This is a genomic window from Sulfurospirillum multivorans DSM 12446 (genome assembly GCF_000568815.1).
Classification (GTDB): Bacteria; Campylobacterota; Campylobacteria; order Campylobacterales; family Sulfurospirillaceae; genus Sulfurospirillum; species Sulfurospirillum multivorans.
In genome coordinates, this window is the sequence record NZ_CP007201.1 from 801,437 (window position 1) to 1,260,782 (window position 459,346).

At 41.2% G+C, this 459,346-nt stretch carries 474 protein-coding genes, 5 tRNA genes and 1 CRISPR repeat array (2 of these 480 cut by a window edge); of the genes, 275 read left to right on the top strand and 204 right to left on the bottom strand.

The features are described 5' to 3' along the window. The 3 genes in view from SMUL_RS17750 to SMUL_RS04120 are tightly spaced (each overlapping or abutting the next) and all read right to left on the bottom strand, a layout consistent with a single transcriptional unit that may run on beyond the window. A protein-coding gene (locus SMUL_RS17750) for an efflux RND transporter permease subunit (protein WP_322785711.1) crosses the window boundary here: on the bottom strand, positions 1-152 show its start. It extends 964 nt beyond the left edge of the window; 152 of the gene's 1,116 nt are visible here — the first part of the coding sequence; its start codon is at positions 150-152; its stop codon lies beyond the left edge, outside the window. Further along, on the bottom strand, positions 149-2,164 hold the full coding sequence (locus SMUL_RS17755) for an efflux RND transporter permease subunit (RefSeq protein WP_322785712.1): 2,016 nt from the start codon (positions 2,162-2,164) through the stop codon (positions 149-151). Before SMUL_RS17755 ends, SMUL_RS17750 begins: the two co-directional genes overlap by 4 nt. After that, the gene (locus SMUL_RS04120; protein WP_025343999.1) at positions 2,164-3,315 is read right to left on the bottom strand and encodes an efflux RND transporter periplasmic adaptor subunit; all 1,152 of its coding nucleotides are present in this window, start codon (positions 3,313-3,315) and stop codon (positions 2,164-2,166) included. Before SMUL_RS04120 ends, SMUL_RS17755 begins: the two co-directional genes overlap by 1 nt. Positions 3,316-3,467: 152 nt before the next feature. Here SMUL_RS04120 and SMUL_RS04125 point away from each other — a divergent pair, with 152 nt between their 5' ends. The 4 genes from SMUL_RS04125 (at position 3,468) to dnaE (ending at position 9,883) form a co-directional block, all read left to right on the top strand. Beyond that, positions 3,468-3,866, top strand: coding sequence for a PAS domain-containing protein (locus SMUL_RS04125; protein ID WP_025344000.1), 399 nt, complete (start codon positions 3,468-3,470; stop codon positions 3,864-3,866). After that, entirely contained in the window at positions 3,863-5,566 is a 1,704-nt protein-coding gene (locus SMUL_RS17360; RefSeq protein ID WP_025344001.1) for a cache domain-containing protein, read from the top strand. Before SMUL_RS04125 ends, SMUL_RS17360 begins: the two co-directional genes overlap by 4 nt. Before the next feature lie 125 nt (positions 5,567-5,691). Continuing rightward, a complete protein-coding gene (locus SMUL_RS04135) occupies positions 5,692-6,195 on the top strand; it encodes a hypothetical protein (protein ID WP_025344002.1) in 504 nt (167 codons plus the stop codon). Between the two features lie 139 nt (positions 6,196-6,334). After that, positions 6,335-9,883, top strand: coding sequence for a DNA polymerase III subunit alpha (dnaE, locus tag SMUL_RS04140; protein WP_025344003.1), 3,549 nt, complete (start codon positions 6,335-6,337; stop codon positions 9,881-9,883). 10 nt (positions 9,884-9,893) lie between these two features. Here dnaE and SMUL_RS04145 read toward each other — a convergent pair whose 3' ends face one another. The 4 genes from SMUL_RS04145 to SMUL_RS04160 are packed head-to-tail and all read right to left on the bottom strand — an operon-like array spanning position 9,894 to position 13,174. Next, positions 9,894-10,292, bottom strand: coding sequence for a CBS domain-containing protein (locus tag SMUL_RS04145; RefSeq protein ID WP_025344004.1), 399 nt, complete (start codon positions 10,290-10,292; stop codon positions 9,894-9,896). 9 nt (positions 10,293-10,301) lie between these two features. Continuing rightward, positions 10,302-10,658 carry a hypothetical protein gene (locus SMUL_RS04150; RefSeq protein ID WP_025344005.1) on the bottom strand — a complete coding sequence of 119 codons (357 nt, stop codon included), beginning with the start codon at positions 10,656-10,658 and terminating at the stop codon, positions 10,302-10,304. Continuing rightward, positions 10,655-12,157, bottom strand: coding sequence for a DUF1538 domain-containing protein (locus tag SMUL_RS04155; protein WP_025344006.1), 1,503 nt, complete (start codon positions 12,155-12,157; stop codon positions 10,655-10,657). The genes SMUL_RS04150 and SMUL_RS04155 overlap by 4 nt, the downstream gene beginning before the upstream one ends. Further along, a complete protein-coding gene (locus SMUL_RS04160; RefSeq protein ID WP_025344007.1) occupies positions 12,158-13,174 on the bottom strand; it encodes a sensor histidine kinase in 1,017 nt (338 codons plus the stop codon). Between the two features lie 68 nt (positions 13,175-13,242). Here SMUL_RS04160 and SMUL_RS04165 point away from each other — a divergent pair, with 68 nt between their 5' ends. Next, positions 13,243-14,502 (top strand): aminotransferase class V-fold PLP-dependent enzyme, encoded by a 1,260-nt coding sequence (locus SMUL_RS04165; protein ID WP_025344008.1) that lies wholly within the window; start codon positions 13,243-13,245, stop codon positions 14,500-14,502. Positions 14,503-14,537: 35 nt separating this feature from the next. Here SMUL_RS04165 and SMUL_RS04170 read toward each other — a convergent pair whose 3' ends face one another. The 5 genes from SMUL_RS04170 to SMUL_RS04190 form a co-directional block, all read right to left on the bottom strand. After that, positions 14,538-15,977, bottom strand: a complete 1,440-nt coding sequence (locus SMUL_RS04170; RefSeq protein WP_025344009.1) for a TrkH family potassium uptake protein — start codon at positions 15,975-15,977, stop codon at positions 14,538-14,540. Positions 15,978-15,991: 14 nt separating this feature from the next. Further along, entirely contained in the window at positions 15,992-17,332 is a 1,341-nt protein-coding gene (locus SMUL_RS04175; protein WP_025344010.1) for an NAD-binding protein, read from the bottom strand. Positions 17,333-17,463: 131 nt separating this feature from the next. Next, positions 17,464-17,943: a hypothetical protein gene (locus SMUL_RS04180; protein ID WP_025344011.1), complete on the bottom strand. Its 480-nt coding sequence runs from the start codon at positions 17,941-17,943 to the stop codon at positions 17,464-17,466. Between the two features lie 51 nt (positions 17,944-17,994). Beyond that, a tRNA-Ile gene (locus tag SMUL_RS04185) sits at positions 17,995-18,071 on the bottom strand. 92 nt (positions 18,072-18,163) lie between these two features. Further along, on the bottom strand, positions 18,164-19,270 hold the full coding sequence (locus SMUL_RS04190; protein ID WP_025344012.1) for an FtsW/RodA/SpoVE family cell cycle protein: 1,107 nt from the start codon (positions 19,268-19,270) through the stop codon (positions 18,164-18,166). A gap of 58 nt (positions 19,271-19,328) precedes the next feature. Here SMUL_RS04190 and SMUL_RS04195 point away from each other — a divergent pair, with 58 nt between their 5' ends. From SMUL_RS04195 to SMUL_RS04250, 12 genes are all read left to right on the top strand, one after another. Next, entirely contained in the window at positions 19,329-20,312 is a 984-nt protein-coding gene (locus SMUL_RS04195; RefSeq protein ID WP_025344013.1) for an RluA family pseudouridine synthase, read from the top strand. Beyond that, positions 20,239-21,495, top strand: a complete 1,257-nt coding sequence (locus SMUL_RS04200; protein ID WP_223809766.1) for a fibronectin type III domain-containing protein — start codon at positions 20,239-20,241, stop codon at positions 21,493-21,495. Before SMUL_RS04195 ends, SMUL_RS04200 begins: the two co-directional genes overlap by 74 nt. 9 nt (positions 21,496-21,504) lie before the next feature. Continuing rightward, positions 21,505-22,683: a tRNA (guanosine(46)-N7)-methyltransferase TrmB gene (trmB, locus tag SMUL_RS04205; RefSeq protein WP_025344015.1), complete on the top strand. Its 1,179-nt coding sequence runs from the start codon at positions 21,505-21,507 to the stop codon at positions 22,681-22,683. Further along, complete coding sequence (locus SMUL_RS04210; protein ID WP_025344016.1) at positions 22,667-23,338, top strand: cell division ATP-binding protein FtsE; 672 nt, start codon at positions 22,667-22,669, stop codon at positions 23,336-23,338. The genes trmB and SMUL_RS04210 overlap by 17 nt, the downstream gene beginning before the upstream one ends. Beyond that, a complete protein-coding gene (locus SMUL_RS04215) occupies positions 23,325-24,134 on the top strand; it encodes a cell division protein FtsX (protein ID WP_025344017.1) in 810 nt (269 codons plus the stop codon). The genes SMUL_RS04210 and SMUL_RS04215 overlap by 14 nt, the downstream gene beginning before the upstream one ends. Further along, positions 24,131-25,357: a murein hydrolase activator EnvC family protein gene (locus SMUL_RS04220; protein ID WP_025344018.1), complete on the top strand. Its 1,227-nt coding sequence runs from the start codon at positions 24,131-24,133 to the stop codon at positions 25,355-25,357. Before SMUL_RS04215 ends, SMUL_RS04220 begins: the two co-directional genes overlap by 4 nt. A 67-nt stretch (positions 25,358-25,424) precedes the next feature. Continuing rightward, the gene (gene pyrH, locus SMUL_RS04225) at positions 25,425-26,144 is read left to right on the top strand and encodes a UMP kinase (protein ID WP_025344019.1); all 720 of its coding nucleotides are present in this window, start codon (positions 25,425-25,427) and stop codon (positions 26,142-26,144) included. Positions 26,145-26,154: 10 nt separating this feature from the next. After that, a complete protein-coding gene (locus SMUL_RS04230; protein WP_025344020.1) occupies positions 26,155-26,370 on the top strand; it encodes a DNA-directed RNA polymerase subunit omega in 216 nt (71 codons plus the stop codon). A 9-nt stretch (positions 26,371-26,379) separates the two neighbouring features. Next, positions 26,380-28,536, top strand: a complete 2,157-nt coding sequence (locus SMUL_RS04235; protein WP_025344021.1) for a RelA/SpoT family protein — start codon at positions 26,380-26,382, stop codon at positions 28,534-28,536. Between the two features lie 27 nt (positions 28,537-28,563). Then, positions 28,564-29,769 (top strand): tyrosine--tRNA ligase, encoded by a 1,206-nt coding sequence (tyrS, locus tag SMUL_RS04240; protein WP_025344022.1) that lies wholly within the window; start codon positions 28,564-28,566, stop codon positions 29,767-29,769. Continuing rightward, the gene (locus tag SMUL_RS04245; protein ID WP_025344023.1) at positions 29,769-30,866 is read left to right on the top strand and encodes a nitronate monooxygenase; all 1,098 of its coding nucleotides are present in this window, start codon (positions 29,769-29,771) and stop codon (positions 30,864-30,866) included. The genes tyrS and SMUL_RS04245 overlap by 1 nt, the downstream gene beginning before the upstream one ends. Further along, the gene (locus SMUL_RS04250) at positions 30,850-32,496 is read left to right on the top strand and encodes an N-acetylmuramoyl-L-alanine amidase (protein WP_025344024.1); all 1,647 of its coding nucleotides are present in this window, start codon (positions 30,850-30,852) and stop codon (positions 32,494-32,496) included. The genes SMUL_RS04245 and SMUL_RS04250 overlap by 17 nt, the downstream gene beginning before the upstream one ends. Here SMUL_RS04250 and SMUL_RS04255 read toward each other — a convergent pair. From SMUL_RS04255 to aspS, 3 genes are read right to left on the bottom strand one after another with little or no spacing between them, the layout of a single operon-like run. Beyond that, on the bottom strand, positions 32,478-33,191 hold the full coding sequence (locus SMUL_RS04255; protein WP_025344025.1) for a competence/damage-inducible protein A: 714 nt from the start codon (positions 33,189-33,191) through the stop codon (positions 32,478-32,480). The genes SMUL_RS04250 and SMUL_RS04255 overlap by 19 nt on opposite strands. Beyond that, positions 33,191-33,763 carry an adenylate kinase gene (locus tag SMUL_RS04260; protein ID WP_025344026.1) on the bottom strand — a complete coding sequence of 191 codons (573 nt, stop codon included), beginning with the start codon at positions 33,761-33,763 and terminating at the stop codon, positions 33,191-33,193. Before SMUL_RS04260 ends, SMUL_RS04255 begins: the two co-directional genes overlap by 1 nt. A gap of 14 nt (positions 33,764-33,777) precedes the next feature. Further along, positions 33,778-35,526, bottom strand: a complete 1,749-nt coding sequence (aspS, locus tag SMUL_RS04265; protein ID WP_025344027.1) for an aspartate--tRNA ligase — start codon at positions 35,524-35,526, stop codon at positions 33,778-33,780. Between the two features lie 143 nt (positions 35,527-35,669). On the opposite strand from aspS, the gene SMUL_RS04270 reads away from it, so the two are divergent. Beyond that, entirely contained in the window at positions 35,670-36,509 is an 840-nt protein-coding gene (locus tag SMUL_RS04270) for a GGDEF domain-containing protein (RefSeq protein ID WP_025344028.1), read from the top strand. A gap of 28 nt (positions 36,510-36,537) precedes the next feature. On the opposite strand, the gene SMUL_RS04275 is transcribed toward SMUL_RS04270, so the two are convergent. Next, positions 36,538-37,104 (bottom strand): YajG family lipoprotein, encoded by a 567-nt coding sequence (locus SMUL_RS04275; protein WP_025344029.1) that lies wholly within the window; start codon positions 37,102-37,104, stop codon positions 36,538-36,540. Positions 37,105-37,202: 98 nt separating this feature from the next. Between SMUL_RS04275 and SMUL_RS04280 the strand changes: the two genes are divergently transcribed. The 15 genes from SMUL_RS04280 (at position 37,203) to mrdA (ending at position 50,946) form a co-directional block, all read left to right on the top strand. After that, positions 37,203-38,081: an NAD(+) kinase gene (locus tag SMUL_RS04280; RefSeq protein ID WP_025344030.1), complete on the top strand. Its 879-nt coding sequence runs from the start codon at positions 37,203-37,205 to the stop codon at positions 38,079-38,081. Continuing rightward, a complete protein-coding gene (locus SMUL_RS04285; protein WP_025344031.1) occupies positions 38,078-39,619 on the top strand; it encodes a DNA repair protein RecN in 1,542 nt (513 codons plus the stop codon). Before SMUL_RS04280 ends, SMUL_RS04285 begins: the two co-directional genes overlap by 4 nt. A 101-nt stretch (positions 39,620-39,720) precedes the next feature. After that, positions 39,721-41,370 carry a lactate permease LctP family transporter gene (locus SMUL_RS04290; RefSeq protein WP_025344032.1) on the top strand — a complete coding sequence of 550 codons (1,650 nt, stop codon included), beginning with the start codon at positions 39,721-39,723 and terminating at the stop codon, positions 41,368-41,370. A gap of 121 nt (positions 41,371-41,491) precedes the next feature. Further along, the gene (locus tag SMUL_RS04295; RefSeq protein WP_025344033.1) at positions 41,492-42,745 is read left to right on the top strand and encodes a response regulator; all 1,254 of its coding nucleotides are present in this window, start codon (positions 41,492-41,494) and stop codon (positions 42,743-42,745) included. Beyond that, a complete protein-coding gene (locus tag SMUL_RS04300) occupies positions 42,746-43,546 on the top strand; it encodes a TatD family hydrolase (protein WP_025344034.1) in 801 nt (266 codons plus the stop codon). 37 nt (positions 43,547-43,583) lie between these two features. Further along, positions 43,584-44,825 carry a lytic transglycosylase domain-containing protein gene (locus SMUL_RS04305; protein ID WP_025344035.1) on the top strand — a complete coding sequence of 414 codons (1,242 nt, stop codon included), beginning with the start codon at positions 43,584-43,586 and terminating at the stop codon, positions 44,823-44,825. After that, the gene (locus SMUL_RS04310; protein WP_025344036.1) at positions 44,806-45,597 is read left to right on the top strand and encodes a septal ring lytic transglycosylase RlpA family protein; all 792 of its coding nucleotides are present in this window, start codon (positions 44,806-44,808) and stop codon (positions 45,595-45,597) included. The genes SMUL_RS04305 and SMUL_RS04310 overlap by 20 nt, the downstream gene beginning before the upstream one ends. A gap of 1 nt (position 45,598) precedes the next feature. Further along, complete coding sequence (gene hisB / locus SMUL_RS04315; protein ID WP_025344037.1) at positions 45,599-46,171, top strand: imidazoleglycerol-phosphate dehydratase HisB; 573 nt, start codon at positions 45,599-45,601, stop codon at positions 46,169-46,171. Further along, a complete protein-coding gene (locus SMUL_RS04320; protein ID WP_025344038.1) occupies positions 46,171-46,668 on the top strand; it encodes a KdsC family phosphatase in 498 nt (165 codons plus the stop codon). The genes hisB and SMUL_RS04320 overlap by 1 nt, the downstream gene beginning before the upstream one ends. Beyond that, positions 46,659-47,195 (top strand): LptA/OstA family protein, encoded by a 537-nt coding sequence (locus tag SMUL_RS04325; protein ID WP_025344039.1) that lies wholly within the window; start codon positions 46,659-46,661, stop codon positions 47,193-47,195. Before SMUL_RS04320 ends, SMUL_RS04325 begins: the two co-directional genes overlap by 10 nt. Then, positions 47,192-47,656, top strand: coding sequence for a lipopolysaccharide transport periplasmic protein LptA (lptA, locus tag SMUL_RS04330; RefSeq protein ID WP_025344040.1), 465 nt, complete (start codon positions 47,192-47,194; stop codon positions 47,654-47,656). The genes SMUL_RS04325 and lptA overlap by 4 nt, the downstream gene beginning before the upstream one ends. Continuing rightward, positions 47,653-48,255 (top strand): ribosome biogenesis GTP-binding protein YihA/YsxC, encoded by a 603-nt coding sequence (gene yihA / locus SMUL_RS04335; RefSeq protein ID WP_025344041.1) that lies wholly within the window; start codon positions 47,653-47,655, stop codon positions 48,253-48,255. The genes lptA and yihA overlap by 4 nt, the downstream gene beginning before the upstream one ends. Continuing rightward, on the top strand, positions 48,252-48,710 hold the full coding sequence (locus tag SMUL_RS04340) for an N-acetyltransferase (protein WP_025344042.1): 459 nt from the start codon (positions 48,252-48,254) through the stop codon (positions 48,708-48,710). The genes yihA and SMUL_RS04340 overlap by 4 nt, the downstream gene beginning before the upstream one ends. Beyond that, the gene (locus SMUL_RS04345; protein WP_025346336.1) at positions 48,677-49,150 is read left to right on the top strand and encodes a hypothetical protein; all 474 of its coding nucleotides are present in this window, start codon (positions 48,677-48,679) and stop codon (positions 49,148-49,150) included. The genes SMUL_RS04340 and SMUL_RS04345 overlap by 34 nt, the downstream gene beginning before the upstream one ends. Further along, positions 49,147-50,946 carry a penicillin-binding protein 2 gene (gene mrdA, locus SMUL_RS04350; RefSeq protein WP_025344043.1) on the top strand — a complete coding sequence of 600 codons (1,800 nt, stop codon included), beginning with the start codon at positions 49,147-49,149 and terminating at the stop codon, positions 50,944-50,946. The genes SMUL_RS04345 and mrdA overlap by 4 nt, the downstream gene beginning before the upstream one ends. 16 nt (positions 50,947-50,962) lie before the next feature. Here mrdA and SMUL_RS04355 read toward each other — a convergent pair whose 3' ends face one another. Genes SMUL_RS04355 through mobB form a run of 7 tightly spaced genes read right to left on the bottom strand, consistent with a single transcriptional unit; the run spans position 50,963 to position 56,473 of the window. Then, positions 50,963-51,541 (bottom strand): DJ-1/PfpI family protein, encoded by a 579-nt coding sequence (locus tag SMUL_RS04355; protein WP_025344044.1) that lies wholly within the window; start codon positions 51,539-51,541, stop codon positions 50,963-50,965. A 3-nt stretch (positions 51,542-51,544) separates the two neighbouring features. Then, the gene (ybeY, locus tag SMUL_RS04360; RefSeq protein ID WP_025344045.1) at positions 51,545-51,964 is read right to left on the bottom strand and encodes an rRNA maturation RNase YbeY; all 420 of its coding nucleotides are present in this window, start codon (positions 51,962-51,964) and stop codon (positions 51,545-51,547) included. A gap of 11 nt (positions 51,965-51,975) precedes the next feature. Beyond that, positions 51,976-52,980: a hypothetical protein gene (locus tag SMUL_RS04365; RefSeq protein ID WP_025344046.1), complete on the bottom strand. Its 1,005-nt coding sequence runs from the start codon at positions 52,978-52,980 to the stop codon at positions 51,976-51,978. Then, positions 52,977-54,914 carry a methionine--tRNA ligase gene (metG, locus tag SMUL_RS04370; protein ID WP_025344047.1) on the bottom strand — a complete coding sequence of 646 codons (1,938 nt, stop codon included), beginning with the start codon at positions 54,912-54,914 and terminating at the stop codon, positions 52,977-52,979. Before metG ends, SMUL_RS04365 begins: the two co-directional genes overlap by 4 nt. Before the next feature lie 33 nt (positions 54,915-54,947). After that, positions 54,948-55,145 (bottom strand): hypothetical protein, encoded by a 198-nt coding sequence (locus SMUL_RS04375; protein ID WP_025344048.1) that lies wholly within the window; start codon positions 55,143-55,145, stop codon positions 54,948-54,950. Beyond that, positions 55,138-55,974: a class 1 fructose-bisphosphatase gene (locus SMUL_RS04380; RefSeq protein WP_025344049.1), complete on the bottom strand. Its 837-nt coding sequence runs from the start codon at positions 55,972-55,974 to the stop codon at positions 55,138-55,140. Before SMUL_RS04380 ends, SMUL_RS04375 begins: the two co-directional genes overlap by 8 nt. A gap of 1 nt (position 55,975) precedes the next feature. Then, positions 55,976-56,473 carry a molybdopterin-guanine dinucleotide biosynthesis protein B gene (mobB, locus tag SMUL_RS04385; RefSeq protein ID WP_025344050.1) on the bottom strand — a complete coding sequence of 166 codons (498 nt, stop codon included), beginning with the start codon at positions 56,471-56,473 and terminating at the stop codon, positions 55,976-55,978. Between the two features lie 109 nt (positions 56,474-56,582). On the opposite strand from mobB, the gene SMUL_RS04390 reads away from it, so the two are divergent. Next, entirely contained in the window at positions 56,583-57,059 is a 477-nt protein-coding gene (locus tag SMUL_RS04390; RefSeq protein ID WP_025344051.1) for a hypothetical protein, read from the top strand. Here the strand turns inward: SMUL_RS04390 and SMUL_RS04395 are convergent. The 4 genes from SMUL_RS04395 to SMUL_RS04410 are packed head-to-tail and all read right to left on the bottom strand — an operon-like array spanning position 57,001 to position 62,341. Next, positions 57,001-58,572: a lytic transglycosylase domain-containing protein gene (locus SMUL_RS04395; protein WP_223809767.1), complete on the bottom strand. Its 1,572-nt coding sequence runs from the start codon at positions 58,570-58,572 to the stop codon at positions 57,001-57,003. The genes SMUL_RS04390 and SMUL_RS04395 overlap by 59 nt on opposite strands. 55 nt (positions 58,573-58,627) lie before the next feature. Continuing rightward, a complete protein-coding gene (locus SMUL_RS04400) occupies positions 58,628-58,924 on the bottom strand; it encodes a YggT family protein (protein WP_084613072.1) in 297 nt (98 codons plus the stop codon). Continuing rightward, positions 58,921-60,096 carry a glutamylglutaminyl-tRNA synthetase gene (locus tag SMUL_RS04405; RefSeq protein ID WP_025344054.1) on the bottom strand — a complete coding sequence of 392 codons (1,176 nt, stop codon included), beginning with the start codon at positions 60,094-60,096 and terminating at the stop codon, positions 58,921-58,923. The genes SMUL_RS04400 and SMUL_RS04405 overlap by 4 nt, the downstream gene beginning before the upstream one ends. Continuing rightward, the gene (locus SMUL_RS04410; RefSeq protein ID WP_025344055.1) at positions 60,089-62,341 is read right to left on the bottom strand and encodes a glutamine--tRNA ligase/YqeY domain fusion protein; all 2,253 of its coding nucleotides are present in this window, start codon (positions 62,339-62,341) and stop codon (positions 60,089-60,091) included. Before SMUL_RS04410 ends, SMUL_RS04405 begins: the two co-directional genes overlap by 8 nt. Before the next feature lie 165 nt (positions 62,342-62,506). Here SMUL_RS04410 and SMUL_RS04415 point away from each other — a divergent pair, with 165 nt between their 5' ends. The 8 genes from SMUL_RS04415 (at position 62,507) to SMUL_RS04450 (ending at position 71,409) form a co-directional block, all read left to right on the top strand. Beyond that, positions 62,507-63,145 (top strand): Crp/Fnr family transcriptional regulator, encoded by a 639-nt coding sequence (locus tag SMUL_RS04415; protein ID WP_025344056.1) that lies wholly within the window; start codon positions 62,507-62,509, stop codon positions 63,143-63,145. Between the two features lie 213 nt (positions 63,146-63,358). Next, positions 63,359-63,892, top strand: coding sequence for a cytochrome c nitrite reductase small subunit (gene nrfH, locus SMUL_RS04420; protein WP_025344057.1), 534 nt, complete (start codon positions 63,359-63,361; stop codon positions 63,890-63,892). A gap of 11 nt (positions 63,893-63,903) precedes the next feature. After that, on the top strand, positions 63,904-65,436 hold the full coding sequence (nrfA, locus tag SMUL_RS04425; RefSeq protein ID WP_025344058.1) for an ammonia-forming cytochrome c nitrite reductase: 1,533 nt from the start codon (positions 63,904-63,906) through the stop codon (positions 65,434-65,436). 262 nt (positions 65,437-65,698) lie between these two features. Next, positions 65,699-68,074, top strand: a complete 2,376-nt coding sequence (gene ccsA, locus SMUL_RS04430; protein ID WP_025344059.1) for a cytochrome c biogenesis protein CcsA — start codon at positions 65,699-65,701, stop codon at positions 68,072-68,074. Beyond that, positions 68,071-68,721 (top strand): hypothetical protein, encoded by a 651-nt coding sequence (locus SMUL_RS04435; RefSeq protein ID WP_025344060.1) that lies wholly within the window; start codon positions 68,071-68,073, stop codon positions 68,719-68,721. The genes ccsA and SMUL_RS04435 overlap by 4 nt, the downstream gene beginning before the upstream one ends. Before the next feature lie 16 nt (positions 68,722-68,737). Further along, a complete protein-coding gene (locus tag SMUL_RS04440) occupies positions 68,738-69,400 on the top strand; it encodes a Crp/Fnr family transcriptional regulator (protein ID WP_025344061.1) in 663 nt (220 codons plus the stop codon). 6 nt (positions 69,401-69,406) lie between these two features. After that, positions 69,407-70,786 carry a type IV pili methyl-accepting chemotaxis transducer N-terminal domain-containing protein gene (locus tag SMUL_RS04445; protein WP_025344062.1) on the top strand — a complete coding sequence of 460 codons (1,380 nt, stop codon included), beginning with the start codon at positions 69,407-69,409 and terminating at the stop codon, positions 70,784-70,786. A gap of 56 nt (positions 70,787-70,842) precedes the next feature. After that, a complete protein-coding gene (locus SMUL_RS04450; RefSeq protein ID WP_025344063.1) occupies positions 70,843-71,409 on the top strand; it encodes an RBBP9/YdeN family alpha/beta hydrolase in 567 nt (188 codons plus the stop codon). Between the two features lie 83 nt (positions 71,410-71,492). Here the strand turns inward: SMUL_RS04450 and SMUL_RS04455 are convergent, their stop codons facing one another. Beyond that, positions 71,493-72,341, bottom strand: a complete 849-nt coding sequence (locus tag SMUL_RS04455) for an IS982 family transposase (RefSeq protein ID WP_025344064.1) — start codon at positions 72,339-72,341, stop codon at positions 71,493-71,495. A 99-nt stretch (positions 72,342-72,440) separates the two neighbouring features. Here SMUL_RS04455 and SMUL_RS04460 point away from each other — a divergent pair, with 99 nt between their 5' ends. After that, positions 72,441-72,896, top strand: coding sequence for a DoxX family protein (locus tag SMUL_RS04460; RefSeq protein WP_025344065.1), 456 nt, complete (start codon positions 72,441-72,443; stop codon positions 72,894-72,896). Positions 72,897-72,954: 58 nt separating this feature from the next. Here the strand turns inward: SMUL_RS04460 and SMUL_RS04465 are convergent, their stop codons facing one another. The 4 genes from SMUL_RS04465 to SMUL_RS04480 are packed head-to-tail and all read right to left on the bottom strand — an operon-like array spanning position 72,955 to position 76,444. Beyond that, entirely contained in the window at positions 72,955-73,665 is a 711-nt protein-coding gene (locus SMUL_RS04465) for an LrgB family protein (protein ID WP_025344066.1), read from the bottom strand. Next, the gene (locus SMUL_RS04470) at positions 73,662-74,009 is read right to left on the bottom strand and encodes a CidA/LrgA family protein (RefSeq protein WP_025344067.1); all 348 of its coding nucleotides are present in this window, start codon (positions 74,007-74,009) and stop codon (positions 73,662-73,664) included. The genes SMUL_RS04465 and SMUL_RS04470 overlap by 4 nt, the downstream gene beginning before the upstream one ends. A 36-nt stretch (positions 74,010-74,045) precedes the next feature. Beyond that, complete coding sequence (locus tag SMUL_RS16490) at positions 74,046-75,371, bottom strand: TIGR04283 family arsenosugar biosynthesis glycosyltransferase (protein WP_025344068.1); 1,326 nt, start codon at positions 75,369-75,371, stop codon at positions 74,046-74,048. After that, positions 75,353-76,444 (bottom strand): phosphotransferase, encoded by a 1,092-nt coding sequence (locus SMUL_RS04480; RefSeq protein WP_025344069.1) that lies wholly within the window; start codon positions 76,442-76,444, stop codon positions 75,353-75,355. The genes SMUL_RS16490 and SMUL_RS04480 overlap by 19 nt, the downstream gene beginning before the upstream one ends. A 212-nt stretch (positions 76,445-76,656) precedes the next feature. Between SMUL_RS04480 and SMUL_RS04485 the strand changes: the two genes are divergently transcribed. The 5 genes from SMUL_RS04485 to SMUL_RS04505 are packed head-to-tail and all read left to right on the top strand — an operon-like array spanning position 76,657 to position 82,485. After that, on the top strand, positions 76,657-77,103 hold the full coding sequence (locus SMUL_RS04485; RefSeq protein WP_025344070.1) for a rhodanese-like domain-containing protein: 447 nt from the start codon (positions 76,657-76,659) through the stop codon (positions 77,101-77,103). Then, complete coding sequence (locus SMUL_RS04490; RefSeq protein WP_038533013.1) at positions 77,103-77,774, top strand: TVP38/TMEM64 family protein; 672 nt, start codon at positions 77,103-77,105, stop codon at positions 77,772-77,774. Before SMUL_RS04485 ends, SMUL_RS04490 begins: the two co-directional genes overlap by 1 nt. Further along, the gene (locus SMUL_RS04495) at positions 77,764-78,876 is read left to right on the top strand and encodes a (Fe-S)-binding protein (RefSeq protein ID WP_148295262.1); all 1,113 of its coding nucleotides are present in this window, start codon (positions 77,764-77,766) and stop codon (positions 78,874-78,876) included. Before SMUL_RS04490 ends, SMUL_RS04495 begins: the two co-directional genes overlap by 11 nt. A gap of 26 nt (positions 78,877-78,902) precedes the next feature. Continuing rightward, a complete protein-coding gene (locus SMUL_RS04500; protein WP_025344072.1) occupies positions 78,903-79,508 on the top strand; it encodes a TVP38/TMEM64 family protein in 606 nt (201 codons plus the stop codon). Then, the gene (locus SMUL_RS04505; protein WP_025344073.1) at positions 79,498-82,485 is read left to right on the top strand and encodes a radical SAM protein; all 2,988 of its coding nucleotides are present in this window, start codon (positions 79,498-79,500) and stop codon (positions 82,483-82,485) included. Before SMUL_RS04500 ends, SMUL_RS04505 begins: the two co-directional genes overlap by 11 nt. Before the next feature lies 1 nt (position 82,486). On the opposite strand, the gene SMUL_RS04510 is transcribed toward SMUL_RS04505, so the two are convergent. Beyond that, on the bottom strand, positions 82,487-83,347 hold the full coding sequence (locus SMUL_RS04510) for a DMT family transporter (protein ID WP_025344074.1): 861 nt from the start codon (positions 83,345-83,347) through the stop codon (positions 82,487-82,489). A 109-nt stretch (positions 83,348-83,456) separates the two neighbouring features. Further along, positions 83,457-83,669 carry a 4Fe-4S dicluster domain-containing protein gene (locus tag SMUL_RS04515; protein ID WP_051492669.1) on the bottom strand — a complete coding sequence of 71 codons (213 nt, stop codon included), beginning with the start codon at positions 83,667-83,669 and terminating at the stop codon, positions 83,457-83,459. A gap of 175 nt (positions 83,670-83,844) precedes the next feature. On the opposite strand from SMUL_RS04515, the gene SMUL_RS04520 reads away from it, so the two are divergent. Beyond that, positions 83,845-84,981 carry a nicotinate phosphoribosyltransferase gene (locus SMUL_RS04520; RefSeq protein ID WP_025344075.1) on the top strand — a complete coding sequence of 379 codons (1,137 nt, stop codon included), beginning with the start codon at positions 83,845-83,847 and terminating at the stop codon, positions 84,979-84,981. Position 84,982: 1 nt separating this feature from the next. Beyond that, positions 84,983-85,147 (top strand): hypothetical protein, encoded by a 165-nt coding sequence (locus SMUL_RS04525; RefSeq protein ID WP_169730519.1) that lies wholly within the window; start codon positions 84,983-84,985, stop codon positions 85,145-85,147. A 101-nt stretch (positions 85,148-85,248) separates the two neighbouring features. Here SMUL_RS04525 and SMUL_RS17785 read toward each other — a convergent pair whose 3' ends face one another. From SMUL_RS17785 to SMUL_RS04540, 4 genes are all read right to left on the bottom strand, one after another. Further along, a complete protein-coding gene (locus SMUL_RS17785; RefSeq protein ID WP_407701811.1) occupies positions 85,249-85,326 on the bottom strand; it encodes a hypothetical protein in 78 nt (25 codons plus the stop codon). Between the two features lie 75 nt (positions 85,327-85,401). Beyond that, positions 85,402-86,343 carry a bifunctional helix-turn-helix transcriptional regulator/GNAT family N-acetyltransferase gene (locus SMUL_RS04530; RefSeq protein WP_025344076.1) on the bottom strand — a complete coding sequence of 314 codons (942 nt, stop codon included), beginning with the start codon at positions 86,341-86,343 and terminating at the stop codon, positions 85,402-85,404. A 96-nt stretch (positions 86,344-86,439) separates the two neighbouring features. After that, positions 86,440-86,922, bottom strand: coding sequence for a GNAT family N-acetyltransferase (locus SMUL_RS04535; RefSeq protein ID WP_223809769.1), 483 nt, complete (start codon positions 86,920-86,922; stop codon positions 86,440-86,442). 46 nt (positions 86,923-86,968) lie between these two features. Further along, positions 86,969-87,610, bottom strand: a complete 642-nt coding sequence (locus tag SMUL_RS04540) for an alanine--tRNA ligase-related protein (protein ID WP_025344078.1) — start codon at positions 87,608-87,610, stop codon at positions 86,969-86,971. A 140-nt stretch (positions 87,611-87,750) separates the two neighbouring features. Between SMUL_RS04540 and SMUL_RS04545 the strand changes: the two genes are divergently transcribed. Next, positions 87,751-89,688, top strand: a complete 1,938-nt coding sequence (locus SMUL_RS04545) for an oleate hydratase (RefSeq protein ID WP_038533020.1) — start codon at positions 87,751-87,753, stop codon at positions 89,686-89,688. Between the two features lie 132 nt (positions 89,689-89,820). Here the strand turns inward: SMUL_RS04545 and SMUL_RS04550 are convergent, their stop codons facing one another. Further along, complete coding sequence (locus tag SMUL_RS04550; protein ID WP_025344080.1) at positions 89,821-90,648, bottom strand: MipA/OmpV family protein; 828 nt, start codon at positions 90,646-90,648, stop codon at positions 89,821-89,823. A 152-nt stretch (positions 90,649-90,800) separates the two neighbouring features. Here SMUL_RS04550 and SMUL_RS04555 point away from each other — a divergent pair, with 152 nt between their 5' ends. The 3 genes from SMUL_RS04555 to SMUL_RS04565 all read left to right on the top strand — a co-directional run bounded on the left by SMUL_RS04555 (position 90,801) and on the right by SMUL_RS04565 (position 94,132). Further along, a complete protein-coding gene (locus tag SMUL_RS04555; RefSeq protein ID WP_084613073.1) occupies positions 90,801-92,252 on the top strand; it encodes a sensor histidine kinase in 1,452 nt (483 codons plus the stop codon). Next, positions 92,249-92,896, top strand: a complete 648-nt coding sequence (locus SMUL_RS17565; protein ID WP_025344082.1) for a response regulator — start codon at positions 92,249-92,251, stop codon at positions 92,894-92,896. The genes SMUL_RS04555 and SMUL_RS17565 overlap by 4 nt, the downstream gene beginning before the upstream one ends. A 141-nt stretch (positions 92,897-93,037) precedes the next feature. After that, positions 93,038-94,132: a methyltransferase gene (locus SMUL_RS04565; protein WP_025344083.1), complete on the top strand. Its 1,095-nt coding sequence runs from the start codon at positions 93,038-93,040 to the stop codon at positions 94,130-94,132. A 76-nt stretch (positions 94,133-94,208) separates the two neighbouring features. On the opposite strand, the gene SMUL_RS16495 is transcribed toward SMUL_RS04565, so the two are convergent. The 7 genes from SMUL_RS16495 to SMUL_RS16505 are packed head-to-tail and all read right to left on the bottom strand — an operon-like array spanning position 94,209 to position 99,780. After that, the gene (locus SMUL_RS16495; RefSeq protein WP_025344084.1) at positions 94,209-95,057 is read right to left on the bottom strand and encodes a protoheme IX farnesyltransferase; all 849 of its coding nucleotides are present in this window, start codon (positions 95,055-95,057) and stop codon (positions 94,209-94,211) included. Continuing rightward, entirely contained in the window at positions 95,054-96,385 is a 1,332-nt protein-coding gene (gene coxB, locus SMUL_RS04575) for a cytochrome c oxidase subunit II (RefSeq protein ID WP_025344085.1), read from the bottom strand. The genes SMUL_RS16495 and coxB overlap by 4 nt, the downstream gene beginning before the upstream one ends. A 10-nt stretch (positions 96,386-96,395) precedes the next feature. Then, positions 96,396-96,668 (bottom strand): cytochrome C oxidase subunit IV family protein, encoded by a 273-nt coding sequence (locus tag SMUL_RS04580; protein WP_025344086.1) that lies wholly within the window; start codon positions 96,666-96,668, stop codon positions 96,396-96,398. 1 nt (position 96,669) lies between these two features. Further along, entirely contained in the window at positions 96,670-97,317 is a 648-nt protein-coding gene (locus SMUL_RS04585) for a cytochrome c oxidase subunit 3 (RefSeq protein WP_025344087.1), read from the bottom strand. After that, positions 97,317-98,963: a cytochrome c oxidase subunit I gene (locus SMUL_RS04590; protein WP_025344088.1), complete on the bottom strand. Its 1,647-nt coding sequence runs from the start codon at positions 98,961-98,963 to the stop codon at positions 97,317-97,319. The genes SMUL_RS04585 and SMUL_RS04590 overlap by 1 nt, the downstream gene beginning before the upstream one ends. Beyond that, positions 98,956-99,324: a hypothetical protein gene (locus tag SMUL_RS16500; RefSeq protein ID WP_148295263.1), complete on the bottom strand. Its 369-nt coding sequence runs from the start codon at positions 99,322-99,324 to the stop codon at positions 98,956-98,958. Before SMUL_RS16500 ends, SMUL_RS04590 begins: the two co-directional genes overlap by 8 nt. Positions 99,325-99,360: 36 nt before the next feature. Continuing rightward, positions 99,361-99,780, bottom strand: coding sequence for an SCO family protein (locus SMUL_RS16505; RefSeq protein WP_025344090.1), 420 nt, complete (start codon positions 99,778-99,780; stop codon positions 99,361-99,363). A gap of 389 nt (positions 99,781-100,169) precedes the next feature. Here SMUL_RS16505 and SMUL_RS04600 point away from each other — a divergent pair, with 389 nt between their 5' ends. Further along, positions 100,170-101,516 (top strand): OprD family outer membrane porin, encoded by a 1,347-nt coding sequence (locus SMUL_RS04600; protein ID WP_025344091.1) that lies wholly within the window; start codon positions 100,170-100,172, stop codon positions 101,514-101,516. Between the two features lie 127 nt (positions 101,517-101,643). Here SMUL_RS04600 and SMUL_RS04605 read toward each other — a convergent pair whose 3' ends face one another. Further along, positions 101,644-102,576, bottom strand: a complete 933-nt coding sequence (locus tag SMUL_RS04605) for a DUF2333 family protein (RefSeq protein ID WP_025344092.1) — start codon at positions 102,574-102,576, stop codon at positions 101,644-101,646. A gap of 300 nt (positions 102,577-102,876) precedes the next feature. On the opposite strand from SMUL_RS04605, the gene SMUL_RS16940 reads away from it, so the two are divergent. Both SMUL_RS16940 and SMUL_RS04610 read left to right on the top strand, forming a co-directional pair. Then, entirely contained in the window at positions 102,877-102,966 is a 90-nt protein-coding gene (locus tag SMUL_RS16940; protein ID WP_235674115.1) for a BrnT family toxin, read from the top strand. Next, complete coding sequence (locus SMUL_RS04610; RefSeq protein ID WP_051492670.1) at positions 102,953-103,168, top strand: BrnA antitoxin family protein; 216 nt, start codon at positions 102,953-102,955, stop codon at positions 103,166-103,168. Before SMUL_RS16940 ends, SMUL_RS04610 begins: the two co-directional genes overlap by 14 nt. Positions 103,169-103,266: 98 nt before the next feature. Here SMUL_RS04610 and SMUL_RS04615 read toward each other — a convergent pair whose 3' ends face one another. The 4 genes from SMUL_RS04615 to SMUL_RS04630 are packed head-to-tail and all read right to left on the bottom strand — an operon-like array spanning position 103,267 to position 111,074. Beyond that, the gene (locus SMUL_RS04615) at positions 103,267-106,236 is read right to left on the bottom strand and encodes a type I restriction endonuclease subunit R (protein ID WP_025344093.1); all 2,970 of its coding nucleotides are present in this window, start codon (positions 106,234-106,236) and stop codon (positions 103,267-103,269) included. A 3-nt stretch (positions 106,237-106,239) separates the two neighbouring features. Continuing rightward, on the bottom strand, positions 106,240-107,265 hold the full coding sequence (locus tag SMUL_RS04620; RefSeq protein ID WP_025344094.1) for a PDDEXK nuclease domain-containing protein: 1,026 nt from the start codon (positions 107,263-107,265) through the stop codon (positions 106,240-106,242). Positions 107,266-107,274: 9 nt separating this feature from the next. Continuing rightward, positions 107,275-109,245 carry a restriction endonuclease subunit S gene (locus tag SMUL_RS16510; protein ID WP_025344095.1) on the bottom strand — a complete coding sequence of 657 codons (1,971 nt, stop codon included), beginning with the start codon at positions 109,243-109,245 and terminating at the stop codon, positions 107,275-107,277. Further along, positions 109,245-111,074, bottom strand: coding sequence for a type I restriction-modification system subunit M (locus SMUL_RS04630; RefSeq protein ID WP_025344096.1), 1,830 nt, complete (start codon positions 111,072-111,074; stop codon positions 109,245-109,247). The genes SMUL_RS16510 and SMUL_RS04630 overlap by 1 nt, the downstream gene beginning before the upstream one ends. Positions 111,075-111,343: 269 nt before the next feature. Between SMUL_RS04630 and napA the strand changes: the two genes are divergently transcribed. From napA to ychF, 8 genes are all read left to right on the top strand, one after another. Next, positions 111,344-114,133: a nitrate reductase catalytic subunit NapA gene (gene napA, locus SMUL_RS04635; protein ID WP_025344097.1), complete on the top strand. Its 2,790-nt coding sequence runs from the start codon at positions 111,344-111,346 to the stop codon at positions 114,131-114,133. Positions 114,134-114,141: 8 nt separating this feature from the next. Continuing rightward, positions 114,142-114,957: a ferredoxin-type protein NapG gene (gene napG, locus SMUL_RS04640; protein WP_025344098.1), complete on the top strand. Its 816-nt coding sequence runs from the start codon at positions 114,142-114,144 to the stop codon at positions 114,955-114,957. Continuing rightward, entirely contained in the window at positions 114,954-115,787 is an 834-nt protein-coding gene (gene napH, locus SMUL_RS04645; RefSeq protein ID WP_025344099.1) for a quinol dehydrogenase ferredoxin subunit NapH, read from the top strand. Before napG ends, napH begins: the two co-directional genes overlap by 4 nt. Next, the gene (locus tag SMUL_RS04650) at positions 115,784-116,308 is read left to right on the top strand and encodes a nitrate reductase cytochrome c-type subunit (RefSeq protein WP_025344100.1); all 525 of its coding nucleotides are present in this window, start codon (positions 115,784-115,786) and stop codon (positions 116,306-116,308) included. Before napH ends, SMUL_RS04650 begins: the two co-directional genes overlap by 4 nt. A 2-nt stretch (positions 116,309-116,310) precedes the next feature. Continuing rightward, entirely contained in the window at positions 116,311-116,823 is a 513-nt protein-coding gene (locus tag SMUL_RS04655) for a ferredoxin-type protein NapF (protein WP_025344101.1), read from the top strand. Further along, positions 116,820-117,767, top strand: coding sequence for a WD40 repeat domain-containing protein (locus SMUL_RS04660; protein ID WP_025344102.1), 948 nt, complete (start codon positions 116,820-116,822; stop codon positions 117,765-117,767). Before SMUL_RS04655 ends, SMUL_RS04660 begins: the two co-directional genes overlap by 4 nt. Further along, positions 117,764-118,117 carry a chaperone NapD gene (locus SMUL_RS04665; RefSeq protein ID WP_025344103.1) on the top strand — a complete coding sequence of 118 codons (354 nt, stop codon included), beginning with the start codon at positions 117,764-117,766 and terminating at the stop codon, positions 118,115-118,117. Before SMUL_RS04660 ends, SMUL_RS04665 begins: the two co-directional genes overlap by 4 nt. A 73-nt stretch (positions 118,118-118,190) precedes the next feature. Further along, positions 118,191-119,291, top strand: a complete 1,101-nt coding sequence (ychF, locus tag SMUL_RS04670) for a redox-regulated ATPase YchF (RefSeq protein ID WP_025344104.1) — start codon at positions 118,191-118,193, stop codon at positions 119,289-119,291. A 58-nt stretch (positions 119,292-119,349) separates the two neighbouring features. On the opposite strand, the gene SMUL_RS04675 is transcribed toward ychF, so the two are convergent. The 7 genes from SMUL_RS04675 to SMUL_RS04705 form a co-directional block, all read right to left on the bottom strand. Next, entirely contained in the window at positions 119,350-119,847 is a 498-nt protein-coding gene (locus tag SMUL_RS04675; protein ID WP_025344105.1) for a hypothetical protein, read from the bottom strand. Between the two features lies 1 nt (position 119,848). Then, entirely contained in the window at positions 119,849-121,423 is a 1,575-nt protein-coding gene (locus tag SMUL_RS04680) for a PepSY-associated TM helix domain-containing protein (RefSeq protein WP_051492727.1), read from the bottom strand. Continuing rightward, positions 121,423-121,752, bottom strand: a complete 330-nt coding sequence (locus SMUL_RS04685) for a hypothetical protein (protein WP_223809770.1) — start codon at positions 121,750-121,752, stop codon at positions 121,423-121,425. The genes SMUL_RS04680 and SMUL_RS04685 overlap by 1 nt, the downstream gene beginning before the upstream one ends. A 55-nt stretch (positions 121,753-121,807) precedes the next feature. After that, positions 121,808-124,144, bottom strand: a complete 2,337-nt coding sequence (locus SMUL_RS04690) for a TonB-dependent siderophore receptor (protein WP_025344108.1) — start codon at positions 124,142-124,144, stop codon at positions 121,808-121,810. Between the two features lie 96 nt (positions 124,145-124,240). Next, positions 124,241-125,200 (bottom strand): FecR family protein, encoded by a 960-nt coding sequence (locus SMUL_RS04695; protein WP_025344109.1) that lies wholly within the window; start codon positions 125,198-125,200, stop codon positions 124,241-124,243. Next, a complete protein-coding gene (locus SMUL_RS04700; protein WP_025344110.1) occupies positions 125,200-125,676 on the bottom strand; it encodes an RNA polymerase sigma factor in 477 nt (158 codons plus the stop codon). The genes SMUL_RS04695 and SMUL_RS04700 overlap by 1 nt, the downstream gene beginning before the upstream one ends. A gap of 203 nt (positions 125,677-125,879) precedes the next feature. Then, positions 125,880-126,623, bottom strand: coding sequence for a ferredoxin-thioredoxin reductase catalytic domain-containing protein (locus tag SMUL_RS04705; RefSeq protein ID WP_025344111.1), 744 nt, complete (start codon positions 126,621-126,623; stop codon positions 125,880-125,882). A gap of 206 nt (positions 126,624-126,829) precedes the next feature. Between SMUL_RS04705 and SMUL_RS16515 the strand changes: the two genes are divergently transcribed. From SMUL_RS16515 to SMUL_RS04770, 13 genes are all read left to right on the top strand, one after another. Then, the gene (locus SMUL_RS16515; protein WP_025344112.1) at positions 126,830-127,387 is read left to right on the top strand and encodes a TorD/DmsD family molecular chaperone; all 558 of its coding nucleotides are present in this window, start codon (positions 126,830-126,832) and stop codon (positions 127,385-127,387) included. Next, positions 127,388-129,664 carry a molybdopterin-dependent oxidoreductase gene (locus tag SMUL_RS04715; RefSeq protein ID WP_025344113.1) on the top strand — a complete coding sequence of 759 codons (2,277 nt, stop codon included), beginning with the start codon at positions 127,388-127,390 and terminating at the stop codon, positions 129,662-129,664. Between the two features lie 12 nt (positions 129,665-129,676). Continuing rightward, positions 129,677-130,315, top strand: a complete 639-nt coding sequence (locus SMUL_RS04720; protein WP_038533026.1) for a 4Fe-4S dicluster domain-containing protein — start codon at positions 129,677-129,679, stop codon at positions 130,313-130,315. A 4-nt stretch (positions 130,316-130,319) separates the two neighbouring features. After that, entirely contained in the window at positions 130,320-130,682 is a 363-nt protein-coding gene (locus tag SMUL_RS04725) for a hypothetical protein (protein ID WP_025344115.1), read from the top strand. Between the two features lie 81 nt (positions 130,683-130,763). Further along, positions 130,764-131,456 (top strand): response regulator transcription factor, encoded by a 693-nt coding sequence (locus SMUL_RS04730; protein WP_025344116.1) that lies wholly within the window; start codon positions 130,764-130,766, stop codon positions 131,454-131,456. After that, entirely contained in the window at positions 131,443-133,113 is a 1,671-nt protein-coding gene (locus SMUL_RS04735) for an ABC transporter substrate-binding protein (protein WP_038533845.1), read from the top strand. The genes SMUL_RS04730 and SMUL_RS04735 overlap by 14 nt, the downstream gene beginning before the upstream one ends. Continuing rightward, positions 133,106-134,770, top strand: a complete 1,665-nt coding sequence (locus SMUL_RS04740) for a sensor histidine kinase (RefSeq protein WP_025344118.1) — start codon at positions 133,106-133,108, stop codon at positions 134,768-134,770. The genes SMUL_RS04735 and SMUL_RS04740 overlap by 8 nt, the downstream gene beginning before the upstream one ends. A gap of 95 nt (positions 134,771-134,865) precedes the next feature. Further along, positions 134,866-135,156 (top strand): c-type cytochrome, encoded by a 291-nt coding sequence (locus SMUL_RS04745; RefSeq protein WP_038533029.1) that lies wholly within the window; start codon positions 134,866-134,868, stop codon positions 135,154-135,156. Positions 135,157-135,167: 11 nt separating this feature from the next. Then, on the top strand, positions 135,168-135,674 hold the full coding sequence (locus tag SMUL_RS04750) for a Rieske 2Fe-2S domain-containing protein (protein WP_025344120.1): 507 nt from the start codon (positions 135,168-135,170) through the stop codon (positions 135,672-135,674). A gap of 9 nt (positions 135,675-135,683) precedes the next feature. Next, the gene (locus SMUL_RS04755; RefSeq protein WP_025344121.1) at positions 135,684-136,934 is read left to right on the top strand and encodes a cytochrome b; all 1,251 of its coding nucleotides are present in this window, start codon (positions 135,684-135,686) and stop codon (positions 136,932-136,934) included. Then, a complete protein-coding gene (locus SMUL_RS04760; protein WP_025344122.1) occupies positions 136,931-137,785 on the top strand; it encodes a c-type cytochrome in 855 nt (284 codons plus the stop codon). Before SMUL_RS04755 ends, SMUL_RS04760 begins: the two co-directional genes overlap by 4 nt. Positions 137,786-137,823: 38 nt before the next feature. Then, positions 137,824-139,419, top strand: a complete 1,596-nt coding sequence (locus SMUL_RS04765) for a methyl-accepting chemotaxis protein (RefSeq protein ID WP_025344123.1) — start codon at positions 137,824-137,826, stop codon at positions 139,417-139,419. A gap of 289 nt (positions 139,420-139,708) precedes the next feature. Beyond that, complete coding sequence (locus SMUL_RS04770) at positions 139,709-140,908, top strand: OprD family outer membrane porin (RefSeq protein ID WP_025344124.1); 1,200 nt, start codon at positions 139,709-139,711, stop codon at positions 140,906-140,908. Positions 140,909-140,954: 46 nt separating this feature from the next. Here SMUL_RS04770 and SMUL_RS04775 read toward each other — a convergent pair whose 3' ends face one another. Both SMUL_RS04775 and SMUL_RS04780 read right to left on the bottom strand, forming a co-directional pair. After that, on the bottom strand, positions 140,955-142,943 hold the full coding sequence (locus tag SMUL_RS04775; protein ID WP_223809771.1) for an EAL domain-containing response regulator: 1,989 nt from the start codon (positions 142,941-142,943) through the stop codon (positions 140,955-140,957). Next, positions 142,879-143,769 carry a phosphatidylserine decarboxylase gene (locus tag SMUL_RS04780; protein ID WP_025344126.1) on the bottom strand — a complete coding sequence of 297 codons (891 nt, stop codon included), beginning with the start codon at positions 143,767-143,769 and terminating at the stop codon, positions 142,879-142,881. Before SMUL_RS04780 ends, SMUL_RS04775 begins: the two co-directional genes overlap by 65 nt. A gap of 92 nt (positions 143,770-143,861) precedes the next feature. Here SMUL_RS04780 and dbpA point away from each other — a divergent pair, with 92 nt between their 5' ends. From dbpA to SMUL_RS16520, 3 genes are all read left to right on the top strand, one after another. Then, positions 143,862-145,253, top strand: a complete 1,392-nt coding sequence (gene dbpA / locus SMUL_RS04785) for an ATP-dependent RNA helicase DbpA (RefSeq protein WP_025344127.1) — start codon at positions 143,862-143,864, stop codon at positions 145,251-145,253. Positions 145,254-145,361: 108 nt separating this feature from the next. Then, the gene (locus tag SMUL_RS04790; RefSeq protein ID WP_038533033.1) at positions 145,362-146,633 is read left to right on the top strand and encodes an AAA family ATPase; all 1,272 of its coding nucleotides are present in this window, start codon (positions 145,362-145,364) and stop codon (positions 146,631-146,633) included. Between the two features lie 2 nt (positions 146,634-146,635). After that, positions 146,636-147,376, top strand: a complete 741-nt coding sequence (locus SMUL_RS16520; protein ID WP_051492672.1) for an RloB family protein — start codon at positions 146,636-146,638, stop codon at positions 147,374-147,376. A gap of 95 nt (positions 147,377-147,471) precedes the next feature. Here SMUL_RS16520 and SMUL_RS04800 read toward each other — a convergent pair whose 3' ends face one another. Continuing rightward, the gene (locus SMUL_RS04800) at positions 147,472-148,083 is read right to left on the bottom strand and encodes a helix-turn-helix transcriptional regulator (RefSeq protein WP_025344129.1); all 612 of its coding nucleotides are present in this window, start codon (positions 148,081-148,083) and stop codon (positions 147,472-147,474) included. Positions 148,084-148,172: 89 nt separating this feature from the next. On the opposite strand from SMUL_RS04800, the gene SMUL_RS04805 reads away from it, so the two are divergent. From SMUL_RS04805 to SMUL_RS04845, 8 genes are all read left to right on the top strand, one after another. Next, a complete protein-coding gene (locus SMUL_RS04805) occupies positions 148,173-149,024 on the top strand; it encodes an NAD(P)-dependent oxidoreductase (RefSeq protein WP_025344130.1) in 852 nt (283 codons plus the stop codon). A gap of 249 nt (positions 149,025-149,273) precedes the next feature. Further along, the gene (locus tag SMUL_RS04810; RefSeq protein WP_025344131.1) at positions 149,274-149,471 is read left to right on the top strand and encodes a twin-arginine translocation signal domain-containing protein; all 198 of its coding nucleotides are present in this window, start codon (positions 149,274-149,276) and stop codon (positions 149,469-149,471) included. 20 nt (positions 149,472-149,491) lie between these two features. Beyond that, the gene (locus tag SMUL_RS04820; RefSeq protein ID WP_223809772.1) at positions 149,492-152,353 is read left to right on the top strand and encodes a molybdopterin-dependent oxidoreductase; all 2,862 of its coding nucleotides are present in this window, start codon (positions 149,492-149,494) and stop codon (positions 152,351-152,353) included. 7 nt (positions 152,354-152,360) lie between these two features. Beyond that, on the top strand, positions 152,361-152,966 hold the full coding sequence (gene fdh3B, locus SMUL_RS04825) for a formate dehydrogenase FDH3 subunit beta (RefSeq protein WP_025344134.1): 606 nt from the start codon (positions 152,361-152,363) through the stop codon (positions 152,964-152,966). 11 nt (positions 152,967-152,977) lie between these two features. Continuing rightward, the gene (locus SMUL_RS04830) at positions 152,978-153,877 is read left to right on the top strand and encodes a formate dehydrogenase subunit gamma (protein ID WP_025344135.1); all 900 of its coding nucleotides are present in this window, start codon (positions 152,978-152,980) and stop codon (positions 153,875-153,877) included. Positions 153,878-154,279: 402 nt separating this feature from the next. Next, complete coding sequence (locus SMUL_RS04835) at positions 154,280-155,605, top strand: 2-isopropylmalate synthase (protein ID WP_051492673.1); 1,326 nt, start codon at positions 154,280-154,282, stop codon at positions 155,603-155,605. 86 nt (positions 155,606-155,691) lie between these two features. Beyond that, on the top strand, positions 155,692-156,387 hold the full coding sequence (locus SMUL_RS04840; RefSeq protein ID WP_025344136.1) for an MOSC domain-containing protein: 696 nt from the start codon (positions 155,692-155,694) through the stop codon (positions 156,385-156,387). A 58-nt stretch (positions 156,388-156,445) separates the two neighbouring features. Next, positions 156,446-157,063 (top strand): LysE family translocator, encoded by a 618-nt coding sequence (locus tag SMUL_RS04845; protein WP_025344137.1) that lies wholly within the window; start codon positions 156,446-156,448, stop codon positions 157,061-157,063. Between the two features lie 15 nt (positions 157,064-157,078). Here the strand turns inward: SMUL_RS04845 and SMUL_RS04850 are convergent, their stop codons facing one another. Both SMUL_RS04850 and SMUL_RS04855 read right to left on the bottom strand, forming a co-directional pair. Further along, positions 157,079-159,283: a PAS domain S-box protein gene (locus SMUL_RS04850; protein WP_025344138.1), complete on the bottom strand. Its 2,205-nt coding sequence runs from the start codon at positions 159,281-159,283 to the stop codon at positions 157,079-157,081. A gap of 125 nt (positions 159,284-159,408) precedes the next feature. Beyond that, complete coding sequence (locus tag SMUL_RS04855) at positions 159,409-161,016, bottom strand: methyl-accepting chemotaxis protein (protein ID WP_025344139.1); 1,608 nt, start codon at positions 161,014-161,016, stop codon at positions 159,409-159,411. A 344-nt stretch (positions 161,017-161,360) separates the two neighbouring features. Here SMUL_RS04855 and SMUL_RS04860 point away from each other — a divergent pair, with 344 nt between their 5' ends. Continuing rightward, positions 161,361-161,579 carry an XRE family transcriptional regulator gene (locus tag SMUL_RS04860; RefSeq protein WP_223809773.1) on the top strand — a complete coding sequence of 73 codons (219 nt, stop codon included), beginning with the start codon at positions 161,361-161,363 and terminating at the stop codon, positions 161,577-161,579. A gap of 67 nt (positions 161,580-161,646) precedes the next feature. Here SMUL_RS04860 and SMUL_RS04865 read toward each other — a convergent pair whose 3' ends face one another. Then, positions 161,647-162,357 (bottom strand): YebC/PmpR family DNA-binding transcriptional regulator, encoded by a 711-nt coding sequence (locus SMUL_RS04865; RefSeq protein WP_025344140.1) that lies wholly within the window; start codon positions 162,355-162,357, stop codon positions 161,647-161,649. A gap of 121 nt (positions 162,358-162,478) precedes the next feature. On the opposite strand from SMUL_RS04865, the gene SMUL_RS04870 reads away from it, so the two are divergent. The 5 genes from SMUL_RS04870 (at position 162,479) to SMUL_RS04890 (ending at position 167,733) form a co-directional block, all read left to right on the top strand. Further along, positions 162,479-163,075, top strand: coding sequence for a lactate utilization protein (locus tag SMUL_RS04870; protein WP_025344141.1), 597 nt, complete (start codon positions 162,479-162,481; stop codon positions 163,073-163,075). 181 nt (positions 163,076-163,256) lie between these two features. Continuing rightward, entirely contained in the window at positions 163,257-164,198 is a 942-nt protein-coding gene (locus SMUL_RS04875) for a TAXI family TRAP transporter solute-binding subunit (protein WP_025344142.1), read from the top strand. A gap of 218 nt (positions 164,199-164,416) precedes the next feature. Then, on the top strand, positions 164,417-166,486 hold the full coding sequence (locus SMUL_RS04880; protein ID WP_084613076.1) for a TRAP transporter permease: 2,070 nt from the start codon (positions 164,417-164,419) through the stop codon (positions 166,484-166,486). A gap of 32 nt (positions 166,487-166,518) precedes the next feature. Then, a complete protein-coding gene (locus SMUL_RS04885; protein ID WP_223809774.1) occupies positions 166,519-166,860 on the top strand; it encodes a DUF1850 domain-containing protein in 342 nt (113 codons plus the stop codon). A 39-nt stretch (positions 166,861-166,899) separates the two neighbouring features. Next, entirely contained in the window at positions 166,900-167,733 is an 834-nt protein-coding gene (locus SMUL_RS04890) for a YitT family protein (RefSeq protein WP_025344144.1), read from the top strand. On the opposite strand, the gene SMUL_RS04895 is transcribed toward SMUL_RS04890, so the two are convergent. The 3 genes from SMUL_RS04895 to groES are packed head-to-tail and all read right to left on the bottom strand — an operon-like array spanning position 167,730 to position 170,504. Then, entirely contained in the window at positions 167,730-168,512 is a 783-nt protein-coding gene (locus SMUL_RS04895) for a hypothetical protein (protein WP_025344145.1), read from the bottom strand. The genes SMUL_RS04890 and SMUL_RS04895 overlap by 4 nt on opposite strands. Before the next feature lie 58 nt (positions 168,513-168,570). Beyond that, complete coding sequence (gene groL / locus SMUL_RS04900) at positions 168,571-170,211, bottom strand: chaperonin GroEL (RefSeq protein ID WP_025344146.1); 1,641 nt, start codon at positions 170,209-170,211, stop codon at positions 168,571-168,573. Between the two features lie 26 nt (positions 170,212-170,237). Next, on the bottom strand, positions 170,238-170,504 hold the full coding sequence (gene groES / locus SMUL_RS04905) for a co-chaperone GroES (RefSeq protein WP_025344147.1): 267 nt from the start codon (positions 170,502-170,504) through the stop codon (positions 170,238-170,240). Positions 170,505-170,714: 210 nt separating this feature from the next. Here groES and SMUL_RS04910 point away from each other — a divergent pair. The 5 genes from SMUL_RS04910 to SMUL_RS04930 all read left to right on the top strand — a co-directional run bounded on the left by SMUL_RS04910 (position 170,715) and on the right by SMUL_RS04930 (position 173,331). Next, positions 170,715-170,791 (top strand) — tRNA-Met (locus tag SMUL_RS04910). A gap of 121 nt (positions 170,792-170,912) precedes the next feature. Next, positions 170,913-171,515, top strand: coding sequence for a DUF6538 domain-containing protein (locus SMUL_RS16945; protein WP_025344148.1), 603 nt, complete (start codon positions 170,913-170,915; stop codon positions 171,513-171,515). A gap of 50 nt (positions 171,516-171,565) precedes the next feature. Continuing rightward, positions 171,566-172,027, top strand: a complete 462-nt coding sequence (locus tag SMUL_RS04920) for a transposase family protein (RefSeq protein WP_025344149.1) — start codon at positions 171,566-171,568, stop codon at positions 172,025-172,027. Then, a complete protein-coding gene (locus SMUL_RS04925) occupies positions 171,949-172,413 on the top strand; it encodes a transposase family protein (protein WP_084613060.1) in 465 nt (154 codons plus the stop codon). Before SMUL_RS04920 ends, SMUL_RS04925 begins: the two co-directional genes overlap by 79 nt. 45 nt (positions 172,414-172,458) lie before the next feature. Continuing rightward, positions 172,459-173,331: a tyrosine-type recombinase/integrase gene (locus tag SMUL_RS04930; protein WP_038533049.1), complete on the top strand. Its 873-nt coding sequence runs from the start codon at positions 172,459-172,461 to the stop codon at positions 173,329-173,331. Here SMUL_RS04930 and SMUL_RS04935 read toward each other — a convergent pair. From SMUL_RS04935 to SMUL_RS04945, 3 genes are all read right to left on the bottom strand, one after another. After that, positions 173,318-173,644, bottom strand: coding sequence for a hypothetical protein (locus SMUL_RS04935; RefSeq protein ID WP_025344151.1), 327 nt, complete (start codon positions 173,642-173,644; stop codon positions 173,318-173,320). The two genes, SMUL_RS04930 and SMUL_RS04935, sit on opposite strands and share 14 nt — an antisense overlap. Continuing rightward, on the bottom strand, positions 173,634-173,852 hold the full coding sequence (locus SMUL_RS04940; protein WP_025344152.1) for a hypothetical protein: 219 nt from the start codon (positions 173,850-173,852) through the stop codon (positions 173,634-173,636). The genes SMUL_RS04935 and SMUL_RS04940 overlap by 11 nt, the downstream gene beginning before the upstream one ends. A 34-nt stretch (positions 173,853-173,886) precedes the next feature. Next, positions 173,887-175,052 (bottom strand): IS3 family transposase gene (locus tag SMUL_RS04945; protein WP_148295253.1). Its coding sequence is split into 2 segments (ribosomal slippage): positions 173,887-174,800 and positions 174,800-175,052, totalling 1,167 coding nucleotides; the frame shifts between segments, so codons are not numbered across the junction. A 104-nt stretch (positions 175,053-175,156) separates the two neighbouring features. Here SMUL_RS04945 and SMUL_RS04955 point away from each other — a divergent pair. Next, positions 175,157-175,720, top strand: a complete 564-nt coding sequence (locus SMUL_RS04955; RefSeq protein WP_235674110.1) for an MBOAT family O-acyltransferase — start codon at positions 175,157-175,159, stop codon at positions 175,718-175,720. Positions 175,721-175,729: 9 nt separating this feature from the next. Then, a complete protein-coding gene (locus tag SMUL_RS16525) occupies positions 175,730-177,238 on the top strand; it encodes an alginate O-acetyltransferase AlgX-related protein (protein WP_025344154.1) in 1,509 nt (502 codons plus the stop codon). 293 nt (positions 177,239-177,531) lie between these two features. Here the strand turns inward: SMUL_RS16525 and SMUL_RS04965 are convergent, their stop codons facing one another. Both SMUL_RS04965 and SMUL_RS04970 read right to left on the bottom strand, forming a co-directional pair. Beyond that, a complete protein-coding gene (locus SMUL_RS04965) occupies positions 177,532-178,944 on the bottom strand; it encodes a transcriptional regulator (RefSeq protein ID WP_025344155.1) in 1,413 nt (470 codons plus the stop codon). Beyond that, positions 178,937-179,665: a hypothetical protein gene (locus tag SMUL_RS04970; RefSeq protein WP_025344156.1), complete on the bottom strand. Its 729-nt coding sequence runs from the start codon at positions 179,663-179,665 to the stop codon at positions 178,937-178,939. The genes SMUL_RS04965 and SMUL_RS04970 overlap by 8 nt, the downstream gene beginning before the upstream one ends. Before the next feature lie 701 nt (positions 179,666-180,366). Here SMUL_RS04970 and SMUL_RS17790 point away from each other — a divergent pair. From SMUL_RS17790 to SMUL_RS05005, 8 genes are all read left to right on the top strand, one after another. Further along, positions 180,367-180,528 (top strand): DUF6538 domain-containing protein, encoded by a 162-nt coding sequence (locus tag SMUL_RS17790; RefSeq protein WP_407701807.1) that lies wholly within the window; start codon positions 180,367-180,369, stop codon positions 180,526-180,528. A 131-nt stretch (positions 180,529-180,659) separates the two neighbouring features. Beyond that, positions 180,660-181,748 (top strand): IS21 family transposase, encoded by a 1,089-nt coding sequence (gene istA / locus SMUL_RS04975; RefSeq protein ID WP_168156756.1) that lies wholly within the window; start codon positions 180,660-180,662, stop codon positions 181,746-181,748. Next, positions 181,739-182,557 carry an IS21-like element helper ATPase IstB gene (gene istB / locus SMUL_RS04980; RefSeq protein WP_025343253.1) on the top strand — a complete coding sequence of 273 codons (819 nt, stop codon included), beginning with the start codon at positions 181,739-181,741 and terminating at the stop codon, positions 182,555-182,557. Before istA ends, istB begins: the two co-directional genes overlap by 10 nt. 52 nt (positions 182,558-182,609) lie before the next feature. After that, positions 182,610-184,469: a calcium-binding protein gene (locus SMUL_RS04985; RefSeq protein ID WP_025344157.1), complete on the top strand. Its 1,860-nt coding sequence runs from the start codon at positions 182,610-182,612 to the stop codon at positions 184,467-184,469. Next, positions 184,469-185,104: a transglutaminase-like cysteine peptidase gene (locus tag SMUL_RS16530; protein ID WP_084613078.1), complete on the top strand. Its 636-nt coding sequence runs from the start codon at positions 184,469-184,471 to the stop codon at positions 185,102-185,104. Before SMUL_RS04985 ends, SMUL_RS16530 begins: the two co-directional genes overlap by 1 nt. A 145-nt stretch (positions 185,105-185,249) precedes the next feature. Beyond that, complete coding sequence (locus tag SMUL_RS04995) at positions 185,250-188,621, top strand: transglutaminase family protein (protein WP_025344159.1); 3,372 nt, start codon at positions 185,250-185,252, stop codon at positions 188,619-188,621. Beyond that, entirely contained in the window at positions 188,622-191,102 is a 2,481-nt protein-coding gene (locus SMUL_RS05000) for a circularly permuted type 2 ATP-grasp protein (RefSeq protein ID WP_025344160.1), read from the top strand. Positions 191,103-191,105: 3 nt separating this feature from the next. Then, positions 191,106-191,996: a transglutaminase family protein gene (locus tag SMUL_RS05005; protein WP_025344161.1), complete on the top strand. Its 891-nt coding sequence runs from the start codon at positions 191,106-191,108 to the stop codon at positions 191,994-191,996. Positions 191,997-192,063: 67 nt separating this feature from the next. On the opposite strand, the gene SMUL_RS05010 is transcribed toward SMUL_RS05005, so the two are convergent. The 7 genes from SMUL_RS05010 to SMUL_RS05040 all read right to left on the bottom strand — a co-directional run bounded on the left by SMUL_RS05010 (position 192,064) and on the right by SMUL_RS05040 (position 198,719). Further along, entirely contained in the window at positions 192,064-192,492 is a 429-nt protein-coding gene (locus tag SMUL_RS05010; RefSeq protein WP_025344162.1) for a hypothetical protein, read from the bottom strand. Between the two features lie 40 nt (positions 192,493-192,532). Beyond that, the gene (locus SMUL_RS05015; RefSeq protein ID WP_025344163.1) at positions 192,533-193,486 is read right to left on the bottom strand and encodes a M14 family metallopeptidase; all 954 of its coding nucleotides are present in this window, start codon (positions 193,484-193,486) and stop codon (positions 192,533-192,535) included. Then, positions 193,483-194,436, bottom strand: a complete 954-nt coding sequence (locus SMUL_RS05020; RefSeq protein ID WP_025344164.1) for a M14 family metallopeptidase — start codon at positions 194,434-194,436, stop codon at positions 193,483-193,485. Before SMUL_RS05020 ends, SMUL_RS05015 begins: the two co-directional genes overlap by 4 nt. Further along, complete coding sequence (locus SMUL_RS05025; RefSeq protein ID WP_025344165.1) at positions 194,433-195,203, bottom strand: transglutaminase family protein; 771 nt, start codon at positions 195,201-195,203, stop codon at positions 194,433-194,435. The genes SMUL_RS05020 and SMUL_RS05025 overlap by 4 nt, the downstream gene beginning before the upstream one ends. Beyond that, complete coding sequence (locus SMUL_RS05030) at positions 195,193-195,855, bottom strand: alpha-E domain-containing protein (RefSeq protein WP_025344166.1); 663 nt, start codon at positions 195,853-195,855, stop codon at positions 195,193-195,195. Before SMUL_RS05030 ends, SMUL_RS05025 begins: the two co-directional genes overlap by 11 nt. Continuing rightward, positions 195,852-197,225, bottom strand: coding sequence for a circularly permuted type 2 ATP-grasp protein (locus SMUL_RS05035; RefSeq protein ID WP_025344167.1), 1,374 nt, complete (start codon positions 197,223-197,225; stop codon positions 195,852-195,854). The genes SMUL_RS05030 and SMUL_RS05035 overlap by 4 nt, the downstream gene beginning before the upstream one ends. A gap of 132 nt (positions 197,226-197,357) precedes the next feature. Further along, positions 197,358-198,719, bottom strand: coding sequence for a hypothetical protein (locus SMUL_RS05040; protein WP_025344168.1), 1,362 nt, complete (start codon positions 198,717-198,719; stop codon positions 197,358-197,360). A gap of 95 nt (positions 198,720-198,814) precedes the next feature. On the opposite strand from SMUL_RS05040, the gene SMUL_RS05045 reads away from it, so the two are divergent. From SMUL_RS05045 to SMUL_RS05055, 3 genes are all read left to right on the top strand, one after another. Then, positions 198,815-199,624 (top strand): threonine/serine exporter family protein, encoded by an 810-nt coding sequence (locus SMUL_RS05045; RefSeq protein ID WP_051492675.1) that lies wholly within the window; start codon positions 198,815-198,817, stop codon positions 199,622-199,624. After that, entirely contained in the window at positions 199,624-200,091 is a 468-nt protein-coding gene (locus SMUL_RS05050) for a threonine/serine exporter family protein (RefSeq protein WP_025344170.1), read from the top strand. The genes SMUL_RS05045 and SMUL_RS05050 overlap by 1 nt, the downstream gene beginning before the upstream one ends. 139 nt (positions 200,092-200,230) lie before the next feature. Beyond that, positions 200,231-200,689 carry a bacteriohemerythrin gene (locus tag SMUL_RS05055; RefSeq protein ID WP_025344171.1) on the top strand — a complete coding sequence of 153 codons (459 nt, stop codon included), beginning with the start codon at positions 200,231-200,233 and terminating at the stop codon, positions 200,687-200,689. A gap of 63 nt (positions 200,690-200,752) precedes the next feature. Here SMUL_RS05055 and SMUL_RS05060 read toward each other — a convergent pair whose 3' ends face one another. The 3 genes from SMUL_RS05060 to SMUL_RS05070 form a co-directional block, all read right to left on the bottom strand. Next, positions 200,753-202,744, bottom strand: coding sequence for a heavy metal translocating P-type ATPase (locus SMUL_RS05060; protein WP_025344172.1), 1,992 nt, complete (start codon positions 202,742-202,744; stop codon positions 200,753-200,755). Next, entirely contained in the window at positions 202,731-203,108 is a 378-nt protein-coding gene (locus SMUL_RS05065) for an ArsR/SmtB family transcription factor (protein ID WP_025344173.1), read from the bottom strand. The genes SMUL_RS05060 and SMUL_RS05065 overlap by 14 nt, the downstream gene beginning before the upstream one ends. A 180-nt stretch (positions 203,109-203,288) precedes the next feature. Continuing rightward, positions 203,289-203,927 carry a LysE family translocator gene (locus SMUL_RS05070; protein ID WP_025344174.1) on the bottom strand — a complete coding sequence of 213 codons (639 nt, stop codon included), beginning with the start codon at positions 203,925-203,927 and terminating at the stop codon, positions 203,289-203,291. A gap of 435 nt (positions 203,928-204,362) precedes the next feature. Here SMUL_RS05070 and SMUL_RS05075 point away from each other — a divergent pair, with 435 nt between their 5' ends. From SMUL_RS05075 to SMUL_RS05100, 6 genes are all read left to right on the top strand, one after another. Beyond that, the gene (locus tag SMUL_RS05075) at positions 204,363-204,857 is read left to right on the top strand and encodes a DUF2062 domain-containing protein (protein WP_190278602.1); all 495 of its coding nucleotides are present in this window, start codon (positions 204,363-204,365) and stop codon (positions 204,855-204,857) included. A 126-nt stretch (positions 204,858-204,983) separates the two neighbouring features. Beyond that, positions 204,984-206,246 carry a serine hydroxymethyltransferase gene (locus tag SMUL_RS05080; protein ID WP_025344176.1) on the top strand — a complete coding sequence of 421 codons (1,263 nt, stop codon included), beginning with the start codon at positions 204,984-204,986 and terminating at the stop codon, positions 206,244-206,246. A gap of 26 nt (positions 206,247-206,272) precedes the next feature. Next, positions 206,273-207,553 carry a GNAT family N-acetyltransferase gene (locus tag SMUL_RS16950; RefSeq protein ID WP_084613082.1) on the top strand — a complete coding sequence of 427 codons (1,281 nt, stop codon included), beginning with the start codon at positions 206,273-206,275 and terminating at the stop codon, positions 207,551-207,553. 92 nt (positions 207,554-207,645) lie between these two features. Then, positions 207,646-208,515, top strand: a complete 870-nt coding sequence (locus SMUL_RS05090; RefSeq protein ID WP_025344178.1) for a helix-turn-helix domain-containing protein — start codon at positions 207,646-207,648, stop codon at positions 208,513-208,515. Between the two features lie 68 nt (positions 208,516-208,583). After that, on the top strand, positions 208,584-208,970 hold the full coding sequence (locus SMUL_RS05095) for a carboxymuconolactone decarboxylase family protein (RefSeq protein ID WP_025344179.1): 387 nt from the start codon (positions 208,584-208,586) through the stop codon (positions 208,968-208,970). Then, entirely contained in the window at positions 208,960-209,739 is a 780-nt protein-coding gene (locus SMUL_RS05100; protein WP_025344180.1) for an SBBP repeat-containing protein, read from the top strand. The genes SMUL_RS05095 and SMUL_RS05100 overlap by 11 nt, the downstream gene beginning before the upstream one ends. An 18-nt stretch (positions 209,740-209,757) precedes the next feature. Here the strand turns inward: SMUL_RS05100 and SMUL_RS17650 are convergent, their stop codons facing one another. After that, positions 209,758-211,572, bottom strand: a complete 1,815-nt coding sequence (locus SMUL_RS17650) for a methyl-accepting chemotaxis protein (RefSeq protein ID WP_025344181.1) — start codon at positions 211,570-211,572, stop codon at positions 209,758-209,760. Between the two features lie 152 nt (positions 211,573-211,724). Between SMUL_RS17650 and SMUL_RS05110 the strand changes: the two genes are divergently transcribed. The 3 genes from SMUL_RS05110 to SMUL_RS05120 all read left to right on the top strand — a co-directional run bounded on the left by SMUL_RS05110 (position 211,725) and on the right by SMUL_RS05120 (position 215,454). Further along, a complete protein-coding gene (locus tag SMUL_RS05110; protein ID WP_025344182.1) occupies positions 211,725-213,605 on the top strand; it encodes a methyl-accepting chemotaxis protein in 1,881 nt (626 codons plus the stop codon). A 101-nt stretch (positions 213,606-213,706) separates the two neighbouring features. Further along, positions 213,707-214,351, top strand: coding sequence for a thiamine phosphate synthase (gene thiE, locus SMUL_RS05115; RefSeq protein WP_025344183.1), 645 nt, complete (start codon positions 213,707-213,709; stop codon positions 214,349-214,351). A gap of 116 nt (positions 214,352-214,467) precedes the next feature. Continuing rightward, on the top strand, positions 214,468-215,454 hold the full coding sequence (locus SMUL_RS05120) for an acyltransferase family protein (RefSeq protein ID WP_025344184.1): 987 nt from the start codon (positions 214,468-214,470) through the stop codon (positions 215,452-215,454). Between the two features lie 165 nt (positions 215,455-215,619). On the opposite strand, the gene SMUL_RS05125 is transcribed toward SMUL_RS05120, so the two are convergent. Beyond that, a complete protein-coding gene (locus SMUL_RS05125) occupies positions 215,620-216,132 on the bottom strand; it encodes a ferritin-like domain-containing protein (protein WP_025344185.1) in 513 nt (170 codons plus the stop codon). Positions 216,133-216,219: 87 nt separating this feature from the next. Next, a complete protein-coding gene (gene trhA / locus SMUL_RS05130) occupies positions 216,220-216,876 on the bottom strand; it encodes a PAQR family membrane homeostasis protein TrhA (RefSeq protein WP_223809775.1) in 657 nt (218 codons plus the stop codon). Positions 216,877-216,956: 80 nt separating this feature from the next. On the opposite strand from trhA, the gene SMUL_RS05135 reads away from it, so the two are divergent. The 5 genes from SMUL_RS05135 (at position 216,957) to SMUL_RS05155 (ending at position 221,502) form a co-directional block, all read left to right on the top strand. Next, positions 216,957-217,949: a hypothetical protein gene (locus tag SMUL_RS05135; protein ID WP_038533060.1), complete on the top strand. Its 993-nt coding sequence runs from the start codon at positions 216,957-216,959 to the stop codon at positions 217,947-217,949. 54 nt (positions 217,950-218,003) lie between these two features. Beyond that, positions 218,004-218,630: a LysE family translocator gene (locus SMUL_RS05140; protein WP_025344188.1), complete on the top strand. Its 627-nt coding sequence runs from the start codon at positions 218,004-218,006 to the stop codon at positions 218,628-218,630. Positions 218,631-218,801: 171 nt separating this feature from the next. Then, on the top strand, positions 218,802-219,545 hold the full coding sequence (locus SMUL_RS05145) for a (Fe-S)-binding protein (RefSeq protein WP_025344189.1): 744 nt from the start codon (positions 218,802-218,804) through the stop codon (positions 219,543-219,545). Then, positions 219,542-220,915 carry a lactate utilization protein B gene (locus tag SMUL_RS05150; protein WP_025344190.1) on the top strand — a complete coding sequence of 458 codons (1,374 nt, stop codon included), beginning with the start codon at positions 219,542-219,544 and terminating at the stop codon, positions 220,913-220,915. The genes SMUL_RS05145 and SMUL_RS05150 overlap by 4 nt, the downstream gene beginning before the upstream one ends. Then, complete coding sequence (locus SMUL_RS05155; protein WP_025344191.1) at positions 220,912-221,502, top strand: LutC/YkgG family protein; 591 nt, start codon at positions 220,912-220,914, stop codon at positions 221,500-221,502. The genes SMUL_RS05150 and SMUL_RS05155 overlap by 4 nt, the downstream gene beginning before the upstream one ends. A gap of 87 nt (positions 221,503-221,589) precedes the next feature. On the opposite strand, the gene SMUL_RS05160 is transcribed toward SMUL_RS05155, so the two are convergent. Further along, the gene (locus SMUL_RS05160) at positions 221,590-222,495 is read right to left on the bottom strand and encodes a DMT family transporter (protein WP_025344192.1); all 906 of its coding nucleotides are present in this window, start codon (positions 222,493-222,495) and stop codon (positions 221,590-221,592) included. Between the two features lie 80 nt (positions 222,496-222,575). On the opposite strand from SMUL_RS05160, the gene SMUL_RS05165 reads away from it, so the two are divergent. Further along, positions 222,576-223,223 carry an arylesterase gene (locus tag SMUL_RS05165; RefSeq protein WP_038533064.1) on the top strand — a complete coding sequence of 216 codons (648 nt, stop codon included), beginning with the start codon at positions 222,576-222,578 and terminating at the stop codon, positions 223,221-223,223. Here SMUL_RS05165 and SMUL_RS05170 read toward each other — a convergent pair. Continuing rightward, on the bottom strand, positions 223,206-223,571 hold the full coding sequence (locus tag SMUL_RS05170) for a hypothetical protein (protein ID WP_223809776.1): 366 nt from the start codon (positions 223,569-223,571) through the stop codon (positions 223,206-223,208). The genes SMUL_RS05165 and SMUL_RS05170 overlap by 18 nt on opposite strands. Before the next feature lie 15 nt (positions 223,572-223,586). Here SMUL_RS05170 and SMUL_RS05175 point away from each other — a divergent pair, with 15 nt between their 5' ends. Beyond that, positions 223,587-225,404 (top strand): putative nucleotidyltransferase substrate binding domain-containing protein, encoded by a 1,818-nt coding sequence (locus SMUL_RS05175; protein ID WP_025344195.1) that lies wholly within the window; start codon positions 223,587-223,589, stop codon positions 225,402-225,404. A gap of 1 nt (position 225,405) precedes the next feature. After that, positions 225,406-226,017 carry a 3'-5' exonuclease gene (locus SMUL_RS05180; RefSeq protein WP_025344196.1) on the top strand — a complete coding sequence of 204 codons (612 nt, stop codon included), beginning with the start codon at positions 225,406-225,408 and terminating at the stop codon, positions 226,015-226,017. 15 nt (positions 226,018-226,032) lie between these two features. Here the strand turns inward: SMUL_RS05180 and SMUL_RS05185 are convergent, their stop codons facing one another. Beyond that, positions 226,033-227,154: a hypothetical protein gene (locus tag SMUL_RS05185; RefSeq protein ID WP_025344197.1), complete on the bottom strand. Its 1,122-nt coding sequence runs from the start codon at positions 227,152-227,154 to the stop codon at positions 226,033-226,035. 146 nt (positions 227,155-227,300) lie between these two features. Here SMUL_RS05185 and SMUL_RS05190 point away from each other — a divergent pair, with 146 nt between their 5' ends. After that, positions 227,301-227,528, top strand: a complete 228-nt coding sequence (locus SMUL_RS05190) for a ribbon-helix-helix protein, CopG family (RefSeq protein WP_025344198.1) — start codon at positions 227,301-227,303, stop codon at positions 227,526-227,528. After that, positions 227,515-227,856, top strand: a complete 342-nt coding sequence (locus SMUL_RS05195; RefSeq protein WP_025344199.1) for a type II toxin-antitoxin system PemK/MazF family toxin — start codon at positions 227,515-227,517, stop codon at positions 227,854-227,856. Before SMUL_RS05190 ends, SMUL_RS05195 begins: the two co-directional genes overlap by 14 nt. 34 nt (positions 227,857-227,890) lie before the next feature. Here SMUL_RS05195 and SMUL_RS05200 read toward each other — a convergent pair whose 3' ends face one another. From SMUL_RS05200 to SMUL_RS17385, 3 genes are all read right to left on the bottom strand, one after another. Continuing rightward, a complete protein-coding gene (locus SMUL_RS05200) occupies positions 227,891-229,093 on the bottom strand; it encodes an ATP-binding protein (RefSeq protein ID WP_025344200.1) in 1,203 nt (400 codons plus the stop codon). A gap of 107 nt (positions 229,094-229,200) precedes the next feature. Beyond that, on the bottom strand, positions 229,201-231,396 hold the full coding sequence (gene metE, locus SMUL_RS05205) for a 5-methyltetrahydropteroyltriglutamate--homocysteine S-methyltransferase (RefSeq protein WP_025344201.1): 2,196 nt from the start codon (positions 231,394-231,396) through the stop codon (positions 229,201-229,203). Then, positions 231,330-231,866, bottom strand: coding sequence for a hypothetical protein (locus SMUL_RS17385; RefSeq protein ID WP_223809777.1), 537 nt, complete (start codon positions 231,864-231,866; stop codon positions 231,330-231,332). Before SMUL_RS17385 ends, metE begins: the two co-directional genes overlap by 67 nt. 112 nt (positions 231,867-231,978) lie before the next feature. On the opposite strand from SMUL_RS17385, the gene htpX reads away from it, so the two are divergent. Continuing rightward, entirely contained in the window at positions 231,979-232,830 is an 852-nt protein-coding gene (htpX, locus tag SMUL_RS05215; RefSeq protein WP_025344203.1) for a zinc metalloprotease HtpX, read from the top strand. Between the two features lie 20 nt (positions 232,831-232,850). Further along, entirely contained in the window at positions 232,851-233,228 is a 378-nt protein-coding gene (locus SMUL_RS05220; protein ID WP_148295266.1) for a cupin domain-containing protein, read from the top strand. Positions 233,229-233,253: 25 nt separating this feature from the next. Here SMUL_RS05220 and SMUL_RS05225 read toward each other — a convergent pair whose 3' ends face one another. Further along, positions 233,254-233,790, bottom strand: a complete 537-nt coding sequence (locus SMUL_RS05225; RefSeq protein WP_025344205.1) for an RBBP9/YdeN family alpha/beta hydrolase — start codon at positions 233,788-233,790, stop codon at positions 233,254-233,256. A 98-nt stretch (positions 233,791-233,888) separates the two neighbouring features. Between SMUL_RS05225 and SMUL_RS05230 the strand changes: the two genes are divergently transcribed. Continuing rightward, positions 233,889-234,437, top strand: a complete 549-nt coding sequence (locus SMUL_RS05230) for an isochorismatase family protein (protein WP_025344206.1) — start codon at positions 233,889-233,891, stop codon at positions 234,435-234,437. Positions 234,438-234,458: 21 nt separating this feature from the next. Here SMUL_RS05230 and SMUL_RS05235 read toward each other — a convergent pair whose 3' ends face one another. The 11 genes from SMUL_RS05235 to folD form a co-directional block, all read right to left on the bottom strand. Beyond that, a complete protein-coding gene (locus tag SMUL_RS05235; protein WP_025344207.1) occupies positions 234,459-235,301 on the bottom strand; it encodes a CheR family methyltransferase in 843 nt (280 codons plus the stop codon). Next, entirely contained in the window at positions 235,301-235,867 is a 567-nt protein-coding gene (locus SMUL_RS05240; protein ID WP_025344208.1) for a CheB methylesterase domain-containing protein, read from the bottom strand. The genes SMUL_RS05235 and SMUL_RS05240 overlap by 1 nt, the downstream gene beginning before the upstream one ends. Next, on the bottom strand, positions 235,864-237,324 hold the full coding sequence (locus SMUL_RS05245) for a leucyl aminopeptidase (RefSeq protein WP_025344209.1): 1,461 nt from the start codon (positions 237,322-237,324) through the stop codon (positions 235,864-235,866). The genes SMUL_RS05240 and SMUL_RS05245 overlap by 4 nt, the downstream gene beginning before the upstream one ends. Next, on the bottom strand, positions 237,290-238,003 hold the full coding sequence (locus SMUL_RS05250) for a DedA family protein (protein ID WP_025344210.1): 714 nt from the start codon (positions 238,001-238,003) through the stop codon (positions 237,290-237,292). Before SMUL_RS05250 ends, SMUL_RS05245 begins: the two co-directional genes overlap by 35 nt. Positions 238,004-238,007: 4 nt before the next feature. After that, entirely contained in the window at positions 238,008-239,213 is a 1,206-nt protein-coding gene (gene trpB / locus SMUL_RS05255) for a tryptophan synthase subunit beta (protein ID WP_025344211.1), read from the bottom strand. Then, positions 239,213-239,770 carry an adenine phosphoribosyltransferase gene (locus SMUL_RS05260; protein WP_025344212.1) on the bottom strand — a complete coding sequence of 186 codons (558 nt, stop codon included), beginning with the start codon at positions 239,768-239,770 and terminating at the stop codon, positions 239,213-239,215. The genes trpB and SMUL_RS05260 overlap by 1 nt, the downstream gene beginning before the upstream one ends. Before the next feature lie 195 nt (positions 239,771-239,965). Further along, positions 239,966-240,298 carry a membrane protein gene (locus tag SMUL_RS05265; RefSeq protein ID WP_025344213.1) on the bottom strand — a complete coding sequence of 111 codons (333 nt, stop codon included), beginning with the start codon at positions 240,296-240,298 and terminating at the stop codon, positions 239,966-239,968. A 2-nt stretch (positions 240,299-240,300) separates the two neighbouring features. Beyond that, entirely contained in the window at positions 240,301-240,729 is a 429-nt protein-coding gene (rpiB, locus tag SMUL_RS05270) for a ribose 5-phosphate isomerase B (protein ID WP_025344214.1), read from the bottom strand. A gap of 87 nt (positions 240,730-240,816) precedes the next feature. Further along, positions 240,817-241,470 (bottom strand): site-2 protease family protein, encoded by a 654-nt coding sequence (locus tag SMUL_RS05275; RefSeq protein WP_025344215.1) that lies wholly within the window; start codon positions 241,468-241,470, stop codon positions 240,817-240,819. Further along, positions 241,470-242,297 (bottom strand): signal peptidase I, encoded by an 828-nt coding sequence (lepB, locus tag SMUL_RS05280; protein ID WP_025344216.1) that lies wholly within the window; start codon positions 242,295-242,297, stop codon positions 241,470-241,472. The genes SMUL_RS05275 and lepB overlap by 1 nt, the downstream gene beginning before the upstream one ends. Positions 242,298-242,310: 13 nt before the next feature. Next, positions 242,311-243,153, bottom strand: a complete 843-nt coding sequence (gene folD, locus SMUL_RS05285) for a bifunctional methylenetetrahydrofolate dehydrogenase/methenyltetrahydrofolate cyclohydrolase FolD (RefSeq protein WP_025344217.1) — start codon at positions 243,151-243,153, stop codon at positions 242,311-242,313. Between the two features lie 234 nt (positions 243,154-243,387). Here folD and SMUL_RS05290 point away from each other — a divergent pair, with 234 nt between their 5' ends. The 20 genes from SMUL_RS05290 (at position 243,388) to SMUL_RS05360 (ending at position 253,604) form a co-directional block, all read left to right on the top strand. Further along, positions 243,388-244,344, top strand: a complete 957-nt coding sequence (locus SMUL_RS05290) for an IS110 family transposase (protein WP_025344218.1) — start codon at positions 243,388-243,390, stop codon at positions 244,342-244,344. Next, on the top strand, positions 244,337-244,510 hold the full coding sequence (locus tag SMUL_RS17155) for a hypothetical protein (RefSeq protein WP_158506018.1): 174 nt from the start codon (positions 244,337-244,339) through the stop codon (positions 244,508-244,510). The genes SMUL_RS05290 and SMUL_RS17155 overlap by 8 nt, the downstream gene beginning before the upstream one ends. Continuing rightward, entirely contained in the window at positions 244,511-244,828 is a 318-nt protein-coding gene (locus tag SMUL_RS05295; protein WP_025344219.1) for a hypothetical protein, read from the top strand. A gap of 175 nt (positions 244,829-245,003) precedes the next feature. Beyond that, positions 245,004-245,198, top strand: a complete 195-nt coding sequence (locus tag SMUL_RS05300; RefSeq protein WP_025344220.1) for a hypothetical protein — start codon at positions 245,004-245,006, stop codon at positions 245,196-245,198. Beyond that, positions 245,195-245,734, top strand: a complete 540-nt coding sequence (locus SMUL_RS05305) for a hypothetical protein (protein ID WP_025344221.1) — start codon at positions 245,195-245,197, stop codon at positions 245,732-245,734. The genes SMUL_RS05300 and SMUL_RS05305 overlap by 4 nt, the downstream gene beginning before the upstream one ends. 131 nt (positions 245,735-245,865) lie before the next feature. After that, entirely contained in the window at positions 245,866-247,257 is a 1,392-nt protein-coding gene (locus SMUL_RS05310) for a hypothetical protein (RefSeq protein WP_148295267.1), read from the top strand. A gap of 1 nt (position 247,258) precedes the next feature. After that, positions 247,259-247,453: a hypothetical protein gene (locus SMUL_RS05315; protein WP_025344223.1), complete on the top strand. Its 195-nt coding sequence runs from the start codon at positions 247,259-247,261 to the stop codon at positions 247,451-247,453. Between the two features lie 9 nt (positions 247,454-247,462). Continuing rightward, positions 247,463-247,714 (top strand): hypothetical protein, encoded by a 252-nt coding sequence (locus SMUL_RS17040; protein WP_148295268.1) that lies wholly within the window; start codon positions 247,463-247,465, stop codon positions 247,712-247,714. A 17-nt stretch (positions 247,715-247,731) separates the two neighbouring features. Further along, positions 247,732-247,899, top strand: coding sequence for a hypothetical protein (locus SMUL_RS17160; RefSeq protein ID WP_158506019.1), 168 nt, complete (start codon positions 247,732-247,734; stop codon positions 247,897-247,899). A gap of 29 nt (positions 247,900-247,928) precedes the next feature. Further along, the gene (locus tag SMUL_RS05320) at positions 247,929-248,732 is read left to right on the top strand and encodes a DNA cytosine methyltransferase (protein ID WP_025344224.1); all 804 of its coding nucleotides are present in this window, start codon (positions 247,929-247,931) and stop codon (positions 248,730-248,732) included. After that, on the top strand, positions 248,733-248,900 hold the full coding sequence (locus SMUL_RS17165; protein WP_158506020.1) for a hypothetical protein: 168 nt from the start codon (positions 248,733-248,735) through the stop codon (positions 248,898-248,900). 3 nt (positions 248,901-248,903) lie between these two features. Beyond that, positions 248,904-249,281, top strand: coding sequence for a D-Ala-D-Ala carboxypeptidase family metallohydrolase (locus tag SMUL_RS05325; protein WP_025344225.1), 378 nt, complete (start codon positions 248,904-248,906; stop codon positions 249,279-249,281). Between the two features lie 10 nt (positions 249,282-249,291). Next, positions 249,292-249,612 (top strand): hypothetical protein, encoded by a 321-nt coding sequence (locus SMUL_RS05330; RefSeq protein ID WP_025344226.1) that lies wholly within the window; start codon positions 249,292-249,294, stop codon positions 249,610-249,612. 10 nt (positions 249,613-249,622) lie between these two features. Then, a complete protein-coding gene (locus SMUL_RS05335) occupies positions 249,623-250,186 on the top strand; it encodes a hypothetical protein (RefSeq protein ID WP_025344227.1) in 564 nt (187 codons plus the stop codon). Between the two features lie 2 nt (positions 250,187-250,188). After that, positions 250,189-251,100, top strand: coding sequence for a hypothetical protein (locus SMUL_RS05340; RefSeq protein WP_025344228.1), 912 nt, complete (start codon positions 250,189-250,191; stop codon positions 251,098-251,100). Next, positions 251,097-251,219: a hypothetical protein gene (locus SMUL_RS17655; protein WP_280938036.1), complete on the top strand. Its 123-nt coding sequence runs from the start codon at positions 251,097-251,099 to the stop codon at positions 251,217-251,219. Before SMUL_RS05340 ends, SMUL_RS17655 begins: the two co-directional genes overlap by 4 nt. Positions 251,220-251,265: 46 nt before the next feature. Further along, positions 251,266-251,478: a hypothetical protein gene (locus tag SMUL_RS05345; protein WP_025344229.1), complete on the top strand. Its 213-nt coding sequence runs from the start codon at positions 251,266-251,268 to the stop codon at positions 251,476-251,478. A 138-nt stretch (positions 251,479-251,616) separates the two neighbouring features. Continuing rightward, entirely contained in the window at positions 251,617-252,369 is a 753-nt protein-coding gene (locus SMUL_RS05350) for a hypothetical protein (RefSeq protein ID WP_025344230.1), read from the top strand. 10 nt (positions 252,370-252,379) lie between these two features. Further along, on the top strand, positions 252,380-253,249 hold the full coding sequence (locus SMUL_RS05355) for a hypothetical protein (protein WP_025344231.1): 870 nt from the start codon (positions 252,380-252,382) through the stop codon (positions 253,247-253,249). Next, positions 253,242-253,604: a hypothetical protein gene (locus SMUL_RS05360; RefSeq protein ID WP_025344232.1), complete on the top strand. Its 363-nt coding sequence runs from the start codon at positions 253,242-253,244 to the stop codon at positions 253,602-253,604. Before SMUL_RS05355 ends, SMUL_RS05360 begins: the two co-directional genes overlap by 8 nt. A gap of 474 nt (positions 253,605-254,078) precedes the next feature. Here SMUL_RS05360 and SMUL_RS05365 read toward each other — a convergent pair whose 3' ends face one another. Genes SMUL_RS05365 through SMUL_RS05375 form a run of 3 tightly spaced genes read right to left on the bottom strand, consistent with a single transcriptional unit; the run spans position 254,079 to position 255,197 of the window. Further along, positions 254,079-254,276, bottom strand: coding sequence for a hypothetical protein (locus SMUL_RS05365; protein WP_025344233.1), 198 nt, complete (start codon positions 254,274-254,276; stop codon positions 254,079-254,081). Between the two features lie 4 nt (positions 254,277-254,280). Beyond that, on the bottom strand, positions 254,281-254,880 hold the full coding sequence (locus tag SMUL_RS05370; RefSeq protein WP_025344234.1) for a hypothetical protein: 600 nt from the start codon (positions 254,878-254,880) through the stop codon (positions 254,281-254,283). Next, complete coding sequence (locus SMUL_RS05375; protein WP_025344235.1) at positions 254,880-255,197, bottom strand: hypothetical protein; 318 nt, start codon at positions 255,195-255,197, stop codon at positions 254,880-254,882. The genes SMUL_RS05370 and SMUL_RS05375 overlap by 1 nt, the downstream gene beginning before the upstream one ends. A gap of 182 nt (positions 255,198-255,379) precedes the next feature. On the opposite strand from SMUL_RS05375, the gene SMUL_RS05380 reads away from it, so the two are divergent. The 10 genes from SMUL_RS05380 (at position 255,380) to recG (ending at position 263,065) form a co-directional block, all read left to right on the top strand. Continuing rightward, a complete protein-coding gene (locus SMUL_RS05380; RefSeq protein WP_025344236.1) occupies positions 255,380-255,739 on the top strand; it encodes a hypothetical protein in 360 nt (119 codons plus the stop codon). Beyond that, positions 255,739-256,083 carry a hypothetical protein gene (locus tag SMUL_RS05385; protein WP_025344237.1) on the top strand — a complete coding sequence of 115 codons (345 nt, stop codon included), beginning with the start codon at positions 255,739-255,741 and terminating at the stop codon, positions 256,081-256,083. The genes SMUL_RS05380 and SMUL_RS05385 overlap by 1 nt, the downstream gene beginning before the upstream one ends. Beyond that, entirely contained in the window at positions 256,083-256,316 is a 234-nt protein-coding gene (locus SMUL_RS05390) for a hypothetical protein (protein WP_025343461.1), read from the top strand. The genes SMUL_RS05385 and SMUL_RS05390 overlap by 1 nt, the downstream gene beginning before the upstream one ends. 140 nt (positions 256,317-256,456) lie before the next feature. Continuing rightward, complete coding sequence (locus SMUL_RS05395) at positions 256,457-256,804, top strand: c-type cytochrome (RefSeq protein WP_025344238.1); 348 nt, start codon at positions 256,457-256,459, stop codon at positions 256,802-256,804. A gap of 52 nt (positions 256,805-256,856) precedes the next feature. After that, positions 256,857-258,143: a glutamate-1-semialdehyde 2,1-aminomutase gene (gene hemL, locus SMUL_RS05400; protein WP_025344239.1), complete on the top strand. Its 1,287-nt coding sequence runs from the start codon at positions 256,857-256,859 to the stop codon at positions 258,141-258,143. After that, positions 258,140-258,442 carry an AtpZ/AtpI family protein gene (locus tag SMUL_RS05405; protein ID WP_025344240.1) on the top strand — a complete coding sequence of 101 codons (303 nt, stop codon included), beginning with the start codon at positions 258,140-258,142 and terminating at the stop codon, positions 258,440-258,442. The genes hemL and SMUL_RS05405 overlap by 4 nt, the downstream gene beginning before the upstream one ends. Then, complete coding sequence (locus SMUL_RS05410) at positions 258,426-258,917, top strand: hypothetical protein (RefSeq protein WP_223809778.1); 492 nt, start codon at positions 258,426-258,428, stop codon at positions 258,915-258,917. The genes SMUL_RS05405 and SMUL_RS05410 overlap by 17 nt, the downstream gene beginning before the upstream one ends. Then, a complete protein-coding gene (locus SMUL_RS05415; protein ID WP_025344242.1) occupies positions 258,914-259,963 on the top strand; it encodes a dehypoxanthine futalosine cyclase in 1,050 nt (349 codons plus the stop codon). The genes SMUL_RS05410 and SMUL_RS05415 overlap by 4 nt, the downstream gene beginning before the upstream one ends. Positions 259,964-260,010: 47 nt before the next feature. Next, complete coding sequence (locus tag SMUL_RS05420; RefSeq protein ID WP_223809779.1) at positions 260,011-261,261, top strand: M16 family metallopeptidase; 1,251 nt, start codon at positions 260,011-260,013, stop codon at positions 261,259-261,261. Further along, positions 261,248-263,065 (top strand): ATP-dependent DNA helicase RecG, encoded by a 1,818-nt coding sequence (recG, locus tag SMUL_RS05425; RefSeq protein ID WP_025344244.1) that lies wholly within the window; start codon positions 261,248-261,250, stop codon positions 263,063-263,065. The genes SMUL_RS05420 and recG overlap by 14 nt, the downstream gene beginning before the upstream one ends. 37 nt (positions 263,066-263,102) lie before the next feature. Here the strand turns inward: recG and hpf are convergent, their stop codons facing one another. The 6 genes from hpf to fliW all read right to left on the bottom strand — a co-directional run bounded on the left by hpf (position 263,103) and on the right by fliW (position 270,407). Further along, the gene (gene hpf / locus SMUL_RS05430) at positions 263,103-263,615 is read right to left on the bottom strand and encodes a ribosome hibernation-promoting factor, HPF/YfiA family (RefSeq protein WP_025344245.1); all 513 of its coding nucleotides are present in this window, start codon (positions 263,613-263,615) and stop codon (positions 263,103-263,105) included. 90 nt (positions 263,616-263,705) lie between these two features. After that, positions 263,706-264,152, bottom strand: a complete 447-nt coding sequence (locus SMUL_RS05435; RefSeq protein ID WP_025344246.1) for a hypothetical protein — start codon at positions 264,150-264,152, stop codon at positions 263,706-263,708. Continuing rightward, positions 264,152-265,096, bottom strand: a complete 945-nt coding sequence (locus SMUL_RS05440; protein WP_025344247.1) for a type II secretion system protein — start codon at positions 265,094-265,096, stop codon at positions 264,152-264,154. The genes SMUL_RS05435 and SMUL_RS05440 overlap by 1 nt, the downstream gene beginning before the upstream one ends. Beyond that, complete coding sequence (locus SMUL_RS05445) at positions 265,093-265,731, bottom strand: type IV pilus modification PilV family protein (protein WP_025344248.1); 639 nt, start codon at positions 265,729-265,731, stop codon at positions 265,093-265,095. Before SMUL_RS05445 ends, SMUL_RS05440 begins: the two co-directional genes overlap by 4 nt. Further along, positions 265,731-269,951, bottom strand: a complete 4,221-nt coding sequence (locus SMUL_RS05450) for a Calx-beta domain-containing protein (RefSeq protein ID WP_025344249.1) — start codon at positions 269,949-269,951, stop codon at positions 265,731-265,733. The genes SMUL_RS05445 and SMUL_RS05450 overlap by 1 nt, the downstream gene beginning before the upstream one ends. Positions 269,952-270,011: 60 nt before the next feature. Continuing rightward, the gene (gene fliW / locus SMUL_RS05455; protein ID WP_025344250.1) at positions 270,012-270,407 is read right to left on the bottom strand and encodes a flagellar assembly protein FliW; all 396 of its coding nucleotides are present in this window, start codon (positions 270,405-270,407) and stop codon (positions 270,012-270,014) included. Positions 270,408-270,574: 167 nt separating this feature from the next. Between fliW and SMUL_RS05460 the strand changes: the two genes are divergently transcribed. Together SMUL_RS05460 and lon are read left to right on the top strand one after the other, a co-directional pair. Next, entirely contained in the window at positions 270,575-271,222 is a 648-nt protein-coding gene (locus tag SMUL_RS05460) for an outer membrane protein assembly factor BamD (protein ID WP_025344251.1), read from the top strand. 115 nt (positions 271,223-271,337) lie between these two features. Next, positions 271,338-273,761, top strand: coding sequence for an endopeptidase La (gene lon, locus SMUL_RS05465; protein ID WP_025344252.1), 2,424 nt, complete (start codon positions 271,338-271,340; stop codon positions 273,759-273,761). Positions 273,762-273,807: 46 nt separating this feature from the next. On the opposite strand, the gene rpsR is transcribed toward lon, so the two are convergent. From rpsR to SMUL_RS05495, 6 genes are all read right to left on the bottom strand, one after another. Continuing rightward, entirely contained in the window at positions 273,808-274,074 is a 267-nt protein-coding gene (rpsR, locus tag SMUL_RS05470; protein WP_012856656.1) for a 30S ribosomal protein S18, read from the bottom strand. 18 nt (positions 274,075-274,092) lie between these two features. Beyond that, on the bottom strand, positions 274,093-274,599 hold the full coding sequence (locus SMUL_RS05475) for a single-stranded DNA-binding protein (protein WP_025344253.1): 507 nt from the start codon (positions 274,597-274,599) through the stop codon (positions 274,093-274,095). Positions 274,600-274,612: 13 nt separating this feature from the next. Further along, positions 274,613-275,020, bottom strand: a complete 408-nt coding sequence (gene rpsF / locus SMUL_RS05480; RefSeq protein WP_025344254.1) for a 30S ribosomal protein S6 — start codon at positions 275,018-275,020, stop codon at positions 274,613-274,615. A gap of 72 nt (positions 275,021-275,092) precedes the next feature. Beyond that, positions 275,093-276,079, bottom strand: a complete 987-nt coding sequence (gene holA, locus SMUL_RS05485; RefSeq protein WP_025344255.1) for a DNA polymerase III subunit delta — start codon at positions 276,077-276,079, stop codon at positions 275,093-275,095. Beyond that, positions 276,072-278,018 carry an RNB domain-containing ribonuclease gene (locus SMUL_RS05490; protein WP_025344256.1) on the bottom strand — a complete coding sequence of 649 codons (1,947 nt, stop codon included), beginning with the start codon at positions 278,016-278,018 and terminating at the stop codon, positions 276,072-276,074. The genes holA and SMUL_RS05490 overlap by 8 nt, the downstream gene beginning before the upstream one ends. Then, on the bottom strand, positions 278,015-278,827 hold the full coding sequence (locus tag SMUL_RS05495) for an HDOD domain-containing protein (protein ID WP_025344257.1): 813 nt from the start codon (positions 278,825-278,827) through the stop codon (positions 278,015-278,017). Before SMUL_RS05495 ends, SMUL_RS05490 begins: the two co-directional genes overlap by 4 nt. 146 nt (positions 278,828-278,973) lie before the next feature. On the opposite strand from SMUL_RS05495, the gene ilvC reads away from it, so the two are divergent. From ilvC to SMUL_RS05540, 9 genes are read left to right on the top strand one after another with little or no spacing between them, the layout of a single operon-like run. Beyond that, positions 278,974-279,996, top strand: a complete 1,023-nt coding sequence (ilvC, locus tag SMUL_RS05500) for a ketol-acid reductoisomerase (RefSeq protein WP_025344258.1) — start codon at positions 278,974-278,976, stop codon at positions 279,994-279,996. Further along, positions 279,996-280,805: a septum site-determining protein MinD gene (gene minD / locus SMUL_RS05505; RefSeq protein ID WP_025344259.1), complete on the top strand. Its 810-nt coding sequence runs from the start codon at positions 279,996-279,998 to the stop codon at positions 280,803-280,805. The genes ilvC and minD overlap by 1 nt, the downstream gene beginning before the upstream one ends. Then, entirely contained in the window at positions 280,802-281,041 is a 240-nt protein-coding gene (gene minE / locus SMUL_RS05510) for a cell division topological specificity factor MinE (RefSeq protein WP_025344260.1), read from the top strand. The genes minD and minE overlap by 4 nt, the downstream gene beginning before the upstream one ends. Positions 281,042-281,049: 8 nt before the next feature. Continuing rightward, positions 281,050-282,186, top strand: coding sequence for a divergent polysaccharide deacetylase family protein (locus SMUL_RS05515; RefSeq protein WP_025344261.1), 1,137 nt, complete (start codon positions 281,050-281,052; stop codon positions 282,184-282,186). Continuing rightward, the gene (locus SMUL_RS05520; RefSeq protein WP_025344262.1) at positions 282,186-282,956 is read left to right on the top strand and encodes a DNA-processing protein DprA; all 771 of its coding nucleotides are present in this window, start codon (positions 282,186-282,188) and stop codon (positions 282,954-282,956) included. The genes SMUL_RS05515 and SMUL_RS05520 overlap by 1 nt, the downstream gene beginning before the upstream one ends. A 9-nt stretch (positions 282,957-282,965) precedes the next feature. Next, the gene (locus tag SMUL_RS05525) at positions 282,966-283,769 is read left to right on the top strand and encodes a sulfite exporter TauE/SafE family protein (protein WP_025344263.1); all 804 of its coding nucleotides are present in this window, start codon (positions 282,966-282,968) and stop codon (positions 283,767-283,769) included. Positions 283,770-283,791: 22 nt separating this feature from the next. Then, positions 283,792-284,265 (top strand): YbaK/EbsC family protein, encoded by a 474-nt coding sequence (locus SMUL_RS05530; RefSeq protein ID WP_025344264.1) that lies wholly within the window; start codon positions 283,792-283,794, stop codon positions 284,263-284,265. A 25-nt stretch (positions 284,266-284,290) separates the two neighbouring features. After that, positions 284,291-284,821: a hypothetical protein gene (locus SMUL_RS05535; RefSeq protein ID WP_025344265.1), complete on the top strand. Its 531-nt coding sequence runs from the start codon at positions 284,291-284,293 to the stop codon at positions 284,819-284,821. A gap of 22 nt (positions 284,822-284,843) precedes the next feature. Then, positions 284,844-286,061, top strand: coding sequence for a hypothetical protein (locus SMUL_RS05540; protein WP_025344266.1), 1,218 nt, complete (start codon positions 284,844-284,846; stop codon positions 286,059-286,061). A 40-nt stretch (positions 286,062-286,101) separates the two neighbouring features. Here SMUL_RS05540 and SMUL_RS05545 read toward each other — a convergent pair whose 3' ends face one another. After that, on the bottom strand, positions 286,102-287,292 hold the full coding sequence (locus tag SMUL_RS05545; protein ID WP_025344267.1) for an L-serine ammonia-lyase: 1,191 nt from the start codon (positions 287,290-287,292) through the stop codon (positions 286,102-286,104). A gap of 139 nt (positions 287,293-287,431) precedes the next feature. Here SMUL_RS05545 and ruvX point away from each other — a divergent pair, with 139 nt between their 5' ends. From ruvX to thiS, 5 genes are read left to right on the top strand one after another with little or no spacing between them, the layout of a single operon-like run. Next, on the top strand, positions 287,432-287,839 hold the full coding sequence (ruvX, locus tag SMUL_RS05550) for a Holliday junction resolvase RuvX (RefSeq protein ID WP_025344268.1): 408 nt from the start codon (positions 287,432-287,434) through the stop codon (positions 287,837-287,839). Further along, entirely contained in the window at positions 287,832-288,440 is a 609-nt protein-coding gene (locus tag SMUL_RS05555) for a trimeric intracellular cation channel family protein (RefSeq protein WP_025344269.1), read from the top strand. Before ruvX ends, SMUL_RS05555 begins: the two co-directional genes overlap by 8 nt. Positions 288,441-288,482: 42 nt before the next feature. Further along, entirely contained in the window at positions 288,483-289,670 is a 1,188-nt protein-coding gene (locus SMUL_RS05560) for an aspartate aminotransferase family protein (protein ID WP_190278604.1), read from the top strand. A 9-nt stretch (positions 289,671-289,679) separates the two neighbouring features. Beyond that, on the top strand, positions 289,680-290,714 hold the full coding sequence (locus tag SMUL_RS05565) for an SAM-dependent methyltransferase (protein ID WP_025344271.1): 1,035 nt from the start codon (positions 289,680-289,682) through the stop codon (positions 290,712-290,714). Then, positions 290,705-290,905, top strand: coding sequence for a sulfur carrier protein ThiS (gene thiS, locus SMUL_RS05570; RefSeq protein WP_025344272.1), 201 nt, complete (start codon positions 290,705-290,707; stop codon positions 290,903-290,905). The genes SMUL_RS05565 and thiS overlap by 10 nt, the downstream gene beginning before the upstream one ends. Here the strand turns inward: thiS and acpS are convergent. The 5 genes from acpS to SMUL_RS05595 are packed head-to-tail and all read right to left on the bottom strand — an operon-like array spanning position 290,902 to position 294,650. Continuing rightward, positions 290,902-291,276, bottom strand: coding sequence for a holo-ACP synthase (gene acpS, locus SMUL_RS05575; RefSeq protein ID WP_025344273.1), 375 nt, complete (start codon positions 291,274-291,276; stop codon positions 290,902-290,904). The genes thiS and acpS overlap by 4 nt on opposite strands. Next, the gene (gene fliL, locus SMUL_RS05580) at positions 291,273-291,809 is read right to left on the bottom strand and encodes a flagellar basal body-associated protein FliL (RefSeq protein WP_025344274.1); all 537 of its coding nucleotides are present in this window, start codon (positions 291,807-291,809) and stop codon (positions 291,273-291,275) included. Before fliL ends, acpS begins: the two co-directional genes overlap by 4 nt. 60 nt (positions 291,810-291,869) lie before the next feature. Next, on the bottom strand, positions 291,870-293,225 hold the full coding sequence (gene radA / locus SMUL_RS05585; RefSeq protein WP_025344275.1) for a DNA repair protein RadA: 1,356 nt from the start codon (positions 293,223-293,225) through the stop codon (positions 291,870-291,872). Then, positions 293,218-294,102 carry a signal recognition particle-docking protein FtsY gene (gene ftsY / locus SMUL_RS05590; RefSeq protein WP_025344276.1) on the bottom strand — a complete coding sequence of 295 codons (885 nt, stop codon included), beginning with the start codon at positions 294,100-294,102 and terminating at the stop codon, positions 293,218-293,220. Before ftsY ends, radA begins: the two co-directional genes overlap by 8 nt. Further along, positions 294,102-294,650 carry a TlpA family protein disulfide reductase gene (locus SMUL_RS05595; protein WP_025344277.1) on the bottom strand — a complete coding sequence of 183 codons (549 nt, stop codon included), beginning with the start codon at positions 294,648-294,650 and terminating at the stop codon, positions 294,102-294,104. Before SMUL_RS05595 ends, ftsY begins: the two co-directional genes overlap by 1 nt. Positions 294,651-294,838: 188 nt before the next feature. Here SMUL_RS05595 and SMUL_RS05600 point away from each other — a divergent pair, with 188 nt between their 5' ends. From SMUL_RS05600 to SMUL_RS05625, 6 genes are all read left to right on the top strand, one after another. After that, positions 294,839-295,498 (top strand): 5-formyltetrahydrofolate cyclo-ligase, encoded by a 660-nt coding sequence (locus SMUL_RS05600; RefSeq protein ID WP_223809780.1) that lies wholly within the window; start codon positions 294,839-294,841, stop codon positions 295,496-295,498. Further along, the gene (gene rny / locus SMUL_RS05605; RefSeq protein ID WP_025344279.1) at positions 295,404-296,960 is read left to right on the top strand and encodes a ribonuclease Y; all 1,557 of its coding nucleotides are present in this window, start codon (positions 295,404-295,406) and stop codon (positions 296,958-296,960) included. Before SMUL_RS05600 ends, rny begins: the two co-directional genes overlap by 95 nt. A 55-nt stretch (positions 296,961-297,015) precedes the next feature. Next, a complete protein-coding gene (locus tag SMUL_RS05610; RefSeq protein ID WP_025344280.1) occupies positions 297,016-298,821 on the top strand; it encodes an ABC transporter ATP-binding protein in 1,806 nt (601 codons plus the stop codon). Next, positions 298,802-299,467, top strand: coding sequence for a lipid-binding SYLF domain-containing protein (locus SMUL_RS05615; RefSeq protein ID WP_025344281.1), 666 nt, complete (start codon positions 298,802-298,804; stop codon positions 299,465-299,467). The genes SMUL_RS05610 and SMUL_RS05615 overlap by 20 nt, the downstream gene beginning before the upstream one ends. Before the next feature lie 8 nt (positions 299,468-299,475). Beyond that, on the top strand, positions 299,476-300,039 hold the full coding sequence (locus SMUL_RS05620) for a DedA family protein (protein WP_025344282.1): 564 nt from the start codon (positions 299,476-299,478) through the stop codon (positions 300,037-300,039). A gap of 252 nt (positions 300,040-300,291) precedes the next feature. Further along, positions 300,292-300,951: a LexA family transcriptional regulator gene (locus SMUL_RS05625; protein ID WP_025344283.1), complete on the top strand. Its 660-nt coding sequence runs from the start codon at positions 300,292-300,294 to the stop codon at positions 300,949-300,951. A gap of 37 nt (positions 300,952-300,988) precedes the next feature. Here SMUL_RS05625 and SMUL_RS05630 read toward each other — a convergent pair whose 3' ends face one another. From SMUL_RS05630 to SMUL_RS05650, 5 genes are all read right to left on the bottom strand, one after another. After that, positions 300,989-301,894: a bile acid:sodium symporter family protein gene (locus SMUL_RS05630; protein ID WP_025344284.1), complete on the bottom strand. Its 906-nt coding sequence runs from the start codon at positions 301,892-301,894 to the stop codon at positions 300,989-300,991. A 121-nt stretch (positions 301,895-302,015) separates the two neighbouring features. Continuing rightward, positions 302,016-302,510 carry a peptidylprolyl isomerase gene (locus tag SMUL_RS05635; protein WP_025344285.1) on the bottom strand — a complete coding sequence of 165 codons (495 nt, stop codon included), beginning with the start codon at positions 302,508-302,510 and terminating at the stop codon, positions 302,016-302,018. 62 nt (positions 302,511-302,572) lie between these two features. Further along, entirely contained in the window at positions 302,573-303,304 is a 732-nt protein-coding gene (locus tag SMUL_RS05640; RefSeq protein WP_148295269.1) for a hypothetical protein, read from the bottom strand. Continuing rightward, complete coding sequence (locus SMUL_RS05645; protein ID WP_025344287.1) at positions 303,232-304,722, bottom strand: PQQ-binding-like beta-propeller repeat protein; 1,491 nt, start codon at positions 304,720-304,722, stop codon at positions 303,232-303,234. Before SMUL_RS05645 ends, SMUL_RS05640 begins: the two co-directional genes overlap by 73 nt. Then, positions 304,698-305,987 carry a response regulator gene (locus tag SMUL_RS05650; protein ID WP_025344288.1) on the bottom strand — a complete coding sequence of 430 codons (1,290 nt, stop codon included), beginning with the start codon at positions 305,985-305,987 and terminating at the stop codon, positions 304,698-304,700. Before SMUL_RS05650 ends, SMUL_RS05645 begins: the two co-directional genes overlap by 25 nt. Positions 305,988-306,114: 127 nt before the next feature. Between SMUL_RS05650 and SMUL_RS05655 the strand changes: the two genes are divergently transcribed. Beyond that, on the top strand, positions 306,115-306,807 hold the full coding sequence (locus tag SMUL_RS05655; RefSeq protein ID WP_025344289.1) for a response regulator transcription factor: 693 nt from the start codon (positions 306,115-306,117) through the stop codon (positions 306,805-306,807). On the opposite strand, the gene SMUL_RS05660 is transcribed toward SMUL_RS05655, so the two are convergent. The 5 genes from SMUL_RS05660 to ybaK form a co-directional block, all read right to left on the bottom strand. Further along, positions 306,791-308,527, bottom strand: coding sequence for an EAL domain-containing protein (locus SMUL_RS05660; RefSeq protein ID WP_223809781.1), 1,737 nt, complete (start codon positions 308,525-308,527; stop codon positions 306,791-306,793). The genes SMUL_RS05655 and SMUL_RS05660 overlap by 17 nt on opposite strands. Then, on the bottom strand, positions 308,517-310,691 hold the full coding sequence (locus SMUL_RS16535; RefSeq protein WP_025344291.1) for a sensor histidine kinase: 2,175 nt from the start codon (positions 310,689-310,691) through the stop codon (positions 308,517-308,519). Before SMUL_RS16535 ends, SMUL_RS05660 begins: the two co-directional genes overlap by 11 nt. Positions 310,692-310,694: 3 nt before the next feature. Beyond that, the gene (locus SMUL_RS05670) at positions 310,695-311,912 is read right to left on the bottom strand and encodes a sensor histidine kinase (RefSeq protein WP_025344292.1); all 1,218 of its coding nucleotides are present in this window, start codon (positions 311,910-311,912) and stop codon (positions 310,695-310,697) included. Between the two features lie 87 nt (positions 311,913-311,999). Next, entirely contained in the window at positions 312,000-313,082 is a 1,083-nt protein-coding gene (locus tag SMUL_RS05675; RefSeq protein WP_025344293.1) for an FIST signal transduction protein, read from the bottom strand. A gap of 51 nt (positions 313,083-313,133) precedes the next feature. Next, a complete protein-coding gene (gene ybaK, locus SMUL_RS05680) occupies positions 313,134-313,613 on the bottom strand; it encodes a Cys-tRNA(Pro) deacylase (protein WP_025344294.1) in 480 nt (159 codons plus the stop codon). A 123-nt stretch (positions 313,614-313,736) separates the two neighbouring features. Between ybaK and cas6 the strand changes: the two genes are divergently transcribed. The 10 genes from cas6 (at position 313,737) to SMUL_RS05730 (ending at position 333,171) form a co-directional block, all read left to right on the top strand. Next, complete coding sequence (cas6, locus tag SMUL_RS05685) at positions 313,737-314,453, top strand: CRISPR-associated endoribonuclease Cas6 (RefSeq protein ID WP_025344295.1); 717 nt, start codon at positions 313,737-313,739, stop codon at positions 314,451-314,453. Continuing rightward, positions 314,450-316,276 (top strand): hypothetical protein, encoded by a 1,827-nt coding sequence (locus tag SMUL_RS05690; RefSeq protein WP_025344296.1) that lies wholly within the window; start codon positions 314,450-314,452, stop codon positions 316,274-316,276. Before cas6 ends, SMUL_RS05690 begins: the two co-directional genes overlap by 4 nt. Before the next feature lie 14 nt (positions 316,277-316,290). Then, the gene (locus SMUL_RS05695; RefSeq protein WP_038533088.1) at positions 316,291-317,196 is read left to right on the top strand and encodes a type I CRISPR-associated protein Cas7; all 906 of its coding nucleotides are present in this window, start codon (positions 316,291-316,293) and stop codon (positions 317,194-317,196) included. A 3-nt stretch (positions 317,197-317,199) separates the two neighbouring features. Then, complete coding sequence (gene cas5b, locus SMUL_RS05700; protein WP_025344298.1) at positions 317,200-317,961, top strand: type I-B CRISPR-associated protein Cas5b; 762 nt, start codon at positions 317,200-317,202, stop codon at positions 317,959-317,961. 52 nt (positions 317,962-318,013) lie between these two features. Beyond that, on the top strand, positions 318,014-320,353 hold the full coding sequence (cas3, locus tag SMUL_RS05705) for a CRISPR-associated helicase Cas3' (RefSeq protein WP_223809805.1): 2,340 nt from the start codon (positions 318,014-318,016) through the stop codon (positions 320,351-320,353). Between the two features lie 14 nt (positions 320,354-320,367). After that, a complete protein-coding gene (locus SMUL_RS05710) occupies positions 320,368-321,180 on the top strand; it encodes a BRO family protein (protein ID WP_025344300.1) in 813 nt (270 codons plus the stop codon). Further along, the gene (locus SMUL_RS05715) at positions 321,177-321,665 is read left to right on the top strand and encodes a CRISPR-associated protein Cas4 (RefSeq protein WP_025344301.1); all 489 of its coding nucleotides are present in this window, start codon (positions 321,177-321,179) and stop codon (positions 321,663-321,665) included. Before SMUL_RS05710 ends, SMUL_RS05715 begins: the two co-directional genes overlap by 4 nt. Positions 321,666-321,671: 6 nt before the next feature. Further along, positions 321,672-322,676 (top strand): type I-B CRISPR-associated endonuclease Cas1b, encoded by a 1,005-nt coding sequence (gene cas1b / locus SMUL_RS05720; RefSeq protein WP_025344302.1) that lies wholly within the window; start codon positions 321,672-321,674, stop codon positions 322,674-322,676. Further along, positions 322,673-322,984 (top strand): CRISPR-associated endonuclease Cas2, encoded by a 312-nt coding sequence (gene cas2, locus SMUL_RS05725; RefSeq protein ID WP_025344303.1) that lies wholly within the window; start codon positions 322,673-322,675, stop codon positions 322,982-322,984. Before cas1b ends, cas2 begins: the two co-directional genes overlap by 4 nt. A gap of 165 nt (positions 322,985-323,149) precedes the next feature. Beyond that, a CRISPR array of direct repeats spans positions 323,150-332,668; the repeat unit is 30 nt; unit sequence CTCGAACCGACACAAAGGTTGTATTGAAAC. A gap of 146 nt (positions 332,669-332,814) precedes the next feature. Then, a complete protein-coding gene (locus SMUL_RS05730; RefSeq protein WP_025344304.1) occupies positions 332,815-333,171 on the top strand; it encodes a hypothetical protein in 357 nt (118 codons plus the stop codon). 12 nt (positions 333,172-333,183) lie between these two features. Here the strand turns inward: SMUL_RS05730 and SMUL_RS05735 are convergent, their stop codons facing one another. Beyond that, positions 333,184-333,798, bottom strand: coding sequence for a hypothetical protein (locus tag SMUL_RS05735; RefSeq protein ID WP_025344305.1), 615 nt, complete (start codon positions 333,796-333,798; stop codon positions 333,184-333,186). Between the two features lie 159 nt (positions 333,799-333,957). Here SMUL_RS05735 and SMUL_RS05740 point away from each other — a divergent pair, with 159 nt between their 5' ends. The 4 genes from SMUL_RS05740 (at position 333,958) to brnA (ending at position 335,481) form a co-directional block, all read left to right on the top strand. Continuing rightward, a complete protein-coding gene (locus SMUL_RS05740) occupies positions 333,958-334,407 on the top strand; it encodes a hypothetical protein (RefSeq protein ID WP_025344306.1) in 450 nt (149 codons plus the stop codon). 35 nt (positions 334,408-334,442) lie between these two features. Further along, the gene (locus SMUL_RS05745; protein WP_025344307.1) at positions 334,443-334,805 is read left to right on the top strand and encodes a hypothetical protein; all 363 of its coding nucleotides are present in this window, start codon (positions 334,443-334,445) and stop codon (positions 334,803-334,805) included. Positions 334,806-334,948: 143 nt separating this feature from the next. Beyond that, positions 334,949-335,203 (top strand): BrnT family toxin, encoded by a 255-nt coding sequence (locus SMUL_RS05750; protein ID WP_190278605.1) that lies wholly within the window; start codon positions 334,949-334,951, stop codon positions 335,201-335,203. Beyond that, the gene (gene brnA, locus SMUL_RS05755) at positions 335,200-335,481 is read left to right on the top strand and encodes a type II toxin-antitoxin system BrnA family antitoxin (RefSeq protein ID WP_190278606.1); all 282 of its coding nucleotides are present in this window, start codon (positions 335,200-335,202) and stop codon (positions 335,479-335,481) included. Before SMUL_RS05750 ends, brnA begins: the two co-directional genes overlap by 4 nt. Positions 335,482-335,490: 9 nt before the next feature. Here the strand turns inward: brnA and SMUL_RS05760 are convergent, their stop codons facing one another. From SMUL_RS05760 to SMUL_RS05775, 4 genes are all read right to left on the bottom strand, one after another. Beyond that, positions 335,491-335,997 carry a hypothetical protein gene (locus SMUL_RS05760; protein WP_025344310.1) on the bottom strand — a complete coding sequence of 169 codons (507 nt, stop codon included), beginning with the start codon at positions 335,995-335,997 and terminating at the stop codon, positions 335,491-335,493. 16 nt (positions 335,998-336,013) lie between these two features. Next, the gene (locus tag SMUL_RS05765; RefSeq protein ID WP_025344311.1) at positions 336,014-336,328 is read right to left on the bottom strand and encodes a hydroxymethylglutaryl-CoA synthase family protein; all 315 of its coding nucleotides are present in this window, start codon (positions 336,326-336,328) and stop codon (positions 336,014-336,016) included. Between the two features lie 9 nt (positions 336,329-336,337). Continuing rightward, complete coding sequence (locus tag SMUL_RS05770; RefSeq protein WP_148295270.1) at positions 336,338-336,520, bottom strand: hypothetical protein; 183 nt, start codon at positions 336,518-336,520, stop codon at positions 336,338-336,340. Between the two features lie 329 nt (positions 336,521-336,849). Next, a tRNA-Gln gene (locus tag SMUL_RS05775) sits at positions 336,850-336,924 on the bottom strand. Between the two features lie 204 nt (positions 336,925-337,128). Between SMUL_RS05775 and SMUL_RS16960 the strand changes: the two genes are divergently transcribed. The 3 genes from SMUL_RS16960 (at position 337,129) to SMUL_RS05785 (ending at position 338,177) form a co-directional block, all read left to right on the top strand. Then, positions 337,129-337,380 carry a hypothetical protein gene (locus SMUL_RS16960; protein ID WP_084613085.1) on the top strand — a complete coding sequence of 84 codons (252 nt, stop codon included), beginning with the start codon at positions 337,129-337,131 and terminating at the stop codon, positions 337,378-337,380. Between the two features lie 157 nt (positions 337,381-337,537). Then, the gene (locus SMUL_RS05780; protein ID WP_025344313.1) at positions 337,538-337,732 is read left to right on the top strand and encodes a hypothetical protein; all 195 of its coding nucleotides are present in this window, start codon (positions 337,538-337,540) and stop codon (positions 337,730-337,732) included. Beyond that, entirely contained in the window at positions 337,698-338,177 is a 480-nt protein-coding gene (locus SMUL_RS05785; RefSeq protein WP_025344314.1) for a hypothetical protein, read from the top strand. The genes SMUL_RS05780 and SMUL_RS05785 overlap by 35 nt, the downstream gene beginning before the upstream one ends. A gap of 43 nt (positions 338,178-338,220) precedes the next feature. Here the strand turns inward: SMUL_RS05785 and SMUL_RS05790 are convergent, their stop codons facing one another. From SMUL_RS05790 to SMUL_RS05805, 4 genes are all read right to left on the bottom strand, one after another. Further along, entirely contained in the window at positions 338,221-338,838 is a 618-nt protein-coding gene (locus SMUL_RS05790) for a hypothetical protein (protein WP_025344315.1), read from the bottom strand. Between the two features lie 136 nt (positions 338,839-338,974). Then, positions 338,975-339,658, bottom strand: a complete 684-nt coding sequence (locus SMUL_RS05795) for a phospholipase D family protein (protein ID WP_025344316.1) — start codon at positions 339,656-339,658, stop codon at positions 338,975-338,977. Positions 339,659-339,685: 27 nt separating this feature from the next. Then, on the bottom strand, positions 339,686-340,450 hold the full coding sequence (locus SMUL_RS16540) for a restriction endonuclease (protein ID WP_025344317.1): 765 nt from the start codon (positions 340,448-340,450) through the stop codon (positions 339,686-339,688). Between the two features lie 21 nt (positions 340,451-340,471). Beyond that, a complete protein-coding gene (locus tag SMUL_RS05805) occupies positions 340,472-340,669 on the bottom strand; it encodes a helix-turn-helix domain-containing protein (RefSeq protein ID WP_025344318.1) in 198 nt (65 codons plus the stop codon). A 350-nt stretch (positions 340,670-341,019) separates the two neighbouring features. On the opposite strand from SMUL_RS05805, the gene SMUL_RS05810 reads away from it, so the two are divergent. The 4 genes from SMUL_RS05810 (at position 341,020) to SMUL_RS05825 (ending at position 343,503) form a co-directional block, all read left to right on the top strand. Continuing rightward, positions 341,020-341,865 carry a hypothetical protein gene (locus SMUL_RS05810; RefSeq protein ID WP_025344319.1) on the top strand — a complete coding sequence of 282 codons (846 nt, stop codon included), beginning with the start codon at positions 341,020-341,022 and terminating at the stop codon, positions 341,863-341,865. 80 nt (positions 341,866-341,945) lie between these two features. After that, the gene (locus tag SMUL_RS05815; protein WP_025344320.1) at positions 341,946-342,236 is read left to right on the top strand and encodes a hypothetical protein; all 291 of its coding nucleotides are present in this window, start codon (positions 341,946-341,948) and stop codon (positions 342,234-342,236) included. Positions 342,237-342,691: 455 nt separating this feature from the next. Next, a complete protein-coding gene (locus SMUL_RS05820; protein WP_025344321.1) occupies positions 342,692-342,931 on the top strand; it encodes a hypothetical protein in 240 nt (79 codons plus the stop codon). Then, the gene (locus tag SMUL_RS05825; RefSeq protein ID WP_025344322.1) at positions 342,928-343,503 is read left to right on the top strand and encodes a hypothetical protein; all 576 of its coding nucleotides are present in this window, start codon (positions 342,928-342,930) and stop codon (positions 343,501-343,503) included. Before SMUL_RS05820 ends, SMUL_RS05825 begins: the two co-directional genes overlap by 4 nt. Positions 343,504-343,510: 7 nt before the next feature. Here the strand turns inward: SMUL_RS05825 and SMUL_RS05830 are convergent, their stop codons facing one another. After that, a complete protein-coding gene (locus SMUL_RS05830) occupies positions 343,511-344,713 on the bottom strand; it encodes an IS256 family transposase (RefSeq protein ID WP_025343245.1) in 1,203 nt (400 codons plus the stop codon). 10 nt (positions 344,714-344,723) lie between these two features. Between SMUL_RS05830 and SMUL_RS05835 the strand changes: the two genes are divergently transcribed. From SMUL_RS05835 to SMUL_RS05860, 6 genes are all read left to right on the top strand, one after another. After that, positions 344,724-346,157 carry a hypothetical protein gene (locus SMUL_RS05835; protein WP_148295271.1) on the top strand — a complete coding sequence of 478 codons (1,434 nt, stop codon included), beginning with the start codon at positions 344,724-344,726 and terminating at the stop codon, positions 346,155-346,157. Between the two features lies 1 nt (position 346,158). Further along, positions 346,159-346,611 (top strand): hypothetical protein, encoded by a 453-nt coding sequence (locus SMUL_RS05840; RefSeq protein ID WP_025344324.1) that lies wholly within the window; start codon positions 346,159-346,161, stop codon positions 346,609-346,611. Between the two features lies 1 nt (position 346,612). Continuing rightward, a complete protein-coding gene (locus tag SMUL_RS05845) occupies positions 346,613-347,851 on the top strand; it encodes a zonular occludens toxin domain-containing protein (protein WP_025344325.1) in 1,239 nt (412 codons plus the stop codon). After that, positions 347,781-349,019, top strand: coding sequence for a type II secretion system protein GspD (locus SMUL_RS05850; protein WP_025344326.1), 1,239 nt, complete (start codon positions 347,781-347,783; stop codon positions 349,017-349,019). The genes SMUL_RS05845 and SMUL_RS05850 overlap by 71 nt, the downstream gene beginning before the upstream one ends. A gap of 279 nt (positions 349,020-349,298) precedes the next feature. Continuing rightward, positions 349,299-350,609 (top strand): replication endonuclease, encoded by a 1,311-nt coding sequence (locus tag SMUL_RS05855; protein ID WP_025344327.1) that lies wholly within the window; start codon positions 349,299-349,301, stop codon positions 350,607-350,609. Then, positions 350,610-351,494, top strand: coding sequence for a tyrosine-type recombinase/integrase (locus SMUL_RS05860; RefSeq protein WP_025344328.1), 885 nt, complete (start codon positions 350,610-350,612; stop codon positions 351,492-351,494). Positions 351,495-351,519: 25 nt separating this feature from the next. Here SMUL_RS05860 and SMUL_RS05865 read toward each other — a convergent pair. Next, positions 351,520-351,594, bottom strand: a tRNA-Gln gene (locus tag SMUL_RS05865). Between the two features lie 21 nt (positions 351,595-351,615). Further along, positions 351,616-351,691, bottom strand: a tRNA-Met gene (locus tag SMUL_RS05870). Positions 351,692-351,861: 170 nt separating this feature from the next. On the opposite strand from SMUL_RS05870, the gene SMUL_RS05875 reads away from it, so the two are divergent. After that, positions 351,862-352,884 carry a bifunctional 3,4-dihydroxy-2-butanone 4-phosphate synthase/GTP cyclohydrolase II gene (locus tag SMUL_RS05875; protein ID WP_025344329.1) on the top strand — a complete coding sequence of 341 codons (1,023 nt, stop codon included), beginning with the start codon at positions 351,862-351,864 and terminating at the stop codon, positions 352,882-352,884. Between the two features lie 24 nt (positions 352,885-352,908). Then, positions 352,909-354,603 (top strand): monovalent cation:proton antiporter-2 (CPA2) family protein, encoded by a 1,695-nt coding sequence (locus tag SMUL_RS05880; RefSeq protein WP_025344330.1) that lies wholly within the window; start codon positions 352,909-352,911, stop codon positions 354,601-354,603. Positions 354,604-354,607: 4 nt separating this feature from the next. Here SMUL_RS05880 and SMUL_RS05885 read toward each other — a convergent pair whose 3' ends face one another. From SMUL_RS05885 to SMUL_RS05915, 7 genes are read right to left on the bottom strand one after another with little or no spacing between them, the layout of a single operon-like run. After that, positions 354,608-355,213, bottom strand: coding sequence for a histidine kinase dimerization/phospho-acceptor domain-containing protein (locus SMUL_RS05885; protein ID WP_025344331.1), 606 nt, complete (start codon positions 355,211-355,213; stop codon positions 354,608-354,610). After that, positions 355,200-356,018, bottom strand: a complete 819-nt coding sequence (locus tag SMUL_RS05890; protein WP_084613087.1) for a metallophosphoesterase — start codon at positions 356,016-356,018, stop codon at positions 355,200-355,202. Before SMUL_RS05890 ends, SMUL_RS05885 begins: the two co-directional genes overlap by 14 nt. Then, positions 355,975-356,514 carry a YceI family protein gene (locus tag SMUL_RS05895; RefSeq protein ID WP_025344333.1) on the bottom strand — a complete coding sequence of 180 codons (540 nt, stop codon included), beginning with the start codon at positions 356,512-356,514 and terminating at the stop codon, positions 355,975-355,977. The genes SMUL_RS05890 and SMUL_RS05895 overlap by 44 nt, the downstream gene beginning before the upstream one ends. After that, positions 356,507-357,505: a hypothetical protein gene (locus tag SMUL_RS05900; protein WP_025344334.1), complete on the bottom strand. Its 999-nt coding sequence runs from the start codon at positions 357,503-357,505 to the stop codon at positions 356,507-356,509. Before SMUL_RS05900 ends, SMUL_RS05895 begins: the two co-directional genes overlap by 8 nt. Further along, positions 357,498-359,075: a cbb3-type cytochrome c oxidase subunit I gene (locus SMUL_RS05905; RefSeq protein WP_025344335.1), complete on the bottom strand. Its 1,578-nt coding sequence runs from the start codon at positions 359,073-359,075 to the stop codon at positions 357,498-357,500. The genes SMUL_RS05900 and SMUL_RS05905 overlap by 8 nt, the downstream gene beginning before the upstream one ends. Then, complete coding sequence (locus SMUL_RS05910; RefSeq protein ID WP_223809782.1) at positions 359,059-359,685, bottom strand: ABC transporter ATP-binding protein; 627 nt, start codon at positions 359,683-359,685, stop codon at positions 359,059-359,061. The genes SMUL_RS05905 and SMUL_RS05910 overlap by 17 nt, the downstream gene beginning before the upstream one ends. Then, positions 359,682-360,764 (bottom strand): ABC transporter permease, encoded by a 1,083-nt coding sequence (locus SMUL_RS05915; protein ID WP_025344337.1) that lies wholly within the window; start codon positions 360,762-360,764, stop codon positions 359,682-359,684. Before SMUL_RS05915 ends, SMUL_RS05910 begins: the two co-directional genes overlap by 4 nt. A 137-nt stretch (positions 360,765-360,901) precedes the next feature. Here SMUL_RS05915 and SMUL_RS05920 point away from each other — a divergent pair, with 137 nt between their 5' ends. From SMUL_RS05920 to SMUL_RS05945, 6 genes are all read left to right on the top strand, one after another. Next, on the top strand, positions 360,902-361,786 hold the full coding sequence (locus SMUL_RS05920; RefSeq protein WP_025344338.1) for a 3'-5' exonuclease: 885 nt from the start codon (positions 360,902-360,904) through the stop codon (positions 361,784-361,786). A 78-nt stretch (positions 361,787-361,864) separates the two neighbouring features. Further along, positions 361,865-362,104 (top strand): antitoxin, encoded by a 240-nt coding sequence (locus SMUL_RS05925; RefSeq protein ID WP_025344339.1) that lies wholly within the window; start codon positions 361,865-361,867, stop codon positions 362,102-362,104. Between the two features lie 5 nt (positions 362,105-362,109). Further along, positions 362,110-362,502 (top strand): type II toxin-antitoxin system tRNA(fMet)-specific endonuclease VapC, encoded by a 393-nt coding sequence (gene vapC, locus SMUL_RS05930; protein WP_038533888.1) that lies wholly within the window; start codon positions 362,110-362,112, stop codon positions 362,500-362,502. 92 nt (positions 362,503-362,594) lie between these two features. Further along, a complete protein-coding gene (locus tag SMUL_RS05935; RefSeq protein ID WP_025344341.1) occupies positions 362,595-362,957 on the top strand; it encodes a hypothetical protein in 363 nt (120 codons plus the stop codon). 72 nt (positions 362,958-363,029) lie between these two features. Further along, the gene (locus SMUL_RS05940) at positions 363,030-364,376 is read left to right on the top strand and encodes an AAA family ATPase (RefSeq protein WP_084613089.1); all 1,347 of its coding nucleotides are present in this window, start codon (positions 363,030-363,032) and stop codon (positions 364,374-364,376) included. Then, entirely contained in the window at positions 364,373-365,143 is a 771-nt protein-coding gene (locus SMUL_RS05945; RefSeq protein WP_025344343.1) for a retron system putative HNH endonuclease, read from the top strand. Before SMUL_RS05940 ends, SMUL_RS05945 begins: the two co-directional genes overlap by 4 nt. A gap of 44 nt (positions 365,144-365,187) precedes the next feature. Here the strand turns inward: SMUL_RS05945 and SMUL_RS05950 are convergent, their stop codons facing one another. The 6 genes from SMUL_RS05950 to SMUL_RS05975 all read right to left on the bottom strand — a co-directional run bounded on the left by SMUL_RS05950 (position 365,188) and on the right by SMUL_RS05975 (position 369,344). Beyond that, a complete protein-coding gene (locus tag SMUL_RS05950) occupies positions 365,188-366,390 on the bottom strand; it encodes an IS256 family transposase (protein ID WP_025344344.1) in 1,203 nt (400 codons plus the stop codon). 200 nt (positions 366,391-366,590) lie between these two features. Beyond that, positions 366,591-367,031: a methyltransferase family protein gene (locus tag SMUL_RS05955; RefSeq protein ID WP_025344345.1), complete on the bottom strand. Its 441-nt coding sequence runs from the start codon at positions 367,029-367,031 to the stop codon at positions 366,591-366,593. Next, complete coding sequence (locus tag SMUL_RS05960) at positions 367,028-368,191, bottom strand: type II toxin-antitoxin system HipA family toxin (RefSeq protein ID WP_025344346.1); 1,164 nt, start codon at positions 368,189-368,191, stop codon at positions 367,028-367,030. Before SMUL_RS05960 ends, SMUL_RS05955 begins: the two co-directional genes overlap by 4 nt. Further along, entirely contained in the window at positions 368,181-368,423 is a 243-nt protein-coding gene (locus SMUL_RS05965) for a helix-turn-helix domain-containing protein (RefSeq protein ID WP_025344347.1), read from the bottom strand. The genes SMUL_RS05960 and SMUL_RS05965 overlap by 11 nt, the downstream gene beginning before the upstream one ends. 155 nt (positions 368,424-368,578) lie before the next feature. Next, positions 368,579-368,887 carry a DUF6172 family protein gene (locus SMUL_RS05970; protein WP_025344348.1) on the bottom strand — a complete coding sequence of 103 codons (309 nt, stop codon included), beginning with the start codon at positions 368,885-368,887 and terminating at the stop codon, positions 368,579-368,581. Between the two features lie 64 nt (positions 368,888-368,951). After that, positions 368,952-369,344: a thioredoxin family protein gene (locus SMUL_RS05975; RefSeq protein WP_025344349.1), complete on the bottom strand. Its 393-nt coding sequence runs from the start codon at positions 369,342-369,344 to the stop codon at positions 368,952-368,954. 131 nt (positions 369,345-369,475) lie between these two features. On the opposite strand from SMUL_RS05975, the gene def reads away from it, so the two are divergent. Continuing rightward, on the top strand, positions 369,476-370,021 hold the full coding sequence (def, locus tag SMUL_RS05980) for a peptide deformylase (protein WP_025344350.1): 546 nt from the start codon (positions 369,476-369,478) through the stop codon (positions 370,019-370,021). Continuing rightward, positions 370,018-370,392, top strand: coding sequence for a YbgC/FadM family acyl-CoA thioesterase (locus SMUL_RS05985; protein WP_025344351.1), 375 nt, complete (start codon positions 370,018-370,020; stop codon positions 370,390-370,392). The genes def and SMUL_RS05985 overlap by 4 nt, the downstream gene beginning before the upstream one ends. An 8-nt stretch (positions 370,393-370,400) precedes the next feature. On the opposite strand, the gene SMUL_RS05990 is transcribed toward SMUL_RS05985, so the two are convergent. The 7 genes from SMUL_RS05990 to SMUL_RS06020 all read right to left on the bottom strand — a co-directional run bounded on the left by SMUL_RS05990 (position 370,401) and on the right by SMUL_RS06020 (position 377,330). After that, a complete protein-coding gene (locus SMUL_RS05990) occupies positions 370,401-371,669 on the bottom strand; it encodes a hypothetical protein (protein WP_025344352.1) in 1,269 nt (422 codons plus the stop codon). Then, a complete protein-coding gene (locus SMUL_RS05995; protein ID WP_025344353.1) occupies positions 371,666-372,328 on the bottom strand; it encodes a uracil-DNA glycosylase in 663 nt (220 codons plus the stop codon). The genes SMUL_RS05990 and SMUL_RS05995 overlap by 4 nt, the downstream gene beginning before the upstream one ends. A 35-nt stretch (positions 372,329-372,363) precedes the next feature. Then, positions 372,364-373,359, bottom strand: coding sequence for a leucine-rich repeat domain-containing protein (locus SMUL_RS06000; protein WP_025344354.1), 996 nt, complete (start codon positions 373,357-373,359; stop codon positions 372,364-372,366). Continuing rightward, on the bottom strand, positions 373,352-373,609 hold the full coding sequence (locus SMUL_RS06005) for a hypothetical protein (RefSeq protein ID WP_025344355.1): 258 nt from the start codon (positions 373,607-373,609) through the stop codon (positions 373,352-373,354). Before SMUL_RS06005 ends, SMUL_RS06000 begins: the two co-directional genes overlap by 8 nt. A 4-nt stretch (positions 373,610-373,613) precedes the next feature. Continuing rightward, the gene (nifV, locus tag SMUL_RS06010; protein WP_025344356.1) at positions 373,614-374,726 is read right to left on the bottom strand and encodes a homocitrate synthase; all 1,113 of its coding nucleotides are present in this window, start codon (positions 374,724-374,726) and stop codon (positions 373,614-373,616) included. A gap of 18 nt (positions 374,727-374,744) precedes the next feature. Further along, positions 374,745-376,175, bottom strand: coding sequence for a nitrogenase cofactor biosynthesis protein NifB (gene nifB / locus SMUL_RS06015; RefSeq protein WP_025344357.1), 1,431 nt, complete (start codon positions 376,173-376,175; stop codon positions 374,745-374,747). A gap of 63 nt (positions 376,176-376,238) precedes the next feature. After that, positions 376,239-377,330, bottom strand: a complete 1,092-nt coding sequence (locus tag SMUL_RS06020) for an HD-GYP domain-containing protein (protein WP_025344358.1) — start codon at positions 377,328-377,330, stop codon at positions 376,239-376,241. Positions 377,331-377,451: 121 nt separating this feature from the next. Between SMUL_RS06020 and SMUL_RS06025 the strand changes: the two genes are divergently transcribed. The 4 genes from SMUL_RS06025 to SMUL_RS06040 all read left to right on the top strand — a co-directional run bounded on the left by SMUL_RS06025 (position 377,452) and on the right by SMUL_RS06040 (position 381,621). Further along, complete coding sequence (locus tag SMUL_RS06025; RefSeq protein WP_025344359.1) at positions 377,452-378,120, top strand: response regulator transcription factor; 669 nt, start codon at positions 377,452-377,454, stop codon at positions 378,118-378,120. A gap of 95 nt (positions 378,121-378,215) precedes the next feature. After that, entirely contained in the window at positions 378,216-379,997 is a 1,782-nt protein-coding gene (locus SMUL_RS06030) for an EAL domain-containing response regulator (RefSeq protein ID WP_025344360.1), read from the top strand. After that, positions 379,985-381,199, top strand: coding sequence for a sensor histidine kinase (locus SMUL_RS06035; RefSeq protein ID WP_025344361.1), 1,215 nt, complete (start codon positions 379,985-379,987; stop codon positions 381,197-381,199). The genes SMUL_RS06030 and SMUL_RS06035 overlap by 13 nt, the downstream gene beginning before the upstream one ends. Further along, positions 381,199-381,621 carry a response regulator gene (locus tag SMUL_RS06040; RefSeq protein ID WP_025344362.1) on the top strand — a complete coding sequence of 141 codons (423 nt, stop codon included), beginning with the start codon at positions 381,199-381,201 and terminating at the stop codon, positions 381,619-381,621. Before SMUL_RS06035 ends, SMUL_RS06040 begins: the two co-directional genes overlap by 1 nt. Here SMUL_RS06040 and SMUL_RS06045 read toward each other — a convergent pair. The 3 genes from SMUL_RS06045 to SMUL_RS06055 are packed head-to-tail and all read right to left on the bottom strand — an operon-like array spanning position 381,586 to position 383,555. Then, complete coding sequence (locus tag SMUL_RS06045; protein ID WP_025344363.1) at positions 381,586-382,818, bottom strand: FprA family A-type flavoprotein; 1,233 nt, start codon at positions 382,816-382,818, stop codon at positions 381,586-381,588. The genes SMUL_RS06040 and SMUL_RS06045 overlap by 36 nt on opposite strands. Then, positions 382,790-383,173: a NifB/NifX family molybdenum-iron cluster-binding protein gene (locus SMUL_RS06050; RefSeq protein ID WP_025344364.1), complete on the bottom strand. Its 384-nt coding sequence runs from the start codon at positions 383,171-383,173 to the stop codon at positions 382,790-382,792. Before SMUL_RS06050 ends, SMUL_RS06045 begins: the two co-directional genes overlap by 29 nt. Before the next feature lie 4 nt (positions 383,174-383,177). After that, positions 383,178-383,555, bottom strand: a complete 378-nt coding sequence (locus SMUL_RS06055) for a DUF362 domain-containing protein (protein ID WP_025344365.1) — start codon at positions 383,553-383,555, stop codon at positions 383,178-383,180. A 252-nt stretch (positions 383,556-383,807) separates the two neighbouring features. Here SMUL_RS06055 and SMUL_RS06060 point away from each other — a divergent pair, with 252 nt between their 5' ends. The 4 genes from SMUL_RS06060 to aldA all read left to right on the top strand — a co-directional run bounded on the left by SMUL_RS06060 (position 383,808) and on the right by aldA (position 388,957). Further along, complete coding sequence (locus tag SMUL_RS06060) at positions 383,808-385,127, top strand: nitrogenase component 1 (protein ID WP_223809783.1); 1,320 nt, start codon at positions 383,808-383,810, stop codon at positions 385,125-385,127. Beyond that, a complete protein-coding gene (nifN, locus tag SMUL_RS06065; RefSeq protein WP_226980673.1) occupies positions 385,112-386,404 on the top strand; it encodes a nitrogenase iron-molybdenum cofactor biosynthesis protein NifN in 1,293 nt (430 codons plus the stop codon). Before SMUL_RS06060 ends, nifN begins: the two co-directional genes overlap by 16 nt. Positions 386,405-386,447: 43 nt before the next feature. After that, on the top strand, positions 386,448-387,386 hold the full coding sequence (mmuM, locus tag SMUL_RS06070; protein ID WP_223809784.1) for a homocysteine S-methyltransferase: 939 nt from the start codon (positions 386,448-386,450) through the stop codon (positions 387,384-387,386). A 122-nt stretch (positions 387,387-387,508) separates the two neighbouring features. Continuing rightward, positions 387,509-388,957, top strand: coding sequence for an aldehyde dehydrogenase (gene aldA / locus SMUL_RS06075; RefSeq protein ID WP_025344369.1), 1,449 nt, complete (start codon positions 387,509-387,511; stop codon positions 388,955-388,957). Between the two features lie 51 nt (positions 388,958-389,008). Here the strand turns inward: aldA and SMUL_RS16545 are convergent, their stop codons facing one another. From SMUL_RS16545 to SMUL_RS06090, 4 genes are all read right to left on the bottom strand, one after another. After that, positions 389,009-390,877, bottom strand: coding sequence for a mechanosensitive ion channel family protein (locus SMUL_RS16545; protein ID WP_025344370.1), 1,869 nt, complete (start codon positions 390,875-390,877; stop codon positions 389,009-389,011). 131 nt (positions 390,878-391,008) lie between these two features. After that, positions 391,009-392,085, bottom strand: coding sequence for an ATP-binding protein (locus SMUL_RS16550; RefSeq protein WP_025344371.1), 1,077 nt, complete (start codon positions 392,083-392,085; stop codon positions 391,009-391,011). A gap of 37 nt (positions 392,086-392,122) precedes the next feature. Then, entirely contained in the window at positions 392,123-394,120 is a 1,998-nt protein-coding gene (locus SMUL_RS16555; protein ID WP_084613091.1) for a transporter substrate-binding domain-containing protein, read from the bottom strand. A 4-nt stretch (positions 394,121-394,124) separates the two neighbouring features. After that, entirely contained in the window at positions 394,125-394,826 is a 702-nt protein-coding gene (locus SMUL_RS06090; protein WP_226980674.1) for an HD-GYP domain-containing protein, read from the bottom strand. 23 nt (positions 394,827-394,849) lie between these two features. On the opposite strand from SMUL_RS06090, the gene SMUL_RS06095 reads away from it, so the two are divergent. Beyond that, positions 394,850-395,698, top strand: coding sequence for an IS982 family transposase (locus tag SMUL_RS06095; protein ID WP_025344064.1), 849 nt, complete (start codon positions 394,850-394,852; stop codon positions 395,696-395,698). Here the strand turns inward: SMUL_RS06095 and SMUL_RS06100 are convergent. Further along, positions 395,691-396,116, bottom strand: coding sequence for a response regulator (locus tag SMUL_RS06100; protein WP_084613092.1), 426 nt, complete (start codon positions 396,114-396,116; stop codon positions 395,691-395,693). The two genes, SMUL_RS06095 and SMUL_RS06100, sit on opposite strands and share 8 nt — an antisense overlap. 372 nt (positions 396,117-396,488) lie before the next feature. On the opposite strand from SMUL_RS06100, the gene SMUL_RS06105 reads away from it, so the two are divergent. The 17 genes from SMUL_RS06105 (at position 396,489) to dinD (ending at position 407,768) form a co-directional block, all read left to right on the top strand. Beyond that, positions 396,489-398,993 carry a chemotaxis protein CheW gene (locus SMUL_RS06105; protein ID WP_025344373.1) on the top strand — a complete coding sequence of 835 codons (2,505 nt, stop codon included), beginning with the start codon at positions 396,489-396,491 and terminating at the stop codon, positions 398,991-398,993. A 70-nt stretch (positions 398,994-399,063) separates the two neighbouring features. Further along, positions 399,064-399,420 carry a NifB/NifX family molybdenum-iron cluster-binding protein gene (locus tag SMUL_RS06110; RefSeq protein ID WP_025344374.1) on the top strand — a complete coding sequence of 119 codons (357 nt, stop codon included), beginning with the start codon at positions 399,064-399,066 and terminating at the stop codon, positions 399,418-399,420. Between the two features lie 4 nt (positions 399,421-399,424). Next, positions 399,425-399,856, top strand: coding sequence for a NifX-associated nitrogen fixation protein (locus SMUL_RS06115; protein WP_025344375.1), 432 nt, complete (start codon positions 399,425-399,427; stop codon positions 399,854-399,856). Between the two features lie 12 nt (positions 399,857-399,868). After that, complete coding sequence (locus tag SMUL_RS06120) at positions 399,869-400,384, top strand: flavodoxin (RefSeq protein ID WP_038533103.1); 516 nt, start codon at positions 399,869-399,871, stop codon at positions 400,382-400,384. A 55-nt stretch (positions 400,385-400,439) separates the two neighbouring features. After that, positions 400,440-400,772 (top strand): nitrogenase-stabilizing/protective protein NifW, encoded by a 333-nt coding sequence (locus tag SMUL_RS06125; protein WP_025344376.1) that lies wholly within the window; start codon positions 400,440-400,442, stop codon positions 400,770-400,772. Beyond that, a complete protein-coding gene (locus tag SMUL_RS06130) occupies positions 400,762-401,124 on the top strand; it encodes a nitrogen fixation protein NifZ (RefSeq protein WP_223809785.1) in 363 nt (120 codons plus the stop codon). Before SMUL_RS06125 ends, SMUL_RS06130 begins: the two co-directional genes overlap by 11 nt. 37 nt (positions 401,125-401,161) lie before the next feature. Beyond that, entirely contained in the window at positions 401,162-401,500 is a 339-nt protein-coding gene (locus SMUL_RS06135; RefSeq protein ID WP_025344378.1) for a hypothetical protein, read from the top strand. A 10-nt stretch (positions 401,501-401,510) separates the two neighbouring features. Continuing rightward, entirely contained in the window at positions 401,511-401,807 is a 297-nt protein-coding gene (locus tag SMUL_RS06140) for a 2Fe-2S iron-sulfur cluster-binding protein (RefSeq protein ID WP_025344379.1), read from the top strand. A 133-nt stretch (positions 401,808-401,940) separates the two neighbouring features. Further along, complete coding sequence (rpoN, locus tag SMUL_RS06145; protein ID WP_025344380.1) at positions 401,941-403,167, top strand: RNA polymerase factor sigma-54; 1,227 nt, start codon at positions 401,941-401,943, stop codon at positions 403,165-403,167. Continuing rightward, the gene (locus SMUL_RS06150) at positions 403,164-403,526 is read left to right on the top strand and encodes a nitrogen fixation protein NifQ (RefSeq protein ID WP_025344381.1); all 363 of its coding nucleotides are present in this window, start codon (positions 403,164-403,166) and stop codon (positions 403,524-403,526) included. Before rpoN ends, SMUL_RS06150 begins: the two co-directional genes overlap by 4 nt. 26 nt (positions 403,527-403,552) lie before the next feature. After that, on the top strand, positions 403,553-404,065 hold the full coding sequence (locus SMUL_RS06155; protein WP_025344382.1) for a GNAT family N-acetyltransferase: 513 nt from the start codon (positions 403,553-403,555) through the stop codon (positions 404,063-404,065). Between the two features lie 104 nt (positions 404,066-404,169). Continuing rightward, positions 404,170-404,397, top strand: a complete 228-nt coding sequence (locus tag SMUL_RS06160; RefSeq protein ID WP_025344383.1) for a hypothetical protein — start codon at positions 404,170-404,172, stop codon at positions 404,395-404,397. Continuing rightward, the gene (locus SMUL_RS06165) at positions 404,379-404,762 is read left to right on the top strand and encodes a type II toxin-antitoxin system VapC family toxin (RefSeq protein WP_025344384.1); all 384 of its coding nucleotides are present in this window, start codon (positions 404,379-404,381) and stop codon (positions 404,760-404,762) included. Before SMUL_RS06160 ends, SMUL_RS06165 begins: the two co-directional genes overlap by 19 nt. 99 nt (positions 404,763-404,861) lie before the next feature. Next, positions 404,862-406,058 (top strand): HEPN domain-containing protein, encoded by a 1,197-nt coding sequence (locus tag SMUL_RS06170; protein ID WP_025344385.1) that lies wholly within the window; start codon positions 404,862-404,864, stop codon positions 406,056-406,058. 127 nt (positions 406,059-406,185) lie between these two features. Continuing rightward, positions 406,186-406,497, top strand: coding sequence for a type II toxin-antitoxin system Phd/YefM family antitoxin (locus tag SMUL_RS16560; protein WP_025344386.1), 312 nt, complete (start codon positions 406,186-406,188; stop codon positions 406,495-406,497). A gap of 27 nt (positions 406,498-406,524) precedes the next feature. After that, positions 406,525-406,800, top strand: a complete 276-nt coding sequence (locus SMUL_RS06180) for a type II toxin-antitoxin system RelE family toxin (protein WP_158506021.1) — start codon at positions 406,525-406,527, stop codon at positions 406,798-406,800. Positions 406,801-406,916: 116 nt separating this feature from the next. After that, positions 406,917-407,768: a DNA damage-inducible protein D gene (dinD, locus tag SMUL_RS06185; RefSeq protein WP_025344388.1), complete on the top strand. Its 852-nt coding sequence runs from the start codon at positions 406,917-406,919 to the stop codon at positions 407,766-407,768. 15 nt (positions 407,769-407,783) lie between these two features. On the opposite strand, the gene SMUL_RS06190 is transcribed toward dinD, so the two are convergent. The 4 genes from SMUL_RS06190 to SMUL_RS06205 all read right to left on the bottom strand — a co-directional run bounded on the left by SMUL_RS06190 (position 407,784) and on the right by SMUL_RS06205 (position 412,616). Continuing rightward, a complete protein-coding gene (locus SMUL_RS06190) occupies positions 407,784-408,194 on the bottom strand; it encodes a VOC family protein (RefSeq protein ID WP_025344389.1) in 411 nt (136 codons plus the stop codon). Positions 408,195-408,299: 105 nt separating this feature from the next. After that, positions 408,300-409,295, bottom strand: coding sequence for a hypothetical protein (locus tag SMUL_RS06195; protein WP_025344390.1), 996 nt, complete (start codon positions 409,293-409,295; stop codon positions 408,300-408,302). A gap of 31 nt (positions 409,296-409,326) precedes the next feature. Beyond that, positions 409,327-410,559: a DUF711 family protein gene (locus SMUL_RS06200; protein WP_025344391.1), complete on the bottom strand. Its 1,233-nt coding sequence runs from the start codon at positions 410,557-410,559 to the stop codon at positions 409,327-409,329. A gap of 77 nt (positions 410,560-410,636) precedes the next feature. Further along, positions 410,637-412,616, bottom strand: coding sequence for a site-specific recombinase (locus SMUL_RS06205; RefSeq protein ID WP_025344392.1), 1,980 nt, complete (start codon positions 412,614-412,616; stop codon positions 410,637-410,639). A 144-nt stretch (positions 412,617-412,760) separates the two neighbouring features. On the opposite strand from SMUL_RS06205, the gene blaOXA reads away from it, so the two are divergent. Then, entirely contained in the window at positions 412,761-413,534 is a 774-nt protein-coding gene (blaOXA, locus tag SMUL_RS06210; RefSeq protein ID WP_025344393.1) for a class D beta-lactamase, read from the top strand. A 40-nt stretch (positions 413,535-413,574) separates the two neighbouring features. Here the strand turns inward: blaOXA and SMUL_RS06215 are convergent, their stop codons facing one another. Further along, complete coding sequence (locus SMUL_RS06215) at positions 413,575-415,839, bottom strand: bifunctional diguanylate cyclase/phosphodiesterase (protein WP_025344394.1); 2,265 nt, start codon at positions 415,837-415,839, stop codon at positions 413,575-413,577. Between the two features lie 145 nt (positions 415,840-415,984). On the opposite strand from SMUL_RS06215, the gene SMUL_RS06220 reads away from it, so the two are divergent. Next, positions 415,985-416,656 carry a hypothetical protein gene (locus tag SMUL_RS06220; protein WP_025344395.1) on the top strand — a complete coding sequence of 224 codons (672 nt, stop codon included), beginning with the start codon at positions 415,985-415,987 and terminating at the stop codon, positions 416,654-416,656. Between the two features lie 145 nt (positions 416,657-416,801). Here the strand turns inward: SMUL_RS06220 and SMUL_RS06225 are convergent, their stop codons facing one another. Further along, positions 416,802-417,875, bottom strand: a complete 1,074-nt coding sequence (locus SMUL_RS06225) for an OmpA family protein (protein ID WP_025344396.1) — start codon at positions 417,873-417,875, stop codon at positions 416,802-416,804. Continuing rightward, on the bottom strand, positions 417,875-419,029 hold the full coding sequence (locus tag SMUL_RS06230; RefSeq protein ID WP_025344397.1) for a MotA/TolQ/ExbB proton channel family protein: 1,155 nt from the start codon (positions 419,027-419,029) through the stop codon (positions 417,875-417,877). The genes SMUL_RS06225 and SMUL_RS06230 overlap by 1 nt, the downstream gene beginning before the upstream one ends. A 209-nt stretch (positions 419,030-419,238) precedes the next feature. Between SMUL_RS06230 and SMUL_RS06235 the strand changes: the two genes are divergently transcribed. From SMUL_RS06235 to SMUL_RS16565, 7 genes are all read left to right on the top strand, one after another. Next, positions 419,239-420,126 (top strand): CHAD domain-containing protein, encoded by an 888-nt coding sequence (locus SMUL_RS06235; RefSeq protein WP_025344398.1) that lies wholly within the window; start codon positions 419,239-419,241, stop codon positions 420,124-420,126. Between the two features lie 2 nt (positions 420,127-420,128). Beyond that, on the top strand, positions 420,129-420,632 hold the full coding sequence (locus tag SMUL_RS06240) for a M48 metallopeptidase family protein (protein ID WP_025344399.1): 504 nt from the start codon (positions 420,129-420,131) through the stop codon (positions 420,630-420,632). Positions 420,633-420,700: 68 nt separating this feature from the next. Continuing rightward, positions 420,701-421,330, top strand: a complete 630-nt coding sequence (locus SMUL_RS06245; protein ID WP_025344400.1) for a GNAT family N-acetyltransferase — start codon at positions 420,701-420,703, stop codon at positions 421,328-421,330. A gap of 31 nt (positions 421,331-421,361) precedes the next feature. Continuing rightward, positions 421,362-422,021 (top strand): hypothetical protein, encoded by a 660-nt coding sequence (locus SMUL_RS06250; RefSeq protein WP_025344401.1) that lies wholly within the window; start codon positions 421,362-421,364, stop codon positions 422,019-422,021. Between the two features lie 26 nt (positions 422,022-422,047). Next, a complete protein-coding gene (locus tag SMUL_RS06255) occupies positions 422,048-422,854 on the top strand; it encodes a PhzF family phenazine biosynthesis protein (RefSeq protein WP_190278607.1) in 807 nt (268 codons plus the stop codon). Between the two features lie 130 nt (positions 422,855-422,984). Continuing rightward, positions 422,985-423,425 carry a FecR family protein gene (locus tag SMUL_RS06260; RefSeq protein WP_025344403.1) on the top strand — a complete coding sequence of 147 codons (441 nt, stop codon included), beginning with the start codon at positions 422,985-422,987 and terminating at the stop codon, positions 423,423-423,425. Then, positions 423,422-424,021, top strand: a complete 600-nt coding sequence (locus SMUL_RS16565; protein WP_025344404.1) for an OmpA family protein — start codon at positions 423,422-423,424, stop codon at positions 424,019-424,021. Before SMUL_RS06260 ends, SMUL_RS16565 begins: the two co-directional genes overlap by 4 nt. 46 nt (positions 424,022-424,067) lie before the next feature. On the opposite strand, the gene SMUL_RS06270 is transcribed toward SMUL_RS16565, so the two are convergent. From SMUL_RS06270 to SMUL_RS06285, 4 genes are all read right to left on the bottom strand, one after another. Beyond that, a complete protein-coding gene (locus SMUL_RS06270) occupies positions 424,068-424,541 on the bottom strand; it encodes a hypothetical protein (protein ID WP_025344405.1) in 474 nt (157 codons plus the stop codon). Positions 424,542-424,663: 122 nt separating this feature from the next. After that, positions 424,664-425,581: an alpha/beta fold hydrolase gene (locus SMUL_RS06275; RefSeq protein ID WP_025344406.1), complete on the bottom strand. Its 918-nt coding sequence runs from the start codon at positions 425,579-425,581 to the stop codon at positions 424,664-424,666. 98 nt (positions 425,582-425,679) lie between these two features. Further along, positions 425,680-426,555, bottom strand: a complete 876-nt coding sequence (locus SMUL_RS06280) for a DMT family transporter (RefSeq protein WP_025344407.1) — start codon at positions 426,553-426,555, stop codon at positions 425,680-425,682. 52 nt (positions 426,556-426,607) lie between these two features. After that, complete coding sequence (locus SMUL_RS06285) at positions 426,608-427,210, bottom strand: Crp/Fnr family transcriptional regulator (protein WP_025344408.1); 603 nt, start codon at positions 427,208-427,210, stop codon at positions 426,608-426,610. 138 nt (positions 427,211-427,348) lie between these two features. On the opposite strand from SMUL_RS06285, the gene SMUL_RS06290 reads away from it, so the two are divergent. Continuing rightward, positions 427,349-428,299 (top strand): DMT family transporter, encoded by a 951-nt coding sequence (locus SMUL_RS06290; protein ID WP_025344409.1) that lies wholly within the window; start codon positions 427,349-427,351, stop codon positions 428,297-428,299. A gap of 51 nt (positions 428,300-428,350) precedes the next feature. Then, positions 428,351-428,875: a hypothetical protein gene (locus SMUL_RS06295; protein ID WP_025344410.1), complete on the top strand. Its 525-nt coding sequence runs from the start codon at positions 428,351-428,353 to the stop codon at positions 428,873-428,875. Here the strand turns inward: SMUL_RS06295 and SMUL_RS06300 are convergent, their stop codons facing one another. Next, positions 428,876-430,021, bottom strand: coding sequence for a GGDEF domain-containing protein (locus tag SMUL_RS06300; protein WP_025344411.1), 1,146 nt, complete (start codon positions 430,019-430,021; stop codon positions 428,876-428,878). A gap of 94 nt (positions 430,022-430,115) precedes the next feature. Continuing rightward, positions 430,116-431,501, bottom strand: coding sequence for a MocR-like pyridoxine biosynthesis transcription factor PdxR (pdxR, locus tag SMUL_RS06305; protein WP_025344412.1), 1,386 nt, complete (start codon positions 431,499-431,501; stop codon positions 430,116-430,118). Positions 431,502-431,604: 103 nt separating this feature from the next. Between pdxR and SMUL_RS06310 the strand changes: the two genes are divergently transcribed. The 3 genes from SMUL_RS06310 (at position 431,605) to SMUL_RS06320 (ending at position 433,591) form a co-directional block, all read left to right on the top strand. Then, positions 431,605-431,973: a pyridoxamine 5'-phosphate oxidase family protein gene (locus tag SMUL_RS06310; protein ID WP_025344413.1), complete on the top strand. Its 369-nt coding sequence runs from the start codon at positions 431,605-431,607 to the stop codon at positions 431,971-431,973. Positions 431,974-431,978: 5 nt separating this feature from the next. Next, the gene (locus tag SMUL_RS06315) at positions 431,979-432,581 is read left to right on the top strand and encodes a pyridoxamine 5'-phosphate oxidase family protein (RefSeq protein WP_084613095.1); all 603 of its coding nucleotides are present in this window, start codon (positions 431,979-431,981) and stop codon (positions 432,579-432,581) included. A 125-nt stretch (positions 432,582-432,706) separates the two neighbouring features. After that, the gene (locus tag SMUL_RS06320) at positions 432,707-433,591 is read left to right on the top strand and encodes a DUF2860 family protein (protein ID WP_025344415.1); all 885 of its coding nucleotides are present in this window, start codon (positions 432,707-432,709) and stop codon (positions 433,589-433,591) included. Positions 433,592-433,633: 42 nt separating this feature from the next. On the opposite strand, the gene SMUL_RS06325 is transcribed toward SMUL_RS06320, so the two are convergent. Further along, positions 433,634-434,488, bottom strand: a complete 855-nt coding sequence (locus SMUL_RS06325) for a D-amino-acid transaminase (RefSeq protein ID WP_038533113.1) — start codon at positions 434,486-434,488, stop codon at positions 433,634-433,636. 237 nt (positions 434,489-434,725) lie between these two features. On the opposite strand from SMUL_RS06325, the gene SMUL_RS06330 reads away from it, so the two are divergent. Further along, positions 434,726-435,556, top strand: coding sequence for a macro domain-containing protein (locus SMUL_RS06330; protein ID WP_025344417.1), 831 nt, complete (start codon positions 434,726-434,728; stop codon positions 435,554-435,556). A 67-nt stretch (positions 435,557-435,623) separates the two neighbouring features. After that, a complete protein-coding gene (locus tag SMUL_RS06335) occupies positions 435,624-436,175 on the top strand; it encodes a TIR domain-containing protein (RefSeq protein WP_025344418.1) in 552 nt (183 codons plus the stop codon). A 312-nt stretch (positions 436,176-436,487) separates the two neighbouring features. Here SMUL_RS06335 and SMUL_RS16570 read toward each other — a convergent pair whose 3' ends face one another. The 7 genes from SMUL_RS16570 to SMUL_RS06370 form a co-directional block, all read right to left on the bottom strand. Next, positions 436,488-438,122 (bottom strand): methyl-accepting chemotaxis protein, encoded by a 1,635-nt coding sequence (locus SMUL_RS16570; RefSeq protein WP_223809786.1) that lies wholly within the window; start codon positions 438,120-438,122, stop codon positions 436,488-436,490. Positions 438,123-438,150: 28 nt separating this feature from the next. Continuing rightward, entirely contained in the window at positions 438,151-438,630 is a 480-nt protein-coding gene (locus tag SMUL_RS17390) for a PDC sensor domain-containing protein (RefSeq protein WP_038533116.1), read from the bottom strand. 253 nt (positions 438,631-438,883) lie between these two features. Continuing rightward, the gene (locus SMUL_RS06350; RefSeq protein ID WP_038533119.1) at positions 438,884-441,427 is read right to left on the bottom strand and encodes a molybdopterin guanine dinucleotide-containing S/N-oxide reductase; all 2,544 of its coding nucleotides are present in this window, start codon (positions 441,425-441,427) and stop codon (positions 438,884-438,886) included. 12 nt (positions 441,428-441,439) lie between these two features. Next, on the bottom strand, positions 441,440-442,006 hold the full coding sequence (locus tag SMUL_RS06355; protein ID WP_025344420.1) for a hypothetical protein: 567 nt from the start codon (positions 442,004-442,006) through the stop codon (positions 441,440-441,442). 99 nt (positions 442,007-442,105) lie between these two features. Continuing rightward, entirely contained in the window at positions 442,106-443,770 is a 1,665-nt protein-coding gene (locus tag SMUL_RS06360) for a sensor histidine kinase (protein ID WP_025344421.1), read from the bottom strand. After that, entirely contained in the window at positions 443,763-445,403 is a 1,641-nt protein-coding gene (locus SMUL_RS06365; protein WP_038533904.1) for an ABC transporter substrate-binding protein, read from the bottom strand. The genes SMUL_RS06360 and SMUL_RS06365 overlap by 8 nt, the downstream gene beginning before the upstream one ends. 1 nt (position 445,404) lies before the next feature. Continuing rightward, the gene (locus SMUL_RS06370; protein ID WP_025344423.1) at positions 445,405-446,079 is read right to left on the bottom strand and encodes a response regulator transcription factor; all 675 of its coding nucleotides are present in this window, start codon (positions 446,077-446,079) and stop codon (positions 445,405-445,407) included. Positions 446,080-446,436: 357 nt separating this feature from the next. Between SMUL_RS06370 and SMUL_RS06375 the strand changes: the two genes are divergently transcribed. Further along, entirely contained in the window at positions 446,437-446,844 is a 408-nt protein-coding gene (locus tag SMUL_RS06375) for a RidA family protein (protein ID WP_025344424.1), read from the top strand. A 156-nt stretch (positions 446,845-447,000) separates the two neighbouring features. Here the strand turns inward: SMUL_RS06375 and SMUL_RS16575 are convergent, their stop codons facing one another. Together SMUL_RS16575 and SMUL_RS06385 are read right to left on the bottom strand one after the other, a co-directional pair. Further along, positions 447,001-447,477, bottom strand: a complete 477-nt coding sequence (locus tag SMUL_RS16575) for a GNAT family N-acetyltransferase (RefSeq protein WP_025344425.1) — start codon at positions 447,475-447,477, stop codon at positions 447,001-447,003. A gap of 48 nt (positions 447,478-447,525) precedes the next feature. Further along, positions 447,526-447,990, bottom strand: coding sequence for a hypothetical protein (locus tag SMUL_RS06385; RefSeq protein WP_025344426.1), 465 nt, complete (start codon positions 447,988-447,990; stop codon positions 447,526-447,528). Between the two features lie 177 nt (positions 447,991-448,167). Here SMUL_RS06385 and nifH point away from each other — a divergent pair, with 177 nt between their 5' ends. From nifH to nifK, 4 genes are read left to right on the top strand one after another with little or no spacing between them, the layout of a single operon-like run. After that, positions 448,168-449,079 (top strand): nitrogenase iron protein, encoded by a 912-nt coding sequence (nifH, locus tag SMUL_RS06390; protein ID WP_025344427.1) that lies wholly within the window; start codon positions 448,168-448,170, stop codon positions 449,077-449,079. Between the two features lie 25 nt (positions 449,080-449,104). Beyond that, positions 449,105-449,464 carry a hypothetical protein gene (locus tag SMUL_RS06395; RefSeq protein WP_025344428.1) on the top strand — a complete coding sequence of 120 codons (360 nt, stop codon included), beginning with the start codon at positions 449,105-449,107 and terminating at the stop codon, positions 449,462-449,464. A 30-nt stretch (positions 449,465-449,494) separates the two neighbouring features. Beyond that, positions 449,495-450,949: a nitrogenase molybdenum-iron protein alpha chain gene (nifD, locus tag SMUL_RS06400; protein WP_025344429.1), complete on the top strand. Its 1,455-nt coding sequence runs from the start codon at positions 449,495-449,497 to the stop codon at positions 450,947-450,949. Positions 450,950-450,959: 10 nt separating this feature from the next. Then, positions 450,960-452,513 carry a nitrogenase molybdenum-iron protein subunit beta gene (nifK, locus tag SMUL_RS06405; protein WP_025344430.1) on the top strand — a complete coding sequence of 518 codons (1,554 nt, stop codon included), beginning with the start codon at positions 450,960-450,962 and terminating at the stop codon, positions 452,511-452,513. 38 nt (positions 452,514-452,551) lie between these two features. Here the strand turns inward: nifK and SMUL_RS06410 are convergent, their stop codons facing one another. The 3 genes from SMUL_RS06410 to SMUL_RS06420 are packed head-to-tail and all read right to left on the bottom strand — an operon-like array spanning position 452,552 to position 454,588. Next, positions 452,552-452,920 (bottom strand): hypothetical protein, encoded by a 369-nt coding sequence (locus SMUL_RS06410; RefSeq protein ID WP_025344431.1) that lies wholly within the window; start codon positions 452,918-452,920, stop codon positions 452,552-452,554. Continuing rightward, on the bottom strand, positions 452,917-453,966 hold the full coding sequence (locus tag SMUL_RS06415; protein ID WP_025344432.1) for a sensor histidine kinase: 1,050 nt from the start codon (positions 453,964-453,966) through the stop codon (positions 452,917-452,919). Before SMUL_RS06415 ends, SMUL_RS06410 begins: the two co-directional genes overlap by 4 nt. Further along, positions 453,953-454,588, bottom strand: a complete 636-nt coding sequence (locus tag SMUL_RS06420; RefSeq protein WP_025344433.1) for a response regulator transcription factor — start codon at positions 454,586-454,588, stop codon at positions 453,953-453,955. Before SMUL_RS06420 ends, SMUL_RS06415 begins: the two co-directional genes overlap by 14 nt. Before the next feature lie 130 nt (positions 454,589-454,718). Here SMUL_RS06420 and SMUL_RS17050 point away from each other — a divergent pair, with 130 nt between their 5' ends. The 3 genes from SMUL_RS17050 (at position 454,719) to SMUL_RS06435 (ending at position 457,293) form a co-directional block, all read left to right on the top strand. Further along, positions 454,719-455,045 (top strand): hypothetical protein, encoded by a 327-nt coding sequence (locus tag SMUL_RS17050; RefSeq protein ID WP_025344434.1) that lies wholly within the window; start codon positions 454,719-454,721, stop codon positions 455,043-455,045. A 148-nt stretch (positions 455,046-455,193) separates the two neighbouring features. Next, complete coding sequence (locus SMUL_RS06430; RefSeq protein WP_038533124.1) at positions 455,194-456,759, top strand: bifunctional GNAT family N-acetyltransferase/carbon-nitrogen hydrolase family protein; 1,566 nt, start codon at positions 455,194-455,196, stop codon at positions 456,757-456,759. Beyond that, positions 456,760-457,293, top strand: coding sequence for a ribonuclease HI (locus SMUL_RS06435; RefSeq protein WP_084613096.1), 534 nt, complete (start codon positions 456,760-456,762; stop codon positions 457,291-457,293). A gap of 62 nt (positions 457,294-457,355) precedes the next feature. On the opposite strand, the gene SMUL_RS06440 is transcribed toward SMUL_RS06435, so the two are convergent. The 4 genes from SMUL_RS06440 to SMUL_RS16580 all read right to left on the bottom strand — a co-directional run. Next, positions 457,356-457,646, bottom strand: coding sequence for a sll1863 family stress response protein (locus tag SMUL_RS06440; RefSeq protein WP_025344435.1), 291 nt, complete (start codon positions 457,644-457,646; stop codon positions 457,356-457,358). Between the two features lie 21 nt (positions 457,647-457,667). Continuing rightward, complete coding sequence (locus SMUL_RS17055) at positions 457,668-457,817, bottom strand: lmo0937 family membrane protein (protein ID WP_148295272.1); 150 nt, start codon at positions 457,815-457,817, stop codon at positions 457,668-457,670. A gap of 14 nt (positions 457,818-457,831) precedes the next feature. Then, positions 457,832-458,617, bottom strand: a complete 786-nt coding sequence (locus tag SMUL_RS06445) for a BON domain-containing protein (protein WP_223809787.1) — start codon at positions 458,615-458,617, stop codon at positions 457,832-457,834. Positions 458,618-458,913: 296 nt separating this feature from the next. Next, on the bottom strand, positions 458,914-459,346 hold the 3' end of the coding sequence (locus SMUL_RS16580; RefSeq protein ID WP_025344437.1) for a PA2778 family cysteine peptidase. The gene runs 491 nt beyond the window's last position; the window shows 433 of its 924 coding nt (coding positions 492-924); its start codon lies beyond the right edge, outside the window; its stop codon occupies positions 458,914-458,916.

The following is a 459,346-nucleotide window of genomic DNA, read 5'->3' on the forward strand; positions in this document are numbered from 1 at the left end:
GGCACATTGGTGTTGATGGTCGAACGCATCGCAGAGAGCTCTTTTCGTTCCGCCGCTTTAGCGAGGATCTCTTTTACATAACCATCAAGCACTTGAATGTTCCCGCCCGTTCGATCTTGCACAAACATCTCAAAGCCACCTGTGGTACTCATACCATAATCGGTGGTGGTGTTACGGCGATCAAAAATGCCTCTTTATTTTGAGACAGACCACCCATCATTTTACCCGCAATCGCTTGCGAAGTTTGATCTGCGTTGGGTCTTTCATCCCAAGGACGAAGACGAATAAAGCTAATACCCGAATCGGTTTTATACGCATTGATAATAAAATCAAGCCCCGACATCGCTCCCACACGAATGACATCTGGGTTGGTAAAGGCAAAGTCACTGACTTGTTGGCTGACCTTTTGCGTTCGATCCAGTGAAGCACCTGGCATAAGGTTGTTGATGATAAGGATCATACCTTTGTCTTCGTTCGGAACCAAACCTGTAGGAATACGTGCGGTGATAAGGAAAATCGCAGCAATGAGGATACCAAAAATCGCAATGTTCATGACACCAAAGCGAATCGTTTTGCGCACTCCGGTTGAGAAAAGTTGCGTTCCCACTTCAAAAAAGTCGTTAAATTTTTGAATAAGCCAAAACGGTGCACTCTCATGTTTACGCAAAAGCAGGGCACAAAGCGCTGGCGTTAAGGTCAATGCCACGATACCTGAGATGGTAACGGAGATGATGACGGTCATCGCAAATTGCTTGTACATCGTACCGCTAAAACCACCCATAAACGCAGCGGGAACGAAGACCGCACATAAAACCATCACGATGGCGATAACAGGACTGGTGATCTCTTTCATCGCCTTAATCGTCGCATCTTTGACACTGAGCTCTTCTTCTTCCCGCAAAATACGCTCAACGTTCTCAATGACGACAATCGCATCATCAACGACCAGACCAATGGCTAGGGTCAAACCAAAGAGGGTTAGCAGGTTGATCGAAAAACCCGCAATATAAAAGCCTGCAAAGGTTCCAATGATGGAGACAGGAATGGCAAGAACGGGAATAAACGTCGCGCGCAAATTGCCCAAAAAGAGGTAGATAATACCCACAACAAGCGCAATAGAGAGGATCAACGTAAAGATCACTTCGTGGATCGATTCGCGTACGAAAATGGTCGGATCATACGCCGTGTCAATTTCAAGATCGCTCGGGAAGTTGGGTGAAATCTCCGCCAATTTTTGCTCTAAAAGATCAGAAACTTCCAGTGCATTGGCGCCTGAGGCTAAGAAAATACCAATAGGGATCATCGGTTTGTTGTTAAAAATACCGCTAAAATAGTACGACTCAACGCCCAGTTCGACGTTGGCAACATCTCCTAGTTTTAAAGAGGAGCCATCGCTGTTGGATTTGATGATGATTTTCTCAAATTCGCTGGCATTTTTAAGTCTGCCATCGGTTTTCACCGTGTAGGTATAGGTGGGTTGTTTTGCCATCGGCTCTTGTCCGATTTGACCTGCGGCGTACTGCTCATTTTGGCTTTTGATCGCATTGATCACTTCCGCGGTGGTTAGATCGTAGGTTGATAATTTATCAGGCTTGATCCAGACGCGAATTGCGTAGTTTTTATTTCCAAAAATGGTCACATCACCGATGCCGGGGATGCGCTTAAGATCATCCACGATGTTGACAAGCGCGTAATTGGAGATAAACGTTGTATCGTGCGAATTGTCTTTGGAGGTAAGTGTTAAAACTTTGAGGATGTCAGGAGAGCGCTCTCTGGTGGAAACACCTTGCTTGCGCACTGCTTCGGGGAGTTTGTTGGTGGCGATTTGCACACGGTTATTCACATCGACTTTGGCTTGTGCGACATCCGATCCAATTTGAAAATAGACGTTGATGCTTACATTACCACTGGGAGAGGCGGTGGTGGTCATGTAGAGCATATTGGGCACACCATTGATCTCCTCTTCCAAAGGTGCGGCCACCGTCGTTGCAATGGTTTGCGCATCCGCACCTGGATAGGTTGCAGAGACGATGATCTGCGGAGGTGCGATGCTAGGATACTCTTGAATAGGCAGCGATTTGATCGCAATGACACCCGCCAAAATAATCACAATCGACACAACGGTTGCAAAAATAGGGCGGTTGATAAAAAACTTCGAAAACATTATTTTGCCTCTTCGTTGATCACTTTATCCACCTTCACAGGTGCTCCCGCTTTGATTCTAAAGAAGTTATTGACGATGACCACATCGCCCTCTTTAAGACCGCTTTCTATCACGTAGTCATTCTCACTTGCTTCGCCCATTTTTACAGGTTTAACCACTGCTTTGCCCTCTTCAACAACAAAGACAACGGTGCCAAGTGGGTTTTGAAGCACCGCTTTTTGTGGCACTTTGATGACGTTGTTGCGGGTTAAGCCCACAAGATTGACCTTGACAAATTGGTTTGGAAGCAGCTCTTTGCCTTCGTTTTTAAACGTCGCTCGCGCTTTGAGTGAGCCAGTTTTGGCATTGAGTGAGCTGTCTAAAAAGTCTATGACACCCATCTCTTTAAATTTTGCATCGCCAATCTGTAAAGAGGCTTTGAGTTTACCCTCTGCGGGGTTGGACCATTTGCCATTTTTGATGTTGTATTTTTGCTTCATCACATCAATGTCGGGGATGGAAAACTCTACATGTAAAGGGGTGATTTGCGTGATGTCAACTAACGCCGTGCCATCGGTGACAAGGGCTCCTACATCGACTTGCTTCAGTCCTGTCATACCGCTCATTGTGGCTTTAATGGTGGTACGATCTAAATTAATGCTCGCCGTTTGCAAGGATGCTTTAGCACTCGCAAGACTCGCTTTGGCCCCTTCATAGGTCCAATACGCACTGTCTTTTTCTTGCTCACTCGAAGCACCTGATTCATAAAGGGCTTTGATTCGATCCCAATCTTTAGACGCTTTTTGCAGTTGAACATCCAGAGAATTCACGTTGGCTTTGGCAAGATTGAGCGCTGCTTCATAGCTATCTGGCTCGATTTTATAGAGTACATCGCCCTCTTTGACAAAATCACCTTCGTTGAAGAATTTCTTCATCAAAATACCATTGGTACGTGCTTTGATCGTCACACTTTGCGAACTGATGGTTTTACCAGGGTATTGCAAGCTCAGTGCCTCTTCTTTTGCCGCAGTGATTTTGTAGACATCCACAGCAGGAGCAGGCGCATTTGTAGTGGCAGGGGAAGGCTGTTTTTTTGCCTCTTCCGCATAACTTTGAGTGCCAAGAGCAAGGCACGTGACCAAAAGAAAGATCTTCTTATTGAGTAAAAACATCAGCATTCCTTAGAGGTGATTATAATATGAATAAATTGTAACATATTGGGATTAATAGTAGGTAAATAACGATGGGTGGAGTAGAGGTTTAATCATCTTTAAACCAAACACACCTTATACTCAAATCAAAGAAGCGTTTAAGGAATAGACAGATGCAAACCGTAGGTGATGAGATTTTGCTGGATGAAACCTCTTTGTTGGTCTCCGAAACAGATGCGAAGGGAAATATTGTGTATGCGGATGAAACCTTTGTCAAATTTTCTGAGTATAGCTTGGAAGAGCTCATTGGAAAACCCCACAATATGATTCGCCATCCCGATATGCCCAAAGCGACCTTTAAAGAGCTTTGGGAGAGTCTGAAACAAGGCAATGTTTGGCAAGGATTTGTCAAAAACCGTACAAAAAGCGGTAAATTTTACTGGGTTTACGCCACCATCTTTCCTTTTGGTAAAGAGCATTACCTCTCTGTACGAAAAATGGCAAGCAAAGATGAGGTCGAAAAATACACCCAACTTTACGCCATCATGCGCGCAAGTGAGAGGCAAAAATGAGACAGTTAAGCATTCAATTTAAAGTAACCTTGTTGCTGGTGATCTCGTTGGTGCTCACAGCGGTGATCTCGACCGTGGTTGTGGTCGTTTTGATGCAAAAAGAGGCCGATGAACGCTTGGAGGGGATTCGCGCGATCATGGCACGTGAAAAAGTAGAAGCGCTCTCCGACAAGGTCAAAATTGCGCATCATGTGGTCAATTCATTTTACGAGGCACTGCAAAAAGAGCCTGAAAAAGAGGCACCAGAGGTTCTTAAAGCGTATCAAGAAAAAGCCAAAATGGCCGTTAAACAGCTTCGTTTTGGCGAAGATGGCTACTTTTGGATTAACGATTTTGCTCCTAAGATGGTCATGCACCCGATTAAACCAGCCTTAGATGGTTCTGACTTGAGCCGATCAAAAGATCCTGCGGGTAAGTTTTTATTTAACGAGATGGTGGATGTGGCTTCCAAAAAGGGAAAAGGCGTGGTGAATTATCAGTGGGAAAAACCAGGCTTTAACACGCCTCAAGCAAAAATCTCTTTTGTCGAAGCCTTTAAGCCATGGGGTTGGATCATTGGAACGGGTGTGTATGCCGATGATATTGATGCTTTAGTTGAAAAAGAGAAGCAAAAACTGGATGAGGCACTTTTGGAGATGGTGGTGCGCAACAGCCTGATTCTTTTGGCGGTCGTCATTGTCTTTTCTCTCTTTTCACGCTATTTGAGTCAAAAACTCATTGGTCGTCGTATGGCGGATTTGAAGCGTTATGTGGAGGATTTTGGGCTTTATGTGACCAATAAAAAGAATGTGATCGATTTCCAGTTGGAAGATGCGTCGACGGATGAGATAGGTTCAACCATTCGCGTGATCGATAAGACGTTTAAAGATTTTGAAAAGCTTCGTTTGGATGATGTGCGTGTCGTGGGCGAAGTGCTCATCATCTGCTCTAAAATGTCCAAAGGCTACATGGAGAACAAAACTTCGTATGTCTCATCAAACTTTTTGACCAATCGCCTCTCGTACGAGATCGATGGGATGATCGCCAAAGTCAATGAAGTGATGGATGCAACACTGGTCTCTTTGAAAAATTTCCAAAACGGGGATTTTAGCCAGCCGATTTCCATTCAAACCCATGGTGAGCTTCAAGAGTTGGTCGAAGGGGTGAATGCGCTAGGAAGTGCGCTCTCTTCAATGATCAGTGAAAATGCTGAACAGAGTGCAAAGCTGCATGAAAATGCTAAGCACCTCGCCGATTCGGTTGCGACCATCAAAAATGAACCTTTGAGTGATCTCAATCGTATTGTGAAAAAAACGACCATGTCGATGCAAGAGATGGGCTCGATTCAGCAACATCTTGCCGATACATTAAGCACGCTAACTCACAACGCGAAAGAGGCGAATGATATTTTAAATATGATTGGCGATATTGCCGATCAGACCAATTTGCTGGCACTCAATGCTGCCATCGAAGCGGCGCGTGCAGGCGATCACGGGCGTGGATTTGCCGTTGTTGCCGATAATATTCGCGAACTTGCCGATAAAACCAGCCACTCTCTGACGCAAATCCAAGCAACCATTGGGGTTATCGTGGGCGGCATCGTCGATAGCTCGGCTAAAATGAGTCACAACGCCAAAGAGATGAACAGTCTCACCAAAGATGTTGAAGAGATCGAAGAAAAGACCGGCGACATCTTAAACATCATGAGTAAATTGGGTTAAAAATCCTTACATGTAACGTGAAATTTCTTTACATGTAAGGTCTCTTTTGAACTGTTTTTCCTTCATTTTTTTGAAGAATACCCGATATGGTTAACGGGGGCAAATGAAAACTAAAGGAGATGGTCATGAGCACCATTAACACATCGTATTCATCCCAAGTTCTGGTCGATCAAAATACCGCCAGTAGTAGTTCAGCACTCTTAACTTCAACGAATGAAGAAGAAGACGAGAGTACAACCAGTTCGAGCAGTCTACCTGTAGACACCGTTGAAATTTCCGATGAAGCAAAAGCGTTAGCCGCATCCAGCAGTAACAGCTCAACGAGCACCAGCGAAGAGAGTTCAACTGAAAGTTCGACAACAAGTGAAAGTAGTAGCCAAAGCGGGGGCGCAAGTGCCACTTCTGGAACCAGTAGTGCATCAACAAGTAGCAGTGACAGCATTGATGCACAAATCGAAGCGTTAGAGAAAAAAATTGCTGCACTCGAAAAAGAGATCGCAGCGGCACAACAAAAATCAAGTGGTGATGAAAAGAGTGCTCAAGATGTTCAGGCGAAACAAGCCATGGTCGCATCGTATCAAGCGCAAATTTCTACCCTTGAAACGCAGGCTGCTGAAACATCTGCCTAAAATCTCCCTGTTTGGCTTGGGCAAAAGCTTTACATGTAAGCTTACATGTAAAGCTTTTAAGGCAACTCTTACACCCTCTTAAGTCCTCATTCGCTACAATAATCTCTTAATGAAAAAACTAAATTATTGATGAGAAACGATGAGCGACACACCTTACACCCATTTACATTTACACACCGAATACTCCCTTTTGGATGGCGCCAATAAAATAGGCAAGCTAGCCAAAAAACTCAAATCCCAAGGCGTCACTTCGGTTGCGATTACAGATCATGGAAACATGTTTGGCGCGATTGATTTTTACAAAACGATGCGCAAAGAGGGCATTAAGCCTATCATTGGCATGGAAGCGTACATTCACAACCAAGATGACATCGGTGATAAAACCACCAAGCAGCGTTTTCACCTCTGCTTGTATGCTAAAAATGAGGTCGGCTATAAAAATTTAATGTACCTCTCTTCGATGAGTTATATCAAAGGCTTTTACTACTATCCGCGCATTAACAAACAGATTTTAAAAGAGCATTCGGAGGGGTTGGTCTGTTCAGGTGCGTGTCTGCAAGGCGAAGTCAACTGGCATCTGAATCTCAACAACAAACGCAACGTCCAATTTGGCGCGAAAGGGTATGAACGCGCTAAAGAAATAGCCCTTGAGTACAAAGCAATTTTTGGCGAGGACTTTTACTTAGAAGTGATGCGTCATGGCATTCCTGATCAGCACTTCATCGATGATGATATTTTGCGTATCTCTCAAGAGACGGGCATCAAACTTATCGCCACCAACGACACCCACTACCTAGAGCAAGATAATGCCGAAGCGCACGAGGCGTTTATGTGCATCGCGATGAACAAAGAGTTTGATGATCCTAACCGTCTGCGCCACTCCGTACATGAGTTTTACGTCAAATCACCCGCACAAATGAGCGACTTGTTTGCCGACATTCCTGAAGCGATCTCCAACACGCAAGAGATTGTTGATAAGTGCAATTTAGAGATTAAACTGGGCGATCCAACCCCTCCAAAATTTAAATTTACCAAAGAGTATGCCGCTAGAGAAGGGCTTAATTTTGAAAGCGATGATGAATTTTTTGCCTATAAAAGTCGCGAGGGACTCGAAAAACGTCTTTTACATGTAGACCAGAGCAAACACGAAGAGTACAAAGCCAGACTTGAGCGCGAGATCAAAATCATCTGCGATATGAAGTTCCCGGGTTATATGCTCATCGTTTGGGATTTTATCCGTGAAGCCAAAGAGCGTGGCGTGCCAGTAGGCCCTGGACGAGGTTCAGCCGCGGGAAGCTTGGTTGCCTTTTCGCTTTTTATCACCGACATTGACCCGATGCCCTATAACCTGCTCTTCGAGCGATTTTTGAATCCTGAACGTATTAGTATGCCCGATATCGATATTGACTTTTGCCAAAGTCGCCGTGGCGAAATTATCGACTATGTCGTCGAAAAATACGGTCGTTTCAACGTGGCGCAAGTCATCACCTTTGGTAAACTCTTAGCCAAGGGAGTCATTCGTGACGTGGCGCGAGTTCTTGCCATTCCTTACGCAGAAGCCGATGCGATGGCAAAACTGATCCCTGATGAACTGGGCATTACACTTAACGGCATTGGCGTGGAGGGTGAAGAGGGCTACAAAGGTGGCGCGTACCAAAAAGAGCCGAAGCTTCGTGAACTCATCGAGAGTAGCCCTAAAATGCAACGTGTGTGGAAATTCGCACTTGCCCTTGAAGGATTGAATCGAAACTCTGGTATGCACGCCGCGGGTGTCGTTATCAGCGATGAAGAGTTGTGGCATAAAACACCGCTTTACCAGCCCTCTGGTGAAGATCATCTCGTCACACAGTATTCACTCAATTACCTTGAAGATGTCGACTTAATCAAGTTCGACTTCTTGGGTCTGAAGACCCTGACTGTCATTGATAATGCGCTGAAACTCATTAAACTTCGCTACCAAAAAGAGATTGATTTTACGACGATTGATATGAACGATCCGAAAGTGTATGAACTGATTCAAAGCGGCGATACGGTCGGATTGTTTCAGATCGAATCGAGCGGTATGCAGTCACTCAATGAACGCCTTAAACCGACCAACTTTGAAGACCTCATTGCGGTATTGGCGCTTTACCGTCCAGGTCCGATGGAATCAGGAATGTTGGATGACTTTATCGACCGTAAAAATGGCAGAAAAGAGATCAGTTACTTTTTTGATGAATTTACAGAGCCCCTTCGACCGATTTTGGAGCCTACTTACGGCGTTATCGTTTACCAAGAACAGGTTATGCAGATCGTTCAGTCCATTGGCGGTTTTAGCCTTGGCGAAGCGGACTTGATCCGTCGTGCGATGGGTAAGAAAAAGATCGACTATATGAAACAAAAAGCCGAAGAGTTCGCGCAAGGTGCCGTCGATCAAGGCTTAGATCGCGCCCATGCGATTGAGCTTTTTGGATTGATCGAGAAGTTTGCGGGATACGGTTTTAACAAATCACACTCCGCGGCGTACGCGATGGTTACGTTTGAAACGGCGTATCTGAAATGCTACTATCCGCAAGAGTTTATGGCAGCACTTCTTACATCAGAGCAAGACAACACCGATAAAATCGTTAAGTACATTGATGAGGTCAAGCGTCTTGGACTCAAACTTTTACCTCCATCGATTCAGCACAGTTTGATTGAATTTAGCGCCATTACCGATGCGGATGGGCAAGAGGCGATTCTCTTTGGTATGGGCGCGATCAAAGGGGTTGGTAATGCGGCGATCAGTAAGATTTTAGAAGCGAGAGCTGACGCTCCGTTTGCCGATATGAGCGATTTTATCTCCCGAATTGACAGCTCCAAGGTCAATAAAAAAGTGTTAGAATCCTTCATCAAATCGGGCAGTTTTGATGACTTTGGTTACTCCAGACGCGCTCTTTTAGAGGGGATTGATAGCATCATTGAAGCGAGTGCCGAGTGCAGTCGCGCGAAAAAGATGGCAGAATACTCCTTATTTGGCGACGCCGAAGAGATGACAACCGTACATGTAAGCATCGAAAACATCCCTGAATTTGATAACAAACGCATGCTAGAATTGGAAAAAGAGACCATTGGTTTTTACATTTCAGGACATCCACTTGATGCGTTTAGAGCCGAAATCGATGAGATGAGTTATACGCTTTCCAGTGAAAAAGATCAGATCGAAGATGGCAGTAAAGCGCTGTTTATCGGCAAAGTGGAAGGTATTACGGAGAAAATCAGCAAAAAAGGGAATAAATTTGGCATTATCTCGCTGATGGATTTTCACGGCTCGATGGAGCTCACGGTGTTTGAAAAACAACTCGAAGCACTCTCCCGAATGGACATTGAAAAACCGCTCTGCTTTAAAGTCGATGTGAGTAACGATGGGCAAAATACCAAAATGCGCGTCATGAAAATCATGGAACTCAGTGATGCTAAAAAAGAGAAAATCGAGACCAAAGTCATTGAAGTACCGCTTGATCCTAAGGTGCTTTTGATTGATCTGAGCGATGATACCAGCAAGCTGGAATTTTTATACCAAATCGTACGCGAGAGTGTAGGGCGCAGGCCTTTGCATCTGGTCATTACCTCCAAACTGCAAGATGTGCTCATCGAAACAGGTTTTGGTGTGGATGACAGCATCGATGAGAAACTAGCAGGAATGGAGTTTGTGAAGGTGGTTGCTTAAACCACCACCTCTACGCCTCTTCTTCGATCGTTCCCAAAAAGAGAGTTAAGATGTCAGTCATCGTCAAGATCCCCTCTAATTCGTTGTTATCCACGACTAAAAGCCGTTTAACATTGTTTTTGACCATCAACTGCGATGCGTACTTTAAATCAAGCTGTTTGGAGACCTGAATCGCAGGCTTGGAGCAGATGTCATAAACCCTTAAAAGATCAATATCCCCATCACTTGAGACAATCGAGTACAAAATATTTTTATAGGTGAGCAACCCATACGCATCGCTTGGACGAATTTTATCGACGATAAGCGATTTGACTTTGGTGTTGCGCATCATCATAAGGGCATCGCGCACAGGTGCCATGGGTGAGACAATCACCAGATTATCTTTGATCATTACTTCTGAAACTAACATATTTTCTCCTTAGAGTGCATCTAATATCTCTTTTTCAAAAAGCTCCACCTCTTCTGCTTCCATTCCCGAGATATGGGTGAGGGGAAAGGTAAAGATGAGCCCTTTGGACGCTTCGTTTTGATTGAGCAGATTTAAAGCTTTGCGCAGTGCCTTAAAGACGTTCATGGAGAGACGTTGTGGAAGGATGAAGAGCAACACAGAGACATTCTCTTCCAAAGTGAGTCCAAAAAAGATCTTTTTCTCTTTCAATCCTATGGTTTTGCCATTTAAAATGGTCACACCTCCTGCACCTGCCTTCTTGGCAGTCTCTATCGCCATCTCCTCTTCGGCATTTGGCACAATAACGGTTAATACGGTAAAGTTCATTTTTCTCTCCTTTGAATCATACGCTGTGTGATGATCCCGTATCCCATAACGGTGATCATCGGAAAAAGTGAGGCAAAGGCAATCAGCCCAAAGCCATCAATGAGTGGGTCTCTTCCTTCGATATTTTGTGCCAAGCCTAAGCCTAATGCCGCCACGAGTGGAACCGTCACGGTGGATGTGGTCACACCTCCGCTATCGTAAGCAATGGGGACAATGTATTTGGGGGCAAAATAGGTCATAACGATGACAATACTATAGCCTATAATAATAAAATAGTGCAAGGAGGCACCATTGACAAGGCGAAAACAGCCAAGCGCAATTCCAATCGCAACGCCAATGGCTACAAAGATGCGAAGCATCGTTTGGTTGATATTGCCATTGCTCACCTCCGAGGCTTTCATAGCAATGGCGATGAGTGCAGGTTCTTCCATCGTCGTTGCAAAGCCGATCATAAAACCAAAAAGATAAATGACCCACGTACTTTTCATGGTCGTCAGTTGATACGCAATCGTCTCACCAATCGGAAACAGCCCGATCTCAAGCCCCACAATAAATGCATCTAATCCCAAGATAACCAACACTATGCCCGTAAGAATCTTTGGAAGATGGGCAATGGGTTTTTTAATGATGACGTATTGAAAAAAAGCAATGACTAGAATAATGGGTAGAACATCTTGCATGACCCCTAAGAGATCGAGCAGGATTTGGGAGAAAGAGAGTGTATGTTCTGGAAGTGCGAGTGCCTCTTTGCTTGCCGTTGCAATGGCAGTGACCACGTGGGTATCGGTAAAATTATAGACCACCAGACCAAAAACTTGCACGAAAATCATCGGCGTTAACGAGGCAAAGGCAATCAAACCAAAGCCATCGATAAGTGGATTGCGTCCTTTGATACACGAAGAGAGCCCAATGCCCAGCGCGGCTACGAGCGGAACCGTCACCGTAGAGGTTGTAACGCCACCGCTATCATACGCTAAGCCGATGATCTCTTTGGGGGCAAAGAAGGTGACACCAACCACCAAAATGTAGCCACCGATAATATAATAATGAATCGGATGACCCCACAAAATGCGAAGGGCTCCTAACGCGATTGCGCAACCAACGGAGAGGGCTACAGTGATGCGCAGGTAAAAAGCGTCAATTTTGCCTTCGCTGATCAGTGCTGCTTTAGTGGCAATGGCAATGAGGGCGGGTTCGGCAATCGTTGTTGAAAAACCTATCAAAAAGGAGAAGCATAATAGCCAAAAAAGAGAGTCTTTGTGCGCAAAATCGTGCGCTAACGCTTCACCGATGGGGAAGATGCCAATTTCAAGCCCGCGAATAAACAGCGCCAATCCCAATGCAACGATGAGAAGTCCAAGCGAAGTAGGCACCAAATTCTCAGGCACGGTTTTAATAAATGCGATCTGAAAAAAGATCACCACGGCAATAATGGGCATTAAATCTTTGGAAGAGTTTTTAAAATCCGTTGCAAAAAGGAGCAAACTCTCTTTAAACATTTAGCGTCCTATTTTAATTTCAAAACCTTTAGGATCTTCAAGTAAATTGATTTTACCACCATGCGCTTGAATAATCTGCAAAGAAAGAGCCAGTCCAAGCCCATTTCCCTTCGTTTTGGTCGTTTTGAAGGGTTCGAAAAGAATGTTTTTATTTTCAATAGGCTTGCCATCATCCTTTACATGTAAAAGAATAAACGCCTCATCTTCCACATACGCGATGCTGACTAAGCCACTCTCTTTTTCACACTCTTCAATCGCATCGATGGCATTAAAAATGAAGTTTTGAATGACCAAATTGAGAAGCTCAAAATCGGCTTTGATCTCGACGTGGGGTAGGTCAAACTGAAAGGTAACTTCTTTGGTGTACGAGTAGTGCGAGATGGCTTGTTCACACTCTTTAATCAAGCGATCCAGGTAAAAATAGCTGGGGTTGATCTGAACATTTTTAGTAAAAAGTAGGGTCGCTTTGATAATGCGCTCCACCCGCCAAATCGCTTTTTTGATCTCGGTCACAAGGGGCTTTACACTCGGATCGACTTTTTTAAGCAGCGTGGAAGCGAGCAGTGAAACCGAACCTATGGGGTTGCGGATTTCATGAGAGAGGTGTGCGGCGACTTGTCCCATGGAAACCAAGCGCTCTTGGCGTTTTCCCTCGGTGATGTCTGTGGCGGTAATGATCTTTTTATCGCTTTTGGTGACACCTTTAATGAGGTAAGAGCGCCCTTCAAAATCGATCTCACTCTCCTCTTCAAGCACCAACCCTTCTAAGATCGCGCCCATTTTTTTCGCTTCGCTGTTTTGCAAAAAGATAGCACCATCACTGTCAAAAACCCAAAGCGCATTGGGCTGTACTTCGATGATCTGGCGAATAAAATCTTGCAAGGTGGTGTAGGATTCATTAAGCTTTTTGTACTCATCTTCAATGACATACGTTTGGTTGATCAGATCTTCAAGCCCTTGTTTAAAGAGCTCTTTTTCTTTAGCGCTGAGGCTGTTGAGCAAATTTTCATCAATCATTTTTGATTCCCCTCATCGCATAAGCTGTTTATAAAGGGTATAATACCCAAAAAGTTTTGGATAAAGTAGTGCAAGCCATACGCAAAAACATCATTAAAGATAAAAATCTTCTCTATTTCGACTACACGGCGTCCGGTCAGGGCTATAAGCCGATTGAAAAACAGATGCAAATCCTTCTTAAAACCTATGCTAATACCCACTCTGAAGTGGCGTCAAGTGCGATTCAAACGAGTGCGTATTACGCTAAAGCACGTTGTGATTTGAAACATGCTTTAGCGGTGGATGAGCGTTTTTATCTTTTTCCGTGTGGCTCAGGTGCCACAGGGGCGATTAAAAAATTTCAAGAACTGATGGGGATTTACATTCCGCCTCGCACCTTAAAACGCTTTACATGTAAACCCCAAACGCTTCCCGTTGTTTTTGTAGGCCCTTACGAGCACCACTCCAATGAGCTCAGTTTTCGAGAAGGGTTGTGTGAAGTGATTCGTGTGCCTTTGGATGAAGAGGAAAAGATCGATATGGCGTTTTTACAGACCCAGCTTGAGCTTCATAAAGAGCGTGAGATCATCGCTTCGTTTTCCGTTGCCTCCAATGTTACAGGCATCGTGAGCGATTACAAAAATATTTATACTCTCATCAAGCGCTACAACGGCATCTTGTGCCTTGACGCGGCGGCGGCTTCACCTTACATTAACATTGATTGTAACTACTACGACGCACTTTTTCTCTCACCGCATAAGCTCTTGGGCGGGGTGGGATCGTGCGGGCTTTTAGTGATGAAAAAAGCGTTATGCACCGAAGCCACACCCACCTTTGCAGGGGGTGGAACCGTTGGGTATGTGTCACGGGTTTCGCACACGTTTTTAAGTGACATGGAACTGATTGAAGATGCTGGAACGCCTGCTATTTTGCAGTTTATCAAAGCCTCATTGGCGTACAACCTTCGCAACGAAATTGGTTTGGAGAAGATCCAAGCTGTGGAAGATGAGTTGAAATTTTATTTTGGTTCACGTGTTCGTTGTATCGAAGGGGTCAAGCTTTACTGCAAATATTCGCAAGAAAAGCTTCCCATTTTCTCTCTTAATTTTGAGGGGATCAATCCGTATGATATTTCGCAATACCTTTCGGATCATTTTGGAATTCAAACCAGAGCGGGATGCAGTTGCGCAGGGCCTTACGGACACGATCTTTTAAAACTAGCCGATGGTCAAGATTTTGATGAAAAGCCAGGTTGGCTGCGTATTTCTATCCATTACACGCATACGAGAAAAGAGATCGACACGCTTTTAAAAGCGATCAAACACGCCGTAGGTGCACTCAAAAAATAGCGTAAATCCTTTTACATGTAAAGCGAAGGAAGAGGTTAAAACTTCTTCCAAAAATTACGACCGAGCATCATAAAAACGGTATAACACTCTAATCTTCCGATAATCATCGCCGCAGAAAGTACAAGTTTATCGTACCATGTAAAGAAGGCGTAGTTTTGCGAAGGCCCCGTAAGATTCAGCCCAGGACCGATATTGCCGATCATGGCGATGGACGTACTAAAGGCGGTTAAAAAGTCAAACCCTCTGGCAAAGAGGTACATCGTTACCATAAAAGCGGTGAGGATGAAGAGTGCAAAAAAGCCAAAAACCGAGTTGATGATGGAGCTTTTAATCTGCTTTCCATCGACAAAAATCGAGGTGATGACATCGGGCTGAATGGTTCGTTTGATCTCGAGCGCGATATTTTTAAAAAAGAGCACGTAGCGAATCATTTTAATACCACCTGCCGTTGAGCCCGCATTCGCACTCATAATCATGGCGATGATGGCGATCATCATCGTACATTGACCCCATTTTTCATAATCCAGCGAAGCAAAACCCGTGGTCGAAGCCAGTGACGTGACGGTAAAAAAGGAGTGTATCAATGAGTTATAAAAAGAGTTTTGCGATGTTAGCGTGTGTTCAAGCGCCATCATAAACGATAAAAAGAAAATAAGTCCAATATACCACTGGTTCTCTTCGGTATTAAATGCCCATTTATCGCCATTAAAGAAGCGAATATGGGCTAAAAAGTTGATGCCTGAGACAAGCATGAAAAAAATCGTTGTCCAGATAACGCCATCGCTAAAACCAGATAATGAGCTGTTTTTGGTGGAAAAACCACCCGTAGAGATCGTTGAGAAAGCGTGGTTAATGGCATCAAACCAGTTCATACCAAAGAGCATCAAAAGCGCAAAATCTGCCAGTGTAAAGAGGATATACACCGCCCAAATACGGTTAGCAGTATCTTTGATCTTAGGTGTGATTTTATCCATCGAAATGCCCGTCGATTCGGCTTTAAAAAGGCTCAGTGACCCGCTAGGATTGATCAGTGGTAAAAGTCCAACCCCTAAAACGATGATACCAATACCCCCAATCCAATGCATCAAACTTCGGTGAAATAAAATGGCTTTGGGTAAGATCTCAACATCGGTATAAGCACTTGCCCCTGTTGTTGTAAAACCGCTAATCGCTTCAAAAAAAGCACCTGCAGGATCGATATTGGTGTAAAGTACCATAGGGATGGCACCACCAATTCCTAGAAGAATCCAAATGAAATTAACTGAGACAATGCTCTCTTTAATGCCAAGCGTCATCTCATCATTTTTAAGAATCAAAAAAGTGGAAAGGTTAATGATAAACAGAGCAAACATCGCTACAGCGTAGATAAAAACATCTTCGTTGTAAAAAAAACCTACAATGGGGGGAATGAGGAAAAGAAAAAAGACAACCAGTCCAACAGCAGAGACAAATTTTAAAATGCTTTTAATACTCATGGCGCTCTTTTACATTAGACATTTTGCTGAAGCCATTTGGCGACAACTTCAAAATCGGACTCTTTGGTAAACGCGACAATGACATCATCGCATTCAAAGGTTGGGATAAGGCGATATTCGTAAATATCATTACCACGCAAAATAATAAAATGCCCTTTGTCATCCACTTTATCAGGCAGGTGCAGCTTCTCGCCAATCAACGAGGACGTGGCATCAATTTTGCGCATAATCACGGAGCCTTCGCCACCACAAAATTTCTTTTGGGTTAAAATGTTGTTGGAGTGAATGCGCTCTAAAATGGAGTAGTAGGCGTTAATCTTCTCACCTCTCACCACTTCGATATTAAGGTTACGCATCAAAGAGGAGTAAGCGATGTCATTATTGATACCAATGATCTTTTTGATCCCTTTTTGCTTGGCTTCAATACACTTGGTGATGTTATACTCATCATTTTTTGTTGCGGCAATAAACATGTCGGTATCAAAACGGGTTTTATTGACAATGTGATCGGCATCATAGGTTGTTTTAAGCACGGTCGCTTTGTTTTTAAGTTCAATATTGGCTTTACGACACAGCTCAATGTTTTTATCCATAATCTGAACATCAATCCCTTTTTTAAGCAGTACCTTGGCAATCTCAATACCGAGCGAATCTGCTCCAAAAATAACACAATTTTTAATGGGAGTGGAAAGCTCGTTGTTCTCGCACGCGAGTGAACGAAGGGAGAGAATGGCACTGGGGAAGGCAAAGAGATAAACCAGATCATTCGGAAGCATTGTCTCCACAGGCTTAGGAACAAAAAACTGCTTATGGCGCTCCATACCAGCAACGGCAAGTTCACCATTGAGCTCACCAATAAAGGTCGAGATCATACGCGGCGTAAAGTCATCTTTAAGGCGAATGGAAACGAGAAGTGCTTTGGTGAACGCAAGCGCTTTGGCATTGTGCGCATGTGAAAAATCAACAAGGTATTTAAAGGGTTGCGCTGCTTCAAAGGAGGGAACAATGGTATCGTTAATGTTGAGCTTTGTTTTGACTTGGTCGCTGGCGAAGAAATTGTTTTTAAGACGAATAATCTTGCGTTTCACCGTTGCGATGTTATCGATAATTAAAGAGGAGAGAAGATTCACTTCATCCGAATCGGTTACCGCGATAAAAAGATCGATGTGTGGGTTAATACCAAGGTAGGTATGAGGGTTTTCAATATTGCCGCAAATTCCTAAAACGTCGAGGTTTTCGTGAATGTTTTGGATGGCATATTCATTTTGATCGATGATCGTCACGCTATTGTTGTGCATCAGGTGTTTGGCAATATTGTAGCCAACTTTCCCGGCGCCTGCTATAATCACTTGCATAGGGTTTTATCTCTCATAAAGTATTTTCAATGAACGTATAAAGAGGTATTGTATCACATTCTTGTAAAAAACAAGAGGGAGCTAAAAGAGGTAATTTAAGCGTCAAACAAGTCCCAGCAAAGTAGCCAAAATTACTTTCGGCTATCTGATTCGTTGTATTGTTTCATACTTTCAATGTAGGTATCGCGAAGCGTATTGACATAAGCGTTCGCTTTTTTAGTGTCGGTGATGGTGATGAGGGCTTCATTGCCAAATTTATCACTGGTCTTGGAAAGATCATACGCAAGTTTTGATTTTTCATTGACTTTTTGAAGGGCTTTAAAAAAAGCTTCATCCATCTCTTTGTTTTTGAGTTTATCATTTTGGTAGAGGTAGAATGCAACGCGGTACACTTCATCTTTATCGGTGCTATAGACTTCGACGTATTCAATGGCATTATCAAGAAGTTTAATATTGAAATAATTCTGATCCTTGGTCACACAGGAGAATTCTGTGCATTTAAAACCATTGGCTTCTAAAAAAGCTCTGTCTTTACCAATAAGATCATCTAAAAACCCAGCATTAAGCGTGAGATGGGAAACGAGTGCTAGAAAAAGAAGCGCTTTTTTCATAACATTTACCTTTGTGTATCAAATTAAACAAATTCACACGTAAGAAGCATATGGTGGGTCCTGAGTGGCTCGAACACTCGACCACCCCGTTATGAGCGGGGTGCTCTAACCAACTGAGCTAAGGACCCATTTTAAAGAGTGAAATTGTATCTTTTTAATTGTTAAAAGAATATAAAAAATAGATGAAAAAAGAACGTTAGGTAAGGCGTTAAATAGGGCGTTAGAGCGAATATTTAATGGAACGATAGGTCGGGTCAAATCGGAAGGCTAAAAGGTTTTCCAAAATGCCAAAAAGAGCGAAAAAAGTGATGAAACTACTGCCGCCATAACTGTAAAAAGGAAGGGGAACGCCCACAACGGGAGCAAGCCCTATGGTCATAGCAATGTTGATGCTCATGTAAAAGAAAATGAGCAGAGAGATGCCACTGGTGATAACTCTGGCAAAGTAATCTTCTTTGAGAATAAAATTGAGGCTGAGAAGATGGGTGACTAAAAAGGCATAGCATAAAATCAGCCCAAGGGCGCCCCAAAAACCAAGTCGTTCAACGGTATACGCAAAGATAAAATCGCTGGTGGCAATCGGTAAAAATTTGTAGTGGGTTTGGGTTGCTTCACTGCGCTCTTTTCCTGTCAGTCCGCCAGATCCTATGGCGATGATGGATTGCTTCACGTGGTAACTGGGTTTTTCAGAGACAAAGTCTGCAATACGCTGTTTTTGATAATCGTGCAAACCATTGTAGAGCAGTGGACTGCTGATACCTATGAGAATAGCCAAGGTAATCCAGATCTTTTTATGAACGCCGATGACAAAAAGCGTTCCATACCCCAGAAGCAGTAAAATCATCGCTGTACCCAAATCAGGCTCTTTCGCCACAAGAATAAACGGTAAAACGATGTAAAAGCTGAGTTTAAAAAACGATTTCCAGCCATATCCTTTCGCATCGGGAGGATTGTGTTTAATGAGATAAGCAAGCATAAGAATAAAAGCGGGTTTGAAAATTTCTGAGGGTTGAATGGTGAAATGGACAAAAGGAATCTCAAGCCATCTCCTTGCCCCCAGTTTTGCAATACCAAAAAAATCAACACTGATCAGTAAAAGGATGGTGACCCAGTAAAAAAAAGGGATGACCCATTCGATTTTTTTGATGGGAATAATAAAAAATAGGAAAAATGCAAAACAACCAACCGCGTAATAAACGATCTGTTTATTGGCAAGCATACTACTGGCTTCAGCGATAAGATAATAAGAGAGAATAATGATAGGAAGGACGAGTATAGGAATTAAAAAATCAAAATGTGTTAAGATGCGCCTATCAATTTGAAACACTAGATCCCTTTGGAAAAGTTTTGGAAAGTATATCAAAAAATAGAGGAAAGTAGGCTGGATGGAGTTTACATGTAAAGAGTCAAAAAGGCTCGATGCCGCCATGAGCGAAGCGCTGGAATTACCACGCAATCAGGTCGAAAAACTGATTAAAAACGTCGGTGTCACGGTGGATGGAAAGCTGTGTACAAAGTGCAGTTTGAAGCTGGTAGAAGGCAATGTTGTGCATTACGAATTTGTAGAGGCACCGCAAAGCCCAAGCAGTTATGAGGTTGATTTTGATGTGCCAATCTTGTATGAAGATGACGATCTTTTGGTGGTCAATAAACCGCCTTTTTTAACTGTGCATGGTGCACCCAGCGTCAAAGAGGCGACACTGGTCGATTGGCTCCAATGTAAGGGCATCAATCTCTCAACAATCAGCGGAGAAGAGCGCCATGGCATCGTGCATCGCATCGATAAAGAGACCAGTGGCGCGCTCGTGATTGCAAAAAACAATGAAGCCCATTTAAGCCTTTCGTCTCAGCTGGAAGATAAAAGCATGGGTAGGTACTATCTTGCGATCATTGATCTACCCCTTAAAGATGACATCGTGGTAGAGCTGCCCATTGGACGCAGTGTGAACAATCGTCTTAAAATGGATGTCGCAAAACGGGATGGCCGAATGGCAAAAAGTGCGTTTACAAAACTCTTATTATCGCGTGATAGCAAAAAAGAGCTGATTGCAGCAAAGCTGTTTACGGGGCGAACCCATCAGATCAGAGTGCACCTCCAAGCGCTCTGCCGCCACATCTTGGGCGATAGTTTATACGGCTTTAAGAGCCAAAATGGTACAATACCCAGAGTTATGTTACATGCTTATATTTTGTATCTAAAGCATCCAAAAACAGGGCAATTGTTGCAAATACATGCTCCCTTATGGGATGATTTTGATGCCTATTTAACACATCATTTCAGTAAGGACGAGGTCAATGAAAAAATTACTTTGGATAGCATCGTTAATGGTTTTAAGCTTAATGATCACTGGTTGCGAAAAGACGCTTGAAACACCAAAAGAGCCAATTGTTGACGCTTCTTTACCTCGTGTAGAGAGTATTCGAACCCTTCCAGGTTCCACTGACGTTGGTTTTGAGTGGACACCTATTTACAGTGCACAAATCGAAGGATACTACCTGTACCGCCAAAGTGGCAACAGCATGAAAAAAATTGCCACGATTAAAGACAGGTATATCTCACACTATGTTGACACCGAGTTAAATCCCAATACCAGTTACACTTATCAGATGAGCACGTATTCACCCGATAAACATGAATCAGGTCTTAGTATGATGGCAAATGTGACGACATTGGCGCCTGTTGCAAAAGCTCCAACCCAAGGTTCTGTTGAGCCTGTTTCGTTTATTACCGCGATTTCAGATCTTCCTGCGCGTATCAAAATTATTTGGCGACCGCATGGAATGGAAAATGTAGAGTACTACATTATCGAGCGTAACGAATACAAATCGACATCATGGGATGAAGTGGGTAAAGTCAAAGGCAGGTTAAATGCCGAATACATCGATCAAGACATTAAAGATAACTATGTTTACCGCTATCGTGTTAAAGTCAAAACCAATGATGGCGTTCTCTCCAAGCCAAGCGACACCGTTGAAGCGCATTCAAAAGCACTTCCTAAGGCCATTACAGGGGTTCAAGCAACGTCTAATTTGCCTAAGAAAATTATGTTGACATGGAGTCCATCAACAACGAGTGATTTTGCCTATTATAAAGTCTATCGTTCACCAACATCGAGCTTGTTTTACAGTTTTTATGGCAAAACGGTCAATACCGAGTTTGAAGATTTGATCAGCGAAAATGGCAAGACCTATTATTACCGCGTTGTCGCCGTGGATGTTGATGGGCTTGAATCCAAGCAAGAAGGCACTGTTACGGGTATGACACTCTCCGCACTCAAATCTCCTGTTGTTCGTTCGGTAAAGCATGATAGCGGCTCCATTTACATCACATGGGGTGGGGATGATAATGCGATTAAATACACCATCACCAAAGAGTTTGAACTCTCTGGCAAAACACAAAAACAGAGTTTTACCGGTATTTTTGAAAGCAATTTTATCGACCAAGATACACGACCAGGCGTTGAATACAAATACAAAATTATTGCAATTGATAAATACGGCATCGCTTCGGATCCTTCGGATAGCGTCGTTATCAAGATTCCAAAGGAATAAAAGCTTTTTATGCCAAATTTTCATACCAAGACACTAAAACCTTTACAGTATCCTTGCACCTATAAAGAGACCACATTTACGTATGAAGCCCGCTCAAAAAGGGGCAATACATTGGTGATGGCCTCGACGCAAGGGGAGCAGGTACTCATTCGAATTCAGCAAAAAGAAGATGGAGTTTTGTTGGTCAAGGGCGATAAAGTCACCCGTCCAACTCAAGCCTCTTTTTTACAAAAAGTGTTGATTGATTTTCGTGATGCAAGTGAAGCTGAGGAGATTTTCTCCAACATTGAGCCTAAAAAGTTCTTACATGTAAAGCATTCGCCTTACCTCAAAGAGATTGAATTTTTTGCAAACCACTTTGATGCGAAGCGCGAAATTTGGGTCGAAGTTGGCTTTGGAAGCGGACGCCATCTGTTGCATCAAGCGAAGAAAAACCCTCATATCCAATTTATTGGACTGGAGATTCACAAGCCTTCCATCGAGCAAGTGTTAAAGCAGTGTGAGCTTCAAAATATTGACAATATTCTCGTGATTGATTACGATGCGAGGCTGTTTATGGAGTTTTTACCTTCCAATGTGGTGGGGCGCATTTTTGTGCATTTCCCCGTACCTTGGGATAAAAAACCACACCGTCGTGTCTTCTCGGCCGCGTTTATTGAAGAGGCGCTGCGTGTTTTACATGTAAACGCAACGTTGGAGCTTAGAACCGATAGTCCGCTCTATTTTGAGTTTACCTTTTCGCAGATGATGCAACTGAGCAAAGCGGATGTACATGTAAAGAAAAATGCCGAGTTAGAGATAACCAGTAAGTACGAAGATCGTTGGCGCAAAATGGAAAAAGATATCTACGATGTGATCTTAACCAATGAAATTGAGGCCGCACCGATCCCAAAACTGGGCAGATTGCACTTTGATGATGGGGTTGATTTTGCTAAAATTAGGGATGCTTTTAAAGACGAACTTCTGCGAGGTGAGGGCTTTTTTGTCCACTTTGAAGAGCTGTTTGAAATCGATGAAAAAAGTGGACTCATTCGCCTCTCTTTTGGTGCCAATGAACGTAATGAACGCTGTTTTATACAGATCCAAGAGGGAAAAGTTTCGTATCTTCCTGAGACAATTTTGGCAACGAAAAGTAATTTTTCTGCCCATACCTTAATTAAAGAGTGGTTTCATGGAATATGTGATTAAAGCCAGTGGCTTAAATATTAGCTACGATAGAGATGAACCCATTATTACCGATGCAAGCATGCAGATTAAAGCGCAAGAGTTTGTTTTTATTACGGGTAAAAGTGGCAGTGGTAAATCGACGATTATCAAGTCTTTGTATGGTGAACTTTCCCCCAATCACGGCAATCTGAATGTCTGTGGTATCGATTTTAACAATATTAGCAGTTCCAAACTTAACCTCTTAAGACGCTATTTGGGCGTGGTTTTTCAAGACTATAAACTGATCGATGAGTGGACGGTGGAGCAAAACGTGATGTTGCCTCTCATCATCGGTGGATTTTCAAAAAACGTCTGTAGCAAACAGGCGCATAAGCTTTTAAAACACGTCAAACTGCTGCATAAAATCAATAAATATCCGTATGAACTCAGCGGTGGGGAACAACAACGCGTAGCAATGGCACGCGCACTTGCCCACAATCCAGTGCTGATTTTAGCCGATGAGCCCACAGGCAATCTAGACAGCTATTCCAGCGAAGTGATCTGGAATCTGCTTAAAGGTGCTAAAGAGCATCTGGGCACGACCGTACTGGTGGTAACGCACAATATTCCCTCAACACTTGGCATTGATTACAAACACTATTTCTTAGAAGGTGGCGTATTGCATGAGGTCAGTTAGCAGCCATTTTTCCATTATGATCTCTGTTTTTGTCTTGCTCTTTTCGTTTCAATTTACGAATCTGATTAAGAGCATTGTCAATGACTACGCGACCAAAGTTGTCAATGACTACGCTATTGTCGTTGTCTCCTCAACGGAGCTTAAAGAAGAAGAGCTTAAAAAACAGATTCCTGAGATTGAGAGTTTATCGGAAATCAGCAGTAAGAAGATCTTGGATCGTCTTAAAAATGATATGTCTTCTAAAAATTTGGCCCTTTTGCAAGTGGCATTGCCTAAGTTTTATTCCCTCAAACTTGAATCCATTCCCAATAAAAAAAGAGTCGAAGCCATCAAACAAAAACTCTTGAGCATTACCTCCATTTCGCGCATTGAAACCTTTGCAAAGACGCATGAAAAAATGTTTAAAATGTTACAGCTTTTGCAAACGATGGTCTATATTTTTGCTTTCTTTGTCGCATTTGTGGCGATTTTACTGATTTTTAAACAGATACGAATTTGGACGTATGAGCATCATCGACGTATGTCCATTATGACGCTTTTTGGAGCCTCCTTTTTTATGAAAAGTGCGATGTTGTACCGTATGACACTGGTCGATTCGCTTTTTAGCTCCATTTTGGTATGTGCCCTTTACACCATCGCTCCTAAGATGGGTGTTGTTCAAACGTTTGCCGCTGAGCTTGATATTGTTATTCCTCCTTTTGATCTCTTGGCGGAAGGGGGCACACTGATAGGTGCATCTATTCTCTTTTCACTCTTTGCCGTGACGATTGTGGCACGTAAGATTGGTCGTGTATGAGAGCATGGTGTTTGGGTGTGGCAGTTTTACTGCCGTTAATGGTCATTGCCGCTCCCAATACGGCACAAAAAATTAATGAAAAAGCCAAAACACTCCAAGAAAAACTTCAAGCAGAAAAGCAGATTCATGGAAAACTTCAAGATATAGCAAACGACATTGTTGAGGGTGAAAAAGAGATTGAAAAGATTAAAGACAAAATTGAAACGTTAAGCAACACGATTGATGAATCGCAAGAGACTGTGGCTCGTAAATCAGAATACCTTGAAAAACTCACCAAAGATACCCAACTGCTCTCTTCACAAAAGAAAGATTTAGAGCAGAAAATCATCAAAATTATTGCAGAAGATTTCTCCTTTTATCTGGTTTCCGATAGTGATTATTTGGACAATGAAGATGGTATTTTAGTCGATGAAGTGCTTCAAAAGATGGATACGATTATGCGTAAAGAGTTTGGTAAACTCTCCTCCGATTATAAGCAAATCAACGATCAAATCTCCTCTCAAAGCCATGAAATTAAGACGATTCATACAGAAATTCAAAGTGCTAAAAGTAAAAAAGATGAGTTAGTTGCATTAGAAAAAAAGCGTGAAAGCTCCATCTTGACGCTCAATTCTAAAAAAATGAGTTACAAAAAACAATTGGATGACATTGCCAAAGAGCGCGATGAAATTCGCGCAACGCTGGAGCAACTCAAAATCATTAAAGTGCAAGAAGAGAGCAAACGTTTAGCTGAAAAAAATGCTGCCAAACGAGACAAATCGCCTACAACCGTGGGTGGAAGTGATAACACTATCCGTCAAATTGGCTCTTCATATCAAAATAGCACGGTTAAAAAATATGTGGGAGAGCGTACCATCGCACCGTTGGATAGTTACAGTGTTAAGCGCAAATTTGGCGATTATGTTGATCCTGTTTATAAGATCAAAATTTTCAATGAATCCGTTGTGTTAGCCTCTTCAACACCGGATGCAACCGTCAAAAGTGTCCTCAACGGTAAAGTCATTTATGCTAAAGATACTGCTTCCATGGAAAAAGTGGTTATTATTGAAAATAGCGATGAGATTCATACGATTTATGCCCATCTTTCTAAAATTGCTCCTACGATTCAAGTAGGGCAAAAGATTAAAAAAGGGTATGTGATTGGTCGTGTGGATAACGATCTTACCTTTGAAGTGACGCAGAAGAACTTTCATATTGACCCACTTGAGCTGATTGCAAAGTAACTTTTTAGGTCTTTTAGGATAGAATAAAGAAGTTTTCTATGCCTAGATGCAGAAAGGTTTATACAATATGGAGAAGAGAAAAAGGGTTTTAGTTAAATTCTCTGGTGAAGCACTTGCTGGTGATAATGGGTTTGGTATTGACACTTCTATTTTAAAATTTATCGCCGATGAGATCAAATCATTGGTGATTCATAACATTGAAGTGGGTATCGTCATCGGTGGTGGAAATATCATTCGAGGAGTGAGTGCCGCCAAAGATGGTATTATCAAACGTACCAGCGGAGATTATATGGGAATGCTATCAACCGTGATTAATAGCATTGCAATGCAAGAAGCGCTTGAACACGTTGGAATGGAAGTACGCGTTCAAAGTGCCATCAAAATGGAAGCAATTTGCGAAACGTTTATCGTAAGACGTGCGCAACGTCACTTTGAAAAAGGGCGTATTGTTATTTTTGCCGCAGGTACTGGCAATCCTTTCTTTACAACCGATACGGCTGCAACACTGCGAGCGATTGAAATTGGCGCAGATATGATTATTAAAGCAACCAAGGTTGATGGTGTTTATGACAAAGATCCTAAAAAATTCCCAGATGCCACCAAACTAGCAGAGCTTACGTACGATAGAGCGATGGATGACAATATTAAAGTCATGGACGATACCTCTATTGCGCTTGCAAAAGACAATAATCTTCCTATCGTTATCTGCAATATGTTTGCCAAAGGGAATTTACAGAAAATTATTGAGGGTAACTTAGAGAGTTGCTCAATCGTTAGAATTAAATAAGGAAAATAAAATGGAAAGAACAGAAGAAATTACCGCAAGAGCACTATCTCTTGTAGGACAAGATCGTTATAGATTGGTGATGATGGTTTCTAAAAGAGCTGAGCAGCTTTCAAATGGTGCAGAACCACTCATTAAAGCAGATAAAAACAAACAAAAGTTTACAGACATTGCCCTTCTTGAAATTGCCGAAGGCAAAATTAGATTAGAATCAATTACGGACTTATAGTAGCCTGTTTTGGAAGAGTTAGTCGAAATTGTTAAAGAGTGTAAACGCTCTGATAAAGCGGTTGAACTCTTATACAAATATGTCAAACCAACTGCTAATGTTGAAAAAGCCGTTGCTTTTACGATAGCCAAACATCAAGGGCAGTATCGTAAAAGCGGTGAAGAGTATGTCATTCACCCTATTTTAGTATGCGTTTTTGTTGCCTACTTAGGGGGTGATGAATCGATGATCGTTGCTGGCTTATTGCATGATGTCGTCGAAGATACCTCCTGTTCAACTGAAGATATCAAAGCGATGTTTGGCGAAGAAGTCGGGCATTTGGTGGATGGTTTGACGAAGATTGTTGAGATTCGCGATATTGAACTCATCCCTTCGTCTTCCAACGACAAATTGGTCGCTTCAGCCCTGACGTTTCGCAAGATGCTCATTGCATCCATTCGCGATGTACGCGTTTTGGTTGTCAAATTGTGTGATAGATTGCACAATATGCTGACTCTCTCAGCACTTGATCCTGTCAAACAGCGTCGTATTGCCGAAGAGACTTTGGTGGTTTATGCCCCTATCGCGCACCGCTTGGGTATCTCTTCGATTAAAAATCTTTTGGAAGATTTCAGCTTTTACTATGTCATGCCCAATGAATATAACAAGATCGATGGTTATATCAAAGAGCATGGGCAACAACTTCAACTGCGCCTCAATCATTTTATCTCTAAAATTAAAAACCATATGCTTCAAGAGGGATTTATCGAGAGTGATTTTACGATTCAAAAACGTATTAAGCATTACTACTCCATTTACCTTAAAATGCAACGCAAAGGTGTAACGATTGAAGAGGTTTTGGATCTTTTAGCGATTCGGATTATTGTGCGTACACCGATTGATTGTTACCGTGCACTTGGCATTGTGCATCAGCATTTTAAACCTCTGATTTCTCGCTTTAAAGATTATATTGCGATTCCAAAAGAGAATGGGTATCAGACGATTCATACAACCGTCTTTGATGATAAGTCCATTGTTGAGTCGCAAATAAGAACCTATGATATGAATAAAACGGCAGAGTATGGCGTAGCCGCGCACTGGAAGTACAAATCAGGTGGACTCAATCCAAAACTCGATTGGCTCAATGATCTGAACAACCAAAATGAAGATATTGAAAATATTGAAGATTTTTATGCGATTGCCAAAGACAATCTCTACAGCGAAGATATTGCCGTCTTCTCGCCTAAAGGTGACATTTTTACATTGCCACGAGGTGCCACCGTTTTAGACTTTGCCTATGAAGTGCATACCGAAGTAGGGACATACGCAGATGAAGCCTATGTGAATAAACAAAAAGTACCGCTTTTAAGCGAGCTTAAAAATGGCGACATTGTTCGCATCGTCACCTCCAAAGAGCCCAAATACCGATGCAGTTGGGTCAATAGCGTCAAAACAGGAAAAGCAAAGAGTACGATTCAAGCGAATTGCCGCCAAAAGATTAAAGAGATTAACCATAAAGTGGCGATTAAGATTCTCTCTCACGCATTTGGCGTGGCGGAAAATAAAGTAGAAGCGTGGGTTGAACAAGAACACGCCATGAAAAAGATCTTTAAAATCGCAACAGATTCGATCTATTTACAAGATGTGTCCAACACTCTAAAACTGTATGCCATGCAAGATACCTTACTGTTTCCACTGCTTAAAAAAGATCGTTATCACATTAAAAAGCAGAAGTTTGAAAACATTGTGATTTATTCCAATCATCACATTGCCAATGTCTATTTTGACTACTGTTGTCATCCTAAACGAGGCGATGACATCGTTGGATTTAAAAAAGGCAATGATGTTTTTGTGCATCATAAACTGTGTGAACGTGCTGCGAGCTTGATGGAAGAGAGCGAACCAATGGTCTTTGTAAAATGGACGCGAGAAGCGCCTGAACGTTACAAACTCATTGTAAGTTTAGAGAACAAAAAAGGTTCTTTAGCCTCATTTTTAGCTTATTTGGCTAAAATGCAGATCAATTTGGTGACCATAGAGCTTGGAAAAGCCGAAGATGAGGGACATGCAGACTATTTTGAGATGATTTTAGAACTGCCTGATAAAAATGTCAATGCAGTGCGTGAAAACCTCAAAGGAAAATATCGCGTGATCGAATTTGTTTCGGTCAATGATGCTTATAAATAATCGAAGAAGGAAGTAAGAGATATGGATATGCGGATTCAAAATGCGATTCAAGAGATCAAACGAGGCATTAGTGAGATTATTGATGAAGAGCGTATTGGTACATTACTCAAAAATTATTTTGAAAAAGGGGAGACTTTTTTAGTCAAAGCGGGGTTTGATCCAACCGCACCCGATCTTCACTTAGGCCATACGGTTTTACTTCAAAAAATGGCACTGCTTCAAAAATTTGGCGCAGTCGTGCAGTTCTTAATTGGTGATTTTACCGGTATGATCGGTGATCCGACGGGTAAAAATGAGACACGTAAAAAACTGACACGCGAAGTGGTTTTAGCCAACGCGCAAAGCTATAAAGAACAAGTTTTTAAAATTTTAGATCCTGAAAAAACCGTTGTTATGTTTAACTCAGAATGGTTAAGCTCTCTGGGTGCCAGTGGTTTAATTGAACTGACAACGACCTTTAGTGTCGCGCGAATGCTAGAGCGCGAAGATTTTGAAAAACGCTATAAGTCTCAAATGCCAATTTCCATCAGTGAGTTTTTATACCCACTGCTTCAAGGCTATGACAGTGTTGCGATGAAAAGTGACATTGAAATGGGTGGAACCGATCAGAAGTTTAACCTTTTGATGGGACGTCATATGCAACGCACGTATAACATCGGCAAAGAGCAAGCGGTTATTATGATGCCTTTGCTTGAAGGGCTGGATGGCGTTAATAAAATGAGTAAATCCTTGGGCAATTATATTGGCGTTACCGATCTTCCTTCAGAGATGTTTGGTAAGATGCTGAGCATCAGTGATGAATTGATGTGGCGTTATTATGAACTGTTGAGTACTCAAAGTTTAGAAGAGATTGCAGTCCTTAAAAAAGAGGTAGAATCTGGCAACGTGCATCCAAAACATGCCAAAGAGATGATCGCTTTAGAAATCATTGAGCGTTATCATGGTAAAGCAGAAGCGCTAGAAGCCAAAGCAGAGTTTGACCGTGTGCATTCGCAAAATGAGATTCCAACGGATATTGAAACCTTTACATGTAAAGAATACCCCATCTGGATCGCCAAAGCTTTGGTGGACTGCGGACTTGAAATCTCAACATCCCAAGCCAGACGTGACATCAAGCAAGGTGCCGTCAAACTGGATCAAGAAAAAGTAGACGATGAACAATTACAACTGGAATGCGGAGAGTATATTCTGCAAGTTGGTAAGCGAAAATTTGCTCGATTAAAGGTGCAATAATGGCATTTAACCCTCTCAAAATTGGCAAATACACACTGGACTATCCAATTATCCAAGGTGGTATGGGTTTAGGAATTAGCTGGGATAAGCTTGCTGGAACGGTAAGTTTAGAAGGTTGTTTGGGTGTGATTAGCTCTGTGGGAACAGGCTATTATGAAAACACACACTTTAGTAAGAAAAATATCAATACACGCCCTTTTGATACAGAGAATTTCTACTCAAAAGAGGCTTTAACAGCAATTGTGAACAATGCACGTAAGATTTGTGGATCAAAGCCTTTGGCTATGAATATTCTCTACGCGATTAATGATTATGAACGTGTCATTAAAGACTCGTGCGAAGCCGGTGTTAATATTATTATTACCGGAGCGGGGCTTCCCACCAATATGCCTGAATTTACCGCGGATTATCCTGATGTGGCTTTAGTCCCGATTGTCTCATCGGCTAAAGCGCTTAAAATTATCTGTAAACGCTGGACGCAACGTTATAACCGACTTCCTGATGCTATTGTGGTTGAAGGTCCTTTGAGTGGTGGACACCAAGGATTTACCTATGAACAATGTGCCATGGAAGAGTATCAGCTTGAAAATTTGATTGCTCCTATTAAAGAAGAGATCAAAGCGTGGGGCGATTTTCCACTCATTGCAGCAGGTGGCGTATGGGATCATAACGATATTTTAAAAATGATGGCATTAGGTGCGGACGGTGTTCAAATGGGCACCCGTTTTATTGGAACGCATGAGTGTGATGCTGCTCAAAATTTTAAAGAAGTTTTGCTCAAAGCGCATAAGGAAGATATTCAACTCTTTAAATCACCCGTTGGCTATCCCGCGCGAGGAGTAAGAACCAATCTTATTCAGATGGTTGAGAAAAGAGAAGGCCCTCCTATTCGCTGTATTAGTAACTGCGTCAGCCCTTGTCATAGAGGACAAGAGGCTAAAGCAGTAGGTTACTGTATTGCTGATAGTTTGAGTGACGCTTACATGGGAAAATTAGAGACAGGGCTCTTTTTTACAGGAGCCAATGGCTATAAACTCAATGAAATTATTAGTGTGAAAGAATTGATTGTAAAGCTGGTACATGGGGAAGAGAATTAGAGCATTCTTTGTTTTGGTGTTGATGGGGTGTGCTCTTTTTGGCGCACCCAACTATATGCAACAGTTAGAGCAATACGATGCTCAAATGAAAAGTGCCAATAACGATGAGACGTTGCGTGTTTTTCATGGACTCAAAGCGATCTATATTCAAGCAATTATTGGAAGCGATAATGCGCTTAAAAAAGAGACCTTAGAACGCCTCATTAAAACCGCCAAGCTCCTCAAGCTTGATGCTTCAAAGTATGAGGCTGAACTGGCTACTATGAGTAAAGGGAGTCGAAAAACAGCTCCTTCTAAGCCACTTATTCCTCCACCTGCGGCGGAAGAGAGTTTTGCAGCATCAAACAGTAGCCCTAAAACTACCACTGCTCCTGTATCTTCTGCCTTCCCTGCTGCAAAAGAGAGCCAGGTGGCTGCACTGCCTGCAACAACACAGCTCACTTCAACGCTTCCTAAAAGCTATAAGGGAAAAAATGTATTGCATCGTGTTACCACTAGCGAAGAAGAGATTGTGCTTGATTTTGGCTCTGCGGTTGCTGAAAATAGCGTCAAGGTCTTTGTCTTAAAAAGTGCCAATAGTTATAAAAAAATTATCGATCTTCCTGCCATTATTATGAATGCACCTTTAACCATTACGACCCCTAAAAAATTACAAAATCTACGCATCAGCCAGTACAATACCAATACAATCCGCATTATCTTAGATGCTTCAAGTTCCTTTGAGACGTATGTAAGCGTTTTGGATAATCAAGTGATCTTATCGCTGGACAAAAAGCCAATTTTACGTGAGAAAAGAATCATGGCACCAACGGCTGAAGCACCTCAGAACGCACCCATTGTGGCAACTCTCCCTAAGCCTTCCGCCAAAGCGTCTGTAGCCACAACGTCTGTTATTCCTGTTGAGGCACCTTTTGTACCAAGCAAAGCCTCCAGTAAAACAAGGTTGAAGCGAGATAAAACGATCGTGATTGATGCGGGGCATGGTGGTAAGGATGCGGGTGCCATTGGATATAAGCAGCGTTTAGAAAAACATCTGGTACTTAATGTGGCATTGCAACTGGGGAAAGAGCTCAAATCTCGTGGCTATAAAGTCTATTATACCCGTCAAAAAGATGTTTTTATTAAACTACGAGATCGAACGAAGGTTGCCAATGATAAAAATGCCGATCTATTTGTTTCTCTGCACGCCAATGCAGCACCAACGGAAGCAAAAAAACTCTCTATGAAAGGCTTAGAGACCTTCTTTCTCTCTCCCGATCGCTCAGAGCGTTCTAAAAACGTCGCAGCTTTAGAGAACCAATCGGATATGGAAGAGATGGATTTTTACTCCAAAGAGACCTTTCTCAATGTCTTTAATCGTGAGAAGATTGTACTCTCCAACAAAATCGCGATTGATGTGCAATCGAGTATGCTCAAAAGTGTGCGCAAAAAGTACAGCGTGGAAGATGGTGGTGTCAGAGAAGCGCCATTTTGGGTCTTAGTAGGAGCTACGATGCCTTCTGTTTTGGTGGAATTAGGCTATATCAGCAACCCTGAAGAGTCCGATAATATGTTCAATCCTCAGTACCAAAGGCATTTGGTTGATGGTATTAGCGATGGTATTGATCAGTATTACGCTAACAATCCTTGATCGTTAAAATAGCGTGACCACTGCTCGACTTTCTCTTTATCGGCATGGGCAATGTAAATTTCTGCGATACGTTTATCGCCCACAAAACGAGGCAGAGAAGAGAAACTGAGCTCTTTAGGAAGCGCTTCCATAATCTCGATAAGATCATTTTCGGTTGTTTCCACAATGAAGGACTCACTGTAAAGTTTAGGCTGAATAGGGAAGTATTGATCGAGGGCTTCTTTGACCATCGGCCATGCCATTGAAGGAAAACCGGGTGTAAAAAAGAAGCGTTGAAAGAGGGAAAATCCAGGGACGTGATTGACCACATTGTGTAGAAGTTCGGCCTCTGGAGGAAGCATCGCCATTGTGACACGATGAGGATAGGCCTCTTTGCCATACTGCGCTTCAATGAGCTCTTTTGCTTTTACATGTAAGCGTAGAGGTTGGGCTGTAAACACCTCACTAGCGATAGCACGGGTCAGATCATCGGGTGTGGCACCAATACCACCAAAACAGAACATAACGCTTTGGGGATCATCTAAAATCATCTTAAAACAGTTTTGAATCAAAAGAGGTTTGTCTTCGATCACAAAACTCCCTACATGTAAAAGTCCGCGATCTTGGAGTTCTTGGTTGATAAAGGCAAAGTGTTTGTCTACTCTGCGACCATTGAGCAGCTCAGTGCCGATGATCACAGAGTAGAATTGGTGCATCAGATGTTGCTTTTGACGAAATCTTCCATTTCGTTGACGATTTCTTCAATGCTTCTCTCTCCATTGATTTTATGAAGAAGGCTTTTCGCACCGTAAAATGCTTGGATACCTGCTAAGGGCTCTGTATAAACCTTCATACGGTTTTTGAAGACTTGAACGTTATCATCCGCTCCACGTGCACGTCCTAAAACACGGTCACATGCGACTTGCTCACTGACTTCAACTTCAATAACTGAAACCAGTTTAACGGTTGTCTCTGTATCAAGGATCGCATCGAGCGCTTTCATCTGCTCATCGGAGCGTGGGAAGCCGTCTATGAGGACAACATTTTTAGGGCTATTTTTGATAGCACTGACGATGGTATTGATAACAATGTCAAGAGGGACGAGATTGCCTGCACTGACAAACGAATCAATCGTTTTACCCAGTTCACTACCACTTGCCACTTCATCACGAAGCAATTCGCCGGTTGAATAGTGCGCGATCACATCGCAATTTTTCTCAGCAATTAAACTCGCATCCGTTGTTTTACCACTGCCTGGGGCACCAATAATCAAAAATAGTCTCTTCACTAATAAACTCCTCTTTATTTGGTTTTTTCTCTAAGTCTAATGCCAAGGTCACGCAACTGATCACCCTCAACCGCACTTGGAGCACGTGTTAATAAGCATTGTGCTTTTTGGGTTTTAGGGAAGGCAATCACATCACGAATACTCTCACTTTTGGTAATCAGCATCATCAAACGATCAAGTCCAATAGCTAAACCACCATGTGGAGGTGCACCAAATTTAAGCGCATCGAGTAAGAATTCAAACTTCTCATCTGCCTCTTCATCGCTAATGCCAAGAAGCTTAAAGACTTTTTGTTGAATCTCTTTCTTATGAATTCTGATACTACCGCCACCCAGTTCAACACCGTTGAGAACGACATCGTAGGCGATAGACTCCATCTCATCAATCGGTGTGTTGTCAATGTCTTTTGGCATGGTGAAGGGATGGTGAAGTGCTTTGACTCTACCATTTTCGACTTCAAACATCTCAAAATCCACTACCCACACAAACTCAAATCGATCTTTGGGGATAATGTTCATCGCTTCGGCTAAGAAGATACGAAAACGGCCCATGTAATCCAGAACGAGCTTCTTCTCACCCGCACCAAAGAAGATCGCGTCGCCTACATGTAAATCTGCCGCGTTCACAATGGCTTGCAAATCTTCTTCATCAAAGAATTTTGCCAAAGGACCTTTAAGCCCTTCTTCTTTCATTTGAAAATAGCCGAGTCCCGAGGCGCCAAATTTGCGAACATACTCTTCAAACCCTTGCATTTGACGTTTGGAGAAGATAGTGTCGCCATTGGGTACTTTAAGCGCTTTGATACGATTTTTCTTGGTGTCTTTGGCAATGTTACTAAAAATTTCATTTTTACATTTCGCAAAGATGTCAATTACATCAATCATCGAAAGATCATAACGAAGATCAGGTTTGTCGGAGCCGTATTTTTCCATAGCCTCTTTAAAACGAATACGATTAAACGGAGTGGTGATCTCATGACCGCACGCTTTGAAAACATCTTTTAAAAGATTTTCAGTTACTTTCATCACGTCTTCTTGGTCACAAAAACTCATCTCGATGTCAATTTGGGTAAATTCAGGCTGACGATCCGCGCGTAAATCTTCGTCACGGAAACATTTCGCCACTTGGAAATAACGATCAAATCCTGCACACATTAAAAGTTGTTTGAAAAGTTGAGGCGATTGTGGAAGGGCATAAAATTCACCATTGTGAACACGACTTGGAACGAGATAATCGCGTGCTCCCTCAGGCGTTGATTTGGTTAAAATGGGCGTTTCAACTTCCAAAAAGCCTTGCGCATCGAGTGAATTACGAACGGCAATCGTGGCTTTACTTCTCAGTTTAAAAATTTCGTAGGCTTTGGGATTACGAAGATCAAGGTAACGGTACTTCAGACGGACATCTTCACCCACATTGTTATCGCCGATGACAAACGGAACAGTTTCACTGGCATTTTCAATGATCAATTCATCGACAACAATTTCGATTTTACCTGTTTTAAGACGAGGATTTTCCAATCCTTCCCCTCTGGCTCTTACTTTGCCTTTGGCTTTTAAGACAAATTCATCTCTAACGTGGGCGGCAAGGTCATGCGCGCTGATGCTATCTGCTGGGTCGCACACCAGTTGTACCAACCCCGATTTATCACGAAGGTCAATGAAGATAACCCCACCGTGATCTCTGTTGCTATTTGCCCAGCCACACACTTCTACAATCTCGCCAATGTTAGCGATATCTAAATCTGTACAATAATGACTTCTCAATGGTTCTTCCTAAAACGCTTTTTTAAAGTTAAGAGTATAGCTAAAAGTAGCTTTTCTTTAGTTTATTTTTAGAAGGGATTGTCATCTTTTGTGGTACAATCAACTCAAGGCTGTTATAAAAAATCTCTCAATTTTGGGGTAGCATGCATCTCATGATTATGATCGGTGAATTGGTTTTTTTAATTATCGGGGCTCTTTTCTTAGTGCGCGCACTCTCCCCCATTAAGCGGTTGATTTCTGAGCTGCCTGATGGAACGCTAAAGCGGCGTTGGAGACTCTTAAGCAATCTTACACTCTTTTTTCTCCTCTTTTACTTTGTTTTTGGCTATAACTTATGGTTATTGCGTGAAAGCATCACCGTGCTCTCAATGCTTGGCTCTTTAATGCTCCTTTTAGGCGGTATTGCTTCATATGTGATGGGACAACTTGCACTTCAAACCGCCAATGATGTCAAAGATATGGCAATTTTACAGCATGAAAGCATTACAGACGCGCTTACGGGGCTTAAAAACAGGCGCTATTTTGACCAACGCATGAGTGAAGAGGTTGCTCTCTCCTTGCGCCATAAACTTCCTTTGAGTTTAATGCTTTTAGATGTGGATCATTTCAAAAAAATCAACGATACGTATGGGCACCAAATTGGGGATGAAGTCCTCTCCTCGCTTGCTAAACTCATTTCAGGAATGGTGCGCGATAGCGACATTGTTGCCCGATATGGGGGCGAAGAGATTGCCATTATTACTCCTCGAACCAGCAAAGAAGAGGCGGCACTTTTAGCGGAGCGATTACGCGATTTGATTGAAAAAACGACGGTTGCAATGGTTGGAACCACGCAAGAGGTTGTGCAAGTGACGGTGAGTTTGGGGATTTGCTCACTCAGCCCTGTCATTACGGATAAAGATGCCCTCATAGAAGAGAGTGATCAAGCCCTTTACTTGGCAAAAAAATACGGACGAAACAGGGTTGTGGTGAGTAATTGGTAAGCGGGAAGAGAGCTCTCTTCCCGAGGGGTTACATACGTGTTAAGCGTGTTACGATTTGATCGATACTGTCTGTAAATAACGAGTACAAGAACGGCTCTAAATCTTTTGAGTTATATGAAGGTGCGATCCATTTGCTCCCTTTTTGGCGGAAGTTTTGGGTGATCACATCGTCCCCTTTACGCACAACCACTTCAATTTCGATCTCGCCGTTAAGGTTTGCATCAAAATTTTTGTCATTGTAAATAAGCTCAATATCTTTAATAGAGACTTCGACAATCAGGTTCGCTTCATTGCTTGAAGCGTCGGTGTTAAAGCCTGCAAGATTGAGTGCATATCCCAACCCTTCTGTGTATTTCTCAGCAAAATTTTCGTTACTGTAGAAGTTGATGGTGGTGGAACTTTTTTGATCCACATAACCGATAATATTTTTCTTCGCACGTAGATCTTTTACGGGTTTTAGATAAACGACTTTCTTATCGCGTGTGATGGGGCCTTTGTATTCGGCTTTGTACGATTCTAAACTCAATGCTTCATTTTTGTAGGTACAACCGCTAAAAATAAGCAGTGCAACCGCTGCAAAAAAGAGATGTTTCATGGTAGTGCTCCTCGTGTTTGACCTTCTGTGTGGTCTGTCATATCGGCGAATTATAGCATAATCGCTGATTAATAAAAGAGACGCTAAAATGAGGTATCATGAAAATAACCAATCATACAAAAAAATTAACCACGATTACAACCGTAGGGCTTGTCAGCAAACCCAATGATGGCACGCTATGCGGGTATGTGCATGAGATTGAAACGGCGCTGAATAAACACGGTGTTACCTTGCTCATTGAAAAGAAAAGTGCCCAACTTTTAGGGTGTGGCGAAGGGATAAGTTTTGAGCACATGTGCAAAGCGAGTGATTTTCTGATCTCCCTAGGAGGTGATGGCACACTGATCTCGTTGTGTCGCAAAAGCTTCAAGTATCATAAACCCGTTCTTGGGATTCATGCGGGGCAATTAGGGTTTTTAACCGACATTCAGACCGATGAAATCAGCGATTTTATTGAAGAACTTTTTGTGGGAAATTACCGTATTGACACGCGAATGATGCTGGAAGTCTCTTTACATGTAAACGGTAAAGTGGAAAAAGTGGTCGCGTTTAACGACATTGTGTTATCGCGTTCTAAAATATCGCACATGAGCACCATCAAAGCCTATGTGGATGGGCAACTTTTTAATTCGTATTATGGCGATGGTTTGATCGTCTCAACCCCTACAGGCTCAACCGCCTACAACCTCTCAGCAGGAGGTCCTGTGGTCTATCCACTCACCGAAGCGCTGATTATCACGCCGATTTGCCCGCATTCGCTCTCTCAACGGCCGCTTGTGTTGCCTGTCGATTTTGAGATTGCTTTTGAGAGTGATGGCGATACCGTGATTGTCGTGGATGGGCAAGATACCTATACGATGAATGAGATTGAGCGTGTGAGTGTGCGCATCGCGAAGCAAGGGGCGGAGCTGATTCACAGTTTGGATCGAGACTATTTTGAGATATTGAAAAAGAAACTGCATTGGGGGCATTTGTGATAGAGCGCTTGTTGATTAAAAACCATCTCTCCTTTGCGGAGTGTGATATAGCGTTTGAAAAAGGGTTAGTGGTTTTTAGCGGTCCGAGCGGGGCAGGTAAATCGGTGTTGATGCAAGGACTTCTCTCCTTATTTGGTTATGGTGATGTCCATGCCGATGTGATTGAAGCTGTTGTTGGGGAAAAATTAGGACTCGAAGCCTTTGGTTTTGAAGAGGAAGAGCCGAATATTTTTAAATTTCTTAAAGCCAAAAATGCACGCTATTTTATCAACACCCAAGCGGTCTCTAAAAAAGGGATGGTGGAGCTTTCACGCACCTTCGTAAACTACCTCTCAGTCAAAGATAACAGTGAATTTGAAAATAGCCGTCTTTTGAGTTTGCTAGATGGCGTATGTGCGCGTCAGGAGCCCGATCATTACGAAAGAGTGAGTAAATTTGAAACACTTTTCGACGAATATAAAACCTTCAAAGAAGAGCTCAAACAGATCGAAGCAGAAGAGCAAAAAGTCGAAGATCTCAAAGAGTTTGCACGTTTTGAAATTGCCAAAATCAATGAAGTCTCTCCTAAGATCGGTGAAGATGAAGAGCTGCTCAGTTTTAAAAAATCGCTCTCTAAAAAAGAGAAGATTGAAGCGGCGATGCAAAAAGCAGGCACTATTTTTGACCTTGAAAGCAGTGTGATTGAAGTACTCACTCTTATTGAAACCGATAGCAGCTTTTTTGATGCGTGCATGAATGAACTGCGTTTGGTCTTTGAAAAGCAAAATGAAACCCTTGAAGCCCTTGAAGAGATCGATGTGGAATCGCTTCTAGATCGTATCGAAAAGATTGCACAGCTTAAAAAACGGTATGGTTCGATTGAAGAGGCATTGGTGCATAAACACAAGCGTGAAGAGGAACTTGCACGGTATGAAAACATCGCTTTTGAGAAAAGCCAGTTGGAAAAAACCGTTGCGACCTATGAGCGCGAAGTAACGCAAAAGAGCCTACACATCAGTCAAACGCGTCAAACCTATTTACCGCTGTTAGAAGCGCGCCTTAATGACTACCTTTCACAGCTGTATATGCCTTCATTAAACGTGCGTTTGGAAGAGGGCGTCATGAGTGAACTGGGATGTGATGCTTTACATGTAAACCTTGGCAAAGTCGATCTTAAAAAGATCAGTTCTGGCGAATACAACCGTGTGCGTTTGGCATTTTTAGCCACACAGAATGAATTTTTACTCTCACGTGGTGGTGTGCTCATCCTCGATGAGATCGATGCAAATCTCAGTGGTAAGGAGTCCATGAGTGTCGCAAATGTGCTCAAAACGTTGTCTTCAAAATATCAAATCTTTGCGATTTCGCATCAACCACAGCTCTCGTCCGTTGCCAATCAGCATTTTTTGGTCACCAAAGATGCTTTACATGTAAGCCATGTGGTACCACTTGGAGACGCGGAGCGCATTGTGGAATTGGCGCGCATGGTGAGTGGTGAAAATGTGAGCGATGAAGCGATCGTTTTTGCCAAGTCTCTTTTAGAGAGTGCAAATTTGTAACAGTTTTTTTCCACCTCATTTCTACTCGTTGCAAAAATCATACGAATATCATATCTTTTCTTTACTCTGCGTGTAGAGTTTACATTTAAGAGGAGGTTTGTATGCAAACTTGGCAACAAGTTTATTCCCCCATTGCGGGCAGTTTAGGGCTATCTGCACTCGTGGCGTTAATCCCTATTATCTTTTTCTTTCTAGCACTTGCCGTGTTTAGAATGAAAGGTCATTACGCCGCAACGATTACATTAGCGCTTTCTATGATAGTGGCTGTTGTTGGTTTTAGTATGCCTACGAATATGGCATTTGCTTCAGCAGGGTACGGCTTTTTATACGGCCTTTGGCCTATTGCTTGGATTATCGTCGCGTCGGTTTTCCTTTACAAGCTAACGGTCAAAAGTGGGCAATTTGGAATTATTCGTAACTCCATTCTTACGATTACCGATGATCAACGTATCCAAGTCATTCTCATTGGTTTTGCCTTTGGTGCATTTTTAGAAGGTGCTGCTGGTTTTGGTGCTCCTGTTGCGATTACAGCGGCTATTCTTGTTGGACTTGGTTTTCAACCGATTTATGCGGCTGGACTTTGTTTGATTGCAAATACCGCGCCCGTCGCTTTTGGCGCGTTGGGTATTCCTATCTTGGTCGCAGGTAAAGTCACCGGCATCGATCCATTTTTAGTCGGTGCAATGGCAGGACGCCAGCTTCCATTCCTTTCTATCCTTATTCCTCTTTGGATTGTTGCAATGATGGATGGTTGGAGAGGTGTGAAAGAAGTATGGCCGGCGGCTCTTGTGGCTGGTGGTAGTTTTGCATTGTCTCAATACGCAACATCTAACTTCATCGGACCAGAGTTACCCGACGTAACCTCTGCAATCCTCTCTATCGTCTCTTTAACCATTTTCTTAAAATTCTGGAAACCAAAGAATGTTATGAAAGGTCATGTTTCTGCTGAACTTGAGAAAGAGACCCAAAAAGCGCACACAGGTGGCGAAGTGCTTAAAGCATGGTCACCGTTTATTATTCTTTCCATCATGGTAACCATTTGGACGACCAATGCCTTTAAAGCGTATTTTGCTAAAGGTGCCATTATGGCAGGTACCATATTCAACTTTGAGTTTACAAGTATCAGCAACACCATTTTCAAAATGATGCCAATTGTCGCTAAACCTACTGCATTCTCCGTGGTTTATACTTTCAACCCGATTTCGGCTACAGGAACAGCGATCTTCTTTGCGGCGATTATCTCTATGTTTGTGTTACGCGTCAATGTTTCAACAGCGATTAAAACAATGGGTGAAACACTCTTTGAGCTTAAATGGGCGATTTTATCGATCGGTATGGTTTTGGGCTTTGCCTTTGTGATGAACTATTCAGGCATGTCAACAACGATGGCACTTGTGCTTGCAAACACAGGCTTCTTGTTCCCATTCTTCTCTCCAATCCTTGGTTGGTTAGGCGTATTCTTGACAGGTTCAGATACATCATCCAACGCACTTTTCTGCGGATTGCAACAAAATACAGCGCAACAGCTTGGATTGAATGAGACCTTGATGGTTACAGCCAATACAACCGGTGGTGTTTGTGGTAAGATGATTTCTCCTCAATCTATCTCCATTGCATGTGCATCTGCTGGTATTGTTGGAAAAGAGTCAGACCTCTTTAGATTTACCGTAAAACACAGCTTGATTCTTGTCACCATTATGGGCTTAATGACAATGGCACAAGCGTATATCTTTACGTGGATGATTCCTTAATCTTTCGTAATATTCTCACGTTTTGAGGCGGTGGTTTGATCCTCCACCGCCCTCTTTAGGAAATTTCCAAAATTTTATGTTAGAATTGACTTAATCTTACATGTAATGATTAGGAACATTGATGGCACGCGAAAAGATTTTAATTGTTGAAGATAACAAAGCACTTTCCAAATTGATCGTCAAAAAGATGGAGGCCAGTCTGAATTTTGATGTGGATGCCGCCTACAGTTTTGAAGAGGCTCAAACGATTGTTGAAAAGAACAATGATTATTTTGTCGCACTTCTCGATCTTAACCTTCCCGATGCTCCCGATGGTGAAGTGGTGGATATGATCTTATCCTATAAAATTCCCTCCATAATTCTCACAGGTTCGATGGATCAAGAGATACGTGAAAAGATTTTGAAAAAAGATGTGATTGATTATGTCTATAAAGGTAATATCGATGATGTCAATTATATTTTCACGCTGATTGAGAGATTGCATAAAAACCGTGATATTAAAGTCATGATCGTGGATGATTCTATGGCGACACGTTCCCAAATCAAATCCCTGTTACATCACCAAATGTTTAAAGTATTGGTTGCCGCACACGGTGAAGAGGCATTAGCGTTTTTAAAAGACAACCCTGACATCAAGCTTATCTTAACTGATTATTTAATGCCGGTTATTGATGGTGTGGAGCTGACCAAAGAGGTTCGCAAACTCTACAATAAAAATGAACTCTCCATCATTGCGATGACAGCAAGCAATCAAGAACTGATCTCTGCTAAATTTCTTAAAATCGGTGTAAATGATTTTATCAACAAACCTTTTTTGCGAGAAGAGATAGCATGTCGCATTAACAATTCATTGGATGCTTTAGAGTACATTGCTAAAATCAAAGAGATGGCACAAAATGATTTTTTAAGTGGGCTTTCAAACAGGCGCCATTTCTTTGAAGTGATGCGTGAGTATTTTCACGAGGCGAAAAAGCGCGATGAGTCGTTTGCCATAGCCTTAATTGATGTGGATAATTTTAAACAGATCAATGATACCTTAGGTCACCACGTGGGCGATACGGTCATTGTTGAGCTGGCAAAAGCTTTGAGTAAACACCTCACGCATGATCATTTTATTGCACGTTGGGGTGGTGATGAGTTTTGTGTCGTGCTTAAAAATATTGAGCAAAAAAAGGCATTGGAATTTTTTATAAAACTCAAAAGCGCCATTTCAGGGCTTCACATTAAAACCAAAGAGAAAAAAGAGGTGAGTGTGAATATCTCCATTGGGGTGACGTTTGGTGATTTAGAAAGCGTGGAAGAGATGATCAATCAAGCCGATAAGGCACTGTATATTTCGAAAAAGAACGGACGAAACAGGGTAGAGGTCGCCTAAATGATTATTGATACCCATTGCCATTTAGATGATATTCAGTTTAGAAACGATGTCGATAGTGTGATCCAAAATGCGTATAAGAAAGGGGTGCAGGGGATTATTATTCCAGGTGCTGATCGTGAAGATTTAAGCTTCGCTCAAGAGCTTTCCCATCGCTATGAACATATCTTTTTTGCGGCAGGTATTCATCCGTATCATCATGAGCAGTATGACGAAAAAATACTCCGATCTTTTTTGAAAGATGAAAAGTGTATCGCCGTGGGTGAATGTGGATTAGACTATTTTAGATTGCCTGAAGATGCCCATGAAAAAGAGTTTGAAAAAGAGCAACAGCACCATATTTTTGCAAAACAGATTGCTTTAGCACGGGAGCTTAAGAAGCCATTGATCGTCCATATTCGCGATGCAAATGAAGATAGTAAGCGTCTTTTACAAGAAGGCAATGCAGGCGAAGTTGGAGGTGTCCTACACTGTTATAACGCGTCAAAACATCTTTTAGAGTTAGCACAGCATGGCTTTTATTTTGGTATTGGTGGCGTATTAACGTTTAAAAATGCCAAAAATTTAGTCGAAGTTTTACCACTGATTCCCCGCGAAAAACTCCTTATTGAAACGGACGCTCCCTACCTAACACCGATGCCTCACCGAGGTGAACGCAACGAGCCAGCCTATACACTTTTGGTTGCGCAGAAGATGGCAGAGCTTCTAACTATGAGTGTCACCGAACTTCACAATTTAACCTCAAAAAATGCTTTTACACTCTTTAAAGCTTTGGAAAAGATAAAGTTAGCTACAATCTAATAAATCATAAGCAACATTAACACGATAAAGGAGAGGCATGTATAAGGTTATTTTAACCCTTTTTTTTCTGTTTCAGAGTCTCCATGCTTTTTTAAATACCGATAATAACTACGAAAAACAACTCATCGCCCTCAAAAATTTTGACCTTCCAAATACTTTCTTAAAAGATTCTATTTTTATCTCAATGCATGAAGATGTGGAGATTTATAAGACCAAACACTTTTTACGCACACTTGAGAGTGGCGACCGATTTGTGCCTATTTTGCAAAAAATGATGCAAGAAGCGGGCGTTCCTACCGAGTTCTTATACCTTGCCATGACCGAATCGAGTTTTGATCCTTACTCTTCTTCTCCAGCACGAGCTTCAGGCATTTGGCAATTTATCCCTGCAACGGCACGTCATTACGGATTAGCGAATAATGCCTTTGTGGACGAAAGGCGTGATCCTATCAAATCCACCGAAGCAGCGATTGCCTATCTTAAACGGTTGCACGATATGTTTGGAAAATGGTACTTAGCTGCTCTTGCATATAACTGTGGTGAAGGGTATGTTACCAAAGCGATTGCAAAAGCAGGAAGCGATGACATTAGTGTGTTATTGGATGAAAATAAAAAATATCTCCCCAAAGAGAGCAGACTCTATATTCGTAAAATTCTGATGATGAGTTTTATCTCAGGGAGTACGGATTTTATGCTCGATAATGGCTCTGAGTATCTGCTAAATCGCGCCAATAATGCAACGTTTGTCAAAGTTTCTGTTCAAAGCGGCACATCTTTGAGCGATGTTGCTGAGAGTATCGGTATTTCATCAAAGGAACTTAAGTCGTATAACCCCCATCTGAAGCACGCTTTCGTCTCTCCTCTTGGTGCCAAAGGGTATCTTTACATCCCGCAAGATCGTCAAGTTGCCTTTTCTCAAAATTTTGATCAAACGAAAGAGCCTCAAAAATATGCTGTTTATACCACCAAAAAAGGGGACTCACTGCAAAGTATTGCGAAAAGATACGGCGTGAGTTATCAGTCCTTGATGGAGCTTAATAACCTAAAAACGGCTGCATTAAAAACAAAAACAGAATTGGTGGTACCTTCGGGTGTTCCAATGCCTGTCACAACACCTTCTTCTAATAATGCTGAAAAAATCTACGTGATTAAAGCAGGCGACACCATTGAAACCGTAGCGAAAAAGCATGATATTCCTGTTGCACAATTGATCAAAGCCAATAAGAAAAAAAATGCACTTGTAAAAGTGGGAGAGAGTATTGTCATTCCAAAAAATTAGTGGATTAAGCCTTTGTGTTGTCATGATTTTGACTTTTTACGGATGCTCTTCTAAAAACGATAGTTATGCGTATCGTGGTCCAAAACCTACACCGACAATGGTGCCTAATGGCCCGATCAACGATTCTCCTGCCATGCATCGCGCTACGATGCGTCCTTACAGCATTGATGGAAAGATGTATACGCCCACTATGGTTAGCGTTGGGGATTATTTCAGCGGTGTTTCGAGTTGGTATGGCAAAGATTTTCATGGTAAAAAGACCTCGAATGGTGAAGTCTATAATATGTATGAGATGACAGCAGCCCACAAAACCCTTCCAATGAATACCATGCTTAAAGTCACCAATCTTAAAAACAATAAAAGCATTGTGGTTCGCGTGAACGATCGTGGCCCTTTTGTGGGAACACGGATTATCGATCTCTCCTATACGGCGGCAACGCGGATTGAGCTGGTTGCCAATGGCACAGGTCCTGTGGGTATTGAAGTGATTGGTTTTGCCGGTGTTGTCGCACCTGCTGGTTCACCAAAACAGAGTGTCGTGGAGACCGATTATCTGATCCAAATTGGAGCGTTTAGAAGCAAAGAGGGTGCAACGCGCTTTGCTCAAAGCAATATGAATGTCAATAATCGCTACAATGCGATTATTAAAGAGGGAACCTTTGACAATGAGCCAATATACCGTGTATGGCTCAAAGGGTTTGGCAGCGAAGCTGAAGCCTCTGATTTCATTGCAAAAGGGCCACATAAAGGCTCATTTATCGTAAGGGAATAGTATGCAAACACTCCAACGCATTACCAAAGAGACACAAATCAGTGTTGAATTAGAGATTAATGGTACAGGGAAAGCCGTTATTGAGACAGGGATTGGTTTTTTTGACCATATGCTTGAAGCGTTTACGAAACACTCCTTGATCGATTTGACGCTTACATGTAAAGGCGATACGCACATCGATTTTCACCACAGTGTCGAAGATGTCGGCATTGTTTTAGGGCAAGCCTTGCGTGCTTCGATTTATCCAATTGAGTGTGTTGAGCGTTATGGCAATGCGGTTGTGGTGATGGACGAAGCGGCTGTTGAATGCGCTTTGGATCTGAGCAATCGTGCGTACCTCGTGTATGAAGTTGAGATGGAAGGCAAAGTCGGCGCTTTTGATGTTGAACTCGCTGAAGAGTTTTTCAGAGCCCTCATTGTCAATGCAGGCATCAGTGCGCATATCGTTGCGCGTCGTGGTAAAAACAGACACCACCTTTTAGAAGCGGCATTTAAAGCATTTGCCGTAGCCCTTCGTCGGAGTTTAGTGAAAAATGAGCGTGCGGGAATTCCAAGTACTAAAGGTGTGTTGTAATGATTGAATTATTGGTGTTTGATGTGGATGGCTGTTTGACCGATGGCGGTATAATGTATGGCAATAGTGAAACAGAAGAGTTTAAAACGTTTCATGTTAAAGATGGTTTTGGCATTGTCTCATGGATGAAGCTTGGCCGCAAAAGTGCGATTATTACAGGACGAAGTTCGGATGTCGTAACCAAGAGAGCGAAAGAGTTGGGAATTACCCATTTGTATCAAGATGTTAAAGATAAAAAAGCCGTTTTGCAAGCCATACTGAACAAAGAGGGTCTGGGGTTTGAAAATGTGGCTGCCATTGGGGATGATCTCAATGATCTAAGCCTTTTACGCTCCGTGGGTCTCTCTTTTTGCCCCAAAGATGCTATGCCTTTGATTCAAAAAGAGGTTGATGTGGTCTTGTCCAAAGAGGGTGGACGTGCAGCCGTTCGTGAAATGATCGACATAGTGGTCGAAAAAGAAAACTTAAGTGAGGCATTCGTAAACCTTTGGCTCTAAAAATCCTTTCGTATGCAACCGTGCTCTTTTTTGGCATGATGGTTTTTCTAATGATCAAAGAACCTTACACGATTGATATGCTAGATGCCAATGGAAATCTTGTCCCTGAAGTGGAACTCTTTAATGCCCAAAATTATCAACTGAAAGAAAACAGTATAGAGAGCATTGTCCATTCGGAGTACGTTGCTCGGTACAAAGATTTTGATAAACTCTATGTCATTCATGCTGGGCATAAAACCAAAGAGGGATTGCGTGGCATACTCACCTCTGATGAAGGAACCCTGCAAGATAACGTGATGCATTTTATGACTAATTCGCATTATTATAGAGATGATGGTGTCTCTTTAGAGGGTGAAGATATTTATTATGATCTCAAAAAAGAAATTTTAAGCAGTGAAAAACCCTTTATTTTTACCCAGAAGCAGAGCCGTAGCCATGGGCTTTCATTTGTTTATCAGATGAAAGAGGGCACAATAAGCGCCACGAATATACACTCCTTTATTCAACAACTAGGAAAAACGAAATGAAAAAATTGGGTTTACTCTGCCTTTGCCTTTCACAACTGCTCATCAGCGCAGAAGTGGAAGTGACTGCCGATAAATTTTTTGCCGATGAAAAAAAACAGATCAGTATTTTTGAAGGGCATGTTGTGGTTATCAAAGAGGGCGATAAACTGACTGCTAAGAAAGTTGTGATTGAATTTGATGAGAAAAAACAACCCCTTCGCTATATCGCAACAGGCGATGCAAAAGGGAATTTAACGATGAACCAAAAGAAGTACTATGGCGAAGCGGAAAAGATGACCTATGAGCCAACCAAAAGCCTTTACACCCTTGAAAAGAAAGCTTTTTTGCATGAGATAGAGACCGATAAAAAAGTCTACGGTGATTTTATTCGTGCCAATCAAAACACAGGACAGTACGAAGTCGATGGCAAGGGTGCGGGGCCTGTGAAATTTATCTTCAAAGTTGAGGATAAAAAACAGTGATCAAAGTCAAAGACGCCTTCTTTGTGAAATCTGCTTCTAAAATGGAGGAGACGACACCTGAGGGAATGAGTGAAGTCGCTTTTATTGGTCGCAGTAATGTGGGCAAAAGCTCGATTATCAATGCACTCACGAATAAAAAAGGGCTTGCTAAGAGCTCTTCAACGCCGGGAAAAACACGTCTGATTAACTTTTTTCAGATTGTTTTGGCGAAGGATGAGAAGACTTACCACATGCAACTGGTGGATCTTCCGGGTTTTGGGTATGCTAGAGTATCGCACAGCCTCAAAGAAGAGTGGCAAAAAAATTTAACGACGTACATTCAAAAGCGTGTCTCCATTCGCACCTTCGTGCATCTTATCGACTCACGTCACCCTTTTTTAGAGATTGATCAAGCGGTGCACACCTATCTTCAAGAGATTGTAAGAGCTGATCAGCACATTTTACGTATTTTTACCAAGCTCGATAAATTAAAACAGAGCGAAATCAGCGTGATTAAAAAAAATTATCCAGGCGCTCTTTTGGTCTCAAGCAGCAGTAAAAAAGGGATTGATAAAGCCTTAGAAGCCATTTTTGCAACGCTTTTTGGAGATCAAGAATGATTCATTACACCAAAGCAAAACTCAGCGATATTGTCCTGATGCAAGACGTCGTGCAACCTGAAGTGGAGAAGGGCATCATTTTATTTCGCAGTTCCGATGAGATGGCGACGAACATTCGCTCGTACATTCTTGCCAAAGAGGATGAGCAGATTATTGGCTTTGGAGCGCTTCATTTTCATGCCGATGATCTCGCAGAAATTCGCAGTCTCGTGGTCAAAGATGGTTTTCGTGGGCGTGGTGTTGGCAAAGGTATTGTTCAAACACTTATGGTTGAAGGTGAGGGTTTGGGTGTGAAAAAAGTCTTTACCTTAACCTATCAAAAAGCCTTTTTTGAATCGGTTGGTTTTAGTGAAATCCCCAAAGAAGCACTGCCTACGCATAAAATCTGGGCAGATTGTATCAAATGCAAACATTTTCCAATATGCGACGAAATAGCGCTCATCAAAACTATCTAACCCTCTTTTGGATCAGTGGATGGCTTCTGAGTGGGCTGGTGATGTCCTCGCTCTATCCGCTTATTCCCTCGTTTGTAGGGGTGGTTTTTTGCTATCTTATTTTAAATTTCAACCGTCATGAAGAAAATGCCATGCCTCTGTTTTTAGCGTTTTTCTATCTGTGTTTGTACGACCTTATCAACGGCTTTTACCTCTTTTCGTATGTGATCTTATTTACTATCATTTACAAATTTGCTATTTATAAAATTCAAAATATTATTACATGTAACAACTGCATTTTAGCCGCGTACGTTACGATGGCGTATTTAGGTCATTACTTGCTCAATGCTTTTTTTGCCTATTTGGACAACGAATCTTTTCCCTATTTTTCCAGTGTTTATTTTTACTATATCGCAATTGATTCCATACTCTCCTTTATGCTTTTTAAGGTAACACGGTGAGAATTAAGATCGTTCTTGCCATCTTCATTTCGGTGTGGATCGCCCTTTTGGTGAGGGTTTATTATATCAGCATCAAATCCAATGCCTATTATGAAGAGATTGCCAAGCAAAATGCAGTCAAGGTTGAAGAACTTGCACCCTTACGAGGCGTCATCTTAGATCGAAATTTAAACCCTCTGTCTGTCAATCGTCTGGGGTTTTCCATTGGCATTAAACCAAGGCTCAGCCTGAAAGCCAGCCGTGATATGTTGGATGAAGAGATCGCTTTTTTATCCTCTGTTTTACCCGATTTTAGTGTTAAAGAGCTCAGCAAAGAGTATCTCAAAGCAGACTCGGCGTACAATCATGATTTTGTAGAGGTCATCCCTTTTATCCCTTATGATAAGCTCATTCCCCAATTTGCTAAAATCGCGCAACATGATAATCTAAGAATTAAAATTACCTCTAAACGACACTATCCGTATGGTACGCTCGCATCGCATGTGATTGGTTATGTAGGCAAGTCCAATGCCCAAGATGTCGCCGAAGATGAGACCGCAAAGTTGGTAGGTTTTTCAGGAAAAACGGGCATAGAGAAGTTTTATAACACCGTTTTGCAAGGCGTTAAAGGTGAAAAAAAGACCAAAGTAACGGCCTTTAACCAAGTGATTGAGCAGGTGAGTAAAACACTTCCTCAAAGTAATGACCTTATCTTAAGCCTTGATCTTGACTTGCAACGCTACATTGCAGAGCTTTTTGGTGATGACAGTGGCGCGGTGGTCGTCATGAACGCTAAAAATGGCGAAATATTAGCTGCGGCAAGTTTTCCTGAGTATGATCTGAACAAATTTGTTAATGGTATTTCAAGGGAAGAGTGGGCTGTATTGGTCAATGATTTGAGCCATCCGTTTACCAATAAATTGGTGAATGGACTCTATCCTCCAGGATCGGTTGTAAAGATGGGCGTTGGTATGGCGATGATGAACTCAGGCATCGTCACGCCCACCATGACCTTTGAATCAACAGGAACAATGGAGTTAGGCGGTCGGGTTTTTCGTGACTGGAAAAAAGAGGGGCATGGCATTATCTCGTATGCACGGGCGATTAAAGAGAGTTGCGATGACTACTTTTATAAAGCCAGTTTGAAAACAGGCATTGATAACATTGCACCATTTCTTTCCAAAATTGGTTTTGCCCAAAAAACGGGTATTGATCTGCCACGTGAATTTATTGGAACGGTTCCGAGTCGCGAGTGGAAAAAAGCACGTTTTGGCAGGGGGTGGTCACAAGGTGAGACGCTCATTAGCTCCATCGGGCAAGGTTATTTTCTAGTGACACCTTTACAAGTGGCAAAATACACTGCGTTTCTTGCCACAGGCAATGGCGTAACGCCGCATTTTGTGAGTAAAATTAACGATGAAGCGCTTGATTTCCCCGTAGATCCAAACATTGTCAGTGAAAATGAAAAACGCTATTTGAAGATAACGAGGGATGCAATGTATGAAGTGGCGAATGTCCAAGGGGGTACGGCGCTGCGGCACATCAACCTCACGGCTCCTTTTAAGATCGCTGCAAAGACGGGAACGGCTCAAGTGGTAGGCATTTCGCAAACCGATAAAAAACGTATCCGCGAAGAGGATATGGACTACTATCAGCGTTCTCACGCGTGGCTTACAACGTATGGACCCCACGATAACCCACAATACGTGGTGACAGTTTTGGTCGAACATGGAGGGCATGGTGGAAGTGAAGGCGGTCCTATTGTCTCTAAAATTTACGATAAGCTCTATGAAAAGGGTTATATCACGCTCAAATAATTCTTACATGTAACGTTTAAAGCTTGCTCACATCGATCTCATACTCTATTTTCTCTGCCACTTCTTGCGCGAGCTTCACGCTAAAAAGTTCACGCAAAAGGTAAAATCCAAGCTCTAAGCCTGAACTCACACCTGCTGCTGTAATGATTTTTCCATCGTGAACTACTTTGGAAGAGACGACATTAACGCCATATGCGGCTAATTCATCAAATGCACTGTGATAGGTCGTTGCTTCTTTACCTAAAAGCAGACCCGCTTCCGCCAGAAAAAAAGCGCCTGTACAGACAGAGGTCAGGTAGGTCGCTTCGCTCTGATGCGCTTGTATAAAATCTTTCATGGAAGGCTTTTTCATCCACTCAATGCGACCTTTCCCTCCAGGGAAAAGCAAAATATCTAAAGCAGGCGCACTCTCAAAACTCGCATCGGGCAAGATTTTAAGACCATTAAACGCTTGCACTGGCTCTAAACTGGGGGCGATGAGTATGACTTTCGTGCTGTTAAGTGCTATTTTATTGATGTAGCTGAGCACCTCAAAAGGGGCGACAAAATCAAGCTCTTCGACATTGGGAAAAATAACAATACCAATGGTAACCATGACCTAATCCTCCGTGCGAACAATTAAACTCTTTGGTAAATGATACTGCATTATCCATGATGTTTCCATCTCACGCATCTGCCCGTTGTCCACTTCGTGATCAAAGCCTAAAAGATGCAACATGCCGTGGATGAACAAAAGCGTGATCTCCTCTTCCACGCTGTGTCCCAACTCTTTGGCTTTTTGTGCTGCGAGCTCATGGTTAATAACGATGGAACCAAGAGGGGCGTGGGGAAAATCATCAATGGGGAAGCTTAGCACATCGGTGGTTTTATCCATCCCTCGATGCTCTAAATTGAGCTCTTGCATACTCTTTCCATCAATGATCAAAAGCTCCACCTCTTTGGGCGTATGCTCCGTGCAAATCTGCTCTAAAATCTTTACATGTAAAGGAATGTTGAATTCGTTTTCAATAAGTAGCATACCATCTCCTTTTAAAATAGGCTGGGTTGGGTGGTAAATGTTTTGATAAACAGTGGCTCGAACATCTCTTTATCGCCTAAAATCAGAGCGTATTGAAACGATGTGTCGCCTAAGATGGCAAGCTCTTCGATAGATTCAAATAAGATCGTTCTCCCATTAAAGTCCAACGTTTCGTGAAAGGTTTTTGGCAAGCAGAGGATCAAATGCGCAGAGTCAACTTGGCTTTGCAGATACGCTATCAAAGAGGGAACTAACGAAGGCGAAGGCTCAAAAATCAGCGCTTTATCACTGCTTCCAAACTCTTTTTTGCACAGCGCATGGGTGATAAATTGAGGGTAAAAATGCTCACAAAAGCCAAGATGCTCCAAACTGTAGGTGATCTCATGGGTATCGCAAAAGCCAAGTAAACAGAGCAGCTCTTCGACAAAAAGAGAGGGAATTTTCTGTTCTGTGTAGTAGCGCTCGTTGTGTCCAAAAGAGCTGAGAAACAGCCCTTTTGCCATCACGTTAGGCTTTACATGTAAAGTGGTTTCAACGCTTTTGGAGGCGGGTGCAATGTGGTGTGCAAGGGTGGGATTGCTCAAGCAAAAACGCTCTTCTTCTTTCGCACCCAGAATGGTTTTAACGATGCCAAAAAGATCATTTCGCAGACGTTTGATACTGCGTGGCGTTTGAATCATCTCCAACAGTGATTCTTGCACGGGAGAGAGCAGAAGGATGTCGAGTGATTTTTGGGTGATCGTGTAGCGTAAGAGTTTGATGAGAATCTGCTCAATGGAAGCGACTTCGATCCACGCGCACTCTTCGTCTTCATTGGCAAACGGTAACGTCGTGACGATGGCGTAAGCGCCTTTTTCAAGCGCTTGGTGGATCAATTCACGTGACGCCGTGGTGTCGATGAAAAGATCGCCATGCGAGACGCGTGAAGATTCTAGCGTAATAGAAGCAAACGCATCAATGGGAGGCGTTGTTCGAAGCCTTCCATCAATGATGCGTACAAAGTTCTCTATCTTCATCCAATCGAAGCGCCACTTTGACGAGGACGTTCTGGGCGAACCAAACAGAGTCCCTCTTTGTCTTTTGCCGCAAGCAACATACCTTGGCTGAGCAATCCTTTGATCGTGGCAGGTTTGAGGTTGGCAACGACACACACTTGGGTGTTGATAAGCTCTTCAGGCGTGTAATACTCACGAATCCCTGCGACAATTTGTCGTGGTTCTGCTTCGCCAAGATCGACTTTAAGTTTCAAAAGACGATCACTTCCTTCTAAAATGCTCGCCTCCAAAATCGTTCCCACTTTCAAAGCGGTTTCAAAAAATTGGTCAATCGTAATGATCGACTCTATCTTCGTCTCTTTCTTCTCTTTCTTGGCAGGTTGTGGTGCGACCACGGCTTCAGGAGCCACAGGTTGTGCCATCAACTCCTCTTCAATACGAGGGAAGAGCGGTGGTACTTTTTCAATCGTAAATTCATCTAAAAAGGTTTTACGCACAACGATTGTGTCATAGGTTGCCGTGTTGATCTCAAAGCCCATCGCTTTGGCGATCGTGACAGTCGTTTTGGGCATAACAGGGTGCAAAAGTATGGAAACACGCGCTAAGATGTTGGAAACAAGTGCTACGAGTGCGAGTGCTTGCTCTGTTTTTCCCTCTTTGATTTTCACCCACGGCTCATGCACGGTAATCGCTTGGTTAGCAATACTAAGCACTTTCCAAAGCTCTTCGAGGTAACGGTTCGTTTGAAGCTCTAAGAGGTTGTTTTCGACAGTTTTTAAGATTTCATCTACAGCACTTAGTTCGCTCTCATGAAAGGTCGTGACGTCTTTGGAGTTAATGACGCCATTGCTGTATTTGCCACTCATTCCGATGATGCGGTTGAGTAGGTTTCCAAGCTCATTGCCCAGATCGGAGTTGATGCGATCCATCAAGGCTTTTTGGCTAAAGTCACCGTCTTGACCGAAGGGCACTTCGCGAAGCATAAAGTATCTAAAATTTTCCAACCCATACGCATCGGCAACCTCTTTAGGGTTAACGACATTGCCTTTACTTTTACTCATCTTCTCACCATTTCTCGTCCACCAACCGTGTGCGGCAACGTGTTTTGGAAGAGCCAAACCAAGGCTCATCAAAAATGCTGGCCAGTAGATGGCATGAAAGCGAAGAATGTCTTTGCCTACTAAATGAATCGTTGCTGGCCAAAAGTCCATATTTTTTTCATCGGTGCCATAACCAAGTGCGGTGGTGTAGTTTAAAAGAGCGTCCAACCATACGTACATGACGTGCTTGTCATCGTTCATGGAAGCTGGGAGTTTCACACCCCAATCAAAGCTGGTACGTGTGATGGAGAGATCACGAAGCCCTTGTTTAACAAAGCTAATGACTTCGTTTTTTTTGCCTTTTGGCAGGACACATTTTTCATCGTTGTTGTACCATTTGATGAGGTCTTCTTGGTATTTGGAGAGCTTAAAGAAGTAGCTCTCTTCTTTGACGAGACGTGTTAATTTTCCACAATCAGGGCATTTGTCTTCATCCACCAGTTGGGTGTCGGTAAAGAAAGTCTCACAGCTGACACAGTAGTGTCCTTCGTATTCACCTTTATAGATGTCACCTTTGTCAAACATCACTTGAAACGCTTTTTGAACACCTGTTTTATGTTCCGCGTCCGTTGTTCGGATAAATTTGTCGTAACTGATCTCAAACTCATCCCAAAGAGCACGAAATTTGCCACTGATTTCATCGGCATAGGCTTGCGGTGTTTTGTTGCGCAATTTCGCCGCTTCTTCGATCTTTTGACCGTGTTCATCGGTTCCCGTTAAGAAAAACGTCTCATAGCCTTTTAAGCGGTAGTATCGAGCCATCGTATCGGCGATGATCGTTGTGTAAGCATGTCCGATATGCGGAACATCGTTGACATAGTAAATTGGAGTGGTAATGTAGGCTTTTTGGGACATCGTTTTTCCTAGTTAAATTGATTCATTGTATTGTCAAAACTCAAATCCGCCACCGTGTCCTTTTGCCATACTTTCGTAAACGGCTTTGACATAGGTTTTGCGGGTTTCACACTCAAACATTTTTTCGCAGTCACTGCAGGTCACAAGATTTTTGCTCTGTTGACATGCTTGCAGTACGGCTTTTTTCTCTTGTAACTCTTGCTCGTAAATATCGCTTACTTCACTACTCATAACACTTCCGAACACGTTCTATCTCTGTTGTCGAGCCAAAGAAACACGGTGTCGTGTCGTGTGGATGCGAAGGGGTGAGATCAAGCACTCTTCCTTTGCCATCGATCGCTTCGCCACCTGCTTTTTCGTACACAAACGCAAAAGGGAAGACTTCAAAAATCATGCGGAGTTTGCCTTTGGGCACATCGCTTGTTGCAGGGTAAGAGAAAAGTCCGCCACCTTTGAGAAGAATTTGATGCAAGTCTGGCACCATTCCACCCGAATAGCGTAAACGATACCCATCGGCAAAGATCGCATCAATCAAGGCTTTATGTTTAGGTTCCCAACACATTTGGGTTGAACCTGGCGCATTGAGTTTGCCTTTTTCTTTCAGCTTGATTGTTTGAATGAAGACAAATTCACCGTTTTTATTGAGGCGGTACATCTTAACATCTTCTTCTGCGATCACAAGTTCAACGCGAGGTCCATAGACGACATAGACAGCTGCTTTGAGATTAGCGCCTGCATAGCCACCCTCGTAGATGCCGAAGATAGAACCCACACTCAGATTTACATCGATGAGGCTTGAACCATCCAGCGGATCGTACCCCACACCGTAAATGCCGTTTACATGTAAAGGTGTTTTGTCTGCTTTTTCTTCGCTGACGATCTCTTTGATCGAAGCAACTTTGGCAAACTCCTCTTCGATGATGAGATCACTTTTGATGTCCAGTTTGAGTTGTGTGTCGCCTGTAGAGTTGATGTTTTCAGAATAGCCCGTATCATCAAACTCAATGGCTTCTCGAATGCGTATGGCGGAACGTTTTATAGCTTCGTAAATTTCTTGCATGTTATTTCACTTTCTTAGCATTTTTGAGTATCCAAGCAACAACTTGCTCGGGGTTATTCAGATCTAAAATCGCAATATGGGAAGGGAGGTCATAATCACTTACATTGACACTCTCATCAATCGCAATGGCGTCAGAGCAGTCAAAATAGTCCACATCCAGTTTGTTACGAAAAATCGCAATGCGCGGAAGCGGTAGATTTTTAAGCCCTTCCACCAACAAGAAATCAAACGAACCAACCATATCAATGATCTCATCCAAACTTTTTTGATGTTTTGAAAAAAGTGTCGTGCGCGTTGGAGAGGTTATCACGACTTCAGCGCCCGTTTGCGAAAACTTCCAGCTATCTTTGCCTTCCACATCGAAGATCGCTTTATCACTTGGGTCATTTTTAATGATCGCAAGTGCATGTCCGTTTTTAAGAATGTTTGCCACCTTAAGGATCAGCGTTGTTTTGCCGCTATCCGAAGGTCCCGTAAATGCAACAGCCAAGGATTTCATTTTTTCCTGCTTTTTATGTTATTATCGTGCTAATATAAAAAATTATAGCAAAAAAAGATTTAGCTTTTGATGAGTTGATCTGCGTGTGTGCTAAGTATGAGGAATGATAATGCGATATATTTCAATGGTTTTAGTAGTGTTTTTACTCTCGGGGTGTGCTTCAAAATTGAGCGAAAATGAAAGCGAAAAGACCTTGGATTATGGAATGGCAAACTCGAAAAAGATTGAAATTCAAAACTCTGAAACCTCTAAAACGTTCGTGCTTATCACCTATCTTAACCCCATTCAGCACGAGCTTGTAACGCAAGAGAGCGAAAAATTTGTCGTAGGAACCTACAAAGCTACAGGCGATGGCGCCTTTGATAGAGTCACTCTTTCAAAGTTTAAAGTCAATGGAAGCGATGAAAATCTAAGTATCACACCTCTTTCTCAAGATGCTCCAATCCTCAAACTGATCTCCACGTCAAATGCTTGGACCAACTATGTGTTAATCCAAGCGCCAAAGACAGAGGAGATCAAGATGGAGATTAGTTTCGAAAACGATCAGTCACAGAGGGTATCAACAACATTTCAAAAAGATTTTTAATCGAAACATCTTCGCCTAAAAGATGGCGGTACACGACATAATTTGCCAGTACTTTTTTGCCGTACTCTCGACTCTCTTCGTTGATCATGCTCTCCATACTTAAAAACGGCTCATACTCACCGTGTGAAAATGCCCCTGCTTGTAGATGTTTTTTGGTAAATCCCATACCGCCATTGTAAGCGTAAGCGATAAAAAGCGGGTGCATGAGATTTCTCTCTAGAAAATTGAGATGAAGATTGGCAAAGAGATAGGCAACGCGGTGATCAAACATGGACGAAATATCAAAATCTTCTAGTTTCTCTTTTTTAGCAATGTCACGCGCTACAAAAGGCATAAACTGCATCATTCCAAGCGCATACGACGTCGAGACAACCGAGGGAATAAAACGGCTCTCTTGACGCGCGATGGAGAGCATCAACGCTTGGCGATGGATGGAATAACTTGCAATCTCGTCAGGGTAGGGAATCGGGAAGTAGTTTTTGGTATAACGTGTGGCTCTCTCCATCAAGTAGCTATAATGCGGCAACGTATTGGCGTATTTGAAGCTTTGCGCCAAGGTTTCAACCTCTTGGGAGCTCATAGAATAGACTTTATTCATCACCTTAATCCATGCGAATGGATCGCTGACATTGAACGTGGGATGTGTGCCTTCTAAAACAGGCGAGACGATGTTTTGTAAAGGGCGATCCAGTTGTTCATAGGCATACAGTGAGTAGAGGTTGATGTCGCCATCTTGCACAATGCGCTCTAACAAACGAGCATCTTTGGTGACTAAATATTGCCAAAAGAGAGCTTTGTCTTTCTCTTCACTCCTCGTAGAGCGCTCAGCCGAAAGTTCAAAAAATGCCAGTGCTTGCGCTTTTTCATCGTATTTAAGGGCATTGAGTCCCATATAAAAGAGTGCTTTGGCGTTTACATGTAAAGAAGGGCTTACATGTAAAAGGGATCGTTGCACATTGTCTAGTTTATCGTTTTGCACGACATTGTAAGCAAGATAATTAAACCTTGAAGAGGTTGCGAGCCGATCCATCTGCTCTTTGGGGATGATCTGTTGGTTAAAGATAGCCGCTTTATACGCGGTGATACTACCGTTAAAAAGGGTTAAAAAAGTGTTGATATCGCTGTTGAGGGTGGCTTCATAGACGTTGTCACTCTCCATCAACGTGATAAGATTGACCAGCTCTTTGTTATGGGTAATGCGAGGTTTGATGAACGGGAGTTGCCCTTTTGAAAGCGAGGTCACTTTAGCGATATTGATGCCAATGTTGAGGCATTCATCATCTTCTTTCATCAAAGCAGTGACATCAAGATTAATACACTTAGAAATTTTTTTATACTCAAGATTATCCATTTTTTTAGCAAAAAGGTGAAAAAATCGAATGTTCATCGTATGCACCATCCCAAAGAGCGCTTTGGCTTCTTTGGGAGTGGTCTCATCGCGTTGTAAATATTCGTAGATGTAAAAATCTTTTGCAAGACTTTGTGGTTTGTCTTCAAAAAAGGCAAAATTCACAGGCTCAGTCGCCAACAAATCTATGCAAAGGCAAAAGAAAAGGGCTAAAAAAAGTCTATAAAGCATTGGCAAGGGCAAACAGAAGTTTAACCGCAAAAAGATCGACAAATTGAAGTGTCAAGATCACGATCAATGGTGCAAGGTCGATGCCGCCAATAAGGGTTGGAACGAATTTACGAATAAACGCATAAACAGGGTTGGTAAGCCGAAACAGAATCTGTACAATCGGATTGTACGGATCAGGACGCACAAAGGTAATAAGCGCTGCAATGATAACAACCCAAATATAAATGTTAATGAGGGTGTGTAAAATATTGGCAAATGCTTCAATAAATGTTGATAAAACGATCATCTAACAATCTCCTTAAGGTAGTTTTTAATCAATGGATAGATAAGGGCAAGATCAAGCCCCGTGTCAGCCCCTGTGAGCCAAAAACGAAGGGGTTTCAAAAACGGTTCGTCTTTGAGTCCACTTTTTTCTGCCAGATAGGCTTTAAATGCATCAAACGTCTCACAATAGGGCGCATGTAAAATGAGCTCTTGAAGTAGTTTACTCTCATTTTCAAACGTTGCATCAAACGCTTTTTGGGCAAAAAGGGCGTCTACTTTTTGTTTGATCTCATACGTGGTACTTGCTTCTTTGGTATACAGTTTAGCAAGTTTTCCAATATTTTCACAGGCGTACCCGATGCGTTTTGAAAGCTCCATATCGGGGATGCGTTTGATATGCTCACGATTGATAAAGCGGAGTTTTTCGATCTCAAAAGGCGCAGGTGATTGTGAAATTGTTTTGATGTCAAACCACGTAGTTGCCTCTTTAAGCGTGAAGATTTCCGTTGGTGTAGCGCTGCTTAAAAGGAGAAGATAATTCACAATCGCTTCAGGCATAAACCCTTGGTCTAAAAGTCTCTTAACAGCGCTTTCATCCTCTTTGCATAGAAGGGAAGGCACATGCGTGTAGTGTATCGCTTGGTCATACCCTATCGATTTGCGGATATGTTCCTCTTTAAGCGCATTGTGTTCTTGTTCAACTTCCCGAATGATGGTGGTAACGCCTTGAAGCATATCGTCGCAGGCACAGGCGAACGTATAAGTCGGGTATTTGTCCGTGCGCATAATGACGAAGCTGTCACAGGTTTTCATACGAATAACAAAGGGTTTTGGAGTATTTAAAACCTCTTCAGGACTTAAATGCTCGCAGGTACCATCACAAGGTGACTCCTCATCTTCATGCGGACAAAAGCAGATAAAGGCTTTTTTCGTATCCAAAAGCGTGGAGGCAAATTGGAGATGGTATTTGAAGTTGCTACTTTGATAGTAAAGCTGTGCATATGAAATGCCAAAGAGTTCCAACATCTCTAAAATCTCTTGGTCTTTTCCTTCAATAGTGCGTGCTCTATCGCCATCTTCGATGCGCACAATGAGTGGCTCGCTCGCTTGTTGTGCGCAGATAGAATTCAGCAAGGCAATTCTGAGGTCATTGACGCTCATATCGCCCGTGGGAGAAGGCGCAAATCTATACATGCTTCAACTTCTCGCTCACAAGCTCATTGACCACCGTTGGGTTCGCTTTGCCACCACTGTTTTTAAGTACTTGTCCCACAAAGAAGCCAAACAGATTCGTATTGCCTGCTTTAAACTTCGCCACATTGTCGGGGTTCTTTGCAATCACGTCATCAATAAAAGGCTGTAATTTTTCAGGATCACTGATTTGGGTTAGTCCTTTGGCTTCAACGATTGCCGTTGGATTTTCACCTGTTTTTGCCATCTCTTCAAAGACTTGTTTCGCAATTTTAGTGGAAATTGTTCCTTCATCAACCATCTTAACAAGTTCCGCTATTTGCTTTGCACAAAATTTTAATTCAGGTGTTTGTTTGAGCTCTCGTGCGACTTCGTTGGCGACGATGTTGGCGATGCTTACAGGGCTGTTTACATGTAAAAGTGTTTCCTCGTAAAAATGGGCTAGCCCAGCATCACGCGCCAAAATATTGGCTATTTCATGGTTAAGCCCAAGCTCTTTCGTGTAGGTATCAAAATGTGCCTGCTCCGATTCACTCATAGGGGCGACAACACCCTCAACGATAGAGGGCTTTTTAGCTTCAGGTCTTGGTGTAGATTGCGTTACTTCTGCCTTTTTAGCCCACGAGTCTTTGAGACCTACGATTTTATTAAAGACAGGCAAATCATCGGTGTAGTCAATCGGGTCAGCATAAAAATAGCCTTGTCTCTCAAATTGGAACCGAACATCGGGTTTTTCAGTGATGACAGCAGGTTCAACAAACGCATTTTTGATGACATGTAAAGAATCAGGATTCAAATCTTCTAAGCCATCTGGTGCTTCGTTAGAATACAACCGCTCATACAGTCTGACTTCGACTTTTTTAGCATGTTTTGCACTGACCCAGTGAATGGCGCTTTTCGTTTTAATATTACTCGTGTCTTCGCCACTTTTTGAGTGAGGATGATACTCTGCTTTGAGTTCTATGATGGTACCACTAGCATCTTTCACGACCTCTTTACATGTAAGAATATACGCATGTTTCAGACGCACGGATTGATCGGGTGTCAGACGGTAGTAATCTTGCGGAGGATTTTCACTAAAGTCATCTCTCTCGATGTAAATTTCACGAGAGAAAGGAAGCTTACGTGAGCCCTCTTTGGGCACATCGTGTGGATAGTAAGAAGCGTCTATCTCTTCTTCGCCCTCGTAGTTTTCGATGGTGACTTTAAGAGGGTCTAGGACACACATGACGCGTGGTACTTTGGTATTTAAATCATCTCGGATGCAAAATTCAAGCTGTGCCACATCGACCATCGAGTTTGCTTTGGCGATGCCGATTTGATCGCAGAAGTTCAAGATGGATTCGGCTGTATAGCCTCTTCGTTTGTAGCCTGCGATGGTTGGAAGGCGCGGGTCATCCCAGCCATTGACATAATTGCCATTGACGAGTTCTAACAGTTTTCGTTTGCTCATCACCGTGTAGTTGATGCCCAGACGTGCAAACTCATGTTGGTAAGGACGAGGAGGGGTTAATTCTAGTGCGTCCAATACCCAGTCGTAAATATCACGGTTGTTTTCAAACTCAAGGGTACAGATGGAGTGCGTTACGCCTTCGATGTAGTCGGACAAGCAGTGCGCAAAGTCATACATCGGGTAGATGCACCACTCATCTCCAGATCTGAAGTGATGGGCATGACGGATGCGATACAGTAGCGGATCGCGCATTTTCATATTCGCAGCACTCATATCGATTTTAGCGCGTAAAACGTGTTCACCATCTTTAAACTCACCCTTTTTCATACGCTCTAAAAGGTCTAAATTTTCTTCAATGCTACGTTCTGCAAATTGACTGCGGCGACCTGCTTCTTTGATCGTTCCACGGTATTCACGTATCTCTTCTTCGTTCAAGCTATCCACATAGGCTTTGCCCATTGTGACAAGCGTCACAGCATACTCGTAAATTTTTGGGAAATAATCAGAAGCAAAGCGCACGTGATCTGCCCAGTTAAACCCAAGCCATGTGACAGCATCTTTAAGCGCTTCAACGTATTTCATGTCTTCAGTCGTAGGATTAGTGTCATCCATTCGGAGGTTACAGTGCCCAGCATAATCGCGTGCAATGCCAAAATTGATACAGATAGATTTAGCATGTCCAATGTGCGGAAATCCATTAGGCTCTGGAGGAAATCTCGTAATGACTTCTTTATACTTTCCAGACTTTAAATCCTCTTCCACAATGGTGCGTAAAAAATCTTTGCTCTCACTCATCTTATTCAAACCTTTTTGATGTAAAACTCTTATATGATCTGTATTTTATCATGCTCTGCATTAATTAACCCAAAAGTGCATCCTAAAATGCTTTCTCACGCTCCTAAAGAATCTCTAATTCTTATTTGGTTACGATAGGCTCAACCATAACATAAGGATGAGTCGATGGATCGTATTCGTACTGTTTCTTGTTTTTCAAAACTGAACGATGAGCAAATTGAAAAGCTTAAAAAAATTTCCGTCATTAAAAAGTTTAGCGCCAAAGAGATTTTGTTTTACGAAGGCGATGCGCCCATCTATCTTTATGTTTTGCTTCAAGGAACGCTTAAAGTGTATAAGACCAATCACAAAGGGCAACAGATTTTTTTGCATCAGTTTTATCCCGGTGGTTTGGTGGCGGAGTTGGCGAATTTTGAGAACATTCCTTACCCAGCAACAGCGGAATTTATGAGTGAGAGTGAAGTGCTTCGCATTGACTACAAGGCGTTGGAGCATGATTTTTTCAAGAACCCAGACATCTCGTTTGAGATTATCAAATCCCTCATTGCAAAACATAAAATCCTCATTGATGTCATTCAAAAAGAGGTGATTTTAACCGCTGATGCCAAAGTGGCGAAGTTTATCCTGGAAAATGGCGAACTGTTTAAAACACTCAAAAACACCCAAGTGGCTTCCATTCTCAACCTGACTCCCGAAACACTCTCCCGTACGCTTTCTAAGTTTAAATCCTCAGGATTTATCGAGCTTGATGACAAGCATCATATTCGTGTATTGGACGCTCAAAAATTAGAAGAAGTCCTCTAGCCTTATTTACATTTCATTGACATAGGTCAAGGTTTTTTTCGCCTTTCTTTATACAATACCCTAGAGCTTTCACTAGATTATTACATTCAATTAAAATTAATAATTAGGAGGTTGTGAGTCTTTGGGTACAAGGTGCGGTTTTGCCTTGTATTGGGTCGAATAAGGCGTTGTTGTTTTACATGTAAAGCAACACAGAACATCAAAGGAGGAAATGTGAAAAAGAGTAATTTCCTAAAGTACGCGGCACTCTTTGTTTTTGTCGTAGCCATCGGCTTTTTTGCCTACGTGGTTCACGCATCCAAAGCGCTGTCGTATCTCTCCAGTGATCCAAAAGCCTGTATCAACTGTCACGTCATGAATACGCAATATGCGACATGGCAACACAGTTCACACGCACAGAGGGCTGGGTGTATCGATTGTCACTTACCACGCGATAACATGGTTAACAAATACATTGCCAAAGCGCGCGATGGGTATAACCATAGCGTAGCATTTACGTTCAATACGTACAAAAATGCGATTAAAATTAGTGATGATGGGGCGAAGAGAGTTCAGGAGAATTGTATTGCGTGTCACGCGAGTTTAACCTCTCAAATGGTTAAAAATGCCGATGCAAATCACAATTATGACGACCCAAGCGTCGCTACGGGAAGACGATGTTGGGAGTGTCATAAGGGCGTGCCACACGGCAAAGTAAGAGGTCTTACGACAACACCGAATAATTTGGGTGTTAAAGAAGTACAGTAAAAGGAGAAATGATGAATAAGTTCAAAGTATTACTGGTTGGCTCATTGGTTGCTATCGGCGCAATGGCATTATTGGCTGGCAATATCACCGAAAGAGAAAAACAAAGAGTCGAACTTGCCAAAGCACCAAGCGAGGCAGGCATCGAGGGCAAAGAAAAAAGCGAAGAGTGGGCAAAATACTATCCTCGTCAATTTGATTCTTGGAAAAAAACCAAAGAGAGCGATGATCTAGATGATATGCTGGCGAAAAAACCTTACCTTGCGGTTGCGTGGGCTGGGTATGCTTTTGCAAAAGATTACAATGCGCCACGTGGGCATTACTACGCGGTACAAGATAACATCAATTCGCTTAGAACGGGTGCTCCAACGGACGCTAAAACAGGTCCTCTTCCAACGGCATGTTGGACATGTAAATCACCCGATGTTCCTCGTTTGATCGAAGAAGATGGTGAGTTAGAGTTCTTTACGGGCAAATGGGCAAAATACGGCTCACAAGTCGTTAATTCTATTGGCTGTGCCACGTGTCATGATGACAAAACAGCGCAACTTCAAGTGCGTGTTCCTCACCTCAATCGCGGTCTAGCAGCAGCAGGTCTTAAAAGCTTTGAAGAGTCTACGCACCAAGAGAAACGCTCTTTGGTCTGTGCACAATGTCACGTAGAGTACTACTTTAAAAAGACAGAGTGGAAAGATGCGAAAGATGTGAACAAAACAGCGATGGTTGTTACCCTTCCATGGGCAAAAGGCTTGAGCATTGAAGGTATGGAGAAATATTATGATGAAATTAATTTCTCTGACTGGACACACAGCATCTCTAAAACACCAATGCTTAAAGCACAACATCCTGGTTATGAGCTTTGGACAACAGGTATTCACGGACAAAAAGGTGTTTCATGTGCGGATTGTCACATGCCTTACACCCAAGAGGGTTCTGTGAAGTATTCTGATCACCAAATTGGAAATCCACTTAAAAATATGGATAAAAGTTGTATGAACTGCCACAGAGAGAGCGAAGATAAACTCAGAGGCATCGTTCAACAAAAAGTGGAGCGCAAAGATTTCATGATGGACATCGCGTTTGACAACATCGCCAAAGCACACATTGAGACGGGCAAAGCGATGGAAGTGGGTGCAAGTGATGCTGAGCTTAAAGAGATTCGTACCCTCATCCGTCATGGACAATGGAGAGGCGATATGGCGATTGCAGGTCATGGTGCGTTCTTCCATGCTCCTGAAGAGGTCTTACGCCTTTTAGGATCCGCCAACGAGCAAGCGCAACAAGCACGTCTAAAACTGGTCAGCGTTCTTGCCAAACACGGTGTCATGGACTACGTTGCACCTGATTTTGACACGAAAGACAAAGCGCAGAAAATCGCTAAAGTCGATATGCCAGCCTTGATTGCTGAGAAGTTAAAATTTAAAGAGACACTAGAAAAAGAGTGGAAAAAAGAGGCATCTGCTAAAGGCAGACTCGCTCCAAATTCCGTTGCTCTTGATCCAGCGGTGGACAGCAAATCTTCTTACTTCGATAAAAACAAGAAGTAAAGTTTTAACACCAAGAGAGTTTTCCTCTCTTGGTGTATAATAGACTTTTTGCATAACCCATTGAAAGAAGAGTATCGCTTATAGCACATCACCTTTCAAAACTAAAAACATCGCCATAGCTTTGGCTATGACTCAATTTTAAGTTTCAAAAATTAACGCACTCTAAGCAAACTCTTTATTTTTTCAAGAGTTATGCAAAAAGTCTAATATCCTTAAACTGCCATATTTTGGCATTTTAAGTGTGTTACTACAAAGGACAAACGTGTTGCTCAAAGTTTTTGGCTCCTACAAAACAACGCTGATACTGCTCTTCTTTTTAGCCGTAGGTGCTGCGATTGCAACCTTTGTGGAAAATGACTTTGGCACAGCCGTTGCGCGTTATTATGTCTACAATGCCATCTGGTACGAAGCACTTTTGGTTCTTGCCGCAATTAACCTTGCTATCGCACTTTACCGCTCCAAAATGATTTTACATGTAAGCCGTTTTACTTTCCATGCGGCGTTTATTCTCATTCTTATAGGATCAGGTCTCACACGTTACTTTGGTGTGGATGGTGTGATGAAAATACGTGAAGGCTCAAGCTCCAATGTCATCTTTTCCAGTGAAAAAAACGCAGAGATCACGTTACCGTTTGCGGTGCATCTGAATGACTTTGAATTAGAGCGCTATTACGGCAGTCGTTCACCTTCGGCGTATACCAGCGATGTTGAGGTGCGAGATGGCAACACAACGCTGGGTGCGCAGATCTACATGAATCACACGCTCATCTACAAAGGGTATAAATTTTTTCAAACCTTTTACGACCCCGATGAAAAAGGCACGATTCTCTCCGTCACTAAAGACCCTGGTGTTGAAGTGACCTATGTGGGCTACGCGCTGCTTTTTTTAGGGCTTTTTTTAAATCTGTTTGATCCCAAATCGCGCTTTCGTAAACTCATCTCGGAGGTAAAAAGCAGTTCACTTCTCGTTGTTTTGGTGCTGTTGGTTCAAACGCCGTTATGGTGCGAGAGCGAATATGTGCAAACGTATTTGCAAGAACACCAAAGTAAGAGCAAAGAGGTCAGTGACGCGTTTGGAAAACTGGTCGTGCAGTCGCGCATGGGGCGCATGAAGCCTTTTGATACGTTAAGCCAAGAGGTGCTTTATAAACTGAGCGGTAAAAATAGTCTGTACGAAATGGACGCGATGCAAGTGGCGCTTGGTATGCTCTCGCACCCCAGTGTGTGGAAGAATCTGCCGATGATTCAGACCAAAACGCCTAAGCTTCGAGAGTTCATCGGCATTGCGAAAGATCAAAAATTGGCAAGCTTTGAGGACTTTTTTGACGGGCATCGCTACAAACTAGACGCTGAGCTTCAAAAAGCGCTCGCGATGAAACCAAGTCAGCGCGGTACCTTTGAGAACGATCTGATCAAAGTCGATGAGCGCCTGAGCATCGCGTTTATGCTCTACCAAGGCGTACTCTTTAAAATCTTCCCACTGCCCCATGATGCTAACCACACATGGCTTGCCTTCGAGCAGATGTTTGCGCAATTAGAGGGCGTGGAAGCCGACAAAGTGCAAGAGAGCTCCACCGCATTTATCGAAGCACTGTTTGAGCGAAATTATGCCAAAGCACTTTTACATGTAAAGACCTTTTCGCAGTTTCAAAGCAACTATGGTGCTGAAATTATGCCCTCATCCACGCACATTCAGATCGAAATTCTCTACAACAAACTGATGCTTTTTGAGCGTTTAACGTTGGCGTACATATTTTTAGGTTTGGTACTTTTAGTCGTCGCGTTTGGACGCGTTTTTGCGCCTCAAACCTTTACATGTAAACTCGACCGACCGCTGTTTTTCCTCGTGGCGACATTGTTTGTCGTGCATACCTGTGGACTCGCTTTAAGGTGGTACATCAGCGGACATGCGCCACTCAGCGATACGTACGAATCCATCGTCTACATCGCGTGGTCGTGTCTGCTTTTTTGCATGCTCTTTTTGCGCCGTTCGCTCTTTGCGCTCTCGGGCTCGGTGATGATGGCAGGCATCTTTATGTTTGTCGCACATCTCGGGCACATTGACCCAGAGATCACCAACCTTGTGCCCGTTTTAAAATCCTTTTGGCTTAGTGTTCATGTCTCCATCATCACGGCGAGTTATGGCTTTTTAGCGCTTGGCTGTGCGTTGGGACTGTTCACGCTCATCCTCTTTACATGTAAACGCTCAATCAAGATCGTTGCGACCATCAAACACCTGAGCGCCATCAATGAAATCACCTTGATTTTAGGCTTGAGTCTTTTGGTCATCGGTAACTTTTTAGGCGGTATTTGGGCGAATGAATCGTGGGGGCGTTACTGGGGGTGGGATCCAAAAGAGACGTGGGCGTATATCTCCATTTTGGTCTACGCGATCATTTTACATGTAAGACTGGTGCCACGGTTTTACTCACACTATCTCTTTGCGGTGTTCTCGCTTTTAGGCTTTGCGTCCATCTTGATGACCTACTTTGGTGTGAACTTTTACTTAGCGGGCATGCACTCTTACGCCACGGGCGATCCTGTGCCAATTCCCCTTTGGGTGTATGTGTGCAGTGGTGTGGTCGCATGTTTGATTATAATGTCGTATAAAAATAAAAATCTTAAGGAAGAAAAATGAAAAAATTCTCTATGGCTCTTGTGACGCTCGCCTGTAGTTTAGCCCTTCACGCAGGAGATGTCTTTGAAGGAACGGTGGTCGATACGCTCAATGGTGGCGGTTACACCTATCTGCAGATTGATGATACCAAGAAAAAATACTGGGTTGCGGTTGAGGGAACGAAGGTTGAAAAAGGGACGGAAGTGCGTTTCACTGAAGAGTTACGTGCTAAAAATTTTGAGAGCAAATCGCTTAACCGCACGTTTGACGAGATCGTTTTTGCTTCCAACCTTCAGTACCGCACACAAGTTCCTGAAAAGGGCAATTTAGCGCTTATTAATGAGCAAGTTAAAGAGTCTCCTTACAAACAAAACGGTACCATGAGTGTTAAAGAAGCGTGGGAAAAACGTGCCAGTTTGAAAGACAAAACGATCGCGATTCGAGGCCGTGTTGTGAAAGCATCACCCAATATTATCGGAGTTAACTGGATTCATATTCAAGATGGTACGGGCGAGGGCAGCGACGTGGGACGTGTTGTGTTTACCTCCAAAGAGCTTCCCAAAGTTGGAGATATTGTTACTGCTTCGGGTGTTGTGAGTGTGGATAAAGATTTTGGTTCGGGCTATTTTTACAAGATCATTGTGCAAAATGCTACCTTTAGCAAATAAACCGTAAAGAGTAACGATGACAAACGATCCTTTGGCACTTATTGCTTCCTTGCCACTGTTTGATTCTCTGCAAGGTGACGATATTCAAAAAATCGCCTCCTTTTGCAGTGTGCGTCACCATAAAGCCGGTGACGTGCTCTTTTATGAAAAAGACACCAAAGATGCGATCTATTACATCATCAAAGGCTCGGTCAAATTTTACAAGGTAGACCGTTTTGACAATGAAATCTTTCTCTACAAACTCTACTCCAACTCCCTTATTTTCAATGTTTCCAAGCTCATTGACAGCTTTTTTATCAGCTGTTACGCGAACGCCGAGTTTTTGGAAGACAGCACAGTGCTCTCCATCCAAAGTGAGCCATTTCGTGCGATGATCTATGCGAATCACCGCTTGATGACGAAGATTTTGGAAGAGTCGTTTAAGATGATTCAGCAGATGCAGTGTATTATTAGCCGTGATGTTGTGTTTGATGGAACGGCGAAAGTGGCGCACATGCTTGTCAATGAGCTGGAGACGTTTAACCGCCTTAAAAAACATGAAATTGCCTATATGTTGCACATTCAACCTGAGACACTTTCACGTATTTTAAACAAACTCACCCGTAATGGAACGATTGAGATCGAAAAAAACAGCGTTGTGGTCTTGAATATTCAAGAGCTCAAAGAGATTTATGAGTAGGACATTATGATAAAACCAACCACCATTAGCACCAAAATGAAACTCGCAGGTGGACTGCTTTCGTTTGTGATTATTTTCATCATCTCACTCACGGTCATGATGAATCAGATGAGCAAAAAAGACTCCTACATCATCAACATCGCAGGTAAACAGCGCATGCTCTCCCAAAAGATCAGCAAAGAGACCTTTTTCATCGTGCATCGCCATACCAATGATTTTTGCGAGCTGAACACCGCGGTGGGTCTGTTTGAAAGCAGTCTGAAAGATCTTCTGTATGGCAATGATGCAAAAGGCATTTACGCGCCCCAAAATGAGCGCATCCAAACCAAACTCGAAGAGGTGATGACACTGTGGCTTCCCTTTCGCGTTGAGGTTGAAGCGCTCAAAAGCGGCATCGAAGAGGTGCGCCCCGATATGGAAGTCTTAACGCCTCGCATCGAAAAACTCCTCGTGCTCTCTGACACGGTGGTGCAACGTATGGTGGGTGCGAATCTAAGCAACATTCACATCGATCTCTCGGGTCGCCAACGCATGCTCTCACAGCGCATGGGGCTGTACGTTAACCGTTATTTACGCAGTGCCAATGCCCAAGATCTGCTCGTTTATGCCGATGCCAAAGCGCTTTACAACAAAACAATCAAGAGCTTTTTGGATGATGCTGCGGTGAAAAACGCTCCCGAAGTGTATGCCATCGTCAAAGAGAACAACGCGTACTGGGAAGAGTACATGCTCTACTTAGACCATGTTATCGCACTTGAGAGTGAGATCAACAAGCATCTGGCATTTGTGTATGAAAAAAACGTGCAACTGCTCAATGCGATGGATGAAGCGGTCTGGCTCTACACCGACCACAGCGAAGCCAAAAACGATATGTTCCTCAAATTTCAGTACATCGCGCTGATTATCGGGCTTATCATCATCGTTTATGCGTTTGTGATGACCAAAGAGATTATAGAACATTTAGAAGGGTTTGTGCAAAAAGCCAAAGAGCTTGCACGTGGCGATATCAGTAGTTTTTCGGGGCAAAATGTGACGCTCTCTTCCCACAGCGAAGATGAACTCAAAGAGGCGTCAACGCACATTTCACTTTTTGTGCAAAAAGTCAATCTCGCGATGAAAGACTCTGAAGATGCGCTCAAAAAAGCGGAAAATGCTGTCTCTCAGCTCCAACAACTCGCCGAAGAAGTCGAAGATGTGATCGAAGATATGGGCATTGATGAGAATGCAAAGAAGACGTTTGATAAAAATGTGAATGCGACAGAGGACATTGCCATTCAGTCGGCAGAAAATCTCATCCATGTTAACCGCATGTTGCAAAAACTGAAAAAAAGCCTCAATGCAATGGTCGAGAGTAGCAACCAAACGGACGAAAAAAAAGAGGTGTAACAATTCATTTAAACTCTTGATGTATCATAATTGAAAAGATTGTATAAGAGGCTTGAATGAAAAAAGTTTACATTATTCATGGCTATTCCGCTTCGTCCAATGACCATTGGTTTCCGTGGTTTGTTGAGAAAGTTCATGCCATGTACGGCATCGAGGTTGAGGTGTTACGCATGCCAATACCTGAGACGCCGCAGGTTGAGGCGTGGCTTGAAAAACTTCGCGACAAGATCGGCACGCCGAATAATGAGACGTTTATCATCGCGCACAGTTTAGGCTGTATCACCCTTTTGCACTACCTTGACGCACTTCCTGAGAGTTTTGCTCTTGGCGGTATGATCTTAGTCTCACCCTTTGATAAACCCCTCGAAATTTTCCCCAACCTTGACGCGTTTGTCGACACCAAACTTGACTACGCCAAGCTCTCACGCAACATCCTCCAAAAGCACGTCATCTTCTCCGACAACGACATGTACGTTCCCTCTTACGTGAGTAAAACGTTGGGGGCTAAACTTGACAGTGCGCTTTTAGAAATCCCACGCGGTGGGCATTTTTTAGGCATCGAAGGGTTTGAAATGTTCCCTGAACTGTATGAAGTTTTTAGGCAGATGATCACGAAGTATTAAATATTTTTGATAATATTTACCATAATTAAGAATTTTCATTTACCAAACGTGGTTATACTTTCAACTTGTTTTAACCCAAACTGCTAGTTAAACAGAAGAGCTTTTTTGTCATCACTAAGCTTCAAAAAGCAGTTGATAGCATACGCAGTGATGAAAAGTCTAAGCTTTGTTAAAAAGCCACCAATGGTTGTAGCCTTAATCACTTTACCAAACTTAGCAGTGATCATAGAAAAGGCAGTTTCAACACCTTTTCTAATTCTACGCTTGGTAAAATACTCTTCTTTGTTTTCTTGTTGCATGTTGTTACGCCCAATGGGTGAAAGTACAATCTCAAACTGTTTTAAAAAAGCTTCTAACTTTGATGAAACATACCCTTTATCTCCAATCGTGATTGATTTTTGGGGTAGATAGTGCATAAATTGATACCCCGCCGTAACATCGTGTATGGAGCCTTCTGAGATATGTACCATTACAGGCTCTTTATCGGCTGTGACTACCATATGGACTTTAAGCCCATAAAAGAATCTTCCTTTGGATGCATTATACCCCTTCAAAGATGGATCACTCCACAATCTGACTCTGCTTTGCCTTGTGATTTGGCACAATTCAACAGGAAAAGAATCAACAGAGTAAATCTTTGCACCGTTTAATCGCTGAAACAATGAGCCTAAAAACAAAAAAAGTGTGGACAACACGTCATTTATTTTTACTAAGCGGCGCAAAAATCTCGTGTAGTCAATCTCTTTCACCAAGTGCATCATCTTAACATACTGATGTGCTTTGAAATAGTTGCCATTAAAATCATTCACTGCCATATACCCGATAAGCAGCACTTCTGCATTACTAATCTTAGCTCTAACATCATCTTTTATCCCTGATACCTTCAAATACTCATCAATTAAACAATAAACGGTTATAATATCTCGCTCCATAATCTCGCCTCCCACGGCTTTTTATGGAGTTTAAAGCAACTTTCAAACCATCTTCTCAACTAGCAGTTTGGGTTGTTTTAATACAACAAAAGGAAAAAAATGTTTTTAGAAACACAATTTGCTAAATATGCAAATGAGGATATTGGAAAACTGGTCTTACGTATCTCCATCGCTGGACTTATGCTCTTTCATGGTTTTCAAAAATATACAGGTGGTATTGCTGAAATTAAGGAGCTTGTTGTAAGTTCTGGATTGCCTGAAATTGTCGCCTATGGTTCCTATTTAGGAGAGCTTATTATCCCATTTTTACTTATATTGGGGCTTTTCACGCGTACCAGTGCTTTGATCTTTGGAACAACGATGGTCTTTGCTCTTTTCCTTGTTCATAGTGACATGTTTTTGGCTATCGACCCTGAATCAGGTGGATTGATGACGGAGCTACCCCTTCTTTATCTCTTTTCATCTTTGGCACTTTTCTTTTTAGGCGCTGGAAAGTATAGCCTAGATACCAAAATGTCTCAATGTGGATGCCTTTGTAAAAAAGCATCTAACTAATCGTGGAAAGAAGAATCTTCCATTCAGGGATTCTTCTTTAATTCTTTTACATGTAACATTATAAGAACCCAATCACAATCGGCAATAAAACGGCGATAAACACCCCAATCAACCCCATCGCTAAGGCTGAAAATGCTGCGGCATTTTCGCTGATCTCGAAGGCTCGGGCTGTGCCTACGGCGTGTGAGATGAGTCCGAGGGCGAAGCCTTTGGCGGCGTCATGTTTGATCTTTAAGAGTTTAAAAATAAACGTACCAAAGAGCGCTCCCAAAAGCCCTGTGATGACGACAAATCCCATTGCCAAAGAGGGAATCGCTCCGATGTCCTGCGCGGTGATGAGCGTGATGGGCGCCGTGACCGATTTGGTGGTCATCGAGAGCATCGTGATCTTAGAAGCGCCAAAAAGCCACAAAATACTAATGGCGCTAAGGATGGTAAAGATGCCTCCAGCGACAAGCGTGATGAGAATGGGCAGAAAATAGGACTGAATCAATTTGAGATTTTTATACAACGGAAGTGCTAATGCAACCGTGGCAGGTCCTAGAAAAAAGTGCAAAATGCTGACCGACTCAAAATACTGCTTGTAGGGAATTTGCGCCAAAATAAGAATGGGAAGCATAATGACATACGCGATGACAATGGGTTGCAAAAGCGCGTGTTTGCCTGTTTTTTCGTAAATAATAATCCCGATTTTATAAGCACTCATCGTGATGATAATCCAGCTTAGAGGCGTATTCATCACATAAGCGATCAGTGCGTCAACGTTCATTTTCTCTCCTTACGCGAGATCAAGACATCCATGAGTTTCACACTAAACGCGAGAGCTAAAAAGGTTCCCACGATCAAGGACGCAAGAATGGCAAAAAGCTCGTTTGAGATCGTCTCAAATTGGGTGATGATGCCTGCGGCGGCAGGAATAATAAAAAGGGGCAAATAGCGCAGTAGCCAAAACACCGAGCTATCAAGGGCTGGATAACTCCCTTTTCGGAGCATCAAAAAGAGCAAAAGCAAGACCATACCGATGATGGCTCCTGGGATTTTGAGCATAAACAGTTTACTGATGCACTCTCCGACAAATTGGAAGAGTAAAAGGGTCAAGATACCGTGTAACATGGCTTTCCTAAAGTTTTAAGATGGATTATACAGAATTTAGTTTCGGTGCGCTTTATAGTGTTTAATTAACTGTTGGGGCGAAACACCAAGCCAGTATAAAAAGCTTAACGTGCGGTTGCGAAGTGTGACATACAAAATGCCCTCTTTATGCCATCGGCGCGGTGACGTCAAAACCGTAGACTTTAAAAGCGTGATTTTTTGACCTCGTTTTTTAAGCCGTTTCATGATCTCCACATCTTCCATCAATGCAATCTGCGCATACCCTCCAAGCGCTCTAAAAAAAGAGGTTTGGAAAAAATGAGCTTGATCGCCGTAGGGAATTTTCGTCATTTTGGTGCGAAGATTTGCCATCGTTTCGATGAAAAAAAGCCCCAGATGCGAGTCGTTAATGCCAAGGTTAAAGGCACCCGCTTTGTTTACATGTAAAGCGTTTTCGATCTTTGTATCCCAGTGATAGGGCAAAAGCGTGTCGGCGTGTAAAAAAAGAAGCATTTCCCCTCGTGCCTTTCGCGCCCCCTCATTCATTTGAGTACTTCTGCCTTTAGACGAAAAGGCAACGCGAACAGCGCTTATTCGTAAACGCTCCACGGTGGTTTTTTCATGCGTGTCAACCACGATGATTTCGTAGTTTTGGGCGTGTGCCATCGCTTTGAGATGGGAAAGTGTGTGCAGCAGTGTCTCATCTTCATGATAGGCAGGAATAATGACGCTGATGCGCGGAAGGTCGTTTAAAATGTTCTGCGCGAACGTCCCAAGAGGTGAGAGTTTTTCTTTACATGTAAACGCGCGCAAATCCTCTAACGTGTCGATGTCACGCAGCATTTCCCCTTTGGTGACACGAAGAGGTGAGAGTTTTAAAAGCGTGTTGGCATAGACATCGCTTTGGCTGTAACGGATGCCCTCAAACGCCTCTTTGCAAAAGGTGTGTGCGTGAAAACCGATGAGGTAATAACCGCCATCTTCTGTCGGTGAGAGCATCGCATCGTTGTTGCAAAGGTGGGCAAACGCCTCTTCTAAAATGCGCCCATCCACATTAGGAATGTCCGAACCCACCAAAATCGCACGTTTATAGCCTTTGGCAAACACTGCTTCAAAAGCATTTTGCATACGCTCACCCAAATCGTTTCCACTTTGGTAAAAAAGTGATGTTCCCTCTAAATAATCAGGCAATGACATGCGCTCTTCATCATCGTAGGCTACGATCACATCGGTATTTTGTGGCACTGCGAGGCTCAACAGGTGTGCACACATCAAGCGGTAAAGCGTGGTTGCATTGTCGTTTCCAATTCCCTCTGCCAGACGTGTTTTAACACGCCCAATAACAGGCGCTTTCATAAAAAAGATCAGTGCGTTTTGACGCATAAATGCCGCTCCACAACCTCGATAAACGCTTCAAAACGCTTTACATGTAAAAAGGATTCAACCAATTCAATGCTCAGTTTTTCGCACAGCACATAGGCTTTAGTTTTGTCTTCCAATGGCGCAATCGCTTCCAGCGGTTTGGCTTTGGCAGGTACGACCAAACGGCGTGAGAGTTCGGCGCCACAAAACCCAATGCTCTGTTGCATGATGTGCAAAGGCACGTTGCCAAGGCTCTTTTCAAACGCTTTCCACAGTGCACGAACGATGGGCTGAAACTGAACGGGTTTGGGTATAAAGCAGTTGTAAATCTCACCAAAAATGATGTGCGCCAACAGTGTGCCGATGTCAAAACCAAGCGGTCCCCAAAAGGAGAATTCGGCGTCAATGATGGAAAGGTTTTCATGTTTGATCATGATAGAACCCGTGTGTAGATCGCCGTGAATTAGACACTCTTTTTCGTTTTGAAACAGGTTTAAAAGCATGTCAATATTGTGTAGAAAAGTCACACTTTTGGGCATGGGACTAAAGTAGTCAGGCAGCGTTAATGCAGGGTGATTTTTGATGTATGGAAAAATGAAAATGTACTCTTCGCTTATGCGTTTCAAGGTAGCATTTTCATAGTAATTCGCTTCGTGTTTAGGCGGCGCTTTGGTGTAAAGCGTTGCTAAAAAGGTGCCCAGTTTCGCGTACAACGAGGGGGCAATAAACTGATCGAACTGCGCTGTTTGCAAGAGTCTGTAGCCCACAAGATCTTCCATGACAAAGCAAAAAGAGGCTTCATCGAGGTAGTAAAGCGTTGGAATTAAGGAGGGAGCGATGCTTTTAAAATAGCTCAGCGTGTGCATCTCGACGCAAATACGGTTCTGTGGAAGTGGAAAATCCTTGCCCAAAAGCCGAAGATAGGGCGCGGCGTATTTGAGAATGAGCGAAGTGCCGCTTTGGTCGCTAATGCGAAAGATAAAATTTAAATTACCATCGCCTATCTCTTCCACGCGCAAAGGTGGGTATTGAAAAAAAGTATTTAAAGCCGTTGTCCTGTCAATATACGCTCTTATCTCATTTTCAGTTGTCATCTCTAAGATCCTTACATGTAAAAGCGCTATTGTAGCAAAAACAGTCAACAAACATTGACCGTATTAACCTTTTTCTAAGTCACAAAAGCTTATCATAACACCTAAATCATGTAACGGCTTAAGGTTTAAGCGTACATCAAAAATGACATGACACTGCTCTTTTTGATACATTCCCTACCCCTTACATGTAAACATTTCCCTTAGGAGAATCGATGAAACTCTCTTCATTGTTAGCGTTACCCATTGCGGCATTATTGCTTGTTGGATGTGGTGGAAAAGTCGAAGAAAATGCCAAATACAACTATATTACGGCGGATGAAACGGCAAAGTTGATGCGTGAGGACGCTTCTAAAATCGTCTTGGTAGACATTCAAGAGAAAAAAGATTTTGAGGAAGAGCACTTAAAGGGTGCGCTTGAAACGTATGCGTATCCTGTTAAAACAGAGGATGAAAAAGCGCGACTTGCGGCATTGCTTCCTGACATTAAGCCTGATCAAAAAGTGATTATCGTCTGCCCAAGAGGCGGTGGAGGAGCAGATCGCGCGTATGATTTTTACCTTGAAAAAGGGCTGAAAAAAGAGCAACTTTTAACGCTCAAAGACGGTCAATACGGTTGGCCTCGCGATAAAATCAAAGATGTTTTAGCCGTCAGCAAATAATGCTCAAACCTTCCAAAATCGCGACACTGCTCTTCGTCGGTGTCGTGCTAACGCTTTTTTTCATCTGCCCTCAGACGCGCAATTACTTTTTTGAGGTCATTGCACTGTTCCAAAGTTTAGATATCGAAAGCATCAAAGCGTACATTCTTTCTTTCGGCATGTTAGCACCGCTCATCTCGTTTTTGCTGATGGTGTTTCAAGCCATCCTTGCGCCTTTGCCCGCATTTCTCATCACCTTTGCCAATGCGGCGTTGTTTGGTTGGGTTTGGGGTGCTGCACTTTCATGGTTCAGTGCCATGGTCGGAGCGCTGTTGTGTTTTTACATCGCCAAGTTTTTAGGGCGCGATGTGGTCGAAAAACTGACGAGTAAAATGGCGTTGGAGAGTGTGGATGCTTTTTTTGAGCGGCATGGGGTTTATGCGATTGTGATCGCACGACTGCTTCCGTTTATCTCCTTTGACGTGGTCAGTTACGCCGCAGGGTTGACCTCCATGAGACTGAGCGCCTTTTTGATCGCGACGGGTGTGGGACAACTGCCTGCAACGCTGGTCTACTCCTACGCAGGAGAGATGCTTAGCGGCGGCGCGAAGACGGTTGCTTATGGGCTTTTGATTCTCTTTTCCGTTTCTATTTTGGCCTATCTGATCAAGCGAGTGTATCGTGGAAAGTGAGATCAACGCGTATGAAAAGGCGTGCGTAGATTGCAGGAGCTGTATGAAGGGCTGTCCGATGCTCTACAGCTTCACCATCTCGCCCAAAAAATTGCTCACAAAATTTACCACAGAACTTCCGACAAGCGATATGGCATTTGCCTGTGCCAACTGCGGACTCTGCGCGCACATGTGCCCACAAGACATCGACTTTGGAAAGGTTTTCACCGCTTCTAAAACAACGTTTGCGGATGATAAAAACGTGTTGAAAAAGTACGGCTATGGTGCGGTCATCTTCCACCAAAAAAGTAGTTTTTCAAGACTTTTTTCTACTACAAAAAAGTTTACAACTGGAGAGTACACCCATATGGCATTTATGCCTGGATGTGCGCTTAGCTCGTACTCTCCCAGTCTTGTTCATAGCGTATTTTCGTATTTGCGTTCTAAATGTTCTGGCATTGGCATCATTCAGCAGTGCTGTGGCACGCCCACACGCATGATGGGCGATATGGCGCAGTTTAAAATGTACCATTCACAGCTTGAGCGTGATCTTGAAAAAATGGGCGCCACCACGGTTGTGACCGCCTGTGAGAACTGTTTTATGAGCATCAAAACGTACGCGCCACACATCAAGATCGTCTCACTCTATTCACTGTTAGAGCAGATCGGACTGCCAGAAAGTGCGAAAGAACGCCATAAAAACGCGCCCAAAATGGCACTGCACGATCCCTGTCCGACACGGTATGAAAAAGAAATTCACAAAGATGTGCGCACGCTTTTAGCACAACTGGGTCTGCCTTACGAAGAGTTCAAACAAAACCGTGAAAAAACGCTTTGTTGCGGCAGTGGAGGTATGTTGGAACTCACCCATTCGGGCTTAGCGCATGAGCAGATGCGCTCTCGTGCGAACCAAACGGCATGCGAGAGCATCGTCAGTTACTGCCAAAGTTGCGCGGAGTCGATGAGCAAAGGGGGTAAAAACGGGGTGCATCTGCTCGATCTCATCTTCAATCCTGATTTTGCAATGAAGCAAGAAGCGCAAGGAGTGCTGAAAAAATGGTACAACCGTTTCAGTTCACGCCAGAAAATCCACGCCTTAAAGGATGACGCATCAAAAAGATAGCCCTGTTTTTAGCCTTTGGCGTCTTGATGTTCCTCTTTTATAAAACGGGCGTGCTCTCTTACGCGCAAGTCGAATCGATCAAAACCTTTGTCCTTAGCTTTGGCATTTACGCTCCGATTATATTCATCGTCCTCTTTACACTTGCACCGCTTATCTTCTTTCCTGATGGCATTTTAGCGCTTGCAGGTGGGCTTATCTTTGGGTTTGCGTGGGGAAGTGTTTACATCATCGTGGGTGCGTTATGTGGGGGAACACTCTCTTTTTATCTTGCACGACTGTATGGCAAAAAAATGCACGAAAAATTGGCACATGAAAAACTGATAAACTTTCAAAAAAGCGTTAAAAAGCATGGATTTGTGATGATTTTACTGCTTCGTTTAGTCCCGCTTGTGCCATTTAACATCATCAGTTACAGCGCTGGATTTTCAACGATTCGCTACCGTGATTTTTTCTTCGCAACGTTTTTGGGCATGTTGCCTGGCGTTTTGGTGTACTCCAACATCGGAGCGCAATCGCTGAGTTTTGGAAGCCATGAGTTTTACATCTCCGTTGGCTTATTGGTGGTGCTTGTGGTGGTTTCAATGATTTTAAAACAACGTGTGAAAAAGAGGTTAGAAGCGTATGAAAAGTAGTTGGCAGAGAATTGTTTTTGAAGAGCATCCGATTTACGTACACCGCCACAGTGCGGACTGGTTTGTGCCCAATGCAAGTGCGGATGCGTTATTGCAAAGTGCGGAGAAAAGCCTTGCGTATGAGCAGTTAAAACACCGCATTTCAGAACCAAATCCGCTGCATTACAGACCAAAACCCTCGTCTAAAACAGCCCTTCATGAGTTTTGGATACACCTCACCAACCGTTGCAATCTTAGCTGTACGCACTGCCTTTTTAGCTCTTCGCCCACCGAAAAAGACACGCTAAGTTGCGAGACCATAGCTTTACATGTAAACGAAGCGTACGCCCTTGGCTGTCGGCTTTTTATCATCAGCGGTGGCGAGCCGTTGGTGCATCCTGAACTGTTGGCGTTGGTAGAGTTGATTTTAGCACTCAGCGACACCGAAGTAGTCATCTTGACCAATGGCATGTTGCTTGAAAAAATCTTTACATGTAAAGATTTCCCCACATCACGACTGCACTTTCAAATCAGCCTTGATGGTCTGCCTAAAGAGCATGACGCCATTCGAGGGCATGGGAGTTTTGAGAAGTTGGAGCGAAACATCCTTTGGCTTCAAAAAGCGGGTTACTCGTTCTCTTTATCTGTTTGTTTGCATCCACTGAATATTCAGAGTTTAGAAGCCATTGTGGCGTTGACATGCGAACTCAAAGCAGGGCATCTGCATTTCTTATGGTATTTCTCGCGCGGACGTGGTGAAAATGAGGGATTGATAGCGCATGACACGCTTTTTAATGCACTGATTAATGCCTATCAAAAAGCGCAAAAATTAGGGCTTGTCATCGACAATTTTGAAGCGCTAAAAACGCAAATCTTCGCCCCAAAAGGAACGGTACACGACGGCTCTAGCTCAGGACGTAGTTCCATCGCTTTAGGCTACGATGGGCATTTTTATCCCAGTGCGGCGATGGTTGGAGAGGGTGAACTTTTGATGGAAGGAAAGAGCATCGCTGAAGCGCTTGAAAGTAGGGTGGCTAAGGACATTGCGTCGCAGTCCATCACAGCACTCTCTTCTCCACTTCGTTTTTTACTCGGTGGCGGCGACTTAGACCACAGCTTTTCTCATGCCAAAACGTTTATGGGCGATGACCCGTATGAACCGCTTTTGGAAAAGCTTGCATTGTGGCTGATAACAGAGGAAGCGAAGCGGTTTGAGCCTTTACATGTAAAGCCTGCTTTGTGTTTGGAAATGGGCGACATCTTGCAGAGTTGTGGTGAGAATGAGGGTGTGGCGCATACCCATGCGAATTGTCTGCTTGCCACGGGTGAGAGCGAGTCGTTGCGTTTGGTTAAAGCCTTTTACCATGATGCGGCGTTAGAGGACAAGGAAAGCATACTTAACCCTGCGTGCTATGAAGAGCAGTACCTTTCGCACATTCCTGCACACTTGCGCTTTCGAGGATACGGCTGTGGCAGTCCTATCTTAGATGCGAAACTCAAAATGGGTGAATCAATGCTAGATTTGGGTTCTGGCAGAGGCATTGAGTGTTTTATCGCCTCAAAACTTGTAGGAAAAAGTGGGCGTATTGTCGGGGTCGATATGCTGGATTCCATGCTGAAAATCGCGCGAAGTGGGGCGCAAGAGGTGGCACAAAGTCTGGGCTACAACAACCTCGCCTTTGCCAAAGGCTACCTTGAAGCATTGCCAGAGGAAGAAGGGAGTTTTGATGTCATCACCTCCAACTGTGTGCTCAACCTTTCGAGTCACAAACGCAAACTTTTTGCAGAAATCTTTCGCGTACTTAAAAAGGGTGGAAGGCTCGTGGTCTCCGATGTCATCTGCGATGAAGAGGCAAGTGCGCTCATCCGCAACGACGCGAAACTGAGCGGTGAGTGCATCGGTGGCGCACTGACACAAGCGCATCTTTTAGGACTGCTTCGTGAGAGTGGGTTTGAGAACATTGCGCTTATCAAACGCTTTTTTTACCGTGAAGTACAAGGGCATACCTTTTATTCGCTCACCTTTGAAGCATACAAACCAAGTGAGCAAAAGAGGATCGAAGTCATCTACAAAGGTGTGGGCGAGAGCCTTGCCTTGGAAAATGGTATCACTCTTTTTAAAGGCATCAAAACACGCATTGATGAGGCTTTGGCAAAGCGGTTGGAAAATGAACTATTTTTGCTAGATGAGAAGGGAAATGTTACCAACCAAGAGGGGCAGAGTTGTTGTTGTGCGACACCGCCTGAGGCGAAATCAAGTCTTTTATTGACTCCAAAACCAATGGCAAAAGTTTCGTTTAGCGTAACGCCTAAGCAGAATCATAACTGCATGGTCTGCTCCTCGGAGCTTGTGTATGAGGCGACATTGCAAGAAGCCACGTGCTACTACTGCGGAAGTGTGAGTCATCAAAGCGTTACATGTAAAGAGGGGCATTATGTCTGCGATGCGTGTCATGCGAAAGAGGCGTTGGCGGTCATTGAACACATCTGTGCAACATCCAAAGAGCGCGATATGCTTAAATTATTTCAACAAATCCGAGAGCATCCAAGTATCCCAAAACACGGGCCAGAACATCATGCAATGGTGCCTGCTATCATCGTAACTGCGTATAAAAACAGCGGTGGAAAAGTGAGTGAGAGTGCGCTTAAAACCGCGATTTCAAGAGGTTCTAGCATTATGGGTGGTGCGTGTGGATTTTTGGGTATCTGCGGTGCGGCAAGTGGTGTGGGCATCGGTTTTGCCATTCTTTTAGAGTCTTCACCCGTTGCCAAAAAAGCGCGCTCCTCTGCTCAAAAAGTAACGTACGCCGTGCTAGGTAAAATAGCCGAATACGAAGCGGCGCGCTGTTGCCACAGGGAAGTCTGGACAGCGCTCAACATCGCTTCGTCGCTCTCCGAAACGTTTTTACATGTAAAGCTTTTGGCTGAGATGAAAACGAAATGCGATCAGAAGAAATTTAACCAGTATTGCTACGGAAAAGAGTGTCCGATCTTTTAAATCAATGGGTCTGGTACCGCTTCATAAAAAAATGATGCAACCACAATGAAAAGGCGATGACACCACTTCCCAAAGCAAGCAAGGTGTAATTGGTCGGGGTTCCCCAAATCAGAAGGTTCATCACCAATCCTGCGGGAACTAAAGCGTTGTTCATGATGCCAAGTACGCCTGCATCGACTTCGCACGCACCCTTGTTCCATAGAAAATACCCAAGCCCTGAGGCTATGACGCCCAGCCACAGTAAAACGCCCCATTGTGTGAAGGTTGGGGAGAGTTTTTCTGTGTTGCCAAACCATCCAAACGCAACCAAACTGACGATCAAGGCTCCAAAATGAAAGTACCCAAACACATCGCGTTGGGCGATGTCTTGATGCGACTCCATCACTTTCTTATACGCACTTTGCCCGATGGCAAAACAGATATTTGCCCCTTGTACCATCAAAAAACCGGTGATAAACTGCGATGTCACATCGTGGTAACGGATGATATACGCTCCCAAAACCGCCACGCCCGTGCTCACAAGGTAGAGGGGTTTAAATTGAGCTTTTAACGCGTCATAAACCAAGGTCACATACATGGGGGTAAAAATGGTAAAAAGAATGACTTCAGGCACGGTGAGAAATAAAAAGGATTGGTAGAAAAAGAGGTACATGATGCCTATTTGCACACTGCCGATCAGCATGATTTTAAGCTTTAATTCTGTGGCAACACCTCGAAATTTTGTGAGAGGTAAAAAGATGAGTGAGGCAAGGGAGACACGTACCAAGACAGCAAAATAACTATCGATTTTTCCTGCTAAAACTTCGCCAATAAAACTAAATGAAAACGCCCAAATAAGCGTCACTGTAATCAAATATCGCATGAGTATCCTTCAAAAAATGAAGCCATTACTATACCATGAGGATGATTATGTTTAACGTAAAAAAGTGTGAGAAGAAAAAAGGCAGGGTTAACTGCCTTAAGCGTGTGAATTAAGCACCTAAAACAATACAGCCTTCTGTTGGACAGGCTTCGATACACGCAGGGGATGAATGATGCCCAACACACTCAACACATTTGTCTGCAAAAACATAATAGGTCTCAGCGCCCGTTGGGTTCTCGCTATCATCAACAATAGCCTCCACAGGACACTCATCGATACAGGCTCCACATGCAATACAAATATCCGTAATTTTCGCTGCCATAACTTTTCCTTAATTGAGATTTTTAATCAAAAAATTTTACTATAAGATCGTAGCATGAAAATAGCTTCACATGTAAAACGCGCTAAACGTTAAAAGTTTACGCTACTTCTTTTTTTCTCAGCAATTTTATAGCAAAAGGAGACTATAAAGTGAAAACGAAACGACAAGGATCTGCATGCAAAACAGTCACAAACCTGATGCCATCGATATCCCCTCATGGACCGATAAATATTTTTCCAACACCAAAGCAATCGTCGAGCATTTTGGCGATACGGAAGTCACGTACGCTTTCTTTTTACGCCGTCCCGTTCTTTCAGCGACACGTTTAGCCACGCAGTGGATTCAAGCACAAGCGAAAAAGCAAGGCATGAGCGTTACCATCGAAGTGTTGCACGAAGAGGGCGAATGGGTCGGTGCGGGCGAGCCTCTGTTTTATCTTAGCGGCTCTTTTGCGCTTCTGGTGGAACTCGAAACGCTCATTTTACAAACGTTAGGCTCCGCCTGTGTTGCCGCTTACAACGCCTATGAGATGTGCCAAATACTTCCAAACGTCTCTTTTTTGGCGATGGACGCACGCCACTGCGCAGGAACTGGGATGGCTGAGATGATGGCATATGGCGCATCGGTTGGCTCAAAAGTGGCGCAAAGTAAACTGGGAGCGGTAGGATTTATCGGTAATGCAACCGATGCAACGGCTCATTTTTTCGGACGTGAAAAAGGGCTGGGTACGGTTCCTCACGCCCTCATCGGCTATGCAGGCTCAACGTTAAAAGCTGCTCAAATGTTCCATGAATGCTTCCCTAAAGAGAATATCCCTATCTTGGCGGACTATTTTGGTCGTGAAATCACCGATACCTTGGAAGTTTGCAACGCTTTTTCTGATTTAGCAAATGAGGGAAAAATCGCCGTGCGCCTCGATACTCACGGTGGACGTTTTTTAGAGGGGCTTGATACGCAAAGAAGTTACCACGTCTTAGAACGCCACGCACCTGATGCTGTGCGTGACTACCGTACCGAAGCAGAACTGCACGACCTGATCGGCACAGGCGTTTCAGCCGCGGCGATATGGAGTATGAGGGAATCTCTGGACAACGCAGGATTTTCAAAAGTGCGCATCATCGCCTCTTCAGGCTTCACACCGCAAAAGTGCCGTTCGATGGCATGGGCAAAAGCCCCCATCGACATCATCGGTACAGGCTCATTTCTTCCAGATCGTTGGAGTGAAACCAACGCCACAGCTGACATCATCGCTTATGGTGGCGTGCCAAGGGTTAAAGTGGGGCGGGAGTTTTTGTTGAAAAAGGAGCGTTAGGATGTATATTTTTATAAAAAAAAGTAAAAGTTTAGGGATGAGCCCTAAAAAATATGAGTTAAAAGTACCCACAGCGAGAATGAAGAAAGCATTGAAAGAGCTCGAAAAAAAGAAAGGAAAATCATTTGATTCCATCGAAGCATTAAAAGTTGATCTTGAGTTATGAAATACTCTATTTTTCGTACCTTTTCTTTCAAAAAAAGCTCTCTTTATCTGAGCAAGTAAAAAAAGAGTTAGGGCTAAAACTTTAACTCTCAAAAACCTCTACTAAAACTTTTTATAAACTTGCGTATGTTTCCCAAGCATGACAAGCGTTAAAAATTTTTCATTTAGTGTAAATATCAACAGCCAATCGCCTTTTACATGTAAAGATTTTATTTTCCTAAAACTACTTTTTTAGCGAATGACCTCTTTAAAAAGTTATATAACCCGTCTAAACTGCTGTTCGGTAACCACAGAGCCCCATTGGGTTCCAACTTCTTCTTTTACAAGCTCAAAACCAAAGGACTCATAAAGCTTTCGTGCCGCATGTAAACCTTTAAATGTCCAAAGTTGGATAGCGTTAAACTCTGATTTTTCACAAAATGTGACTGCCTCGTGAAGCAGTTGGCGCCCAATTCCTTGACCTTGACACTTTTCATCCATGATAAACCATCGCAAATGCGCGTTGTTGTCTTCTAAATCTTCGCCATCAATTGCAATTGAACCCACAATGGTGTCATTTTGCAGTGCCATCCAAAGATTATTGCGAGGGTTGTTTAGACGACTGACAAATTCAGCCATTCCCATAGCGACTTTACTTTCAAAAAATTGTCCAAAATGGGAAGCGTTTGCGTAAAAAGTAGCGTGCATTTCAGTGACTCTGCCCACAACACCAGGTCGATACCCTGCGTCTAGTGTGATCGCATTGAGTGGGGCATTTAAACGACATCCTTGCAAAGCCTCTGCGTAGGTGCAAAGCCCTTGTACGACGGCTTGCTGTTGCGAAACATCTAAATGTTCCATGGCAGTTTTAACTTGTCTTTGCCCGTACACATGTATGGCTTCAACCGTTTTTTTACCTTGATTTGTTAACAATAGATTTTTAATACGACCATCTTTGGGATCAGCATTTTCTATCACTTCGCCCGCTTTAATGAGCTTGTTGATCATTCTGCTAACACTTGATTTTTCCAAGCTGAGTGTTTGTACAAGTTGCAACGCTGTCATAGCGCCTTGTTTTTCGATTTCTAACAATGCGTGAACGGCGGATGGGGAGTAGTTGGTTCCAGCCAAAGTTTTTTCCATGAACCCGAGTTCTCTTACCATCTGCCGTGAAGCCGTACGAATCTGGTTTATCGTAGAGGATGGATCTGTATTCATTTAAAAACCTTGTCTATGAAATAATAGTTGTATAGTACAACTATTATAAACAAGAGTCAAATGTGTGAATAAAGGAGGCTATTTTTACATGCCCATTTACAGCACTTTGTGCATCACATACGTATTGACATAACCCAATTTTCCATGCTTATAGGCGTTGGGGATGGTACCGACAATGGCAAAGCCTAGTTTTTGCCATAATGTAACGGCAACGGTGTTGGTCGACACTACTGAATTAAATTGCATGGCGGTGTAGCCAAGGGAACGGCCTATTTCTTGGCTGTGTTCACAAAGAGCGCGCGCTACGCCTTTGCCTCTTGCGTTTAAGGAGACCATATAACCGCAGTTGCAGATGTGTGAACTCGGTCCCATACCGTTTGCTTTGAGGAAGTAACTACCAAGTATCGTTTCACCTTCTTTGGCGACAAAACAGACTTGCGGTGCTTCACACCATAAGGTATAAGCTTCTTGATAGGTCATCGTTGGTTCATACGCATAGGTTTCTTGGGCTTGAATGATCGCCTCAAATTCAGGCCAAAATTGACGAAAATCTTCTTTTGAGATAGGCATAATGTGCATAAAAATCCTTTACATGTAAACAATAATAGGGCTAGTTTTTTGGCGTTTATATGTCCAAATAAATTTCAATTCTCTCTTTGCCTTTGCCAATATTCTTTCGTTTTAAGGAGAGTTGACCCACTTCGCCCGTGCGTTTTAAGTGCGTTCCTCCACAAGGAACCTCTGCAAAACCATCGATTTTCCAGTAGCGTCTTTGATTTTCCATGTCGCTGTAGTCACTTTTGATGGGTAGATTTTTCTCGATTAACTCCGTTGCTTTGAGAAGAAGGAGGGGAAACAAGGTGCTAATGTTTTCATGCCAAAAAAAATCAATTCGAGCTTTATCTTGGGCGATGTGAGCGCCGATTTTTTCCACAGAACCTAGCTCTTGATAGAGGAGTTCAAGGATTAACTCCGCGGCGAAATGGTGTTGCATCAGGCTATAACGCCTTTGCCAGTCGATCTTGACCGTTACTTCTTGACCCACGTGAAGATTATGTCCGCTTGGCATGGTGTAGCGAATGTTAGTGCCTTCTTTCATCGCTTCTAAGACTTCAACGCCACCGATGGTTCCAAAATCGCTCTCTTGTCCTCCTGAAAATGCGTAAAAAATGGTTTGATCTAAGTAAATACAATCACCCTCAACCGATTTAATTTTTGCTTGAATTTCGCTCAAATAGGGGTCATTCCAAAAAAGTTTTTGTAGCATAACATTCTCCATGGTTTAGTGCGTCACTATTATATAGAAAATCGAAGGGAAAAAAGATAAAAGAAAGAGGCAACTTTCACCATCTAGTGACCCATCTAGCGCATAATAAAACCCGTTAATATGATTCCTAGGAGCAAAATATGAACAACCAAAAAAGTACAATCGACACATCAAAATTTGACAACGTGCTTGATAGCTCAAAGACCTTCGTAGACCATGAACCCGACTCTAGCAAAGAGATACAGCGAAACACTCCCCAAAAAACTATGCCTTTTTCGGATCAAATTGGAAATTATCAACGAAACAGAGGCATTCCTGCATACTCTTACGATGAGTCTAAAGTGTATATCGTTGGTAGTGGCATTGCAGGGTTGAGTGCTGCTTTTTATTTGATACGCGATGGGCGAATCCCTGCTCAAAACATTACGTTTTTAGAAAAACTCTCGGTTGAGGGCGGTTCGATGGATGGGGCGGGTGATGCTAGAGAGGGTTATATCATTCGCGGTGGGCGCGAAATGGATATGACGTATGAAAATCTTTGGGATCTGTTTCAAGATGTTCCCGCGGTTGAATTACCAGAGCCTTACAGCGTGCTCGATGAATACAGACTCCTCAACGACAATGACTCGAACTACTCCAAAGCGCGCTTCATCCATAACAAAGGGCACATCACAGATTTTAGTAAATTTGGATTGTCTAAAAAAGATCAATTAGCCATTATTAAACTGTTATTGAAGAAAAAAGAGGACTTGGATGATGTAACGATACAAGATTATTTTTCAGAATCTTTTTTAGCCAGTGATTTTTGGACACTATGGCGCACGATGTTTGCTTTTGAGAATTGGCATAGTGTGCTCGAGTGTAAACTCTACATGCACCGTTTTTTACATGTACTCGATGGTATGAAAGATCTGTCGGCGTTGGTCTTCCCCAAATACAACCAATACGACACTTTTATCGCCCCTTTGCGAAAATTATTACAGGAAAAAGGGGTGCAATTTCAGTTCGATACGTTGGTAGAAGATTTAGAAATTACGATGACACATAATGAAAAAATAGTCGAGAACATCGTGACGATCCACAATGAGACAAGTTCTAAAATCGCCGTTGGCAGGGATGATTATGTCATTGTGACGACGGGTTCTATGACGGAAGATACCTTTTATGGAGATAATCATAACGCTCCCATCATCAGCATCGACAACACAACGAGTGGGCAAAGTTCAGGCTGGAAATTGTGGAAAAATTTAGCGAAAAAATCAGAAGTTTTTGGCAAACCAGAGAAATTTTGCAGTACCATAGAGCACTCCTCTTGGGAGTCAGCGACGCTTACATGTAAACCCTCGGCCTTTGTGGAAAAATTAAAAAAGCTTTCAGTGAATGACCCCTATTCGGGCAAAACAGTGACGGGAGGCATCATCACCATTACTGATTCGAACTGGTTGATGAGCTTCACGTGCAACAGACAACCTCATTTTATAGAACAACCGGATGACATTTTGGTCATTTGGCTTTATGCTTTGTTTATGGATAAAGAGGGAAATTATGTCAAAAAACCGATGCCAGAGTGTAGCGGCGATGAGATACTTACAGAGCTGTGTTATCACTTAGGGATTAAGGATGATTTGGAAAATGTGTTGAAAAACACCATTGTCCGTACCGCGTTTATGCCCTATATTACCTCCATGTTCATGCCAAGAGCCAAAGGTGATCGCCCAAGAATTGTCCCAAAAGGGTGCAAAAATCTAGGATTGATCGGTCAATTTGTCGAGACAAACAATGACATCGTTTTTACGATGGAATCGTCCATACGAACGGCAAGAATTGCGGTTTATACACTTCTGAACCTCAACAAACAAGTCCCCGACATCAATCCACTTCAGTACGACATACGCCAACTGCTCAAAGCCGTCAAATCCCTCAATGACGATCAACCGTTTATAGGAGAAGGTATTTTGCGTAAATTTTTGAAAGACACCTATTATGAGTATATACTTCCACCGATGAGCAAAGAGAGTGAACAGGAGTCCTCTTTTATGGAGCATATCGAGAAGATTAAAGAGTGGATTTTGAGATGAATCTATTTTCATGTCACGTATTAACTTTTTAACCAAAAATTGAAAGGCTTCGCTCTCTTGAATTAAATAATAATAAAAGGGAGCGGAGCTAAACTTTTAGACATATTTTGACAAGAGTACGTTATTCTCAGATTAGAATTTATAACTGAGCGTAGCCATTGTAGCCGTGTTGAAATCTTTTTTTGTTAATGGACTATCCGCGGCATTATCTAACAATTTATCTGCCGTGAGCATAACTTTTGCTTCCCAATTTTTAGTTATCGAATAGAATGTGCCGATTGAAACTCCAGCAGATTTAATTCCTGATTTTGCCTCATATTGGTTATATCCAGAACGCATTGCTTGTGCTGGAGTAATGCCAAAATAACTTTGCATATGCTCTTCATCCGCCCATGTATTACCCGCAGCAACTTTTAACTTCAGCTTTTCTGTCAGTGAGAATGTCTTGCTTACCTCTAGTTTTGCCGTTGTGCCATATTCTTTATCTCCCTTTGAGATTTTGCCTGAAAGTTTCATAAGACCAAAATTATATTCTCCAAGAAGATTGACTATTAATCCCATATCAATATCGCCCATGCCTCGTAGATTTTCTCTATCATCTTTTTCTTCTCTACCAAAAGAGGGGCCTATTGAAGCACCGATTTTATAGTTTTCTCCATAAATGGGATAGCCTCCGATCCCATTCCAATTTGCAAAAATCAAACCTTCTTTATAGCTAGCGGAAATGTCAGGGATGAGTATTGCATGGTAATTGTTAGAACCTTCATATTTTGCTCTATACATCACGCCACCACCAAGTGCAAAAGCCCAGTTTTCCTCTGCAAATAGTGCAGAAGAAAACTGCTTTGTTTGTATGGGTTCAGGGCGACTTGGTATCTCTTTGCCAAAGGCATTGAGCGTAAATATTGCAGTAAGTACAGCGAGACTCATAAATGAAATTGAACGTGAATTGTATGGCATAGTATAGCTCCTTTTAAGTGTGATTTGCTTGTTTGGAAATATAGCTGATTATTATATTTTACACATCGGTCTAAAGTATGAGATAGAACAAATAATGACACATCAGACTTTAGACTGATGTCTTTTTTATAAAATTATTTTATAATGAAGGTATGAAAAATTTATTTAACTATTATCTGACTTTTATGAATCGTTTGTGGTGTCAGCTTGCGATAAGCTACGCGTTGCTTTCTTTTTTTGCCATGATTTTACTTGCTCTAATGCTAAACAGCATAAACAATTACACTAATTTTCATACAGCCATTACGCTTGAAAATGTTGAAAGGATCATAGAGAGTGAAGAGCTTATTGTTACACAAGCCATTCTTGATACGAATAGCGTCGAATGGTTGAACAAAGCTCGCAATAATATCCGTGAAAAATTGATAAACTTGGAGCAGGGTAGTGGTTCTTCGATTTACCGTATTACGAGCTCTAGTTCTCCTGAAGTGTATATTGAGATTACCGATAAAAACGGGTTTCTTTTATTTTCGGATTTTGATAATTTCTCAAATAAAACATCACCCTATCTTAGCAAAATAAAAAGTCAGTCCGAAGTAAAAAACAGTGTTCAATGGCTAGCAAAAAATGGAGCTATCTTAGCGAATAAGGAACTCCTAAAGCATGACAAAGAAGAACGCATCGGACATTTACGCATTGTGTATATCGCGGAGTTTGATCCATGGATACAGTTTAAGAGTCTCATGCTTTTTTTGCTTCACATATGGGATAAGGTTTTATTGCTTTCGGTGCCGATAGGTATTATCTGTGGACTCATTGCATCTCGTTATGTAACGAAGCAATTGCAAAAGATGAATGAGATTACTGAAAGCTGGCGGCAAGGTAACTTTCAAAAGAAGATTTCTCTGCCAAATGATGATGTCCTAATGAGGCATAGTGAACATCTTAATAACATGGCACGGGATTTGGAGATGTATCTGAATTTGAAACAAAATCTTGCCATAAGTGATGAGCGAAACCGTCTGGCGCGTGAACTTCACGATACGGTAAAACAGAAGCTCTTTGCTTTGGGTTTACAGATGGCAACCATCAAGACCAAGTCTGCCGCAATGGAAGTTGCTGGTGAACATATCTTTGAGGCAGAAGCTATCACTCGCGAAGCGCAGCATGATCTCATGGAAATTATCACGCAACTGCACCCCACCGAAGGCAATAATAGTTCATTTTTTGAACGTATTGTTATGATTGCCGAAGATTTCAAGCGCCGTTTTGGCATAAGCATAGAACTAAAGTATTCTGAACTTCTCCAGTGTAATGCGTATACGGAGCATCATATTTTACGCATTGTTCAAGAATCGCTCATCAATGCTGTGCGCCATGGTAAGGCGTCTAAGATCGTGATCGCAAGTGAAAGAAACGACGATACTATTACTCTTACGATCACCGATAACGGAGTAGGTTTTATGACTGCGCAAAAAACAAGAGGATTCGGGCTTGTTTCCATGCACGAACGCGTACAAGAGCTTCCAGATGGAACATTTGACATTCAAAGTACCATAGGTGTGGGAACTCAAATCACCCTTTCATGGAGAAATGAATCATGACTGAAAAAATCACACTTATTCTTGCTGACGACCATGCAATGGTGCGCAAAGGGCTAACGGCCTTTCTTTCCACCGCCGAGGATATTCAAGTGATGGCCGTTGTGGAATCGGGTATGGAAGCGGTGAGTGCTGCGATGCACTATGCTCCTGATGTTGTATTGCTTGACCTATTTATGCCAGATAAACCAGCCGTTGAAACAATACGGCAGATTAAAAAAGTGAGTCCTCGTAGCCAGATTATCATGGTAACTTCACACGAAGGTGATGAATATGTGGTGCCAACAACACAAGCAGGAGCTATTTCATATATACTCAAAGATACAACTCCTGAAGACCTTATTATCGCCGTGCGAAAAACGGCACGAGGAGAAAGTATCATAAGTTCGCGTGTCGCTAAAGCGCTCGAAAAGGTTGTCACACTAAAAATGGAAGATGAACAGTTCCATGAGGATTTAACAAGTCGTGAAATGGAAGTGTTGCATTATATTGCAGAAGGATCGTCAAATATGGATATTGCAACGCATCTAAATATTTCAGAAAAAACTGTAAAATCGCATGTAAGCAATATCCTAAGTAAACTCTATTTAACGGATCGAACCAAAGTTGCGGTATATGCATGGCGTCAGGGGCTTGTAAAGAAATAAGACAGACGTTATCTTACTCCTTTTAAAGTCAAGTTTGTGAGCAAATAAATGAGACACGCTGCTTTTTATCTTTAATCTAAACCCAAACCCATACCAAAGCCTTTATACACTAAACTGTCCCACACTATAAAGGCATCATCCATGAATCACGATTTACTCACGCTCCAACCCGAGCGACCGCCAATTATTACCTCAGAAATTGAACTGATACATTTCTATCATGACACGAATGTGAAGGCTGCTGTCCAGCAGATGATAGCAGGGACGTATGTTTTGGTGGAAGAGTTTTATAGCAATGGTTTAGAAATTTTGGCGGAACTCAAACGAACGCTTTTAGGTTACTACACTGACACAAAGTTTCAAGGGCAGCGCAACTTTCGTAGCGCTTTTAGAAAGGCATCGCATCGTTTGTTAGTGGAAGTTAAAGGTCATAAACTGGTTGTGAAGAAGGCTCCCATGATTGGTTGGTTGGAGGTGTTATACCCCGAAGTTTCTGACTTTTATGTCTCTTTTCCTGAAGTGCAGGGAATGAATAGCGCGTGGCAGTGGTACAAAAAAGGCATTGAAGTGAAAACTTTAGGCATCACGCTTCACCCTTTTTACGGCACGTACTTCCCCACACGATTTGATCATTTAACCCTCTTTGATAAATGGTTGAAAAAATACGTCGGTTCAAAAGAAAAAGCGATAGAGATTGGTGTGGGAAGTGGCATTTTGTCGTTTCAACTCATCCAAAATGGTTTCAAAAACATCTTCGCAACCGATACCAATAAAAATGCGATTATCGGGGTTGCTCAAGAATGCAAACGATTGAGCTATGAAGAGAATATAACCCTGAATCATGGTGATTTATTTGAAAATTGCGATGTGAAAGCGGATGTGATTGTATTTAATCCTCCGTGGCTACTGGCAAAACACACCTTGGAAGAGGGGTTTGATAAAGCAATTTACTATGAAAAAGAGCTCTTTCCACGATTTTTTGAACAAGCACTAAAGCACCTTAACGGTGATGGAAAACTCGTGCTACTTTTCTCAAACCTAGCGCAAGTCATCGATGAAAAAAGCGCTCATCCCATCATCGAAGAGCTACGCAATAACAATCGTTTTAGAAAAGAGTTACATCTCAGACGTGATGTGAGCGCTTCATCGAAAAAAACAAAACGTACAGACTCAAGAGAAAATGAAAAGGTCGAACTGTGGGTTTTAGCGCCAAAAGAGAAGACCGCATTATCGTAAAAGTTTGTGAATAGTTTCGTTTTTGGCTTTACATGTAAACGTAAAGCCCTTTTACGTTTACATGTAAAGAGACTTTTTATACTCCATCAATACTCAGCAGTATAACGGTTGCCAACAAGAAAAAATTGATCTTATGAAAAAGGGCACCTGCTCGGCTTGGCGTGAGTGGTTCAGAGAGGATTTTTGTTCCAAAAAAGACCGCCGTTAGATCCAATCCTATTAACAATGCAATGACCGTTGGATTATGCACACGAAAAATCAGCATAGCAAAAATACCGCAAAGAATCGTAAATGTCCACCAGACAAAAAGCACCCGACGAAATGCTTCATCACCCAATACTTCACTAGCAGTAGGAAATCCTCCTTTTCGGTAGTCTTCATCATGCTTCGCCATCAACAGCCAAAAATGAGGTACCTGCCAGATGAAGAAAAGCAATCCAAGTGCTAGAAATTCTGGTTCTGCCAGACTGCGTCCTGCTGCCAACCAACCGATAGCAGGAGGGATGACGCCTAAAAGTCCTCCTGGAACGACGGTAAACGCTGAATGCGGTTTAAGATAGGTATAAAGACCGTTATACCACAAAGGCACGAAAAGAAAAAGAATCAACCCTAAATTTCCCAGTTCGTTGTGGATTAAAAACATTGCTATGAGTATCAGCGCCATCGAAAGCGCCAAAACCTGCAAAGGCGTGATGCGACCCGAAGGAATAGGGCGTCGTTTGGTGCGTGCCATTTTGGCATCACTATCCCTCTCTTGGTATTGATTGAGTGCAGAGACGCCTAACGCAAGGAGCAAGACCGCAAGGAGAGACCATGCCATCTGCATGACATTTTCGCCTCTCACCAGTATAAACGTAAGGACTGCTGAGAGTGTTACGGCTGCTGAGAGGCGAAATTTGGTGACCTCCAAAAATAGGCGAATCATTGTAGCTCTTTAATATAATTGACAAGCGCATCGATTTCTTCTTGCGTGAGCATCTTCCCAAACGGAGGCATGATGTTGGGAGGAAAGCCTTCCACCACATCGGCATTGGGGTCGTGAATTGATCTGTGCAAATACGCTTCATCCGCCTTCACTTCTCGCTCTTTTCCATCGGTGAGGACTTTTCGGACACTTCCGTAGATACCTTTAAAACTTGGACCTATCTTTTTCGTTCCATCAAGGCTATGGCATGCGACACAGCTTTTGGTTTTAAATAAGGTCGCACCATCTGGCTTACTTGGAGCAACCGCTTGTGGTTCTGTTTTGACAGGCTCCTCGGCGGCAGGCTTGGGCTTTTCATGCGCCGCAGTGGGTGTGGTATCGTTTTGCTGTTTGATAAACTCTATGAGAGATTCCATCTGGTCTTTGTCGATTTGGTCTGAAAGATTTGGCATAATTCCATTTTGAAACCCTTGCACCACATCTTTATCAGGTGTTCGAATGGATGAGCGAATGTAGTCGTCATCCGCAATCACTTCGCGGAGTTTTCCTTCTGTCAGTACTTTGATTTTAGCCCCGTACATGCCTTTAAACGAAGGACCTACACTCTCTGAGCCATCTAAACTATGGCATGAAACACATCCGAGTGTCTTATAGAGTTCCTCGCCTTTTCCTTTGGGCTCTTCTGTGTCGTGAGGACTGAGTTTTCCACTAGAATACCATGCATCAAAAGCTGGTTTGTCCATAACTTCTAATTTTGTCAGCATCATCGAATGTCCGACACCGCAATATTCTGCACATTCGATGTCATAATTCCCTGCTACGGTTGCGTTAAACCATAAATGCGTAACCTTGCCTGGTACGACATCTTCTTTAACACGAAACGCTGGAACGAAAAAACTGTGCAAAACGTCGCCGCTTGGTGCTTCTAAGCGCAGTCGAATGTTTTCGCCTATAGGAACATAAAGTTCTGTCGTTCGCTTGCCATTAGGGTAAGTAAAGGTCCACGACCACCGCTTCCCCAGTACATCGACCGTAAAAGCATTTTCAGGCATCGTTCGTAACTCTCTAAACGAGCTATACCCGTAATAGAAAATGATGAACAGCAAGATTGTAGGAATAACCGTCCATGCGATCTCTAGAGGCAGATAATGGGTGATGTTTTTGATCTCATTTTGCTTAACTTTGCTGTGATGGTAACGGAAAATAAAAAAGACCATAAGTCCCACAACCAGCACGAACATGGCGACTGAAATGCCTGTTGAAATCCAAAACGCCTGATCGACATCATCGGCGAAGGTAGAAGCATGTTTATTAAATCCTTCCAGCATCAGGACTCCTTTACGAATAGGCCACGTCGATACCGACGATCACAAAAAAGATAAGCAGGATGATCAACGCCATCACGATATAGCCTTTTAAATAGGCGTTTTCACTACGCAAATGCATGTAAAATGCACTGACAAGTCCTACCTTTATAGCACTTATTCCTAACTGTACACCTGCTGTATTACCAGGAGTCAGATGATACAACATGGGCTGTACGAACGTGAGCAGTGTCAGTAACAGCAGTCCGACCAATACTTTTGTATAAAGAGATAGAGTGTATGTCATCTTAGGCTCCTATCATGTAAAGTAGCGGAAAAAGAACGATCCAGATCAGATGTACAAAATCCCAGTATAGAGTGGTATTTTTCATAACGATGGTATGTTCAGGACGGATACCACCCGAGCGCATAAGCAGCAACACCCAACTCATAAGTGCTATTCCTATGATTACATGTAAACCGTGAAGTCCTGTCATGACAAAATAAAGACCGAAAAAAAGTATCTCTCCTGTGTCTTTGGCGTCAAGCAGTTTGGAACCAGGATAGATACCATGGCTGATATCTACACCCCACTCCGAAGCTTTTATACCTAAAAATACAATAGCGATGAAAATCGTCAAACCGACTAACGTAGCAGAGAGTTTTACCTTCCCCTGACGCATCATCAGTGTAGCAACCCCCATCGTATAGGTGCTGATTAAGAGTAATACCGTATTGGTTCCGCCCAGCCAGATGTTTAAATCTGCGGAGGAGGAAGCAAACATTGCCGTATGTCGATAGAAGTAGATGCCATACAGTAAAAAAAGTACACCGAACATCATTCCCTCAGTGAGCAAAAAAACCCAAAAGCCAAGTTTATCACCACTGTAATCATCCTTAAAATCAGCTACGGGATAGGACTTGCCCTGCCTATCATAAGCCATCTCCTGTTCCATTAGCGTATCCTTCTAAAATTTTCGTCCAGCTGAACCAACGGTTCGCCGTCCTCATATTCGTAAGGGTCAAAATCCACATAAGGAATCTTAGAAAAGTTCTCTAAAGGTGGCGGAGAAGGGATATGCCACTCCAATGTCGTACCTCTCCAAGGATTTGGACCCGCTTCTTTACCCTCTTTGAGCCCTTTGTAAAACGTATAAAGAACAAGTAAAAGACCCAATGCAACTAAAAGGGCTCCGATACCAGAGAGTTGATGATAGATTGTAAACGTCGGTAGATAGTCAAAATAGCGTCTAGGATTGCCAAGAAAGCCTGCGATAAACATCGGGAACCACAGCATGTTAAAGCCAACGAACACCAAACCAAAAGCGACACGGCCTTTCACTTCATCATACATTGCTCCCGTGATTTTTGGATACCAGTAATGCATTCCACCGATGAACATAAACACCACGCCACCCAAAATGGTATAGTGAAAATGCGCCACAACGAAGTAGGTGTCATGAAGATGGATGTCTGGACCCAAAGCCCCAAGCGTGAGTCCTGTAAGCCCGCCAACGGTAAAGTTTATAATACTTCCAAGAATCCACAGCATGGGTGTTGCTAGAACAATAGAGCCTTTATAAAGCGTGGCTAACCAGTCAAATATTTTCACTCCCGTGGGTATGGCGACAAGAAAAGTCAAAAATGAGAAGATGAGACGTGCTATGTCGCTGATACCTGAGGTAAACATATGGTGTCCCCAAACCAAATAACCAATCCCTGCAATGGAAGCAGAAGAAATGGCAATAGAGCGGTATCCAAAAATGGTACGCCTTGTGAACACGGGCAAAACTTCTGAGATGATGCCAAATCCAGGAAGAATCATAAGATAGACCGCGGGATGAGAATAGATCCAAAAAAGATGTTCAAAGAGGATAGGATCACCACCTTTTGAAGGATCAAAAACGCCAATGCCCAGTGTTCGCTCCAAGATAACCAATATGAGTGTAATGCCTATGACAGGAGTCGCAAGTACTTGTATCCAAGCGGTAGCATACAAACCCCAGACAAAAAGTGGCATCTTAAAAAAATCCATACCGGGTGCTCGTAGACGGTGGATCGTCACGACAAAATTGAGCCCCGTCAAAATGGAAGAAAGACCCAAAATAAATGCTGCAATCAGCGTGGAGAGCACATGAGAATCCGTGCGGATACTATAGGGTGCATAAAACGTCCAACCCGTGTCTGCAAATCCCGCTCCTGTGACCAAAGAGGAGAGGGCTATCACCACTCCTAGGATATACAGCCACCACGACAACAGATTTAAACGAGGGAAGGAAAGATCTCTCGCTCCAAGCATCAATGGCAATATAAAGTTTCCCAGTGCAGCGGCAATTCCTGGGACAATGAACAAAAAGATCATCGTGACTCCGTGGAAGGTAAAAAGCTGATTGTATGTTTGGGCTTGTATCAACTGTTGTCCAGGGAAAAACAGTTCTGCACGCATGGTCAGTGCGGCACCGACCGCACAAAAAAACAGTGTGAACAGCACACCTATATATAAAATAGCTATGCGTTTATGATCTATCGAAAATATCCACTGCAGTATCTTGCTTTTATGCGTCCCAAAGATAGTATGTGTTTCATGATAAAAACTAGGCATCGTTTTCCTCCGATGAGTCTTTTTTTCTTCCTGTTAAAACTAAGTAAAGAAAAAAACCGCCTAATAGAAGCGATAGAACCACAGCGACTATTTTTTCTGTCGCTAAGACATAGGTCTTGGCGACAGAATCGAAAGAAAAGCAAAACAGCAGTGTCTTTGCGATAGTCGGTCTTACCGTTCCCTGCGACGCTTCCATCATTGCCATCTGAATATCAAAAGGAAGTTGTTTTATGCCGTTGAGATAACGAGTGATCTTACCTTCTGGTGAGAGAGCAATCAGTACAGCAGGGTGTATGTACTCCACCATCATCCCATGATGCCCCATCTGTTTTTCATAATGAAATCCTACACTTTGTGTCACCTGCGAAATATCTGCCTCTGTTCCAGTCAGGAATGTCTATGCCTTTGTATCGAAATGTGTCAAGGGCGCCATCAGCTCAGACTTTTTATGCGCTGCATCTTTAGGTGTTTCGACAGGATCAAAACTTAATGTAATGACCTTATAGTCTTTATTTTCTGTCAGTTTGACTTTCTCTAGATTTTTTGCAAGGTCTTGGAGTTGAAGGGTACACAAAGCGGGGCATACGTAGTAGTTCAACGTAAGGATGATCGGCTTACCGTCCATGAGTTGCCTGAACGTCACCTGTTTGCCAGTTTCATCTAAAAACGGGATATCTAAAGGCACATAACTGCCTAGATGTTCTTCTTCCCCAAGTTTTTCATTTGCACATAAAGCAGAACAGAACAGCATGACAGCAAAAAATTGACTTAAAAAAGATGAAAACACACTATTTTTTTTTAATGCATAAGTCGACATATTTAAACTCTCCTCTAGTTAAAAAACATCACATTACATCAATCCCCTATAACTATTATTTATATATTCTAGATTGCATCCTAACCGAACAATTTAAAAATCAATCTTTCATATTTTAGTTACGTCAACTCTATGTGTTTCTTTTAAATTAACGGGGTTCCTGTCTCTTTTCCCTCTGTCACAAACCCACATAATCCCTTTTACATGTAAAGAAGAGCATAAACGTTAAAACTTTAGCTCTCTCCTTTTAATTTTAAAATATTCTTAAAATTTTATGCTATTTTCATGCTACACAGTTAATGTAAGATTTCGACAGACTTCTTACATAACTTAGTTCATTCCATTATGTTAGGTCATGTAAGAAGTCTAATATGTTTTAAGGAGGCAATATGAAATTAGTTAAACTTAGCTTGGTGGCTTTCGTCGTTGCTGGACTTGCGTCTAGCTCTTTTGCTGCGAGTGATACACTTGCAGACGCATTTAAGAATGGTAAAGTAAATGGTGAATTAAGAGCTTGGTATTTTGATAGAGACACGGGTGATCAAAATACGAACACTCTCGCTAAAGGTGACGCAGATATTTTTTCGACAGGTGTTATGCTGAGTTATGTAACGGATTCATTGTATGGATTAAGTCTTGGTACGACATTCCAGTCAAGCTATTCTCCCTTTGCCGACAATGACGCAAAAAATCTTTACGGTACCGATATGTACGGTTCAGGTGCTGTGCTTTCAGAAGCTTATGTAACGTATACGCTTGGTAAAACAACGGCAAAAGTGGGTCGTCAATTTATTGCAAGCCCGCTCGTTAACAGCTCTGGTTCACGCATGATTAAAGAAGCGTTTCAAGCAGCCGTTTTGATCAATACAGACCTTCCAGATACAACCTTGGTTGCAGGGTATTCTGACAGATTTCAAGGCAGAACATCCGATTATGACAGAAGTGTAGATGGTTCTGATTCTGAGATGCCTAGCTTTAAAAAAGAAGCGGTATTTTACGGAACGGGTACGACTGCAGGATCAAACGTGTTTGGATTTGATGGCGCATACACAGCGGCTGCTATCAATAAATCAATCACAAACTTGACATTAACAGGTCAATACCTCTTTGTCAATGATGTTGAATTCACAGAAGGCGGTGATGCCAATGTCTTCTATGCGGAGGGTAACTATGTTGTGCCTTTAAGCACGATGAAACTCCTTTTTGATGTAACGTACCGTGGTTCGAGAACATCCAATGAGACATTTGATAGTTTCCATGTTGAAGGCGATATGTACCAAGGACGTATCGGTTTTAGTGAATTGGCAGGCTTTAAGGCATCTTTTGCGTATAGCACAGTCTCCGATGACCAATCCGTTCTCTTAGGTGCAGGAAATGGACCATCAACCTATACAGCACCACTGATCAAAGGTGCGGAAGTAACGTCTGGTGCTAATACAAATGCCTACAAAGTTGAAGTTGGTTACGATTTTTCAAAAGTCGGTGTTGCAGGTCTTAAAGTCTTAGGTCAGTATGCAAAAATCAATCAAGACGCACACACTGCTGGCGCTTTAGCAACGGTATTGAATGGTGTAGCTGTGGATACAGAATCTACTTACTGGGAAGCACAAATTGCTTACGATCTTCCAACCATCAAAGGTTTGACACTCTCTTTAGAGTATGAAGATGGTCAAAAAGAGACAACCACAACGGTAGACTCAAGCGAGATGCGATTTAGAGCTAATTACAAATTCTAACGTCTACACGCGTTAATCTTTTCTAAACCAGTGGCAGTGATGCCACTGGTTCTTCTTTTAGTTTTTAGCGTTACATGTAAAGAACATTAAACGTTTTGACCCCTATATCTAGGGATATTGTAACACACTAGCCGTTTCTTAGTTTATCTCTGAGTTCAGATAATTTTTGAGCAATGACATTGGCATCTTTCTCAAGTTTGGAAAGATGTCCCATCGTCTCTAAGATAACAAGGTGATTTTGTGCAATCGCCTCTTTTAAAAGCTCCAAGATAGGGACAAAATTTTCATTATAAGAAGTCTTATCCATCATTTTGTCTTTAAAATCATAATCTATCCCTTTGAGGATATAATACATAGCGATAAGATTGCCCTTGATTCTGTAAAATTTATCATCATCTGTCGAAAAGGTCGTTGTGGTCATAAGATTGGTTTGAAGTTGCTGTTTGAGTTGATCTACAGCGGTTGCTAAATTGTCAGAATTGACTATAAAAACAGCTCTTTTATTGATCATCTCTTTCGTTTGGTCTTCTTTTAGTTGTTTTAAGTATAGGTCAATGTTTGAAACGGATTGTTTCACCCGTGTGGTATAGCTTGTAAAGAGAGGAATCCTAAAATCCGAATAAATATCAGAACGTGCTTGAACGAGGTATTTGTTCGCTCCACCCGTTCCTCTGTTGCGTGCAAGATTGTTTTCAAGGATATTGATGCCGATACGAAACATCTCTATCTCACCCACTTGTTGGTAGTATTTATTATCGATCCACGTTCTCACCCCTAGAAAATTAGTCACAAGCCCTTGATCCAGTAGGTTTTGAAGCCCATCTCTAAGAGACATGGTTGTTGACTCCCCTTCTAATGTTTTGAACTCTTTGACTACCGGTACGGTATCTGTTGTAATACTGTAAAACGGTGCTACAAAAAGGCTAATCGGGAAGAACCAAAGGACTAAAGCAACCGCCGCTACGACAAAAAGAGCAAAAAATCTTTTTAAAAAAATGAACCACTCTCTCATATTAAACACATATGAGAAAAATCTACTTTGTAAGCTTTTTGTTTCCATAAATTACTCCATTAAATATCTTTGATATAAACACTATTCTATCAGAAATCTACCCAATAGCACCTACTGAAATATAAACTAAAGGGTGAATGGTAACAGGCTCATTTTTTCTATTTCCACCCACGCAACCCCTTCAAAAACTTCACCCATCCCCTTTACATGTAAACTCAAAAATCCCCCACAAACTTAAATTTAGTGTCTTTCTCATTGACTGGCTTAATGCGAAAAGTATATAATCACAATATACATTAATGCCACTGTTACGCGCTTGGATGTAGCGACAACGGCGAGAATTTGTTTGTGATATTTACGCTGAGAGAGCGAAAAATTAGGGTTATATCGGCACGCTTAATGAATAAAAAAGAGAGGGTCATCTATGAAAACGCTTAAAACCATACCAAACTTTACATCGCAAGAAGAAGAGAACACTTTTTGGGAAACACACGACTCAAGTGAGTTTATGGACTGGAGTGAAGCGAAAAAAGTGCGCTTTCCTAGGCTTCAAAAAAGTGCCAAAACCATCTCTATCCGCATGCCTGTTGATATGATAGAAGAGGTCAAAGTACAAGCCAATAAGCTTGATATTCCGTAGCAGTCGTATATTAAAATGATCATTGCGCAAGGGTTGAAAGGGCGAACGGCTTAGGGTTAGAAAGTTTAAAAGTTTAGCCCTAGATTACGACATATTCTCTATGCATTAAAATGTCTATACAATTCTTTTGACATGTTTTCCATAAGATAAGATTTAAAAGAACTATCGGTAAATATCTTCTGAAATAACACCTCATTGGTACTTTTTTTATCAAGCATCATTTTTAAAAAATACCCTTTTTTGAATTGTTCTTCAAACTCATCGTATGAATTAACTTGTGCAATATCTTTCAAGTCTTCATTTTTCTTATGTGCTTCCAATGGTTGGTCATAAAAAGCAAGTCTATCTTCATCACTCAAATCAAGTCCAAATAGGTCATTTATTCTTTGAATCAAACTGTTTAAGTCCACCTCTTCTTTCTCTTTGCTACGGCTTCCACCTTCGCTAAAACCTTTGAGTTCTTTTTCTTCACCTTTGTGCAAAGAGATGTCTTCGCCATTTATTTCATCGCCATTCATGCGTTTGAGCTTATAAAAATCAAGGCTCAATAACCCCTCAAGCTCAACTTTATTAATGGTATCTTTGGGGAACTTCCTGATAAGTCCGCCAAGATAGATATACATTTCATACAGAGATGTTTTTTTGATAGGATATATTTGAATGAGAAAGTTATAAGCTCTAAAAAACTTAATCACATAGGTTTTAAACTCATCTTTTTTGGTATCGTCATCTAATTTATTAAATCTATCGATGCCAAAATTTATGAAATTATCCATTTTTGCGTTGTCGGTTGGGCTTCTGTCCTCTTTGAGATACAGTTTACAATACCCTTTGACTTCCTCTTCATAACAGATATGAAACTCATCAATTTTATGATAAAACTCAAACACAATGTTTGGGTCGGTCATCTCTTCGATATTTGAAGTCGTGTAGTACCTAGCAAAAGAGTCTTTGATGGTTTCTACACTATTGACAAAGTCAAGGACAAATGTATTGTCTTTCCCCTTGGCGACACGGTTTACTCGTGAGAGTGTTTGTACTGCTGTCACACCGTTGAGCATTTTATCGACATACATCGCACACAGTTTGGGTTGGTCAAAACCTGTTTGATATTTATCGGCTACGATTAAAAATTTGATGTTCTCCATGCTGTCAAATACTTTAACCAGCTCACTCTCTTTGATAGCATTGACACTCTCTTCGGTATATTTTACTTCATCAACTTTCAATTCACCCGAAAAAGCAATAAGCGATTTGACATAAGGATAATGCGTCGCCAAATACGCATCCATTGCCAACTTATACTTCAACGCATGAAGCCTAGAGCTTGTGACGATCATCGCTTTTGCTTGGTTTTTTAACCATAAAGAACGATTAGCCATAAAATCTTCTACGATGACTTCTACTTTTTGTTTGATATTGTATTCATTGAGATTTATAAAAGCTCCTATTGCTTTATTTGCGCCTCTTTTTTCAAAGATAGGATTGTCTTTTATCTTTTTACCGACTTTAAAATAGGTATCGCTTACCATGTAATTTTTAAGTGGGTCAAGGATAAATTTCTCTTCGATAGCTTGTTGCATAGAGTATAAATGAAATTCATGAGGTTTTCCATCCTCTTTAACTCTTCCAAAGATTTGCATTGTTTTATCTTTAGGTGTTGCTGTGAAAGCGAAAAAGCTTAAATGCCTTGTATCGGTGATGGCTTCGAGTATTTTGTTGACATCATCTTCACTGGTGCTTTCAAACTTTGCATCAAATGCTTTGGCTTCATCCAAATTCTTACCACTCAGTGCTAGCTTTAAGTAGTTGATGTTCTCTCCACTGGTACTAGAATGCGCCTCATCAATGATAATGGCATACTTGTTCTTCTCCAAATTCTCTATCTTTTTGTACGCATAAGAAAATTTTTGAATGGTGGTTATGATGATTTTCGATTTATTTTGTAACGCTAACGCTAAGTCATTGGAGTTTTTGTTTTTGTCTATCTTAACAACAAGCCCCTTTGTTTTATCAAGCTGATAAATAGCGTCTTGGAGTTGTTTATCTAACACTTTTCTATCGGTGATGACGATGATACTATCAAAGATAAGGTTGTCTTGCTCGTCATGCAGTTTTGAAAGTCTATGCGCAAGCCACGAGATAGAGTTTGTCTTACCGCTTCCTGCGCTATGTTGTATGAGGTACTTGTGTCCTGCTTTTTCCTCTTTGACTTTGCACTCAACTTTTTTGACAACATCGAGTTGATGATACCTTGGGAAAATGGCTATTTTCTTTTTTGGATCTTTTTCATCCACTTGAATAAAATAAAAATTACGAAAAATATCTAAAAGAGAATCTTGCAAGAGTATCTCTTCCCATAAGTAATGCGTTTTAAATTTATCTTCTATGGTTGGGTTTCCCGCTCCTTGTCCAATACCTTTGTTAAAAGGCAAAAAGTAAGTATCTTTCCCTTTAAGCTCGGTTGTCATGCTCACTTCATCGTTATCCACTGCAAAATAGATGAGCGTTCTCGTGTTAAATTCACTGAGTTTGCTTCGATAGCTTCTATCGAGCCTAAACTGCTTTTTGGCATCTTCGGTATCTTGTCCTGTGTATTTATTTTTGAGTTCTATCACAACGATAGGGAAGCCATTGAGAAACAGTACTAGGTCTATTGAAGTTTTTGCTCCATCTTCAAAATAAAGCTGTCTTGTTATCGAAAAAATGTTGGCATTATAAAGTTTAACAGTCTCGTCGTTTTTAGTGTTATTGGGTTTAAAATAGACAAGTCGCAGGTTTGAAGATAAGCTATAGTCTTCAACACCCTCACGCAAAATAGTGATTAAACCTTTTTGCTTGATGTTGGTGTCTATCATGTCGATGAGCTTTTCTTCCCAATTTGTTGGGCGAAACTTTTTAAACTCTTCTAAAAGCTTTTTTTGGGTTGCTTCTAGGAATTTAAAAAGTTCAACCTTGTTGATGCACGATTTTCTATCAAAGTCACTGCTTGCACTTTGTGTAAATTCACTTTTTATGAGGGAGTTTTGTATCGCTTCTTCAACATCTTTTTCTTTGATATGCGCCATAAATCAACCTTTGATTTGATACTTTTGTTTTGCGTTTTCTATCACTTTATGCAGTCTTTGTTCAAACTCTTCTTTGGGTGGCAGGATGGTTAAATATTTGGCTACATGTATATCGGAGTGTTCTATCTCTAGTAGCTCTATTTGTTCTTCATTTTTATCGGCACAAAGAATGATGCCCAAAGGTAAATTTTCATCCTCTTGTCTTTCGTACTTTTGCAACCATTTGAGATAAAGTTCCATTTGTCCTTTATACTCTGCTTTGAACTTACCAAGTTTCAAGTCTATGGCGATAAGTCTTTTTAATTTACGATTGTAAAAAAGCAGATCTATATAAAAATCATCTTCACCTATTTGGATTCTTTTTTGTCGTGCAATAAAGCTAAAACCGTTTCCAAGTTCTAAGATAAAGTGCTCAATCTCACGCAAAATAGCATCTTCCAAATCTTTTTCCAAGTATCGGTCATTGAGTTCTAAAAAGTCCAAAACATACGGGTCTTTTAAAAGCATAGTAGAGCTTACTGCGCCCTCTTTGAGTTTTTCTATCTCATAAGAGATAAGTTCATCTGGTTTTTTTGAAAGTGCTGTTCGCTCATAAAGCATTGAATCAATTCGATTTCTTAAAGTTCGCACACTCCAGTTATCTAAGCTACTCATTTGAGCGTAAAATTCTATTTGTAGAGCATCTTCCATTGGCAATAATTCTTTAAAATGAGACCAACTTAAATGTTGCGACAGCGTAGCAACATTTTCAAAAGTAAAGCATTGAGCGAACTTCATCATTCGTGTAAGCGATGAATAGCTATAACCTTGCCCAAACTCTTTAATCAATTGTTGCGACACTGTAGCAACAATTTGATTTCCATACTCTGCGCGGTTGTTTTTTACGATATCTTCATTGATTTTAGTGCCTATGTGCCAATACATTAAAGTCAAAGATGAGTTTACGCTAATGGCTATTTGCTCTTTTGTAGATGCTATTAAAGATTTTAATTCATTGACCAAGTTTTTGTTTTCTATTAGTTCACTCATCTTTAACTCCTATACCTTTATGAGTTGTTTTTCACACATCCACTCTATGGCTTTAAGCCAATTTTCTTGTGGAATTTTTTTCTTGTTATCATGCCAATGATTTAGTATCTCATCCAGTAAATTCTCCGTAGAAACTCTATTTTCTTTTGATAAATCAATATAGGCACTATAAACTGTTGCGACTATCTCTGCTTGGAGTGTTCTCATTCCTTTCATGAGGTTGAAAATATACTCAATGTTTTCTTGCTTCCAATACCGTCCATCAAGGTATTTTAGGTATTCTGTATGGTTTTCTAAGGCTATGTATTCTACTTTTTCAAAATTACCATTTTTGATTTTTTGAGCTTCAAACCATTTTGATTTTTGGAGTTGCGACTCAATAGAATGAATCATCTTAGAGTCATGTGGTCCCATAGCGTGACGACGATAGTCACTTCCAAAGTCTAAATTGTTTACAGCTTCAGCCATATAAAGGAGTTTTTGTAATTTGACTCTTCCAAAATAAATATCATTTTTTGAGTTATCGATAAAATAAGCTGCTAAAACCCTTCTTTGAAAGTACTCATTTGCCTTACTCTCTTTTTCAATAACTTCTATTTTCCCCGTAACCGCTTCGCTGATAAGAGCTTCTTTTGCCTCTTTTAGTTTTGTGATACTCTGCTTTGTTTTTGCGATGGTATTGTCAAAATGGATAAGTTTTTCATCGAGGTATTTTGAGATTTGTTTTTGCTCGGTTAGATCAAAATGTGGAACAAAAATATTTTTGAAAGCATCTAAGCTTAAACCATATCTTGTGACACCTTTTGCCATTGTTTCAAAATAATTTCTTACTCCAACCAATTCAAAAAATCTAAATAAATATTTACTATAAACTTCTTTTTTACTATTTCGTAAAATTGCAAGATGATAGCCACACAAAACATTTTCAAAGTTTTCATTTACATAAGCCGGAATTGCAATATCATCAGGAGATTCTGAATCTTTTGTAATTAAAATATCCCCAAATTGTAATGAGAATTTTTTTATTTCAGATTCATTTGCTGTAGCTTCCATGAAATCTATTTTATTTGTTACGAGATCATTTTTATAAACATCAACATAATTACAGAGTAAAACTTTTTCTTGTCCTTCATAACTCTTTTTATCTACATTACTTGAGATTATTTCTGAAATATATTTCAACTTCTTAATTTTCCACTCGTTAGGTATGACGCCTAACCATTCTACACCGCTTGGTTTTAGCTCACTTGGTGCTCTTTTGATGGTATGTCGTTTTGAGTTGTTTTCCACAACTTTGAGTTTTCCTGTGACAACTTCGCTGATTAAAGCCTGTTTTGCTAGTTCTAACTTAGCGATAAGTTGCTCTTTTTTTGAGATAGCATCATCAAAGATTTTACTTTTTTCATCTAAAAAATGTACTATTTTTTGTTGCTCATCAATATTTGGATAGGAGATGTAATTTGAAAGATAATTGTCAGTATCTAAGTTCTGAATTCCTGTAGTTTGTTTAATACTTTCTAAAACTACCCTTTGGCTATATAAAGAATTAAAAATTAAAACTAAAAATTTTGAATTCATTACTTGATTATTTATACTAATTTTATTCATAAAATTTGAACAAACTGCTTTTTGCTCTAAATCATATAACACTACTCTTCCAACAGGAGTTTTCTCTCCTCCTCCAGATTTTTCTATAACTAAATCATTTTTTTTAAGAATTCTACTTTTTAATTCACCATTTGAAATATTTCTTACTGTAAAATTATTTTCATTAAATATTAATTTATCATAATCTATATCTGCTACTCTCAAACATATAACATCATTTTCATTATTTTCTTCGTTATTTCCCCAAACTCCACCAATTAAATTTATTACAAATCTTTTTATTTTAGTTAATCCCCAATCCTTAAGAATATCCCCCACCCACGCAACACCACTTGGTTTTAACTCATTTTGTTCTCGGATTCTGTATTTCATTAGGCTAACAGCTCTTTTAAATCTTCATTGATGGCACTTTCAAGCTCTCGAATGTCAACCATAATGTCCTCGAAACGCTCAAGCGTTTTATACTCATAAAAGTGGCGTGTAAAGGGAAGTTCATAGCCTATGTTTTCAAAGGTGCTCTCATCCATCCACGATGAAACCAAGTGTGGTTTTACCTCTTCAGCAAAATAGTCTAATATATCTTTTTTAAGCGGTATCGACTCGGTGTCCTTGGCTATGAGTAGGTTGAGCTCAGTTGTTTTGAGCTTTACATGTAAGAATTTTACAAATGCAACTTTGGAGGCAAACGCTTTTTTTTCATCTTCGATGAGTTGGAGTTTTTTAAGGATTTCGTCTTTACATGTAAGCTCTTGAAACTTCTCATCGTCTTTGAGTTCTTCGTATGTTTTAGGGCGTTCTATGGTGATTTTGGTGTAGCCAAAGTCGGTGTTGTCGAAGATTTTTGAGTGAGAGGTATTTTTAAAAGCTTGATAAATTGTTGCTATCTCTTCTATCTGTTCTTTGTCTATAAACTTTCGTTTGCTTCCAAGTGATTTTCTCATGGGTTTTGAAAAGTCACTGGCGTTTACAAGTTGGATTTTTCCTTTTCTTTGCTTCACTTTTTTATTGGTCAGTACCCAAATGTAGGTTGAAATGCCTGTATTGTAAAAAAGGTCGGTTGGAAGAGAGATGATACCCTCTAACATATCGGACTCGATGATCCACTTTCGTATGCTACTCTCTCCACCACCTGCATCACCCGTGAAAAGCGGTGACCCGTTGAAGATGATAGCAATGCGACTTCCTTGCGCATCATCAACCATTTTGCTAATCATATTTTGCAAAAAGAGCAATGAACCATCACTCACTCTTGGCACGCCTGCGCCAAATCTTCCATTAAAACCATAGGTTGAGTGTTCTGTTGTTACATAACTTTGCTCTTTTTTCCACTGTACACCAAACGGCGGATTTGAGATGAGGTAACGGTAGTGTTTTCCTTTGTGTCCGTCATCGGTTAAAGTGTTTCCAAAGACGATGTTGTTGGTATCTTGCCCTTTGATGAGCATATCTGCTTTACAAATGGCGTACGATTCATCGTTGATTTCTTGCCCGTAAAGTTCTACTTTGGCATCTTTGTTTTGCTCTAAAATGTACTTATAGCCCACAGAGAGCATACCTCCCGTACCACAGCAAAAATCTGCTATGGAGATGACTTTACCTTTTGTCTTTATCTCTTCAATTTTGCCCATAAAAAGCATTTTCATACAAAGCTCTATGACTTCTCTTGGGGTATAGTGGTCTCCCGCTTCGGCATTTTCTTTGAACTTTCGTATCAACTCTTCAAAAATATAGCCCATCGTTTGGTTATCGACTCTTTTAGGGTGTAAATCTACACTATTAAACTCTTTGATGACATGAAAAAGTTGATTGTTTTTTGCGAGTTTATCGATGTCTTTGTTAAAATCAAAGTGCGCTATGATGTCTTTAATGTTAGAAGAGAAGCCTTGCAAATAGGCTATAAAGTTCTCTTTTAAATGGTCTTGGTCATCGCAAAGATTTTTAAAGCCAAAAGGCGAAATGTTGTAAAAATCAAGACCGTTAAGTGCTGTTTTGATAAGCTCTTCTTGAGACGCTTCGGGAATGTCTTTATAAAGCTGATACGCTTTTAAAATAGCTTCTTTTTTTTCACTGATGATTTCATCAAAGCGTTTGATAACGCACATCGGGAGAATGACATCACCGTATTTTTCAGGTTTGTAAACCCCTCTGAGACTCTCTGCAATTTGCCATATTAAGTTTATCTTGTCATTAAAGTTTATCATCGAACCCATTCTTTTTTATTTGTTGTATTGTACACTTTTAGATTGATAAGCTTATAAAAGCGAACCTAAATATACATAAAATTATCTTTTAATTACTGGTTTTAAATCCACGCAACCCTTCCAAAATTTCCACCAATCCCTTTTACATGTAAACCCCCAAAATCCCTAAAATCTTAAATTTATCACATTAAAGTATTGACTTAAGTCATGGCTTTGTCTTTTTGCTAAGTGATAGAATGACCTCGTAACTCAAATCAGGAGGTTTCAACATGTCGCTTTCAAGAAGAGACTTTTTAAAAACATCTGCCGCTGTGAGCGCTGCTGCTGCGGTGGGCATTAGCGTGCCTTCCGAGCTTAAGGCCGCAGGGGAACACGCCGAAAAAGATTGGCGTTGGGACAAATCCGTTTGCCGTTTCTGTGGTACCGGTTGTGGTATTATGGTTGCGACCAAAGAGGGTAAAATCGTCGCAGTCAAAGGTGATCCAGCAGCTCCCGTCAATCGCGGACTGAACTGCATCAAGGGCTATTTTAATGCCAAAATTATGTATGGCGCGGATCGTCTTAAAGAGCCACTTTTACGCATGAACGACAAAGGTGAATTTGACAAACACGGTCAATTCAAACCTGTTTCATGGAAGAGGGCGTTTGATGAGATGGAAAAACATATCAAAGCTGCTTTTAAAGTCGGAGGACCTGAGGCTATTGGTATTTTTGGTTCAGGTCAGTACACGATTCAAGAAGGTTATGCCGCTGCGAAGCTTATGAAAGCGGGATTTCGTGCCAATGGAATTGATCCTAATGCGCGTCACTGTATGGCGTCTGCGGTTGCGGGTTTTATGCAAACCTTTGGCATCGATGAGCCAGCAGGCTGTTACGATGACATCGAACTCACCGACACCATCATCACATGGGGTGCCAATATGGCAGAGATGCACCCGATTTTGTGGTCACGCGTGAGTGATCGAAAATTAACAGAGCCCGATAAAGTCAAAGTGGTCAATATCTCGACCTATACGCACCGATGTTCTGATCTTGCCGATCTTGAGATTATCTTCTCTCCAAGTACCGACCTTGCAATGTGGAATTATATTGCGCGCGAAATTGTGTACAACCACCCCGAATCTATTGATTGGGATTTTGTTAAAAAACATACTATTTTTGCAACAGGTTTTGCCAATATTGGGTATGGAATGCGCACAGAAGCCGAAGCGAAGAAGCTAGGGTATTCTGCCAAAGAGCTTGAAATCATCAAAAAAGAAGATGCCAAAGTGATTAGTGAAAAAGAGGCTCCCGGTCTTGCTCACTTAGGTGTCAAAGCGGGCGATACCATGAAAATGGATAAAGCAGGCGCTGCTGGTGCACACTGGGAAATAACTTTTGAAGATTTCAAAAAAGCGTTGGAGCCTTACACCTTAGACTACGTTGCGAAAATTTCAAAAGGCAATCCCGATGAGAGCCTTGAGGATTTCAAAGCGAAACTTCAAACACTTGCCAATTTGTATATTGATAAAAATCGTAAAGTGGTGAGCTTCTGGACGATGGGCTTTAACCAACATCAACGAGGAACGTGGGTCAATGAGCAGTCGTATATGGTGCATTTTTTACTGGGTAAACAAGCCAAACCAGGTTCGGGTGCATTTTCATTGACAGGTCAGCCAAGTGCATGTGGAACAGCACGTGAAGTGGGAACATTTACCCATAGATTGCCTGCAGATATGGACGTTTCTATTCCTGCCCACAGAGCCGTGAGCGAAAAAATTTGGAAACTTCCTGCTGGTACACTCAACCCAATGGGCTATCAACATATTATGAACATTCACCGACAAATTGAGAGTGGAAAAATAAAATTTGCATGGGTCAACGTCTGCAATCCTTATCAAGACACTGCCAATGCGGAACACTGGATCAAAGCGGCACGTAACTTGGACAATTTTATCGTCTGTTCCGATGCGTATCCGGGCATTTCGGCTAAAGTGTCTGATCTTATCTTGCCTTCTGCAATGATTTATGAAAAATGGGGCTCATACGGCAATGCCGAGCGTCGTACACAACACTGGAGACAGCAAGTGCTCCCTATCGGTGATGCGATGAGTGACACATGGCAGTGGGTTGAGCTTTCAAAACGCTTTACGATCAAAGATGTTTGGGGCGAGCAACCGATCAAAGATGGCAAGCTTCCAAACGTCATCGAAGCCGCCAAAGCGATGGGTTATAAAGAGACGGACACGCTTTATGACGTACTTTTTGCAAATGAATTTTTTAAATCGTTCAAAGCAAAAGACCCGATTGGCGAAGGGTTTGACAACTCCGAAGTTTTTGGAGATAAGCGTGCGGTTATCGGAAGTGATGGCAAAGAGTGGAAGGGCTATGGCTTCTTCTTGCAAAAAGCAATTTGGGAAGAGTACCGCCAGTTTGGCGCAGGTCATGGGCATGACTTGGCTGATTTTGATACCTACCACAAAGTCAGAGGTCTGAAGTGGCCCGTGGTCGATGGCAAAGAGACGCAATGGCGATTTAATGCCAAATACGACCCGTACGCTGCCAAAGAGAACAATGGTGAGTTTGCGTTTTACGGTAGCGCAGCAAAAGCACTCAAACGTGGCAATCTTGTAAAACCAACGACTGAAGAGACCTTTTCTTTGAAAAATAAAGCAAAAATCTTCTTTAGACCGTATATGGACCCTTGCGAAATGCCAGATACCCAGTACGATACATGGTTATGTACGGGGCGTGTGTTGGAGCATTGGCACAGCGGCACGATGACGATGCGGGTTCCTGAACTCTATCGCGCCGTTCCTGAGGCACTTTGCTATATGCACCCTGAGGATGCAAAAACAAAAGGCTTTAAACAAGGTGAATTGATTTGGATCGAGAGTCGTAGAGGTTCGTGTAAAGCACGTGTCGAAACGCGCGGTCGTAACAGAACCCCACGAGGGCTTGTTTTTGTGCCTTGGTTTGATGAGAAAGTGTTCATCAACAAAGTGTGCCTTGATGCAACATGTCCGATCTCGAAACAGACAGACTATAAAAAATGTGCGGTTAAGCTTTATAAAGCCTAATCCTAAAAATGAAAACAACCGATAAAATCGTAATCACACCGCGTCGTAAGTTCCTTGCCTTGATGGCTCAAGGTGGTGGACTCATGGCCCTGGGTGGCATGGTGTGGACAGGGTATTTGGAAGAGGCGAAGGGCGCTCCTTTGATTTTAAGACCGCCTGGGGCTGTTGCTGAGGCAGACTTTATGCGCTTGTGTATCAAGTGTGGTCAGTGCATTAGTGCGTGTCCGTACGATACGCTCAGCCTTGCCAAACCAGGAGACACAAAACCACTGGGAACACCTTTTTTCATTCCTAGAGAGGTTCCGTGTTACATGTGTACCGACATACCCTGTGTGCCTGTATGCCCAAGCGGAGCGTTGGATGTGAAACGTGTTTCTAAGATCACGGAGGGTGTTCAAGAACTGGACATCACCCAAGCGCGGATGGGACTTGCCGTCGTTGACGTAGAGTCGTGCATTGCGTTTTGGGGTATTCAGTGTGATGCGTGTTACCGAGCCTGTCCGATCATGGATAGTGCGATTAAGTTAGAGTATAAACGCAATGAGCGAACAGGTAAACATGCTTATTTGACACCGATCGTAAACAGCCTTACCTGTACGGGATGTGGTTTGTGTGAGAGGGCATGTGTCACCGAAAAAGCGGCAATTCACGTGTTGCCTTTGGACGTTGCTAAAGGGGCTATTGGTGGACATTACATCAAAGGCTGGGAACAGGGTGATGAGAAGCGCTTAGAAAAAACAAGTAGCGATGTCACAACCCATACCAAACGTAGCCAGATGTCTGCACAGGACTACTTGAATGCGAATGAGGAGATGTTCAAATGAGAGAATGGATACGAAGCCACCGTTTTATGATGGCACGACGTTTGACTCAGCTGTGCATTCTTGGCTTGTTTGTGGCGGCGAATAGCTATGGCTTTATGCTCTTAAGTGGCAATTTAAGTGCCTCTTTAGTGATGCATAAACTTCCCTTAGCCGATCCGTTTGCGCTGTTGCAGATGTTCTCAGCTGGGGCACTGTTAGGGGTTGATGTTCTTCTTGGAGGAGCGTTGATACTGCTTTTTTACATCGTTGTGGGTGGACGTGCGTTTTGTTCATGGGTGTGCCCGATCAATATGGTCACAGACGCTGCAAATTGGACGCGTAGAGTCTTTTTTCTTGAAAAAATGATTGAAAAAAAGCTCTGGATGAGTCGCAATGTTCGGTACTGGGTTTTAGCCCTTACGCTGATACTGTCGTTCATCACAGGCGTTGCGGCGTTTGAGATGGTCAGTCCTATTGGGATTTTAAGTCGAGGTATCATCTTTGGCATGGGGTTCAGCGTTGCTCCCATACTGTGCATTTATCTGTTTGATCTTTTTGCGGTGAAAAATGGCTGGTGTGGACATATCTGTCCTTTGGGTGGTTTTTACTCTCTTGTTGGGAAGCTTAGCTTGATTCGTGTCAAACACGATCACACGAAATGCAGTTTGTGCATGAAGTGTAAAGAGATTTGTCCCGAAAAACAGGTTCTTGGCATTATCTCCAAACAAAGCGGAGCTATTGTTTCGGGGGAGTGTACCAACTGTGGCAGATGCGTTGAGGTGTGTGAGAGTGATGCACTCTCTTTTGGCGTGAGGAATTACATTAACACAAATGTAGGAGAAAAAGAATGATTAGTACAAAAACGTTGATAATAGTTTCTTTGTTGGGTGTCATGATCGCCAGTGGATGCGCGGTATCTGAGGCATACAACGAAGAGGAATTGGGGCTTAGAAAGGCGGATCTCTACAGCGAAAAGAGCGTTGTAGGTGAGCCAACAGCGTACTCAACCGTCGCTGCAGGTGAATCAAAAATGATTCAAAGATCGTTTGAAAATGCGCCTCCGATGATTCCGCATGATGTCGAGGGCATGATGGAGATCACCCAAGAGAGCAATGCATGTACAGGGTGCCACATGCCTGAAGTTGCTGAGGCGATCAAAGCAACACCGATTCCTAAGTCGCATTTCTTTGATATGCGAACGCAAAAAGTGCTCACGGAGATGAGTCAAGCTCGTTACAACTGTTCAGCATGTCATGCGCCACAATCGGCAAACGAGCCTTTGGTTAAAAATGAGTTTAAACCAGACTATCGTAAAGCCAATGGCATGGAGCGTTCTAACCTCATTGATAACCTTAATGAAGGCGTGAGATAACCATGACAAATGGCAGCAGAAGAGGGGTTTTTACCTCTCTTTTTGGTATAAAAAAGGCGCAAAAAACTCAAAATGAGTTCTGTGTGCGCCCGCCGTATCACCAAGAGGGGTATGAATTTTCTGAGATTTGCGTTACATGTAACGATACACCGTGCATGAATGCGTGTGAAGAAAATATCATCTTCCTCGATGCTGCCCATACGCCTTGCTTAGACTTTACCAAACGGGGTTGTACGTTTTGTGAAGCGTGTGCAAGTGCGTGCCCCAGTGGGGTTTTAAGCCTTACATGTAACGATAAAAAAGAGTTACATGTAAAAGCGGAGATTGATATAATGACCTGTATGGCATGGCATCAAAGTTTGTGCAACAGCTGTCTCGATGCGTGTGAAAGTCAAGCCATTTTGTTTTTAGGTCTTTTTCGTCCACACATAGAGATGGATGTGTGCAATGGCTGTGGCATGTGCATTGGCATTTGCCCGAGCAATGCTATTGGTATTAAACAGGAGCGAGCATGAAGTATCTTCTACTCTTAAGTGTTATCTCAAGCGTGCTTTTAAGCGCAGAGCTAAGTCCTCGAAGCATCATTGAAGCTGGTGGAAACGTGCAACAAATCGTGCTTGTGGAGGGTAAAATCATCGCAGGAACGAGTGCAGGAACGCTTGAGATCTTTAAGATGGATGACGCTTCTAAACTTTCTCACACTGTTTTTCCAAAGATCAAAGACTTTACAGGCGATGAGGTCGCGCCCAAAGTCTTCTCCGTTGATATGCTAGACAAAACGCTTTTAGCCGTTGTTCAAGCCAGCAGTGGTTCACGTGAGCTTTACCTTGTTGAAGAGGGCAAGCCAAAAGTGCTCATCGATGCGCACGCCAATCTTTTTATCTCTAAAGCTAAATTTGTCGATAAAAACCGCATCTTAGTTGCACTTCTCAGCAATGAGTTTCTTTTGTGGGATGTTAAAGAGAAAAAAGAGATTTACCGCGTTCAGCCTTCCTCTTCGCACTTTAGTGATTTTGCGTTGAATGAAACAAAAACTATGGTGGCAAGTTCATCTGAGTCGGGCGAAATCACCCTCTTTGATGCGCTCAGTGGCAAAGTCATCAAAGTGCTCAAAGGTGGCAACGTGGACAATGTCTACAAAGTTGACTTTAAAAAAGATGCCATTTTGTGCGCAGGACAAGACAGACGTGGCATTATTTACGATCTTAAAAGTGGTAGCTATGATCGCTTTGATGGCTCTTTTCTTATCTATGCAGGTGCTCTTAGTCCGAGCCTTCATTTAGGTGCCTTTGCCTTTAATGAACAAAATGATATTGTCCTTTTTGATCTTGCAACTAAGAGCAAAATCCACACACTCAAAGGGCAGAAAAGTACGCTTAATACCATCGTTTTTGCCAGCGACAAAGAACTTGTCAGTAGCAGCGACGATCAATTTATTATGATTTGGAGACTCCCATGAATATTTCAAGTATTGTGATACAAACAAAGCCTTTACATGTAAAAGAAATTATCGCCATTTGTGAGGCGAGTGATTTTTGTGACTACCATTTTTCCGATGAGCAAACAGGCAAGATCGTCGTGACGATTGAGGGTGAAAACCTCGATGAAGAGATGTCAAAAATGAAAAAGATCGAGCAGATTCCTCACGTCATCTGTGCCGATATGATGATGGCATACAGTGAGGATGAACTGGACAAAGAGCGCGAAATGTTAGAGCATTCTCCCAGCGTGCCAGACATCCTCAATGATGAAAGTATTGCACTCAAAGACATCGTCTACAAGGGTGATTTGAAGAAGAAGATCAACTAAACATCTCGTGCATTAGAGGAGTCTTAAGCGCATACGCGGTACAATACCTTTAAAAAATATAAAGGCAATATCCATGGGTTTAGGTGTCGGTATCGTAGGACTCCCCAATGTCGGAAAATCAACCACGTTTAACGCGCTTACCAAAGCGCAAAATGCAGAATCTGCAAACTATCCTTTTTGTACAATAGAGCCCAATAAAGCTGTGGTTCCTGTTCCAGATCCAAGACTCGAAGAGCTTGCAAAGATCGTCAATCCTGAGCGCATTCAGCACTCAACGGTCGATTTTGTTGACATCGCTGGTTTGGTTAAGGGTGCTAGTGCAGGCGAAGGTCTTGGCAATCAGTTTTTGTCCAACATTCGTGAAGTCGAAGTCATTTTACATATGGTGCGCTGTTTTGAAGATGAAAACATCACGCATGTTGAAAACAGCATCAATCCGCTTCGTGACATCGAGATCATCGAGAGTGAGCTTATTTTTGCGGACGTTCAACAACTCGACAAAAAATTAGACCGTCTCAAACGTCAAGCCAAACTCGAAAAAGGCGCACAAGCGATGGCAGAAATTGCCACGGAACTTCGCGCCCATCTTGATGACATCAAGCCTGTCAGCACCTTTGCTAGGCGTGATGATGAAAACTTTCAAGCACTCGATAAAGAGCTACGTTTTCTCTCCAACAAAACCATCATCTACGGTGCCAATGTCGATGAAGCAGGACTTTTAGAAGAGAATAGTTTTGTTAAAGCCGTTAAAGAACATGCAAAAGCTGTCGGTGCGGACGTTGTTGTTCTTTGTGCTAAAGTTGAAGAAGAGATGATTGGTCTTGAAGAGGATGAAGCCGAAGAGTTCTTAAAAGAGCTTGGCATCGAAGAATCAGGTCTTAAACAGATCATCCGTCTTGCCTTTGACAAACTTGGCCTTGCGTCATACTTCACAGCAGGTGTCAAAGAAGTTCGCGCGTGGACGATTGAAAAAGGGTGGAAAGCCCCTAAGGCTGCGGCAGTGATTCACAACGATTTTGAAAAAGGATTTATCCGTGCCGAAGTCATTGGCTACAACGATTTTATCGCATTCAAAGGCGAAGCTGGCTCAAAAGAAGCAGGTAAAATGCGCCTAGAAGGCAAAGAGTACATCGTTCAAGATGGCGATGTGATGCACTTTAGATTTAACGTTTAACCTTCAGCCACGTTTACATGTAAGCTTACATGTAAACGTGGTTTACTTCACTACCTTTTCAATTTTTCTTCATTTGCAAAAGAAGCAGCCTTGTGTTTCGTGAGCTAAAATAAAGCGTCAAGGCAAACAAAAGCACAGCGATGGAAAACATAGTAACGGTGGCTAAGTCCCACTCACCATTGCCATTTTGGGCTTGCGACAGCTTCCCACCCGTGGTTGCTTTGGCTTTCACATCCGCAGGAAATCCCTCCAAAGGCGCGATGCCTTCTTTAACTACGCTGTGTCCAGGACCGCCATCGAGTACGACTTGGTACGGCTCTTTGGGAATCGCGATGATCAGCTCACTCGATTCGGGCAAGCGTTGTTGAAACAACACATTCCCACTGAGGAGTGACTCCAACTTAATGAGCGCTCCAGAAGCGAGCTCTCCTGTACTAAACTCGCCACGAACGGTGATAGTGTCATCATCGTTGTTCATAACGTTCATCAAAAGCGTGTGCGCCTCTAAAAACGATGCCACACACAGTGCCATAATGATTATGCCTAATTTTTTCATATCAATCCTTCAGTTGAAATTTTTGTGTCCAAAATGCTTGAATTTTCTCTTGCTCTTGTGGGAGTTTAAAACCGATCCAAAGCAGCAAAGCGCCTACAACAAATAGCCCAATATCCACACTTAAGATGCTCATCATTTCCTCTTGCCACAAGAGAAGTGGTGAAAAACCACTGGTGTAAAAGTGAATGAGGGGGCTAATGAAAAACAAAATACCGCCCAGTTTTAAAAACTCTTTTGCCGTTTGGTAGGAGTTAAGACGGTAAAACGACCACGTCAATGTTGCGATCCAAAAGAGCGCAAAAGCACTTTTGTGCCAGAAAAAGCGTTCAGGTAGATCAAACGGCAAGCTCCATTGCAGTGCAAATAAAAGTCCCGTCGCAGGAATAACCCCGACCATAACGCTTAAGGAGAGTTTGCCCATCCAGTGGTAGATCGGAACGTTAGACGAAAATTGACGCGCCTGTTTTTCCATGTAAAGCAGCACACCAAAGCCTAATGCGAAGGCAGAAACGAGCATGAGTGAGGCGATAAATAGCCTTGTAAACGTGTCAACCCCAAAGAGAAAATGCAAAAAGAAGATCGCATCGTAAAAAAGCCCCGACCAGTGCTTGTCCATCACTTTGTGCTGGGCAATAAGACTGCCATCAACGCCACTCAGCGTTACGCTTGGCTCATTGGAGATACCGTTTAAAAACGGCATATAGGGATTGTATCCTTCGACTTTGGCTTGCGCACTTGAGTCTTTCCAGTTGCTGAGCGTAATTTTATGGATTTGAACCTCAGGCATAATCGCTTTGGCTTTGAGCAAAATCTCATTCATGGAGAGCATAGGAGCTGTGTCATTTTTCTTCTCAATGCGCGCAAGATTGGGGTAGAGCACAGGGCCTACCAGTTTCCACGTCTCGAAGGTTTCGCCTTTGGATGCCAGATATGCCATCGGTCCTGACGCGTTGTATCCGATGTTCATCAGTGCTCCCGTGAGCGTGATGATGATAAACGGTGGAAAAACCCACATGAAAATTTTGCGGTGCCATTTGGCAAACTTGCTTTGGGCATTTTTGCCACTGTTTTTATAGTTGATTTTCCAAATAAGCATCAGTCCACCGATGATAAGAAACATCGCAGCAACGGCGGTAAATCCAAACACAAGGTAGCCAAAGAGTTTAAAGGGTCTGCCATAGTGCATATAGTTTAAAAAGCGTGCGAGTTGAGACTGTTCATCTTCGTTTTCCACCTCTTGTGCGGTGTTAGAATTGAACACTTTTGTTTTCATAAACATCGTTGAAATGCGAAGAGCCGGGTCGTGCATGGCACCGGGTAGGGTGATGGTAATGCCATTAACTTGCGGGTAATCAGGATCAGCAAGCACAGGATCGATCATCGCGGAGTAGTCCACTTTTTCAACATTAGGCATTGCATAATGGCGCGAAGGCTTCTCCCACACCTGAACAAAAGGAAGCAAAATGGCAAAAATACCAAAAAAAACAGCCACATAAAGCAGCAGCGAAATGTTAATGCCCACCGCAACGTGAATGCGTTGGAGACGTTGTTTAAAAATCTTTTTAGCTCCTTCCATCATACACTCCCTTTAAAAAATAGAACAGCGATGATGATGGCAAAGCCAAGGGTGGGCACAGTGCTTCGAAGCAGCACGCTCAGTTTTGTAGGAGCTAGGACGATCCACAGCGCCGCTACTGCCCAGACAAACGTGTTAAACAACAAAGGAATGATGATGGACTCACCTGGCGTTACAGGCAGAAGAAAAATGAGCAAAGTCATACCCAAATACGCAACGCATAAGCCTCCAATGATGGCACAAATGCCTCTGAAAAGTCCGATGGTTTTACCACTCTTTTCAGGTTGTGAGAGCTCTTTAATAAGGCTCATTCCTTTGGTTTTTAGCATTTTCATCCTTTACATGTAAAGATCTTGCGCCACACAGACGCAAGATCTTTGGTTTTTAAAATGTGTATTTAAAGCTAAGCGTGGCATTGCGTGGTGAGCCATACACCATGCCATCCGAGCCGATACCTTCGTAATACTCTTTATCAAAAATATTATTCACATTGAGTTGGAGTTTCATATGTTTATCCACATCGTATGAAACCATCGCGTTGGTTAGAATATATGCATCTTGGGTGATTTCGGTTGCACCACTTCCCGTGTAGATTTTGCTTCGATAGTTCAGTCCCAGACCAAAACCGAATTTTTGAATGGTGTATTTGGTAAAGAGATTTGCCATCGTGCGAGAGGCTTTCGTTGAAATTTTGTTGCCATCCGCATCCTTAGCTTCAAAATTGGCGATTCCAAAGCCCATATTCCAGTTATCGGTTATTTCGCCGTTAATATCGATTTCAAACCCTTTACTCACGACGCCATCAACGGCTTCGTACGCATAGTCCGTCGTACCTGAAACGAACTGGCTGGTCGCTTCACCGACATTGTCTTGTTCAACTCTAAAGACAGACAATGATGCGTTTAAGCGTTTATCGAAGTATTCGCCTTTGATGCCCGTTTCGTAATTTTTTCCAACGATGGGATCAAGATACTCTCCGCTCACATCTTTATGATCTTGTGGTTTAAAAATATCGGTGTAACTGACGTAAACAGAGTGATTTTCGTTGAGATCGTAAATAAGCCCTGCGTACGGCGTCAGTTCGTTGGTAAACTCTTTATTTCCTGTGCCAGTATCGTTTTTATATTTCCAATCCGAAACCCTGAGTCCCGTAATGAGTTTCAAATCATCCGTTAAAGAGAATTTGCCAGCGACATAGGTTCCCATTTGGGTGGTTTTATGGGGAGTCGTCGCATAATCCATTGATAAATTAGGATTGGCTACATTGATAGCATACAAATTCATAACAGGACTCGCAAGAGAGGATACAGGATAATCCATACCCCAGTTATTGTATTTAAGATCGGAAGTGTTACGCATCACGCCAAAGATGATTTCATGATTGAGATTCGCTAATTCAAACGGTGCAGAGATATAAACATCGATATTTTGCTCGTTGTAAAGCGAATCATTGACATAACGGTAAACATAGCCTTCGCCCGTACCGCTAGCTTGATCAACCGTTCCTCCAAAATAGAGCAGTGATGAATCGCCGTAGAGTTTACGGTACGAATAAGCAAGATTGAAAGAGATGTCGTTGTAAAGGTACTGCTTAAAATCAAGATAAAAAGCTTTTGTTTCGCTGTTCCAAGCCGTATAGTCTTCACTGACCGTAGCAGATCTGGAAAAATGGGTTCGCGTACCATCACTGTAAAACGCAGGCAACCCACCCCAACGAATTCCACTACGATCCAGTTTTTGATACTCAGCAGCAATGGAGAGGTACGTGGTCTCCGTTAAGTCCATATCCACAACGCCATAAACAATGTCGTTTGTTTTTTCATAGCCGTTCATAAACGATTTTTTATCTTCGTGTTTCGCGACAAGACGTCCTCTGATATTTCCCTCTTCATTAAGCGGTGATGAAACATCCATGGAAGAACTGTAAGCATCCCATGAACCAGCAGAAACTTCTACTTCGCCTTTGACCTCTTTAGAATTGGCATGTTTGCGAATAAAATTCAATCCCACAGCAGGGTTACCCGCTCCCGTCATTAATCCATTAGCCCCTTTTACGATTTCAACACGATCGTAAATGGATAGGTCAATATCATTGGCACCTGCATCTGAGATAGCGTAAGTCGGCATCCCATCTATCAGATAATAATCGACATCAAAGCCTCGTGCCGTTGGGTATATTCTTTCATCCATACGATTTAAAGAGACGCCTGTAACGTAACTCAGCATCTCTTGATAAGAGGAAAGACCCATATCTTCGAGTTTTTGATCGGTCAGCACGGTCACCGATTGGGGTGTTTCGCGTGTGGATAAGTTGAGCTTGGTTGCCGTACGCATGCTTTTGGTCGTGTAAGAACCCGTTCCTTCGCTAATCGCAGATTCATCTGCTGCATGAATAGTGATGGCATCGAGTGCGACATTGGCATCGTCTTTTTGTTTAACGATGATGGTATTATCTTTAATAACCGCCTCAAGTCCCGTGCCGTCTAAAAGCAGTTTTAAAGCTTTCTCCAATCCCTCGACATTTTTAATCGGAGTCGCTTTTTTGCCCGTAAGGATGTTCGTATCCATGATGTAGGGCAGTTTGGATTGCTCTGAGAGGGTTTCGATCGCCTCTTTGAGCGACGTTGTCGTGATGGTGTACGTGCCATCTCCTGCATACAAGCTTCCCGCCAGAAGCAATGCAACTGAGTGTGCTACCAAAGAGTGTTTGAGTAAGCGCATAGTTTCTTCCTTTTTCTCTTTACATGATTTTGAGAACGAATCTCTAAAAAAGAAGACGCAAAAGGATGAATTCTCTGACATAAAATTTTGACCCATTTATTTGATGACGATTTTAGTGGCGCTTTTTTCGATCATCACAGGATGAATAAGCGGCAATGCGTCTAAAAAAGCGTCGAGTCGGTGCACATCAAAATTCCCACTGATGGGAAGAGCTGCAACGCGTGTATCGAGATAAACCGTGATATCAAGATGCTTGGCAAATTCGTTAAAGACCTCTTTGAGGCTTGCTTGGTAAAAGGTGTATTTTCCCTGTTGCCACTCTCCAACTTTTTGGGCGTTGATTTTTTGAAGGTCAATATGTTGTGTCACTAGATTGAAACTAAGGCTTTCTCCTTTAGTTACTAAAGCAATAGGTTTATCGTTATGATTGAGTGCGGAAACCTCCACTTTTCCCTCTTTGACATTGATTTGAAGAAGGTTTTCAAAGTTTTGAACCTCAAATTTAGTGCCTAGCACTTTGATGTTCACCCTGTCCGTTTGAATGATAAAAGGTGCCGTCTGGTTGGGAAAAACATCGAAAATGGCTTTGCCACGCGACAATTTCACCAAACGTTTGCTTTTAAAGTAGGTCACGTCGATGCTGGTATTGGCATCTAGGGCAATTTTTGATGTGTCAGGCAAGAGAATGTCGTTGTGAACTTTATTTGTGGCAACATACTGCTCTGAAAACGTGATGCGATCGTAAAAGAGGGTAAAATAAACCACGCACAGCGTACAGGCGGCAACGGCAAGCGGTGCTATGTAGCGCAAAAAGAGGGGTTTTGTATTTCGTACTTCGCGTGTGTGCCTCACTTCACGTTTCAGATCATCCAAAAACGCTTGCGGCAGTGCATGAACCTCTTGCAGCAACTTTTTTTCATCCTGAAAAGCTTCATGATGGCGCGCATCACAGGCAATCCATGCGAGAAAGGTTGAGTCAGTTTGAAGGTTTTCGCCTTCGCTCTGCTTGGAGAGCCATAAGCGTGCTTGATGCTGTATATTTTCTTGGATCGACATCAAAAACCACCCTCTTTACGTTTGATCTTCTCTTTGAGCTCTATGCTGGCACGTGAGAGATGCTTTTCAACCGCTTCGATGGAAATGCCCATCATCTGCGAAACTTCATCTCGGCTGTAGCCTTCAAGCACATGCAAAACAAAGGCTTCTTTGCGCTTTTGAGGCAGTGTTTGAAGCGCTCGCATCAGTGTTTTTTGACGATCTTGTTCAAGCAACACCTCTTCAGGCTCAACGGTTTTAGCGATGTATGCGTTCTCTTCATAGAGTACTTCTTGGAGATTAAAGTTTTTACGGGCTTTATCGATCATAAGATTTTTTGCGATTTTATACAGCAGTGCCCGTTTGTTGAGGATCTCTTGGCTATTTTGCAGAGCAATGGCTTTCATATACGATTCTTGAACAATATCTTGTGCATAATCTTTATTGGGGATTCTGCTCTTAATAAAAAACAATAATTCTTTATAATACTGAATCATTACCCTACCATTTTCTCTTTTATAATTTTGATAACTATAGTCAAAAAGTAGTAAAGCGGTGCTTAAAAGGTGAAATTAGGCAGAAAATTGACGAAAAAAGTGAGATGATTTGAAAAAAAAGGAAGGAATATCTTTTTACATGTAAAGATTAAGAAGTGTAACCAAAGAGCATAAACAGACTCTTTGGTTACAGGGGAGTTTTTTTATTCTCCGCTCAGTGTTTCCCCATCGTACGCCATAATCCCATATTCCAGATTGAGGACGGTTTTAAAACCCATGTGTTTTAAAATGCGTTGACAATACGCACTTCTGCTTCCGCTGTAGCAGTATAAAATGACAGGTGTGTTCTCTTTGCCGTTTAACTGCTCCATAGCATTGTGAAAGCTGGTGGTGGGGATCAGGAAGTCAGTGCCTTTGATACGGTTGCCGATCCACTCCATCCATTCGCGTGTGTCGACAAGGTTGAACTTCACACAGCCTTGTTCTCTAGCTTCTAGGAGCGCTTCGAGTTCACTGCCATCGAGTTGTTCTTTTTTCATCAAGACTTCGCACTCTTCTTTGCTGAGACCGCGAGTATGCGTATGTGCTACTTCTTCGGTGTTTTCTTCTTGGGCAAGTTCGCGCGCGTGCTCAGGCGTGCAGAAGATCGTGCAGTGGCATTTGCCTTTTTGGGGAATTTCTACCGTGAGTGCAGGCGTACAGGGGCATAAACGGTTATCGGCTTTGGCTTGCTCTTCGGGTGTGTTTCCGATGACCATAAAACAGGGACAGTAGCGTTTGCCATAAATCAGTTTATTGCGTGTTAAGCCTTGCTGGATGGACTCTTTGACTTCGGTGAGTGGGGTGTAGGCGAATCCAAATTGCTCGCATACCTTGTCGGTAAATACCTCTGTTTTTTCAAATTCTGCTAGAAACTCGGGTGAGTTCATATCTATTTTAGTTATCAAATGTATTTCCTTCATTTATTTTTATATGCACTATTATAGAGAATTTGCATTGGAAGAAAATTAAAAGAACGCTTTACATGTAAAGCATCAAGAAAAGAAGGCGTTTACTCTTTATATGTAAAAGCGTTTTTGCGATTTTTTTGCTCTTTTTTTGCTTTACCATTTCTCTCGTTGGTTAAAAAAATAAATTAAAAAAAGAGTTTAAGATGCAAACGCTTCAACCGCACGATACGTTAAGACTGGACGAGGTCAAACATCTTCGCGATATCTTCAATGCTCAAAATTCCAAAGAGCTTAAAGTTGCGTTTGATGCACTGAATGCTTCCATCGAAATTTCACAAGAGGATTTGGAAATTCAGTTCAATCGCTATTTTGTAGGTCCCATGGAAACCGTTGCCGATCCTTTTGCCTCCGTCTACCTCGATAATCCCGATGTTTTTATGTCCAAAACTACTTTATATGTAAGAGATTTGTACGAAACGATGGGCTTTACCTATTCGCTTAAAAACGTTATTCCTGAAGATCATTTGGGTGTCGAATTAGATGCCTATTACCAACTACTTTTTCTTGAAATTGCTAAAGAGATCACCTATTTAAGTGACCTTCGTCACTATTTTTTACATGAACACTTAGCCCTTTGGATACCGCGTTTTCTTGAACGTGGCTTAGCGCAAAGTGAACGAGACTCTAAAGCGATGACTTTTATTTTACTGCAGCTCAAATCGTTATTGATAAGAGAAACCACGACAACAAGGAGTTCTTGAATGAGTTATTCCAAAGAAAAAGTTGAGAGCATTCTCAACAACGGCATCAGCCGAAGAAGTTTTCTAAAAGGCTTAGCAGCCAGTGGTGTATTGACATCGCTTCCAGGCGGTATTCTTCAAGCCAATGAAGATCTCAATACTAAAATTCCCTATGTAGGGCAAAAAAATTACCAAACGTTTCGCAATGCGTGTCCACGAAACTGTTACGACACCTGTAGTATCAAAACTTACGTCAAAGATGGCGTGATGCAGTTTATCGAAGGCGCAACGGAGTCTACCTATACCAGAGGTGGCTGTTGTGTTAAAGGCAATTCGTACGTCAAGAGAGTTTACTCAGCGCGTCGTCTTAAATTCCCAATGATGCAAGTGGGCGGCAAAGGTTCAGGCAACTGGAAACGCATCTCTTGGGATTATGCGATGGAAACGATTGCTAAAAAACTCTTAGAGATGAAAAAAGAAGATGGAACCTTGCTTGGTGCTGCACTCACCAAATACTCTGGCAACTTTGGCATCACCCATTACGGTGTAGAGGGGATGTTTAGCTCTATTGGCTATACCACCAGACTTGCGGGAACACCATGTTGGCCAGCGGGTATTGACGCGCAAAACCTCGATATGGGCGATATGTGGTGTAACGATCCTGAAGAGATGAAAGACAGTAAATTTATCATTCTTTGGGGTGTGAATCCTGCGAGCAACTCGGTTCACTCGATGAAATACATCTATGAAGCGAAGAAAAAGGGTGCTAAAGTTGTCGTCATCGACCCAATTTTCACCGAAGCCGCTTCCAAAGCGAGTCAATACATTCAGATTAAAACAGGCACCGATGGTCTCTTAGCGCTTGGAATGGCAAAGATTATCATTGAAGCCAATTTACACGATCAAAAATGGCTTGATGCGAACTCAAAAGGGTACAAAGAGTACAAAGCGTATCTTGATAAAGAGATCAAATTAGACAATGTTTCTAAAATTACAGGCATTCCTCTTGCAATGATTAAAGAGTTGGCTTTATCGTTTGCAAAAGCAAAACCTGCAACTGTTTGGATGGGCTATGGTATGCAACGTCACACCAATGGCGGCTCAATGATTCGTGCGATTGACGCATTGGTAGCAGTTTCAGGAAACATTGGCAAATACGCAGGTGGTGCTCGTTATGGTCACCTGAGCACATGGGGCTTTAACTATGCCGCACTTTCTCAAACCAAACCAGAAGGCAGCGTTGGGTACACCGGTGTTAGCGCTATCAAAGGTGAATTTGCGAAAGAGAGTGGTGCAAAAGCGGCGTATACCGATCGTTCTTTAAACATCAACAAAACAGCGCGTGAACTTTTAAATGCAAAAGAGCCCAAAGTAAGATTGCTGTGGGTGGCCTGTAAAAATGTCTTCTCACAAGATTTTGATCGCAATCAACTTATCCGTATGTTTCAACAACTTGACCTTGTGGTCGTTGCCGATCAGTTCTTTAATGAAACCGCAAAATGGGCCGACATCGTCCTTCCTGTTGCCACACAGTTTGAAGAGTACGATGTGAACGTCTCTTACTGGCATTACTGGTTGAGCCTCAATGAGCAAGCAATCAAACCTCTTTTTGAAGTCAAATCCGACGTTGAGATTGCAGCACTGCTTTCTAAACATATGAATAAACTAGAAAAAGGTTCATGTACCTTCCCTCAAAGTGTGGATACCAAAGTGATGACGATCAAAGAGTTTAACCCTGGCATCTACGAGCAATTTGGCATTAAATCATGGGAAGAGCTTAAAAATGGTCCCGTAAAAGCCAAAGCGGTCATTCCGTATGCCGATGGCAAGTTTAAAACTCCAAGTGGTAAGTTTGAGTTTTATTCTGACAAAGCCTTGGAGCTTTTTGGTAATGCTTTACCTTCCTATGTTGAAGTGCGTAAACCGTACGATAAATTCCGCATGACATCACCTCATAGTAGATGGAGCTTGCACTCACAGTTCCAAAACTTAGAGTGGATGGAAGACATGCACCCTGAGCCGTATGTGTACATCAACCCAGATGATGCGGAAGCCAAAATGGTCAAAGAGGGCGACACGGTAGCGGTCTTTAACAAACAAGGACTCTTACGTGTGAAAGCCAAACTCACCGACAACGTTCAAGCCGGAACCGTTTTGATGTACGAGCAGTGGTATAACAACAACATTTACAACGTCAATGAACTTGTCGATGACACCAGTTCAGACATGGGTGCGTTTAAAACGGGAGCTCCTGGAGTTGCCTTGCATGATACCTTTGTCAACTTTAGAAAACTATAACAGGAGATTGTGATGCAAAAAGCTTTTTTAGTCGATGGCAGTATCTGTCTAGGATGTAATACGTGTGCAATGGCCTGTAAAAATCAGTATCATCAAGATGATGGAATTTTATGGCGCAAAGTAAGGGAAATTGGGGCAGAAGATTATTTGATAGACAACAACAATATCTTGCCAGCCTTAACGTCGTATCAAAAAGCACCAAAAGTGCAGATGCCGATGGAGCGTTTCTATTTTTCATTGGCGTGTAACCATTGTGAAAATCCAGCATGCGTGGCGATTTGTCCTGTGGGTGCGCATACGAAAGACCCTGAAACGGGCATTTGTAAACATGACCAAACGATCTGTATTGGCTGTGGAGGATGCGTTAAAGCGTGTCCGTTTGGTGCTTCAAAGTTCAATACCAAAATGGGACAAGCCGAGAAGTGCAGTATGTGTTGGGAAAGGCAAGCCGATGGCAAAACAACGGCGTGTGTTCAGTCCTGTCCTGTAGGCGCGATCGCGATTATCGATCTTCACGATCCAAAATACAAAGAGTATGCGAATGCTGCGCCGATTGGCATTGATTATGCGATTAATGCGGAGACGAAACCGAGCACACGCTTCATTCATCCATCCATGCCCAAAGAGGTTTACAGACTTCCAAAAGGATAATCTTATGAAAACAACACTGCGATTGATTTTGAGTCTTTGTGGTGTTTTTCTTTCACTCGCTTGGGGGCAAATTGCCCCAAGCACTTGTAGTTTTGGCGATCCTCGTTTTGAAGAGCTTTCCCATCAAAACGTTGTGCTCATCGAGCCCAAAAACTACGTGGTGGGCGAAGAAAACTTCGTTATAATACAGCTCGAAAAGCCAGAACTTCCCTCAGGCTACATGGTGAGTGTTTTTGTCGATACGATCACATCACCCAAGAGTGAGCCTGAAGTGCAAGGATGGTACCCAAAAACGAATATAAAGCCTTTAAAAGAGGGATTTTACGAGCTGTCGGTTCGCGTGAACCTGATGTATAAGGGAAGCTGAGGCGGTATTTTGGTTGCAAGTCTTGCAAATACAAAGATTCGTTTTACCGCAAAGAAACCGAAATGATAAGGAGCATCAAACGTGGATAAACTTTTTTTGGAACGATTGAAGACGCTCACTATTCTCTATGCCGAAGATGAAGAGGGCATCCGTAAAAACATTGCCGCATCGCTTCGCTACTATACCAAAGAGGTCATCGAAGCGGAGAATGGCAAAATTGCTTTAGAGCTCTACAGACGTGAAAAACCTGATATTGTACTGACTGATATTTTAATGCCCGTGATGAACGGCGTGGATCTGGTACGAGAGATTCGTAAAACCGATGAAGAGACACCTTTGGTCATTATCTCGGCGCACACCGATAGGGAGTATCTGCTCAAAGTCGTCGATCTGCATTTAGAGCAGTACATCATCAAACCAGTCAATCTTAACGGTCTTTTAGAAGCGCTTGCACGCTGTTTGAAACGCATTTCCCAAACGCATACGATTGTCTATGAACTTCCCTGTGGCTACTCGTACGATGTCGATCATAAATTGCTGAGCTATGAAGGTGAGACCATTCATCTCAATAAAAAAGAGGCGGGATTTTTGGAGTTACTGCTGCATAATAAACAACGCATTGTCACCTACGATGAGTTGCAAGCCCATGTCTGGCAAGATGATGTAATGACCGATAGCGCGCTTCGTTCACTCGTGCGCAATTTACGCAAGAAATTACCGAAAGATTTTATTACCAATTTATCAGGGGTTGGGTACCGATTTGAGATGTGCTAGACTTTTTCTTTTACTGTTTGTGTATGTAACTTTTGGCAATGCACAGGAGTGGAAAAACCCTTTTTACTACCGCAGTGATGATACTGCTTCAGTTCTGATAAATGAGCGCGTCAAGGGCTCGCACATTAAAGTTTTTTTACCCACTATGCCTTATTTGTACGTTTCAAAACTGGTCAATGGTACACTGGTTCGCTCTAGCGGAAATCATGAAGGGTGGGAGTATATGATGGCAACATCGTATACGAAGATAGACGATCTCACCTATGAATTTTCCCTGCGCAAAGGGGTTCTGTTTCAAGATGGAACACCGTTTAATGCAGACTCGGTGGTGGAAAATTTTGCCTATTTTATGCAAGACCCTGTGGTCTATTCGGATATTCATAAACGACTCAAAGGTGTAACCAAAGTCGATGAGCATACCATTCGCATTCATCTGTATAAACCCTATGGACTGCTTTTTAGCGATCTCACTTCCATCAATCTTTACACATCTGCCTATCTCAAACGTTACGGTTGGAGTACCAAAGAGGGCTCTACATGTAACAGCATGCAAGCTCCAGGTCCGTATGGATTAGGGCCTTATATTTTAAAGCAAGGGTACGCAACTGGGCGGTTTCAAACGCCTATTTTAGAGCTTAAAGCCAATCCTAATTATTATGAAATTGGGTTGCCATACATCGAAAATGTGACGATCTATACCGAACTAACCTCCACGCAATCGGTCAGTATGGCGTTGGAAGAAGAGCGATTGGATATTACGCCCATTCCGTTCAATAAAAAAGTAGAAACGGTGCTTTCCAAATACGCAAGGCTCTACACCAAACCCTCAACGCACAGCATCTCGGTCTATTTTAATATGCTCAAACCAAACAGCAAACTCCAAGATCAAAACGTACGCATCGCGCTCAATAAAGCGCTCAATCAAGCCAATCTGCTCAATTTTGTCTATAAAAAAGAGGGCGAGTTAGCCCCCACGGAAGCTTCGGTGAATTATCGCTCCGTAAAACTGGCTACAGAAAACCTGCAAACTTGGGGTGAGCGTGCGCGCCAAAACCCTGAAGAGGAAAAAGAACTCAAGAGAATTTTAAATGGATTGGAACTTGATGTCATCACGATGGATCGCTTTATGTTTTTGTGGCGGGGGATTGAATATCAGCTTAAAAAGTACGGTGTGACACTGCATTACACGACCACGCCGAATGAAAAAGAGATCTACGAGCAACTGCTTACCAATAGGGAATCCCCTAAAAAATGGGATATTTTGACATGGGGCAATGATGACTGGATCAGTCATAACCCGTGGACGGCGTTTTTTGCGTACCGCATCTCCGATAAATGGTCGGCGATCGAGAAAGACGATCTGATGCAAGAGTACATTGAGCACTTCTTCGATGTCGAATTTCAAAGTCCTGCCTTTGATGAGGTCGTTTCTAAAATTGTCAAGCGTGCGTATGAAAAGGCGTATATGCTTTTTGTACCCTCTCCAAACATCGTGTTAGCCGTAAATAAAGAGGTCTCGTATGAGCCTTCATCGGTTTTATTGATGCCTCTGTGGAAGGCAAAATTGACGAAATATCACTGGTCGATCAGGGGCAATGCGGCGTATCCAAAAGAGCGTGAAGCTCCCATGTTACCATTAAGGTTTAATTATGATTAAGTATCTCTCCATGCGCTATAAATTTTTTCTGATGGCATCTTTGGGCATTTGTGCGATTGTCACGCTCTCTTTTTTAGCCTTTGACATTACCAACAAAGGTGTGGTCAATGTCAACAATGTTTTTGAAGGCTCCAAGCGGGTTCAGACGATACAGCAGACCTATATTTTGCCACTGTTTAAGCTTCGCGAACAATCGCTCTCACTGATTATGGCGCCCAATGAAGACCTACGCAAAGATATTCTCACTAAAATCAATGAGATGCACCTTCAAATGGAAACACCCTTTAGCAAACTTCCTGCACAAGTGTATTCTCAATGGAAAAACTACGTCGGATTGATCTTAGCCAATCAAGCCTACCTCAAAGAGGATTTTGAAGAGGGGGCGTTTATTAATGCCAACACAGCGGAGCGCGACCAGTTTTATGCACTTATGGATTCACTCGAAGTGTTGCAACAAAATGAGCTCACCCACTCGTCTGAAACGTACTCAAAAGCCAATCGTGAGGCGATCAATTCGCGCTATTTTATTGCGGTTTGGTTGATTATTATCGTGCTTTTGACCTTTATGTTTGGCTTTTTTATTGCTAAAAATATTGTCGATTCTATTTTACATGTAAGACGTGGACTGAGAGAATTTTTTGACTACTTGAAGTCGCCTTCCACCGAAGAGGCGACGCGCATTCACATTCCGCTGACCAATAAAGATGAGTTGGGCGATATGGCGAGGCAGATCAACCAGAACATCGAGATCATTCAAGCCAATTTAGAGCAAGACAGCAAACTCATCGAAGATGCAACGAATGTCGTGGAAGACCTCAAACTAGGGAATCTAAACCGAAGACTCGTGGCTTCGGGTAACTCCGATCAGCTCAATTTACTCAAAGCTGTGATGAATGAGATGCTGGATAATTTGGAGCTGCGCATTCAACAAGAGATCGATGAGCGCACCCGTCAAGAACAGCTGTTGATTCAGCAAAGCAAACTCGCCGCGATGGGCAATATGATCGGTAATATCGCGCATCAATGGAGACAACCCTTAGGTGAAATCAATGCGCTTTTGATGATCATTCAAGTGAGACAACACTTTGATGACTTTAATGAAGCGTTCTTAACAGAGAAAATTGATGAGTGTAACCGCATCACGGCGTACATGTCCAACACGATCAGCGATTTTCAAAATTTCTTTAAACCCTCCAAAGACAAAGAGATTTTTGAGATCAATGATGCGTGTGAGCGGGCGAGCTCTATCATCCAAGCCTCGCTTCGCTACCACTCGATCGAGTTTTCGTTTGAAGCAAGCGAAACGATTCAGGTGCTTGGCTATCCCAACGAATTTGCCCAAGCACTTTTGAATATTCTCTCCAATGCCAAAGATGTTCTCACGGATAGGCAGATTGAAAATCCGTTCATTCACATGAGCGTAAAAAACGGCGAAAAATACACGCTGATTAAGATCGAAGACAACGGTGGAGGCATTTCAAAAGAGCATTTTGAGCGTATTTTTGAGCCTTACTTTACCACTAAACATGCTAAACAAGGTACGGGAATTGGACTTTATATGACTAAGATGATCATCGAAAACAATATGAATGGCATCGTAACGGTTAAAAATACCGAGCATGGCGCGCTTTTTACGATCAAGATAAAGCATCATTAACTTAAAAAGATGAATTAACTTCTCTTTTTCATCTCAGCCACATTTTTTTGCCACTTTTTTTCACTACTATTCTCGAAACATTCAAGGAGTCGTAGATGAAAATTATCTCAAAATCACTTATTATTGCCACCACGTTGGCGATCAGTGCTCAAGCAAACCCACTGTATACCAAATGTGTTGCCTGTCATGGAGCCGCGGGTGAGAAAGCTGCTTTAAACAAAAGTTTGATTATCAAAGAGATGAGCAAGGCGGATTTCATAAGTGCCATGAAAGGCTATAAAGATGGCAGTTATGGCAAAGATCAAAAAGCGTTGATGAAAGCGCAAGTAGCAGCTCTAAACGATACTCAGATCGAAGAGATTGCCTCTTTTATCACGAAAAAATAGTGGTCTTTACGATGGCAACGTGTCAAAAAAGACGTGATTTTATCGGAATGGCACTCACAGGCGTTACGGCTGTGGGTGGTGTTTGTGCATTGGGTGCTATGAAAAAGAGTTGGGACCCACTCCCAAGTGTCCAATCAGCTGGTTTCGTCACCGTCGATGTTTCTACGATAGAAGAAGGCGAGGCGCGCAGTTTTGCGTGGCGCGGGAAGCCTATCTTTGTGTTACGTAAAAGTGCGGATACGCCAAAAAATGCAAAGCGCGATGTGGTCATTGGTGAAAAAGTCTTTACATTGGTCATTGGCTTGTGTACCCATCTTGGTTGTATCCCTTCGTATGATGCGAAGCAAAAAAGTTTTATTTGCGCCTGTCACGGTGGCGTTTTTGATGCGAGTGGCATCAATACGTTTGGCCCGCCACCTCGTCCTTTGGATATTCCTCCCTTTAAAATTGCAGGTGAAACACTTGTCTTAGGTGAAGAAGGCGAAGAGTACAAAAAATTAACCGCGAAAAAAGCGTAGGAGTAGGGCATGGCAGAAATACGAAAAAGCGAAGGCTTGATAGACTGGCTCGATCAACGTTTAGCAGTTAAAGCCTTTATGCGCGTGATGATGACCGAATACTGGATACCCAAAAATATCAATTTCCTCTGGGCAATGGGTGTGGTTTTGGTGGTTCTTTTTGGCGTGTTATTGGTAACGGGACTACTTTTATTGATGTACTACAAACCTGACATTAATCTCGCGTTTGATAGTGTAAATTACACGATTATGCAAGAGGTCGAGTACGGTTGGTTGTGGCGCCACATGCACGGCGTTGCGGCATCTGCGACATTTCTTATCATCTATATTCACCTTTTTACGGGCATTTATTATGGCTCTTACAAAAAAGGGCGTGAGATGATCTGGCTCACAGGCATGGTGCTGTTTATCGCCTTTTCCGCAGAAGCCTTTAGTGGCTATATGCTTCCTTGGGGGCAGATGAGTTACTGGGCGGCGCAAGTCATTACCAATCTTTTTAGCGGTATTCCTGTTATTGGGGATGATGTGGTCATCTGGATACGCGGTGATTATGTGGTGGCAGATGCGACGTTGACGCGCTTTTTTATGCTGCATGTGGTGTTGCTTCCTTTGGTGATTATCGTCGTGATTGCGGTGCATTTTTACTCACTTCGCTTTCCGCATGTGAATAATCAAGAGTCTGAAGTTTTGAACTTTGAGATTGAGTCCAACAAGTTTTTAGAAGGGCGCAAAAAAGAGTCTAAAGTCGTGCCATTCTGGCCTGTTTTCCTCTCCAAAGATTTCTTTGTCGTCGGCTTTTTTATGACGATTTTCTTTGCATTGGTCTGTTATCAGTTCGATTTTGCGATGGACCCGATCAATTTTGAGCCTGCAAACTCGATGAAAACGCCTGCGCATATCTACCCTGAGTGGTATTTTTTATGGAACTATGAGGTACTTCGAGGCTTTTTCTTTGACATTGGTGGTATGGCGGCGATGGACATTGGGTTGATTGCGTTTGTGATCGCCAACATTGTCTTTATGATCTTGCCATTTTTAGATCGCAATCCGATGAACACTGCCCCTGCGCACAAACGCCCCGTGTTTAAATACTGGTTTTGGCTTTTAGTGATCGATATGATCGTGCTCACGGTCTATGGCAAGCTTCCTCCCACTGGTGTGAATGCGTGGGTGGGTTTTGTGGCTGCGGTTGTTTTCTTAGGGCTGTTTATCGCCCTTCCATTCATTACCAAGCACGAAGCCAAAGGAGATGCACAATGAGAGAGATCAAAATTTTAGCCATTGTGCTTTTCTTTACCGCCGTGACCTATTGGGGTGTGGAGCCGTATGCGCATTCGCAAATGCACCCGCATGTTGCACCTGCTGACTTTAGTTTTAAAGACATAGAGCCTTTACATGTAAACGGAAATATCGAAAACGGTCAAGTGCTGGTCGAAGCCAATTGCATTGCGTGTCATAGCATTAAAACTCTAGGTCTGGAAGCGCCTATGAGCGTTGAAGATGCGGCGAGTGCCTATGGTGTCGTGCCTCCAGATCTCAGTCATGCGGGAGTAATTTACGATAAAAATTACCTCGCAGGCTTTTTAAAAGACCCTGTGGGTGCGACCAAACTTTCGCATAAATTTGGGGATGCAAAACCGTATGCGATGCCTAGTTACAGCTTTTTAAGCGAGCAAGAGATTGCTGATATTGTGGCGTATCTTAAAAATAGTGTCGCTACAAAGGCGTCCGATAAAACGGTCTTTGAAGAGGCGTGTGGCAGATGCCATAGCATGAAGTACGATGGACTTAAAGCCCAAACGCCTGCATCTTCGCTCAAAAGTTATTTAGGTGCGGAAGCTCCTGATGTGTCGATGATGATTCGCTCCAAAAAAGCGGAATATCTGAGCACGTTTATCAACGAACCGCTCAAAATGGTTGAGGGCATTGCCATGCCTCGTGTGGGACTCACCGAAGCGTCTCAAGATCAAGTGATCAACTACATGGAAAGTGTGGGAGACCGCAAAAAAGCGGAGCGTGAAAGCCTTGGCTTGAAGCTCATTGGATTTATGGCTATTTTTACCCTAATAGCGTATCTGTGGAAAGTTCAAATTTGGAAAGAGGTGGAGTAATCCACCCCTTTTTTTCGTGTTAACTTAAAGGTAGAATGATGTTAAAAACAATTAAAGCTAAAACTATTTTTACGCTCTTTGTTGCAACGCTTGGTACGCTTGGTATTTTATTTTTTTTAATATCGTATGACTTTGAAAAATTGGCTAAAAGTCAATTTAAAACCTCTTCAACGATGCTCTCTTCTGCCTTTTTTCAAACCATCAAAGAGAGTATGAACTCCGGCGATCCACAAGTAATCGCAACTACCATTCAAAATGCGGCATCTATTTCGGGTGTAACGCAACTGAAAGTGTATAAAAGTCCATCGGTTAAAGAGCTTTTTGCAAGCCCGAAAGATGAGCCGATTCCTGCAAAATTAGAGCCGCTTTTACACCAACACACAGAGTTTTTTGAAGAGTTTAAAGAAAAAGATCAAGAGTACATACGCATAGCGCTTCCTCTCAAAGCCGAAGTATCGTGTCTTAGCTGCCATGCCAATGCGAAAGAAAATGATGTTTTAGGTGTGAGCGAACTGATTATCTCGACACAAACATCTAAAGAGAGTATTTTTCGTGCCAAACTGCGCATTGTCTTTTTTATGGCATTAGCGGTAGCCCTTATCTTGATAAGTTTTTCGCTCTTTTTTAAAAAAGAGATTTTTGGTGTCATTGAAACGTTACGGTTGATGGTTTATAACGTGGCAAAAGGTGATTGTGATTTAACAAAACGCCTTGAGATTAAGCAGTACGATGAACTAGGGGTTGTTTCATCGCTTATCAATGAGTTCTTATCCAAAATACAAACGACACTTCACGATGTTAAAATAAGCTCCTCCCTCAATCAAGAGTCTGCCCAAGCCTTAAGAACGATTGCATCTTCTGTTGTTGAAAAGATTGCTTCGCAAATTGATGCGATTGCGCAAGTTCACCGTTCCATCATGGCAATACGCAGTGAAACAAATGAGTCGTATTCCCTCTCTCAAATAAGCTCTACGAATCTACAAGAAGCACGAAAATCGCTCGGTCAGCTCTTTTGTGAGCTTGAAGCTTCCGTTGCAGCTATACAGTATGATAGTGAGCACGAAAGTGCATTAGCCGATAAAATGACACAATTAACCACGCATGCCACACAGATCAAAACGGTTTTAGAGACGATTGAAGAGATTGCGTCGCAAACCAATCTGCTCTCTTTAAATGCGGCGATTGAGGCAGCGCGTGCGGGTGAGCATGGAAGAGGATTTGCCGTGGTGGCAGATGAAGTGCGTAAGTTGGCAGAGAAGACTCAAAAAAGCCTCGAAGAGATCAGTCTTGTCGTGCATGCTATTACCACAGGTATTTTGGAAATTAGCGCTGAAATTCAAAAGAGCTCTGAAAATGCCACAGCTATCTCGCTAAACTCTCAAACGTTGATTGATGAGGCAAAGAAGTCTGATGCAAAGCTTTTGTTGGCAACCCATAATGCAGACGAGACCATGCAAAAAAATAGCCAAACACTGCATCATCTTGAAGCCTTGGTTGATGTGGCACACACCATGGTTCACCTCGCAGAGGAGACTCAAGAGACAACGCTCGGTTTACAAACCATTTGCACGGAGCAAGCAAAGAAGAGTGATGATTTAAAAAGCATGCTTCAAGCCTTTCGTACCCAAAAATAATCTCAACTCTCTTCCTTTTTTAGCCGAAGAGAGTTCTCCTTTTCTTTCCTGTTTTTTCGTCAAATTAACGCTGTTTACCTGCGATTATTTTGCTCTTTTTTTTATTTAAAATTTTCCTTGAAGCTTCAAATTAATTCTTAATACAACGGGCAAATTAAAGGTTTAGACAGATGGGTTTATGCGTCTGTCTGGATGCGTTTAAGCGCAGGGCGTAGCGCATCGTTTTTGGCATAAATTAACGTCATAACCATTTTACATGTAAAGTGGTTTTATCTTCAAGGAGAAACATATGAAATTGGCAAATCTTAGTGTGGCAGCGCTGTGTCTTGCAGGACTTAGCACCTGTTCTTTTGGTGCCGATACCTTAGCGGATGCTTTCAAAGAGGGCAAAATCAGTGGTGAACTCAAAGCATTTTACTGGGATCGCGACCGCAATCCTTCTATCAATTCAGCTTCCATCTTCAACACGGGCGTCGTACTTGGTTACACCACATGCTCATACAATGGCTTTAGCCTTGGCTTAACAGGGCAAGCCAACAGTGCGCCATTTGCAAGTGGCACGGCTAAAACGCAGTTTGGTTGGGATGAGTACGGCTCAGGTGCACAACTTTCCGAAGCCTATTTAGCGTACAGTGCGGGCAAAACCACCGTTCAAGTCGGACGCATGTTTTTAAATACACCACTTATCGCTTCTTTGGGCAATCGTATCGTTAAAGAGGCATTTGAAGGTGCAAACATCGTCAATACCGATCTTCCCAACACAACATTAACCGCAGCCTACGTGCAAAAATTCCAAGCGCAAACCGATGGAGCGGGCAACATCGGCAAATTTACCACCTATAATAATCCTTACGGGGTCTCACCACTCTTGGAAGATGGTGCATACACCCTCGTTGCGGTCAATAAAAGCATCACAGGATTAACCTTAACCGCGGCGTATGCGGAAGACTTGGAAACCAACGGAGCGATGGCGTACGCAGAAGCGGCGTACAGTGTTGCCGTGAATGCTTTTATCTACGGCTTGAGCGCACAATACTACTACAGCGACAAAGAGGTCACGGGGAGCAAAGATGCTGATCTTTACGGCTTAAAAGCAAACCTAGGGTATGGCGCACTCAGTGGTTATGTCGCGTACACAACTGTGAGCAAAGATGCTACCGTGACACCGGGCATTGGTTGGGGCGCAGACCTTGCGTATACAGGAACCATCATTCTCTCCAGCAGTTACCCTGCCAATACCGATGCTTATGCCATCGGGCTTGGCTACGCGTTTACGCCTACGACAACGCTTGGGACAAGTTATACGATAACCGATGATGATGACCTCTCGTATGGCAAAGCATCGTATGTTTCACTCACGGGCAATTACGCCTTTGATGGCGCGCTCAAGGGGCTCAGTTTCCTTGTGATGTACGATAAAGAGTACCGTGATTTAGCAGGGGCTCAAGACAAAGATGAGTTTAGATTTAGTGCCAGTTATAAGTTCTAAAACGCCTCAGCGCTTTTACATGTAAGCTTACATGTAAAAGCGTTTTCTAAAACATTTCAGGTCTTCCAAAGTGGTAGCCTTGGGAGAAATCAACGCCTATGTCGCGTACCATCTCGTAAATGGCTTCGCTCTCGACAAACTCTGCGACGGTGGTGAGATTCTGTTTTTTGGCAAACAGCACGATGGTTTCAACGATGTGTTGGCTGGCGGTGTTGTGTTTAATATTTTTAATCAAACTTCCATCGATTTTAAGAATATCAGGCTCGTACGAAAGCAGTCGCTCAAAGTTAGAATACCCCGTTCCAAAGTCATCAATCGCGATCTTAACGCCCCTTGCTTTCACCCTTTGAATAAAATGTTTAATCAGAAAAAAGTCTTTAATATCTTCACTCTCTAAGAGCTCAAAAATGACACGATGCGCCTCGCTCTCATGCTTAATCAAAAGGTGTTCAATATAATCCGTGATTTCATCGCGCTCAATGTCATGCACGGAGAGGTTGATGGAGATCGCAACATCGGGGACTTTCAGTAGTGCTTCAAACGAGTTATCCAAAACGATCTTGGTGATTTTGGAGTAGTAGCGTCCTTTTTTGGCGATTTCTAAAAAATAAAATGGTGTTAAAAGCTGCCCCTCTTCGGTCACAAGGCGTACTAAGGATTCGTATTTTTCAACTTTTTGAGTGGTGTTATTGACGATGGGCTGGAAGTACGAGATGATTTTACGATTGTCAATCGCGGTCTTAATCATATGAATCGTCTCAATATTTTTAAGCGCATTTTCATACTCAATGCCGGAGAGCCCATCGGCGTAGATAATGGATTGTTTGTTTTGGATCGCATTTTCGATGCCAATTTTGGCATCTTCAAAGATTTTGAAAATGCCATACGTAAAGCTACAAATCACAGAGATGTCGTATTCAACGGTATCGACTTTGACGATATATTCTTTGACATTGGCTAAAAATTGCTCTAAAACAGCGTGGATCTCCTCTTTACTTGCCTTGCAGTTACGTCGATTGATCGCAAAGGCGTACAAGCCATTTTCAAGGTGATACACCCTTTGAAATCCCCAACGATTGGGCATAAGATAGAGCATGTTTTTACCAAAAGCCATTTCGATTTTTTCAACGCTGGCTTTGTCATAAAACTTCTCTAAGATGGTGTAGTCTTCGATTTGCACCAAGATCAGCACGGAAAGACGGTTCGCTTCTAAAAAGTCGAAAAGTTGCTTTTTATCGCTCATGATCGCGGTAATGTCATGGCGCAACGAGATGTACTCTTCCACCTCACCATCAGGATTTAATATGGGCTGAATGGTTGTCTTGACATAGTAAGTATCACCGTTTTTAGCGCGGTTTTTCACGATGCCTTGCCATGTTTTTTTCTCATCCTTAATCGTTTTCCAAAGATCCCTAAAAGCCGTTTTGGGCATATCGGGATGACGAATGATATTGTGCGATCTGCCTATCAGCTCCTCTTTGGTGTACCCAGAAATTTGGCAAAATTTATCATTGACAAAGGTGATGACCCCTTTAGGGTCGGATTTAGAGATGATGGAGCTGAGATTGGTGATGTTTTCATACTGTTTGAGCAGAAGAACATTTTTGGCATTTTCATACCGAAGGTGAATTTTTTCGATCACCTTGTGCAACGTTTGGATCAGTTGCGAGATATTTAGAGGCTTGAGCAGGTACCCATCCACGCCCGCTTCAATGGTTTGGGTGAGAAAGTTTGACTCATGGTGAGCAGAGAGAACGATGATCGCCACGTCAGCGCTGATGGTGCGAATGCTCTGTATCAGCTCAATGCCATTCATGCGTGGCATCGTAATGTCTGTGATGACAATGTCGATCTTTGCGTGCGAATCGGCATACAGACGTGCGCCTTCCTCTCCGTCTTCGCCTACAATAACGGTGTCAAAAAATTCTGAAAAAAGACTGGTCGCCGCATTTCTTGCTTGTGGATCATCTTCAATGTAAAGAAGCGTCATCCCCCGACTCATCTGCTTCAACGATGCTATTTGCTTGCGCTCCATAGCGTATTCCCCCTATTGGTTGCCCGAATTTGACAGGACCTGTATTGCCAAGGTCGAGATCGATGGACTCTTTTTCAAAAAGCATAACAATGGTAGACCCCATTTCAAAATGACCAAGTTCATCTCCTTTTGAGAGCGAAAGATCGTCATAACGATAACATTGTTGAAGGCTTGATTTGGCATTTGTCTGAATGTTGGCATCAAATGTAAACGCCATTTTGCCCACATTTAAAGCACCAACGAAGATCATGTAAAAAAGTCTATTCTCTTTGGTGTAACATTCTAGCACAACACGCTCGTTTTCGATGAAAAGTCCATCAATTTTACGAAGCCATGTGAAGTTTACGGGGTAAAGCTTCCCAGGAATGTGCACCGCTTTGGCAATTCGCATATCAATAGGAACGTGGTAACGGTGATAATCACGCGGCGAGAGGTAGAAGTTGACAAACGCTCCTCCATCCAAGCGCGCTTTTTTATCTTTTGCGATGTAATCGCCCAAAAGGCGTCTCACATCGTAGCTAAATCCTTTAATTTGTAACGCAAGATGCTCTTCAATACTTCCAAAAGCGCTCACACAACTATCGCAAGGCGAGATCACTGTTTTTTCACTGATGTTAAAAAGGCGACGCGTTTTAAAACGTCTGGTAAAAAGCGCATTCAAACTCTTGTACGAAGATGCTTCTTCAAATTCCGTCAAATCCACCTTCATCATCGCCGTATACGACTGGTTGATGATGCGTTGCAGTGAGCTTGGAAACTCTTTAGACGCGAAAACGCCAAAAAGACGAGACGCAATAGAACTCTTAAAGTTAGGGTAACGTTGCATGAGACTCTTTCGATTTTTTTCGTAGATTTCTTTAAAGGATTGATTATACCCAATCAATACGTTTCTTGCAAAAAATGTGATATATTTGCGCCATGAAAACAACACAAACCCACTCTTTTGAGCAACTGATCACCAATGCGGACATGTTAGCCAACCTCTCACAGCTTGGCTACACCACCATGACGCCCATCCAAGAGGCATCCTTAGCGCACATCATCGCAGGGCGCGACATCGTCGCCAAAGCCAAAACAGGCAGTGGCAAAACTGCCGCGTTTGGACTGCCACTGCTTTTAGCTTTACATGTAAACTCCATGCACATCCAATCGGTCGTACTTTGCCCCACGCGTGAACTTGCCGAACAAGTCTCTGCGGAGCTCAGACGTTTGGCTCGGTTTGCCCATAACATCAAGATCGTCACGCTGTGTGGTGGTGCTCGTTTTGTACCACAGTGCATCAACCTAGAGCATGGCGCACACATCGTCGTCGGCACACCTGGGCGCATTTTGCAACATTTGCAAGAAAAAACCATCAACTTTGAGCACATCAAAACGCTCGTACTCGATGAAGCCGATCGCATGCTTGACATGGGCTTTTACGAAGACATTGAGAAGATCATCGCCAAGATGCCACAAAAACGTCAAACCTTGCTTTTCTCTGCAACCTTCCCCAAAGAGATCGAGCGCATGTGCAATGAAGTGCAAAATGACGCTTTACATGTAAGCATTGAAGAAGAGGCAACCACGTCTCCGAACATCACACAAATCTGCTACACCGTCGAGCCACGCGAAAAAGAAGCGGCACTCAAAGGCGTTTTACTGGAAAGCGATGCCAAGTCGGTCATCATCTTTTGCAAAACCAAAATAGGCGTCGCAGAGCTTCAAGGTTACCTTTTAGATGAAGGCTTTGATGTGCTTTCTTTACATGGCGACTTAGAGCAGATAGACCGTGATGAGCACCTGCTTCTCTTTGCCAACGGCAGTTCCCAAATCCTCGTAGCGACTGATCTTGCCTCACGTGGACTGGATGTCAAAGATGTCGAGATGGTCATCAACTACGAACTACCTCAAACGATGGAAATCTACACACACAGAATTGGTCGAACAGGACGCATGGAAAAAGAGGGCATGGCCGTGAGTTTTGTCACGCCAAGAGAAGAGGGCTTTTTTGAAGAACTTACCGAGTCCAATTTCGCCTTTACATGTAAAAGCATCAGCGACCTAAATCCAACCCTCTCAAAGCCAAAAAAAGCCCTCTACATCACACTTTGCATCGACGCAGGCAAAAAGCATAAAATGCGCGCAGGCGACATACTAGGAACGCTGACCAAAGACTTAGGACTGGAAGCTGGCGTTATCGGTAAAATCGACATCTTAGAGAAATTTTCCTACGTCGCCATAGCGCGCGAATACGCTGATAAAGCGTTTGATGGGCTTTGTGCTACTACGATTAAAAATAGACGGTTTAAGATTTGGAAGTTGGGATAAAAATAGTATTTTTTAAAATATATATAAAATTTGTTAAAAATTTACAAAAATAAGCTTTATTTTGTTTTTATAGTGATATTATACAAGTAATAAAACGAGGAGTTACTCATGTTAGTACAATTTAGTGTTGATAATTATCGCTCGATTAAAGACAAAGTCACTTTGAGTATGATGACCTCCACTAAAGATAAAGAACGATGCTTTAAAATTCGAAATTATGAGTTACTCAATAGTGCGGTTATTTATGGTGCAAACGCAAGTGGGAAAAGCAATGTTTTGAGTGCTATGTCATTTATGAAAAATGTTGTTCTTAATAAAATGAAAGTCATTCAATCAACAGATACACTTCCGCATGATCCTTTTAAACTGAATACTGCAACACAAGATGCTTCAAGCACCTTTGAGATTATCTTTTTTATTGGCACGGCTAAATACCGTTACGGTTTTGAAATGGATACTACAACGGTTTATGCTGAATGGCTCTATGCCGATGAAAAAGGAAAAGAAGCAAAACTGTTTTACAGAGAAGCCGATGAAGAAGAATATGTCAATCCTTCTTTTAAAGAGGGGTATCAATTTTTTGACAAAAAAAATTTAAAAATTAATATTTCAAAAAATCAACTCTTTCTTTGGAAATGTGACCAAAATGATGGTGAAATTTCTAAAAGTATTTTGAATTGGTTCAAGTATATTAATATCATCAATGGTATTAGTCATGATGGATATATTAATTATACGATGCAACAAATGGAACATGAGGATTTTAGAACTGAAATCATTAAGTTTGTAAAGACGGCAGATATTGGTCTTGAAGATATTCAATTGGAAGAAACGGATATTCCCAAAGATATGTTAGAAAAATTAATGGCATTAGAAAAATTAAAAGAAAACAATATAGAGGTTATTAATTTTAAGCAAGTCGCTATCAATACCTACCATAGAAAATTTGATGAACAAAACAATGCAGTTGGGAGAGAAGTTTTTGAGCTGGATAAAGAAGAGTCTTTAGGTACGCGTAAATTTTTTAAAATGTCAGCACCGATTTTAAATACCTTACAAGAAGGCAAAATTTTAGCGATTGATGAACTTGATGCAAGTTTACATCCAATGCTTACGATGCACCTCATTAAACTTTTTCATGACCCAAAAGTGAACACAAAGAATGCCCAATTGATTTTCACAACGCATGATACCAACCTTTTAAAGCCACATTTGTTTAGACGAGATCAAATTTGGTTTACGGAAAAAGACGTGTATGGTTCTACTCATCTGAATGCGTTAGCAGAGTTTAAAGATGTACGAAAAGACGCAGATTTTGAGAAAGAGTACATTCAAGGAAAATACGGAGCCATCCCGTATCTTGGAAAGTTTGAGTTTTAGCTATGAGAAGAAAAGATAAAGAGGCTGAACAAGCACGAAAAAGAGAGCAAACCAAACAGGAATTAAAACGTACAATTGCAACGAAAGAGCAAATTCCTGACATTATCATAGCTTGTGAAGATGAGGCTTCTGCACCTACTTATTTTAAAGCACTTATTGGACAGTTAAGAGAGTCACGAAAAATTACACCAGACTCTTTTGTCATTGCAAAACATACTAATACCCATCCTACAGGAATTTTGGAAGATTTAAAAAAGCATCGATGTAAATTTAGTGGTAAAAGCTATAAAGATTTTAAACACAAATGGATTGTGATCGATAGAGATAAAGAACACGTGAATGGCGGAGGACATAGTCCCGAAGATTTTAACAGTGCATTAGCCCAAGCTAAAAGTTTAAAAGTTGATGTGGCTTATTCTAACGATGCGTTTGAATTGTGGTATTTACTTCATTTTAACCCTCGTGAAACAGCCATTTTAAGAGATGAGCTTTTAACACAAGTGATAGAAAAATTGCAAGCTCGAAATGAGTCTAAATTTGGACAACTTGATAAAGATACCATTAAACAAGCTGTTTTTACAAAACTTATTTTTGATGAACTTCAGGCTTTGCAAGAAACTGCCATTAAAAATGCAGAAAGATTAATGGCATCTTATGAAGTAGCTCATAATCCAGAAAATGATAATCCCTCAACGACAGTACATGTATTAGTGAAATTGTTAAATAGTTTATGGATAGAATAAATTTGCGGATATATTTAATGCCTAAAAAGGCTATATTTAGGCATTTTTACGCTTTTTATCCTTAATAATTGTGGATATTTTTGCGCTCTTAAATCTTAACTTCTCACCACCTTCAACCAATTATAAATCGTAGCCTTCGAGACATTTAAAACCGAGCAGATATACCCCACGACATTACGAATGGCGAAGATGCCTTCACTCTCTAAGAAAACTACCAACTCTTTTTTATCGTCATTTGAAAGACCTGATAGGGCGATGTTTTTACTGCTTAAGTACTTCTCTATCGTTTCATCCGTATGTTCTCTCCAACTTTGCGAAAAAAGCACGGAAGGTTTGGGTGCGGAGTCGTTTACATGTAAAAAGCCTTTGAGCGACTCGAAGAGCGTTTCGATGGGCTCTGTATTGTAGTTGATGCAGATCATCCCGATGGGTTTTTCGTCCGCGTCTCGCACGATGATGCTGACGGCTTTGAGGCGTTTGCCTTCACTACTGGTTTTATCGTATGGTCCGACCCAGTTTTCTTTAATACTGTTTAGATCTTTAAGCTCACTCAGCATCGCATCGCCGACACGGCGTTTGGAGAAGGCATTGACGATGTGGACGAGTTTTTTGGCTTCCAAGTCGTGCATGACGACTTCAACATTGGGGTAAAACAGTTTTCCGAGGGCGTCGCATAGGGCAACATAAGATTTGAGCTCTTTTTTCATGTCAAAATCATAACACAACTTTTGCAAAATTGTCTTGATAAAGAGTCTAATTTAGACTATAATTCTAAAAACTACCACAAGGAATGAACATGGCAATCGGTTTTATAGGACTTGGAAATTTAGGCTCAGCCATCGCAAAACGCTTAACGAGCATGGGAGAAGAGGTCATCGTTTGGAATCGTACAACGTCCAAAGCAGAGGCCAAAGGGTTTGTGTGTGAAAGCTCACCCAAAGCACTCTTGGAGAAGTGTGACACGGTGCTCATGTGTCTGTTTGACTCAGATGGAGTCCGAAATGTTTTAACGATGGAAAACGGACTTTTAAGCGCAACGCTTAAAGGCAAAACCATCATCGATCTTTCGACCAACCATTTCAACGATGTCATTGAGTTTCATGCCATGGTTGAAAAGCAGGGTGGAAATTACCTCGAATCGCCTGTTTTAGGCAGTGTTGTTCCTGCGAGTAAAGGTGAGTTGACCGCGGTGTGTGCTGGCAAAGAGAGCACCTTTCTTACATGTAAACCACTTCTTGAAAAATTTGCCTCTACGATTTTCCATCTCAAAGAGGTGGGATTTGCGGCGAAGATGAAGCTTATCAACAACCTCTGTCTTGGCTCATTTATGGCGACGATTGCCGAGTGTACGGCGCTTGGAGAAGCGTGTGGCATCGATAAAAAAGAGCTTTTAGAGATTTTGGGCGCAGGGGGCGGAAAGTCACTCGTACTCGCGGCTAAAACACAAAAGCTCATCGATGAGGACTTTAGCCCGCATTTTAGCACCGCGGCGATCACGAAAGATTTACACTGTCTGCAAGACTTGGCGTACAGCTTGAACCGTCCGCTTTACACGGCAAGTGTCACCAAAGAGCTCTTTTCCAAAATGAAAATGATGGGCAAAGGCGACGAGGACTTTAGTTCTATTTACCAACTTTTTAAAGCGTGACAAAAATAGGGCACTTAAAGGTAAAGTGCCCTTTACTTTATCGTTAGACCCATTCTCCCTTTTCTCCCCCTTTTTACTGATAGTATCTCCTCGCCACTAAGTTTAAATAAAATTAATCTTAATTTAATAATTTAACTTGTAATCTTTCGGCTTTCAAAATTTATTGAAGAGCTTACCCGAAAAAACTGTCATTTTTTGGGGTGAACTCTTAAAATAATGCAGAGTTCAAAATACGAAAGGAGATGCTAGATGAACGAAAGCAGACGTGGCTTTGTTAAAAAAGCTGCTCTTGTAAGTGCGGTCGCAACCGTAGGTGTTGTGGGTGTACAGGCAAGTGCTTCTGGGACAAAAGGTACGAATGGCGTGGTAAAGGGAAAATCACCAAAAAAAGAGATTACCTATACCAAAACAGCGAATTGGGACGAGTATTATAAAGCGGCCCTCTAACATCAAGGAGACATAGCGTTATGGAAAACACAACAGCGCGTGCTCTAAACACGACCGTAGGTCGTAGATCATTTTTGAAAATGGCAGCATTGGGAAGCGTCTTTGGCGCAACATCAAGCTTTGCCAGTGAGAAAGTGACAAGAGCCGCAACAGAGGAAGAGGTCAAAGACCCGTTTCCTGGAAGCAAAAAAATTAAGACCATCTGTACATCGTGTTCAGTCGGTTGTGGTGTGATCGCAGAAGTTCACAACGGTGTTTGGGTTCGTCAAGAAGTTGCTCAGGATCACCCAATTAGCCTTGGTGGACACTGTTGTAAGGGTGCTGATATGATCGATATGGTCAGATCAGAAGTGCGCCTCAAGTATCCAATGGAAAAAGTTAATGGTCAGTGGAAACGTCTCTCTTGGGATGAAGCGCTGAATCGCATTGCGAAAAAATTGAGTGAACTTAAGAAAAAAGATGGCGCTGATGCCGTTCAGTTCTTAGGCTCTGCCAAAATGAGCAATGAACAAGCCTACTACTTTAGAAAATTTGCCGCGTTTTTTGGTACAAACAATATAGATCACCAAGCACGAATTTGACACAGCTCCTCAGTCGCCGGTGTGGCGAATACATTAGGATATGGGTCAATGACAAACTCGTTTGGAGACATCCAAAATGCAAAATCTATCTTTATTATTGGTTGTAATCCAGCCGTTAATCACCCTGTAGGTTTTGGTCATATTTTAAAAGCAAAAGAGAGAAATAACGCAAAAATTATCGTTATTGATCCACGCTTCACAAAAAGTGCTGCAAAAGCAGACTATTTTGCACAAATTCGCCCCGGCACAGACATCCCTTTTGTCTATGGTATGCTACATATCATTTTTAAAAATGGTTGGGAAGATAAAAAATACATCGAAGATCGCGTGTATGGTATGGATGAAATCAGAGCAGAAGCTGCCAAATGGACACCTCAAGTTGTTGCGGATGTTACAGGCGTTAGTGCAGAAACTCTCATCGAAATCACAACCGTTTATGCGAAAAACTCTCCTGGTACGCTTCTTTGGGCAATGGGTTTAACCCAACACACCATCGGTACAGGAAACACACGTATTGCTCCTATTCTTCAAATGGCACTGGGCTATATGGGAAAAGCAGGTGGTGGTACGAACATTCTTAGAGGTCACGACAACGTTCAAGGTGCAACCGATATGGGATGTTTATCGGACACACTTCCTGGCTATTACGGTTTGGTGGAAGGCTCATGGAAATACTACGCACGCATGTGGGGTGTGGAGTATGACTACATCAAATCACAGTTTAAAGATGCTTCATGGATGGGAAAACCAGGCTTTACGTTAGCACGTTGGTGGGCAGGCGTTCTCGCTGGAAAACCGGGTGAAGATGCGATTGAAAATGCAGGAACCAATCTTAAAGCGCTTGTCGTTATGGGCTGTGGCATCACGTCAACCTCTCAAAATCTTAAAATCCAACAAGGTCTTGATAACCTAGAACTTTTGGTCATTGCCGATCCGTTTGTGAACGAAGCAGCAATTTTGACCAATCGAAAAGACAATCTTTTCATCTTGCCTTCCGCGACACAGTTTGAAAGCAGTGGTACCGTTTCAGCAACCAACCGAAGTGCGCAGTGGCGTTCTAAAGTGGTGGAGCCTCTTTATGAGAGCAAGCCTGATCAAGAGATTATGTTTGAACTTGCCAAGCGTTTAGGGTTTTATGAAGAGTACACCCGTTCGATGATGATGAACCTCAAAAGCGATGGTTATCTTGAAATGACACTTAATAAAAAAACATTCCAGTGGCCTGAAGATGCGACGATTGAGATTTCGCGAACCCTTAGAACCATTGGTATGATGGGTTGGACACCTGAACGTATTAAAAAACACACCGATAACTGGCATCTGTTTGATGAAATCACGGGTGCAGGAAAAGGCGAGATGAAGGGCGAGTATTACGGTCTTCCATGGCCATGCTGGAGTGTAAAACACGGCGGTACACCAAACCTTTATAACGTCGATGTGCCTGTAAGCGAAGGCGGTATGGGCTTTAGAAATAACTTTGGTTTGGAAAAAGATGGCGTGAGCCTGCTTGCGGGTAATGGTTCAGCGCCACTAGATTCAAAAGTCAATGGCGGATACCCTGAAATTACCAAAGAGAACATCGAAAAACTCATTGGAAGAACGCTTAGTGCCTCTGAAAAAGATCTTTGTGGTGCGAACTGGAAAACATGTACGAGTGGTAAATTGGTTGATTTAGCACTTGAAGCTGGATTGACACCTTATGGAAATGCTAAGGCGCGCGCCGTTGTTTGGACGTTCCCTGATCGCATTCCACTTCACCGTGAGCCACTCTATTCTCCACGTCCTGATTTGGTTGAAAAATACCCAACGTATGCGGACAAGCAGAACCATTTCCGTGTGACCACAAAGTATGCAACGATACAAAAAGAGAAAGACTACACCAAAGAGTTCCCGATCGTCATGACAACCGGTCGTTTGGTTACGATGATGGGTGCTGGTTTGGAAAACAGAGCCTCAAAATACATTTGTGCCTTAACGCCAGAGATGTTCTGCGACATTCATCCTGATTTGGCAGGCAAAAACGGCATCCAAAACGGTCACATGATGTGGGTACACTCTCCAGCAGGTACCAAAATCAAAGTAAAGGCGAAGTATTCGTACACCGTTTTACCGAATATGGTCTTTTTACCGTTCCACTTCGGAGGCTTTATGCAAGGTGTGGACATGACGGGCAATTTCCCAGCAGGAACGAAGCCTTATGCCAGCGGTGAATGTGCCAATACGGTTGTGAGTTATGGGTATGACATCATTACGCAGATTCCTGCATCTAAAGCGGGTTTATGCCGCGTAGAGAAAGCGTAGGGGGCACATGATGGAAAACGCTAGAATGAAATTTTACTGCGATGAGAGCAGATGTATTGAGTGTGATGGATGCAGCATTGCTTGTGCGGAAGCGCATGAGTTGCCTGCTGGAATTGCACGCAGAAAAGTGATTACGATTCATGAGGGAATTCCTGGAAAAGAGGTCTCTACTTCGATTGCATGTATGCACTGTACGGACGCTCCATGTGAGCAGGTTTGCCCCGTAGATTGTTTCTACATTCGCGAAGACGGTGTGGTGCTTCATGATAAAGAGAAGTGTATCGGTTGTGGATACTGCTTATACGCATGCCCATTTGGTGCACCTCAGTTTCCACGAGAGGGTATTTTTGGCTCAAAAGGTGCGATGGATAAATGTACGATGTGTGCAGGAGGTCCACTTGCGACCAATTCACATCATGAATTTGAACTGTATGGTCAAAACCGTATTGCTGAGGGAAAAGTTCCTGTATGTGCAGCGATGTGTTCAACCAAAGCACTTTTAGTCGGTGATGCGCAGTCCGTGTCCAATGTCATCAGAGAGCGTGTTACGGCTCGTGGCGGAAAAGGTATAAACTCATCGTACGGATGGGATAAAGCCTATAAAAACCAATGAAAGGAATAGCAATGAGAAAGTATTTTTACGCACTCATTGCGCTCCTAAGTTTGGCTACGGTGGCATTGGCTACCAATAGTCAAATCTGGGGTGAAATGCGTATACAAAATATTTTAGGGTACGGACAAGAAGAGAGCTTAAAATTAGGCGCTTGGTTTACTTTATTGCAAAGCAAATACTTTGCATGGGTGTTTTTAGGGGTACTGATCGGTGTTCCGACCGTCTTTTTCTTACACTATAAAATTATAGGACAAAAAGTATTTCCACACAGTCATAATAAACATTATGCCTTTAATCTGTTCCATAGAACGGTTCACCAAATCGCGGCAGTTAGCTTTTTGGTGATTATCCCCACAGGATTTATTATCGTGTTTGGTGATTTCTTTGGGGGTGGTACACTTGTGAGAATGGCAAAAAACCTTCATGGAATTTTCACCATTCCGTTTGCCATTGTCATTATTCCCATGGCACTTATGTGGATTAAAGAGGCGATTTTTAATCTGGAAGATATTAAATGGTTCATGATCTTAGGAGGGTATCTCTCTAAAGAAAAACGCATCATCAACGCAACCCAATTTAACGCAGGTCAAAAGATGTGGTATTGGGTCTGTATTTTGGGTGGTTTAGTCATGATTTTAAGTGGTGCGATGATGTTCTTTATGGACTTTAAAATCGAGATGTTGCATAACCTTACGGGTTTGAGCCACATTGATATGTTAAGAGCTTCTGCTATTATCCATAATGTTATGGGCTTTATTTTAGTAGCTGTCTTCTTTACGCATATTTATATGGCAGCGGTTGCGATTAAGGGTGCCATTCACAGCATCATCACGGGTTACGTCGAAGAAGAGGAAGTCAAATTCCTTCACAATGCGTGGTATAAAAAGCTTAAGGAAAAAGGCAAGTTTTAGTCTTTACATGTAAGGAGAAATCTCTCCTTACATGCCTTCAAACGCTTTACATGTAAAACCTCTTTTGCGATTTTCAAACTTCTGTGCTATACTTTTGTCAAATTTTCTTAAAGGAGAACCGATGGCAACTTTTATATCCCATCACACCATACACCAACCTCAGAGCATAGCGCAATTTTCTAACGCATCACTCGTCGTCGTCCTCCTCCTGAAGCTCCGTTAACACTTCACACTCACCCCTTTATTTTCACTGTTGATTTTTAAATTGGCTTTTTAGCCCTGAGGATACCTCTACCTAATTAGCACAATTTTATTCATTTTCATTGCTGTTTTTCTTGCCATGACGCAAGATTTTTCTGCCTATATGAGCTATTGGCTCATTCATAACTTAAGGATATTTCTATGCAAAATACAGACATGACACAAACGTTTAAAAAATACAAACCGTACCCCTTAGTTCCTTTATCTCACAGAGAGTGGGCAAGTAACGTTATTACAGGTGCTCCCATTTGGGTTAGTACCGATCTTCGAGACGGCAATCAAGCCCTTGTAGCGCCGATGAATGCGACCAAAAAATTGGCGTATTTTCAAAAATTGGTTGCGATGGGATTTAAAGAGATCGAGATCGCGTATCCGAGCGCTTCTCAAACGGATTTTGACTTTTGTCGAACGTTGATTGAGCAAAATTTAATCCCTGAGGATGTTAGGGTTGCAGTCTTAATGCCTTCCATCGAAAAACACATTAGAAAAACGTTTGAAGCGTTGAATGGTGCCAAAAAAGTAACGATGCACCTTTACAATCCAACGGCAGACAATCAGCGAAAAATTGTGTTTGACAAAAGCAAAGCGGAGATTATCGCTTTAGCGGTTGAAGGCACACGCATCATCAAAGAAGAGGCGGCAAAATTTAAAGGTGATGTGATGTTTCAGTATTCACCCGAGAGCTTTTCACAAACCGAGTTGGAGTTTGCACGCGATGTGGTCAATGCGGTTATCAGCGAGTGGATGCCAACGAAAAATGCGCCCATGGTTATCAATTTGCCCAACACCTTAGAGGCATGCACACCCAACATCTATGCCGATAGAATCGAGTGGATGAGCAAACAGATGTTAGAACGTGACGCGGTAATATTGAGCGTTCATCCGCACAATGACAGAGGCACGGCGGTTGCGAGCGCGGAAATGGCGATCTTAGCAGGAGCACAAAGGGTTGAGGGCACGCTTTTGGGAAATGGCGAGAGAGCGGGTAATGTTGACTTGGTTACGATGGCGTTCAATCTTTACTCTCAGGGAATCGATCCGATGTTAGATATTTACAATATCGATACGATTTTGCAGGAGATCATCACATTGACACACAGTACCATTCCTCCCCGTCACCCTTATGTAGGTTCTATGATTTACACGGCTTTTTCGGGCACGCATCAGGACGCAATAAAGAAGGGTATGGAGTATCAAAAGGTGGTGTTAGATGGCTATTGGCACGTCCCGTACTTGATCATCGATCCAAAGGATATTAAGCGGGATTACCGTGATGTGGTGCGCATCAATTCGCAATCGGGCAAAAGCGGCGTGGCGTATGTGCTCAAAGAGTTTTACGGCATCGAAACGACGAAAACGATGCAAATTGAAATTGCTTTAGAAGTGCAAAAGTTGTGTGATGAAAAAGGAATCGAGGTGAATGCCGAAGAAATTTTCAAAGTATTTCGCCAAATGTGTAAGCTTTAGAGCTTTACATGTAAAGATTTTGAGGCGCATCAAAGTAAAATTTGACGTGTTGTATTAGAATATACGAAGAAGATCAAGGAGTTAAGATGAAAGCATGTGTACTCTCCGTTCAAGTGGGACGTGCGAAAACTTATGGTGATACACGATCGAAAGATTTTTTGGAAAAAGAGTGGGTTAGTGCCTCGTTTAAAGAAGTCAGCCAAGTCCCTCTTTTTGCAAGTTTTAGTGGGTTAGCTGGCGATGAAGTCGCCGATAAAATGCACCATGGCGGAATCGATAAAGCCATCTTTGCCAACAGCTATGAAAACTATGCGCATTGGGCTTCATTTTTAGAAGTTGAGTCTTTACCTTATGGTGCTTTAGCGGAAAATCTAACGATACAAGGCTTGCACGAAAGCAATGTATCGTTAGGAGATATTCATCAGATAGGTACAGCTATTTTGCAAGTCTCACAGCCGCGAAAACCGTGTTGGAAAATTTCGCGAAGATGGAATCATAAAGCCTTTACCAATGAGATTTTCACCAGTGGATTTACGGGATGGTACTATAAAGTGTTACAAGAAGGCATCATAGGATCTAACAATGACGTGCGGGTGATTCTGCAAAAAAAGACGCCTCAAATTTCTATTTTGGAGGCAAATAACGCTTTTAGAGAGCCTGAAAAATATAGACAAATCCTTGAGACTATTTTAAATATACCTTCTCTTGCGAGTTCTTATCAAGAAAGTGTTGTAAAACGGCTCAATAATGAGAGTAACCTTGGGTATATGAAAACGGAATAAGCCCTAAAAGGCACTCTGTGATAAAATGACTCTATTATTTCACTCTGAAGGCTCTGTTATGATAAGCGTAGAATTTCTGATCACATCATTGATTGTGGTGCTGATTCCTGGTACGGGTGTTTTGTTTACCATTTCAACAGGATTGGCGCAAGGTCGAAAAGCCAGTGTGTATGCTGCCCTTGGGTGCACAGCAGGCATTGTGCCGCATCTTTTAGCAACGATTTTTGGGCTTGCTGCCATTATGCACACGAGTGCTCTGGCGTTTGAAGTCTTGAAAATTGCAGGTGTTATGTATCTGTTTTATCTGGCATACATGACATGGAAGGACAAAAGTGGTTTTGAAGCTCAAGCTATTTCTACGCGTTCTAGTGCGCTCTCTTTGGCGACCAAAGCGTTTTTGCTGAACATTCTCAATCCCAAATTGACCATCTTCTTTTTGGCATTTTTACCACAATTTGTCTCGCCTGAAACGACATCACCACTGGGTGATATGGTAATGTTAAGTGCGGTGTTTATGCTGATGACATTTGTGGTGTTTGTGATCTACGGTCTTTTAGCGCATGGGTTTCGTCAAAGCGTGATGGAATCACACCGTGTTCAAACATGGTTACGCCGTGGTTTTGCACTGACCTTTGCAGGACTTGGTCTACAGTTGGCGTCTTCAACGCAGAAGTAAAACGGTTCGAGGTTTTTAGATCGCGTAGTTGATGGCGTCTTTGAGGCTATCGCGAATGGCTAGAAAGTCCTCTTTGGCGTTGAGGAAAAGATCGACGATTTGCGGGTCAAAATGTTTCCCACGTTCGTGCTCAAAAAATTCAAAAACAGCCGCGTCTTCCCATGCTTTTTTGTAACAGCGATCATGACTCAGGGCATCAAAAACATCGGCAACGGCAACGATGCGAGCGTAGAGATGAATGTCTCTTCCTTTGAGATTGAGCGGGTAGCCCGTTCCATCGTACTTTTCATGATGCTCTTTCGCGATGATGGCTGCTGCTTGAAGCAGTGGGCGTGTGGAGTTTTGCAAAATCGTGAAACCCAACATTGCGTGAGTACGCATAATCTCCCACTCTTCCTCATTTAAAGAACCTGGTTTTTGCAAAATCGAATCAGGAATACCCACTTTGCCGATGTCGTGCATCGGAGAAGCAGAGCCGATGAGGTCGGACTCTTTTTTATCCAGACCGTATTTTAGCGCCAAAAGGCGAGAGTAAGCGGCGACGCGTCTGACGTGATTGCCGGTCTCTTTGCTACGACTCTCCGCGATCTCGCCCATACGGTAAATAACCTCTTGCTGGGTCGCTTCAAGCTCTTCATGTAGGTTGATAATTTCGGTGATGTCGCGTCGAATTGCCATGTATTCAAGTGGAATACGGTACTTGTTGAAAATGGGTAAAATTGTGGAGTAAAACCAAGCGGCATTGCCATCTTTGCGCTGATTTTTAAAGACGCCGCGCCAGACTTTTCCTTTTTTTAGGGTTCTCCACAAATCGGTAAAAACTTCGTTAGGTGTGTCTTTGTGTCGGATAATGTTGTGATTTTTTCCAATAACTTCTTCTTCGCAAAAGCCTGTTGTTTTATAAAAATTTTCATTGGCGAAGGTGATGTTACCTTCCAAATTGGTACGGGTTAGGATGGTACTTTCATTGATGGCATGTTCGTATTGTTTAAACATGTGGTACGCATCTTCAAAGTTTTTTTCCGAAATTTTGAGTTGCGTTTGAAGTGAATCATGAATCTCATGTACGCTACTAATGTCGGTTCGAATGCTGATAAATTCGACAATATTCCCCTTGTGATCGATGATAGGATTGATCACGGCATTGACCCAATAGGCTGAGCCATCTTTGCGCCTATTTTTGACCACGCCTTCCCACTTTTCACCCTTTAAGATCGTCTCCCACATCTGTTTGAAAATTTCTTTAGGCATACTTGGATGACGCACGATGCTATGGGGTTGCCCGATGAGCTCTTCATAACGATAGCCTGAGATGTGACAAAATTTATCATTGACATAGGTGATGATGCCCTCTTTGTTGGTTTTTGAGACAATGGTACTTCGATCAACCGCATTTTTATATTCTTGCAAGAGTATTTTTTGATAGCTATTTTCTTTGGTTTTACGCTCAAATTCGATCCAAAAATCGACTTTTAACAGGAGCTCTTCTTCAATAAATGGCTTATGAAAAAACTCATTCGCCCCTTGTTTGATAAGGTTTCTAATAGTGTTAGCATCGTAATGCTCTGTGAGGATAAAAATGGGAATATGCATGCTTTGTTTCATGTTCCGAAACTGCACCAGCAACGACTCTTTTATAGCGCTTGAAGCCGAAAAATCTAAGATAATCAGATCAAACGCGGTGACATCCAGAAGCTTTTGAGCCTGCGTGCTATCTTGAGCAATCTCAACATCGTAATGATGCGGTCGTAAAATGGTTTGAATGTACTGTGCACTTATGGGTGAGGCATCCACCACCAAAATGGAATAAATGGTGTTGTACAAAAGCGCTTTCATTGTTTTATGAATCTCTTTAATCATAACAGGCAGTGGAGAAGTTTTGCAAAGTGAACCCAAAACACCATACCGTGACCACTCTTCATAGTGGTTTGTTTTGGCGTCAGAAGTGTAAATAAAAATTTTATGGTTTTCAAAAATATGCAGATTTTGCAGAATCATCTCACCTTCACCATCCGGAAGTGTGAGATCTAAAATAATGAGGTCAAACGAGGAAAATGTCAGAAGTTCAATTGCGGCGTGTAGTGTGTCTGCATGGCGCACAGGATACCCCAGCGCTTCGAGTGATCTTTGCAGCATTTTTGAAAACATTTTGGAGGGGTCGATAAGAAGAATTGAGCCGATCTTTGGCTCTCCCAAAGTACTGTTTAGGGCAATGGTCATGCAAATTCCTCATAAAGCGTTAAATGAAGGGTTAATTATACAGAAATGAAAGTTTATTCTGCTGATATTTTACATGTAAAGAGCAATTTTCCCCTCTTTACATGTAAAAAGACGCGAAGGCTTTTTTACTGAAATTGCCCCAGCTTAAGATTGAGGTTTTCCGCCAACTTCGAGAGATGATCCGCCGCACTTGCGATCTCTTCCACACTTCTGGCATTTTCACTCGTAATGGAATTAATGTTAGTCACAAGGTCCACAATCTTATCGGTATCTTGAGCAATCTTATTGGAATTATTGGCACTAATCGTAACCGACTTCACACTCTCATCCATCACCGAAGTGGTGCTGATAATCGTCTCTTCCACATTGGTAGAAACCCCTGCTAATCGTCTTACATTTTGAGCATTCTTGGTCATCTTATCCGAAGAGTTCACAATGGACTGGACAATGATATTAATCGTCGCATTGATCTCTGTCAGTGAGGTTTGGGTTCGCTCTGCTAACTTTCGCACTTCATCGGCAACCACCGCAAAACCACGCCCATGATCTCCTGCACGCGCCGCTTCAATCGCCGCATTAAGAGCCAATAAATTGGTTTGATCCGCAATATCCGAAATCACTGTTAAGATTTGTTTGACTTGTTCGGCATCTCTGCTCATCTGCTCTAATTGTGATGCTAAAGCTGTTTCTGCTTCACTCGCCAGCTCGACTTCATCTTTGAGCATGATGACCTCTTTCTTAGCTGACTCTAGTTTATCGCCTGCTAGAGCAATACTTTTTTTCATCTCTTCCGATAAAATAGCGGTTTCTTGCACAAACTTCTTAATGGTGACAATCTCTTCAATCGTATTGTTAACAATGACCGTACTGTTTTCAGCATTTCTACCTATTTGCATACTGGTGGTACTGAGCTCATGCGAAACCGAAGCATTCTCACTTGAAGAGCGCTTGACATCATCAATGATCGTTTCTAAGGTATCCACCAAACTATTAAAGCTATTGACGATCTCTTGAATCTCATTGTTTTTACCGTATTTGATTCTAAATTTAAGCTCTTTATTTTGTACAAAACCTGAGATGCCATCACGTATCAGTGATACACCGTGCATAATGTTGTTGCGGATGACAATGCCTATGATAACCATAGCAATGGCGATAAGCAAAGAGAGACTTATCATGATGGTACTAGCACTATTTTTCTCGATAACGGCATTTTTAGCATCTTTATCTGCTAAGAGTTGGTTATATTGCATGTGTTCATCAATAGCTTGCATCATATTTTGTGCAATTGTTTGATTTGCTATATTTAATGCTTTTGCTTCAGAGTTTTTATTTGCATTGGAAAGAGCAAAGAATTTTTCTATAAACGTAGAATAGTGTGCAAAATACTCCTTTTCTTTTTCATATAACTCTTTATCTTTATCATCTGAAACAAGTGATTCATAATTTTTGAACTCTTTTTCAAACTCCGCTTTGTATTTTCGGTATTGTTCTTCTAGTTTTTTCATTTCATTCATATCTTCAGTACCAAGATGCTGCCAAATAGTAAGTCGAATGCGATACATGGTTTTTTGTAAATGGCTCATTAAGATAACGCTAGGTAATGAATTCACATTACATGTATTCGTCTCTTCATAAACTTTATCCATTTTATTTAAACCAATACTAAAGACAGCAAAAATTCCTAAAATAGCAATGCTTAGCATTGTTATCAACTGTTTGGATAGACTCATAGTAACTCCTTTGAAATGTTCAATCTATGGTATTAAGGATTTTTAAATAAAATTGATATGAGAAAAGTGTCGTTAAAGCTACAATCTTGCCCCCATTGTATTTAACCTGAAGATATTTCATAAATGCACTAAAATAACAAACCTAACAATTTGGTAAAATGCCATATTGAGATGGATTTGCCCTCTGTTCCTTGGTAATTCTTTTAGGAATAACTAATAATAAAAAATTAATATTCTGAGCATTGTAAGCCAATAAAAGAAATACTGCAAAGTCCTATAGGACATTGAAGCAAACGTGTTATCAAAGTAAACTCACAAAAAAGTCGCCTGTGTTAGGTACTGTTTTGAAAGAGCAGAGAATTATGTGTCACTATGATGTTGAAGAAATACATGCTCAAATACGCCATAATGTAAAGCTATTGAGGGAAATGAAGGGAAAGAGTCAGCTTGAAATGGCGCTTGCTATCGGACACTCATCAGCAGCATTTTATGCCAAGGCAGAACTTGGTATTCAGCGTAAGAAATTCAATGTTGAGCATTTGGTAAAATTGCGAATGTTTTAGAAGTGGATATTCGGGATTTTTTCAATAATTCAAGAGAGTAGGGCTTTACATGTAAAGCCCTACTATGTTAACCAATGTTTGTATAAACAGCCTGTACGTCATCATCATCTTCGATTTTTTCGATGATTTTATCGACATCGACCATCTGCTCTTCGCTGAAGCTCACAGGATTGTTGGCGATGCGTTCCAAGTTGGCTTTGGTAAGGACAATGCCAAGGCGATCAAAGGCGGCATTGAGCGTTCCAAAGTTGGTGTAATCGGCATACACCAACACAACCCCATCTTCTTCCTCGATCTCTTCAAGTCCCGCGTCGATGAGTTCAAGTTCTAGCTCTTCGATGTCCATGTCTGCTGTTTTGGCAAACTCAAAAACCGCTTTGCGAGAGAACATAAATTCGAGTGAGCCATTATTGACCATCTCGCCGCCTGCTTTTTTAAACGCGCTTTTGATGTTCGCAACGCTACGTGTATTGTTGTCCGTTGCACACTCCACAAAAAAGAGTGAACCGTGCGGTCCTTTGCCTTCAAAGGTGACTTCACTCAGGGTTTGTGCATCTTTGCCAAGGGCTCGTTTAATTGCCGCATCGATGTTGTCTTTAGGCATATTTTCCGCTTTGGCGTTGAGGATCGCTGTTCTGAGTTTTGCATTGCTCTCAGGGTCTCCACCGCCTTCTTTTGCCGCCATCATAATGGTTCGGCCAAGTCTTGGAAATACGCGTGACATATTTCCCCATCGTTTCATTTTTGATGCTTTTCGGTATTCAAACGCTCTTCCCATAGGGGTCAATTCCTTGTGTCATGTTCTTAATAGTGCATTATTATAGCTTGTTTAACCCTTGTTTAAAATAAGAGATTTTTCTATAATCTATCAGCAATTCACACATTCAAAGGATGGTACGATGGAAAATCTTAAAAAAATTTATAAAAAACATGGCTTCGAGCTGATTTGTGTTCCCACGCAAGAAGAAGCGCTGAGTGTCGCGATGAGTTTTATTAAGCCGCACATGAGCATCGGATTTGGCGGATCGACGACGGTCAAACAAATTGGGCTGTATGACTATGTTACTTCTCGTAAGGACATTACACTTTTTAATCAGTACGAAGCGGGCATCAGCATGGAAGAAAATAGCGATCGAAGGCATAAAGGTATTCTCGCAGATCTTTACATCACGAGTACCAATGCCCTGACGAAAAATGGGGAGCTTGTCAATGCCGATGGCAGTGGAAACAGGGTTGCAGCGCAGATTTTTGGGCCTAAAAAAGTGCTGATTATCGCAGGCATCAATAAGTTGGTTGCAAACGTGGAAGAGGGCTTTGCGCGCATTCGCGATGTGGCAAGTCCTAAGAACATTGAGCGTATGAATAACCTTGCCATCAGTATGGGAAAAGAGCCACGCCATAACATGAGTAACATCGGTCGAAAATTTGCCTACATCAACGGTGATGACGAAGGGCGAACGACGATTATTTTAGTGGATGAAGCGCTTGGCTATTAAAATGCTTCGCAGGGAAACACTTTACATGTAAAGAGGTAATGGTGTGACTTTTTTAGATTCTCCAAGGAAATTTGCATTAAAGTAAAAGTATAAGAAGTTTATGGAGCCTTGGTCGTTAAAATAAGACTAACGGGGCTTCATAAGCCTTTGGTGTAATATCAAATTTCATAAGGAGCAATGGATGAAGAAATCACTTTTAGTAGGTGCAGTAGCCGTATGTTTGAGCGTTTCCGTGTATGCGGCAGAGTTTATCAACGTTTTGACGGGTGGAACGAGTGGGATTTATTATCCTCTGGGTGTCGCACTTTCGCAGATGTATGCCAAAGCGATTCCCGATTCTAAAACAGCGGTTCAAGCAACCAAGGCGAGTGTCGAAAACCTCAACCTTCTCCAAGCAGGACGCGGTGAAGTAGGCATCTCTTTAGGTGATTCCTTCTCCGATGCGTACAAAGGCGATGCAGATGCCGGCTTTAAAGCGCCACTTAGCAAGCTTCGTACCATTTCAGCCCTTTATCCCAACTACATTCACTTTGTCGCTGCCGCGGATTCTGGCATCAAGTCATTTGCTGACATCAAAGGCAAACGCATCTCTGTCGGTGCTCCAAAATCGGGTACCGCTTTGAATTCTAAAAAGATTTTAGAAGCAGCAGGCATTGACTACAAAGACTTTTCAAGAGTCGAGTACCTCTCGTATGCAGAATCCGTTGAACTCATGAAAAACAGACAACTGGATGTTACACTGCTTTCCTCTGGTGCTGGTGTAGCAGCACTTCGCGATCTTGCGACGTCTCAAAAAGTCGTTTTCTTGACGATTCCTGAGGAAATTGTCACAAAAATTGGTGATCCAGCGTACCAAGTTGGCATCATTCCTGCCAATACGTATGAAGGTCAAACAGAGGATGTTAAAACTGTTTCCGTTCAAAATTTCCTTGTCACACATGCTGGCGTTTCAGAGCAAACAGTTTATACGATGACCAAAACCATGTTTGAAAACCTAGACCAAATGGTCGCAGCGCACGCCGCAGCAAAAGGTATTAAACTCGAAAATGCTGCAAAAAATCCTCCTGCACCCTTGCATCCAGGAGCTGCGCGGTACTACAAAGAAGTGGGTATTTTAAAATAGACTTTTTATAAAACTCATTTTATAAAAAGGTAAAGCACTAAAGGTGCGTGGGCATTTCGTCTTGCAAAACGCAGTGTTAACGTAGTCTTTTCACAGAAACTTCGTTTTGAGCTTTGCTTTAAAGACGTGTAAAGAGTTCTGTAAGAACTCTACAAAAAAAGAGGAAGCTCTGAAGTAATAGAGCTTCCTTTACTTAACACATTGTGAAGGAATTAAGTATGTCAGCCTTAGTAAACGAGGAAGTGCACGAAGAGGCTTCCGATTTTGAAGAGCACGGACACCAGCGTCAGCTGATAGGCTGGGCATCCCGCTTGGTGGTGTTTGGAGCACTCTGCTTTTCTGCGTATCAGATCTCTGTTGCGGCGTTTCACCCGTTTTCCAGTTTGATTATTAGAGCGTTACATGTAAGCTTTTTGATGCTTTTAATTTTTATGCTTTACCCTGCGCGAAAAAAGGGTCGAAAAGAGCAAAGTATCCCGTGGTACGATATTTTGCTCTCTTTACTAGGGTTTTCAGTTGGGTTTTATCATCTTTTCTTTGAAGCCGATTTGATTGAGCGCTCGGGTGATCCAACGACGGCAGATTTGGTGGTAGCCACGCTCGCCTCCGTCCTTATTTTTGAAGCAGCACGTCGTGTGGTAGGCTGGGCATTGCCAATTGTATGTTCGCTTTTTTTAGCCTACGGCTTTTTTGGGCAATATTTACCCCTTTCCATCGCGCATCGAGGATTTGGGTTTGACCAAATCGTAGGGCAACTTTACCTTGGAAGTGATGGTGTTTTAGGGATACCAACGCTTGTCTCTGCTACGTACATCTTTTTGTTCATTCTGTTTGGAACGTTTTTGGAACATGCAGGCATGATTCGCCTCTTTAACGCCCTTGCCCTTGGTCTAGTAGGTCGCGCGCAAGGAGGTCCCGCTAAAGTTGCGGTCATCTCTTCAGGTCTTATGGGAACCATCTCAGGCTCAGGCGTCGCCAATGTTTTAACCGTTGGTCAATTTACGATTCCGTTGATGAAGCGCTTTGGCTATACGCCCGTTTTTGCAGGGGCTGTTGAAGCGACTTCATCGATGGGCGGGCAGATTATGCCCCCTGTTATGGGCGCAGTGGCGTTTATTATGGCGGAGACGCTCAATGTGGCATACTCCGATATTGTTAAAGCGGCGATTATTCCAGCGACGCTTTACTATGCTACGGCTTTTTGGATGGTACATCTTGAAGCAGGGCGCTTAAAGCTTTTAGGTATTCCTGCGGATCAATGTCCTAATGTCTGGAACGAGCTCAAAATGAGTTGGTATCTAGCGCTTCCGTTGGTGGCATTAGTGTACATGCTGTTTCATGGGTTCACCCCAATGTTTGCAGGAATGATGGGCTTAACTTTAACCTCGGTCTTGATTTTAGGAGCCGCGTTGGCGGCACGCATCTCTCATACAGCCGTGCGGTATGTGTTTTGGTTTGCGATAGCCCTCAGCGCTTCCTCCTTTTTAGAGTGGGGCATTGTTCCTGTTTTAGGCGTCATTGTGCTGTTAGTCGCTCTTAATTTTATGGTTCAAGGCGGGCGTGATACGCTAAGAACCATGAAAACAGCACTGGTTGATGGAGCAAAACAAGCACTTGGCGTGGGAATTGCGTGTGCGATCGTAGGTGTCATCATCGGCGTTTTAACGCTCACAGGCGCGGCATCCAATTTTGCAGGGTTTATCCTTGAAGTGGGAGAGACCAGCCTTTTCCTCTCACTGTTTTTAACCATGATTGTGTGTATTATCTTAGGTATGGGAATTCCGACTATTCCTAACTACATCATCACCAGCTCCATTGCTGCCCCTGCACTTTTGAAGCTAGGCGTTCCTCTTATCGTAAGCCATATGTTTGTTTTTTACTTTGGTATTATGGCTGACCTTACACCGCCTGTTGCCCTTGCCGCCTTTGCCGCAGCTTCTATCGCTAAAGCTTCTGCGATGAAGATAGGCTTTAAAGCGACGCAAATCGCTATAGCAGGGTTTGTGGTGCCTTATATGGCGGTGTATGATCCTGCATTAATGCTTCAAGGCGATCCTACATGGACGGCAGTTGTGTACATTGTGTTCAAAGCACTGCTTGCCATTTTCTTATGGGGTTGCTCTGCCATTGGGTATTTGTGGACGCCCCTTCAGATGATTGAACGCATTATTGCCGCGTGTGTGGCAGCTCTTTTAGTCGTTGCTTTACCGATCACCGATGAAATTGGACTGTCCTTAGGCATGCTTTTCATTGCATGGAATGGATGGAAAAGATATAAATCGAAATGATCGCGTTATGTATGAGTTCAGGAGCAATAACCGTGAGCTTGTTCCTAAACTCGTTTACCCTTGCTTGGATGCACTCGGTTGAAAAAATTCGATGGGAAGAGCAGTGGCAAATCGAGGGGAAATCCTTACATGTAATGCGTGCTAGCGTGCGCGGAAGTGGTGCAGGGATGGAACCTCCACCTGATGCCGTGTTTAAAGAAGGTGCTTGGCACTACACGCCTCATGTACCTCCACTTCAAGAGCTTCGTTTGGCGCATTCGCCTTTTACAACGGAGTATGAGCTCTGTTTTGATGGCAGATGCACACCGCTTAATGAGTTCTTTATATCACTTCCCCCAATCGACACTATTGTTCTTGAAGCCTGCGAACGCTAGAATAGCGCCATTATTTTCTTACATGTAAGGTTTTTCCTCTTGAAATCAGAATTCAAAAATTACAGTTATATTTTCTTAGGTTCGCTCTTCTTGAGCTTTGGCGTGGTGGCTCTGTTTATTCCCAATGCGTTGGTAACGGGTGGCACATCGGGTATGGCGCTTTTAGGGCATTACCTTTTTAAACTGCCTGTGGGTGTGCTTATGATCGCGATTAATGTCCCACTGCTTTTCTTGGGCACCAAATACTTTGGCAAGCATTTTACCCTTCGTAGTATCATCGCGATTGGGTTTACCTCTGTGTGTATTGACTTCATGGTTGAATTCTTACATGTAAACGCTCTCAGTCACGATGTGATTTTAGCGTCGATCTTTGGTGGTATTGCGGTTGGTATTGGTTTAGGATTTATTTTAAGTGGTCATGCTTCCGCTGGAGGCTCAACTATCATCGCCAAAATCGTCGCGTCAAAAACGAGCATCAAAGCCTCTTCGGTAATGCTTTTTATCGATATGCTCGTGATCCTTGCGATTGCATTTATTTCTCAAAACATTGACTTAGCGCTTTGGAGTTTGGTGAGCATTTACATTAGTGCTAAAAGTATCGATATGTTTTTAACGCGCGGCCCTTCTAAAAAAGTGGTGCACATCGTCTCTGCAAAAATCGAAGAACTCTGTGCTCAAATCGTGCCACTACTAGGGAAAAACGGAACGATTGTTGAGGGGAACGGCATTTTTGAGCATGAAAACAAACGCATGATCTTTTTGGTGGTCGAAAATCGTAAAATCCCAATGCTTAAAGAGCTAATCCAAACGGTGGATAAAGAGGCGTTTATGGTGGTGATGGAAGCTTCTGAACTCTTAGGTCGTGGGCATTAAAACTTACTTTTGAAGTTGATGATAAACTGATCGTTTTCTTTATCTAGGCCTGTTTTATCATACGAAACGCCTAGATTGAGTCCTTTGGCAATTTCATTGACTTGAAAGTTACTGTAGACTCCCGTGTAAGAGAGATTTGTTTGCGCTTCACTGGCAACAACATAGCGAGAGCCTAGCGTAATGTCTTTGCGCGGCGAGTAGTTTAGATCGACCGCGTAGGCTTCTGTATTGGGTGTGTAGTTGTTGGAACTGAGCACGGAAGAGGTTGGTAAAAGCTGATCTTTTCCATCCAAAGCACCACTGGCACTGTGACTGCCTTCAAGCACCTTTGAATAAGCAATATAACTTCCAAAATTTTCATAATTCACCTGCGCTTTAACCCCAAATGCATTGGTCGTTTCAATACCACTTTGCTCAACACTTTGACGATACGTATCTGCGTAGTAGTTCGCACTGAGTCGATAGCCAAACTCTTCAGCCTTCCCATCGTACAGCGCTTCTGAGTAGTAGATAGTGTTATCGGTACTACTTTGGCGGGTTTCGGTTGCAAACGATTGGGTGGCAACTTCAAGTCGTATGCCTTCAATGGGAGCCGTTTTGTAGTGAAAAAGAATTTTTTGAGTTTTGGTGCTCGAAAAGGGGCTCTCTTCGTCGCTTGCTTCATTGTAATTGGCATTGACTTTGTGCGTTAGATTGCCATCTAGGAGTGCATCCATCAGCGAATCAGCGGCAAAGAGTGTTTGGGATACAAAGATGAGAAGGAGGGTAAGTTTTTTCATGATATTTGAAAGCGTAAAGCCACCGAAATGGCTTTACATGTAAAGCAGGAGGGAATGATTACATCATTCCGCCCATGCCTCCCATTCCGCCCATTCCACTCATATCTGGCATTGAAGGAGCTTTATCCTCTTTTGCATTGGTGATGGTAGCTTCTGTTGTCAAAAGTAGACTTGCAACCGAAACCGCATTTTGAAGTGCAATACGTGAAACTTTAACAGGATCAACGATGCCCGCTTCAAACATATCGACATACTCGCCCGTTGCAGCGTTGAAGCCATAGTTTGGTTTGTTGCTTGTTAGAACATTGTTCGCCACAACGCCTGCATCAAAGCCCGCATTTTCAGCGATTTGTTTCAATGGAGCTTTAAGAGCGCGTGTAACGATCTCAGCGCCAATCGCTTCATCGCCAGTGAGGTTGAGTTTGATTTTTGCGTTTGCAAGCAAGAATGCAGAACCACCACCCACAACGATGCCTTCTTCAACAGCCGCTTTAGTCGCTGAAAGTGCATCATCTACTCTATCTTTTTTCTCTTTCATCTCAGTTTCCGTTGAAGCGCCCACTTTAATGACCGCAACACCACCGCTAAGTTTTGCTAAACGCTCTTGAAGTTTTTCTCTATCGTAGTCACTGCTTGTCTCAGCGATTTGCGCTTTAATCTGACCAACACGAGCGTCAATGCGCGCTTTATCACCATTACCGTTAACGATGGTTGTATTGTCTTTGTCGATCACGATGCGTGCTGCTTGACCAAGATCAGCCAAGGTAGCTGCTTCAAGTGTGCGTCCTAGCTCTTCACTGATCACTTCACCACCACTGATGATCGCGATGTCTTCAAGCATTGCTTTTCTTCTATCACCAAAACCTGGCGCTTTAACCGCAGCGATATTCAAAACACCTCTGAGTTTGTTAACAACTAACGTTGCCAACGCTTCACCGTCAATGTCTTCAGCGATGATAAGAAGAGGTTTACCTGTTTTTTGAACTTGCTCAAGTACAGGGAGAAGATCTTTAAGGTTAGAAACTTTTTTGTCATACAATAAAACATAAGGATGCTCTAAAATCGTCTGCATTTTCTCAGGATTGGTCACAAAGTAAGGAGAGAGGTAACCACGGTCAAACTGCATACCCTCAACAACGTCTAACTCGTCTTGGATGCCTTTTGCTTCTTCAACGGTAATAACACCGTCTTTGCCCACTTTTTCCATCGCTTCAGCGATCAACTCACCGATAACCGTGTCTGAGTTGGCAGAAATCGTTGCAACTTGTGCGATCTCTTTTTTATCTTTAACCGCTTTTGCCATTGTTTTAAGCTCAGCGATGATCGCTTCTGCTGCTTTGTCCATACCACGTTTCACTTCAATAGGGTTTGCACCCGCAGTGATGTTTCTAAGACCCTCTTTGAAAATAGCATGTGCCAAAACCGTTGCAGTGGTGGTACCATCACCCGCTTGATCCGCCGTTTTAGAAGCCACTTCTTTAACGAGTTGAGCGCCCATGTTTTCGATGGTATCTTTAAGTTCGATCTCTTTAGCCACAGAAACACCATCTTTGGTGATGCTAGGAGCGCCAAAGCTTTTTTGGATCAAAACATTACGACCGCGTGGTCCCATTGTAACTTTTACAGCGTCATTGAGTTTTTTAACACCTTCGTAGAGTGCATTGCGAGCATTGTCTGAAAATTGAATCTCTTTTGCCATGTGTATTTCCTTTTTTTATTGATTGATTATAAAACGCCAAGAATGTCGTCGATAGTCATCACCACGTAGGTTTTGCCATCAAGCGTAAGCTCTGTGCCTGCATATTTTGCAAAGACAACCTTGTCACCAACACTTACAAGTCCTTTTTCTTCAACTTTAGGACTGACTGCTCTAACAATACCGCTAAGAGGTTTTTCTTTGGCATTGTCAGGAATGATAATACCTGATGCTGTTTTCGTAGCTTCTTCGACTCTTTCAAGAAGTACACGTTTTCCAAGTGGTTTAAAAGTCATTTGTATGTCCTTTTGACTAAAATTTTAGCACTCGTTTGTTTCGAGTGACAAAATTTTACACAAATACCGCTCAAAAGTCAAGAAAAAAGCGGTAAAAGTTTAGTCTGATATACTCAATGTTTTCAACTTTTTTTCATGTTTCACGAAAGATGCCATAATTAACCAAAGTATAAGTTTTATGACTATATAATGCCAACCTCTTTTAACCATGTCAAGGTAGCTCAGCTGGTTAGAGCGCTGGTCTCATAAGCCGGAGGTCGAGGGTTCGAGTCCCTCTCTTGACACCATTTTAAAGCAAATAAACCTCACAAATTGGGATTTTCCCAAAATACAATCAATATATCTTTTTTAATGTTGTTATATTTTGTTATAGTTTTTAATCATTCAAATTTGAAAAAAAGTTTGAATATGAAAAATATCTATCTTCGTAAAAATATTTTCTATTATCGTAAATCAATCCCAAAAAACTTAAAAAAATTTTTCCAAAATAAAGTTCTTTATATTCGCACACTAAGTACTAAATCTAAGACTTTAGCTCTAAAGTATGCTAAGATATTAAATCAAAAATTTAATGCTATTAAAGAGGTTTATTTTATGTCATTTGATATTAACTTAATTCATCAACTTGTTGAGGAGTTTCATAATACACTTTTAGAAGATACTGAAAAGGATTTATATAGTATTAAAAACCCTGAAGATACTTTATTTGCTTTAGGTTTAGAAGATAATATTAAACAATTACAAAACGAATATGAAGATGGGATTTATGATAAAAACGAAATTCAAACAATATTAAATAAAATAAGTTATAAACCAAATAACGACGAAATAAACGAAATAGGTAAAATTCTATTAAGTAGTAAAATAAACCATTTAAAAACAATTAACAACAAGATAGATAATAGTTATTATAATAAACCAAAACCAATAATAAAAAAAGTTGTTGCTGGAATAGAAACAAATAAACCATATAGAAATGTAAAATCAACTTTTGAACGATTTAAAAAATAGACATCTTGCAAAACTCAAATAAAAGGCACTAAAAATGCTTGGCAAGAGGCATGAAAAAATATGAACAAATGCAAAAGCGTAAACCCAAAGATTTTAAGCGCCATATTGGCGTTAATGAAGAGACATTTAACGCAATGATAGAGGTGTTTAGGCAATACGATGAGAATCGTAAAAAAGGATTAGGTGTAGGAGGGAGGAGATCTCTTTCACCAGAAAATAAAGTACTTTTGATGCTTGGCTATTATCGTGAGTATCGCACCCTTGAACATATTGGATTTGATTATGGTGTGAGTGAATCAACGGCTTCAAGGATTGTATGTGAAGTAGAAGAAGTGTTGATTAAGTCTGGTAGATTTTCATTGCCAAGCAAGAGAGAACTCTATAAAAGTGATGTTGCCCTCTCTTTTGTTGTCATTGATGCGACAGAAACGCCTTGTCAAAGACCCAAAAAAAGCAAAGAGAGTACTACTCAGGTAAGCAAAAGCGTCATACCCTTAAAGGACAGATTGTGATTGATAAAGAGGAGAGGATTATGTGTGTGCATACCGCTAAAGGTACGACACATGATTTTAGACTGTTTCAAGAATCTAATCTCCCCTTGATGCCCAAGACCTGTGTTTATGTTGATTTGGGATATCTGGGTATTGCCAAAGAACATAGCCATTGTCAAATTCCCCATAAAGCCTCCAAACTTCATCCTTTGAGTGAGGAGCAAAAAGAGGAAAACAGACAAAAAGCAAGTGCTAGAATATGTGTTGAACATGTGAATGCTAAAATCAAAACATTTCAGATACTCACCCAAAAATACAGAAACAGAAGAAAACGATTCAATCTACGCTTTAATTTGATATGTGGATTAATCAACTTTGACCGTGGTTTTGCTGTGGAATACAAATGAGTTTTGCAAGATGTCTAATATCATAAAAAAACATATAATTGGAGTTTGGATAATGAACAATTAGGCAATAGAGCTCTAAATCTTTTAGATTTGTATTTTAAAGACAAAAATTTAATGGATATTGAATTCGATGATTTAGAAGATTTTAGAGACATTTTGTTGGAAATACCAAAAAGATTAACAACTTATAATTTTTTTAAAGGTAAAGATTTAGATTTTATTTTGGAAAATAATGATGATTACGATAAGTTAGATAATACAACTATTAACAATTATATAGAAAAAGTTAATCTATATTTTAGTTATATGCACAAATTAAAGTACATAATAGGTGAAGATTTTATTATTCCAACTTATGACGAAAATGGAAAAAATAGAGAACCTTATACCTATGAAGAAGTTTCTAAAATCTTTGATTTAATGAAAAATGACACTTTAGAAAATAGATTTATTACATATATAGCTGCTTACCAGGGAATGCGATTAAAGGAAATAACACAATTACAAAAAGAGGATATTGTTAAGATTGGAGATATTTTTTGTATTAGTATAAATACAAAAGAAGATAAAACAACTAAAACTAAAAAAAGTGTAAGAACAATACCTATCCATAATAAGTTGTTGGAATTTGGATTATTAGAATTTGTAAATTCTAAGGATAAAGAATTATTTACAATATCAAATAAAAATTTTAGTTCCTATTTTAGAAAATATTACAAATCTTTAATAAATGACGAAAAAACCTTTTATTGTTTAAGACATTTGGTTATAGATATTTTTAAACAAAGTGATTGCAAAATAGAACATTACCAAGCTTTTGTTGGACATAGTCAAGGAAAAGACACTATTACTATGGATTATGGAAATCCATTTAATGTTAAACTATTAGCTAAATTATTACAATTTATAGATTATTGATTAAAACTCCAACCCCCAAACTAAAATCCATATTTTCAACAATCATGGATTTTTGATTTTTTAGTAGTTCCAATTTCAAATCGATTTTTTCAATAGGATAAGAAGAAAGAAATTTATCTTTTTTGATAAATCTTTCTCTATCATTTTTAAGTTCACTTTGAACAATAACAAGAGCTTTAAGTTCTTTTGATAATTCACTTATAAGTGCATTATTCTTTTCACATTGAAGTAAATAGCCCTTTTGTAATCTAATAGCACTTAGTTCATTACTAAGAGCTATTAGGCTTTTAAATGGATTGATATTATCTATCACTATTTTTTTCTCTAAGTGAAGTTAAAAAATCTTGTTCCTGTAATCTTTTTTTATCCTCAAAAAATTGTAAAGTTTTTTCTAAATCCTCTAAAAATATTTGGTGTTGATGTTCTTCTAATTTTTGCAAAGCTTTTAAAAATCTCTTGATATTAGTTTCATCAATTCTATAATCAAACTTTTGTAATAAATCTATTATTAGTAAAATCATTTGTATGGAATGACCCCAAATTTGTAGACACAATTTAATTCTGCGAAGCCATATTTAATTTCTCATTATATCTTTTTTCAAATTCATTGGGTGAAATATAACCAAGATAACTATGCCTTCTAGTTGAATTATAAAACATTTCGATGTAGTAAAATATGTCTGATTGTGCTTCTTCTCGTGTAATATAAATCTGCTTTTTGACACATTCACGCTTAAATGTTTTAAAAAAGCTCTCAGCAACTGCATTATCATAACAATTTCCTCGCCTGCTCATACTAGGGATAAGGTTGTATTTTTGGAGAAGTGCTTGCCACTCGTATGAGCTATATTGTGAGCCTTGGTCTGAGTGTACAATCACTTCATGATGTGGTTTTTGTCTAAAGGTTGCCATTTCCAGGGCTTTTAGAGCCAACCCAGTTGTCATGCGATGACTTGTTGCCCATCCTGCTATTTTTCTGCTAAAAAGATCTAATACAACTGCTAAATAAAACCATCCTTCGTATGTTTTGATATAGGTTATATCTGTTACCCATGTGTGATTTGGCTCTTGAACATTGAAGCACTGTCCAAGATGGTTAGGATGCGCCACATGTCTTTTCCCTTTTTTGTAACGAGGTTTTCTCTGCTTTACACCTGCACCAAAGAGTTTGGCTTCACCCATCAATCTTGCAACGCGTTTTTTATTAACACCAATACCTGATGCCACAAGATCTTTTGTAACAGTTCGATATCCATAAATACGCCCACTATGCTCATAAGCCTCTTTAATGTGGTGCAACACAACTTTATTAGCTATGTCACGCTTTGACTCTGGTTGTTTAGCCCATGCGTAATAACCACTAAAATGAACTTGCAAAGTTTTGCACATTCTTCTCACAGGATAGAGTGGCTCATACTCTTTGATAAAGGCGTACTTTACTTTTGGTTTTTGGCAAAGTACGCTGCGGCCTTTTTTAGAATATCGCGCTCCTCTGTGACTCTTTTTAATTCTGCTTTGAGCTTTCTATTTTCCGATGACAAATCTTTGGAAGCTTGGTGTTGTGAGGTACTTTGCGGATTACTGTAGATTTTTATCCATGCTTTGAGCGAATCAGGATGCACTCCCAATCTTTGTGCAGTATCTTTAATGGGATAACCATTTTTGATAATTTGGTTGACAGCCTCTTGTTTGAACTCGTCTGTGTATAGTTTATTTGCCATGGAATGACTTTCTCCTCTTGGTATTTTATTTGGTCATTATCGACCAGATTAACAGTTTCAAGAGTGTCTAGTATTGTGGGGTCATTCCATATATCTATATTCCATTGGGTGGAAATAAGAAATCGTCTTTAAGAACATATACAAATTTAATGGCAACTTTTGTAATAGGTGGATTCTGGCATGGAGCAGGATGGACATTTTTGTTTTGGGGTTTTCTGCATGGAATGGCTTTAGTAATTCATAGACTTTGGTCAAACCTTGGATTTAAGATGTGGACTTGGTTAGCTTGGTTAATTACATTTAACTTTGTAAATGTAGCATGGATATTTTTTAGGGCTCGTGAGTGGGAAGATGCTATTAAGGTTTTGAGTTCTATGTTTAGTTTGAATAATGTTGTGTTGCCAAATTTTTTAGAATCAAAACTTCAATTTTTAAAATCATTTGAAATTATTTTTGGTGGATTTGTAGAAAATATTGGTGGAGATTATTTTACTCCTTTATGGTTTGTTTTGGCATTTGTTTTAGTTTTAGCTTTTAAAAATAGTATGTATTATTTAAATATTAAATTGAATAAAAAATATTTGATATTATCGATTTTCTTATTTTCTTATGCTTTTATAACTTCTTTAGTAAGTTCGTCAAATGTATTTTTATATTTTAATTTTTAGGAATAAACTTTGAGTAATAAAAAATTTATAAAATATTTTATAATAGTCTCTTTTCTAATTATTTCGTTTATTCCTATTTTAAATTTTATTATATTGGGTAAAGAGATAAAAAAAGAAAATATTTACACTCTTGATAATTTTGAAGCATACAGAAATTATATAATTTATAAAAAGTTTAATTATTCTATGAATCAAGCGCAAGTAATAGCAGGTAAAGATGATTTTTTATTTTTAGGTAATAATTATGATAATGTTTTACATAAAACAAATGGAATCTATAAGCCTACAAATGAAGAGATTAATAATTGGACAAATAAATTAAAAGATTTACAAAAATGGTATGAAGAAAGAGGTATTAACTTCGTAATTGTAATTGCTCCTAATAAACACTCTATTTATAAGGAAAAATTGCCAAATTGGATGCAATATGATGGAAAAACGATTACTGATAATATTGTTGAACAATCAAATTTAAAAGATATAAATATTTTAGATTTGAGGAATATAATAAGCAACAATAAAAAAGACAAATTACTATATTTTAAAACAGATACGCATTGGAATAATCTGGGAGCTTCAATAGCTTATTCAGAAACAATAAATTACATTAATAATAAATTTAATTTAAATCTTCAAAAACCTAATTATACTATCAAAGATCAATTTGGACCTTCGGGAGATTTATCTTCTTTTTTGAAAATAAATACAATATTAGATGAAAAATATGAGAATTCATATATTTTAAACTTTGAGAATAATCAAGAAGTATGTCATGGGAATATTATTAAAAATAATGGAATATTAGAAAAATGTAATAATAAGTTAAATCCAATAATGGGAATAAATGCTCAGCCTCAATATATAATAAATAAAAATATAAAAGACAATAAAAAACTTTTATTACTTTGTGATTCTTTTGGAACAGCTACTTCTGAATTATATAATTTGACTTTTAATACTATTTGGAAATGGCATTATGGACAAATTAATGGAGAAAAATTATCAAACTTTGTAGAAGAAAATAAACCAGATCTAGTAATATATCAAATAGTTGAAAGAGCTTTATATAATGATTCAATAGTTACATCTATACCTAATATTTCTCAAATATCTATTGATAACATTAATTTAGAAAACCAAATTTTTGATATTAAGCAAAATAATTATTTTAAAAATGAACAATTAGAGTTGGATTTTAAGAATGAGAATTATAATTTAAATGCAATAAATAGTGACCCCATAATTATTTTAAATGAAACAAAAGCAAATTCTAAAAATGTGATTTTAAGTTATGAAATAAATTCAAATGTTGATACAACTTTTCAATTATTCTATAAAAAAGATAATAATTCAAACTATAATGAAGCAGACTCATATCGAATTCTACTAAAAATAGGAAATAATAAAATAAATTTACTAATACCTTCTGAATATATTAATAATAATTTAAGAGTTGATTTAGTTTCTAATATAGGAAATTATGAGATTAAAAAGTTTAAAATATATAGTAATAAATAGAAATCATTTTATAGTTTGTAGAATTAATATGAATTGATAAACTTTTCGCTTTCTTTCGCTTTCAAAAAAATCAAGTTTTCCCTCTTGATTTGATTAATTTTCAAACAAATTTTCAGATCGTTATTTTTCTTTTTGTAGTGGGTCGTCTTAGGCCCACTTCGCCATAAAATGGCTAATCACTTTCGTGATTGTTGGTTTAGGGTTACACCCTAAAAACCCAAAGTTCGACATACCCACCTTAAAAAAAATAACTTGATTAGGTTTAGTAGTAAAAAATTTACTGATCTTTTTAACTACCTTTCAAACTCAAAATTATGTTCTAATTTTCTTGTAAAATTTTGATAATCTTCCTCAAGATTTTTGTCTTTCAAATAGATTTTCAAATTATAGTTTTCTTCTTCTAATAGGTCTTTTTTATCAATCAAATCTTTGATTTTGATATTCAATAAATCCAACTTCTTTAAATGTTCATTCAAAGATTGGTTATCCAATTTTGATTTTTCCAAATGACTTTTTAAAATAGAGTTTTCATTTTTCAACTTTTCAAGTTTTTCTAATTTCAGATCCAAGTTTGACACATTGTAAAAGTTATCAACTAATGATTTATAAAACTCATTTATGTTATTGATGTAATATTTATTATCTTTAGATTTTGTGGTGTTTTCTTTTAGGTATGTTTTGAAATAAGATTTTATTTCATTGGCATATTCTAAATCCTCTTGAATAATTTGTTCTTCCCTTTGAACTTGATTTTTTAGTTCTTTGATTTTAGTATCAAGTTGTCTAAATTCTTCTCTTTTTGTTTGTTCTTCAAAAGAGAGATTTTTAATATTAAGAGATAACATTTTATAAATATTACTATCCTTTTTAAATTGAAGTCTTAACTCTTTTAGTTGATTTTTTTGACTATTTAGTAAAGTATATAAATCTTTAATTTCTTGATTTTTTTGTAGCAGATCAGTTTGTAAAATCTTCAATTCTTGATTTTGCTTATGTAAAATAAAATCATTTCTTTTTTGATGTTTTAGTTTTGTTTGAAATTTTGATAATCCTCTTTTAAAATCTAATCCAACTTGATTGAAAGATTTTTGAGCTAGAGTTTGTAATTGTCTATAATCTTTTTTTCTAAAATTTGATAGGATTGCTTTCTTTGTTTCAAAATTATAATTATGCACTAAAAAATGCCCATGGAAATTATGATGAAGAACATTATCTTTATCAATATAACCCTCATCTCTATGGATTGACATTTGAAGTGTATTCATTCCAAATTTAGCTTTTAAATCATTTATATATTGTTTAAAACCCTCATTTATATCAATTCCAAGGCTAAGATACTCTTTTGCCTTTTCTTCACTAATACCTACCTCAAATTCAATTAGGTGTTTGGTTTGATAATCTTCTCTATTTTCATTTTTTAATTGTTCAAGTCTTAGATTTTCCAAAGTATCAAAACTATTTTTCAGATCACTATAATTATTTGATTTTGTTTGTTGTGCGTAAAAGTTTCTTAGATTTTCTTCAAAAGTTCCACAAGAAACAACGATGTGAGAAAAGGTAATATTTTCATTTCCAAGACAATTACATTCTTCTAAAAGATGGGGTAAATCTTCCCCATCTTTTAATCTTTCAACATTATGTTCATAACAAGAGCCTAAACTATTTTTTGAATGGCTAATTACATTTACTTGTACAAAATTACTCATCAATTAATCCTTCGTTTTTTAGTTCTCTTAAGTAAATTGAAATTTGTGTATTTCCTAATTTTTCATTATTTTGTTCTAAAATATTTTTTATGGTTTTAATTGTAATTTTTTCACTTTGTGCAACTAAATCTAAAGCATATTTTAGAACTAGAGTTTTTGAATCTTGATGTCTTTTTGCACCATTTATTTTATTTACTTCATCTCTTGTTTTGATGCCTTTTTCAACTTTGTGATCTAAATAGTATTTTTGATTATAAAGTTTTTCAATTTTTTTGATTTGGCTCATTCTATTGTAGTTTTTTTTACACCATTTCAAAATCTTTGAAATGTATTTTTTTAGTAAATCATTACTTATTAGATTTTCACCATATAAAGTAAATTCATAATTACTATGAAACTTTTTTACACTTTGTACATATAGTAAATACATCTCATTATTTAATTGTAATGCCATTTTATTAATTAATGCTAATTCTAAACCTATCCAATCTACTTTTGTGTTTTTATACATATAGGCATAGTTTTTAATAGTTTGCTTATCTTTCAAAGTTGGATTTTCAATCTCAACTAATTCATTGATTTTTACAACAAAGTTATCTTTGATAACTTTGTTTGATTTCACTTTGTTTTTTATACTTATCATTGTGTAGGTTGTAAGTTTTTTATATAAGAGTCTTTTATATTGACTATATTCAATATTTATTTTTTTTAGTAAATCCATTTTTAAATCCTTTTTTTCGTTTAAGATAAAAATGATTTTAGGTTAGAGTTTTTATTCAATTCGCTTTTAAACAAACTTTTTGAAAGAAATTTTTAGATTTATATATTTTCAATATATAAACTTTTCAATAGAAAGAATTTTCGTTTTTAAATCAAGGATATAAGAAGTTTAAGATAACATTTACAATGTTATCGTTCTTAGTTAAATTAAAAAAATTTAATTCAACTAATCACAATTTTTATTCTAAAGTAATTTTATCATTACAATAATATTCATATTTCATAACTATACACATACACCTTTTATTTTAATAAATACAATAATTGATATTAAGATAGATATATAAAAATATAGATACTAATTAAGTAATCAAATATCCTTATTTTAGAAACGAAATAGTAATTTTTAAAGATAAAATAAAAGAATTTATATATTTTTTAATATGTTATAGTTTGTTATAGTTTTTTTTAAGTTTTATTTGCTATAATTCCACACGAATTTTTGAAAATTGTTTCAAAAATCCCTTTTTAAAGGTTTCTTTAAAATGATGTTGTCGCCGGAGTATGTACTCATAAGCCGGAGGTCGAGGGTTCGAGTCCCTCTTTTGACACCATTTTAAAGCAAATAAGCTTAAAAATATGACTCTATGTTATATTTTGTTATAGTTTTCAATTGTTCAAATTTTAATAAAAGTTTGAAGAATGAAAAACATCTACTTAAGAAATAATATTTTTTACTATCGAAAATCAATTCCAATACAATTAAAAATCTTTTTTAAAAACAAATCCTTATATATACGCACATTAAGCACTAAATCAAGAGTTTTAGCATTAAAGTATGCTAAATGTCAGACGAAGTGCTAAACTCGTCAGTTGAAAATGTAATTTGAACGTTGCATTTTGATTTAAAACCTTAAGAAACCAAGTTAAATTGGTTAAACTCCATTTTCAAATTTCTGGAAAGGAGTTGAGTGTTAAAAAAAGGTGAAATTAAAATGATAAAGAAGTTTTTAGCTGAGGGTTTGAGTAAGAGTGCCATTGCACGAAAGTTAGGTATTTCAAGAGATACCGTAAGGCGTTACGCCAATCTTCCTGATGATTATGTTCCTCATATTAATCGACCTCCTGTCATCAATAGTGTTGATCCTTATCTACCGCATATTGCCAAGATGTTAGAGATGGCAGAAGCGACGAAAAGTGAAATCCCTTTAACGGTTATTTATGAAGAGATTAAGAAGCTAGGCTATGAGGGAAGTTTGCGTTGGTTGCAGCAAGTTATCCAAAGATATGAGTTAAGAAGTCGAGCCAAATTGGATGAACCTATCATTCGCTTTGAAACCAAACCTGCCCAACAGATGCAAGTCGATTGGATAGAGTTTCCAAAGGATAATTTATCAGCATTTGTGGCAACGATGGGATATTCTAGGGCTTCGTATGTGGAATATGTCAATAATGAGAAGATAGAGACGCTCATTGGATGCCATATGAATGCCTTTAGCTACTTTGGAGGTGTTCCAACGGAGTGTTTGTATGACAATATGAAAACGGTTATTTTAGGACGGAATAGTTATGGCAGAGGCAAACATAAACTCAATCCACTCTTTGAGGACTTTGCCAAACACTGTGGCTTTAGCATCAAAGTCTGCAAACCCTACCGTGCCAAGACCAAAGGAAAAGTAGAGAGATTTAACCATTATCTACGGTATAACTTTCATAATGGATTGATAGTGAGACTTTCTATGAAGCATTATGCATTAACGCTGGATAATGCGAATGCAGAAGTGCTCAAATGGTTGGATAATACCGCCAATAAACGCATCCACCAAACAACATTACAGATACCATTTGAATTATTAGCACAAGAGCAGCTGCAACTGCGTCCTGTGCCTAAAGCCTATCAAGGAATCCACCCTAAAGCTTTGATTGAAAGTGTAGCTAAAAAATATACGCCAATCAATTCATACCATGACATCGATAAGCTCTACATTCCCCATCGTGACATTCAATGCTACGATGAGTTTATCCCGATCGTTGCCAATATTATTCTTCCAGTTGGATTATACGGTGGTGCATTATGGAATTAATTGTATCCATTGAAGCACTCTGTAAAGAGCTGAATCTCTCCACCATTAGTACACACTATCATGAGATAGCAACAACAGCAGCCAAAGAGAATTGGCAGTATGTTCAGTTCCTTGAGGAACTCTTACGCCAAGAGGTGGATAATCGCTTAGGACGCTCCAAAAACACATTGACAAAGCTTGCAGGCTTCCCCGTTATTAAAACCCTAGAGCAATTTGATTACACTTTCTCAGTAGGCGTAAACAGAAAACAGATTGAAGAGTTATCCAATCTCACCTTTGTAAAGAAGCATGAGAATATCATCCTCTTAGGTGAAAGCGGTGTGGGTAAAACCCATCTGGCTATTGCTCTAGCATTAAGAGCTGTACAACATCGCTACAAAGTGAGATTTACCACCATCAGTGAACTCTTAAGCAGTGCCAATAGAGCTAAAAAAGAGAAAAAATACGATAGCTTTCTCAAATCCATCACAAGCCCATCGGTTCTTGTTATCGATGAGATTGGATACTTTAATATGAGTAAAGAAGAAGCTAATCACTTTTTTCAAATTATCTCTAAACGCTATGAAAAAAGCTCCACCATCTTTACATCAAATTTGGTATTCAGTAAATGGGTTCAAGTATTTGCAGGGGATAAAATCGTTACAACAGCTATTTTAGATAGAGTATTACATCACTCACATATCATCAATATTCAAGGAGACAGTTACCGACTTAAAGAGAAAAAACTAACAGGAGTTTTACACTCAGAAATCTATAAGTTTGAAGCTAAATCTTCAAACCTAGAAGGTCAAAATTCAGAGGTGGTTTAAGTTTCAATTCGCAACTTTCTTACATTAAAAACTGACGACTTCTGCGCTTCGCTTGACAACCGCTGCAGATACTGATCTTAAAACGGTTGCTTATACTCCTGGTGAAGCAGATGAAGTCTATCTTGTCACTAACCTTTCTGATCTTACCGATACTCTGGTTGGAACCGTTGAAGCTCCTATTACTTCTGAAGGAAGTGTTGTAATCCAAACAGGTGTATTGAACTTAGCCGATATCTCAGGTGCCGATGGTTGGGATGATCCTAAATTGGTCTCTGTCACGTATGAGGGTACGACGTATACGTTTGATACAACCCATACTTCCTTTACGATCGTAACGGATGCAGGAACGGTAACGATCGATAATCAAGGCGCATACACCTTTACGTCGTTAACCGATGTTGTAAATGATGTAAGTGATAGCATTACTTACACGGTTAAAGACAGTGATGGCTCAACGGCACAAGCTCAGTTGATACTCACAACACTCGATAGCAGTGAAACGGTTGCGATCAGCGACACAGTAACGATTGTTTCTACAAGTGTAACGACACCTACAACAGGAACAGGGGCATGGAATGACAATGGCAATCGTGTAGATCTTGCAAATGATAGTTTGTCGGTGAGACTCAACACCAATGATAGTGGATCAAATCAAACAGTAACTACAACATCACAATCCTTTACAGTTGCACAAACAGGAACCGTAAGCGTGACAGTTAGTAATATACAATCTGCAAATAATACTGGAGATTCCTTTACTGTAACCCTTGGTGATGGTACAACTGCAACGGTTACTGCCACTGTTTCTGGTTGGTGGAATCCTACAACTTCATGGACAGTGACGGGTAGCTCAAATGCTACATGGAACAGCTCTACAGGTACACTAACGTTTACCAATGTCAGTGCTGGTACTAAAACGATGACCGTTACAGCGTATAGATTGGATGCAACCTTCTCAAGCTTGACCTATCCTTCATCGACAACAATCACAACGACCAATGTTTGGGATAGTGTTGGAACAGAGGCTGCAACGCTTGCGGCAGGTATTATTGCTATTACAGGTAATGTTCTTACTAATGACCTTTTAGGTTCCGAAGGTGCGACGATTACACAAGTTGATGGAGCAACGGTCAGTGGCACGAGTGTAAGTATTACAGGAGACTATGGAACATTAGTGATCAATACTGAAACAGGAGCGTATACTTACACTTTAAATACCACTGCAAGCGCAGATGATGTTGATACCTTTACCTATACCCTTGCGCAAGCTGATGGTGATACGAGTACCGCAAACTTGACCTTTAACTTCGCAAGCAGCGTTGGAACAACAAGTACGGATGGTGCCGACACTTTGGTGGCTTCCAGCGATGCAGGTGTAACGCTTTATGGTGGAGAAGGTGATGACCACTTAATCGGAGGAGCAGGCAATGACACACTTTATGGCGGTGCAGGTTCCGACACCTTAGAGGGTGATGCTGGAGATGACTACCTTGATGGTGGCGCAGGAAGCGATGCCTTGTATGGTGGTGCTGGCAATGACACCTTGGTGTACGATGCGAGCGACAGTATTATCGATGGTGGAGCGGATACCGATACGCTTCTTATCAACACCGATGGCTCTGTAGACTTGAGCAATGTTGCAGCGATCGCAACGAGCATCGAAGTGGTAGACCTTACGCAAGCGAGTGTTGCGCTTACGATCAATCCAGCCGATGTCTTGAGTATCACTGATGATGCAAGCACCGTTCTTAAAGTCTTGGGTGGAAGTGATGATAGCATTTCAGGTACAGGCTGGACAGCTTCTTCAGACGCAACAGCGTTGGATGCAGGCTTTACACGTTACGAGAGTACCGCGGATAGTTCGATTAAAATCGACATCCAAAATACGATTGTTACCACCGACTTTAATTAATGCTTTTTAAAGTCGTCCTAGGCTTCATGCTTTTACATGTAAGCCTTTTAGGAGGGGAGTTTAAACTCTCCTCCTCTTTTTTCTCCTCGCAACCTTCCCCAAAATCCAAAGCCATTTTCAAAGACTATGAGCGTTTTATGAACGAAACCAGCCCCAAATCTTTACATGTAAAGCTTGAAGCGGTGAACTTTTACGTCAATGCCTTTGTGGGTGCGTACGATGAACAGACCTATGGAAGAGACGAATACTGGGCAAGCCGAGGTGAGTTTTTGGCTCACGGCGGTGGGGATTGCGAAGATTATGTGATTACCAAGTTTTACACGCTAAGAGATTTGGGCGTGGATGCGAAAAAGATGGGTTTATGCGTGGTGAAAGATACCGATCGTGGGCTTTGGCACATGATCTTGTTGGTGTTTGCAACGCACAAAGAGGAGCCTTTGGTGCTCGATAACCTGAGCTTTAAAGTCATGCCACTGAGCAAGCGCTATGACATCGCCATCAAAGAGTGCATGAACGAAGAGGGCAGTGTCAAACTGCAAAACAACGCCTTTGTGGAAGATAGCACACACCGACCTTTTAAAAGTTACAAAGCGATGTTGGATCGCACTTCTAAAGAGATTCTCTGGCAACACTAATCTTTACATGTAACGTCCACACGCGTTAAAGCAAGACTAAAGAATACTGCTTAATACATAGCCAAACAGGGCGCACAATCCACTCACTTCATGCTATAATATTTTTACATGTAAAGATTTTTACTTTCTGTTTTAAAGGATTCGTATGTCACTCAAAGTTGTTCTATCGCATAAAACAGAATACCACTATGACCGCTACGTAGCGCTCTCACCGCACATCATCCGTTTGCGCCCAGCACCGCACAGCAGGACGCCCATCGAGGCGTACTCGCTCAAAATAAAACCTGACAACCATTTTATCAACTGGCAGCAAGACCCGTTTGGCAATTACTTAGCACGCATCGTGTTTCCTGAAAAAACGAAGGAGCTGTGCATCGATGTTGAGATCATCGCCGATCTCATTACGATCAATCCGTTTGATTTTTTTGTCGATGACTACGCCAGTGAGTTTCCTTTCTTTTACACCAAAGAGCTTCAAAAAGAGCTGATACCTTACCTCGAAGAGAGCGAAGATGGTGAGTTGTTGCGCTCTTTTGTACGCTCACTTGACTGTCAAAAACGCCCCATCATTGACTTTTTGGTTTATCTCAATTCTGAAATCAATCGCTTCTTAAACTACACCATCAGGCTGGAACCAGGGGTTCAAAGTTGCGAAGTGACCTTAGGCAATAAACTGGGCAGTTGTCGCGATTTCGCGTGGCTGTTCGTACAAGTGCTCCGTCATTTAGGGCTTGCGGCACGTTTTGTCTCTGGCTATTTGGTGCAACTCAAAGCCGATGTCACCTCACTCGATGGACCAAGTGGTCCTGAAGCGGACTTTACCGACCTTCACGCGTGGACAGAGGTGTATATCCCCGGAGCTGGCTGGGTTGGGTTGGATTCGACGAGTGGACTTTTTGCAGGCGAAGGGCACATACCGCTTGCTTGCACGCCTTCCTTTGAGAGTGCCTATGCGATAGAGGGTCTAAGTGATCAGTGCGAAACCGAATTTGTGTATGACAACACCGTCACACGCATTTTTGAGTCACCGCGCGTCACCAAACCGTACCGTGATGACCAATGGAACGCTATTTATAACTTAGGCTTTGAAGTGGACAAAGCCTTAGAAGAGGGCGATGTGAGGCTTTCCATGGGTGGCGAGCCGACCTTTGTCTCCATCGACGACATGGAAGGCGATGAGTGGAACACCACAGCCGATGGTGAGCACAAACGCGCCCTGGCCGACACCCTTTCACGAAAATTACTAAATTCATTTGCTAAAGGTGGCATGCTTCATTACGCCCAAGGTAAATGGTACCCCGGAGAGCCGCTTCCAAGATGGCAAACCTCCATCGTTTGGCGCAAAGATGACAAACCCATCTGGCACAATCCCGAGCTTTTTGCCGATATGAACGAGGCATATACCTACACCAACGAAGATGCCAAACGCTTTTTGTCCAAGCTTTCGCTCACCCTTGGCATCAGCGATCAAAACATCGTCGAAGCTTACGAAGATCCGCTGTATTACATCGTCAAAGAGTCCGAACTGCCCATCGACATCGACCCGATAAAGTCTGATCTCTCTGATTCGTTAGAGCGAAGAACGATCGCTAAAGTACTCTCCCAAGGGCTCAATAAGCCTGTGGGTTACGTGCTTCCGCTCAATTATGGCGAACACGAATGGATGACATCGACGTGGGAATTGCGCAGAGGATACGTCTATCTGAGTGCAGGAAATTCACCGATGGGACTCAGACTTCCTCTGAGTTCTTTGCCTGAAAAACCTAAAGATGCGTTGGCACTTCATCCTGAACCAGACCTTTTTGCCCCTTTTGCAGCGCTAGGCGAGTACTCTGAAGCGGCAAAAAGGCGTTGTGCATCAGCAGGGGAAGCGAGCATTGAAGCGACGCATCACCGTGAGAAGTTTGTACGCACCGCGTTGTGTACGGAAGTGCGCGATGGAAAGCTCTATGTTTTCCTTCCACCGCTCAACCACTCGGAGTCGTTTTTAGAGCTGATTGCAAGCATTGAAGCCGTGGCAGAATCTTTACATGTAAAGGTTGTTTTGGAAGGCTACGAGCCTGCGCATGATCTCAGACTCGATCGCATCAAAGTCACGCCAGACCCGGGCGTCATCGAAGTAAATATCCAACCTGCAACCTCATGGAAAATGCTCAGCGATAATCTTCTGTTACTCTACAAAGACGCACGAGAGTCACGTTTGGGTACGGAAAAATTTATGCTGGACGGCAAACACACAGGCACAGGCGGGGGCAATCACGTCACAATCGGAGCGCTCAAACCTGAGGACAGTCCACTGCTTCGCCGTCCCGATCTGCTTCGCAGTCTCATCACCTTTTGGCAACATCATCCGGGACTTTCGTACCTTTTCTCCGGTGCATTTATAGGCCCAACATCCCAAGCGCCTCGCGTGGATGAGGGCAGGGTGGAAAATCTGTATGAGCTTGAGATCGCTTTTTCGCAAATTGGCGAGGATGAAGAGGTACCGTTTTGGCTGACCGATCGCCTATTCCGTCATATGCTAACCGACATCACGGGCAACACGCACCGAAGCGAATTTTGCATCGACAAGCTTTATTCTCCCGATTCCAGTAGTGGAAGACTTGGCATCTTAGAACTTCGAGCGTTCGATATGCCTCCACACGCCCAAATGGCTCTGTTGCAGATGCTTTTGGTACGTACGTTAGTCGCCGTGTTTTGGAAAAAACCGTACAAACACAAATTGGTTCGTTGGGGCACACAGCTTCACGATAAATTTTTGCTAGAGCATTACGTCAAAGAAGACGTGCGCGACATCGTAGAATTTTTACAAGCGGAAGGCTATGCGTTTGAGTTAAACTGGTTCGATCCTTTCTTTGAGTTTCGTTTTCCGCTCTACGGTATGACGACGATTGAAAATATAAACTTAGAACTTCGCGCCGCCATTGAGCCGTGGAATGTATTGGGCGAAGAGAGCGGTTCGCAAGGCACAGCACGTTATGTGGACTCTTCGTTGGAGCGCGTGCAAGTCAAAGTCCAAAACTTTACACCGGAACGCTACACGCTTACATGTAACGCCGTGGCAATTCCTCTCGCCCCCACTGGCATGGAAGGCGAGTTTGTGGCAGGCGTGAAGTACAAAGCGTGGGAGCCGTACTCTGCTCTTCATCCGACCATCGGTGCGGACACGCCTTTGGTGTTTGATGTGGTCGACACATGGAACAAACGCTCTATCGGCGGTATGTCCTACTTTGTAGCCCATCCGGGTGGGCGTACTTACGACACTTTCCCTGTAAACAGCTACGAAGCAGAATCACGTCGCATCAACCGTTTTTGGGACTTCAACCACACCCAAGGTGAGGCGGAGTACCAAAGCAGTTCCGTGGTCACGCAACATGCAAACTCAGCTGAGGGCAGTGAGCGCACGGTCGTGGTGCATAAACCCAAAGCACTCAAACAGTTTGTGTTTCAAGAACTGCCGATCAGCAGTGAATTTCCACACACCTTAGATCTGAGACGAAAACGGAACACGAAATAGATGAATTTCTTAGATAATTACAGTTCAGCTTCCCAGTTTGATGAGATGCTCGATGATCAGTTTCGTGTCAGAGAGCACTGGCAACCGCTCCTTACGCGCCTTGAATCGATCAGCGCTGAAGAGCTCGCCAATAAACAAGCCGAAATCACATGGCATTTGGAAGATAACGGTGTGACGTACAACGTCTACAACGACCCAGAGGGCAATGGCAATCGTCCGTGGAGTTTAGACCCGATTCCGTTTGTCATCACCAAAACGGAGTGGAAAACGATCAAACAAGGGATCAAACAGCGCGCAAAACTGTTCAACTTGATCTTAAAAGACCTCTACGGCGAGCAGAAACTGCTCAAAGAGAACATCATCCCTGCCGAGGTGATTTACGGGCACAAAGGATTCATTCCTGCCGTTCATTCCTTGGGATTGATGGAGGATTTTCAGCTTCATTTTTACGCGCTTGATATGGCACGAGGGCCTGATGGCAAAATGTGGGTCATCAATGATCGCACCCAAGCGCCCTCAGGGCTTGGCTATGCCGTTGAAAATCGTTTGACGATGAACATCGTCTCCAAAGACCTCTACCCCGAACACGAGATCAAAAAACTGCTTCCCTTCATCGATGAGTTTAAAAAGCTGTTGAAAAAACTCTCTAAAGGTGACATCTCCAAAGCGGCACTGCTGACTCCTGGCCCTTTGAGCGAAACTTACTTTGAACATGCCTATTTGAGCTCTTTTTTGGAGATTAACTTGGTTGAGGGCGATGATTTGCTCTCCAAAAATGGTGCTTTGTGGCTTAAAAGTTTGAGTGGGCTGAAGCCTATCAACACCCTGTTAAGACGTTTGGATGACCGTTTTTGCGATCCGCTTGAACTTCGCAGTGACTCAAAATTGGGCGTTGCAGGCTTAGTCGATAGCTTAAGACAAGGTAATCTTGCGATGATCAACCCCATCGGCAGTGCGATTGTTGAAAACATCGGACTAAACCCTTTTATGGAGCGCATCTGTCACTATTTTTTAAACGAAGAGCTTTTACTGCCCCAAATCGCGACATGGTGGTGTGGGCAGAGCCATGAACTGGAGTATGTGCTAGAGCATTTTGACACGCTCATCATCAAAAAGATTGACCGTACCGAGGCGATTCAGACGCACTTGGTGAAAAAACTCTCTCATGAAATGAAGCAGCAACTTAAAAACAGCATCCTGCAAAACCCTCATCAGTACGTCGCTCAAGAGGAGATCAGCTTTTCAACGACTCCTTTTTACGCCAACGGGAGAATCGAGCCTCGCAACGCCGTTGTGCGCGCGTATGCCCTGAAAAAAAACGAGAACTACACGGTGATGAATGGAGGACTGGTGCGCGTTTCTGCCTCCAAAGATGCGCTTTTGGTCTCCTCACAAAAGGGTGGAACGAGTAAAGATTTGTGGATTTTGGGTGAAGATGACACGATTGATATGAGCTCCATTTTTAACACATTGCCCTATGTTGATGTCTCGATTCACACGATGCCTACACGCAAAGCGGAAAACCTTTTTTGGTTGGGGCGCTACCTTTGTCGTACCATCACAACCATACGACTCATTCGCTATGTGGTGAAAAAAATGACCAACTTTAGTCGCTACGAAGGGGCTTTGTCGCAGGAATCACAACTGATTTTAGAAAAATCATTGACCCATTTAACGATGACCTATCCTGGCTTTTTAGATGAAAAAATTGTGCAAAATCGGATGAGTGAAATTGAGTCGCTTATCAAAGACAAAAGCAAGCAAGGTGGTCTCTCCTTTACGATGGAGATGCTCTTTAGCGCGAATGTTTCCATCAAAAGCCTGCTTGCGATTGAGGCGTGGAAACTTTTTGATAAGATGCAAAAAGAGTGGAAAGTGTTTAATCGTAAAATCAACTCTCCGACACAGACGATTTTAAGCGAGCTCGATAAATTTTTGCTCTACCTCGTTGCGTACAAAGAGTTGGTCGAAGAGAGCATGTACAAAGAGCAGGGGTTGATTTTGTATGACATCGGCTATAAGCTGGAGTCGGCGCTTTTGACGATCTCCAAAGCGCGCTCGATGCTCTGTGTCAAACATGAAAAGTCCGCAAGCTACGACATCTTAGAAGGCATGCTCAATTCTTGTGAGAGCTTTAATGCGTATAGAACGCAGTATAAAAGCTCACTCCAACTGGACAATGTATTGGAGTTTTTGATTCTCAGTCCGCAATTTCCAAAGTCGATTGCCTACATTACCAACGAGCTTTTGGAAGACATGAAAGCACTTCCGAAGAGTAAAAAATACCTGAGCAGCTACGAAGAGCCTGTGTTTCAAGCGTTTTCATCGCTTAAACTGACAACTGTGGCTGGCTTGATGCAGATAGAAGAGGGCGGAACGGTGTATCAAATACTCGATGAATTTTTAGCCAAACTGACAGCGCATTTTTCGCTCTGTTCGATGGAGCTTTCCAAAACCTATTTTTCACACTACGATGAGTAAGCCATGACCTATGAAATCTACCACAAAACCGCCTTCAAATACGAAAGTATCGTCACCTTTAGCCACAACATCGCCCGCCTCAAACCCAAAGACACGCCTTTTCAGCGTGTGATGGATTTTGGCATGGAGATCACGCCCATGCCGTATGAGCAAAGCGAATTTGATGACATGTTTGGCAACCACACGACGCACCTTTTAATACGCGAAGCGCATGAGTCACTCTCCGTCATCGGCAGTTCACGCGTTGATCTGGATGGCGATGCGATGCGTTTACATGTAAACAATCTTCGCGCACAAAGCACCTCGTACGAGGCGTCTTTAGGCTTGTTGCAACAGTTTGATCTGAACGATCTGGTTGCGAAGCCGTTTATGTTTGACTCAGCACTCATTCCTAAAGCCTCGCGTGGCATCGTCGAGTATGCGAAGCGTTCGTTTGCACCACAACGCAACCTTGTGGATGCTGCGCAGGAGTTTATGAACCGCATCTTTCAAGACTTCGCTTTTGTCGCAGGTTTTAGCGATGTGACCACGCCCATCGAGGAGATTTTCGAGGCGAAAAAAGGGGTTTGCCAAGATTTCGCACAGTTCGCCATCGCCGCCCTCCGCTCCATCGGTCTGCCTGCGAAATACATGAGTGGGTACATCGAAACTATCCCAGCAGCGGGCATGCCAAAACTCTTTGGCGCCGACGCATCGCACGCATGGTTTGCGCTCTACATTCCTCGCCTTGGTTGGATGGAGTTTGACCCAACCAATAACATCATCCCTGAAGATCAACATATTTTACTAGGATCTGGTCGAGACTACAACGACGTCGCCCCACTTAAAGGTGTCGTATTAAGTAGCGGACAGAGCGAACTCTCTATCGAAGTGAATGTGCAAAAGATGGTGTAAGAGTTTTACATGTAAAAAAGAATAGACAAGAATTGGAATACTCAATAAAAATTGAGTTCCAATTTTTTTATTCTTCTGTTTTAAGTTTTTGTAAATCTGCAAAATATTTTTTTGTCAGTATAAAAAAGATTATAAATATTACACTATAAAATATAGTATTGTAAACAATCCCAATTAGATTAAATCTTGGTAGTATATTTATAATCCACATTGAAGTAATTAAGATTGCAAATACAATGATTGAATATTTTGAACTTTCTTTAGGATGTTTGACATCAATATTTTTATTGATATAAGAAATTGAATATTTAACACCTATGAAGAAAAAAGCAATGTAAACAATATCCTTCAAAAGTATTAATAAACCTTTATCTAATGATGAACCTAAAAATTTATTGACAAAATATCCAGCCAGTAATCCAAAAAATGGAATGACAATAGAAGTCGTCAATATATGCGTAAAAACAACACTAAAAACAGATTTTTCTTTTTTCATACTAGCTTCTTAACTCAAAACTTTATTTTACATGTAAGCCTTAAAGATTATTCTGTGCGGATTCGACTTTGACGATGCGGTAGGCAATGGCGTTTTGGAAGATGAGCGAATAGTCGTAGCGACAGGAGATGATGCCATCGCAGGGTGAGATGATCGTCTGGATGAGTGTGCCATCGAGTGAGTTGAAAATGCGTGCTAAGGGTTGCCCATGCACGACAGAATCACCAATGTTGGCGAGGGTGTCAAAGAGTCCTGCGGCACTGCTTTTGATCGCTTCAACATCGTTTGGCATGACAAGATTGCCGTGTGAGCCTTCAAAGGTTGAGAAGTCGATGAGCTCTTTTTTGACTAAAAAGCGCACGATTGCATCAAACACTTTGTTGGCTTCATGCTTATGGAGGATGCCTTTTTTGCCTGAAATGAGCGAAAATGCTTTGGCATTCCAAACATTCCAATTGTAGGTTAAAGAGACCGTGTCATTGGGCGTCTCTTCTTTGACGTGAATAAAATCAAGCCCAAACGCTCTTGCATCCTCGATATAGCTCATACCTGATTCGAGCACCTCGACGTAGGGGATGCACTCGACGTGATCTTTTCTCGCTTCAAGTAAAATCGCGTAGTCGTAGTTATTGGTTTTTTCAAACAAGCGTGAAGCGATGCGTTGGGTTGTCTCACCTTTATCGTAGCCTGGAAACATCACATCGATGTCGGTGTTATCGAGTGGCCAGAAGTTTTTTCCCATGTTAAAGGAGTAGGGGTTGACTGTGGGGATGACAAGAATTTCACCCTTGACGAAGGCGGCATTTGCCAGTTCGTGTTGACGTAAAAAGCGCACCAATTGCGACGCGATCCAAAGCTGATCGATGGCCGTGCCCATCATCGGTCCTACGATGACGCAACTAGGCGTCGTGCCCTCTCTTCCAAAACGAAACCCTTTGACTTTGAGAGGATTACGACTGAGCGAGCTGATCTCAAATAAAACTTCTTCTTTCATAGGGCGGTGTCCTCTTTGGGGTCTTCGAGTATGCGTGCAAGAAGGGAGCCTTCGTACACGACTGGGTATTCGCGAATCGTAAATAACAAGCCATTGCATGGGCTAATGAGCGTCTCTTCGATGCGTCCTGAGAGCGGATCGATGATTTCGCCTAGTTTTTCACCTTTGAGTACCGTGACATTGTGCTCTAAAATAGGAATGAAAATTCCTGATTTGGAAGCGTTCACAAAAAAGACTTCCGAATGCAGGTTTGAAACGGTCGTTTTCGTCATTGGAAGAACAGCTCTTTCGATGATTCCCACATGTGCGAGTAGGTTTAAAATACCTCGGGTGAGGCTTTGCCCATACTCTTTGGTAATGCGCATTCCAACACCCATCTCCACAACCAATGTCTTAGTGCCAAGGGAGTTCATCGCATGCGCAAACGTAGACTCCAAAACCGTCACAGCATCGTGTACCCAAATAAATTCAATGTCGAGTTTTTCCGCCAAAGGGATGAGTTCATCGGCGGTTGAACGACTGATACGCACTTGGGGAAGCTCGCGCAAAAAGATGTTGCTCGCGTGAATATCGATGGCAAAGTCACTGCCTCTGACCGTGTCGACGATAGCATTGGCGACTTGTGCAGGCAAAAAATCAGCGGTGTTGCCAGGGAAATTGCGGTTGAGATCGACATCGTAAAAAGGAAAACCTCTCGTGATGCTGTCAATGCCCATTGGATTCATGGAAGGGTAAATATCCACAATGCCTTTAATACAGTGTTGGTTAGCGTTCAGCCATTTGGCAAGCAGATAACAGACGTATTGCCCTTCGATCTCATCGCCGTGAATGCCTGTGACGATGGAGATGCGTTTGGTTGACGTGGAAATATCCTCAGGCGAAAAGCGGTTGCGTCTGAGTGTTAAGGTTTCATTGACAGGTAAGTTGACGTTAAAAACCTCTTCAATCATTGTTCATTCCTCTCAATTCGACCCATGATTTCTAAAATATGCTGACGCTTGCCGATGTAACTGCCTCTGTGAATCTGACACTCTGAAAAATCACGCCCATGAGCGATTTTGATGTAAGGTTCATCATGGATAAAGATGCCACTTTGCGGATCTAACCCTCTCCAATCCCCATCCATAAAGGCTTCCACCCACGTATGTGTTTTATTGACACCATCGATAAACCCGTTGACAAAACGGGCAGGAATGCCGTTACTGCGCAGGAGCGCAATCAGCAAATGGCTAAAATCTTGACTGATGCCCTCTTTGTAGAGCAAAAAGGTTTCAAGCCCTTTGGCTTTGGGCTCTTCAATGGGTCTAAACTGCTCATACAGCAGTTGGGTTAAAAAATGTGCTTTGCGAAAGTCCGTTACAGGAAGCTTAAGTGAACGAGAAAATTCGCGCACATCTTCGCACCAAGGCGTTAACGTGGAGTAGGGAAGATAAAGCTCCACGGGCTCTTTGTCGTGGTAAACATAAGGGGAGAGTTCTATCTCACCTTCGATGGTTGCTTTAAGGGCACGGTGTGGTTTCCCAAGATACCCAAACACCAAATGGTTTTCAAACCCATCACGTGTTTGGTAATAAGGAATGCCATCGTTAAGACTGAGTTTCCAGTCCAGAAGCGTTTGTATGGCATTGGTGTACGGAACCATGCGCAGACAAAAGTGATGGTTGCGTACGGGCTCATCAAACGTGAGCGTAAAATCATAAGAAAAATTAACTTTCATGCTTTATGGTCAATGCCTCGAATACTGAATTTATCGTTTGTAACGTTTTAGGTTTATTGCTGGATGAGAGTGTAACACGTTTATGATTTGGGCGAACTTTTTCAGCAATACTGTTAAGCTTTTCCACATCCATCAAAGCCGCTTCAATGCTGTCGTAAAGGCGAATATTGAGATCCATTCGCTCTACTACTTTGCCCAGCTGAATCAACGGAGACTCTTTAGCTTCAACGAGTGAAAGCTCCAAATTGCCCCAAATCGCATCAAGCTCTTTTAACGTATTTTCTAACCAATAGAGCGAAACAGTGCGCTCCTCTTTAGCTTCTTGGTATGCCAAATAGAGGGCATTGATACGGCTAAACATACGGTTTGAGAGGTGTGAACGTGTCAAAATGGCATTTTCACGCGCCGCATGGATCGTGTTGCATAAGCTTGCATCTTGTAAATTAAAGACACTTTCTCTCAAAAACATTTGCGCCGAGTCATACTCAAGCTCAATGCCAAGTTTGGCATAAAATGCCTTCGCGTCTTCAAAATCTTCATCTAAAATTTTATCGAAAAGGGCGATGACCAGACGTGTCATACTCTCGGAGCGTTGAATGTACCTGCCCATCCAGTAAAGATGTTCTGCCGCTTGTGGGGGTATGAGAATCATCTGTGCTCCTTTAAAACCCATGTATCTTTAAAACCGCCACCTTGGGAAGAGTTGACGATGTAACTGGTCGGATCCATCGCAAAACGGGTCAGTCCTCCTGGCCAGACAAAAATGTCTTCACCGTAAATCGAGAACATCCGAAGGTCGGCTTTGCGAGGTGAAAATGTGCCTGCCTCATCTAAACATTCGATGTCATAAAACTCAATCACCTCTTGCGCGATGAAGCGTCTAGGCTCCGCAATAATAGCATCTTTGAGCTTTTCACGCTCAGGTTTCGTCAGTTGTGAGCCAAACACAACGCCGTATCCTCCTGCTTCAGCAACATCTTTGATGACCAAGGTGCGCATATTTTGTAAAATGTGGTTACGATCTTTCTCAAAAAATGCCAAGAACGTTGGGGCATTTTGCAAGATCGGCTCTTCATTCATATAGTATTTAATCATCGCTGGCACAAAGTAGTAAATGCCCTTATCGTCTGCGATACCGTTTCCTATGCTGTTCATCAGAGCTACATTGCCTGCACGATACGCTTGTGTGATGTTGGAAACTCCGATCAAAGAGTCTGGGTGAAACTCGACAGGATCAAGCGCATCATCATCCAAACGGCGGTAAATGGCGCCCACACGTGCTTTTTTCCCGTTGTACGTTTTAAGATAGACTTTGTCTTTTTCCACCACCAAGTCTTCACCATTGGCAAGTATTGCACCGCTCTCTTTGGCGAGATACGAGTGTTCGTAAAACGCAGAATTATAACGACCCGGTGTTAAGATGACATTGATGCCACCCGTGTTGACGTGGTTCATCGCTGCTTCGAGTTTTTTCGGGTAATCTCTTACGTCTTGAATCGGAAGTTTCTCAAAAAATTCAGGAAACACTTTGCGTGTCAGCATACGAAGCGAGAGCGGATAACTCACGCCACTGGGCACTCGGATGTTGTCTTCAAGCACAACCCAACCGTCTCCAACACTGTTTTTAACAAGATCAATACCACTGATGTGCACGCGAATATTTTTTGCCACAGATGTGTTTGCAAATGCGGGCAGATAAGCTTTGGATGAAAAGACAAATTCACTAGGAATGATGCCATCTTTGAGAATTTTTTGTGCTCCGTAGACATCTTCTAAAAAGAGATTGAGTGCGAAGATGCGCTGTTGTATCCCTTTCTCAAGGTACGCAAATTCTGACGGGGAGACGATTCTTGGAATGATGTCAAAGGGAAATTTGCGCTCTATAAAAGCGTTGTTTTTAAAAAGGTTGAAGTTGATCGCTTCGGTATTCATGTAAGTGAGCAACTCTTGGACGCGGTTCTTGTCGATCGTGTTTAAGATGCCTTTAAACGCATCATAGAATGGACTGTTTGACTCAATCATAGTGTACCTTTTGCCCTTTCACCTAAATGTGATGTAAGCAGTTTAGCACAAAATTAAGCAGAGGAAGAGGATAAAAGCGTAATTTTTTGATTATTTTTTAAACACTAACAAAAGTGTGACAAAAGTTTAATCTTACCCCTGCCAAAGATAGGCAAAAACAAGCCCTTCAACTAAAAACAGACTGCAAAAAAGCAGGTTCCATTTCAAAGAGACTTCGAGTGGTGTTACATGTAAAAATTTGGCGGTCATCAGTGACATGCCCGCAAACGGTGAAATGATAAACGAGACAGCCGCCGATATAAGCAAAATGAGTGCGATGGAAACAGAGGAGAGTGGAAGCGAAACGGAGAGTAAAATTTTGCCAAACATCACCGCAAGCACCAAAGGATGGATGCCGCATAAGGCGATCAAGATAAATAAAAGAGGAATGACAAGGATGGAGAAAATGCCAAGGTGATTGACACTCTCTTGCAAAAGAGGTTGAATGTAACTCAAAATACCACTGTGATCGACCGCACCTGCAAACAGCCCCACCGCAATAAAAAAGACTGAAAAATCGGTCGCTTGCATAATGCCACTCTCCCCGTAGTTCTTCAACACTGTTTTGAGTTCTGGCTGGTTACGGTAATACGTGATCCAAATCGTTGAGACGATGAGTCCTGCGAGTAAAATTCTCCCTGTTCCTGTTGCAATCGAAAACCTTTCCAAGAGTCCTATACCCACAATAAGGCTGATAATCACTAGGATAATATGCGCGGTCTGTTTGGGTGCGTTTTTGGCAATAGAAGAGGTGGCAGGAAGCGTTTCAGACATCGAAATGATGGGCTTATTCAGGCGTGTAAAGTGCTCTAAGGCATACGACGTTAACATCCCTATGAGACTCAAAAGAAGACCCGGCACAAACAGCTGTGACCACGAGACATGGGTCACTTGCATCACCAAAAGAATGATAATCGCCCCCGGCGCCCAAAAGAGGGCAAGGGTGTATCCTCGCATAATGGCGGTGGCAAAAAATCGTTGGTACTGCGAAACACTGTTTTTGAGCGCTTTGTTAAAGAGCGAAACCATCACAGGAACCGTTCCAAAGAGTAAAAAGCTCGCAAAAAGATTGGTTACAAGCATCGCAAAAAGGTAGAGCGAACTCTCTTTTTTAAAGAGTCTTTTGAGCCAATACTCGACGGTGTCACTGTAATGCCCAACTTCGATCGGAATGGAGAAAAGCTGCATCACCACGATGATCGCGATGATGTTCGTCATAGAAGTGAGTGACTGCATCCCAATGGAAAAGGGAAGTTTATAGTAGATCAGTATGAGCGTACCCAACGTAAAAAAGAACAGAGTGATGGTGCGAAAACCACTTTTTTGTATAAAAAGACCCAAGACAAACAAAAGAGCTGTAAAAAACGTTAAAAGCTCCAAACTCACGGGCATAAAAAGTTGTGTTACATGTAAAAGTGTAATGACCAAAAGCGCCATTTTACAGATGGTGTTCATCTAGATTCCAAAATTAAAGTGTGCTATTGTAGCGAAATAGAGGTTAGAGAAATACAAAGAGATTTAAGCTAAAATCTTTACATGTAAAGCCAAAAATGAGATATGATTCTACCCATAGAACGCAAAAAGGATTTCCCACGATCTCGAAGGAAGAACAAACCCGTATCACCACTGTTGTTGTCAGAGTTGCGGCGATGCTTCTTGAGTATGGTGCTGAGAGCCGCTTAATTGAGCAACTCTCCTCTCGTTTGGGCATTGCGCTTGGGTGTACATCTATTGAGATTTCGCTGATTCCTTCCGCGATTGTTTTGACCACGCTGATTGGCGATTCTTCGGTTACGACGACGAGACGCGCGCATGAACAGCCGATTAATATGTCTATTGTGCATCAAATTGTCACGATTTGCATTGAAGCGGAGCAAAATCCTCGTAACATTATGAAGGTTGAGCGCTCCCTTGCCAACATTCACGCCAATCCTTATCCTGCATGGTTGATTGTGCCCATTATCGGGCTTTCATGTGCGGCGTTTAGCCATTTACAAGGGGCGGATTGGCCGGGATTTTGGATCACATTTTTGGCGGCATCGGTGGGTATGATGGTGCGAAGAGAACTCTCCTCTCGCAAGTACTCTTTGCTGATCGTGTTTGCCTTTACCGCATTTGTCTGCACCCTGATCGGCAGTCTTGCTTTTTACCATGATCTTAGCAGCACGGGGCGCATTGTGCTCTCCTCCAGTGTCTTACTCCTCGTTCCAGGATTTCCCTATATCAACTCCATGCTGGACGCATTTAAGGGCTACATCAGTATGGGCTGGGGGCGTTGGACGCAAGCGACGCTTTTGACACTGATGTCTTCCCTTGGCATTATGCTCGCGATGGGGCTTTTGGACATTAAAGGATGGTAATGATGGAATGGGTCACGCTTTTATTAGACGCTTTATGGGCGGCGATTCCTGCTGTGGGATTTGGGATGATTTTCAATGTCCCTCGCTCTGCGCTGCCATTGTGTGCTTTGGGAGGTGCGCTGACGTATGGTCTTCGAGAAGTTTTGTTGCACCACCATTTCTCCATCGAACTTTCAACGTTTATCGCCGCGACAGCCATCGGCATTATCGGTGTTTTCTGGTCACGCCGCTATGTGATGCCCAGACCCGTTTACACGGTTCCCTCCATCATTCCGATGATCCCTGGAACGTACGCGTATGAGATGATGATAAGCCTTGTGAGCATGAACACCGATGGCGTCACCGATGCGCTACTTTCAAGTTTCATCGAAAATGGACTGCACGCGGTGAGCATTTTATTTGCGATTGCCTTTGGTTTGGTGCTGCCTTCGATGTATTATACTAAGCGTAAACAGCCTATTATTTAGGGGTTTTGGTGTTTACATGTAACGCTAAAAAACGAGATAACTGCAGTCTATTCTGTCACGTTAAATCCCCCTTTTTTGCCTCTGTGTTTATGTTATAATTTCCAGAATTTCATCAAAATTCAATTTGCAAGGAATGGCAATGTCGTATTGGAAATGGGAGCCTTCTTTTTCGGTGGGTATCGCTGTGATTGATGATCAGCATAAACGCATCATTGCGTATATTAATGAACTCGGTACGATTTCAATCTATCACGATAAAGAAAAAGTGCGTACAGTGCTTTTCGCGTTGATGGATTACACGGTTTCCCATCTTGCCTTTGAAGAGCGTTTGATGCAAGAAGCTGGGTATCCTAAACTGGAAGCCCATAAGCAGATTCATCTCTCTTTTATTGAGCGCATTCATTTCTTTACAGAACGCTATGAAAACGGTGAAGATATTTCAAAACAGCTGATGACGGAACTTCAAATGTGGCTGATCAATCATATTCAAAACGACGATACAGACTATAAAGAGGTCGTTCAAGCGATGCTTCACAAAAAAGAAGGTCAAATGAACGATGGATGGCTCACAACGTTGATCGATAAATTTTTTAAATAATCACACTTTTAATGGTTACATGTAAGAAAAAACGCTCCTCGTTTGGAAGAGCGTTTTTCGCGTTTATTTATGCGTTAAAACACGCGTCGCGTTGAGTACCGCGATGAGCGCAACGCCCACATCGCCAAAGACGGCTTCCCACATCGTGGCAATTCCCATCGCGCCCATGATCAAGATAATCCCTTTAACCCCCAGTGCAAAGATGATGTTTTGCCAGACGATGACGTGGGTTTTGTGGGCGATTTTAAGCGCGGTAGCGACTTTACTGATCTCGTCGGTCATGATGACAATGTCTGCGGCTTCAATCGCCGCGTCAGAACCAACCCCACCCATCGCAATGCCGATGTCTGCGCGTGCAAGGACTGGCGCATCGTTGATGCCATCTCCCACAAAGACGGTTTTGCCTTTGCCGCTTTTTCGCGCCATAATCTCTTCAAGTTTTTCGACCTTTTGATGCGGTAAAAGCTCTGCTTCAACATGGGTGATGCCAAGCTCTTTGGCGACTTTTTCAGCGGTTGCTTTAGTGTCTCCTGTAAGCATCACGATGTCTTTGATGCCAAGCGCTTTGAGTGCTAAAATGGCCTGTTTACTGTCAACTTTGGGTGTATCGGCGATGATGAGGTAGCCTGCTAAGATGCCCTCAACCACGATATAAACGACGGTGTCGGGCGTATCGAGTTGCTCATGGGTGATGGTATGCTCAAGGAGGAGTTTATCGTTGCCTGCAAGAACGGTTTTGCCCTCTATGGTCGCTTTGATGCCGTACCCTGCAAGCTCTTCGTAGTCGCTCACAACGGCTTCCAAAGGCTCTATGTATGCGCGTTTGATGGAAAGTGCGATGGGATGGCTTGAGTGCATCTCAGCCAGTGCGGCAAGGCGCAAGACATCCACTTCACTGTACCCGTGTAGCGCGGTGATAGAGGTAACGCTGAAAACCCCTTTTGTGAGGGTTCCTGTTTTGTCCAAAACGACGGTATCGACGCCATTGAGTGCTTCAAGGAAGTTGCCACCTTTGACCAAAATGCCGTTTTTAGACGCACCACCGATGCCTCCAAAAAAGCTCAACGGAATGGAAACCACGAGTGCGCACGGGCATGAAACAACAAGGAAAACTAGGGAGCGTCTAAACCAGTCGCTTAAAAGCGCGTCTTGCATCAAAAGCGGTGGCACAAATGCGAGTAGGGCGGCGGAGATGACGACAATGGGCGTATAGTATTTGGCAAACGTGGTGATAAATTGCTCTGTTTTGGCTTTTTTAGCGCCTGCGTTTTGAACAAGGTCTAAGATTTTTGAGACGGTGGATTCTGAGAAAAGTTTGGTCGTTTCGATGACAATTACACCCGTTTTATTGATGGTTCCAGAGAGCACATCGTGTCCTACGGCAACCTCTTTGGGTAACGATTCGCCCGTAAGTGCAGAAGTATCGAGCGTTGAGCGTCCTTCGATGATGATGCCATCGAGTGGAATTTTCTCCCCCGGTCTGACGATAATGCGACTTCCCAGCATGACATCGCTTGGGTTGACTTTTTGCTCGCCAGTTTCACTTTGCAGGTTCGCAAAATCAGGGCGAATGTCCATCAGTTTGGTGATGGATTTGCGAGAGCGATCGACCGCTAAGTCTTGGAAAAATTCACCGATGCGGAAGAAAAGCATTACCGCAACACCCTCAGGGTACTCGCCGATACTAAACGCTCCGACGGTTGCAAGACCCATCAAAAAGTTTTCGTCAAAAACATGCCCTTTAAAAAGGTTGGTGACCGCCATGTAGAGGATTTCGCCACCCACTAAGAAAAAGCTGATAAGATACGTCCAAAACATGAGCGGATTGCTCTCATCCATCACAATAGCAGAGACGAAGAGCACCGCGCCGATGCAAAAGGTGACAAAATGCCACGATTTGAACATCTCCATCACGCTAGAATCGCCTAAACCGTGATGGTGTTCATGTTCATGTTCGTGGTGCGCGTGTGCATCTGGCACAATGGGTTGGCATCTACTGCAACAACTTCCCGTTGTCGCGTCGCATGTTTGGGGTGCGGTCTCATGAAATTGCATACTCAAATCCTCGTGGTTCTAAAATGTGTTCTAATCCTTGGTTAAAAATGGTTTTAATGTGTTCATCATCGAGTGAATAAAAGACGACTTTTCCCTCTTTGCGGTGTTTGACAAGCCGTGCTTGACGAAGGACGCGAAGTTGGTGAGAGATGGCAGACTGTGTCATATGTAACAGTTCTGCGATGTCGCAAACACACATCTCCGCTTCAAAAAGTGCCGAGATGATCTTCACGCGCGTCGTGTCGCCAAAGACTTTAAAGAGTTCAGCAAGGTCGTAAAGCTTCTCTTCTTGAGGCATCTTGGCTCTGACCATTTCGATGACATTTTCATGCACAATGTCGCAACTGCAAAATTCATCGCTCATCGGGTCCTCCTCTAAATTGATGTATAAATGCTCATATGAACAATTGCTCATATATTAAAATAACTCAAATTAGAGAAAGCTTAAAATGATAGACAGACTCAAAAAGTTTTTACATGTAAAGAAAATGCAGAGGGCAAAACGTTAAAAGTTTAGCCCTCATTTCCCTTTTGGTTTAGATGATTATGTATTTCGTCGTTGTTCAAAGGCAAGGCGAGCGGCTAATGTGACTAAAACGAAGCCCATGAAATAGCGTTGAATAGCGAGCCATGTCGGATTTTGAGAAAACCAAGAGGCGATACCAGCCGCTGAGAGTGTGATAAGAAGATTGATTGAAAAGCTTATGGCAATTTGTAGCAACCCAAGCACAATGCTCTGAGAAAAGACGGAGCCGTACTGTGTTGAAATAAATTGTGGGAGAATGGCGAGATAGAACACTGCAATTTTAGGATTAAGCACATTGGTGAGAAATCCCATCAAAAAGAGTTTAGCGGGTGGATCAAATGGAAGATTTCTCGCTTCAAAGGGTGAACGAGCTCCCGGTCGGACAGCTTGCCATGCCAACCAAAGTAAATACAGTGCACCCGCCCATTTAAGGATTTCGTAGGCAAGAGGGATTGCAAGAAACAGCGCCGTTAAACCAACTGCCGCCGCAAACATGTGGATGAGAAAGCCAGCGATCACACCCAATAGTGAGATGATGCCCGCTTTATACCCCTGAGCGATAGATCGCGAGATTAAATAAATCATATTTGGCCCAGGTGTTAAAACCATCAGTAACGCTGCTCCTGCGAATAAAGCCAATTCATTAAGTGGAATCATACATTTCTCCTTAAATGTGTCATTAGTTATTAACACCAAAGTATAGTAAGAATAATTTGAATGTTAATCTAAAATCGTTTGATAATCTTTACATGTAAAGATTACAGCCTACCTATCATCTTCAAAATCTCAACGTGTTGCATCATTGTAATGGAATCGTCACAATAGAACAATCCAAAAATTGCTCTGATGGAAATAAGTTGGCAATTTTTGGATTGAGTGAAAGAACATTTATGGCTAAACTGTCTCTCATCAACCCAAAAGGAGATCAGATGAGTTTTACATGTAAAGAAAAGAGAGAGGGCAAAACGTTAAAAGTTTAGCCCCGAGCCTAATTCTTGCCGATTCTTGTTTCCTTAAAGATGTGTAAAAAGCTTTAGAAGAACTCTCTCAAAAAAGATGCTAAACTTGCTACTAAAAAATAGGTGTCATTTGGTGAAAAAACTATTTAAAAAAAATGCAACTTCAAGTAAATTTGACGCTTTCATTGAAAAATACAACATCCCAAAAGAGTATCTTTTTATCAACAGAAAAATGGTGACACGCGCACTTTTGATTGGGATTTCTATCGGGCTTATTCCGATGCCTTTTCAAATGTTACTGGTCGTTGGCATGATATTTTTCGTCAAATTTAACGTACCCATCGCTCTTCTGATGGTCTGGCTGAGCAATCCTCTGACCATGCCTTTTATGTATTACGCGGAGTACAAGACGGGTGTTTATCTGCTTGGCATGGACCAACTCGTTGTAGAGCTGAGCCTTGAATGGTTCGAAAATCATTTTTCCAGCATTTTTCTTCCTCTGTACACAGGAACACTTTTTTACATCTGCACCCTTGCTCCATTGGTCTATTTTGGCGTGGATTGGCTCTGGATTCGCTCCGTTCGTAAGCAAAGACGCTTAGCCTCAAAAGAGCCTTTTCACAAATAGACTTTTCTTTAACACGAAGGCTTATAATCCAAAAATTGCTCTAATGGAAATAAGTTGGCAATTTTTGGATTGAGTGAAAGCATATTTATGGCTAAACTGTCTCTCATCAACCCCAAAGGAGATCAGATGAGTTATATCAATAATGATCGTTTATCCACAGCCGATGACGCTGTTTTTAGGATTCTTCACAATGAGTTTGAGAGGCAAGCAACGCATCTTGAAATGATCGCGAGTGAGAATTTTACCTCGACTGCAGTTATGGAAGCAACGGGAAGTATTTTTACCAACAAATACGCTGAGGGTTACCCACAAAAGCGGTATTATAACGGCTGTGAATGTGCCGATGAGATTGAGCAACTTGCCATTGACAGGCTGTGTGAGATTTTTGGATGTGCTTATGCCAATGTGCAACCCCATTCGGGTAGCCAAGCCAATGGAGCGGTGTATGCGGCACTTTTAAATGCAAATGATAAATTATTGGGTATGGATTTGCAGCAAGGTGGTCACTTGACGCACGGTGCAAAAGTGAGTTTTTCGGGTAAAAATTATCAATCGTTTAGTTATGGCGTGGATGCGAACGGTTATATTGATTATGACAAGGTTCTGGAGATCGCGAAGATCGTCAAGCCTAAGATGATCGTTTGCGGTGCTTCGGCGTATGCACGTGAGCTTGATTTTGCTAAGTTTCGAGAGATTGCGGACGCAGTTGGTGCGATCTTATTTGCTGACATCGCACACATCGCAGGACTGGTTGCCGCGGGTGAGCATAGGAGCCCTTTTCCTTACGCGCATGTGGTGACGTCTACGACGCACAAAACATTGCGCGGTCCTAGGGGCGGTGTTATTATGACAAACGATGAAGCGCTCGCGAAAAAGATCAACGCAGCCATTTTCCCAGGCATCCAAGGTGGTCCCTTGTTGCATGTTATCGCGGCAAAAGCGGTGGCATTTGGTGAAGTGTTAAAGCCAGAGTGGAAAGAGTATGCCAAGCAGGTTAAAATCAATGCAAGCGTTTTGGGCGAGGTTTTGCTTGAGCGAGGCTTTGATTTGGTTAGTGGTGGAACCGATAACCATCTGATTTTGGTATCATTACTCAATAAGGATTATTCAGGCGAAGAGGCGAGCAGCGCCTTAGAAAACGCAGGTATAACGGTGAATAAAAACAGTGTTCCAGGCGATACGAGAAGTGCTAAATTGACCTCAGGTATTCGCATCGGTTCTGCGGCATTAACGACACTGGGGTTGAGAGAAAAAGAGTTTGAGTTGATCGCGCATCGCATTTGCGATGTGTTGGAAAATAAAGATAATCTAGCGTTACATGTAAAGATTAAAAAAGAGTTGGTTGCTCTTTTGAAGAACTTCCAAGTGTACGAAAGTGCGACGTATTAAATGACAAAATGACGAAGGAGGGTAAGATGAGAGAGATGGAAGTGTTGCATACCAATTATCAGCTGATTGAAAAAGCGATCAAATACATCGATGCGCATTTTAAAGAACAGCCCTCCATCGATGTGATTGCCAGCAGTATCGGCATGAGCAAATACCATTTTATCCGTGTGTTTAAAGAGTATGTGGGCGTGACTCCCAAACAGTTTTTGCACTCGGTAACGCTCAATTACGCCAAAGAGCATATCAAAGAGTCCAAGTCCATTTTAGACAGCACGCTTGACATGGGGCTCTCCAGTGTCAGCAGGTTGCATGAACTCTTTGTCAATTTAATCGGCGTTACACCTAAAGAGTGGCGCGAAAAGGGCAGGGATGTCATCATTACGTATGGTTTTGGCATCACACCTTTTGGTGAAGCGTTGATCGCTTACACCGATAAGGGCATCTGTTATTTAGGGTTTATTGACCAGAACAGAGAGGCTATTTTTACACGATTTAAAGAGCTTTGGGAAAATGCGAATTTGGTGCATGATGATCTCAAAGCGCAGACTTATTTGGAAAATATTTTCATCAAAAATAAAAAATACAATCTTTTGGTTAAAGGCACCAACCTTCAGATCAATGTCTGGAAAGCGCTTCTGAACCTTCCCAATGGTGCAATTACGACCTATCAAGATGTCGCAAATTTCATCGAACAACCCAATGCGGTGCGTGCCGTTGCCAGTGCCATTGGAAAAAATCACATCGGATATCTCATTCCGTGCCACCGTGTCATTGCCAAAAGTGGCGCGATGAGTGGTTACAGTTGGGGGATTGAGCGTAAAAAAATCCTGATCGCATATGAGTCCGCTTACAAAGAAAATGTCACGCAGTTTAGAACAGCCATAGCAGAAGATATACAAGATATATGCGAACTCCGTCACCAGTTTTTTCCCCACGAACAGGAGTCTCTATCAAAGGATCAAACTCAAAAGAATACACTGCTGAAGATCATTCAAGATCCTACTATGGGCGATGTATTTGTTGCATTGCACGACACTAAAATCATAGGAATGGCGCGTGTTTTCTATACACTCTCAATGATGTTTGGCGGAAAAGTAGCGTTCGTGGAAGAGATGATGATGAATGAACAGTACCAAGAGGGCGACATCGAATCCTCTTTCATGAATCATATTCTTTCTTCGTGCAAAGAAAAAGGATGTCAAAACATCACCCTGTTTGCCGATAAAAACAACCTGAACTTGCACACCGTGTACGAAAAAATGGGATTTAAAAAATCCACGATTACGCCGTTTCACATAGAAGGGTAAATCCACAGAGCACAAGGTTGCTTAAACATTTTCATACCTACTAAGCCGTAAAATAAGATAAAATTTTACAAAGCAGGAACAATGAGAATCGCATGATAACGACCATAACCTTACCCAATTATCTTCTTCATAACCCCACATTGTATGAATGTATTTTCGATCACACGTTTATTACCTCCAAATCGGTTCTGTATAAGCAAGGTAAATTATCTGTTCGCATTGGTATGCACATGGTTATTTTACTCTTAGAGGGGCAAAAAACCGTGCATTTACCCAAAGGCGACCTTTTGGTGGATGCCAGCGAAATTATTTATACGGCGCAAGGGAATTATTTTATGACAGAGATTGTGGGTGAGAGCAACCGCTATCAATCTATTTTAATATGTTTTGATGACCAATTTGTTTTGAATTTTATTCAAAAGTACGCTATTACCTTTGATGAAAAAGAGAGTAGTAGTCCCATTGCCATCATGAAAAAAAGTCCTTTTTTACACGCGTGTGTTGAGACCATCAATGCTTTTTATGCGGAGAAACGCGACAACACGCTCTCTCTTTTAAAGCTAAAGACGGAAGAGCTTTTTTTGTATTCGCTTTGGGCGGATCAAAAAGGTTTTTTAGCTTTTTTAAAATGTATCGTTGAGACAGAATCTTCACGCATCAAATACATTCTCGAATCTAACACCGATGTGATTCAGACTCCTAAAGATATGGGGGATCTTACACGTCTTAATGAGCGGTTGCTTCGAAAAGAGATCGCAAGGCTGTATCACATGACGCCAAAAAAATGGTTAGATCATGTTAGGTTACAAAAAGCCCAACTGCTTCTAAAAAATACAGACAATTCCATCTCGCAGATCGCAACAACCTGCGGATACGCAAATGTATCGTGGTTTATTACACAATTTAAAAAACACTATAACGCAACTCCTTTTTTATACCGTCAAGAAAACTTGCATCAATAGCCTTTTTTCTTGTACCTTTCTTTTTTTTCAAGCGTTAAAATGACGTTAATGAATTAAAGGAGATTGTTATGAAATCAGAGCGTTATACCAAAGGTTGGGAAAAACTAAAAGAGGTTGATGGGGAAGCTGGCGAAAAAGTGATAGAGGCACTTAAAGATGTCGCTCCTGATTTGGCGCGTTATACCATAGAGTATCCTTTTGGGGATATTTATTCACGCGAAGGTTTAACTCTTAGAGATAGAGAAATAGCCACTATCGCCGCTTTGATCGCACTTGGCAATGCCAGTTCTCAGTTAAAAGTGCATATTAAAGCAGGACTCAATGTAGGCCTGAGCCAAAAAGAGATTACCGAGATTATTATTCAGATGTCAGTCTATGCGGGTTTTCCTGCGGCGTTGAATGGAGCCTTTGCTGCAAAAGAGGTCTTTGCAGGAGATCAAAAAGATGAAAAATAAAAAAATCATCTTAGCCTCAATGCTCGCTTGCAACGTCTTATGGGCAGAGAGCGATATACTAAAAGTATATGATGGCGTAAGTACTCCTGTGGGTATGGCGTTTAATCACAACAATGAACTGATCGTTGCGGAATGGTCTGCTAGTAGGGTGAGCGTGTTTGGCAAAGACGGTCGTAAAAGAGTGTTGAGTGATCACATCAAGAGCCCATCAGGAATCGCAGTGGACAAGGAGGATAACGTGTATGTTGCGTCGTATTCGACCGATACGCTCTACAAAATAGAACCCAATGGAAACCTATCGATTATTGCGGATGCATTAGCCACGCCAGCAGGGGTCAGTATCGATCAAAACGGCAATATCATGGTTGCGAGCAAGGCGTCAAACGCCATTATCTTCATCGATCAAAAAGGCACTAAAAGCAACCTTTTTAACGATTTGCAGACACCTGTGGGAATCGTAGAATTAGAGCATGGTTATGCCATATCCAATATCAACGGGGATGTCTCACTGTATGACAAAGAAAAACGAAAAACGGGTTCATATAAAGGGTTTAAAAGCCCTGCTGTTGGGATAGTAGGAAGTCAAGAGGGGAACGTCTACGCCGTGGATTACGGTGGAAGTGACGTGGTCGAGATACAAAAAAATGGTAACACTAAGGTGCTCACAAGCTCCCTAAGCTCACCCGTAGGTGTCGCCATCAATCCCCAAGGCGAACTCTTTATCGGTACATGGGGAGATAGCGCGATTTATAAATTAACGATTAAATAGGGCTTTACATGTAAAGCGTTACGCGGCGAGTTTTAACCGCTCTTTTTTCTCTTCTACTGCGATAGTAGCGCTCTCTTGGTGTAAAAACTTGGAGAGGAGTTTGGTGAGGGTGTGGGAAATCCCAAATAGCTCTTCGGCAACACTAGCGACAGCTTGTCCATTGCCTCGGTTGGTGACACTGAGTGCCAAGGTCTCTTGCATTTGCGCTATCAAGGTATTGACATTGTTGGAAACAGTGTGTGAGAGGCTGACGGCTTTATTGGCGACACTGAGCGAATGGGTGATCTCTTTTTGAGTGTCGGTTGCAATTTTCCCGAGTGACGCCATGCGCACACTGGTATCTTCCATTAAACTTGCCACATGGTTGAGCCGTTTGGTGTTGCTTCCTACGCCTCCAATGATCTGCTTGACGATCCCATCGATGCTTCCTAAACTCTCTTGGGTTCTCTCCGCGAGTTTTCGTACTTCATCCGCAACCACAGCAAAACCGAGCCCATGCTCACCCGCACGTGCCGCTTCAATGGCAGCATTGAGGGCTAAAAGGTTGGTTTGGTCTGCGATCTCATCGATGAGGTTAAAGACATTTTTCATCTCATCCACGCGTTTGGTCAGCTCTATCATTTGTTGATTGACCGCATGTTGCTCTTTTTTACTCTCTTGCACATCGTTGTGCAAAGCTTCAAGGTCTTGCATGAAATGGCCCATAACGCCCATATTTTGCTTGAGAACATCTCTGGTTTGCACGCTCATCCCTTCGGATTCACTGAGCGTTTGTTTCAGTGAAGAGATAGGCTTTTGCATCGTTTCGATGTTGCTCTCTTGCGCATGAATCGTTCCTAAAAGGGTTTGAGAGGTTGTTTGCAAGCTTTGCGCGGAGTGGTGCGCATCGTTTGAAATGGTGGCTATGCGTGAAATCGTCTGTGCAACGTTGGTAAAGACGGTGTCAATGGTGCGCGTGATGCCATCGAGCTCATCTTTGGTGTTTTCACCGACTTTTTTGAGTTTATGACGAAAATCGATGTGATGCGGGGCGAAAATGACTTTTTGTAAAAAGGCATAAATCTGTACGGTCTCAAGCACGACCAAGCGAATCATAAGCGATAAAAAGAGCAACGTCGCCATAAAAAGCAGCGAAGCGGCGGAGAGATAAAACGTGTTGGTTTGGTTGGATTGATGTAAAGATTGAAGTAAGAGATGATTGTGCTCTAGTGTGTTTGAATCGCGCGTAAGATTGGCATTGAAATGGGTGAGACTGGTATTGACCTTTGCCATGGTTGTTTCAGTTTTTTGGTTAAATGCTAACGCCTCTTCGATAATTTTTCCTGTAATATCTTCGATCACCAATGCGATATCACGCACGCCATCTTCATTAGGTTCTGTGCGCATTCGCTCCGCCAAAATGACAAATTGCCTCGCATAAGGGGCAATGAAGGGGTGTTTTCCTGCACTGCTGTTTTGCCATGCAATAAGTTCATCCAAAAGTCGTTCAAGTTTACGTTGTTGGGAAGGTTTGAAATTAAGCGTGGTGAGATCATTGCGAATGGTACGTAAATGGGCAAGATCGCTGTACCAAATTCCCACCTCTTTGGCTTGGTGCTCTAAGGCACTAAATTCTGTGATGGTGAGTGAATTGGCATTCGTTGTCTCTTGAAGGTTGCTTTTGAGGCTTTCGCTCTGCTCTATTTGCGCGTGAAAAAAGTCTTGATTTTGAAAATAACCAACACCGTAAAGAATGCCCATAATCACAAAGGCAACAAACAGTGTCAAAAATCCTAAATAAAAACGATGCGCAATGCTCAGTTGTTTGATAAAGGTACTTACAAATTGCGGCATAAAAGGCTCCACTATAAAAAATTTAGTATGAAGTGTATGATAAGTTGATTGCAAAAGGATTACTAAAGTTTTGGATAAAAATTATGCACGATCATAATGTTTTTGGAATATTCTTAAGCGTATAATATCACACAGTTTTTCAAGGGGGAATTATGTCATTTAAAGTGAAGATCATTGGGGCACTCTGTGTTTTGATGTTTTTAAGTCTCAGTATTTTTAGCTTTATCAGCTATTTTGATACGAAACAAAACAGCGTTATTCAAACGGAGAACAGTTTAAAAATGGCATCTCGTGCATTGAGCGATTATATTGATGTGTGGATTGCCGGTAAAAAAAGTGGCATTGAAAGCAGTGCGAGGTATCTTACCAACATTCAGTCTATGGAAAAAGCAGAGATTGTTGCTATTTTGCAAGAGACAACCAAAACACTGGGAGGTTTTGATACCACCGTGGGGCTAGAAGATGGCAGTGCGATCACAGGCACAGGAACGCCGTTATCTGCGGGCTATGATCCTCGTGTAAGAGGTTGGTATAAGAGCATCAAAGCTTCAGGAAAAGTCGGTGTTACCGATGCTTACATCGATGCAACAACCAATAAACTGATCGTTTCGATTATGGCTCCGATTATGAAAGAGGGCAAATTTTTAGGCGGTGTGATTTTAGATATTGCGCTAGATACCCTCACCAAAGCAACCGCCGATGTCAATTTTAATGGCGGTTATGGCATGCTTTTTGATACCGCAGGCATTGTGATCGCCCACCCCAACAAAGAGATGTACGGAAAAGAGCTTTCAAAATTCTTACCAGAACTGACCGATCAAATCAAAGGCAAAAACGATGGTTTAGTCGAGTATCAATTCAACAATGAGACCAAAATTTTTGCGTTTAAAGTCTCCAAAGAGAGCGGATGGACGCCTGGCATCACCTTCGATAAAGAGGTGGCGTATGCTTTTTTAAAGACCCAAATGAGCGAGTTGTTTTTGGCGGGTATCATTATGCTTATTATCTCCATTAGCATCATGATCTTCCTCATCAAAGCCTTGCTAAAACCACTCGATAATCTCAACCGTGTTGTCAAAGAGCTCTCCAGTAATGAAGGCGATCTTAGACACCGTCTTGAAACAATCTCCAACGATGAGTTCGCTCAAGTCTCGGGCAATATCAATAAATTCATTGAAAAACTGCATGAGATTGTCAAAAGTTCCAAAATCATCAGCACTGAAAATGCCTCGATCTCTGAAGAGCTTTCCCGTACTGCTTCCGAGGTCGTACGCAATGTGGACAGCGAATCTCGCATCATGAACACGACTAAAGAAGAGGGAATTGCTCTGGTGAAGAGCCTTGAAACCTCGGTGGTCAAAGCCAAAGGCTCCCAAGAAGCACTGAGTCGTACGCAACATGACATCGTCGAGGTCAAAAGTAAAGTTGAACAACTCGAATCCACGATGCAAGCAACTGCAATTAAAGAGCAAAGTCTAGCCCAAAGACTTGATAATGTCAGCCACAATGCCAATGAAGTCAAAGATGTACTTGGCGTCATTCGTGATATTGCCGATCAAACCAATCTTTTAGCATTGAATGCGGCGATAGAAGCGGCACGCGCGGGAGAGCACGGACGTGGATTTGCTGTCGTTGCAGATGAAGTACGAAAACTTGCCGAACGTACCCAAAAAGGACTGGTTGAAATCGATGCGACGATCAATGTCGTCGTACAATCCATCATGGATGCCAATAATGACATCACGCAAAATGTCCAAGAGGTGCAAGCCTTAGCATCCATCACAGCAGATCTTCAAAAAGGGATGACCAATGTGGCGAACATCATTCACTCCACGATTGATGAAAGTCATTACACCGTAAGTGATTTCATCGATACTTCGACTAAAATCAAAAAAATCGTGGATGCGATTGAGCAAATTCATGGTATTTCCAAAGAGAATGTTGGAAGCATCGACAACGTTTCGCAAGCGAGTGAACATTTACATGTAATGACGGAAAATCTCAACAATGAACTGGGAAAATTTAAGTCTTAACCGCATATTTTACTCGAAATTGCCCATGCTATGTTACATTGCGTGGGCAATTTAAGCTTTGAGTCTGTAGAATCTTTGTTAAAAAAAAACAGAGAGAATCCATGCTAAACAAAGAACTCCTCAAAGGACTCTATGTCCTCACCGATGCAACCCTAACGCCAGATGAAATCATGCTTGAACAAGTAGAACGTGTTTTAAAAAGCGGTGTTCGCGTTATCCAGTACCGCGACAAATATACGAGCAGTGAAGAGGCTGAGAAGCAGTGTATCAGACTTCAAGCCTTGTGCGATGTGTATGAAGCGATTTTTATCATCGATGATCGCTTGGATATTGCGTATCGCATCCATGCCGATGGTTTACATGTAGGCGAAGATGATGTGAGTTACGAAGAGGCTCGCGCCCTGCTTGGGGATGATAAAATCATCGGCGTATCCTGTTATGGCGACATCGAACGCGCGAAAAAATACGCCAATCTAGGAGCCGACTATGTCGCGTTTGGCTCCTTTTTTCCCTCTCCAACCAAACCACACGCCAAAATCGTAGACCCTGAAATTTTGAAACACGCCAAAGCGCAACTGAATGTGCCTATTTGTGCCATCGGGGGCATTACTGAGGACAATATTGAGCTGCTTTCATGCTACGACATTGCGATGTACTCGCTCGTTAGTGCGGTGTATAAAGACGATGCGATTGAGGAAAATTTAGAAAAATTACACACGAAAATAGACTTTTTGCAAAACAAATAAAGCACCAAAGGTGCGTGGGCTTTCTGCCTAAGAAAACCCAGTGTTAACGTAGTTTTTGAAGCTTTGCTTTAAAAACGTGTTGAAAGTTCTGCAAGAACTCTAATAAAGGAGCGGGCATGGTTTTAGAAAAGTTTGATGTCTCCATCACCAATGCAAGTAAAGGAATGGCGCTGATGCTGATTTTGTGGCATCATCTTTTCTATGAAAAGCCTGAAATGGGCTTTGTTGTCTTTCAAACAGCGCTTCTTGCCAAAGTCTGTGTGGGTATTTATGTGGTGCTGAGCGGGTATGGTTTGGCAGAGTCGGTTAAGAAAAAAGGGCTGGAACTTGGCGCTTTTTACAAGCGACGTTTGCTAAAACTATACATGAACTATTGGCTGATCGCGCTTATTTTTGTGCCGATTGGCGTATGGTTTATGGAACGATCGCTTTCAAGCGTTTACGGTGAGCATGTCTTTCAAGGCTTTATGCTTCAGATGCTAGGCATCCACATGTTCACGTGGGTCGGTTATGGTTATAACGCGACATGGTGGTTTATGAGCCTGATCATCGTGCTGTACGCCATTTTTCCCTTGGTGAATTTTTTAACGAAAAAATACCACCTCTGGTTTTTAGCCTTTTGTGCATGGCTTCTCTTTTTCCCTATTCCCTTGGTCAATGACTGGATCTTTCCCTTTGCGGTGGGCGTGTACCTTTCCCAAAAAGATGGGTTTGTCAAACTGCTCATTTGGCTCGATAAGCAAGGCAAAGCACGCTTTATCACCCTTTTAATTTTAACCGTGTTGGTGGCGTGGTATAGGCAAAATGGCTGGCTTTTTGACAGTGTCCGTGCCGATACGTTTTTCGCGATTTTACTGATTCTGTGGACAACAGAACTGGTTGTTTTTTCACCGTGGGCAAAAAAAGCGTTTGAGTTTGTGGGCGTGCATTCGTTTAATATTTTCTTATTTCACACGTTCATTTATTACTACTATTTTCCTGATTTTATCTACAGTTTTCACTATCCTGTGATGATCTTTGCAGTCCTTTTGGGGGTTTGTTTGGTGATCTCCGTAGGAATCGAGAGCTTTAAGAAGAAAATTGGATTTGATAAATTGATCTAACACTTTGTTTCCAAACCCGCCTATTTCTACGGGTTTGGAAGCTTTACATGTAAATAGATTTCTTGCCAAATTGCAAGAAATCTTCTGCCTCGAAGAGGCAAGCTTTAGCGCCACAGCGGTGTAGCGTAGGTTGTTAGGCTTTGCCTAACAACTGTGATAAAATGGTTAAATCAGTGCTGATTTTTGCACAAACTTTTCACTTAAGTGGTTAAACTCAGCGCTCTCCACCCAGGTCTCGGGGGCACTTACATACTCGACGATATTTTCCAAAAGCACATAATGGGCATGCTCTTCTTCGGCAATGCGTAAAAATGCCTTTTTTTGTTCACCATCTTCAATCATCAACGCTTTTTCAGTGTAGAATTTGTAACTGCTCTCTTCAGAGCGCAAAGCATTTTTGTAGAGATTGACATGATCTTCGGTAAAACAGGGTACTTGATTTGATTTTTGCATCTTTTCAAAGATGTTTTTGGTGTGTTTAAACAGATCGACACTGGGCATCGTTGGAATGGCTTTATTTTGGTTCATATGCTCAAAAATATGGTAGTGTTTGACCTCTTCTTCGGCAAGCATCGTCCATATAGACTTTAAGCCTGCATCATCGGTTTGCGTCGCGAGCTCTCGGTAGTAGCGCTCACCATCTTTTTCAGCTTTCATCGCATATTCATAAACGTTCATCGTGCACTCCTTGTGTGATAGTTGGATAGGGTAAATCTCTACCATTCTATACGAAATCTATGATAAAAATCTGATAAAGAATCAAGCTTAATTCATTATCAGTAATAAAACCATAAAAAAGTGAAAACTAGACCCACCCAAGACAAAAAAATGCCAAATTGCGTGGTTGAGATAGAGCTTTCTCCAGACATAAAAAATAATGCCAACAGTATACGTGACGCCTCCGGCTATAAGGAGTGAAAGGGTGAGGGAGTCAAGATTGGTGATGAGTGTTTTAAACACGCCCACAACCATCCATCCCATAATAAGATAGAGGATCAATGAGGGGCGGCGAAAGCGTTTTGCGAACAAAAGATTGAGGCTAACCCCAAGTGCTGCAATCGCCCATGCAATGCCAAAAAGTACCCAACCCGTAACGCCTTGAATGCCTAACAAGCTAATCGGCGTGTAGGTTCCTGCGATAAGAATAAAAATGGCACAGTGGTCAATTTGTTGTAAAATGGATTTAGTCTTAGGCAGATAAATGGCATGATACAGCGTTGAAGCGCCGTACATAAAAATCAAAGAGAGTCCAAAAACGATGGCACTAGCGATCTTCGCACCATCACCACTTTGCCCTGCAAAAACGCATAAAATGCTAAGTGCACTCACACTCAGCAAGAGTCCAATTCCATGAATGCTACTGTGCCAAATCTCTTCACATAAAGAGTAGTCGTGTGATGTTTCGATGATATCTCCTTTCAAAATTTTTTACAAGAGATAGACTTTATTATACTGCGATTTTGCCGATTTAGTTCACATAAGCTATTTGGGGGCAAAAAGCTATGTACATCGAATCATCATCATTAACATTGCAGGGGAATCATGAGGAGCTGGGAAGCAGTGCCGTGTATAGGCGCATAACCGACACAGATGTGCAAACACTCACGCGCATCAATGAAGCAGAAACACTAAAGCTTCAAGCAACAGGAAGTGTCACGACACAACAAGGTGATGTGCTGGATATTACCTTGCAGAGTACTTTGGCGCGTTATGATCGTTATGAGACATTTACATCGCAATCCATTGCTTCTTTGATGGATCCTTTGGTGATCAATCTAAATGGCGGACTCGTCGATGTCGACGCATCAAAAAAATTTCTGTTTGATCTAAACAGCGATGGATCAGCCGATGAAATGTCACTGTTGGGGCAAAATAACGGGTTTTTAGCACTCGATAAAAACGAAAATGGCATCATTGATGATGGCAGTGAACTCTTTGGCACGCAAAGTGGCGATGGGTTTGCGGACTTGGCGCAATACGACGATGATGGCAATGGTTGGATCGATGAGAACGATAGCATCTTTTCCAAGCTGAAAATCTGGCAAAAAAGTGCTTTAGAAGACAACCTGATCTCCCTAAGCCAAGCCCAAGTGGGAGCGCTTTTGCTGGAGAGTGTGGACTCTTCGTTTAGCTACAAAAATGGTGCCGATACCAATGCGCTGCTTCAAGAAAGCAGTGTCGTCCTCTTTGAAAATGGCAGAGCAGGGTGGGTGTCGCATGTGGATTTTGCGATCACTTCGACGCAAAAAGAAAGTACTCAAACAAGCACTCCAAGTCTCACCGCCAGTACGAGTAGCGTTTTAAGTGCATCGCTTGGGAAAATAAAGCAATCTTCCACCACGGAAGATCTTAACGAAAGTCTGCTCTCTTCGCTTAAAAGTAAACTCAAAGCTTTAAACAGTAAGCTTGGGAAGACACATGATGAAAGTGAAAAAAGTGGCATTATTATGCAAATCCTCAAAATCTCCATGCAAATTGCGCAACTGGGTGGCTAACCTAAAGCTTTAGGTGGTACAATTTTACATCTTTACATGTAAAAGGAGATTGCGATGCTTGAGCTTCAAACCATTGTAATGTTTGTAACCGCTTCAACGCTTTTGGCACTTGCCCCAGGCCCTGACATCCTCTTTGTTTTAACCCAATCGATGAGTAAGGGAAGTCGCTCTGGTATTGTTATAGCGCTAGGACTTTGCAGTGGGCTTATTTTTCACACAACCGCCGTTGCGTTGGGTGTTGCAGTGATCTTTCAAACCTCGGCTTTAGCCTTTAGCCTTCTCAAATTCGTGGGAGCTGCGTATCTTTTGTACCTTGCCTTTATGGCATTTAAAGACGCCAGTAAGAGTAAACTGGAATCTTCCAAAAGCCGCCTCAGTCTCATTTCACTTTACAAACGTGGCATTTTGATGAACATCACCAACCCAAAAGTGTCCATCTTTTTTCTAGCGTTTTTACCCCAATTCACCAACCCTGAAGTGGGCAATGTCACAGGACAGATTTTTACATTGGGAGCTTTGTTTATGCTCTGTGCTTTTGTCGTTTTTACGCTGATTTCGCTTCTAGCAGGACGTGTGGGTGCATGGTTTTCAAAAACCAAAAACGGCGAGAAAATCCTTAACCGCGTTTCTGGAACCATCTTTGCAGCGTTGGCTGTTAAATTAGCCTTTACATCCAAATAGGGCTTACACGATGAAAAAAAGTCAACTCTTAGCCGTCATTCTTGCGCTCTTTGCAGGAGTGTTACTTATTGAAATCATTTTACAAAATATGCTAGGCTCGTAAAAAATATCATACGTTTGTGTGACATAGTTGTTACGATATAAATAAAAAATTAGAATAATGGAGCAACGATGAAAATAGGTCTTTTTATCCCCTGTTTTATGAATGAGTTATACCCTGAAGCTTCGATGGCAACGCTGAAGGTGCTAGAGAATTTGGGGTTAGATGTGGAGTATCCTCTGGAGCAAACCTGTTGCGGACAAGCCCAAGCTAACACGGGTTGTGCGAAAGAGACAGCTGTTTTAGCGGAACGCTTCTTAAAAATCTTCAAAGATTATGACTACATCGTAGCGCCTAGCGGAAGCTGTGTCAGTATGGTTCGCCATAACTATGCGCAGTTTTTAGAAGGACGTGAAGGGTTTGAGCGTATGCGTTCACACACCTATGAACTCATCGAGTTTTTGCACGATGTGATCAAACCAACCTCGATGAATGCTACGTTTGCACACAAAGTGGGCATTCACAACAGCTGTCATGCGCACAGAGAACTGGGCTTAGCGAGCATGAGTGAAAAAAATGTACCCGAATTTTCCAAAATCAAAAATTTGCTCGACAAAGTAGGCGGCATCAGTTACTCAGAACTCACCCGCAAAGATGAGTGCTGTGGTTTTGGTGGAACCTTTGCCGTTTCAGAAGAGGCGATGAGCGTAGCGATGGGACGCGCACGACTGCAAGATCATCTCGATGCTGGCAGCGAGTACATCACCGCTGTGGATATGTCCTGTTTGATGCACATGCAAGGCGTGATTGACCGTGAAAAGATGCCCCTTAAAACGATTTATATCGCCCAAATTTTAGCAGGAGATCTCCAATGAGCCACAACCATTCAGAACTTGCCGATAAATTTGCAAGCAACGTAGAGCGTATGAAATGGCACGACAAAGCATTGTGGTTTGTCCGTGTTAAACGCGACACACAAGCCAAAAGTTTAGACGAATGGGAAGAGCTTCGCAACACCGCCGATAAGATCAAATCGCACACGCTCTCTCATTTGGATGAATATCTTGAACAGTTTGAAAAAAATGCTTTGGCACGAGGCATTCGTGTGCATTGGGCGAAAGATGCGAAAGAGCACAATGAGATCGTTTTAGATTTATTGCGTTCTCACAACGCCAAAATGATCGTGAAAAGCAAATCCATGCTCACCGAAGAGTGTCATCTTAACCCTTATTTGGAAGAACACGGCATCGAAGTGGTCGACACCGATTTGGGTGAACGCATTGTTCAGCTTCGCAATGAGCCGCCTTCTCATATCGTACTTCCAGCGATTCACCTCAAAAAAGAGGACGTTGGAACGACCTTTGAGAAGTTTTTAAATACGCAAAAAGGCAATTCCGATCCGACATACCTAACCCGCGCCGCACGGGCGCATTTGCGTGAAAAATTTGTGGGAGCGGACGCTTCTATGACCGGTGTGAACTTTGCCATCGCTGAAACGGGCGGCATCGTGGTCTGTACCAATGAGGGTAATGCCGATTTGGGCGCAAGTTTGCCGAAGCTTCATATCGCGTGTATGGGCATTGAGAAGATCATCCCAAGGTTAAAAGATCTCAGCATCTTCACGCGCCTTTTGGCAAGAAGTGCGACTGGTCAGCCTGTGACAACGTACACATCGCATTACCATGGTGCCGTGGAAGGTGGCGAAATGCACGTGGTCATCGTGGACAATGGGCGATCAAAAATCCTTGCCGATAAACGTTACGTCAAATCCTTGCAGTGCATTCGCTGTGGCGCGTGTTTGAACACCTGCCCGATTTACCGCAGAAGCGGTGGTTACAGTTACGGTTACGTCATTCCTGGACCCATTGGTTCAACGCTGGCACCTAGTCGAGATCTGAAAAAATACTACAGCTTGCCGTTTGCTTGCTCGCTCTGTTTTTCATGCTCAAACATCTGTCCTGTCAAAGTAGACTTGGCAGAACAGCTCTACTTAAAACGCCAAGACGTGGTGGATGCTGGGTATCTAAGCCCCATAAAACTCAATGCACTCAAGATGGCAACATGGTTGATGTGCCGTCCAAAATTGATGGATTTTGCAGGATTGATGGCACGCAAAATGGTTCCAATTTTGCCTCGCGTACTTCTGTATTCAAAATTCAACCTCTGGGGAAAAAATAGAGAGTTACCACCATTCCCAAAAAATAGTTTTAAAGAACTTTACAAAGCAAAAAAGGGTATCAAATGAGTTCACGCGAAGCCATTTTAAAAGCAATCAAAGAGGCAAAACCTCATAACAGCGAAAGTGCATTGCCTGAGGTGAATATTCTTCATACGACCTATGATGACTTGGATGCGAAGTTTGCCACAACGCTCGCAGGAGTGGGTGGAAATGCCGTTCATTTGGACTCTTTGAGTGCGGTTGAGGGCTACATTAAAGAGCACTACAAAGAAGCAAAGGTCATTGTTTCAACCGTAGAAGGTTTACATGTAAACACCAAAGAGCTAGGCGCAACAGACGATCCGCATACGCTTAAAGATGTGGATTTGGCGATCATCAAAGGCGAATTTGCCGTGGCTGAAAATGGCGCCGTGTGGATCAAAGAGGCGGATGCGAGGCACCGCGCTCTTTATTTTATCACCCAAAAATTAATGATTATCGTCCCAAAAGAGCAGATCGTCCACAGTATGCACGAAGCGTATACGAGAATTAGTTTTGGTGATAAAGACATCTTTGGGCTTTTCATCAGTGGCCCATCTAAAACCGCTGATATTGAGCAGTCTTTGGTCATCGGAGCGCATGGTGCGACTGAGGCGTGCGTGGTGTTTATTTAATTAAGGGCACAGCCCCAAGAGCTACCGCTGAAGCTTGCCCCTTTGGGGGCAGAAGGTGTATCGGTATTTGGGCTTTACATGTAAAGACTAAAGCAATCTCTCTTTGGCTCTAAAGCGTGGCAGTTGCGAGACGATGATGCCTCCAAAAATGACGAAGCTTGCCATCATCTCTGTTTGGCTGAGTACTTCGCCTAAGAAAATGTAGGCAAGCAGAACGGTAAAAACGGGAATGAGATTGACAAAGACGGAGGCGCGTGAGGCTTCGATGCGGCTTAACGCTAGGTTGAACATGCCATATCCTCCAAGCGTCACGACGACGCCCAAATAACACAACCATCCAAACGCTTCCCATGAGAGATTGATCGGCACCCCCCATGATTCCCAAACGGCTAATGGAAAGAAGAAGAGCGTTCCGACAAACGCTTGAACAGCGGTCAGGAAGAGGGCGGAGAATCGTTGGCTGAGGTAACGCACGGAGATGGCGTACCATGTACCACAGACCATCGCACAAAATTCTAAGAAGTTTCCTAAAAGCGGGTTACTCGCATTTTCACTGCTTTGCGCGCCAAGGCTGAGCCAAACAGCCCCTGCTACGGCTAAAATGGAGCCTACAACGATGCGTTTGCTCAGATACTCTTTGAGCACAAAACTTGCCGCGATTGCGGTCATGAGTGGCATCATTGAGGTGATCATGCCTGCTTGGGAGGCGGTGGTGAGTTGCAAGGCTTTGGCTTCAAAAATGAAGTAGAGGCAGGGTTCAAAAAATGTCAGTAGCAAGATGTACTTCACATCTTTTCTCGTAAATTCAAGCTTGGAAAACTGCTTGATAAAATAGACAAAACAGAGGCTCGCAATTGCCATACGACCAAACATCGTACTCATAGGTCCAAGGATGCCAAGGACGGCTTTAAGGGCGATAAAGGAGCTTGCCCACGTGAGCATAGCGATAAGTAAAAATACAATGCCTAGTAAATCGATGCGTTCTTGCTTCATTCCGTAATCTCTTTATGAAAAATTGTGTGCCATTCTACCTTTTGTTTGCTAAAACCAGCGGTCATGCTGTACAATGACTTATGGAACTATTTAACGTACGCAATCTCATTCTTATCATTCTGCTGATCGTCGGCATTAATTACTATAAAAGTAGCCAAGAGATCAATGCCCAAAGCCTCTCTTTGCCCCTTGATACCAAGATACTCGCCTTTGGCGATAGTCTCACTTACGGCTATGGCGTCACGCGCGATAAAAATTACCCAACCGTTTTGGGCGATCTTTTACATGTAAACGTTATCAATGAAGGTGTCAATGGAGAACTTAGTGAACAAGGGTTAGCAAGGCTCGCCTCTGTTTTAGCGCGCCACAAACCCGACATCTTGGTGCTGTGTCACGGAGGGAACGATATTTTACGCAAAAAAGATTTGGCACAAACAAAAAACAATCTCGCCGAAATGATCAAGTTGGCAAAAGAGAAGGGCGTTTATGTCCTTTTAGTCGGTGTTCCGACCTTTGACATTTTAACGTTCAACGTGCCTTCGTTTTACTACGAGGTCGCGAAAGAAAACGGCATCGAGATAGAAGATAGCAGTCTTAAAAAGATCATGGACGGTGAAAATCTTAAATCCGACCAAGTCCATCCCAATGCCGAAGGTTACGAGCTGATGGCTAAAAACATCGCTAAAATACTCAGCGAAGAGTACCACCCATCAGCGAAATCGTTTTAAAAGCCCTTTGAGATACTCCTCTGCCAACGTCGCGATCTCCTCATCCGTAAGGGTGATTGGCTCGGTTTGGGTGGGGATATTATTGAGAAGGACAGCGAGTTGCGTGCAGGTTTTAAACAGCTCTTCAGGGCTCATCGAGATCATTACATGTAAAACATCGTTGGGGAGATTTCGGGGTTCAAGTTGGTGTAGCGCCGTTATATTCGCTAAAAAAGTTTCTATGGTAGGATGCAAACGTTTTTCCTTTTTTTGTGTGCAATTATGCCACATTCTTCGTTGATCTTCTTCATAAAACGTTACATGTAAGCATTTTTTGGCTCGCTCCACGTTACAATCAAAGCTACTCACCTTAAGGGGCTTTGCATGAGCATGCACGATTTAGAGGCGTTTTTGCGCTCCATTCATCCGTTTCAACTGCTTTCAAAAGCCGAGATGGCTAAAGCCATTGGTGCGATGAACATTGCCTACTACAAAAAAGAGACTTTGCTTCTTTCTCCTTCAAAACCCGCTGCGTTTTTGTACATCATCATTAAAGGTGAAGTCGGAGAGTTTCATGAAGAGGAGCTCCTTAAAGTCTACAGCAAATCCAACTCGTTTGACGCGGACGCGCTCATCTACGCCAAAAGCGAAAACAGTTTTAAAGTGCTCGAAGAGCTCATCTGTTACGAGCTTAAGAAAGAGGATTTTCTCTCTCTTTTAGACTCCAATAAAACGTTTAAAGCCTACTTCATTCAAGACCTTGCCAATAAAATTCAATCTGCCAAAGCCAAAGAGTACACCACGGAGCTTTCAGGCTTTATGATGGCGCGCGTGCAGGACAGCTATTTGCATGAGCCGACCATCGTTGAGAAGGAGTGTTCCATCATGGAGGCACTGCGCCAAATGGAGGCAAAAAAGAGCAGTTGCATCATCGTCCGAAGTGGCGAAGGGTACGAGTATGGCATCGTCACCGACAGTGTCGTGCGCCGCCACGTGCTCTTTAACGAATACGACAAACACGCCGCCATCGGTCCCATAGCGCTTCATCCCATCATTACCATCGAGGCGGATGACTACCTTTTTAACGCGCTCCTCTCCTTTACAAAGCACTCCATCAAACGCATTGTTGTGACGCGCGATGGCGAGATCATCGGCATTTTAGAGCAACTCGATCTTCTCAGCTACTTTGCCAATCACACCTATCTGGTCGCCGTTCAGATTCGCAAAGCGACCACGATTGACGAGCTCAAACAAGCCAGCAGTGATCTGATTAGCATCGTGCAAAAGTTACATGTAAAAGGGACGAAGGTTGATTATATTGCAAAATTGATCTCGGAAATTAACGAAAAGATTTACGAAAAACTCTACGCGATGATCGTTCCAGAGGAGCTTGCTACCAAAGCGTGTTTGATCGTGATGGGCAGTGAAGGGCGCAAAGAACAGCTGCTCAAAACCGACCAAGACAATGCGCTTATCATCGATGATACCATGGATGAAAGCCTGTACATTCCTTACATGCAGCGCTTCACGGCAACACTCATCGACTTTGGTTTTCCGCGCTGTGAGGGAAACATCATGGTGTCAAATCCTTATTGGTGCAAGCATCAAAGCGCATACCACCAAGAGATCGTGCGGTGGTTTGATACTCCTAGCATGGAAGATGTGATGAACCTTGCGATCTTTTTTGACGCGATTCCTGTGGCGGGAAATGCGTCGATGTTGCGCAGTCTCAAAGCAGAAGTCTTTGAGTACGTTGAAGAGCAGAGTCCTTTTTTAGCCAACTTTGCCAAAGCCGCAACGGCGTTTGAAACGCCCATCGGCATTTTCACCAATTTGATCGCGCAGAACAATAAAATCGATGTCAAAAAAGGGGGTATTTTCCCCATTGTTCAAGGCATTCGCGCTCTCGCGTTAGAGCATAAAATTGAGCCAACCGACACGGTAACGCGCATCAAAAAGCTCGCCAAACTCGACATCATCGACGCCGATTTTGCAGGTGCTCTCATCGAAGCACTCGATACACTGCTGAATTTACGCCTCAAAGAGCGCTTGGCACGTGGCGAAGAAAAAGGACTCGATAACTTCGTGAACATCGAAAACCTGAACCAGTTGGAATTGGAACTGCTCAAAGACAGCTTCAAAATCGTCAATAAATTTAAGAAATTTTTGACGCACCATTTTAAACTCTCGATGGTCATCTAAGATGCTGAGCTCTTTTTTTGCCAAACGAAACGCTAAAAAACTCAAAGATGAGCAGTACCGTTTTTTATTTGAAGAAGCGCCTTTGGATGAGGTCGTGGTGTTCGACACCGAAACGACAGGGCTAAGCCCCAAAAACGACGAGATTCTCTCCATCGGAGCGGTGAAAATCAAAGGCAATAAAATCCTAATGTCCGAAAAATTTGAGCTCTTTATCAAACCCAGTCGCGAGATCACGGAGAAGAGCATCAAAATTCATCAAATTCGCAATGTCGATTTGCAAAATGGCATCGCCCCACACGAAGCGATCGTGCAGTTTTTACACTTCATCGGTTCACGCCCACTGGTCGGCTACTACCTTGAGTTTGACATCAAAATGATGAACACCTACGTCAAGCCGTGGCTGGGCATCAACCTCCCCAATCCCCAAATCGAAGTTTCAGGACTCTACCACGATAAAAAGATCAAATTCATTCCCGAAGGCGTGATAGACCTGCGTTTTGATGTAATGATGAAGGATTTGGGTTTGCCAATCTTCGGGAAGCATGACGCGCTCAATGATGCGGTGATGACGGCAATGATGTATATTAAGCTTCGGAATATTGAGAGGGTGTGAGTTTACATGTAAAGATTAATCTTTAGCCGCAGACCCTAACTCTTTCCCTTTTTTTGTTAGTTCAAGCACTTTTTCAGCAAGTCCAAGTGTGTTTTCATGGGATTCTTGTTTTGAGTAAACTTTTGAAAGAGGGTCTTCTAGCATTTTTTCAATCGTTGGTAAGATAAATGCTGTATCAATTTTATCGCCTATATAAGGTTTTAATACATCATGTCCCGTCAAAAGATTTTTAGCAAGAAGTGATTTTTGTCTGTACTCTTGAGAAAGTCGCTTGTATTGAAAATAGATTTTTAAACAAATGCCTGAAACCGTAGCAAAAAAAGCAATGAGCCCAATTTTAGAGAAAATAGGGCTTAGTGCATAAATAGAATTAACAAAACCGTCATGGAAAATATCTTTCATTTCGTTACTTGGTACTAATGGGCAAAAGTTGTGATAATGTAGAACACAAAAAATACCGATGAATGATGCAATGGCTAAGGCTTGCCAACCAAGTCCCGTTACAAAATACTTAGTTTGTAATTTGCTATATTCTTTAGATAATGTATCTGAAAATTCTATGGTTTTTGTTTTTTGTGCTTTATCTAAAGCTTCTTTCGCAAGGGTTAAAGTTGTTGTTGCTTCCGTAGTAAGTGTTTCAATAGGCGCTAAATCTTCGAATTTTTTTTCTAAATTTTTTAATCCAGTCTGATAATCTTTGAAATTATCGGTTATTGTTTGCGTTTCTTCTTCCATTCTGGCAGATAACGCTATGATGGTTTGTTCTATTTGATTGTAATTGAGCGCTTTTTCTGAAAGAATATTTTTTATACTTAAACGAGCATTTTCTGGCTGACTTTCAAGTTCATTTAAAGCAACCAATAAAGATTCTTTAGATATCTTAAATCGTTCTTGGCGGGATGAAGATGTTGGTAGTTCAATAAATGATTTAATGGCACTATTGAAAGCATTTATTTGGGCTAAAATAATTGATTGTTTTGATTCTTCTAATCCAGAAAAATCCATTTCTTTAATTTTCTCAAAAAGTTTATTTGTTTCTTCTAAAAAACTTGCATCAAAATGAGGTACGATTTCAGCTAAACAAATTTCTTTATAATTTAATGAATTTTGTACACTATCTTGTAATTTTTCATTCATATTTGCCCCTAATCTTCAAGAATTTACATTGAGGCTTATTATACATCATTTGGTGAGGTGGGTAAATAAATGTGTCATTTAACAAATACTGCTTCTTTAAAATAAAGTATGCTATACTACTGTATTACAAACTACAAGGAGACACCATGACAGCAACCGTACGGCTTGATGAAGCACTAGAAATAAAGCTTGAACGTATCGCTAAGACGTTGCACAAGAAAAAAAGTGATGTCATACGCGAAGCGATAGAATTTTATGCAACTAGCGTTGAGTCACATAAAAAATCACGCATACTTTTAGCGGTTGAAAAAACCAAAGAGGCAGACAAAGCCGTCTATGAGAGCGTTAAAGGAACCTTGAATGATGGTTTGTAAGGGCGATATATGGCTTGTGAATCTCAATCCTAGCAAAAAAAATAATGAAATGGGAAAAACGAGACCTGCAGTTGTTTTTCAAAACGATGAACTCAATCACAGCGACTATCCTACCACCATCATTTTTCCGCTGAGTACGTCACTCATTGATGATGCAGAACCCATTCGTATGCGCATTGCTAAAAGAGAACTGTTGGAGCAAGATTCGGATGTGGTTGTTACGCAAATACGAGCCATTGACAATGAGCGTTTTATCCAAAAACTAGCAACATTAACGCCCCAAGAGCTTCAAAAATTAAGAGAACTTTTTGAGGAAGTCACACTTTAAATAGCTTTACATGTAAAGCTAGAGAAGATCAAATCTAATAAAAAAAACTAAACGGCAGTGCGACACATCGTTCATTGATCCATAGTACATTTTCTCCCATATAAAAAACGACACCGAAAACATCTTGGGAAGCACTTTTTTGAAAATCGATGATATGTTTAAAATCACTGGTATCGACTTTGGAGGAGGATTTGACTTCGATGGCGATGATTTGACTGTTTTGTTTGAGGATAAAATCAATCTCTCTTTTATCGTTGGTTCTATAATGAAATAAACTGGTAGGTTGCAAGGCGAAAGCGATATGTTTTAAAAGTTCATTGCACACAAATGTTTCAATCAATGCACCCTTATAATGTGAGGCTTCTAAGGTTTCCAAGGAATTAATGCCCAAAAAGTACGAAGCGATGCCCGTATCATTGAGATAAAGTTTGGGGCTTTTGACAAATTGTTTTCCAATGTTCTCAAAATAGGGACGCACCAGTTTTATTTGAAAGGTTTGTTCTAAAATTGAGAGGTAATTTTCAATCGTCTCAACTCTAACACCGACCTCTTTTGCCAAATCCGATTTGGTAAGCATGGTGGTACTTCGTGGCGCTAATATGTGCAAAAATCTAAAAAAACTATCAATATCTCGAAGTTCTGCCAAATCCCTAGCATCTCTTTCAATATACGTACTGACATACGAGGCAAACCACAGTTTTTTCTCCAAAGGTGTTTCAAGTTTTAAGCTCTCAGGATAGCCTCCTGTAATGATATCAGCTAGCATCTCTTTATGCGTTTTAGGTGTCACATCAAACGCTTGTGCAAAGAGTTTGTCGATGATGTTCTCTTCAGGTTTACCTTCACGCTCTTTCGCACTCAGTGGAAACAGATCGACTTCAATAATACGACCTGCTAATGTGTCTTTCGTTTGCTTCATGTCTAAGATGTTGGCACTACCCGTAATGAGAAAGTCTCCATTATGGCGTGATGTGTCAATGTAGAGTTTGAGAGATTCTAAAAGCTCTGGTGCTTTTTGAATCTCATCAATACAGACAGGTTTTTTAAGATTTTGAATAAAAAGATTGGGGTCAGCTTTGGCACTCACTCTGGTAGAAACATCATCCAAAACGACATAGTTTTCACATAGATTTAAAGCAAGTGTGGATTTACCTACTTGCCTTGCGCCTTTGAGTAAAACAATAGGTGAGATTTTAAGAGCTGTTTTGAGGATAGGTTCTAAACTTCGTTTGAGCATGGCGGTTTCTTTACCTATAAAATTTTGGTTATTATAGCATAAATTATACTATTACAATAGGAATTTATTTTATACACTACGAGAGGAGTTTCCCCTCGTAGTGATTTTTAGCGTGCTAAATACACCGCTTTAATCATGTTGGCAAGTGCCGCTTTGGTTTCACTCCAACCTCTGGTTTTAAGCCCGCAATCAGGGTTGATCCAGAGTTGCTCTTTGGGGAGTACTTGCAAGAATGCTTTGATCTGCTCGCTCATCTCCTCCACACTGGGCACACGAGGGGAATGGATGTCATACACACCTGGTCCAATTTGGGCTTTGTAGTTCGCTTTTTGGAAGACTTTGAGCAGTTTATTGCCACTGCGTGAAGTCTCGATGGTGATGACATCGGCGTCCATACGCTCTATCGTGTCGATAATGTCGTTAAAATTGCTGTAACACATATGGGTGTGAATTTGGGTTTGATCCCACGCTGTGCCCACCGAGGCTTTAAAGCTCTCGACCGCCCATTTTTCATAGGCTTTGATCTTCTCAGCGCGTAAAGGATAGCCCTCTTTAAATGCCGCTTCATCGACTTGGATGATCTTGATGTCGTGACGTTGAAGCTCATCGACCTCTTCAGCGATAGCGGTGGCAACTTCGTAGGCGACTTCACTTTTAGGAATGTCATCGCGCACAAATGACCAGTTCAGAATCGTCACGGGTCCAGTGAGCATGCCTTTCATCGGCTTGTCGGTTAAGCTTTGCGCGTAAACCGTCCAATCAACGCTGAGGGGTTGTTTGCGACTCACGTTTCCGTATAAAAGCGGTGGCTTCACGCAACGGCTTCCGTAACTTTGCACCCAACCGTTTTGACTGAATGCAAAACCCTCCAGCAGTTCGCCAAAGTATTCGACCATATCGTTACGCTCGAATTCGCCATGTACCAAAACATCCAGCCCTAATTCTTCTTGGATAGCAACGCACTCTTTGATCGACTCTTTTAAAGATGCCTCGTACTGTTCGCGTGTAATCTCACCTTTTTTATAGGCATTGCGAACCGCTCGGGTCTCTTTGGTTTGCGGAAATGAGCCGATGGTGGTGGTAGGAAAAAGTGGCAAATTCAGTGCTTTTTGTTGCAAAGCAAAACGGGTGGCATACGCTGATCTGGTATAGAAAATGCCACTGCTTTTAACTGACGGTGCTTTTTGAGTGCATGCGCTTATCTCAGGTTTTTCTCTTTTCTCCCAAAGCGTGTTGATCTGCTCTAACTCTTCGAGTTTTTCAAGTGCAAAACTTAGGCGGCTTTTAACTTCGGGTGCTAGTTTTTCTTCAAAACGGGTTGAAAAAGGGACATGTAACAGTGAGCATGATGTGGAGAGGATGATGTGATCTGCATCGATTGTTTTGCTGATTTTCTCAATCAATACATACGTTTTAGAAGCGTTGTTTTTCCAAACATTTCGTCCATCAATGAGCCCAGCGATAAGCATTTTATCGTTTACATGTAAAAGCGCTTCAAGGTTCTCTTCGCCATAGACAAAATCAAGTCCGATTGCCCAAATAGGGCAATTTCCCAAGATTTCTACCGCTTCATTGGCGCGATCAAAATAGGTAACAACCGCGATTTTAAGATGGCGACTCACCGTTCCTAAACGCTCATACGCGATTTTGAGCAGGCTTAAAAATTTTGCCTCCAACGTTTTGGCAAAGAGTGGTTCATCGAACTGAATGACGATGTTTTCACCCAAACTTGAAATGGCGTGGAGCACCTTAGCGTACGCTTCCACGACATCATCAAAGAAGCCAAACAGATCACTTCCATCGACGGGATTACAAAGCGCTAAAAAAGTCAATGGCCCAATGAGATTGATCTTAGGATCGATCCCAAGTGCTTTGGCTTCGATGTACTCATCAACGATTTTGGAAATGTCGACTTTAAAAGCCATGTGTGCGTGAATCTCGGGAACGATGTAGTGGTAATTGGTGTTAAACCACTTGGTCATCTCCATGGCGGAACGTTGCGCATCGCCCCTTGCCATCGCAAAATAGCGTTCGGTTTTATCTTCGATGCCTTGGAAGCGAGGAGGGATGGCGCCAAGCATGACCGCCGTGTCCAGCATTGTGTCGTACAGACTAAAGTCGTTGCACGAAATAAAATCAATATGACGCTCTTTTTGGTAGTTCCAATGGCGCTCTCTGAGTGTTTTAGCAACGGATTTGACCGTTTCAAAATCAGAATTTCCTGCCCAATACGCCTCTAGCGCAAATTTGAGCTCACGTTTTTCCCCAATGCGAGGAAACCCTGTAACGTAGGTTTGTGACATAGTTTAAAGTCCTTTTTCATCTTTATAATTTTCAAATAAATTCTGCCAACAGCGTTGGCAAGCTTTAGTGCCATAGTGGCTAACGTAGTCGAACGAGCTTTGCTTGTTTGACGTATAGAAGATGAAAAAAGTGGAGGGTGGATGCCTGTTCGGCGGAAGCTAAAGTAGCGGCAATGGCAGTTGCATTTACGTCTTTTTTTGGCACGTTTGATGGCGGAGTGGGCGCGCTTTGCGAACAGTCGACTGCATTTGCAAAGTCTGGGGCGATACGTTGAGACAAATCCGAGAAGGGCAGAGCTAAGCGGTGGCGGATCGTCTTCAACCTCTTCAGGAGCGCAGGTATCGGCAAAGAGTCGAGCGGTGTGCAATAGGCGTGCGTGTTGGCGTTTGGTTTTGTATTCGATGGTCGAAGCTTGAATGGAAGCGAGCCTAAAGTAGCCCTTTTTCCCAAAACCCAGAGGCAATCTCACGTGATCCACGTCCTTATAATTGATGGCGGCATTATAGCACAATGGTTTACATGTAAAAACTATTTACCAAACTTCGGTAAAATGGAGGGATAATTTTTGAAGGAGACTGTGAATGGAAGTGGTAAAAACCGTTGTATTATTGACCTTGATGACACTGTTATTTGTGTGGGTTGGTGGCATGATGGGAGGAACGCAGGGGATGATGATCGCACTTGTGCTGGCGGGTGTGATGAACTTTGTGAGCTATTTTTACTCTGACACATTGGTGCTTCGTCATTACCATGCTGTGCCTGTCACGCGTCAAGAAGCGAATGGACTTTATACGATTGTCGAGAGATTGTGCGCCAAAGCAAATCTTCCTTTGCCTCAGGTGTACATCATCCCCGATTCCACGCCAAACGCGTTTGCAACAGGGCGCAATCCCTCACATGCCGCCGTTGCTGTCACCGAAGGGCTTTTGCAGCTTTTGGACGATGACGAGGTCGAAGCCGTTTTGGCGCATGAGCTGAGTCACGTGAGACACTATGATATTTTGGTGGGAACCATTGCCGCGACGATTGCGGGAGCGATTGGGGTTATTGCCAATATGATGCAATTTGGCGCGATGTTTGGAGGGAGCAGGGAGAACAGACCCAATCCCATCGTGATGATCGTCCTTGCCATCATTTTACCGCTTGCTGCTGCGGTGATTCAAATGGCGATTAGCCGTAACCGTGAATACATGGCAGACGAAGGGGCAGCTCGCTTGACGCGTCATCCTGAGTGGTTGCAAAGCGCACTTGCAAAGCTTTCGAGCTACAACGCGCAAGGCATGGTGCATGAGGCGACGCCTGAGAGTGCGCACATGTTTATCATCAACCCTTTTGCGGGCAAACATATCTCCTTTGCGTCACTTTTTTCGACGCATCCGTCCACGGAAGATCGGATTGCAAGGTTAGAAGAGTTAAAATTTGAGCTAAAATAATTTACATGTAAAGGTTGAAAATGAAAAAATCACTGAGTGAAATTCCAAGTACACCGCTTCAAGCAGGCGAGGGTGCGAGTATGCAGATGCTGATCTCTCCAGAAATTGCACCTCATTTTGCGATGCGCAAATTTGTCATTAAAAAAGAGGGACATATGCCGTTTCACACCAATACGGTTGAGCATGAGCAGTATATTTTAAAAGGCAAAGCGCGCGTTCAATTGGGTGAGGAGAGTTTTATTGCCGTGAAAGATGACATCATCTTTGTTCCAGCAGGAGTGCCTCATTCATACCAAGTGATCGGCGATGAAGATTATGAATTTTTATGTTTGGTTCCCAATAGCGTGGATACAATTGAGATGGTGAAAGCCACACCACGCATAGAGTGTGGTTGTTAAGTAAGAAGCCTTTTCAAGGCTTCTCTTATGCACGACGCAGTTGACCTAAATAAGCATAGCCTTCTTCCCAAGACCCAATGTCACTAAAGCTGTTGATATGCCCTTTATCGCCAACATTGACCAGTGCACTTCCCCACGCTTTGGCTAAACCTTGAGCGTAACTAAGGCTTGCGTACGGATCGTTTGTACTCGCGATGATGATGCTTGGAAAATCAAACAAGCCCATCGGTGTGGTTTCAAACCCTTCGACATTGCTTGGAAAAACGTCTGAGTTTGGATCGGGTGGTGCGACAAGAAGCGCTCCTTTGATGGACGAGTGCATTTTTTGCGCGTCCCAATGGGCGATCACTAAGCATGCAAGGCTGTGCGCGACAAGGACAACCTCTTCGCCTGCTTGGGCGACCTCTTCTTCAAGTTTTTCGATCCACTCTTTACAAATGGGATGATCCCAATCCCGCTGAATCACACGTTTGAAATCAGGATTTTCTCTCTCCCAAAATGTTTGCCAATGCATTTCGCCTGAGCCTTGATACCCTGGTAATATAAGCACAGATGTTGCCATAAATCCCTCATTTGATCAAATTAAAGAACTATTGTAGTCTAGCCTGACTTAATTAAGAGCGAGTAGGCTATGATAATGGCAAAAAATAAGGAGTTTTCATGCGCCTTTTTCTTCCTCAAACGGCGATGCTACTCGTGGATGTTCAAGAGCGTCTTTTTGGATATATTGAGGGGCACGATGACCTTGAGAAGCATCTTTTGGTGCTGCTTCAAGGGCTTCAAAGTTTAAACGTCCCCATCCTGTGCAATCAGCAATACACCAAAGGGTTGGGCGAGACGATAGAGAGTATCCGCTCACTTTTAGGCGACGTTGAGATTTATGAAAAACGTACCTTTAGCTGTTGCCAAAACCCAGACGTGATGGAAGCGCTTAAAGCCTTACATGTAAAGCATGTTATCGTCGCAGGCGTGGAGAGTCATGTGTGCATTTTGCAAAGCGTTTTGGATCTTTTAGAAGCAGGGTTTGAGGTTATCGTCTGTGCCGATGCTATCGGTTCGCGCAAAGCAAAAGACCATGAATTGGCACTTTTACGAATGACTCAAGAAGGAGCGTATGTTGGTTCGGTGGAATCACTGCTGTTTGAGCTTTTACACAGTGCCGATCATGCGCAGTTTAAGACGATCAGCACCTTAGTCAAAGCGCTCTAAACGTTTTACATGTAAAGAAGTTTAGGACTTCTTTACATAGTACGAGAGGCGATGATCGGTGTGTTTGGTAAAATAGTTATTATCAGGAATGATGTCCGCATGCCCTAAAAAGAGCTTGCCTTCAGGTTTGAGAAGTGTGGCAAAACGCTCGATGGTTTTGAGGCGAAAATCGTCGTCAAAGTAGATCAGCATATTGCGCGAGAAGATGATGTCAAATTTCCCTAAAGAGAGAAATTCGTGCTCAAAGATATTGACCTTAGTGAACGAAACAGAGCTGAAATACTCTTTTTTAACACTAAAATAGCGCTCTTCTTGTGTGAAAAATTTTTCTTTCAATCGCGCCTCTAATTTATGCAAAGAGCGCTCGGAGAAGAGCCCTTTTTGCGCTTTTTCGATCGCTTCAGAGTTGATGTCAATGCCCGTGATGCTAAAATCTCTGGGTTCTCGTTTACGCTCTTGCATCATCATGGAAAGAGAATATACCTCTTCCCCCGAAGCGCAAGGAGCGCAGAGAATCTTGACATTGGGAATAGCGAGCGCAAAATTAACCGCCATGTCGAGTTGTGCCTCTTCACGGTAGAAGTAGGTTTCATTGACCGTCACAAGATCAATCAAATCTTGCCTAAGGCCTTTATCGCTTTGCAACGCTTCAAAGAGTTTACGAAAACTGTAAATTTCTTTGCGTTCGCAAAAAAGGCGAAGTTTGGTTTCGATGACGCTGTTTTTCGCAAACAGATCCACACCAATCTCACGTTTGATGTAATGCAGTAGATCGTGGAGTCCAAAGGTATTGAACTCTTTTGGGGCTGAAACTTCGTGTTTCTGTGCAATTTCAGGCTCTTTTTTCTTGTTAAAAAACCACATCAAGACGCTCCAAAGGTTTTAATAATTTGTACAATTTCATCCAAGGCAAACGAAGTGATATTGGGATTGATCTCCATGGCGCGCTTTGGCATGCCATAAACGATAGCACTTTTTTCACTCTCTGCGATACATTGTGCGCCGTGTTTTTGCAATTCACTCAGTCCATTGGCACCATCATGCCCAATTCCCGTTAATAACACCGCCAAAATCTCAGCATGCCCAATGCACTCAACCGCCGAAGAGAAGAGCGAATCAATGCTCGGATTGTACGGGGTCTCACCCTCATCCATGGGCTCAATGCGCGTGCAGTCAGCTTGCTTCAGACGGCAATTTTGAGGACAGATGTAGACATGCGACGCGTGCAAGTTCATCCGTGCATCCACGGCGTGGACGGGCAGGTGTAACTCATTTTGAAATTGACTGATAAAGCTTGGAATAAAGGTCGCATTCATGTGTTGCGCAATAATAATCGCCCCATTGTACGTTGATGGAATCACAGATAAAATCTTTTTTAAATGACCAGGACCTCCGGTGGAGGCTCCGATCAACACAATTTTAGGTTTCATTGATCTCCACGTTTAGTGTCATCAATCATCCAGTAAAGGTTCATACGAACCCCTGCACCACTGGCACCAAACTGGTTGTATCCCCACGCTTTTTCGATGTAAGCAGGGCCTGCGATGTCCAGATGAAGCCATTTGTCTTTATGCGCCTCTTCGATGAAATTGTCTAAAAACAGTCCTGCGGTGATTGCGCCACCGTAGCGACTGGAGCTGATGTTGGACATGTCCGCAACCGAGCTTTTGAGAAGCTTTTTGAGGTATTTGTTAAACGGAAGGGAACCACTCAGTTCACCACTCGCCGTTGAGGCTCTAAGCATCGAGTGTTTCAGCTCACTGCTATGCCCCATAATGCCTGTGGTAAACTCACCCAATGCTACCACGCACGCACCTGTGAGCGTTGCCATATCGACCAAAAGATCGGGGTTGAGCTCTTGGGCATAACATAAACAATCCGCGAGCACCAAACGTCCCTCCGCATCGGTGTTACGCACTTCGATGGTTTTACCATTCTTTGCAACCAAAACATCATCAGGCTTATACGCATTACCTCCGATCATATTTTCCGTTGCACCAATGATCGCATGAATTTCGTAAGGAAGCGCTAGTGTTGCCGCACCTTTTAAGATCGCCATAACCGCAGCTGCGCCACTTTTATCGGCTTTCATCGTGACCATGTGTTCACTCGGTTTTAGGCTCAGTCCACCGCTATCATACGTTAATCCTTTGCCCACATAAACCAGACGTTTTTTCGCCTCTTTGGGCATGTAGGTAAGATGAATTAAGCGAGGAGGGTGCACGCTTGCACGGTTGACGGCAAGGAAAGCATTCATCCCTTGCTCTTTTAAAAAGGTCTCATCCATCACTTTACATGTAACGTTGGGAATCGAAGTTAATGTCTGTGCAACGTCGGCAAGGGCAATCGGTGTCATCTCTTCAGGCGTTGCATTGACGATGGCTTTGGCGAAGTTGGTAGCTTCTGCAATCGCAGTACCGACACGAAGCGCCTCGGTTGCTGTTTGCATGGAAACATCCACGCGACTGTAATCTTCCAAGCAGATCGTAATTTTCTCGATCGAAGAGGGCTCTTTTTTGCTTTTGTAGGTATCAAACGTGTAGCTTCCAAGGATAAATCCTTCCACCAACGCTTTGATATTTAAGCCTGGGCAATCGTTAGAATAAGTTCCAATGCAGAGGCTTCTCAGTTTGGTCTTTTTAAGCGCGTCCAAAGCTTTCGCAGCAGCGAGACGAATCTCATCGGCATCAAGTGAGTCGCATCCAACGTAGAGTGTTTTACTCTCTGCCACAAAAAGGCTCTCTTCACTCTCACCTTTAAATCCTAAAAGTAGGAGGGTCTCTTTATCGCTGATGGACGCGTGGTCTAAATTTTTATCGATAACAAGGACGATTTTGGCGTCTGCTTGTGTTTCATTGATTTTCTGATTGTTGAGGTGTATTTGCATGTTTTTCCTTAAATGTCTTGTCGGTAACTTTGTGAAAATAGTACGAGATTCCTCCACCAATAATACCTGCTAGTGGAAGCGCAAAATACCAATGCTCTTTTGCCCAGTGAATGACGATGAGAATTTCCTGACCAAAATACCATGTCGGTACAATGGTGAGTGCTGCCCAAAACCAAGCAGAAATGAGATTGATAAGAGCGAACATCTTCCCACTGTAGCGTGTGAGTCCTATGGAAATAGGAATAACGGTGCGAAGACCGTAGAGATAGCGTTGGATAAAGATAATCGGCCAGCCGTATCGTTTGAGCAAAAGATGCGCAAGAGCGAGTTTACGGCGTTGTCCGCGAAGTTTTTTATAGACGAATTTTTTATTGAAACGACCGATGTAAAAATAGACTTGATCGCCTGCAAAACCACCCAGCCCCGCGACGAAAATCGCAAGAAAAAGATTCATATCGCCTGTGTGGGTGAGCAGTCCTGCCATCACAAGACCCATCTCACCCTCTAGCATTCCCCAGAAGAAAAGAATGATATAGCCGTACTCTTTCATCAAATAGAGAAATTTATTCTCCAACCCTTCCACAGGTGCCATGTACAAAACGTAGCCAAGAACGGAGAGAATAACGATCATAAAAAGGGCGAAAAGTTTGCCTGAGTGTTTGTTCATAAAGTCACTCATGCCCTTATCCTATGTTCAAAATAGATTTTGCTTGCACCATATCTTTATCCCCACGACCGGAGAGATTGACGATAATAATTTTATTTTTGATCTCATTTTTAGGAATTTTTTTAAGGTACGCGATCGCATGTGCACTCTCGAATGCTGGAATAATTCCCTCTTTACGGCTCAACCAAACAAAGGCATCGAGTGCTTCTTGATCGGTGATGTTATCGTACTTTGCAACACCTTGCTCTTTAAGATACGCGTGTTCTGGTCCAATGCCTGGGTAATCCAGACCTGCTGAGATGGAATGCGCTTCGAGTATTTGCCCATCATCATCTTGAAGGAGGTAACTCATCTGCCCGTGAAGTACACCGGGGCTTCCTTTGGCAAGTGAACAGCCGTGTTTGTCGGTATCGATGCCATGACCTCCTGCTTCGATACCCACGCACTGCACACCCTCATCGCCTAAGAAGTGGCTAAAAATACCTAAAGCATTGCTACCACCTCCAATGCAAGCTATGATTATATCGGGAAGACGTTTCTCTTTGACTAAGATTTGGGCTTTTGCTTCATATCCAATAATTGATTGAAAATCGCGAACCATCAACGGATAGGGGTGAGGGCCTGCAGCGGTACCAATAATGTAAAACGTATCTCTCGCATGAGTGACCCAATAACGAATTGCTTCATTCATAGCATCTTTTAACGTTTTACTGCCACTTTTAACAGAGTGCACTTTAGCCCCTAAAAGTTTCATGCGAAAAACATTAAGCTCTTGTCGCTCGACATCTTTTCCCCCCATAAAAACTTCGCATTCCAGCCCTAACAGTGCAGCCACGGTTGCGGTTGCCACACCATGTTGTCCTGCACCTGTTTCGGCAATAACACGTTTTTTGCCCATTTTTTTAGCAATCAAACCTTGCACAATGGCATTGTTAATTTTATGTGCACCTGTGTGGTTGAGGTCTTCACGTTTGAGATAGACTTTGGCACCTAACTCTTGGGAGATATTTTTAGCATAGTAAAGTGCTGAAGGTCGTCCAACATAATCTTTCATGTAGTACTCGACTTCGCTCCAGAAATTTTCATTGAAGCGAAGGGTTTGATACTCTTTTTCAAGCTCTATGAGAACAGGCATCAAGGTTTCAGGAACATAACGCCCTCCAAAAATGCCAAAGTGTCCGTTGTGATCAGGGTCAAATTTAGAAGCTCTTGGAATGTACATTAGAACACCTCTAAAACAGAGTAAACGGAGGTTGTTTTTTTGATGTCAAGATCGCCTTGTAAAAAGGTAAGGTTGATCACAAAGCACGCTTCGATGCACTCAGCACCTGCTTTGTTGATCAGGTTAACCGCAGCGGTGGCTGTGCCTCCTGTGGCGATAAGATCATCGATTAAAAGAACTTTTGGTTTTGCTTTTCCCGCACCCGTAAACGCATCTATGTGGATGGAGACAGCATCGACGCCGTATTTGAGTGAGTATTTTTCGCTGATGGTCGTGTAGGGAAGTTTACCGGGTTTGCGAATCGGCACAAAACGGGTTCTAAGACGCGCAGCAAGCGCAGAGCCAAAAATAAATCCACGGCTTTCGATGCCTGCAATGTAGTCAATTTCTCTGTTTTCGTAACGCTCAACCAAATGATCCATCAAAAGATGAAATGCTTTTGCATCGCCTAAAAGCGTGGTAATGTCTTTGAACTTAATACCCGGTTTTGGAAAATCTTCGATCTCACGAATCGAATTTGAAAGATACGTTTTATCCGCTTCACTTAAATGACTCATAGAAACCCTTTTTTCATTTTTTCATTTTGATACGCTTTTTAAGCAAAGCTTAGAAAGCTACGTTTGCCTCTCGGCGCAAAACAAGGGCTTTAGCCCGATGTTTCTCTGAAAAGCTTGCCTCATTCGAGGTAGAAAAATTTTCAAATGTAATGTTTACATGTAAAACGAAAGAAAAGCGGCTCAACCCTAAATTCATTACAAGAGTGCCTCGATCTTTCCTTCGAGCTCTTTAATGTGTTGACGGAGTTTATCGCCTTCCATTCGGTATTGACTGTTACGGGTACGAAGGGATTTAAGGTCGTTTTTGACCTTTTTGAGCTCATCGCTTAAAATATCGATATTGCCCAAAGAGCGTTGCAATTGGACTTGATATTTTCGGATGACCACTTCGGCATCGTTGAGGGTTTGTTTGACGACAATATTACTACGCTTCTCTTTGCGAAGCAGCGTTTTGAAGTAAAACACCATAATCAACAAATAGACACACGCGGAAAAAAGTACCGTTGCGATAACCCAATCAAGTGCCATGGCTACAACTCTAACTTTTCAACACGCATTGCATGTCTTCCGCCCTCGAAAGAGGTAGCACACCATGCGTTGAGCATCGACTCAATCACACCAAGTCCCACAACACGTTGTCCAAAGCAGAGTACATTCGCATCGTTGTGCGCGCGTGCCATCTCCGCTGTGTACGCATCATGACACAAGGCGGCTCGAATACCCACATGTTTGTTGGCTGCTAAACTCATGCCAATGCCTGAACCACAGATCAAAATGCCCTGTGTTCCACTGTTTTTGAGCACTTCAAGGCTAAGGGCATGCGCAAAATCGGGGTAATCGACACGTTCTGTATTAAAAGGTCCAAGATCAATGACTTCGTGCCCCATGCCTTGGAGCATCTCAATGACATCTTGTTTGATGGCAATGCCTGCATGATCGGTTGCAATAAAAAACTTCAAGAAAGTGTCCTTCTGTAAGGGAATAAGGACGATTATAGCACAAGCATTATTATAAATTCCAAAAACAGGTCTCTTAAAAAAGACCTGTTAATACAACCATCCAATAACGTAGCGAATAGGCAGAAAAAAGTAGTGTGAAAGCGGTGTGGCAATGAAGAGGATCAAGATAACCATACCATAACGCTCCATTGATTCATACAAGCGAACCAAAGCCGTCCATCCCATAATCAGACCCAAATAAGTAAGGGCGTGAGAACCATCGAGTGGTGGAATGGGGTAGAGGTTGAAAATGCCTAAAACGACATTGTAAATCATGGATTGGATGAGAAAAAAGATGAGAAACACTTCGATGAAACTATTGGCTTCCCTCAGATCTGGTAAAAAGTTTAAAATGCCTGCGCACACAAGGGCGAGGGTAAAGTTGTACGCAATGCCTGCGAGTGAGACGTGAATCGCCGCTTTGTACCCACCATTGCGAACAACCGTAGGAATAAAAATCGGCACCGGTTTTGCCCAGCCAAACATAAACGGAGCGCCGCTGAAAAAAAGCACAGCAGGCACGATGATGGTTCCGACAAGATCGACATGAACGATGGGATTAATACTCAAACGTCCTTGGTTTTTAGCGGTCGTATCGCCATAACGATACGCCACATACCCGTGCATAATCTCATGCCCAATAATCGCGATCATCAGAGCTAGGATCGTTGCCGTGATCTCAATCAGTTTAAGCTCGTCCATTAGAAAAAGCTCTCATCGTACTGCATCGTCTCAATAAAACGACCGATGCGGTTCCATCTGATTTTATACTCATCATCCCATGAAAAATAGATAAACCAAGGCTTCCCAACGATGAGTTTGTACGGCACACTGCCCCAAAAACGGCTGTCATTGGAGTGATCGCGGTTATCACCCATCATAAAATAACTGTCTTTTTCCACTTTGGTATAAAAAGCATTAAAGCCATACCCTGAGATGCTTGGAAGTTCTTGCACCTGGGCAGGTTTCATCGCTAACTGATTGGCGCTTAAATGCAGGGTCATTTGTTGAAAAAGATTGATGGCATCATCGTAGTGAATGCCATGAAATTTTTCAATGTAAGGGTTATTGACCCACAGTTTGCCTGCAATTGTTTTGATCTTTTCAGGAGGGAAGTTCTCTTTAATGTACGCATCACCTTCGCTAAAATGAATGTAGAGATTTTTCTCTTGGAAAAGAATTTCATCATTTTCTGTGGCAACACATCGTTTGACATAATGCACTTTTTCATCTTTGGGGTAGCGAAACACAACGATGTCACCACGCTGTGGTCGATCACCTTCGATGATGTGCCCATTTCCTTTTAGATCAGGAAAAACAGGGATCTCAAGCCATGGAAGATGTGGGGTTGCGACGCCATACGAGAATTTTTTGACAAAGAGATGATCGCCTATGAGCAATGTTTTGATCATCGAACCGCTAGGAATCACAAAGGCTTGTGCGACAAAAAAGATGACAAAAAGGACAATAACAATCGTACCCGTCCAGCTGTTGGAGAAGGTGTAAAAACGGTTGAGAAATTTTTTCATGAGTTTCCTAAAATTATAAACGCTGAGTAGCAGCTTTAATGGTATTTTCGAGTAGCATCGCAATGGTCATGGGGCCTACGCCGCCTGGAACGGGTGTAATGTAAGAGCATTTGGGTGCGACATTTTCATAATCTACATCGCCCACCAATCGTCCCTCTGCGGTTTTATTGATCCCGATGTCAATCACAATCGCACCCTCTTTGACCATGTCGGCCGTAATGAGATTTTGCTTGCCGACACCCACGATCACAAGGTCAGCTTTTTGCGTGTGTGCTTTGAGATCTTTGGTGAAAATATGGCAGATGTCAACGGTAGCACCTGCGTTTAACAGCAGGTTCATCATCGGTTTTCCAACGATGTTACTCGCACCCACGACACAGGCATCTAACCCTTTAGGGTCGATGTTGTAGTGTGCTAAAAGACGCATAACACCCAGCGGTGTGCAGGGAACAAAACTGTCCAGTCCTGCGACCAAACGACCCACATTGAAAGGGTGAAAGCCATCGACATCTTTTTTAGGATCAATCGCCTCGATAATTTTCGTCGTATCCACATGTTTTGGAAGCGGAAGTTGCACCAAAACGCCATCGATGTTTGGGTTATTGTTAATCATCATAATGGTTTCTAAAATCTTCTCTTGCGAAATGGTCGTTGGCATTTTGTGAATGATGGAGTAAACACCCGCAGCATCACACGCTTTTTCTTTCATTTTAACGTACGTTTGACTCGCAGCATCATCACCGACTAAAATCACGGCAAGGCCGGGTGTGATGCCTTTAAGATTGAGTGTATCACTCTTTGTTTTGAGTTCAATTTTGATTTGATCTGACAGTGCTTTTCCATCGAGGATTTGCATCAAAACATCCTTGTAAGATTGCATTCAAGCAACCAGTTTTTGAAATTATACATTTTTAGTATTAATTTCTACTGCTTTGCTTCGATATGCGGACACCCCGAAAAACATCCTAGTCCTTTGAGGCTTTCTAAAAGATAGGGGATTCCGTGTACTAACTTTTAATAATAATCTAGTGGCGTGACCACGTTTACAAGTATAAAGAAGTACACACATTATACAAAAAAAAGGATTTACATGCGTAAAGTTTTTATTGGTGTTGATGTTGGTATGGATAAGCTTGATGTCTCCATTTCTCTTGATGGTCAAAAATATGACACTCTCCAAATCTTTAATAATGAAGGTTCAATATTGGGCTTCTTTGACTATCTCAAAACAACTTATAAAAAAAGTGATTTTTACTTTGGTTATGAGGCTACTTCAAACTATATGCACGTTCTTCAAAGGCTTGTTCATAATAATGATTTTAAACAGATCATGGTTAACCCTTACGTTATGGCTCACTACTTGAAGCACCTAAATTCTCGTACAAAAAATGACAAGATTGATAGTATTGGTATTGCTAAATTTATTCAAACAATAGAGCATGAAGATTTTAAAACAATCTTCAATCAAGATGATAAAACGCTCCGAAAATATACATCATCAATCAATCTTTTAAGAAAACTTGACACGCAATTAAAAAACCTTATTCATTCGCAAAAAGAGAACCCTATTGAGCTTTTAGATTCTCTCCTTAAAACGCTTCTTTTGAAAATCAAAGAGACTAAAAAAGGTTTAGATAAAGAAGCTGAGAAGGTTTTAAAAGAACTTTTCCCTCATGTTATTGAACTTAAAAATCAAATTAAGGGCGTTGGTTATGCTCTCCTTTTAGAACTTATCCCCATTTTCCTTAAATCCCAAAACTACACCTTAAAACAACTCCAAAGTTTTGTAGGTCTTAGCCCTCGAATTTTCCAAAGCGGTTCCTCTGTGCATAAGCGCGAATCAATGTCAAAGCGTGGTAGTTCACTCGTTAGAAAATTGCTTTATCTCTGCACCATGTCAGCTATTCAACACAACCAAATTATCAAAGAAAAATACAATCGCCTAGTTGATGGCGGTAAAAATAAAATGGTCGCTCTCGTCGCATGTATGTCTCACCTCTTTCGTGCTGTCTATGTCAAATTTCATCAAGGATTAGTCAATGTTTGAAAAGGAAAATCAAGTAAAGGTTGGTGACGTTATTGTCACTAAAGAAAAAAGAGTTCCTCAAATGATTGTTACTGATGTTGGTTTTCTTTTTTGTTCTGCTAGGGATTCTGATGGCGTTGATCATCTTATTTCTATTTTTGATCTTATCATTATTGGGAGTATTTGAATGCCTAACATCCTTTTCAACCGAATCCCACGCCAAATGGCACATTTCTCTCTTTGCCCTGAGAGTTACGATTTTTGTATCCCTCTCGACAAATTGAGGCTTAAATTCGTAGCGATCAATGATTTAAAAGTACGTAGAGTTGAACTTTTTCTACGTCACCAAGATAGGGATTTACCAATAGGCAAAATTGAACTTTACCATTCAGGAACGATTCATAACTACGAGCACACCTTTGAAAGTGCCAAATTATTAGCCGAAGAGATTGTCATGCGTTTTAATAGTTTTGAGCCTAACGGTCAACAACAATTTCAATTTTAAAAAGGAGTCAACAATTTTTAAAGTCATTATGAATAATAACATCATGGACACATGCAGAACGTATTCTCAGGCGCTTAGTAAAGCTAAAAAGATCAAAGCTCTTTTTTGTAAAAACCATACTTTTGAGGTTCTCGTTGAGGATTCCAAAGGTTCCATCTTGGATAGGTTTTAGTGTATGAAATTTGAAGTATCAAAAACAGATTATCAAATTTTGGTTTCTGTTTTAAGCTTATTAAATAGAGGAGGTTACGGCACCACAATTACACGTGAAGATATTATTAGGGAAAGTGGCGTTTCACCATCAATGGTGACAAGAAAAATACACAATCTATATTTAAAAGAAAAACAACTAAAGGAAAGAATCGTATGAAAACAACAGAAAAACAAGATAGAGATTTTGACAAAAAATTTGACCTTGAGCATGAGGCTTTTTTGGCTTCAAATGGTAAAACAATCCCAGTAACCATTCACAAACCAGTAAACAATGGAGAAGCAGCCAACAACGTCGGTCTCAAAGACATGTCACCAAAAATCGGTGAAGATGAAATGACGATGGATAAATTTAACGAAATGATGGCTCTTTACAATGCAAGAGTAAACGCAAATCAAGTCACTCTCTCCGCTCAGATTAGCGCACGTGAAGTTCAAAAAGGTAAAGAACGTTCAGATAAAGCAACGGGTGCTCCAATCCTTGACAGTGAAGGCAATCAAACCTTTTATCCTAGCCGTTACAAAATCACACTCATTTTTAAAGGTGGCACTCTCGTTCAAAACGTCTCTGAGGCAATGTATAACGAGCTAGAACTCAATAGCACGTACATGTTTAAAGGCTCACTAGGCTTTGTTAAAGACTTTGGTCAAGATGTTCTCTCACCTATTTGGCAATCATGGGAGAAAGTAGCGTAATTCAGAGGGCTTAGCGCCCTCTTTTCGTTTCTTGAAACTCTAGTGTAGAGCTTCAAAAAGCGAAAACAAACTTCGCCCCCACAATGGTTTATCAAGGGGGGTTAGGTGCGACAAATATCAAAAGGTCTAAAATGCAAAAACTGGTCAAACTTTGGCAAAATATCGACACCCTAAAATATCACCTCTACCCGTCTCTACTCTTGCAAGGTAAAGACGTTACAGCCTATAACGCTCTACTCGATACATTACTCTCCACAAAGCTCCAAGCACAAAGCCAAAAAAACGAGAATAAAAGCTTCTCCCAATACCAACACTCCTTTGGCGGTGACTTTTTTCAAATTATGCCCTCTACGGTGCGTGGATTTAGTGTATCCATTAAAAACCACGACATTACAATCCACTTAAAAAAGATGGTAACCACAATAGACCCTAACCCATTCTGTAAAGTAGAATTTCGTGCCTCATTCCTCCAACGTTACGGTTATATCTCCGCTATTCAAAAAGTCAACAAGTTTTTAAGAGATTTTATAATCTCCCACTACACAATCAAGATCAGCGAAATACATTTGCAGTGTGATATACAAGGTCATAACTTCACCGTCTTAGACTTTCACCGTACCAAATCAAAAACACGCAATAATCGTTACTACGATGATGAAATAGGCTGTGATAGCTTCTATTATTCAGGACGTAACTTCCAAGGCTTTATGAAAGGCGGTGGCGATTATTTAATGCGTGTCTACAATAAAACTAAAGAGATTAAAAAGTTTCCAAACAAAGGCTTTATCGAAGGATTATGGCGCACAAACAAAGATTACGACGAAACAAAAGAAGTCTTTAGAATCGAATTTCAGATCAGAAGAGAAAAGCTTAAAAACATGGTCATTGACGGTCAAATCCTAGACGGCTTTGAAATAATCCTCAATAACCTTAACAATCTTTGGGGTCGTTGTCTAGAAGATTTTAGCCTCCGTGACATTAGCGATCAAGATACAACCGAAATAATGTTAGGTTTTAAAACACTTAAAAATGGCACTCAAAAAATGCTCACCACTGACGCAGTACGTCAACGCTTTACACGTAGTGAAGTGCATCCTCTTTGGGCTGTTATTGGCACGTTTAACGGTCATTATCAAACTGCAAAAATTGACACTTTTGTCAAACCGTTTACAACTGATTTTATTTACGTTCATAACGCATTTAAAGCGTTCCTTTCCACATCACTTTCACACTTTGGCGATCTTCGTCCAGCTACGATTGAAGAGGCATTAACTAAAGTTCAAGAGTACACACAATCTAAGCATGAAAAGACAGTCTTAGAAGACGTTTATAGTAAACGCCTTGATCGTTTCAATAAGCTTGAAATTTACAATCCTGACGATGAGAAACTATACGCAAATAAACACTACTTTGTTAATCGTGTATTTGACACCATAGATCAAACGTATAACGCTCTGCATGATGTTGGTGTAGGGCAAAATGATGAATTTATTGAAAAAATATCCCAATGTTATGGAGCTTAAAATGAGTTTTAAAATTGGTTATAAATTAAGTTTTCGAATAAAAGGTTCTGATGATTTTTCTGTTATATATATGTTTCATTATCCTTCTGACCCATTGCCTGTTTCTAATTTACTTCATTCTGAATTAGATGAATTAAATTTTGTTTCTGACGAACTCAACAATATATTTTTGAGTATGAATAAATTATCAAAGTAGTTTAAATAAATGAAATGTCTAGTTTGCGGTAAACCTATTATCTTTAACGATAAATGCTATCGTTGCTCCTTTGGACGTCCTAAAACTTACTGTTCAGATCATTGCAGAGATTTTACAAAATACTTTAACGCTATGGTCAAACACTTAGATCAAATCGAATTAGACGACGAACATAAACGTAAAATAAGAGGCGATATTTCTAGGGTAGGTAATTCCCTTAAGTTTCCAACGATTGTTGATTTTAGTACCAAAAGACCTTGAGAAGAAATGGAGCATCTATGATTTTTCTAACAAAACAAAAAAATCGGTTAAAACTCTCTTTTTACCGTTGGCTACGTAACTATCTTTTAGTAAGTTACTTTCAAAATGTAGGTGCAAATATCGAACGATTTTGCTTGATCTGTGATCTCTCTGATGAGATCGAATTTTTAGAAGGAAGGATTTAAATAATGATTTTAATTGTAGGGTGTGCACAATGAAACTAGTTTTATCTCTATGCTCAGGTATCGGCTTACTAGATCGTGCATTCAAAGAAGCAGGCTTCTGCGTCGTAAGTTCAGGTGACATTATTCTCGGTAAACATTATGACATCCGTAACTTTACAGGTGTTAAAGGTAAATTTGATGGAGTGATCGGCGGTCCACCATGCCCTGACTTTTCACCCTTAAAACGTGACCGCCCTGTATTGGAAGAGTCTTACGGTTTTGAAATGCTTATGGAATATAAAAGAATCGTTTTAGAGTGTGACCCCTTCTGGTTTCTTTTAGAAAATGTTTCAGGTGTACCTAACGTTAAAATAGATGGATACTCACATCAAAGATTAGACATTAATCAATCTTGGTATGAAAACGTGACTCGGCTGCGCCACATTCAATTCGGTCACAAAGATAATAAATACCTACAAATTGAAAGAAAAATTGTGACTGATCGATCACATAAATTACAATCATGTGCTTTAGCAAATGATAGCCGTTCTTTTAGAGAGCTTTGTAGATTGCAAGGCTTAGAAGATGACTTCGACTTAAAAAGTTTTAATGTGCAAGGTAAAAAACGTGCAGTTGGAAACGGTGTTCCACTTTGTATTGGTCGAGCACTTGCAAAGGCTGTGACTGATCTGGAAGAAATAAGTGTGACGCAACAGGATAATAAAATCTGTGCATGTGGTTGTGGTCGTATTGTGACCCATCGAGGTGGTTATTATGACTATTCATGCCGTAAACGAGCCCAAAGAAATAGAAATAAATTTGCTGTGACTGATCAACAACAAATAGGAGCATAAATGACTTACCTAACAAAACAAAAAAATCGGTTAAAGCTTTCTTTTTACCGTTGGCTACGTAACTACCTCTTAATTAGTTACTTTCAAAATGTAGGTGCAAATATCGAACGATTTTGCTTGATCTGTGATCTCTCTGATGAGATCGAATTTTTAGAAGGAAGGATTTAAATAATGATTTTAATTGATTGGTCAAAATTAAAAAATTTCAAAGAAAGTGAATTTACATGTAATTGCGGTTGTGGTCTAAATAATATCAATGATGATGTTGTTCTAATGTTGGATACTGCTCGTGAGTGGGCACATATTCCTTTTAAAATTAATAGCGCTTGTCGCTGTGAAAAACATAACAAAATGGTGGGAGGTGTAACAGATAGTGCACATTGTAAAGGATTGGCGGTGGATATTTCCGCTCGTGATGATAGGTCTCGATTTATTATCGTTTCGGCTCTTATGAAAGTAGGTTTCACTCGTGTTTTAATTTATGACACGTTTGTTCATGTTGATATGGATTTGTCAAAACCAAATCCTATTTTAAAATTAATGAAATAAAGGAAAAAAAATGAAATTAAGTGATATTCAATGGTCAACGGTTCTTAAAAATGTTGGTGGTATTGTTACCACTTTTAACCCTGCAATCGGTAGTGGTTTGGTGGTAGCTAGTGAGGTCGTAGACAAGCTTAACGGTGATTCTATGCTATCAGATAACGAAGTCTTAAGAAACAACGTTGTTGGGCTTTCAGCATGTGCTGATATTATTGCAGATTACCTACAAAAAAAAGAGTTAAATCAAGAAGTAAATGACGATAACCTTAAACTCGTTATGGTCTCTCTACAATCGCATGACGTTCTCTTTGATAAAATCTATGCGATTATGAAGTAAGGATGGTTTTATGTCATATTTAATTAGGGTGCAATATTTTTCTAAGGATACGGTTTCCCCTATCGATAATCAAACGCATTTTGCTGGTTCTTTAGGTTGTTTTGTTCAAGATGGTTCCAATATGGAAAGTCCAATTTTTGTTTTTAGTGCTGATTTTATGAATGAAGATGGTTCATTGAAATATACTTTTATTAATACTTTCACTATTTCTGATGTAAATTATACTCTTAGTGTTGTATTTGATGATGCTTATGGATTTCAATGTGTTTTTGATTATCCTCATTATTTTCTTGTTGACAACTCAGCTCTTGTTTTTCTTGCTGGTCTGTTAGGTTCTAGTGGTGGCACAACCGATACCTCTCTCTTAACTTCTCTCAACGGAAATTTTGGAAGTTATCCTGATGGCGCTCAGGTTGTTGTGCAAGGTCTTACAACAAGAACCTATACAGTCCAATCAAGCTCTTTAGGTTGGGATTCACCATCAACGGGTAGTTTGATCATTACATACCGTTTAAAGGACGCTGACGATAACTTCCTAGAAGCTCCTCATGTCCTTTTAACTTTAAAGGCTTAGTCATGTCTAATGCTTATGCAAAAGATGTACTTTTTAATGGTAATACTGGCGGTGGCATGGTGGCTGGTGGGGGTTCTTCCTCCTCCGCTAATAATGCTTCTTATCAGGGGCGTTATACTGCCTCTAACAACGTTTCCTATGCTCGTTCGTCTTCTGTTTCGCCTTTGACGTCTTCTGAAACTACTGTTGTTTCTCAATCAGGTACTGGCGTTGGTACTGTGAAACAATATTCCTCTACTAATATTACTAATTTTAATGTTGCTGATTATGTTAAAAATTTAACTAATGCTAGTGGTGGGTCGTCTTACACGTATTACACTGATGAACAAAAAGCACAAATGTCTGCACCTGATCGTTTGCTTATTGAACAATACGAAGCAATGCAAAAAGTTTCAGAAGATCAAAATAAAAATAAACAAGCTGTAAAAGATCAAACTAAAGAAGTGGTTAACGGTATTAATTACCAACAAGGCGATACTCTTCCCTCCGTTCTCTCTCAAAACGCTAAAGCATTAACGCAAGCTATTAACGCTTTAACGACTACGTTTACAGATCAGTTCACTTTGCTAAATAACTACATGATGGGAGGTCTCATTTATCAACAACAATTCTTAGATATTAAAACGGCTGAAAGTGGTCTAAAAATTGAATCTATGGAGTACAACAAAACTCAACAAACGGTGTATGATCTTGATGGTAATGCTCTTGGTCAAGCTACACCTAGAGACCTTGGTGTACAAAAAGATGCTGTTGTCGGTATTGATCACACGGATAAAATCAATTTTGAGATACCTGATGAGCTTGAATCTGATTTGTCTTCTGATGATCTTGATATTTCTACTATTTTGGGTTATGATGATGGTGCTGATATTTTTAAAGAATTTTATACTCGTATGGGAGGTACTGGTCTATGATTAGTAATAAACAAAAAAATAAGTTTTATTCTTTTCTTGATTGGATTGGTGTTATTATTGTTGTTGTTGGCTTGGCTTATATTCTTTTTTCTAAGGGTGGTTTTTTAGGTGGTTTTTAGCCTATAAAATAATTTCACATAAGTTTTATTTGTCAAGGATTGTAAGATGTTGCAAAAGATTAAAGAGCAGTTTTTTGGTTGGTTATATGTTTTTGTCTTTTTTTCTTTGTTGTTTACAGTTTTTTTTGGTCGCGATATTTATGATTATTATTTTGCACCAAACCCAGTTCAGCAATATGTTGATTCTTATGAAAAGGCTTTTGGGAAAAAAATGCAAGTTCCTGAGCTTTTAAAACAATACGTTAAAGATAAGCAATAAGCCATTAATTTGGCTTTTTGTTTTTTCTTAAAATTTACACCCACCCTCTTTAACCTCCCTATTTTTCATACTTCCCAATTTGTGTTAGTCAATTTTCCAACTTAATTCTTAACATTCTCGAAAAAAAGAGGTGTTAAAATGGGTCAAGTTAAAAACATTGGTCAAAATACAGCTGAGGAGTTTTTTGAAACAATTCTTTACATGACTGCGTATCAAGAAACGCGCACGATTATGCAAGAATATACCAAGGATATTGATAGTCCTGTTTTAAAAGAGGCTATCGAATCTGCTATGTCTGTAGCTGTTTTTGGTGCTGTTTTTTTTGCTGTACAAAAACAAGAACAAATGATTGCTTGGATTTTTGATAAAGCTGAAGTTCTTATGCTTGTTCTTATTGGTAAAGCGCGCAATTTATTATCTAAAGTTAAAAAATTTAAAGGTACTAAGCTTTATCGTTTGCTTAATTTTATGCAAGGTAATAATTCTGAAAATTTAATGACTGCTCAAATTGTTGCTACTCATCAGGGGTTTAAGTCTAATGCTCGTGTTCATTCTAAATATGCTACTAATCCTATTGGTGCATATCAAATGCAAACCGATACTAAAAATTCGTTGTATCAACGCGAAAACCTCCATATGAATTTCGGCAATGCTATGGCCTCACGCTACAATCAAACTCTCCTATTCAAACTCTTCACAAAGTCATTCACTGCTCAGGATGAACTATTGATTAAAAAAATCCTAGGCAGAGAAACGGGCGCCGCTGTATCTATCGAAGATTTAAACCAAGTCGGTGATTTCCTTTTTGTCAAAGACACCAACGGCAAAGTAACTGGGCTTTCTGAGGCGTTTTTACAGCTTGTTAATACTCTTGGTTATGTGAATAAGTAAGGATATTTCCATGAATTACGTTGAAACTATTTCACATGAGAGTGAATTTGTTGGTTTTTTTAATGGCATTCCTCTTTATGGTAATGCTAGTCAAGGTTATTATTTTCCTCTTTTTACTATTTATCCTTTTGTAGATTCTGAGCAGGGTTCACAATTTATGGTGTCTGGTATTCGTTCCGACCCTTATGATGTGGTCAAAAATTATCATGTTATTGAATTAAATGGCTACGCATGTATGTATAATTTTCGTGGAGTTCAGAGTGTTACTATTTATTCAAATGATTCAAGGGGTTTTTTTTCAAGTTTTATGAATCTTGAAGATGGTCTTTTTTATGCTGATAGAAATTCTCAAATTTTAGCGGATGATTTTTCATATCCTTTTTTAACTCTTGAAGAGGCTTGTAATTATTTTTATTATAATGCTCCTTTTGTTCAATATAATAGTATTAAACAAAAGGTTTCTCGTTCTGATATTTATTCTGTTAGTGATAGTGTTTCTGCTTACGACATTCATTACAATCATTTTTTATATGTTGGCATTCTTTGTTCGCCAATATGTTGTTACCCTAATTTCATCCCAATCGTCCAATCCCTTGGCGGTATCCCCGTGACAGATCAACTACAAAACCTAAAAATTATTTGCCAGCTTTTAGGAATTGACATAAATACAACTTTGAGTGATTGTGATGCAATGAAAGAATATTTAAAGCGTATCGTAACCGTTCTCGGAGGTACTTCCTCTATTGAACCAAACGAAAACCTAAAATCAATCTGCTATCTTCTTGGCGTTGATACGGCTGAAAATGGCTTAAGTGATTGTGCATTAAGCAAAGATTATGTGAAACGAAATGGAATAATGTTAGGAGCTGAAAATGCCTAAATATAGAGTACAACTTAAACAAGGTTCACGAACTATCGTTAACCACGTTGAGGCTAGCAGTTCATCTGCTGTCTTAGCTTTTTTTGAGTCTGTTTCCACTATGCAAGTAAGCGAAATTTTAAAAGTTGATATGAAAAATGATACCATTCCCCCTGCGGACGATTTTGGCTACTACCCCGTCTTCAAAGGCATTATGAAAACAGATACACGCCGAGCTAAACAGATCATAATTAATAATGTAAAACTCGGAAAAAATGAGCAGGAAATAGCCATAGCATGTAAAACATTTTTAGAAATTGAAGGCACAAAAGTTGACAGTCTTTACTGTGCACTTTTTAAACAAGATCGAAGTTAGCAGTTTTGAATATTCCATTTTTCCTCAAAAACCACTTTCAAAACTCCTCCCTAATCAGCGCGTTTTCGCTCTCCTCTGCGCTCTTTCCTGCACCGCAGGTATAGGCATATATATGGTAACGTGGGACTGTGTCCCATCTTACCCTATACAGAATGCCGTAGATAAAAGTGCGCTTAGCGCCCTCGCTCCCTTGTCAAGCTTCAACACCGATTCGAACGCCAAAAACCCTATAAAAACCTAAAAATTTTCGAAACTCCACCCTAAGCAGGCCGCTCTCTGTTCTTCCACCCCAACAAAGGTTAAGTAACAAAAACAGAGGAGCGTGAGCTCCCTCTCTTTCTGTACCAAATCTCCTTAAGTATAAAATTGATTTTCTGTGACTTTGCAGCAAAGAAAAGTGTGACGCAACAGGATAGAAAAAACGTGACTTATCTGTCACAAAAAAGAAGGTGAGAATGTGCAAAGCACACTCTCTTAAAACGCAGTATTCAAAGAAGTATTAATCTCATTCTCTTCTTGCTCAGAAACCAAAATCATATCATCATCAACACTCTTAAAATAACCAAACGCTGTATCAATATCATTCTCCCGTTTGATTAAAACAACACCATGCCCAACCCCATTAACTGCGATTCGATAATCCTGTTCATCTTTCATTTTGTACATGTACATCTTTTTATCCTTTTGTGTAGTTTAAAACAATTTTTGCGTTATATGTTGAGTAGTTGTAGAAATTTACTATTCTTATTGTTTCATTTACTATTGCAATATTTATGTTCGTAGCTCCGTTTTGATTTATTCCAACATAAGGTAATGGCATTATTGTTTTTTCTTTTAGTGCATAACTTCCCGATGCATTAATCCAATAATTGTAGTTTATTTCATAGTTTGGGATTGTAATGTTTTTTGTCGTCGCATTTGGCAACGCACCACAATCAACTTCAATTCCAAAAACCTCTTTACCCCCTCTTAAATATCCACACTTATATTTACTACTCGTTACGTCATAAATATTTTGTTTAGCGCTCAATAATTCGAGTGTTTCCGCTTGCGAATAAACACTAAAATCCTCCAAATTGATCGTAACGGTGCTTAACGGTTTCCATTCAATCGGTTCAACACTTTTTAACGAATAATACGAAAACGGACCATTGACCAAACAGATCAATTTTAAATCTTCCAAACTTGGAATAAACGCGTCTCTTTCCACGATCGTCTCAAACTCATAATTGTGAATTTGATGTATGTTCCCTAATCCTACGTTTTTATGTTGCATTACTTAATCCTTATCACTTGTTTATTATCAAACAATATTTCATTGCCTACATGTAATATTGTCGATGGTTCAATAACTTTCTTTTGAAAAGTCATACCGCTTATGTCCGCATTGTCAAACACATCTTTAAGCATGTTTGAATAAGTTGTCATATATTCCAAATAACCTATCACATGCTCATTCAAACATGTTAGACCGCTCTGATCTCCTAATTCCTCCATCCTCTTCCCACATTTAAAACATTTCAGTTCACTTACCTCAATAACATCATAAGCAACCTCAAAAAATGTCATAAAGTCCTCACGATCAATAATCACATTTGACCCCTTTCTCTACTTCTTTGATGTTGAAATGATATTTTGTTCATTGCAAAATTTACACCCACCCCTTCCAAATGTCCTGTTTTTGGTATTTCAAAAGTATGTTTAGTCAATTTTCAATTTCTTTTTTAAACTTCTCTTCATGTTTTGCAAAACAAAAAACACAAAAGGATTCGTGAATGATTAAACAGATTATTGGCGGTGTTACTAAAAAGACCGTCTATGCTGAGATGTCCGCAGGTGATCTCACTGCCGTTCAAGCGTTAATGGAAGGTAAGCTAGAGATTTATGATAAAAAGTTTGAGGGCGGTACGGCTTCCGTTATGCCTGCTCAAATGAACTCTATCCGTTGTTCATGCGGTAAAAAAATTAGCAAAGGTGTCTATCAAACTGCTAGTTTTAGTGTTCCTCACATTACTCAGGGTAAATCTTTTGCTGATGCAAAAGCTCTTATCATTGGTGCGTTTGACGCTGGATACGACATTGACACGAAATGTGATTACAGTAACCTTATCGGTTCAAAAAGTGAGGTAGCATAATGGCAAAGACTCTTGTATTGAATACTCTTGGTAGTACAACAAAAGGTTTTTCTCTTCCTGCTTCTGATACTGCGGCAAGTGCATTTTGTGCGGCTATGTTGGATGGTGAATACGTAGGTTATACAAAACAAAGTGAGAGCGGTTCTGATTCAGGAATTACAGCATATCATGATGTAAGTATTCAAATTGCTTCTTCAACGGGTTCAAAAACATACTTTGGCTTTTTAGCTAAAGCAGGTGTCACCGATGTTGAGATTCAAACGGCTCTCGTTGGTAAAACAATCAACGGTGTTAAGGCTGATACGGTTTTCGTTACCATGCGTGAAGTTGCGGTAGGTGTCTAATGTCAGTTTTTGAGTGGATTTCTTTAGCTCTTGCCATTTTTGGCTATGTGATCGCTTTTGGTTCTGTTATTCTCTCTCTTAGAGAACGAGTAAAACGTAATGAGGAAGATATTCGAGAATTAAAAGAAGCACAAAAAGATGCTACAGAAAAACACGAGCTTTTAGCAGTTCTGAACACTAAGCTTGACATGGTTATCAAACAACTTGACTCAAAAACAAGGTTAGAGGCTTAACCGCCTCTTCCCTCTAAAAACTTCAGAAAAATCACAATCTTTCAAAAAAACCGCTTTACCTCTTGACAAATCATCATATAATCTTTTAGTTCATTTTTGGTACTATACCTAATTACGAATAAAGAGAGGATAAAGCAGTTTTGACGCGATTTTGGCTTACATGTAACGTGGTACTACTCCTAGCAATAACACCACTGTTTAGCGAAGATTTTATCACCAAAATGGAGTATGCAAAAATGCTCTATTCCAATCCTAGAGGCATTGGCTGTAACAAGTGCCATGGCGAAAAAGGTGAGGGTTCTGTGATCGCGCAATACCAAAATAGAGGCAAAACCGTTGTCCTCGAAGCTCCCAATCTTACGACTATTTCCAAAGAGCGCTTTTTCCAAGCGCTCACAAGCCAGCACAAAGTGATGCCAACTTACTTTTTAACATGGCAAGAGATCGACAGTTTGTACTACTTCGTCTCAAGCGAAGTGAAAAAGTAGTTTGTTTAAAAACTTTCAGTAAAATTTTAAAAAATGATAAGGATTTGTGACAATGCACTATGATAAAAGCATAAAAGCCTATGAAAAAGCTCAAAATGTGATCCCTGGTGGTGTTGATTCTCCTGTACGAGCGTTTAAAAGTGTGGGTGGAACACCGTTGTTTATCAAAAAAGGTGAGGGCGCGTATCTGATCGATCTGGACAATAATCGCTATGTCGATTACGTTCAAAGCTGGGGACCATTGATTTTTGGACATGCCAATAAAACCATCGAAAAAGCGGTCATCAAAGCGGTGAAAAAAGGGCTGAGCTTTGGCGCTCCAACCAAAGCCGAAACCAAACTTGCAAGCCTGATCTGTTCGCTTTTTCCTGAGATGGACAAAGTGCGTTTTGTGAGCAGTGGAACTGAAGCGGTGATGAGTGCGATTCGTCTTGCACGAGGCTTTACATGTAAAGATGACATTATCAAGTTTGAGGGCTGTTACCACGGACACAGCGACTCACTTTTAGTTCAAGCAGGAAGTGGTGCCGTGACCTTTGGATGTCCTAGTTCTCCAGGTGTGCCTGCGGATCTTACAAAGCATACGTTACTCGCAAAATACAACGACATCAAAAGTGTCAAAGAGTGTTTCAAAAACTCTAAAAATATCGCGTGTATCATCATCGAGCCAATTGCAGGCAATATGGGTTTTGTCCCCTCCGATCCAAAATTTTTGCAAGAACTCAGAACGCTGTGTGACAAACATGGAGCTTTGCTTATTTTTGATGAGGTCATGAGTGGATTTAGAGCGAGCCTCAAAGGGGCGCAAGGCATTTATGAAACCGTGCCAGATCTCGTCACGTTTGGAAAAGTCATCGGTGGCGGTATGCCTGTGGGTGCCTTTGGTGGACGTGCTGAAATCATGGATAAACTCTCCCCTGATGGTCCAGTATACCAAGCAGGAACGCTCAGTGGCAATCCTGTGGCGATGGCGGCGGGGCTTGCTTCTTTGGAGCAAATATTCAAAGATGAAACCTTACATGTAAGATTGGAAAAGAAAGCAAAAAGGCTTGTCGAAGGGCTCAAAGATGCAGCAGAAGTATCTGGGATTACGCTTCAAGTGAATGCCATTGGCTCAATGTTTGGCTTCTTCTTTAACGATAAACCTGTGAAAAATTTTGACGATGCGCTGAAAAGCAATACGCAGTGTTTTGCCGCCTTTCATCAAGGCATGCTGAGAGAGGGTTTTTACTTTGCCTGCTCGCAGTTTGAAACAGGCTTTATTTCCGATGCGATGAGCGATGCGATGATCGAAGAGACCATTGAAGCGGCAATTAAAGTATTTGAAGAGATTGCATGAGCGAAAAAGAAAAACCAAAATACGGAAAACTGATCGAAGGGGCGGAGCAGCTCTCTTTGGGCATTTCCATTGTGGTCGCCGTTCTCATCGGTATAGGCGTGGGAATGCTCATGAGCAATTGGTTCAACACACCGTGGCTTTTATGGGTCGGCGTTTCATGGGGTGTTGGTGGCGCGATCCTCAATGTCTATAAAGCGTATAAAAAAAATGTGGCGTCACTGGATGAACTCAAAGATGATGTGCGCTATAAAAAATACCAACAACCTAAAGACGATGATGAAGATGACGACGACAAGTAGGCTTGTGCGCTTTTACCTTTTCGGCGATGTTTTGGTCGTTCTTCTCTCCTTATTTCAAGGCGGCGATTGGCTTTTAAACACGCAAATGGCGTTTGTATGCTCACTACTGATCACATTGGCATCGTTTCGTTCGTACCATACGTTTGTAGAGCGCCGTGTCGATGCAGGACTGATCCCTGATGATAAATTTGACAGGTACTATGAAGACGATAAAGAAGACGATGATGATGAGCAAGAGAGTGTTGCACCAAGCGTCGCTAAAGTAGGCTTTAAACAGAGTTTTCAAAATCTCGCTTTAAGCTATAAAAGTGCCCTTTCGCTGTATCGTATCCTCTCGTATGGCGTGCTGTTTTTAGCGGTACTTTTTTTAATTCGCCACGATACGTTGGACGCAGTGGCATTTTTTGTGGGCTTAAGTGTGGTTCCACTCTCAAGCTTTTTATCTGTTTTGTTTGTAAAAAAGGGTTTTGAATGAAACGAATGAGTAATGAAGAGGCGTTGCGCCTGATTCGAGAAGTAGATCTTAATACATTGGGGCAAATGGCGTTGAAGCGAAAAATGGAGCTTCATCCTGAAAATCTCACCACTTTTGTGGTCGATCGCAACATCAACTACACCAATGTCTGTTGGGTTGATTGTAAATTTTGCGCGTTTTACCGCCATCATAAAGAAGATGAAGCCTATGTGCTCTCTTATGAGGAGATCGGTCAAAAGATCGAAGAGTTGATAGAGATTGGTGGAACGCAGATTCTTTTCCAAGGAGGCGTTCATCCCAAGCTTAAAATCGAGTGGTATGAAGAGTTGGTTGAGTGGATTAGTACCAATTATCCTAGCATTACGATTCATGGATTTTCGGCTATTGAGATTGATTACATCGCTAAAATCTCGAAAATCAGCTACCAAGAGGTGTTGTTACGCCTTCAGAAAAAAGGACTGTATAGCATTCCTGGCGCTGGGGCTGAGATACTGAGTGACCGCGTTCGTGACATTATCGCTCCTAAAAAATTAGGCAGCGAAGAGTGGCTTGGAGTGCACAGAGCCGCGCATAAAATCGGCATGCGCTCCACTGCTACAATGATGTTTGGAACCTTGGAAAGCGATGAAGAGATCATTGAGCATTGGGAAAAAATCAGAGAGCTTCAAGATGAAACGGGTGGTTTTAGAGCGTTCATCATGTGGAGTTTTCAAAGCGATCATACGAAGCTCAAAGAAGAACATCCTGAGATCAAAAAACAGTCCTCAAACCGTTACCTTAGGCTTCTAGCCGTGAGTCGTTTGTACCTCGATAATTTTAAAAATATCCAAAGTTCGTGGGTCACACAAGGCAGTTACATCGGTCAGCTTGCCCTCATGTTTGGCGCGAACGATCTAGGAAGTACGATGATGGAAGAAAATGTGGTCAAAGCTGCAGGGGCGGCGAACCGTATGAATCAAACGGAGATGATCAAACTCATCAAAGACATCGGCTCCATCCCCGCCAAACGCGATACGTCGTACACGGTTTTGGAGCAGTTCGCATGAAAAAAGTGTTGTTAGTTACGATAATGATTTTGTTACAAGGAGTATTAGTGGCGCAAGAAGTCAGTCAAATCAATGTAAATGGTGTAGAAATTCCTGTGGTCTTTGAAAAAGATGCCTCACTGCCAATCACTTCGGTACAGCTTGTGGTCAAAAATGCAGGTAGCATGGAAGATGGTGCTAATGAGGGCATCGCGAAGTTCTTAGCGGGCATGTTAGGCGAGGGAACCAAAGAGATGGGAGCAACGGTATTTGCAGAAGAGCTTGAATTTCGAGCGATTTCATTGGGCGCTCACACGGGCATTGAAACGCTTGTGTTTGAAGTCTCAGCCCTTAAAGAGCAGTTTCCCTATGCGCTTGGTATGCTTCAAAAACTCCTTAAAAGTCCCAATTTCAGCAAAGGAAGCTTCGATAAAATCAAGCTTTTAACGTTAGGAATGCTCTCCAACAAAGAGAGCGATTTTGATTACATTGCCAACCTTAATCTTCAAAAACTCATTTTTGAAAACACGCCGTTTGCGCATGCGTACAGTGGCGACGTGAAAAGCATCAAAGCGCTTAAACTCAAAGATGTTGAGAATTTTTATAAAGAGCGTATTAATTTAGAGAGCCTCATTATTGTCGCAGGTGGCGACATTGAACTGGATGAACTTAAAAAATTGCTTTTGCCTGTCCTTTCGGAGATTAAGCATGGGAAACATCGTGATATGGCGTACTTTGATGCGAATAAAAACGCGAAAGAGCTTGTCGTTCACAAAGAGAGTGAGCAGGCGTATATCTATTTTGGCGCACCTTTCTACATGAAAAGTGGCGATCCTGAGGCGTACAAAGCGAAAGTGGCGAGCTTCATTTTAGGCGAGAGTGGTTTTGGAAGTCGTTTAATGGAAGAGGTGCGTGTAAAGCGAGGACTGGCGTATTCCAGTTACAGTAGAAGCAGCATCGGCAAATCCAGCAGTAGTTTTACAGGGCATCTTCAAACGAAAAATGAGAACTTGGAAGAGGCTAAAAAAGTGGTCGCCGCTGAGATCAAGCGTTTTGTGGACGAGGGTGTAACTGAGGATGAATTGGCACAAGCCAAACGCTTTTTACTAGGAAGTGAGCCGCTTCGCAATGAAACCCTTTCGCAACGCCTTTCGCGTGCCTTTTTTGAGTACTACAGTGGGTTTGAGTTGGGACACTCTAAAAAACAGTTAGAGAAAATTGAGGCGTTGAGCCTTGAAGATCTCAACAGTTTCATTAAAAAACACGATGAGATCACAGCCCTTAGTTTTTCGGTAGTCACGAAACGTGAAAAACCTTGATCTTGACCCGATCGACAAAGAACGCTTTAAAAAAATAGGGGTAGGAACGCTTTTAGATTTAGCGCTCCTCCTGCCGCATTCGTATGAAAACACCACACTCTCGCCATCACCGCTTTTGGAGCAGATCAACACCTTACATGTAAAGGTTATTTCACTTAAACAAAGCCCCAAAGTCTTTCAGATCGTCTTTGATGTGGAGGCGTGGAATGCGCATCTTGATGGGGTTATTTTTGCCGCAAAACCGTACCATAAAGCACTTTTTAAAGTGGGAAATGAATTTTACATCCACGGAAAAGTCAGTTACAACAATGGGCGTTTACAGATGGTGCAACCCAAAATCGTCACAGCGATCAACACGCTCATTCCCAAATACAAAACACCTCTGCAAAATAAAACTGTCATAGAGTTGATAACACGCTTTCTTACCCTTGAAGCACTCTTAAACGAAGGCTTACATGTAAGCGAAGCTCAGACACTTTTAAGTTTGCATCGACCGAACGCCAAAGAGGCAAGTGCGTTCAGCAGTTTTGGCTACTCGGAATCCATCCTAAATGTGCTTAAATTTGTCGAGATTCATAACTATCTGAAAAAACTCTCGGGCAAAAAAGTGACGTTTCCCTCCTGTGCCAAACTGGATGGTAATGAAGCACCTTTTATCGCTTCGCTTCCCTTTACATTGACCGCCGATCAGCAAAAAGTCATTGGTGAAATCAAGCGTGATTTTTTAAGTGACAATGCCGCAAAGCGCGTCATTATGGGCGATGTAGGCTGTGGAAAAACGATGATCATCTTAGCTTCGGTGATGATGTGTTACCCTAAAAAAGCTATTTTGATGGCGCCCACAACCGTACTTGCCAATCAACTTTTTGAAGAAGCGGTGAAGTTTTTACCGTTACATGTAAAGACGCTTTTGATCACCCAAGAGGCAGATAGCAAAGAGAATTTGGCTGATTTTGACTTCATCATCGGCACGCATGCTTTGCTGTATCGTGAACTTCCAACCTGTGCGCTTGTTATGGTGGATGAACAGCACCGTTTTGGCACGAAACAACGCGCACTGCTCTCAGCTCTGGTGTCAAAACAGGCGTGGCATCCGCACTATTTGCAGTTTTCTGCCACGCCGATTCCAAGAACTTTGAGTATGATTCAGTCTTCGTTGGTTGATTTCTCGTTCATTAAAATGCTCCCTTTTCCCAAAGATATCACCACCAAAGTGATCGCCAAAAAAGATTTTAAAGCGTTGGTGGAGCATTTGCGTTCTGAAATCGCACAGAAGCATCAGTGCATCATCGTTTATCCACTCGTCGAAGAGAGTGAGATGGTCAATTATCAGTCCATCGATGAAGGACGTGGGTTTTGGGAGAAAAATTTTGAGGGTGTTTTTGTCACGTATGGCAAAGATAAAAACAAAGAAGAGATCCTCAAAACCTTCAAAGAAGAGGGAAATCTGCTCATTTCGACCACGGTTGTTGAAGTGGGCATCTCGCTTCCCAATCTCTCGACGATCGTCATCGTAGGCGCAGAACGTCTTGGGCTTGCGAGTTTGCATCAACTTCGTGGACGCGTCAGCCGCAATGGTTTAAAAGGCTACTGTTTCCTCTACACGAATCTTGCTAAAAGTGAAAGGCTGGAGAAGTTTTCTCAAACACTTGATGGCTTTGAGATCGCAGAGTTAGACTTGGCATACCGTCAAGGTGGCGATGTCGTGGAAGGGAGTATTCAAAGTGGCAAGAAACTGATTTGGTTTGATATAGGGAGCGATGAGGAAATTTTAAAAGAAGCAAAAGCTAGAATGGAACTCTAGGCAAGAAGGCTTTGCCCTCTTGCGATTTTAAAAGGTATTAATAAAGACCGAATCTTCCGTCGGTTTTTTTATACATCACGCGGAATTTATCTTCCATATCATGGAAAACGATAAACTGTTTATCAGAAGCTTTAAGCTCATTCATCGCATCTTCGACTTCGACAGGTTTGTAGCTGTCAAGGCGAATTGGCACGATCTCATCGTCGCTTCCTTCACTGTTTTCTTCGGCAACAACGAGTTCTTCAGCTTTGTAATTGGTAATTTTATCATGGTGACGACGTAAGACTTTTTTTGCTCTCTCAACGGCGAGATCAACCGCGGCATAGACATCTTTGTCTTTTTGTTGAATAACAACCGTGTTTTTATGCGCCATGTTAATCGCAAACTCGACATTAAAGCCTTTTTTGCCGTTTTTTTCATCGGCTGAAATCACAGTACGCACAGAGATAATGTCCAAATTGTATTTGCCAAGAGCATCAACAGCTCCATCAACATAAGCCTTAATTGGCTCCGTCAAATCAAATTGTTTACCTACGATACTGGTGTTCATCTTGTCTCCTTTTCCTTCCCTCTTTCAAGGGTTTGTAGAGTCAGTATAACAAATAAAACCTTAAATGAAAAGGAGAATTTTGGGCTGATTTTACGGCTTTTGGATGGTACGGCGATGAAGGCGAATGGGCTCTGTGGAGATGTTATTGCCAGGGGTTGTTTCGACAATCGTGTCGATGATAACGGTGACATTGGAGTCATTGGTATCTACCGTATTGCTGAGTATATTGCACCCTACAGGCAGACCATTTCCCATATAATTGATTGTGATGTTAATATCAAAGATTGCAGCTGCGTTCGTTTGTGGGTATTGTGAATTAATAGCATTAAGACAGCCATTAACCGCAATATTATGCCCACTAATCGCAAGAAGGGCAAACTCCGTGCCACTTTGCAGTAGAAGTTCCGCTTGTTCTCTTAGAAAGAGATCAGTCGTTTGTTTGGTTGAAAACGTTGAAAAAGAGAGTGAAAGTGCCGCTATGGAAGCAACAAGTACCATAAACACAATCGCAGTGATCAGTGAAAATCCTTTACGCATTAGTATATCACCTTCTCTTTGCAAGCACTAAAGTCGAAGTTGCCACTTTGGTTATTGTCATGAATGCAAAGCTTGATACGCACCACATCACCATCTTGACGGATACGAAACGTGCTGACGTGCTCAGCCAAAATGCGTTCTGCCGCGACAACGGCAGCGTCATCATATGCCTCACCTGCCCACGGTTGATAGTTATAACGTAGTGTAAGATTGAAGTCATTTGCTCCTCCTATAGGTACAAGAGCATAGGCAGTATGTACAAGATAATATTGCTCATACAAATCGCCATTTGCATTTCCATTCAAATTAGCCAATCCGCCAGGAAGACTAAACGTTGTAGGATTGGCAGCACAATTATTTGCAATACATGTAACATTATTCTCGTAGGTTGGAGTAGGTGGATAATAATTTGCAAACGTACCCGGCTTTGTACCTTTAAAAATTATGGCAGGACGATTTGTCCCAGCTACATCCATTGTGACAGTATTATTAGTGAGCGCATTGATTGTATTGTTAGCGAAATCAAGTCTGCTACCAGGTGTTTCTAGTGTAAGAGTTGCTAATGCAGTATTTGCATGTTCCATATCAATCAATCCACTCCATCCTGGAACGACTGAAGCACCGTCCCATTCACCCAAAAAACTCTCATTGCTGATACCGATCCATTCGATGATACCAAAACCCACTATAGCACTAGGAAGCGCAGACCATGTAGTGCCATTATCATCGCTTGCTCTAACACTGTCTTTGATGCGAAATTGCAACCGTTTTGCGATTTGCTCTAACGTAATCTCGGTTTGACTTTGAAGTTGGTTGATAGCGCGTGTTCGTAAGTAATTTTCATAAAGCTTCGTAACAATCTCAGCGCCAATACTAGCCACAATACCCAATACCACAATGACCATCACCAACTCTATCATCGTAAAAGCAGTGCGTTTTTTCATCGGTAAGGCCTTGAAGGAAGAAGTGTCGATTCACCGATGTTACATGTAAAGGCACGCAACGTAATGTTTTGCTCTCCTCCTGAAACCGTGACAGAAATAACTTTAATATTGGTTGGCGTTGCAGGTGCATTATCAGGATTAAATGTAAAGTCATTCAGTGGTGTATTGCTGTAGGTTGCGTTATCTTCTGCATAATTAACGCTTGTTGTCAGGTTTAAAGTGAAAACATAATCCAATGCTCCAGCATTTTCTCCTGCATTAACAATCAATGGTACAGTTACGTCTGCGCCGATAGCAGAAGCGAATATAATTGCATCAGGAAATTTGCGTCTACTTTCAGCTTGGACATGTCCAAGTCGCATGTTTGTTGCTCCTACACGTCGAAGCAAAAAATTGCCATTTATGGCATCTAATACATAAGAGCGCTGAGTAGCAGCGTTGAAGCTATTTGCATCCCATTCATACGTAAGCATGTCTCCTATTTTGGCTTTTGCGGCTAAAATGGCTTCTTGTTGCATCGCAAAGGCATTGTTACTTTGTACTTGCGTTAAGATCAATGGTAAACTCATCACGGCAATTCCCATAATAACTATGGCAAAAACAAGCTCTATCATAGACATAGCAGAACGCGTCATTACCATTCCATCCTTCTATTTGTTCGAATGGAAGTATTTACATCAACCGTTCTTCCAAGGTTCCCTTGTCCTGCCCAATTTCCTGCACGTATAAATTCTACAGTAAAGTCATTAGTCGTAGCCCCTGCATTGTACTGATTATAAAGTAGCCATGATGAAGGTGTCATTTGAATACGATCAGTATAGGGTACTACAGCATTTCCAAGAGTATTGTTCTCAATCCCATTGGCGATAAATCCTGATGTTGTTGTATTAAGGTCATTGATCAGTGTTGTGCCTATTGAAGAAAATGTTGTGACATTTCCATCAGTTATTACGTGGAAGGTATTTTGATACCAATTAAGTGATGTTGGGCTTTGCATTCCTGTAATATTCATATCTGTTCGATTACAATCTTTACAATAAACCTCATAACGTATAGTTGTATTAATAGGGCTTGTACCACGATAATCCGTTGAATAGACTCGACCATAGTAAAAAGTAGCATTTTGATCTGTTGTGCGATTGAAATCAGAACCAGTTGTATTTTGATCATCAATAATTGCTGTAATATTAAAATCACTTTTTGCAATTTTAAATGGATCATACGCTTGTGTACTGTTACGATCAAAATTAAACAACATTTTTAAATTTTGTGCAACGCCATTTGTAAAATTACCTTCGGTTGAGCTAAAATTGCCTTCACCTGCTACGAGATTATTTACTAATATGGATGTTGTGTCATTTTCGTCTTTAAAATAATGAATAAGATTTCTGGTCGTATTATTGAATAAATTAAAATTTCTTACACTAATAGTATAATTAACATCTTCTGCATAACATCCTGCTGTATAGAATGTTGCTGTTGCATTATCATCCAAGATAGCTGTGGTAGTCAAGCGAAGTATTGCGCTCATATTCCCATCATTAGAGAGATATGTAAAATTACCATCGTTAAAATTTTGGAGGGCCAATTCATTATTGAACTGTTTTGGTACAAAAGTAAAGGTTTTACTACCAGATATTGTACAACCGATTTGTCCGTTATTGGCGGCACTAGACGAACTGTTCTCAATACAATCACTATATCCTTTGCTATTATAAGCACTTTGATCAATCTTTGTCCATAGTTTATCATCAATGCTAATAAGAACCTTTCCCACATTATTAAATGTATAGCGTGTAGTTTTATTACTGCCTTCTGTAAATGTAACAGCAGGCGTAGCTATAGTTCTATCTGTATTTAATCCAATACATGTTGCAGGGAAAAATAATGGAGCAAGCCCTTCACTGACATTTTGATCAATAGTCTGTGGAATTGTTTGATTGTATCCTGAAATATTGGTATCGTGTTGATAAAGCGTCGCATTCAAATCAAATAGATATTGTTTTCCTCCAATTAATTTAGTTTCATTTAAATCAATACTATATCTTTCCGGTCTAATTGAAAAATTATCGCGTGAGCAGACATAACTTATTGTTCCATTATTGTCATAGGTAATTTTAAAGCTGATATCTTTATATGCTTTAGTGTAATCGTCAAGTGTTACTGTTTTCGAGTTTTCATTCGCAAAAGAGATTGTTTTAGCGTCAGTTAATGATGTTGCCGCATTACACTTAGCTTGTTTTTGATCATCTGTCTCAGATGCTAAATAATTTGGTGTCGTAACTAAACTAAGATTAACATCTCCAGTATAGCTTTTAAGTGTTATATAATCTGAATCGAGTGCTAAAACTTTGACATTAAAAGCTTTGCCTGCAATTTGTGTATACAACGCATTTAGGCTACTAGTAGTATCTTTTGGGTCAGTTGTGCCTGTGAAATTTTGATTAACAACATTAAAAACACCTAATGGGGCACTTACAGCAATTGAAGCATTAAAATCTTTACAAACACCAATATTTACTGGTGATTCATCTCCTATGCGAAGTCCCATACTAGAGTTTTCATAAGAGACTTTATAGATATTCGCGATAGTAATATCGCCTGATGTTTGTATTTTTTCTTTAAATGAAATATAGGCTTTATTTGCAGCATCATTGGTGACATTCGGTGTTAAATCACCACCATTTGTAGCATTTGCGCCTGTTCTAATGTGCCATACTGAGCTATTTGTATCAGAGATAAATGTCGCTATATCACTATCACTTGCATCTGTTTTGCTACTATATGCACTCTCTCCAACATTTTGTATTTTTGTGCTTTCTGATTGGTATGCAAGGTTGGTATCATCATGTTCCATGGTGATTTCAACCTTTTCTGCTGTTTCTAAGTTGCCATCACTGGCATCTTTTTTCATATTAGCGATCCATGTTTTAATGGTAATAATATCACCAACATTTGCGCTTGTTAGGGTTGTATTTCCATCTTCTGTATAATAAGCTTCGACATAGCAAACACGTGGTTCATAAAGCTCTGTTGTAAAAGCAACCATACTTGGGAAATAAGTATCGGAACTATTATCGGTATATCTTTCAGTATGCAATCTTATTGTTGCACTCGTTTCACTGTTACCAATAATTTGGGCATGAGATGTATTACCATCAATACCAACATCATAATTGTGTATGTCAATTCCTTGGAAATTGACAGGATTTGGATTAGGTGTAAAGCCATTTACCGTAGAGTTAAAAGCATTGTCATTATCTACATCTGGAATTTGGATATTGTTAAGGAATATAGAATCTCCAACAATATTCTTATCACCTTCTCCTATAAATACTGAAAGAGCTGAGTTAACATTACCGCTTGTTGGTGTTAAAAACCCATCAACAGTAATATCTACATTTTGGTACCCAGTATCGTTAGAAACACGTTTATATCCATCAAATACTGAAATATTTTTAAGAGACTCTGAGTCATCTTGGTAAATAACAACCAAGGACCAAGCAGCAAAATACCCAAGTGTTCCATCATCATCTCCTTCCCGTGCCTTGATATTAGCACCTGTAAAGTATCCATTTATTTGGCTACCTGTCATACCTTTTAGTGTAGGGACTTCACTAAATGTTGAGTACGTATAATGGTTATCTGTATACTCATAAACATCGATAACATTAGGTGTCGTAGCAATAGAGGTACCGCTTGGTGTTATCAGATAAACAGGCGTTCCCATAAGCGCAGAAGTAGTATCATTATAATTTCTACCCATATATCCTTGGGTGTATAGTCCAGCCCAAAGAACTTTTGCTGTAGATGGAACACTAGATATTTGAGCTTGAGAAGAATTGTTATATGTATGAACTGTACTACTCGTATCAATAAAGCTAAGACTTACTTGGTTATTTGCAGAGTTTGTGTCCACACATTGTCCATTTTGCTTATAGCATAACACAGTATTTCCTATAACTTTGATGTTTCCTTTAATGTTTTGTGTACTAATTGGATTACGAATCAAAAAATCTCGACCACCTGAATGAACAGCCCCTCCATCATCATTGAGTAGAGTAATTGTTGCACGATTATCTTTAATTGTTGCTCCACCTGTAGCATTCGATAGTGTGATATAAAAATATTCATCGTTTTCATTTGTCGTATCACCATTGATTTTCACAGGAATATTTTGTATGGTTGTACTTCCTGAAAATGTTAGTGTTCCTGAAGTTGCATTGTAATCGCTGCCTGTAGTGGCAGTTCCATTGGATGTAGCATAGTTAACAGTAACAGTATTGCCATCAGTATCAGAGAGAGTTACTGGAATGTTTTTGGTATATATGCCAGCATTTCCTTCGTTTAAAGTTGTATCAGCAATCGAAAATGAAGGTGTAATTATATCTGGGGTGAATGTGACGGAAAGAGTATAATCAGGAGAAAAACCCAAATTTGAAAAGACACCAATATTAAAATTAGTAGTTGCACTGTCTAAGTGAATTGTATAGGTTGTTCGTGATGTACTATTTCTCGTTGGGCATGAATTGTTTGCTGTGGTAAAAAAAGCATTTGAACCGCTTATCGTAATGGTCAATGTTCCTGCTTTTGGTGTAGTAAGCAAAAAAAAGTCATTATCTTCCGTATATACCCATTCCCCCCACCATCCCCATCCATTCCAATATCTTGTATACGTAGCATTTCCTAGCTTATTGATAGTAGATGTCGATGTTAAAAATCCAAATGTACTTGCAGTTGTTGGATTACTACAATTACCTGGATAATCAGGTGATTCAGCAAAAAGTAATGTATGTATACAAATAAAAAATAAAAAAGTTTTCATCACATTGAAGATAAGACTGTTTTTTTTCATACATTACCTCTAATATATCTTTACATGTAAAAGCCAAAAACGCATTAAACATTTCACGTTCTACTCAGATTTCTCTTTATTCAAAAACAGTGAAATACTCTCCATCAAACCAAAATCAGGATGTTGATTGGCGTCTAGTACGACTTGTGCTAGGCTTTGGTTGTCGACATTGAAGACGAGTGGGGCGATGAAGTTAATCGTTGAGGTTTCGATTGGTGTGGCGATAATCATGATGTTTAAGATAAGAATGTTCGATTTTTCGTTGATCTCTAGCAGGGTTCTAAAGTATTCAGGGATTTCAAATTCGTAAGGGCGAAGCATAAAAGGGTTAATCAGTGTAAAGGTGGTCGGATCGGATTTCGAGATAAATTTGACGAAAAACTCATCAATTTTTTCCAGTTCTACCTCTTTGATGGTTTCAAATCCAGGGATCGGCGCTTTCACAGAGAAGATCATACTATTCCTTTTTAAAAAACAAATATTTCATCTATTGTATCATTTTGTATGTTAAATAAGGCAAGCGGCACAAAAGAAATCGACTTCAAAGCGAAAAAATCTCGTTTTATTTTAAGATAACAAAAAAGAAGATACAATAGGTTTTTTTAACACAAAGGATAGAGTGAATGAAGATAGCAAATGTTCTTATTGTGGCGTCATTGGTGGCTTTTATGAGCGGTTGTGCCTCTAAAGATAAAGAGGTTTTCAATATGCCAGCAACCTATTGGTATGAAGAGATCGCAAAAGAGATCAAGAACCAAGATTTGGAAAAAGCAGACTCGCTTTACACCTCATTGGCCAGTGAGCATATCGAATCCCCACTTTTACCTGAAGCGATGACGATGCTAGCCAACGCGCACATTCAAGATGAAGAGTATGTTTTGGCAAACTTTTATTTGGATGAGTACCTCAAACGTTATGGTAGCAAAGCCAATGCAGATCATGTTCGTTACATGAAAATCAAAGCAAATTACGAAGCATTCCCAAATCCAAATCGTAATCAACAGTTGCTGATCGACACCATTACGCAAACCAAAGATTTTCTTGCGCGTTATCCAAATTCCAAATTTCGCCCTCTAGCGGAGACGGTTTTGGTACGTTTGGAGTTGGGTGAGTATCTTTTAGATACGAACATCAAAGATCTTTACGAGAGAGTGGACAAGCCAGAAGCTGCAAAATCGTATGAAGAAAAACTGAACAAATCTTCATTGGGTGGCGCTAAAAGTATAGAACCTGCGATACCATGGTACCGTTCTTGGTTTGAAAAACAGTAGTTCTTAAAACTTTTTATTTACTTCTTTACTATACAATCTAATTATCGCATAAGGGCTTAGCTCTTATGCCCTTACATGTAAACTATTATAAAACACACATAACGGAGATTGAGCGATGAAACTCAGCGACTATACCGCATTTCCAGCGGACATACCCATTGTCGTAGAAGACAATCTATTTTTATACCCTTTTATGATTTCCCCTCTTTTTTTAACGGATGAAGAGAACATTCGTGCGGCGAACGATGCTCTGGATCACAACTCTTTAGTCATGGTCTGTACCGCCAAAGTGGGCAGTGAACACGGACGCGATTTTAATGCTATTTACCCAGCAGGCGTTATCGGTTCTATCATGCGTAAGGTTGATCTTCCTGATGGACGCGTTAAGATTCTTTTTCAAGGAATGCAAAAAGGAAGAATTTTAAAAGAGCTCACGAGCACACCCCTTCGCGCAACGATAGAGCTAATTCCAACACATCGCTCAGAAGCAATGAAAGTAGACGCAACCTTGGCTGTTTTACGCGAAAAAGTTTCTCTTCTTGGATCACTCGGCGGTCAATTTCCACCTGATCTTATTAAAACCATTGAAGATAACAGCGATATTCATCGCATTACCGATCTTGTCGCGAGTAGCATGAAACTCAAAAAAGAGCAAGCCTATAAGCTGTTTGTCGAAGAAGATGATGAGACCAGACTTCTCCAACTGATTGATTATGTGATCGAAGAGATTGAGTCAAGTCGTCTTAAAAAAGAGATCAAAACAAAAGTGCATTCACAGATTGAAAAAGTGAATAAAGAGTATTTTTTAAAAGAGCAACTGAAGCAGATTCAAAAAGAGCTAGGAACTGATAACCAACGCGAAGAAGAGATCGAAGAGTACCGTAAAAAGCTTGAAGCTAAAAAAGAGTACATGGAAGAGGATGCGTACAAAGAGATCAAAAAACAGATCGATAAACTCTCCCGCATGCACCCAGATTCTGCGGATGCAAACTTGATTCAAAGCTATCTTGACTGGGTCATTGAGATTCCGTTTGGTAAAGCGGCTAAGAAAAACCTTGACGTCCTAGAGGTCAAATCACAGCTCGATAAAGACCATTATTCGCTTGAAAAACCCAAAGAGCGTATCGAAGAATTTTTTGCCGTGCGTGAATTGCTCGCAAAACGTGGCATTGCTGAAAAAAATGCCAATGGGGCAATCTTATGTTTTGCAGGCCCTCCAGGTGTGGGTAAAACCTCTTTGGCAAACTCGATAGCGAAGGCTTTGAAGCGTAAATTGGTTCGTATCGCTTTGGGAGGACTCGAAGATGTTAATGAACTTCGAGGTCACAGACGCACCTACATTGGCGCGATGCCTGGGCGTATTGTTCAAGGTATCATCGAAGCCGAAGAGATGAATCCGGTGGTGGTTTTAGATGAGATCGACAAGGTCGCACGAAGCTTCAGAGGCGATCCAACGGCGGTGCTTTTAGAAGTGCTTGATCCTGAGCAAAATAACAAGTTTAGAGATTATTATCTGAACTTTAACATTGATCTTAGCAAAGTGATCTTTATCGCGACAGCGAATGAAATAGGCTCGATCCCCGCACCGCTTCGTGATCGTATGGAGTTTATTTTTGTCAATTCCTATACGCCGCAAGAGAAGTACGAGATCGCTAAAAAATATCTCATTCCCCAAGAGCTTAAAAAACATGGTTTGAAAAACAATGAGATTAACATCTCTAAGCCTACGCTACAACTTATCATCTCAAATTACACGCGTGAATCGGGTGTTAGAAATTTGCGTCGTCGCATTGCCGATATTTTGCGAAAAGTAGCCAAACAACTTTTGATTGATCCAGCGATCGACAAAGTGAGCATTACCAACAGCAATTTAAAAGAGTATTTGCCAAAAACGGTCTTTGAAATTGACGAAGTCGATAAAGAGAACAGTGTGGGCATCGTCAATGGGCTGGCATGGACCAGTGTCGGTGGCGATGTGCTCAAAGTAGAAGCGATTCGCATTCAAGGCAAAGGTGGCATTCAGATCACTGGTTCACTCGGCGATGTTATGAAAGAGTCTGCCAAAATTGCTCTGAGTGTGGTCAAAGTCTTGATCGATAATGGCAAGATCGATGTACCGCTTTCCATCATTCCAACCACAGGAATGGATAAAGAAGAGAATGCCAAACAGGTAGAACCTAGCGATGTTTACAGACGTTTTGATCTTCACATTCACGTACCAGAAGGCGCTACTCCCAAAGATGGACCAAGTGCAGGTGTGACGATGGCAACGGCGATTGCTTCGATATTGTGCGATAAAAAAGTGAAAAGTGATCTTGCTATGACAGGTGAATTGACCTTAACGGGAAAAGTATTGCCGATTGGTGGACTGAAAGAAAAACTGATAGCGGCGTATAAAGCGAAAATTAAAACAGCACTCATTCCTAAGAAAAACTATGAGAGAGATCTCGATGAAATTCCTGATGAAGTCAAAGAGAAGATGAAAATCATCCCAGTATCTCGTGTGGAAGAAGTGTTGGAGTATGCGTTAGTGAAGTAGAGAAGAAGAAGCTAGATGGGAGACCATCTAGCTTTACATGTAAGACTTATTGTTGAAGTTGTTCGAAAGGCACAGCAACGACTTTTTGAGTGTCGATGATGTAAGGAATCACTGCTGTAGCACGAGCGCGTTTGATCGCTAGTTCTACCATCTCTTGATGTCTTTTGCAGTTACCTGTCAAACGACGTGGCATAATTTTGTATCTCTCGGAGAGAGAATGTCTCAAAATTTTTGCATCTTTATAGTCAATGTATTCTACTTTTGCTTCACAGTATTTGCAGTATTTGCGTGCAAATTTTCTTTTCTCTGCCATTTTTTATCCTTTTATGTGCTAAAACGGTATTTCGTCATCGTTAATATCGATGTCCGGAATCTCATGACCACTGTATTCAGGAGTCGTCTGTTTTGGATAGGCTGCAGGTTTTTGTGCGTTAGCATTGTTGTAGCCAACATTCGGTGTTCCTGTTGGTTCACCATAACTTCCACCCTCAACGCCACCACTCTCTTGTCCACCGCGTGAGTCAATCATCTGGAGTGTTTCAACGGTAATAGAGTGCTTTGAGCGCTTTACACCTTGTTGGTCGGTCCATTGATCGAGCTTTAAACGACCTTCTACCAATACTTTTTTGCCACGGCTAAGGTATTGGTTAGCGATCTCTGCAGTACGTCCAAAAAAAGTGATGTCGATAAAGCAAACCTCTTCGCCTTGGCTTCCATCTTGCTTTTTGAAGCGACGATTGGTCGCAAGTCCAGTGGTACAAACCGCACCACCACTAGGGAGGTAACGAAGCTCGCAGTCACGTGTGAGGTTTCCAAGCATAACGACTCTATTGAACATCATGGCTCCTTAATTAAGCTTCAGTTGTAACAGTTTCTTCTACGATCTCTTTAGATTCGACAACCGCAGGAGCTGGTGCATCACTTTTTTTAGTGATTTTTTCAACTTGTTTGTTCCAAAATCTAAGCTCTTTTTGATTTTCAAATTTAACAGTCATAAAGCGAATAAACTCTTCAGTAATTCTGATAAGTCTCTCAACTTCAGCAATAGCAGGTGTTGGGGAAGTAAAGTAGAATACTACATACGTTCCACGCTCAAATTTATCGATTTGATACGCAAGTTTACGTGTACCCATCTCAAGTGTTGCAGCGATCACTGCACCGTTTTTCTCTAAAATTTCTTTTAGATAGTTTAGTTTTGCTTGTAGTTCTTCTACGGTTAATGTAGGTTTTACTACAACAAGCAACTCATAATGTCGCATCGTTTCTCCTTCTGGATTTCACCCAAATAGTGTGTATTTGAGTAAGGATTTTTAGAATAGGCGTGGATTATACTACAAATAACTTTGAAGTTTTATTAAGCTTGAAAGCAGGTAACTGCTCTTTTCAATGTTCCCAATTTTTTTCAAACGGTACTCTGCATCGATCAGTTGGGATGAAAGTTTTTGATAGGTTGCGAGATCAATTTTAATCGAGTGCTGCGAGCGTTGCGCCGCAAGCTGTGGGGGAAGAGGGTACCCAAGAATGGCTTTGGCATCGAACGCACCGTGCAGTTTAATATAGGCATGAAATAAAAAGAGCTGAGACACATGCGCTTGAATCGCGTTAATAATGCGAATTTCTTCAACGCCATCGCCTTCAACGAGACGTTCAAACTCCTCTTTAATGTCTTTTTTCTCTAACAGTTTCGTGATGAAATGATCCATAGAAACAGAACCGAGTCCATACACAAGAGTATTAATATCGTTGATGCCAATTTCACGACCGAGCACCAAAAGTTTTTCGCACTCATTGACACATAAGGAGAGATCTTCAGAGTGGATCATGTAGAGATGTTGCAATGCGTAGCGGTCAATGGAGAGCCCAACCGCATTGGCGTGGTTTTGAAGTAACTGCATTGCTTCGTTAAAATCAGCTTTAAAGAGACGGAGAAAGGCACCGTCATGTTGTTTTTCAAAAAATTTTGTCAGAGGCGTTGCTTTTTTATCTTCGCCAAAATACTGATAGATGAAATAGCTTGAATCGTTTTTGGCGCAGAGACTCACAAGGGTTTCAACCTCTTTAGAAGGAATCGTTTTATCGGTTTTAACGATCAAGATATTGCGATCACCAAAGAGCGAAGATTGGGAGAGAAAATTTTTAGCGGATGTGAAGTTGTACTCATCAAAATACATCATCACTTTCTCTTCGCTCGCCGCTTGTAGCAGTGTGAGAAGTTGGTGGGCAAGAGCGTTGTTTTGATAGGCACATGCCCCGTACAAAAGTGTTGATTTTGGGGCTTTGTTGGCTTTTAAAACGCCTTCAAATTCTCTTTTATACATCAAAACTCCTGGTTACTCTGGCATAAATGCGAGCCGTTGCGATATTGCTCTCGACGATTTTAACTTCAATGCGTTGTAACAAATGCACATCATTGTCGAGTAAAAAGATGCGCGCACCTTTGAGTTCATCATCTAGTTTTGCGATAGGATTTTGTTCGGTTTCCACGACAATCGCTTTGAAATTATCGCCTACATGTAACGCCATGTAGCGCGCAAATTTGCGGTCCATATAATCCCATGCTACTTTATCACTCTCTCGCTCTAGTGCGCTTATTTGCTCACACAATGGCGCGATGTCTTTGAGTAAAAAGGTGAGCTTTTTCTCGTCATTTGCCATTTTCGCTTTTAAAAGGCGGTGGAGTGTGAGGTCACTGTAACGACGAATGGGGGAGGTGAAATGGGTGTAGATGTCAAAACCGAGTCCAAAATGCCCCTTGTTTTCAGGCTCATAAATCGCCTTTTTTTGGCTTTTAATGATGAGTTTATCGACCTCTTCACGAAGCCCTAGAACATCGGCTTTGGCTTGAATACCTTGGATCATTTTAGGAATATCGGAGCTGAGTTTGGCATTGATCCCAATAAGTGCAAGGTCGTTTAAAAGCATCTCCATGCGCTCGTATGAAGGGCTTTCGTGCGTTCTAAAGATGCCAAAGCCCAGTTTTTTAGCCGCCGCTTTATTGGCTAAAAGCATACAATCTTCAATCAAACCGTGTGATGGCGTCTCTTCTTCTACGGTGGTGGAAATTAAGTTTTGGTCTGCATCAACTCGCATTCTGACTTCGGAAGAGCGAAAGGAAAAGGCATTTTCAAGCCTCATGTCGCGTAGTTTTTGTGTCAGTAAATGCAGAGGTAAAAGGTAGGCTAAGATCGTTTGATCGGCGGCATCTGCATCATCTGTTTTACCTTGCAAGAAAAGATCGATTTTCTCGTAGGTGTAGCGCTTTGTGGAGTGGATGATGCTCTCAAAAAGCTCCTCTTTGATCGGTTTACATGTAAGCGGATCGAGGGTGATTTTAAAGGTGTAGGCAAGACGGTCGACGTTGGGTTTGAGGGAGCAGATATTTTCACTTAATGAACGGGGCAACATCGGAATGGATTTGTGAGGAAAATAGATCGAAAAACCGCGCTCAATTGCCTCTTTATCAATCGCGCCCATCGCATAAACGTATTCGCTGACATCGGCAATCGCCACGTAGAGAATGTAGTTTGCAACATCAAAATAGATCGCATCATCAAAGTCTTTGGCGTCTACTGGATCAATCGTACAAAAGGGTAAATGGGTAAGGTCAACACGGTGCGGATAGTACGCTTTGTCCACAAAATCGCCATGACTTTTAGCCTCAGTTTCAGCTTCTTTACTGAAAAACTCTTTTTTATCAAACAGCGCCAAAGAGATTTTCTCATCGACTAAGGGATCATCCAGTACTCCTAAAACTTCTTCGATGGCATTGGTGATATTATCGATCTTTAAAACACTTCCCAATGGAAGTTGCTTGAGCGATTTTTGACTTGCGGTGATCTCAAAGATGGATGCGTTTTTGACATTAACGCCAACGACTTTGCCCTTGCTCATTTTGGTGTAGACGATGCTTTTGGCAAAAGCGCGCTGGGCAATGTAGACAACGACGGCTTTGGCGCGTCCGCCTCGTTTGTTGGTGACACGTTTGGCAACCACCAAATCGCCTCGCATCGCACCATGAAGTCCTGAAGCTTCGACAATGAGGTCTTTGGAACGTGTCGCTTCTAAGGCGCTTAAATAGCCTGTTCCGCTAAATGAAACGTCCATTTTGCCCACGACATGGGAAGGCTCAAGCTCAAAAATACCATTGTTTGAGGTAAGTGCTCGAAGTTGGATCAGAGTTTGAAAATGGGGGAGAAAAGGGGCTGGCACCTCAGTTTGTGCTACCCCTTCTTTAAGGCTGAGAAGAAAGTTTTTCACTGTTTAAAGTGCTCTACGGTTTGTAAAAATGGCTCAGCCTCAAGTCCGTATGATTCTAAAAGCGTGAGTGCGTGTTTGATGGAAGGCTCATTGAGTTGTCCGAAGATATTGATGCTGTTTCTGACCACATTCAGTGCTTCTGAGAGCGTACGGATGTGCTCTTGAGCCTCCTGTGGGTCATTGCAAAACTTGATCGATTCGACCAGTTCACTCTCTAAATTCCACTGCTCAAAAATCTTTGCAGTGATCTCTTCGTTGGAAAAACCGACATACTCTTTTTCGAGTACGGAGAGTTCTTGAGGTGTTTTAATCGAATCAAGCGCCGTTTTAAAGGCACTCTCTTTTTGTTGTTCAATGAGCTCGTGCGCGATGATGATTTTGCCGACTTCCATCATAAAAGCAGCAGGTTGAAGCACATCAAGCATTGCTTTGTTGACTTTGGAGTACCATTTGAACATGAAGGTGCTTTGAAGCGTGCTGATCTCTAAAAAAGTTGTGTTGGAGAGATGATATGGGGAGAGATCGATTTTGATATTTTGTTTGATAGCACTTGAAAGCGCAAAACCACGCACGGTTGCCATGCCAAAAAGCGATACCGCATGGGCGATATTTTTAATCTCTCTGCTAAAGCCGTAAAGAGGAGAATTGGAAGATTTTAGGATATTGGCTGTGAGCATTGGATCGCTTTCAACGACTTTGACAAGATCCGCTAAGGAGCTATTTTTATCGACGCAAATACGCTGAATCTTCAAAACCGTATCGTCAAGAGGCGGAAGTGCTTTGATTTTTTTTAAAATATTTTCGTCCATAAAGGGTTCCTATTTCGAGTGATTTGTTTATAGCCAAATTCTATCTCTTGTTGGTTTATAGTTTCCTTTGCCCGTTTACATGTAACGTTTTTAAGTAACGTTGCTGTAAAATACCGACATTTAATATTACATGTAAGGATTGACAAATGGCAATAACCGTCTTTTATGACAAAGATTGTGATTTAAGCATTATTCGCTCAAAAAAAGTAGCGATGATCGGTTTTGGTTCTCAAGGACATGCACACGCAGAAAATCTTCGTGATAGCGGTGTAGAGGTCGTTGTAGGTCTTAGAAAAGATGGTAGTTCATGGGCAAAAGCAGAAGCAAAAGGGTTTAAAGTTTTAAGCGTTGGCGAAGCTACCAAATATGCAGATGTCATTATGATCTTATTGCCAGATGAGATGCAAGGCGATGTCTTTGCTGCTGAAATTAAACCAAACTTAAGTGCGGGTAAAGCGATTGCCTTTGGACATGGTTTTAACATCCATTACGGTCAAATCGTTACACCAAAAGGCATTGACTGCATCATGATCGCTCCAAAAGCGCCAGGTCATACGGTACGAAGTGAGTTTGTAAACGGCGGAGGAATTCCCGATCTTATCGCGGTCGATCAAGATGCGACAGGCAATGCAAAAGCATTAGCACTGAGTTATGCTTCCGCTATTGGTGGTGGACGTACTGGTATTATTGAGACAACCTTCAAAGATGAAACGGAGACCGATCTTTTCGGTGAGCAAGCGGTTCTTTGTGGTGGCGCAACTGCTCTGGTCGAAGCGGGTTTCCAAACATTGGTCGAAGCGGGTTATGAGCCTGAGATGGCATACTTTGAGTGTTTGCATGAGCTTAAACTTATCGTTGATTTGATGTACCAAGGTGGCATCGCTGATATGCGTTACTCTATCTCTAACACTGCTGAGTATGGTGATTATGTCAGTGGAAAACGTGTCATTAACGCTGAGTCAAAAGCGGCGATGAAAGAGATTTTGGCTGAAATCCAAGATGGTCGTTTTGCCAAAGATTTTATCTTAGAGCGCAAAGCGGGCTACACTCGTATGAACGCAGAACGTGCTAAAACTGAGAGAAGCCTTTTGAATCAAACCGGTGAGAAACTTCGCTCCATGATGCCTTGGATCACTTCTAAAAAAATCATCAACAAAGACAAAAACTAATGGGTATAGTTATTACCGTAACGTCCGGTAAAGGTGGGGTGGGTAAATCCACCACCACTGCTAATCTAGCCGTTGGACTTGCAAATTTAGGCAAAAAAGTTGTTGCGATTGACTTTGATATAGGGCTTAGAAATCTTGACATGATTTTAGGACTTGAAAATCGCATCGTTTATGATGTGGTCGATGTGATGGAGGGTCGTTGTAACCTTGCACAAGCGCTGATCAACGATAAAAAATCCAAATCACTTTACTTCTTACCTGCAAGTCAAACCAAAGATAAAGATATTTTGAATAAAGATAAAGTCAAAGCGTTGATCGAAAACCTCAAAGAGAGTTTTGATTTCGTGATGATCGACTCACCTGCGGGTATTGAGAGCGGGTTTGAGCACTCTATTTTCCTAGCCGATCGTGCCCTGATCGTTTCAACGCCTGATGTCAGTTCTGTTCGTGATGCGGATCGTGTAATTGGCATTATCGATGCCAAAAGTGAGCGCGCTAAAAACGGTTTGGAAGTCGAAAAACACATCATCATCAATCGAATCAAACCTGAGATGGTCGATGCGGGCAATATGCTCAGTGTTGACGATGTTTTAAGTATTCTTGCTCTTCCCCTTATTGGTATTGTGCCTGATGATGAAGATATTATTACCTCTACCAACACAGGCTCACCGATTGTCAACAAAGACAAATCACTTTCAGCCGAAGCGTACCGCAATATCGCGCGTCGTATTTTAGGCGAAGAGGTCGAATTTTTAGACATTCGTGCGAAGAAAGGACTGATGGCAACCTTGAAAGGAATGTTCAAATGAGTTTCTTTGACACTCTTTTTGGTCGTTCTAAACCTACCGCAGATGTGGCAAAAAATCGTCTGAAAATCATGCTTGCCCATGAGAGAGCCAGTTGTAAATTGCCTTATATGGATGATTTGCGTAATGATCTCATTGCCGTCATTCGCAAGTATACCAAAGTTGAAGATGTAAAAATTACCTCTCAAACGAATCAAAATATTGAGTTATTAGAAGTCGAAGTCATTCTTGGAAAGTAAGTGTATTGATGGTAAAAAAGATTAAAGAAAAACGCCCAAAAAAAGAGACGCCTTCGTTGAATGAGATCAAATCAGCTAAGCTTAAAAAGTACAGCCTTATCTTAATGCTCATTTTAACCCTCAGCATGATTGCTTTTGGAACCTATTTGTATATGACGACCTCGTATCAGCATTACAAAATAGTGCAAAAAGATCAAAAAGCGTCTAGCGATGTGTTGATGCAGAAGATGAAGCAGATGCTTGATGAGGAAAAAGCGCGTCAAGCGACACTGCCACCTCCTCCTTCTCCTGTGGCTGAAACCAATGTCTCAACCGTTGTTGAAAACAATCAAAGCAGTGAAAAACCTCTTGAAAACAATGAGACGCATGTCGTCCAACAGACTCCTGAAGAGGAGAGCAAAGCGCAGGAACGCTCCGAAGTACATGACTATGAGCGCAGTCTCAAAGAGAGTGGCAAACCTGCTCGTCCTCATGACATTGTGCGTAAAAAATACCCCGAAGGGACAACGCCTAGGCTTGCCATTATCATCGATGATGTCTCATTTCCTTGGCAAACGCGTTCGATAAAAGAGATACCTTACAAAGTCACGCCTTCATTTTTCCCACCGACAAAAGGGCATCCTGAAACGGTACGCATGTCGCATGAGTTCCCTTTTGCGATGATTCATCTTCCGATGGAGTCGAAAAACTACTCGTCACCTGAACCTGAAACGCTCAATATTGTTGATTCGAGCGAGGTGATCGAAAAGCGCATCAAACGCATCAAAGAGTGGTTCCCTCAAATTATCTATTACAATAACCATACGGGTGGATCGTATACAGCGGATTATCATGCGATGGATCGTTTGGTAAAAGTGCTTAAAGAAAATGGGCTCATTTTTGTCGATAGCCGTACCGTTGGCAACTCAAAAGCGCCTGAAATTACGAAAAAATACGGGATGTTTCTCTACTCGCGTGATGTCTTTTTGGACAATTCACTCGATAAAAACTTGATTCGCATTCAGCTCAAAGAGGCTGTTGCGAAGGCTAAAAAATTTGGTTATGCCATTGCCATTGGGCATCCACACAAAAATACCTTAGAGGTTCTTAGGGATTCCAAAGATCTTTTAAACGGTGTGGAAATGGTCTATCTGAAAGATTTGTAATGATTCAAACGATAGACTTTCACGTCCCTGAATTGGAGATGATGAAAGTTTATCCCACGCCTCTTTTTGCTCTGGGCAATTTAGACCTTCTCAAACGCCCTAAAATCTCCATCGTTGGCACACGCCATCCCATTACCTACACAAAAATTTACACCCAAGAACTGGCTCAAAAACTCTCCAATGCAGGAGTTTGCATCGTGAGCGGCGGTGCGCAAGGGGTTGATGGCATCGCGCATCAATCAGCTGGGATTTCCAATACGATTATGGTCGCAGGAACAGGGCTGGATATTCGCTACCCTTCTTTACATGTAAAGCTTATTGAGGGCATTGAAAAAGAGGGGTTGGTGCTCAGTCAATTTGAGGCGGGACAGCCCTCCATGAAATGGAATTTTCCGCTGCGCAATGAATTAGTCGTCGCCCTTGGTGAGGTACTGATTGTCACCCAAGCCGATTTTAAAAGTGGTACGATGCACAGCATCGAATTTGCGCTTAAAATGCAAAAGCCTATTTATGTTCTTCCTCACCGTTTGGGTGAGAGCGAAGGAACGAATTGGCTTTTGAAACAAAACTTAGCGACGCCACTGCATGACGTGGACTCGTTTGTCGCACAGTTTGGGCAGAGTGATCTTACATGTAACGATGAATTTTTAAATTATTGCTCCACGCAACCGCTTTACCATGAAGCTGTGGCAAAATACGCGGATAAAGTATTTGAATATGAATGTTTAGGTAAAATTAGGGTTGAAAATGGGCGCATCAAGCGCGCGTAAAGGAAAAGCATGGGTTTTGAATGGATTGTGGCTTTTTTAGTGCTGGGATTGGTCGTTGGTTTTATGGCGGGGCTTTTAGGAATTGGTGGAGGCGGCATTATGGTGCCTGTGCTGACGTCGATTTTCTTAGCACAAGGCGTTCCTGTGGAGCAGGTGGTGCATATGGCACTTGGAACCTCGATGGCTTCCATCATCTTTACCTCGTTTGCGAGTATGCGCGCACACCATAAAAAAGGTGCGGTCATGTGGAATGTGGTCAAATACATGGCGGGCGGCGTCGTCATCGGAACCTTTGCGGCAACGTTCTTAGCGACCTACATGAAATCCGTGCAATTGGCGATCTTCTTTGCCATTTTTATGGCGTACGTTTCGATTCAAATGGCGATTGATAAAAAACCAAAACCGAGTCGTGAACTCTCCACGCCTCCATCGCTTTTTGGCGCAGGTTCGTTTATCGGCATTATTTCTGCATTGGTCTCCATCGGTGGAGGATCTCTCACCGTGCCCTATCTTGTGTGGCAAAATGTGGATCTTAAACGTGCGATTGCGACCTCTGCGGCGATTGGATTTCCTCTCTCCATCGCAGGAACTGTGGGCTACGTTCTCAATGGCATGCTACACGCCGAAGCGGGCTCTGATATGATGTTAGGGTTTGTCTATCTTCCAGCCGTTGTGCTGATCTCCATCGTCAGTTATTTTACCGCTCCGTTGGGTGCGAAAATGGCGCACACGCTTCCTGTTGGCAAGCTCAAAAAGATTTTTGCGTTGCTTTTAATGCTTCTAAGCATCAAGATGCTCAGCTCCGTCATTTAGCGTTACATGTAAAAGGGTTAAGATGGCATTGGAAAAAGTCAAAGCTTATTTTAGAACGCAGGGGATGGAAGAGCGCGTCATTGAGTTTCAAGCATCCAGTGCAACGGTTGAACTTGCCGCTATGGCATTGTGTTGTGCGCCTGAGCGTATTGCTAAAAGTCTCTCGTTTTATGCAGAAGAAGGTGCTATACTCATCGTGGTTGCAGGCGATGCAAAAGTGGATAATCAAAAATTTAAAGAGCAGTTTAACCTCAAAGCCAAGATGCTTAAAGCAGAAGATGTTGAGCCCCTTATCGGGCATGGCATCGGGGGCGTGTGCCCTTTTGGGGTTAATGAAAAAGTACATGTTTATCTCGATATTTCGCTCAAACGTTTTGATATGGTCTATCCCGCCGCAGGAAGTTCTAACAGTGCAATTGCATTAGATTTAGAGGCTTTAGAAGTGCATTCCAAAGCATTGAGCTGGGTGGATGTCTGTAAAAACTGGCAGAATTAGCCTTATATGTAACAAAGGAAAGATAATGCAAAGAAGAGGTTGTTTATGGGCTCTTCTCGTGCCATCATTGCTCTTATGCGCTACGACACGCGATCTTTTTGAAGAGAGCAAACCTGCGATGGTGAGCACCTGTATGGAGCGCGTTGAGATTAATAATAGTCTCACGCCTGTTGATCTGTTTAAATCCAGTGCGATCTGTGTTGAAGAAAAAAAATACGCTGAGGCGGTTGATCTTTATCTGGTCGCTACGGCGTACGGCTATTTTGACAGTGCCCGTGTGATTGATAAAAGTACAAGAGACACGCTAGAATCGCTCAAAACAGAGAATTTTGGCCCCCTTGATGCGAGTAAACGCAACCAATTTGCCGAAGCCTTGCGCGCTAGATTGGACGATATGAAATCCAGCTGTCGCTTTTTAGAACAACTAGGAAGTCCCTCATACTACCCCAAATACATGGTTCAAAACGGCGTCACTCGCGGTGATGGACTTATCTTAAATTACGACGCCAAAGCATTGTGGCAAGAGACGCGGAGCGATTATTTACGCTGTCCGTAAACTAAAATAGCAAGGCGATTTTATGTATGTAACGTCTTCATATGATATTTTTTTGAGATTTCACCGTAAATTATGGAATATGCTCTTTGTGGGATGTTTTTGCATAACACTTTCCTATGCAGAAGAGCGAAATGATGATTGGGTAAGAGTGTATAACGGTAAAATTGCAGAGATTTATCTTCAAAATGATATGACAGCAAATTCAACTCCTATCCCTTTAGATAAAGTCATTATTGCCATCAGTGCTGACCCTAAAGAGAAAAAAAATGTTACTGATAGCGATCCTTTGATTCTTGTAAATTATATTTCAAAGGAACAAAGTAAACTGGGATGTGTGTATACACCTAATAAAAATGACATATTTAACAATTCTCGTGGCTTGGATTCATCAGAGATATGCAAAAAACTTACAGGGCTGGAACACGTAAAATCAGCATTTCATGAATGCTACGAAAAACATCATAATGTATTTTTTGTTTCATTTGATTTATCCCAAACACAGTGTTTAAATGGGACGGGATATCCAGTTTCAAGTGAACACCTAGAAAACCTTGTTATGCGTCCTTCTGATAAAGAGGGCTATGTAATCGCTTCATGGTCAAACTTTGATAATGGCTATAAAAAGATTACGTATCCTGATGACAAAAATTATTATGGCAGAGAGCGTCAAGGCGTTCGTAATTACTACGACTCTTATCAAAATAGAATCTTTGGATGTCAAGAGTATGGACAGCCGTTTAGTAGACTGACCAAAGAAATGCCACAAGATTATCCTAGCAAAAATGCATCCTTTTATTTCACACTAAGTGACCCTTATGATCACGTGGCGTTATGGCAAAAGCAATATCTCATAAAAACAAAAGGGTTTTATGACCGTGACTTGTGGGGTGCATGGCGCATCATAGATGAACCCATTCACATTGGGTTAAATCTCAATGATGGAACGGTGCTATTAAAAGGCATGAGTAGCATTTTAAGAGTGCGTTATGAAGATGGAGAGACGAAAGCTCCTGAATCTATCGTAAAAGTTAAAGAACCAAGTGTGATACGAGCTTACTTTGATAAGCATGGGGGATTTGTTGAGTGTGATGCAGATCGTATTATGAGGGGAATCTGTGATCTAGATACCGCACCTAATTATCAAGAGGGGCAAAAGATGTCAGAAAAGCAATTTAATAAAGCAGTAATTGAAGGAACTGATAAAATTATCCAAGAATACTTTGAACAAGGAAATAAATAATGGCACTAATTTATCTTCCTAACCCTTTACATGTAAAGCTCTAAAGATAACGTTTTGCCAGACCTCCGAGTGAGGTCTCTTTGTACTTCGTGTTCATATCTTTTCCCGTCTCCACCATCGTTTGAATGATCTCATCAAAACTCACTTTATGGGCGCCATCGGTATAGGAGGTGTATTCTGCCGCATCAATGGCGCGAATTGCCGCTACCGCATTGCGCTCGATGCAGGGTACTTGCACGTAGCCAGCGATGGGATCGCACGTCATGCCAAGGTGATGCTCTAGCCCCATTTCAGCGGCGTAATCAATCTGTTGTAAATTGCCGCCAAAGAGGTACGATGCCATGCCTGCTGCCATCGAACACGCTACGCCTACTTCACCTTGACAACCTACTTCTGCGCCTGAAATGGAGCCATTAAACTTCACGATATTTCCCAAAAGCCCCGCAACGGCAAGGGCGCGTAGACAATCGGTTTGATCTAAATTGTACAGCTCTTTGAGATAACGAAGCACGGCTGGAACGACGCCACAGGCACCGCACGTCGGTGCAGTCACGACGATGTTGCCCGAAGCGTTTTCTTCGCTCGTGGCAAGGGCATAGGCGAAGATGATCCCATGCGCTCTTTTTTCTTCTTTGCGCGCTTTGGCAAAGAACTTGGAGGCTTTCCTTGGGTATTGGAGGATGCCTGGCAGGACGCCTGATTGTTTTAAGCCTCGATCGATCGTGGTTTGCATGCTCGCCCACACTTCGGCAAGATACTCCCAGATCGCTTCTCCTTCGTACGTTTCGACGTATTGCCACAGTTCTTTGTGCTCATCGTGGCACCACTGCATAATGGCATTAAACGATGTCAGCGGATAGATTGAAGGCTCAGAGATAGGATTTTCTCCCGCTTCTTTAAGCGCACTGCCTCCCACGCTGTAAACTTCCCAAGAGCCTAGAAGTTCTTGTTTTTCGTTAAAGGCTTCAAAAAACATGCCATTGGAATGAAACGGTTTGGTGATGTCAGGACGAAAGAGGATTTCAACACCCATTGAGGCCAAGGCTTGATGCAATGCATCGTCGGTTAAGTGACCTTTGCCTGTTGCTGCGAGTGAGCCAAAAAGGGTTACACGGTATAACGAAGCGTTAGGAAAGCGTTTTTTAAAGATCGTACCAGCATTAAAAGGTCCCATCGTATGGCTTGAAGAAGGTCCATGACCTATACAGTAAAATGATCTGAGTGATTGCATAATAACCTCTATGGTTGGCGAAAAATTGTGGTGGATTATAGCACAGAAATAGGTTTACATGTAAAGAGAAAATAAAGAGAAAAGAGCGGTTTAAATCAATCTTCGGTAAAATAAATTAATTCCAACAAATGAGTTTTATGTGAAAAAAACAGCAAGTATTGATATTGGCTTAAAGCGTATTGGCGTAGCGCTTTGTTTGGCAGCAGGTATTGTCTCACCGCAAGAGGCGATATTGCGCAAAAATCGTGACCAAGCCGCACACGATGTCGATGCTTTTTTAAATGAGTGGAACATCGAGCTTTTGGTTGTGGGACTTCCCAAAGGTGGAAGTAGTAGCGAAGAGATGGAGAGGCGCATCAAACATTTTGTGAGTCTGTTAAAATTTAGTGGCGCAGTGGTCTACCAAGATGAGTATGGCTCTAGCAATGAAGCCAAAGAGATGATGCAAGGCGTTGTGCGTCAAAAGCGCGATGGACGCATTGACTCGATGGCAGCCAAAGTGATTTTGGAGCGCTACTTGGATGCGCTAAAGGCGAGTCATGGTTGAGCTTGAAGTCGCCGAAATTATCGGTACGATTGCGTTTGCACTGAGTGGTTTTTATGTGGCAGTCAAGGAAAAACTTGATCTTTTGGGCATTTTTATCGCTTCATTTTTAACCGCTCTGGGTGGTGGATTGGTGCGTGACATGCTGTGTGATCGCGCTCCGTACACTTTTACGCATCTGCTTCCCTCCATTTTGGTGATCGCGGTGATTCTTTTGAGCACACTTCTAAAACTTCACCTCAAAGGTGAAATAGAAAAAAAGTTTTATTTTATCATCAGCGATACATTAGGGTTGGTTTCATTTTCGATTTCAGGGGCGCTCATTGCTCTGCAAGCAGAGTTTAACTTTTTTGGTGTCGTACTGATGGCACTTGTAACGGCGGTGGGTGGTGGTGTGGTAAGAGACATCTTGCTCAACCGCGTACCACTGCTGTTAATCAGTGAATTTTACGGCACAGTCTCACTTTTGGTCGGTGCTATTTTGTTTGGTTTTGCACAGTTTGACATCAGCGGCTATCTGCCTGTGATGGTTGTTTTTGCCTTTGGTGTGGCATTACGGCTGTTGGCGTATTACAAACAGTGGCATTTGCCAAAAATTGGGTAAGGTTTTTTTCGCTATAATGGCGTTTTTTTAGAGGAGTAGATTATGGATTTTGAAACAATGGACAAAGAGTATGTGTTGCAGACCTATGCACGAAACTATGTCAATTTTAAACACGGTATCAACGCAACCCTTTTTGATGAGAAAGGAAGAGATTATATTGATTTCACCAGCGGTATTGGTGTGGTAAGCGTTGGGCATGGCAATCAAAGACTTGCCGATGCGGTCGCTGATCAAGCACGCCATATCATCCATACATCAAATCTTTATATGATCGAGCCACAAGCGAAGTTAGCAAAAAAAATCTGTGAACTCACAGGCTATGATGTGGGCGTTTTCTTTGGGAACTCAGGCGCGGAAGCGAATGAGGGCGCGATTAAGCTTGCACGAAAGTATGGTGAGAAAAAATTTGCCAATAAAAAATACAAAGTCCTAACCCTAGAGCACTCCTTTCACGGACGTACGATTACAACGGTGAAAGCAACAGGTCAAGAGAGCTTTCATAAAACGGCTTTTGCCCCGTACCCTGAGGGATTTTCGTACACAAAAGAGATCGCTGATCTTTACAATGCGATTGATGATGAGACGGTTGCTGTCATGATCGAACTCGTACAAGGCGAGGGTGGCGTTAAAGCGTTTCCTAAAAAAGATATTCAAGATTTAGCGAAGTTTTTAAAAGAGAAAGAGATTTTGCTCATCATCGACGAAGTGCAAAGTGGCGTCTTTAGAAGCGGTGAGTTTTTAGCGACATCCCTGTATGAAATTGAGCCAGACATCATCACGCTTGCCAAAGGGTTAGCGGGTGGTGTGCCTATTGGCGCGGTGATTAGCAAGCACAAAGATATTTTTAAAGCAGGCGATCACGGCAGTACATTTGGGGGTAACTTTCTCTCCACACGCGCAGGACTCGAAGCACTGGCGATTTTAGAAGAGTACAAACAAAGTGGTATGCTTGATGAAGCACTGATCTATTTTGATGCAAAACTCAAAGTTACATGTAAAGCGTTTCCGACACTTTTTGAGAGTGTTGAAGGGCTTGGTTTGATGCGTGGCATTAAGTGCCAAAGTGGCGATATTTTGGCAAGCGTCATCAAAAAAGCGTTTGAACATGGCGTTTTGGTTCTCAAAGCAGGCAAAAATACGCTTCGTTTCCTTCCTCCACTGACTATCTCGAAAGAGGAGATCGATGAGGGCTTTAAACGTTTAGCGAGTGCGTGTAGCACGCTTTTATAAAAGAGAAACGTGAACTTTAGCGCCTACATGCAAGCGTGGCTTTACGGCGAGCAGGGCTACTACAGCAATGTGCGTACCATCGGAAAAGAGGGTGACTTTTACACCGCTGTGAGTACGAGCATGTTCTTTGGTGGAACGATTGCCAAGCGGCTGATTTCAACGATTGAGAGCGGGTTTTTAAGCCCTGCTTGCAGTGTCGTTGAGATCGGCGCGCACAAAGGCTATTTACTTGCCGATATGATCCAATTTATCTACACCCTCAAACCCGAACTGCTTCAAACCCTAACCTTTGTCATTGTCGAGCCTTTTGCTGCGAATCAAGCGATGCAAAAAGCGTACTTTGAAGAGGCGTTTGGCGATGCGATAAAACTTTTACATGTAAACTCTTTGGAAGCGTTTACATGTAAAGAGGCATTCTTTGTGGCGAATGAAATTTTTGATGCGTTTTCGTGTGAGCTGATCAAAGACGATCAGATGCTTTTCGTTGAAAATGGGAAAGCTTTTTTTGAAACGATGGATGCTTTTGCATGTAAAAAAGCCAAAGAGTATGGCATTACCAAAGGGGAACTCTGTTTGGGATATGAACCTTTTGCCAAGGCAATGGCGCACAGTTGCGAGCGTTTTGAGTTTGTGACGTTTGATTATGGCGATAAAGAGGCGAGAGGTGATTTTTCACTGCGTGTGTATGCCTCTCATCAGGTCTATCCTTTTTTCGCACTGAGCGATTTAGTGGAAGAGAAACTGCGTGAAAAAAGCGATTTTAATGCCTTCTTTGCAAAGTCTGACATTACGTATGATGTCAACTTTAGCCATCTTTTTCTTGCGTTTGAAAAAAGTGGCATTCGCGTGCACGACTACGTTACGCAGGTAAAAGCCTTGGTCGATTTTGGCTTAGTGGATCTTTTGGAGTTGTTTGCCAAAAACGTTTCTGAAAAGCAGTACGAGCGTGAGATGAATAAAATTAAAACCTTGATCGATCCTTCGTTTATGGGAGAGCGGTTTAAAATGGCATGTTTTCGCAAAGGAGAAGTGGAATGCAGTTGATTATTAACGGTGAAAAAAAAGAGAGTGGGGCAAAGAGCATTCAAGCGCTTTTGGATGAGCTGGGCATTGAAAGCAAAGTAATGGCGGCGGCGGTGAATATGAACGTCGTCAAAAAAGAGTTGTGGGAAAGTTACGAATTGAGCGAAAATGACAAAGTTGAGTTTTTACAGTTTGTCGGTGGTGGCGCTTAGTGACAGAGTTTTTTGGAAGTTTTTTTGCCTTCAATGACCGCTACAGCAATCGCAAAACCATTGTCATGCGTGATAGAAAGTGAGAGATCGGTGATGGCATACGCTTCGATAAGATGCGCTGAGAGCGTAAAAGAGGGTGCATTTTTAGCATCTTTAGAAAGTTTAATATCCATAAAGCCACACTGCGCGCTAATGCCAATGCCAAGCGCTTTGGAAACCGCCTCTTTTGCCGCGTAAAATCCAGCCGCTGTTGCATCACTTTTTGCTAAGAGTATCTCTTCTGGGGATAAAAATTTAACAAGCGCCTTGTCTCCAAAGCGCTTTTTGAGTTTGGTGATTCGCTCAACACTAACGAGGTCTACGCCGATCATTGAACCACGAAGTCTGTAAAATAGATATTTTTGACTTGTCCATCGGAGAGATTTTCATTGATCTTATCAAGTACTTCTTCTTTGAGCTTATCTTTGCCCTTCAGTGTACTGATCTCTTCAAAAGTTTTAGAAGAGAACGTGCGAATGATGATGTCCCGAATCAACGATTTTTTATGATCCATTTCTGGTTGTAATTTTGGATCACTGAGTTCCAAATCAACAGCAACTTTTAAAAAGCGATTGCCACTTTCGCTGAGTAAGTTTACAACAAACTGCGCCATCGGGTACATTGGACCAATCGCCAAATGATCGGTTGATTTTTTGCTACTGCTTTTTTTCTTCTCAACTTTCGCATCTTGAGAAGATGGTGCCCCTGCTGCTGCTTCCTCATCATGACTTCCTAAGAGGAAAAATGCCGCTGCACCGCCGCCAATGAGAAGAACAACTAAAAGAACAACGACAATGATAAGCACCATATTGCTTTTAGATTTTTTTTCAACTGCTCCATCGCCATCTTCAGGTTTTTTAGCCATTCGTTATCCTTTTACATGTAAATATACTTTGCCTGTATATCGTTTGATTTCGTGAAAAATTTACATCCATTCGATTAATTTTGAAACTTCATCAATATTATAACACTTGAGCCCCTCAATTGTCTCCAATGGAAGGGACGGAACGACCGCTTTTTCAAACTGTTGCGACTTCGCCTCTTTGAGTCTGAGATCGAGGTTGAAGATGTCGCGCACATCCCCAATCAACGAGACTTCGCCGATAAAAACCGTATCTTTGCTAATCGGTCGGTTACGATATGAGCTAATGATGGCCGCGATAATGGCAAGATCTGCCGATGTTTCACTGATTTTGATACCGCCAGCGATGTTAATGTAGACATCGTACTGGTTAAAAGGAAGGTCAAGTTTGCGCTCCAACAGAGCTAAAAGCATCGTAAGGCGGTTGAGCTCATAGCCAGTGGCACTGCGTTTGGGGTTGGGATAGCCACTGTCACTCACAAGTGCTTGCACTTCCAAGACAATCGGGCGGCTACCTTCCATTAAGACTGTAATCGCCGAGCCTGCTTGCGCTTTGCCCCGTGTAAAAAACTTCTTGGAGATGTCTTTGGCACTGACTAAGCCTGCTTTGGTCATCTCAAAAATGCCCACTTCACTGGTCGTACCAAAACGGTTTTTAAAACCACGTAGTAGCCGAAGTTCACGAGAAGAGTCACCTTCAAAATAAAGAACCGTATCGACCATGTGTTCCAGTACGCGAGGCCCTGCAATGGAGCCTTCTTTCGTAATGTGTCCGATGATGAAAATAGCGATATTTTTATCTTTTCCGTAACGCATCAGCTCAAAGGTGATCTCACGCACCTGCGAAACACTTCCCGGAGCCGAAGCCACTTTTTCACTGTAAATCGTTTGAATAGAGTCAATAATGAGCACTTCAAAAGCGTGCGTTTCAAGCTCTTTAAAAATCGTATCAAGTCTGATTTCTGAGAGCAGGTAGAGATTGGGATAATTGCTATCTACGCGATTAGCGCGCAGTTTGATCTGACTTGAAGACTCTTCGCCACTCACGTAGAGAACTTTTTTTCCCTCTTTGGCAAGATTGCCAGCAATCTTTAAAAGCAGGGTCGATTTGCCGACCCCTGGGCTTCCACCAATGAGTGTCAAACTTCCTTGAACGATGCCGCCCCCTAAGACTAAATCAAGCTCGCGGTCACCCGAACTGTAGCGCTCAACCTGCTCAAAACTGACTTCCGTGATGGGAATGGCGTTGCTTTGGGTGTGGGTCGTAGGTTTGGAGTTGATCTCTTTAAGGACTTCTATCTGTTTTTCACTGAGCTCAATGTACTCATCCCATGCACCACAATTGGGGCATTTTCCAAGCCATTTGGCACTTTGGTGACCACAGGCTTGGCACTCGAAAAGGATCTGTTTTTTAGCCATGAGTTTGCGTAAAAATGGAGTCTAAAATGGTGTCGATGTAATCATCTGAATTAAACGGAATCAGATCATCTTTTCCCTCACCCACACCCACATAGATGATAGGAAGCTCTAACGCTTTGGCGATACCAAACAATGAGCCACCTTTTGCCGTACCATCGAGCTTCGTGATGATAATCGCATCGATGCCGATCATCTCATGAAAGGCTTTGGCTTGGTTAATCGCAGAGGTTCCTTGCGTACCATCTAAAATGAGAATTTTACGGTGTGGAGCTCCGCTGAGCGCTTTATCGCAGATGCGCACGATTTTTTTGAGCTCATTAGCAAGGTTGACTTGGTTGTGCAGACGTCCTGCGGTATCGATGATGACATGGTCGATTTTTTTAGCGATAGCGGAGCTAATCGTATCGTATGCCACAGCGGAAGGATCATGCCCTTGTTGGGTGTAGATGATGCCCACATCGATTTTTTCTGCCCAGCTTTTGAGCTGTTCAATCGCTGCGGCTCTAAAGGTATCAGCAGCTCCCAAAAGCACGCTTTGGTTCTCTTTTTTATAGTTGTGCGCAAGTTTTGCAATCGTCGTCGTTTTACCCGCACCATTCACCCCAATAATGAGCTCCACAAAAGGTGTTTGCTCTGTTTGCATAGATGTTGTGTCGTATTTAAAATAAGCTTTTAAAACACGTTTCACGTCTTCGCGTACGACTGTTTGGGAAGGTGGTAGATAGTAGATGATCTCTTCAACGAGTTCATAAGGAATGTCGGATTCGATTAAGATCTCTTCTAAAAGCGTTTTGTCGATTTTTTCGACTTTCTCAGGCAGAATCTCTTTGATCGCACCGAGTGTTTTATCGAGTCCTTTTTTGATAAAGCTAAACATTAGAGCACTTTTTTGATGTCAGCGTCAATCATCTCTTCAGGAATAGCCCCTACGTAATGGGTTGAGTATTTGCCGTTCTTGTCATACAAAAACATAAGGGGGATATTTTTCACGCCACCCGCACTTTGTGCCAATTTAAAGTTTTCAATACTGTTAGTGATAATGTAATTAATATTGTTATATTTTATAAAGTTACTGATCTCTTCATTGGATTTATTCTCTTCTAAAAGAACACTAATGATGACAAAATTATCTTTATATTTTTCTTGAAGGTTGTTCAGATGGGGAATTTCAGCCTTACACGGAGGGCACCATGTAGTAAAAAAGTTAACTAAAACGACTTTATTCTCAAATCCAGCAAAACTAAATCCTTTATCAACTGACGTAACAACAATCTCTTTGCCAGAAACATCTTGCAGTACAATTTTTTCACTTTTAGTCTCTTTATTAGCGTTAGAAGCGTTAGTGTCCGTTTTCTTTTTTTCAGAAGAACACCCATTAAAAAAGAGCATAGAAGATGCGATAAACAAAGCAAACCAAAATTTCATTATGATCCTTTTAATGCAGAGCTGTATGAAACTCTGCTTGATACGCTTTCTAAGCAAAGCTTAAAAAGCTACGTTAGCCACTAGGGCGCTTAAGCTTGCCTCAAATGAGGCAGAGACTTCTTGCAAAACGACACGAAGTCTATTATAATGGCTATGATTGTATTCAAACATGCCTTAAAGTGACAACAATGCAAAAAATTAAGTTCGAGACCAAGTCGGATTTTCGCTCCTTCGCACGGGCAAAACTAAACTTCGTTCACAATGCTTATAAACGTGATAAAATCATTGAAAAACAGATTTTGGAGATGGTATATCGCCTTAAAGCACGTTCCATTTTACTCTATGTCTCATTGCCCATAGAAGCCAGTACGCGGGGCGTTATCGCTACATGTAGACGAAGAAAATGTAACGTTTATGTTCCGTTTATGGAAGGTATTAGTTTCAAGATGGTAAAATGGAGATTGCCTTCAAGTAGAAAGAAATTTAACATCGAAGAGCCCAAAAACTCATTTGCTGTTAAACCAAAAATTGATTTTGCGATAGTGCCTGTCATAGGGGTTGATGGGGCATTCAAACGAATTGGTTTTGGTAAAGGGATGTACGATCGTTTTTTTGCATCGCTTGAGCCGAAACCTCCAATAGCATTTGTTCAAAGGGAGTTTTGTATGACACAAAGCCTAATATGCGAACCACATGATATTGCAGCAGATATTTATTTAACCCTCTATAAAACTATTATCAAAAGAGAGACAAATGGTCTTAGAGTCATTAGCGGTCGGCGGCGCTGCATTAGCAAGCGGCGTTGTAGGATTTTTCATCGCCAAAAAGATGGAAGCTGCCAATTATGAAATACATGTTGCCCAAGCAAGGGCCAAAGCCAAAGCCATTGAACACGAAGCGGAACTGATCCTTAGTAGCAGTAACATTAAGGTTAAAGAGGCTGAACTAGAGGCAAAACGCAAATACGAAGATCGTACGATCACGCTTAAAAAAGAGCACTCTGAAAAAATGTTAGAGCTTGATAAAAAAGAGCGTGGCTACAAAGAAGAGCTTCGAAAAATCACCAAAGATCGTGAAGATCTTCAACTTTTTCAAAACAATGCTAATGCGCTTTTTGATGAGGGAGCGCAGCTTAAAGAAGAGTACACCACAAAAGTGAATGAAGCACTTTTGGTGTTGGAGCGCTCGTCTGGGCTCACTCAAAATGAAGCCAAAGAGATCGTTTTAGCCAAAGTAGAAGAGCAATCTCGCGCTGAGATCGCCCATACGGTTAGACGTCTCGAAGAAGAGGCGAAACAAGATATTAAACGTCGTGTTAACTACATTTTAGCGCAAGCAACGACCCGTTTTGCAGGTGAGTTTGCGGCGGAGCGTCTGATTAACGTTGTCAATATTAAAGATGACGAACTCAAAGGGCGCATTATTGGTAAAGAGGGTCGTAATATCAAAACCCTTGAGATGCTTTTAGGTGTTGACATCATTATCGATGATACGCCAAATGCAATCATCTTAAGTAGCTTTAACCTTTACAGACGCGCGATTGCGACCAAAGTCATTGAGCTGTTGGTTCAAGACGGACGTATTCAGCCTGCGCGTATTGAGGGCATTTATGAGAAAGTCAAAGATGAATTTGACCAAAGCTTGACCGAAGAGGGCGAGAATATCGTCATTGATTTAGGTCTTACGAAAGTGCATCCAGAGCTTGTAAAACTGATCGGTCGCCTTAAATTTAGAGCCAGTTACGGTCAAAATGCACTCGGGCATTCGCTTGAAGTGGCGCATTTGGCAGGTATTATCGCCGCTGAAACGGGTGGCGATGTTCTATTAGCGCGTCGTGCAGGAATTCTTCACGACATTGGTAAAGCTTTGACGCATGAGACAGCAGGTAGCCACGTTGATTTGGGTGCTGAGATTTGCCGTCGTTATAAAGAGCACGATGTGGTCATCAATGCTATCTTTGCGCACCACGGACATGAAGAGCCAACTTCGGTTGAATCCGCAGCCGTATGTGCCGCCGATACGCTCTCCGCTGCGCGTCCGGGTGCTCGAAGAGAAGTGCTTGAGAGCTTCTTGAAGCGTGTTCAAGACATTGAAGAGATTGCGAAAAGCAAACCGGGCATTAAACAAGTGTACGCGATCAATGCGGGTCGTGAAATCCGTGTCATTGCCAATGCAAAACTGATCAATGATGACGAAGCCGTTTTACTTGCCAAAGAGATTGCGCAAGAGATTGAGAGCAAAGTTCAGTATCCTGGTGAGATTAAAGTCAATGTCATCAGGGAAATTCGCGCCATCGACTTCGCACGCTAGAGCTTTTTACATGTAGAGGCAAAAGCCTCTGCATGACTGCTTTTAATGGAAAAATATGCAAAAACACTACACTTTCAAAACCCTTTTTCACGAAGTCAAACAGTATAAAAAAGAGTTGATTTTAGCCAATGTGGTCGCTTTTTTAGCCGTGCTGGTAAGTACACCGGTACCTCTTTTGATGCCTATGTTGGTGGATGAAGTTTTACTTGGTAAAAAAGGATTTGTGACACATGTTGTTGATGGGTTTTTTGGTTCTCCAAATCCTGCTTATGTTTACATCGTTATTGTCTTAGCCGTTGTTGTGACGCTGAGATTTCTTTTTTTTCTTTTGAACTATCTGCAAACAAAACTCTTTACGATTGTCTCCAAGAACATCGCTTTTAAAATTCGCACCCATGTTCTAGGGCATCTCAGCCATGTTGCGATGAACCAATTTGAATTTTTTGGCTCAGGAAAAGCGGCTTCACTGCTTGTGACCGATGTTGAAACGATCGACAATTTCTTGGGTGTTTTTGTCAGCCGTCTCATTATCTCCGTGCTCACCATTTTGGGTGTGGGGGCAGTTTTGCTGATGATTCATTGGCAATTGGGACTTTTTATCTTGGTGTTGAACCCCGTGGTCATCCTTTTTACCACCAAACTTGCCAAAAAAGTGGCAAAGCTCAAAAAAGAGCAAAACAAAGCGTTTGAACTTTTCCAAGATACACTCTCAGAGACGCTTGATATGTTTGTGCAAATTCGTGCAACCAACAAAGAGAGGCTTTTTTTTGATAAAGTCGAAGCGCATGCAGCGTCGATCAAAGAGAGTTCTATTGTTTATGGCTATAAAAGTGATGGGGCGAACCGCCTCTCTTTTCTTATATTTCTCTCAGGTTTTGAGCTTTTTCGAGCGGCAAGCATTTTTGTGGTGGCGTATACGGAGCTAAGCATTGGTTCCATGCTTGCCATTTTTGGGTATTTATGGGTGATGATGGGACCGATTCAAGACATTTTAAACATCCAATACGCGTACCATAATGCAGGCAAATCGCTCACCCGTATCAACGAGATTTTAGAGCTCAAAGCAGAAGAGCGAGGCTTACATGTAAAGAATCCTTTTGTGAAAAATAGCACCAATGCGATTGAACTTAAAGGGGTAAGTTTTAGTTATGATGGTGGCAAGCAAATCCTTGAAAGCATTGATCTTACCATCCCAGAAGGGTCAAAAATCGCTATAATAGGCGCAAGTGGAAGTGGCAAAACCACACTGGCGCATCTGCTGGTTGGGCTGTATCCTCTGGATGAAGGCGATATTTTCTTTGATGGCATTTCGGTTAAAGACATAGGGCTTGATGTGGTGCGAGAACATCTCTTCTTGGTGCTTCAAAACCCACAACTTTTTAATGCAACACTGGCTCAAAACTTAATGATGGATGAAAAAACCGATAGAACCTTAGTGCATCAAGCGCTTCAAATTGCCCAGTTAGAGAGTTTTGTGGATGAGTTGCCTGATGGACTGCAAACCCAAATAGGTAAGCATGGTATTAAGCTCTCAGGTGGGCAACGTCAGCGTCTAAGCATTGCGCGTATGGTGCTTCAAAATCCCAATGTGGTTATTTTAGATGAATCCACGTCGGCACTGGATGTGCACACAGAGATGAAGCTTTTTGACGCGCTTGAAAATTACCTTGTGGGAAAAACGACGATTATCATCGCCCACAGGCTGAGTACGATTAAAAAAGCGGATTTTATCTATGTGATGGACAAAGGACGCATTGTAGAATCAGGTACCCATGAAGCGTTGATGCGTCAAGAGGGCGCATTTTACGAATACGTTATACAAAATAGAAGGAGTAAAGATAATGAAAAAAATATGGTTTAGTCTTATGATAGGTCTTTTAATGACCACAACACTCTTTGCATCAGCAGAAGAAAAATTGCTAGATTCATCCAATGCGCTTAAAAATATGATACGTGATTCTAAAATTAAGATTCCACAAAAGGTGCTTGAGCGTGCCCAGGCCATTGCCATTTTCCCAGGAACGATTGAGATTAGCATGTTTCTAGGCGGTAAAACGGGCAACGGTGTGATGGTTGTGCGCAAAAGTGATGGTTCGTGGAGCTATCCGTTCTTTGTCAAACTTGGGGGTGCAGGGCTTGGTTTTCAGCTAGGTGTTGAGAAGAAAGATATTTTGATGATTTTCCAAAGCAAAGACAGTGTCAAAAAACTGATGAACAACAAAATTACCCTAGGAGCGGATGCTTCCGTTGCGGCAGGTCCTGCGGGAGAGAGTGCGAGTCGAGGAAGTGAAGCTGACTTCAAATCTGAGATCTATACCTATACCAAGACACAAGGGGCATTCGTGGGTGTTTCCATTGATGGTTCTGTAATGAATCATGACTATGATCAAAATATCGAGCTGTATGGCAACAACATCACCCCTGAGCAAATTGTAGAATCAGATGGTTTGGTCTCTTCGTATGCGGTTGAGGATTTCCTCAAAGCAATACAAAAGCTTACAAACTAAGGATTGGTGTGGAAGATATTTTAAGTTCCCTCTCGACGTATGGATACATCATCCTTTTTCTCTACTCTTTTGGTGGCGGCATGGTCGCCATCATTGCCGCAGGTGTGCTCTGCTATGCCGGTAAGATGGATCTGAGTACGTCCATCGCAGTCGCAGCGTTGGCAAATATCATTGGTAGCTCCTTTTTATTTTACATGGGGCGCTACAACAAAAAAGCATTAATGCCGTATTTTAAAGATCATAAACGCAAATTAGCCCTGAGCCATATTTTGATGCGAAAGTATGGCGACAAGATCATTTTTATTCAGAAATTTATTTATGGGCTTAAAACGTTGGTACCGATGACCATTGGTTTGACCAAGTATCCCCAAACAAAATTTCATATCCTCAACACCATTTCAGCGTGTGTTTGGGCGCTGGTTTTAGGGGTAGGTAGTTACATGGCAGGTGAGCTTTTGATGCGCATTGCTGCCTATTTTTCGGACAATGCCTTTTTAGCACCTTTGATTTTACTCTCCATCATTGGGCTTATCTGGTTTTATTTCCAATCCGCCACAAAAAAGAGGCGTTAAATCACCCTACAACTTTTTTAAGCGTTCCTATCAGGCTTTGCGATAGGAACGTTTTTTAAAATATCTTATTGCTTAAAACAAGCATCTTCTGCTCAAAACGGTTCATAAATTCATTGTAGGCTTTACGTGAGTGACTGATCGTACAGATTAAACTTTTCATTGAAGGCTCCTCTGTTATAAAATTTTCACTATTGTATACAAAATGAAAAATATGCTACAATAATATTTCAAAATGAAATATTGGAGGACAAAATGCCAAATATTTTAGCGGTTTTGCATAAAGTGAAGGATATTCTCTCCCAAGAGTTGGGTGAACGTAAAGTATTTGATAAGGATGTGGCGGAAGCTTTAGGGATCAATCAGCTGACCCTTGCGACGATGAAAAATCGTGCCAAAATTCCTTATAAAGAGATTCTTGAATTTTGTGCGAAACGTAAAATCTCTATTAACTGGCTTTTGTTTGACCAAGTCGTCGAGAGTTTGCAAGTAGAGACCGATAAATTTGCGCGGGTGCATTATTTTAGAGATATTTATGCTTCGGCAGGTGGTGGAGCGCTGAATGAAGACGAAGAAGGCGAGATGATGTACCTTGATGAGGAGATCGTTGAAAAGCTCGGTGGACTTGGGATGATTAAGCACATTCAAGCCATCAATGTTTTGGGCGATTCGATGGAGCCAACACTGTTTAGTGGGGATGTAGTGTTCATCAACAAAGAGTACACCAATGCTTTAAAATCAGGTATTTACGTGGTCTCTACGCCTGTAGGATTGTTTATCAAACGCCTTCAACTGCATGCCAATGGCGCCGTAGCCTTGGTGTCAGATAACGAAGCGTATGCCCCTGAACTGATCAATGCAGAAGATGTTCAAGTGCTTGGCAAAGTGGTTGGAAAGCTCTCTTCTAATATTTAACCCTAGAAGCGCGTAAAGATGCTTACGCGCTTAAACTCTATTTTTGCCTTGACCAATACCCTGCAAGTACAGCCCCAGAGATGTTGTGCCAAACACTGAAAATGGCGCCAGGCAGTGCGCTCAGTGGTGTGAAATATTTCATAGCGAGTGCGACTGCTAAACCAGAGTTTTGCATACCGACTTCAATCGCAATTGTTTTACAAATCGCATGACTGTATCCCAACCATTTTGCAGCATAATAACCACTTGCCAGCCCTGTGAGGTTATGAAGCATGATGCCAAGAACCGTTAAAAACGCAATATTTGCAATGCGCCCTTGGTTGAGTGCGACAACAATCGCAATAATAAACACAATCGCAACCATCGAAAACGTTGCCAAGTAAGGCTCATACCGTTTAATTGTTGCCTGTAAAAAATAGTTTACAACCACGCCCAAAACAACAGGTGCAAGGACAATTTGTGCAATGCTTAAAAGCATATCCGTTGCAGGAACAGGAACACTTTGTCCCACGTACAAAAGGGTTAAAAAAGGTGTGACGACCACGGAGAGCAAGGTTGATGTGAGCGTCATGGTAATGGAAAGTGCGACATCGCCTTTGGCAAGATAGGTCATAACATTCGAAGCCGTACCTCCAGAAACAGCACCTACGAGTACCATTCCCACCATGAGTTCGGTTGAAAAATGAAACGCTTTTGAGATCAAGAGTGCAACAAGTGGCATAATGAAAAATTGTAAAACTACGGTTAAAAGAATCGCTTTAGGTGCTTTAAGGACACGTGCAAAATCTTCCAAACGAAGGGTCACACCCATAAAAAACATAATCGCAATCAGCAAAGGTGTAATGGAGCCTTTCAGCGGTACAAAAAGCGTTGGCATATTATACGCTACCAGCGAAAAAAGAATAGCCCAAAGAGGGAAGAGTGCATTGATACGATGAATCATAACAATCCTTTTTAAAAAGATGAAGGATGATTATAACAAAGAAGAGGGGGAATGATGCCAAAAAGGAGCGCAAAAGAGTGTTTACATGTAAAGCGTTACCACTTTACATGTAAGATAAAAATTAAAGTGTTTCTTTGATCTCGATGGTGATCATTGCATCGTTTTGTGCGATGCTATCAAGCACTTTGAAGCTCTCTTTGTCATCTTTTGCAATGGCACCAAAAACGGTGTGAACGCCATCTAAATGAGGACAATCCACAAAGCAGATGAAGAACTGACTTCCGCCAGTGTTAGGACCTGCATGTGCCATAGAAAGAGATCCTCGTTTGTGTTTGCTTTTTTGACCTTTGCATTCGCATGCGATGTTCCAACCCGGCCCTCCGGTTCCGCGACCGCTTGGACAACCGCCTTGTGCCATAAAGTTTTTGATCACACGGTGGAAAATAAGTCCATCGTAGAATTTGTCATTGGCAAGCGTTGCAAAGTTGGCAACTGCTATAGGAGTCTCTTCAGGATTGAGCTTGATGATAATATCGCCTTTTTCCATCTTGATAATAGCGTATTGAAAAGCAGCCAATTGCTCTTTTGTGTAGTCATAGGTTTTGAGCGCGCTCATGGTTTGTAGCCTTTATGATTAAGTTAGATGTGGATTATAACAAGCGATTCCTATAAGCTCTATTAACCCAGTTTTTTAGAAGGAATGGTGCGGTAAACCAGCACGTTTGAAGGATACAGTGGATTTTCCAAGGGAGGCTCCAAGCGGATAATGTGATGCAAGATGTCAAGTTTGTGGCTCTCTTTTGCAAATTCGACTAAGAGTTTATCCCCTTTAAAAAAGTGCAAATAATGGACAAACGATTTTTCCCAATCAATGGCATTATCCATCTCTTGGTGCGCATCTTTAAAGTGAGCAATGTAGATTTTTTTCATGATATTGGCACTGTTTTGTTTACATGTAACAATGCTCACATAAGGCTCAATATGGCTCAAAACGCTCTCATATTCTTTGGCATCAATGAGCGCCATCTGTTCATTGAAAAATCTCTGCTTCATCCCTTCAAGTTCGTTCACAAGCGCGTAGTGACTTTGCAGCTGATACTGATCTTGCAGTTGCACCGCTTCAAAGAGCAGATTTTTCGCTACGTACTCCTCTAAAAGAAGCAGCGCTTTGGAGACCTCTTTGAGTCTATTGGCTTGGTTTTGGTAGGGTCTAAATGGGTGTAAAAGCTCAGCAAGCAAGGACGCTTGATGGTAGTTTTTTGCTTCAAGCAATTTAAGCGTCTCATTTTGGATACGCTCTCCTATTTGAAGCACTTTTTGGTAGAGTGGTGTGGATTCTAAAAAAGTATTTTGTGCCACGAGACGGAAGTAAAAGTGGAAGTTTTTCTCTTTAACCGCTGTTTCTGCCATGGTAAACGTGCCTGAGCGTTTGAGCATGTTTTCAATGAGTTGTTTTTTTCTTCCACCTCTAAAAAAGCACGCAAGCTCTCTTTCGCCGCTTCTTTATTCAGCAATGGTTCTCGTGAGAGCAACATTTGCGCTTGTTGAAGATTTTTATTCCATAAGGCTTCAACATGCGCAAAGAGGGAACTTTTTCGAAGCTCAGGCTTGCGCGCAACCAGATCGTACGCAGGAGCATAGCTCATGCTCCTGAGGTAGCGTTGCAGTGCGATGAGATGGGGCAGAAGTGTTTCAAGTTCGCTAAATTCGAGTTTGCATTTGGGATGAAACATAAAAGGTTCCGCTCTTTTTTGCGCTTGCTCAATGTCGCTTCGTGAGAGCAGGTTCATAATGGTCTCTTTCTCTTCTTGCCAGTATTCGTAAATCTTTTTGGTCTCACGATGCGACATCAAAAAGATATTTTTTTGAAAAATAAGACACGCCTCTTTAATCTGCTTAAGGGTAATGTGCGCGATAAATTGCTCTTCAAGTTCACGGTGGTTGTAAAAAAGAAGCTCACCCGTTTTAAATCCCATAATAAAATACTTTTGCGTTCGGCACAGTGTCGTAACGCCATGGTAGGGGAGTTTGACTTGGTAGAGAATATCAAGCGTTTTGACATACACTGCAAATAGAGTGGATTCACGTGTGCCTATGTAAATAAATTTTTTACTGTGTGAGAGCACCATCGTTGAAGGCCAGATATTTTGATCGAGCTCTCTTTGTTTCGTTACCTCGCCTTTACAAAGATCAATAGCGATAATTTTACCATTGCGAGTGATGGCAATAAGTGTTTGCTCATCCACAAACAGCATCATTTCAACCACCGCATCGATTTTTTGATTAAAAAGCGTGGTAAAACTGTTCATTTTATAAACAACCAAGTCGCGTGAAAACGAGGCATACGCTCCAAGATGGTAGGTATCCGAGACGGCTACTGCGGTGATGGCATCAGAAGATGGTGGCAGTTCTGCTTGGATGGTCCCATCTTCTGCGCTGATGATGTAACTGCGTCCGCGCTCATTTCCTGTGATCAGATAGATGTCATTTTCACTCAAAGCGGCTTTGGTGATACTTTCCGTTTGGTTGTAGTGAAACGTTGTGATGGGCACAATCTTAGCATGTGTGTCGATGACATGCTCAAGTCCTTGGTCTGCAAAGGAGAGGTAGGCTAGATTTTTTCCTACGGCAAAAGGACGCTTGTAATAATCAAAAGGGGTGTTTTCATGACGGGTTAAAAGAGGGGTGCTTTTAATGATTTTAAGTTCATTGAGATCAATTTTGTGCAAATGACACTGATGGTCGATGATTTGGAGTGTGGATTCATCCACCACGCATGCGCTAGAGATCGCGCTATGAAACGTTATCTCTCTTGAACTTGGCAACATAACTCAAACTCCTCTTGTTTGACGATGCAGATGAGATAGCGGGTTGGTTCATATGGGCTGATTTTGACCAAAATTTCAAGCATATGCGTGATGGATTTGAGAACGCCTTTAAAGGTAATATCGCCCTCATAGGACCAATTGCCTTTGATCGCTTCGATCGAGTCAAAATACTCCATCTCTTCAAAATCCACCACCTCTTTGAGTGTGAGGGCTTCCTGTGTGAGTTTGAGTAGTAAATGCTCATCACTGTGGTTATTGACAAGTTTTTCAAAGAGTTTATTGTAGGAATGAAAAATCATATCATTGCTCATTAGTGCGCACGGGAAGGGAATCTGCTTTAAAAAAGACGCTTCATTAAGGCTCAGTGCCAAAGAGAGATTTTCACTGTTTTGCTGTTCCCTTAGCGCGTGCAGTTTCGTCAAATCTTGGCAAATACTGATAAACTCACTGATCTCTCCCTCCGTGTTCACGATAGGCACAACGGTGGTGTAGTGGTAAAGCATTCTAAGGTCTTTGGTTTGGTTGATGATAAGTCCTTGCCATGTCTTTTTAGCTAAAATCGTCTGCCACAGTTCTTCGTACACCGCTTTTGAGGTGGAGGGATGGCTGATAAGATGGTGCGTTTTCCCAATCAGCTCTTCTTTGCTGTACCCCGTTGTTTTACAGAAATTTTCATTGACATCGGTGAAAATGCCGTTTTTATCGGTGAGTGAAACCATGGTTGCTTTATCAAGTGCTTCTTTGTAAGCTTTGAGTGTCGCACTTTGTGCATTTAAAGAAGCGGCTTGTAGGTGTGTAAAGTGTTTCAGTTTTTCATGGGCAATCTCTAAATCCTGCTTGTACTGCACCAGTGCTTTTTCTTGGTAAATGCGCTCAATAATCGTGTATAAAACCTTTAAAATTTGATCACTCTGCAGAGGTTTGGTAATGTAATATTGAATGCCAAGGTTGATCAATTTGATGAGGTATTCGCTCTCATTGTGTGCAGAGGTAACCAAGATGGGCTGTTTAGGATAGCGCTCTTTAATGGCTTCAATCATCTCAATCCCATCCATAACGGGCATACGAATATCGGTAATAACAAGATGATAGTCGTTTTGTGCGAGCATATCGAGTCCCTCTTGACCATTGGGCGCTAGATCGACACGTTTAAAAATATCACTCAGAAAAAGGCTCACCTCTTCACGCAACGCAAGGTCATCTTCGACATACAATACGTTTAACTCTTTACTCCAAGCGATCAGCTGGTCGATCGAATTTTCCATAATCACGCTCCCATGGATTTTATCGTTTCATTATATACTGTAGGCGTTGTATTTGGGTTATATTTTTCGCTATACTTAGTACAATGTGTGGTAACGCGGGCAAATCTACTCATTAAGGAAAGACACAATGCGAGAAACGTTAACGTTACTCCTTGTTGAAGACGACCTCTCTTTAAACGAAGAGTTGGGCATTTTTTTATCAGATTTTTTTGATACGATTGATTCGTGTGGCTCTGCTGAAGAGGCGTATGAAAAATACCTGAAAGCTTCGTATGACCTTGTCATTACAGACATCCAACTTCCCCACCAAAGCGGTCTTGGCTTGGTTGAAAAGATCAAGAAAAAAAATCCTTTGCAAATGGTCATTGTCATCTCGGCGTACAAAGAGGTTGACTATTTTCTCAAAAGCATCAACCTTGGTATCTACAGTTTTCTCACCAAACCATTTGACTCACAACTGCTGATCAACACGATGATCAAAGCAACCACTCAGTTAGAACAGCAAAAGGGTAAAATTGATAGCTCAATCGTTATTTTGCATAAAGGAATCACGTTTGATCTTAAAACCAAAACCTTACATGTAAACCAAATGCCACAAGAATTAACCGCAAAAGAGGAGCTTTTACTGTTTGTTTTGGTGAAAAATGCCAACGCATTTGTTCGTAATGAACAGCTTTCTCAAGAGATATGGCAGAGCGATGAGGTCAATAACTCAACGCTTCGAGCCCTTGTGAAACGCGTGCGAGACAAGCTGGGGTATGATGAGTGCATCATCAACCTCAAACATCGAGGCTATAAACTCTCTACACATCCTTCATAGGAAGTTGTAGTGGAGCGTTGAAAAAGTAGCCTTGTGAGTAGTCAATTCCCAATTTTTTGACCGTCTCAAACTCTGCTTCGTTGGAGACAAATTCTGCAATAACCTGCATTCCGATCTTTTTTGCCATGGATGCGATGGACTCGACAATGTCTTGATTGCGAAGGTTGGTGTCAATGCCTTTGATGAATTGCCCATCGATTTTGAGAAAATCCACCCCTAAACTTTCCAAGCGATTAAAATTAGAGCGATCGCTTCCGAAATCATCAAGGGCAAGCAGATAGCCCATCTTCTTGAGCACATGCAAGTTTTGAAGCGGTCCACGGTTAATATCGCTGATGATGATGTCTTCTAATATCTCAAATGTGACCAAGGCTGGATCGATGCGATAGAGTTTTTGTTTGGTTTCTAAAAAGTCGATAAAGGTTTGATTAAGCAGATCTTCATTGGTAATGTTCAGCGAAAAGGCGACGTTTTGACCTGCAAAAATTTTAAACGATTTGTTGATCATGATGCGTGTGAGATTGCTCATCAGCCCGCTGCGTCTGGCAGCTTCAAGAAAATGTGCAGGTGAGATGATCTCGCCATCGTCTTCAATGCGCGCTAAACATTCGTACTTGACCACGCTCAAGCTTTGGTTATCAACGATGGGTTGGAAGTAGGGCACTACGCGGTCTTCTTCGAGGGCTAGACGAAACTTTTGTATCCATGAGGTTTCGATTTTGGCACGTTTGAGAAAAACATCTTGGGTGTTGTAGATGTTGTACTGGTTCGGCACACCTCGCATACGCGCTTCACGCAGGGCAATACGCGCATTAGGAAGCAGTGAAGAGGGCGCATTTGCCGTTGCAATGCCACACGAAAGTGTGATATAGATAGGTTTTTCTTCGTATTCTCCAATGGGTGTTTCTCTGAAAAAGGCTTGGATTTGGATGGCGACAAATTCGGGATTGATGATTTGTGGATCGAAAATAATGACAAATTCATCGGAATTGTAGCGGTAGAGATGCACCTCTTTGGAGAGGTTGTATTGTAAATATTCGCCGACTTTAAACAGCGCTTCATCGGCAAACTCAGCCCCATAGGTTTGGTTGATAAAGCTAAAATTATCGATGTTGTAGAGCATAATAGTCAGTTGATGATTTTGCGGAAAGTTATCTAAAAAGTTGTAAAGCATGGTGGCATTTTGAAGTTTGGTGACCGTGTCTATGGTCAAAAAGTCATGCACGATTTGAGAATTTTGCGCCAGTTGCTCGCTCTGTTCTTCGAGTTTTTGCTCTAATGTGGCTTGGCGCGAAGCTTTCTCAAGGCGCTCTTTGACAAGCGATGCCACTTTGTAGAGTGTTTCGATGAGCTGGTCAAAGTCGATTGGTTTTAAGATGTAGCCACTCACATTGTTGCGAATGCTCTCTAAAAAATACTCGGTTTCATTGTGCGCCGAGACCACGATAATAGGCTGTTTGGGGTTGATCGCTTGAACGTGTTTAATGAGATCCATGCCATTCATGTGCGGCATATTAAGATCTGTGATGAGAATGTCATACCCATAGGGGTGTTCTTTGTAGATTTTAAGCGCTTCCGCACCATCGCTTGCTTCATCGATTTCACTGAAAAGATCGTGCAACAATGAGACGGTGTTTTCACGCAGTATCAGGTCGTCTTCAGCATATAAAACACGCAATTTTGAGGTGAGATTGACCAGATCGGTCAGACTAATTTGCACGGTGTTCTCCACGAATCTTAATCATAAATTTGGCGCCATGTGCTTTATTTTCTACATGTAAAGAGCCATGGCAATGCTCTTGTACAATGGTTTGAGACATATACAGTCCAAGCCCCGTGCCATTACGCTCTGCTTTGGTCGAAAAATAGGGGTCAAAAATTTTAGGAAGAATGGCATCAGGGATGCCTCCTGCATTATCCTCTATCTCGATGACAAAAAAGGCGTTATCTTCGTACGCATTGATCCATATAGTACCATTTTCTAGCTTTTTTTCAAGGATGGCATCTTGCGCATTTTTCAAAATATTGATGAGCACTTGCATCATTTGCGTCTCATAGGTGATGAGTGAATTGGACGATGTATTGTTTACATGTAACGTAATTTGATGCACCGATAAACTCTTTCCAATCAGCCCAAGTGCCCGATCGATAATCCTCTGGAGTGAGCTTTGTTCTTGCTGTTGTTCGGGTCTGAAAAAGTTTTTAAAATCATCAATGGTCGTTGTTAAAAACTGGATATAGGTCTCAATTTTACCAATGGCACCCAGTAAAAATTCCTCTTGGTCGGCTCTTCCTTGCTCACATTTAAGATCAAACTTTTTAAGGCTTTGTTTGAGCTTGATGCTAGCAGTCACGGCTGAAATGGAGCCAAGTGGCTGACGCCATTGATGTGCGATCATGCTGATCATCTCACCCATTTGTGCCAAACGTGATTGATACAGCATCATTTTTTGCGTCTCCATGTGTTCAACCACGCCCTCTTTGATCTTCTTATCCATCGAGTCGTACAGCTCTTGGAGCTCTTGACTCATCGCGGTGAAATTGTCCAGAAGTGTGTTGATCTCGACAATGTTGGAGCGCTCTATTTGTGTCACTGTGAGTTTGTCTTTGAAGGTTTTGGTCGCTTCGATGAGCTCTTGCAAAGGGTTGAGTATATGGTTTGAAAACGTTTTCGCACGCGCTAAAAGGATGCCAAGAAAAATGAGGTAAAAAAGTCCCATAAAGCCTAGTGCAAGGTAGCCGATAACGTTTGTTTTCGCTTTGAGTTGGGTGCTGTTTTTGAGCAAAGAGTCTTTGTCGAGCAAAAGGACAAATTTCCAGCGTGTCTGCGCAATGGTATTTTGCGTGATAATAAAATCACCCTGAGTGTGTTGCAGCTCTAGTATGGCTCTGTTCTCTTGAATCATACGACTGAGCGCCATTGCAAGAGGGTTTGTGGTGTTGGTGAAAAGATTGAAATCGCGAGGCTTCGTGATGGTCGCTTCAATGGGCGCATCATAGGTGTGTGTTTTGAGCTCTTTAATCCCAAGATGCGCTTCCAAAGCTTCGCTCATCGCAAGAATATTGCCGCGCTCATCAACAAGCATGCTCATGGAGCGATAAGGCAGTTGAAGCGAAAGCATGGTTTTTATGAGATGCTCTATCGTCACATCAATGCCCACAACGCCTTCTAAAAAATCACCTTTATACACAGGCGCAATCGCACTGATCATCCATCCAGCTCCTGCTGGGTCTAAGTAAGCATCGGTCCAGACCACGTTTTTGTCTGGATTGTGTGCCGCGTCAGCAAGGTAGTAAAAATTAAACGTTGGAATGGCGATGTCATGGGCGTATTGACCTAGCGCATTGGGCATAAAAGGGCAGAGCCTGTTCATGGAGTCATAACTGTTAAAATAGACCTGCGCGATATTGGTATTGCTCTGCAGAATGGCTGTGTAAAAGGGGTCGAGTTTCTCCGTGGCGATGGCTTTTTCCAAGCGGTTTGGGCTCTGTTTTTGCGCGTTTGAGAAAAAAAGTGAACAGCTCTCTTCATTTTTTTGCGTGTTAAACAAAACGCCCGAATTGGTTTGCACATAGGTACTATCAGTGGTGTTTACATGTAAAGGGTTAAAGGTGGAAAAAAAGTGCTCATGCTCTTTTTGAAAAAGCCGTGTTAAGCTTGAGAGCGTTTTAAATTCGTTATTGACGATGGTGGCTGAGCGTTTGCTCAGCTCCTTGATATGCACTTTGCTCTCTTCAATCAGCGCCGTTTTCGTGGTTGCATTGACATACGCATTGCTCCAAAAATAAGCCACTAAAAGCATCATTTCTATGAGTAAAAGCGGGAAAATGATAGAGCGTAAGTACTCTTTTTTGACCAAGCGTGCAAGGGTGTTTTGAACCATAGGTTAACCTTCTTGAAGTTTGATGGTAAATTTGGCACCCATTGAAGTATTAAAAGCGAGGATTTCTCCACCACAATGCTCTTCAATAATTGTTTTGGACATGTAAAGCCCAAGCCCTGTGCCATTTTTTTCCGATTTGGTCGAAAAATAGGGCTCAAAAATGTGAGGCAACACCGATTCAGGAATGCCTCCAGCGTTATCTTCGATGCTGATGATTTGCCAACTGCCTTCATTTTCAATCGTAATTAGAATCTGCGCGCGCTTAATTTCACGCTCTTTGATGACATCTTCCGCATTTTTCAAAATGTTCAAAATGACTTGCGTCACTTCGTTGGCATAGGTAAAAAGCTCATGGTTTGAGCGTGTTTCAACGTTGATGGTGATGCCGTTGATCTCCAGCGCTTTGCCGATGATCTCCAGTGTTCGGTTCACCAGTTGCGCAAGGGTCACACTCTCTTTTTGTTTATTGGGTTTGAAGAAGTTTCGAAAATCATCAATGGTATGGGTGAGAAACTGCACATACGATTCGATTTTGCTCATCGCTTCGCCTAAAAAAAGCTTGCTCGTTTCAATGCCCTCAGGCGTGGTGTAGTCAAAACGGTTGAGCGAAGTTTTGAGTTTGATGGACGCCGCAACCGCCGAAATAGAGCCTAGAGGTTGGCGCCATTGATGCGCGATCATGCTGATCATCTCCCCCATTTGTGCCAAGCGAGACTGTTGCAAAATGTGCTGATCTTTTTCTCTGTTTTTAAGCACTTCTTCTTCGACACGACGTTCCAGTGTTTGGTTGATTTCGATGAGTTCAAGATGGTTTTTGCATGCCTGAATGGCATTTTCCAGTTTGGATTCAAACGAAGCGATGATGGCTTTGATGAGTTCGATTTCTGCCTCAGAAGCTTGAAAGATAAACCCAATCCAATCCTCTCCCACCTTTACATGTAAAAGATGTTTGCCACTAGCGTGATTAAAACGAATGGACTCCAGTGGTGTTGAACAAGAAGGAGGTACAAAGAGCGCTTGATACGCCTTTTTGCCGTTGAGACAGAGCTGTTTGTACGTGTGTGCTTTTGGGTCATACGTCCAATAAATAGAGGCAAGGGCGCCCATTTTGCGTGAAAAAACCTTTAAAAAATGATCCATCATCTCTCGAAGTTGCAGTGACGTTCCTATGGCACTGACACATTCAAATGTGATGAGAAGTTGCTCATTGAGTTGTTGCATCAAAGCCCCCTAGAAAAGGATCATGTGGATGATTCACTATACTGTAAGATACCATAAAGAAGCTGATACAGACAATAATGATGACGTTTAGAGGGTACCGACAACGCAGGTTTTATTGTAAAACTCGATGCCTTCTTGGTTGGCATTGGCGATTTCCCCGAGGCTTAGAGCGCCCCAAAGAAGGCTTTTACTAGGGTAAACGCTGGAAATAGCTTCCAACTCTTTGGGAAACAATTCTTCTAAAAACAGATACCGCGCGATACAATCGATCAGCAGTATGGACTGAACCGTATCCTCTTCTTTATTGAAACGTGAAATCTGTGCCGCTTCTTTGGCTGCTTCTAAGAGATCTTCTTTTTCGCCTTTGAGAATTAAGAGGACAGAGTTCTCATCAAGATCACCCACTAAAACGATAGCATTGCCATCGGTGCTGGCAGGCTCTCTAACGATAAAATCTTTGTTGTAGCGTACAATCCCCAGTGGATAACGTTGAGAAAATTGAAAAAAAGGCGTTGTATCAAAGCAAAATCCACTCTCGTTTTCGACCGCTTCTTTATAGATGGTAAAGGCGTCTTGGTAGTTCATCTTTTCCAAAACATTGCCTTTGCACGACGTAGCGATAAAGGGGCCTAAGAGAGGTTTCCACCCATGTTTGACACCCACACCAATGGTATGCGGTGAGGTGATGATAATCGCCGCATTCATGTAAAAACGGTACGTATCAAAAATAACAGGCTCTTGGATGAGATTGGTTTTGCCCGCTCCGCCTCCGATAAGTTTTGTTTTCTCAGGTAAAAGTGAATAAAACTCTTCTAAAAAGTCATCAATTTGCGTTGAAAAACCATCAACAATGGCAAAGATAGCGCTGGTGTTAGGATCGGTGCGAAGTTGCTGAGGCTCGTCCATATCGATGATCTGCATCGAAGACGTTGCGCTAAGTTTAGCGGCAATAATACCTTGCGTATACGTTTTGCCTTTAAAAATAACCCTTGGAAAAATAGCACCACACAGCGTCACGCCCTCTTTTTGCAAGATCTCCAAAAAAGGAGTCTCCTCCGCAATCAGCAGGACATACGTGCCTTTTTTTAGCTTTACATGTAAGTCCTCAATGCGCTCAAAAAAAGAGATACATTCAAACATCGCGTGCTCCAAAAGTTTTCTTAGAGGCATTGTATACTCCAAGTGTGACAAACGCGTTGTAAAATCTTTACATGTAAAGATTTAGTGCTTTGTTAAAGATGCACACATTGCTTTTGAAGCTTCAATAAGAACCAAAGGTGAAAGGCGCAGTTGCACACCCCGAAGCCCCGCACTGACGTACACTTTTTCATGTTGATGTATGCTTTCATCGATAAACGTCGCGTAATGTTTTTTCATAGCAAGCGGTGAACACCCACCACGAATGTAACCCGTAAGCGCTAAAAGCTCTTTTACTGCCACAAGTTCGCACCGCTTAGCCTGCGCCACCTTCGCCAAAGCCTTCAAGTCTATCTCATCAGCCGCTGGAATGCACGCCACCACAATACGCTTAGCATCATCCCTCGCAACGAGTGTTTTAAACACACACGAAGCATCCACCCCAAGCGATGCCGCCGCATGCACCGCACTTAAGTCCTCTTCATCTACTTCATACGAAGTCATTTCATAAGGCAGTTTCAGTGTGTCCAAAAACCGCGCCGCATTGGTTTTTTTTAGGCTCATATTTTTCTTCCTAGAAACATTTTTAAAAAGATGGTAGCACAAAATATATCAAAATGAAATATTTTGAAATCACTTGATAAAAATTGTAGTAAGATTATTTAATCTTAAAAAAAAGGATTTTGTGTGAACTATTTTGAACTGACATGCAAGGTATTTATTAAGAAAAATATAGCGTTTCAAGCAAGCTTTGAGTTGCTCTCCAAATACATCAGTTTTTCGATGTACCAAGAAGGGATAGGCGAAGTCCATCAGAAAGAGGGCTTCAAATACTACGTTTTCGGAGGGCTTCTACCCATCGAAAAAGAGAAAGTCTACAAACAAGGCAATCTCTACAGCTTCACCATTCGCTCCTTAGATGAAACGCTCATCGACACACTCAAAACCACGCTCCGCCAAAACATCAACAACGAAAATCTCCTCGTCGTCGAAGCCCATAAAAAAACTATTTCACAGTTTTTCATCACCGAACTCTACAGCGCCACCCCCGTCATCGTCTCCGTTGGAAACGGCAAATACTGGACAATGCAAGAAAGCGGCGACATCATCCAACTCCAAAAACAACTCCACGAAAACGCCGAAAAAAAATACCAAAGCTTTTTTGGCGAATCTTTACATGTAAAAGAAAACTGCATTCAAATGATTAAAATTCTTAATGAAAAGCCTCAAAATATCGTTATCCATAAAGACGGCAAAGCCATCCGTTTTTTTGGTAATAAAGTTAGTCTAATAATCAACGAAGATGAGGTGAGCCAGAAGCTGGCGTTTGTTGCGCTGGCGTGTGGTTTAAGTGAAAAGAACAGTTATGGAGCTGGTTTCATGCTGGGAAGGGGGATGAAATGATTAATGATGTTTATTTGAGATTTAAAGAATTGTATATCCAAACAGATGGAAAGATTTTATCATCAAAATTTGCATTAGAAAAAGAGCCTGCTATTTGTATTAAAATAGATGAAGATGCCAATATTGTAGAAAAGCTAATTGTTGATAAAAATGTTAAAAGAGATGATTTATACGATTGGTTTAGCATAAGAAGCATTAAAGCGAAATACCTAAATAACAACAAAGCTGTTGGAAGTCAAATGATTTTCAGTAACAGTAATTTGGCTTTATTTGGGAGATTTGATACTTTTCCAATGGTAACATTGGAGAGTTTTAAAAAGCTTTTTGATGTTAAGCCTGATCCTACTAATAAAAAAACGACAGCAAAATCACAATTTTATTCCAAGTATCAAAATAATGTTATAGCAATATTTCAGCCATCTGATACGGTTTATTTTGTAGATGAATTTATTCAAAAATGTGATTTTTTGAATGAATCAGATGTGAAATTTCTTTCAGAAGAGTGCTTTATTACTGAAGTAGCACTTTCGGCTTATTTTAAGAAATTGGTTGAAGATTATACTTGTATAGAGGAACAATTTTTTACTAAAGAGAAGCTTTTATATATTCTCTCCCAACTAAAAAATGAATTTAAAGAATATGCACACAAACAGATTAAAGTAAAAATATTTAGAAATAAGTCTGTTCAAGAGTATCAAGAAAGCGAAATCAAATATTTATCGAATAGTTTATTTACGGTCGAAGATGAAGGCAAAAAAATAGGTGATTTAGGGTTGCCTTTTTTAGATAATACTTTGAATGCAAGTAAACCTTTTATGTTGCATCTTAATACAAAATATAAAATCTCCTTTCCAAAAAGTAAAGACGAAGCTTTATATATTAAATACTTGGATGATTATCTTTCAATTGATAAAGGAATTTTTTATCTTGAAATTGAAAATTTTACGACACAAGAAAAACCTTTTTTAAATGCGGATTTTGGTCAATTTATCATTATGAAAAAGAAAAATTATGAATTATTTGAGTTTTTACCAAGTTTTATCAGTGAATTTAAGAAGAATCCATTTATTCTGAAAAATCATCTTTTATTGCTGAAAGATAAAATTCCTATAGATAATAAGCAACCTTTTTATGAAGAATATTTATTAGAAGATGAAATAAATAAATTATTTTTTAATAAATTGAAAACAAATTATTTATCTGAAAAAATTGATAAAACAGAGGGAAAGCTTGTAAATCTTATTTTTATAGTTAGAGGGATTTGTTTTTCCTATTTTAGGAAAGGACAAATTACAGGAAAAGAATTTTATGCAAAAATTGCAAATTTTATAACAGATATGATTTTATATCATTATGAACATGCCGATGATTCAAAAATTAAATTTTTAGTTTCCGAGTTTTTAAATTTAAAAATATCTCTAAATGAATACTACAAAGGGGAAGTTATGGATATTCGATCTAAGTTGCAGACACTAAAAGAGAAAATTAGTGTTAATGATTATGAGAAGTTATCAAAGGAAGATTTTTTATTGCTCTCAGGGCAGATGGCATATTACTTGGTTTCTCAAAGTGAATCAAGTAATAGAACATTTAGGTTGGTGGAACATTATCTAAAAGCAAAAAATATCAAAATGCTTAAAAATCATCTGCGAAATGATTTGGAAAAATATAAACACAAATTAAATTTAGTCTCCAAAAATTCTAAATTTAAAAATGCTTATTCAATGCTCTTGGCATTTGAAGACAATGAAAAAATTAACCATGATGATATAGATGTGCTTTTAATTGGTTTGATGACAGATAATATATTTTATACAAATTAAAGAGGAGAATTAAGATGACTAGAGTTTATGGCGTAATCGGGATTAAAGCAAAAATGGCAAATTGGAATGCGGATTTTACGGGAAGACCAAAATCAACCAGTAACGGTGATATTTTTGGAAGTGATAAAGCACTTAAATATCCCATGAAAAAAATGTGGGAAAATGAAGGTAAAAAAGTTCTTTTTATTAAAAGTTGGAAAGATGAAAAAGGCTCAATTGTTCCAAATCAATTGGGAGAAAGATACAAGCTACTTTTTAACGATATTGATAAAAAAACTGAGACAAAAGAAGTAATGAATAATCTTTTTAAAGCGATTGATGTTAAAAATTTTGGAGCGACATTTGCAGTGGAAGGACAAAATATTTCGATTACGGGTGCAGTGCAATTTGGTCAAGGGTTTAATAAATATGACGATACCAATATAGAAATTCAAGATATTTTATCTCCATTTACAGATTCTAAAGCAGAAGAAAAAGGCAAAGAAGCAAAGCAATCAACACTAGGTACAAAAATCACCGTCGATGAAGCGCATTACTTTTACGGTTTCAGCATCAACCCCAAAAATTATGATGAATACAAAACCCTTTTAGGCTCAGAGTTTCAAGGCTACACCGAAGCAGACTACGCTGAGTTTAAAAAAGTGGCATTAGTAAGTGCTACGGCATACAGTACCAACTCTAAATTTGGATGCGAAAATGAGTTTGCTCTGTTTCTTACATGTAAAGATGAAGAGTGTTATTTGCCTGATTTGAGTGACTATATCAAATTTGATAGCCAAAAAAGAGAGATTGATCTTAGTGATCTTGAGAAGTTAATTGAGGGAAAATATGCGAGTGTTGAAGTTTATTTCAATCCATTTAAACTTAGTCTAAAAACATCTTTGAGTCGATTTAATATCTTTACCCAAGAGAAACTATAACCCATGAAAGCGCTTAGGTTTATACTCAGCGGCAAAACGGCATGTTTTAGAAAACCTGATGTGAATGTATTTGCCTATTTTACCTACAATAACATTCATAAACCAGCACTTTTGGGAATGCTTGGAGCTATCATCGGACTTGGTGGGCATAATCAACTGTCTAATAAAAATCGAGGTTTGAAAAAAGCTTCTTCAAGTTATGACGATGGCTTTCCTGAGTTTTATGGAAAACTAAAAGAGCTCAAAATTGCCATAACACCGCTTGCACCAAATGGCTATTTTAGCAAGAAAATTCAAACGTTCAATAACAGTGTTGGTTATGCCAGTTTTGAGCAAGGTGGTAATCTCATTGTCCGTGAGCAGTGGCTTGAAAATCCTGTGTGGCAGATTTTGATACTTGATGATGAAAGTGAAGTCTTTCAAAAAATCAGTGAGTACTTTTTGAACGGCAAGTCAGTTTTTATCCCTTATCTTGGGAAAAATGACCATCCTGCAAAGATTGATGATGTGAGAATTATTGAGCTTTTACCGTTTATCAAAGAGCAAAAAGTATCTTCACTTTTTGAAGAAAATAAATTGCAAATAGTCAAATCTCCACCACGTGGTGAGCTATCGTACTATTTTAAAGAAGTTTCACCTATTCGCCTTAACGAACAACATCATTTTTATGAGTATGCCAACTTGATATTTACAAATCATAAAATTGAAAATGAAAATGTCGAAGATGTTTTATCTTGTGAGGGCAACAATTATGCTTTTATCTGATTTTGGCATAGATGAGAGGTTTTTTGCACACACACGAGGAAGCGATAAAGAGATGTTATCGACGCATCTTAATCTTACATGTAACTATTATCAAAAGATCGTTACATGTAAGAATCTTGAACCATTAATTGACTCAATTATTCATACAATCGATAGTGCGAATGCTGTATTGATCAAAGAAATGTTTGAAAATGCGATTTTTTTACATGATTTAGGTAAAAAAAATCCATGTTTTCAGGCAAAAAAGATGTTAAATCCTCTCTTTAAAGAGCATCTAAATTGTGGCGACAGCTCGCATTCACGTACTGGAGCGCTAGAATATATTAGCTATTACAGACCAACCATCAATCAAATAAAAGATGACACTTCATTTTATCGTTTGACGTATATTCTTTATAATTTTGCATATCATATTGACAAGCATCATGGCTATTTAGGCAACATTGAGAGCTACTGTTCTAAAACGACTAAAGAGCAAAATGACCATCCTGATTTTAATAATATTAAAAACAATATTGACGAATACTTAGATAACAAGTTTGAATTTTACATCCTCAATAAACTTCTTTTTTCACTCCTTGTTTCTAGTGATTATTACGCTACAACCGATTATATTGCAGGATTACCAATAGATGATTTTGGAGTGTTCTCAAGCTCTGCTAAACAGAGGCTCAATGAACTTTTTTCTACCTTTACATGTAAACTTGAAAACCCTGTGGGAATCAACAAATTACGAATTGAACTGTTCCAGGAAGCAGAGCAAAATCTGCTTAAAAACCTAGATAAAAATATCTTTTACCTTGAAGCTCCAACAGGTAGCGGCAAGACCATTACTTCTATCAATTTAGCGCTAAAACTTTTAGAGAGCAATGAACATATCAATAAACTTTTTTATATTTTCCCGTTCAATACATTGGTGGAGCAAACTAAAAATGTGTTTGATGAGATATTTAAAAATAAACTTACAATAGAAGTAATTAATTCCATAACACCTATCTCGACAAAAGACCAAGAAGAGGAAGAGACGAAGTACGAAAAGTCTTATATTAACCGCCTTTTCTTTCATGCTCCTGCGATTATTACGACGCATGTGGCACTCTTCAACATTCTTTTTGGAACATCTAAAGAAGATAATTTTCCTCTGTGGCAGTTGGCAAACAGTGTCATTATTTTAGATGAAATACAAAGTTACAATAACCATTTATGGCATTATATGGTGGAGTTTTTCGACCAATACGCTGCATTACTCAATATAAAAATTATCATCATGTCAGCAACTTTGCCTAAACTTGATTACTTCCTAAAAGAGAAAAATAATTTTGTTGATTTGATTTCAAAAGAAAAGAGAGAATATTTTTTTACGCATACTCTTTTCAAGGATAGAGTGCAGGCTGATTTCACATTTTTAAATGAGACGATGACTTTTGAACATTTAGAAGAAATATTAAAGGCTCAGCCAAAAAGCAAAAAGATTCTTTTTGAATTTATCAAAAAAAAGAGCGCACGAGAGTTTTATACACGCATCAAAGCGACATATAAAAATGTTTATGAACTTAGTGGCGATGACAATAAGGCATATCGGCAGTTAATTATTAATAAAAGTAAAGAAGATATGCCTCTTATTATCATTGCAACGCAAGTCATTGAAGCTGGTGTTGACATTGATATGGATATAGGTTTTAAAGACATCTCAACACTCGATAGTGAAGAGCAGTTTATGGGGCGAATCAATCGAAGTTGTAAGCGTGAAGGGAAAGTCTATTTTTTCAATATGGACGAAGCATCAGAAATTTACTGTAACGACCATCGTTTGAACTTTGATCTGACGCATGAAATCTATAGAGATATTTTGGCAAATAAATCGTTTGGAGTTTATTATCAAGAAGTTTTAGCGGAGATTAAAAAAAGTAGTGATAGGTTTGAGAACGGCTTACTGACAAATTATGATAACTTTACAACATTGTTAAAAAAGCTTAATTATAAAGAAATTGCTAAAACGATGACATTAATTAGCTCTAATAATTTTACACTCTATTTTCCTTTTAAAATTGACATTGCTCAATACAAAGGCGTTCAAGAATTTGCCCCGAAGAATTTAGAAGAACGATTTTTAAGTGATGGTTATTTAGATGGTCAAAAAGTATGGGATGCTTTTTTAGCCTTAAATGAAATAGATGGCTTTGCAAAAAAAGAGGTAGCAAAATCTCGAATAAACGCACTCATGCAGTTTTTTACATTTACCATTTTTAAAAATCATGAAGGGCAAAGACCGAGCATTGGCGATGAAATGTATGGCTATTATTTTGTACAAGAGTATGGTAATTTTATTACCTCAGAAGGTAAGTTTGACAGGGAGCAATACAATGCAATCAAAAACTCTCATTTTTTATAAAAACAAGGAATCCCATGGAAAAAATACAACTTTTTGAATCGAAAAAAATACGAAGCCATTGGGATGAAGAGAATGAGCTTTGGTATTTTAGTGTTATAGATGCGATTGAGGTTTTCACCCAAAGTTCTAATCCTAGAAAATACTGGAGCGTATTGAAAATACGCCTTAAAAACGAAGGAAGTCAACTGGCTACAAATTGTAGCCAGTTGAAAATGCAAGCAAGTGATGGAAAAATGAGAGCTACAGATGTGGCGACAACTGAACAGCTTTTACGCCTCATTCAGTCCATTCCTTCTCCTCAAGTCGAACCATTTAAGCAGTGGCTCGCAAAAATAGGTTATGAGAGAATCGAGTCGATGCAAGACCCTGAAAAGTCCATAGATCAAGCGATGCAGGACTATCTCAAATTGGGATATACCGAAAAATGGATCAACCAACGACTCAAAAGTATCGAAGTGCGAAAAGAATTGACTGATGAGTGGAAAAAAAGAGGTTTAGAGGAGGGCAAAGAGTTTGCATTTTTAACTGACATTATTTCACAAGCATGGAGCGGTCACACCACACAAGCGTATAAAAAGTTAAAAAATCTCAAAAAAGAAAACCTTCGAGACAATATGACAAATTTGGAGCTGGTGCTCACGATGCTAGCCGAAGCAACCACCGCAGAAATCTCAAAAGAAAAAAAGCCTAAAGGGTTTGATGAGAGTAAAAAAGTCGCCAAACAAGGCGGTATCATTGCAGGAGATACACGAAAAGCGATTGAGAAAAAGACGGGTAAGAAAGTGGTGACGAAGCAAAATGCTAGAGGATTATTGGAAGACAAATGATCACAGGAACCCTCATCAACTACTATTTTCATTGTCGCACGCAGTGTTGGCTTCACGCCAATCGCATCAACCTTGAAGACAACAGTGAGGATGTGCGCATCGGGAAAGTGTTGCATGAGATCAGCGAAGAGAAAGCGCAAAAAGCCGAAGTGAAGATAGACAATGTCAAGATCGATAAGATTACCAAAGAGTACCTTGTGGAGCTAAAAAAGTCTGACTCTGATCCTGAAGCGGTGAAGTGGCAGGTGTTGCTTTATCTGTACAAACTAAGAGGCAAAGGCATTGAGCGCAAGGGCAAAGTCGAGTATCACGAAAAAAATCACAACACCAAAAGTGAGATCATTGAGCTAGATGATGCGAATGAAAAAGCACTTTTGTCCGTTTTGGAAGCTATAACGACGCTGATTACTTCGCCGACACCTCCAGCGCCTAAGTTTGAGAACAAATGCAAAAAATGCGCTTATTTTGATTACTGTTTTATATGAGGTAACATGGCAAAAAATCACACACGCTACATCTTCTCGATGGGCGAACTGAAACGAAAAGACAACTCCATCGCCTTTAGCAACGAAAAGGGCAATTTTTACCTGCCCATCGAAGAGACGAGAGAGCTTTACTGCCTCAATGAGGTGAGCTTCAACACGAAGTTTTTGGACTTCATCGCTAGGGCTGGCATCACGATGCACATCTTTAACTACCACGGCAACTACAGCGGCAGTTTTTACCCCAAAGAGTATCTCATCAGCGGCGATTTGACCATAAAACAGTCTTTGAGTTTTGTCAATGAACGCTTGGTTATCGCCAAAAGTATCGTCTCCGCCATCGCTCAAAATATCCACGAAGTGTTGTACCACTACTATCGCCACGACAAAAAAGAGCTCAAGCCGTATATCGATTGGCTGAAAAACGATGTGCCTTCTCTTTTACATGTAACGATGAAAGTGGAGCAGATACTCTTTGTCGAGGGGCAGATTTGGAGTCGGTTTTACGACAGTTTTAAGTATTTTTTACCTGAAGATTTCGTGATGAACAAGCGTGTCAAACGCCCACCCGACAATCCCATAAACGCACTCATCAGCTTTGGCAACACACTTTTATACACCAAAACCATCGCCTCCATCTACCACACACATCTTAACCAGTCCATCAGTTTTCTTCACAGTCCAAGAGAAGGGCGCTTTAGTTTGAGTCTGGACTTAAGCGAAGCATTTAAGCCAGTCATCGTGTTTAAAACCATCTTTGATTTGGTTGGACGAAAGAAACTTCAAGTGCTCAAACACTTTGACAAATCCCTAAACTACGCACTTTTAAACGAAGAGGGCAAGAAGATTTTCATTGATGCATTTGAAGAACGCATGAACGAAACATTCTTACATGTAAAGCTTAAACGCAAGGTCTCCTACAAACATTGCCTCAAACTAGACGGCTACAAACTCATCAAAACCATCGTCGAAGGACGAGAATTTACGCCCTTTTTGCTCAAGGAAAAGATGTGAAAAAAGACACGACCAATTACAATTATGTCTTTTTATTTTATGACATCGCAGATGAGTTTAGCGAAGTCGGCAAATACCGCGTCGCCAAGGTTTTTAAAATCTGCAAAAAATACCTCAAACACCACCAAAAGTCCATTTTCAGAGGCAACATCACCCCTGCCAACCAAATAAAACTCCAAAGTGAACTCAAAAAAGTGATCGATAAAGAGATAGATTTTGTGACAATCATCAAGATGCTAACATCGGGAAGCTTCAGCGAAGAGACGCTAGGCAACCCAAAAAAGGAGAGCGAAGGAATTTTCATCTAATTTTTCCAACCAAAGTTTAGTTTTTTTTAGGCGAAAAGTTGCTAAAATAGGGCGTTAAGTCGCCTTTTTGATCTTTAACAATTCATTGTTAATTTTAATTGGAAAAAATGACACAAATGGCTATTTTATGGGATTTTGTATTTTAGAAAGCACCATAATCTAGCCCTCGAACCGACACAAAGGTTGTATTGAAACGCAATCCATTCAGACAAATCGCCGTCAAAGTTATTTCTCGAACCGACACAAAGGTTGTATTGAAACAGTCGTAGAATACACCGAAGAAGATTATAAAGTAGACTCGAACCGACACAAAGGTTGTATTGAAACCTTGTATATTCGCCTCCGTCAGGGTGCGACATTTTGCTCGAACCGACACAAAGGTTGTATTGAAACTACATATAAGATACCGCCTACCTTACGTCCACGTGCCTCGAACCGACACAAAGGTTGTATTGAAACGCAACTAATAGAATACGTGCCAATAACTCACCGTCTCGAACCGACACAAAGGTTGTATTGAAACTGCAAAGATGCAATAACAAAAATAATAAAAGATATACTCGAACCGACACAAAGGTTGTATTGAAACTACATATAAGATACCGCCTACCTTACGTCCACGTGCCTCGAACCGACACAAAGGTTGTATTGAAACCTTAGTAATATTTGCCTAAAACTATGTACATGACCGCTCGAACCGACACAAAGGTTGTATTGAAACACTGGTGCAGTTATTGACGGCAATCCATTAAGAGCCTCGAACCGACACAAAGGTTGTATTGAAACCGTGTTAACAGAACGTGACTTCTTAGAACAATACAACTCGAACCGACACAAAGGTTGTATTGAAACTTAATTAGAAGCCTCTTTTACATTGCTTTCGATTGCTCGAACCGACACAAAGGTTGTATTGAAACATAAGATATTGTTTGCAATCACTTTCTCTCATCTTACTCGAACCGACACAAAGGTTGTATTGAAACAATTGCAGTGTGCAGAGAGTGCCACGATTACTGTCACTCGAACCGACACAAAGGTTGTATTGAAACATGCTTTCCATTCTCCATATCCTCGTTCTCTGAACGCTCGAACCGACACAAAGGTTGTATTGAAACTTTGTAAACTCCTTGAATAATCGTATTTTTTTGGGACTCGAACCGACACAAAGGTTGTATTGAAACTCGCTTCCCGTTTTGTTGTAAAGAATTTCGCTACTCTCGAACCGACACAAAGGTTGTATTGAAACAAAAAGATAATGCGATGAGCATTATCGGAATGATTAGCTCGAACCGACACAAAGGTTGTATTGAAACTTGAGGCACGCACATGTCATCAGTAACGCAAAAGGCTCGAACCGACACAAAGGTTGTATTGAAACCGTAACTTCTTAACCCACGTTTCAGTCTCGGTAATACTCGAACCGACACAAAGGTTGTATTGAAACCATTCCACCTCTGTTAAACTGTTTAGAGGCATCTTGCTCGAACCGACACAAAGGTTGTATTGAAACAATTATGATGATTACCCAGATTTTGAACTTATTAATCTCGAACCGACACAAAGGTTGTATTGAAACCCGTAAATGCTTCTTACCTGCGCTAAGCTCTCATAAAACTCGAACCGACACAAAGGTTGTATTGAAACAGACTTTAAAAATAATACTCTTAAATGTTTAATCGGCTCGAACCGACACAAAGGTTGTATTGAAACACGCCACGCAAACCAACAGATTAACGTTAATACGCAAACTCGAACCGACACAAAGGTTGTATTGAAACTATTGTTTTAATGCCCCCTTGGTTATAGGCATACACTCGAACCGACACAAAGGTTGTATTGAAACTCTCTTCTCTTTTGGTAATGAAAGGAGCACGGATAACTCGAACCGACACAAAGGTTGTATTGAAACCGCAATTACGCCAGTTTATAAACCAACGTATAACACACTCGAACCGACACAAAGGTTGTATTGAAACAATATAAAACCTTTCATTTCCCTACTCCCTTCCCTTCTCGAACCGACACAAAGGTTGTATTGAAACGAATGTAAGGCAGTCATGTTTTTCGCACTCGTTTTCTCGAACCGACACAAAGGTTGTATTGAAACATGGTAGAAGGTATTGAATTTTATCTTAAAAATTTAACTCGAACCGACACAAAGGTTGTATTGAAACTGGAACTTAAGCACGTCCAAAAGTTTATCTGTGTACTCGAACCGACACAAAGGTTGTATTGAAACTTTTTATACAAAAGAACAAGTGGTGGACGGGTTTGACTCGAACCGACACAAAGGTTGTATTGAAACTAAATGATGGAGTAGTAGAACGTGCGGGAGCTTCTACTCGAACCGACACAAAGGTTGTATTGAAACCAGCTTTACAATTTAGATAGTTTTGATGCGTTTAACTCGAACCGACACAAAGGTTGTATTGAAACAAGTCAAGCATGATCGTATTACATTCTTCCAAAACTCGAACCGACACAAAGGTTGTATTGAAACTTGCTTAACGCTTGTTTACGTACGCTTAATTTTGCCTCGAACCGACACAAAGGTTGTATTGAAACAATAAACTACAATAAAAAGTTTTTGGCATTGCGTCCTCGAACCGACACAAAGGTTGTATTGAAACAGCTAGGCTCGTTTAACTTCCACGTTGACTCTAAATTCTCGAACCGACACAAAGGTTGTATTGAAACCAAATTAAAGAAGCTTACGAGAACAAATGCATTTCTGCTCGAACCGACACAAAGGTTGTATTGAAACGACACGTATGCCTTTGCAAGTGCTTTTTTTGGCACTCTCGAACCGACACAAAGGTTGTATTGAAACTTGATAGCTTAACTGGTGATATTCCTTTAGCTTCCTCGAACCGACACAAAGGTTGTATTGAAACTTTTTAGGGGCGTTTAGACTGCTTTTTTATGTCTAGCTCGAACCGACACAAAGGTTGTATTGAAACTCGTAAAATCTCCATAAAGTCGGCGTGCTCTCGTTCCTCGAACCGACACAAAGGTTGTATTGAAACATGGGATTTAATCCGCATTTAAATTTGATTACTTCTCGAACCGACACAAAGGTTGTATTGAAACTCGCTCACGGTTTCCGCTTGGCTTTCGCTTGGCTCGCTCGAACCGACACAAAGGTTGTATTGAAACTCGGGGCAACCGCCCCTGATTGGCTCGAATATGTCGCCTCGAACCGACACAAAGGTTGTATTGAAACCGGGGCAACCGCCCCTGATTGGCTCGAATATGTCGCCTCGAACCGACACAAAGGTTGTATTGAAACCTGAACGGTTTGTTTTTTTGCGTTCTTGCTAAGCTCGAACCGACACAAAGGTTGTATTGAAACGACTGACGGTGAAGAAGAATGGCAAGTAGGTACATGCTCGAACCGACACAAAGGTTGTATTGAAACTTTATTTTCCTTATTGATAAATTATACCATTCGCCTCGAACCGACACAAAGGTTGTATTGAAACACGGTAGGCATATTCCCTAAAACCTTAACTTTCACTCGAACCGACACAAAGGTTGTATTGAAACAAGAGTGCCAATATTAGAGACGGTGCTGATTTCTGCTCGAACCGACACAAAGGTTGTATTGAAACGTCTGTGTAGGTTGTGGTATTTAATAGTCCCATCCTCGAACCGACACAAAGGTTGTATTGAAACTGTCGTAGCTTGTCCCGCTTGTGAGCGGGATTTCGTCTCGAACCGACACAAAGGTTGTATTGAAACTGTCGTAGCTTGTCCCGCTTGTGAGCGGGATTTCGTCTCGAACCGACACAAAGGTTGTATTGAAACTTTTTAGGGGCGTTTAGACTGCTTTTTTATGTCTAGCTCGAACCGACACAAAGGTTGTATTGAAACCTTTGTCTTTCCTCTCATCGCAAAGCGGGCGACCATCTCGAACCGACACAAAGGTTGTATTGAAACAGTGTTCCCGCTTGAATTTGAGCCACGAGCATAGCTCTCGAACCGACACAAAGGTTGTATTGAAACATTATTGCCTGCTTAAAATCAATCTTCTTTTTTTCTCGAACCGACACAAAGGTTGTATTGAAACATTCGTCATCATTGTGGCTTTCGATAAATTGGGTCACTCGAACCGACACAAAGGTTGTATTGAAACCTTTGTCTTTCCTCTCATCGCAAAGCGGGCGACCATCTCGAACCGACACAAAGGTTGTATTGAAACCAAAAGAAGATATTTTGCTAATGCAGAACTTCGCCCTCGAACCGACACAAAGGTTGTATTGAAACCAAGCGGGACAAGCTACGACATGACGAACGCCTCCCTCGAACCGACACAAAGGTTGTATTGAAACGATGAAGCGATGACAATGCGGGCATTTTTTACGACTCGAACCGACACAAAGGTTGTATTGAAACCGAGCACATCGCCCGCTTTTAGCGAGCCGATGAGGCTCGAACCGACACAAAGGTTGTATTGAAACAAGGAATTGTACTAAGAACAAAACCACGCAAATATCTCGAACCGACACAAAGGTTGTATTGAAACTGTCGTAGCTTGTCCCGCTTGTGAGCGGGATTTCGCTCGAACCGACACAAAGGTTGTATTGAAACTGTCGTAGCTTGTCCCGCTTGTGAGCGGGATTTCGTCTCGAACCGACACAAAGGTTGTATTGAAACGTAGTTCGATGGCGTTCGATGATATGGAAACTGAAGCTCGAACCGACACAAAGGTTGTATTGAAACTAACAGCAAGTACATGAGAAAGATTGACACTTTAGCTCGAACCGACACAAAGGTTGTATTGAAACTCTCTAAATAACATTAGATGTCTCCTTCTTTCCAACTCGAACCGACACAAAGGTTGTATTGAAACGTTATAATTCTCCTAATGACACCCCTAGCGCATTTGCTCGAACCGACACAAAGGTTGTATTGAAACCTGGTGGTCGCACAGTCGATAAAGATTTTGGCATCTCGAACCGACACAAAGGTTGTATTGAAACTTAAATCCACTTACTCTGCTTTTTTCTTTTGCCCCTCGAACCGACACAAAGGTTGTATTGAAACTGCTTCTAAAACTGACGGTAACACTAGGGGTGCTGGCTCGAACCGACACAAAGGTTGTATTGAAACAAAGTCGTTCATTATTGCACACGCTCTCTTTTCTCGAACCGACACAAAGGTTGTATTGAAACTAAATAAAAGGAGAATAGTTCATTTCAGTTCTTAGCTCGAACCGACACAAAGGTTGTATTGAAACGCGTGTACGGAGTAACGACAGTAACAGACGTTAAAGCTCGAACCGACACAAAGGTTGTATTGAAACAATTTACAAATGTTGGAGCTCAAACTGCACGAATTACTCGAACCGACACAAAGGTTGTATTGAAACTGCTTAGCTGTGAGGTGGTACGACTAGGTAAATATACTCGAACCGACACAAAGGTTGTATTGAAACTACAGTTATCTATATAGATACTCTCGAGAATCTTCTCGAACCGACACAAAGGTTGTATTGAAACTTAAGATAGCACCACAAGATTGGAAGAGTAAGTTAGCTCGAACCGACACAAAGGTTGTATTGAAACCCTCGTGGACATGAGGACGAACTCGCAGAAATGACACTCGAACCGACACAAAGGTTGTATTGAAACCTTGGCGGTTGTCGAACATGGGAGATGCGGAAGCGCTCGAACCGACACAAAGGTTGTATTGAAACCAAAGCGTAGGAGAGATTAGCGTATCTTATGCGCAACTCGAACCGACACAAAGGTTGTATTGAAACATTTATTGAGTATAAAAGCAAAGATTTTAAAATTATCTCGAACCGACACAAAGGTTGTATTGAAACTAAGCTATCTTTCCGCCCTCTGTGTACTCTATTGGACTCGAACCGACACAAAGGTTGTATTGAAACTTTGTAGAAAGTACACCCTGCTCGTCTGTCATTACCTCGAACCGACACAAAGGTTGTATTGAAACCTATTACAAGTGATACAACTGGCGCAACTTCTGCACCTCGAACCGACACAAAGGTTGTATTGAAACCCACTAAGCCTACAAGCACAAAGAACAATCAAGACGCTCGAACCGACACAAAGGTTGTATTGAAACTTCAAAAAGAGGGAACAGCCGCACAAGCAGACAACCCTCGAACCGACACAAAGGTTGTATTGAAACTAAAATTTTGAAAAGTCGTGCCAATCATCACATACCCTCGAACCGACACAAAGGTTGTATTGAAACGATGCACTTGGTTCTTTTACAAGTAAAACGGTAAACTCGAACCGACACAAAGGTTGTATTGAAACGATACTAATACTCTGCATTGTGCATTATCCTCATCACTCGAACCGACACAAAGGTTGTATTGAAACTGCAGGTACACTTCGAGGCTCTCAAAAGGACAGATTCTCGAACCGACACAAAGGTTGTATTGAAACGGGTTACTAAGAGATAGAAAAGGAGCCTTAGCAGTAACTCGAACCGACACAAAGGTTGTATTGAAACTAAGTCGACTATGATTAAGTTCTTAGACTTTGGTACACTCGAACCGACACAAAGGTTGTATTGAAACTATGCAATGGAGAACAAAGATTTATTATTGAGAAATCTCGAACCGACACAAAGGTTGTATTGAAACTCGTTTACATACACGCATTTAGGGGTAAGCGAGCTCTCGAACCGACACAAAGGTTGTATTGAAACGAGTTTGAAAATGCATATAAACAAACAATGCTAACTCGAACCGACACAAAGGTTGTATTGAAACTGTATGGCGATCTTAACAACGATAAACAATCCTTTCTCGAACCGACACAAAGGTTGTATTGAAACCGTATGTTAAGAAACTCATGCCGGTTTAAGTTTACTCGAACCGACACAAAGGTTGTATTGAAACTCCAATTTTAAAAGATTTGGAACAAAAAGAAAATACTCGAACCGACACAAAGGTTGTATTGAAACCGTATGTTAAGAAACTCATGCCGGTTTAAGTTTAACTCGAACCGACACAAAGGTTGTATTGAAACGATAAATTAAAAGTTTCATCTGGCTTAAATTCAGCTCGAACCGACACAAAGGTTGTATTGAAACCAATAAGCAGAGAACAATCCAAACTTACTTATAACTCGAACCGACACAAAGGTTGTATTGAAACTGATTGGTGTCATAAAAATAAAGCGTTGAGCCAGGCTCGAACCGACACAAAGGTTGTATTGAAACACTAAATAAAACATACCACCTATTAATGCGCCTACCTCGAACCGACACAAAGGTTGTATTGAAACGTTGGTTAGTCATTTTCCACTCCTTGATTTTTTCCTCGAACCGACACAAAGGTTGTATTGAAACCAAATTACACCATGCTCCTGTGGACCGAGATGACCTCTCGAACCGACACAAAGGTTGTATTGAAACGACAAATACCTTAACCCCTGGGTCTCCTGCAAGCGCTCGAACCGACACAAAGGTTGTATTGAAACTCCCTGCGGATGAGTGGGTAAATATGCCTGCTACACTCGAACCGACACAAAGGTTGTATTGAAACTAGGCAAAATACAATACTTCGCCGCATAGGTTTTAACCTCGAACCGACACAAAGGTTGTATTGAAACATACTTGCGTAAGATAAACACGCCTTTTCACTTTCTCGAACCGACACAAAGGTTGTATTGAAACCTATGGTAAAAAATACTATGGCATCGCTAGATAAACCTCGAACCGACACAAAGGTTGTATTGAAACAGCTCTTATAGAGAAGTTTAATGATGAAAGTATAGGCTCGAACCGACACAAAGGTTGTATTGAAACTCGCTTGCAATAGGCTTTACCTTGTCGCCTAGTTCTCGAACCGACACAAAGGTTGTATTGAAACCCTATGTAATAATTTATTACCCAGTACAAATATAAGCTCGAACCGACACAAAGGTTGTATTGAAACCAAACCACTGCACGATCACGAACCACTGCATCATCTCGAACCGACACAAAGGTTGTATTGAAACACGCTTAAGCGTAGTTCACTCAAATACCAATAACCTCGAACCGACACAAAGGTTGTATTGAAACTGGCGTACAGTTTGGGGTGATCCTGAAATACAAACTCGAACCGACACAAAGGTTGTATTGAAACGTGACTACTGCAAACTTAGGAAATGGTATAGTAGCTCGAACCGACACAAAGGTTGTATTGAAACGGAAGTAGATAGCGTTAACGTTCTTAACCAAGATTACTCGAACCGACACAAAGGTTGTATTGAAACTTTTGTCCCAAAATTCTCCTTTAAAAAAGACATACTCGAACCGACACAAAGGTTGTATTGAAACCATAAGCAAAGAATTATAAACAGTAAGCCTTTACACCTCGAACCGACACAAAGGTTGTATTGAAACCCTATCTCTGTTTGTGTTAATTTAAACAGTTTCCCTCGAACCGACACAAAGGTTGTATTGAAACTTTACTAAAAAGGATAAACATGTCTAGAGTACTCGCTCGAACCGACACAAAGGTTGTATTGAAACTTAAACGCCAGGACAAAAACGGTTACAACGGTGCGTTCCTCGAACCGACACAAAGGTTGTATTGAAACCTTGATACATGTCCTCATACGTGCTGCTAAACCAAACTCGAACCGACACAAAGGTTGTATTGAAACTCTTCTCCAATGCGATCTCAGGCGCAGACTCATTTCACTCGAACCGACACAAAGGTTGTATTGAAACTAGCATTTAAGATCAATCAATGACATGTAATCACCTCGAACCGACACAAAGGTTGTATTGAAACAGGCTGAAGAAAAAGAGACCATTTACCATAACAACTCGAACCGACACAAAGGTTGTATTGAAACTAAGAAAAGCACTCTGCCAAAAGTTGAAAAAGTCCACTCGAACCGACACAAAGGTTGTATTGAAACCGGACTCATCAGGGCTTAAGTGTGTGTCTAAAAACTCTCGAACCGACACAAAGGTTGTATTGAAACAGGTTTTAGTGATGCAGAAATAGAGGCTATTCAAACTCGAACCGACACAAAGGTTGTATTGAAACTTTACTAAAAAGGATAAACATGTCTAGAGTACTCGCTCGAACCGACACAAAGGTTGTATTGAAACTTAAACGCCAGGACAAAAACGGTTACAACGGTGCGTTCCTCGAACCGACACAAAGGTTGTATTGAAACCTTGATACATGTCCTCATACGTGCTGCTAAACCAAACTCGAACCGACACAAAGGTTGTATTGAAACTCTTCTCCAATGCGATCTCAGGCGCAGACTCATTTCACTCGAACCGACACAAAGGTTGTATTGAAACAGGCTGAAGAAAAAGAGACCATTTACCATAACAACTCGAACCGACACAAAGGTTGTATTGAAACTAAGAAAAGCACTCTGCCAAAAGTTGAAAAAGTCCACTCGAACCGACACAAAGGTTGTATTGAAACCGGACTCATCAGGGCTTAAGTGTGTGTCTAAAAACTCTCGAACCGACACAAAGGTTGTATTGAAACAGGTTTTAGTGATGCAGAAATAGAGGCTATTCAAACTCGAACCGACACAAAGGTTGTATTGAAAAGTGGAACACAACATAACCAAAGAGCAGAATTAAACTCGAACCGACACAAGATTTGTATTTAAACACGGACGATGGTACGACATCTATTTGCTAAACTCACTCGAACCGACACAAGATTTGTATTTAAACTAGTTAGGATCGCTACAATTACGCTCTTTGATTTGCTCGAACCGACACAAATAGTGTTATGACAATGAGTAAAATTATAAGGATTTTTACATGTAACGTATTTTGTTCTAAGCTTTTCAAAATAAATTAACATCAAAGGTAAAAAAATGGCTAGAAGTTTAAGTATTGATATTTGGGGGCTTGATTGGTATATTGAAACAGGCATAAAGGTAGAAAATGAGGCGTCGTATGATTTTCCTATGATTGGAAATTATAATGTTGTGGATGGAAAAATTGTCCATTTACACGATTATATGCTCTCCGATAAATTGTTTAAAGCGTGTAAGGACTTTGGAGGTGTTTTGTTAGAAAAATGCTCTTTTCTTTACATTCCAAGAGATAAAGAAGGAGAGTTAAATCCCAACGATGAGCAAAGTTTTGAAGGAACTTTTCTCGACGCATTGGTTTTTATTAAAAAAGAGCTTGAAAAAGAAGAGAAAAGAAGAAAATATCCTTACATGTAAAGTACTATAGGTTCATTTTTCCATCTTTTTATAGCTTGTTTTTACGCCCAAAAGGTTGACTTCGATGGTTTTATCGCCCGTAATGTAAAAGATAATCCCTGTGTCTGTTGCCACATCAATGACCTGGATCTTTGTCTCATCGATGTCGTATTTAACCATCGTGGAAATGCCAAGCGCTTGAAATTTATCTTTGGCAAATTCGATGTCGCCTACGGGTAAGAAAACATTTTTTCCTTGCGGACGCCATTTGCCGATGAGAGGATTGGGTGTTTCATGAAGGATTATGGCTAAAATGACGATGCCAAGCACGAGCGTTGCGAGAGCTATCATTATTTTTGGATGGTGTTTTGGATTCCAGTCTCGCTCTTGCATACATTGGCGCATTTTTTTCAAAACGGATTCTCTTGAAGCGTTGTTCTGAGGTGCTGTTTGCTCTTCTTCTTGGGCATTAAGATGGTCGATAAACTGCTCTTCTTCTTCCATTTGACGAAAAAATTCATCTTCATCTGCTTGATTTAAAGGATCTTTAAGAACTCTTTTTTTGTTTTTTAACAGTTTGTCTGGATCCATGTAATCCAGTGTATCATCGGGTTTTATTTCAAAAAATTTCTTAATTTTAGAAAACATCGTCTGCCTTATGTATTAATCTTTGTCTTAAAAAGTATAGCACTTGAAACTTTTAATGCTGATGAGAGGGGCTAAAATGGTTACATGTAAAGCAAAAGCGTAAGTTTTTTTCAAAATGCTATAATGATGCACTTGTAACACACTAACCTAAGGTCCTTAATGCTTCCAAATGCGGTTAACCCCAAAAAAACGACCAAGTCTTTAAAACCAAAAACAACGGCTAAAAAAGTAGCGTCAAAAGCACGAAAAACAGATGCTCAGAAAGTTCCAAAACGCCCATCGTTACTTTTAAATCTTTTGGCGAGTTGTGTGGTACTTCTTTTCATAGGGTTTGGCATAAAATACGTGATAGATCATACGATCAACTACAACCCACTGCTGGGAAAGTGGCGCGCACAAACGGTTTTGGGCATTATGGAGATAGAGTTTGATCGTAGCAGTATCTCCTCTTTTGGCACTAAAAATCCTGTGACATACGATATTTTGGAAGATAAAGTCATCGTCATTGACGATACCATCAAAGTCGGCAATACCTATAAAATTGTCGATGAAAACACCATTTCTACGGAAGCTGGTGGTTTTAAAACCGTTTATAAAAAAGTAAAGTAAGGCAAAGAATCAGTTGAAAAACGTAAGGTATAACGATGCATCATAAAGAACATAACACACTAGATCTCCTCGAACAATTCACCCACAACACACAAACCTCTAGCAACAAGAGCGACGATAATGAAAATAGGATGTTTCAAGAGTTGGGGCAATTTATGTCAAAATCTGATAAAAAAGGAAGCAATAGCATCTTTGGAATTCCCAATTTTATCTGGTATATCATCATGCTAGGCATGTTTGGCTATCTCATCAAAGAGATATTTTTTCTCAATGAAATCAATGATGTCTCGACCGCTGTCTCTACCATCAATCAAAGTGTCACCAAGGAAATATCAGAAATCCAAAACAGCGCACATAAAGCTTTGGAAAATGCGAATGCTAAAAAAAAGGAACGATAAAAGTAAGATTTTTGAACACTCCCACTATGACCAAAACGTGGTCCCTTGCCGCTTAGCGAATCCCCAAGAAGAACATCATTTTAAGCTTGATTTTATAAACATAATAATAGTATAATTTCTATACCTAATTAAAAAGGTCTTTGATGTTTGAATACGATGAAACAAAGAGTAAAGCCAACAAAGAAAAACATGGAATAGACTTTGAAGAAGCACAAGCTCTTTGGCAAAATAAACAACATGCCGTTTTTGATAGTGTTTATGTGAATAATGAATGGCGACATCTTTTAGTTGGTCTTATTGGTGAGCTTTGTTATGTAGCTATTTTTACCATGCGTGAAGACCATATCCGTATTATCAGCGTTAGACGATGTCGAAAAAATGAAAAGGAGATATTATGAAAACAATATCAGCAGAAGAATTTGATAGAAAATTTGATAATGGTGAAGACATCTTACCTTACATTGATCTCTCTTCAAAAAGAACGCTTAAAGAGTTTGAGAAAGAGATGTTAGCTGTAAAAAAAGTAAATGTGGATCTTCCATCTTGGGCTATTGCCTCTTTAGATCAAGAAGCAAAACGTATGGGTGTTACGCGTCAATCTATCATTAAAATGTGGCTTATTCAGAAGCTTGATGATCTTAGTCTTAACCGTAAGTCTTTAAAACAAGTGGGATAACTTCCCACTTTATCTATAATACCCAACGTTACTTGATGAACTTCCGGGTTTTATTTCCTCTGTCTCTTCCGTTTTTTGAATCTGTTTTTGGTTTGATGATTGCTCTGGTGTAAGGGTGATGGTTACATTCTTTTTTGTTTGCTCTACTTTTGGAGTCATTTGAGGTGTAACGGTATTTGGTGTTATTTGAATCTTAGGCGTTGATTCCATGATTTTTAATGAAGTTCCTGTAATCTCTTTGATGGCTTTTTCTTGTTGTTTGATCTCTTCTTTGACAGCTCTGCTAAATTGCTCTCCAACAGCTTCCATCTTTCTAGCTATGCGTTGCTCTTCGAGTCTATCCATGAAATTAGTGATGATGAAGTACCCTATAAAAACAACGACTGCAATCCACACAAAATGAGGAACACCATTATTATTTTGATAGTTCGTTTTAAATTGACCATTTTCTTTTTCTTGGAATTTGTTTTTTCGGTACTTATCCAAGAGATTTAATGTATCGTCGTCTTTAAACACTTTCAAGACTCCATTTTTATTTGATGGTTTTATAATCCATTGAGCCTATGTAATAATAAGGTTTTTTGAGATGATCGTCATAGCGTGATTTTAGCATTGTGTAGCTTTGCCCTGGAGAGAGTTGTAGATCGCTAATACTTTTACTTTGTCCATCTAATGTTGCACTTATATTTTTTACCAATATATTATCTCTAGAAAGATTGACTATGATGATTTCTGAACTCATAGCACCTTTATACAAATAAGCACATACCATTTGATTAGGTAATTCGCAGGGTGGTATTGCATACATACTTGTGAGTAATCCAACAAGGATAAGTATTTTCTTCATTCTAGCCCCCTAGTTTGTTTGTGTAATATTAATATTATTTACCTTTAAGTTTTCAAGTTGGTCTATTCCTAGCCCTTTATCTCCACTTGTGTCTCCATAAACACTATGTACAGGATTGTCAAAAATCTTTTCAATCGGTGCTTTAAGTAGATCGAGCAATTTGTCCTGATCTTGCGTGAAATCTTCGTTCAATCTATTGTAGTTCTTTATAAGTATTTGAGCCATTATCTTTTTATAGTCAAATTCTTCATATAATCTTTTTGTTTTTATGTTTGAATTTTATGACGTTTTGAAAATGTCTAAATAATAGCATTTTTTTCACTTATTTAAGTAATTTTGCACTAAGTTCTCGTGATTTGAAGAGTTTAATTTTGAAGGAGTATATAGGATTCGAACCTATGAATACCACGACCAACGCGTGATGCCTTACCGCATTTTGATATGAAACGAGTAAATAAGTCATTGAGAAGATTTTTTGAACATTGAAAGTGTTTGAAAAATTTGATTCGAAGAAAAGAGGGTGGATGGGGATATAGGATTCGAACCTATGAATACCACGACCAAAACGTGGTGCCTTACCGCTTGGCGAATCCCCAAGAAGAACATCATTTAAAAACTGGTTGCGGGAGCCGGACTTGAACCAGCGACCTTCGGGTTATGAGTAGTAAGTCCTTAGCCTCATTTTTTCGATAAAAAAGTAACTTTGCTTACATTAATGCGCTCTCTTTTTTCAATCCCGCAACATAGAATGCATGTTTTTGGAGTATAATTTTTTGATAAATTTATTTTAGGAGAATATTATGGCAAATAGAGAAGTTACAGGTCAAAAAGCTGCAACAGCTGCATCAAAAACTTTGCAAAGTTCAACTGCAAGCAAATCTTCGAAATCAGCTGCAGGTTCTGCATTATCACAAACAAAATCTCCGAGTAAAGTCACTTCTCCACAAACTGCCACTGCAGCATCTAAAACTTTACAAAGCTCCACAGCAAGTAAATCAGCTAAATCAGCGGCGGGATCTGCTTTAACACAAAAGCCTAATCGCTCAAAGTGATGTTGATGATATTTTATTTTTTATAAGGAATAGAATATGCTTTTAATTTGACAATACAATGTCAATTTTATATAATCGTGCTATAATCATCCTATGTTTGACACGATTTTTAAAAATGTGTATAATCTCCATCCGAAAGTTTATGAAAGGGGTTAATATGTGCGACAATATTAAATTATTTTTTATTGGTATTGCTAATAGTCTCAGTACCGATGGATATCGCGATATTGTAATTGCTCCTAAAAAATTAGGTATGATTGCTAAAGACACAAAAGAGAAGCAGCAAACAAGTTACAAAGAAATTTTAAAGCGTACTAATGGGCAAATTGAGCAAGCGCAAGCATTATCCTAATACCGCAAGTCAAAGTGCACATAATGGTGTATCTGAATCGGATTCTATTAAACAACAAATAGCCAATATTCAAAATAACAATTTTAATTTTGTACAGAATATTGACCTTGGTAAGTTATCCCATTTGGAGCTTACTAATCCTGAATTGGCACATCGTATCACTAAAATATATGAAGATCAATTTGAGCATGTAAAATTTGTTGATACTGCTATTATTGAACTAGAAAAAAAAGAACAATCTTTAAGAGAAGCTGAGCTACCACATCAAAGAAAGTTTGCCTTTAGGTCTCAATTTTTTGCTGTATTGATTTCCTTAGCAGGATTATGTACCGCAATTTTATCAATGTATTATGGTTACCCTTGGTTAGGAGGAACTGCAATTACGATTCCTATTGGTGTTGTTGCTGTTAATCTGTTGGGGATTAAAAATAAAAATCAAAAATAAATTTTAAGCGTTTATTCTTTTGTTTAGCTCTATTAGTTCACTGCTATTGTAACTTTTCAAAATCTTTGTTTATGGCTATATAATATTCAATTTGAGCTTGAGCAAAATTATCTCTAAAGATATTATATTCTATATTATTCATAAATATTTCATTTTGCTTGTTCAATCTATTGTATTCATCTACAATAATATCACTCATTTCTTTTATTTTTTTTGTAGAACTATAAAAACCTAATAATGTGAGTTTTGAACATGCTTTTCTAAGGTTACCAAATTCTATTGATAACGCATTTTGAGTAGTTTGATATTTTTTATACATGAGTTTATCTTTTTTTTCTAATTCGGGACAAGATAATATATTACGATTTTTACATGTAAGTAATATATCAAGGAATTGCTCACATACCATAGAAAATTCATCAATTTGATTTTGAGTATTTTCTAATATTTTTATTTTCATTTGCAATTTATATTTCTGTGATTCGCTCTTATGAGTTCTATCTAATTTATTGATTTCATGCGTATGATTTTTCATAGTTACTAAATATGAAATAACTCCACTAATTAATGCACCTAATCCTATCTTTATCGTAGTATCCCATAATTGATATGCTTCTTTACTCATTCCTATGGTTTCTTGAGTAATATTTCCATCAAGCATTTTTAAACCTTTTAATTTTATTTACACAATTTATTCATAAGTAACAATACCAATACTCTCTACTGCAAAAAGTGGCAATGTAATGAGCATAGAAGCGATTATTAATTTTTTGTACATGTTTCCTCTTTCTTTAAAATTATATCTTCATCTCTTTATCCCAAAGAAAATATCCGCCGTATTTACTAGCTCTCCATTCTCCTCCAACGTCTTTTCCTTTTTGGGTTAAATGTTCTTTCTCATTTTTGATTTCTAGGTAACCATCTTTTAAAAGTTTTGATAGTAATTCATCTGTTTTTATTTTTAATTTTGTTGCTAATTTTGATGTAGTTAATTTATCGTGTTGATCTTCTTCATTTTCTTTTTCGATTTTTTCTACTTTTTCAACTGACATTCTTACTTCATCGCTGACACGTATAATTCTCTCTGCTTCTTCTTTGGTATCATTGTAAAGTTCTTGATCGTCATCTCTCTTGATTAAAATACCCATTTCATTATTGTTGACTTGACTAAATTCATAGAGGTTCATACTGGTTACAATGCACATTTTTTCATTCATATAGCATTTAGCGTGTAGGTTCTCGCAAAAGCTTGTTCGTACAAAAGAAAGCTCTTTGAGCCAATTAATCTCTTCATTTTTCATTTCGATTTTTCCATAGACAATTCTTATGTCTATCTTCATTCTGTTTTTATCTTCGAGAAGTTCTTTAATGCGATTGTTAAGTTTTAAAAAAGGGCTTATTAAAATCAACTTATCATTGGTAGATTTAATAAGCTCTTCTAAGAAGTAGTTGGTTGCACTTGTATTTAAAAACTTCGCCATATTGTTTCCTTGTTATAGTTTATTTGATTAAAAAGGCATAATAATATATTCGATTTTTCCAGTGTGCTGTATAAGGTATTTATCAAGTCCAAATTCACTTTTTTCGCTTGATGTTACAAAAACTCTTTTTATGTTTTTTTCTTTCAAATATGGATTATCCATTAAAAATGTTAAGCAATTTCCCATAAATTCAACTACATATCTTCGTTTCATTTCTATTGTTTGTTCCCATGCCTTGCATTGAATAAGTAGTGTTTCATGTTCATTCTCAGCAAGGAGGTCAATTCCTCCATCTTTCCTACCATTTAGCAATCCATTGTAAATAACTTTGTAGCCTTGGCTTTCATAGTATTTCCCTACATGTATTTCGTAGTCATTACCACGCTTTTTTCTTTCTTGATAACTTGGTTTTTTATTTGCCATTTGACTGAAAAATGTTTTTTCCATGCTTTGGATATTTTCATTTACATGTAACGAATTTTGAATTGATTGTGTATTTAAAGGTTCATGTACTTTGATATTATTTTCATTTTTGCGTGTTACATGATCTTCTTCTGTAACCACAATTTTAATGTCTGAATCGCGGACTTCTTGAGTAAATTTATTTGTAGATTTCGGCTTAAAAATAAGATATAGAATAGCAATTACAAAAGCAAGACCAAATATAATATTTAATGCTTTGATAATAGTTTCTCGATAATAATACATTACGAATAAAGCAAGAAAAATTAGATAAACAATAGCTTCTATTTTCTTATCTTCTCTTTTTCTTTTGTAGTACCGATATCCCAATTTTAGCGCCCTTATTTTTTGTTAAATAATTAATTTGCCACTATCTGCTTTTTCTTTCATTTTTTTGAGTTGTTCTAAAGATTTTTCCATTTCCTCTATTTGATTTTCTAGCATTAATCCTGCATTTATTAATTTGATAAGTTCAGGTTTGTTTTTTTCCCAATTCCTTAATGTTGTGGGATCGACTTCTAATTTTTCTGCTAGTTCTTTTCTCGTCATTTTATGAATAATTCCTTTTTTATATAAAAAAACATGAATAATTCAATAAAACTATTGCTTTTTCTTTTTCTTTTTGCTATAGTTATAAAAGAATAATTCATTATTATTGTTAATAAAACATGAATAATTCATGTTTTAGGCTTTTCTTTTTTATGGTGTGTTTTCAACGTAAATATCAAGTTTTAATTATATCGTTTTTAGGCAATTTTGCCTTAATTCAATTTGAAGCCCTCGTTATTTGAAAAGATCACTTTTCAAATAACAAGGTCTTTAAGATCTTAGCACGGAGTTTGTTAGCGCCTACTCCGTGGCTTGTTAAATGGCGCTCAAATCTTAAAAAGGTGCTTATCATGCAAGACAATTCAACCAAAGTTTACCCACACTTCGTCCAACAAGCGTACCAAGCTGATGTTTTACTCCGTAGAGTTTTATTGAGTTCTGTTGGTACACGTTACCCACACAAAGATCAAGTCGTCATCACTGCTGAAAATACCTATCAGCACCCAACAAATGCCATTTATAGCTTCTCTCACCGTATCGACGTTGTCGTCAAATGTGAGAACCGCATCGAAGCAGTGAAGCTCAATCAAGCGATACGCGAATACCTCTCAAAAGATATGATGCTCCCTTTACATGTAGGCGTTTTCCAAAAGCCATTCACCAAAGATAACCAAAAAGCCCGTAAGTATTTTGCTTACTCCAATACCAACGCCAAAGAGCTCTTGGAGACGCTTCCAAAACTCGAAAAAGACAAATCGCTCAAATTTGTTCTTGGTTCCAGTCCAATCGAAAGCAATGTCCTAGCAAATGGTTTTGATCTCACTTACTCTATCTCTGATTTCGATTTGGAACATACCATTTTTACGATTGAAGATGCCAAAAAATCCAAAACAGAGATCACTAAAGACATTTACAAAGTGACTCTTTACACCTCGACCATTTTTGAAGTCGATGCCGATACCATTGAAGAGGTACTCATCAATTTTGAGATTAATGGCGAAAGTGCCAGTGAGCTTGATATTCTCGCCAATAAATTAACAGAGCTCAAAAATAACGGAATCGTCTTTACATGTAAAGGTCAATTTCCAAGAGCAGAACGAGACTTTTACCGTGTATCGCTTTCCAAAACAGCAGGTGAACTCATAGCGCAACTAAGCACAACGATCAAGCCTGAGTCACAACCTAAAGTGTCTTAGCTTTCTACAAATCCCTCTTACTACATGTAAAGGGATTGATAGAGGGTTTAAATACTCTACTTTATCAAAAGGGGTTTAAGATGCGAAAAATCTTAGACGGTGTGTTGGTTGTTTGTATAAAAGGTGCTTCTAAAGCTAAAGAGATTGCAACTAAAGCAAAAGATCATACTCTTGCTTTAGTTGGTTTTGGTTCTGCTACGTTTGGAGCAGTTCAATCTAAGGCGGCTATTATTGTTGACCCTGCGACTGGTGTTATGTCAGGTTCAATGGAAATGGGACCGTTCTTTGGTGGTGTTACTATTGCGGCTGCGGCTATTGCTGTTATGCTTTCTGTTTTTCTTGGTATTAAGGCTCTTAAAAAAGTCGCTTAATGCTTGGGGGCTTTTTAGCTCCCTTACTTTTTTGAAAGGTTTAAAATGACACTTCCTTTTCTTCATATGTCTAGTTTCATCTTAAGCTATTTCGGTGTTTTAGGTGTTACGCTTTTTCTTTATAAATCTGCTGAAATTTCTATTATTGCATTAAAGAAAATCAATGATTAATGATACATTAGGTTTAACTTTATTCGACTATAATGCTTTGATGGCATTAACTGGTCTTATTTGCGGTCTTTTGGTTAGTGCATTTACTGCAATTATTTTAAAGATTACGTTATGAAATTTATTATCCTTGTATCTTTATTGTTTAATTTTTCGTATGCTCTTGATTTTTTTGTTATTCCTGTAACAGATAACATTGCGTTTAATTATTTCTTTAGTTTTCCTGTTTGGATAACTATAGTTTCTATTCCTGTAATGATGTCACTTACAATTTTAAAGCATATCAAATGAATTGCTTTTCGCTCTTAAGAGAAAAATTTAACGAAAAAAAGAAGCTTCAACTTGAGAAGAGACGCAGTCGGGCACACGATGTGAAAAACGACCGCTTAAGGTTTTTTCACGTCGGGTTCACGCAAGTCGGACGATCAATGGAGAAACCCTCTTTGGGTAATTTGGTTTTTATCGTAATAGATGTCGAAAATTTCAAAAAAGCTCTTGAAATAGAGCTGATTTGGACTTCAAAATGAAAAAAATACTCTTAGCTTTAATGATGTTTTCTTCGTTTTTATTTTCGGGTTCACCTGTTCCGGCGACTTATGAGGGTAATGACATTTATAAAGCTGAGGGTGTTTGTCGTAAAATAGGCGTTTGGCATGATTGGAGTTCTGGTACTACTGGCTATTCTGCTTACAATTTTGAGGTTGGCTATATTGTTATTGCAGATTTTGCAAAAAATCAAGTTAATTATTATTTATATACAGATGCTATTTGTCCTGTTCCTACTCCTACATGTACAGCTGATCAAGATTTAGTTGCAGGTGTATGCGTTCCAAAATGTCCTACTGGTTCACATGTTGATTCTGATTTAAATTTATGTATGGGCGATTACAATCAAACAAAAACTACTTTTGATAATGGTAATTTTATAGTTTATTTTTCTGATGGTGCTGAAATGTATTGCGATGTTTCTGAAGAAAAATGTATTACACATGATAAAAATTTTAACGTTATTCCAAATCGTTTTTTAAATCCTAATTTAAATCCTGATGGTACTGTAGGTAGTGTTCAAGATTCTGTGTCAACATCGGATAATTCCTAAAATTGTATCATAAGTTTAAAGCGTCATCAAGCCGTCCCTCAAAGTGAATGGCTAATTGAGAGATTGTTAAGCTCCAGTTTCTAATTGGCATAGTCCATTTTTGCTGGGCATTTTGAATCCCCATATAAAGTAGTTTTAGCAGGCTATCATCATTGGGAAAAGCACCTTTGGTTTTCGTTAGAGTTCTAAACTGGCGGTGGACTGATTCGATGATATTAGTTGTGTAAATAACTCTACGTATATCTTCTGGATATTGGAAGTAGACAGATAAATTATCCCATTTATTTCTCCAAGATTGAAAGACGATAGGGTATTTTTTACCCCATTTTTCTTCCAACTTATCAAGCTCAAATTCTGCTTCTTCTTTGGTAAAAGCTTGATAGACGGCTTTGAGTTCTTTAGCAAATTGTTTTTGATAAGCAGAGCCCACATATTTGAGACTGTTGCGTATTTGGTGAACTACACAGAGTTGCACCTCCGTATCTGGAAAGACTGAGTTTATCGCTTCTGGAAAGCCTTTAAGCCCATCTACCGAAGCAATGAGGATATCTTTAACGCCACGGTTTTGCAAATCGGTAAGCACCTGTAGCCAGAATTTGGCGCCTTCACTTTCATTGAGGTAAAGTCCCAAGACTTCTTTCTTGCCATCCACTCGAACACCAAGCACTGTATAAAATGCTTTTGAGATGTAGCGACCATCCTCTTTTACTTTGTAGTGAATGGCATCTAAGAATATAAATGGATACACAGCTTCTAAGGGTCTTGTTTTCCACTCTTGAAGCATTGGTATTATCTTGTCGGTTACGGCGCTTATAGTGGCTTTAGAGAAGCCTACGCAGTAAAAATCCTCTATGTGTTTGGCTATTTGGGAATAGCTATTGCCAAGTGCGAAGAGAGAAAGAATCTTCTCTTCGATTTCACTCGTCATGCTGGTCTGGTTTTTCTTTACGATTTCAGGTTCAAAGCTACCGTTACGGTCTCTTGGAACATCAAGTTCAAAGGCACCATGATCGCTTTTCATAGTCTTTGAACTATAGCCATTTTTTCGATTTCTATTGAGGTCTTGGGAGAGGTGCGAATCTATCTCAGCTGCTAGCGCGGCTTCGGTTAGCTGTTTGATGAGTGATCCTAAGGCTCCATTTGAGCCACCAATACTCTTGCCGGCTTTAATATCTTGAGCAAATTGCTCTACGTCTATTTCTATCTTCATATCTGTGTCCTTGGGTATTTGTTATTTTACCCGATTGACACAGAATTCTGAACGGTCCCGTACTGTAAAAGATAATGGTCTTATTCCTGATTCACTTCCTGTTTCTTCTTGGTTAAGTACTGCTTATGATGCTTATGGAAAACCTATAACGAATGCTGCAGGACAATTTTTTCAAGCTCTTGGTTGGGTAATTGCTTATGAATCGACGGGTGATGGTTCATTTGTTATTTCACCAACTGGTTTGAATTCTCTTAATCCTTTTGCTGTTCTTGGTTCAGGTCTTTTCACTTTGGGTTCTGCAATGGTAACTCCTGATGATGTTGTAATTGCTACACCTACAAATACTGATAATGGTGTTACTGTTAATGTTTCTAGTAATTCGGGTGTCTCTTTTGATCAACTTTCAACTGTTGCGTCTTCAACGCCTGAAAGTGGTACACCTGTTTTTTCTAAAAATGGAATATATACTCAAAGACAAATTACGGAAGCAAATTTAAAAACTGTTTGGGATAATTCCGCAGGTGTTGGTAAAATGCCTGCTACTGCTTTAATTTTGGGTAGTGATATTATTTTTCCTACAAATAGTCCAAGCACTGCGCTTATTAATTCACCTACACAAGTCGAAATTGTAAAAACAAGTCCTGATAATACAGCGCAATCAATCGTAGTTAATAAAGCAGATTTGGCAAATACTGCAAGTAGTGGTACTGATCTTCCTTATACGGTTAAAGATTATAAAGCTCCTGTAATTAATAATGATGGAACGGTTACACAAGCAACAACTTCAACGCCTTCATCCACATCGCCTTCGAATGGCAATACAACAAGTACAAACCCTACAACAGGTCAAACAACAACTACACCTTCTTCTACACTTAGTGGAACTGCTACAACCAGTGATGGCAAAAGTATTGATCTTAATGGTGTTACTGGTCGTTTAGATAGCCTTGGAAAACAACTCGAAAAGGGTAATGGTCTACTGGAAACTGGTAATGGTCTCTTATCTGGAATAAAGGGCAATACTGATTCTATGAAAGGGAGTTTAAATGGTATTGAAAATACTTTAAATATTTTCAAAAATACGAGTGGTTTTTCTGCTGATACAATTGAACATAATATTCCTAATGTTCCTTCTGAAATTGATAGTTGGGAAACAACGTATAATAATTTAAAAAGTGATTTTGACAATGTTTTATCAACAGTTGATGAATTAAAATCTCTTGTAAATGGTGCACCTTTAACATTAAATCTTTCTCGTGGTTCTGTAACAACGTGTCTTTATTCACAAGATGTTGATTTTGTGTATTTTAATGTTCCTTTTGAAATGGATTTATGTGCTGTTTTTTCTCCTTTTTCCTCTGTAATTTATCTTTTTACGTATTTTTCTTTAATGATTTCAATAGTTTTTTTTGCTTTTAAAGTTTTATTGATTATAGGAGTCTGACATGCCATTTCTAATATCTGTGAGTGCTTTTTTTTCACGTATTTGGGGATTTTTTAGTTCTGGTGGTCCTTTAATGGCTTTTTTTGTTTGGTTAGGTAAGAAACTTGTTATGAAATTTGGAATGGTTCCAGTTCAGTTTACTATTACGGCTTTGTTTTTTTCTTCTAAAGCTTTTTTCTTTTTAAGCTGTCTTGACTTGATACGACGTTTATACAACAAATTTAAAGAGCTTTTTGATACTTTGCCTTCTTCTATTTCTTCAACACCTTCTTTAGACATACCTTTTAAAGTACTTCAATCTACACGGATTATTGATGCTTTTTTAGATGCTTTTTCATTTTTTGTTTTGGTCTTCTCATCGCTTCTTTTGATTTATATTTCCAAAGTTGCGACTAAGGCATTAGAGCAAATTAAAAATGATTTTCATAAAATGTCAATGTTAATGATGGCTTAAGATGGCAATTACATATTTAACGGGTATTCCTCGAAGTGGAAAAAGCTATTGGGCTGTTTATAAGCTTTATCATTATTTTGTAGAAAAAAAACGTAAACGTCCTTTTTTGATTGGTTTTTTTTATAAAAATTTTTACAAAAAAGTTAAAAAAGAAAATCGTAAATCTTTTATTATTGCTCTTTATAACATATTTGGTAAAAAAGAAAAGTTTTTCTTTTATGCCTATACAAATATTAATCAATTTGATTTTTCAAAATCTTCTCGTATCAAATTTTTTGATTATGATGTTCTTTACTCTCATCTTGAATATTTACATGCCATGTATCTTTCAAAATGTAATGATGCTGAATTGCTTGATTATGCACGTTTGCATGATTTATATAAAGTTTTTTTTGTAATTGATGAGTGTCAAAACTTTTTTGCTAAAGACAATATAGTCCTTACATGGTGGTTTAGTTATCATGGACACTTACATCAAGATATTTTCCTTATTACACAAAATCTCGGACTTATCTATAAAGAGTATTTTAAATTAGCAGAATTTTTCTATCGTGCTATTCCTCCATCAAATCGACTTTATGCTAATAAATTTCGTTATATGCAGTTTAATTCTTATCAGCTTTATAAAACTGATCGTATAGGTGTTTTTAACGTTCCTATTGTTCAAGATGTATTTAAAATGTATGTGTCTGGCGCTGAAAATAATAGTCCTAGTGTTGTAAGAAAGTATTTTTTATTTGCAATTCTTTTTTTTGTTTTTTTGTTTAGTGCATTTATTTTATTTTTGGGTTCTTTTTCTACGGACACACCAATATCAGCTACTACTCTTGATAGTAATGTGACTGATCAGCGTCAAATATCTGTGACACAACAGGATAAAAAACAAACTTCAAAAGATATTATAGAGGCTAAAAAACTCTCAAATAAAGATGACAAAGAAATCAAAAATGAACTCTTTGAAATTCGATGTATTGACATGCTTTGTACATACAAAGGTATTGATTTTCCAAAACCTCTTTTAAATAAATTGACCGCTAAGTTAGGGCCTGAATTCATATGGTTTTTTAATGATGGCTCATACATTCAATACTTTGTCATGCTCCCCTCTGATACGTTTGATTTTCTCCAAAAAGATGAAAAAAAAGAAAAATCCACTAAGGAAAATAAAAATGGTGCTAACACTTCAAAAGAGAATAAAATCTCTAATCCTATGCCTACTGCTTTCGCTATTCATAAGTAGTTCTTTTGCTGAGAGTATTAAGTACTCTGTTCCGCTTCGTGAGTTTGCTCAAAAGGTAGCAACAGATAACAAAGTAAACATTCTTATTCAAGAGTCTGTTGACGATGAACAGGTAACATTCTTTATAGGCGATAAAGATGCAACGGTGTATCTCCCTGCATTTAAAAAAATGCTTTATCTCAAAGGTCTTGATCTCAAAAAAGATAAAAGCGATTTTTACTATATTGAGCCAATACCTGAAAAAAAAGAAGAACCAAAAAAAGAGCCTGAATCGATCAAAGACGTTTTTCATTCTGTAACGCTTAAAAATCCTGTTTATTCTGATGTCGAAAATCTTTTAAAAATGCATGAAGGTGTTAAATATACCTATATCTCTTCGACAAATTCAGTTTCGTTTTTTTGCAAACCTGAATACTCCGCAGAACTTTTAAAAAGTATCGCTTCACTTGATGTTCCATACAGCCAAATTCAGTTTAAAATAACGGTGCTTGAAACGAGTTTGGAAGATGTCAAAGATAGAGGCGCAAATCTTAGTGCTTACATGCAATCTGTTCAAAAAACTGATAGCGATGGCAATTCGGTAAATTCGTCTTATAACTATTTTTTAAACCTTATTACTATGCCTTATTCTGCAACGACGAATGTACTTGAAAATTCAAAAAGTGGTTTCTATGGGGTTCTTAAATATCTTAATCAAAATGGTTTTACTGAGATAAAAAACTCTCCAGTGATTACGGCACGATCTCAAACTGAAGCTTCTTTTTCAAGTGGTCAAAATATTCCTTATTTGATTAATACATCTACATACAGTAGTGCTTCTACAACGTCCGCTAATTCTTATTCTTATAAAGATGTTGGGCTTAAAATAATAATCAAACCGATCATCATCGGTGACAGTGTAAATTTTGATTTAACACTGACGCTTGAAGATTTGTTGAGTAGTTCTGATTCAAGGACCCCTACAACGTCCAAGAAGGAGCTAAAAAGCACTTATCTTTTAAAAAAGGGTGAATTGCTCGTTTTAAGCGGTATTAACAAAGAAACGCAACTGGATAGCTCTTATGGCATTCCTGTCCTTCAAAACATTTTTTTACTAGGAGAGCTTTTTAAATATGAGTCTAAGACAAAAACGAACTCTATTGTAACGATTACGATTGAGGTGCTGTGATGTTAAAGAGAAATTAGCATCGCAGATAGAAGAGAGCGAGGCATAGCCTATAAGCGAACGTGAGGACTAGCGCAGCGTAACAGTACATAGTTACAACCTGCAAAACGATGAGAACGTAAGGTGCTGTAAAGGGCGAGAGTGAGTTTTGAGACTCTATCCTAAGCAGCTGATTTTTTGAGTGAGTGAATGAGAGAGTGAGCCTGCGAACGAACGAATGAGCGAAGCTCTCTTGTCAACTTAACAAAAGTTTCCCGAACTATTTTAAAAAAGGTGCTTATTATGAAATATGGTCTCAACTCTTTCGATGTCGAAAATCAACAGTTAAGAAATGATCGTCAAAAAGAATATATGCTCAATTCAACATTCACAACTTCTAACGGTACGGTTAAAACGCTTCTTGATGTTTCCATGAGTGCAAATATCTCAACGCGCTATTACGCACAGCTTGTTAACAAAGTAAACACACTTCAACAAGCTATGACAAATTTGAATCAAATGCCTATTTTTATGACTATAACCCTTGATGGTTGGTTACATGCTCTTCACTATGGAGACTATTCGGATTTTAAAGACGAGTATTTAAAAAAGCTTCCTGAAACTGATAAGTATGGCTATCTCAAAACTAAAGCATCTCTTAGAGAGGCTTTTGATGTGCATGATCTCTACATGGTCTTACGTTGGCAATGGGATAAATTTATGAAAACAAATACTATTCAAACCATTCGAGAGGATAACCAAGTGGCTTATCTCTTTGCGGTAGAACCACATGAGAGTGGTGTACCGCATGCCCATGTTCTGCTTTATGTTCCTTTTGGCTCTATTGAAAAGCTTATAAAAGAGTTCAAAAAAATCTTTGGCACTTCTCAAAACAAAGGTCAAGATAAAAAACGTCTTTCACCTGAACAGATTGCTAATGGTGAGATGAACGGTTTCCAATGGACGTTAACGAATCCCGTTGGCTATATTCTCAAATACGTTACTAAGTCATTTATGGATATTAAAAATCAAGCACAGATAGATGAACTGCAAGCTTGGTACATGAAATATCGTATTACACGTTTTTCCACTTCTCACACACTTGTGCCTCAATGGGTTTACAATAAAGTTTACCCACTTGAAAACGATTGGCTTTACCTCTCTGATCTTAAAATCAATTCTATGTGTGAATGGTCTGCCGAAGATGATTACTTCAAATTTGAAGATACAAAACTTGGTAAAACGCTTATGTACAACCGAGGTCTTTATCAAATGTTTCAAGATGGTTCAATCGTCCATGAGTTTGGTGAGATGAGAGAGCTTGCAGAACCTAATACTATGCGTTATAGAGACAAATTTGTGATTAGAAAACATAAAAAACCGATCAAAATCGAATTAATCAATCTAAAGGGGCAAAAAATAGACTTTTACCCAAAACCAATAGCACATCGTAAAAATTATGATCTCGTTCAGTACTACCACAAACTTAATCCTGAACTTTGCAATCTTCAACACTTTGGCTTAGTTCAAAATGAATGTATCAAACGTGGGCTTATTGATGGTCAAATTCAATCTTTAAATGACTTTAATACAGATTTTGAGATAGGTGCATAAATGACACTCCAAAACTTCTATGATGAATTCTTCGAGTTAACTGTGCCTATTCAGTCCGAAAAGACAGTTTCAACAAAGAGAGCTTTTTTTAAAAATAGAATTCTTCCTGCTCTTGGTGAGATAGAAATGAATGAAATTAAATACAAACACATCCAAGAATTCGTTAATGCTCTCTTGCTTGAACTCAAACCAAAGACAGTTAAAAATATCATTAGTGGTCTTTCTACCTTATACCGCTATGCACAAAAGCATGAAATTGTAGATAGTAACCCTTGCGTTTTTGCAGAACTTCCACAATTCGATAATAAAAGAGATTTTGAATATTCCAAAGAGGTTCAGATCGAATTCGTTAAATCTGCATTGACGTATCGTGAACCCATGATGAGAGATATCTTTCTCTTTTTGTTCCATGGTCGAAGAAAAGGGGAGGTATTGAATCTAACGTGGGATATGGTCGACTTCGATCAAAGGCTCTACCGAATCCCCGCAATGATAAATAAAGCACGTAAAAATATGAGTTATAAAATGACTGATATTCTCTATGATCGTCTTATGTTCCATTATCTGCATGAATGTATTAATCAAAATACACGCTTCCCACGTGGCTATGTGTTCGTTAATCCTGAAACACGTACGAAATATTCCTATTTGAAAAAAGCATGGGAGCGATTTTTAGAGTCCAATGATCTTCCAAAAATTAGACTTCATGATATACGCCATCTAATAGGTACGTATTCGATCAATATTTTAGAGTTACCGATTGAAAAAATCAGTCATACGCTTGGTCATACGAATGTAGCAACGACAGAAAAATACGTCACGATAAAACCTGAAACAAGTAAACAAGTGATTGATAAGATTTTTGCGAGTGTTGAAAGTATTTGAAAAGTTTGATTCGAAGAAAAGAGGGTGGATGGGGATACAGGATTCGAACCTGTGAATACCACGACCAAAACGTGGTGCCTTACCGCTTGGCGAATCCCCAAGAAGAACATCATTTAAAAACTGGTTGCGGGAGCCGGACTTGAACCAGCGACCTTCGGGTTATGAGCCCGACGAGCTACCAACTGCTCTATCCCGCGATATTATAAATCAAAGGGAAGTGAACCCTGATAACTGGAGCGAAACCAGCTTATCTCAGCGCTTGGCGATATTCAACCAAGTCGTTAATTGAGGTGAAATTATAGTCATTTTTAATTTGTTTGTCAAGGGTAATTTACTATAATCATTTAAAATTATTTTTGGAGCGAAAATGCCTATTCAAAGAGTCAAACAAGCGATAGAAGATATCAAGCATGGCAAGATGGTAATGATGGTCGATGATGAGGACCGAGAAAATGAGGGAGACCTTGTTTACGCCGCAACGTTCTCTACTCCTGAAAAAGTTAACTTTATGGCTTCGGAAGCCAAAGGTTTGATCTGTGTTTCATTAAACGAAGAGATCGCTAAGCGTCTTGAGTTGAATCCGATGGTGAAAAACAACGACTCACAGCATGAAACGGCATTTACAGTTTCTGTGGATGCACGTGTCTGTTCTACGGGTATTTCAGCGTATGAGCGTGACATTACGATCAAAATCCTTGCCGATGCGCTCAGCCAACCTTCCGAGCTTGTTAAACCAGGGCATATCTTCCCGCTAATAGCCCGTAAAGGTGGAACGTTGGTTCGCACAGGGCATACAGAGGGTTCGGTTGATCTTTGTCGTTTAGCAGGGCTTCGTGAGGTTTCAGTGATCTGTGAAGTGATGAAAGAAGATGGGCACATGGCGCGTCGCGATGATTTGGATATTTTTTGTAAAAAACATGACATCAACATCGTCTACATCTCGGACATCGTTGCGTACCGTATGCAGTCTGAGTCCTTGGTGCGTGAAGTGTTTTCATCCAATGTCGAATTTTTTGGAGCGCACACACGCAAAATCGACATGGTCGACCATGAAGGGAACCATCACATCGTTTACGCTTTTGGCGAGATCGGCAAAACCAGTGCGGTGAAGTTTCACCATATTTTGCCAGACAACGAGCTTTTGGCGCATGAGAAAAAATACCAAGGCATTTTAAAAGCGATTGAGTATCTCAAAACACACAATGGCGTTTTTATCTTTGTCGACAGTGAATACACCACCAATCCAGAGCTGAGAGAGTTTGGCATTGGTGCGCAAATTCTTCAAAAACTGGGCATTGAAAATATTGACCTTATTTCGATTACTTCACGCAAAGACTATGTAGGGCTTGCCGGTTTTGGGCTGAATATCAACCAAGAAATTATTCTGTAAATCTTTACATGTAAAGGGGTGTGAATGGACTTTTTTCTTCTTTCGTCACTGGTTCTTCTAGCGGTCACTGCGATTATGGTGACCATTTCCAAGCATATGGGACTTGGCTCCATCTTGGGATTGCTGATCGCTGGAATTATCGTAGGACCGTATACGCCAGGTCCCATTGTGACGAGCGAAGTGGAGTCTATGCGCCATTTTACGGAGTTTGGTGTGGTGCTCTTGCTCTTTGTGATTGGGCTAGAGATGCAACCTGCAAAGCTCTGGTCGATGCGCAAAGAGGTTTTTGGCTTGGGTTCGCTTCAAGTCATTGTCTCCGGTCTTGTGCTTGGATTTTACATGAATTTTTTTGTGGAAAGTTTAGGTGTAGCTATGCTTTTAGGCTTTACTCTGGCACTCTCTTCGACCGCGTTTGTTATGCAGATTTTGCAAGAAAAAGGTAAGCTCAACACGGAACACGGTAAAAATGCGTTTGCGATTTTGCTCCTTCAAGACTTAGCGGTTGTTCCTCTTTTAGCCGTACTTCCACTGCTCTCACACCAACCGCAAACCTCGGAAACTTCTTGGCTTGAGTCGTGCATCAATGTTGTCGCGATGGTCGCACTATTGATCGCATTTGGGCGTTACATCATTCCTAAAGCACTCGACAAAGTGGCTAAACAACGCAACAAAGATGCTTTTTTACTGGTAACGATGCTCAGCGTAGTGCTCTCTGCGTACCTCATGGATCATGCGGGGCTTTCGATGGCGTTGGGCGCTTTTTTGATGGGCATGTTTCTCTCCACATCACGCTATAGCTTTCAGATCGAATCAAGCCTTGAGCCGTTTAAAGGTATCTTGATGAGCCTTTTCTTCATTGCTGTGGGTATGTCGATCGATTTTAAAGCGATTATGAGCGATCCTTGGGTTTTTAGTGGGCATGTTGTGGTGATTTTAGTGCTGAAAGCTTTGGTTATTTTTGCCTTGATGCTTGCGTTTGGTGCCACGAAAAGCGGTGCGATTAAACTTGCCTTTTTGCTCAACCAAAGTGGTGAGTTTGGCTTTGTTCTCTTTGGTGCGGCAAAGGCTCTCGGCATCATCGACGATCAGCTTTTTGTGATAGGTATCGGCGTTATTTCCATCAGTATGCTTCTCACTCCTGCACTCTATTCGTTTGGGTGTTCACTGGCGAATCGTCTGGCAAAAGTCTCACAGTTTTCCTACTTTAACACTGAAAATGCGAGTATGGAGCAAAAAGTGGTGGTCGCAGGTTTTGGAAGTACCGGAAAAGTCATTGCGCGGATGCTCAAAAACAGCTCGATTCCTTTTATCGTCTTTGACATCAACACCAACGAAGTAGCCTTGGGGCGCAAAGAGGGCTTGCCCGTCTTTTTTGGTGATATTACCGATCTTAAACTTTTAAGTACCATCAAACTCGATCAAGCATCGATGATCATTGTCTCCATCGACCATAGCCTCAACGCGATCAAAGTCGTGAAGCACATCAAAGAGAACTATCCGCACATTAAGATTTTAGCACGCGCCCTTGACATCAAAGCAATGGATAAAATGCTCTCAGCTGGTGCGAGTTGGGTCATCGCGGAGACGTTGGAGAGTAGCATTCGCACAGGCTCGGAGGCGCTGAGTCAAATGGGCGTGCCAACCGATGAGATCGCTAGCTTACTTGAGGCGTTTCGTAAAAATGAGTATGAGCTCATTCGTGAGTTGACCAAAGAGTAAAGCGTTACATGTAAATCGTTTCCATGGTATGGGTTTCTGCTTGAAAAAGGAGCTCTTCAATCATTTTTTGAAGAATCATAATCTCCTCCAGTTGGGTCTGCAAAATCGTACGGTATTCGTCATTGGGGCGCTGTTTGCGCAGGGCTATTTCGATCTCTCCTCGCATGATGGTGAGCGGTGTTCGCAGTTCATGTGAGGCATTCGTGTTAAACTCTTTGACCCCTCGAAACGCTTTTTCAAGGCGGTCTAACATCTCATTAAATGCAAGGGCAAGATGGTTTATCTCATCATTAAACGGTCTTTGCTCGATGCGCTTGGAGAGGTCTTTGGGCGTAATCGCTTTGATCTCATGAAGCATGGCGTGAATGGGTTGAAAGTATTTATGCACCAAAACATACCCTCCCACACTCGAAAAAATCAAAATAAATGGGTTCAGTAACCACAATGTCCCAAGAAAATGCTCGATGGCTTCATGCGCTTCTAGCGTTACATAGGTTCTTTCATGCAACGTGTGCTCGACATTGATATAGAGGGCATAGTTAAACCCTGCTAAAATCAGTGTTTGAATCGCTAAAAACCATAAAAGCAATTTCACTTTAATGCTCAGCATGTTCTCCCTTTGTCAGTTTTAGGATGACCACTTCACTAGGCGTCCGAAACCGAAAATCAAAGCCCCAACTGCCATACCCCGTGGTGACAAATATCTGCGTTTTGTTCTTTACATGTAAGCCTTGAAGGTAGGGCTGAAAAAGCCTCACGATGTACCCAAACGGATAAATCTGCCCGCCATGCGTATGACCGCTCAGTTGCAAATCGATAGCAAACGTCTGTGTCAAACGAATATCTTTAGGCTGATGGGCGAGTAAGATGGAAGGAATCTTCGCATCCAGCTCACTAAACAGCTTCTTTGGATCTCGTTTGATGCCAAAATAGCGACTAAACGCATCGCTCAGACCCACGAGTTGGAGCGCTTCATCACCACGTTTGAGGGTAATGAAACGGTTGTCTAAAAGCGTAAATCCAAGCATCTCAATTTCACGTGCCAACTCTTTACATGTAAACAAAAGATCGTGGTTGCCACTGACAAAATAGACAGGATGTTTGATGTGACTTAGGCGCTCAAGTTGGGAACGTATGCGTGCAGGATTGGTATCGAACAGATCGCCTGTGAGTGCGACCATGTCGATCTCCAGTTCATTGATTTTATCGACCAACTCTTCAAACGCATGCAAGGGCGTTTTAGCGTTTACATGTAAATCGCTCAGATGCACGATGGTAAAGTTTTCAAAAGAGGAAGGTAGGTTTTTGATGTCAACCCTCAAACTTTTAAAATTCACCCTCGCATACGCTTTTTCAAACAGCATGGTGTTTTTAGTTTTTTGCCAAAGCAAGGTCATAAGAGACAACGACTTCATCACGCACACTTAAAAAAAGAAGGGTTGGAGGCTCGATGCCAAATTCACTCATCTTGATACTGAAGTTTCCTTTGAGTTTAACAAGATCGCTTTGATCGGTAATGTCCGCTTTGGTGGTGATCTCTTTGGTCTGTTTATTGAGAGTGAGTGTGCCTAAAAGATGGTAGCCATCTGCCTCTTTACTGACCTCTTTAAGTTTGAAAACCGTGCTTGGATGTTCTTTTACATGTAAAGCCTCATACATGTGTTCATCGCGCTTTTCATTCTCACTTTTGAGCGTTAAAAGATCGATGGAGATGTCACCTTTGAGGGATTCTACAGCGTCATCCATGGTAAGTTTTGTAACGACATGCGTGCTTTTAGGCGCGATATTGCTATCACCAAATATTTCCGTTTGAGCGCCAATGAAGCCCTCTTTAAAGCTAAGCTCTTTAGCATAAACGGCACCACAAAGTAGGGATGCGGTAAGAAGGGAGAGAGCGATTTTACTAAACATTGTTAATCCTTTTTTGAGAAGTTTGATAAATAAAACTATAGATTTCCGCGCACAAAAGGACGCAGATAAAGATAACGCCAACATAGGTGTAGCCGCCAAGCGCGCTAAGGAGCCCACCTCCTCCTGCGATCCAACCGGTAAATACCATGATAACACCAAGCAATCTTAAATTGCCAAGCTTTGAGAGTCGTTTGAGAATGACAAAGTTGTAGTACGAGATCACAAACGGATAGATCATACTTAACAGCACCGCTTCACGTGCCGCGTAGAGCATGTAACTGAGCGCAAATAAAAGCACGATGATAAACGAGTGATGCTCCCTTAGCGTGTCACGAAGCAGATAGGCTGAGCCCATTCCTACCAAGTGAAAGACTAAGATGATGTGCCACGTCTCTGCTCTCCAGATGGAGATGTCGCTCGTGCGTGAGAGCGTTTCAAACAGATTGGAATCCAAATACGCCCAAATGGACATCGATAAAACCGCGTAAATGCTTAGTCGCTCAAGCGCAATCTCTTGCTCAAGATCTGGCAAACGGTGGATAAAAAAGCTACATGTAAACGCAATGAGTGAGAGCGCAATGGCAAGATTGCCCCGTAAAATGGGTTCATACGTAAAGAGTGCCGTCGCAAGTGCGTAGGTTATACCAAGGGCTATGGCAATTTCAGTGTAGCGACCTTTGGTAAATTTAATCAAAAGCGGTGCGCTCATACCCAAACTGACGCCAAGAGCGCCCAAAACCACAAGGTTTAACGAAGGGTAAAAGAGTGAGCAGAGCGCTTGAAGCCCCACAAAAAAGATAATTTTTTTCTGGTCGGTATTGAGCCAGCCAAACGAACGGTACACCAGCAAACTTCCCAGAACACCGCCTAATGGAAGGGTAAAGAAGGCTTGGATGTCAGAGTGAAACACTTCAATAATCCCTGTTTGTGCGATGAGCAAGTAGTAGCAAAACTCACTCGCAACAAAGAGTGTAAAAAGGGCATTAAACATAAAGTCTCCTTTCAAATTTTGATGCAAACATAATATATACAGAGGCAAAAACAAGGTCATACACAGCGATAAGCATCGCTTCAACACCCAACTGGTGTGAAAGATAAAGCGATAAAAACATAGCAGAGACGACGATGCGATTAAACGCGCTTATTTTGGCGAGCATAGGCGCATATAAGGGCTGAAGCAAACCAAAAAGATGCAAAATGCCTGTCGTTGTCATAAACGCAAAGGCGATATATTCGTACTTCCCTTCAAAGCCAAATCCTAAAAGTGGGTAGAGCGTCGCGGCAAAGGCAAACAAAAAGATGCCACCCAGTGCATCAGAGAGAAAACCTGTGAGATGATAGAGTCTAAGAGAATCCAGTTTCTCAACATTGAGCCCAAGTTGTGGGTAGAAAAAGCCTGTCGTTACGAGGATAATGAAGAGTCCACAGAGCATTCGAATCGTCCATAAAAGATGAATATCTGCTTGAATAAAGCCCGCTTCCATTAGTCCTGCCATCGAAAGTGCGATAAGCATCAGCGTAAAACCAAGTGTGTAAAAAAAGCTAAATGAAAGCTGGTTAAGTTTTTTAAGGTAAGGCGAAACGACTGCCATCGCCATAAAAAAGATGCCCACACCCATGGCGATATGTGCGTGTGCAACGATCAGGTCATTGCGGTGAAATAACCAGCGAATGGAAGGGATAAACAAGATGTTTCCCTCGATGTCCACAAACAAAAACGAGTAGACCGAGATGGTCAAAAATGGGTTGTTCTTAAAGGTGATGTTAGCATCTCTCAGCCATTTGATAAGCAAAGGCACAAAACAAAGCGTTAGGTACTGAAAAAACCACTCTTGATTGTAGCTAAGATCACCGATAAAAATGCGGTGCGCAACCGAAGCAATGTAGCCAACCAATGGAATGATCCACATTGCGTGATACTTCGCAACAAACGTCTCTTTGGCATGCAGTTTGATAAGAAGGTAAAAAATAGGAATCAGGGTAAAACTCATCCCCAGCGTATTGTCTCCATGCGGTCCTACGATGGTCTTTTCCACTTGTCCGATGATGGGATTCATAAGCACCAAAAGTGCTATGGGTGAGGCAATCACAAGGTATAAAGAGACTTTGATCCACAAGGGAATGACTTTGTACGCTTTGATGTAGTCGTACAGCGCTAAGATGTAAAAAACACCCGAAAAGGCAAGAATGAAGTTAAGCTCATACGCAAAGTCATAAAATACGAGTCCACGATGCACGCCCAAAAGAAGGCTGATGGTCATAAAGACCAAAAAGATGCACCAAAGGGTAAAGTAGATCTTGAGTTTTTCAAGCCCTTTTTCACTGTGAACGTTCTCTTTTTCCATCAAAACAAACGGCAAAAACGAGAGCATCAACGGCACAAAACCATAGAGCATCAACGAAACATGCGCACTTCGAGCATTGACCGCTGAGAGCGTGGAAGAGGGCAGAAAGTAGCCCAAAAGGTTGAGCGAATACTCAAAGCCAAAGGCTAAGCCAAGGACTAAAAAAAGTGAGCCTATCGCAAAGGCTTTTTGTATAAAACTAGAGAATTTTTCCATCTGTTACCTCGATAATTTTGTCTGTATAGGTCGATACATTGCGGTCGTGCGTCGCGATGATAATGGTCGTGCCATTTTTGGAGAGCGATTTGAATAGCTCATAGATAGTGTGCGAATTGTGTGAGTCTAAGTTGCCTGTTGGCTCATCGGCGAAGATGATTTTAGGTGCATTCACGAGTGCCCTCACGATGGCGGCACGTTGGCGTTGTCCGCCTGAAATCTCATCGGGGTATTTGTCTTTGATCGCTTCGATGCCACATTGCTCAAAAAGCGTGTCGATGTAGGGGCTTTTTTTGTCAATGGCGGCAAGCTTGATGTTTTCCAAAACCGTTAAATACCCGATGAGGTAGTGAAACTGGAAGATAAACCCAATCTCTTTTTGACGAAATGCGTCTATGTCTTTGATCTGTGCGTAGGCTTTGCCCTCAAAGAAGAGTTCGCCAAGGGTAGGACGAAGCAGTGAGGAGAGAATGGAAAGCAGAGTAGATTTACCGCCGCCGCTTTCTCCAACAATGGCGATAAACTCACCTTTTTTTGCCGTAAAATCGACGTTGTCTAAGGCAAGATCGTGTTTGTAGTAGTGCGTAATGCCACGTGCTTCGAGTATCATAATGCACCCCTTTGAATGAGGATGATCGGATCGATCTTTGAAGCGCTATACGCTGGAAGCAGTGCACCTAAAAGCGCCATGAAAAGGGAGAAACCAAAGACAGTTACAATCGTCTCGAAGCTAAGCTCACCGTTCACATAGCCCTGAAACTTCTCAATGTGCGCGATCATAAACAGAAGCCCTTTGGAGAAAAGAAGAGCTGAGAGAAAGCCAACGCAGGTGATGACAAACGTCTCACCGACCACCATCGTTATGATGAAATTGGACGACTTACCGATGGCTCTTAAAATGCCAAATTCACTGCGACGTTCGTTAATCGTAATGCTGATAAGACTTGCAATCCCAAGCAATCCCATCAAAAATGCCACCGCGCTGATGACGTTTGAAGAGGTTTCGATGATCTTGAATTGATTGTAATTGTCCACAAACTCATGTGTGGTTTTCGCTTCGATGTCAGAGCTAAGCGCGTTAATATGCTCTATCATCGCATTTGCTTCATCACCTTTTTCCATGCTCACCAGTAAGATGGACGCCTCTTTGTTGAAAATAGCACTCGCATCTTCACGGTTCAAAACCGCCCCACCATCTTCAAAGCCAACACCATTTTCAAAGATGCCTGAAACGGCGAACGTTTTATTGGAGATCGAGACGGATTTTGGCGCATGAAGACGTGCGTTGATGTTTTTACCAAGGATGACTTCGCCCTTTTTGGGGTAAGCACCTTCGGTGAGTGCATAGGTTTTAAAGCGGTTTTCACTCACCCCATAAATCGCAGCGATGGGAAGCTCATTAATCGGACTAGCCCCAAGGATAAGCGCATAAACCTCTTTTACTCCTGCAATCATTTTGATTTTGTCGGCAAGAGACGCGTTCACATCGCTGAAAAAAGTATCGGCGATTTTGGCTTGCGTGACGATAATGTCGCCCTCGGTTTTCAGCATCGTGGAGTACATGCCGATGATGCCGCGTGAAATCGAGGTAATCATAAAGATCGCCATGATCGCAACGGTAATGCTCGTGTAAATGAGAAACGTTTTAAAGCGGTTACGATTCAGCGCTTTAAAGAAAAGTGAAATCAATCGAATTCCTTTTGTGTTATATTTTGATGACAATTTTAAATGATCAAAATGAATGGAGTATGAATTTTCTTTACATGTAAAACATTTAAAAGCTAGTTTGACGTACAATGAGGCACAAATGTAGATGAAGGCACGCTATGAAAATTATTGTTTTAGATACCGAAACCACGGGAATGTTTGAGAAAGATCGCATCTGCCAGCTCAGTTTTTTAGTGCTGAACGAAGAGTTTGAGATCGAAGAGGTTCATAACGACCTCTGCATGCCGCCACTTCCTATCTCTTACGAAGCAATGGCGATTCACCACATCACGCCTGAAATGCTTGAAGGCGAGCCAGCATGTGTGCAAACCAAAGCGTATAAAAGGCTGTGTGAGTTGAACACGGTTTCCAACATTCTCGTCATTCAAAATGCCGCGTTTGATCTTGGAATGCTTACCAAAGAGGGTTTTACCTCGCAGATGAATCTTATCGACACCTTTCGCGTCTTACGCGCTCTTTACCCCAACGATGGCTCTTTTAGCTTGCAATTTAAACGCTACCAATGGGGACTCTACAAAGAAGAAGAGGGCATCGCCAAAAAGCTTAACATCACCATCAAAGCACACGACGCACTAGGCGATGTCATCGTACTCAAACACCTCTTTGAACGACTGTGCGAAGAACACTCCATGCCAAAAATGATCCTGCTCTGCTCCGAGCCCATCATCCTCAGCCACATTCCCTACGGCAAAAACAGAGGCAAAAAGTTCGTCGATGTCGCAAAAAGCGATCGCCAAGACCTCCACTATATGCTGAGTTCCAACGGACTCGACGAAGACATGAAAGCCTCCATACTCCACGCGTTAGAGAGCACCAAAGAGAGCGTGACCCTAACCATCGGCTTTGGAAAATACGCAGGAAAAACACCTCTGGAAGTTTTAGCGCTTGATCGTAACTATCTTGTGTGGATGGTAAATAAGATGGATAATTTGAGTAGCGAACTCAAAGAGGCGATAGAGAAGGTGTTGGTTTCGTATCCGTAAGATCTTTACATGTAAAGAAAAATATTGACTTTCCAATCTTTTAAGTATATACTTTAAAATATATACTAAGGAGCTAAAATGACTTCCACAGCAAAATTATTTCAAAACGGTCAAAGCCAAGCCATACGCCTTCCCAAAGAGTTTCGGTTTGAGCATCAACAAGAAGTTATCATCAAAAAAATCGATGGTGCCATTTTGATTTTCCCAAAAAATGATAAAAGCGTTTGGGAAAAAATGTTTGAAACACTGGGTAACTTTTCAGATGATTTTCTAGCTCAAAGGGTTCAGCCAACGCAAGAGCGAGAGGAGCTGTTTTGAAAAAAATGCTCGACACAAACATCTGCATCTATATCATTAAAAACAAACCACCAAGTGTTTTAGAAGAGCTCAAAAAATGCGATGTAGGCGACATTATCCTCTCTTCCATTACTGTGTCTGAGTTGATTTACGGAGCACATAAAAGTCAATTTGTCGAAAAAACCCTCAAAGCCATTGAGCATTTCCTCATTCCTTTTGATGTCGCTGATTACGATTACAAAGCATCGTTAGAATACGGGAAAATACGTGCAAATTTGGAGCAAAAAGGACAACCCATCGGCTCTTTAGACACACTCATCGCCGCACATGCGAAGTCACTTGATGTTGTGCTCGTGACCAATAATATGAAAGAGTTTGAGAGGGTTGAGGGTTTGAAAGTTGAGAATTGGGTGAGGTGAAGGTGAATCTAGACTCTTCTTTCATCTTTTATAACGCGTAAATAAATTTATTTGATAAAATATAAATACAAAACTTTGAAGTAAGGTTTAAAATGCCCATAGATGCTAATGATATAGATAAGTATATCTTTGATCCAAATAATCCAAAACAATGTAAAGCTTACAAATTACTTTTAAGTTGTGCCAAGAAAAACCCTTTTGTGTATATCTCTTCTGATTTTTTAACCATTGATTTTGAAAAAGCGATATTAGAGGGTGGTTTTAAAGATGAATTATGGGATGAACCAGAGGGGTATGAGAATTTAAATATTGTAGAAAAGGTTAAAGTTTATAAAAATCTTCTTACCCAAAAAGATTATTTTAATTATATAGATACTCTCAAAATAGATGCAGATGCATTAACCTATAGAAAACTTTTTAATACTTTTTTTGATTATAAGTTTGCCAACCCTTAGTCATTTTACAGTATAACTTCATATAATGATATATTGATAAAATCAAAACTAAAATTTCCTTTGGCATATGAAATGAAAAGCCCAAAAAACATAGGCGCATCATATGAAGAAATACAAGGAAGTAAAATAATTTTTGAAAATAATGATTTAAGGATATTGCAGACTGATACAAATTTCTATGATATGGCTTCTGTTGTAATAACAAGTATTAAAAATACAATTAAGTTTAATAACAATGAATTTAGTAATAACGTAAAACCAATTTTTTTACAAGATTTAAATGATGTGAATCTTTTGCTCAATGTATTGCAAGATGATTTGAAGCGAGAAAAAAATAGATCAAAAAAGAGTGAAGAGCCATCGTATATCAGTAGCATTAAAATCAAAAACATCTTTAGTATTAAAGAGATTATGTTAGAAAATTTAGATGATAAAAAAGAGATTTATATTGTGGGTGAGAATGGTGATGGTAAAACGCTCTTGCTACAATCTTTAGCTTTAGGGCTAAAAGGGATTGACGAGGGCGTTGTATTTGATTTTATCAAATCTCAAAAAGAAATCTACAGTATAGAAATAGAAGATACGCATAAAGTCGTTTATAACTCAAAAAATGGAATCTATAAAAATCTGTTTGCTTATGGTGCAAATAGAAATAATAACTGTCAAATGAAAGAAGATGAGACAGGGTATTTAACATTATTTCATCCTTCATTTGATTTGAAAAATCCTATTGAATGGCTACAGCGTATAGATTATAATGACAAAGCTGGTACTAAAAATATTATATCTGTCGAGGATGCAAAAAAGCTTTTAAAAGAATTGCTCAATAGCGATGTTGAAATTGAAATTTCTCCTAGTGCTGTAACCTTTTCTGAAAAAGGCTCTCACGTCAATTTTGAACAGCTCTCCGCTGGATACCGAGGGGTTATAACTATCATCGCAGATTTGCTTATTAGACTTAGTGAAAATCAGCCTGATGTGAAACATCTGAAAGAGTTTAAAGGCATAGTGATTATTGATGAAGTAGAGTTACATTTACATCCAAAATGGAAATATAGCTTTGTGAAAAAGCTAAGAGATGTGTTCCCACATTTACAGTTTATTATGACGACACATAGCCCTACAGTATTGTTAGGTGCATCACAAGAAGCAGTTTTTTATAAGATATACAAAGAAGATGGTGAAGTTCAAATATCAAATCAGATTAAAAATGAAGGTTATACCAGTAATTCATTAGTATCTTCTCCTTTATTTGAGTTAGAGACAATTACATCACGAGACTATACGAAAAGTGTCAGTAACGATGATTATGTGTATGCAAAAATCCACCAAGTAATTTCTGAAAAAATCAAGAATGAATCTGCGATAGACGAACAAGAAATTTTGAAATTAATAGAAGAAGAATTAGCGAAACTATGACAAAAGTTGAGAAGAATTTTGAAGATATCCCAAGTATCCTCAAACATGCAAGTCGAAAAGATGCTTTTGAGAAAAATGTAAATGCACGGGCATATTCTTTTGGCAAAACATTATATAAAACAAAAGAGGCTCAGAAAAATCTTAAAGAAATTTATCATTTAAAGTGCGCTTTTTGTGAAAAAAAACTTTTAGATGCTGATAAGCATATCGAACATTATCGATCTAAAAATACTTATTATTGGCTAGCATATTCTTGGGATAATTTATTATTAGCATGTGGAAATTGTAATAGAGCTAAAGGGAAAAAATTTAAAACTGAAAATAGCAAAGTTATCTATAAAAATGAGACCTTTGAGGAGATTCATGCGCTTGGGAAAAGCTATGATGAAATAGAAAAACCATTTATCATTCATCCTGAAAAAGAAGATGTACTACAGTATATCAAATATGATAAAGAGGGAAAGGTTTCATCTGAGAATCCAAGAGTACAACATACAATCGAAGAGGCATGTAAATTAAACAGAGAAGAACTTGTTCAAAAAAGGCTAAGTGTTTTGAATGATTTTATTAACCAGATAAATAAACATTATATTTTATTCACACAGGAAAAAAGTAGTTTATCTAGGTTTAAACCTGATATTGAAACTTTTATAGAAAAAGCTGATAAAGAAAGTGAATTTTATTCATTTAGGTATTTTATTCTTCATAACATTGAGATATTTTTTGAAAATAAAAATATACAAAAAATTTTAATTTCGTTTTGGTAGTGTTCAAGATTCTGTGTCAACATCGGATAATTCCTAAAATTGTATCATAAGTTTAAAGCGTCATCAAGCCGTCCCTCAAAGTGAATGGCTAATTGAGAGATTGTTAAGCTCCAGTTTCTAATTGGCATAGTCCATTTTTGCTGGGCATTTTGAATCCCCATATAAAGTAGTTTTAGCAGGCTATCATCATTGGGAAAACCACCTTTGGTTTTCGTTAGAGTTCTAAACTGGCGGTGGACTGATTCGATGATATTAGTTGTGTAAATAACTCTACGTATATCTTCTGGATATTGGAAGTAGACAGATAAATTATCCCATTTATTTCTCCAAGATTGAAAGACGATAGGGTATTTTTTACCCCATTTTTCTTCCAACTTATCAAGCTCAAATTCTGCTTCTTCTTTGGTAAAAGCTTGATAGACGGCTTTGAGTTCTTTAGCAAATTGTTTTTGATAAGCAGAGCCCACATATTTGAGACTGTTGCGTATTTGGTGAACTACACAGAGTTGCACCTCCGTATCTGGAAAGACTGAGTTTATCGCTTCTGGAAAGCCTTTAAGCCCATCTACCGAAGCAATGAGGATATCTTTAACGCCACGGTTTTGCAAATCGGTAAGCACCTGTAGCCAGAATTTGGCGCCTTCACTTTCATTGAGGTAAAGTCCCAAGACTTCTTTCTTGCCATCCACTCGAACACCAAGCACTGTATAAAATGCTTTTGAGATGTAGCGACCATCCTCTTTTACTTTGTAGTGAATGGCATCTAAGAATATAAATGGATACACAGCTTCTAAGGGTCTTGTTTTCCACTCTTGAAGCATTGGTATTATCTTGTCGGTTACGGCGCTTATAGTGGCTTTAGAGAAGCCTACGCAGTAAAAATCCTCTATGTGTTTGGCTATTTGGGAATAGCTATTGCCAAGTGCGAAGAGAGAAAGAATCTTCTCTTCGATTTCACTCGTCATGCTGGTCTGGTTTTTCTTTACGATTTCAGGTTCAAAGCTACCGTTACGGTCTCTTGGAACATCAAGTTCAAAGGCACCATGATCGCTTTTCATAGTCTTTGAACTATAGCCATTTTTTCGATTTCTATTGAGGTCTTGGGAGAGGTGCGAATCTATCTCAGCTGCTAGCGCGGCTTCGGTTAGCTGTTTGATGAGTGATCCTAAGGCTCCATTTGAGCCACCAATACTCTTGCCGGCTTTAATATCTTGAGCAAATTGCTCTACGTCTATTTCTATCTTCATATCTGTGTCCTTGGGTATTTGTTATTTTACCCGATTGACACAGAATTCTGAACGGTCCCTTCGTTTTTGTCGCCTATTACAAAACAAACGGAATAATTCTTTTCGTTTGTTGCCTATAGTTTCTATATTCACTAGACTGCACCATCCACAACATCTCCTCTTGTAAGCTTCCAAAAAATAATGTTCGTTTTTGTCGCCTATTACAAAACAAACGGAATAATTCTTTTCGTTTGTTGCCTATAGTTTCTATATTCACTAGACTGCACCATCCACAACATCTCCTCTTTGTAAGCTTTCAAAAACAGCGTTACAACTAAAAGCACGTAGATGAAAAGACTGAGTAAAGAAGGCTCAGACACCACAACTCCAAGCATCATCACAAGGACAGAAAAATACATAGGATGCCTGATGTAGCGGTACGCTCCTGTGGTGATGAGGGAGGCGTTTTGTTTGATTTCGGGGGTGATGTTGAAGTTGCTAAGTGTGTTGCATTTTAGGGTATAAAGCCCAAAGCCACTGCCTGCAAAAAAGATGAGTAAAGCAAAGTTACTTGGCGTGTGCAAGCCATGATGTAGAACTAAGATTGCGATGAAGATGAATTGTAATGAGACTAAGATGTAAGAGTATATTTTTGAAGTCATTGCAGATTTCCTCTTTCAAACACTTCAACCAAACTGTTCAAAAATGCTTTTACATGTAAATCATTTTCTATCTCAATGCGTTCTTTGACTTCATGAGTAGTGATGCGTAAAGATTCGACACATTCATCGTAAAGTACTAGAGTTTCGTTAGGACTTAGCTCACAACTCTCTTTGCCAAAACGGAGTAGAAATGCTTTGCTCCACCATTTTTTACTTCCCAAAAGATGCAAAGCTGGGATGTCTTTTTGGATGTATAGTGTGGTGCAGACGACATCGTATGCAGGTGCAAGCCAAATATCGTGGATGTTTTCATAGAGCACACCAAAGTTTTTAAGGTGCGCATCACCATTTTGTACCAGTGTGTTGATGACCATCATCTTGAAAAAGTCTCGTAAAGCCTTTTTCTTGTGTTTGGGAGAGACAAAGGTTTTGATGCTTTTGGCAACATATTCGTAAGAGCCTTCGTATTTTTCATCGGCTTGACGTGCTTGAAGAACACACATATCTTCAAAGCCTAGATAGCTTCCATCGTCTTTGATGTCAAAGCGCTTCATGATGAAGAGCTTGTTGTCATCGGAGAGGTAAAACTCAGGCACTTTGATGTCAGCTTGTTTGACGATGCTCATGCAGTAAAACTCATTGAGTGCTAAGTGTGGATATTCATCACCCCATGACTTGACGATGTACTCTTGCAGTGGCAAAGTTACTTTGTCGCGTACTTTGGCTAAGACTTTGGGTTGTACACCACTCAGTGGTGAGTTGAGTGCAAAACGGCTTACGAGTTCATCAAAGAGCGTTTCACTTTTGGGGTGCAGAAGTGCATCTAAACTAAGGGGTGCTTCTGCTTGTGTGGCATCTGCTTCGTACGTAAGTCTGCCTTTAATGCTATGTGCCATGAGCTGAAGCAGTCCGAAGTCATCGGTTTTGGTTATTTTTGAGAAATGTTTTTTGATGATGGAAAGCAGATACCCCTCAGGCAAGTGCATCTCAAAGATGGGGTGGAGTTTGGGGTTCGCATAACTTTTGGCTCTCACAGGCATACTCAGAGATACAAAGGCATCTTGGTTCTCAGTGGTGTAGTCAAAAATGTATTCGTTATTTTCAAGAAGTATGCTTCCCACTTTTTCGTTAGAAACTTTTACATGTAAACTATCTGGCATCTCTTAACTCCTCAAATATAGGGAAGGGCGATTTTTCTTTACATGCAAGCTCATATCCTAAGTAGTCAAGTATTTGGAGTATTTTTTTGATGCCGACATCGGAGCTTGTGCCATTTTCAAGGGAGCTGATGGTAGCACGTGAGATGTTAAGGTCGCGGGAGAGTTGCTCTTGCGATACTTTTTTTTCTTTACGAAGTTGTGCCATGTGCGCTCCAAACTCTCTTAAGTCCATAACAGTTCCTTGACTAATATTTTAGACATTTTATAATTATAATCTATAAATGTCAAATATATTGTTCAAATTGTAAAAAGAGAAATGGGGGAAATTGAAGGAAAGTAGTTTACATGTAAAGCCAAAAGCCAAGCTTCGCACTTTACATGTAAAGCTTATTTTGTCTCTTCACCCTTAGTAGGTGCGACAGGTTTTTTAGCAGGTTTGGCGATGATCTCGATGTAGCATTCGCTCCATTTTGCGTTGTGGGCTTTGTCGATCTCTTCGCCAAGGTCGGCTTGGTGAATGGCTTGTGCGTTTTCACTGGTTTCGCCGAATTTGCAGTCAAAGTCCCAGAAATGGAACCCTTCTGGTGTTTTTTTGGTGCGTTCACGTTTGATGTATTTTCGGATTTCATGTTTGATGGACTCTACGAGTCGGTCACTGTTTTTATTCTCAACTTGGAGGTGAAATATCTTTTTCAAGGCTTGCCTTTTAGGTTTTTATTGATGTGCGATATTGTACTTTATTTCACCTTTGAGCGTCACTTTATTTGAACTCTGCCTTATAGGCTTTCTCTAAAATATTCATAAATGAGGCTGGGTCCATATAGCCTGTGTAGCCTTCGATGATGGTGTGGCGCGATGGTGAGAGGATGGCGTTGGCAGGGACATACTTTGTGTGCAAATCTTGGGGGAGGGCGGGATCATCTTGGTCGATGGAGACGAAAACGAACTTTTGGTCTATCTGTTTTTTGTAGGTTGCATTGTTGAAAATTTCGCGTTGCATTTGCCGACAGTAAGGGCAGTCATCCCGTACAATGTTGACAAGAATCAGCTTTTTTTCACGAAGCGCTTTAGCACTCTCTTCTTCTAAAAAGCCTGCATGAAGTGTTGTGATGCCAAGAAATACTACCAAAAAAGCTTTGAGGAGCGTGCGCATGGTGTTTTACCTTTGGAATAATTTTCTAAAACTCTAACACACGTGGATGGTCTTGTTGCTTAAAATAACGCTCTTTAAAGTGTGACTATGCTAAATTACTCCCAATTTTAAATGCTAAGGAAGAAGCGATTATGGCAAATCTTCGTGAAATTTACCAACTTGGATCGGATGTGATACGAAGCGTTGCGGAAAAAGTAAGCGATGTTCATGCCGCGGATATTCAAAGTCTGATTGACGATATGATCTTTACATGTAAAGAGTCAAAAGGTGTCGGAATTGCCGCTCCGCAGGTGAATTGCTCCAAATCGATCATCATCATTGCCTCCTATCCAAGCGAGCGTTATCCGAATGCGCCGATGATGGAACCCACAGCACTTATCAATCCGAAGATCATCTCTCATTCGTCATCGATGCTCAAAGATTGGGAAGGGTGTTTGAGTCTGCCAGGCATCAGAGCGCAAGTGCCGCGTTACCGTGAAATCGAGGTTTCGTATACCGACAGAGAAGGCAATGAACATACCGTCATGTATCGCGATTTTGTTGCACGGATTTTTCAGCATGAGTATGACCATCTGGTCGGGAAAGTCTTTTTAGACCGCATAGAGTCGACACTCGATGTTGTGATGGAAAAAGAGTATCAACGCCTAATGAGCGATGAAAAAGGAGAAAGAAGTTGAAAACACGAGTCTATTACGATGACACCGATGCAGGCGGTGTAGTGTACCATGCCAATTACCTCAAATTTTGCGAGCGTGCGAGGAGCGATCTTTTTTATGAAAAAGGGAAAAGTCCTGCTGTAAATGGTGGGCATTTTGTGGTGAAATATCTTGAAGCCGATTTTATCCAGTCGGCGAAATTGGGTGATGTGATCGAAGTGAAAACCAAGCTGTTACTCCTGAAAAATGCTTCGCTTATTTTGCAACAAGAGGTATGGAGAGAGGAGGTCAAACTCTTTGCGATGACTTCTACACTTGCGTATGTAAAAGAGGGGAAGCCTTGCAAAATTGATGAAGAGACAAAAGCCTTTTTTAGAGGCTTTTTCATTTAGAGTTTTTATTAATTTCCGCGAATAAATTCATTGCGACCCGGTTGGTAGAGTGAGGTGTTATAGACCACTTGGTTGCCGGTGATGGTCTCTTTGAATGTGCGTTGAATGGTTCCATTGAAAAACTGCTGACACAGATAATCAGCACCAATGGACGTTGAGTAATTGACCCAATCATAGACGATGTCATGTCCAAACATCGTGTTGATCTCTTCGAGAGCTGCGGGTGCTTTTTGTATGGAGTTGGCGATGTACATTTGATCACGATCTTCATACTGCGTCAGGGTTAAAAGCAGTGGATTGTAATTGACTTGGGTTGAAAGAAGCGTGTAAGGATGAATGTCATTGGCGCGAAGTTGCGATGCAATGAGGCTTGAAGTTACGAGCTGTGTATTGAGATAAAGCGATGCGTTATTGAGTGAGCCATTGCCTTTAAACATCTGCCTAAAATTCGCTTTGGGGCTCTCTACGCGTTTTTCATACACTACGCGATTGCTGTTTTTCTTCACTAAAGCATTGAGCTGGTAACTCAGACCACTGCCATCTTCAAAGGTACCGACTCGCTCATTGGCTTTTCCTGCCAAAAGGGCGATTTGCTGGTCATAATCAATCCCACCAAAGATAATGTTAGCCCCAGAACTTCGCACATTGGAGCTGTGCAGTGTGGGGATAAAAACAAGGGTATCTGTGACACGACTGGCGATAATATTGGCGCCTTCGGCAGTGACAGGTGCAATGATGTAGTGGTATCCACCTGCTTGAATGTCAGAAAGCGCTTTGGCGATCGACTCTTCTTTTTCATCGCCTGAGTTAAAGACGTTCAGATCAAAGTAGTAGTTTTTATACAAAAGATAGGAAATAACGGAGTTTACAGAGGTAATCGCATATTTTTTAATGGTTTTTTGAGGTACCAAAACAGCGATCTTAATCATCGTGCTATCATCATTAAGTGGTTTTGGCATCGGTGCTGCGATGACGGGCTCAAAAGGTTGATCGGATGTCGGCTCAACGCTTGTACTCGGTGTGGGTGTTGCCATGGCAAGTGTCGTGGAGCTAATCGTTGAGTCAATCACAATAGGAGCAGAAGGCGGTAAGGTTTCCGATGGGGTTATTTCAGAACCTGGATAGGTTGCGGTGCTTTTTTGATTGATTGCTACGCCTTTTTTGGCGTTGGAAGAGATATTGTACGTTGTTGGTTTGTAGGGTGCAGGTGCTTGGTTTGTGGCGGTACAACCTGCAAAAAGAAATAAACTGAGGGCGAGGGGCAACCAAAGTTTCATAACATGCTCCTTATTTTTAACATATCTGCAAAAACCTCTTTTTTGCTACTGGGGTTTCGCAGTAAAAAACTGGGATGGAACGTTGGGATCAATTTGGCTTCACCAAAATTGAGCACCGATCCTCTTATTTTATCAATAGGTGTATCATATTCTCCTGTGAGATGATGAAAACTGGTCGATCCAAGGGCGACAATAATTTTGGGTCGAATGCTTTGGATCTGTTGCATCAGATAAGGTTTGCAACACGCAACTTCTTCGGGTGTTGGAACGCGATTATCGGGTGTTTTGCACTTCAAAATCGTGGTCACATACACTTCTTCTTTAGGAATCAACAAGACATTTTCAATCATCTTTGCTAGTAGTTCACCACTTTTCCCTGTGAACAGTATGCCTGTTTCATCTTCACTGACACCAGGGCTATCCCCGATGAACATCACCTTGGCGTGCAGGTTCCCTGCGCCAAAAATAACATTTTTACGACTTTTAGCAAGGGCACAGAGATGACACCCTGCAACGCTACTTTTAAGCTCTTCTAAGTTGTTCGAGAGGGTGGGCTGTTTGCTTAAAGAGAGTGGTCTATACTCTTGAAAGAATTCAAATCCCATGGCTCGGTACTGGTATAAAAGTTTTAAAAGTCGTATTTTTTCAATTTGAGTCATTCTTATATGGTAGCCAAGCAGGAGTTAAAATATCCTTATTCAACGTCGCAGTACTCTAAGGAGGGGATACTAGGCTTTTTCAGGTCATGGTTGTTGGCGATAAAAAGCGTTTTAAGGTGGGTGAGGTTTTGGATGGAGTTTGGAAGGGAACTGAGGAAGTTTTCTTCAACATCAAGCTCATAAAGACTGACCAAATTGCCGATGCACTCTGGAAGCGTGCTAAGGCGGTTGGCACTCAGGTCTAAGGAGGTAAGTTTTGCAAGTGTGCACAGTGCAGCTGGAACATGTTCCAGCAAATTGTTTTCCAACGAGAGAATTTGCAGATCTTCTAATTTGGAGAGATCAAAGTCGATGGAGGTGAGATGATTGGAAGCAAGATTGAGTTTGACCAGCATATCGTGCGCTTCGAGGGAAGGAAGATTTTTTAAAAGATTGCCCTCCAAGATGAGCGTTTCAAGCTCTTTTATCTCACCGAGTGACTCGGGCAAGGTGGTCAGTTTATTGAACGAAAGATCTAAAAAATAGAGCGATTGCATCGAACCAAAGACTTCTGGGAGGCGCTCAAAATAGTTGGTATCTAAGCTTACATGTAAAAGTTTTTTGAGGTTTTTAAACGCTAGATCAAGGTGGCTCAGACGGTTCACAGCAAGGGTCAGTCGGGTGAGATTTGTGAGATCATAAAAGCTCTGAGGAAGAGCGTTTAGTTGATTGCCATTGAGATTTAAAATTACCAAAGAACGAAGCGCTCCAAAATTTTCAGGAAGACTTTCCAACAGATTGTTTTCACACTGTAAATTACGAAGATTTTTAAGCGAGCAAATACTTCTTGGAAGCTCTCTTAAGCGGTTACCTGATATTTTAAGCACACTAAGGTTTTGCAACGCTCCGATGCTCTCAGGCAAATTTTTAAGCTTTTTACGATTCAAATCAAGTGTGGTTAAATTTTCCAGTTTGGAGAGTTCACGAGGAAGCGTATGTTCCAATCCTTGGGACTTAATCCACTGTGCAAAATCGCGAATCTGCTCATTCATCACTCTCTCCTTGCTCAAATCGGCTGTTTTTCTGATCGATCAAAAAGGCAATCTCTTCGTAATCAATTTCACCAAATTCTACCATATTAAACAGTGCCATCAAAGGACGTCTGCAACACGTCTGGTTACATTCAGTGACCAGTTTTTTAGCTTTTTTGTAGGGTAGGGTGGTGGATTTGAAAATATCAATAGCATCTTGAATGGTTTTTTGTCCGCATTCACAGATGATTTTTGAGGCATACTCTTGCATAAGTTTATCCCGCTTTTGAAGCGATATAGAGCGCTTTTAGCTCCTTCTTGTTGAGCACTTTTTTACGGTTAGTGACCATTTCACGCACTTGGGGAAGCATTTTATTGATGACCTCGTTTTCAGGCTCATAGCCCATGGCGCGTAGATGAAAGAGAAGCGTTGAACTGCCTGAATGCTTGCCTATCGGATAACTTCGTGTCATCCCCACACTTTGTGGGGCAAAGGCTTCGTAGGCTTTTTCATGCTTAATCATACCATTGACATGGATGCCAGATTCATGCGAAAAGATGTTTTTACCCACAATTGGCATCGCCGCAGAGATGCTTTGATTTGAGGCTTTTTCGACCAGTTGAACCACATGCTTCAGTGCGTCTGGATTGATGATGCGCTCTTCGCCAAAGAGGTGAGCAAGGCTCATCAACACTTGCTCGAAACTCGCATTACCAGCGCGTTCACCCAGTCCAATGACGGTGGTGTTGACGCTCATAGCGCCCGCTTCGAGTCCACTGATGGCATTCGCCGTTGCCATACCAAAGTCATTGTGTGTGTGCATCTCGATCTCTAAAAGGTTAAGGCTCGTGAGGTAGGAGATGTGCTCATAAATTTGATGCGGACGCATGATGCCCACGGTGTCGCAGTAACGAAAACGGTTGGCTCCAACACTTTTACCTAGCTCCATCACCTCTTTTAAAAATCCGAGATCGGCTCTGGAACTATCTTCGCCACCAATGCAGGCAAAAATACCCTCTTGGCGGCTTACATGTAAAACCTCTTCGAGATTTTTTAAGAGCCGTGCTTTGTCACCTCGAAATTTGGCTTCGATGAGAATGTCCGATACGGGAATAGAGAGATCAACGGCTTTTAAACCACACGAGAGTGAAGCTTCAAGGTCACACATCGTGGCACGATTCCAACTCATAATGCGAAGAGGCAGATCAAGGGCTAATATCTCTTTAATATCCGCTTGCTCTTTGGCTCCCATCGCAGGAATACCCACTTCAAGCTCATCCGCACCTGCTAAATAAAGTGCGGAAGCAATGGCGATCTTCTCTTCGGTATTAAACGCAACATACGGCGCTTGCTCACCATCTCTGAGTGTGGTATCGTTGATAATCATCGTGTGTTCCTTTGCTTCTTATGAAGCGGTGAAAAAGTGTTTACGCACACCTTTTAGAACAGAAATCTCAATAGGCTCATCCGCGAAACTCTCATCACACGTGAGGTGAATGCTCTCCAACTCTTTTTGTGGGCAATCACCAATTTTTTGGGTCAAGAGAAGATGACAATCGGAGAGGGCATTTTTGATCTCTTCGATAGGATACGTTCCATTGCAGTTCTCTTTGCCCATGCAGTACGAGTTTTCCACTTTACGGTGCATGATAAATTTGATCGCTTTATCGCCCGCTTCGTAGATAAGAAACTCTTTAGCACTGCCGAAGTGGTCATTAATCAGTCCATTTCCCCTCGTTGTCACAGCGACAAGCATTGTGTTTCCATTAGAGCTGAGTTCGTCTTTGTTCGTCGCTTCTTCTTGATTGATTTTGCCGTTTGCCGCTCGAAGCGCTCTTCTCCATGTTTCGATGTTTTCGTGCGTTTTCATACGTTGGTTCAAGTCGTAGTGGTGCGCAAGTTCTTCAAAGCTTTTGTCGGCAAAACTCTCTTTGAAAAATTCATCGCTGCGATCTTCGCCTAAAAGCCCAACTGCATCGGCGCGACATTGGCGACAGTGACGCATCAATTTGACATTGACATCACACGCTTCTTGTGCTTTCATCAACTGTTTATGCGTAGCACTTGGAACGCCATCCAGTCCAAATTTGGTACCGTATTCTGGCTTTGAGATAATCGGCATGACGTTTTGAATAAACACACCTAGTTCCTTGACCTTTCGCGCAACAAAAGGAAGATGTTCGTCATTGACGCCTGGGATTAAGACCGAGTTGACTTTAACAAGAATACCTCGCTCAACGAGCATTTGAATACCAAGAAGTTGTTTTTCAAGCAATAATTTGGCACCCTCAACTCCACGGTGTTTTTTATGTTCATAAAACACCCATGGGTAGATTTTAGAGCCAATTTCGCCTGTTTCATCAACGGAGTTCAGCGTCACTGTGACATGTTCTATGTTGTACTTTGCAATCTCATCAATATGTTTATGAATCATCAACCCGTTCGTTGAAAGACAGAGTTTGATGTCAGGAGCATACTTTTTAAGGAGTGAAAAGGTCTCAAAGGTTTGCTTAGGATTGGCAAGTCCATCGCCTGGTCCTGCGATGCCAACGACGCTGAGTTGTTGGATCAGACCGCCTACATGTAAAACCTTTTTCACCGCCTCTTCGGGGCTTAGTTTATAGCTCGTAACGCCCGGGCGACTCTCGTTGGAGCAGTCGTACTTGCGGTTGCAGTAGTTGCACTGAATGTTACATGCAGGGGCTACTGCCACATGGATACGCGCATAATGTTGGTGGGCATCTTGAGAGTAACACGGGTGGTTGTTAATCTTTTGCATGATGCTGGCATGAAGTTCATTTTGGGTGTTGGTGGATGATGAACAAGAACAACTCATGTGCGATCCTTTAGAATTTCTTTACCCTAAAGTTTGCACAAAGTGTTCCTTAGATTAGATGGACTAGTCTTTGAGTTCCTGATAAATCGTATAAATTTTGTCGATATTTTTGTCAAAAAGGGCAATGAGCGTAGGGTCGAAATGCGTTCCACTGTGCTGTTGCAAGTGTTGATGTGCCGTTTCAAAACTCCATGGCACTTTATACGGACGTGTTGAAATGAGTGCATCAAAAACGTCAGCAATCGCAACAATGCGCCCAAAAATAGAGATATCTTCACCTTTTTTACCGTGAGGATAGCCTGTACCATCCCATTTTTCATGATGTTCCAATGCAATCAGTGCTGCAGCTTTGAGGTACTCGTTCTCCTCATCAAACAACAGATCGTGACCCAATTTAGTATGGGTTTTCATGGTTTCAAACTCTTCAGGTGTGAGTTTGTCTTGTTTGAGTAAGATTTTATCGGCAATACCAATTTTTCCTGCATCGTGCATGGGAGCAGCGAGTTCAATTTTGCTAATCTCATCTCTGCTTAAGCCATACTGCTCCGCTAAAAGCGCACTGTAAAGTCCAACACGTTTGGTATGTTTTGAAGTCTCTTGGTCTTTAAATTCCGCAGCGGAAGCGAGTTTATTGATGATTTTGGTTTGAGTGTCACGCAATCTATCGTACAAAATGGCATTTTCAATCGCAGAAGCCGCATAGTTTGAGATCAGCAGTAAAAGCTCTGCATCCACGTTCGTGAAGATACTTACCTTTTTATTGAGGGCTTGGAAAACGCCAATGATCTGGTCTTGATTATCTAAGAGTGGAACAGAGAGAATCGTATGTGTCAAATAGCCTGTGGCTTTATCAATCTCGGGGTTAAAGCGGTAATCATTGTAAGCATCCACAACAATTTGTGTCTCTTTGGACAGCGCTGCATAGCCTGCCACACCTCTTTGCGTGCTAAAGTGAATAGGATGGACTTCATGGGCAACTTTTGACCAGAGCTCATCCTTTTCTTTATTGTAGACAAAAATGGAGCAACGATCTGCTTGTAAAATCTCTTTCGCAAAATGTGCCATGGACTCTAACACATCATCTAAACTTTTGGTTTTGTTGATAACTTTACCAAATTCCATTAAAATTGAAAGCTGTTTTTCCGCTGAGTTCATAATTTTCTCTTTGGTCGTAAATGATATGCGCGCATTATAACAAAGTTTTAAAATGATATTTGCAAAATCATGTGCTTTATGTATAATACAAAATAATATAATGCTTGGAGTGTTTCTCAAAATGCAAAAGAAAATTAAAGTTCTCTTAATAGAAGATGACTACGATGCGGCAGGTCAAGTCGCGCAGTATTTAGAGAGTGTAGGGTTTGAAATTGATATTTCTGAAACTGCCATTGATGGGCTTTTAAAGCTTTCTGCACAGCAGTATGATATTTTATTGTTGGACTTAAGCCTTCCTGATTTTAGCGGTTTTGAAGTGATTAAACAGATCAACAACCAAAGCAGTATTCCTATCATTGTCTTAAGCTGTCACTCCAATCTAGAAGCAAAAGTTCAAGCCTTTCGTTTTGGTGTGGATGATTATTTGTGTAAGCCTTTTATGCTTGAAGAGTTGGAAGTTCGCATGTGGGCAATTTTAAAACGCTGTTCGATGATTAAAATGGAATTTAATAAAAACAATCTTGCCATTGATTACAACAACCAAACCATTCTACTCAATCAAAAACCCGTTTCGCTCACAGCGATTGAGTACAAAATCCTTTCTTTCCTCATAGAGAACAAAAATAGGGTGGTTTATCGCAATGTTTTAGCGATTCATCTCTCATCTTTGAGCTCACCGCAATCTTTAAATTACCATATTCAAAATATTCGTAAAAAGCTAGGCGACGACCCAAAGAAGCCACGTTATATTATGACGGAGTATGGAACAGGGTATCGTTTAGTGTTATAAAAGTGTTACATTTCTTAGAATCCTCATAATAAACGAATAATGAACCATATTTTTGAGCTATAATCCATCTATTGATCCAAAAAATAAGGCATATGATGGATACATCAGCGATGGAGCGTCTCAAATCTCGTTGTAAAGAGATACGAATTTTATACATTGAAGACGATGAGGTTACGAGAAAATATACGCATTCAATTTTAAGTGAATTTTTTGACTCCATTGATGTTGCCAGTGATGGGCAACATGCGTATGATCTCTTTATTGATGCAGAACTTGATATTCCAGCCTTAGGTCTCTCGTGTGAGCCTCAATCGAGGCGTTATAATTTGGTGATTACCGACATTAAAATGCCCAAATTTGATGGCATTGCCTTGATTGCTAAAATTCGTAAAATTTGCAAAGAGACGGCGATTATTGTCACATCGGCGCACAATGATGTGGAGTATTTGATTGAGACGATTCGTTTGGGTGTGGATGGGTACATCTTAAAACCAATTGAATTTGACCAATTGTTTGACTCACTTGCATCAACGGTTGAGACGATTTTACTCAAAGAAGAGCGACGCGCTTATACAAGTTCACTCAAGCAAACCATTGTACTGCAACAATCGGCTCTTGAAGAGCAACTCCATACGGATGCATTGACCAAACTCCCCAATAAAAATACACTCGACAGCATTTTAAGTCACATTCAACCCGTTGAAGTTCCCTCTTTGTTTCTCATCAACATCGATCGGTTTAAAAATTACAACAAACTCTATGGTATTGAAGTAGGCAATCAGATTCTCAAAGAGTTTGCTCACCACCTCAAAGAGGTGGCTACATCGATGTGTTACAGTGTTTTTCGTGTCTCTTCCAATGAGTTTGCAATGCTGCATCTTGATACCGAGCTCAATCCTGAAAAAATTTACGAAGATATTAACCAAACACTGGAGCTTCTCAATGGCATCGCGATTAAAGTTGAAGGGCTGAATGAGAGGATTCTGGTTCATATCTCTATGGGGGTTACTTTTGATCAAGAAAATCTTTTCAATAAAGCCTTCACTGCGCTTGATTTTGCCAAGCAATCGGGAAAATCGTTTGTGGTATACACCAGCAATTTAGATGAAACAGAATCCCTTGCCAATGATTTTTACTGGCAAGATGTGATTGCCGATACGCTGGATAAAGACAATGTGGTTCCTTTTTTCCAACCCATCTGCAACAAAGAGGGTGAAATTATTAAGTATGAAGCGCTGATTCGCATCAAAACGAAGGACAAATTGGAGCAAGAACAATATGTCTCTCCGTACTACTTTTTAGACATTGCGCGTCGCACCAGACAGTACGATAGTCTGAGTCACAAGATGATCGAAAAAGTGTTGGAGTTGATGGTAACGCATCCCACTGTTACTTTTTCCATTAATATCAGTTTTCGTGACATGCTCAACAAAGAGATTCGCGACCTTTTACGTTCAAAAATGGAGGCATTTCGCGCTCAAAATCAAGCGATTAATCTTGTCTTTGAAGTGGTTGAGAGTGAAAAAACGACCGATTTAAACACGGTGAAGAACTTTTTAAAATATATCCAATACGAAGAGGCACCCATCGCTATTGATGATTTTGGTACAGGGTATTCTAACTTTTCGCACGTCATGCAACTGAATCCTGCGTACATTAAAATTGATGGTAGCCTGATCAAAGAGATCGATATGAGTGAGAAGACGCGTCTTCTTGTCCAAGGGATTGTCTCCTTTGCAAAAGCGTTACATGTAAAGACGATTGCAGAGTATGTGCACAGCCAGTTGATCTTTGATCAACTGGTGGAGATGGGAGTTGATGAGTTTCAAGGCTACTACATTGGTGAGCCTTGGTTGGAGTTGCCATGTCGTCTTTAACCCTCTTCACAACAGTTTTTGTCATTGGATTTATCCTTCTGGTGGGTATTTTATGGATTTATCTGCTCTTGCAGCAGAAGCGAAAATTTAAGCAGCTGATCGATTTTGCCATTGAAGGTATGGTCGTCTCCCATAAAGGGTGTGTGATTGAGATTAATGTGCAAGCGTTGAAAATTTTTGGTGGAACCGATAAAGAAGAGATTTTAGGCAGACCATTGCTCGATTTTATCGCCCCTGAGTCGAAAGCTTTGATACAAGAACAGTCAACAAAATCTCGTACGGAAATGTATGAGTGCATGCTTGTGCGCAAAGATGGCACAATTTTTCCAGGCTTGGTGCGAGGCGCTAGTGTCAAAGGGTTTGGAAAGACGGTGCGTATCTCAGCGATCATTGATCTTACCGAGCTGAAAGAGGCGCAGTATGCACTGCAAGCACTCAATGAAAACTTAGAAATGCAAGTCAAAGTCCAAATCGAAAAAAACCGCCAACAAGAGATGATGCTCTTTCAACAATCACGTCATGCCCAAATGGGCGAAATGATCAGTATGATTGCGCATCAATGGAGACAACCCCTCAATGTTCTCTCTCTTTTAGCGCAAAACATTGTCTTTAAGTACAAACTTCAAAAATTAGATGAGCGTATCATGGATGAGTTTAAAGAGGACTCAATGCGCCAGATTGTGCAGATGTCTAAAACGATTGATGATTTTAGAGACTTTTTTAAACCCGACAAGTCGATCAAAGTGTTTGACATCAAGCAGCAACTTTCCCATGCCGTAGAGATGGTCAAGCCCATCGTTGCCGCGCATGGCATTGAAATTGGTTTTGAAAGCGAAGAGGGGCTGAAAATCGAGAGCTATCCCAATGAATTTGGGCAGTCCATTATTAATATCCTCAACAACGCCAAAGATGTGCTTTTAGAGAGTTGCGGAGAGTTTTCCAAACGGATCACGGTTCGTGCAAAACGATGCGAGGCGGGGAAGATTATTATTCATATCGAAGACAATGGTGGGGGAATCGATGCGTTTGTGATGCCTTACATTTTTGAGCCCTATTTTTCAACCAAAGGGGCAAAACATGGAACAGGACTGGGGCTTTACATGAGCAAAATTATCCTTGAAGAGCACATGCAAGGTCACATCAGCGTTGAAAATACCGAGACAGGCGCAAAATTTGAGATTGTTTTGCAAGGGTTGCTGTAATGGATTTAGCGCTACTCAAAGGTATTCGTCCGTTGATTATTGAAGATGAAAAAGATATTTTAGACTCATTTTTTACACTGTTTGATACGATTTTTGATGAATTTTACACCGCACGCAATGGCGAAGAGGGGTTGTATCGATTTTACCAAAATGCTCCCGATGTGATTATTACCGATCTGCAAATGCCTTTTATGGGTGGCTTTCGCATGATGGAGCGCATTCGTATGGAAAATGCCGAGATTCCCATTATTATCACTTCCGCGCACAGTGAAGAAGAACACCTTACCCGTGCCAAAGCGCTTAGGGTCGATGACTATCTTCGCAAACCTTTCGATATTGATGAACTCTTTGAAAAGATTTATACCTGCTGCATTGTTAAAAATGGCTCAGGCAAGATCAATTTCGACCATTTTACCCTGTAAAATTTCTGCAAATTCTACCCCAAATTCATAGCAGGTTTCAAGCTCTGCCACACTGGGAATCAGTTTGATTTTCAGAGGTGTGAGTGGCGGTACACGAAGTTTAAGCGATTTGAGACGTGCCAAGATATGATCGACCGCTTCACCACTCCAACCGTACGAACCAAAAGCGCCTGCACATTTGCCTTGTTTGTCTAAAAACATCAAGCAAGAGAGCAAGTCCCACACAGGTTTGGGCGCATCGGCATTGATCGTGGGTGTGCCGATTAAAAAGCCATCGCTTTCTTCCAAAATCGCCATCATGTTTTGCTCTTCAATGGAAGCAAGATCGTACATATTGGCAACCACGCCTTCGACACTCTCGCACCCCTCAAAAATAGCTTGCGCCATCTCTTGGGTGTTTTTATAGCTGGTAAGGTAGAAAATAGAGAGAATTTTTTTACCCGCTTTGTACTTTTCGACTTTATGGCTCCACTGACGGTAAGACTCAATATACTGCTGTGGATTTTCACGCAAAATAGGACCATGAAGCGGCGCAATCAGTGCTATGTCAAAACGTTCGTACAGTTTCAACGCACTTCTAACATAGCTTTGGAAAGGGCGCATGATGTGGTCATAGTAGTATTGAAACGCGTAGGAAAAGTCGCCTACTTTATCGTTAAAAAGGCGTTTGTCGTAGTAGTGAGCACCAAAAACATCGCCGCTAAAAAGGAGTTTATCCTCATGCACATAACTGCTCATTGTCTCTGGCCAGTGCAGATAAGGCGTCGTCAAAAAGGTAATCGTTTTGTCGCCCAACGTGAGCTGCTTGTTGGTCCAAATGGTCTCAAAGGTGATCTCAACACTGCCTGCAAGCGCTTTGAGCATCGTCGTGGCTTGAGGTGAGATGAGTACTTTGGCGTGAGGCGCTCTGGTTATGAGTTCAGGCAAGGCGCCTGAATGGTCAGGCTCGATGTGGTGGATAATGACGTATTTGATCTCATCGTACGAACAGAGTGCCTCTACATGTAAAAAGAAGTCGTCTTGAAACTCTTTTTTAACCGTATCGACGATGATGACACCTTCGGTCGTTTTGATGAGATAGGCATTATAACTTGAACCATTGGCGGTTTTCATGACAATGTCAAAGGTACGAATATCGGGGTCAAAGACACCTATAAAATAGATGTCCTTAGCTAGGGTTATGGGAAGATGCGGCATGGAGAAACCTTTGCATCCAAAGAGGCGGATTGCTGTTTTTTAATGTCAAGAGCGTGGTTAAAAGAGTGTCAATGCGCTCATTTTCTTTCTCAGACTTCAGCACAAAAATGCCCGATCCCTTGACCATGAGCGATGCGCGAGGTCCGATGTGCGAAGCGCACAGAATGTTAGCATCTTCTAGGCATTCGATTTTGTAGGCGAGTTTATCGCCTTCTTCCGCGATCTCATTGGGTGATTCGAGGGCTCTTAGAAACACAAAAGAGTCCTCTTTGAGTTCGTAGAGGTAAAAGCATTTACACCAACCAAAATGGTCATTGACATGAATGTTATCGGTCGATGCAAATGCTATTTTCATGATGTTATCCTGCTACAGGGGCGTGCGCTTGGCGATCAGCGATAGAGATCGCTTCGCGGTAAGGTTTTGGAGAGACCTCAGGAAACATAATGCCGTTTTTCTTGTGTTCACGAATATTGTAAAGACCGCTCTCGTGACCTGCAACATAATACGCATTGTATTCAGGCGTATACGGCAAATCCCAAACGATAGCGCCCTCGGTAGGACAGGCGTCTGCGCATTTTGGTGTCGTACCATCCGAACACTCGATACATTTTTCAGGTTTAACATAGGTTGTGTCGCCATTGATCGGTGAATCGCTTGCACTAACGATTGCGGTTGCTGGGCACTCGTCGATACAACTGTCACAATTAATACATACTTCTGTAATTCTTACTGCCATGATAAATCCTTTGATGGGAATGGATTAGTAACTCAAAAAATCCTTGCTGAAAAGTACCCACAACATGGAAGCGGGGGCAAACCACATTGTGAGTATCTAAGTAAGGGTTTTTAAAGGTACACGCTCCTCTCTTTGCAAGAGGTGTTCCGTAAGAATTCTTTTGCATAAATTTTTAACAAGCATTAAAAGCCTCTTATACGGAATGAATTGTGCAAATTCATTACTATGGTAAACAAAAAACTGATCAAGGATTTGTTAAACGAGAGTGCTTGTTCTCATAACAAAACCAAAAAAAGTAGCTGTGATAAACCGAAACCTGGAGCGACGAGCGGAGGGTGTGCGTTTGAGGGAGCGCAAATATCACTTTTTCCTTATGCGGATGCTGTGCATTTGGTGCATGGTCCCGACACTTGTCTTGGCGCTTCGTGGGAGACTCGAGCTACGCTTACAAGCTATGAAGGTGAAAACAACACGCCACTAGGCTATTGCACCAATGTTACGACTCAAGACATCATTTTTGGTGGTGACAAAAAGCTAGCTGAGGCGTTGGCGTACATCGTGGAGCACAAAAAACCTAAGGCGATTTTTGTCTATGAAACCTGTGTGACAGCGATGATCGGGGATAATATTGACTTTACATGTAAAACCGCAGAAGAGCTGTTTCACATCCCCATCGTGCCTGTGCATTCACCCGGTTTTGTTGGCAGTAAAAACTTAGGCTCTCGTCTTGCAGGGGAAGCGGTTTTAGACGCGCTGGTGGGTACGCGTGAGCCTGAAAGCATTCATCCGTTTGGCATTAACTTGATCGGTGATTATAACGTCACGGGCGATATGTGGCAGTACAAGCCTATACTTGAACGTATCGGAATCAAAGTCATCTCTTCTCTCTCAGGAGATGGCAGACTCGAGCAGATACAAATGGCGCACACCGCAAAGCTCAATGTCATCGTCTGTGCGAAATCCTTAGTCACCTTGTGCCGAAAAATGCAAGAGCGCTACAATATCCCTTATGTCAGCGTTTCCTTTTACGGTAAACGCGACACGTCCAATGCGATTCGCTCTATCGTGAACGCGTTTGGTGACGCAGAACTTATCACCAAAGCGGAAGTAATTATCGCCGAAGAAGAGGCGAAATTGGCGGAGCGTTTGAAGCCGTACCATCTGATGCTTAAAGGCAAAAAAGCGATTTTAAACACGGGTGGCAACAAATCATGGTCGATCGCTTCAGCCCTTCAAGACATTGGCATCGAAGTGGTCGCAACCTGTGTGCAAAAAGCAACCGAAGAAGATGTGGCGATAGCGAGTGAATATGTGCCCATCGTCTTTAAAAACCCAGGTGTTGAACAGCCCAAACTCATTGATGAACACAAGGTTGACATCTTGCTTGCAGGTGGGCGCAGTCTTTACACGGCGATTAAAAAGCGCATTGCCTTTGTCGATGTCAATCAAGAGAAAAAAGTGAGTTACGGTGCGTACGGTGGGCTTGAAAATTTGGCGAGTGATGTCTGTTCGGCTCTTGCAAATCCTGTCTTTAAACTGGTTGGAAAGGCTGCACCATGGGAGCTAGTATGAATTTAAAAGAGCTCAGAACAATGAGCATGAAACCTTTACATGTAAACCCTCTCAAGCTCTCTCAGCCGATGGGCGCGACACTGGCATTTTTAGGCATTAAAAACTGTATGCCTTTGATGCACGGGGCGCAAGGGTGCGCTTCCTTTACGAAAGTGCTTTTTACGAGACACTTTAACGATCCTATCGCCATTCAAACCACCGCGGTCAATGACATTACCGCCGTCATTGATGGCGGCGATAAAGGCATCTCCGAAGCGGTTGAAAACATTACTAAAAAAGTAACGCCCGATCTGGTCGGGCTTTTTACAACGGGTATGACCGAGACTAAAGGCGATGACATCAAGGGTGCGACACTGCTTTTAAAAGAGAAGCAAAAAATGGTCTATGTGCATACGCCTGATTTTGAAGGAGGGCTGGAGAGCGGTTGGAGTTTGAGTGTGCAAAACATCATTACGCAACTCATAGAGCCAACCACGCAAGTCAAAAAAGATAAAGTGCTCCTCATCCCCAATGTCAATTTTAGCCCCATCGAAGTCGAAAAACTCAAAGAAGCGTTAGAGCTTTTGGACTTGGTGGTCTTCGCACTCCCCGATCTCAGCGATTCGCTCGATGGTCACTTGGGCGTCAAACAAGGAGCACTCAGCAGCGGTGGCATTAGTGTTTCCGACATCGAAAAACTAGGTGATGCGGGGGCTGTGATCACCATTGGGCGGTCGGTTAAAAAATGTGGCGAGCTCTTTTATGAGAAATTTCCTCAAAGCACGCATTTGCATTTTGATAGTCTCATCGGTTTAGAAGCAAGTGATGATTTCTATGCCAAAGTGTTTGAATTTTTACAGTGCAAAAGTGTACCAAGCGTCGTCAAACGATGGCGTGCTCGCTTGCAAGATGTACTCTTAGATACCCATTTTACCCTTGGAAAAGCGAAGATTTTGATCGCCGATGAACCCGATAGTGCGTATGCAATGTCTAAAGCGCTTAGAGAAGCAGGAAGTACGTGTGAAGCGTACATCGCGCAACGCAGTGAGATCCAAGAAGCCTTTACATGTAAAATGCAAATCGGCGATTTTGAAGAGGTGGAAAAGAGGCTTCCTGAGATGGATATGCTCATCGCCAACTACCACGGTGAACGTTTAGCCCATAAGCATCACAAAGCGCTTCTCATTCGAGGATTTCCCAATTACGAGCAGGTCGGCATCGGGCTTCGTTATAACATCTTGTATGAAGGCAGTTGCGCCTTTTTGTGTGAGGTGAACAATCTTTTAGCCCATCATTAAACGAGTGATGATAGTATTAGCTCATTAAAAAAAATGAGGATAAATGATGAATCCTATTGAGAAAATACTCGAAAAGCAAAAAGTGCTGATCATTGACGGTGCATTTGGTACCGAGTTGGAGCGCAAAGGTTATGATATTAACGACTCTTTGTGGTCGGCTAAATTTCTGATGGAAAAACCAGAAGCGATTGCGGAAGTTCATTTGGATTACCTCAAAGCTGGCAGCGATTGCATTACGACGGCGAGTTACCAAGCGAGTTTTGAAGGGTTTATGAAGCGTGGCATGAGCGAAGAAGAGGCCAAAGAGCTGATACAATCTTCGATCACCATTGCGCAAAATGTGCGCGATACGTTTTGGGAAAACGAGCAAAACCATCTCAAACGAGAAAAACCTCTGGTTGCCGCTTCGGTGGGGCCTTATGGCGCTTACCTTGCCGATGGTTCTGAGTTTCGGGGCAATTATGGGCTGAGTGTGGAAGCGTTGATGGATTTCCACCGTAAACGCCTTACCACACTTATCGAAGCCAAGCCTGATCTTTTGGCGTGTGAGACGATTCCCTGTTTGATCGAAGCGAAAGCACTGTGTAAACTCTTGGAAGAACACCCTACAATGTCAGCGTGGGTGAGTTTTAGCGCCAAAGATGGAACGCATATCAACAGCGGTGAGTCCATACGCGAATGCACGGCGTTTTTTGAGACGCAAAAGCAGATCGTTGCGATTGGCATCAACTGCACCGCTCCTCAATATATCGAATCGCTGATCGACGAGATTAAAGCTGTTTCCTCAAAGCCGATTATCGTCTATCCCAACGGTGGATCGACCTACAATGCGCTGACCAAAACATGGGATGGCATCTCTCAAAGTTCTTCCTATGGCAAGATGGCGTATACGTGGTATCAAAAAGGGGCGCGTATCATCGGGGGATGTTGTCAAACGACACCTGAGGACATTGCTCAAATTGCACAGTGGGTGAGAGCTTAGGGCGGAGTGTTTCTTTTCTTTACATGTAAGATTAAAAATGCACCAAAAATATTTTTTCTGATAACCGTTTACATTTGGCGAGTAGAATGGGTTTACATGTAAACTTATTTAAGGAGCATACCATGGCAGAAACGAAAGTCTATCAGATGTATATCAATGGTGCGTTTATCGCTTCCAAAGAGACGATTCCCGTCACTAATCCTTCGACTAAAGAGGTGATTTCGTATATTCCAAAAGGCAGCGCGAGTGATGTTGCTGCGGCGGTAGAATCTGCTCAAATTGCACAGCGCTTATGGGAAAAACTTCCTGCGATTGAGCGGGCTGGGTATTTGAAAAAGATGGCGCAAAAGATTAGAGACAATGCCGAAATGCTCGCTCGTACCATCACGGAAGAGCAGGGCAAAGTGTTGGGACTTGCAACGGTTGAGGTCAATTTTACCGCCGATTATATCGACTACATGGCTGAGTGGGCGAGGCGGTATGAGGGTGAGATTATTCAAAGTGATCGTCCTAATGAAAATATCTTTTTATTCAAACTTCCCATCGGTGTGGCAGCAGGCATTTTGCCGTGGAACTTTCCGTTTTTCTTAATCGCACGAAAACTAGCCCCCGCTCTTCTTACGGGCAATACGATTGTCATCAAACCAAGTTCTGATACGCCCAATAACGCCTTTGAATTTGCCAAATTGGTCGACCAAATCGGACTTCCTAAAGGCGTTTTCAACCTTGTTTCGGGTTCTGGTTCACTGGTCGGGCATGCACTTGCAGGGCATGAAAAAGTGGGCATCGTGAGTTTCACAGGCAGTGTGGAAGCGGGTGTGAAAATCATGGAAGCGGCGGCCAAAAATGTCACGAAAGTCTCGTTGGAACTGGGTGGAAAAGCGCCTGCGATTGTGATGTGCGATGCGGACATCAACCTTGCCGTTGAAGCGATCAAAAATTCGCGCGTCATCAATAACGGTCAAGTCTGCAACTGCGCTGAGCGCGTCTATGTGCATAAAAGCATCGCGCAAGAGTTTTCGGATAAGATCACCAAAGCGATGGCGGCAACGACCTATGGCAATCCTCTCACTGAGAAAGTCGATATGGGACCGCTCATCAATGAAGCGGCGATAAAACATGTGCAAGCGTTGGTGGATAGTGCTCTTAACGCAGGGGCAAAACTCACGACGGGCGGTAAACGCGCGTCTCGTAGTGATGGTTTCTACTACGAACCAACGGTGTTGGTCGATGTCAAACAAGAGATGGGTGTGATTCAAGAGGAGATTTTTGGTCCCGTGCTTCCGATTATGACCTTCGATACGCTGGATGAAGTGATTGGCTTAGCCAATGATTGCCAGTACGGTCTGACCTCGTCCATCTACACGCAAAATCTCGATGTCGCAATGCGTGCGTGCAAAGAGATCAAATTTGGAGAGACCTACATCAACCGTGAAAATTTTGAAGCGATGCAAGGATTTCACGCGGGATGGCGAAAATCGGGAATTGGTGGAGCCGATGGAAAACACGGGCTTGAAGAGTTCTTGCAAACCAAAGTTGTTTACCTGCAATACAACCTCAATAAGCAATAAAACCGCTTTACATGTAAGGATTTTTCCTTACATGTAAACGCTTCTTAGGCTTTAAATTTGCGAAGCTTCCGACGCTTCTGGTCTTTCTTCAATGTGTTTGGGTTGAGACTGAAAGAGCGCTAAAGCACTCTTCTCATCACTACTTTTAATGTGCACATCCTGTTGTGGAAACGGAATTTCGATGCCATGCGCGTTGAGCGTGTTGTAGATAATGATCAAAAATCTGGACATAGTTTTACTCGGTGCCAAAATTTCTTCACCATGAATCCACACTTGCAGTAAAAAATCAACACTACTGCTTCCCATACCTGTCATAATGACGTTGGTGAATCTATCGTGTGCCTCAATAATATCGCTGTACCCGCTGTTTACAACGGCTTCTTTAATCACCGCAATTACGTGCTCAGGTTTAGTGCCATACGCAACGCCAAAAGGAATATCGAAACGTTTTATTTTATCGTGCATTGTCCAGTTAATCACATTGCCTTCGATAAAGTTGCGATTGGGAACGATGACATCGATGTTTCCGTTGGTATTGAGCGTGGTAGAGCGCATGCGAATGTCAGTGACGTGACCCCGCACGGTTCCAGAGAGTTCAACAAAATCACCAATTTTAATGCTGCGCTCAAACATCAAAATGATGCCTGAAACAAGGTTGGAGACGATATTTTGCAGACCAAAACCGATACCCACCGAAAGGGCACCTGCAACAAGTGCGATCGAAGAGAGGTCGATGCCTAATACATTTAAGGCGATAAAAAAAGCGGCTAAGAGAATGACGTAATAGCCCATATTGGCTAAAATCGTACGAGTTGCCAAATTGATCGATTTGCTATTGTTCGCAATTTTTTTAATGCTGGTTTTATAAAATCCACCGCCAAAAACGCCAATGAGAAAAATAAAGAGCGCTAAGATTAGTTTCAACGTTGTGATCGGCGTACCATTAGCTGTAAAAATAGGCTCGCTGAGCATGTTCCATGTCGATTTTACAATATTTTTGAACTCTTGTGTTGTGGAACCCGTGATCGTATCGAGCGTACCAAAATACTTTTTTTCCATCGCATGTAAAAGCGACGCCATGGATTCGTTCATAACGCCGGTCGAATCTAAAAGTGCTCCTTCATCAAGGATGCTTTTTTCTAAGGCAAATGCCTTTTCATTTTTGGACTTTAAGGCATTGGAAAACTCTAAAAACAAAGAGGTCATCGTTGCTCTTAATGCTTTCGCGTAGGCTTCTTCTTTGGCGCTGATGGTCGCAGCCGAAACGCCACGATCGAGGTTGTCTCCTAAAAGTTCAAAACGTTCTTTCTTCACTAAAAAATTATCGATGGTGGTGCGCAATTTTAAAGCGTCTTCGCGATTACTGGCTGTTTTTTTGACCTGATTTTCGGGATCAAAGGGTATGTTTTTCAACGATTCGGTTAACATTTTCTCAATGGAAAGCATCTCAGATGCTAACGCTTCACTTTGATCTTTAAATTCTTGCAGTGATTTTGTATAGAGCGCATTTTGAAGTTGCAGAGTACGAACCGAAGTGCTATTGTTGTCCAAACTTTTAATCTCTTTTTCGAGCGTCTTGATTTTCAATGCAATTGAGTTGACTTTTTTATCAAGAGAGACTTTTCTCAGAGCATTGTCATTATAGCGATTAAAGAGATTACTGTATTCATCAATGGTTTCGGGGATGTTTACAGGAACCTTTGTGATGGTAGAGGGTTGTGTGTTGATGAGCTTTTCAAGGAGCACTTTTTGTAAAGCAATTTCATCGTTCGCTATTTTTGACTCTTTGATGCTCTTGAGCAAATTAACGTAAACGGCTTTGTCTGCATTCACTAAAGAGCTATTTTGGTCATCGGCAGAGGCAAGCGAAGAGAGCAATAATGCGACAACAATGAACGATTTAAAGGGATTTAACACCATAAATTAACTCCAAGATTGAATAGAAAAAAACAGAGAAACACCATGGAATACTTTGTAAATTTTCATGTTTATTATACCCGTAAAGGGTTTAAGAAGCATTTTTCTTCAGGTCACACGCTTTACATGATTCGCTAATGAACTTTTTGCATTAAGTTTTTCATAATTTTTGGATAATCATGCAACAGCGTTTCGATCTGGGCAATGTCAAATGTATCGATTTTGTCCAGTAATGTTTGGCTGTACTGTTGAAGATACGTGATGGTGTGACGTGTTGATAGCTCTCGTAAAACTGAAGCAAATTGGGCAATAATCTTAAGATCATTTTGAGCAATAGCGTCTTGATATAAAGGTTCTATATCTAATTCGTGTAAGAAATTTTTTAAGTCCGCTGCATTGTCTACTTCAATGACTTCTTCGTGGGGTGCTTCTGATAATTTTGCTGTATATTTGAGAAATTTTGCAAGCTCATTAAAGAGTTCATTTTTGGAAACAGGTTTGCGCAAATACCCATCAAATCGTTGCTCTTTTATCTTCGTCAACTCCTCTAACATGATCGAAGCGGTCAAGGCAATAATAGGAATATCACAAGACTCTTTGATAATTCGTGTGGCACTGTACCCATCTAAGATAGGCATTCTAATGTCCATTAAAATTAAATCGATGGGATAAGTCTTGGTTTTTTCAATCGCCTCTTGCCCGTTGACGGCTTCGATAACCTCAATCAACGTCGAGTCAAAACTCTCTTTGATGAGTTGTCGGTTTTGGTCAACATCATCTGCCACTAAAATCATTGCTTTTTCAAAATTGATTGCAGTGTGGTTTAGGGCAAGGTCACTTTGAACCGTCTCATTTTGCATAGACGCAATATCTAAATGGTTGAGTTTTAGAATAAAGACAGAGCCTTTTCCCACATCACTTTGCACGTCTAGTGAACCACCCATAAGCGTTGCTAATTTTTTGCTTATCGCCAGCCCCAGTCCGGTGCCTCCATATTTTCTTGCATCTTGATTCTCTTGCTGTTCAAACATATTAAAAATCTTACTTTGAGCCTCTTTTGGTATGCCAATGCCACTGTCTTGAACGCTTATGACAATGTCTATTTTGCTGAGATGCTTATGGACACGATGCACGTCTACGATGACTTTGATAAATCCAACATCTGTAAATTTTAGAGCATTTCCGATGAGATTCGTGATGATTTCTTTCACTCTAAAGGCATCCACAAAGATGACTTCAGGTATTTTTTTATCGATCTGTAACTCTAAATTTAGACCTTTTTGTTCCGCGTGTAAAGCAAACGTTGCAATACTCTCTTAATAATTTTTTGATAGGGGTTGCTTTGGTGATAATCTCAAATTTTCCTGATTCAATTTTTGAGAGGTCTAAAATATCATTGATTAACATGAGTAAACTCTCACCTGAACTTCGTATGGTTTTGATAAATGATTTTAGTTTTTTATCTTCTATCTTTTCATCCAACAGCTCGGCAAAGCCTAAGATGGAGTTCATTGGAGTCCGTATTTCATGGCTCATGTTGGATAAAAAGTTCGATTTTGCATTGGTAGCGCTTTGCGCTTCTTGGTTTGCAATAAGAAGCTTTTTATTTAATTCTTGTAATGCTAATTCGACTTCTCTTCTTTTTTCTATCTCAGAAGAGAGCTTACGATTCCAAAATAAAGTCCCCAGCATAATCACTAAAAATGCCCCAGCAATCTGAAAAACGATGGTATAGTCAATGCTTTTATCGTATTTGACTTGTACCCATTGATTGTAGATACTATTTCTCTCGTCTTCAGAAATGGAGTCCAGCGCTTTATTAAGAACTGCTATGCCTTCACTATCCCAATCATTGCGCAGTGCCATATGAAATTTTGATTCGTACTTGCTAATGCCTGAAACTTTTAGATTGGAAAATCCATTTTTTTGGATGTAGCTACTTGCCACAGGTAACAGATCTATATAAGCATACGCGTCGCCTTCAACAACGGCTTTAAACGCATCCACAATATCTTTGACGACAACAGCATGTATCTGTGGATGTTCTTTTTGGATGAGTTCACTTTGTGCATAACTTTCCACTAAAGCAACTTTTTTCCCGTATAACTCTTTAATATCCGTTATAAATTTAACATCATTTTGGGTAATAAAGACTTGTGGCATGGTGATATACGGTTGTGTAAAATTGAGAATGTGATCTCTTTGAGGTGTGCGTGTCAAACACGTATACATGTCAGCCTCATGTGCATTGACTTTTTCAACACTTTTTGACCATACGCTTGTGGGGATTCTCTTAAAATTTATTCCCGTTTTTTGACTGATGAGTGTTAAATAGCTACTCGCAATACCTGCGTGCGTGTTTCCATCTTTCGTGAGATATTCTAAAGGCTCAAAATGGTTATCGATAACATAGCGTATCTCTTTATGGGTATCGATCCACGCTTGTTCTGTTGGTGTAAAGTTTAAAAGTTCTTTGGATGTTTCTAAGGCTTTACTCCATTTAGCGTTGATAGCTTGAGCTTCTTTGGATGATATCTCTTTGAGTGTTTTTTGAATGATATTAAAAAGGAGTGCATTGTCTTTGTCTATAGCAAGGCTGATGGAGGTTTGAAATTCTTCCAGTTTAGCGACAATTTTGAGGTTATTGAGTAAGTATTGATTCATAATATACGTACTCACGGCGAGATTGCCCACATACGCATCTACTTTTCCCAATGAAAGCATCTCCAGAGAATCTTCATTCGATGTGGAGGGAAGAAGTTTTATGGAAGGATATTTTTCTTGGAGCCATTCATGAATATAAGAGCCTTTGTTGATAGAGACGACTTTGCCTTTTAAATCATCCAGTGTTTTGATATCGTTCGTGTTGGTATTGGCAATAATCACCATAGGAACATTGAGATAGGGTTCGGTAAAAGAGAGGAATTTATCGCGCTCTTCAGTTTTAACGGCGCAGGTGAGCCCATCGTATTTTTTATCTTTCATATTTTGGATGGTTTCAGCCCAAATAGCAGGATAGATTTTAAACTGCAAGCCACTTTTTTGAGCAATCAGTTGGATATAGTCATAAGAAAGCCCTGTTGGAACGCCATTTTTATCGACAAAATCAAAAGGTGGCCATTTATAATCCGAACCCAATGTGACGACAGAGTTGTTTTTAATGTAGGCTTGCTCTTCGGGTGTAAAAATAAGTGTAGCGTAGAGTGTTGAAAAGGTGATGAACAAGATGGCTAAAAAGCGCATCATCGCTTTAAGACTTTTCTTCGATAATTTTTTTAAAGCTTTCTAGATTATGGCTAAAAAGCTCTATGAGATAGGGGTCAAACTGGCTCCCTTTGCGCTCAATGATATACTTAGCCGCGGTATCAAAATCCCATGATTGTTTGTACACTCGCACATGGGTTAGCGCATCTAAAACATCGGCAATCGCTACAATACGCGCATAGATATGAATTTCTTCTGCTTTAAGTCCTTGAGGGTAACCTGAACCATCCCATTTTTCATGATGTTGATAAGCGATGATGTCGCCTGCTTTCATCAGTCTTCGGCTGGATTTTTTAAGCAGATTATGTGCATTGGTCGTGTGTGCTTGCATCGCATGAAATTCTTCATCGGTGAGTTTGCCATGTTTATGGAGTATCTCATAAGGAATCGTAATCTTGCCTATATCATGCAAAGGCGCTGCAAAAAAGATATCGTCTATCTCCATGTCAGACAAACTATGATGCAGTGTCGCTAATAACTTTGAGATATCGGCAACTCTTTTAATATGCTTTCCTGTTTCATCGGAGGTATCTTCCATCAGTTCTGTCAGTACGTATATGATCTCTTTTTGGCTGTTTTCAAGCTCTGATAAAAATCTTTTTTCACTTTGAAGAATCTTTACATGTAAATCTAAATTAACCCAAACTGCTAGTTGAGAAGATGGTTTGAAAGTTGCTTTAAACTCCATAAAAAGCCGTGGGAGGCGAGATTATGGAGCGAGATATTATAACCGTTTATTGTTTAATTGATGAGTATTTGAAGGTATCAGGGATAAAAGATGATGTTAGAGCTAAGATTAGTAATGCAGAAGTGCTGCTTATCGGGTATATGGCAGTGAATGATTTTAATGGCAACTATTTCAAAGCACATCAGTATGTTAAGATGATGCACTTGGTGAAAGAGATTGACTACACGAGATTTTTGCGCCGCTTAGTAAAAATAAATGACGTGTTGTCCACACTTTTTTTGTTTTTAGGCTCATTGTTTCAGCGATTAAACGGTGCAAAGATTTACTCTGTTGATTCTTTTCCTGTTGAATTGTGCCAAATCACAAGGCAAAGCAGAGTCAGATTGTGGAGTGATCCATCTTTGAAGGGGTATAATGCATCCAAAGGAAGATTCTTTTATGGGCTTAAAGTCCATATGGTAGTCACAGCCGATAAAGAGCCTGTAATGGTACATATCTCAGAAGGCTCCATACACGATGTTACGGCGGGGTATCAATTTATGCACTATCTACCCCAAAAATCAATCACGATTGGAGATAAAGGGTATGTTTCATCAAAGTTAGAAGCTTTTTTAAAACAGTTTGAGATTGTACTTTCACCCATTGGGCGTAACAACATGCAACAAGAAAACAAAGAAGAGTATTTTACCAAGCGTAGAATTAGAAAAGGTGTTGAAACTGCCTTTTCTATGATCACTGCTAAGTTTGGTAAAGTGATTAAGGCTACAACCATTGGTGGCTTTTTAACAAAGCTTAGACTTTTCATCACTGCGTATGCTATCAACTGCTTTTTGAAGCTTAGTGATGACAAAAAAGCTCTTCTGTTTAACTAGCAGTTTGGGTTAAATTATTTTGTTGCAATACTTTTTTAGCTCGGTAAAGTTCGATGTGCGTTTTAACACGAGAGATCAGTTCATCTGCATAAAAAGGCTTTGTAATATAATCAACGGCACCGACTTTAAAGCCTTTTGAAAGAGAGTCCAAGTCGGCTTTTGCTGTTAAAAAGATGACGGGAATATCGTGTGTTTGAGGATCTTTTTTTAGATGTTCGCAGACTTCAAAACCATTCATTTGTGGCATCATAATATCGAGTAAAATAATGTCAAAAGATTTTGTCTTGATAATTTCTAACGCTTGTTTGCCATTGAGCGCGAAAGAAAAATTGTAGTTATTCTCTTTTAAGATATTCATTGCCACCTTGATGTTATCACTAACATCGTCGACAATTAAAACATTATAATCAGCACTCATCATTAATCCTTAATCATTCGTAGGATCATAACGCAAAGAATTACGGTTCAAATTCTAGCACAAATTTTTATAAGTTAAAATTACTGGCAAAATCCCCCTTCATAGCGTCCTAAAATAATCTTTGAAACAACTGTTTTCCTACGGAACACTTCTTGTATAGTGTTTAAAAAAATGCCTTTTTTGAGTTAAATTGAGTATACGCTCTAAATCTTCTTAATCATTAGACTTCTTGCAAAACGTATTTACAAGAAGAAAAGCACCAAAGGTGCGCGGGCTTTTCGCCAAGGAAAACCTAGTGTTAACGTAGTTTTTAGAGCTTTGCTTTAAAAACGTATCAAGAGCTCTGCAAGAACTCTATCAAAAAGGATTATTATGTCTGAGCAAAACAATACCACACGTTACAATGCCTACATCCCCGAAGTTGTTGCTTACCAAAAATCACTCGATCAGCTCTCCGAGAGATGGAATCTTCTCTCATTATTAGGTCAGATGAGTAATATCGGTATGGACATCTCAGAAACCAGACAAGCGTTTAGCAATCTCTCTGAACAGCTTTTACAACGACTCAGCGAAGAGACGGTCAAAAAACTTTCCATAGAGCTTGGGGCTAAAGCGCAAGTGGCGATTGATATTTTAATCCGCAACCTCTTTGAACGTACCGCAGACATAGGCTTTTTGGCGATGGACATGATCATTTGTGATTTTGCAAAGCAAAGCAATGAAGAGCAAAAAAATGCACTGCCTGAGCTTCAAAACCGTTTTCACGAGTACATCGAAAAGTACAGTGTTTACAATGATGTGCTGTTGTTTAATCTTGAAGGTGTCTTGATCGCTTCCACCAAAGATGAAAAAATTGGCAAAAAGATCGACAGTGCTTTTATCTACGAGGCGATGCACACGTCCCAAGAGTATGTAGAGAGTTTTGGTATCTATCCTAGCATCAGCTCAAAAGAGAGTCTGCTTTACAGTTACCGTGTGTGTGATGAGAGTGGTACACCGCTTGCCGTGCTTTGCCTTGTGTTTAAGTTTCAAGATGAGATGCAGGTGATTATCTCCAACTTGATTGAAAATGAGATATGGGCAGATATTTTACTCTTAGATGAAAAAGATCGTACCATTTACAGCAGTAACCCTTTTCATTATGCTCTGGGCGCTCCTCAAAAAACAGCCTTAAAACGTTTTGATATTATCCCTTTTTCAGGCAGTGAATATGTCGCTAAAACCCAAGCCACCAAAGGGTACCAAGGCTTTTACGGTCTGGGATGGAAAGGGCATGCGCTTATGCCACTATCTTTTGCTTTTGGGCAACAACAAGCCCACGTTCCTTTTACCGAAGAGCAGATCAAGATCATCAAACACTCTTCACTCTTTTCAGAAGAGTTTACCAGCATTCCTACCAAAGCCGAAGCGATCCAAAGACGTCTTGATATGACGATTTGGAATGGTAATGTACAAATCGCCAACCAAAAAAGTGGGGATAACTCCTTTTCAAAATCACTCCTCAATGAGATCTCACGCACAGGGGCACAAACCAAAAAAACCTTTGAAGAGTCCATCGGCAATCTCAATTGGACGGTTGTTGCTTCGTTTATCAACGGGGCTGCGTTTAAAGCAAAACTGGCGATTGATATTATGGATCGAAACTTGTATGAGCGTGCCAATGACTGCAGATGGTGGGCTCTAAGTCCCGTATTCATTAAAGCATTTAGCGCTAAATACAAAGATTTTTCAACGATTCGCAAAGAGTTTGGGCATGAAATGACCGAAGTGCTCAGTGCCATCAATGCGCTCTACACCGTTTACAGCAATCTCTTTTTGTTCGACAATCAAGGCAGTGTCATTGCGGTGAGCCAAGAAAAATATGCCCATCTCATCGGCAAACGCATAGGTGCTCATTACATCGCACAAACCTTGGCGCTGAAAAGTTCCAAAGAGTATGTGGTGAGTCCGTTTGAGAAAACAGAACTTTACGATGGAAAACATACTTACATCTACAGTGCGCCTATTTTTATCGAAGGGGCGAAAGAGGCGCAAGGTGGCATTGGTATTGTGTTTGATGCTGAGACACAGTTTGAAGCGATGCTAACCGATGTTGTAGGCGCCGATGAACGCGCTTTCGCGCTCTTTATCGAGACGAAAACCAATAATGTGATTGCTTCTACAAACCCTGACATTGGCATGGGTGAGCGATGTGTTTTTTGTGATTCGTCTGAAAATATGGTGCTCATTAAGGATGATTATTACATTGTGGGCAAGGCGAAGTCTCAGGGGTATCGTGAGTATAAATGCAGCGATGGCTACAGCAATGATGTCACTGCCATTGTCTGCATTAAAGTTGCTAACAAAGAAGCCTGCGTTGAGCCTGTTGTCAAAAATGGCAAAAAACAGTACCTCTACCCAAAAGTGGGTGCGTCTGAGAAGACAGTTGAGCTCTCAACGTTTTGGATGAATGGCACGCTCTTTGCCATCGAGAGCCAATACATTTACGCCGCACTTGAAGGACAAGATGTCACCCAAGTGATCGGTTGCGATGAAATTTATGTGGGAATGATTACGTGGAATAACAAAACGATCCCCGTAGCATCGCTCGCAAAATACTTTCACCATACGTGTGCGTACAACAAAGAGCTCCATCACATTATTGTGCTTAAAGGCAGTGAAGACAAACCCTTTGGCTTGGTGATCGACATGGTGCAAGACAGCCCCGAAGTACCACAGCGTTGTGTGGATGAAACTTCTCAGGCGATGATGGGGCACCATACGCTTACCAAAGCGATTGTCAAATCAGACGTGGGACAAGAGAAGGCTGAAATGCTCTCGATTCTTGATCCTTTGAAGATCGAACGTTACTTGATTGTAGAGAAAAACGCGCTTTAGCATCGGCATTTTTCCTACGGAACACTTCTTGTAAAGGAATGAACAACGTTTAGGATAGGAGGATACAAAGATGGTCAAGGTTGCGTTTTTTACAAACGATCTCAAGAATATTGATGCCCATTTTGGCTCTGGAGAGCAATTTGCCGTGTATGACGTGAATGCTGAGGGGTTTGCACTCTCAGGAGTCATCCCAACAGGTGAAGAGCGAACCGAGGGTCGCGTTGAGCTGTTACAGAATGAACATGTTGACATTATGTACTGTGTCGAGATTGGACCGGCTGCTGCTGCTAAAGTTGTCAATAGCAAGATATTCCCTATCAAATACAAAGAGGTTGTGAGCATTGAAACAGAACTTTCAAAGCTTCAAACAATGATTGCAACCAATCCTCCACCGTTTATCAAAAAAATCTTAGAAGCAAGAGGATAACGCTATGAATGAGCTTGAAAAGTTGTTCATCGAAACACTCACTTCGCAAATTAGAGCACTTGATCAGTTTGGTACATGGGCGAAAAAGAGCGATGAAGAGGTGTTGAGTGATAAATACATTAAAACCAAAGAGCAACTTAAAAACGTTCCTATCATTGCAGATATTGATGAGATGCAGATCAAAGATATTCGTCTGATTTTTCAATCGATTGCGTTGGCGTTTGAGCTCAAACTTGGCATTATGTGCTCCGTTGTTATGGAGATGAGTCACGAAGGTTTTGGACGCGCTGTGGTCTTGGCAGAAAAAATTGTTATCACCAACAAGTTTTTCAAAGATGCGCATCGTTACAGTTTTAGAACCTATGATGATCTCATTAAAGAGGGTGGCAAAATGTTAAAAGATGCCATCGAAATTTACGAAACTCATAAAAAATAATCAGGATAGAACATGGCAAAGGTTGGTATATTTTACGCAAGTGCGGGCGGCAATACAACATTGGTAGCAGAGGCTTTAAAAGAGGCGTATGAGCTTGAAGATGATGATTGTATTTTGATGGAAGATGATTTTGACAGTGTCGAGCAATTTGACAACTACGATGTGCTTTTCGTTGGCTCTTCAACATGGGGACAAGGCGATGTGCATTTTAGTTGGGTTGACCCACTCTTTGAAATCACTTCTGATAACATCAGTTTTGCAGGTAAAAAAGTTGCGTTTTTTGGCGCAGGTGACAGTAAAACACACGGTGAACATTTTTGTTCAGCTCTTGGTAAATTCAATCAAATTTTTACCAAAGCAGGTGCAAAGGTCATCGGTTTTGTGGATAAAGAAGGCTATAACTACACAGCTTCTTTGGCAGAATCAGGCGATAAACTGTGTGGTTTAGCCATTGATAACATCAACGAAAAAGAGAAAACAAGTGAGCGCATTGAGAACTGGATCGAGCAGTTACAAGGCGAGATATAATTGGTTGTACACACAACCCTTTAGTATATAAACTATTAAGGATAAAGGACATAAAATGAGAACGCTTGAGCAATATTATGAACTGAAAGATGCAGAAGATTTTTTTGAATTTTTTGGTGTTGACTACGACAAACACATTGTGGAAGTCAAGCGTTTTCATATTATGAAAGAGTATGGAACCCTCATTAAAAAAGGGTTTGAAAACTTTAACGGCGATGAAAAATACTTGATGGACTTTTTAAAGTTTGCTTTGATTCGTGTCTATATGGACTATAAACATGGACATGCCCCAAGTGCTGCTGAGGTGTGGGGAATGCTTGAAGATGGTAAAGCCAAAGGCTGTTTGGCATGTACCACTGCAACGGAAGGAGGAAACTGTGCCTGCTAGCGAAGAAGTTGTTTTACACAACAACGTGATGGCAAAACTTTCAGGTAAAGACGAAGCGAAAGCGAAGTTTTTTCTCGGTCAAAAGGTCAAACTTTTGGAAGACGTCAAAAACGATGGTACCTATCCGTATCTCAAAATTGGCGATGTGATGATTAAAAAAGGCTCAGTCGGTTACATTCGTGGTATGGGTGAGTTTTTACAAGTCATTCGTGTGTATGAAGTCCATTTTTTAGATGCTGAAGCGGTTATTGAAGTCATTGGGTGTAGGGAACATGAGCTTGAAGCGATGGAACCTTACCGTGATCTTGATGCGGAAGAGACAGAATGGATGATAGCTCATTATAAGCAATAACACCGTAATAAAAAAATCTTAGTAGGGAGGAAAAGTCATGGCGAAAGTAATTTTTATGCATTTTGATGAAGAAAAAGATGGTATCTATGATGCCAAAATAGGCGAACCAGTGGTACGTCTAGCAAAAGAGAAAGGAATACCCATTCCTTTTGATAGCAAAGACTATGCAAAATGTTTGGTCAGTGTTGAGAGTATTAGTGAAGAAGAGCCAACAAGCTACATGGAAGACGAAGAGCTTGATGAACTTGTCAAACTTGGTGCAATTTCTCAAGAAGATGCTGATATCTGCCAACAGTTTACGGTTAGCCCAAAAGTACGCATCGCTTCAATGATGATGATTAAGGGCGATGTTTTGATTAAACCATTTAAAAAGTAAAGGATAAAGTATGACAACAAGAGTAGAAATTATCAATGATTTTTTAGCAATCAATGTAAAACCGGGCGCAACCATTCAAGATGTCGTCGAAGCGAGTGGTAGTGCACTCCCTTTCGGCTGTCGCGATGGTCAATGCGGCACATGTGTGGTTGAAATCGTACAAGGTATGGAGTTCTTATCAGCTAAAAATGAGAAAGAATTCAAAGTTCTTAAAGAAGTATGTGCGGGCACATGTTCAGAGAATGCACGCCTTGCCTGTCAGATGAAAATCGACAAACCAAACGGCGTTGTTCGTATTAAATACTAAGATTTTCCCTCGCTTGAACGCTTGTTCAAGGAGTTCTCTATCGAGGAGTTTTTCAGAAAACTCTTCTTCTTATGCGTAAAAAATAATCACCAATTATGCCCAAAATGAATCCATTTTTGGGCATAATTTATACATGAGAAGTATCAACCTAGAATTCAAACAGAAGCAGAGTTTAAACCTCTCTTTGAAGCTTTGGCTCCCACTGTTACAACTACCTCTTCAAGAGTTAAGTACGCACCTAGAAACATTGTCGTACGAAAACCCTTTTTTAGAAGTAAAACGCCCTTTTGAGCAAAACCTAGGTTCAAGCCATGGGATCGTTGAAGAGTTGGTACTTGGAAGCGAATCGTTGCATGAAAAAATCATCGAACAAATCGTTCCACCTCTTTTTCCAACACCTATTTCTCAAAAAGTAGCGCATGAAATTCTCTGTGATATCAACGAAGAGGGCTATTTTGATGGCGATATTGAAGCCATTGCCGTGACCTGTGGTGTTTATACCGAGTATGTTGAGCGCATTCGCCAACGCTTCTCCAAGTTAGAGCCTTATGGTATCGGCTCACGTGAGAGCCACGAATCGTTTGTCTTTCAACTTGATGCGCTCAGCGATGACATCGACGATGAACTCTATAACCTAGTGCTTAAGATGATCGACCAGATGGCAAAGGTCGATAAATTCTCCAGACATGGACGTTTTGAAGAGGCCAAAGCGATCATCAAAAAATTTGCCAATCCTCCTGCAATTGAGTATCAAGCAACACCAAAACAGATTATTCCCGATTTTTACGTCGAGGTGGATGATGACATCAGGCTGCGCATTAACAACGACTATTATCCTGACATTTTGATTACCGATCCTTTTTCAAGCAAGAGTGAAAACATCAAAGAGAAGCTCAAAGAGGCGCGCGACATCGTCAATCTTTTGGAACTTCGCAAAACAACGCTTTACAAAATTGTGCTTTTAGTCGTTGAGCGTCAACTCTCCTTTTTTGTGGGGGGCGAGCTAAAACCTCTGAATATGAGCACGCTTGCCGAAGAGCTCTCGTTTGCAGAATCGACCATTTCACGGGCGATTTCAAACAAATACATTGAATCCAAGCAGGGTATTTTCCCACTTAAATCGTTTTTCACCAATGCTGTCGCGACCAAAGAGCTCTCTTCGTCTGAGATCAAGAATTTTATCAATCAACAGATCGAATACGAAGATAAAAGTGAACCACTGACAGATGATGATCTTTTAGAGCGCATCGAGAAGCGCTTTAACATCAAGATGGTTAGACGCACCATCACCAAATATCGCAAATTGATGAACGTTGCTTCATCCAAAGAGCGCAAAAAAATCTATAAGGTACAAGCATGACCACAGCCACAGAAGAGAGCCTAACAAGCCGCTACAGTCAACTAGAGATGACAAAGCTTGAACGCGAAGTGATGGTTTTTTTGCAAGGCTATGCCAAAAATCGCTACTCAAAATACGTCATCGCCCCACACATCGCAGCCATGTCACTGAAAATGAACCACCTCTACGAAGCGATGGGGTTTAAAAATCGCGTGCAGATGGGCAAATACATGAAATGCCACTTCCCTGAACTAGCTGGGCTCAAACCTGTCGATAAATTGTGGAAGAAATTCATCTACGATTCCATCAACCGAGTCGCACCTGCATGCTTTACATGTAAAGATCAAAGCAACTGCTTTGCCTGTCAATTAGCAGGATAGATCGCCTTTAAAAAAAGGGTAAAATAATGATTCGTTTTGCCACTGAACCTGATTTGGAAGCCATTTTAGCCATTTACAACGATGCAATTTTAACGACAACCGCCGTTTACACCTACAAAGCAAAAGACCTGCAAGAGCGTAAAGAGTGGTTTTTAGCCAAGCACGAAAAGGGCTACCCGATTTGGGTATATGAAAAAGAGCATCGTGTGGCAGGTTTTGCAACCTACGGTTCCTTTCGAGAATGGCCTGCTTACAAATATACGGTTGAACATTCTATTTACGTTCATAAAGATTTTCGCAATTATGGCATTGGAACTTCATTACTTAAAACTCTCATTGAAGATGCAAACGAAAAAGGATACACCACCATCGTTGCAGGCATTGATGCTTCAAATGCCAACAGTATTCATCTGCACGAAAAACTAGGCTTTTCCTCCGCGGGCATTGTCAAAAAAGCAGGGTATAAATTTGGTCAATGGCTCGATTTGGCATTTTACCAATTGATGCTTGATGGCCTGAAAAATCCTACGGAAGCGTGATTTTTGACTTTACATGTAAAGATAAAATGAACTATTTACGTACGCTATTTGACTTATAACGTACGCCATTGTATAATGCTCTTACTTTAATGAAAGGAGCTAAGATGGTCGTAACACCCTCAAAACTTCGTGAAAATTTGTACAATCTTTTAGACAGTGTCATCGAAAAAGGTGAGCTTCTTGAGATTTCGCGCAAAGGTAAATTGTTGCGCATTGTACCCGAACAGCGTCCTTCTCGCCTCGATAAAATTGTTGCAAAAAACATCACCACCACAAGCGATGATGAACTCATCAACACACCATGGGAGAGCGAATGGAAGCCCTTTATTTAGACACGCACATTGTCGTATGGCTTAGGCAAAAGGAGCTTCAAAAATTCTCACCCAAAGCACTTGAAGCCATCGAGCAAGCAGGGCAACTTTTCATCTCTCCTATGGTCGAACTTGAACTAAAATTTTTATATGAAATTGGACGAATTTCAGAGACTTCCTATAATATTTTAGGAGATTTAGGCGCTATGATAGGACTTAAAATAGACGATCATAGTTTTAGCGAAGTCATCCAAAAAGCAATGCTCATCGACTGGACACGTGACCCGTTTGATCGCATTATCGTCGCACATGCCATGAGTCAGGAACGTAAACTTTTAACGAAAGACGAGAAGATTTTGAACTATTTTCACGATGCGGTTTGGTAGGAATACCTTTACATGTAAAGGTGCAGTAAAAAACCGAAAAAGTGTCTATAATCTATATTATTTGCGTGATAACAAGATTACGATTGTGGAGGAAATATAGTGGAAAAAAATGTTTCTTTTCAAATAGAAAGTACGCAATTTAATGGAAAAATAATATATAGTAATGCAGATAATTGCAATATCAAATGTACACTTGTAAAACCAGATAGTTCCGTTCTCCAAAAGCTATTTGAGAATGGCAGTATTTTTGAGTTTAGTGGAATAGTGGAGGAGATAGGAGAATTTACAGCTTTAAATTGTGATGTTAGAGATGGAATACATCCCTTCGCATATCTTATTATAGAAAATACAAGAGAATTAAATTATAAAATTGACATCGGTAAACTGTATTTAAATGCGTCTCATGTCAATGATGAAATGAAGGTCAAAAAAGTCGATGTTAGATTTTCATCTGTTGATGAATGGATACATAATGATGAGAGAAAAAAGACTTTTATTAAGCAAAACGATTGTTCTATTACTCTTGCAAATAGCTTTATTTCAATAGAACCATCATCTCCTATCACATTGCAGCAGTTGGATGAAATACTTTTTGATTTACAGGTATTTTTTGAAGTTCTTATTTTAAACAATAGCGTCAAAACCATCGAAAAATATATTTATACCATTGATGATACTAAAATTGAAGAAGTGATGCGTTACAAGCAAGAACCGAAAGCTAATGAAGAATTTTTATTTAGATATGACACAAATAATATTGAAAGTGTTTTAAACCATTGGTTTGAAGCAAAAAATGTGTATGGAAAAATATTTAGCTATTTATCTGGCATTTTAAATGAGAGCTCAGCAGAATATTTAGACTTGAAATTTTTAATGTTGGCTCAGTGGATTGAGGCATATAGTAGAGAATTTCTAAATAATAAAGTCCAATCAAGCATAAATGAGTGTGTAGAAAATAGTGAGGCTAATACATATAGAAAAAATTTAAAACAATTATTTCAAACTAAAAATATTGATGAAATTATTTTTGGTAATAGCTCTAGTCAAAAAAGAAACAAGCTAATTGACCAAATTATATGTTACAGAGATCATTTAGTTCATCTAAATGTAAAAGATGATTTAAATAGAACACAGATGGGCAATCTCTATGAGATTTTAAAAGACTTGATCTATATTTTTTTAATTAAAGAATTAGATGTAGCAATAGATGATAGGCGTATTAATGAAATAAGAAGAAAATATATGAGGTATCAAACTTTCTCAGAATCTATAGTAAAGTGTAGAAATAAACAGTAAAAAGGGATTAAACTTTTATTTCAAAACTCTAACAATCTTTACATGTAAAAAATTCTTCCAAAAAAACATTGAAATTATATGGTAAATTAACTATAATATTAACATGTTAATTAACAAAGGATTTTAGATGACAGTTAAGTATGCTCCTGATGAGCTTTTGTCTATTACGGACTTTACTAAAAAGATTGCAGGTGTTTTAAAGGGTATCAAAGACCAATCTATGGATAAAATTGGGATTTTGAAAAACAACAAACTTGAAGCGGTTGTGATCTCCACCGATGAATATGAGAGACTCAAATCACTTGAAGAGCTTTTTGAAACACTTGAACACAAAGAAATCTACGATGTCATTCAATCACGCCAAAATACACCACTATCGTCTTATGTGTCATTTGAAGATATGGCTCGTAAATTTAACATCGATACCAAAAAACTTTAACGCATGTATGCCATTAACAACCATCCTTTGGTAGAGGAAGATTTAAAAGCACTTGACCACTCATTTGTATTGCTTGTCTTTAAAAAACTCAAGCAACTTCAAAATGCTCCACAACAAGGAGAGCTTTTAGGCAATAAGCACAACATGGATTTAAGTGGTTACCGCAAAGTTTATGTTGCTAAGAAAAAAGTGCGTATTGTTTATCGAATTATCAATGATGAATTGGTTATTTATGTTGTTGCAATTGGAAAAAGAGAAGACATGGAAGTCTATCAAGAAGCAACACAGAGGCTAAAATCGTAACGAGAAGAATTAAAGGGTAGGCTACTTCAATCTTCACGTAGATATTTCAAATTGATATATTTTAAAACCTTCCTCTGAAAAATTGTTAAAATGTTCAAAAATCCTAAGGTAAATACATGAAACAAGAACTCATAGTAGATTTACAAAGTCGATTTAATGCGATATCTCACAATACCAATGATGAAAATGTTGAGTTTTGGTATGCAAGAGATTTGCAAACAATATTAGGCTATGACAAATGGGAAAATTTTTTTAAAGTCATTGAAAAAGCTAAAATCTCTTGCGAAAATTCTCAAATAGAGGTTACTGACCATTTTCTTGATGTCAGGAAAATGGTAGAAATAGGCTCAAATGCTCAAAGAGAAATAGCAGATGTTGTTTTAACGAGATATGCATGTTATCTTATAGCTCAAAATGGTGATAGTTCAAAAGAACAGATAGCGTTTGCTCAAACCTATTTTGCCTTGCAAACACGAAAACAAGAGTTGATAGAACAACGTATAGAATTGGAAGATAGGCTAAAAGCAAGAAACAAACTCAAAAACAGTGAAACAGAACTCTCCAAAAACATCTATGAACGAGGCGTTGACGATAAGGGGTTTGGTCGCATTCGTTCACAAGGTGATGGTGCTTTATTTGGAGGGTATAATACCAAAGATATGAAAGACAAACTTGGCATTTCAAGTGGTAGAGTTTTGGCTGATTTTTTACCCACCGTAACCATCACAGCAAAAAACCTTGCTACTGAGATAACCAACCATAATGTCAAACAAAACAATCTTTATGGCGAAAATTCTATAACCCATGAGCATGTAACGAATAACAAAAATGTCAGAAAACTATTGGTAGAGAGTGGTATCAAACCTGAAGAACTTCCCCCATCTCAAGACTTGCAAAAGCTTGAGAGAAAAGTAAAATCGGATGAAAAAAAACTTATAAAAAGCAGTGCTTTGCCTAAAAAAGTTTAAAAAAGGACGAGGCTATTACTCTTCTGGTCCTATCGTCATAAAAGGGTTGTGAGCGATTTCCCACAAATGACCGTCGGGGTCTTTAAAGTAGCCACTGTACCCTCCCCAAAAAACTTTTTGAGGTTTCTGGGTAGGTGTTGCACCTGCTTTGATGGCTTCTTTAAAGAGGGCATCCACTTCCGCTTCACTGCCGAGCGTATGCGCTAATGTAAATCCTTTAAAGGTACTTTCATCAAACGTGACATTGGCATCTTCTGCGAGTGCTTTTTTCTCATAGAGCGCAAGCCACGTTCCTTTGAGCGTAAAGAAAGCAATGTTCTCTTCATAAGGCTCTCGCCTAGGAAATCCCAGCCCTTTTTGGTAAAACGCAATAGACTTTGCCATATCACTGACACCTAAGGTAATCATACTCATGTAGGGTTTCATTGTTTTCCTTTTTACATGTAAAACTCACCAACGAATTTGATTATCCGTTGGCGGGGTAATTCATCACTTTGTACCTTACATGTAAAGCACAAAGTTAATGTCTAATTATTGATTTCTAATGTCAAACATCTCACTTTTAGGTGCGCCGAAAAGTTTGAGATACGCTTCCTCGCTTAACACGTTTTGATACTCTTTCAATTCTTCATTGAAAAGTTGATTTAACGCGTCAAAATCAAGCTGTGCTGATGGTGATTTTAAAGCTGCTTTATCGCTGCTCGCTCTTTTGATTCTATACTTTTGATCAATTTTAAAAAGAGTGGCTTTTTGCTCTTGTGAAATATCGCCAAGCTTCTCTTTGATATTAAGCTCAAACAGTTTTTTGAGGTAATCATCTTCTGCGGATGAGACCATACCGTTTTCGTTTGATTGTTGCGTATAGTTATGATAGAGCTCAATTCTTGGGTCAATGGGTTTTAGAGGACTTTTGAGATTGATCGCATTATTTGCACTCCAAGGCATCTTCTCTTGCACGTTGGTTAAACATTGAGACCACGCGTATCTCTTTTTTCCCTCTTCACACCTCGATGGACTGAGGCTATACCAACACGCACTGTTTGTATCGAGTCCATAGGTGCCATAAACTTTTTCGATGAGCGCATAAAAAGGAACGTTGTGTACGGTTTTTCCTGTGTAGTAGAGCCCTCGATTGGTTGCATTCCAGCAGACACCAACGATGGCATAATAGTGCTCATACGGCCAGATGCAAGGCGCTTCCGTCATAATGTAATTAAGCGTCGATAGATCGATACACGCTCCATCTTTATCGCACTTGGTAGTCGTATCGGCTAAAACATCTCCACCACTATCGCCGCCTAAGGCTTTCCATGCGTAGCGTGTTCCATTGTCATCGAAGGCTTCAGGGTAGGTATGGTGAGCGATTTTCTGCATCCATTTACCCCCTAAAGCGTAATAGCGCACATCCATCTGGTCACCCATTTGATGCTGGTTTTCTGCACTCTCTTTGCTACTTGGATTTTTGAGCGAACAAGCACTCAGTATAAAACCAACCAAAACAATACTCATCATACGATAGGCTCTCATCAAATACCTCCTTTTGGAATGAACGGCTTATTTACGGAATGCGTAACACCATGCTATTGCAAAGATCATCGCTTTCAAACTGTGTCATATCGCCTGCTTTAAGATTTGGAACGGGGAAGAGTCGTACCGTTAAAGGTTTGTTCAATCTAAAAGCCAGTGTTCCAGTATCTGCGCACATGGCGGCGATTTTTTCGGCAGGCGTATCGCCTTCGATGGGAACAGTATCGAGTCCGATGCCGCAGACTGAGGAGTATTGAAGCAAGGCTCTTAGATCAAACTCATTGCGTGTTGTGGCATCGGCTAAGCCTTGATCTTCCACCACGGCTAACATAAGCCCTGAAAAACCTATGAGCTCACACCCTTTTTGCGCTTTAAAAACCTTGGTTAATAGAGCAGAAGCCTCAAGTGTTCCTGCCGCACCAAAGAAGGGCACTCCAAGCAGTTTATACACATCGACCATTGAAGCGCAGTTTTTAGAAGGCGCGGCAGAGGTGTCGATGCCTGCAAAGAGCGTTTTAAACGGGTGTTCGTATGCGTTGGTAATGTCAAGAATCGTGGTGATGTGATGCTGCAACGCCTCTTTCATAAGGGTGTACGATTTTTGCATTTTGAGATTATGGTTTTTTTCTGCTCGTAAACTTTGGAGTGCTGCTACGAGAAGATCGGGCGTTTCAAGTCCTAAAGCAAAGCAATTTGCATCACTGCTTTTGTGATACGATGCAGGAAAATAGGGAATTAAGGGTTTGCAATTGTAGTTGATTGTGAAGTTAAAATTGCCTTCACCACGTGGTGTGATTTTGCCGATTTCAACAACCGCTTTAGCGCAACTGAGGGTTACGTCATGATCCACTATGCCTAGCTCATCAACACCGACATTGACACAGACATTGCAAATGTCGCCAAACGCTTTGATCATCTCAGGCAAAAGGGCGATCTCTTCTTGATTTTTCGCCTCTCCAATGGCAAAACGGATGCGAATATTGGGCATCGAAGGGCTTTTCAAGAGATTAGAGAGGATTTGCATTCCTTTGAAGACCGAGTGAAAGGAGGTTGTATTTAAGTATTCGCCAAAAGGATTGGTGACGATGCGAATGGACTGAACGCAATAGCCTTGTGCGTTAAATGCACCTGCCAAATCGCCACCAAACGTCGCTGCTTCACGAATCGTTTTCTCCCATGTGCTTTTATCTTTACTGAGCGTTACAAAGGAAGTAATCGTTCTTATTTTGCACAAATCTTTATTTTTGAGGCTCTCTTTGAGCATGCTTTTTCCTTGAGCACTTTTGTACAAAATCATAGCCAATTCAGTTTTACATGTAAAGCAACACTGACCTTAACGCATCACGCTTCCTCCACCTTTTTAGGCGGAAAGAAAAGCGCTAGTGGTTTTCGTATTACTTCTTGGAAAAGCAGTTTTGCAAAAGAGAAAAAATTACCAAAATCAGCATCTCTGGATTTGAGTGAGACTTTGAGGGCGAGGGCAAAGCTGACGCTGAGATTGACCAAGCCTATCATCAAGACAAAGACTAAACCTATGAGAAAATCATGCAAAGGGAGTTCGCCTTGTGCAACGATGTAGCCGAGGTTGGCGGATGAAAAGGCAACGTGTCTGATGTCGAGTGGAAGCTCAAGCATATGCCCAACAAACGGGGTGACGCCTAGGAGAATTCCGAAGTAAAAATTGCCCATGATCGCACCGTGGTTGTTGTGTAGGTAAGTTGCGATTTTTGCTCTAACGGTCTCAGAAGTTATTTTCTTTAAAAAAGGAAGGTGCATGTACCGGCTTTTCAAGTCCAAATAGCTTGCACGGTTGTCGTAATAGCCTGCAATCAAACCCGATGTAAAGAGCCAAATACCTGCAATAGCGGCATAGAAAAGTCCTGGTAAGGGATTGAAATTTTCTGTATAGTATTGGAGCTCTTCTTTGGAGAGAATCGGGATATGGTTCTGCGCGTAGATAAATCCAATCAAGCATGCAACGCCTAAAGCCAGTGTCACATTGCCCACAACCGCGGCAAATTGCGACCTGCTTACTTGCATGAACAAGGCTGCGAGTTTATGCTGGTCAGCGCGTTTTGTATCGGCTCTATCGACCGCTTTTGCAAAGGTTGAGGCGGTCATGGCGGGCTGTTTGGTGGCTACGGTAAAGCCCAAAAGATGGATCAGCACAAAACCAAATCCGTAATTTAAACTGGCAAAAATAGTCTCAACGATGGGTGAAAAACCACGCTGCATCATCGTTATTTTAACAAGCGCCATCAATGCAATAATAATGCCTGCGCCACTGGCACTTAAAAACATGCCGATGTACTCTTTGGTGGTATCAGCGATGTAGTGTTCGCCGTGCTCACTGGCATTGTTCGCGATACTTTTGGCTAAGATTTTGATGTTTTGATTGAGCACATCGCTCAGTGAATTGCGTGAGCAGTTTTTCTCAACCACCTCTTTAAAGAGCGGTAACAAGGTCGCATAAAAGGTATCGGTCTCAAATTCTTGGATGAGTTGAACACACTTTTGCGCTCTTTGGATGATCTGCTCTAGGCGTTCAAGGTTGTAGGTGAGCGAGACTAAAATGCCTTTATCGAGCGACTGTTTGCGTAAAAAAGCGACTTGGTCAAAACATTGGGTAATTAAAACATCAATATGCTGAAAATCAAGCTTTGTCATCTCCGCCTCAGGGTCTTCATTTTGAACCGTGAGAGAGAGACTGCTGATCTCTCGTTGCAACGCGATAAATGCAGAATCTTTGGTCAATAACGACCTATCTAGTCGTATATAATGCTCATCAAACTCTTCAGCCGCGATCCAAATTGCCAAAATCTCCGTCGCGTAGACAATCTCATGATACAGGTATGTTTTTGTCTTTACATGTAAGGTTTCATTGTATAAAAGGATGCTCCAAAACTTTGCCCAGAGCGCATCATCGATGCCATTGACCCACAAAGAATCTTTTGTGTGAGGAAAAAGCGTGGCAAACAACGAGGTAAAATCGCCTTTTTTAGGTGCTTGCGGTAAAAATTTATTGTAAAGACGACTGCTCATCTCCTCTCTAAATCCTTGCTTGGAGAGAATGCCCAAGGAGGTGATATTGCTAGAAATTTTGGAGTGGATGAGCCATTCATTACATTCATACGAAAGCGTTTCTCTAAACTCTGGAAAGGCTTCAAGGTGGTGGATCATCGCTTCGATATTGGCGGTACTCTCTTCGTTATTTTTGAAGGATTTTGGGCGAATTTTGTTGATAATTTGTGTGAGTTTTTCAATCGCAGTTTCACTGCTTTCACTCAGCGTTTGTAAAAATTCTTCTAACGTCTGTTTCATGCTACGCTCCTTCGCTTCGTGTTTCGCACGTGAATCACTCGAAGCAGATTTCATTGTAGCACACTAGTGTAAACCAAATCTCTTTGGTTTACATGTAATGCTAAAACGCTATAATTGTGGCTTAGTCTGCGTCAAAGGAAGTGCATGGTTCAAAAATTTCTTTTTATGCTGGGTTTTGTCTGTTCCCTTTTGGCTGAAGATGCCACGATTGCAAAACTTTTTGAAAAAGATCATCTCAATGGCACGATGCTCATTGAATCGCTGGATGGCAAAGAGCGGTACGTTTACAATGATGTGCGTGCTAAGATGCCACTCCTTCCAGCATCTACCTTTAAGATTCCCAATACACTCATTGCCTTGCAAGAAGGTGTCATCACTGCCGATTCAATCATCGTTTGGGATGGCGTGCAGCGAAGTATCAAAGCATGGAATCAAGACCAAAATGTAAGCTCCGCGTTTAAAACTTCGTGTGTTTGGTGCTATCAACGGTTTGCGCGCACCATTGGGCTGAAAAAATACACGGAGTATCTGCACAAAATAGAGTATGGCAATGAAAAAACAGGCGTTGATGTTGAACATTTTTGGCTCGATGGAGCGCTTCGCATTAGTGCATACGAGCAGATTGCCTTTTTGAAAAAGCTCTACAAAAATGATTTACCCTTTGATCAAAAGCATCTGGATCTGCTTAAAACGATCATGATAGATGAACAAGGACAAAACTACACTTTAAGAGCTAAAACAGGCTGGGCAGTGCCTAAAGGTGCAGAGCATCATGGCTGGTACGTGGGGTATGTAAAGAGTTCTCGTGGCGTTTACTTCTTTGCAACCAACCTGCTCACACCATCTTCGGATGAACTGCCTTTGCGCAAACTGCTTACCCTTGAGGCGCTGAAAGCGAAAGGAATTTTGACTCAATAAACTCCCACACCTTTACATGTAAAGCGTATGGGAGAGTTTTTTAAGACGCGATAGTATGCGTTTCAAAAAAAGTTTTGAGCGTATCATACGCTAAAGGCTTGGCGTAAAAATAGCCTTGAAAACGGTCGCATCCTAAGTTTTTGAGTATCACCTCTTGCTCTTTGGTTTCCACCCCTTCAGCTAAAATATACAAGTCCAAATTTTTACCAATTGTGATGATGTTTTGAACCATTTTTTCAGCGGTGATGTCATTTAAAATCGTATCGACAAAGCTTTTATCGATTTTTAACTCATCAATGGGAAGCTTACGAAGGATGCTTAAAGAGGAGTATCCTGTACCAAAATCGTCCATCGAAATGTGCAGTCCCATGTCGTGGATTTTGTTCAAGAGTGGCAAGATGTAGTCAATATCTTCGATAAACAGACTCTCGGTAATCTCCAAACAGAGCGAAACATGCGCTAGCTTAGCACGGTCGATCTCGTGAATCAGTTTTTCAAAGAAATGCGCTTCCATAAACTGTTTGATCGAAATATTCAAAGAGGTTTGAAAGGTTATCCCAAGGGTGATTTGCAATGTTTTCATCTCTTGAAGCGTCGTATGGATGATAAAATGTCCCAGTTCAGGCATCAAACCCGATGCTTCGGCAATGGGGATGAATTTATCCGGAGGCACCAAACCCAACTCCTCGTTTTGCCAACGCACGAGCGCTTCAACGCCGTAAATAGCGCCAGTGTGATCCATTTGTGGCTGATACACCATATAAATTTCATGTTTGGCGAGCGCTTTACGCAACATCTGCTCCACATTGACACGGTTTAGGTAGCCTTCTTGCATCAACGGTACAAACAGCCGTACACTGTTTTTATACTTTTTCGCCTCATACATCGCAATATCCGAAGCGCGCAAAAGCGTATCGAGCGTATCACCGTGCTCTGGGTATTTGGCGATGCCCATACTCGCCCCGATGACAAAATTGAACTGTTGAACGTGGTAAGGCTGTGAAATTTCGTGCATGATCATTTGGGCGTGTGAGAGAAGTTCCTCATCACGGGTCAGATAACTCAAAATAACGAACTCATCGCCTCCTTGACGAATCACAATGCTCTCTTTGGGGACAACACGCAAAAGGCGTTTTGAAAATTCGATGAGTACTAGATCTCCAAAATGGTGACCAAAACTGTCATTGATGTTTTTAAAATGGTCCATATCGAGGTAAAAAAGGCTAAAAGGAGGTGCATTTTCACGCATCCACTCTTGCATGCACTGTTTAAAATAGCTCCGATTGGGGAGTTGAGTGAGTGAATCATGCGTTGCTTGGAAAACCAAATCCGAGCGTCGTTTATTTTCCGCATTGGCGATCAGTTTAAAGAGTAAAAAGAGAATGGCATGCACCACGATCAAAATCAGCACATAGGTGAGAAAGCTTTGAACAAAATCGTGCACGATCGTTGGATGATTGACCTGCGAGAGTATCCAGAGTTCATAGCGAGGGTTGTATTTGAGGGCAATTTGGACACGCGTTCCATCTGCTGAGGAGACTTCAGCGTTGTAAATTTCACCTTTTTGCTTGATCTCATCAACTGAAATAGCGTATTTTTGTGCAATGCTTTTCAATGCGTTTTGCAAAAAATCATCAGGCAGAGGTGCCTCATAAAGCGTTTTGGGAATTTCGTGATTGGAGGATTGGAACTGCACAAATTGGTCGCGATTGCGAATGAGTGTAACGCTGTTGTAATCCCCAAGCGAGAGATTTTCCGTGTAAAGTTTAAACGCACCTTCGATGCTAAGCCCTGCTGTCATGACGCCGAGGGCTTTGCCCGCATCATCAAAAACCGTTTTACGAATTGGAATACCCCAACGCCCGCTTCCCGCAATGAAGTAGGTTCTGCCTAGCACCATTTTCGTTTGGCTTAACGTGTAGTCAAAAGACTCTCGTGTAATAGGTTCAGCCCTTAGACTAGGGCGTTTTGATTTGTCAAAGTTTGAACTGGTATAGAGGTAATTTCCCTCCGTATCGGCAAACCCAAAAGCGACAATGGATGGATTGAGCAGTAGCAAATCATCTAAAATACGTGGGTTGTGCTCTTTAACAATTTGATTGCCTAAAATGTTGAGCATCATCTCTTGCGTTAAAAGAAGCGAGTGTGTCGCGTTGGAGACGAGTTTGACAAGGTTCGTCTGATCGGTCATGTACTTTTCGTGAACACTATCCCATTTTGCGTAAGAGACAATCCCTAAAAACGCAAGGGCGCTGATCAAGAGGATGTAAAAAATAGTCCAGATATTTTTTTGAATAATCGCCACAAGAATCTCCTAATGTCACAATGAATAATCATAACATAATTTTTTTACCATGCCAAAAACGATAACAAAAAACGCTCAAAAAGAGGGGTTTTTAGCGTAAATGAGGTATGATTCGCAACGTATGTGTGCTTATAAAGGAAAACAAATGAAATTAAAAAAAAGTCTCTTTTCACTACTGGCATTAGGTGTATTGATGGCACCGCTTAGTTTGAGTGCCGAGGTTGATTTTGAGTGGCGTTTAAGCCTCAACAACCGCTATCATGCTGATCCGTACGGATACCGTTATGGACTAGCCGATCGCTTTCGTATGCCAGAATCTCGCGTTATCGTCATCCTTGATAGCGTGCGCGAACCAGCCGATGCGTATATGATCTTTCGTTTAGCAGAGCTCTCAGGAAAGCCGTATGATTATGTGCTAAGCGTCTACCGTCAAAACCGATACTCAAGCTGGGCAGAAATCGCCTCTTTGGTTGGTATCATCATCTCTTCCAATGATTTTAATACCCTAAGACATCGTCATGATTTACGCGATGACTATCGCTACGATAGCAGACGCCAAAATCGTTATGAAGATAAACGTGTGGTGATAAAACGCGAAGAGATTTATATTCCTCAGGTCTACCATGATCAGCAACAAAGGCACCGTGAACCTAACTATAAACAAAACGAGCCACAGCGTCATGACGCACGTGATGATCGAAAGGATGATCGCAAAGATGATCATCGAGATGACCGTAAAAATAATACTAACCATCCCGACAAACCAGACAAACCAGACAGAGATGATGACAGACGTGATGGAGGAGGAAGGCATTAACACCTTCCTCTTTTACATCTCACCTTTTATTTCTCATAAAACATGTTTTATGAAGCTTTAGGAGGTGTCGGGGATATATCCCTGACCTTGAACAATGGGTTTTACTCATTGTTCAAGATACCGTTACGCACACTGCGTAACATGGTTACTCTTTACGATTTAAAAAGGTTTCGATCTCTTCAATCGCTTTTTTGTTGGAGAGGTTGAACTTAATCTCAATGCGCCTCGACGCCTCTTTATCTTCCACGCCATTTTTCAAAATAAGATCGCTGTACGATCGACCGTTTGCGCTCAGGTATTTTTGAAGTAGCGCCGTGCGTTTTTCATCGAGTGAATAGATAAACGCCATCACCGAATAGGCTCTCTTTTGCGAAAGATCCAAGTTGTGCATGTAGCTACCATCCGAATCCGTATGTCCTTCAATGACGATGTGGTCGATGTTTTCTCGTATCGTATCATCGTTTAAAAGCACGTCAAGGTAAGGTTGCAGTGTCTCTTTGAGCTGTTTTTGCGCTTCGGGTTTAAGTTCGAACGAGCCCACGTCAAACAGTACAGAAGAGGGCAGACGAATCGCACCGCTGTTGGGGTCGATGTTGATCTTTTTACCCAGTTTACTTTTAAGCTCTTGCACCACTTTGATACGAATACCTGTCAAGTTTTTAATGCGCGATTTAGTGAGGTTCAGATCTTCGACCAACTGCTGATGTGACGCGCTGTTTTCAAGCAATTTGGCACTTAAAAGCGCTAACTCTCCCTCTTTGAGTTTGAGTGTGTTGGTGGTCGTTCCAAGTTCCATTTGGCTGGCGACAAGCTCACCTTTGACTTCATCGCGTGCCAGTTCGGTGTCAAGCAACAGTTTCTTAAGATTTTCGATCTCTCTATCTGAGAGTTGTAACCGTGCTGTTGCTTCGTCCAGACTTGACTCTTTTTGAGAGAGCAGTTCTTTCGCGATCTGCAACGAAGCACTCGTGACATTCATATCCGAGCGAAGCCTTAAGAAATCGCGTTGTTTTTGGGAGAGCTCCACTTGCGCGATGTGCAAAACTTTTTTTTGCGCTTCAAGATCATTTTTGATGCCTTTAAGATCGGTTTGCACATACACATATTTGACCACAATCGCCCCAATAAGCAAGATAAATACAAACAATAATCCTGCCATCAAGTCAGCATACGAGACCCAGAAGTTTTGATCAGAACTTCGTGAACGGTTGTAGCGCATTATTTTAACGCATCCATTTTCTGGATGATCTCTTCGGTTTCAGCATCGATGATCTTCAAGCTCTCTTTGAGCGACTCAACTTCATCATTTGCAGCGGTGTCACTTTGTTGGGTTTCTTTGAGTGTGCGCAGAAGCTCTTCGTTGGTTTTGAGCATCGCTTCATTGCTGTGCATCAGCTTTACATGCAAAGAGGTGGTGCTCTCATTAAAGAGGCTTAGTTTGGTTAGGATGTCTTCGTGGATCACGGCTAAATCGCGCTGCCTATCTTGCGAGCGTGAAAGTGCTTCCATCCCTTCTTTGATGTGTTCAGCGCCACGCTTAACCGCCATGGCTTCAAGGGTTAGCATCTCATCGAACAGTCCAAATTTGGTCTCGATACTTTTGCCAAGGCGTTCAAAAAAGTCATTGGAGCTTAGGCGTTCAAACATCTTGCCGATGCGCTCAAAGTTTTGAAGATTTTCTTGCAAGTAGGCTTGTTCAATCTCCTCTTTTGTCCAAAAAAGTGAAGCGGTAGCCTCTTGAACATGTGCGACATCGCGGTCAAAACGACTGAGTCCTCGTTTTTCAAAAAAGATCCACCACAGTGAGAGCAAAATACCGTAAATGGAGACATAAAACGCTGTTCCCACACCGCTTAAAAGAAGGCTTATTTCATTTTCCAACGCACCCGCACTTTGCGATGAAAAATCAGGAAGTGTTAACGCGATCGAGATAAACGTTCCCAAAATACCCATCGTTGGAAAGATACTTGCCGCAACAGAGGCATAATTGTCATTGCGAATGCCTTTGGCATAGGTGTCGATGAAATTTTCAAACGAAGCGTTGGACTTCATTTGTCCGCCAATAGGCATCAAATTCTTCGAGACATATTCGTGAAGTTCTGTTTGAAACTCTTTGGAGTAGCGTCTAAATGTACACGCACCAAATTCGCCGTTGTGCTTGGCAAAAATAAGGGAAACGATGTAAATAAACCCGATGAGCACGACGCTATGAATCCCCACTTTAAAATGTAAAATATCTAAATAACCGAGTAAAAAGTAGAGATATGCCACGGTTGGAAGCAAAATAAGCTTCAAATAAACCAAAGCGCAGTTACGTTTTGGAGCCTCTAATGCGGCTAAATTTTGGAATGTTTCGTTCATATTTTCTTGCATAAAAAGCCTTTGTAGAGTATTTATGATGTTTTCATCCATTATAACGCTTCTTTTTATACCGATGGTTAACAAAACGTCAAAATGTTGAACATTAACGTGCGATTAATATTAAAAGACTACAATTTTTCATGTCATTTACATCATGGTGAGAGATACAACACCTCGTATCGCCTCTAATGCCTTTTCCAAAGTCTCACAAGGGTTCATCCATGTCTTCCAAAAAAGATTTTTTAGAACGTCATAGCATCAAGCAGTTGCTTAAAACCACCCTACACCACAATCTTGAAAATATCACAACGCATTTAAAAGCGTTTTTGCACACCAAAGATCCTGAAAGCTTGCACCAGTACCGTGTTTACATTCGCACGGCGCGCTCCATCTGCTTGGAATTTAGCGATTTTATGGATGAAAAACGCCACGAATTACTCGACAAAACCCTCAAAATCCTCCAACAAGAGACCAACGAGATGCGCGATCTGGATGTCTTTTTAGAGGCACTTGAAGGGTACAAACAAAGCGTTGATGAAGCGTATTGGGGTGATTTTGAGCAACTGAGAGCGAAGCTTTTGGCGGAAAAAGAGGTGGTGTACCGACATTTTGAAGAAAAATTTACCCCCAAACTGCAAGCTAAAATTTTTGATGAACTTGCCGCACTGCACAGCGATGAGAAGCTCTGCCTTGCCAAATCCGAAGAAAAACTTTTCAAGCACATCAAAGAAATCATCGAAAATCGCCTCAAAAAGATCGCTAAAGCCTCCAAAAAACTCAACATAGACTCTTCCAATGAACGGTTTCACAAACTCAGACTTCACTACAAAAAACTTCGCTACACCTGCGATGCATTATCACTCAAACAGTTTGCTAAAAGTTTTAAACCGATTCAAACCGCTTTTGGCAAAGTACAAGATAAAAACACTCAAATCGAGCGCATCAAACGCTATAATAGCGCCAACAGTACAGCGCTGCAACAGATCATCGACCTTTTAGAAGAAGAGATCGTACGCGATAAGCAGGACTGCATCGAAAAATCCAGTAAGGAAGCCCTTCAAACCATGCACGAAAAATTTGAAAAAATCTTTACATGTAAAGCGTGCTAAGCGTGCCAGATTTAACCTACATCGCCCATTACCCTGAACATCTGATAGAACAAATTCGCCGTCTTATCACCGAAGAAAAACTGGGAAAATATCTGCTCTCCAAGTACCCAACCACGCACAATCTCACCAGCGATAAAGCCCTTTATACGTATACGATGGAGCTTAAAAGTACGCATCTGCGCAAAAGTGAGCCGATCACGAAAGTGCTGTATGATGGCAAAATTAACGACATCAACGATGCGCTAGGCTTGCATCGCATCACAATCAAAAACCACGGCGGACGCCTACGCAGTAAAAGTGAAATCAGGGTCGCAACACTCTTTAAAAGCTCACCCGAGCCTTTTTTAAAAATGATTTGCGTACACGAACTCGCCCATCTCAAAGAGCGAGAACACAACAAAGCCTTTTACGCCTTGTGCGAAAATATGGAGCCAAACTACCACCAATTGGAGTTTGATGTCAGGCTCTACCTCACGCATTTGGATCTGTTTGGGAAGTTGTATTAGCTTTACATGTAAAAAAATCTCGCTTCTTAGTCTATAATGATCAAAATTTTATCTGAGGAAAATTACTCATGTCTGAAACGACCATCCGCGTTGAATCCATGCAACCCAAACACTCCCAATCGTTGATCGAACTGCTCATTTACACCTTTCGAAATCACTTTAAACAGTGCCAAAATTTAAGCGATGAACAGTTAACCCATCTGTTTGGAAAACGTTTAGAATCTGCGTCCAACGAGGCATCAACGCACCGAATCATTGCATTGGAAGACGACAAAGTCGTCGGAACATTGTGTCTAAAATGGAAGCCTGAATCGGAACAGGCGAAAGCTAAAAACGTACTTTTTTCAAAAGAGATGGTGCAGGTATTGGGCAAATGGGAATGTGTCAAATTAGCGATCTCGTTGCATTTTCTAAAACACGAGCCTGCGCTTTATGAGTGCTACATCGCCGATATTTCGGTGCATCCTGAGCATCAAGAACAAGGCATTGAGCCTCTTCTCATCCAATGGGCGTGTGATTTTGCAAAAAAAGATACAAAATTTGATCTTATAACGTTATATTTAATGGACAAAAGCAAAGACACCGCACGCTTTTTCGAGAAGTTTTTCTTTAGAACCTGCCTCCAAAAAAAAAGCTTTGCACGGTCTGTTTTATTTGACGATTATCAATGGAATTATATGACTTTGCCTTTGAAGTAATATCTATAGGTTTACATGTAAAAGGAAAATAATGATAGTTGAAAGTGACAAGATTGAATTATCACAAAATCAGATTTCTTTTAAATATCCCGATAATAGAGATAGTTTTATTGTAAAACAAATAGTGCTATTTCTCCTGATGGTATGCTTGCTTTTGTTTGCATATCATCAAAAAGAGTTGATTGGTCGAATATTTTTTGTGTTATTCTCTTGTGCTGTAGGAATAGAACTACTATCTAATGCAAAAACTTTTTTCATAGATGAGATCATATTTGACGAAATATTTTTTATCTTGAAAAAAAAGAAAAAAATTCGCTTGCAAGAAGAGTGGTCAAATGTGGCTTTTAAAGTTACCCAAAACATAAACTATTTTTCTGAAAAAATTATTTTAGATTTTTATGCAATAACATCAAAAAAGCATATACTAAGAATTACCAATAGAGATTTATCAGAAGATTTATTTACGGAATTTATAGAAAAATTGTCGACTATTAGTGGAAGAAATCAAAATGACTTTATTCAAACATCTCACAACCAGTTATTAGCTTTTAATTTTGAGAAAACAGATGAAATAACGACATTGGGTGAATTTAATAAACTTACATATGATGCTGTTTTTTCAAAATATGGTATTTTGATTTTTACAGGAATGTTTATAGCGATTATTGCCATTTTGGTAATTATAAAATAATGGATTAGATTTTAAGGAAATAAACCATGACCTCCTCCCAACTCCCCATCTACATCATAGATGCCTTCACCAAAGAACTTTTCAAAGGCAATCAAGCCGCGGTTGTGCCACTTGAGCATTGGTTATCCGAATCCATGATGCAAAGCATCGCCTCTGAAAACAACCTCTCTGAGACGGCATTTTTTGTTAAAAATCCTGAGGGTGTTTTTGAGATTCGTTGGTTTTCACCTCTCAAAGAGATCGACTTTTGTGGGCATGCAACGTTGGCGAGTGCGTATGTGATTTTTAACCATCTTGGCGAAAAAGGCATCCTTTCATTTTGGGCGAAAGCGGTGGATACCATCGAAGTTCATGAGCGCGAAAAGGGGCTGATCGAGATGAGTTTTCCCAACCGTGCACCTGAGCGTGTGACCGAGAGTCCAGAAGCTTTAAGAACGGGGCTTTCCATTGCACCTCTTGAATTTTACAAGAACCAACAAGCCTATTTTGCAGTTTACGTGAGTGAGGATGACGTCAAAAATGTTGTGCCTAATCTTGAAAAACTGACAACACTTGCACCCCTTGATGTCGTGGTAACAGCTCCAAGTAAAGAGTACGACTTTGTATCACGCTACTTTTGGCCTGCCAATGGTGGCGTGGAAGATCCTGTTACGGGTTCGATTCATGCGGGACTTGCGCCGTTTTGGGCGAAGCGTTTGGGTAAGCAAAGCTTGGTTGCCTTGCAGGCATCGAAGCGCTCAGGTGTGCTTTATTGTCATGTGAGTGAAGAGCGTGTTTTTATTTCGGGTGCGTGTGTCGAGTATTTGAAAGGGACGATTGGGATTCGTGCTTAAATCGTTACACTTTTTATCAAAGAGCATAAATTTCTCACAATAACGTTATTATTTAGATCAAAATAATCCAAATGATAATAAAATTGGTACACGAGATAAGCAGCATCGCGCCAAAATTGAGGGGATAAATATGAAAAAATCTTTTGCAGTGGGTATGTGGTTCTTTGTAACGCCTCTTTTACTCTTAGCTTCGCCCTCTGTGGCGCTGGTCAAATCGCTTCACGGTGAGGTCTTGGTAACCCATGCTGACCATACAACGGTGCCCTTGAAACAAGGCGATAGAATCTTTGAGAAAGACTCCATTAAAACAGCTTCCAACAGTACCATTGGTCTTGTTTTTGAAGACAATACCTTGATCTCGATCGGTTCAAATGCTGAATTTTTGGTCGATGAGTATCTTTTTGAGCCTGAAAATAAAAACGTTAAATTTAAAAGCAATCTGTTTAAAGGGATTATGGCGTGCAAAACGGGGCTCATTCCTAAGATCAATCCTGACGCGATGGAGATCAAAGCAAAAACGGCGACCATTGGTATTAGAGGAACCTATTTTGTAGCGGAGGCAAAAGAATGAGACGCTTAACGCTTTTAGGACTCTGTTTGGGAGTCGTTTTATTGTCAGGCTGTGCTTCAAAAGATGTTCAAATAACCCTGTTACCTGAGGATGAGGGCAAAGTAGGTGTCATCTCCGTTGCGGATCGTAAAGGCGACACACATACGATAAACAAAGCCTATGAAGCCTTAGATATTTCTCAAAAAGGTGAGATTGCATCCAAGCTTGAAACCGAAGAGAGTGTGAAACTAAAGTATGCGGAGGTGTTAAATGCCTTACCGCAAAAACCTCAAAGCTACCTCTTCTTTTTTAGTTTTGACAGTGCTGTTTTAGAGACAAAACAGCTTGAAGAGTTGAAGGTGCTGGCTCGATTGATTCGCGAAAATAGCATCGTCGAAATCATCAGTATCGGTCATAGCGATAGCGCAGGCGATAAAGAGTATAACAAAACGCTTTCACTCTTACGCGCTAAAAATGTTGCCGATAAACTAGCAGTTTATGGCGTGCCTAAGTCACTGTTGCAATTGCAGTATTATGGCGATGCCAATCCTTTGGACCCGACCACCAACACTAAACCAAATGCGAAAAACAGAAGAGTAGAGCTTATTTTAAAGTAGTAGCCTTTGGTCTTATCCGTGTTTCTTAACGTTTACATGTAAAGTGCTAGAGTTTAATGCTGGGTAGCTCTTCGCGCTCGATGGTGGCGCTTAGTTTTTGATAAACACCCAAAGCGACGATTAAAATGGCGGAGACAAACAGCAAGAATGCAGGGTAGATTAACAGTGACATATCTTCTGTTCCTGCTTTAAAGATGTAGACCAATCCTTCGATACTGACAGCAATCGTAATGATGACGATGATCTTGGTAAGGGTCCGTCTCGCTTCCCTTGGGTCGCGAAGTTCTTTGTTCATAAAGACCTCTTCTTCGATCATGTACTGCGCCACATCGATGATCGCCGCGGAAATAACGATGGCACCAACGGATTGAAGCATGCGTGGGATAAATTCACCCTTGAGTGGAATGCTCGCGATGACTTCATACACCGCCCAGCCCATAATGAGCAACGACATGATAATGAGCAGCAAAGCGGCAAAAAGGTGGATGGAATTGAGTAAAAAGACAAATAATTTTTGCATGAAAATTCCTTAGATGCGAGGTTTCTAGGTTGTTTTCATTATAGGCTTATGATACTTAAACGAAGCGTTCAGAGGGTTTACATGTAAAGCAGAGGCACCTCAAATGCCTCTGAGATGGTGTCTTAGCCTTTAGGTTTTTTTGCTTCCAAAAACTGCAATAACGCTTCCAAAACAACCTGAGGCTTCTCTTCAGGTACAAAATGCCCACACTCTTTTACCCCAAAACCTTGTACATCAGAGGCGTATTTTTGCCAGCCTTCCAGCACATTCCAGATGTTTCCCACAACACCATTGGCTCCCCAAAGAACGAGGAGGGGCGTTTGGATGGTGAACGGCCGGTCGCGTGTGTCATGTTCCAAGTCAATGCTTGCGGATGCTCTGTAATCTTCGCTGATGCCATGTACGGTTTCAGGATTGGAGTAGTGACGAATATACTCTTGTAACACCTCTTCGGGGAAGTTTTTTTGCGTTTCGGGAGTCGCTTTTTTAAGCAGATTGTTGCGGATAAAATACTCAGGATCAGCTCCTAAAAAGCGCTCAGGAAAGTCGTAGGCTTGGATGTAGAAAAACCAGTGCCAGTATTTGGTCGCAAACTCGCAGTTGGTTTGCTCGTACATATCTAAGGTTGGGAGAATATCCATCATTGTACAGGTGAGCACTTTTTCAGGGTGGTCGAGCATCAAACGGTGGCAAACGCGCGCACCACGATCGTGTCCAACGATGTGGAACTTGGAAAAACCTAGCGTTTGCATCACGGTGACTTGGTCTTGCGCCATCACCCGTTTGGAGTAGTTGGAGTGATCACTCAAACCTTTGGGTTTGGAGCTATCGCCGTAGCCTCTAAGATCGGTGGCAACAACGGTGTACTTTTGCGCAAGGGTAGGGGCGATGTCGCGCCAAATGAGGTAACTCTCAGGATGCCCATGAAGCAGTAAAATAACCTCTTCGCCACTGCCTCCGATGAGAGTGTTGATCTGTATATCATCACCCACGTTGATCATTTTTCGCTCAAATCCTTGGAAATAATCCGTAATTGCCATGATGCTACTCCATTGTGTAATATGTGATATGTTATCACGTTTGGGGAAAATAGCATTCAAAATCTTTACATGTAACGCTAAAAAAGCTTAAATGTGTTTCATTTTAGCAACAAAAAGGTTGCGATGGTAGAGATGGCTATGCCGACGCACACTTCGATCGAGAGCGTTCTCCCTTCAAAAATATACAGCAATAACGCGATGCTTGCGGGATTGAGATAGATGTATGCCATCACCTTTTTTGGACCGATAAGCACCGTACTTTTTTGGTACAAATACGCAGTGACAAAGGTCGCGATGATTGCAAGATAGAGCAAGTATTTCAGTGCAGTTAGATCAAGCGTTTCCCATTGTAAAGGAACGTCAAACACTACTTTCGCCCCCAACATCCAAAACGATCCGCCCACTAACGTCATCAAAACAAGCACGAGCATATCGTCCTCTTTTTTGTGCAAAACTTTCATGCAAATCGCATAAGCGGACATGCAAAGAATGGCACCTAAAAAGATAAGCTCGCCACGTCCGAGTGAAAAGTGCAGTAAAAGATTGATGTCACCTTTAAAGACGACAATCAGTGTTCCGATGATGCCACACACATAAATGAGCAGTTGCGTTTGGCTGATGCGTTCTTTGAAAAAAAAGATGCATAAAATAGCGGTTATAAGGGGTAAAAGCGTGTAAAGTGTGCCTGTGCTGAGCGCTGTTGTATATTCCAATGCTTGGAAAAAAAGGATGAAATAAAATGTGTAAAAAAAGCTAATAATAAGGGCTCTTCCAAGCGTATTGAAGATGCGTGCGCGTCTTTTAGCATCCAAAAGAACAAATGGCGCTAAGACGCAAGCGGCGATCAGAAAGCGCAGAAGATTAAGCGAAATGGGATGAATAACGCCAGCGAGTTTTTTAGAGATGATGAAAGAACCTGCGACCAAAAACGTGGCGAGAAGCACCATAAGATGCGCTTTAAATGCGTTTGACATAAAAACCCTTTAACACAATATACCAGAATCGTAGCAGGATTTAAGGACGATGTCATTTACCTATGTTGAGACTTTTGCGAATGCGGCTTAGTTGCGTGGGCGTAATGCCAAGATGGCTTGCGATGTGGTGTTGCGAAGCTCTTTTTTCGATCTCTGGGTGTTTGTCTAAAAATTTTTGGTAGCGCGTGGTGGCATTATCGACAATAAGTGAGATCTCATTTCTCTCTTTTTCGATGATCCAGTTTTTCTCAAGGTAACGAAGGTAGAAATTTTTATACGATGCATGGGATTCGATGAGTGTTTTATACCCTAGATAGTTGATCTCCATAACTACACTTGGCTCAAGCGCTTCGATGCAAAGGTACGAGTTTTCCCCCGTAAGCAGTGAAACAACCGAAGCGGAGAAGTAGTTTTCATGAAAAAGATTTTTGGTGTAAAGCGCACCATTTTCACCCAAATAATAAGTCCGAAGTAGCCCTTCACAGATAAAATAGATCGCGTCAGCAGGTGAATAGGCATCTTGAAGTACTTCGCCTTTTTTGACAACTCTTAGCTTTAAGTAAGGTTTTAAAAGTGCAAATTCATCACGATTTATGGGTGCATAATGGTTCAATGCTTCGTAAAATTGCTCCCAAAATCTCGCTTCATTTTCCATCGTTTCTCCTCTTTAAAAGCGCTCCATCATAACCAATTTTACTTTACATGTAAAGTTCAAAAGCCTACTTTTCAATCATGATTTTTGCGTGAGTCTAGGTATAATGGCACATCATTTATGGTGTAAGAAAGAGGTTTTATGGTTGCTTTAATTGCTCTTGGTCTGCTCTCCGCGCTTTTTTTTAGCTCTACATTTGTGCTCAATCGTTTGATGAGTTTAGAAGGGGGGCATTGGATCTGGTCGGCGTCCTTGCGGTATGCTTTTATGATACTCTTTTTACTGATCGTGATTCGTCTCTTTCAGGGTAAAAAACCGCTTCACGCACTGTTCAAACTTTTTGCAGAACATTGGCTTTTTTGGACGGTTGCGGGGAGCATTGGGTTTGGCTGTTTTTACGCGCTTTTGTGCTTTAGTGCCGATTATGCCCCTGCATGGGTGATCGCCGCGACATGGCAGTTGACTATCATCGCATCCTTATTTGTTTTAATGCTTTTTGGTAGAACGTTTCCCAAACGTATTTGGATCTTTTCGACGATCATCGTCATCGGCGTTGGGCTGATCAACACCTCACATATCACAACGTTTCATTTTGTGGAGTTTGCCAAGGGTGCTTTTCCTGTGCTGATAGCCGCATTTTGTTATCCTTTTGGCAATCAACTCGTCTGGGAGTCAAAACACGGGCATAAACTTTTCCCCAAGATCGACTCACCCTTACTGGAAAATGCGTTTAACAAAGTCTTTTTGCTCTGCTTAGGCTCACTCCCATTTTGGGTTGTTTTAGTGGCATTTATCAATCCACCGATGCCTTCGATGGGGCAAGTGCTTAACACCTCGTTGGTCGCACTGCTCGCAGGAGTGGTGGCAACCACGCTCTTTTTATTGGCACGACATCAGGCACACAAGTCCAGCGAACTCGCCGCTGTGGATGCGACTCAAGCAAGTGAAGTGATCTTTGCGCTCTTAGGGGAGATGCTCTTCTTAGGCGCCGCACTGCCCAACGCGCAAGCGTGGGCTGGGATGAGTTTGGTGTTTGTCGGGCTTGGATTTTTTATCTATTTTCAAGAAAAAAAGAGTCTTGTTGATGATTGATTCATTAAAATGAGTTACAATACGGAAAATCGTTAGAAGGATCTTTTCGAAATGAAAACGCTTAAAAAAGCATGGTGGATTATGGCAGTGTTCATAGGCGTATTAGCTTATGCTGAAAGCCCAAAAATGGCGCTCCCTTTTAATATCACACCAGAGATGTACGCTTCATTTATGGCGCAAAATTTAGCCAACAACCTTCCTCAGACCTTCAAACATAAAGATCTCTCTTTGGTCGTCACCAAAGTCTATGCGATGCAAAACAAAGTCTTTTTCCAATCGACCACAACCCAGTACAAACAAATTTTAGCAGAACTCAACACATACCACACACTGCCCGATGATCTTAAAAGGCAGTGTAAAGATTTTTCCAAAATTGCGATGGTCGACAAAGGCGTTGAGTACTACTTAAGTGTGGAAGAAGGAAGCAAAAAATTTGTTGCAAAATACGACAAAGAGGCGTGCTCCGAGAGTTTTGATCCTGCTCAGAAAATCTTCATTGGTGGGTATAACCGTTACGGTATGGATATGAACGGTGCGAGCAAAAAAGAGAATCTTGCCAAAAAATCTTCCAAGTAGTTAACGAACACAGTTACGCCCCTCATTTTTAGCAAGGTAAAGCTTTTCATCGGCTTGGATGTAGAGCTCATCGAGCCTTTTAATGCGCTCGCTTAGCATTGCTAATCCAATGCTGACGGTAAAGTTGAGAGTAAGCCCTCCATCGTAGGGAACACTCAGTTGACTCAGCTCGTCTTTGAGTTTTTCCATCTTCGCTCTAGCGTGTTCTTCGTTTACATGTAAGAGTACAAACGCAAACTCTTCACCACCCAAACGTGCGATCAAGTCCGTCTCGCGCAAACTCTGTTTACAATGCTGCGCTAACGCTTGAAGCACGGTATCTCCCACAGGATGACCCAGTGTGTCATTGATGCGTTTAAAATTATCAATATCCATGACTGCAAAACAGAGCGAAGCGTCATAACGCATCGCACGCTGAAGCTCTTTTTCTGCCAATTCCAAGAAATAGCCACGGTTGTACAGCGAAGTAAGTGTGTCAGTTTGGGCTAGGTGTTGAAGCTCTTTTTCAAGCACACGACGTCGCTCGATCTCCTCTTTGAGCAGTGCTTGCTCTAAAAAAAGAGCGTAATGCGTCTGCAAAGACTCTTTTTGATACCGTGCACGGTGGTACTCCACCCAACTGCTGATAAACGCAACGATCATATACGTAATGGCAAAACGAATTTGAAACGGAATGCTATAGACGGTGTGAATCTGTGGAACAAACAGAAAAAGCCCGGTGATCATGCCCAAAAAGAGATAACTGTACAAAAAGCCCAGACGATTTCCAAATAAAAAGATAACACTAATAGGATAAATATAGGTCCAAAGGATGCGGGAATTTTCACTATCAAGATGCGAAACAACGTAAAGCATGAGAATCGCATACAGAAAATTGGCTCCGTGGTACAGTAGGTACGTTTTTTTAATTTTAGAGATAAGAAAAAGCGAGCCGATCGTGTAAGAGGCAAAAAGCATGATCAAAAAAGCCAATATATAATTGGCACTATACGCATTGTAAACACAGGCAAAAAGAGAAACAGGAATCATCAAAAACGCAATCCATATGTAATGGTTGAGCCGTGAGAGCTCCTCCTCATCTAGCGAGGGAGATTTCTCAACAATAAGATCCACAAAATGCTGCATGTTTTTAGCCAGTGAAAGCATGTTGCCTCTTTTTTTCTTATCATTGTACATTATTATCGTGACAAAGGCGTTGTATTTTACATGTAAACATAAAAAATTACACGATAAAGCATTACTAAGCTTCAAGGGTTTTTAGCCATATTGTTTGAAGAAGCTCTATCGCTTCTTCGATCTCTCTCTCCGAGAGCCCTCCAAAGCCCATGCGAATCGCCTCCCACGTCTCACCGTAAAGATCACTCGCACAGTAAAGTTTGATACCTTGTTTGAGAGCATTGGCTTTTAATGTTTGCAGATCAATCGTGAGGGTTGGGCGTATCAAAATAGCAAGCCCACCACCTTCACTGATGATCTCTATCATAGGTCCTAACGTGCTTTTGAGTCGCTCTTTCATCAGGTCGTGTTTCTTTCGGTTCAGGGTGCGGATTTTGCGCAAGTGTCGCTCCCAATGACCACCTTTCATAAACAGTTCCAAGGTTTTTTGAATGCACAGTGAGACAGGGCAGCGTTGATGGCGCATCTGACATACTTTCGTGTACGCGTTTAAATAGCGATGCGGAAGCACGATGTAGCTCACACGAAGTGCGGGAGAAAGCGACTTGGAAAAGGTTCCAACATAGATGACACTCTCATCGTGATCCAGTCCTTGAAGCGAAGGAATAGGGCGGTTTTGGTACCTAAGCTCACTGTCGTAATCATCTTCGATAATAACACCCTGAATGCGTTTTGCCCAATCTAACAATTTCATACGGTTATGAATAGGCATTGTAACCCCTGTTGGGTACTGGTGTGAGGGGGTAATGTACACCAGTTTGGCTTTTGTTGCTTCTAGTTGGTCGATGTTTAAGCCGTTGTGATCGACTTCAATGGGAACAAGGTCATAGCCATAATCTTCAAAGACCTTGCCCGTAGCAGGATACCCAGGATGCTCAATGGCGATTCGTTGAAAGTGCTCTTTAAAGAGTGCGGCAAGACGGTTCATGGAGTCTGTAAATCCACCGCAAACAACGATTTGCGCTGCGTCACAGTTGACACCGCGGGATGTGATAAGGTACTGTGCAATTTCAGCTCTAAGTCCCTGTTCGCCTTGAATGTCACCGTACGCCCCAAAATCCAAACTCTCTTTCATCGCTTTGATAAAAAGACGTTGCCACAGTTTCAAAGGGAACGCATCATGCGTCAACCGAGCGGGAAAAAAATCATACCGAATCTGAGGCTTTGTTTCAGATATATTCAGAGGTGTCGTTAAAGTGAGTGTGCCATATTCGCGAAACGTATCGGCAACAAAATAGCCACTTTTAGGGATACTCTCAATGTAGCCTTCCGCATAAAGTTGTTTGTATGCTAGCTCAACGGTATTTTTGCTGATGGTGTACTCCATCGCCACTTTTCGCACCGAGGGAAGTTTCGCTCCCAAAGAGAGGGAGTTTAAAATCTCCTCTTTCATGGCATCGTAGAACTGTATGTAGAGTGGTTTTGTGGCTTCTTTATCGAGGATATACATAACTGACCTCTTAAATATTTCATTAACTGGCTCTTGTATTGAGTACAGATTGAGATTATAATATCACAATATTAAAATTTAAACAAACGCATTGGAGGCGAAAATGATCTCAGAAAAATTAAAATCGGTGATGCAAAAAGAGGGAGCGGTTGCCATTGTCGCGCAAGGGAAAAACTTCCCGCATGTTGTCAACACCTGGCATTCGTACGTGACACTCAACGACGATTATTTCATGCTTCCCGTAGCAGGAATGAACACGATGGAAGAGGCTTTGGCAAACGACAATAGGGTTTTGGTAACGGTTGGAAGCAAAGAGGTAGAGGGTTTGCACGGTGAGGGTGCTGGGTTTTTACTCAATGGAAATGCAACGATTGTGTATGAGGGCGACGAATGCGACCACATGAAAGCGAATTTCCCGTGGGCAAGAGCGGTGATGAAAATCGAGATTAAAGATTTTATCCAAACAACGTAGGAGTAATGATGCGAAGAGCTGAATTTGAAGTGAAGGATACCAAATATATTGAAGCGCTATTGGCTGAGTGTGAATACGGAACACTCAGTTTGATGGATGATCATATGCCTTATGCCGTACCTCTCAATTTTGTCTGGTATGAGAAAAGCCTCTGTTTTCATGGCTCCAAGGAAGGGCGAAAAATGGAGCTGATCGCTAAAAATCCAAAGGCGAGTTTCAGCGTAGTGAAGCCACTTTCCCTGATTCCTTCTTATTTTAGCAACACGCGCTCCGCTTCTCCAGCGACGCAATTTTTTATCTCAGCGCATGTCACAGGGTTGATTGAAATCGTGAGCAATGCTGATCTAAAATGCTTGATGCTCACCGCACTCATGCAAAAGCTTCAACCCGAAGGTGGTTACGATGCCATCGAAGCGAGCAATCCCATTTATACAAAAATGATAGAGCAAACAGGGCTTTTTCGCTTAAATCCAGAATCGATCTCCCTCAAATTTAAAGCAGGGCAAAACCTCACCGATGAGCGTAAAAAAAGCCTAATCGAAAAGTTACACGAGCGCGGAAATACCCTTGATCTCCTCACGATAGAGATGATAAATCAGATGCGTTAAAGTCGAAAAGAGGCTTTACATGTAAAGCGCTCTTTATCTGCGTTTACCAGTCATTAACGAAAGAAGATTAACATTCCCCCAAATATAAATCATTATTATATTTAGAAACATTTTAAAGGAAAAACGTGAAATCGTTTGCATTTGGTTTAAGTGTTGCATGTTTAATGGGAGCTAATCTCTTTGCGCAAGAGAATTATATTGAGATTGGTGGTGGCTTTTTAAGTGAAAAAAATAATTTTTCAACAGACTCAAAATCGACCATCTCGAATTATGGGGAATCGGATAGTGATACAAGAGGAATTCCTTATGGTGCGTTTAATTACACCTATCATTACGATAATGCCATTGCGTTTTATCTCGACAGTAAAAAAGGTGATGTACGCGTTGGTTCGACTATCGATAACCTGAATTTTGGTTTTGTCATCAAACCTTTTGCAGAAGAAGAGTGGTCCAATCCCTACCTTCTCAATCAAAACAGGAGCAAAACCGATGTCTCAGAAATGGGTGGTTATGTAGGCTATACGTTCAAGGCAGATGCCTATAAATTGGCACTTGAATATCAAGTCACCACCGTGGATTATGACAATGATGCGCTTCCTTCAACACTCAAAAGAGATGCAACACGTCATATTCTCTCAGCAAAAAACAGTTATAAAAATTATCTTCTTGGTTTGGAGTATGAAAAATACGATGCCGATGGTAAAGCCAGTGCTTACGATAAATACATGGCAGAAGTCGGCTATCAAGATACATTCTTTACAAATCTTTCGTTTTTTACAGCGTTGGGTGTCGGTGCAAAAGAGTATGACGCAACCAATCCAATACTGGGTAAAAAGATAGATGCAACGATTGTCAGTGCAACCGTTGCTCTAAAGCTGGACAATCCAATGGACTTTGGCAAGAATACCTATGTATCGCTTGCGCTTAAAGCAACGCAAGAAGATGCCAATCATGACTTCTACGATAAAGAGCAAATTGCATCTATTGTCAGTGTGGGATATAAATTTTAAGTTAGAGGAGAAGAGGCTTTACATGTAAAGCCTCTGAATCGTTTAGGCATTCGCCTCTTTAAGGGCAGCTTCGACGTAAAGTGCGCGAAGTTTTTTAACCATTTCGCCAGGTTTTCCACTGCCGATAGGCTTACCATCAATCTCAATAATTGGAAGAACAAAAACCGTTGCACTTGCCATAAACGCTTCATCTGCGTTTAACGCTTCTTCAATGGTGAAAAGACGCTCTTCGACTTTGATGTTGTTCTCTTTGGTGTATTCCATTAAGAGTTTGCGACGAATACTTGGCAAAATCGCATTGGAAAGCGGACGCGTGATAATCACGCCATCTTTCACGATAAATGCAGCCGAAGAAGTTCCCTCAGTCACAAAACCATCTTCAACCATCCAACCCTCAAAGGCACCTTTTTGGTGGACTTCTTCTTTGGCTAAAACTTGACCCAAGAGCGAAATAGACTTGATGTCACGTCTTTTCCATCTAATGTCCGCACAACTCACAACTTTGATGCCTTTTTCAGCGAGAGGATGGTTAATGATCTCTTTTTTAAAGGTAAATGCCATAAACGTGGTTGGGGTATTTTCAGGAAAATAGAACTCACGAGGTGCGACACCACGTGTCACTTGCATGTAAATGCCACCTTCAACGATCTCATTTTTAGCAATCAAGGTATCTAAAATCGTAATAATCTCCGCTTTACAAAAAGGCGCTTTGAGAGCAATTTTATTCATGCTTGCATCAAAACGCTCAAAAAAAGGCTCTTTATCAATCACTTTGCCATTAATAACAGGTACAACTTCGTAGATGCCATCACCAAAAAGATACCCACGATCAAAAATCGATACTTTGGCATCTTCCTCTTTACAAAAATCTCCGTTTAGAAAAACAATACTGCTCATTACAGACTCCAAAAAAAATAGTGATGAAATTGTACCAAAAGGTTTCTTAGGCATGTGTGCAATAAGTAGGCAAAAACGCTTTTACATGTAAGAATATTGAAAAGATATAGCTTGCTTTTAAAGATGAAAGCGATATTATTTTTGACGGGTGTTGGAGTTTTGGTTGAATTGGCTTAAAGTTGTAAAGTCTAAAGCCTTGAAAACTAGTTCAATAAATCTAAATAAAAGGTAATTAGTGTGAAGGTTAAAATATCCGATAGAATGGTTTTCAAAGACTTTTTAGAGAAGGTTTCAATAATATCTGCATTTTTCACAATAATTTTCATTTTTGTTGATATACCAAAACAATATAAAACGTGTACAGGACTGGTAGTCGCATTTATTTTTGTTTGTTTGTATCTAGGCTTGTGGTGGTGGGACAACAAACTAAAAAATGTAAATCTTCTCATAGAAGGAAGTAAAGTTGTAATAAAAACAGGAGATATTTTTAAACAGTCAGGACTTAAAGCTATTGCTTTTAATGAATATTTTGACACTCAAGTAGATGACAAAATTATTTCAAAAAAATCTCTAAACGGCATTTTCATAGATAAGTATTCAAATAAGTCATTGGATGAATTAAACCATTTAATAGATAGCTACCAATTTGATGAAGAAAACTTAATTGATAGTAACGTATCTAGATTGGGAAAGTCAAAGAAATACAAACTTGGAACAGTTTGTATTTTGGATGATTATCTTTTGGTTGCTTTTTCAAAATTTGATAGCAAAAATCAAGCAAATCTTACTATGCCAGAATATTTAGGTTTTTTGATAAACTTCTGGGATAATGTAAATAGAGTGTATTCACAGAAGGATGTGTCCGTACCTATATTTGGATCAGGAATAACCCGAATAAAAGAACATAAAAATATTAGTGATGAAAATCTCTTGAAAATCATGCTTTGGACATTCAGAATAAGTGAAATGCGATTCAAATACCCGGCAAAGTTAAGCATCATAATACACGAAGATAAAATAAACTCTATAAATCTATTAGATATAAAAGCAGCAGAGAATGGGCTTTGAAATTTATAAAAGCTGAGTTTATATTTTAAAGGAATTGATTTGGAAACTATTAATAGGAGTAAATATTATGGCAAATAGAACCGGAACGTACATAGCATTTGATGGTCTTGGAAAGACTAATCCTACAGAATCTGATTTCAAGTATTATGCTACGATACAGGCTTGGAGTGCAAATAAAAATATCGATTTTAAGTTTGTTAATAGTCATGATAAAACTGCAGCGGTTAGAGATGCAAGCCTTCGTAGTACACTAGAAAGCAGGATAAGGGAACGTTTAGCTGCATCCAAAAATTGTCTTGTCATCTTGAGTGCTGACACGAGGAAATCTGGCAGCATGTTATCTTATGAGATTGAACAAGCGGTTGATAAATACAAAATCCCACTAATATGTGTATATACTGACTATGAAACAATTTACAAACCAAAAGAGCTTTCAAATAGATGGCCTGATGCTTTAACAAAAAGAATTAACGATGGGACTGCTGATGCTATTCATATAGCTTTCAAAAAAGAAATTTTATTGACTGCAATGAGTCAATTTTCTGTAAATAATGACTCTCCTGGTAGTTCATTAGTTATATATACAAAAGAAACACAAGAACGATTGAATTCTAAGTGATGAAGAGATATATTAAAGTAGCCTATTTTCTTTATCCTTCCCTTTATTTCTTTATTTACTGAATAAAATTATATGAGGAATCAAGATGATAAAGCAACTGCTTCCACCACGAAACTGGGAAGAATTTGGAAAGCAAAAAGGTGACAGGCTACTTTAATGAAATTAAGCAATAAAATCTTTACATGTAAAGTGAAAAATTTAAAAAGTAGCCAGTGCTGAATGGCACATGGCTCAAACGCTTTTTTTCAACAAAACTGATGGATTACGTGGCACGAAAATCAAGTGATTAAAGCCCTAAAATAGGGCTTTAACTTATGTTCTAAATTTATTGAGGATGGCGTTGAGTTGTGTGGTGAGTTCATTGAGGTGCTCACTCGCCCCTGCGATTTCTTCCACACTTCTGGTATTTTGCGTTGCTAACGTATTGATTTCTTCGATTTTGGAAACAATGGTATCGATTTTTTCACCTGTTTGAATGTAGTCATTGACCGTTTTTTCATTGAGTTTAGTTGCAACATTCATCATAGAAACAGTGTTATCCAGTTTGCTTTCCACATCCCCCGCAAGTGTGTTTAATTCTTGGATTTGTGCTGAATTAACATTCATTCTCTCTGAGCTGTCCGTGATAGCTTGAACAATGACATTAATGGTTGCGTTGATTTCAACCAAACTTTTTTGGGTGCGCTCTGCTAAGGTGCGTACTTCATCGGCAACGACTGCAAAGCCTCTTCCATGCTCTCCCGCACGTGCAGCTTCGATAGCAGCATTGAGTGCTAGAAGGTTTGTTTGATCAGCAATATCGCCGATGACGGTAAGAACATTTTTAACTTGGTCGGCATCAGAGTTAAGTTGTTGGATTTTTTGTGCAAGTTCTTGCTCTGTTTGCGCGCTCTCTTGAACACGCTGTCCTAGTTTTTGAAGGAACTTACGAGCACTTTGGAGTTCATTATTTGCTTTAACAATCTCTTCTTTTGAAGCTTTTGCTTCATTGACGGAAGCGACAATTTCTTGTTTGGTCTCGCTTGACATGTGTGTGGCTTGAGAAATGATGCTTGAAGAGTCTTCCACGCGTTTGCCCACTTGCAGGGTTGTCGCAGAGAGCTCATGCGCAATCGATGCATTTTCAGAACTGGTGTCTTTTGCTAATTTGATGGTTGAGTGAACTTTATCGATAAATTGGTTAATCTCATGGGAAGCATCACCAATTTCATCTTGATTTTTAATGGCTAATTTTTTGGTTAAATCACCATCACCCGTTGCCAAATCATGGGCAGTTTCTTTAAGGTTTAAAAGAGGTTTGGCAATCATACTGGTGGTAAGAAAATAGATTGCAATAATAGCCAGTAAAGCAACGATAACACCAACGACAATTTGCAATAAAGCATTATGGTAAAGTCGATCGCTCATATCTTTATCAAGCACCAACGCTTTAGCCAATATAATTTCTCGTGGTACTTGAATCAGAACAGCCCAAGGTTTACCCGTCGCTCCAAGCTTGATTGGCGCAACCGCTTCTATCATTCCACTATCATCGTTGATACGAACTAACGCTTTACCTGCTTGAATAGCTTCATAAATCTTTTCCCACCCTTTAGGTATCACTTGTTTAAAATGACCCCCGATCATATTAGGATTCTCGCTTTGGGCTACCAACAGACCATTGTCTGCAATGATAGATACCTGTCCATGAGCTTCAAACAATTCTGCATCAACTTTTTTGGCAATTTTCTGAACAAAATCTAAGTTATAATCCGCCCCTGCAACACCATAGAATTTACCATTGACATTAATTGGCACAGACATCGTTGCGAGGAATACTTGCTTACCTTGTACGATATACGGCAAAGGTCCAAGCACGCTTTCTTTATTCTGCTCACGTGGGGTGATATACCATCCTCCTTTAAGAACACCGTTAGGATGTTTGTCGTAGGTGTCATACTCTACCAAAGGTTGAACGGCAATGTTGCCTTTATCATCACGTGTCCAATAGGGGGGTAAAGCGCCCGGTAGTTGGATTGTTACCGTCTTTGTTTACACGGAAGTTCTCATCAGCCCCATCGATTGCATTTGGCTCCCAACAAGAGTAGGTACCATTAAAGCTTGTGTTACGTTTTAATACATTAAGAAGTATAGCATTGAGCTGATCGCGGCCAATGTCCAGAGCACCTTTCCCATCTTTAGGTTTAAATTTACTCACTTCAAAGGTGTTAGCCATGGTACGTGCAGCATCCAAAGCCAACGCCAATTCAGCCTGAATGGTACCACTTTGCTCGCCGGCTAAATTTTGCAGTCTCTCCATGTTGAGCTCAGTTAACAAAGAGGAAACTTCCGAGGAAACGACATCTTGTGTGCTTTTAGATGAATACAACCCGTAACCCACCAATAGGATAACTGCTGAAATCAGGCAAAGCCCAGCTATCAAAACAATCTTAGTTTGAATCGACTTAAATATCATCGTATGCCCCTTTTTATTATTATTTGTATATAAAAATATACAATTAATTATTTAAACTATCTTAGATGAAAATTGATTCAAAGTCAATTTGCCATATAGATATTGTGCTTTTTATTGAATTTTTTTTCAAAAGAGTGCTCCTACGAAACACACTATGCAAAGAGAAAAAGGTGACAGGCTACTTTAATGGATAACTCTTTTACATGTAAAGAAAAGAAGCGCTCTCTTTGAAAGACAAAGAGAGCGAGGAGGCTTAGGCTCCTTTAGGAGCGGAGAATGCAGTCAGAGGAAGTGTTTTCCCCGTGTATTTTTCGATATTGACCAATGCGGTATGCGAAATATTTCCATTTGCCAGTTTGGACGTTGGAATATCAATCGTTAAAAGATTTGGACTGCCGTTTTTGCAGATGCTTCCTACCGCACCTGGTTTTTCAGGATCGTACCATACACCTTCATAAATACAAATGACGCCTTCGATCACATCGTCTGTTACGACAGCACCTGTTAAAATTTCGCCTCTTGCATTGAAAACACGCACCGTATCACCGTTTTTGATCTGTTTTTTAGCCGCATCTTTGGGGTTGATATAAATCGGCTCATGATTGGCAACCGCATACGTGTCACGCAAACGTGTTTGATTTTGCTGTGAATGCAGACGATCGTATGGATGCGGGCTTAACATATGAAATTCTGCTGGTTTTTGTTTCATTCCCAGCCATTCAATCGGCTCAAACCAACTTGGATACGCCCTACAATCGTCATAGTTCATTTTCGCGATCGTATCAGAGTAAATTTCAATCAAGCCTGATGGTGTACCAAGTGGTTGCAAGATCGGATCGTCCCTAAAATCTTTAAACTTCACGAAGCTTTCGTTTTCCATGCTACTGTTAAAAACAACGGGCTTATTTTCGCTCCAAAATCCTTTAAATGGTTTCATATCCGTCACAAGCTGTGGCGTTTTTAAGATCGTGTTGTAAGCGACGTTATAATACTCTTCGATCCAATCCATCTCTTTTTTGCCATTTTCGGTGTAAGCATTAAAAAGCTCTTTACCCGCATATGCCAAACATAAATCGCTGAAAATTTGATAGTCATCTTTGGCTTCAAATTGTTTTTCAACTAACTGTTTCATCGGTGAGATACCGTGTTTAGAGTAATCGCCGATCATCGCAATATCGTTTCTCTCATATTGGGAAGTTGCAGGGAAAACAATATCTGCCATTTTTGCGCTTGGTGTCCAGTAAATCGAATTCATAACGATCGTACGAGGTTTTTTCCACGCTTTGACAAGCTCATTGGTATTTTGATGGTGTGAAAAAGGATTGCCTCCGACCCAATAGATAAAGTCGATGTCGGGATAGGTAATCATCTTTCCGTTATGGTGTATCGTTTTTCCCGGATGTAACAATGCATCAGCAATTCTAGCAACAGGAAACGATGAGGCAGAAACTTTTAGTTTCCAACTCTCCCCTGTACTAGCTGCGTCGTTTCCGCTACTTTTCGTGCCGATAAATTTACCGTTTTCGTCAAAATAACCTAAACTTGCCGCATTGATACCGCCGATCGTTGCACCTTTGCGTGTCGGTACACCTGCTCCGCTGTAGTGATGTCCTAGTGAAAAACCACCGCCTTGAAGTCCGATTTGACCAAGCATTGATGCTAAGGTGACAAGCATCCAGTGCGGTTGTTCTCCGTGGTGTGCGCGTTGTATACCCCAACCGCTCATTATAAACGTTCGGTTGTCAAAAAAGAGTTCTGCTAATTCTTGAATCGTTTTTTCATCGATGCGGCAGATGCTGCTCGCCCATGCCGTCGTTTTGTCGATGCCATCGGTTTTTCCTAATAGATATGCGCTAAAGCGATCAAATCCGACCGTGTAGGTTTCGAGGAACTCTTTGTCATATTTCCTTTTTTTGTACAGGTAGTTTGCCATACCGAGCATCATCGCTACATCGGTATTGGGAAGCGGTGAAATCCATCTGGCTTTATCAAAATAATGAATGGTCTCTGAACGTCTTGGATCGATAATAATCAGTTTTTTACCACTAGCTTTAAGTTTTTCCAGATATGCAAATGCTTGCGCGTCGTCAACTTGCCATGAAATTTTTAACGTGCTGATGGGATTTGCTCCCCAAAGAACAACGACGTTGGAGTGCTCTAAGATCACAGGCCAGCTAGTTTGTTGCTCATAGACACCGATACTACCGATAACATGAGGCATAATAATTTGACTAGCCCCCGTGGAGTAGTCCCCTAAACTGCCCGTAAAGCCACCGCTTAAGTTCATAAAGCGATGCAGTAATATTCTAGAGTTGTGAACGTTCCCGACACTTTTCCAGCCGTAACTTCCCGCAAAAACGCTTGCAGGACCTTTTTGGGTACGTGTTTTTTTGAGTTCGCGTGCAACGAGTTTGATAGCATCTTCATAACTGACGCGTACAAATTCTTCGCTACCTCTAAGGGCTGGTTTTGGATCGTCTGGGTTCTCAAGGTAACTTTTACGCACCATCGGATATTTGATGCGAGATTTATAGATCATATCGGCGGTGTTACCTTGCAGAGAGTTGGGGATTTTACTTGTGTTAAAAAATGGTTTGGAATCAATGACCTTTCCGTCTTTTAACGTTACTTTTAAAACACCCCAGTGTGTTCCTGTAATAACTTCGCCATTTTTGAGCACATCACTAGGTTCTTTCGCAAAAAGCGAATACGTACCCGACAACTGCGAAAAAACAGGAACGGACGCTAATGTGGCACCGATTTTTAAAAATCCTCTTCGATTGATTGTTTCTTGCATAATGTTCTCCTCTTACTTTTTCATATCGCTGGCATTTTTTTGCAAATACTGAGTCACTAACCACACATCATCTTTCTGAATCGGCGTTCGATCTAGCATCGAGCGAAACGTTGATGGCCACTGATTGGCAGTAAAGTGATCGACGGCATTAAGCGTATGGCACATGGAGCAATTGTCCGAATAGAGTTTAGAGGCTCTCTCCATCATCGGCTCGACACTCTTTTCATAATCACCTTGTGTCGTATACGCTTCCGTGGTAACGATATTCCATTGATCTTTACTTTCCACAATTTTCGTTACAGGTATGATGTTTTTGGCAAAAGCTAAAGAGAAAATACGTGCTTTATCCGTAAAATAAATCACGTTGGGCGTGTTTTTATTTTGATAACCTGTGATCTTAAATTTGATTCTATCGCCCTCTTGCGAAAGAATTTCGATTGCATTGGTTGGTAGGAGTTTTCCCACGACTTTTCCAGATATTGCATCTAAATAGACGGGCTTTTCTTTAACGGAATAAACGACTTCGTTTGCAAAAAGCGCGCATGATGTTAAGACAATGCCCGTGACTTGTTTCCACATAAAATACCTCCGTAATGGCTGAAATGTTTTAAAACTAAAGAAGAGTATAAAGGATTAAAAAGTAGATTTAATGGAAAAAAAATGGCGAAAAAATGGCGTTTAAAGCGGTAAATGCAGTTTAATGGAAAAAAGTGCTCCTTTATCGGTATTTTCAACGTTAACATAGCCTTGCATGTTGTTTTCGATAATTGCTTTGGTCATATAAAGTCCAATTCCTGTGCCTTGTTTGGCGTGCTTGGTCGTAAAATAAGGCTCAAAAATACGCTCAATATTTTCAGGTGCGATACCACCGCCATTATCTTCGATGCGGATAATCGTAAACTGCTTTCCTGTTTTGATATTGATGCGAATGGAGGGTTCTAAAACACGTCGCTCAATCAAGACGTCTTTTGCATTGGATAATATATTTAAAACGGCATGGGCAAATTCGTTGGGATAACCTATAATAAGGCTGTCTTTGGCGGCATAATCGTAGGCAAGCGTGATATTATGGTATTTGAGTGAAGCATTGATGATGGATATGGCGTTATTGCATGCTTCCATGACACTGAAACTTTCTTTGTTTTTAGAGGGTTGAAAGAAGTTTTGAAAGTCATAAATCGTATTAGACATGTGTTCGGTTACATCGCAGCAAGTATGGATGAATTTAAAGAGATCTTCTTGGCTTAACGTATCGTAACGCGCGATGGCCTCGACTTCCATCAAAATGGCGTTAATTTCACTAATAGGTTGGCGCCACTGATGGGCAATATTGCCAAGCATGTTTCCCATAGCGGCAAGTTTAGATTGTTGGACTAAAAGTTTTTCTTGATCGCTTCTTTGCTTGATCTCCTCTTGTATTTTTTGTTCTAAACTGTCAATCATTTCATTCATCACGTCTTTAAGGGCGTTGAGTTCGTGATAGTTTGAACTTAAACTTAAGCGTTGACCGAATTTCCCCTCTTTGAGATGGCTAACAGTTTGTGTCGCTTCTTGAATTAATAATCGGTCTTGGTTGAGCGTTTCTTGTACGCCTGCGACATGTTGGTTGATCGTTTTTGCCATCTTCCCAAGTTCATCGTTATGATCAAGTTTAATAAAAACCTGTTCGTCCGTTTTTGCTGGATTTTTTAAATAGGTAAAAAACTGTTGCAATCCGTGTTGAACTTTTTCGATCGACTCAACGATTTGTTTTACGATAACCGAGTCGAATAAAAAGCTAATAACGGCAATTAAAAAGAACCCAGCAATCAAGTAATAATGGCTTTGAATCACATTTTTTTCGGCATACGTGAAAGTTGATTGAGAGTCTTCCAAACGTTCTTCCTGCAATTCTTTAAGAGAATCAATCAGAGTATAAAAAGCGTCTCTTTCTTCTGAAACAGCATTCATAAACGAGCCTTCGTCGAAACTTTGCAGTGCATAGGATCGCGTTGTAAGCAAAAGTTCTTTATAACGCTTCCATTGTTCTGCTATTGGTTCAGGTGCCTGCTCAATCATTGTTTCTAGTTTGCCCAAAATGGGCATAAGTTTTTGATCTGCGCGTTTTTTATAATCATCGTTAGGCGACATTACCAGTGTAAGCATCGTTTCGCGCAATATAAAAAGCGGTTCGATGTAGTTGCTTTGCAGGTTTTGCACTTTTTTGAAATCGGTAAAGACATGATGAAGGTTCGCAAAGCCTCGCTGATTAATATTCATCGAAAGAAGTGCTAGCGATAAAAGCGACACAAATGCGATAATGCCCAAAATGAGAAATTTGGTGCGGATGCTGAGGTTATTCATCGGGTAAGACCTTTGTCGGTAAACGGTAACGTAAACGCTCTTGAGGTAGAGGTGACGAGCGAATCGACCAATGATAGGGTGTGAGTTTGGCTTCCCATAGACGCATAATCGCTACGCTTGAAGGGGTAAAATCGACTTCTTTATTGATGCCGATGACCATATTGGGAGAAGGAATGCTTAACATGTAAGCTTTTTCATACACATGTTTCAAAATAGTATCCATCAAGGGTAAAAAACGAGAATCGCTATTTTCGAGCGTAAAAAGTGTTTTCATGTAAGTATCAAGTGTGTCGTCTTTGTCGATGGCGCACCATTGGTTGGGCGTATAAAGGGTAAAGAGACTCGACCAAGGATGCCCGTACCAATCTTCGTTCCCCCATAATAACAAGTCCCAATCGTACCGATGTTCTCGATTGGTTAAGAGTTGTTTGAAAACGTATTTTTCATCGCTCGTAATATCGTAGCTCAAAGTGACGCCGAAACGTTTAAGTTGGTATTCGATCCCTTTACAGATCGAGACAAAACGGTCTTGTGTGACGACTTTGAGATGAACGCCGTTTAAAATGCGTGCGATCTCCTCGTCGCTCATTCGCGCGGGCGGATGTTGGATATACGCTTGCGAAAGGGCTTTGGTGGCGTGCATATTGGCCGAGATCGGAAAAGGGGAGAGAACGCCTTCGCCTTTGTACGCAAACTTAACGAGGTTTTCTTGGTTCAAAGCTTCGTTAAGCGCTTGGCGTATACGAAGATCGTGCAAAGGCGTTTGGGGGTTCATCAGATTCATATGAAAACTCAGCGTCGTCGTCGAAGGAAGTGTGTAAAGTTTTGCGTATTTGGAATTGACGATCTCGGTTTTTTTATTCAGCGGGATAAAGGCAATGTCGATTTGACCTTCCTTATTGCTCAGTGCGTCGATCACGCGATCGATGGGCATACGCGTGTGAATCGTTAAGGTTTGGATATAGGGTTGCGATTTTTCGAAATAGTAAGGATTGGCTTTTAAAACAACCGTATCGCTTTGGGCTAACCCCGTTGCATACCCTTGCGTTAAGATATACGGTCCCGCACCGAAAGGCCCTACAAGGGCGGTATTTTCGGCTGTGATGCTTTTTGACCATTGATGGTGTCGGTAATACTCTTTGGTGTAAAAATTGATGCGCGCGAGATCGTGAAAAAGCATACCGTAGGGTGCATTCAGATGGATGCGAATACGGTACTCATCTAGTTTTTCGACGGATTTGAGTTTGCGGTGAATGTCGGTGTAGGTAAAAGCACCTTGCAGGAAATGGTTAAAATTTTCAACGACGGCATCGGCATTTAAGGGCGTACCGTCTTGAAACTTCACGTCGTTTCGTAGCCAAAAATCATAGGTAAGTTCATCTCGTTTTTCATGTTTATAGGCAATAAAATACTCCCAACCACGCTTGGAATCATCCAGTCTAACCAGCGTTCCGTTGATTAAACGCATAATATACGCATAAGGTAAAGAAGGAATATAGACATGCAAATGTGAATTTGGATCGCGATACGTAAGGCTCATCTTTGCCGCATCGTCTGTTTCGTATGGTTCGGCGGTGTACATGTAAGAAGGTATCAGTCCTAAAGCAAAGCACAAAAGGCTTTTGACGAACATGCTATTCAAGCTTGTATCCAATCCCCGAGAGATTGGCAATAATGTCTTTGGGGGGCTTGTTTCGCAGGTTTCTTACAATCGAACGAATTGCATCGTCGGTCATAACCGCATTGCCCCAAACGTAGCTTTGAAATTCTTCATAGGTCACAATACGGTGTTTATTGTGAAATAAAAGTTCCAAAAATGAAATCTCTTTTTTGGTGAGTGTAATACTTCGTGATTGATACGTCAAAATTTTCTGATTCCAATCGTAGTAATACCCTTGAGGTAAATCGTGGCAAGCGCTACATTTGTCTAATTTCGCACAACATTCTTGTAAAATCGCTAGCATCTTTTCAAAGCGTATTGGTTTAATAACGTAATGTTCGATGTGCATATTAATCAATGGTAGTAGATACTCTTGGCTCGTATATGCCGTTAAAACAACAATGCAAGAGTCAATCTCTTTTTTGCGAATCGTCGTAATTAACTCCACACCGTTCATGATTGGCATTTCAAGATCGGTCATAATAATATCGGGAGAAAACGTTTTGAGTATTTCTAATGCCTCTTGTCCATTAGAGGCTTCTTTGATCTCATGGACAATATAGCCTAGAGCGTTGACGATATGCCTGCGTATGTTCTCTTCATCTTCAACAAATAGAATATTTAAATGTCTCAGCGGATTTTGTGTCATTAAAAACCTTTATTCTAAGAATGAGATTATATACCATTCAACATATAAGTGTTCTAGCGTTTCCAATATGACAAAAAAAAATGGCGAAAAAATGGCAAAAGCGAATAAAACAGGGTTAAGAGCGGTGTAAGGACGCTTTGGTAACGCAAAAGTCAAAGAGGAAAAATCTTTGAATGATTTCTCGTTGTATTATGGATAATAGGGACAGGCTACTTTATTGAAATTAAGCAATAAATCTTTTACATGTAAAGAAAAGTAGCCTGTCCCCATTAACTTCTAAAGTTATAGATTTAGTAAGAAACAGACTGTTTCATACTATAATGTTCATTTTAAGATCATCCTATCTTCGGAGAAAATATGAAGAATTCAATTGTCCGTCTTAATCCATCGACATTACCGAATGCTGGCGAAATGGGATACTCTCAAATATCAATAGTTGAGCCAGGGCGTATGGCTTATATATCTGGTCAAGTTGCGTGGCGGCCAGATGGTCAGGCTGTACCTAAAGGGTTAGCAGAACAAATGAGTATTGTCTCGCTCAACGCGAAGGCTGCATTAGATGCTGTTGGCGCTACGCCGCATGATGTTGTGATTGCACGTATTTATGTGGTCAACCTTACGCCCGAACGATTGGAAGAACTCATGCCATCGTTTCTAGCAACTTTTGAAGGGGCTCAACCTTGTGTTACTGGAGTTGGTGTCGCGACGCTGGCAGCGCCAGACCTTCAAGTTGAAATGGAGCTAGTTGTCAGGCTACCTAATTAACTATTGGATTCTGGTCTTGAATTTTAGATGTCGGGGCTAAACTTTCAACTTTTTGCCAATTTATGAGACTAAAGGTCTTGAGAATAAAGACGAAAATGGGGCTTATCCTCTTTTCTCTCTTTAGTCTTAATGATTTTATTGAAGTAAAAAAAGAAGCTACTTAAAATTCAATAGGTAGACTAGCCTCTCTCCTCTATCTGTAAAAATAGTTGTTTCGTATTTGAGCCCAAGTTTTTCTATACATTTTATAGATGCGAAGTTTTCAGGATAAACTGTTGCAATAGCTCTGTTTTTGAAGAAAGAATTTTTGATTGATTCTATTTGGGCTTTACCAATTTCACTTGCATATCCTAGTCCCCAAAATTTTTTTGCTAAGATAAAACCGAATTCATAGTCATCTTCTTGCAAATAAGAACAAGGCAGAACACCTGCTAAACCTATTATTTCTTTTGTAGTATTGTTTTCTAAAACTTTTAAGCCTATCTGCTTTACATACTCATATATGTTTTGCTCTGAAATAGTATCTTTCCCAAAAGTATATTTGATAACATCTTTATCACTAAAAATCAGTTCATATAAGGTTTTGCTATCTTCTTGGTTTAATGCTCTTAGTCTTAATCTTTCCGTTCTCATGTAGCTTCTTTGTATATTTTTTAACAAGGTATTTTATAAAAAAATATCTTAACCTCTGAGCATAACCCCTAAGAAGATGGCGATAACTCCCAAGACAATATTGATAGGCAGTAAAATTGTAGGGAGCAGTCGCATTTTTGCTTTGGCTCCTGCCAAATCACCACGGTTAAAAAGTGTTTGTGCTTTGGAGCGTTGGATGTACATATACATATAATTAAGACTCATAATAGTCCAAATTGCCTCTTTAAGATGAATAAATCCACCTGCATAGCCAGCTCCTTTAATGATAATAAGCGCGCAGATGAGGCTGAGTGCAATAAAAGGCATCACAAGATTGAACAATCTTCCGACGATGTGCAAGTTAGTTCCAAGCCTTATGTTGGGTTCCTCAATCGTTTGAATCACGGGATGTACGGCAAATTTAATCGCAATCATACCGCCGACCCACACAACCGCCGAAAGAATGTGTAAAAAGATAATGATCGTTTTATAGTTTTCAAACCAAGTTTGCATACGCTCTCCTTTTCATATTATAGCAATGGATTATACCCTCCTACCCACCTTTGAATATTGATACTTTACATGTAGATATTTTGCTTTATATTTTTTATTTTTTCAAGCGTATTTTTTTCTACGGAACACAATATGCAAAAGTGTCTGGTGAAATATAAACTCACAAAGGAGAACAAAATGGCTGAACTCAGACAAATTGCTTTTTACGGCAAAGGCGGAATTGGTAAATCAACCACTTCACAAAATACACTTGCGGCAATGGCGCACTACTTCGGTAAAAAAATTCTTATCGTTGGATGTGATCCAAAAGCTGATTCAACACGTCTTATCTTGCATGAAAAAGCACAATGTACCATTATGCAACTAGCTTCAGAGGCAGGTACAGTTGAAGACCTAGAGCTTGAAGATGTATGTAAACCAGGTGCTGCTGAGTTTGATCCTGCGAATACAGATATTACAGAAGGTTTTATCATGTGTGCAGAGTCAGGTGGACCAGAGCCAGGAGTTGGTTGTGCAGGTCGTGGTGTTATTACAGCGATTAACTTCCTTGAGGAAGAGGGTGCTTATGACCAAGATTTAGATTTCGTCTCTTACGACGTACTTGGTGACGTTGTTTGTGGTGGATTTGCGATGCCAATTCGTGAAGGTAAAGCACAAGAGATCTACATCGTTATGTCAGGTGAGATGATGGCGATGTATGCGGCTAACAACATTTCTAAAGGTATTTTGAAATACGCAAACACAGGTGGTGTTAGACTTGCTGGTCTTATTTGTAATGCACGTATGACAGACCGTGAATACGATCTTTCAAAACACTTGGCAGAGCAAATCGGAACACAACTCATTCACTTCGTACCTCGTTCTAACCACGTTCAACGTGCAGAACTTCGTCGTATGACCGTTGTTGAGTTTGCAGATAAAACAGACCAAGCATTTGAGTACAAAGAGCTTGCTCGTAAAATCATTGCAAATGATCTTAAAGTGATCCCTAAACCGTTAGAGATGGATGATCTTGAGGCATTGTTGATGGAGTTTGGTTTGGAAGAAGAAGTCGAAGCAGATGCTATCGGTAAAAAAGCAACAGCTTAATTAAAATAGAAATAAGGAGCACACCATGTTTATTTGCGGATACCACTTCCCAGCATCTTTGGGAAATAAAATTAGTCATGAGCAAGTCGTAGAGAGAATCACAGCAGAAGTTGGCGATCTTTCAGATGTCAGTTACGCAGTCCTTACCAGTGAAAACCGTGATGGTATCAAACAAGAAGACCTAAGAGTTGAAAAGGGAACATTTCTTTTCACAGCATTGGCTGATTACTATAAAAAATCAGACATTGAAGGTGAATACAAAATGATTTTTTATACCAACAAGTACCAAATGAGTGAAGTTTCAAAAGCAGTCGATGGTGGTAAAACAGCAGACGTTTGTAAAAAACTTGACGATATGCTTCTCTACAGGGTCAAAGTCGCGTAAGCGTACTTTTTAAATAGAAAGGAAAATAGCATGACAACAGAAACATTGCTAAGCCAACAAGAAGCCGCAATTGCGGAAGTGCTTGCTGCTTACCCTGAAAAGGCGAAAAAAAGTAGAGAAAAACATCTTGGTGTTGATATGCCAGAGGGTGTTAAAGGTGCTTGTGATTCAACCAAGAGTAACAAACAAACCGTTCCAGGTGTTATGAGTCAACGTGGTTGTGCTTATGCTGGAAGTAAAGGTGTTGTTTGGGGTCCAGTGAAAGATATGATTCATATCTCTCATGGACCGGTTGGTTGTGGTCAATATAGCCGCGCAGGTAGAAGAAACTATTACATCGGAACAACAGGTGTTGATACCTATGTAACGATGAACTTCACAACCGACTATAATGAAAAAGACATTGTCTTCGGTGGCGATAAAAAGCTTAAAGCTGCTCTTGCAGAGATTGATGCGCTTTTCCCACTGAATAATGGTATTTCTATTCAAAGTGAATGCCCCATCGGTTTGATTGGGGATGATATTCAAGCAGTAGCCAAAGGTTATAAAAAAGAGTCTGGCAAGCCTACGGTTGCGGTTTCATGTGAAGGCTTCCGTGGTGTTTCACAAAGTTTGGGTCACCATATTGCGAACGATATGATTCGTGACGAGGTTCTTCCAGATAACTCTTATAAAAAAGATTTTGTATCAACTCCTTATGATGTCGCAATCATCGGCGATTATAACATCGGTGGAGATGCTTGGAGTTCAAGAATTTTATTGGAAGAGATGGGTCTTCGTGTTATTGCTCAATGGAGTGGTGATGCAACCTATAAAGAGTTAACGATCGCTCCAAAAGCGAAAATTAACCTTCTTCACTGCTACCGAAGTATGAACTACGTTGTTCGTCATATGGAGCAAGAATTTGGTGTGCCTTGGATGGAGTATAACTTCTTTGGTCCAAGTAAAACAACAGAGAGTTTACGCAAAATTGCAGCGTTCTTTGATGAGACAATTCAAGCTAAAACTGAAGCGGTTATCGCTAAATATACTGAGATGACTGATAAAGTCATTGCAAAGTATCGCCCTAAATTAGAAGGCAAAACCGTCATGTTGTATGTCGGTGGATTACGTCCTCGCCACGTTATCGGTGCTTACGAAGATTTGGGAATGAAAATTATCGGTACAGGTTATGAGTTCGGACATGGTGATGACTATAAACGTACCAAAGATGAGCTTAGTGGTTCAACCTTGATCTATGACGATACAAACGAGTACGAATTAGAGCAATTTGTCAAAAGACTTAAACCTGATCTTGTAGCCAGCGGTGTAAAAGAGAAGTACGTTTTCCAAAAAATGGGTTTACCATTTAGACAAATGCACTCTTGGGATTATAGTGGTCCGTATCATGGATACGATGCCTTTGCAATTTTTGCAAAAGACATGGATTTGGCGTTGAACTCCCCAGTATGGGCTCACACCAAAGCACCATGGGAATCTAACTAAGGAGAGCACAATGCAAGACGTAGAAAACATAGTAAATGGGCAGAAGCTCTTTTTAAAACCAGAGTATCAAGATGTTTTTAAAAATAAAAAGCAATTTGAAAGCAGTGCGGGTTCAACTAACCCTGAAAAAGTAATCGAAGTTGCTAAGTGGACAACGACATGGGAATACCGTGAGAAAAACTTAGCACGTGAGCACATCACGATTAACCCAGCCAAAGCATGTCAACCTTTGGGCGCTGTTATGGCTGCCCTTGGGTTTGAAAACACCATGCCGTATGTTCATGGAAGTCACGGTTGTGTGGCTTACTTTAGAAGCTACTTTACACGTCACTTTAAAGAGCCAACACCATGTGTTTCAGACTCTATGAGTGAAAGTGCAGCGGTTTTCGGTGGTTTGGCAAATATGAAAGAGGGTTTACGTAACTGTAAAGCACTTTACAAACCAGATATGATCGCCGTTTCTACCACATGTATGGCAGAAGTTATCGGTGATGACTTGAACGCATTTGTTATCGGTGCTCGCAAAGATGCTGAGGGTGAACTTGATGGTACACCAATCCCAGCGGCACACACACCATCCTTTGTTGGTAGCCACATCACCGGTTATGATAATATGATGAACGCGATTCTTCAAGAGCTTAACATGGTTGAAGAGGGCGTTGAAGTTGAAAAAGATAATGAGCGTATCAACATCATCCCTGGTTTTGAGTCATACCTTGGAAGTTTGAAAGAAGTGAAAAAAATCGCTTCTATGTTCAGCGACAAGATCGTAATGATCGGTGATCATGAAGATCAGTGGAACACACCAGCGGGCGAGTACAAACTCTTTTCTGGCGGTACACCTTTAGCCGTTGCAAAAACAGCAAGAGGCGCAGGTACGACGATCTCTCTTCAAAAGTACTCTACACAGGCTACTGCGAAGATGATCAAAGGTGATTGGAAACAAAACTACGTTACATGTAATCCAATTGGCTTAGGTGGCACGGATGAGTTTGTTATGAAACTAAGCGAGCTTACAGGCAAGCCTGTTCCTTCTGAGCTTACAAAACTTCGCGGTCAACTGGTCGATGCGATGCAAGACAGCTATCCGTATATGCACGGTAAAAAATTCGCCATCTGGGGAGATCCTGACTTCTTGTTAGGTGTTGTCTCTTTCTTGGTTGAAATGGGAGCGATTCCTGTACACGTTCTTTGCCACAATGCCCCACGTAAAAACTGGGAAAAAGAGATGCAAGCGATTCTTGATAAATGCACATTCAAAGAAGAGTGTCACATCTGGGGTGGTAAAGATCTATGGCATTTAAGAAGCCTTCTCTTTACAGAGCCAGTAGATTTCATGATCGGTAACGTTTATGGAAAAGAGCTTTACAGAGATACAAAAATTCCTTTGATAAGAATTGGTTTCCCAATTTTTGATAGACACCACTTACATAGATATTCTATCAGTGGCTACGAAGGTGCGCTCAACCTTTTAACGTGGATCACCAACTCCGTCCTAGACGCGTTGGATGAAGAGACAAAAGAGATTGCAAAAACAGATTATTTCTTCGACTGCGTTAGATAGTTCCTATGAAGTTGAGGGCTTCGGCTCTCTTCTTTTTTTTATTTTCCACCTTTACCTCCACCACCTTTTCCATTGCCACTACTGCCTCCTTTGCCCTTTCCTGTGCCAGTAGAACTGGTTGCATTGGAGTTTCTGCCTGTGAGTGCGTTGATCTGTTGTGTTTGCACATCTTCGCTTTTTTCAGCATTCAGATCAGACATCAATTGCTCTCGTTTGGCTTCATTTTCAATTCGTGCACGCTCTTTAATCGCTTGAATATAACGCTGACGGAACTGCCTAGGAGCTGAGATCATGTGTGTGGTGAGCTCTTCAATACTCTTACTCGTCTGTATCTCTTGTTCCACATCCTTTTCATCAAAAGCATAAAGGTGAACCATGAGCAAAATGGCAAGTGTTGCGTATTTCATGCTTTCTTCTCAGGTTCGAAAAGCAGGGCGATCGATGTGCCAGTCTCTGGATTACTTTCAAGTGTGATCTGAATGGCTAAACTGTCGCACAATGTTTTAACGATATTCAGTCCAAGCCCAAGCCCTTTTTCACTCTCTTTATAGTACCGCTCATAGACAAGCGTGCAGTTTTTGATGCCAATGCCTGTGTCGCTAATATTCACGCGATTGCCAACATTGCTCAGTGTGATGGAACCGTTTTTACGGTTGTATTTACACGCGTTTGAGATGAGATTGTCAAAAATCCTTGCAATAGAATCGGGGTCGCTGTGGACGACGCACGGTTCTGTTTTAAAGATAAACGTCAGTTTTGGGTAGAGCTTCTGGTAGAGTTTTGCCCTTACATGTAAAAGTGTTTCAAGATCAACTTCGCTTTTTTTAGGGATAAATCCTTGGTGTAAACTTTCTAAATTGCGGTGCAGTGAAGCGATGGTTTTTGCGGCGAGTTCAATACGCTCTAACGCTTCAGAAGGTGCTGATTTGGCGATAGCTTTTGTATTAAGCAGTATGGACGTGACAGGCGTGTTAAGGTCGTGGATCATATCTTTTAAGAAACTTTCTAAAAGATAGAGGGCATGTTTGAGCGGATAGAGCGCGTAAAACGAGTACAAAAGTGAAAAGACAATGATGGCACACAAAAGAAGGCTTAAGATCACGAGTACTTTGTTAAAAAGCGCATGAAGCTGCGCCTCATAGTGTTGGCTTGGCATAATGACTTTAAACATGGAATTTTTTGCACTTGGAATGGTGAAATACCCACACATTCCGCGATCACATGGCTGTAAATTGAGCTCATCGACACTGCTATCGTAAGGAATGACATCCATATCAAAGGCATAGTTTTGAAAATCATAGGTAAAAGATCTCATTTCTGAGAAGATTTGCTCTTCCATGATATGCTTTTGTTCGTTGTAGTAAAAATAGGCAACCAGTGTGATTAGGAGCATCAGTGTGGCAAAGAAAATACCAAATGTCTTAAAAAAAGCCTCTTTCTCATATTTTTTCAAGACGGTATCCTATGCCTTTGACGTTGATGACTTGTAGCGAAAAACGCTGTTTGAGTTTGGTGATATGCACGCGCAGTGCAACATCGCTTGGTTTCTCCATCACATTAAAAAAATGCTCTTTGAAGATGGTTTGACCCATGTTTCGCATCAGAAGATCAAAAATTTCTTTCTCCACAAAGCCAAGATCAACCTCTTTTTCCTTTTGAAAAATGCGTTTGTTTAAGAGATCGTAGGCAATGGAGCCGTACGCGAGAACGGGATTTTTTTTAAGTATATGCGCTTTAATGCGCACTAAAAGCTCGTCAAACTCAAAAGGTTTTTTGATGTAATCATCGCAAGCACTATCAAACGCTTTGGTAATCGTTTGAATGTCTTTATACGCACTGATAAAAAAAGCGGGCGTTGTATCGCCACTCTCGCGCAGGAGCTTGAGCAGATCAAGACCGTTTAGCAGTGGAACATTGATGTCGAAAAGATAGAGATCAAAACTATTTTCATACGAATAACTCAGTGCCTCTTCTCCATCATCGGCATGCACAACTTCAAACCCTTCACCCATCAGCAAGCCTTTGAGTGTTTCACTTAAGAGGTAGTCATCTTCAAGCAGTAAGATTTTTGACATGGAGTGCTCCTTACTCAAAGAATAGCAAATATCTGTTAATGAAGTGTTAAAGTAAAAAAAATTTGTCCTTAATACTTCGCTAACACATTCACCGTATAGTTTCATTATCACTATCTACAAAGGAGCATAGATGAAAAAGAGTCTTTTAGCATGGGTATTTTTAGGCGTTGTCTCTTTTGCAACGGACTATACCGCAATGAGCGCAACCGAACTCAGTGCCATGAGAGGAACCATTCCTGCCGAAGATAGAACGGCTTTTCAAGCGGCGATGCAGGAAAAAATGCAAACACTGAGTCAAGAAGAGCGTCAAGCGTTAACCCAAGCCCGTACGTCTAGCACAACAACAAGAAGCATGGGCGCAGGTTCGGGAAGTGGCAATGGTGCTGGAAACGGCAACGGCTCAGGAACGGGTGGCTCAGGTGGCAATGGTAAAGGCGGTGGACGAGGAGGGCGGTAATCGCCTCATTTGTTAAGAGAGCTTGGGCTCTCTTTGTTTTATTTTGATTCCTCTTTAATGTATCAATCCAACCCGCTCTGAAACCAAACTGTGCTAAGATAATCCTATACTTTGACCGTTTATATGTTAAAGAAAAGGAAAAATTTTTATGGCAAACAATGATGAATTAAAACAGACCAATAAGCTCGTTCTTCGCAATTTAGAACTCAAAGATTATGATCAAGTAAAAGAGATTATGGACAGAGTTTATCCCACGCTTGGGGGTTGGACGATGGAAGAGTTTAGTGCGCAACTTTCCACATTTGCAGAAGGGCAGATTTGCATCGAAGATGATGGTAAAGTGATCGCGGCGGCACAAAGTTTGATCGTGGATTATGACACGTTTGGTGATCGCCATACGTATAACCAAATCACGGGTAATGGACTTATCTCAACGCACGATCCTAAAGGCAATACGCTGTACGGCTTGGATATTTTTGTCGATCCCGATTACCGTGGACTTAGACTTGGAAGACGGCTTTACGATGCGCGTAAAGAGCTCTGCTATCGCCTTAATCTCAAGCGCATCATCGCAGGCGGGCGCATTCCAGGGTATGCTGCACATGCCGATGAGATGACCCCTTCAAAATACATTGAACTCGTCAAAGATAAAGAGCTCAGCGATCACGTTTTGGGTTTTCAACTTGCCAATGACTTTCACGTTCGTCGTGTTTTAAAAGGCTATCTCAAAGGGGACGCGGCTTCGCGTGAGTATGCTACGCTTTTGGAGTGGAGTAACGTCGATTATGAAGAGCCCCACACCAATCCAACGGTCAACCGTGGCATCGTGCGCGTGGGCATTGTTCAGTGGCAGATGCGTAATGTTAAAAGTGTGGAAGAATTTTTAGACCAAGTCGAATTTTTCGTGGACGCGATGGCAGGCTATAATGCTGATTTTGTGCTGTTTCCTGAATTTTTCAACGCGCCACTGATGGCTTTGCGTTCGGATGAAAACCCTGAAACGGCGATTCGCACCGTTGCGGCACATACGGATACGTTGGTGGAAAAAATAGGGCAATTTGCCGTGCGTTACAACATCAACATCATCGCAGGCAGTATGCCCGAATACGATGGTAATACGCTCTACAACGCCAGTTACTTGTGCCGACGTGATGGTACGAAAGATTCACAGAAAAAACTACACATCACACCCGATGAAGAGGCGTATTGGGGCATGCACGGAGGCGATAAACTCTGTGTGTTTGAAACCGATGTGGGACGTGTGGGCATTTTGGTCTGTTACGATGTTGAGTACCCAGAACTTCCGCGCCTCTTAGCCGATCAAGGCATCGATATTCTCTTTGTTCCATACTGGACAGACACGAAAAACAGTTACTTACGCGTGCGTCGTTGCGCGCAAGCCAGAGCGATTGAAAACGAGTGTTATGTGGCGATTTCTGGAAGCGTTGGAACCCTTCCAAAAGTTGAAAATATGGACATTCAGTACTCCCAATCGGCGGTCTTTAGCCCGTCCGATTTTGCGTTTCCACACGATGCGACGATTGCCGAAGCCACACCAAACACGGAGATGACGCTAGTCGCCGATCTTGATTTGAGTCTTTTAAAAGAGCTAAGAGAGCGAGGCAGTGTCCGCAATCTTCGTTCACGCCGTAATGATCTCTACAGTTTGAAATGGAAAGGCGATAAAGAAGATTTTGTTGTGGTTAAAGGCTAAGTGATACGACTTTTTTGCGACGGCAGTGTCAATGCTCACACCCACGTGGGCTTTGGCGCGTATGTTATGGTGCCCCAAAATGCTACGTTTGATTCTTTACATGTAAAGCTCAAAGCCTTTCATGATACCTCATCCACCAAGCTCGAATTGCAAACACTTTTATGGGCAGTGGAAGAGTGCAGAAGCCTTAGCGATGAGATTGTGATTTATACCGATTCGCAAAATATCATCACCCTTCCAAGCCGAAAAGAGCGGTTTGAGCGCAGGGGTTACGCGACAAATCACAAGGAGATTCATGAGCACGCTGTGTTGTACCAAGCGTTTTATAGGGTGATGGAGGAAGTGAACTGTTCGTTGGTGAAGGTGAAAGGGCATAAACTTGAGTGCAATAAAGATGCGATGGATCGCTATTTTACCTTGGTAGATCGTGCCTCGCGCGAAGCGCTTCGAAAAAGCGCTTCGCGCGAGGGTTTCCTACCAAGAAAACCCAAGATAAAGATGGCTTTTTTAAGCCTTACTTGGAAGCGTGCTTAGAGTTTTCGCCACTCGTTAATGAGAAAGTGGGGGAGCACTTTCTGACTAACGAGTGGCAAAGATTATTTGCCGAAGTGTTTTGAAGCGTGGTGCAGGGTAGATTTGGTGGATTGCCAAATGGATTCAACCCCTTTTTTCATCTCTTCAAATTTTTCTTCGCTTGCGTCTACAAGTTCTGCAAGTTTGCTTTTACCCTCATCCATTTTTTCTTCGAGTTGTTTGATCTGTTTATGCATCTCTATTTGAGCATCCGCACTTGCACCGGAGGCTTCTGCTTTAAATTTATCAATTTGAGCTTTTGAGGCGTCAAATTCTGCTTGGATTTTTTGTTGATACAATTCTTTATCACTCATAATGGATCCTTTTATAATAGTTTAGAGAACACGTCTTCCTTGAATAATTCGAACGAGCACTACGATCAGAGCAATGACCAAGAGAAGGTGTATAAACCCTCCCATGGTATAACTCGAAACCAGACCGAGTGCCCACATGATAATCAGTAAAAGAGCAATAGTATAAAGCATGTGGGTCTCCTTGTTTAATTTTTCAATGATGCGTCAATACTCATGGTATTGACAACACCGATAACACCGTCAACATCTTCGACAAGTTTGGTAACCAAGTCTACTTCAGCAGCATTTTGTGCTTTTCCACTTACCATGGCAACACCATCTTTGGTGGTGACACTGGTACGGATCGCACTCGTTGAGCTATGAAGCAACAAGGTCATTTTGACTTGAGCTGTGATGGAAGCGTCATCCATTTTTTCACCCATGGATTCAGGTTTTGCAAGTTTCATATTGTTTATGACACTTTTAACACCTTCCACTTCTTTGGCATATTGAGTTGTCAGTTCTTTTTTAGCAGAACTGCTAGCCTCACCTTTTAGGGTAACAACGCCATTTTTAACGGTAACTTCAGTTTTACTTGCACTGACATTGCTGTGAAACACAAGCGCTGTTTGTACTTTCATTCTTATCCATGTATCTGAGTTTTCAGGAAGACGATCTTCTCGTATAACGATCTTATTGTCAACACTTTTAACACCAGTAATGGCTTCAGCAGTATTACCTGCCATTGGTTTATGTGCGTCATCAAACACTTCGCCAGAGAGTGTAACCACACCCTCTTTTGAAGCAATTTTGATGTGCTCATCTTTTAAATAGGTCTTGTAAACAAAACTCTTTTTAAACGATGACTCAATTTGGTCATCCATATCAGATGCGTACGCTGAGATACTCATCGAAAGGATAACAGCAACAATCGCTGCTGCTATAAATGAGTATTTCATTGTCGCTGGATGTTTATACACTGAGGGTCTCAATGTTTGATCTTTTCGTCTTTTTTAGGATCGGTATGAGTATTGGTTTTATTTTTGTCGTTAAACATGATAAGTCCTTATGTTTTGGTCGGTAGATATTGAAATACACACGTATTCAGTCGATAGTATGGGTATGTAAATATGAAGCTATAAAAGTATTTTCATTGTTGAAAAAACTCTTGAACTCTTTCTTACATGTAAACATCTTACAAACCCTTGGTCACTTTTTGGTTATTTAAAGCAATAAGATCAAACTCTTTACATGTAAAACGTTTTACATGTAAAAGAGTTTTGATGGTTTATTCTTGCAGTCTTCGTTTGATCTCTTCGAGGGTTTTTTGGTATTCCACCGAAAAGACACCACCGATATCAACGGCTTCAAGCGCATACTGTTTTGCTTCACGCAATTTGTTTTCTCGCATAAGTGATTGCGCAAGGTTATTTAAGAGCACAGGGTCATGAGGCTTTAGAGCAAGAGAGCGTTTGTACTCTGCCGTTGCATTGAGATAATCTTGCATGTCCATATACATATTGGCTAACATCACCGAGCCCAAAGAGGAACCAGGGTAGGTTGCCACGTAGTTAATGGCGGCAAGTTTGGCTTGCTCTTTGTAGCCAACATCGTACATATCGGTAATGGCACGTATCATGGCTGGCTCATTGGAGGCAATAGGTAACAGTGGCGGTTTCAGTGCCACAATCGCCCAGCTTCCACCGCGTTGTGAGAACATT

Bases quoted from the DNA above. Each gene is read 5' to 3' on its own strand.
- SMUL_RS04215 (WP_025344017.1), top strand. From the start codon at position 23,325: ATGAGGTCAGTTAGCAGCCATTTTTCCATTATGATCTCTGTTTTTGTC.
- SMUL_RS04480 (WP_025344069.1), bottom strand. From the start codon at position 76,444: ATGACAACTGAAAATGAGATAAGAGCGTATATTGACAGGACAACGGCT.
- SMUL_RS04280 (WP_025344030.1), top strand. From the start codon at position 37,203: ATGAAAATAACCAATCATACAAAAAAATTAACCACGATTACAACCGTA.
- SMUL_RS04305 (WP_025344035.1), top strand. From the start codon at position 43,584: ATGTATAAGGTTATTTTAACCCTTTTTTTTCTGTTTCAGAGTCTCCAT.
- SMUL_RS04525 (WP_169730519.1), top strand. From the start codon at position 84,983: ATGTATATTTTTATAAAAAAAAGTAAAAGTTTAGGGATGAGCCCTAAA.
- SMUL_RS16575 (WP_025344425.1), bottom strand. From the start codon at position 447,477: ATGAGAACGGAAAGATTAAGACTAAGAGCATTAAACCAAGAAGATAGC.
- SMUL_RS04970 (WP_025344156.1), bottom strand. From the start codon at position 179,665: ATGGATTTACTAAAAAAAATAAATATTGAATATAGTCAATATAAAAGA.
- SMUL_RS05900 (WP_025344334.1), bottom strand. From the start codon at position 357,505: ATGTTTAATGCCCTTTTTACACTCTTTGTTGCGAGTGAGTTTTGCTAC.
- SMUL_RS06135 (WP_025344378.1), top strand. From the start codon at position 401,162: ATGGCGAAAGTAATTTTTATGCATTTTGATGAAGAAAAAGATGGTATC.
- pyrH (WP_025344019.1), top strand. From the start codon at position 25,425: ATGGAGAAGAGAAAAAGGGTTTTAGTTAAATTCTCTGGTGAAGCACTT.
- SMUL_RS05095 (WP_025344179.1), top strand. From the start codon at position 208,584: ATGAAATCAGAGCGTTATACCAAAGGTTGGGAAAAACTAAAAGAGGTT.
- SMUL_RS04150 (WP_025344005.1), bottom strand. From the start codon at position 10,658: ATGAACTTTACCGTATTAACCGTTATTGTGCCAAATGCCGAAGAGGAG.
- SMUL_RS06025 (WP_025344359.1), top strand. From the start codon at position 377,452: ATGCAAAAGAAAATTAAAGTTCTCTTAATAGAAGATGACTACGATGCG.
- SMUL_RS05990 (WP_025344352.1), bottom strand. From the start codon at position 371,669: ATGAAACTTTGGTTGCCCCTCGCCCTCAGTTTATTTCTTTTTGCAGGT.
- SMUL_RS05220 (WP_148295266.1), top strand. From the start codon at position 232,851: ATGAAAAAATCACTGAGTGAAATTCCAAGTACACCGCTTCAAGCAGGC.
- SMUL_RS04415 (WP_025344056.1), top strand. From the start codon at position 62,507: ATGGATCGTATTCGTACTGTTTCTTGTTTTTCAAAACTGAACGATGAG.
- SMUL_RS05745 (WP_025344307.1), top strand. From the start codon at position 334,443: ATGCATCATAAAGAACATAACACACTAGATCTCCTCGAACAATTCACC.
- SMUL_RS05555 (WP_025344269.1), top strand. From the start codon at position 287,832: ATGGTTGAGCTTGAAGTCGCCGAAATTATCGGTACGATTGCGTTTGCA.
- SMUL_RS04745 (WP_038533029.1), top strand. From the start codon at position 134,866: ATGAAAATTATCTCAAAATCACTTATTATTGCCACCACGTTGGCGATC.
- SMUL_RS04865 (WP_025344140.1), bottom strand. From the start codon at position 162,357: ATGGGAAGAGCGTTTGAATACCGAAAAGCATCAAAAATGAAACGATGG.
- SMUL_RS04760 (WP_025344122.1), top strand. From the start codon at position 136,931: ATGAGAGAGATCAAAATTTTAGCCATTGTGCTTTTCTTTACCGCCGTG.
- SMUL_RS06115 (WP_025344375.1), top strand. From the start codon at position 399,425: ATGAATGAGCTTGAAAAGTTGTTCATCGAAACACTCACTTCGCAAATT.
- SMUL_RS04585 (WP_025344087.1), bottom strand. From the start codon at position 97,317: ATGGAACAGGAGATGGCTTATGATAGGCAGGGCAAGTCCTATCCCGTA.
- SMUL_RS05055 (WP_025344171.1), top strand. From the start codon at position 200,231: ATGTCGTATTGGAAATGGGAGCCTTCTTTTTCGGTGGGTATCGCTGTG.
- SMUL_RS06350 (WP_038533119.1), bottom strand. From the start codon at position 441,427: ATGCAAGAAACAATCAATCGAAGAGGATTTTTAAAAATCGGTGCCACA.
- SMUL_RS05350 (WP_025344230.1), top strand. From the start codon at position 251,617: ATGGGTCAAGTTAAAAACATTGGTCAAAATACAGCTGAGGAGTTTTTT.
- SMUL_RS06140 (WP_025344379.1), top strand. From the start codon at position 401,511: ATGACAACAAGAGTAGAAATTATCAATGATTTTTTAGCAATCAATGTA.
- SMUL_RS05595 (WP_025344277.1), bottom strand. From the start codon at position 294,650: ATGAAATTTTGGTTTGCTTTGTTTATCGCATCTTCTATGCTCTTTTTT.
- SMUL_RS05695 (WP_038533088.1), top strand. From the start codon at position 316,291: ATGACTAGAGTTTATGGCGTAATCGGGATTAAAGCAAAAATGGCAAAT.
- SMUL_RS16505 (WP_025344090.1), bottom strand. From the start codon at position 99,780: ATGTCGACTTATGCATTAAAAAAAAATAGTGTGTTTTCATCTTTTTTA.
- SMUL_RS06395 (WP_025344428.1), top strand. From the start codon at position 449,105: ATGTTTATTTGCGGATACCACTTCCCAGCATCTTTGGGAAATAAAATT.
- SMUL_RS17790 (WP_407701807.1), top strand. From the start codon at position 180,367: ATGAAAAACATCTACTTAAGAAATAATATTTTTTACTATCGAAAATCA.
- SMUL_RS16555 (WP_084613091.1), bottom strand. From the start codon at position 394,120: ATGATGCGCTTTTTAGCCATCTTGTTCATCACCTTTTCAACACTCTAC.
- SMUL_RS05825 (WP_025344322.1), top strand. From the start codon at position 342,928: ATGAAAAAAATACTCTTAGCTTTAATGATGTTTTCTTCGTTTTTATTT.
- SMUL_RS06000 (WP_025344354.1), bottom strand. From the start codon at position 373,359: ATGAATGAGCAGATTCGCGATTTTGCACAGTGGATTAAGTCCCAAGGA.
- SMUL_RS05300 (WP_025344220.1), top strand. From the start codon at position 245,004: ATGAAATTTGAAGTATCAAAAACAGATTATCAAATTTTGGTTTCTGTT.
- SMUL_RS04850 (WP_025344138.1), bottom strand. From the start codon at position 159,283: ATGACCATTGCCCTAAACAGTACTTTGGGAGAGCCAAAGATCGGCTCA.
- SMUL_RS05050 (WP_025344170.1), top strand. From the start codon at position 199,624: ATGATGGAATGGGTCACGCTTTTATTAGACGCTTTATGGGCGGCGATT.
- SMUL_RS05655 (WP_025344289.1), top strand. From the start codon at position 306,115: ATGCGAGAAACGTTAACGTTACTCCTTGTTGAAGACGACCTCTCTTTA.
- ybeY (WP_025344045.1), bottom strand. From the start codon at position 51,964: ATGCTACTTATTGAAAACGAATTCAACATTCCTTTACATGTAAAGATT.
- thiS (WP_025344272.1), top strand. From the start codon at position 290,705: ATGCAGTTGATTATTAACGGTGAAAAAAAAGAGAGTGGGGCAAAGAGC.
- SMUL_RS06160 (WP_025344383.1), top strand. From the start codon at position 404,170: ATGGTCGTAACACCCTCAAAACTTCGTGAAAATTTGTACAATCTTTTA.
- lepB (WP_025344216.1), bottom strand. From the start codon at position 242,297: ATGAAAAAATTTCTCAACCGTTTTTACACCTTCTCCAACAGCTGGACG.
- SMUL_RS05360 (WP_025344232.1), top strand. From the start codon at position 253,242: ATGCCTAAATATAGAGTACAACTTAAACAAGGTTCACGAACTATCGTT.
- SMUL_RS04740 (WP_025344118.1), top strand. From the start codon at position 133,106: ATGATTAAGTATCTCTCCATGCGCTATAAATTTTTTCTGATGGCATCT.
- SMUL_RS06375 (WP_025344424.1), top strand. From the start codon at position 446,437: ATGAAGAATTCAATTGTCCGTCTTAATCCATCGACATTACCGAATGCT.
- istA (WP_168156756.1), top strand. From the start codon at position 180,660: ATGATAAAGAAGTTTTTAGCTGAGGGTTTGAGTAAGAGTGCCATTGCA.
- SMUL_RS05160 (WP_025344192.1), bottom strand. From the start codon at position 222,495: ATGAAGCAAGAACGCATCGATTTACTAGGCATTGTATTTTTACTTATC.
- SMUL_RS06250 (WP_025344401.1), top strand. From the start codon at position 421,362: ATGATAGTTGAAAGTGACAAGATTGAATTATCACAAAATCAGATTTCT.
- SMUL_RS05385 (WP_025344237.1), top strand. From the start codon at position 255,739: ATGGCAAAGACTCTTGTATTGAATACTCTTGGTAGTACAACAAAAGGT.
- SMUL_RS05235 (WP_025344207.1), bottom strand. From the start codon at position 235,301: ATGTGGTTTTTTAACAAGAAAAAAGAGCCTGAAATTGCACAGAAACAC.
- SMUL_RS04660 (WP_025344102.1), top strand. From the start codon at position 116,820: ATGAAGTATCTTCTACTCTTAAGTGTTATCTCAAGCGTGCTTTTAAGC.
- fliL (WP_025344274.1), bottom strand. From the start codon at position 291,809: ATGGCTAAAAAACCTGAAGATGGCGATGGAGCAGTTGAAAAAAAATCT.
- htpX (WP_025344203.1), top strand. From the start codon at position 231,979: ATGGAAGTGGTAAAAACCGTTGTATTATTGACCTTGATGACACTGTTA.
- SMUL_RS06440 (WP_025344435.1), bottom strand. From the start codon at position 457,646: ATGAGTGATAAAGAATTGTATCAACAAAAAATCCAAGCAGAATTTGAC.
- SMUL_RS05185 (WP_025344197.1), bottom strand. From the start codon at position 227,154: ATGAATGAAAAATTACAAGATAGTGTACAAAATTCATTAAATTATAAA.
- nrfA (WP_025344058.1), top strand. From the start codon at position 63,904: ATGAATAAGTTCAAAGTATTACTGGTTGGCTCATTGGTTGCTATCGGC.
- SMUL_RS04195 (WP_025344013.1), top strand. From the start codon at position 19,329: ATGGAGTTTACATGTAAAGAGTCAAAAAGGCTCGATGCCGCCATGAGC.
- SMUL_RS05245 (WP_025344209.1), bottom strand. From the start codon at position 237,324: ATGCAAATACACCTCAACAATCAGAAAATCAATGAAACACAAGCAGAC.
- SMUL_RS17390 (WP_038533116.1), bottom strand. From the start codon at position 438,630: ATGATATTTAAGTCGATTCAAACTAAGATTGTTTTGATAGCTGGGCTT.
- SMUL_RS05710 (WP_025344300.1), top strand. From the start codon at position 320,368: ATGGAAAAAATACAACTTTTTGAATCGAAAAAAATACGAAGCCATTGG.
- SMUL_RS05240 (WP_025344208.1), bottom strand. From the start codon at position 235,867: ATGAAACCTAAAATTGTGTTGATCGGAGCCTCCACCGGAGGTCCTGGT.
- SMUL_RS04765 (WP_025344123.1), top strand. From the start codon at position 137,824: ATGTTAAAAACAATTAAAGCTAAAACTATTTTTACGCTCTTTGTTGCA.
- SMUL_RS05935 (WP_025344341.1), top strand. From the start codon at position 362,595: ATGCCCATAGATGCTAATGATATAGATAAGTATATCTTTGATCCAAAT.
- SMUL_RS04530 (WP_025344076.1), bottom strand. From the start codon at position 86,343: ATGAATACAGATCCATCCTCTACGATAAACCAGATTCGTACGGCTTCA.
- SMUL_RS04600 (WP_025344091.1), top strand. From the start codon at position 100,170: ATGAAATTAGTTAAACTTAGCTTGGTGGCTTTCGTCGTTGCTGGACTT.
- SMUL_RS04540 (WP_025344078.1), bottom strand. From the start codon at position 87,610: ATGCTACAAAAACTTTTTTGGAATGACCCCTATTTGAGCGAAATTCAA.
- SMUL_RS05305 (WP_025344221.1), top strand. From the start codon at position 245,195: ATGAAAACAACAGAAAAACAAGATAGAGATTTTGACAAAAAATTTGAC.
- SMUL_RS05380 (WP_025344236.1), top strand. From the start codon at position 255,380: ATGATTAAACAGATTATTGGCGGTGTTACTAAAAAGACCGTCTATGCT.
- SMUL_RS05065 (WP_025344173.1), bottom strand. From the start codon at position 203,108: ATGAGCGATGAATTTTGCAGTTGCGACATTGTGCATGAAAATGTCATC.
- trpB (WP_025344211.1), bottom strand. From the start codon at position 239,213: ATGTACATTCCAAGAGCTTCTAAATTTGACCCTGATCACAACGGACAC.
- SMUL_RS04220 (WP_025344018.1), top strand. From the start codon at position 24,131: ATGAGAGCATGGTGTTTGGGTGTGGCAGTTTTACTGCCGTTAATGGTC.
- SMUL_RS04605 (WP_025344092.1), bottom strand. From the start codon at position 102,576: ATGGAAACAAAAAGCTTACAAAGTAGATTTTTCTCATATGTGTTTAAT.
- blaOXA (WP_025344393.1), top strand. From the start codon at position 412,761: ATGGTTCAAAAATTTCTTTTTATGCTGGGTTTTGTCTGTTCCCTTTTG.
- SMUL_RS05645 (WP_025344287.1), bottom strand. From the start codon at position 304,722: ATGTTGCCAAGTTCAAGAGAGATAACGTTTCATAGCGCGATCTCTAGC.
- SMUL_RS05780 (WP_025344313.1), top strand. From the start codon at position 337,538: ATGTGCGACAATATTAAATTATTTTTTATTGGTATTGCTAATAGTCTC.
- SMUL_RS05840 (WP_025344324.1), top strand. From the start codon at position 346,159: ATGCCATTTCTAATATCTGTGAGTGCTTTTTTTTCACGTATTTGGGGA.
- SMUL_RS05950 (WP_025344344.1), bottom strand. From the start codon at position 366,390: ATGAAGATAGAAATAGACGTAGAGCAATTTGCTCAAGATATTAAAGCC.
- SMUL_RS16560 (WP_025344386.1), top strand. From the start codon at position 406,186: ATGACAGTTAAGTATGCTCCTGATGAGCTTTTGTCTATTACGGACTTT.
- SMUL_RS05750 (WP_190278605.1), top strand. From the start codon at position 334,949: ATGTTTGAATACGATGAAACAAAGAGTAAAGCCAACAAAGAAAAACAT.
- SMUL_RS05440 (WP_025344247.1), bottom strand. From the start codon at position 265,096: ATGAAAAAACGCACTGCTTTTACGATGATAGAGTTGGTGATGGTCATT.
- SMUL_RS06205 (WP_025344392.1), bottom strand. From the start codon at position 412,616: ATGAAACAGACGTTAGAAGAATTTTTACAAACGCTGAGTGAAAGCAGT.
- SMUL_RS05340 (WP_025344228.1), top strand. From the start codon at position 250,189: ATGTCTAATGCTTATGCAAAAGATGTACTTTTTAATGGTAATACTGGC.
- SMUL_RS04695 (WP_025344109.1), bottom strand. From the start codon at position 125,200: ATGTCGATCCAAGAAAATATACAGCATCAAGCACGCTTATGGCTCTCC.
- SMUL_RS05795 (WP_025344316.1), bottom strand. From the start codon at position 339,658: ATGGCGAAGTTTTTAAATACAAGTGCAACCAACTACTTCTTAGAAGAG.
- SMUL_RS06005 (WP_025344355.1), bottom strand. From the start codon at position 373,609: ATGCAAGAGTATGCCTCAAAAATCATCTGTGAATGCGGACAAAAAACC.
- SMUL_RS04555 (WP_084613073.1), top strand. From the start codon at position 90,801: ATGAAAAATTTATTTAACTATTATCTGACTTTTATGAATCGTTTGTGG.
- vapC (WP_038533888.1), top strand. From the start codon at position 362,110: ATGCTCGACACAAACATCTGCATCTATATCATTAAAAACAAACCACCA.
- SMUL_RS05035 (WP_025344167.1), bottom strand. From the start codon at position 197,225: ATGATTGAGTCAAACAGTCCATTCTATGATGCGTTTAAAGGCATCTTA.
- SMUL_RS05515 (WP_025344261.1), top strand. From the start codon at position 281,050: ATGGTAAAAAAGATTAAAGAAAAACGCCCAAAAAAAGAGACGCCTTCG.
- SMUL_RS05955 (WP_025344345.1), bottom strand. From the start codon at position 367,031: ATGACTTCAAAAATATACTCTTACATCTTAGTCTCATTACAATTCATC.
- SMUL_RS06410 (WP_025344431.1), bottom strand. From the start codon at position 452,920: ATGAAATACGCAACACTTGCCATTTTGCTCATGGTTCACCTTTATGCT.
- SMUL_RS17360 (WP_025344001.1), top strand. From the start codon at position 3,863: ATGAGACAGTTAAGCATTCAATTTAAAGTAACCTTGTTGCTGGTGATC.
- SMUL_RS06275 (WP_025344406.1), bottom strand. From the start codon at position 425,581: ATGGCAATTACGGATTATTTCCAAGGATTTGAGCGAAAAATGATCAAC.
- SMUL_RS16520 (WP_051492672.1), top strand. From the start codon at position 146,636: ATGAGAAGAAAAGATAAAGAGGCTGAACAAGCACGAAAAAGAGAGCAA.
- SMUL_RS05885 (WP_025344331.1), bottom strand. From the start codon at position 355,213: ATGCTGAGCATTAAAGTGAAATTGCTTTTATGGTTTTTAGCGATTCAA.
- folD (WP_025344217.1), bottom strand. From the start codon at position 243,153: ATGCAAATCCTCGATGGAAAAGCACTGTCAGATCAAATCAAAATTGAA.
- SMUL_RS05830 (WP_025343245.1), bottom strand. From the start codon at position 344,713: ATGAAGATAGAAATAGACGTAGAGCAATTTGCTCAAGATATTAAAGCC.
- SMUL_RS04290 (WP_025344032.1), top strand. From the start codon at position 39,721: ATGCAAACTTGGCAACAAGTTTATTCCCCCATTGCGGGCAGTTTAGGG.
- SMUL_RS05675 (WP_025344293.1), bottom strand. From the start codon at position 313,082: ATGCCTCTAAGAAAACTTTTGGAGCACGCGATGTTTGAATGTATCTCT.
- SMUL_RS06200 (WP_025344391.1), bottom strand. From the start codon at position 410,559: ATGCTCAAAGAGAGCCTCAAAAATAAAGATTTGTGCAAAATAAGAACG.
- SMUL_RS06370 (WP_025344423.1), bottom strand. From the start codon at position 446,079: ATGACACAAAATCCGCTGAGACATTTAAATATTCTATTTGTTGAAGAT.
- SMUL_RS04675 (WP_025344105.1), bottom strand. From the start codon at position 119,847: ATGAAAAAATTAGGCATAATCATTATGGCACTGTGTGTGGCATCGTTT.
- hemL (WP_025344239.1), top strand. From the start codon at position 256,857: ATGCACTATGATAAAAGCATAAAAGCCTATGAAAAAGCTCAAAATGTG.
- SMUL_RS05850 (WP_025344326.1), top strand. From the start codon at position 347,781: ATGGTGCTAACACTTCAAAAGAGAATAAAATCTCTAATCCTATGCCTA.
- mmuM (WP_223809784.1), top strand. From the start codon at position 386,448: ATGATGAATCCTATTGAGAAAATACTCGAAAAGCAAAAAGTGCTGATC.
- SMUL_RS06300 (WP_025344411.1), bottom strand. From the start codon at position 430,021: ATGCTTTCACTGGCTAAAAACATGCAGCATTTTGTGGATCTTATTGTT.
- SMUL_RS04375 (WP_025344048.1), bottom strand. From the start codon at position 55,145: ATGAGTAGTGAAGTAAGCGATATTTACGAGCAAGAGTTACAAGAGAAA.
- fliW (WP_025344250.1), bottom strand. From the start codon at position 270,407: ATGATCTTCTCTGTGAAAGCGCCGATCCCTGGATTTGAAACCATCAAA.
- SMUL_RS05195 (WP_025344199.1), top strand. From the start codon at position 227,515: ATGATGGTTTGTAAGGGCGATATATGGCTTGTGAATCTCAATCCTAGC.
- ftsY (WP_025344276.1), bottom strand. From the start codon at position 294,102: ATGTTTAGCTTTATCAAAAAAGGACTCGATAAAACACTCGGTGCGATC.
- SMUL_RS04485 (WP_025344070.1), top strand. From the start codon at position 76,657: ATGAAACTCTCTTCATTGTTAGCGTTACCCATTGCGGCATTATTGCTT.
- SMUL_RS06220 (WP_025344395.1), top strand. From the start codon at position 415,985: ATGAAATTAAAAAAAAGTCTCTTTTCACTACTGGCATTAGGTGTATTG.
- SMUL_RS04775 (WP_223809771.1), bottom strand. From the start codon at position 142,943: ATGGAGCGCAAGCAAATAGCATCGTTGAAGCAGATGAGTCGGGGGATG.
- SMUL_RS05110 (WP_025344182.1), top strand. From the start codon at position 211,725: ATGTCATTTAAAGTGAAGATCATTGGGGCACTCTGTGTTTTGATGTTT.
- SMUL_RS04800 (WP_025344129.1), bottom strand. From the start codon at position 148,083: ATGAAAAAAGAGCTCAAATCTTATGTTGCCCTATGCGACGCCCTCGGA.
- SMUL_RS06110 (WP_025344374.1), top strand. From the start codon at position 399,064: ATGGTCAAGGTTGCGTTTTTTACAAACGATCTCAAGAATATTGATGCC.
- SMUL_RS06020 (WP_025344358.1), bottom strand. From the start codon at position 377,330: ATGAACTCAGCGGAAAAACAGCTTTCAATTTTAATGGAATTTGGTAAA.
- SMUL_RS04500 (WP_025344072.1), top strand. From the start codon at position 78,903: ATGTTCCTCTTTTATAAAACGGGCGTGCTCTCTTACGCGCAAGTCGAA.
- SMUL_RS05355 (WP_025344231.1), top strand. From the start codon at position 252,380: ATGAATTACGTTGAAACTATTTCACATGAGAGTGAATTTGTTGGTTTT.
- SMUL_RS06260 (WP_025344403.1), top strand. From the start codon at position 422,985: ATGAAAAAATCTTTTGCAGTGGGTATGTGGTTCTTTGTAACGCCTCTT.
- SMUL_RS05230 (WP_025344206.1), top strand. From the start codon at position 233,889: ATGCGCCTTTTTCTTCCTCAAACGGCGATGCTACTCGTGGATGTTCAA.
- SMUL_RS05045 (WP_051492675.1), top strand. From the start codon at position 198,815: ATGAGATATGATTCTACCCATAGAACGCAAAAAGGATTTCCCACGATC.
- SMUL_RS06430 (WP_038533124.1), top strand. From the start codon at position 455,194: ATGGCAAACAATGATGAATTAAAACAGACCAATAAGCTCGTTCTTCGC.
- SMUL_RS17160 (WP_158506019.1), top strand. From the start codon at position 247,732: ATGATTTTTCTAACAAAACAAAAAAATCGGTTAAAACTCTCTTTTTAC.
- SMUL_RS04715 (WP_025344113.1), top strand. From the start codon at position 127,388: ATGAGTTATTCCAAAGAAAAAGTTGAGAGCATTCTCAACAACGGCATC.
- nifH (WP_025344427.1), top strand. From the start codon at position 448,168: ATGGCTGAACTCAGACAAATTGCTTTTTACGGCAAAGGCGGAATTGGT.
- SMUL_RS05650 (WP_025344288.1), bottom strand. From the start codon at position 305,987: ATGGAAAATTCGATCGACCAGCTGATCGCTTGGAGTAAAGAGTTAAAC.
- SMUL_RS05820 (WP_025344321.1), top strand. From the start codon at position 342,692: ATGAATTGCTTTTCGCTCTTAAGAGAAAAATTTAACGAAAAAAAGAAG.
- SMUL_RS16565 (WP_025344404.1), top strand. From the start codon at position 423,422: ATGAGACGCTTAACGCTTTTAGGACTCTGTTTGGGAGTCGTTTTATTG.
- SMUL_RS04940 (WP_025344152.1), bottom strand. From the start codon at position 173,852: ATGATTTTACTAATAATAGATTTATTACAAAAGTTTGATTATAGAATT.
- SMUL_RS05625 (WP_025344283.1), top strand. From the start codon at position 300,292: ATGCCAAATATTTTAGCGGTTTTGCATAAAGTGAAGGATATTCTCTCC.
- nifB (WP_025344357.1), bottom strand. From the start codon at position 376,175: ATGAGTTGTTCTTGTTCATCATCCACCAACACCCAAAATGAACTTCAT.
- SMUL_RS05020 (WP_025344164.1), bottom strand. From the start codon at position 194,436: ATGATTGAAGAGGTTTTTAACGTCAACTTACCTGTCAATGAAACCTTA.
- SMUL_RS04835 (WP_051492673.1), top strand. From the start codon at position 154,280: ATGCAAAATACAGACATGACACAAACGTTTAAAAAATACAAACCGTAC.
- pdxR (WP_025344412.1), bottom strand. From the start codon at position 431,501: ATGTATATCCTCGATAAAGAAGCCACAAAACCACTCTACATACAGTTC.
- SMUL_RS05005 (WP_025344161.1), top strand. From the start codon at position 191,106: ATGACCTATGAAATCTACCACAAAACCGCCTTCAAATACGAAAGTATC.
- SMUL_RS04440 (WP_025344061.1), top strand. From the start codon at position 68,738: ATGACAAACGATCCTTTGGCACTTATTGCTTCCTTGCCACTGTTTGAT.
- SMUL_RS04160 (WP_025344007.1), bottom strand. From the start codon at position 13,174: ATGATTGATGAAAATTTGCTCAACAGCCTCAGCGCTAAAGAAAAAGAG.
- SMUL_RS05450 (WP_025344249.1), bottom strand. From the start codon at position 269,951: ATGAAAAAAAACAGTCTTATCTTCAATGTGATGAAAACTTTTTTATTT.
- SMUL_RS06230 (WP_025344397.1), bottom strand. From the start codon at position 419,029: ATGCAAGAAAATATGAACGAAACATTCCAAAATTTAGCCGCATTAGAG.
- SMUL_RS05260 (WP_025344212.1), bottom strand. From the start codon at position 239,770: ATGAGTCATTTAAGTGAAGCGGATAAAACGTATCTTTCAAATTCGATT.
- SMUL_RS05365 (WP_025344233.1), bottom strand. From the start codon at position 254,276: ATGTACATGTACAAAATGAAAGATGAACAGGATTATCGAATCGCAGTT.
- SMUL_RS05525 (WP_025344263.1), top strand. From the start codon at position 282,966: ATGGGTTTTGAATGGATTGTGGCTTTTTTAGTGCTGGGATTGGTCGTT.
- SMUL_RS04210 (WP_025344016.1), top strand. From the start codon at position 22,667: ATGGAATATGTGATTAAAGCCAGTGGCTTAAATATTAGCTACGATAGA.
- SMUL_RS06035 (WP_025344361.1), top strand. From the start codon at position 379,985: ATGTCGTCTTTAACCCTCTTCACAACAGTTTTTGTCATTGGATTTATC.
- SMUL_RS05225 (WP_025344205.1), bottom strand. From the start codon at position 233,790: ATGGCAACATCTGTGCTTATATTACCAGGGTATCAAGGCTCAGGCGAA.
- rpsR (WP_012856656.1), bottom strand. From the start codon at position 274,074: ATGGCAGAGAAAAGAAAATTTGCACGCAAATACTGCAAATACTGTGAA.
- SMUL_RS05290 (WP_025344218.1), top strand. From the start codon at position 243,388: ATGCGTAAAGTTTTTATTGGTGTTGATGTTGGTATGGATAAGCTTGAT.
- SMUL_RS04995 (WP_025344159.1), top strand. From the start codon at position 185,250: ATGTCACTCAAAGTTGTTCTATCGCATAAAACAGAATACCACTATGAC.
- SMUL_RS05715 (WP_025344301.1), top strand. From the start codon at position 321,177: ATGATCACAGGAACCCTCATCAACTACTATTTTCATTGTCGCACGCAG.
- SMUL_RS16495 (WP_025344084.1), bottom strand. From the start codon at position 95,057: ATGATTCGCCTATTTTTGGAGGTCACCAAATTTCGCCTCTCAGCAGCC.
- SMUL_RS06420 (WP_025344433.1), bottom strand. From the start codon at position 454,588: ATGTCAAAAATCTTACTGCTTGAAGATGACTACCTCTTAAGTGAAACA.
- SMUL_RS04845 (WP_025344137.1), top strand. From the start codon at position 156,446: ATGATAAGCGTAGAATTTCTGATCACATCATTGATTGTGGTGCTGATT.
- SMUL_RS05895 (WP_025344333.1), bottom strand. From the start codon at position 356,514: ATGTTTAGTAAAATCGCTCTCTCCCTTCTTACCGCATCCCTACTTTGT.
- SMUL_RS05265 (WP_025344213.1), bottom strand. From the start codon at position 240,298: ATGGCACTTGATTGGGTTATCGCAACGGTACTTTTTTCCGCGTGTGTC.
- SMUL_RS05960 (WP_025344346.1), bottom strand. From the start codon at position 368,191: ATGCCAGATAGTTTACATGTAAAAGTTTCTAACGAAAAAGTGGGAAGC.
- SMUL_RS06325 (WP_038533113.1), bottom strand. From the start codon at position 434,488: ATGAGCAGTATTGTTTTTCTAAACGGAGATTTTTGTAAAGAGGAAGAT.
- SMUL_RS05100 (WP_025344180.1), top strand. From the start codon at position 208,960: ATGAAAAATAAAAAAATCATCTTAGCCTCAATGCTCGCTTGCAACGTC.
- SMUL_RS04180 (WP_025344011.1), bottom strand. From the start codon at position 17,943: ATGAAAAAAGCGCTTCTTTTTCTAGCACTCGTTTCCCATCTCACGCTT.
- lptA (WP_025344040.1), top strand. From the start codon at position 47,192: ATGAAAAAATTGGGTTTACTCTGCCTTTGCCTTTCACAACTGCTCATC.
- SMUL_RS05390 (WP_025343461.1), top strand. From the start codon at position 256,083: ATGTCAGTTTTTGAGTGGATTTCTTTAGCTCTTGCCATTTTTGGCTAT.
- SMUL_RS05520 (WP_025344262.1), top strand. From the start codon at position 282,186: ATGATTCAAACGATAGACTTTCACGTCCCTGAATTGGAGATGATGAAA.
- SMUL_RS17565 (WP_025344082.1), top strand. From the start codon at position 92,249: ATGACTGAAAAAATCACACTTATTCTTGCTGACGACCATGCAATGGTG.
- SMUL_RS05410 (WP_223809778.1), top strand. From the start codon at position 258,426: ATGACGACGACAAGTAGGCTTGTGCGCTTTTACCTTTTCGGCGATGTT.
- SMUL_RS06235 (WP_025344398.1), top strand. From the start codon at position 419,239: ATGTCTTCCAAAAAAGATTTTTTAGAACGTCATAGCATCAAGCAGTTG.
- SMUL_RS04200 (WP_223809766.1), top strand. From the start codon at position 20,239: ATGAAAAAATTACTTTGGATAGCATCGTTAATGGTTTTAAGCTTAATG.
- SMUL_RS05250 (WP_025344210.1), bottom strand. From the start codon at position 238,003: ATGAGTGACTTTATGAACAAACACTCAGGCAAACTTTTCGCCCTTTTT.
- brnA (WP_190278606.1), top strand. From the start codon at position 335,200: ATGAAAACAATATCAGCAGAAGAATTTGATAGAAAATTTGATAATGGT.
- SMUL_RS04170 (WP_025344009.1), bottom strand. From the start codon at position 15,977: ATGAGTATTAAAAGCATTTTAAAATTTGTCTCTGCTGTTGGACTGGTT.
- SMUL_RS04920 (WP_025344149.1), top strand. From the start codon at position 171,566: ATGAAAAAATATGAACAAATGCAAAAGCGTAAACCCAAAGATTTTAAG.
- SMUL_RS05920 (WP_025344338.1), top strand. From the start codon at position 360,902: ATGAAAATTATTGTTTTAGATACCGAAACCACGGGAATGTTTGAGAAA.
- SMUL_RS05090 (WP_025344178.1), top strand. From the start codon at position 207,646: ATGATAACGACCATAACCTTACCCAATTATCTTCTTCATAACCCCACA.
- SMUL_RS06335 (WP_025344418.1), top strand. From the start codon at position 435,624: ATGGCAAATAGAACCGGAACGTACATAGCATTTGATGGTCTTGGAAAG.
- SMUL_RS04700 (WP_025344110.1), bottom strand. From the start codon at position 125,676: ATGATTCAGTATTATAAAGAATTATTGTTTTTTATTAAGAGCAGAATC.
- SMUL_RS04345 (WP_025346336.1), top strand. From the start codon at position 48,677: ATGCGACGAAATAGCGCTCATCAAAACTATCTAACCCTCTTTTGGATC.
- SMUL_RS05310 (WP_148295267.1), top strand. From the start codon at position 245,866: ATGCAAAAACTGGTCAAACTTTGGCAAAATATCGACACCCTAAAATAT.
- SMUL_RS17655 (WP_280938036.1), top strand. From the start codon at position 251,097: ATGATTAGTAATAAACAAAAAAATAAGTTTTATTCTTTTCTTGATTGG.
- SMUL_RS06385 (WP_025344426.1), bottom strand. From the start codon at position 447,990: ATGCAAACTTGGTTTGAAAACTATAAAACGATCATTATCTTTTTACAC.
- SMUL_RS06055 (WP_025344365.1), bottom strand. From the start codon at position 383,555: ATGGCAGTAAGAATTACAGAAGTATGTATTAATTGTGACAGTTGTATC.
- SMUL_RS17040 (WP_148295268.1), top strand. From the start codon at position 247,463: ATGAAATGTCTAGTTTGCGGTAAACCTATTATCTTTAACGATAAATGC.
- SMUL_RS04255 (WP_025344025.1), bottom strand. From the start codon at position 33,191: ATGCACCAATTCTACTCTGTGATCATCGGCACTGAGCTGCTCAATGGT.
- SMUL_RS06190 (WP_025344389.1), bottom strand. From the start codon at position 408,194: ATGAAACCCTACATGAGTATGATTACCTTAGGTGTCAGTGATATGGCA.
- holA (WP_025344255.1), bottom strand. From the start codon at position 276,079: ATGTATAAAAGAGAATTTGAAGGCGTTTTAAAAGCCAACAAAGCCCCA.
- SMUL_RS05855 (WP_025344327.1), top strand. From the start codon at position 349,299: ATGAAATATGGTCTCAACTCTTTCGATGTCGAAAATCAACAGTTAAGA.
- SMUL_RS04830 (WP_025344135.1), top strand. From the start codon at position 152,978: ATGAGAAAGTATTTTTACGCACTCATTGCGCTCCTAAGTTTGGCTACG.
- SMUL_RS05560 (WP_190278604.1), top strand. From the start codon at position 288,483: ATGGATTTTGAAACAATGGACAAAGAGTATGTGTTGCAGACCTATGCA.
- SMUL_RS05175 (WP_025344195.1), top strand. From the start codon at position 223,587: ATGAGCATGCACGATTTAGAGGCGTTTTTGCGCTCCATTCATCCGTTT.
- SMUL_RS05765 (WP_025344311.1), bottom strand. From the start codon at position 336,328: ATGAAGAAAATACTTATCCTTGTTGGATTACTCACAAGTATGTATGCA.
- SMUL_RS06195 (WP_025344390.1), bottom strand. From the start codon at position 409,295: ATGAGAGCCTATCGTATGATGAGTATTGTTTTGGTTGGTTTTATACTG.
- SMUL_RS04680 (WP_051492727.1), bottom strand. From the start codon at position 121,423: ATGGAAGGAGCTAAAAAGATTTTTAAACAACGTCTCCAACGCATTCAC.
- aldA (WP_025344369.1), top strand. From the start codon at position 387,509: ATGGCAGAAACGAAAGTCTATCAGATGTATATCAATGGTGCGTTTATC.
- SMUL_RS06295 (WP_025344410.1), top strand. From the start codon at position 428,351: ATGAAAACGCTTAAAAAAGCATGGTGGATTATGGCAGTGTTCATAGGC.
- SMUL_RS06125 (WP_025344376.1), top strand. From the start codon at position 400,440: ATGAGAACGCTTGAGCAATATTATGAACTGAAAGATGCAGAAGATTTT.
- SMUL_RS06310 (WP_025344413.1), top strand. From the start codon at position 431,605: ATGATCTCAGAAAAATTAAAATCGGTGATGCAAAAAGAGGGAGCGGTT.
- ychF (WP_025344104.1), top strand. From the start codon at position 118,191: ATGGGTTTAGGTGTCGGTATCGTAGGACTCCCCAATGTCGGAAAATCA.
- SMUL_RS04275 (WP_025344029.1), bottom strand. From the start codon at position 37,104: ATGAAACATCTCTTTTTTGCAGCGGTTGCACTGCTTATTTTTAGCGGT.
- SMUL_RS04250 (WP_025344024.1), top strand. From the start codon at position 30,850: ATGGGGAAGAGAATTAGAGCATTCTTTGTTTTGGTGTTGATGGGGTGT.
- SMUL_RS04295 (WP_025344033.1), top strand. From the start codon at position 41,492: ATGGCACGCGAAAAGATTTTAATTGTTGAAGATAACAAAGCACTTTCC.
- SMUL_RS05345 (WP_025344229.1), top strand. From the start codon at position 251,266: ATGTTGCAAAAGATTAAAGAGCAGTTTTTTGGTTGGTTATATGTTTTT.
- SMUL_RS04410 (WP_025344055.1), bottom strand. From the start codon at position 62,341: ATGAGTGAGAGCAAAGATTTTTTACGCACCATTGTGGAAGAGGATTTA.
- napH (WP_025344099.1), top strand. From the start codon at position 114,954: ATGAGAGAATGGATACGAAGCCACCGTTTTATGATGGCACGACGTTTG.
- SMUL_RS16545 (WP_025344370.1), bottom strand. From the start codon at position 390,877: ATGGTGTTAAATCCCTTTAAATCGTTCATTGTTGTCGCATTATTGCTC.
- SMUL_RS05805 (WP_025344318.1), bottom strand. From the start codon at position 340,669: ATGACGAGAAAAGAACTAGCAGAAAAATTAGAAGTCGATCCCACAACA.
- SMUL_RS04505 (WP_025344073.1), top strand. From the start codon at position 79,498: ATGAAAAGTAGTTGGCAGAGAATTGTTTTTGAAGAGCATCCGATTTAC.
- groES (WP_025344147.1), bottom strand. From the start codon at position 170,504: ATGACTTTTAAACCACTTGGAAAACGTGTACTTCTTGAAAGAGTCGAA.
- SMUL_RS04470 (WP_025344067.1), bottom strand. From the start codon at position 74,009: ATGTTACACGGTATCTTGACCCTTTTACTCTTCCAATTTGTCGGAGAG.
- SMUL_RS06040 (WP_025344362.1), top strand. From the start codon at position 381,199: ATGGATTTAGCGCTACTCAAAGGTATTCGTCCGTTGATTATTGAAGAT.
- SMUL_RS05640 (WP_148295269.1), bottom strand. From the start codon at position 303,304: ATGGCAGAAACAGCGGTTAAAGAGAAAAACTTCCACTTTTACTTCCGT.
- napG (WP_025344098.1), top strand. From the start codon at position 114,142: ATGAAAACAACCGATAAAATCGTAATCACACCGCGTCGTAAGTTCCTT.
- SMUL_RS05125 (WP_025344185.1), bottom strand. From the start codon at position 216,132: ATGAACGTTTATGAATATGCGATGAAAGCTGAAAAAGATGGTGAGCGC.
- SMUL_RS05925 (WP_025344339.1), top strand. From the start codon at position 361,865: ATGACTTCCACAGCAAAATTATTTCAAAACGGTCAAAGCCAAGCCATA.
- istB (WP_025343253.1), top strand. From the start codon at position 181,739: ATGGAATTAATTGTATCCATTGAAGCACTCTGTAAAGAGCTGAATCTC.
- SMUL_RS06095 (WP_025344064.1), top strand. From the start codon at position 394,850: ATGGAGCGAGATATTATAACCGTTTATTGTTTAATTGATGAGTATTTG.
- fdh3B (WP_025344134.1), top strand. From the start codon at position 152,361: ATGATGGAAAACGCTAGAATGAAATTTTACTGCGATGAGAGCAGATGT.
- SMUL_RS05875 (WP_025344329.1), top strand. From the start codon at position 351,862: ATGCCTATTCAAAGAGTCAAACAAGCGATAGAAGATATCAAGCATGGC.
- SMUL_RS04270 (WP_025344028.1), top strand. From the start codon at position 35,670: ATGCATCTCATGATTATGATCGGTGAATTGGTTTTTTTAATTATCGGG.
- SMUL_RS05740 (WP_025344306.1), top strand. From the start codon at position 333,958: ATGCTTCCAAATGCGGTTAACCCCAAAAAAACGACCAAGTCTTTAAAA.
- SMUL_RS04665 (WP_025344103.1), top strand. From the start codon at position 117,764: ATGAATATTTCAAGTATTGTGATACAAACAAAGCCTTTACATGTAAAA.
- SMUL_RS05080 (WP_025344176.1), top strand. From the start codon at position 204,984: ATGAGTTATATCAATAATGATCGTTTATCCACAGCCGATGACGCTGTT.
- cas3 (WP_223809805.1), top strand. From the start codon at position 318,014: ATGTTATCGACGCATCTTAATCTTACATGTAACTATTATCAAAAGATC.
- SMUL_RS04810 (WP_025344131.1), top strand. From the start codon at position 149,274: ATGAACGAAAGCAGACGTGGCTTTGTTAAAAAAGCTGCTCTTGTAAGT.
- SMUL_RS04365 (WP_025344046.1), bottom strand. From the start codon at position 52,980: ATGAAGATAGAGAACTTTGTACGCATCATTGATGGAAGGCTTCGAACA.
- SMUL_RS04580 (WP_025344086.1), bottom strand. From the start codon at position 96,668: ATGACATACACTCTATCTCTTTATACAAAAGTATTGGTCGGACTGCTG.
- rny (WP_025344279.1), top strand. From the start codon at position 295,404: ATGGTCTTAGAGTCATTAGCGGTCGGCGGCGCTGCATTAGCAAGCGGC.
- SMUL_RS05190 (WP_025344198.1), top strand. From the start codon at position 227,301: ATGACAGCAACCGTACGGCTTGATGAAGCACTAGAAATAAAGCTTGAA.
- SMUL_RS16510 (WP_025344095.1), bottom strand. From the start codon at position 109,245: ATGAAATACAGAATCCGAGAACAAAATGAGTTAAAACCAAGTGGTGTT.
- SMUL_RS05325 (WP_025344225.1), top strand. From the start codon at position 248,904: ATGATTTTAATTGATTGGTCAAAATTAAAAAATTTCAAAGAAAGTGAA.
- def (WP_025344350.1), top strand. From the start codon at position 369,476: ATGGCAAATCTTCGTGAAATTTACCAACTTGGATCGGATGTGATACGA.
- SMUL_RS06225 (WP_025344396.1), bottom strand. From the start codon at position 417,875: ATGCGCTACAACCGTTCACGAAGTTCTGATCAAAACTTCTGGGTCTCG.
- SMUL_RS05945 (WP_025344343.1), top strand. From the start codon at position 364,373: ATGACAAAAGTTGAGAAGAATTTTGAAGATATCCCAAGTATCCTCAAA.
- SMUL_RS06245 (WP_025344400.1), top strand. From the start codon at position 420,701: ATGTCTGAAACGACCATCCGCGTTGAATCCATGCAACCCAAACACTCC.
- SMUL_RS05815 (WP_025344320.1), top strand. From the start codon at position 341,946: ATGCGAAAAATCTTAGACGGTGTGTTGGTTGTTTGTATAAAAGGTGCT.
- SMUL_RS04520 (WP_025344075.1), top strand. From the start codon at position 83,845: ATGCAAAACAGTCACAAACCTGATGCCATCGATATCCCCTCATGGACC.
- SMUL_RS04855 (WP_025344139.1), bottom strand. From the start codon at position 161,016: ATGAGTCTATCCAAACAGTTGATAACAATGCTAAGCATTGCTATTTTA.
- SMUL_RS05150 (WP_025344190.1), top strand. From the start codon at position 219,542: ATGAGCCACAACCATTCAGAACTTGCCGATAAATTTGCAAGCAACGTA.
- SMUL_RS04135 (WP_025344002.1), top strand. From the start codon at position 5,692: ATGAGCACCATTAACACATCGTATTCATCCCAAGTTCTGGTCGATCAA.
- SMUL_RS04770 (WP_025344124.1), top strand. From the start codon at position 139,709: ATGAAATTGGCAAATCTTAGTGTGGCAGCGCTGTGTCTTGCAGGACTT.
- SMUL_RS05735 (WP_025344305.1), bottom strand. From the start codon at position 333,798: ATGTTTTCTAAAATTAAGAAATTTTTTGAAATAAAACCCGATGATACA.
- SMUL_RS17155 (WP_158506018.1), top strand. From the start codon at position 244,337: ATGTTTGAAAAGGAAAATCAAGTAAAGGTTGGTGACGTTATTGTCACT.
- SMUL_RS04650 (WP_025344100.1), top strand. From the start codon at position 115,784: ATGATTAGTACAAAAACGTTGATAATAGTTTCTTTGTTGGGTGTCATG.
- SMUL_RS05155 (WP_025344191.1), top strand. From the start codon at position 220,912: ATGAGTTCACGCGAAGCCATTTTAAAAGCAATCAAAGAGGCAAAACCT.
- SMUL_RS17055 (WP_148295272.1), bottom strand. From the start codon at position 457,817: ATGCTTTATACTATTGCTCTTTTACTGATTATCATGTGGGCACTCGGT.
- SMUL_RS17050 (WP_025344434.1), top strand. From the start codon at position 454,719: ATGAAAAAGAGTCTTTTAGCATGGGTATTTTTAGGCGTTGTCTCTTTT.
- SMUL_RS06030 (WP_025344360.1), top strand. From the start codon at position 378,216: ATGGATACATCAGCGATGGAGCGTCTCAAATCTCGTTGTAAAGAGATA.
- SMUL_RS04545 (WP_038533020.1), top strand. From the start codon at position 87,751: ATGAACAACCAAAAAAGTACAATCGACACATCAAAATTTGACAACGTG.
- SMUL_RS04755 (WP_025344121.1), top strand. From the start codon at position 135,684: ATGGCAGAAATACGAAAAAGCGAAGGCTTGATAGACTGGCTCGATCAA.
- SMUL_RS04655 (WP_025344101.1), top strand. From the start codon at position 116,311: ATGACAAATGGCAGCAGAAGAGGGGTTTTTACCTCTCTTTTTGGTATA.
- tyrS (WP_025344022.1), top strand. From the start codon at position 28,564: ATGCGGATTCAAAATGCGATTCAAGAGATCAAACGAGGCATTAGTGAG.
- lon (WP_025344252.1), top strand. From the start codon at position 271,338: ATGAAACTCAGCGACTATACCGCATTTCCAGCGGACATACCCATTGTC.
- SMUL_RS05615 (WP_025344281.1), top strand. From the start codon at position 298,802: ATGAAAAAAATATGGTTTAGTCTTATGATAGGTCTTTTAATGACCACA.
- SMUL_RS04750 (WP_025344120.1), top strand. From the start codon at position 135,168: ATGGCAACGTGTCAAAAAAGACGTGATTTTATCGGAATGGCACTCACA.
- SMUL_RS05370 (WP_025344234.1), bottom strand. From the start codon at position 254,880: ATGCAACATAAAAACGTAGGATTAGGGAACATACATCAAATTCACAAT.
- SMUL_RS05860 (WP_025344328.1), top strand. From the start codon at position 350,610: ATGACACTCCAAAACTTCTATGATGAATTCTTCGAGTTAACTGTGCCT.
- SMUL_RS05905 (WP_025344335.1), bottom strand. From the start codon at position 359,075: ATGGAAAAATTCTCTAGTTTTATACAAAAAGCCTTTGCGATAGGCTCA.
- SMUL_RS16535 (WP_025344291.1), bottom strand. From the start codon at position 310,691: ATGGTTCAAAACACCCTTGCACGCTTGGTCAAAAAAGAGTACTTACGC.
- SMUL_RS06045 (WP_025344363.1), bottom strand. From the start codon at position 382,818: ATGCCGCATCTTCCCATAACCCTAGCTAAGGACATCTATTTTATAGGT.
- trmB (WP_025344015.1), top strand. From the start codon at position 21,505: ATGCCAAATTTTCATACCAAGACACTAAAACCTTTACAGTATCCTTGC.
- SMUL_RS05995 (WP_025344353.1), bottom strand. From the start codon at position 372,328: ATGACTCAAATTGAAAAAATACGACTTTTAAAACTTTTATACCAGTAC.
- SMUL_RS05530 (WP_025344264.1), top strand. From the start codon at position 283,792: ATGGCATTGGAAAAAGTCAAAGCTTATTTTAGAACGCAGGGGATGGAA.
- SMUL_RS05460 (WP_025344251.1), top strand. From the start codon at position 270,575: ATGAAGATAGCAAATGTTCTTATTGTGGCGTCATTGGTGGCTTTTATG.
- nifD (WP_025344429.1), top strand. From the start codon at position 449,495: ATGACAACAGAAACATTGCTAAGCCAACAAGAAGCCGCAATTGCGGAA.
- SMUL_RS05010 (WP_025344162.1), bottom strand. From the start codon at position 192,492: ATGAAAAAAGAAAAATCTGTTTTTAGTGTTGTTTTTACGCATATATTG.
- SMUL_RS04565 (WP_025344083.1), top strand. From the start codon at position 93,038: ATGAATCACGATTTACTCACGCTCCAACCCGAGCGACCGCCAATTATT.
- SMUL_RS05200 (WP_025344200.1), bottom strand. From the start codon at position 229,093: ATGCTCAAACGAAGTTTAGAACCTATCCTCAAAACAGCTCTTAAAATC.
- SMUL_RS05315 (WP_025344223.1), top strand. From the start codon at position 247,259: ATGAGTTTTAAAATTGGTTATAAATTAAGTTTTCGAATAAAAGGTTCT.
- hpf (WP_025344245.1), bottom strand. From the start codon at position 263,615: ATGAACACCAGTATCGTAGGTAAACAATTTGATTTGACGGAGCCAATT.
- SMUL_RS04880 (WP_084613076.1), top strand. From the start codon at position 164,417: ATGTCAGCCTTAGTAAACGAGGAAGTGCACGAAGAGGCTTCCGATTTT.
- SMUL_RS04460 (WP_025344065.1), top strand. From the start codon at position 72,441: ATGTTTTTAGAAACACAATTTGCTAAATATGCAAATGAGGATATTGGA.
- SMUL_RS05060 (WP_025344172.1), bottom strand. From the start codon at position 202,744: ATGCAATTTCATGAGACCGCACCCCAAACATGCGACGCGACAACGGGA.
- SMUL_RS16960 (WP_084613085.1), top strand. From the start codon at position 337,129: ATGGCAAATAGAGAAGTTACAGGTCAAAAAGCTGCAACAGCTGCATCA.
- SMUL_RS17755 (WP_322785712.1), bottom strand. From the start codon at position 2,164: ATGTTTTCGAAGTTTTTTATCAACCGCCCTATTTTTGCAACCGTTGTG.
- SMUL_RS05495 (WP_025344257.1), bottom strand. From the start codon at position 278,827: ATGGACGAAAATATTTTAAAAAAAATCAAAGCACTTCCGCCTCTTGAC.
- SMUL_RS05015 (WP_025344163.1), bottom strand. From the start codon at position 193,486: ATGAAAGAAGAAGTTTTATTTGAGATCAGCTCGCTCAGTCGTAATCCT.
- SMUL_RS04840 (WP_025344136.1), top strand. From the start codon at position 155,692: ATGAAAGCATGTGTACTCTCCGTTCAAGTGGGACGTGCGAAAACTTAT.
- SMUL_RS04615 (WP_025344093.1), bottom strand. From the start codon at position 106,236: ATGGCGCATATCAAAGAAAAAGATGTTGAAGAAGCGATACAAAACTCC.
- SMUL_RS04870 (WP_025344141.1), top strand. From the start codon at position 162,479: ATGGAAAATCTTAAAAAAATTTATAAAAAACATGGCTTCGAGCTGATT.
- cas1b (WP_025344302.1), top strand. From the start codon at position 321,672: ATGGCAAAAAATCACACACGCTACATCTTCTCGATGGGCGAACTGAAA.
- cas5b (WP_025344298.1), top strand. From the start codon at position 317,200: ATGAAAGCGCTTAGGTTTATACTCAGCGGCAAAACGGCATGTTTTAGA.
- nifN (WP_226980673.1), top strand. From the start codon at position 385,112: ATGGGAGCTAGTATGAATTTAAAAGAGCTCAGAACAATGAGCATGAAA.
- SMUL_RS17165 (WP_158506020.1), top strand. From the start codon at position 248,733: ATGACTTACCTAACAAAACAAAAAAATCGGTTAAAGCTTTCTTTTTAC.
- SMUL_RS04805 (WP_025344130.1), top strand. From the start codon at position 148,173: ATGGCAATCGGTTTTATAGGACTTGGAAATTTAGGCTCAGCCATCGCA.
- SMUL_RS06050 (WP_025344364.1), bottom strand. From the start codon at position 383,173: ATGAAAATAGCATTTGCATCGACCGATAACATTCATGTCAATGACCAT.
- SMUL_RS04355 (WP_025344044.1), bottom strand. From the start codon at position 51,541: ATGGTTACCATTGGTATTGTTATTTTTCCCAATGTCGAAGAGCTTGAT.
- SMUL_RS05845 (WP_025344325.1), top strand. From the start codon at position 346,613: ATGGCAATTACATATTTAACGGGTATTCCTCGAAGTGGAAAAAGCTAT.
- ilvC (WP_025344258.1), top strand. From the start codon at position 278,974: ATGGCAATAACCGTCTTTTATGACAAAGATTGTGATTTAAGCATTATT.
- rpoN (WP_025344380.1), top strand. From the start codon at position 401,941: ATGAGAAGTATCAACCTAGAATTCAAACAGAAGCAGAGTTTAAACCTC.
- SMUL_RS06280 (WP_025344407.1), bottom strand. From the start codon at position 426,555: ATGTCAAACGCATTTAAAGCGCATCTTATGGTGCTTCTCGCCACGTTT.
- SMUL_RS06360 (WP_025344421.1), bottom strand. From the start codon at position 443,770: ATGAATAACCTCAGCATCCGCACCAAATTTCTCATTTTGGGCATTATC.
- SMUL_RS06355 (WP_025344420.1), bottom strand. From the start codon at position 442,006: ATGTGGAAACAAGTCACGGGCATTGTCTTAACATCATGCGCGCTTTTT.
- SMUL_RS05635 (WP_025344285.1), bottom strand. From the start codon at position 302,510: ATGAGCGCGCTCAAAACCTATGACTACACAAAAGAGCAATTGGCTGCT.
- SMUL_RS04300 (WP_025344034.1), top strand. From the start codon at position 42,746: ATGATTATTGATACCCATTGCCATTTAGATGATATTCAGTTTAGAAAC.
- SMUL_RS05810 (WP_025344319.1), top strand. From the start codon at position 341,020: ATGCAAGACAATTCAACCAAAGTTTACCCACACTTCGTCCAACAAGCG.
- SMUL_RS05145 (WP_025344189.1), top strand. From the start codon at position 218,802: ATGAAAATAGGTCTTTTTATCCCCTGTTTTATGAATGAGTTATACCCT.
- SMUL_RS04175 (WP_025344010.1), bottom strand. From the start codon at position 17,332: ATGCAAGTGATTATAGCAGGCGCCGGGAAAGTTGGCTACAATATTGCC.
- minD (WP_025344259.1), top strand. From the start codon at position 279,996: ATGGGTATAGTTATTACCGTAACGTCCGGTAAAGGTGGGGTGGGTAAA.
- SMUL_RS04245 (WP_025344023.1), top strand. From the start codon at position 29,769: ATGGCATTTAACCCTCTCAAAATTGGCAAATACACACTGGACTATCCA.
- nifK (WP_025344430.1), top strand. From the start codon at position 450,960: ATGCAAGACGTAGAAAACATAGTAAATGGGCAGAAGCTCTTTTTAAAA.
- SMUL_RS06270 (WP_025344405.1), bottom strand. From the start codon at position 424,541: ATGCAAAAATTATTTGTCTTTTTACTCAATTCCATCCACCTTTTTGCC.
- SMUL_RS16950 (WP_084613082.1), top strand. From the start codon at position 206,273: ATGAGAGAGATGGAAGTGTTGCATACCAATTATCAGCTGATTGAAAAA.
- SMUL_RS04515 (WP_051492669.1), bottom strand. From the start codon at position 83,669: ATGGCAGCGAAAATTACGGATATTTGTATTGCATGTGGAGCCTGTATC.
- SMUL_RS04725 (WP_025344115.1), top strand. From the start codon at position 130,320: ATGAAAACAACACTGCGATTGATTTTGAGTCTTTGTGGTGTTTTTCTT.
- SMUL_RS05910 (WP_223809782.1), bottom strand. From the start codon at position 359,685: ATGATACTCGAAGCACGTGGCATTACGCACTACTACAAACACGATCTT.
- nifV (WP_025344356.1), bottom strand. From the start codon at position 374,726: ATGATTATCAACGATACCACACTCAGAGATGGTGAGCAAGCGCCGTAT.
- SMUL_RS04535 (WP_223809769.1), bottom strand. From the start codon at position 86,922: ATGCACATTATGCCTATCTCAAAAGAAGATTTTCGTCAATTTTGGCCT.
- SMUL_RS04120 (WP_025343999.1), bottom strand. From the start codon at position 3,315: ATGTTTTTACTCAATAAGAAGATCTTTCTTTTGGTCACGTGCCTTGCT.
- thiE (WP_025344183.1), top strand. From the start codon at position 213,707: ATGCTAAACAAAGAACTCCTCAAAGGACTCTATGTCCTCACCGATGCA.
- SMUL_RS06255 (WP_190278607.1), top strand. From the start codon at position 422,048: ATGACCTCCTCCCAACTCCCCATCTACATCATAGATGCCTTCACCAAA.
- SMUL_RS05165 (WP_038533064.1), top strand. From the start codon at position 222,576: ATGGAACTATTTAACGTACGCAATCTCATTCTTATCATTCTGCTGATC.
- minE (WP_025344260.1), top strand. From the start codon at position 280,802: ATGAGTTTCTTTGACACTCTTTTTGGTCGTTCTAAACCTACCGCAGAT.
- SMUL_RS04610 (WP_051492670.1), top strand. From the start codon at position 102,953: ATGAAAACGCTTAAAACCATACCAAACTTTACATCGCAAGAAGAAGAG.
- SMUL_RS04145 (WP_025344004.1), bottom strand. From the start codon at position 10,292: ATGTTAGTTTCAGAAGTAATGATCAAAGATAATCTGGTGATTGTCTCA.
- metG (WP_025344047.1), bottom strand. From the start codon at position 54,914: ATGTCCCAAAAAGCCTACATTACCACTCCAATTTACTATGTCAACGAT.
- acpS (WP_025344273.1), bottom strand. From the start codon at position 291,276: ATGATCGGCGTAGACCTCGTTAGTGTTGAGCGAATCACCAAACTCAAA.
- mobB (WP_025344050.1), bottom strand. From the start codon at position 56,473: ATGAAATCCTTGGCTGTTGCATTTACGGGACCTTCGGATAGCGGCAAA.
- SMUL_RS04435 (WP_025344060.1), top strand. From the start codon at position 68,071: ATGAAAAAATTCTCTATGGCTCTTGTGACGCTCGCCTGTAGTTTAGCC.
- SMUL_RS04340 (WP_025344042.1), top strand. From the start codon at position 48,252: ATGATTCATTACACCAAAGCAAAACTCAGCGATATTGTCCTGATGCAA.
- SMUL_RS04445 (WP_025344062.1), top strand. From the start codon at position 69,407: ATGATAAAACCAACCACCATTAGCACCAAAATGAAACTCGCAGGTGGA.
- SMUL_RS05135 (WP_038533060.1), top strand. From the start codon at position 216,957: ATGTACATCGAATCATCATCATTAACATTGCAGGGGAATCATGAGGAG.
- coxB (WP_025344085.1), bottom strand. From the start codon at position 96,385: ATGCTGGAAGGATTTAATAAACATGCTTCTACCTTCGCCGATGATGTC.
- SMUL_RS04690 (WP_025344108.1), bottom strand. From the start codon at position 124,144: ATGCGCTTACTCAAACACTCTTTGGTAGCACACTCAGTTGCATTGCTT.
- SMUL_RS04685 (WP_223809770.1), bottom strand. From the start codon at position 121,752: ATGCTAAAAACCAAAGGAATGAGCCTTATTAAAGAGCTCTCACAACCT.
- SMUL_RS05000 (WP_025344160.1), top strand. From the start codon at position 188,622: ATGAATTTCTTAGATAATTACAGTTCAGCTTCCCAGTTTGATGAGATG.
- SMUL_RS05405 (WP_025344240.1), top strand. From the start codon at position 258,140: ATGAGCGAAAAAGAAAAACCAAAATACGGAAAACTGATCGAAGGGGCG.
- SMUL_RS05965 (WP_025344347.1), bottom strand. From the start codon at position 368,423: ATGGACTTAAGAGAGTTTGGAGCGCACATGGCACAACTTCGTAAAGAA.
- SMUL_RS16530 (WP_084613078.1), top strand. From the start codon at position 184,469: ATGCTTTTTAAAGTCGTCCTAGGCTTCATGCTTTTACATGTAAGCCTT.
- SMUL_RS04390 (WP_025344051.1), top strand. From the start codon at position 56,583: ATGCGATATATTTCAATGGTTTTAGTAGTGTTTTTACTCTCGGGGTGT.
- hisB (WP_025344037.1), top strand. From the start codon at position 45,599: ATGCAAACACTCCAACGCATTACCAAAGAGACACAAATCAGTGTTGAA.
- SMUL_RS05535 (WP_025344265.1), top strand. From the start codon at position 284,291: ATGCAAAGAAGAGGTTGTTTATGGGCTCTTCTCGTGCCATCATTGCTC.
- SMUL_RS05690 (WP_025344296.1), top strand. From the start codon at position 314,450: ATGATTAATGATGTTTATTTGAGATTTAAAGAATTGTATATCCAAACA.
- SMUL_RS04875 (WP_025344142.1), top strand. From the start codon at position 163,257: ATGAAGAAATCACTTTTAGTAGGTGCAGTAGCCGTATGTTTGAGCGTT.
- SMUL_RS05890 (WP_084613087.1), bottom strand. From the start codon at position 356,018: ATGAAGTCGTTGTCTCTTATGACCTTGCTTTGGCAAAAAACTAAAAAC.
- SMUL_RS05070 (WP_025344174.1), bottom strand. From the start codon at position 203,927: ATGATTCCACTTAATGAATTGGCTTTATTCGCAGGAGCAGCGTTACTG.
- SMUL_RS04720 (WP_038533026.1), top strand. From the start codon at position 129,677: ATGCAAAAAGCTTTTTTAGTCGATGGCAGTATCTGTCTAGGATGTAAT.
- SMUL_RS05040 (WP_025344168.1), bottom strand. From the start codon at position 198,719: ATGAACACCATCTGTAAAATGGCGCTTTTGGTCATTACACTTTTACAT.
- SMUL_RS05630 (WP_025344284.1), bottom strand. From the start codon at position 301,894: ATGATTCATCGTATCAATGCACTCTTCCCTCTTTGGGCTATTCTTTTT.
- SMUL_RS16490 (WP_025344068.1), bottom strand. From the start codon at position 75,371: ATGCGTCAAAACGCACTGATCTTTTTTATGAAAGCGCCTGTTATTGGG.
- SMUL_RS06105 (WP_025344373.1), top strand. From the start codon at position 396,489: ATGTCTGAGCAAAACAATACCACACGTTACAATGCCTACATCCCCGAA.
- SMUL_RS05120 (WP_025344184.1), top strand. From the start codon at position 214,468: ATGGTTTTAGAAAAGTTTGATGTCTCCATCACCAATGCAAGTAAAGGA.
- SMUL_RS06155 (WP_025344382.1), top strand. From the start codon at position 403,553: ATGATTCGTTTTGCCACTGAACCTGATTTGGAAGCCATTTTAGCCATT.
- SMUL_RS05475 (WP_025344253.1), bottom strand. From the start codon at position 274,599: ATGTTCAATAGAGTCGTTATGCTTGGAAACCTCACACGTGACTGCGAG.
- SMUL_RS05025 (WP_025344165.1), bottom strand. From the start codon at position 195,203: ATGAAAGTTAATTTTTCTTATGATTTTACGCTCACGTTTGATGAGCCC.
- SMUL_RS04620 (WP_025344094.1), bottom strand. From the start codon at position 107,265: ATGAGTGAACTAATAGAAAACAAAAACTTGGTCAATGAATTAAAATCT.
- SMUL_RS05275 (WP_025344215.1), bottom strand. From the start codon at position 241,470: ATGGACGAGCTTAAACTGATTGAGATCACGGCAACGATCCTAGCTCTG.
- SMUL_RS04380 (WP_025344049.1), bottom strand. From the start codon at position 55,974: ATGCAAGAAATTTACGAAGCTATAAAACGTTCCGCCATACGCATTCGA.
- SMUL_RS06290 (WP_025344409.1), top strand. From the start codon at position 427,349: ATGGTTGCTTTAATTGCTCTTGGTCTGCTCTCCGCGCTTTTTTTTAGC.
- SMUL_RS04965 (WP_025344155.1), bottom strand. From the start codon at position 178,944: ATGAGTAATTTTGTACAAGTAAATGTAATTAGCCATTCAAAAAATAGT.
- SMUL_RS04490 (WP_038533013.1), top strand. From the start codon at position 77,103: ATGCTCAAACCTTCCAAAATCGCGACACTGCTCTTCGTCGGTGTCGTG.
- metE (WP_025344201.1), bottom strand. From the start codon at position 231,396: ATGTCACAAACCTACGTTACAGGGTTTCCTCGCATTGGGGAAAAACGT.
- SMUL_RS05670 (WP_025344292.1), bottom strand. From the start codon at position 311,912: ATGCAACAACTCAATGAGCAACTTCTCATCACATTTGAATGTGTCAGT.
- SMUL_RS05880 (WP_025344330.1), top strand. From the start codon at position 352,909: ATGGACTTTTTTCTTCTTTCGTCACTGGTTCTTCTAGCGGTCACTGCG.
- SMUL_RS05540 (WP_025344266.1), top strand. From the start codon at position 284,844: ATGTATGTAACGTCTTCATATGATATTTTTTTGAGATTTCACCGTAAA.
- SMUL_RS05335 (WP_025344227.1), top strand. From the start codon at position 249,623: ATGTCATATTTAATTAGGGTGCAATATTTTTCTAAGGATACGGTTTCC.
- SMUL_RS04450 (WP_025344063.1), top strand. From the start codon at position 70,843: ATGAAAAAAGTTTACATTATTCATGGCTATTCCGCTTCGTCCAATGAC.
- SMUL_RS06150 (WP_025344381.1), top strand. From the start codon at position 403,164: ATGACCACAGCCACAGAAGAGAGCCTAACAAGCCGCTACAGTCAACTA.
- SMUL_RS04405 (WP_025344054.1), bottom strand. From the start codon at position 60,096: ATGTATAGATTTGCGCCTTCTCCCACGGGCGATATGAGCGTCAATGAC.
- SMUL_RS05975 (WP_025344349.1), bottom strand. From the start codon at position 369,344: ATGCGCACGCTCCTCAAAGCTTTTTTGGTAGTATTTCTTGGCATCACA.
- groL (WP_025344146.1), bottom strand. From the start codon at position 170,211: ATGGCAAAAGAGATTCAATTTTCAGACAATGCTCGCAATGCACTCTAC.
- SMUL_RS05940 (WP_084613089.1), top strand. From the start codon at position 363,030: ATGAAAAGCCCAAAAAACATAGGCGCATCATATGAAGAAATACAAGGA.
- SMUL_RS05435 (WP_025344246.1), bottom strand. From the start codon at position 264,152: ATGCGTAAAGGATTTTCACTGATCACTGCGATTGTGTTTATGGTACTT.
- SMUL_RS04400 (WP_084613072.1), bottom strand. From the start codon at position 58,924: ATGATCGTTTTATCAACATTTATTGAAGCATTTGCCAATATTTTACAC.
- SMUL_RS05180 (WP_025344196.1), top strand. From the start codon at position 225,406: ATGCTGAGCTCTTTTTTTGCCAAACGAAACGCTAAAAAACTCAAAGAT.
- SMUL_RS04320 (WP_025344038.1), top strand. From the start codon at position 46,171: ATGATTGAATTATTGGTGTTTGATGTGGATGGCTGTTTGACCGATGGC.
- SMUL_RS05140 (WP_025344188.1), top strand. From the start codon at position 218,004: ATGCTTGAGCTTCAAACCATTGTAATGTTTGTAACCGCTTCAACGCTT.
- SMUL_RS05545 (WP_025344267.1), bottom strand. From the start codon at position 287,292: ATGCAATCACTCAGATCATTTTACTGTATAGGTCATGGACCTTCTTCA.
- SMUL_RS05790 (WP_025344315.1), bottom strand. From the start codon at position 338,838: ATGCTTGATGGAAATATTACTCAAGAAACCATAGGAATGAGTAAAGAA.
- SMUL_RS05330 (WP_025344226.1), top strand. From the start codon at position 249,292: ATGAAATTAAGTGATATTCAATGGTCAACGGTTCTTAAAAATGTTGGT.
- SMUL_RS05600 (WP_223809780.1), top strand. From the start codon at position 294,839: ATGCAAAAAATTAAGTTCGAGACCAAGTCGGATTTTCGCTCCTTCGCA.
- rpsF (WP_025344254.1), bottom strand. From the start codon at position 275,020: ATGCGACATTATGAGTTGCTTGTTGTAGTAAAACCTACATTAACCGTA.
- dnaE (WP_025344003.1), top strand. From the start codon at position 6,335: ATGAGCGACACACCTTACACCCATTTACATTTACACACCGAATACTCC.
- SMUL_RS05295 (WP_025344219.1), top strand. From the start codon at position 244,511: ATGCCTAACATCCTTTTCAACCGAATCCCACGCCAAATGGCACATTTC.
- SMUL_RS06285 (WP_025344408.1), bottom strand. From the start codon at position 427,210: ATGGAAAATGAAGCGAGATTTTGGGAGCAATTTTACGAAGCATTGAAC.
- SMUL_RS16515 (WP_025344112.1), top strand. From the start codon at position 126,830: ATGCAAACGCTTCAACCGCACGATACGTTAAGACTGGACGAGGTCAAA.
- SMUL_RS05320 (WP_025344224.1), top strand. From the start codon at position 247,929: ATGAAACTAGTTTTATCTCTATGCTCAGGTATCGGCTTACTAGATCGT.
- SMUL_RS05030 (WP_025344166.1), bottom strand. From the start codon at position 195,855: ATGATTCTCATACCCCCACAAGCGGCAGAACATCTTTACTGGATGGGC.
- SMUL_RS06100 (WP_084613092.1), bottom strand. From the start codon at position 396,116: ATGAGTGCTGATTATAATGTTTTAATTGTCGACGATGTTAGTGATAAC.
- dbpA (WP_025344127.1), top strand. From the start codon at position 143,862: ATGAAAACAACACAAACCCACTCTTTTGAGCAACTGATCACCAATGCG.
- napA (WP_025344097.1), top strand. From the start codon at position 111,344: ATGTCGCTTTCAAGAAGAGACTTTTTAAAAACATCTGCCGCTGTGAGC.
- dinD (WP_025344388.1), top strand. From the start codon at position 406,917: ATGAAACAAGAACTCATAGTAGATTTACAAAGTCGATTTAATGCGATA.
- SMUL_RS06120 (WP_038533103.1), top strand. From the start codon at position 399,869: ATGGCAAAGGTTGGTATATTTTACGCAAGTGCGGGCGGCAATACAACA.
- radA (WP_025344275.1), bottom strand. From the start codon at position 293,225: ATGGCTAAAAAACAGATCCTTTTCGAGTGCCAAGCCTGTGGTCACCAA.
- SMUL_RS04465 (WP_025344066.1), bottom strand. From the start codon at position 73,665: ATGAACGTTGACGCACTGATCGCTTATGTGATGAATACGCCTCTAAGC.
- SMUL_RS04455 (WP_025344064.1), bottom strand. From the start codon at position 72,341: ATGGAGCGAGATATTATAACCGTTTATTGTTTAATTGATGAGTATTTG.
- SMUL_RS05415 (WP_025344242.1), top strand. From the start codon at position 258,914: ATGAAACGAATGAGTAATGAAGAGGCGTTGCGCCTGATTCGAGAAGTA.
- SMUL_RS04550 (WP_025344080.1), bottom strand. From the start codon at position 90,648: ATGCCATACAATTCACGTTCAATTTCATTTATGAGTCTCGCTGTACTT.
- SMUL_RS05610 (WP_025344280.1), top strand. From the start codon at position 297,016: ATGCAAAAACACTACACTTTCAAAACCCTTTTTCACGAAGTCAAACAG.
- SMUL_RS05445 (WP_025344248.1), bottom strand. From the start codon at position 265,731: ATGACGCGTTCTGCTATGTCTATGATAGAGCTTGTTTTTGCCATAGTT.
- SMUL_RS04590 (WP_025344088.1), bottom strand. From the start codon at position 98,963: ATGCCTAGTTTTTATCATGAAACACATACTATCTTTGGGACGCATAAA.
- SMUL_RS05785 (WP_025344314.1), top strand. From the start codon at position 337,698: ATGGGCAAATTGAGCAAGCGCAAGCATTATCCTAATACCGCAAGTCAA.
- SMUL_RS06315 (WP_084613095.1), top strand. From the start codon at position 431,979: ATGATGCGAAGAGCTGAATTTGAAGTGAAGGATACCAAATATATTGAA.
- SMUL_RS06365 (WP_038533904.1), bottom strand. From the start codon at position 445,403: ATGTTCGTCAAAAGCCTTTTGTGCTTTGCTTTAGGACTGATACCTTCT.
- SMUL_RS04895 (WP_025344145.1), bottom strand. From the start codon at position 168,512: ATGAAAAAACTTACCCTCCTTCTCATCTTTGTATCCCAAACACTCTTT.
- SMUL_RS04230 (WP_025344020.1), top strand. From the start codon at position 26,155: ATGGAAAGAACAGAAGAAATTACCGCAAGAGCACTATCTCTTGTAGGA.
- SMUL_RS05730 (WP_025344304.1), top strand. From the start codon at position 332,815: ATGGCTAGAAGTTTAAGTATTGATATTTGGGGGCTTGATTGGTATATT.
- SMUL_RS04125 (WP_025344000.1), top strand. From the start codon at position 3,468: ATGCAAACCGTAGGTGATGAGATTTTGCTGGATGAAACCTCTTTGTTG.
- SMUL_RS04510 (WP_025344074.1), bottom strand. From the start codon at position 83,347: ATGCGATATTTGATTACAGTGACGCTTATTTGGGCGTTTTCATTTAGT.
- SMUL_RS04790 (WP_038533033.1), top strand. From the start codon at position 145,362: ATGTTAGTACAATTTAGTGTTGATAATTATCGCTCGATTAAAGACAAA.
- SMUL_RS06165 (WP_025344384.1), top strand. From the start codon at position 404,379: ATGGAAGCCCTTTATTTAGACACGCACATTGTCGTATGGCTTAGGCAA.
- SMUL_RS06090 (WP_226980674.1), bottom strand. From the start codon at position 394,826: ATGGAGTTTAAAGCAACTTTCAAACCATCTTCTCAACTAGCAGTTTGG.
- SMUL_RS04155 (WP_025344006.1), bottom strand. From the start codon at position 12,157: ATGTTTAAAGAGAGTTTGCTCCTTTTTGCAACGGATTTTAAAAACTCT.
- SMUL_RS04780 (WP_025344126.1), bottom strand. From the start codon at position 143,769: ATGCAACGTTACCCTAACTTTAAGAGTTCTATTGCGTCTCGTCTTTTT.
- SMUL_RS17650 (WP_025344181.1), bottom strand. From the start codon at position 211,572: ATGCCGCAATTTGTAAGTACCTTTATCAAACAACTGAGCATTGCGCAT.
- ybaK (WP_025344294.1), bottom strand. From the start codon at position 313,613: ATGAGCCTAAAAAAAACCAATGCGGCGCGGTTTTTGGACACACTGAAA.
- SMUL_RS16945 (WP_025344148.1), top strand. From the start codon at position 170,913: ATGAAAAATATCTATCTTCGTAAAAATATTTTCTATTATCGTAAATCA.
- SMUL_RS04630 (WP_025344096.1), bottom strand. From the start codon at position 111,074: ATGATAAACTTTAATGACAAGATAAACTTAATATGGCAAATTGCAGAG.